Origin of the sequence: Microcoleus vaginatus HSN003 (assembly GCF_022701255.1) — a bacterium.
Classification (GTDB): Bacteria; Cyanobacteriota; Cyanobacteriia; order Cyanobacteriales; family Microcoleaceae; genus Microcoleus; species Microcoleus vaginatus_B.
Window position 1 is genome coordinate 519,043 of the sequence record NZ_CP031705.1, and the last position, 461,373, is coordinate 980,415.

The following is a 461,373-nucleotide window of genomic DNA, read 5'->3' on the forward strand; positions in this document are numbered from 1 at the left end:
CCAACTTTTTGGTTTCCTCATCTTGAGTCAACTGAATCCCAACTCCTGTCAGTTCCCCAGAAGTTTCTACCTGCATATTTCTGAACTCTTGAGGGTCCATAAACCGCGTATAAGGATCATCCAGCTTCTTCAGCATTTCCCGAATTGCTTTGTAAGCTTCGTCGTCGCTGGTATAAGTCCGGTTCAAATAATCATTCCGCACCGCTTTCCAGTCAACCTGGTTAAAAGTGCCATCAACATAACTTTTGTCAATAATTTGCCAAACTTCATCAACCAACTCTTTAGGGCTTCCCCTAAAAGAAGCCAGAGATTTAGAACTGCAACCAGTGTTCGCAAGAGTTACGGCAGTGAGTACCACCGCTGCTGCACTTAGAACAAGCCCTCGTTTTGTTATAACCATTTGTGTGACGCGCGGGAGGAAAAGAGTTCAGAATAATTACGCTCAATCTAACACAGGCAAGGCCCGGTCGCAGTTGACGTACATATATTATTCCACTTTGCCGAGTTCTATTCAGGGGCCCGTCAGGGTGCCCACCCTGAATAGAACTCTCACTCTTTGTGGAACAGGCCCTGCTGCTTCTGACAAAGGTGCTCTTCAGTCGGTTTAAACCGACTTCAGCTATGAGACAGGGGTTTCAACCCCTGTCGGACTGTCGGACTGTCGAACTCTAACAACAGAGAAAGAATCGCCTAAGGATCAACCCAGCGATCGTCCGATTTAATCAAGTCAATCAATTCTGCCACCCCTCGGTCTTCCGGCACCTTCTTAATTTCTTCCCGGCCCCGGTACAGCGAAATATAACCCGGTTGCTTCCCGACATAGCCGTAATCAGCATCAGCCATTTCTCCCGGCCCATTGACTATACAGCCCATTACTGCTATATCCAAACCCGTGAGATGCTTCGTCGCCTCTCTCACTTTGTGTAACACTTCCTCTAAATTAAACAAAGTGCGACCGCAGGAAGGACAAGCGACATACTCAACCATCGTTTTCCGCAGTCCCAAGGCTTGCAGAATGCTGTAGCAAACGGGAATCTCCTTTTCTGGGGCCTCTGTAAGCGAGACGCGGATGGTGTCACCGATACCGTCAGCTAACAAAGGTGCGAGGCCTGCGGTGGATTTGATGCGGCCGTATTCGCCGTCTCCTGCTTCCGTGACGCCCAAATGCAGGGGGTAATCCATGCCGAGTTCGTCCATCCGGTGCACCATCAAGCGGTAAGCAGCCACCATCACCGGTGCGCGGGAGGCTTTCAGGGAAAGTACGATATTTCGGAAGTCGAGGGATTCGCAAATTTTGATGAATTCCAGGGCCGATTCCACCATGCCTTCGGGCGTGTCGCCGTAGGTAAAAAGCATCCTTTCGGCGAGGGAACCGTGATTAACGCCGATTCGCAAAGCTTTGCCTTGGTCGCGCAGGGAAATCACCAGAGGTTCCAGGGTTTCGCGGATTTTTGCGCCAATTTCCGCGAATTCGCTGTCGGTGTATTCGGTTCTGTCTGCTTTCGGCTTCTCGAACACGTAAAGTCCGGGATTGATTCTCACTTTGTCTACGTGTTTGGCAACTTCCAGGGCAATTTTCATACCGTTGTGGTGGACATCGGCGACGAGGGGCACTGGTTGGTAGGTGGCGTGCAGTTTTTGCTTGATTTCGGCTAATGCTTTGGCGTGGGCCATGCTGGGCACGGTGACGCGGACGATTTCGCAGCCAATCTCGTGCAAGCGCCGAATTCCGGCGACTGAACCGTCGATGTCGAGGGTGTCTTCGTTAATCATCGACTGTACGACGACGGGGTTGCCGCCGCCGATGGTGACGCTACCGACTTTGACTGGTCGGGTTTTGCGGCGTTTGATGGTGGTGTCGAAGGTTGGTTCGGTGGTGAGGGTTTTAGTGGGGTTCGGCAGAGTTTGCATAACTGGTTGCTAGGGTTCTGTAATTAGAGTTTATAAAATTGTGTCTACTATTTTTTAGGTTTGCACAGAAAGGGTCTGTTTGGGCAAAGAGGTTTTGGGATTTAGGATTTTTGATAGAAGTACGATCGAACTTGTAACTCACATTATGTATGTTTGGGCGATCGGGCGATCGATTTTTTAGTATTAAAATTTAACATTCCGGGCGGGCAATATGCCCATTCCACAGATTAATCCGGGGGCTTGTTTAACAGTTGATAAATTTTAGGTACAATCTAAGATTATTGTGGGCGATCGCATCTAGCAAGATTATCTAGATAGTTTGGAGTCTTAAACACTTATGCCAGATGAAACGATTTGGATTGTGACCGCCGATACTTCGGAGGAGTCTCCTGATGCACCTGATGATGACGGTGCGAAGAATGGGGGACATATAGGCGTGGACTGGAGTGATGCTTGGGAGGCGCAGCCAAATCAGCCGACCCAAAAGCAGGCGGCAAAAGCGGTTGATAGCTTGCGACTTCACAATGTCAGTATCAAGAAATTAGAAAAAGAACTGGTTGATTTCATGCAAACGGTAGATCAAATGTTCAGCCGTGCGGATGCGGAAGCGGACATGAAAGCGATCGAGTTATCTGAAATTGAGTTATCGGTTGCGATTAACGCCGAGGGTTCTTTCAGTTTAGTCGGTCTGGGGGCGAAAGTGGCAGATACCAGAACTGTATTGTTGAGATTTAAACGGAAGTCTTAAGGTGAGATGGGAAAGAATCTGGCGATATCAATTGGCATCAATAAATATGATTTCCTAACTCCGCTGAAGTATGCCAAGCGGGATGCAGAATTAATGCAGGAATTTTTTCGCCATCGCGGACGTTTTGAGAAAGTTTTTTTCTTCTCCGATGACTCGCCTGATATTAAAGGTAAATCAACTCGTCCTTCTTTTATTAATCTGAAGCGAGTTTTGAGAACAATGTTTGAAAAACCTTTTATGGGGTATGGAGATAACTTTTGGTTTTTCTTCAGCGGTCACGGAATGCCGCATAATGGCTATGATTATTTGATGCCTTGCGATGGCGATCCGGGAGATATTGAACATACGGCAATTCCGATTAATTTCGTGACAGAACGCCTGCGCCGCTGCGGTGCTGATAATGTTATTTTGATTCTGGATGCTTGTCGTGCTCAAGGGAGTAAATCGGGAGAAGGAATCGGCAATCAAGCCGCTGAAGTTGCGCGACAAAAGGGAGTTATTACCTTTTTTTCTTGCAGTCCTAATGAATTGTCCTATGAAATTGAAGATTTACAGCAGGGTATTTTCACAAAAGCACTGCTGGAGGGGTTAGGCGTTCAAGGTAAATGTGCAACTGTTGAGCGATTGGGTGATTATTTGAGTTCACGAGTTCCTGAACTGATCCGGCAACACAAAAGTGAAAAAGTGCGACAAACACCTTACGTTATTGCAGAGCCCATCGCGAAGTCGCACTTAATTCTTTGCCCGCAATATGCAAGTGTACATGATGTTGCTATTCTTCAAAGAGATGCTTATCAAGCGGAACTCAACAAAGAGTATGAGCTGGCCGAACAGTTGTGGACTCGCGTACTAGCTGCATCTCCTGGGGATATGTATGCTATTAAGGGAATTAAAAGAATTGCTCTGTTACAGAGAGGAAATGAAGCATCTTCTCAAGATAATTCTGTTAGTACCAGTGTGGCGAACAAATCAGACTCTCCATTATCTCCAAAATCTACGCCTCTAGCGAATACTACTCCTAGTGAGGCTGATGTTCCTCTCAAATCAGATCGGGGAGTAGACTATACAAATCTGCGCGATTTACTGGCTGCCCGAAGGTGGAAAGAAGCGGATAAGGAAACGCTGAGAGTGATTTTGAAGGCGGCGGGGAGCAAGGAAAAAGGATGGCTGGGTATCTCAGAAAGTATTGAAGAATTCCCCTGCGAGGACTTGCGTACGATTGACCAACTTTGGGTAAAATATTCTAATGGTAACTTTGGCTTTAGCGTGCAGAAACGCATTTATCAAAGTCTAGGGGGAACCACTCAAGAAGATGAGGAAATATGGGAGAGGTTTGGCGATAAGGTGGGCTGGCGAAAAAACGACAAATGGCTGTACTACAATGATCTCACTTTTTCAGAGAAAAATACAGCACCAGGACACCTTCCTGTAGCCGTTGTGGGGGCAATGGCGGGAGAGAGCTTAGAGTATTGGTGGTTTTGGTGTAGTGAGTTGTGTTGGTGGTCGTGTTGGTTGGAGTGAGTGTCTCTTCTCTCGCGCCGAGACTTGCAAGGTGTAACATCTAAATGTGTCAGAACTTTGTTAACTATGGATAGATTAAAGCCACTCGAATAAAATGTTAGAAAAAGGTGTAATAAGTGGCAGACCCTTCAATCCCTCAAAAGCTGGCGGAAAGATTCTCAACTTATCTTATCAAAATGTTAAAATTACTGATAAAGGCGTTGGCTTAGTTGAAGCTCATGTTCGCCGATTTAATCCAGTTGGTGAAGCTGAGCTAAGAATGGTTGAAAGGTTAAGAAGTATCACCAGCCAAACCCTTGTAGCTGAGCCTGTTGATTTACGCTTTTATACTCACGAGTTACGCGAGTATCTCAGGTATAAAAAGCTTGGCTACCCAACAGGACAACCCGCTGACCCGGATGAGGCTTATGAACTTTGGAACAATGCTCACACAGCTACTCTTGAAGATTATAAATTAAAAGAAGGATTCGGCGTTTTATTTCATCCGAGCGTAGAGGAATTTTGATGAAAAACCTAACTCAATTAACCCAGCTTGAATTAGTGCTGCTGGAATTAGTAGCTAAAGGTCAAGGAAAGTGGAGTTGGTACGAACTCGCGAATGCACTTTCCCGTCGAGATGTACCGCGAGAACCTGACATGATGGTTGTCTTAAAAAAACTGGCTGCTGATGGCTTGGTTAAACGATATGTAGAAACTAATTCGCCTCGCGACAGATGGGAATTGACGCCAGAAGGGTCTATTTTGTTTGCCAACGCAAAAGCAGATAGTCAAAGCAGAATTATACGTTATGCAATTGCCATCCAGAAATCAGAAAGCAATTATTCTGCTTATGTTCCAGATTTACCCGGATGCGTAGCAACAGGTACAACTATCGAGGAAGTCGAACAGCAAATTAAAGCAGCAATAGTTTTTTATTTAGAAGAGTTACGTCAATCTGGTTCGTCTATTCCTGAAGCCAGGACTTTATGCAAATATGTTGAGGTTTAATGTAATTAAAACTATAAATTAGTATGGATGGTGTTGGAGAATTTATTGCAGGCAAGATTCGATCGCGCTTTCCCATCATCCATCAAAAATCAAGGCGCGTTAGCGAAGCCCTCGAAGAGGATCGCACTTCACTCCAGAAATCTCTCTCGCGGATGATGCGATCGCCCCTCCTCCCCAGCAAAACTAAAAAATGTACTGGCAAATCCCTTCACAGACCCAGGCTCAGCAGTTAAATAATCTGAGGTTTTCCATTGGACGATCGCACAAACCAACCAACCACCGCTGTTAACAACCGCCGACCTCTAATTATCGCAGGAATTCTCCTCGGTATCGGTCAAGCAGGCTTTTTTGACGGCATTGTGCTGCACCAACTCCTCCAGTGGCACCATATGTTTAGCAGCGTTAAAACCGATTCTACTGTTGCCGGTTTAGAATTAAATACCCTCGGAGATGGATTGTTTCACGCTGCGGATTGGTTAGTAACAGTAGGGGGAATCTTCTGTTTGTGGAGTGCGGTGAAGCGCAAAGATGTTCTTTTGTCAACTCAAACTTTTTTTGGTTCAATATTAATTGGTGCTGGATTGTTTGACTTTGTAGAAGGCATTGTTGACCATCAAATTTTGGGAATCCACCACGTCAAACCCGGCATCAACGAGTTAGCTTGGGATGTAGGATTTCTCGCTCTTGGAGTTAGTTTAGCGCTGTTAGGTTGGATACTGCTAAAAAGTGAAGTTCCCGCAGATACTAAAGTTTAAATGAATGCAGAGATTGGGAATTCTACCAAATCCGCAAAAATCCCTGAGTCTCTTTTTAACTCATCAGTTCATCCCGCCGCCGACTCCAACCACGCGCTCAAATCCTCTTTACTCCTAAAATCCAACAAAGCTTCTCCCAAATCATCTAACTGTTCCGCAGATAACCCCTGGATGCGAGTTTGAACTTCCTGTGTAACATCACCCACCCGCCGCACAATCTGACGCATAATTAATCCTATTTCCCCCTCAATTTTACCCCTTTCGATTCCCTGTTCGATTCCTTGTTCGATTCCTTGTTGTATTCCCTGTTCAATCCCCTGTTGTAGACCAATTTCTATCCCTTTCATCACAGACCCGATTTGGTCTTGGATAAACATTTCTCGCTTGTCTACATCATTCAATTCGTCTAGTGTCAAATTTGCTCGGTTGGCAATTCCCAGCGCGGTATTAATCTCTTCAATAGACCCCAATGTCTCTGGTACTGCTTCCAAAGAGGGCGCATTTTTCATAAAATAAATCCATTTTTCCGGCAGAGTTTCGAGTTCATTCAATTCTTTTTTGAATTTTGGTAACTCGACAAACACTAATTTTAACTCGCAGTTGGGATAGACGAATTTCTCTTCTGTCTCTGTGAATTCAAAGTTAGAGATAAGTTTTTCGGTGTTTTCAAATAAGATAAAGTCGGTGATGGTTAAAGCAATGACCGGATTTAACTTTAAATAACCTTCTCCGGCTTTGAGTTGAGTAGAATAGGTTTTCGCTGCATTGTATACTACCCGTTTTTCAAAGGCGGCGACGTTGAGTACCTGCATTTCCACAATCACGGTTTTGTTTCCGGTAATCTTGGCTTTGACATCCAGGTAAGTGTCTTTCAATCCTGTAACGCTTCCGGCTGAATAAGGGTCAATTATTTCTAATTCTTGGATGGTTGGTTCTCCGTTATACAGCATTGCATTTAGGAAGCTGATTAAAATTTCTGGGTGTTCGGAAGAACCGAATATTCTTTTGAATGCAAAGTCTGTTTTGGGACTGATGAAACGCATATATTTTATAGAATTTTTTTATTAACCGCAGAGGGCGCTGAGGACACAGAGGAGGAGAAAAGAGAGGAAGATGGATATTGACAAATATGGGAAGGGTTGGGTTTTGTCGTCTCAACCCAACCTGTTATCTGAATGCTTTTATCAGCCTGTGGCTTCAGTAGTAGTTGCAGGCGACATAACTAGCTTTCCAGTTATATCCATCGTCGCCAGCTTCAGCACTTCATTAAAAGCTAAACCCCGAATTTTGAGTTCCCACCGAATGCCTTTTGCTTTCATTCGCTTGGCTTTCCGCATATCGACATCAGCAGCTTTTTGATGCAATAGCAAATATTTCATTGCTGCTGTAGCTTCGACTTTTGTGGGAAATGCAATATAAGTGATAAATCCGCCGTCCCAATGATTGGCGTTGCGGACGCTGCTGATAGTCGCAACTCTCGGACTAAAGCGGTTCCAGAAAAAGTCGCTGTAGCCGATCGACTCTGTATTAACTTGGAGTTTGTTTGCCATTTGACTTAACTCCTATAACCTTGTGTGCGGGGTTGGCAGCACCAATTTGCTGCTGTTACTATTATAGCAAATTCATTGGTAAAGGGGAATGGGAATTGCGATTATGATGTTCGGTTATACCCATTTAAAAACCTCTTGCTACCGTCCTTAATTTGAGGCCAATTATGAAAAGTCGCCGAGCCTCGCGCCGGACAAAACAATGCAGTTTTCCTACCTAATTGGTATTATATCGCTCGGAATATACGGTGGCAGGGCAGAATATGCTATTGCTTCACTCCGCTGCCGGTGTCTTCGCGATAATTAATGGCTGATGACTGCTGACTGTTGGCTTTGGGCTGATACCTAAAACCTCAATTCATATTCAGCGGTGACGCGATTGTCTCCTTGAAAATCACTCGAACCCCTGAGTAAAATTTTATCGCTCAATCGATAGCGCACAGTAAATTCTGTGGGTTGATTGGCTGACAAAACTCGAATAATTGATGCCGAAATATTGCGCGTGATGTCAAACCCAACTTCTAAACCTAAACCGAGAGAACCCGCACCGGAACTGGAACTAGCTGTTTGTGCTTGGTTGCCTCTAATCCGAGTGGGAAATAAGCGAAATTCGCTCAATCCTGTGGCGTTAGTAATCGCAGATTGAATGTTGTTCAAGAAACCCGCACCCGCTAAATTTGCGATCGCCAGTGTACTGTCTCCCTGTCCCAAAGTCTGCACGAAACTGCCACCCAACAGCGCTACAATCTCTGTGTCAGATAGACTCGGAGAACTCCTCAACTCCAGATTTTCCCCCAACTGAGAAGCTTTTCCCTGCACTAACGCTTGAACTCGCACACTCCGCACGCTGCCGAAATTTGTCGGTTCGTCTGCTATTTCAGAGGCTACAGATGTGCCGGGAGTGCGGAACCGCGTTACTTGCTGCACCGAAGTTGCTAATCTCACATCCAGCGTCGGATCGAGTCCTTGTGTTGGTACAAAGGTAGCAGTCTGCGGGTATCCTCGATCGAGTCTAAACTGCGTTGTAAACAAATTCACCGACCCCGAAGTCAACCGAATCGTACCCTCCGGGCGAAGGTCATCTAAAGTTCCATTCACCGTCAAACCCCCAGTCGCCTGAAAACTTAATATCGGCGCACTCGTTACCCGAATTCCCCGGCCCAAATTCAGCCGCAAATCGTTCAATCCAACTTCAAAGGAAGGGGAAGTCGGAGTCGCACCAGAAGCAGAAACCTCAGTCGCAGGGGAAGGGGAAGATGTCGAAGGAGAATCAGAAGCAGAAGAGGAAGAAGCTAACTCAGTTGTGCCGCCGCCGGGACTCCGGAGAAATACTTCGCCATTGTACAGTTCAATATTACCGCTCAACTGCGGGCGCCTAGCCGTGCCCCTTGCCTGGACTTGACCGACCACGCCGCCGCGGTACAATCCTCTGAGGTTCACTGCCAACTTGTCGAGATTCACAGTCAAAGGATTAGCCACATCGACATCGGCCTCAGCAAAAGGCACAGACAGCGGAATCACGCCCTGGGCCACAACTTGTCCCTGACTCAACTGTCCCCGAATTCCCTCTACCCGAATACGATCGCCCTCAAAGCGCACCGTCCCAGTCAGCCCTGTCAGCGGTTCTGGGAAGGCGTTCGCCCGGACAGTTGCATTTTCAAAATTCGCAATTCCTTGCGCTACAGGGTCTTGCAGCGTTCCTCCCACGCGAATTTGCACCTGTCCCTGACCACTGACCCACGCAACTTCCGGAGTCAATACATTAATAATTGCCAAACCTTCATTTTGCAAATTCGCCCTCAAATCAATTTGATCGCTGTCAGCTTTCACGGCTGCAAACGGCAACTCAAAAGGCAAACTTCCCTGCACTTCAATCGGTTCGGTTTGAGTTACCAAAGCGCTGCCGCCAAAATTCAGGCGGGCATTGCTGTAACTGAAACTGCCGTCAGCTTGTTTAATGGGTTCTCCGTTTAGCGTACCGTCAACCAAACTCAATTCTCCGGTGGCTTGCGGGTTTTCCAAACTGCCGGCCAAATTCGCCCGCAAATTCAAATCTCCTGTGACATCCACAAAAGGCAATTCCACCAGTTCTGCCAACTCTTCCACGGGCACATTTTTTACCCGCAACTGCCCGGATTGAGCTTTTTGCCCGAGTTGTCCCGAAAAGCTAATCGCACTTTCTCCCGATCGAATTTCCAAAGGCAAAACAGTTAAAATCCCGTCCTGAAAACTGCCTTCAAGGCTGAACTGTTCGGCGACATATTCTCCCCACTGCCAGTTATCACCTTTCACGTTAAATTCAGCTTCCACACCCGTTTCCAAAGAACCGGCGACAGCAATTTCCGCGCCAAAAGTGCCTTGCAATTGGGATAAGGGAGGCAATTTTTCTGATGTTTCCACTGCTTGCTGCTGCTGCTGCAAAAGTATTTCAATTTCTGCCAAACGGCGCAACTGTTCGATTAGCGGGGCTTCTGGTTCTCCGACTGCTACAGTTTGCACGTCGGCGGCGCTAGCGTAAACGGGAGGTTTTAGGCCTCTAGCTAAGTCGCCTAAATTGAAATATTGCAAAGCGGCTAAAACCTGCTGCAAATTGCCTTGCTGGACGCTAACTTTCCCGGCAAATTGCGGGTTTGCGCCTGTTTGAACATTACCGGAAATTAAGTATTGACCGCTGCCTTGGCGGAATATGCCATTGGTGAGAGTGGCGCTGCCGTTAGCGTAGCTAAATTCGGCTTGGAAACTGTCACCTTTAATGTAGCCGATCGCCGGTTGGGCGATCGCAATTTGTCCACTTGCTTCCAAAGTCGCCGGATTTAACGGCATCTTCCAACCGGGCACGTTCACTTGTCCCGAAACCGTACCAGTTATCGGCCCCAAACCAGCATCTTTACCGGGTGATAGATTCAAAGCAGCCAGGGGAAAATCGCTTAAATTAACTTGCAAAGTTTCTCCCTCGGTTTGGCCCCTAGCCACGGATTCCCCGCGTTGAATTAAGAAAGATGTCGGCAGAAAAGATTCATTTAAAGCTACTTCGATTTTGTCGCTGGCGCCGGCCAAACGCAAATCTACACTTTTCCCAGCCTCCGCATTCACACTCCCCGCCAGTACCGGATCAAAAGCGACTTGATTTACTGCTAAATCCCGCACTTCCACGTCGCCAACTAAGCTGGGGGCGGCGAGGGTTCCGGTGAGGCTGCCGGTAAAATCGACATTGCCGCGCAGGGGTGGGTTTTGCTGGGAGGAATTTTTATCGGCAATTGTAGACAAAAATCCTAGTTGTTCTGCTGGTAAGGCTTCCAGGTTAAAGTTGGCGAGTTTGAGATCCAAATCTAAGTTGGAAATTGAGGGCCCTCCTTGACCTTCGAGTTCGACGTTAACAAAGCCGTTTGCTGTCAAACCGGGAGTTGTGGCGTTCTCAATTTCCACCCGTTTGCCGTCCCAATTAAATACTGCCTCAAAAGGTTGTTTCAAAAACGGCAATTCCGAGATGCGGAAACTGCCGCCGGCGCGAACTGTTTGTGGGGAACCGGCAATCGCGCCGGATAAATTGATATTGCCGTTAAACAGTCCTCCAAGCTGGGGGAGATTTTGGGTACTGGAGACTACACCTCCGGTTTGCAAGCTTTGTCCCTGCGACTCAAAGGCTTGCTGGAAGCGACTTAGAGCAATTTGCTCGCCCTCGATTGACGCGCGCCAATTCCCCGATGCGGCGCTGCCTTTAGCATTGACAATTCCTCCGCCGTTGGCGAGTCTAAGTTGTCCGTCGCCGTTGGCGGTGATGTTGTTGGCGGTTAGATTATCTACTGTTCCCAAAATGCTGACTTGGCCGTCGAGGGTTCCGTTAATTTCTGGCGGTAAATCCGCGGTCAGCAAACCTGTTTGTTTGAGGGTTTGTTCTAAATTACGGACGGCAATTCCGTCCGTTTCCAGCAATGCTTGCAAGTTGCCGTTTTCTAATTTTGCCGTAGTCTCGATCGCCCCGAGTCGATCGACCACAATCACTCCTTCTCCGCTAGCATTAATTCCCTTCGCTGTCAAGTTATCCAAACTTCCCGCTGCTTGGAATTCGCCGTTAACTCGGCCGTCAAATCCTTTAGGCAAAGTTGCCGTCAGCGGAAACAGTTGGAGATTGCGAACAGTTTGTTCTAAACGACTGAGAATAACTCGATCGGCATCGGCGAAAGCTTGCCAGCGTCTGCCTTCTAATTTACTTCTAAAAGCAAGAGTACCGTCCCCTATATTGAGTTTGCCGCTGCTGCTGACGCCTATGTCAGCGGCGGTTGAATTATCAAGACTGCCGCTGGCTTGAATTTGATTGGATATTTGTCCGTCAAGCGATTGGAGATTTTGGATTTTGGATTTTATATTGTTGATATTGGCGACTGTTTGGGGATTGTCAGCAGCGAAAGCTAAGCCAACATCTAACAGGGGCAATCCTAAATCTCCTAAGCGTTTGATGGAAGTGCGATCTGTTTCTGCCGTTCCCTGCCAGTTTCCGGCTACCAATTCTCCTTTTAAATTAACATTGCTGCCGGCAAGATTGAGTCTGCCGCTGCCGCTGGCATTGATGCTGCTAGCCGTCAAATTGTCAAGACTTCCCGATGCTGTAATTTGACTCGATAGCAGTCCGTCGATTGATTTTAGATTTTGGATTTTGGATTTTAGATTGTTGAGATTGGCAGATTCCTGATTTTCGGTATTGAATGCTGAAGCCACATCTAAAATCGGCAGTGTCAAATCTACTAAGCGGCTGAGGGAAGTGCGATCGGTTTCTGCTGTTGCTTGCCAGTTTCCCGCTACCAATTCTCCGTTTAAATTGACATTGCTGTCGGCAAAATTGAGCCTACCGTTGCCACTAACATTGATTCCGCCCGCCGTCAAATTGTTAACATCTCCCGTAACTTGAAATTCACCTGCTAGCTGCCCGCCGAGCGATTTTAGATTTTGGATTTTAGATTCTAGATTCTCCCGATTGGCGGTCGTTTCCCGTGTTAAAAACGGCAAGCCAATATCAATCAATTGATTGACAGCTACTTTTTCAGTGTTGCCAATAACTTGCCAGTTACCCGATTCTAGTTCGCCATTAACATCAACAATACTGTCAGCAATAGTCAGCGTTCCTTTGCCCGTCGCAGCGATCGCATTTAAACTCAAATCGTCCAGAGTTCCCGTAGCTTCGGCGGTTCCGCTGAACAAACCTGCTAGTTCAGGAGGCAAATTAAGGTCTGGCAGGACTTGCTGCAAACTGTTGAGATCCACGCGATCGCCCTCGATCAAAGCTTGCCACTCACCGTCTTGTAGCGCCGCATCCACGTTAACAGAAGCGTCGCCAATTTTCACAACCGTATTTTGTAAATCGGCCGAATTGCCTCCGGCTCGAATTTCACCCGCTGCTGGGAAAGTTGCTTGCGGTGCTTGCCATTGAACTCTCGCTTGAATGTTGTCTAACGGGCCGAAAATTTGAGCTTTTGCGGACACAGTGCCAATATTAACACTAGCAGGAATTGGGAGAGCGTAAATTTGGGCGATCGCGTCTCCGGGTACATTTTCAACTTGGAAGTCAAACACTAAACCCGATGGCGAATTCTTACTTTGTAAAGCAATCTCAACTTCACCTTGGCCGCTAATTTTACCACCCGCCGCAGGCACTACCAAAATATCGCTCAAAGTCAAAGCTAAAGAGGAAAACGGGGGAATAGAAGATTGAGCATTGGGAGTTGGGGTTTGAGCCATTCTCCCCCGTTCCAATTTGAAATTAGTGCTAATATTGTTTAATTGCAGTCGATCGACTATAGCGGGTTTTGTCGAGGCGATCGTACCTGTCAGCACCGGCATTGCAAATGTTCCAGTCAGCTTGGCATCCGCCTTCACTTCCCCCGCCACAGCCACGGGTAATACTACTTTCTGCCCTAACTCTGTTTCCACCGCACTGACAACACTTGCAAAAGCCACTGGTTGCACGCTAGTTGCCAGATTGAAGCTAGCATTCTCCAAATTAAAATTAGTTCCAGTTGCAACTGTTCCTGCTATTCTCAGCGGAATTAGACCGTAATTAGCCGCCAGACTATCGACAATCACATTAGTTCCCTGAAACCGCAACTGACCGCTGCTATTTTGTATAATTTGTTTCAGCGGAGCAATACTCGCTTGCAATCCTCCAAAACTAGCCGCTCCGGTAATTCCCGATACTTTATTGTCTCGCAATTGCACCGTTAAATTGCCATTAGCCAGACCTTTTTGTAAATAAATGCCGGGAAGTTTCAGCAAGCGAGCGAGGTCGGGCAAAGGCAAATTTTGACCTTGCAACTGCACGTTAGTTTGATCCGCAGGTAAGAGAGAATCCGCTTTTACTATAAAATTATCGTTGTTAGTAAACTGACCGTTTACTTCGTAGAGAACGCGCTGATTTTGGTCGCGAAAAAGAACACTGCCATTTCTCACGCTTAGAGAAATCGGAGCCGAAGTTTTCTGTCCTACTGCGGGACTCGGTACCAAAAGGGCGACGGAATTTTCAGCTCGAAATGCTTCAACTTCAGTTTTAAATAAACCCGGAGATTTCTCCTCCGCACTTGGAAGATTAACCCAGCGGCCTGTAGCATCCTGTTCGATATAAGCGTTGGCTTGAACTAAAGTAATATCTAATTTGAGAGTGCGGGTGAAGAGCAGTTGCAAAACCGAAAACTGCACTTTAACTGCTTCTGTAGAAACGTAATCCGGATCGGTAGGAGTTGCAGGTAAAGTCGATCGACCAAACCGCAAACTTGTCAGAGAAAATCCCTCCAAACGTCCAAGTTGCACAGGCCGCTTCAGCAACTGACTGACTTCAGTTTCCACCAAGGGAGCTAACTTTTCCCGCACCCACTGGTATCCTAGCGCCGCCCCAACCAAGGCGATAATGCCCAACCCCGTACCGCTAAGCAGCAGCAGACGCCACCAGCGGCGGTGGGGACGGGGTGCGAGTTGATTTTTGTTATCGTCCGAGTTAGTCATGGGTGTTTCTCAGAAATCAGAGAATTCAGAAATTATAGGGAATCAGCCGATTTGAGACAGGTATAATCTCTGTGATTCGCCAGGGTGGCTTCTGCGTTTGGTAGACTCAAAAGTGAGGTAGGAAGTGCCGATCCCAGGATCGAAGGCACGGAAAAGGCACGCCCCTACTTCAGGGTAGACTCCAGAAACCTTTACCGAACTTAATCAAAACACGCAACACCACCTAAAACCAAGTCCTCCAACTTCCTCAAATCCTCTAGATTCCCCCCGCAGTGCAGGATTGGTGGTCAATCTAAAATCTAAAATCTAAAATCTAAAATCTAAAATCGACAGATTGGTTGCCCGATCGCTTCTAAGATAAAAAAACGGTGGTTAAGAAGGTCTTTAAAACTTATGCGAGTGTTCGTCTTACTCTTCAATGCCCGCACCGAGAATGAGGGAATTCATACCATTCAACTCGGCGATCGCAACAAAGTTCTGATGTTTGAGTCAGAAGACGACGCCACCCGTTTTGGCGTGATGTTGGAAGCTCAGGATTTCCCAGAGCCCACGGTTGAGGCGATCGACGAGGAGGAAATTAAGGAGTTCTGCGACAGTGTTGATTATGATTGGGAACTTGTGCCCGCGGGCGCGCTGGCTATTCCCCCAGAAGACAATGTAACACAGACTCAGTGGCAGCCGGAGTCCGAGTCCGAGCCGGAGCCTGATTCTGAGGTTTCCCAAAACGAACTGGATTCTATTCGCCGCCGACTCGAAGGACTTTTGTAATAGGAAGTTCGGCAACGAGTAGTGTACGGGATTTAAGGGATGGATATTGAGGATCGACGTGAAGAAGGAAGAGGGAAGAAGGATAAATTTGATATCTTCCAGCACGATCGATCCTAGGCTCAATTTCTAGATACAGACTTCCAGGCTGAACCGGGGACTCTTTATGTCTCTTAACTTCGGTTGCTAGCCGACAACTGACAATTAACAACTGAGAAAAAATGAAGAATTTGGAAGAACGGGGCCATCTGCTGACTGAACAGGTGAATACCAACAGCGAGAATTTAGACCAACTCAGTTCGATCGAATTAGTGGACTTGTTCAACCGCGAAGACGCCCAAACCTTAAGCGCGATCGCCGATGCCCGCGAACAGTTAGCCCAAGCGATCGACATTGCAGCCGAGTCTCTGCGTCAAGGAGGTCGCCTGTTTTACGTCGGTGCGGGTACTTCCGGGCGTTTGGGGGTGCTGGATGCGGCCGAGTGTCCCCCCACCTTCTGCACGCCGCCAGAACTCGTACAGGGCATAATTGCCGGGGGTGCGGGGGCTTTGGTGCGGAGTTCGGAGGATTTGGAGGATCGGGCTGAGGATGGAGTCGAGGCGATCGCCCACCGTCAAATTACCAACTTAGATGTGGTTGTCGGGATTACGGCCGGAGGTACGACGCCGTTTGTCGCGGGCGCTTTGCAGGCGGCGCGCCAGCGGGGGGCGAAGACTGTGTTTATGGCCTGCGTACCCGTCGAACAAGTGAATTTTGAGGCTGATGTTGATATTCGGTTGTTGGTTGGCCCGGAGGTAGTGGCGGGTTCGACGCGCTTGAAAGCGGGTACAGTCACAAAAATGGCTTTAAATATCATTTCGACTGGGGTAATGGTGAAGCTGGGGAAGGTTTACGGCAATCGAATGGTTGATGTGGCGGTGACTAATAAGAAATTGCGCGATCGGGCTGTGCGGATGTTGCAGGATTTGACTGATTTAAACCGGGAGGAGGCGGGTTTTTTGCTGGAAAAAAGCGGCAAGTCTGTTAAATTAGCTTTGATGATGCACTGGACTAATTTGGAACAGGAAGAGTGCGATCGAATTTTGGGCGAGTTTCAAGGCAATTTGCGATCGGCTGTGGCATCAATAAAATTGTAAATTTGAGATTTGAGATTTGAGATTTTTCCTAATTAGTAAGGTGCGCCTCTAAGCACCCTACCTAATTAGGTTCAAGTGATTTCGGGGATAGAAGAAAGAGGCAAAAAGGAAGAGAGAGTAATTCTCAATTCTCAATTACCCAGTTACAAAAACAGAAGATGTAAGTTGACTTTGATTCACCCCCTGCCCGATTCCCAAATAACTGTTGCCCGACTTAATCGCCGTAGAATCGATGCTTGCACCTCCATCCAATTGCAAACTCACAGATTCAAAAGTCAAGTTTGCAAATCCGATACCGTCAGTCAAACCAATTTTATCCCCAGCCCCAAAATCGACGATTACATCTGCACTTATTAAAGTAGCCGCCGCAGACAAACCTCCTGCTAAGATAAACGTATCATTTCCAGCACCGCCGGTCAGCATATCTTGCCCGCGATCGCCCGCCAACAAATCGGCTCCGTTATCGCCAATCAAGACATCATCTTCTTTGCCGCCGCGAATAGTATTGTTACCGTCAGATCCGATTAGTCGATCGTTATCGTTATTGCCGCTGATAAAATCATTGCCAACACCGCCCTCAATAGAATCCGACTCTTTGCCGCCGGATAAGCTGTCATTGCCGCCTGCGCCATTAATTGTATCCGCACCTTGCATTCCATTAATGCTATCAGCACCTTCTCCCCCCGTGATATTGTCTTTGCCGGAAAGGGCAAAAATTGGCAATCCCGCAGCATTTGTCGGTATTTGACTATCGGCACTATCTGAGAGGAAATAATTGCCGCCGCTGGCTGTATTTTTGGGTGCTGTCGTCGGGTTCCCCTCCCCTGTAGCATTGGGTATTGGCGAAGTAATCGATACCAATGTGTTGGGAGTTGGTGTGGGAGTAGTTGGTGTGGGTGTTGGTGTCGGTGTTGGTGTCGGTGCGGGATTGACACTACCGTCAAGAGAAGTCGCAAAAACTTGCGTCCAATAGTGATTCCAATTTTCTGTGCCCGTATCGTCGGCTAAGAAATAGTAACCGATGCCAATTTCTTTGAGATTCGGGTTAAGAATGTTAGTCCGGTGGCCGCTGCTGTTCATCCATGATGATACAACTTGTTCGGGTGTAGAAGAGCCCGCAGCGATGTTTTCTGCTGCCGCCGAGAATTGATAGCCCGTTGCACTAATCCGGCTTCCTAATGACGAACCATCTTTTCCGGTATGGGAAAAGAAGTCTTGCAGTGCCATGTTTTGGGTGTGATTTTCCGCCGCATTTAGTAACTGAGTATTGAAGGTTAGCGGGGACAAACTCAATTTGCTGCGTTCGAGGTTGGTAAGTTCTAAAACTCTATAAATAAAGTTTTGATTGGTTGGGCTTGGTGCTACTTGAGAGGCCGATCGCTCTCCTGTTAAAGTGTCCAAGGACTGAGAACCGGAATTTTCTAGTTGTTCAAGCATGGGGATGATCAACAGTTTTAAGACTTGGTTTTGCTGGTAGATTGCTTACCGTCTTAACGATAGTTTCCCCGATCGCTAGCGGGCTGGGCACAATTCAATAATTGTGTTAATTCCTGCCGCTGCTTTATCTATTTTGATTATAGCTGTTCTCAAAGTGCGGATGTCAAGATCCCGGCTCTGGTTGGGAAAGGGAAGAGTACGCTCGAATTTAAGGAGAGTTTCAAAGGAATTTGCGATCGCCCGTGGCATCAATACAATTTTAGATTTTAGATTTTAGATTTTAGATTTTTCGTAATTAGTAAGGTTTGTGCTACGCAACCAGCCCGCTGGCTGGCTGGCTAGAAACCCGGTTTCTACAAGTTTTGCAGACAGGAACAAGAAATATAGGAAGAAACCGGGTTTCTGAATTCTGTGTGCGATCGCGAACAGAGTTGTTACTAGAATCCGCACAAAAAATTCTAAATGAATTCAAAATTTACAACCGCGCAGGGTTGTTCGCGATCGCCAAAGCAATCTCAAGATTTCAAACTATTTTCTCGTCCGGCTTTAGCCTCCTGAGCAACTTGTTCAACCTCATCTTTGGCGAGAATTTCCAAAGTCGCCTCTGCTTCTTTACCGCCCAACCGCCCCAGAGCTTGAGCTACTCTGTAACGGATTTGCCAATCTGGATTGGAAGCGTAGGGAAGCAGCAGCGGCAGCGCCCGTTTATCTCCCAATTCACCTAATGCGCTGATCGCAATGGTTTGGATCAATTCGTTTTCAGAAGTCAGGGCATTTTCTAACATGGGAAAGGCTTTCGGATCTCCCATTTCTCCCAAAGCAGCAACGATGCTCATTTGCACCAGCCATTCAGAGGTACTGCTATAAAGTTGCTGCAAATCTTCTAAAGCATCGGTTAATTTCAATGCGCCCAAAGCATCGGCTGCTGCTGCTTGCACGTCGGGTTCGGGGTCGTTGTTCAGGCTGTGGAGCAGTACCTCTAAAGCGTTCGGCAGATTCTGCGTGCCGAGGGTTGATATCTGGCTGACTGCTGCGTAGCGAACGCGGACATTTTTATCGCCGATCGCAATTTGAATCAGTTTATAGGCGATCGCGGGTTCTAGTTGCCGCAGTTGGTTGACTGCTCGCAGTCTTTCGCCAAAATCCTCGGAATTCAGCAATTGTTCGACAGACTCAGGGGTAATGCTCATTCGATTTTAAATTTGATAATTGGTAAATGGGAAGAAGGAAGAGGGAAGAAGGAAGAAGGAAGAGGGAAGAAGGAAGAGGGAAGAAGAAGAAGCAAGAAAGAAAAAATTGCTCTGCGTCTATTCCTGACTTCCGTGTCGTGAATCTAGATAATTGGTAATTGCCAAAAGTCAGCGAGATTGAAAGAGCGATTGACTCATTTTCGGATACAGTCCTGGAACTGCAACCGTTAATTAAGGTTCTGCAGCCATCGAGCGAATAATATCTCCCCTAGTGAGGATGCCGATTACTTTGCCCGCAGGATCGAGCACCGGCAATCGGGGGATGCTGCGATCGTGCATCAGTTTGGCAGCTTCTTGGACAGATTTGTCGGGCCCGATGGTAACTGGTTCTGTACTCATCACTTCTCCTACTGTTTGTCCTAAAGCCTTGTGCAGTTCTCGCTCGTAACGAGAAGGATTTTCCAAATAAATTACGCTGTCGAGCACCATAATGTAAGCGGGCGGAGTTACGCCGCTTTCCCGCCACATCAAGTCGGTTTCGGAGATGACTCCTACCAACAAGTCATTCTCATCTACGACGGGAAGACCGCTAATGCGTCGATCGGCTAAAATTTTAATCGCTTCGTTCAAGGGCATTTCGGGTCGCGCCAAAATCGGCTCGCGGCTCATTACATCGGCTACTGTTTTTGGCATGATTAGCGGTTGATTGAGTTGTTGCTCTAAATCGATCATATCGGGAAAGCGCGGCACAACAGACTGAAGAAAGGCAGATCTGCTGAAGGGATTCGTTAGAAGGTAGAAGGAAGGAAAAAGTTTGAATGCCAGAATTTTGCTGTTTTTTTCGATCGCACTATAAAATTCGGCCGTTTGCCTCCCTCTGGCGAGCGATCGACCTGACAAGATTGTTAAGATATCTTAAAGAGCGGATAAATCCTTACCAATGCCAGAATCTCCAGCCCGAGAACCAGACTCCCAACCAGAAGCGCGCTGTGTATTGGTTTGCCAGTATCTATCTTGCCTGAAAAATGGTTCAGCAGCAGTGCTAGCGGCTTTTGAAGCTCAACAAGTTCCAGGGGTGAAAGTTGAGGCTACTAGCTGTCAGGGACAGTGCACCACTGGCCCGACTGTACGAGTTACCCCGGACGAAATTTGGTATTGTCGAGTTAAACCGAGTGATGTACCGTTGATTGTGGAAGATCACCTCAAAGAGGGAAAACCTGTAGAGGCGCTGTTCAATCCGAGAATTCATGCGCGTTATTATTATTAGTATTGACTTGATTCGGTGAAACTTCCAAGCTCTGGCGCATCTACTTTTAATAGTTATTGTTAAGGAACTGGTACTTTGAAAATCCAAGGAATTGCGCTTAGTTTTTTAGTCCTAATTCTGGGGCGTCCGTCGGCGGTTACTGCTCAAACGTCGGCGGTTGCTGGGGATATTTGTCCTGCGGATTTGGGTGCCCAAGTAGATGCGATCGCCAATCGTCCCGAATTTAGCCGATCGCGCTGGGGCATTTTGATTCAACCTCTATCTTCTACTACTACTCTCTACAGCCGCGACAGCCAAAAATATTTTATTCCGGCATCAAATGTCAAGCTGCTAACCACAGCCGCTGCTTTGCAGAAACTCGGTGCAGATTTTCGGATTAAGACTTCGGTTTACAGCGACGAAAATGGAAGTTTGTACGTTGCCGGCAGGGGAGATCCGAGCATTGCTGAGGCTCAGTTGAAATCTTTGGCGCAGCAGTTGAAACAGCGAGGAATCAGTCAAGTAAACGAGTTGATTGGCGATGACAGCTATTTTCAAGGCAGTGCAGTCAATCCGAATTGGGAATGGGAAGACGCGCAAGCAGGCTACGGAGCGCCGATTAACAGTTTAATTTTCAATCAAAACGCGATCGACCTTCTCTTGTCCCCGCAGGCTCTTGGGCAACCTCTGAAAGTTACTTTTGCCGAACCAAAACTGGCAAATCAGTGGCAACTTCAGAACAATTCAGTAACAGTCGCCCAAAGCGAATCTGAGTTTATTGAAGTTGGCCGGGAGTTCGATCGACCTATAATTCGAGTGAGCGGACAGTTGAAAGTTGGTGGCGAACCTGAATCAGCTTATGTCGCAGTTGTCAACCCCGCTAATAATTTTTTGCAGTATTTTCAACAAGCCCTGGCGACTGAGGGAATTCCTGTTAAACAGAGTTTAGTTGCATCGGCTTCTCGCAATTTAAATCAAGAATTAGCGACCGTTGAATCGCCGCCGCTGGCTGAATTGGTGAGAGAAACTAATCGCGAAAGCAACAATCTTTATGCAGAAGTTTTATTGAGATTGCTGGGAAAACTTACAGACAAGATGCCTGTGCCACAAGAGGATACAGGTGAAAGCGGTTTGAAAGAGCTAAAGACAGTTTTAACTCAATTAGGAGTAAATCCCAACACCTACATATTAGCCGACGGTTCGGGCTTGTCTCGCCACAATTTAATTAGTCCAGAAGCCTTGGTGCAAACTTTGAGATTGATGGCTAATTCACCTGCTGCATCGATTTACCGCCAGTCACTGTCGATCGCTGGCGAGAGCGGCACTTTGAAAAATCGTTTTAATATTACACCAAACCGCGTAATTTTGCAAGGAAAAACAGGAACTATGAGTGGAGTTTCGGCGCTGTCGGGATATATCGAAGTTCCGAATTACGAGCCGCTGGTGTTTAGCATTATCGTCAATCAATCTGACCTATCGGCTGCAAAAATGCGATCGGCGACGGACGAAATTGTCCTATTATTGAATCGCCTGCGCCGCTGTTAAAACAACAGATTTAAGGTGAGAAAGTTAAGCTCAGTAGTTACACCTAAAAAACCGGGAACCCAAAAACCCTACAAGTTTTAAGTTTCATTAGATTACACCGACGGGGATCGAAAAGCAGCTACAATAAAAGTAGAAAAATTAACACCATTGGGAAGTTTTAGCCTGCTACCAGTCGGCGGGTTGTGTACTTCCCGAAAATAAATCTAACTTTCCCACTATGAATTCTTTAGATTCCGAACAGCAACACATCTTTGTCGAAACCAACAACATCCGCCTGCACTGTGTTTCTCAAGGAGAAGGCGAGCTTGTTCTCCTCCTGCATGGGTTTCCAGAGTTTTGGTACTCTTGGCGTCATCAAATCCCTGCTTTAGCGCGTCATTTCAAGGTGGTAGTGCCGGATTTGCGGGGCTATAACGATTCCGACAAGCCGGAAAGTGGCTATGATTTAGATACGCTGAGCGCAGATATTCGCGGTTTGATTACGAGCCTGGGTTATACAAAAGCTCACGTTGTAGGTCATGATTGGGGAGGGGTGATTGCGTGGCACTTAGCTCAAAAATTCCCCGAACAACTCAACCGCTTGGCAATTTTAAACGCTCCGCACCCGCAGCGATTCGTGCAGGAAATGGCGAGCAATTTAGATCAAATCCGCCGCAGTTGGTACGTTTTGGCGTTTCAAGTGCCTGGCATTCCCGAATGGTTGATTCGGCAAAACTTGAAAGATTTTGTGCACAATGTTTTCCAAGGACAAGCTGTTCGCAAAGGAGCTTTTAGCGCTGAGGAAACTAAGATTTATCAGACTGCTTTAGAAAAGCCGGGAGTATTAGCCGCCGCTATCAATTATTATCGGCAGATGTTTCATCCGCAGAGGCTTTGGAATTTGGGGCAGAAATTAGAACCTGTGACAGTGCCTACTTTGGTGCTTTGGGGAGAAGAAGATGCGTTTTTGAGTCACAAACTTGTAGAAGGTTTAGACAGATTAATTACGGCTCCGTTTAAGTTGAAATTAGTCCCTCACTGCGGTCACTGGATTCAGCAGGAAGCGCCACAAACGGTGAATCGAGAATTGCTGAGTTTTCTGAGAAATTCTTCTCCTTCTTTGGCTGTGGCATAGAAAAAAATTAACGCTTGCAAATAAGAACGGTCAAGATGCCCGTTCCACAAGAACATTGAATTTTTGTGGAACGGGCATCTTGCCCGTTCTTAATATCTGGCGCACGCTACTTATTTATTAGTCCCAGAGCAAATTTTCTTGGATCAGCAGTGCAATCATCGCAGTTCTGGAACAAACACCGAGTTTGATAAAAATCCGCCTCACGTAAGTAGCAACCGTCCAGTGACTGATATTTAAATTTTTGGCAATACATTTGTTGGGCAGCCCTTGGGCTACTAATTGCGCGATCGCTCTTTCGCGTGGACTCAGGCTAATTTCCGGTTTGTAACTTGTGCTTTGCATACTTTTGCAATGAGGTAATGAGTTAAAATCTAATCAATTAAGGGTAGAATTCCGAGTTTTTCTCGAACTTCAGATAAAGGAGTTTCCCAATCAGATGCAACGTCCCAATTAATTAGCCGAGTGGCTAATTTTCCGTGTTTTAAGCCTTTGATAATTTGTCCGATCGCGCATTTGCCGCTGATCAGTCCAACTAACACTAAAATTGCACAAGAAGGACGAAATACTTGAGCGCGAGTAAACGCTTGAAGTATAAATTCATCTTCTGTTGAAGCCGAAAGACCTGTCAGCACGTGCCAAACGTCGTGGTTTCGCTGAATCCAGTCTCCCGATGCGATCGGCTCAAAGCCTTGTTTGTCTAGAAATCGCGCCACTTCGCACCCTAATGTTCCTGCTGGTAGTTGGCGCAATTTTGCCAAGTCGATTTCAAAATGTCGATCGCTCTCAATTTGAGGATTAATTGTTTGAGCCATCTTTAATATAACTTCCAATTGACCGTCAGCCATAATTTATTCTCCCTTCAACAATGATTTAAGTTGCGAGCAAATTAATTTGTGTTTGTCAAGTTCATTTTTGCCATGAATCAATACGATTTTTTTTAGCGACTCAGCTTAAACCTCGTACTTTCTGTCAAACCAATCGCCTATCAGGAGCTTTTACATTTCTTTACAAACATTTTTAGATGTGAAATCTGCTACCTGTAAAAATCTCCCTAGTGTTTGTAATCGCAACTTGACCCACCGGCAAGTACCAGTAAAATCCACAGTATTGAGCGGTGATTGGAACCCCCTTACTTACGTATATAAATTTATTCTGCTGCTAATTATTGGAACTTGCAATGAGTCAGAAGTGGAAGCTTGCAGGCATCGTGATGCAGGTGCATACAAGTGAAGAGAGTTGAAGCAAGGTGAAGCAAGGTGAAGTTATGCAGAGTTGATTTTTCGGAATTACGCAGTAGTCCCAATCCCCTGTGGTTGCCGAATTTGTAGTGGCCATCATGGGGGATTGCCCGTATGTCGTTAGAATGTCGCTCAAATGAGTGTCACTCATTTGAGCGACTGGTCAAGTATTTTCACCAACAGCTATAAATAAAGTAGAGATTCATATCATATAAGGTGTTGCTGTGAAAAAACTTTACATTTTGTTGTCCACAGGAGTTATGTCATTAATTTGGTGCGCTGCTGCTAGCGCTACGAATTATGTTAATCCTAACGGTAAAACTACTTTAAACTTGTCAGAAAAAGGGAACAATCGCAGAGGTTTTTACTTGACCAAAGTAGGCAATCGGGAATTTTTGGGCAACATTCAAATTACCCGTTCCGAAGGAGCAGCAGGCTCTTACTATTACAATGGGACTTTCAAAGACCGTGCGATCGGCCCTGGCAGAAAAATTGTTTGTTCTGGGGATATTACCATTGTTAGGCGTCAATTTGGAAGGAGCAGCCAATTGGGAGCCGAAGTTACTTGGAAGGTGAAACGAGGAGAAAATTGTCCTTCTATTGGCCAGACATTTAAAGTAAATTTAGTCGAATCTTTACCGCGTCCTAATGCAAGTGGCGACTATACTTCTAGCAATTCTAATACTTGGTTGACTGAAACTGCTGGTTCTGCAACTTGGCCTGCTTGGCGAGTCACGTCGCGAGATGGACAACTCAACTGCCGCAAGACGCCAAACGGAGCAATTCAACAAGTTTACCGCGCGAATAGAGATACAATTGCTGCTGAACTCAGGGGAGTAAATGCGATTACAATGGCTAACGGTCAACCCTGGTTGCGGACAAAACAAAACTGTTACGTGCGCGCTAATTCTCAATACTTCCAGCCAGTTTCTATGCCTGAATAAGTGATGGTAAGTAGGGAGCATCTCAAGGAAAGCAGCCAAGCCCAAAATTGGAGTTTTGAGGCAAGAGGCAGAACGCAGAAGGAAGGAGCCAGAAGAAGTCTTTTTACCAATATGAGATGCTCCCAGTTCCGCTGTCAGAGCCACGCAGCTTACCACAAGACATGAATCCAGTTTACAAAGAGTATTTTGAAAACAATTCTGTTGGGATAAGCTGTTGTGGCTTTAAATTGTATGTCAAAAAAGAATAAAACTCTTGTGGGGTGTCCCGCCCGCCTCCAATATGCAATTTAAATAAAAAGTCCGCGTTATTTTGTGGCTTCACTACTAAACAATCGATTACTGCATAACAATTGCCATGCAAAGGAGTAGCCTCTCATCCCTGTTTATCCTGCAAAACTTACATAGCGTGACCAAAGTTACGCTCGCCCGTTAAATAGAAACTCGCTAAGCTGTTCTAGATTTAAATTGTAGGTCAAAAAACAATAAAACTCTTGTGGGGTGGGCGGGACGCCCGCCTCGAATATGCAATTTAAGTGCGCCACAGCTTATCGTCATAAAATTAAAATTAAACTGCTCAAAGAATCGCCGACTTTCCTGTTAAACAAAAACGCCGCACCATAGCTAAGCAGGCTAAGGAGGGTGTCAATCAGAATAGTGGTAGCGACAAGAGATAATCGTTAGATACTCGTCATCCACAGCATAAACTAATCGATTCGTATCATCAATTCGCCGCGACCAAAATCCAGCCAGATTCTCCCTCAGTGGTTCTGGCTTTCCAATCCCCTCAAACGGCAATCGGATTGTTGCCTCAATTAGCTTGTTAATTCGTTTTAAGGTTTTCTTATCTTGCCCTTGCCAATATAAATAATCGCCCCAAGCCTCATTTGTCCATGCTAACTTTCTAGTCATCCAACAAATTTCGCTCTACCACTTTCCCCTGCTTAAACTGAGCAATAGAACGCTCCAAATGGGCAGCATTGGCGGGAGATTTGAGTAAATGAACTGTTTCCAGCAAACTATTAAAGAACTCTAGCGACATCACCACGGCATCCTCCGCATCCCGTCTAGTGATGATGGTATAGTCCGTATCTTCCACTACTCTGTCTAAAACAGCCTTGAGGTTATTTCTCGCTTCGCTAAAAGAAACAATATTCATGTACTTGACACTTGTACTACTTACTGTACAAGTATAGCAATCCGCAATATATTCGGCAATCCCGATCTCATATCATGTGCGGTCAATTTACTGGTTCTATGGCTGGAGCCTGGGAACCGATACCTAGAGGAAGAGCCTCGCGAGCGAAAATTAAATTCGAGGCTCTAGGTAGCTGTTGAGTGTTACTTTCGCTCCAGCCTGGTAACGAGTAAACAACCAGTAAACAACCAGTAAACGAGTAATAATTGAGGACTAAAAAACTTAGATTTCTTCGTCCAAACCATCTACATCATCTACATCATCTACATCATCTACGCCATCTACATCATCTACATCATCTACATCATCTACCTCAATAGGAGCGACAGAATTAGCAGAAACCAGAGCACCAGTCTCAAGTTTCTTTTTAACTAGCTCCTCAATTTCATTTTTGAAATCGATGTTTTTTTCCATGTGCTGGATCACTTTGTCTCGTCCTTGAGCTATGTTCTCTCCGTTGTAGCTATACCAAGAACCTTTTTTCAGAATTACTCCCATTTCGTCGGCCAAGTCAGTCAGACAGCCTAAAGTAGAAATGCCTTTGCCAAATACAATGTCAAATTCGGCAATACGGAAAGGCGGAGCAACTTTATTTTTAGCAACTTTAACTTTCGTGCGGTTGCCGTATTCTTCTGTACCTTTTTTCAAGCTTTGAATGCGACGAATGTCAAGTCGCACGCTGGCGTAGAATTTGAGTGCATTACCGCCGGTTGTGGTTTCGGGGTTGCCGTAAGTTACGCCGATTTTCTGCCGCAATTGGTTGAGGAAAATGACGGTACAGCCGGATTTGCCGATGTTGCCGGTGATTTTCCGCAAAGCTTGGCTCATCAAGCGCGCTTGCAAACCCATGTGGGAGTCGCCCATGTCGCCTTCGATTTCGGCGCGGGGGACGAGGGCGGCTACGGAGTCAATTACTACGATATCCACGGCGACGGAACGCACGAGTTGATCGACAATTTCTAGGGCCATTTCGCCGGTATCCGGCTGGGAAACTAAGAGATTTTCAATATCGACGCCTAAAGCTGAGGCGTAGGTGGGATCGAGGGCGTGTTCGGCATCGACGAAGGCTGCGATACCGCCGGATTTTTGGACTTCGGCGATCGCGTGGAGGGCTAGAGTGGTTTTACCGGAACTTTCCGGGCCGTAAATTTCAATGACTCGACCTTTTGGCAAACCGCCGCCCAAAGCAATGTCCAGTGTCAGGGCTCCGGTGGGAATGGTTTCTACCCTCATGCGAGTGGAGTCTCCCAATCGGACGATCGCCCCTTTGCCAAAGCTGCGCTCGATTTGGGAGAGTACGGAAGTTAGAGCTTTTTGCTTTTCTGAGTTTTCAGTGGAAGTTTTTATAGACGCTTCTTTTTTTGCCATTTGCGGTACGCGGGTAGACCCCTTGCGGAGCTTGTTGATTAACTGTACAACACGTATGTTAGCAGTTATTTTTGGGGTCTGGAGGTTCTGGGAGGATCTGGCTGAAGATTCTTGGTTTTGGGGGTAGTTCAGCCTGAGCCAGCTTTCAGAAGGCTCTGAGCGAGGAGGTATTCGGCATCCGGCAGAGGGTAGAATTATTGTCGGTTGGGGGATGTAGTTGGTATCGATCGCTCTGGGAGTGAGGTTTAAGATGGTCTACAGTTCCAAATTCCGTGAAGCGTAGCTATCCCGGAGGGAATCGCCACAATTAGGACAAGCATGGGATCTACAACACATCAAGACACATCTGTTAATACCAAAAATTCCCGCTGGCTGATGAACTTATTGGCGATCGGCATTTTACTAGGTATCGGATTTCGCTTTTTTGAGCTCGATCGCAAACTGTACTGGCACGACGAAGCTTACACATCAATCCGCGCCGCTGGTTTCACCCGCCAAGAAATCGACGACGAACTATTCCAAAACCGGATTGTTCCGGCACCAGAATTACAAAAATATCAGCGGATTAAACCGGGAAGTACAGAAGCAGACACAATTAGTTCTTTAGCACTAGAAGACCCGCAGCATCCGCCTTTATACTTTCTTATGGCTCGTTGGTGGATGCAGGAATTTGGCAGTTCTCTAACAGCATCCCGCAGTTTGCCAGCACTATTGAGTTTGCTGTCGTTGCCTTTGATGTACGTGTTAGCTCAGGAACTTTTCGCCTCGAATTTGGCGGCGTTATTAGCAACAGCACTTTTGGCATTATCTCCCTTTGATATATTGTTTGCTCAGACAGCAAGGCAGTACAGTTTGCTGACAGCCACAGTTATTGGCAGCAGTTGGCTGCTGCTGAGAGCAGTGCGGTTGCGGGGTTGGCAAGATTGGGTATTTTACTCGCTGGCGATCGTCTTTGGTTTCTACACTCACCCTTTCTTCTGTTTAACACTCATTGGACACGGAGTTTTTATAATTTCTTACTGGTTGTTTGTCACAAAAACAAAATTGCCAGGTCACGTCACAAATTCCCAATTTTTCTTAGCAGTAACAGCAGCTTTAATATTGTATATCCCCTGGATTTACGTGCTGGCAACCAACCTGGAACGTGCCTCCTCTACGACAGATTGGACGCGAGTATCTCCCGGTTGGCTGTATCTTGTCAAATTGTGGACGCTCAGCTTTACAGCCTTATTTTTTGACTTCGACTTCGGGTTTGATAATATTTTGACTTATCTGCTGAGATTGCCATTTTTGCTGTTAATTGCGGCAGCCATTTACAAAATCTGCCGCCCGGCTAGCACTTCAACTTGGCTGTTTATTTTAACATCAATTTTTGTACCTTTTTTGATACTGGCCTTACCGGACCTCATCCTAGGTGGCAAACGTTCTGCCGTCAGCCGTTATCTAATTTCCTGCTTTCCGGGAGTGCAGCTAGCAGTTGCTTACTTGCTCGCCAGTAACGTGAAAACTCAGCAGCGGTTTTGGCAAGTCATTTTAGCCTTGGTATTTACAGCAAGTGTAGCCTCCTGTACGGTGAGCGCTTTTTCTGATACTTGGTGGAGCAAAGACTTGAGCTATTTTAATGCTGAAGTTGCGAAAATTATTAACAAAGAGGCGATAGCTAATCGGTCGATTAAAGATACAATTGTAATTAGCGATCGCGGCAACGATTTTACGAACATGGGAGATTTGCTGTCTCTGAGTTATTTGCTCGACAAAGATGTGCGGCTGATGCTGATGAGTCAGTCGCCAGAAATCGAGATGCTCAACAAATATTCGGCTCCCCTGGTGTTCCGCCCTTCGGAAAAATTGCGATCGGCACTCAAGCAAAATCAACGCCGCTTAGAGCCGATATTGGAATATGCCAGACTTTTTAGAGTGCGGCGAGCTTCTTAGAGCAGATGGACAGAAATGGACGAGCGTCCCCGGTAGGGTGCGTCAGTCGATTTTAGATTTTAGATTTTAGATTTTAGATTTATTCCACAGATGAATCTGGGAGATTAAACTTTGGTCTAAAATTTTTGGAGATTTACGATAGGAGTAGGTGGCACGGTATCGGTTTTTGGCTGGGGGCAGAAAAAACTGTTTGAATTGCCTCAAATATTGGGCAGGACGCACTTTAAATAACTATTTGGGCATTTTTGTCAATATTCCCGGTAAAGTGCGTCAGACAAAAAAAACTGTGTCAGTTGTCTCAAGTATTGGGGCTGACACACCCGACATCATCAGCAATAATTATTTGAATACTTAGGATTAAACACAATGCAAGAGTTAAATAATTCATCTTCCGAACTCCCACAGCAATTTCGCAATCTTCAGACAGAATTACGCGAACGTTGGCGAGCGATAGAAGAATTCGACAGCGGAGATTGTGACATTATTATCATTCCTTCTCTCAGCTTAGATCAGCAAGAAATACAGAAAGTTGAGGGTGCTTACCACTACGAAGAGCGGCATTTATTTTCATTGATTCGCCTGCGAAATCCGCGCACGCGCTTAATTTACATTACCTCCGAGCCCTTGCACCCGATGATTGTGGATTATTACCTGCAATTGCTGCCGGGAATTCCGTTTTCTCACGCGCGCGATCGGCTTGTGCTATTCAGTGCTTACGATGCTTCTGCCAAATCCCTCACCCAGAAAATTTTAGATCGTCCCCGCTTGATGGAGCGCATTCGTCAAGCAGTGCGGCCGACAAAATCTTATATGGTTTGTTATAACTCGACGCCCTTAGAACGCGAGTTATCTGTTAAATTGGGGATTCCTTTGTGGGCCAGCGATCCCGATCTCTTATACTGGGGAACAAAAAGCGGTAGCAGGCAAATTTTTAAAGAATGTGGCGTGCCTTATCCTGACGGTTCGGAGTTGGTTTGGAATGCGGAAGATTTAGCGGAAGCTGCCGCTCAATTGTGGGAACGGCAGCCGCATTTGCAGCGGATCGTAATTAAGTTAAATGAAGGTTTTTCGGGGGAAGGAAATGCAATTTTAGATCTGAAGTCCCTCGCAGGTAAAGCGCCTAAAGAAAGAGCGAAGGCACTTGGCGATAGCTTCCATAATTTGCGCTTTCAAGCAACGGGCGAAACCTGGGAAAATTTTAGCAGCCGCATTCCCGAATTAGGGGCAATTGCCGAAGCATTTATCGAAGGAGAAGAAAAGTTCTCGCCCAGCGTTCAAGGGAGAATTATCCCCAGCGGCGAAGTAGAAATTCTTTCAACCCACGACCAAATTTTAGGAGGCCCAGACGGTCAAATTTTCTTGGGTTGCCAATTTCCGGCGGACGAATCTTATCGAATAGCGTTGCAGGAATTGGGATGGAAAGTAGGGCAAAACTTAGCTAAAAAAGGGGCTTTAGAGAGATTTGGAGTAGATTTTCTCGCGGTAAAGCAATCCGATGGAAAATGGGATATTCAAGCAATAGAAATTAACTTGCGAAAAGGAGGCACAACTCATCCGTTTATGGCGCTGAAGCTGTTAACAAATGGTCGGTACGAGCGTACTACCGGATTATTTTACAGCCAGCAGGGCCGTCCGAAATATTATGTCGCTTCGGACAATTTGAAAAAAGAGCGCTATCGGGGGTTATTACCGAATGATTTGATGGATATTATTGCGGACAATCAACTGCACTTTGACAGCGGTACAGAGACGGGCAGTGTGTTTCATTTAATGGGTTGTTTGTCGGAGTTTGGCAAATTGGGAGTGACGAGTATCGGCAATTCGCCGCAAGAAGCTGAGGATATGTATAACAAAGTTGTGAAAGTTCTCGATCGCGAAACGTCAGGCGATTTTAGATTTTAGATTTTATCCAGTCAGTCAGCTTATATCCCCGGCTTTTTCAAGAAGTCGGGGATCTAATACCCCTCGCGTTTTGTATAGCAACCGACAGGACGATTAGGATGTTCTTAATCACCCAAACCATTGCTATTATTGAATTTGCCTTCTTGCTTCTTGCTTCTTCCTTCCGCTAGAGCTAATTTTTAGCCGGATAGAGGGGCGTGGGGTCGATCGAACCTGTGCGGTTGAGTGGCCAAAAACGCACAATTGCCCTACCGATGATATTTTGCTTGGGTACAAAGCCCCAATAATGGCTGTCACAGCTTGCATTTCGGTTATCGCCGAGTACCAAGTAAGAATTTTGATCTACAACTACAGGCCCGTAGGGATACTGCGGAATTTCTTCAATATATTTTTCCTGTAGCGGCTGCTTGTTAATAAAAACTTTTCCGTCTTTGACTTCCACAGTGTCCCCCGGCAGTCCGATCACTCGCTTGATATAGGCATCTTTGATCGGCGGTGGCTGTCCCGTACACAAACTAGCCGGGTCAGGAGGCATAAATACGATAATATCTCCTCGCTGGGGCTCTTGGAATCGATAGCTGACCTTATCTATAATTAATCGATCGTTAATTTGTAAGGTTGGGAGCATCGAGCCGGTGGGAATGTAGCGTGCTTCGGCAACCAGGGTACGGATACCAAAGGCCAAAAATGCTGCTAAGCCGATCGTCTTAATTCCTTCGATCCAAGGATTTTCGGTGTCTTGCGGGGGTTTTTCGTCGGCTGACTTGTCTAGACGAGTCATAGGGTATTGTAGTGACTGAGCTGGATACGAATTATAAACTTAATAATGCTTCCATGCTAGCACGCTGTTTACTCAATTAATGGTATCTTATGACTCCTAAATCAAGTTTGTTAATCCGTCGCGCTCGCATTCTTTTGCCCAATGGTGAGTTTTTGGTAGGAGATGTGCAAATCTGCGATCGCCAAATTGTCAAGGTTGCTGCGGAAATTGCCGAATCTGGCGATCGAGAAATAGATGCCAAAGGCTTAACTCTGTTACCCGGAGTAATTGATCCCCAGGTACACTTCCGGGAACCGGGTTTAGAACACAAGGAAGACTTATTTACCGCTAGCTGTGCTTGCGCTAAAGGCGGCGTGACATCGTTTCTGGAAATGCCGAATACGCGACCTCTGACCACAACCCAAGCTGCCTTAGATGATAAACTAAGTCGCGCTGCCGAGAAGTGTTTGGTGAATTACGGCTTTTTTATTGGTGCAACGCCCGAGAATTTGCCGGATTTGTTGAATGCGAATCCGACTCCGGGAATTAAGGTGTTTATGGGTTCGATGCACGGTCAGCTTTTGGTGGATGGAGAAGCAACTTTAGAGGCGATTTTTGCCAAGGGCGATCGACTAATTGCGGTACACGCAGAAGACCAAGCTAGAATCAATCAGAGGCGTCAGGAATTTGCCGGGATTTCCGATGTGGCTGTGCACTCGCAAATTCAAGACAATCAAGCAGCTTTATTGGCAACTCAACTAGCAGTAAAACTTTCTAATAAATATCAGCGCCGACTGCACATTCTGCACCTTTCAACGGGGGATGAAGCTGAGTTTTTGCGCCAGGAAAAACCGAGTTGGGTGACAGCAGAAGTGACGCCGCAGCATTTGTTGTTAAATACCAGCGCCTATCAAAAAATTGGCAGTTTAGCTCAGATGAATCCGCCTTTGCGCGAACCCCGCGATAACGAAATACTTTGGCAAGCTTTACTCGACGGCGTAATTGATTTTATCGCCACCGACCATGCGCCGCACACATTAGCAGAAAAAGCTCAAGAATATCCAAATACGCCATCGGGAATGCCCGGAGTCGAAACTTCTTTGCCTTTGATGCTGACGCAAGCAGTAGAGGGAAGATGTACAGTTGCTCAAGTTGCTAATTGGATGTCGGCTGCAGTTGCTAAGGCTTATAAGATTCCCAACAAAGGGGCGATTGCTCCGGGTTTTGACGCCGATTTAGTCTTAGTTGATTTGGAGAAGTACCGCCCGGTGGTCGGAGCAGAGATGGCGAGCAAGTGCGGCTGGAGTTCCTTTGAAGGTTGGAGTTTGACTGGGTGGCCAGTTGTGACTGTTGTTGGAGGAAAAGTTGTTTTTGAAAATGGTAAATTGGATACAAATGTGAGGGGAGAAGCCTTGACATTTGACGCTGAGTAAGCATGAACTTAACTCAAGTGTTATAATTGGGTATTCCTGCATCGCAAAGGCGATTTTACCCATGCTTCTTCAAGAACTAGAAACACAACTCCTGGCCTTAACTCCGACTGAGAAAGCTGAAGCCATCCGGCTTTTAACCCAAAGTTTAAACAATAGTTGGCCAGGAATTACCAAAACTCCTGACGTGTGTGGCGGCGATGCTTGCATTGCCAAAACTCGCATCCCAGTTTGGCTGCTTGAAAGTTTTCGCCGTGAAGGTTCAAGCGATTCTGAACTTCTACAATTTTATCCCCATCTAAGCGCTGCCGATCTAGTCAATGTTTGGACTTATGCTGATGCACATCTGGAGGAAATCGAAGAAGCAATCTCCAAGAATGAGGAAGCCTGAGTCATGCTGAATTTGTATGCAGACGAACAATTTCCTTTGCCAGTTGTGCAATTGCTGCGCGCTTTTGGTCACAATATCTTGACTGTTCAGGAAGCAGGAAAAGCAGGACTTGGGATTCCAGATCCAGAGGTGCTAGCATTTGCTATAAGCAAAGATCGAGCTGTTTTGACATTAAATCGGTTTGATTTCATCGGACTGCATAAGCGACAGCCCGACCACACTGGTATTATTGTTTGTACGAAAGATCGGAACGTAGAAATGTTGGCAACACGCATCAATGATGCTATTGCTGGTGAAGAAAGTTTGAGAGGCAAATTGATTCGTGTCAACCGTCCGCAGTAAGTACGCGCGATCGAAGCTATCTTCCCGCAGAGGTTCCCGAAGGGTAGGGAATCGCCCTTTCTCACTTTTCCTATTGCCAATCCAATAACTCGCCCTTACCAATCACTTCAGCTTGCCGCCCGTTATCGAGATAACTTAAAGAAATTTGCAAATAATTTTCGGGCTTGTACTGCAATCTTTCCGCCCATTCGATCGCCACAATTCCCAAATCCATTTCTAACCCGTCCCAATAACTTTCTAAGTGCAAAGCCTCCGCTTCTTCGGGTTCCAGTCGATACAAATCTAGATGATACAGCGGAACTCGCCCTGTAAAATACTCGTTAATTAGCGTGAAAGTAGGACTTTCGATCGAGTCTGAGATTCCTAAACCTTCAGCGATGCCTTGAACCAAGGTAGTTTTGCCCGCACCTAAATCTCCTTGTAATAAGATTACAGTGCCGGCAGGGAGCGATCGACCTAACGCAACACCAAACTTGCGCGTAGCCTCAGAATCGGGAAGCAAAGTTTTCATTTCAATAATTAGGTCATGAGTCCTTAGTCATTTGTTATTTGTTACTCGCTTGCGACTGCTAATAACCAATAACCAATAACATTAGTCAACAGTCAACAGTCAACTGTCAACATTCACCAGCTTAAATGTTCTGGGCGCGGCCGTACCAACGCAGCAACATTCCCGCCAACCTTTGAGAATTGTGGCGAATTAAACCCGTATTTTGATCTTCATCCATGACATTGGCGATGACAACTCGCCGCCCCAATTGCGTTACGGCTTCTCGATCGAGTACAACCGGATAAGAATCCTCCTGAGAATAGCGGATCAAAGCCTTTGCAGAAGGGACTTTTCCTTGAACGACTACAGCATCGAACAGCGGCCGACCGCAAGCGCGGTCGATCGCCCGAATGTGGTCTGCAACACTGTATCCGTCAGTTTCCCCCGGCTGAGTCATAATATTGCAAACATAAATGCGCGGAACTTCGCTGTTGGCGATCGCATCAGCAATTTCCGGCACCAACAAATTCGGAATGACACTCGTATAAAGACTCCCCGGCCCAATAATGATAAAATCCGCTTCCCGAAGTGCTTGGGCCACCTTGGGCAACGCCGGAGGATTAGCAGGAGTGCAACCAATTTTGATGATTTTTCCGTTAGCTTTTGTAATACTGGACTCCCCCTCAATCCTCCGGCCGTCTGCCAGTTCTGCCCACAAAGAAACGTCGCTCAGAGTAGCTGGCAGCACCTCTCCCCTAACTGCTAAAACTTTAGAACTCGCGGCGATCGCCTGTTCCAAATCTCCAGCAATGTCGCTCATCGCCGTCAAAAACAAATTCCCAAAACTGTGACCCACCAAACCATCACCGGCCTGAAAGCGATATTGAAATAACTCAGTCAATAACTTTTCCTCATCTGCCAAAGCCGCCAAACAATTGCGAATGTCTCCGGGCGGCAATACCCCAATTTCCCGCCGCAGCCTCCCGGAAGACCCCCCATCATCGGCCACCGTGACAATAGCAGTGATTTTGGCACTGTAATCCTTCAATCCCCTAAGCAAGTTAGAAAGACCCGTACCGCCCCCTATTGCCACAATTTTCGGGCCGCGGTGCAAGCGGCGGTGGTTGAGGAGTCGATCGACCAATTCCTCATTCCCTTCGGGCATCAGCACTTGAGTAATAGAGTTCAAACTGCGAGTTTGACCCCACAGAATTAACAAAATCCCGCCAGCAATGATGATCGGCCCCGACACGTAATTGGGAATAACTTCCGCAATCCACGCCAAAAAATTTCTCAACAATTGCAATAAGAAGAAAATAGGAGTCATCCCAGTCCAAATCGCTAAACCCAAAGTGGCAAGCACTACACCGCTGGCACTAATCAGCAGCCACCGTTTCACTAACAGTCCGGGGGCTAACCACTTAAACCACTGGTGAACTCGCCCGTTCCGCAAAGAAGGGGGGTAAGGATTTCTGGATTGGGCAAAAAAAACCTGCTTGGCTTTAGCCAAGACGCGGAGGGCTTTAGGAAGTGAACTAATTGACATGGTTAATTAGTCTTAAGGGTATTGGAACAGCTCGAGCTGACAAATTTACAATACAAGAGAGTTTTGATTCTGGCAGTCAATTGAAGTAATTAGTTATTAGTCATGAGTCATGAGTCATTAGGTAGACTGATGACTGAGGACTGACAACTTATTGATAACATCTTATGGTTGAGCCACTAATCGAACTCAAGGGGGTAAGTAAGTCCTTCGGCCAGAACCCGATCCTCGATCAAGTCGATCTGAGGATTTATCGGGGAGAGGCCCTGGCAATTATTGGCCCTTCCGGGACGGGTAAATCTACGATTCTGCGGATAATTGCGGGTTTGTTGGCCCCGGATGCCGGTGAGGTTTTTGTTCAGGGACAGCGCAGGGTCGGATGGGTGGACGACGTGGCAGATCCGATCGGAATTGGGATGGTGTTTCAGCAAGCGGCTTTGTTTGATTCGCTGACGGTGGAGGAGAATGTCGGTTTTTTACTTTACCAGCATTCTAAGCTGCCGCGCCGCCGCATTCGGGAATTGGTGGAGGAAAAGTTGGAGATGGTGGGTTTGCCGCGAATTGGCGAACGCTATCCGGCGCAGTTGTCTGGGGGAATGAGGAAGCGGGTAAGTTTTGCCCGCGCTATCATGGCGAATCCTGATAATGACAGGGATAATCCAGAGGTTTTGCTGTACGACGAACCGACGGCGGGTTTAGATCCGATCGCTTCGACGGTAATTGAAGATTTAATCAGGGACTTGCAGGCGGCCCAAGGTGTTTGCAGCACTTATGCGATCGTCACTCACCAAGACAGTACCATCCGCCGCACTGCCGATCGCATCGTGTTTCTCTATCGAGGCAAAGTGCAGTGGGAGGGAACTGTCAATGACATTACATCGACAGATAATTTGTTAATTAAACAATTTTTTACCGGCAGCGTTACTGGGCCAATTCAAGCGATTGGATAGCCATTAGTCAGCAGTCATTAGTCAGCAGTCATTAGTCAGCAGTCATTAGTCATTAAGGTCGAGGGTAATATGGCAACAAAAAGTTTTCAGGAATTGCGAGTTTATAAATTATCAGAACGACTAGCAGATGAAAATTGGCAAACTGTTAAGACTTGGGAGCCATTTGCCAAAGATACGATCGGCAAACAAATTGTCCGTTCAGCCGATAGCGTCGGTGCTAACATAGCAGAAGGAGTGGGACGAGGCAGTTATCAAGACAACAGACGCTTTGTCAAGATAGCTAGAGGTTCTTTATATGAAACTCAACACTGGTTGAGACGAGCTTACACTCGAAACCTTTTAACCGTTCAACAAGTAAATACATTCACAGCAATTATTAATGACTTAGCCCCTCAATTAAACTCATACCTACAATCTATCGGGTCATCCCCTAAAAATGATGCTCAATGACTAATGACTAATAACCCATAACTAATGACTAATGACTAATAACCCATAATTAATGACTAATGACCAATGACTAATGACTAATGACCAATGACCAATGACTAAGGAGATAATATGCAATCGCGAACTGTAAGAGAAGGTTCTGTCGGGTTATTAATTTTAGTAGGAATCGGTTTATTTGGTGGCTTAGTGCTCTGGCTGCGGGGCGTGCAGCTAGGGAACCGTAGCTACAAATTCGCCGTAGAATTTGCCAGCGCCCAAGGAATGCAAATAGGCACGCCCATCAGGTATCGTGGGGTTGCAGTCGGTAAAATTACCGCCCTCCAACCGGGTTCCAACGGCGTAGACGTGACGCTGGAGATTGCCCCCGGTACTTTAGTGATTCCCCGGGATGTGGTGATCGAAGCGAATAAATCCGGTTTAATTGGCGAATCGTCGATCGACATTACCCCCAAGTCGATTTTGCCAGAATCGTTACTTACCGCCAATCCCCTTAGTGCTGACTGTCCCTCGGAGATAATCTGCCAAAATGCGCGCTTAAAAGGTCAAGCAGGAGTCACTATTGACGAACTTATTCGCTCCACAGTCCGCCTAGCTAATTTCTACACCGACCCCGCGCTGTTCAACAATATTAAATCCCTCGCAGAAAATACAGCCAACACAGCTAAAGGTGCTGCTAAACTCACTCAAGATTTATCGAACTTAACTCAAACTGCCCAAGCCGAAATAAAAAACTTGAATCAAGCTGTCAGAGGAGACATTGGGAGCTTAAATCAATCTGTAAAAACCGAAATAGCAGGTTTAAATCAATCATTAAAGGGAGAAGCCAGCACCTTAAATCAATCCTTAAAGGGAGAAGCCAGCAGTTTAAATCAATCATTAAAGGGAGAAGCCCGCACCTTAAATCAATCGCTCAAGACGGAAATATCAGCAGTCGGCGCTGATGTTTCTAAAGTAGCAGCTACGGTGGACACTTCCACAAAAGCCGTATCTGCCGCTGCGATAAATTCTGCTAATTCAGTAACTCAAGCCGCCAATCAAGTTACATTAACAGCCAACCAACTCAATTCTTTAGTAGCAACCAACCGCGCCAGTTTAGTCTCAACTCTGAATAACATCAATCAAAGCAGTCAGGAACTGCGGGTAGCTGTCAGCAGTTTGAGTCCGACACTTAATCGCATCAACCAAGGACAATTGCTGAACAATTTAGAAGTTTTATCAGCGAATGCTGCCCAAGCTTCTGGTAGTTTGCGAGATTTATCCAGCCAAGTAAACAATCCCGCTAATTTGCTATTATTGCAGCAAACTCTAGATTCTGCACGAGCTACATTTCAGAACGTGCAGAAAATTACTTCCGACGTGGATGATTTGACGGGAGATCCGGCTTTCCGCAACAACATTCGCAGGTTGTTTAACGGATTGGGAGGCTTATTGGGTTCGACAGAACAACTGCGACAGCAAGTTAAAGTCACTCAAACATTAGCTCCCCTTTCTGAAAAAGTAAATGTGAGTACACCTGCTAGAAATCAATCAGTAGAGCCTGGATTTCCCAGCTTGCACAAACCGAAAAAATTGCCTGTTATACCTTCTCAAACTGCCAGGTCAGCAGAACCAGTGGCTCCAGAAAATACCCCTTAAAACGGGGTATTATTGAATAACCGCCATTGCAAGATTCGCGACTTCCTCTAGTTAGTAAGGTGGGCAATACGCACTCCGATTACAGCTAGTTAATAAGGTGCGCCTTTCGCACCCGGCATTAAAGTTATTGTCCAAATCCTATTAAACAAAAACTCTTTCTATCGAAACAAGGAAAACCAATGACGCAAACATTGTCGAAACCGGACGCAACCAAAAGTCAGTATACTGTAACTTGGGAAAAATTGCCAGATGACTTTAAATTACCAGATGATCCTGTGGAAAACATCGACCAACCACTTTTAGCCGCCGCCCTGCGAGAAGCCTTGGATCTCGCAGGATTTATCCTAGCTTCAATGCTAATAGCTTCCAATTTTGGACTGTGTGTCAAAGTTAACGACAAAACAGTAGTAAAAGCACCAGATTGGGTGTACGTTCCCTCGGTATTGCCAACAGAACCAGGAGAAGTTCGCCGTAGTTATACGCCTAATGCTGAGGGAGAAGTACCTGCTGTAGTGATGGAATTTTTATCGGATACTGACGGCAGTGAATATTCAAATAAACCGACATATCCTTACGGGAAATGGCGGTTTTATGAGCGAATTTTGCAAGTACCGATTTATGTAATTTTTGAACCCAAATCGGGAGTGTTGGAAGTGTACAGACTCTCGACATCGGGAGAATACGAACTGCAAGAACCGGATGCTAATCAGCGATTCTGGATAGAATCAATGGGTTTATTTCTGGGGGTTTGGGAAGGTGAAAAATCTCAGAGAATTGGTTATTGGTTGCGCTGGTGGGATGAGAATGGCAATTTGCTGCTGTGGGGTGCCGAACGGGTGGAAGAGGAACGCCAGCGCGCCGAAGAGGAACGCCACAGGGCCGAAGAGGAACGCCACAGGGCCGAAGAGGAACGCCACAGGGCCGATCGACTAATGGCATACTTGAGAAGTCAGGGCGTCAATCCTGATGGCATTTGAAGGTGTGAGAGGTCGATCGACCTTTCGGCCCTTAATCCAATCCCATTTTGATTGCCCAATCGAGTCAGCAAGGACGTTTGAGATTTAAAATAACCACAATTAAGGAGCGATGGGGATGACGGCAACAACATTAACGGGACTTGAACAAAATTCAAGCCCAAACATAGCCCAAACCTGCTATGTGTATGGCAAATACGTCACCATTATCTTGGAGCCAACCGACAAATCTATAAGATATAGCCGTTCTAAAAGCTAACAAAGCATCAGTAAAAGTCTTTAAAGGTTTGTTTGCCCAACGCCGTCTCAATCCTCCTGTCAACTGTTGCCAAACAATAAAAGTGTAAGCGCAAAAAACTAATATCAAATGTCGGTGAAGGCTTTTTATGCTTCTCACTTGATATTCTTTTAGCCCTAACCAGCCTTTTGCCTCACGGTAAAACACTTCCACCCAATTACGTTGAGAATAAGTTGTAATTATCCATGTCCCTGTTGCTTGAGTCACCGCAGCGTTAGTAATTAAATAGTCAACCTCTGTCGCTTCAGATAAACTAGCAGCATTCATTACGATAGCTATTGTTCTAGTTCCTGAAAAGGCTGACATTTCTACTTCTACCGTTGCCACCCACACTGTTCTTGGGACTTCTAAATCTAATTGAATCGCTGTAAATGCTTGTGCCTGAAGTCTTTTCGCTAGTTCGTCTAGTCTAGTCTCTACTTTTATTTCATTACTTTTTAATTGATAAATTACTTTGCGGTTTTTCGCTAAGCCTGCTACATATTTTAACTTCTTTGATTCTAATTGCTTCAAAAATGTACTATTGTTCCCATACCCGGCATCTACTAATACTACTCCTGGTCGTAAGCCTAATTCCAGGCTTTTCTCTACCAATTTTAATGCTAGCTCTGGTTTTTTTATGAATGATGGGTCGGCTTTACCTCCAGCTAGTGAACTCGCGTGTTGATATAATTCAACGTCTAATGGTAGGCTTTTTACTCCATCATATAAATGGGTCGTCACTACCACTACCCCGTTGTCTGTTTTCCCAACTTCTCCTATATATTGTCGACCGACTCCAGCAGTTTCCTTACCACTTTTTCGATGTCCCGAATCATCTATTATTAAAGTAAAACCCCTTTTAAGCTTTGTTTGATTGCATTCCTGCATCACTTCTTTGCGTCGTTCGTTGAGCCGCTCGGCATCCCAGGTCGCTTCCGTCAAGAAATGGTGCAATCGGTGGTAAACCACACCTACGGCGTTATTAGACATCTGAGTGATGTTTTTTCGCTCGCTTGGACCCAATAATCCTCCCAAATAGTGTCTAAACCCTTTTTTTTGGGCTTGATGCCTGAAGACCTCATCGAACCGATGACACCATTTCTCAAAGCATGGGGGCATGGCGTCGGGCGTGGTTTCTTTCATGGGTGTGACGGGAACGTTAAATGCTTACCCTACTTACATTATAGCTTACTTATCTCTGATTTATTGTTTAAGTCCCGTTAAAAGAAAAATTAGATCGGCCGTTGCTATTTCCAGGATTAACGTGGGAACAATTCAAAACCTTAGAACCGATGCTGGATATTCCAGGGGTTCGGCTGTCTTTTTTAGATGGGATACTGGAGATTCAGAAAATGCCTGGAAGAAAACCCGAAACAGCCAAGGGACGTATCGGTGCGTTGGTAGAAACTTACATGATGGCGGCAGGAATCGATTTCACCCCTACGGAGTCTCGGACATTAGAAAATGAATCGCGACTGGTGAAGTGTGAAGCAGACAAGTCTTATGAATTGGGTACTGACAGGGAACGTCCAGATTTAGCGATCGAAGTAGTCGTCACTAGCGGCGGAATTGATAAGCTAGAGGCTTACAAACGGCTGCAAATCCCTGAAGTCGGGTTTTGGGAAAATAGCCGACCGTCTCTCTATGCTCTCAGAGAGAAAGGATACGAAGAGATTGCGAGTTCCCAATTGCTCCCAGAACTCGATATTGGTTTACTCGTCAGGTGTGTTAATATGCCGAGTCATGTTGAGGCAATTAAGGAATTCAAAAGGGCGATAAATCTCAATACTACCAACAGGAATATAGCTATCAATTAATTACTAAAAGTCGCCGTGAAGTGCTGCAACGGCGTTTAGAAATAGATGGAAAAGTCATCGGTTTTTATCTGAAAGATAATGGAGAAAAATTACTGCTTCCTGATGAATTACCCTCAGCACTAGAAGCGGAAAGCCAGTGTGCTGCTGAACTCGATTCTTTGCTAGCGCGTTACCGAGATCGGTTTGGTCAATTGCCTGAGAGTAACGGCTAAAAAGTCAGGGTGCGATCGCGCTTCACCAATCTCGCTCGCCCGCGTGTTATTGTTACCTAAATGTCCTTGACAAATCTCTGGTGTTGTGTCCACGGCTAGAAGTGGTCTCAAATTTTGTAATTGCTCAACTAGGGGAAAAAAGGGAGCCATCAGTAGAGAGAGCTTGTTGAATAGATTGATAAGCAGTTAAACCCTGACGCTTGCCAGTATTAACAACTGAACGAACGGCAGCAAACAAATCTCGCCCCCATTCCGAACGGAAGCCATTGGTCACACGGCGAAATATCACGCTCATCCGAATCGCCTGTTCACTACTATTATTCGTGGGTGGAATTGTCGCATCTTCCAGAAATAGAAATAAATTGTCAATCAGCCCACCGTAACGTTTTCGTAACCGTATACCATCGGGATGCTGTGGTGCTAAATCCAAAATTTTGGTTAATCTTTCCTGTAAATTTATTCGATATCTCAAGAGTCTAGTATCATCCATATTCTCCCGTTGCCGATGGATGATCAAAGCCCTTAATAATAACCTCTTCATCGCTGGGGCAAAAATTCTGTCCCCTGCATCAATCGCATATTGGCAATCCCGCAGTTGATGAGCCAAACACACTTGCCATTGTGGTGCGGGGTGATTTTTTTGAGCGCTAAATAAGTCTGACACCCAGATATCAGGACGATGTTCTCCTAGAACTTCGTTAATTACCCCAGTTCCTCGACTCGGACGGATGACGTGTAAACAAACATCTTGGTTCTGAAACACCCACTCCCACTGATTCTGTCCATTAACTCTCGCGCTGGTTTCATCTGAACAAATTAATTTTGCCCGCCGCAACCGATGAAGTATTTGAGTTACTTGGTCATCTAAACTCGTTTTGACTTTCTCTAATAGGTTGGCGATTGCTCCAACTGAAATCTTGAGTCCAAAGACAGATGCAAATATGGACGATAGCCGTTCGTAGCTGATGGCATGAGTGTAACGCAGATATGTAACTAAGCTTTGAATAGAACTGCCAAACGGTGAACCTGGTTCCATTCCCAATGGTACAGGTGCAACATACTCAGCCTGACAGCAGGCACACTGACCACCATAACGTTCGATTCGGGTGATGATCGGGCGAATTGGGGGTAGTTCGATTTTTTCGTAGACCGATTGCAATTTTTGGGTGGCGGCGGTGACTTTCTCTCCACACTGGGGGCAATTTTTGACTTGGGCGATGATTGTTTGGTCGGGATGAGGATGTAGTTCTCTTCCCCCTCCGACTCTTCCTAGGCTTCTTTGTCTTTTTATTCCTTGAATTTTCGACGGCTTAATGTTCGGCTTGAATCCTTTGGATGGTTGAGTGCTGGAATTTTTGCTAGTTTTAGTGGGAGATGAGCCTGGTTTTGGTTCGTATGTGGCTAATGCTGCGCTAAGTTTTTGGATTTCTTGCCATAGCTCTACTATCAAGGCTTCTTTTGCCTCGTTCGATAGTTGCTTTAAGTCGGGGAGTTTTTCCATTCCTTTATCTAATGTCTATCTCGTCTTCTTGTCAAGGGGGTTGAGCAATTACAAAATTTTTAATGGCCAAGGGCGATCGTTTTGCGATCGAACTTGGGCAATCTAGAGATAGGCGCTTCTTGAGTGCCTGGAAAACAGCGAGGCCAAGAGTTAGCAATGGAAAGCACACAGAAAAAATCTAGCCCTCGTCCAGTTAATAAGGGCGATCGAATTAAGCAGATTTTTGCGTTAGTATCAATGGTTGGCTTTGGTGGTTCTGCGATTTTTGGTATGGTGAGTCTGTTCGGCAGCGGTTTGAGCAGCCAGCACCAGCAAAAATCTGCTCCGGTAGCCGTTTCTCAGGAATCTTTGCTGGCGGCGCAGGAACGGGGATATGAGACGGTTTTGCAGCGGGAACCGCAGAATCAGACGGCTCTGGAGGGGTTGGCAAATGTGCGGTTGCAGATGAATAATGGGAAAGGGGCGATCGAGCCTTTGGAGAAGTTGGTGAAGCTAAATCCCGCGCGATCGGATTATAAGGCGCTATTGGCGCAGGCGAAGGGGAAGTAGTAGGCGATCGGTAAGCCAATAAACAAGTTGAAAACAGGCTCTCTAAAATAATGGAAAATAACGTTTTAGATTATGAACTCAACCGTCTGATTCCTCCTGAAATTAAAAACGATGATTTTTACAGAGCCATCCAAAATATTGCCAAAGAAGAAGATATTCAAACAGTTTTAGAAATAGGCTCCTCTTCAGGGCAAGGTAGCACAGAAGCATTTGTAACCGGGCTGCGGGCAAATCCCAATCAGCCAACATTATTCTGCCTAGAAATTTCAAAGCCTCGGTTTGCAGAACTCCAAAATACTTACAAGGACGATCCTTTTGTAAAGTGCTACAACGTCTCGTCTGTTTCACTAGAACAGTTTGCTGATGAAGAGCAAGTCATTAAATTTTACAAAAGCAATCAGACAAATCTGAACTACTATCCACTTGAACAGGTTATAAACTGGCTGCATCAGGATATTGAATATATAAAGCAATCAGGGGTATCAGGGAGGGGTATCGCTCAAATTAAAGAACAAAACAATATAGATTTTTTTGACGTTGTACTAATAGATGGATCTGAATTTACTGGAAGTTCAGAACTAGACGAGGTTTGTGGAGCAAAATATATTATTTTAGATGATATTAATACATTTAAAAATTATCACAATCTCCAGCGGATGTATCAGAATTCCGATTATACTGTGATAACCGAAAACAATAGTGTACGCAATGGGTTTGCGATTTTCAAGAAAAGGGCAGTTCAACCAGTCAGTTATACAACTATTCAGTCTGCTGTTGAAGCCATTCAAGGTTTCATGGTTCCAGGGCAAGAAGAGTACCTTTTCAATAAAGTAAAGTCCCTCCCCAATGATGCTGTAATCGTTGAAATAGGATCGTACAAAGGACGCTCCACCGTTGCCATGTCCTATGCCTGTATAGGCACTAATCGAAAAATTTATTGCATAGATACATGGGACGGAAATGATACGGACTTTTCGGACAGAAAGTTTTTTGATATATGGCAAGAAAATATAGAAAAAAATGGATTATCTCAATATGTAGTACCATTGCGGGGTTATTCGCATCAAATATTAAGCCAGTGGGAAGGATTAACAGGAGACAAAGCAATTGATTTTATTTTTATTGATGGTTCTCATCAGTTTTTAGACGTTTTGAAAGACTATGAGCAGTCATTCCCCCTTGTCAAAGATGGCGGATGGATAGCGTTTCACGACGTTGTACCTACTTGGCCGGGTTCTGAACGTGTATGGCACAATATTGCTAAACATCGCTTGCTCAATCATGAGTATTCGTCAACTCTCGCCTGCGGTCAAAAAAATTCTACTGCTTTCTCCTCTACTTCATCACCCGAATTACCGATTCACTTCTTTACTATTGTCCTCAATGGTGAACCATTCATCGAGTATCACATAGAAGTATTCAAACAACTCCCCTATAAATGGCATTGGCATATAGTCGAGGGTGTAGCGGACTTGAAGCATGATACAGCGTGGTCTTTGCGAAATGGCGGACGTATTACCGAGGAAATCCACTCCAAGGGACGCAGCAATGACGGCACAGCAGAATACCTAGAGGAACTGGCACAGCTATATCCAGAAAATGTCACTGTTTATCGTAAACCGGAGGGTATTTTCTGGGAAGGCAAACGTGAAATGGTTAATGCACCGTTGGAAAATATTAATCAGGAATGTTTGCTATGGCAAGTAGATGTTGATGAATTGTGGACTGTCGAGCAAATCTGCACAGCGCGACAGATGTTCATCTATCATCCTGAAAAAACAGCGGCTTTCTATTGGTGCTGGTATTTTGTAGGAGAGAAGTTGGTGATTAGCAGTCGCAACTGTTACGCTCAGAATCCTGCACAAGAATGGTTGCGAACGTGGAGGTTTAAGCCTGGTCATGTCTGGGTACGCCATGAACCCCCCATTTTAGCTGAACCTTTACCAGATGGTGAGTTGAGAAATGTGGCAGAGTTCAACGCTTTTCGACACGAAGAAACAGAAAACCTGGGATTAGTTTTCCAGCACTTTGCTTATGTGATACCAGAACAATTGAGGTTTAAAGAAAAATATTATGGCTATACCAATGCTCTCTCGCAATGGACAGCTTTGCAGCAGCAGACTAAATTTCCAGCTCTATTACGCCAGTATTTAGGCTGGGTGCAGGATGGAACAACCGTTGATACTGCCGAGTCCTGCGGTGTAGTCCCGATCGCACAGAAAGAACTTAAAGGCGCGGGTTGGCATTTTCTAGCATCAGATGATTTACCAAATAAAACTTTAATAACCCCCACGGAAGATCCTAAAATTATCATTGATGGCGTGTTTTTCCAACTCTACAGCACAGGAATTGCTCGGGTCTGGAAATCTTTGCTAGAAGAATGGGCCAAAAACGGTTTTGCCAAGCATCTCGTAGTTCTTGACAGGGCTGGAACTGCACCAAAAATTTCTGGAATCTGGTATCGCAATGTACCACGTTATGACTACGAAAGCACGGATGCTGACCGCGAAATGTTGCAGCAAGTCTGCGATGAGGAAGGTGCTAATTTATTTATCTCCACTTACTATACAACGCCACTATCAACCCCTTCTGTGTTCATGGCTTATGACATGATTCCTGAAGTTTTAGGAGCGAATTTTAATGATCCTATGTGGCAAGAAAAGCACTATGCGATTCGCCACGCATCTGCATACATTTCAATTTCAGAAAATACAGCCCGTGACCTGATAAAGTTCTTTCCCGATATTTCTTCCGAGTTGGTAACAGTTGCTCACTGTGGACTTTCAACTATTTTTTCACCAGCGCGCCAAGAAGATATTAATGGTTTTAAAACCAAGTATGGGATATCCAAACCCTACTTTATTTCTGTCGGAGGTGGCTCGGACTATAAAAATATTAAATTATTCTTTCAAGCTTTTGGTCAACTTGCCAGCAAACAAGGTTTTGAAATTGTGTGTACAGGGAGTGGAGTGTTATTAGAATCAGAATTGAGAGCTTATACTTCTGGTTGTGTAGTTCACAAGCTGCAACTCAATGATGAGGAGTTGAGATTAGCTTATGCTGGTGCTGTTGCATTGGTTTATCCATCAAAATATGAAGGATTTGGCTTGCCTATACTGGAGGCGATAGCCTGCGGTTGTCCTGTCATTACTTGTCCTAATTCTTCTCTTCCAGAAGTTGCAGGCGAGGCGGCATTATATGTGAATGATCGGGATGTTGAGGGTTTAGCCGATGCACTTTGCGAGGTACAAAAACCGAAGGTTCGCAACTCATTAATCGCGGCTGGGTTGGAACAAGCCAAAAAGTTCTCTTGGTCAAAAATGGCGACAAGGGTTAGTTCAGCCCTAATTGACGCAACTCTAGTGCGTTTAAACTTGAAAGAGATTAATCTAATTATTTTTCCAGATTGGACGCAGCCAGAAGAGTCTCTTGGTTTAGAATTGGAACGAGTAGTGAGGGCGATCGCAACTCACCCAGACAAAAGTAAGATCACTCTCATGATATACTACAGCAACATTAATGACGAAGATGCTTATTTAGCTTTGTCTAGTGTGGCGATGAATCTGCTGATGGAAGAAGATCTAGATGTCTCCGAAGGGTCGGAAATTTCCATGATAAGACAATTAAGTGAAATTCAGTGGGAAGCTCTGATGCCACGTCTTTATGGAAGAATGGTTTTGGAAAATGAAAATAGAGAGGCGATCGCATATCAGAAAGCCACAACTCTTCCTTCATTAGAACTTGATAGCTTCAGCAACAAGAAAGTTGTTCAATTAGAAACCGGAGCATGGCATATGCAATAGTATAATTTTGTCTATTAGAAAGAAGACACGGACACCGGCAACTGACCCATCTAACTTAAGGATTACATTTCTATGGACTTTCAAAGATTTATCGAACAGCTTCCCAATTTTTACGAGAATTGGAATTTCCCCTCCGTGCAGCCGAAGTCTCAGAGATTTGCGAAGGTACTTGAACAAGTGGAGGGAATGACGACAGCAAATATTATGCAGTTGCTTAATTTTGCCATAGACTGCATGGAACCTGGGGAAGTATATTGTGAGATTGGCTGCTTGCGGGGAGCTAGTTTAATTGGTACCCTCCTGGATCATCCAGACTGTATGGCTTATGCCGTAGATAATTTTTCCGATTTTGACGATTCCGGTGAAAACTTTGCAAAACTGACCACTAATCTATCTAAATTTAATTTGCAGGATCAAGTATTTTTTTGCAATCAAGATTTTGAGGAATTTTTTGACGAACTCCAACAGATAGGACTGGATGAAAAAATTGGTGTTTATTTTTATGATGCGACTTATGACTACCGTTCTCAGCTATTAGCTTTGCTATTAGTAAAACCTTTTCTGGCTGACCGAGCTATAATTATTTTAAGTAACACTAACTCAAGTGAAGTTCAGCAAGCTGTATTGGATTTTACAGCCGTCAATCCTAACAGTAAATTTTTGCTTAACTTGCCGACAAAAAAGTTTTTAGAGGAAAGTTTTTGGAATGGTATATCTATTTTAAGTTGGGACGTAGAGAATATTAAAAATAATACTTACATAAAAGAGAATCGCCACAGTCAATTCGTCTTAGAATCTCCTAAAAAAACTCAATCAAAGCAGCAAAAAGAATTATTTACCGCCCTTTTAACAAAAGCAGTAGTATTAACTCATGAGCATCGATATGCGGAAGCAGAGCAAAAGTATCAAACATTATTGCTTTATGAAATCAATAATGTGGCTGCTTGGATGAATTTGGGAATTATTTACTATTTAACTGAAAGATATAAAGAAGCAATTGATGCACTTTCAAAAGCATTAGAAATTGAGCCATCAAAGGCTGCTATCCATTATAATTTTGGCTTAGTTTTAGAAAAAATATCGAGTTTCGCTCAAGCTCTTGAGGCGTATCGGCAGGTAATTTATCTCGATCCCCAATATACTGACGCTTACAACAATCTCGGCAACATTTTACTTCAAATAGGACATATCCAAGAAGCAGAGGATGTTTATCGCCAAGCGATTAAAGAAAACCCTCAGGATTTTGGCTGTTACCAAAATTTGGGTAATATTCTGATGCTTAATAGTAAGTGGGATGCAGCAATAGAGGCTTTTCTACAAGCTTTAACTCTCAAACCTCGAGATCCCGATATTCTGAACAATATAGGATTAGCCTACGAAGCTAAAGGAGAAAAATCCTCGTCACTAAGTTATTTTGGTTATGCTTACTATCGCCAAAAAGAATATAAAAAAGCTGTTGAGTTTTTCAAAGAACTGTTAGATATAGATCAATGTGTAGAGAGTAATGATTATATTGCATTGGCAACTTGTTTAAATAAATTGAATCAAGAAGAAGAAAGTTTCAGCATTTTGCAAGAGGGCATAAACCGTTATCCAGACGAAACAGCACTTTACAGCCTCATGATTGAGTTTTTGAATGAGAGTGGTCGTATTCAAGAAGCAATTGCTAGCGCCACCGAAGCATCCCTGACTCATCCAGATGATTTGTTTCTTTATATCCTCAACCAATTATTATTGCCATCATTTTATGAAAGTTATGAACAAATAGAATTTTACCGCCATAAATTTATCCAAGGACTACAAAATGTAATCAACGAAACTAAATTAGACACTCCCGAAGCTAGAAAAAAAGCCTTGTCCGCTACGAGTCTTATACCGGCAACTTTTTATCTGTCTTATCAAGGCTATAACGACTTAGAATTGCAAGAACAGCATGGGAAGTTTATTCATAAAGTCGTAGCTGCTAGTTATCCTGCATGGGTAGTGCCTATGCCCCTCCCCCCGCTGAAAAACAATAGTAAAATCCGGATTGGTTATGTTTCGGATGCAATGGGTAATTCCAGTGCAACTAAGTGGATATTAGGTTGGCTAGAGGGGTGCGACAGGGACAAGTTTGAAATTTTTTGCTATAACACAGGTTCGTATTTAGGTATAAGCCCCACGACTAAAAAGATTCAACTGTTAAGTGATTTTTACTATTACATACCAGACAACTTAGAAGCAGTTTCTCAGCAAATTTTTAAAGACCAGTTGCATATCCTAGTATTTTTAGCCATTGGGATGTGGGCGCCTACAACTCAATTGGCATCCCTGCGTTTGGCTCCAATTCAATGTACTGCTTGGGGACATCCAGTTACCTCGGGACTGCCAACCATCGATTACTTCTTGTCTGGTGACTTGCTCGAACCAGAAAATGCCCAAGAACACTATACTGAACAATTAGTTCGGCTGCCAAATCTGGGAATTTCCTATCCCAAGCCGTTGATTCCCAAACTAACTAAAACTCGTTCAGATTTTCAGCTTCGCGAGCGAGCTGTTATCTATCTATCTTGTCAATTGAGTTTTAAATATTTACCGCAATACGATTATATCTTTGTCGAAATAGTTCGCCGAGTTCCCCAAGCTCAGCTTGTATTTGTCTTTAGATCGAAGTTTTTTAATGATGCCTCTAAAATTCTAGAAACAAAATTTCGCCAGCGGTTACACAATGCTTTTGCAGCAGTTAATTTGAATAGCGAGGATTATTGTGTATTTTTGCCCGCTCAAGACAGGGAGAGTTACACCAGTCTCATGTTAAATTCAGATGTTTTTCTGGATACCTTAAGTTTTTCGGGGGGTCACACCACTTTTGATGCAGTTGCCTGCAATTTACCTATTGTGACCTGTGCGGGTGAACTGATGCGAGGTCGTCAGTCCTGTGGAATCTTGAAAATGTTAGGGGTGACAGATACCATTGCCCAAAATGAAGCAGAGTATATTGAGATTGCCGTGAAATTGGGATTAGACCTCAAATGGCGGCAGGATATCTCGCAGTCGATGAGCGAGGGTCATGCTTATCTTTATGAAGACAAAACCTGTGTCCAAGGACTTGAGCAATTCTACCAACAAGTTGTGCAAGAAAGATTAAAGCAACAAGAAACAGAACCGTGGATCTTGCCAAAAGCTCTATTTCAAAATAGCTTAGCTAAGACTGTACTCCATGTTGGGTGCGGGCCTTATCGTCCAGATAGTTTACCTGAAACCTTCCCTACGGATGAATGGCAAGAAGTGCGACTGGATATTGACCCTGCTGTGAGGCCGGATATCATCGGCTCAATCACAGATATGAGTGGTGTACCCAGCGAGTCAGTTGATGCCGTTTATTCATCCCACAATGTGGAACACGTTTATTATCATCAAGTGCCGCTTGTTTTAGCAGAATTCCACCGCGTCTTAAAGCCAGGCGGCTTCGCCATGATTCTTGTTCCAGATATCCAGATAGTAGCAGAGGCTGTAGCTGAGGGCAACTTAGAAGATTCTCCCCTGTATATTTCTCCTGCTGGCCCGATCGCAGCCATTGATATGTTCTATGGTTTTAGGAAAAGGATCGCTCAGGGCAATTACTACATGGCTCACCATACAGCATTCACAGTCCACAGCCTTGAGGACAAAATGCAGCAAGCAGGTTTCCGCGATTTAGAAGTACGCCGAGAAAAATGGGAGATTGTGGCAATAGGGTACAAATAGCAGGTGTTGAAAATCGAGCAGCGATTCTGTTGTCAAGGTTTACCTACAACCTACCTTTGCCACATTTCTCAATCATTGCATTCCTTGATTAAGCAAAGCTTTAATTCCATCTATATTTTGTTTAGCTTCTGTACAGTTTTCATCAAAATCAAGCGCTAGTTCAAATGCGGATATAGCTGCTTGCCAGGACTTCATCTGAATGTAGGCAGCACCTAAACCACAGGTGGGATAAGTGGTCATAAAACTTAGCTCGAAAGGCTCTCCTGCGTAGTAACTCGCCTCTTTACCAAGTTGCAAGCAATTCTCAAAATAAGCAATAGCTCCGAGAGGAAATCCTAAAGCAATTAAAGTCATTCCAGCTATGTAAGTTATGGGCGGATAGTTGGCACACCACTCAAGACCCCGCTGACAAAGTAAGCGTGCCGTTTCATAATCTTGATTCTGCAATGACTGCCCCGCCAATGTAAAAATCAGGGAGGGAATAAAAGCAAAATCGTCCGGCGGGTTGCCTTCCATCAAGTGTGGAAAAAGTCGCTCAAAAGCTTCTGCGTAGCATTCTTGAGCTTTTTCAGTTTGCTGAGTAGCCCCATAAACACCAGCCAGACTATAAAGAAGTCTTAAGCTAAGACCTTCCTCCTGTTGGATGCGCTCCAAAATAGCAATGTCACGCTCTATCAGTTCTTGCTGGATTTTTTCCGGATCCGTTTTGGGATGGTGCAAAATTCTCAAACTTTCTAGCTGAACCAAAAAGTTGTGCCGATCGCAGTAATTCTTTAAGTCTATATATTCGTGCAGGCGACTTACATATCTAAGTTCTGGAAGATTGCGAAATAGCCTAGGTGTTTTTAATGGGGTTGCCCCCTCTACAGCATTGGCTTCGCTTCGCATCAGTAAATATGCTATGACTTCGGTTTGTGAAGTTAATTCCTCCTTCAACGAATCAGTATTAACAACTAATTCTTCATCAGCATCCAACACTAAAATCCAGTCGCCCGATGCTAAGGAAAGAGAAAAATTTCTAGCTGCTGAAAAATCATCACACCATTTGAAGTAATCGACTTTTGCTCCATATAGAAGGGCAATCTCCGGCGTACCATCCTGAGAACCAGTATCTACTACTATTATTTCATCAACGTAAGGTTTAGCGCTCTCTAAGCATCTCGATAAATTCTCTTTTTCATCTTTAACAATCATGCAAAGGGACAAGCGAGGGCTAATGACCTCATCTAAACAATCATTCACCTAACTATCCTCCACAGCTAAAGTTATGTCATACATTGCTATCAGCAGTTTTATGAATGATGGTTCTTCACATAAATTTGCCACATCTGTTCGTAAGCTTTTTCCATCTCTTGTGTAAACTGTTTAGCATTCCACAGGGGAGAAGTTTGCCTAGATTGTCGCAATTTCCAAGCAATTTGTTGCCTCAGAGCCGGAGATTTTCCTAAGCGTATACCCCATTCCACATATTCCTCATCCGTCCAAGCAATCCCCTCCGTCACACCTACATTCATCATCATAGTGTAACTGTTACGAGCAGCAAACTGTTCGCCTACCCGTGTAACTAGAGGAATGCCCATCCACAAAGTTTCGAGGGTTGTGGTAGCTCCATTATAAGGATAGGTATCTAGTACCACATCTGCAATACCCAAATTAGCTCGGTGAACTCCCTCTAATGCCACTTCTGGTAGAAACCGCAAGCGATCGCACTCGACACCTTGTTCTTGGGCCAACTCGGTAAAGAAGCATTTAATCGATTCTTCGCTAGCCGTACCTTTAATTAAAAAATAACTATTCGGGACTTCCTTCAGAATCTTCATCTGTAATCGCGCTGTATCTTTATGCCGTTTGTACCCCGTCTGACAACTAAGATAAATCACCGCGTCATCCGGAATATCCAACTGATCGCGACGCAAAGTTGGTACATCCACTTCAAAACCATCTACAGCTATATAAGTTTGGGGCAAGCGCCAAATTTTTTCTGTGTAATAATTCTGCGCTGACTCGGGTAAAACATATGGATCGGCAATATAGTAGTCAATTGCAGGCACTCCTGAAGCATCCCATCCGAGCCAAGTGACTTGAACTGGTGCAGGTTTTAGGGCCATCACTTCACAAGTAACATCGAGGGTAATGCTGTCGATATCAACTAAGATATCAATCTCATTTTGATAAATTTGCTCAGCTATTTCCCGCCCATCAATGCCAAGTTTGTATGAAGTTTCACATTGAGAAATATACCACTCTTGTAAATTGTCGCTGTGCTTTTTAGCATTAATATAATAACCATAAATTTTAAATCGATCGCGATTGTGATGGTGAAATAACCATCGCGCTAACCATCCCACAGAATGTCTTTTGAGGCAATGCGATATGTAGCCAATCTTCAACGGTTTGTCAGACTCATTAATATTTTTCCTAAGAGCTGGTCTGTGTCGGTATCGCTCTGATTGTTCCTTAGCATAAATTTGAACATTCGCTTGGCACAGTTTAGATATTTGATTTTGAAGGTTTCTATTATTTTGAGGATTGTCTTCAAAATATGGTAAAAAGAAGGGACTAAGAAATAAGTTTTGAACTGTGACTGGATTCAGCAATCTCGGCTGTTCTGCTATCAGTGACTTCAGCAGTAAATCGTGCCTTTCCATCACCGAACCAACCTCTTCCCAATATCCACCTGCACTCATCAACCCTCGCAGCAGCTTGTGATTAGCAAAAACTTTATCTGGCAATTCATTGGCTAACGAATAGCACAATTTTGCCATTTTTATTCCCTCCTCATATTGCCGAGCATTTTGGTAAAATCCTGCCAAATGCAGCAATAGCCCTAGATTTTCCGGAGCTAAACTCACGGCTAACTCAACAAAGCTTACCGCTATTGTTGGTACTCGCGCCGAGTAAGCAATTTCTATAGAGGCTCGCAGTACGATTTCAATGAAAACTTCAGGGTGCCGCACATGGGCTAGACTGGCTGACGCTAGTTCTAGGGAAGACGGATGCAAAGGAGCGCATTCTAAAACACTATGCAAAACTTGCATTAATAACTCGGAGTCTAACTCTATCGGAGGCTGTAAATTGAGCATTTCGATTACGCCCAGAGAAGTCAGCTCCTCTCCTGTGTAGTTCTCAAGCAAGATAGAGAGCCCTATCAAATGCAATAGGTTGTTAATATCTACAGGATTAATCTCTCGCAGATGTTGCCGGATCGCCCATGTCACTAAATGGTTGCCAAGGTTTTGCTGCTGCTCTGCTTCTGTTTGCAGCACTTGTATTAGTTCCGCAGTCCACAGCTCACATTGTTCCGGATCTGCATCTGCCATGCCTAGCAGCCAGGTTGTCTGAGCTTCTGCCTCTTGCCCCTGCAACAGCAGCAACAAGCCCAAATGCCAGTAGTAGGATTTTGTATCCGGTTCGGCTTCAATGGCTTGCTCGTAAAGGTTTGCAGCCTGGCTGTAATCTCCCTGGCGCTTGCACTGCTCAATTTGTTGGTGCCAGTCTGCTGGCTCAGTAGATAAGTATGTAACAGTCATAAGATAAAAGTTACTAAGACAATTGATCAAATAAATTTGACTAATTACAAAAAGCGAGTAGTATAAAAAACACTACCCGCTTCCGTACAGATTTTAGGTTTGGCTGGCAAAAACCATTTTTGTTCCGATACCTGTGTTACTTCGATACTTCAGTTTGCTGGCCACCACACGTTACGTTATTATTGGCTATTGTACCTGGAGCACCACTGACTCCTGCGCTTGTTGTTTCACACAATATTGCCACCGTGGTTGCGTCTGTTTGACCAGTTGGTATGACTAAAGCTACATTTCCCGTATAGCCTTTGAGTGCAGCACCTACAGGTCGTGCTATGTTAGCAACTATACTGGAGGCAGGCGTGTTCGTGATGGTATATGTATAGTTAGAGGTTTGAGTTTTGATGCCAATCCCCAGACCCTCAACCGCAGCTACAAATGCACCATCCTCAGCGTATTTGGCTTGCTGCGCGCGGTTCATTGAACCTGCATACTGCTTGGCTTCTGACTGCTTGGCTTTGTTGGCTTGGTTGAGGAAAGAGGGCAAAGCAATAGCAGACAAAATACCGATAATGATAATAACGACCAGCAGTTCAATCAGGGTAAAACCCTTATCCTGTCTTTTCTTGTTGAGGTGTTGCAGGAATCTGGCTTTAAATTCAGTCTTCATGATTAGTTTCTCCTAAAGGCGTGCGATGCTTGATTTCTAACTCCTACAGATAACTTACCCAGTTTCTTTCGTTTTCATATCATCCCGGCATTTTTATTTAAATTGCCTCCATCCTATAACTCTAAAAGCTTATGGGCAAAGGGTTCCAGCTTTGTTAACAGTTCCTTGACTTCATCCCAAGCCATCTTCTGGCTCGCCGACTTTAAGGTGAGGGGATGCAGTAATCTAAGCTTGAGCCAGCTTGCAGTAGTGAGTTTGCATCTTTCCTCTCCACAAGCAATTGTACAGAACCAGGTGCAGTTCCACACTGTCGCTGCTTCTTTTAAGTTTGATCGCCCCTCTTCTCCCTCCCAAAACCAAATTATATACCCAAAGACCAATCCGATGAACACCAACATCAGCCCCATCCTCAAAGTATTCACCTTTTCCGCCGCCCTTTCCCTAGCCATCAAGTACGCAGGGCCTAGCTTATCCATACCCTCTACCGACCTCAACGCCCTAATTGCCGTCTTTACCCCCAGTATCACCTTAGCTGTTATCCTCGGCTGGCGATCGCGCCAACAGCCAAGATAGGGGATGGAGGGCGATCGCCCGCCCCCAAAGACGAGTTAAATTAAGCTAGGGGCGATCGAACACTCACACCCAAACCCCTGCCTGCCCAGCAATATAGATGAGACAGACAATCACATGGATCTAGCCACCTTAAATCTGAAACCCTTAAATTTGCTGATTTTTCCTGATTGGAGCCAACCAGAAAAATCTCTTTATTTAGAGTTAGAACTAATTATTAGGAGTATGGTAAGTCATCCCGATCTCGATTTCCTAACTCTTTTAATAGATGTGAGCGATCCTTTAGAAAAGTCAGAGTTAGATGCCAATCTAATTTTATCAGCGATTGTGATGAATCTTTTCATGGAAGAAGATTTAGAGACTAGCTGCGAACCGGAAATTATTTTATTGGAAAACCTCAATCGAAGTCAGTGGCTAGATATTTTGCCACAGATTCAATATCGAATTAAGTTGAATGCGGAAAATCACCAAGCAATAGCAGAGTCTGGAACGGCACAAATTCCAGTAGTGCAACAGGAACAACTTAGCAATATAACCCTTGATTCCCAAGCATTAATTTTGAAAGAATTCGGCAACCAACTCTACGTTAAAGGAAAATACCACGCAGCCATTAAGCACTATCAAAGATTTTTAGTATCCCAGATAGGAGATATAGAACTGTATGGTAACTTAAGCGAGTGTTTAAGAAACCTCAACAGAATCGAAGAAGCGATCGCGATACTTGACTCAGGTATCCACCATTACCCAACAGCAGGACAACTGCACTTTCAAATCATCAAAATATTCCAGCAAAACGGTCGCACTCAAGAAGCTATATCAAGTGCAGAAAAAGCCACGCAAATACTGCCCAATGAATATGTTTTTAAACTATTCAAACACTTAACATTGCCGATTGTTTATAACACATCAGACGAAATCCAATTTTACAGGGAAAGATTTGTCCAAGGATTAGAAAATTTAATTCAGCAAACCTCCCTAAAAACTCCCGAAGACAAAATTAATGCTTTGCGGGGTTTTAGTAGTTTCACTAATTTTTACCTAGCATATCAGGCTCACAATGTTGTGGAATCGCAATCAAAGTATGCTAATTTACTGCATCAAGCTATGACAGCCAACTATCCGCAGTGGGTGCAACCGCAACCAATGCCTCCACTGCTGGAAAAGGGGAAAATTAGAGTCGGTTATATTTCTAGTTACTTACATTCTTACAGTGGCACTTTATGGTTGACGGGCTGGTTGCGTTATTGCAACCACCAACAATTTGAAATTTACGGTTACTATACGGGGAACGATCCCGATCCAATTACAGAACAATTTCGCCAATACAGCGATCGATTTCACCACATTCCTCACAACCTAGAAGCCGTATGTCAACAAATTATTGATGACAAATTGCATATCCTGGTCTTCCCAGAAATCGGCATGGATGCACCAACTATACAAATAGCAGCTTTGTGCCTTGCCCCCGTGCAATGTTCGGCGTGGGGACATCCTGTAACCTCTGGTTTACCGACGATTGATTATTTTATTTCCAGTGAATTGATGGAGCCCGAAAATGCACAATTGCACTACTCCGAAACCTTAATTAAGTTGCCGAATATTGGCGTTGCCTACCCCAAACCGATTGTTGGTGAATTAACCCAGAGTCGCTCAGATTTTGACCTCCGAGAAGATGCAGTAATTTATTTATGCTGCCAAGCCCCTTTCAAATACTTACCACAATATGATTTTATTTTAGCAGAAATTGCCCGTCGCGTTCCGCAAGCTCAGTTTATTTTTCCGCGCGGCGAATTGCTGCGGGAACGGTTAAAGCGTGCTTTTGCTGCTGTGAATCTCGATAGTGAAGATTACTGTCTGTTCCGAACTATTCCAACTCGACAAGATTACATAGCAATTAACTTTCTTTGTGATGTCTTTTTAGATACTTTTACTTGGTCGGGGGGAAATACGTCTTTGGAGGCGATCGCCTGCAATTTACCCATAGTAACTTGTCCGGGAGAATTTATGCGGGGACTTCATGCTTATAGCTTTCTCAAAATGCTGGGAGTAACAGAGACAATTGCACAAAACGAAGAGGAATATATTGAAATTGCTGTCAAGTTGGGTATAGATTCAAAGTGGCGCCGAGACATTGCACAACGCATGAGTCAGCGACAAGGTGATCTGTTTGACGATAAAGTTTGCGTGACAGCTTTAGAGGCTTTTTATCAAGAAGTTGTTCGAGAAAGACTTGAAGGTTACAAGAATTCTATAGGTTAGGGCGATCGGGCCAGCAGCAGTAGAGACACAATCAAAAAGTGCGATCGCTACTTAGTCTAAAGACTGTGTTTTTGCCAAAATCTTAATTCCCCGTACAGCTTATCAAAACCCAAGTTGAGGCACTCACCATGATTCATATCATACCTGGATTAGTAACATTCGATGAATTCATGGACTGGTATCCTGAGAACTCAGAACACCGCTACGAACTGCACAATGGAGAAATTGTTGAAATACCAAAAGCAACAGGTAAACATTCTAAAGTCGCGGGTTTTACGGCACTGAAAGTCGGAATAGAGATTGAGCGTCTCAATTTGCCCTACTTCATCCCCAAAGAATGCGTCATCAAACCCATGCGGGAAAAATCGGGATATGAACCAGATATTATTGTACTTAACGAACAAACCATTGGAAACGAGCCGCGATGGGACAAATCATCAATTATCACAATGGGTTCATCAGTCCCCCTCATCGTCGAGGTAACTAGCACTAATTGGGGGGATGATTATGCCCTAAAGCTTGAGGCATATGAGTCAATGGGTATTCAGGAATATTGGATTATAGACTATCTAGGATGGGGCGGCAGACGGTTCATCGGCCACCCCAAGCAACCAACCTTTTCGGTTTACCAACTAATTGACGGGGAATACCAAGTCAAACTGTTCCGAGGAGGCGAGTGTATTGAGTCCCGAACTTTCCCAGAATTGAAGCTGACAGCGCAGCAGGTGTTTGCAAAAGGGAATTGAGGTGGCTGCTTATGTTAATGTCCGAGTAGAGGTATCCGATTAAAGATGCGATCGCGCGCATCTGCTGTATCTTGATATAAAGGCGATTCATCGCTTCTGGGCTGCAGAGCAATTAGCAAGCAGTAATTCCCCATACCCTATTCCTCAATCTAAAATCTAAAATCTAATATCTAATGAAGCTAGGACAGTGGATGGGCTTATTAGCCCTCATCGCATCTTGTTACATCCTGTGGCAAATCAGGCAGGCCCTACTGCTGCTGTTTGCCGCCGTCGTCTTAGCCACCGCCTTAAACAGACTAGCACGCTACTTGCAAAAATTCGGACTCAAAAGATCGATCGCCGTACTCTTATCAGTTAGCTTCCTAGTCCTCATCTTCATAGGATTATTCCTCATCATTGTACCACCCTTTGCCGAACAGTTTCAACAACTTACCCAAAGAGGCCCTCAAGGAATAGCAAAATTAAATGAGTGGATCGATCAGATTGAAGCTCGGTTTTCTGGACAAATTGGTCAGCGACTACCGAATCTGGATATTAACGACATTATTCAACAACTGCAACCTCTATTCAATCAACTCGTCGGCGGTGCAGGAGCCTTTGTCGGTAATACATTAGGCGTTATCCTCAGCTTTTTGCTAGTCATAGTTTTGACCTTGATGACATTAGCTGATCCTTTATCTTACCGCCAAGCATTTATTCAACTATTTCCCTCTTTTTATCGGCGACGAATCGAGGGAATCTTAGATGAATGCGAAGTAGCCCTCGGTAGATGGGTAATCGGTGCTTTAATTAGCATGAGCGTCATCACTTTTCTCAGCCTAATTGGTTTGTCAGTATTACAAGTTCCCCTAGCTCTAGCTCACGCGGTTTTAGCTGGTTTGCTGAACTTAATACCCAATATCGGACCCGGTTTGAGCGTCATTCCCCCAGTGACTATCGCACTTTTAGACTCTCCCTTAAAATCCGGTTTTGTGCTGATCCTTTACTTTCTAATTCAACAATTTGAAAGCAACATTCTCACCCCTTACGTCATGGCACAGCAAGTATCACTGCTGCCAGCAGTAACATTAATAGCTCAAGTATTCTTCGCCACCTTCTTTGGATTTTTAGGCTTATTGCTAGCCCTCCCCCTCACCGTTGTAGCTCAAGTTTGGATTAGGGAAGCCCTAATTAAAGATATTCTCAACCAATGGAGTGCCAGTCCTAAAACCTTAGCCGCACTCGATTCTGCTATCAATGAAAAACAGGAATCTATAGGAGTCACCGAAACCCTGCCAGAAAAATATTTACCAGAACAGAAAGCCGACATCCCCGATCGTGCAGAAAATGACGTTTCTGAACCTCAATAATTAAGGTTTGTAAGGAGTGAAATGTTTATTGATTCTTAGTTATAGGATAGAAGTATTCCCTACCAATTTACTAAAAAGGGGGAAATAGCCCTAGACTAACTATCTTCAACACTCCCCTTTTTTACCGCATCTGTACCAGCGCTAAAAATCTGTTTAACAGTCAAAGTCAACTGCCCAAATGTGGGTGACACAACCCGATAGCTCTCCCGAAACTGTGTGACTTGATACTCACCATCAACCAAATGCTGAACAAAAAAACTCGGTTGTTTCGGATTGCCAATATAGCGTTGGTCACCGAGTCCCAAATAGTCGGCAATCCAGTATTCAGAAATGTCCAAAGCTTCGTAATCAACTAATTGGTACTGACAACTTCGACAACTAGCCGTACAAAACTACCCATTGTAAGGATAGATTCCTTTTTTGATCTCGGTTCGCTGTCCGTCCCTTGCCTGTTCAAAACGATCGCATCCGGTTCGTAACCTGATAGCCCATTATCAGCTTTGACAACACATTCTTTGGGGACGAAGTAGGGAAGTTCTAGTCGTCTGATTTCAAAATTGAACTCAGCGACAAGGAAGCCAGCTACTTCTGAATATTCTCCGGGGGCTTTAGGCATTTCAATAATAGTTCCATTGTGCAGTTCGTAACGGTTTTGAGAATTTTCAGGATACCAGTCAATAAATTCATCAAAGGTGAGTGGTTTTAAGAGCGTTTGAGTCATGGCGATCGCTCCTTATTTTATTTATAATATAATGCCGATCAATGTTATAACATTTTGCTGGGTTCTCAAACCGAGGTCGATCGCCAAAACTGCATTCACTCGATCGAGATTCCATCACACTAAAATCTAAATCTAAAATCTAAAATAATCTTATGAGATCGATCGACGAAATCAACGATAAAATCAGCCAGGGCAAAGCCACAGTCTGGACAATCGAAGAACTCAAAACAAGAGTTCAAGAAACCAGCATTACCCAAGCCGCCAAAGAAGTCGATGTGATTACCACCGGCACCTTCGAGCCCATGGAATCCTCGGGTGCAATCATCAACCTCGGCCATACCGACCCGCCGATAAAAATCCGCCAGTGCTGGCTAGACGGCGTTTTAGCCTACTCCGGCTTCGGGGCCGTAGACCTGTACCTGGGAGCCACCCAAGTCGCCGAAGACGGCGAAGAATCCCGCGAACGGGGCGGCGGACACGTCATCGAAGACTTAATAGCCGGCAAACCCGTGCAGTTGCGAGCCCTCGGACAAGTAACAGACTGCTACCCCCGCGCCTCCTTTGAAACGACGATTACCCGCGATACAATCAACCAGTTTTATTTATTCAATCCCCGTAACGCATATCAAAACTTTATTGTCGGTGTCAATGGGGGCGATCGACCGCTATTCACCTACCTCGGCCCCCTGCAACCAAACCTCGGCAACGCCGTCTATTCGAGCCTAGGAGCCATGTCTCCCCTGCTCAACGACCCCGACCTCGAAACCATCGGCATCGGCACCCGCATCTTCCTAGGAGGCGCTCAAGGCTACATCACCTGGGAAGGAACCCAGCACTTCCCCCTGCAAAAACGCCAGCCCAACCGCACCCCCATCGGCCCGGCCGCCACCCTAGCCCTAATCGGCGACGCCAAACAGATGAACTCGAAATGGGTGCGCGGCTGCTACTTCAAAAACTACGGCCCATCCCTAATGCTGGGAGTCGGCATCCCCTTTCCCGTCTTAAACGAAACAGTTGTCGCCCACTGTGCAGTATCAGACAAAAAAATAGTAGCGCCGGTGGTAGATTTCTCTATCCCCCGGCGCGTTCGTCCCACCTTCGGTTTAGTCAGCTATGCTCAATTAAAGACTGGTCGCATCATGATCGAGGGCAAACCAGTACGGGCCGCCCCCCTTGCGAGTATGTTTCTCTCCCGGCAAGTAGCATTGGAATTGAAGCAGCAAATTGAAGCGGGTCAATTTACCCTCACGGCCCCAGTTGCTCCCCTACCCACTGACAGAGTATTTCTCCCGCAAGATTTGTGGGGCGCACAAGTCCGGCTCGAATAAAGGATTTTAGATTGGCGATTTAGCGGTTGTAAATTAGTCTTGGACACACTAATCTCAAATCTAAAATTGGTTCATTCCTCGATCGGCTTAGGCTTCTTAACCGGCTTAGGAAGAGGTTCCTTGGGGACACGCGGTGGTGCTGCTGCTGCGGACTTGATGGTAGGACGCCCTACAGGAGCACCGTCACCGCTGGGCCTAGGAGTAAACGGACGCTTCCCTCCTCCTTTGAAGCCACCGGGCGGCTTGCTGCCAGGGGGGAATTTCCGCTTTTTAATCGGCAGGGCACCAATATTATTAGCCTGCTCAATCATCAGACTGTCAGCTTTCAATTTGACGTGGAAATCCCAAAAAAACCCGATCGCTTTTGTTGCTAAATCTCCCTTGAGTTTCAGTTTAAAAAACTTCATCTTGTCGTCATTCTTGCGGGGAGCTTGCTTGATTTTGACGATGACATACTTTTCTTCGTCTTGGGATTGATAAATCACCTCACCTCTAATCGAAAAATAGCCATCTTCAACATCAGGTTCCGAGGGTGGCAAAGATGCGGTCGATGCTTCGCCACTAGCCTCAATCTCCGCTGCTTCCTGATTTTCCTCATCAGAGGACGGTTCGGGAGGTTTCTTGAGCGTTTCCGGCTCCCAAACCCCCATAATCTGGGCGTGCAAGTTGCCGTCTTCTTGCCTGGTGCGGGGATAGACCACCCACAGGTGTTCTTGTTCGAGATCCAGGTGATTTTTGACTAAACTCATGACTCTACCCAGCAAAACTGCATCGATGGCAGTTCCGTCGGCAGCTATCAGTATACCCCGGGTGAATTGCTCTTCTGATTGCGTGTAGCGGCCCCGCACCAAACCAACAGCTCGGTACTGTCTGGGTTCGCTGGGGGGGGGATGGGATGTTGGCGCATGACGGAGGATATGTCCTCAGTGGCCTGACTTTCGTTAGCGGGAGGCTCGGCGTTTGCGGGCGGTGCGACTGCTAGCGCTGGAGTATCGCTGACAGCTTCCGAAGGCGCTGGTTGCTCGGAGGGTGCAGGAGAATTGCTGGGCTGGTCTTGTGGCTTTGTTTTGTCCTTGTCGAGGGCAGAACTGTAGCGTGGTCGTTGCAGCCTATCCTTGGACGCTGGGGCGTCTGTTGGCGTTGGCGGTTGATTTTGGTCAACAGGTGCAGCCAACGGCGAAGGCACCGAACTTTCGTCTGGTGTCTCAGGAATGGAATCTGTATCTTTAGGCGGATTGACGGCCAGTTCGCTGGGCTGAGCCTTGCGAGTTGAAGTAGATTTGGACGATTTGGAAGACGGGTTGGGAGAGGGGTTCATAAAAACTCCTTGCAGCGGAGACACATCCCTTAAGGGAAATTAGGAATAAACTGAAGAAACTGCTTTAAAAACTACTAGCACCTGACTTGGGGCTTGCGCCCGAAGGTCTGGTTGTGACCCGTCAACGCCAACTTTCAACGCTACGAATGCCGATCGGTTCGCTGGCTGCTAAAATCCTTGCGAATAAGGACTTTGGGAGTTGCTGACCGATCGATCGCCGATCGCGCTGAGCTGGAGTTGCTGGCTAATAGCATTTAGGATATTCAGCTTGCCTATTTTACTTAATCCAATTACCTAACGGCCTGATCCGCCATATTTTCGGTAATTTTTAGCTTGACCAGACTAAATTGGACAGACACCGCAGTCCTTGGGGCTGCGGGTCTGAGTGCCCAAAATTGTTTAGCTAGCATGGAGTTGTGGGTCTGTTACCATATTAGCTGCAAGTAAAAGGCTGCTTTGTCCGTTCGGACTTTGAAGTTAAGAACTTTTATGGTTGCATGGATCTAGTTAAATGGCCCACGCCCCCGGGCGAGGCGTTAATTCTTAGAAAATAGTAGATTTTAAGCTGGGATAGTTGAATTATGGAAAAAGCAAATAAGCGTCGTGGGTTGATTACTGTGGTGGTGGTGCTGTCGCTCATCGCTTTTTTGGGATTTTCTCTGGTTCCCATTTTGGACAGTATTCTCAAGGCCAGCCAAGCCCAAAGTACGTCAACTCCAACACCTACTCAGACGGCGCAGTCAGGGGAGAAGCAATCAGAGTTGCTGCAAGCTCAGGCTAGGGGATACGAATTGGTTTTGCAGCGGGAACCTGACAACGTAACGGCTTTGCGGGGATTATTGCAGGTGCGGCTGGAGTTGATCGGCCAAGGAGTGGGGGACATTAAGGATGCGATCGCTCCTTTGGAAAAGTTGGCTTCGCTGAATCCTGAGACTACTGAATACGGAATTTTGCTGGCTCAGGCTAAGGAACGCACGGGCGATCGCGAAGGGGCTGCTCAAGCTTACAGGTCAATTTTAGCGTCTAAGCCGGGGGAAATTAAGGCTTTGCAGGGGTTGGTGAATTTGCTGCTGGTGCAGCAGCGGCCCGAAGCTGCGATCGGATTGCTGCAAGATACGCTGAAGGCGGCTCCGGCTGCAAATCTGGCGAAACCGGAAAGTGTTGATGTAACTTCAGTGCAGTTGATTTTGGGACAGGTTTATGCTGTGCAGAAGCGCTACGAGGAGGCGATCGCAATTTACGACGAATCTGCTAAGGCTAATCCCAAAGATTTTCGCCCGACTTTAGGAAAGGCGATCGTGCTGAAGGAACAGGGCAAAACAGATGAGGCAAAAACGCTGTTCGATCGAGCTACTGAGTTAGCTCCTCCTAACTATAAAGACCAAATTAATCAGTTAGCTACTGGCACTCCTTCGCCTACTCCCGAATCGGCTGCTACTCCGGAATCGGCTGCTACTCCCGAACCGGCTGCTTCTCCTAGTCCTGAAGGCGCGCTACCGACACCTTAAGGAAAGTTTTTAGTGAAAGAGTTCGAGTGGTCAGTGAAAAATTATTAAGTGAAATACTTAATAATTTAAACTCAAAACTACTCGCTTTCTTCTTAATTACGCAGGGCTTAGGAAAAGAAATCTGGTTTCTACGATAAATCTTGGTTGAACCACGACAGATCCATGAAGAAACCTGGTTTCTAAGCCCTCGCGGCGAGCGTCCTGGTACCGACTACCAATTACTAATTACCAATTATGTAAGACCTCGGAGGGAATTATGACTACTAGGGTTAACCGCGTTGTTCTACCTCCGGCTTTTCTCGACCACACTCAATTACCAGACTCCGACGGTACTTTTGTAAAAAATTTTTAGGAGCATCCGCAAAGTTTAATTTTAACTGATTCGATCGGGCAAATTTTGCAGGAACGGCATCGTGACGGACAATATGCGATCGCTCAAGACTGCGGCATTTACTGGCGAGAAACTGAACCTGCTGAACAAGGTGCAGAACCTCCTGATTGGTTTTACGTTCCCAATTTACCTCCTAACATTGACGGTCAAATTCGGCTTTCCTAGGTGCTGTGGCGGGAACACATAGCACCGTTAATTGCTTTGGAATTTGCTAGCGGGAACGGGGATGAAGAGCGCGATTCCCTTCGGGATAGCTTCGCTTAACGTACTCCTTTATCTCGCACCGATGGAGGGGTAGTCACTAAACCTGGAAAGTTTTGGGTTTATGAGCGGGTGATGCGAATTCCCTATTATGGCATCTACCAAGTTAATAATGGCAGATTAGAAGTTTATCGGTTGATTGACGGGTATTATCAACTGTTAGAACTCAATCAGCGCGGTCATTTTCCCATTGCACCTTTAGGCGTAAAATTGGGACTTTGGCAAGGCAGTTATCAAAATCCAACCATGCTTTGGCTGCGCTGGTGGAACGAGGAAGGTAATTTGCTGTTGATTGGCGATGAAAGATCCGAATTGGAGAGATTGCGAGGGGAGCAACAGCGGGAAAGAGCCGAGAGTGCAGAACAGGCACGACAAGCTGAATTTCAGGCAAGAAGGGCTGCAATTCCCCGGTTGTTGGGAATGGGTTTGAGTGCCGAAAAAGTGGCGGAAGCGTTAAGTTTATCCGTGGAGGAAGTTAGGGATAATGCTGGAGAGTGAGATAGTGAGAGAGAATAGAGGAAAAGGGCGATCGGTCTTAATAGACTTCATCATGAGAACCCATTTTGAGCAATAAAATAGCTTCCTCCTCATCTTCTGGATCGGTCACAAACTCAAATAAAATCCGATAATCATAATCTATTGAACACGACCAGATACCCGATAAATCTCCTGTCAGTTTGTGAGTTCGCAAGCTGGGGCTAAAGCAGTCTTCCGACAAAAGTTCAAGCGTAGCTTCAATTAAAAGGCGAAGCTGAGGATTTTTACGAACTAACTTTTTGAAAGTACGAATAGATTTGGGAGTCCAACCAATTTTCATCAATCATCCAACTCCGCCATAAAATCGGCTACCGACCCAAATTTAACATTGCCCTCAGCATACTCTTGACGAACTTCTGCCACTTCCTTGAGTAATTCATTTCGTCGCTGTTGTCGTAGACGATTCTGAAGAATATCTAGAAGCATAGCTTGATCTTCTAATGATAAAACTTCTACAGCTTCCAGAGCTTGCTGGAATTGAGATGTATGTGTCGTTTTACTCATATTTTTTTCTACTTATAATCACGATATTTTGTATTTATTTTAGCAAGACTTATCCTAAGCTAGCATTTTTTAGTTGTAATGTGGAGAATTCCTGAGACGACTTTCAACATGAACAAATTAGGTGTGATCGGCCCGCCCTACAAATTAATACCACATTTGCATCTTCTACGATCGCTTCTCACCCGTGCATCCTAAAGCAATCTACAAGGCGAGCTCACTCAGTAGCCACCTAGAGTTTTACGAACCTCGATTTCTTCAGCAGCGATTTCAATGGCTTCTGGAACCCTTTGTTTATCGATAATGCCTGCATCAATGAGTGCATCAACGCTCAAAGCTGCTAGCGGCTCGCTGCTTAAAGTTCGTTTGGCTTCTTCGTTCTTAAATTCCTTTTCGGGAAGTTCGCGCATTGTTTTCTTTATCGCCTTTTTTTGCCGTTTAATTAGTAAGGTGGGCATCGCCCACCTTACTAATTAATATTTTCGTTCCTGCGGCTCAAACATCGTAATCGCCACCGGCATATAAGCCAAATCAATCCCCGCAGGCGAATAATACGCCATTGTATGCTTCAAAAAATTCCCGTCATCGCGCTCAGTAAAATCTTCCCGCGAATGAGCTCCCCGACTTTCCTGCCGGTTCAAAGCAGAAGTTAAAATCATTTTCCCGACAATTATCAAACTCCGCAACTCCAAAGCTTCCACAATTTCCGTATTCCACAACTTGCCTTTATCGTCTAAGTAAACCTCCTCATATTGTCGCTCTAAATCCTCCAATTTCTTTAAACCTTCCTGCATCAATTCGGCGCTACGAAATACGCCACAATACTCAGTCATAGTATCTTGATACTGCTGCCGGATTTGATTGATGCGGTATTTTCCGGGACGTTCTAAAAGTGCCTGAATTTGCTCTTTTGCTTCCGTAATATAACGCTGTTCGTCTACTGTCGGCAACTTGCGATTTTGTACGAATTGTGCTATGGTTGCGCCAGTAACTTTGCCGTAAACTACGCATTCCAATAGTGAATTACTGCCCAAACGGTTCGCGCCGTGAACTGACACGCAAGCTGCTTCGCCGGCTGCAAAGAAACCGTCTACCAAACTGTCAGGACTGCTGCGAACTTGCCCCCTAACATTAGTAGGAATTCCCCCCATTGAATAGTGAACTGTAGGGCGCACGGGCATCGGCTGATTTACGGCATCAATTCCTAACAAACGGTGGGCTTCTTCCCAAGCAAAAGGAATTTTGCTCATGATTTTTTCGCGTCCCATGTGCCGCAAATCCAGATAGATAAAGGGGCCGCCTGCACTACCATCAACATTAATTCCTCGACCGGCGCGAATTTCTATGGAAATTGACCGCGAGGTGATATCTCTGGGCGCTAATTCCATCCGCGACGGGGCATAATTCGCCATAAATCGATCGCCCTCTGAATTAATCAAATAAGCGCCTTCGCCCCGCACAGCCTCCGAAATCAACACTCCCACGGGATACAAACCCGTCGGGTGAAACTGCACAAATTCCATATCTTCCAGCGGCAATCCAGCTAAAGCCGCCATTGCCAAACCGTCTCCGGTGGAGGCGTAATCGTTCGACGTGGTATTGTAAACTCGGCCGTAACCGCCCGTAGCAAACATCACCGCCTTAGCCCGCACCACGGCAATTTCGCCGTCTAGCAGGCTATACATAACTACCCCCTTGGCTTGGCCTTCTTCCAAAATCAGGCGCGTGACATACCACTCCTGATAGATGTGAACTCCGCAGCGGCGCAGATTGTTGACTAATTCGTGGAGGATGGCGTGACCAGTTTTGTCCGCGGCGTAGCAGGTGCGGCGGTGGGAATGTCCGCCGAAAGCGCGCTGGGCAATTCTGCCGTCTGGGAGGCGGGAAAAGAGGACTCCCATGTGTTCTAAATCTATGACTACACCGGGGGCTTCGCGGGTGAGGATTTCTACCGCGTCTTGGTCAGCTAAATAGTCTGAACCTTTTACTGTGTCGAAGGCGTGGGCTTTCCAACTGTCATCAGGATCGACATTTTGTAGGCTGGAGGCCATACCGCCTTGGGCTGCGACGGAGTGCGATCGAATCGGGTGAGTTTTGGCGACGACAGCTACCTTTAAACTGGGGTCAGTCCGAGCAATTTCTACTGCGGCGCGGCAACCTGCTAAACCGCCGCCTACAATGATTACGTCGTGTTCTAGCATTTTTTTGAATTATTTTGAGTGTTCTGCTCAACTTATGGTGACGCAAAAAAAAACTTCCTACCACAAGAGCGGGAAGTTTTTTAACTTTTGATTTGAATGGAAAATCAAAAGTTAAAATCTCAAATTGGACTAGCCGGCGCTTTCGGCAGGATTCTGAAGCGACTGATTTCCCGTTGCAGAAGGTTGAGGTTCCGTACCGGGTTCTACAGCAAGCACTTCAATGTTATTTAGCAGAGTTGTCACGAAAGCAAACAGCAAGAAGGGCAGAGACAGCACTAAAATCAAGCCGACGGTAGCCAAGGCGAAGATTTGGCGGGCGCTACTCCACAAGGCGAGTGCCGACGCTAGACTTAGGAAGATGACTATCAGCCAAACAATGATTTGACCGTAAATGTCGCCAAAGGTGAGGGTACATTTAAGGCGATAGTTTTGGATGTTATTCATTTGATGCCTCGCGAGATTGCTATTACGACTTGTCCAAAAATACTTTGACAGTGCGTCAATGCCCACTGTAAATTTCTAAGTTTAGCTGCCGCAACTTGGTTTTGGGGTTGTTGTAAACATTCTTTAATAAGTTGCGACAACACTTGGTATTTTTTTGCTTCTGACTGGGAAATTCTGCCGAAACAGTTGGCTGACGCACTCGCCCGGCCTAGAAACCGGGTTTTTTAGGGTTTGGGCCGACTGACTAGAAATAAACGCGCGAAAAAACCAAGGTGATCGTCGCCGGTGCGTCCAGGATTACCAAACCAAGGCATAAGGGGAAAGTCTACTTTTTGAGGGAGCCCCGACTTGGTAAAGTAATGTTAAGCTGCATGGCAATGCAATCAACCTTTATAGTGTCCCACCTGTCTTTTGGCCCATGTTTTCAGAGAGCAAATTGCTGATTTCGCGCTGTTTCCTGGCCGGTTTGGGAACGCAGACGTTTGTGTTCCGGGAAGACCGGATTCCCCAAGAGAGTCCGGTGCTGGTGGTGAGCAATCACCGCAGTTTCTTAGATCCTGTGCTGCTCACGGCGGCTTTGGGTCGATCGATCCGCTTTGCTTGTCATCATTACATGGGTCAAGTTCCGCTAATGAGGGAAGTTGTCACGACTTTCGGCGCTTTCCCCCTGGAAGCACCCGAGCACCGACAGCAGCATTTTTTCTCTCAAGCGACAGCGCTGCTGCAAGGCGGGGAGATGGTGGGGGTGTTTCCAGAGGGTGCAGAACCGATGGTGAAGCTGACTGGGCCCAATACTGTGGGGAAGTTTCAGCGGGGATTTGCTCATTTGGCTTTGCGGGCTCCGGTGCGGGATTTGGCGGTTTTGCCGGTGGCCATTAGTTCTTTTGAGGAACACTCGGTAAGATCGGGTGTACCCCTCAAGTTGTTGAGTTTTTTTGATCCTTCGGAACCACTGTTCGATCGCTCTGGGTGGCATCCTATGATAATTTATCAGCGAGTTAATGTTTTAATCGGCCGGCCTTACTGGATTACTGTCGAGAGACAGCAGCAATATCGAGGCAAAAAAGCCAAAGCAGTTGTGGCTGAACTCACAGACCACTGTCAGGGGGAAATTGCAGAATTACTCCAACGAGGTTATTTGTAAGTTTGTTGACTGTGGGCTGTTGACTGTGGGCTGGTGTCAGATTTCCAATCTAAAATCTAAAATCTAAAATCTAAAATCGATTGACTTGAATCATGGCAAAAGCTAACAATAAGGTTCGTTTCCTAACCCCCAAACCCCCGAAACCCGATCGCCCTTTATTTGTATTTTTGCCCGGTATGGACGGGGGCGGTTTGCTGCTGCGCTCCCAAATTCCTAAATTAGCCAATCATTTCGACATTCGTTGCTTAACTTTACCTGCGGACGATACGCCTAGTTGGGATGTACTGGTTAGCGAAACAATTGCCTTAATTGAAGCCGAAAAGCAAGCCGGAAAGCCTAAGCGGCCGGTTTATCTGTGTGGCGAGTCATTTGGGGGCTGTTTAGCGATGAAAGTTGTGTTAGAAGCTCCTCAATTGTGCGATCGATTAATGTTAGTCAATCCCGCTTCTTCGTTTCGACAGCAGCCTTGGGTGCAGTGGGGCTCGTACCTGACTCAGTGGCTGCCGGCCAACCTTTATCCGCTGTCGGTAATCGGTTTATTGCCGATATTAGCATCATTAGGAAAGATTGGGCGCGACGATCGGCGAGCTTTGCTAGAAGCGATGCAAGCAGTACCGCAAAATACGTCTGTGTGGAGATTGGCGTTAGTGCGATCGTTTAATGTTGAGGAATATCAGTTGCGTGGCATCAAACAGCCGACGCTAGTAATTGCTAGCGGTGCCGATCGGCTGCTGCCTTCTTTAGCAGAAGCGAAGCTTTTAGTCAAGGTAATTCCCAAGGCTCAAATGGTGCTGCTGGCTAACAGCGGTCATGCTTGTTTGTTAGAAACAGATGTTGACCTTTTTGCGATTATGCAAGCTCGCAACTTTTTGACCAAATCTGAAGAAAATCTGTCATTAGTCAGTAGTCATTAGTTATTAGTCATTAGTTATTAGTCATTAGCTATGACTAATAACTATTGAGTCAGTCAGGGCAAAATTAGAGATTGGGCGATCGGTAAAGTTCCTATCCCACTTAACCCGCCCTGACACTCATTAGTAACTACCTAAATACCAGCCACTAATGACTAATAACTAATGACTAATAACTAATTAAGAGTTAGCCATTTTTGAGCGTTAAGCCGCTGGACGACGCCAAATACCATGAGGTCTAGTGTTACCTTGCGCTCATCTATCAAAAAAGGCTCTAAAGTGCTAGTTTTGGTATTATTGTCAGCACAGGAAAACGCCCTTTGACTTTGAATATTTTCTTGAGGAAAATACAGGTTAAATTGGCGCTCACCTTCTTGGAATTTACCAATTACCTGCCAGCAATCGCCGGCGGAACTCATGCCGAAAACGGGGAATTTTTGCTTGATCAAACTCACCTCTAAATCCTTAACGCCCTGCTTAGCTAAAGCAGTTTGCAAGGCGGGCAAATAATCTTGTTGAATAAAATCCGCAAAGGGCTTGTCTTCAACAGCAGGTGCTTTTTCCTTTTTAGCTTTAGCTGGGGGCTTGTCGCCTTCGGCCTTGGCTGCGGGCTTTTTAGCAGCCGCCTGGGGCTTGTCAGTGCTGGGTAAGTCGGTTGTCTCGGGTTCGTCGGAACTCGGGGCGTTCTCGATCGAAGCACTGGGAGTTTCGGATTCGCCAGCGGTAGGATTTTTCGGTTCTTTCTTGGCTGCGGGTTTTTTAGCAGTCGGCTGAGGCTTGTCAGTGCTGGGAAAGTCGGTTGTCTCGGCTGTGTCGGAACTCGGGGCGTTCTCGATCGAAGCACTGGGAGTTTCGGATTCGCCAGCGGTAGGATTTTTCGGTTCTTCTGACTTTTTAGCAGTCGGCTGAGGCTTGTCAGTGCTGGGAAAGTCGGTTGTCTCGGCTGTGTCGGAACTCGGAGCGTGCTCGATCGAAGCACTGGGAGTTTCGGATTCGCCAGCGGTAGGATTTTTCGGTTCTTCTGGCATTAACGTTTCCTTTTAAAAGTGATCGGTAAAAGGAGTTGTGAGTGCAGGTGCGGGCGATCGACTTTTTTGATCGCCGAAACTTTTTATCGAAAACCAACCTGAGAAAATTGCGATTCAAAAAAATTTGAACTCAACACACTCAGGACGATCGTCGGCAAAGATCACAACTCCTTTGGTTATTCTAAATCTCAGCGACAGCTCGTTCAATCAAACGGCGGGCGAGAGTTTGAACACCAGTGTGTTCGTAGTAGTTGGTAGTCATGTCGAGGAATGCGCCCACGTAGTCCACCTTGTCTGCTGAAATATCTACAACATTCTGCAAGTGGCCGAGTACGTTTTGGGGAGTCAAACCTCGATCGCCCACAAAAGAGCTCATCCAGCCAGAAACCGAGTTAAAGCTTTCGCCAATAAAGCCGAGTTGGCCTGCGGGAGAGCCCCCTGGAATCATGCCACCGATCGCATTAAATGACGGATTGGATTGCAAATCACTAGGAGAGAGCTTTTGAATCCAAGACTGGGCGGCGAGGATAAAGTCTGGCCCCAAAGGAATCAAACCGTCAAAACAAACCAAAGCAGCCATCCGCATCAGGGATTCGCCGCCGTAGTCGCCCAAGGATGCAGCAAAATCGCCGATGCTGTCGCCGGGAATGCCGTTGATTTGGCAAAAAGCGAGCAACTCAGTGACTAACTTCAAAGAAAGGTCGATCGTTTGAGCTTTTTCGGCCTTGGGAGTGATATTGCCCAGCATGGACAAAAACGGCACATTTTGGGCGACTTTGTTAGCGAGGGCGGCAGTGCCCAAAGCCCTGTCGGCGTTGTCAATAGTTTGGTAGAGCCAGAGAGCGCGCTGGTAGCCCTCAGATTTATCGTTGTAGAGGTAGATGGCGCGCTCGCCAATTTGCTGAATCAGTTCTTCGTCAGTTTCGCCTGTAACGGTGCGAAGGGTATTTTCAAAGCCAACTAAATTGTTCCACTCGCCGGGAACCACAAAGTCAAGCGCTCGCAGGGCTTTGACAGTCATGTTGTCTTGAGGCAGTTGATCGACTAATTCAAAGACTGTTTTGCTCACAAAAAACTCCTTATGCTGGAACGAAAATCAAAGGTATTACTTTTGGCAGATTGCAAAACTTCACAGTCTCATTGTGGCAGACTTAGTGGTGATAGCGCCAGACTTGAGTCGGGCGCGGAGTTCGACAAAAGAGATTGCTACTTGAGGCGGGCAAGGCCGCCCAGGTTAAATTTTGACAGCCAAGCTTCCCTATCGCTAGCGGTAAAAGAGGTAGTGCGGGATTGAATTTTCACCTGATAGCGATTGGCCACTAAAACAGCGGTACCATTAGCACCCTGATTAACGGCGGGATAGCCACTGATTTGCTTGGTACTTTGCTTAAATTTTGCACCTGCGTTGGGGTTGCCGGCGATGTCGTTAATCGAGAGAACCGCGACATTTTTACCGCCTTTGTTCAGCTTAGCTTCAGCAAAACCGGCTTTTTCTTGAGCAAAAACGCGATCGAATCCACTGCCAGAAGAGGGGAAATATTTATTTAACTTACCGCCTGCAACTGCCTTCTTGGGCAGGTTTTGATTACTAGCACTTGATTTGTCAGCAGTTGTCTGCCTGACTTTAGCAGGTTTTTGGGTGCTTTCCTCCTGGGCTTTGTCCCAGCGAGAGGGCGCCTGAGTTTGACCGCAGGCGGTCACTAACAGCAATACCGAGATCAGGAATGGAGCTAAGATGCGGCGTGCGGGGAAAAATTGCATCGCTGTCTCCTCATTAGTAGGTTTCCATAACAATTGTGGCTTAGAATTTGGCAATTTGTGTGCTCTGATCGGATGATTTGTCTTCTTTGCAAAAAAATCCTCTGCCTGCCGACAGAGGATTTTTTTGCAATTAGGAGTTTTGAAGGAAGAAAACTGAAAGATTGCTCCACAGATAAATTCTGGGGATGGGGGTAAAGAAACTAAGTTTTCTGATAGCCAGCAATCTCAAAACAATTTTTGCTGATTTTCCCTAGATTTATCTAGAAATTTCAGAGCAATTGTTGATCAATCGTCTTACTTCGGCTTTCCAACTTAGGCCTTACTTTAGGGGGTAAGGATCAGGCGTCGCTTTCAATGTAGATAAACAACAAACCCATTACCACAACGGGCATCACCCAGGTAATAACCGGAATCAAAATCCAAGGCAAGAAAGAAGCAGCGTAGGAACCTGTCATATCAAATTCTCCAAACTAAAGTTAGTGTGTTCCAACAGGGATATTTGGGAGTCGAGTCTAATTATTGACTAAACCCCGGAAAATGGCATCGAGGCCATTAAAGTTTTCGAGTAAGAAGTAGGCAAGAAAGACGCCGCCCATCCCGCCAATGAAGAAACCAGCGGTATACTGGCTCCACCCTTCAGAATTTCTGAGGGCATCGGGGGTCATGGGATTAGCGCTAGGGTAGCTGGTGTCGTCTTGTTTGAAAGAGACTAAACCGTAAAGAGACAGACCTATTGTGCCAAGCAGAACTAAGACGAGGGCTGTATATAATCCGCCGAGATTAGCTGCTTCTCCATAATCCCGCAGGGGTCCGAAGACGATTTGGGGGCCGATGAGGAAATAACCGTGTGCCAAACCGATTTCTAGACCTCGAACTAGGGGCGAGAGTCCTTTGCGGTAGATGGGCAAGTTCCCAAGGTATGCTTTTGTGAAATCAGAAGCACTGATGGGGGTGGCTAGATGACCCGTGAAGGGGTCGCCGTTAAAGGGTTTAATAAGCTCTGCATCTCTGGGATCGGGCATATTCTGTTTGTCCTCGCAGTTTAATAAAGTTGAGGCGTTCAAGTCATATTTTACGCAGGGACGTGTTTCCTATTTGCATAATTGGCAGCAAGCTTTAGAAAAGTTCACTATTCTTTAGTTTTTGGAAGAATTTTTCTTTTGCCTCTTATACCAGAAAGCGAGTCGATCGGGCGACACTCCCAGGTAATAAGCGATGATTACTATTTGATTAATGGCGGTGGTTTTGATCACCCCAAGCTGCTGCCAGCGACGGGCGGATGTCAGCACAGGGTGAGGTACTATTTCGATGCGGCCTTGTTTTTTCAACCGATGCACCAATTGAAAGTCTTCCATGAGGGGCAAGTCGGGAAAACCGCCGATTTGGTCAAAGGTAGCTGCGTTGAGGAAAAGGGCTTGATCGCCGTAGGGCATTTGCAGAAACTTCGATCGCCAGTTTACCCCTTTTTCTACCAGCCGGAGGCTGAGCCTGCGGGCGTCAATCTTGAGTTCAAAGGCCCCCGCTATGGTGGATTCGTTAGCTAGTGCCCGACGCGCATAAGAGTCGTACCCACGGGGCAAAAGAGTATCTGCGTGGAGAAACAGCAATATCTCTCCTGTAGCAGCAGCAGCACCTGCATTCATTTGGGTGGCGCGGCCTGGGGCGGTGGAGATAACTCGCACGCCCCAAGATTTTGCTATATCTGCTGTACCGTCGCTGCTGCCGCCGTCGGCGACAATTATTTCGACATTTTTAGCCTCAAGGGCGGTGGAGATGACTGGGGCAATTGTAGATGCTTCGTTTAAGACTGGAATGATAAGGGAAATTTTGAGATTGGGATTTTCTGGCGACATACAGAATTAAGCAGCCCGTGAGAGAGGGCGGGTTTTGTACAAAGCTTATCTGTTATTTAGCCAATTTTTTACGTCGCGATCTCCCTTACATTGGGGCTTAACCTGGGAGGGGGAGTTTTGTACAAAGCAAAGCTTTTATGTGCTAATTTTTTACGCGGGGCCAGCGCCTACATTAGGCTTTCCTCTGGGCGGGTTTTGTACAAAGCTTATTGGTTATTTGCTAATTTATTTGTTAATTTTTGGCTTGTTCTCGCGCCTGGGACTATTGTCCCAAGCGCTGTCTAACCACTACTGATATTCAGCATTTGGTTAGACAAATACACTTACTATATTATGGCTTTCTGGTTTAATAATCAAGTATTTTTGTCAAATTATATATTACAATTCCTAATAAGTGAGAAACGTTAAATAGACTTTAGTTCTTTCAATATATTAATATCTAAACCGAGGAGGTCTTCTGGTATATCGATATCTGCCAGAGTGGGAAGATAAGCAATTTTGAGGTCAAGCTTTTGCGCGATCGCCCGCGTACAAGCAAATACTTCACTGGTTCCCCAGTTAATGCCGCCGAACAATTCGGGTATCGATCGCCGCAACCCGATCAGATAATAACCTCCGTCTGCTGCGGGGCCCAAAACTACATCGTGCTGGCTCAGTTCCTCAAAAGCTTGTGCCATGATTTCGGCTTTCAAATCAGGACAATCTGTACCGATTATTGCAGTTTTTTCAACCCCTGAATTAAAAGATTTTTCAAACGCTGCTGTCATTCTTACGCCCAAATCGCCGTCTATTTGATTTTGACAAGAAATATCACTTCCCAACCACTCTTGCATCAGTTGTTGGCTGCCGCCGGCTCGGTAAATTTCTACCGATAATCGGCGGGATTTTTCGAGAGAGAGAGCGCAGGCGATCGTTCGTTGGGCCATCAAGCGGTGAAGGTTGGCAGCACCTGCTTTTCCCAGCACCGGAATAAGTCGAGTTTTGGTTGTTCCCGGTTCTGGATAGCGAGTGAAAACAATCAGTTTTTCGGGCATCATTTATCGTTGATGAGTTTTCAAGGAAGGAACCTCAGAGGCGTAGAGGAAGAGAAGAGAAAGAGTTGATAACTACTTCACAGATTGCCGATCGAGGTTGGTGGGTTAGGCAATGACTTAATTTAATCGCCGCGCCCAACCCACCACACAATAAATTTACTTAACAATAGCCAGCGGTTAGCTCATTTCTAGCATTCGCTGGATCGGCTGCAAGGCTGCTAGTTGAATATCGAGGGGCATGGTAATTTCGGGGGTTTGATTTTTTAGTGATAGATACAATTTTTCCAAGGTATTTAATCTCATGTGCGGGCATTCGTTGCAAGCACAGTTATTATTGGTTGAAGGAGCGGGGATGAAGCGTTTGTGCGGAGCTTGCTTTTGCATTTGGTGAATGATTCCCGGTTCAGTCGCGACAATAAAAGCTTGGCTGGAAGAGGTTTGAGAATATTGGAGCAAAGCGGTGGTGGAGCCGATGTAATTGGCGTGGCGCAGCACGGGAGGTTCGCATTCTGGGTGGGCAATTATTTCTGCTTCGGGATTTTCGATTTTGAGTTGAACTATCTTTTTTTCTGAGAAGTTTTCGTGGACGATGCAGGCTCCTTGCCAAATCTCCATGTTTCTACCTGTTTGTTCCATGACGTAGCGGCCGAGATTGCGATCGGGCCCAAAAATTATCGGCTGATTTTCGGGAATTTGGTTGACAATTTTAACCGCGTTAGAACTGGTGCAAATTATATCGCTCATTGCCTTAATTGCGGCGGTACAATTAATGTAGGAAATTACTAAATGTCCTGGTCGAGCGGCTTTGAAAGCTGCAAAGGCTTCGGGAGGGCAACTGTCGGCGAGGGAACACCCAGCATTTAAGTCTGGCAACAATACTAATTTGTCGGGATTGAGAATTTTTGCGGTTTCAGCCATGAAATGAACTCCCGCAAAAACTATGACATCGGCGCTGGTGTTGGCGGCTTTGCGGGCAAGTTCTAGGGAGTCGCCAATGAAGTCTGCGATGTCTTGAATGTCGGAGTCTTGGTAATAGTGGGCGAGAATGACGGCGTTCAACTCTTGTTTGAGGGCGTTAATTGCTGCAAACAAGTCGTTGGGCAGTCGGGTTTGAGTAAAGTTCGGAGCAGGTGCGGTGGTAAACACAGTTAGAATATTCCGGGGAAGGTGGCGAAGACAGCTAAAGTGTATTTTGAATTATAGTTGAATTCACCAAAAAGTGCTGGCTGTTCAGTGGAGCCCGTCTAAAATCTCAAATCTCAAATCCAAAATATGCTGCGGGAGAGTGCAAAAATTGGTCGCTGTTTCTTATGCTGAGTAAGAAGGGGCTAGGGATTGATCGCACATAACAAATGAAATGAATAAAGCTAAATCTATCAAAATTGCGGTGGTGGGGGATGTTCACGATCGCTGGGAACCTGAAGACGGCGAGGCCCTGAAGCATCTGGGCGTTGATTTGGTGCTGTTTGTGGGGGATTTTGGCAATGAGTCGGTGGAGGTGGTGCGGGCGATCGCCCAATTGGACATTCCGAAAGCAGCGGTGTTTGGGAACCACGACGCTTGGTACACGGCGACAGAGTGGGGCCGCAGTCAGTGCCCTTACGATCGCACTCAAGAAAATTGGGTAAAACAGCAGTTAGATTTAATGGGAGAAGCTCACGTCGGTTACCGGAAGCGTGATTTTCCAGAATTGGGCGTAACTGTGGTGGGAAGCCGCCCGTTTACTTGGGGGGGCTCGGAGTGGAAGTACGGGGATTTTTACTCGGAGTGGTTTGGGGTAGAGAGTTTTGAAGAGTCAGCGCGACGCATTGCAGAAGCTGCAGCGGAGGCGCACTGCGAAAATGTGATTTTTTTGGGTCACACGGGCCCGACGGGGTTGGGAGAGGCTCCTGAAGACCCCTGCGGGCGAGATTGGAAGCCGCTGGGAGGGGATTGGGGCGACCCGGATTTTGCCGAGGCGATCGATCGAACTCGTACCACAGGAAAGCACATACCGCTGGTAACTTTTGGTCATATGCACCACAAACTGCGGCACACCAAGCACGAGTTGCGGAAGTCGCTGCAGGTGAGTGCGGAGGGTACAGTTTATTTGAATGCGGCCAGCGTACCGCGAATTGTGGAGAGAGAGTGCTCGAAACTGCGGAATTTCTCGATCGTCCTGCTGGAAAATGGCTCGGTATCGGAAGTGTCTTTGGTTTGGCTGGGGGCGGATTTTGCGGTGGGCTTAGAACAAATTCTTTATCGGCGCACTGAATCTGCGGCTATTTGTAGTTAGAGACAATTGCTGGTATGATAAAATTTATGCACCCGGAGAGGTGGCAGAGTGGTCGAATGCGCTCGACTTGAAATCGAGTGTGGCAGTGATGTCACCGTGGGTTCAAATCCCACCCTCTCCGCTTGATAATTCTCTTGTCTATCAAGGGTTTCACGTTAATTACATAACAAGAAAAACCGTTTTCCGCTCAACTTTCGCGCTAATGGTTTTCTAATATTTCCAAAACCGCCTCCATATCTGCCAAGTTTGCGCCGGACTTTTTGCGCCGCGCTTTCAACTGGTTGAGCAGGTCGGCCGGCTCTGGGAATTCTGCGACGGTCGGAGCTGAGTTTTTATTTGCTTCCCGATCGCGCCGCGCTTCCTTGAGCTCTTGCTCCAACATCTGCACCTTCAGTCCTAAATCGCCGTTGCGCTCGTGTAACTGATTCAGTTCTGCATCCCATTCTGTAAGTTGCTTGTTGGCCGCTTTCAATTCCTGCCTGAGCGATTCATCGTTGCCATCGCTCAGGCACTCAATTTTCCCAGCCGTTCCTCAATGGCGGCCATACGCTCCATCACGGGGTCAAGACTTGAACTTACAGCCTTGTCTACAATGTCTACAATATCTGTAGACACGACGCTATCATTGCTTCGTGTAGACAAATTTGTAGACGGTGTAGACACAATATCGTTACTTGCTGTAGACAGTGCAGACACCGCTGTAGACGTGCCTGAGACTTCCTTGAGAATGCGTTGTGCAGCTTGACTTACCGACTCACCCTCTAGCCTCTGAGCTTCTATCCAGTTCAGGAAGTGACCGGAAGCTCTAAACGATACGACTTGACTTTGACTCATTGTAGACACCTGTATACAGTATTTGTCTACAATAACTGACAACTGTCTACACTGTCAACAAATTGTCTACAAAACTTGTAGACACAAAAATCCCCCAGTTAAGGGGGATGAGATTTAGCCGTTAGTCAGCGACTTCCAAGTCCTTGGGGTTCAGCCATGTAGTAAAACTTCCATCAGGTTTGAGGCAAGTAATCTCTTTGTATTTGCTGATTGCATCCACCACCAACTCTAGGCCCGCTAGCTGTTCAGCGTATTTTGTGCCGATGTAACGGACTCGCAGTCCTTTCTTGGCTTCTACAGTCTTGGGCTGGGTTAGCATTTCCACCAACTTTTGCCGCTCGCTGTCGGTAAGTTGAGAGAGTAAATTACACACTTCCGCAAAAGGTGAGGAAATTGAGTTACCTGAGTTACCACCGCTCTGTGCAAGGGTTTGTGAGTTACCAACTGAGTTACCAATATTTTCTGGTAACTCAGTTGGTAACTCTGTAACGCTTACTGTGTCTACTGGTAACTCTGGTAACTCAATTTTGTGAGTTAGTTGGAGATTTTGCACAAAGTTAACTCCAAGCAAGTATTTTTGTCCCTTTCTCCCTATTTCATCACGTCCGTTGTATCGGTGAATTTGTACTTTAGGAAAAATCTCGCACAACCTTGCATACAACTGGTTTACAGCCTTTACGGGGGCGTCATACTTGTTAGCCCTCTTTTGTCACTCTCGTGGTAGTATAAGCAGTGACACACCCCAAAAGCATTGCCAGTCCTATGGTAGAGCCTCGTAAACCAGTACCCACAGTCAAATTTATAGATGAATACTGTCAAATTTACCAAAACATATTTCCAGAAGTTAGGAGCTTTGAAGCTTTTAAGTACTTACATATCGGTATGATATCGGACATAAAACGCAAAACACTACCATCAATAGCGAAAGTTATAGGGCTAGATAATCATCAAGGATTACACCATTTTTTAACACAATCACCTTGGGATGTACAAGAATTAAGTCAGCAACGATTAGAATTAATATTATATGTACTTCAAGGGCGCCCAATAGTACTAATAATTGATGAAACCGGAGATAAAAAAAAGGGGGATGCGACTGATTATGTAAAACGACAGTACATTGGAAATTTAGGTAAAACAGATAATGGTATCGTTGCAGTTACAGCGTATGGTGTTTTATCTGGCATGACTTTTCCTCTATTATTTGAAGTTTATAAACCTAGAGAAAGACTGCAACCAGGAGATCAATACCTAACTAAACCTGAAATTGCAGCGAAAATGATCAAACAATTGCGTGCGATGGGATTTAAATTTAATCTTGTCCTAGCAGATAGTTTATACGGAGAGAGCAGTAAAAATTTTATTCAAATACTAGATGAATTGAATCTAAATTTTATTGTGGCAATTCGCTCTAACCACAAAGCATGGGGAGTTACAGACGCGAAAGTCAAATATTCAGAGTGGCAAAGATTCAAACGTGTCTTCTCTGATTTAAGCTCGGAAGACAGATATATAAGAGAGATTATTTGTGGTGATAATCCGGAAATTAAATATTGGCAAATCACAACTGATAAAGAGGAGCTTCCCAAAAACACTACTTGGTATGTAATGAGTAAATTTCCCAACATTACACCCAGAGACGTAGGTAATTTTTATGGTTTAAGAACTTGGGTAGAATATGGTTTGAAGCAAAGTAAAAACGAATTAGGATGGGCAGATTTTCGCTTAACTAATTATCCACAAATAGAAAAATGGTGGGAAATTATTTTTAGCGCTTATTTGATGGTTAGCCTCCACTCTGAACAACTGCTAAAATTACCACCACAATCTGAATCTAATTTTTCATCACATCCTTGGTGGGATAAAGGAAAGGGGTGGAAGAATATTCTTAACAACCTCCGTTTAATACTTCAACCATTTGTACTATTTAACTTTATTAAACCTTGGCTACAAGTTTTTACTGTTCCTAAGTTATCCGAGGGCTTTTTTAAGCTTCAAATGCTTGTCAATAATTTAACTCGTTCAATTTTTCAAAACCTCAATATCCCTTATGGCAAGTTTTCCTCTGCGTAGAGTGACAAAAGAGGGTTAGAGAGCTCGTTCCAAACCAGTTTGGGCTTTTTCTTCTCCCCACTGTCCTCAATCTCTAAAATCCCAGATTCCACATACCAGTCCTGCAACCGCTGCCACAAATCCGTAACCCAAACACGGCCACCAGCCTGAACCTCCAAACCAACCTCGCGGGCAAACTGCCACAAGTGCCGGCTCTCTTCCTGAGCTTCCCGCATCGCCTCACGGGTTGCCTTATAGTCAATGCCCTCGGTCAGCAGCAGTGGCAACCGCTCCAGCATCTTGTTAAGCATCGCCGGCGCAATCCGCTCAAGGATAAAGTTCTCGTCATCCTTGAAACGCGGGTCAGCCTCTAATTCACCCTGAGACGAGTCAGCGTTACGCTTGTAGGTTTTTTCAAATTTCAAGATGCCGTAGCGGTCATCAATTGCAGCCGTTCCCCCAGTGATAGAGGGTAGTTTGTTGCAGTTGGCAAAAAAGGTAGCAACAGGCTTGTATTCGTAACTGTCCTTACCTTTGGGTTCAATATCAATCGGGTCGCCAGTAATGAACTGTTTAAGGCTCTGGATGTTGTCCAGGTCTACTTTTGACGTGTTCTCAGAAGCCCAGTTACAGACACCCCCTAAAACACCCGACAGATTGAACTTGCGGCCATTATCGTAGGACTTGAAATCCGACAGCGACTTGTTAGTCATTCCCCGCCCGAATACAGCAGCCAAAACAGCTCGCAGCGTATCCTTGCCGTTAGACCCCTCGCCGTAGCACAGCAAACCTTTAACGCCCCGCCCCGTCAATTTTGAGCGCACCAGTTTGAGGTTCAATGCAGCAGCAGCAGTTCTCAGGAATATCTCACGCTGTGCCGGCTCAAGACACTCCAACAGGCGATCGCAATCCGTCGCGTCAATGTCGGGGTCATACGTGCAGCCGACATAGGTATAGATATTCTTGGGGTCATGTGGAACAAGCGAGTGAGAGCCATCAGGATTGATTTTCAGCACCCCTTTAGTAGTGTTCAACCCATCAGGATTGATGGTATTAGGGTCTACTGCCACAGCCGAGAGCATATAAGTGTAGACCTCGTTGAAACTGGCAGAGTTGGCACGGTTGCAACGATATTTCCCGTTCACTAATTCAGAGTAGGTGCTCAACCACTCAAGGATGCGTCGCTTCTCGGTCACTTCCGGTCGCAGCTCGTAATGAGTCCCGGTGAACTCAAAAAGCTGTCCTGCTATGGATACCCAAGGCGCGCCAGAGTACAGCGCCTCGACAGCTTTTTGGATGTAGTTTCGCTCTGGAGTCGGTGCAGTGTCTGGGATGTAGTCTCTTTCACTACTGGCATACTTCTGGCATACTACTTCTTCTCGCGTGCGCGGGTGAGAAGTAGAAGAATTATGAGAGGTTGAAGCGTCAATTTTGCGATCGCCTTTCTTAAGCTGTTTTTCCCACTTGGCTAGAGTTTGCGCGCTCGCTACAGCCTCCTTGAATGCCTCTCACCCCTTAGCTTTGATGAAATCATCCATCCCTTTGAATTGCGTATCCCAAACAGTGATGTGTACCTCACACCCGCACTCAACCAACAAGCGACCAAACTTCAAAATGGCTGCACGACAAGACGGATTGGCCGCATAGTCGGAGTCAAAGTCTATGTAGTGGACGGTTTCGGGTTGTGCCCACTCCTTCACAAAGTGCGCTAATTCCCCATCTTTGCCCCAGTTCCACACGCCTGTTAGGGCAATGGTTGCAAGCCCAATGCTCAACCCAGCCCCTGCTTTTTTAGTTCCCTCAGTCCAATGGCGAACGATGGACTTATCAGCGTGAACCTTCGCCCAGTAGTCTTTGTCAGGCATTGCAAGGAATATAGCGTCGGGTACCATGCCGCTACCTGTGAGGTATTTGCGTGGCTTAGAACCTTCTGGCTGATGTGGCTTGTCTGGCTTGCCTTGGCCGTACCAGTTGCCGACCCGTTCACCAGTTTTCCAAAGGACACCGCGACACCACCAGCCCCCCATTTTAATGGGTTCCTTTGGACGGATGCGCTCGTTGAATTCTTTGACGGTCAGCGATTCGATGTTGAGGGAGGCGATCGCTTCTGATACTGCTGAGCCTTCAACCCATTCAGCCAAGTGTTTCGGGATAAAAGGATTTAAATTTTGAGATGCAAAACTCGACCCTAAAGGGTATGATGTATTCACGAGTTTACGGCTCACCGCCTGGTGAGTGTGAATCCAAAGACCGCTGACATCAGGTTCCAATTGCTGGCAGCGGTTTTTTGGCGTTTACAGTTTGAAAATTTAGAGCTAGACAGGTGGAACCGCTCCGCTAACAGATGAGTGCTGCGGATGCGGGTAGGCTGTCGTTGCGAGCCACACCTATCAAGCCATTGCAGAATTTAGGGATAAGAAGAAGATTTTTTAAAAGTTGGGCGAAGCGCTTGCATTCCTCCGAGAGGATCGTAAACTTTATCCACGCCAACTCTTCCGCCTCAATATGACCAGCCCTGGGAAACCGCCCGCCCCAAAAATGCTTGAGAAACCACCGCAACCATATCCGCCACTCTCGGCGGATTTGTGCTTTTTCTTTGGGCGTAAGTGGTCTCAGAATGGGTCTCATAGGGATATTTTACGTTGGTGGCTTACTTTATCCCAAGGCAAAATTTAGCTGGTACACTTGTTAACTTTCGCGAAACCTATTAGGTTTCGTGGGAAATAACGCTAAAAAACGAGGCTGTGTAAGGGCTTCAAATTGGGCTAGGTCAGAAGCGATCAACTTTTTCAACTAAGCGTTTATACTCAGCCTCAGCAGGGTTGAGCCAAAAGGGTGAGTCTCGGCAGTGCATAACCTCAACACCTCAACTCACTCCCCTTTGTTCGGCCACTACCGATCGCCCTGACCTCCCAAAACCGCATCCCAAAATTTAGGTTGTGGCTAAGTTTGATCAAACCTATTAGGTTTGACGGGAAAAAACGTTAAACAACGGTTCCCCACTAAGCGTTTGTACTCACTCTCTTTGACCTCCCAAAACCGCATCCCAAGGTCGAGGTTGTGGTTCCCCTGGTGTTGGCGGCGGGACTGCTGCCCCCAGTTGAGGCAATTGCAAGTCGTTGAGATAGTAAGCGTACTGATTCTCTTCCCCCCGTTGCGGGTAGAACTTGCCGTTAGTTTTCCAGAAGAAATCCTTGCCTCGCAAAACTGCCAATACTAACTCTATCTCTGACTTAGTGCCAGTCAATCTTAGGGCTGCTGTAGTTGGTATGTTTGGCAGTTTAGTCATTGTTTGCCCCCTCAAATTGATTGAGTAAATCTTGCAATTTTGCCTTGCCTTCGGAGAATTTACGCCCTCCCATCTTGAGGACATTTTCGACAATCCAAGTGGGTGACTTACCCGCTTCCCTTGACTTACAAACTTCCAAGTATATAGGGTAATCGGGATGCTCGGAAGGGGAAGCAGTATCCTGTAAGTCGCTGCTATATATAGCTTCCAGTGCCTTCCGGCTCTCTTCCACATCAAGCCCAGGGCTTGTCAAAATAAGTTCGGCTTCCTGCTGTCTTTGTTGCTGGGAAACATAAGCAGAGGTCGAGATTTCATCCACCACATCAGCAGTGATTGCTCGCTTTTTAATTGCCTCAATTTCCCCTTGCTCAGACAGTTCGCGGGCGATGTTGCCAGCGGACACTGCACAAGCAATTGCAGCGCACAAACTGACACCTTGCAGCGCTTTGTGGCTGTCTAGCTTTTTGTCTAGTGCGGCTAGTGGAACCAACCACAGCATGACAGAAGACGCGCTCAACACAAACAGTTTTAGCTGCATAGAAACACCCCCAAACCAATCAGCAGCATCGCTAAACCGCCGACTAAAAGTGCTTGCAGGTCAGCGACTGCAATCTTGAGCAGTTTGCTCAGTGAAAAATCCAGCAGCCAACTCAATCCCCAGGCGATCGCAATTGCTGCTAATAGAAACAAAACGGCTTTCATTGCCATCGGATGCAAGCTCGCTATCCACCCCAAAAGGGAGAAAGCGACGCACCCGGCGATAAAGTAATTTGCCAAGTACATCGCTCGCATTATTTCACCTCCTGCTTGGCAAGATATTTTTCTCTGCCGTCGTAGAAAGCAATATTCTCGAAAATTGAATTTTCCATCCGAGCTTCGTACTCTTCAGGTGTCATGTAGTAGGGTTCATAAGGCTGGTCATCTTCTCCCTCCCTACATCCTTCTGAGAATTGCTGATACTTATCGAGTTCCGGTATCCAGTACCAGGACTGCGTTCCATTGAGCTTTTCGGCTACTAAAACATGGGTCAGTTTGCTCATTTTCTGCCTCCTAGCACTGCATCCCACGGGCGGGGCTGGGGGGTCGGTTTGGCTGGAGGGCGGAAATTCTTCAGGGTATAAGAATAGCGGTCGCGACCAAAAGGGGAATTTTTTATCTTCTCAAAATCACTAAGCTCAAACGTGAACCCGTGAACCCTTAAGGCTTCTATTGCTTCTCGCACTTCTTTTTTATTACCAGCGAGCCAGATATATTCCATTAGCTCGCACCTCCCGTCAGTTTGGCTTTAATTTCATCAATCCGAGTCCTGGCATCGCTGTCAGCCTTATCAATCCCTAAACCCAGCCGCGCATAACCGGGTCGGAGGTTATGCAACTTTTTCGCCAAACCAGCGTTAGCGCGTATCTTGCCTAGCTCATTCTCAGCAACCGCACCCTCATATTTGCGGTGCTCTTTGTGAACTGTTTTGTCAGCCACTTCAATTTTGGTCAAAGCTTTGTAAGCGCGTTTAGACTGCCGTGCACCGTCTGTTTTCTCCTTTGCCAAATCCTTCATTGCGTCCGCTTCTTCCTTCGTGAAATAGCGCGGGGCGGGAACTACGGGAACACTACGAACTGAGTCAAAGTTACCAGGATTTGATGGCGTTATAACGCTTGCGTCAGTGCTTGCCAGGACTTTTGATTTGTCGATAGCGTGTCCGCCGTCGTTGCTGGCAGTGAGTTTTCCAGCATCAGAATTGCCGCCAAAAAGGCGTAGTTGTAAGCTCATAATTTTGTCCCGATTTGAATGTTGATGCGAACTGGGGAGGGAAATAAATTCAAGGGATTGATTTGTCGCCACAAGCTCATAGCCAGCACAAACACCCCCGCCGATGCGAGCACGAGTGCGATGAGTTGCCCTAAATCAACCCAGTCTAAAAAGGTGGAATTTTGGCGGGTGAAACCGCACACAGGGAATGAACCGTCGTTAGTCCAGTCAAGGGTGTCTACACTGTCTATACCAATCTTGTCTACAGTGTCTACACGTTGTAAATCAAGCGGTTCAGGTGTTGTGTCTACAAAATTACCTGCACTGTCTACACTGTCTACATTTGCTGTGTCAAGCGATTCACCGTCAACGAGGTACAGTTCTAGCAGCGCTTCCCATGTGGCAGTTTTGCTGAGTTTTCCGAACTGTCTGGCGTCTTCATTGGTGAAGCCACGGTCAAAGGCGATCGCCTTAAGTTGGTCAATGCGACGGTAGCTGACTATGGGTTTAGTCATGGCAAAACCCCGCCAACTCAATCATTAAGAGTTGCGATCGTCCGTCAAGACGATCGTCTAAAAATGTCATAATTATTCGGCTCCAAACGTTCTAACTCAACGATTTGGGGAAGTCGTGACTTGATTAGCGGTGGTACGCTAGTCAGTCGCGCATCAATCTTCCTTAGTTACTCACGATTGCAGACTTACAGTTCCTTGTCAACACAGGGACTGTAAAGTTTTGTTTCAAATTATTCGGCCAGCAACTCCATAACTTCGTCAAGCGTAATGCCGTAAATAGCGGCTAGCAGTTTGATACTTTTCCCGTCACTTCCCAACTGTTTAAGCACCCTGATCGCACTACCCAAGGGAATAGCTTCCGTTGTGGACTGAGTTAGTAAATCAATCGTTGTCTGAGTATTGGCTCGTTTTTTATAAATGCCTTCATTCATCTGTGTTGAATGCCCTAAGCTCTTAGCTCTTGTCTCCTGAGACATCCCCGCCATTTGACCATTGAGATTAGCTAGGTGACGTAAGGCGTGAGATTGGGTAAAGCCCTTATTCCATCTTTTTAAGGTAGCCCACGCACGGTCATTGTATGCACCAGAAATTGTCTTGGGATTGCTCGATGTCAACTTAACTTCAGGCAATTGCCCTAATTTAATTCCCAAGCGTTCGATTAAATCCGCGTGAGTGGGAGGAAGCATTGGTACACACAATCGATAGCCAGTCTTAGTCGTGGTTTCTAACTTTGTTCTTTCACCTACTACAGCAATCATTTTTGCGTTACTTGGTTCGCTTAGTGCCGGGATAGTAATGCCATCTTTTGTCTTAAACGGTTCGTTTACGTTCTGAATCGCGAACACTTCATGCACTCGAAAACCATACACCACCTGCATAGAGAATACCCACAGCCATCGTTTGCGTGACTCTAAGTTGTATCGCCTATCATCGGAGATAGCCAAAACTTCTTCGTGAAATCTCAAAAATTCATCAACTGATATAGATTGAAGGTCTTCTCTGAACTGTGTCTGCGTGCCGTTAATTTCTTTAAGGCGAATAAGCAAGTCAGTGTTGCCAACAGTCTCAGCAAGCTTACGCATAGCGCACAAGCAGTTTTTAAAACATTTAGTTCCTACTTGTTTGCTATGAACTACGAGCAGAATGTCTGCCAGGTTCAAGACTGTATTTTGTGGCAATAGCTTGAAATAGTGTCCGTAAACACATCGCCAACTATATTGGTGGCTAGCATTGTTCTTATCGCGCAATTGACGACGCTTTGTGTGTCCCTCCCAATATTCTTTCTCTACTTTTGCTATCGCTTCACCGAACGTCATCAAATCATTCTTGATGACGTTCTTTTCTAGAATCACATCATCATACCAAGCCAAGAACTGAGACTCGGTTTTTAGTGATTCTAGGGCGCTAGCGACTAGGTGAGCCCGCCTCAAAGCATCAGTAATCCCTTGCATTGTCAGGTAACACCCACAGGCTTTATTGACTCGCTTGACACCTAACTTGAATTGAAGTGTTATGTAGCCACCGCTAGCTTTGCTGTCTCTTTTTAGACCTACTCCTTTGGGGCATTCTTTTTGCGCTTGTTTAAAGTAGTCCAGAATCCGCTCATAGCCAATCAGGTAGTCAGCGGTGGTACTTGCTGTGACTGGATAAGATTTTTCGCTCATCTTTCGCTCCCTACTATAAGAATGCCGAGTTTGCTTGCTGTAGACAGCGTACAGCAAGTCGCTCAGTATTCGCTCAAATCCAAAACAGGACTTTCAGAGTGGGGACACAGAATAGCTAGAACGACGTAAAATCGTCGATTGAGAACTAAGCGCTAATTCAAATCCCACCCTCTCCGTTTTTGAGAAAATGCCCGGTTTTTGGGCAATCGCAACTTGGTCAGAGACACCTGATTTCAATTGACAGCCGTAAAGGCCGAGAGTTGATCGCTCAAACTCCCCTCCACTCAAATAACTCCAATTCCTGGAACTCTCTTAGGGTTCCCAGGCTCACCCACCAACGCGGATGATTTTCCCTGTCTTCCAACAGGCTCCTCGGGCGTACTTTTATCCTGTTTCCGAGGGACTCTCGGTACAGCCTCCAAATAGATTCCCAGTCCATCCAGACCGCGCTGCAAAATAACTTTTGCAGCATCCACATCGGCATCCTCATGATGACCGCATTCTTCACAGATAAATTTTTCCTGATCTCGATTTGTGGGACTGACATACCCGCACTCGCTGCATTCCTGAGAGCTAAAGTGAGGCACCGCTTCATAAACCAGAACGCCCGCCCTTTCGGACAAAATCTTGACTTTCTGTTTTAAGGAACCCCAAGCAGCATCAGCAATGGCTTTGTTCAGTCCTGATTTAGCAGATTGACCGTTAGGCAGATACTTTCCGTTTTCATCCTGCTTTGGTTTGCAGCGTGCCATCATGCCTTGAATATTAAGATTCTCAAACACAATCAGGTCAAACTGCTTGACCAAGCTATTAGCTATCTTCCATTGGTAATCCTCTCGTCGATTAGCAACTTTTTGTTCCAGTCTTGCTAAGCGCTGGCAGGCTTTTCTTCTGCGGCGGGAACCTACAACCTTGCGGCTGATAGCACGGTTTAGTCGCGATCGCTTCCGCTCCATCTGTTGATAAAATCTGGGATTGGCAATGGTTTGTCCCGTACTGAGAGACATTAACTTCTTGATACCCAGATCTACTCCTACTGCTGTTTTAACTTTATTCGCTGCGGGAACATCTGGAACTAACTCATCTTGCAACCGAACAGAAATATAAAAGCCATCTGCTTTTTTCCGCACAGTCACGGAACGAATGCTGAAACCGTGGGGAAACAGTCGGGACTGAAAAAACGACATCCACCCAATACCGGGAAGTCGGACTTTATTGCCTTTAAAGGCGACATCTCCAGGCGGGTAGGTGAAAGAGCGAAATTTACCATGCCGCTTTGTTTTCGGATATTTGCCCAATCCTCGGAAAAAGCGGCCAAAAGCAGCATCAACCTGTTTCAGCATTTGTTGCAAAACATGGTGAGAGATTTCTTTATACCAAGGACGCTCCTGCTTCATGTCAACCAAATTGGCATCTTGTTGAGCCAGCGGAGTCCTTTTCTTGCCTTTTGCTGTCCAAGGATTGCCGTACAAAGCACCTTTACTTAACGAGCAAGCCAAAGGGCAAGACTCAGCTTGAGTTTCGATCAAGCAGTAGTTCCCCATAACAGGGAATCTTGCTTGCTCGTAGGCTTCTGTCCGCTCTCTGATTCTGAAGTTGTACTGCAAGCGAAGCAAATGAATCCACCGCTCGATTGTTTGAGCTTGTTTGGGCGATGGATTCAGCTTGTAAACGTAAGCAAGCAGCATGGTGTACTAAGTTAACCAGGCTACTGATTCAGCAGATTAGCAACTTGCTGCGCTGTGGAATGGGAGATGCTAGCGCATGAGCTCACCCCATTAGGATTGAGTGTGTTGATCCGCTTTGCACTGAGAACTTTGGCAAAATCTGTAGCAGCCAGTTCCTCCATTGTCATGCCATCTTTGCAGTTTTGTCTTTTTTTCAATCCTCTGGCTGTTCGGAAATCTTCGGTAGTACCAATGATCGGCTGATACACCCTCGCCTTGCAATGAGCAAAGTGCAGTGGAACCTGAACCCCATGTTCATACAACGCTGCCTCGTAAAAGTCTTCTTTGGGAATAGAGTCAAGACGGGCTCCAATATATTCACGGCTTTTGCCTTGTTTTTCCCAATTCTTAACTGCCCGTTGCCGACTACGGCGAATGCCGAGTTCTGGATCTACTTGTTCTTCTATCCTTTCTTTGACCGCGTTTCGCGCCCAATCACGAAACTCTGTAGACAAGGATTCAGCATATTCGATGGCTATCTTGTCTATTGCATAAGTTCCACCGCCTATACCTCCCTGAATTGATATCAGACCAACATCTTTAGCTAATTTTCTGACTTGGCTTGCCCAAGCTCTGTATTTTTTGCATCCAGAGTTAGCGACGGGTTGTTCTGCAAAAGTTCTCTCCACAACGGGTTTTAACTCAAGCTTAGCTTCAAGCACTAATTCCAACAGCCATTCACAGATACGCCTCTGTATCAACCACTTGTCAAGCTCTTGGGATTTAACAGACCCCGCAGCTTTCCACATATCGGTCAGGCAGATTAGCCCACCGTTTTGCTGACAATGAATCACTAAACCTTTGTAATTGATGTTCTTACTCCGTAATTTACCCATCACAAAAAATCTCCACTAAAATCAAAAAATGCCTTGACATATTTCTGACCGTGTGGTAGTGGATAAGGGTTGACAAATGTGCTATGATAAAAGCACAAAAGAACTGTAGACCGCAAGAAATTAAATTCTTGCAGCTTAGGTGTATAGCCCAAAGCCATTACCAAGCAAGGTCGTAATCTGTGGGGATGGTGGGACTCGAACCCACAAAAACCCTGGCAGGTTATCCGGTTAGGAGCCGGATGCGTTTTCCTGTTCCGCCACATCCCCAAGTAAAATGCAGCGGCGATACTTTGAACTAGGAACTCAAAGCATCGTCGCTGTTTGTTAAGGAAAATCTCATTTGCGGTGTGATTATGCTGCTCGCAGTATTTGATGCTGATTGTTGGTTAAACGAATTTGAAGCATAAATATTTCGAGAAAGCTTCTTCCACCTTTTATATTGTGGCTCTGCGCCCCGACGCAATTCTACGCTCAAGGAGTTTTTGGCTCGCCAAAATTCCTCTTCAGATTCCGCGTCAAATATGGCTTCGACAATCCGATCGACTAGCATTGGCTCTTGACGAGCGTTCAAAATCTTTTCTATCGATTCTGCAAAGGTCAGCCCCACGTACTGAGGACGCTTCATCTCCATAGGGCTCCGCTGATGTCTGTTTTGAGAGCTGGCTTTTTCAAAACTGGCATCTTCAGAAGCAAGAGTAAAATTAGCTAGACCTCCTTTTAGATGTTCGTCTGCACCAAGAGAACTTGTCGAAGCTACTTGGCCCCCATTCAAAGTCAGTGTTTGTGTTTCCGGAAGCATTTCTGTCGGTGTTGATGCCACTTTCTTAGCAGCCACCACCGCCAGCATACCCTCGTAGTAAACAATACTTGCTTTTAGTTCTACAGCTTTCGCCTCTACCTGAGCTAGTTCTGACTTCTTCTGGTCAATTTGCTCTTTCAGCCATTTGACGTGCTGTTCGTGGGCAACATCCTGTGCCATAGCTGCTAAAAATCTCTCTGCTTCTCAGAAGATAACACAACAAAACAAATTTGGGAAGCAAAACATAAAAAAAATGCAAAACTCAACCTATCTCTAAATGACATAACATACTGCTGCTAGTTCTCAAGAAAAAAAAACACCCCCGCAGGGGTGCTGTTGCTTACCAGGTAATTTTTCTAGCCAACTGAGTTAACTAAAGCCTTCTTCATCGGCCGGGTCGCCGTAGGGATCTTCGCTGGCCGGGATCACATTGCCGAACATTCCAGCATCCGCTACGTAGTCTGCCGGGTCGCCGTAGGGGTCTTCGCTCGCCGGAGTCAGGTTGCCGAACTGTCCGTAGTCGGTACCCGCGTAGTCTGCGGGGTCGCCGTAGGGATCTTGGCTGGCCGGGGTCAGGTTGCCGTACTCTCCGTACTCAGCCGGGTCGCCGTAGGGGTCTTGGCTGGCTGGAGTCACGTTGCCGTACTCTCCGTACTCAGCCGGGTCGCCGTAGGGGTCTTGGCTGGCTGGAGTCACGTTGCCGAACTGTCCGGGATCTTGGTAATTGCCGTCAGGATCGAATTGCTCGCTGTCGGGCCCGACGATCGCATCTTTTAACTTCCGCAAAAATCCGTCTACCATGATAAAGTTCCTCTTTTTTATGTGTTGAAAAACGACTGTTTTAGATTGGGAATCCCAGATTTAATGGAAAGTCACGGAACCTGCAATCTAAAATCTCAAATGCTTAGACTACTGTGCGGGAACAGGACTTGTAGCTTCCGGCAAGGTAGTAAGGTCTCGACCGGTATTTTGGTTGTTGTACCCCTGGAATTCGCGGTAACGCGCTGCCTCGGACTCCGGAACTTGAATTCCTCCAGGCGGGGGCGTTACCCAGACGGCGCGATTCTGGGCATCGCGGTAGTAAACGCGACCGTTTTTGGAAAGGTAATGTTTTCCCTGCGGCCCCTTTTGTTGTTTATTTTTGTGCTGATTGTAGATGTAGTAAAGGGCCGCTGCTCCTGCTAAAGTAATCCCTACTTTTTGAGCATTGTTCAGTCCTTTTTTCGCTTGTGGGGGAGGAGTGGGGCGGCGATTAGTTTGCACTCCTCCAGCACGAGTGTTGTCAACAGGAGGCGGAGGAGCGGAATTTTGCTCGCTAGAACCGCAAGCACTCACAAAGGGAAATGTCAGCAGCGTTGTCAGCAGCAGAGCCATGAAGCGCGATCTTTTGGGTTCGGGTTTGATTGTGTTCATTGCCGCTCCGAATTGTCGGGATTACAGGTAGGGTGTGTTCTGGCGAGGTTGATGAACCTGAGCTGCTGCCAACAGTTTTTAGACTAAATTAATTTCTCAAAGCAATTTTGACAACAAAAGTAATTGCTGAGAAATTAACAGCGCAGGTACGGTATTGCCTTTGTATTCAATCATCCTCAACTCTCTCGGAAATTGGCTCATTCCAGGGATATAAATAAAGTTTCTTTTATTTCAGTCTGGAGGTATATGCCAAGGCGCGCCTTCGGGTAACAATAAATTCCGTTTGTGGACTGCTCAAAGCAAAGTGAAGCAGACGGACGGGACGAGTCCGAAACTCAAAGCAGCACTGGCGAGGGAAAGGAGGCGGGATGTATAAGCCCGGCGGTGTTTAATTGCGCCAGACTGCTTGGGGGAAATGCCTGCAATCTTATTGTGGGAGTTCGGCAATAGTGCGATCGCACTATTGCCGAAATCTATTAACAGCGATAGAAAGCCGCCGAAGATTTTCGGAGATTTATGAAATTAAAGAATTTAGTTATTGCTGGATTGTCGATCGCAGCTGTATTTACGGCGGCTAAATATCTAACTTTTTCTAATCAAAAAAACCAACTCAAGGAATTGCTGCAAACCAAACACTGTCCCGAATGCAATTTCATAAATGCCAACCTAAAATGATTAGACTTGCCAGGAGTCAACTTGCAGGGAGCCAACCTAGAAGGTGCTAACTTATCAGGAGCAAAATTGACCAATCCCAACCTCCAAAATGCCAACTTAAATAGAGCCAACCTGACGGGAGCTGATTTGGGGTGTACCGGCATCATTTTTAAGCTTGAGGCTAATGAAAAAAAAGCAAATATGGATTTTAATGTCAGCGCTGTTCCAGAACAGAATAACCCAGAAAATGCAGTAGTTGGTTTCAATATCAAAGCAACGGAGCGACGAGCGACCATGCGTTTTAACCTCATGGGAGGCGCTGACTTCTCGAATGCTAGCTTGCAAAAAGCTCAAATGCCTAATGGCACAATTCATCCTTAGTAAGACTAGGAAATACTGTTTATATTTATAAAATCGAAAGAAAACCGCTGCCTGTTTTTCAGGCAGCGGTTTTTTAAGGAACTAACTGCACGCCTAAAATTAGTGAGCAGAACCGTTACCGTGATACTTGTCAGTATCGTAGAATCCGTTTTTTGTACCGAAGAACAGACAGCAAACGGTGAAAATTGCTGTCAAGACTGCTAAAACTAACTTAACGTCCATAATTTACCTGCTGTTGTTGAGTGAGTGCAAATACTCAGATTGTAGAATCTTTTTGGCTGGCGCGGCCATCTACCAGCGTAGCGCCAGATTTACTGGGCTGTACTCTGGTGCGGCAGTTTCCGGACGGCGAGACGATTCGGGGAATGATTGTCGAAACCGAAGCTTACGGCCCAGGAGACCCCGCTTGTCATGCTTACCGACAGCGAACTCCTCGCAATGAGGTGATGTTCGGGCCTCCGGGTATGAGCTACGTTTACTTAATCTACGGGATGTATCACTGTTTTAACGTGGTGACGGATGCAGAGGGAGTTGCTAGTGCTGTGCTGGTTCGAGCTTTGCAGCTAGATGCGGTTCCCCAACAATTCGCTGGAATTCCCGAGAAGAAGCGATCGCGCCTCGCCGCCGGGCCTGGGAAACTGTGTAAGGTGCTGGATATCGATCGAACTTTAAGCGGTTTTCCCTTGGGTGCAGGCCAACCGCTGCGGTTGGAACACCGGAGCGAGAACTTTCAGCAAGCTGTGGAGGAGGGTACAATAAATTTTGTGCAAACTACGCGGATCGGGATTTCTCAAGGAATGGATTTGCCTTGGCGCTGGTATGTAGGAAACTCTACGGCTGTGTCACAACTCTAGTAATCTCAAAGGTGTCAGTATAAATTTTGTAGCCCTTATCTTTGTGAAATTATGGCTTACTCTTCTGAAAATCCGATCGTACAACTCAAAAAATGCCTAAGCCTGGTTCAGGATGTTAGCACTCACACCGAAGCCAACCGGGCCTTCGAGCAATTATGTGGGATTATCGATGCTGAAAACCCAATGGCGGCGCAACTTTTGGAAATGTTGTGGGAAGAAGCAATTATGGCGAGGCGATCGGCTTTATTTTGGCAACAAATGAGCGATGTAGAGAAAGATATGGCTAATAGAATGATGGAAAATATGACGCAGATGCGGCAAAATTATTTGCGGTTGATGCAGGAAATGTAGGCAGTAATTGGTAAGTCTGTGTTTGTAGTGAGGACTTTAGTCCTCTCTTTATCAATAAAGTTTTCTAGATGTAGGGTGCGTCAGGGCTGATATTTGAGGGGGCTCAAACAGTTTGTTTCCCGGGCACCCTACAATAAATTCTGCTACTTCATTAAAGCAGCGCCGCGGTTGTAAAGTTCGCGCGCGTAATCAGTCCAAGTTCCCTGTCCCCAATAGCGGAAACAGCTTGTTTGCAGCAACAAATTGTAAAGCAAAGCTTGCTGGTATTCAAACTGCTTTGTAACTGAAGCATCTTGCTGCACCAGGGGGTCGTATTTTTTGTGAAATGCAGCGCTGAGTAGATTCATCGGTTCCAAGACATTTTCGTAGCCTTTCACCCAGCTCAAATCGTTAGTCCAAGAAGCACCATCCATGTGAAAATTATGGTCGGTTTGCTTGAGTTGGGCGATCGCACTTTCGACCTTTTCCGGTGTTGCACTATCTGGATCGACTAGGTGCCAGATTTTATGCTGGTTAACCCCTTGACAAATAGGATAATCTTCAGGATTAACACCAGCCGCTTCAATTATCTCCAAATATTCAGTGCCGTTTAAACCAACAACACCGGATTTTCCCCCGCCTTGTTCGCGGTTTTCGTGCCAAGCTTTGACAAAAGCGCTGGGGAATTCATTCATCATCACGCCGCCATTTTCCCCGTCAGCAATCTGAGTGACTAAAGAAGGAATTGTGACATTGCCAATTTGCTGTTTATTGCGTCCTTTCGCTTCGTAATACGGCTGCATTTGACCGACCAATTTCGTATCCGAACCTTGGGTTTTAATCAAAGCAGTAATACTGATTGTTTCGCCGTGAGAATTGCGGGCAACTAAACGGTTGGGAATATATTTTTGGTCTTGCGACAATCCCGAACCGTCGGGATTTTCTACAGAATGTTCCTGCACCATCAGCCAGCGGTAGCCGCATTCTTTCAAAGCTTTGATGTATTCGTAAAGTGTATCTGGGTGATTGGGAAAGTGCATTTCTGGGGGCGAAAAACCTTTAACGCGCTTCAGGGCATCCAAGCCAAAAATTGCCGCAAAATGATGTTGCCATGCTTGAATTTGAAGTTTGATGTCGGGAATGGGAGTTGAAGGAATGACGGCGTGACTCCACATTGTCCCCAGCCATTCTACGTGAGGTTGATATTGAGGATCGCAGGTAATCCGCTTGAGATTATCAAAGATATCGTCGCGTCCCATTTGGCGCAATCCCCACAATAAGTTGCCCGAATAGTCGAGCATAATTCGCGGGTTGCAGCCTTCGGCAATCAGTTGGGGAATGAATTCTCCCATGCGAGAATAGCACCAAGCAAAGACTCCGGCATTGTGGTTGTCTCCTTGGTTGGGATGTTCAAACATATTCTGGAGATTGCTGATCAGTTCGCCGTTTGCACCTGCAGGAATTGTCGGTTGGTGCATATGGAGGGCGCAGGCGAATCCGGCTTGAATGTTTTCGAGGCGCAGATTTGTGGTAGGTAGAAAGATTGGTTCGTTGCTATTGGCTGCGGCACTGATTTCTGCTTCGGAGCCACAAATATTGGGCAATCCTGAGTTGATTTCTTGTAAAATCGGTAAATTGGGAGATTGTGCGATCGCAGGCATAAATTTTTCTCAACAATTGTGGAGGGGCGCTGTCTGCTATTGCTAATATAGCTAGATACTTTAACAGTAGCAGAGGATGTCTGCCAAAGATAAATTTCACAAGATAAGTCCGGGATCGGGACAGCCCCAAATCACGGGTCAAATGTTTAACACATTTCACGTAAATAGGCGAGGTATATTATGAAATACGAAATCAAGGTTTTGGAGCCAACGGATTTGTGGTATGTCCAAAATAATATCAATCCAGAAACCAATAAGTTTTACCATCCCACTAAAAATATTCCCCTCGTTCAGCAAGCGGAAATTAACTTGAACAATTCGGGAGTGATAATTCAAAAAGGTGCGCTGCATTGGTGTATGGGAAAATTGACTTCCGGTGTTTATAAAACGGATAACCGTTTGAAAGATATGTGGGTATCTTTGACAACGGAAATGGACTACAACGCTCCCGTATATCAAGGGACTGGTACGGTGAAACTGGAACCGAGACAAAAAGGCCATTTCCTGCATTATACGCCGATCGAGCTTTCGGATGCGGAGCAGTGGGAGTTTGATGACGGTATATTTCAGTTTTGTTCGGACAATGTAGTTATCGGTGCTAAAAAACTGAAATTCCGACAAGTGGCTGCTTCTAATGACGGTAGGTGGAGAATTGCTGTTACAGCTTTGCGCGAGCAAAAAGCTACTGTTGTAGCAGCTACAAATTCACCGGCTAAGATTGTCGAACTCAGACAAGGTGAAACTTTGATAGCTGATTGCGATTTGGTTAAAGGATTTACCAAGGGGATTGAAGAAGATTATCGAAAATTAGGCCATTTTGGCAAAGGGGGTGGAGAGGGTTATGTTTGGTATTATCAGGGGAAAGGTAAATTATTAGTATGTGAAAATGATGCTATGGGTTTGGGTTGAGCTGTTTCATTTTTAAGGTAGAGTTTGCTGGAGCGGTAGCGCGGAATTTTATTGGGCAAATATACTAAAAAAATTACGCGAAACTATAGACGCTAGCATAAAAAATCTGGCCTGATTATTTTCAGGGTGCAGTTGGAGCGAACTGAGATTTTACACCTCTACTTGGCGGATATTTTATGAATGTAACAAAACTGCTCCTACAGCAGGCGGCGCTTAATGTGCTTGTTGCTTTAACAATGGTTCAACCTGGATTGGCAGCGATGCTCGCTGATTCATCGGGGGAACCGAATTTTCTGCCACAGGTACTCGCATACGAGCCGCCCGCGCGCGGAGCTCCGGGCGATCGCAAAGACGCAGGCAGCCGCGATCCTCACAACTTTTTAGCTTTGATTCCCGCTACAAATATAGGGTTGACAGCGATCGCACATCCGACTTTTTGGCTGTACTTGCCGACTTCATTTCCTGATGACATTCCCTTTGAGTTTGTGCTGCGGGACGAACAGCAAGAGGTAGTTTTCCGAACAGTTTTTGAGCTAAAAAAAGCAGCGGGAATTGCGAGTTTTTCCTTGCCGCAAAATTCACCTACTCTGGAAACTGGCAAGAAGTATCAGTGGTGCTTTTTCTGCGGAAATATCTCCCGCCACGGGTGGGTTGAGCGGGTGGCAATGAAACCAGAAATTTTGGTTCAGCTAGAAACAGCATCGCTGAGGCAGCGCGTTTTGCTGTTGGCTAAACACGGTTTGTGGTACGAAACTCTCACAGAATTAGTTGCACTGCGCGGCAAACTGTTGAGCCAATTACAGGCAGCTAATTTAGAGGAGAGGCTGCTAATTTATGCTGAAAATGACTTGCGGTATGAAGCGCTAGCAGAGCTATCTGGATTTGAAAAAATATCATCTCTGGCGACTTTGGATGCTGACTGGGAGGCTTTATTACAGCATCCGTTTGTGCGCTTGCACGGGATAGTTTCACCACCGTAACACGCAAGATGCCTGTTCCACAAAGAGTAAGTTTTTTTGTGGGCCTTTTCTTAGCCCGCCCATCAGGAACAGGCAAGATGCCTGTTCCACAAAAATGAAGTCAACTAAGCCATGAAAGACTCGATATTAAGCGTCTACAATACTTTCAATACAGAGCCGATCGCCCATTGGTCATTTGATGAAGCAGGCAACTTGGCGAGCGATCGTCCCGAGATCCCTCCGGCGAACCTAATTGACAGCGTTTCCCGTGCTGTTGAACCATCACAAAACGGGCCGCCGGAAAGTTTGTTGCTGACAGGAGGTTACGTTACTTTTCCAGTAACTCCTTTACTGGATATCGGCACGGAAGACTTTTCTATTTGTGCCTGGATTCGCACGGGAGATGCCGGAATTGCTAAAATTATCGAGAAGCGAGTTGAAAATTCCGGCCCCAGGCAAGGCTGGTCTTTGTTTATTTATCAAGGCAAAATTAACCTGCAAATAGCGGATGCAAAAAATTGGCTAAACTGTGGTGGCGACTATCATGAAAAAATTGATACTTTCCCTGTTGTTAGCGACGAGCGATGGCATCATGTTGCAGTAACAGTCGATCGCGATCGCATGAATGGCGGGCGCTGGTATGTCGATGGCAAGGAAGTAGGTTGGCGGTTCAGACCAATAGACCAACAAGGTTCTCTCAGCAATAATAGGCTCCTAACTCTTGGCAGGCGATCGGACGATTTTGGCGGTATTTTTCGGGGCAATATTGCAGATATTCGGCTATACAAAAGGGTGCTGTTGGCAGCCGAGGTGCAGTCGATATATCGAGCAATTCAGTCTCCTATTAATAATAAAATTGTTGTTCCCGATCGAATTATGAAAAGAGCAGCAAGACAGCCCCGCGAGAAAGATTCCTCCTGGGACAGTGCTAATACTTCCCTGGAAAGATACTCGCAGGCGATCGAATACTATCAGCAGTCGCTAAATATTCATAAAAACAGTGGTAACCGCTACGGAGAAGCGAACTCTCTGAACAATCTAGGCGAAATTTACAGTTTGCTGGGGGAATACTCGCAAGCAATTCACTGTTACCAGCAGTCGCTAAATATTCAGCGAGACATCGGCAACCGCAGTGGAGAAGCTGCTTCCCTAAACGCTTTGGGAAATATTTACGATGCCCTGGGGGAATACTTGCAAGCAATTGACTGTTACCAACAGTCGCTAAATATTGAGCGAGAAACCAACAACCGTCACGGAGAAGCTAGTTCTTGGCGCGATTTGGGGAGTGCATATTATTCCCTGGGGGAATACTTGCAAGCAATTGAGTGCCAGCAGCAGTCCCTAGATATGGCGCGAAAAATCAACTCTAAGCATAGAGAAGTGAACTCCTTGAACGCTTTGGGCCGTACATACGTTTCCCTGGGGCAGTATCAACGGGCGATCGAATACTCTCAAGAGTCTTTGAATCTTGCCCAGAAAATCGACAACCGCTATGGGGAAGCGAATTCCTTGGTGACTCTGGGCAATGCTTACAGTAATTTGGGGAATTACTTGCGGGCGATCGAATTCTACAAACAGTCCTTAGATATTCAGCAGGAAATGGGCGATCGCTCTGGGCAAGCGACTTCCTGGCGAAATCTTGGCAATGCTTACCGCTGTTTGGGGCAGTGCCAACGGGCGATCGCATACAGCCAGCAGAGTTTAACGATCGCGCGATCGATCGGCGAAAGGGCGTCAGAAGGGGCAATTCTCAACAATTTAGGACTAGCTTTCTTTGACTCTGGACAGTTTACAGAAGCTGAAACAGTCCTCCGCAATGCGATTCAAATTTGGGAATCGCTTCGAGGAAGATTGGGCAAAAACGATAACTTTAAAGTATCTATTTTTGAAACCCAAGCAGCAACTTACCGCCACCTGGAAAAAGCCCTGCTCGCCCAGTCAAAAACAGAACAGGCGCTGGAAATTTCCGAGCGGGGGCGGGCGCGGGCTTTTGTGGAGTTACTGACTGCTCGGTTATCTGCTAATTCTGATGCGATACCCAATATTAAGACACCTACGATCGAGCAAATTAAACAAATTGCTAAAGCACAAAAGGCAACTTGTGTCGAATATTCTATTTCTTTTTTAGAAGAACTTTTTATTTGGGTAATTCAGCCGACGGGCGAAATTGCATTTCGCCAAGTTGACCTCAACTATCAACATACTCCGCTCAAAGACTTGGTTCCCGACTCTCGCGAGGCGATCGGCATCAGGAATCGCGACTTCAATCCCACTCTAAAAATTGACCCAGGCGATTTAGTTAAACTCCACGACGATGCCCCTAATTGGGAACCTTGGCAAGTCATATCTGTTGACGAAACACACAGCATTCTCTCGCTCTGGCAATCCTCTTGGCCTGCAGGCTTGACTATTCCCAGACCTAGGATTGATGTAACAGCAAAAGTGCAATCGAGTCGCACCAATCACCCGCGCTTGCAAAAACTCCATCAACTGTTAATCGAACCGATTGCTGATTTGTTGCCGACAGATCCACAAGCCAGGATTATCTTTATTCCTCAAGGCGAACTGTTTTTCGTTCCCTTTCCGGCCTTGCAAGATGCTGCGGGAAAATTCTTAATTGAAAAACATACTATTCTGACTGCTCCTTCGATTCAAATTCTGGAATTAACCAGCCAAAAACGACAAGAGATTTCTGATTGGGCTGGGGACATTCTAGTAGTAGGAAATCCGACTATGCCCGAAGTTGCTCTAGTACCGGGAAAACCCCCGCAGCAGTTATCTGCTTTGCCGCATTCAGAAACCGAAGCTAACGCGATCGCCCAATTGTTCCAAACTCAAGCCCTGACGGGCAATTCGGCTACCAAAGCTGCTGTACTTCAGCGGTTGCCAAACGCCCACATTGTCCATTTTGCCACCCACGGATTGCTCGATAACATTCGCGGGCTCGGCAGTGCGATCGCCCTTGCACCCGATCGCGCCGATAGCGGTTTGCTGACTGCTGAGGAAATTTTGAACCTGCACCTCAACGCGGATTTGGTAGTTTTGAGCGCGTGCAATACCGGCATGGGGCGGATTACCGGCGACGGCGTTATCGGTTTGTCTCGCGCTTTAATTTCGGCTGGTACGCCTAGTGTGATTGTGTCTTTGTGGGCGGTGCCGGATGCTCCTACAGCCGATTTGATGGTGAAATTTTATCAAAATCTCGATCGAACAGGCAACAAAGCTCAAGCCCTGCGAAACGCCATGCTGGAGACAATGCAGCAGCATCCAAATCCCAGAGATTGGGCGGCTTTCACACTGATCGGCGAAACATAATTGATTAAATTTTGTAAACAATTGCCAAAACTGCGAAAAAATTAGTCTTTTGGCTGAAAGCTCCACAGAAACTCGATCGCGCCAGGAGCGATAAGTCATGTGTCGATTTAATTTCTTCAAAAAAGTCACGCTTGCGATCGAAATCGGGGCAACTACGGGGGGACTGCCCCTACTGCACAAACTTTAGTCCACTCCTAGCGGACTAAACAATAAAGACTGTTTTCATACACTTGCTCGCTTTCCTAACTTTGCACCATTAATATCGTTTCCGGTTGCATCGGAATAATAAAATCGAGTCAACAGTTAACACTCAACCATTCCGTTTTTCGCTCCCGAGTCAACAGTCAACAGTCAACAGTCAACAGTCAACAATCATTCCGGTACAACCGGAATTGATATAACAATAAACTCAAAGATTATGACAATATCTGCCGATCAAAAAGCCAAAATTCTGGTTGTAGAAGACGACGACTCTATCCGCAGTCTCATCTACCGCTTTCTGAATCAAACATATCAAGTACAATTTGCCGCAGACGGCAAAACTGCTCTCGAAATTTTTGAAGAATTTAACCCAGTTCTTGTCATTTTGGATTGGAATTTGCCCGATACTACTGGCTATCAACTTTGCCAAGAAATGCAGAAGCGCACTAATGTTTTAGTCGCGATTCTCAGCAGCCGCACCGCCCAAGAAGATCGCATTAAAATCATGAAAGCAGGTGCCGATGATTTTATGTGCAAACCCTTCTGTCTTGAAGAATTGGCAGTTAGAGTAGAAGTCTTGTTGAGGCGGGCGAGATCCGTCAATCCGCCCAACCTTGTCTTCGGCCAATTAGCGATCGATTTACTGAGTAGGGAGGTGAGATTGAAGGAGCAACTTCTAACCCTGACAGCCTTAGAATTTGAAATATTGTGTTTTTTGGCAACTCATTCGGGTAAAGCTTGCAGCCGCCAACAGCTAATCGAAAAAGTTTGGGGGTGGAAATCCAATTATGGAGCAGAAGAGCGAGTGGTGGACGTGCATATCGGCCAAATTCGCAGGAAAATGGCTAAAGTTGATGCCGCTGTTCCGAATTTTATTCAAACTGTTCGGGGATACGGTTACACTTTCGCTGCGAGCGCTCGCAGGGACAGGGTAGTTGGTAATTGAACAATCATCATAATTCCGACTGGTTCCTAGATAGAGCGCGCGAACCAGTTAATTCGCTATTGTCCCACCCCATACTCGTCTTTTTAAAGGGAGTAGGGGTTGAGTAGGGGGCAAGCTAAGGGCGCATCTACGGGGAAAAAAAACACGCCCTATAGGATATCGAGGGGCTAATCAAAAGACAGCATACTGCCTCGATTTTCTAAAGTTTGAACCATTAACAAGAGAGTCAAAAATTATGACGATATCTACCGAGCAAAATTCCAAAATTCTGGTTGTAGAGAGTGAGGCTCCCGTCCGTAATTTCATCGACGGCTATCTGAATCAGACATATCAAGTACAATCTGCTGCCGACGGAAAAACAGCTTTAGAAATCTTTGAGGAATTCAACCCAGTCCTCGTAATCGGGGATGGGAATTTGCCCGATAATATCGGCGTTAAACTTTGCGAAGAAATGCAGAAACGGAAGAATGTTTTTTTACTCGTGATTTTCAGCAGCGTTACAGGCGAAGAAGCTCGAATTAAAATTATCAAAGCAGGTGTTGATGATTTTATCGGCAAACCGTTCAGTTTTGAGGACTTGGCAGTTAGAATAGAAATCTTGTTGAGGGAGATGAACACCGTCACTCCGCGCAATCTTGTCTTCGGTGAACTAGGGATCAATTTAATGAGTAGGGAGGTGAGATTGAAAGAGAAAACTTTAGCTCTGACCGCCTTAGAATTTCAACTCTTGTATTTTTTGGCAACTTATCCAGGTAAAGCCTGGAGCCGCCAACAGCTAACCGAAAAAGTTTGGGGATGGAAATGCAATGACCCACGAGACGAGCAAGTGGTTGACGTGTATATCCGTCTGATTCGCAGGAAAATGGCTAAAGTGGATTCGGCTGTTCCGAATTTTATTCAAACTACTCACGGATACGGTTACACTTTCGCTCCGAGCGATCGCAATAACAAGCTAGTTTCTAAGTGAATAGTCTGGGGAGCGTGAAGCATTTGGGCATAAAATCAAAGGTGGGAAACATGAATTGTCGCCCAAATGCTCCACCTCTACATCTCTCGAACGGCTGGAGATTATTTGTTGGCGATGTCCTCTAACGATTGCCAATTGATATTGTCATTTCGGCCGAAAAGTAAAAACGATCGCAATTAAACCCGCTGCTACCATTGCCAAAGCTGAGGGTACCAAAGGCAGCCACCAGCCCCCGATTAGCAAAAACCAGCAAATCCCGCACGAAATCCCCGCAGATGCGATCGCTCCCGACACCACGTGCAGCCTGCGTCGGCTGACAATCGCGATCGCGCTACCAACTGCTGCCCAACCCACAATCCACAGCATTTGGGCCCATTCAGGAGCAATTTGCAGCAGCGGGCGCCGATCCAAAACAGCGCTGATAATTTGACTCGACATTTGCGCTTGAATTAATACCCCCGGCATTTTCTCAGAAGGTGATTCTCCCGCACTGTAGGGCGTCAAAAAATAATCTGGATTGGAAATCGGGGCAGTCACGCCAATAAAGATAATTCGGTCTTTTATCAAATTGGCATTGACTTTTTCTTCTAACAGTTCGGTCAGCATGACTCGGCGAACAAAATTTTTGGGTTGTCGGTAATTGAGTATTATTTGAAAACCGCGATCGTCCAAGTTTTGATAAGCGCCTGTACGGCCGTGAATCGGTGCAAAAACTGCATTACCCAGCCTGATCTTATCTCTGGGAAGAGATTCCGGTTGGATGCCTTTTGCTGCTAGGTAATGGAGGGCAGCCCTCGCGCTCAAAGAGTGTTCTGTAGTACAAGGATCGCTGCTGTGTGGCTGCATAAACAGCAAGTGGCGGCGGAGAATGCCGTCGGCATCTGTCACCACATCGCTGAACCCGAGGCGCTCTTTTGGCAGTGCGGGCGGCGGTTTGATGCCGTATTTGTTGGGTTTGCCGATTTCTTTGACGCTGCACAAACCAATTAAATTTCGATCGCCCTGAAAGCGAGCGGCTAATGCTGCATAACCGGGTTGTAAAGGGCGATCGCGGAAGATATCCAGGGCGATCGTTTGCGCCCCATCCTGTGCCAATTTTCCCACTGCTTTTGCGATCGTCGCATCCGGCAGTGGAAAGCCGTATTTGTTGATATCCATTTCCGTGGCTTCCACCACCAGCAAACGCGAGTCTGAGCTTTCAGCAGGACGCAGCCGCATCAGTTGGTCAAAAGCGTGCAATTCCAATATCTGGAGCAAGCCCAGCGATCGCGCTCCCATGACAGAAACAGCAGCAGTTGCGATCGCCAACAGCCCGATCTGAAAGCGGCGCAGCCGAGATAAAGATGGCGGATTGCTGACAGTTTCCGGCTCGGCTTTGTGCAGCAACTCTTGCCAAGTTGGCGGCTTGGAAGCCGGATTTTGACAAATAATCGGCAGCCAATCCGCGCCGGGAATTTCTGAGTCTAATTCTGCCAATCTTTGCCTCGCGAGGCGCACTGCCACATACAAAGATTCCCCCCTGCAAAAAGCTTGGAGAAAATACTTTAAAAAAGCTTGGGCAGCTCGATCGCACACCGGTTCCCGCATTACGATCGTTTGCGGGATGCCCAAATCTTCAAGCTGTCGCCCTATTCCCAATCCATCGCAGGAATTCAAAATAGCTAACTGCAAGCCGCTGCTAACCGCTAGCTTGAAACCGTGTGTCAGTTCTTCTACTGTTAAACTCTCGGTTTGATTGATATAAAATTTACCCGAGCGACCGTCGCTGCGGGTGGAACTGTGTCCGGCAAAAAATAAGATATCCCAGCTTTTTTCCCAAAGCTGATCGCCGATTTGGCAGCGACTTGGTTCTACTAAAAAAGTAACTTCTGCGGAGGGCAATCCTGCAAGTAGAATTCGATCTTGCTCAATATCAATTTTTTGACTGTTTCCCAAAATTGCTAATATTTTTACGCAGCCTTTAGCGGGATTTCTGTTGGTGATAGTCGGTTTTTTATAAGTGGCGGGGCTCAAAGCTATTTCGGCTTTCGGGTAGCGCTCAAAAATATCCCAACAGTACCAAGGCAGCCGCCGCAAATCCATGTCGTCAGTTTTGATTAAAAATCGAATCGTGTCCGACGGCATTAATTGTTCGAGCAATGTTTCTTTGAGTTTGCGAAACGGTTCGGAGTTGAGCCAGCTATTGATTTGCTGGCTTAACTGTTCCCGCAACAAGTGGCATTTGGACAACTGTTCTGCACGAGAGCCCATAATGCTAATTTCGATCGGCTTAATGCGGAAATCTCCCAAACTGCGGTAGGTTGACTGCCAGCGATCGTAGTGTTCCGCTATTTCTGGTTTCGGAGGCAGGAAGGCTTGGATTTCCACTGCGGGCCGATCTCCTTCCGCGCCGATTTCCAGAGAAACTCGCACCCCTTTTAGCAAGTTATCATCTAGCTTCAAAACAACTAATTTCGGCATTGCTAACAACTGATAAGCCCAGGCGCATCTAAATTTTACAGTCACAGCGCGATGAAATTATTGTGGGCTGGGCATCCTGCCCGCCCAAGTTCAATTTCCATGCTGAACAACTTATGGCAAGCGAGCCGCTTTAGGCGGCAAAATTCTCTGCAATACAGAGTTCTTTCAGTTTTACCACAACGCTGAAACATTCTCCGCGATCGGCGGCAAATTCTAGAGTCATGTAGCCGTTACCGCTGCCGGCGCAAGCTTCCATGACAGTTTTTCCCTCGCCGTCGATGACTTTCAGAGTCAGATTGAGCGGCAAGCTGTCTGCCCCGCCGGCGGGATGCACCTGTACTTTAATATTAGTTTCAGTATCGGTTTTTGGTTCGATCGCCACCAGCAAAGCTACCGCTGGGGCTGGTTTTATTACACCCCTCCAGAAATTAGGTTTTCCCTGAAAATAGTCGAGGGTTGCTGATGCTTTTTCCGAGATATCTGGTGTCAGATGGATTATCTTGCCCCGCACGACTGCGCTGCTGTAACGAAAAGCTAAATGAGGTTCTTTTGGCGCTAAAATATCTTCTACAGACTGCCAACCCGCCTCAAAAATATTGTGCACCCACTGACGCAGTTGTACAGTTTTTCGGCTGCGTTCCAGACAATCCAAATGTTGGAGAAATTTGTCAAAACTTTGCAATTTATCAATAGCTAAATCGCCAGCGCTTGCAGTTTTCATAAATCCCAGCAAAGTAGCTTCTTGTCGCTTTATATCGATCTCAACTGCTACTAAACCAATGCGATCGTCCGGTATTTCCAGCGGAATGTAACAAAACTTGCCAGACTTCAGAGGTCGGCATTCCAAATGACCGAGTTGAGTTAATTTCAAGTCGGCTGCATCGGTGTAAAGGCGCATGGCCGCGTTCCAACTGTCGCTGGCATTCAAGTCTGTGGGAATGTCCATCATTTCCATGTAATCTTTCACTGCACATACAGCTAAAGTGTTGAAATAAACTTGCTCTTTTTTTTCCGGGGATGTCACTCCGTCAAGATTTGAAAACTTCTGTGCCAGCCGCAGGGCTGCGGCGGTAATGGGCAGGGGAATAGATTTTTCTCTGATATTTTCGGTGCTGTTATTCATCACGGTTTTCCTTTTTGACAGATGTTTTTTAGGACAGGAGTTGTCCTGCCTTTATTCCAGATATCCTTGATTTTTGGCAAAATTTCGCAAGCGGGGCAGACATTCTCTTTTATAAAAATTGGGGGCGGTTGACGGCGGCAAGTTAAATTCAAGAGCAATGTTTTTCCAGGGAGTCTCCGGGGGAAGACGCCTCAGAATTAAGGTTTGGCAAGTGACATCGGGGCGTTCTTTGATGTGAACGCTTCTCAATTCCCCCTCCGGATCTGCCCGCACCCATTTTTTTGTCTCTTCTAGGATGGCTAGGGGACTGTCAGAATAAGTCGGCGGGTTTTCGATATTATTGATCAGGTTAATTTCTGCTGAGTCTTCTGAAATCAACGGTAAATCACGTCTAACTTTTTCCTGCGTTTGTTCGAGAGTAAAGTCTTTCAGTCGCATCTTGAGATATTTGTCCAGCCAAGTAATGACGCTGCCCAGATTGCGATCGTAAGGTTTGTTTGCGGTGTTGGCTTCGCAAACATTGCGACAAAAATACACCCAAGTTTGCTGTAAAGCATCATTGTAATGAGGCGTGTCTTCTTGCCAAAGTTTGCCGGATTTTACAATCAGCCTCACTATCTCGCTGAGTTTTTCCCGCCGCATCAAGCTTTTGGGCGGATGCGAACAAGCTTCAGCAACTAGCTGTTGGAGTTGTTGGTTTAAATTGTTTTCCTTATCGTTGGTGTCGGGCATCGGCGAGGGCCTCCTTAAGAGTCTCTGGATGAATGCTGGACACGGCCTTTGCTGGTTTAAATTCCAAGATAGAATCCCTGATTTGATTAGTTATGGACGCATTTCAAGGTAATTGTGTCATTGGCAAGTGAAACGAAGAATCTCAAACCCTTGTAACACCGCCCTTGAATGCGTAAGTTCTGTTGATGTTTGGCAGCCGAACAGGTGCTCTGTGCCAATCAGTTATCAGCATCGTGCGAGAAAATTTCGCGCAAATTCGGCAAAAATTTTAAAAATATTTAGTTGACAAATGCCAGCAAATGGGGTACTAAATCGATTTTAGATTGAACTCACGGATGCGTCCTCTGCCTCCTCTGCGGTTTAAATAATTCAGATGTGAGCGGAAACGATATCACCCATTGCCCGAATCTGCCCCAACATCCGCTAGCTGCGCGTATTTCCCTGTATTCCTAATGGCTGACTTGCTTATTTGCCGAGAACTCATATACTTTGTCAAGTTAAGAAAATATTTTTTTGATTCATCAGGAGCGAGAAAAAAATGTACATAGTACAAATTGCCTCGGAGTGCGCCCCCGTCATCAAAGCAGGAGGTTTGGGCGACGTAGTTTACGGTTTGAGTCGGGAGTTAGAGAATTCCGGCCACTGCGTCGAGGTTATTCTACCCAAGTACGACTGCATGAGGTACGACCACATTTGGGGACTTCACGAGGCCTACCGGGATCTGGCTGTGCCCTGGTACGGCGGCGAAATCCTCTGTGATGTCTTGTGTGGCTGGGTGCACGGGCAGTTGTGTTTTTTCATCGAACCTCGCTCTCAAGATAACTTTTTTAATCGCGGCTGTTATTACGGCTGCAATGACGACAATATGCGGTTTGCTTTTTTCAGCAAAGCCGCTTTGGAATTTTTGCTCAGAAGCAACAAGCGTCCCGATGTGATTCACTGTCACGATTGGCAAACTGGTTTGGTTCCAGTCATGCTGTTTGAAATTTACAAATACAATTGGATGGAAAATCAGCGAGTCTGCTATACCATTCACAATTTCAAACATCAAGGCATGGGAGGTAGCGATATTTTGCAAGCAACGGGTTTGAATCGAGAGGATTATTATTTTGAGTACGATCGCCTGCGAGATAACTTTAACCCTTTTGCTATCAACTTTATGAAAGGCGGCATTGTTTACTCGAACTTTGTCACCACGGTTTCGCCGCACCACGCTTGGGAAGCTCACCTCGGCGAGTTTGGCTACGGTTTGGGCCACACTTTGCATTTGTATCAAGAGAAGTTTCGCGGGGTGCTCAACGGCATTGATTACGATGTGTGGAATCCCGAGACCGATGGCTATATTCCGCACCACTACACTCAGGAGGATTTGGCAGGAAAAGCCAAAACTAAAAAAGCTTTGCGCGATCGGCTGTTCCTGCGCGATGCTGACAAGCCTATTATTACGTTTATCGGTCGTTTGGACGACCAAAAAGGCGTTCATCTCGTCCACCACGCAATTTATTACTCTCTGAGTAAGGGAGCGCAATTTGTGCTTTTGGGTTCCGCCACCGAAGCGGGAATTAATACGCATTTCCAGCACGAGAAACAGTTTTTAAATGACAATCCCGACTGCCATTTAGAACTAGGTTTTAATGAGGAACTGTCGCACTTAATTTACGCCGGGGGGGATATGATTGTGGTTCCCAGCAATTACGAACCCTGCGGGCTGACTCAGATGATCGGGTTGAGGTACGGTACTGTTCCTGTGGTGCGGGGAGTTGGCGGTTTGGTGAATACTGTGTTCGATCGAGATTACGACACCCGCCACCTCCCGGAAGAACGCAACGGTTACGTGTTTTACCAAAGCGACTACGGCGCTTTAGAGTCGGCGCTCGATCGGGCGATCGGATTGTGGTATGACTATCATGATGAATTTGAAGAACTCATGCTTCAAGGCATGAATTGTGACAATTCGTGGAAATATCCAGCTAAAGACTATGTGGAAATTTACGAGCTAATTCGACACAAATAATCCGTAGGGTGTCCAGTGTGTACCTTATTAAGGGTTCGCACTGCTAGCCCGCTTGTTGGTGGCTGTTGATCCTGGTTGCGAAGTCGGACAGTTGATACATGGCGGTAACGCGAATCGCTTGGGAGATGGCTCTTGCTTTTTTTTTGGGAGTGCGAGGTTGTTTACTGTCTGCCCTTTGAGGGCAGACAGTAAACAACCTATGGGGGATATGGCTGGGGAGTTTTTGGAGATGTCTATTGCAAACAAGTGTTGTGATACCTAATCAGCAACAATCTGTGTCATAAATACGCTCCTGAACGCATCAAAACCTTCATAAGCAAATTTTTTGACGTTGCATAATAGCGGCATGATTTTGATTTTTGTGTGGGATGGGCCCAGGAGCCCGAAGGCGTGTATTTTCAGAGCAGGCGGGACACCCTACAATAATCATCTTCAAATTGTGCAACGCCAATTTTTTACCTAATCTGCGGGCTACGACAAAGTTTTTTCGTAAAAAAAACTGCCGATTCAGCGAAGTCGAGACCGGATTTCTCAGCACCAGTGCGTCAGCCCTAAAATAGTTACGCTTTTGATCATCAAATAAGAATTACTTGCATTAATATAGTAAAGCAATGACTATAGATGGCTGTAGATGCACCATCGTGTCAAATACCAGATGAAAAAATCTATCATTATAGAACCATGAGCATTTCTCGGCGTATTTTTCTTGCCAGCGGTACCGCAATGGCTGTCGTGGCAGTGGGGGAATTAAGTAAAACAGCCCCAGTAGTAGCCCAAACGGGCACCCTCAACCTTTATTCAGCACGTCACTACGACACTGATAATGAGTTGTACCAAAGCTTCACCAAAAAAACTGGGATTAAGGTTAACCTCGTTGAAGCGGATGCTGACCAACTGATTGAACGGATCAGAAGTGAAGGTGCTAATAGCCCCGCTGATGTTTTCCTCACCGTTGATGGTGGGCGTTTGTGGCGGGCCAAACAAGCAGGTATCCTGCAACCTGTTTCTTCAAAAGTCCTGACATCGGCAATTCCAGCAAGTTTGCGAGATCCTCAAGGTTTCTGGTTTGGTTTATCGCGCCGGGCACGGGTGATTGTTTACAACAAAAGCAAGGTGAACCCCGCCCAGTTGTCAACCTATGAGGCGCTGACAGAACCTCGCTGGAAAGGCAAAATTTTAGTGCGATCGTCCACTAATATCTATAATCAGTCTCTGGTTGGGGCTATGTTAGCTGCTCATGGAGCTCAAAAAACAGAAGCTTGGGCGCGAGGATTGGTGGCTAATTTTGCCCGTCCTCCAGAAGGAGGTGATACGGACCAAATCAAGGCTGTTGCTAATGGGGTAGGCGATATTGCCCTTGTTAATACCTATTATGTAGCTCGCTTAATGAAATCGAAAGATCCAGCAGATCAGGCACTCGCGGCGAAAGTAGGTGTATTTTTCCCGAACCAGCGCGATCGCGGTACCCACGTCAATATTAGTGGTGCTGGTGTAGTCAAAACCTCCCGTAACAAAGCAGCCGCGATCAAATTCTTAGAACACCTAGTCACTCCGGAAGCGCAACAAATTTTTTCTAGGGGTAATTACGAATACCCTGTGATTTCAAATGTGGCGATCGATCCTGCAGTTGCCAGTTTTGGTACATTCAAATCTGACCCTCTCAACCCTGATGTGTTTGGGAAAAATAACCCCGAAGCTTTAAAGATTGCCGATCGCGCCGGATGGAAATAGAAGCTTTTTGAACAAGAAGCTAGTCTTTGTGATTCGGCGGTTGAAACCGCCGAATCGAACCCGGTTTAATTTTTAATTTTACCATCCGGCATTATAGCGCCTTTCAGGTTTGCCCCTGTCAGGTTCGCCCCTGTCAAATCAGCACTATTTAAGTCAGTTTCACTTAAATCGGCATTACTAAGATTGGCATTATTCAGTTTTGCCCCTCGCAAAAAAGCCCCCTTGAGATTTGCATTACTCAAATCAGCCTTTGTGAGATCAGCGGCAGATAAACCTGCTTTTTCCAGAGAAGCACCTTTTAAATTTGCACCTTTGAGATTGACGCTATCGAGTAAGGCTTCATTAAGTTTGACCTTTTCTAGCACAGCACCTTCCAAGTTAGCACCATTGAGATTAGCGCTTGTTAAATCCAGGTCGCTTAACTTAGCGCCAGTTAGATCGCAGGCTGGACATTGCTTAGTTTTTTGCAATGTGTCGAGGGGGGTTCCTGCCTCTTTTTGGCATCCAAACGTGACAAAAATAGTAAGTAGTAAGAAAGAGATTGTGCCAGTCGTGCGGGTAAACATTGCTGAATTTCTATTAATCATCTTGATTTATGAAGGAAAAAGGAAGAAGGAAGAAGGGTTGATACATTCTCCTGAAATCCGCCAGGGAATTTATTCCCTGTCTAATAGCTAAAGTCGGTTTCAACCGACTGAAATCCTAGCTGTATAGTCGTCTTCAGACGACTTTCGCTATGAGACAGTGGTTTCAACCCCTGCCGGACTATAGCTTTAAAAGAATCAATCACCTCTGCAAGCAGGGAAGAGATTTGGCGGTTATAGTGTTGAAGACTTGCGCGATCGCGCAATTTTCCAACTTAATAAAATAACAGGTAACATCCCCACTAAAACAATTGCCAATGCTGGGCCAGAAGCTTCAGCCAATCGCTCATCTGAGGCAAGTTGATAAGTTCGCACCGCCAAAGTATCAAAGTTAAAAGGTCTAATAATTATAGTAGCAGGTAACTCTTTCATTACATCAACGAATACTAACATCATGGCCGTTAGTAAACCTCCGGTCATCATTGGTGTATGAACTGTAGCTAAAGTTTGCATCGGACTATAACCCAAACTTCTCGCCGCATCATCTAAATTAGGCTTGATTTTGCTCAAACTTGACTCCACCGCATTTAAAGAAACAGCTAGGAAGCGCACTATATAGGCAAATACCAAAGCTGCGATCGTACCGCTTAACAACAAGCCTGTAGAAATCCCGAATTTCTGGCGCATCCAACTATCAAATAGATTGTCAATTTGACCAATGGGAACCATAATCCCCACTGCAATCACAGAACCCGGTACAGCATAGCCCATTGCCGCAACTCTCGTTCCAAACTGCACTCCTAAATTAGGATATAACCGTAAACCATAAGCCATAATCAAGGCAATAACTACGGCTAAAATTGCTGTCAGGGTGGCTAAAATTAAACTATGACGGGCAAACATCCAAAAACGTTCATCTAAGGTTAGTTGCCAATTCGCTAATGTCAACTTGACTAAAAGACTTGCTGGCAATAAAAAACCAAAAAATAGTGGCAGAAAACAAGCAATTATCGCTAAAACATCCCGGATTCCTTTAAGCTGATAAGTTTGCAGTTGGCGATAGCGACTGCTAGCTTGATAATATTTAGTCCGACTGCGCGACCAGCGTTCTAATAAAATTAAACCCAGAACAAATAATAATAGCAGGGCAGCTAATTGATTGGCTGCAATTCGTTCTCCCATGCCAAACCAAGTCCGATAAATACCTGTGGTGAATGTATCAACTCCAAAATACTGCACCGTGCCATAATCGTTGAGAGTTTCCATCAAAGCAAGTGCTAAACCTGCTACAATTGCGGGTCTTGCCATTGGTAAGGCAACGGTAATAAAACTCCGCCAAGGACTACAGCCAAGTATTCTACTAGCTTCTAGGGTACAAGTGGATTGCTCCAAAAATGCAACTCTTGTTAATAGGTAGACATAGGGATATAAAACTAAGATTAGCATTAAGATTGCTCCTGGGAGCGATCGCACGTTAGGAAACCAATAGTCTCCATAACTCCAGCCAAAAATATAACGCAAAGCACTTTGAACTGGGCCGGAAAAATCTAAAAAGTCTGTATAAGTATAAGCTAGGACATAAGCTGGGGCAGCTAAGGGTAACAGTAATGCCCATTCAAATATGCGACTGGCCCGAAAGCGACACATTGTTACTAGCCATGCACATCCTACGCCAATCACGACAACACCAAAGCCTACGCCGATCATTAACAATAAAGAGTTGACGATATAACGGGTTAAAACTGTATCGGTTAAATGTTGCCATGTATCTTTAGCTTCAAAAAAGATACTGGATAAGACACTGATCACTGGTAGGGCGATCGGCAATGCTAAAGCGATAACAGCAAGTGTCCACCCACTAGCCGATAGACCGCGTAAGGTCGATAGCCATTGGATTGTCCTGATTCCTGTTTGTTGTAGTGATTGTTTGGAATTTTTCATCGCTAGTAAATTGTCTAGCTTGCTACTTTATCAGTATGTGTAAACATTTGTCAAGTCTTTATGACAATTTATATCACTAAACTGGTTTATTGTAGAATAGTAAGTTGTTGATTATTTATAGCAATAATGGCTCGACCGATAATTCTGCATTTGGATGGTGTAACAAAACAGTATTCCCAAGCAGCATCACCTGCGGTGGCATCTGTTACCCTGACTTTACATCAGGGAGATATCCTGGGGTTGTTGGGGCCATCGGGTTGTGGGAAAACAACGTTGCTGCGGTTAATTGCTGGTTTTGAACAGCTACAAGCAGGGACGATCGCTCTAGCCGGAAAAACTGTAGCCAGTGTTAATATGTCAGTCCCGCCGGAACAGCGAGACATTGGTATGGTGTTTCAAGACTATGCACTATTCCCCCATTTGACAGTCGCGAAAAATGTAGCTTTTGGCTTAACGCATCAAGGAAAAGAGTCAAAGCATAATATTCAGAAAGGTGTCACCGAAGCATTAGCGCTGGTGGGATTAGAAGGATTGGAAAATCGTTATCCCCATGAATTATCCGGGGGTCAGCAACAGCGAGTGGCGCTGGCCCGTGCTTTAGCGCCTAGACCTGCGATTATTTTACTAGATGAACCCTTGAGTAATTTAGATGTACAAGTACGGTTAAGATTGCGTCAGGAAGTCCGCGAGATTCTCAAAGCAACGGGAACTTCTGGTGTATTTGTCACCCACGATCGCGAAGAAGCACTTTCGATTTCAGATTGGGTAGCGGTGATGCGTCAAGGCCAATTAGAACAGTTTGGCACTCCAGAGGAAGTTTACCGAGAACCAGCATCTCGATTTGTGGCTGAGTTTGTGACGCAAGCTAATTTTCTTTCTGCATCGCTAAAGCAGGATTTTTGGGAAACCGAAGTAGGCTGTTTTGCTGTTAAAGGAGATTCATTTGTAAAAGTTCCTTGTGATGCTTCTACTGAAGGAGAATTGATGATCCGGCAGGAAGATTTAAGTTTATTCTTAGATGAAGATTCGGCTGTTGTGATTTGCGATCGCCAATTTTTAGGCCGAGAAAATCGTTATTGTTTAAAAACTCCTTCTGGCGAAAAGTTATATGCACTCACAACCACAGGAAATGTTTTTCCCATTGGTTCTAAAGTTCGGTTATCTTGTGGTGATAATTCTCCCTTAGCTTTCTTTGTCGGTAAGCCTAGGCCATAGCTAATGACTAATTGCTAATTGGGAAAAAATCCTCCCCCTTTTCCCATCTCCCAGTTTCCCTCTCTTCCTTCTTCCTTATACTGTCTGATACGTTTTCTGTCTATCGCTGTTGTCAGGGAAGGGGCTAGTCACGATATGCTCTGCTTTTATACCCGCTGCAATCAGCGCTTGGCTTAGACCTTCCTCGAAGTTATCATCTTCAATTACAACTTGATTATCGACTAAACGAGCATGAAACAGAATCGTGTCAATCCAGCGCTGTTTATCCCAGCCTGTAGCCAGAACCAGAAAGTGACCAGAATCGACATCACAGACGGGGTAAAGCTGGATCGCCTGTAAACGGGGTTGGGCGCGAGTTGCTTCTTGCAGGGTTTTTTTGAGGATGTCTGCATAGCTTAGTGAGTTATCCATTGGAGAATCACCTCTTGATTTGGTTCGTAAACTAAATAATTCGATAATTTAGGTTAAAAAATATAAGTATGAATCTTTTGAACTCCCATTTGTTGTGAATGTCGCTGATTATAAAAGTAAATGTTCTAGTATCTAATAAAGATAGCTTTTTTCAGTGCGACGAGTAAGAGGTTTGAGTCGGAGCGTGCGTCGAACTCTATTGAGAAAAAGAGATTCGGATGGGGACTAATAAGGGGTTGACATACATGGAAAACTTGCGGTATTTTGTGGTTATATGATGTATTGTACCGCATCGGCGATACAATTATAATTTATGCGACTGACTTGCTTGTTAGGATATATACCCAGGCTATTTGGTTGGAGTTTAGCCTCGTATGTAGTAGGTGAGAGTTGTTAATGAGTACGAAGAAGCAGCATTTTGTCCCACAGTTTCTGCTTAAGCCTTGGGCTTGTGATGGGAGCAAAGGTAAAAAAATCAATATATTTGATATGGAGAGGTCTCAGTGGAGATATAATCAACCAGTTAGAGACCTCTTCTCACAGAACTATTTTTATGGCAAAGACAACCTAGTCGAGAATTTGCTAGCTGAAAAGATAGAGGGACCAGCTTCAAGCCTAGTAAATAAAATCGTCAGTGGAGATTTTAATATAATCAGGGAAGACCTATTAACTTTGCACAGATTTATTTTATCTCTATACTTCAGAACGCCTGAAGCTAGTGAAAGAGTGAGTGGATTCGTCAATTCGCAATTTGAGTCCATAGTGCGAGAGTGTCTAAGTTTGAAGGGAATTGATCCAGAAGAGGCAAGTGCTGGAGAATTCAAGTTTAACCAGGATAATTTAGCCTCTGAAATTACTCTTAATGGGGTGCTTCTTGCTGAGCTTTTAGGAGATTTGGAATATCATATTATCAAAAATGAAACTTCCTCAGAATTTTATATATCTGATCATCCCCTATTTATGTACAACTGGCTTTACCGCGAGCTAGAAGATCCTGCCGTCACAAGTATTACCGCCAGTGGATTGCAAATTTTTCTTCCAGTGTCACCAAAAATAACACTTTGTCTGTACGATCCAAAAGTATATAAATATGGGCAGAGAACTTCAGTAACTTGCATTTCTAATGATAGCGATATTGAAATCTTGAATTCGTTCCAAGTCATCAGCTCAGATTCGATAATAGGGTTTTATTCTACAGAAAGCGAGGCTCATATAAGACAGTTATATGAAAGATACAAAAATATTAAACTGCATCAGCATGAGAGTGGTATGTTGTCAACCAAGAAGGAAGGTAAAGGAAAAATAAGATCGACGCATTTTGTTTTTACACGACAAGCCAAATTAAAGAAAATGCCTTCATTCATAAAAATTAAGAAAAAATCTAAAGGCTCTGCGTCTTCTTATCAAGAAAGAGATCCTGAGCTATCTGCAAAACACATGGAGTACCTAAGGTTTATAAATGAGCAAAGACAACGTAGTATTCTTGAATTAGATCAAGGCGGCGATCATTAGACATCTCCGAAAAAGAATCTAAAACCCTTGCCCTATGTAGAAAAGGTTACTTGCAGCCGCTCAACCGGAAGGTTACACTTTTTCCCGATAGATGAAACGCGATCGCCTGCAACTCCTTCTCATCCCTCGCCCTCTTCCCCATCTCCTCAAAAAATACAGCAGCCACCAAGGCTAAAATCAGATCCGGATCGATCGCCTGCGATCGCCAATATGCCGCCAACCCCCTCAGCAACCAATTCCCCTCGCTATCCCACCAGCCTAACCATTGCTGAGTCTGATTTTGATAACTGCCTTCCCAGGGGCCCAATTGTACTCCTATAAGTTCGATCAGGTAGTGATATCATTTCCAGTTACAACGGAATGATGTTGACTGTTGACGGTTGACTGTTGACTGTTGAGAGTGAACAGTCAACAGTCAACCGTCAACAGTCAACTCGAATTTACTATTCCGATGCTAACAGATTTGATATGAAAGAAACGATCTTACAAAATAAAAGCCTTTCATCCCCGGACTAAAGTCACCGGGATGAAAGGCCTTTGTACGTTTTCACCAGCCTTCAATCTTGTTGGTTTGACAGATTTAAGCTAATTTTCTTCAAATGAAAGTATGTTAAATTTCGGACTTTTGTCCTTGCGATTCTGGCACGGCAACTTCTGAATCCGGCTGATTGAGAGCCATTTCTAGAGATTTTGCAATCTCGACTGGTTCGGGAGTACGCTTAGAAAATCCCCAGACAAACATCAAGACGATACTGGAAACTAGCAGCCATTGGGGAGGAACTAAATCTGGATCAATTACTTTCACCAACAACCGCATTCCCACGAACCCAACTGTGATGTAACCAGCACTTTCTAGGTGAACGAATTCATCCAGCCAGCGGATGAACAACCCGGCCATGAATCGCAGGGCAATAATTCCAATAGTAGCACCTGTTACGACGATAAAAGTGTTGTCAGAAACGGCGATCGCAGTAGTAACGCTATCCAAGGAAAACGCTAAATCCGTAAAAGCAATCATGGGAATTGCTTGCCACACAGTCGCAAATCTGGGCCCGTGATGTTCTCCTTCGGAGTCTGTCTCTGAAGTAAAATGTTGGAAAACAAGCCACAGCAAGTAGAGAGCACCAAGCAGTTCAAACTGCCAGTATTGGATCACCCAGGTAGCCGTTAAAATTAGGGCGATCCGCAGTACAAAAGCAATTATCAAACCAACGTTGAGAGCCTTTTGCTGGTCCTTGGCATCTTCCAAACCTTTAGAAATAGACGCCAGGGCGATCGCGTTGTCAGCCGAAAGTACAGCCTCCAAAGCCACCAAAACCAACAATAATAAAAAGCCGTCAACTCCAAAATTGGGTGAAGCGTCGAGAAATTGATCTAGCATTAACTATTTTGTGCACCTAAAATTGGCAAGGGTCGAGCGCAGCGCAAATTACGCGCTCTGTCTAACATTAGTGTCACCTTCACTTAAATCTTAACCTAACGCGGTAATTGTGTGCGAGGCGATCGTCCCAACAACGTCCGAAGGAAGCAGTCCCAGGAAACAAGGAAAAATTCTCCCCCTCCGACACTCAAAAACAGCGCCACTGCGTCACTGCGCCACTGCGTCACTCCTTCCCGGAGGCAGCATTTGTGTTGCAAGTTGTAACAAATGATTCCCAAAAGTGCCAATTTGTCTCAAATTGGTGAAAGCTCGTACGCGCGAAAAGGAGTTTTGCGAATATGTCTTTAACAGATACCCAAGTCTACGTAGCGCTCGTAATTGCTTTGATTCCCGGAATCATGGCTTTCCGGCTGTCAACTGAACTGTACAAATAGTTTCCAGACATCAGTTGCGAACCGCACAACGCCTGCCTGACCAGTTAAATCTCTCGCTTTACAGATACAGACAATTGCTGCCCCAGTGCAGTAGATTGTTTGTGTTCAGCAAGACGACACTGCAAGGGCAGGCATTTTTATGGGAAAATTCCGTCTTCAGGCGTCACCTTTGTCTCAACAATTTTGGTTGTCAGCACCCTGACAAACAGCGGCGAGTGTGCGTTAAGCTCAGAATTTGCTCTGTTGAACTCTAAAACGTCAGTCTCAGGTATTTGAAAAAAAATTATGCAAGCGATTCAACCCCCCGTTACCCCACTGCGTCCTGTAAAAAACTCCCCTCGGGTTACTCCTCGTCGCAGCAGCAGCCGCCAGCGTTCCTACCCTCACCAAACCCTCGCGGCCGAAACAGGCGTCAAGTTGGCGGTCAACATGGTACTTTCAGTCTGTGCCACTTCTGCTTTGCTTCAGCTTTTGCCTCACTACCGGGCGGTGCAAGAAAAATTGCACGAAATCCAAGCTGAAGTCAATCTTACCCAAGCGCGAGTAAATCAGTCGCGATCGGACTTTAACCGCTACTTTGACCCTAGTCTGGCTAAAACTGTGATGCAAGAGCAAAGCAACCAAGCTGACCCGCAGCAGCGTCCGGTGATTTTGCAAGAAGCCCAGGTACCCGAAGCCGACGACTCAACCCCGCAACCTTAAGGAAAGGGGAGTTTTGGGTTTTGATATCACGTCCGATGTGCATCATTAGTTTTATGTCATTGCTTCGCACAGCGAAGAATGACAGATGAATCTGTCGGACGTGATATCACTTTGAGTTAAAGAGTTTTTAGGATGATTCTTGTCTGTCCTTGCGAACGAAACGCAGAGACAGACTTAGACCTGTCTATTGACGCCCTGCTGCAAGCTCAAAACTTCAAACTCGGGCTTATACTGACTTTGCCAGCACGGTTTTTTCTTTCAGTAGTTGCAGTGCAGCTTGATATTGCAAGTCTGCTGCGGTTCCAATCTGATCACGCGCGATAGGTTCCAAAGGCACTACGCGATCGGGCGAAATCCCCAGCTTGTTAATATCTTTATGGTTCGGTGTCTCGTACTTAGCAACAGTCACGGCCAACCCGGAACCGTCAGACAAATCAAACAGCGACTGAATCAGTCCTTTGCCAAAAGTCTTTTCTCCTACCAGTTGAGCTCTGCCGTTATCTTGCAAAGCACCAGCCAAAATTTCGCTAGCACTGGCACTTCCCTTGTTCACCAAAACAATCAGCGGATCGTTAGTTAGGGCTTCTCCAGAGGCTTCAAAACTGCCCAGAATTCCTTGTCTGTTCACCGTGTAGACGATCGTCCCGGAATCGAGCCACAGGCGGGCAATTTCAATCCCTGCTTGCAACAGTCCCCCTGGGTTGTTTCGCAGGTCGAGAATGTAGGCGGTCGCTCCTTGTTTTTCCAAGCGGTCGATCGCGCGAGCGACTTCCTCAGTGGCGTTAGCGCTGAATTGACTCAGGCGAATGTAGCCCACAGGTAAATTCTCCGGCGACTGCAATTCGGCGTAAACCGGATTCAGAGCAATGCGATCGCGCACTAGCTCAATGTCCTCAGCAACGTCCCTTCCCTCGCGCCCTAAGGTCAAGGTAACAGCAGTGCCGATGCGGCCGCGCATTCGAGTTGCAGCCTCGTCTAGGCTCAAGTCTGAGGTGGGAGTGCCATCAATTTTCAGAATGCGATCGAGGGGTTGGATGCCAGCTTTATCCGCCGGTGAGCCGACCAAAGGAGCCACCACTGTCAGGCTATTTGTCTGGGGGTCGATCGCAATTTGCAGCCCCACTCCCGTCAATTCTCCCGAAGTGTTGACCTGCAAGCTGCGGTACTGTTCGGGTTTCAGCAGTCGAGTGAACGGGTCGTCTAGATTCGCCAGCATCCCCTGAATCGCCGTGTAAGTCTGCTGTCTGTCGTTGAGCGGTTGTTTAACGGCTTTTTCGCGAATCGACCACCAATTGTGATTGTTGAAGCTGTCATCCACATAAGAGCGATTGACAATTCGCCAAGCTTCGCTCAATAGCTGCTGTTCTGGAGTTAGGGCCGCCGCAGGCCCGACCCACCCGCCTAGAACCAGGGCGACTTGGAGGAAAAGTAAAATCGCAATCTGGAAAACTCGTCTGTGCATGATTGTTCCGTAAAATACCAGTAAGTATTACATTTTATGTATTTTACGTTTGTAAGCTGGGAAAGCTGTTGCAGATTTAACTCGCCTTTTGCACGATCGCGGGCCTTCCGCTGGCACTTGTAATTGACATACTCACGCCCGCTAAAGCAACGGTGATTCTTGACACTTCGCTCAGATGTGCTAGCAAGCCAGTCTTACCTTCTCTCCATGTCCGTTTTAAGTCTCCCAATGCCCTACGGCGACTTTTCTGTTTTGTACGCAACTAAAATACTTGTTTGCTTTTAGGGTTGGACTTCCATTGCCCTTTTTGCTTCCCCTGTTTCTGATCGCAACTCTGACAGGACTTTCAACCAAGCTGTTTATTTTGGAGTATCTCAAATCTGGGCGGGTCTGTGACCAATCCTATTTTGACACAAAGCCGTGCTAGAAGCACGGGGTTTTAAACCCAATTTTCCGATAAGCGATCGGTCGTCGATGATATTACGCGATCGTCTCAGGAATAGGGCGCGATTCGTTTGCGCTTTTGGCTGGCGCGACCCGCGAGGGATTGCTTGTAAACCTTGTTCCACTCTCCGCAGCGATACTAAAGCACCACCTGAGTATCTCGATTAGGACTTAGGCATCGGAGTCGAGAAACCGGGTTTGATGTACGAAAAGACGGGTTCTCACCCACAGATTCGGTAAAAAACCCGGTTTGTGAGTCTCGGAGTACGTCCAGGACTATCTGTCTGGATGCAACAAGATTTAGTGTTCACGGGGTGACAACGCTGTCAAAACGTCCGTATCATCAGGAACATAGCCCTCAAACCCCTCTGAAAAAATGGTAGCTTGTTCCGTCTTATTGCCATTAATTCCTCAATCATTTTTTCACAACCTTCTATTCCTATTACCCAATAATGACCATACAATCCCATCCAACAACTACTAGGTCGGCGTATAGTTCGCGGTTTTTGTGTTAGGATTCCCACATATTTTTGAATACATTCTTTTGAAGTTATTTGCCTTGTAAAGTGGCGCAACTGTACGCAAAAGCTATCAATAAAATTAAACTTTTCAAGCGCTCAGTAGAAGCGTGACTTTTTTCAAAATTATAGCCTCCGGTTTTACAATCTTTGAACATAGCTTGGATTCCACTCCGACATTTTAATGTGGCGACAGCTTCTTTCAGACTTCCTAAATTTGTGAGCAGATACCAACCTTCGTCTTCCCCATGACCTCTATATCGACGCTGACAATAACCTGCAATATCAATTTGCCCAACCCTTTTGGCTTCCTAACGTGAACATCCTTAAAATAAAAGCTACTACCTGGCATTAAACCTAAATCACTTAACCGTTTAAAAATTTATCCTTCTTCAATATATCGCCCCTTTTGTATTCTTAAAAAAAACCTTACCTTCTTTTCGTCTAACCATGAGTATCGCTTGTTTGGTGGCAGCAACAACGACGTGCTAAGGGGCGGCAAAGGTAACGATCGCCTGTTTGGAGAAGGTGGCAATGACACTCTAATTGACTTAGATAATGACTACATCAACGCCAATGCAGGAGACGATTTGCTGGAGGGAAATCAAGGCAGCGACACCCTGATTGGCGGGCCAGGTAATGACCTCATATCTGGTTACAGCTTTTCATCAACTGGAGAACAAATCGATCATTTAATCGGGCAAAGGGAAGCTGACATATTTGTTCTCGGTTCGTTAAATGCCCGCCGTTACCTCTTCTATGGCGGTGAAGGTCGCCATGCCATTATTCAGGATTTTAACCTGGGCGAAGGCGACAAAATTTAAATCGTTGGTTTCGTACAAAATCGTAACGGTTCTCGCTTTTTCTCTTGCCGGTTTGAATCTTATGATGACGGTACGAGACGGGGAACTCGGATATTGGCCGGATCGGATTTAATCGCCGATGTTCAAAATATTACTGATGTGAATCTATCAGATTGCGCGATCGTTTCGACTGGCTTTACACCGCCATCGCGAGACTTTCCATCCTTCCCGTCTCTTCCTGAAATTCCCTTTCCGATACCGCCGCTTCCCTCTCCTTTCTCGCCACTGCTGCCAGTTTTTGTGGAAAGTTTGCCTTCTTTTCAATTGTGATAGGACTTTTACGGATGGGCGCAATCACCGGCTTTTTTTACGAAAATATGCAGGTTGCAGCCAGCAGATTTTGTTAGTAAAGACTGAAGTCCTTACTACCAACCAAGATTCGGTTGTACGATCGAACCGGTTCGGGTTACTCGACTGACATTGAGGGCGTTTGGGGCAGAAAGTGAAGTTTTATGATCGAGATGAAATTGGGCCTCTCCCGGCAAACCTGTTTCCGGCTCGGACTGCTTTCTGTAGCTCAGCCCTCCCCGCATACGAGCTTGGGCGGATGTTGAGATTCCTAAAAAAGCCTTTTAAGTGTCCAAAAAGCGATCGCGTGCGTGAAAATTGCACGGCAATTATGTTACATTTTTTATCACAGTCTGGAATTCGATCGGGCAACGCCAGCGAGTAGGGACAAGCCACCGCTTAGTTTCCCAGGGCTTGCAGGCGATCGCACAATAGAGTTCCTTTCGTCAGCTCCAAATTTAAAAAATAGCCTCAGGCATTTGCTAGTAAAAGCAAGCTGCTCGGCGCGGGGCGACAAAAAACCTTGTGGCTGCTGCCCTGAACCTCAACCACAGCAATATTCTTTTAGGAATTCTGGCTCCATGTTTTCTAAACAAATCACCGACTCAAAAACCTACCAGTGGTTTGAGGAACGCCTGGAAATTCAGGCGCTCGCCGATGACATCACTACAAAGTATGTACCCCCGCACGTCAATATTTTCTACTGCTTGGGCGGAATTACTTTAGTTTGCTTTCTGATCCAGTTTGCCACCGGCTTCGCCATGACTTTCTATTACCGTCCCACGGTAGCAGAAGCTTTTTCTTCAGTGCAATACCTGATGACTGAAGTCAACTTCGGCTGGCTGATCCGCTCCATCCACCGCTGGTCTGCGAGCATGATGGTACTGATGATGATTTTGCACACCTTCCGGGTTTACCTGACCGGCGGCTTCAAAAAGCCTCGCGAGTTAACCTGGGTGACAGGAGTAATCTTGGCAGTCATCACTGTTTCTTTCGGCGTGACCGGCTATTCGCTGCCTTGGGATCAAATCGGTTACTGGGCAGTTAAAATCGTTTCCGGCGTCCCCGAAGCTATCCCGTTTGTCGGTTCTTTGATGGTTGAACTGCTGCGTGGCGGTGTCAGCGTCGGTCAAGGCACTTTGACTCGTTACTACAGCTTGCACACTTTTGTGTTGCCTTGGCTGATTGTAGTCTTCATGCTGGCTCACTTCTTGATGATTCGCAAGCAAGGTATCTCTGGCCCGTTGTAAGTTTTGAGTTGTGGGGGCGGTATTTTTTTTGCCCCCCGCTGAATTTTGAGTTGAAAATTCATAATTCATCACTCATGATATTTATTTACGGCTAACACTTCCTGCGATCGCGCCGCTGATTCAAACTAACGAATACAGCGGAATGGCAGCCCCGGGTAAAATTAAAAGGAGAACACTGTTACTATGTCTATTCTCAAAAAACCTGATTTGAGCGATCCCGCGCTCCGCGCTAAGCTCGCTAAGGGCATGGGTCATAACTATTATGGCGAACCAGCTTGGCCTAATGACTTGCTCTACGTTTTCCCTATAGTCATCATGGGAACGTTTGCTCTGTGCGTCGGTTTGGCCGTACTAGACCCCGCTTTGGTTGGGGAACCTGCTAATCCTTTTGCTACTCCGCTGGAAATTCTGCCGGAATGGTATTTGTGGCCTGTGTTCCAACTCCTACGCGTTTTGCCTAACAAATTGTTGGGTATTGCTTGCATGGCGGCTGTTCCTCTTGGCTTGATTTTGATTCCGTTCATTGAGAGCGTTAACAAGTTTCAAAATCCGTTCCGCCGCCCTGTTGCGACTACTGTTTTCCTCTTGGGAACTGCGGTAACTTTGTGGTTGGGTATTGGTGCTATTTTCCCGATCGACAAATCTTTCACACTGGGTCTTTTCTAAGATTTAAGTTTGCTTGATTTTGACGCCTGCGGGTTTCCTGTAAAGTGCTTTTGTACTGGTGGGAAACTTTAGCGGGCGTCATTTGATTTTAGGTTTTAGATTTTAGATTTTAGATTTTAGATTTTAGATTTGGGATTTGGGATTTGGGATTTATGCTCAAGGTGGGCCGCAGCAGTTGATAATGCCAGCAGCTCTGAAGGTGTAAGCGGTTGAGAAGTATGGTAACGTGCGGGAAATTGCTCGCTTATTTGGCGGGGCAGATAAATTGAAGCAGGCAGTGGAGCAGTTGCAGAGTTTATTGTATTCGGCTTAGGAGAAGTGAAAGGAGTTGTAATAATGTCCGCAGAACAAAAACCAATTTGTGTAGTAATTGATACAAATATATGGTTGCAAGAATCTAGTCTTTTGATGCGAACGGCTATGGGTTCGGCATTGCTTTACATCCTCAAACAAAGTAATGGAAAAATAGGTCTACCGGAAATTATAGAAGAAGAGCTTACGAGAAATATTGTTGAAAACGGACTTAAAGCCATTGAACAAATTAATAAAGGATTTAAATCTATTGAAGTAATTATGGGCTTTCGCGATTCTTATGAAGTACCGAATAAAGCTCAATTAGAAGCTGCTGTTAAAGAAAGGTTGACCGATTTGGAGGACGTAATTATTGGGCTTTTCTTTACGTTTGAACACGCTAAATCAGCACTAAGGAGAATTAATGAAAAAACTCAACCTAATGGAGACAAGAATCAGCAATTTAAAGATTCAGCTATTTGGGAAGCAATATTAGAACTTTCAGATTCACATACAATATATTTTATTAGTGATGATAACGCTTTCTTTAAAAATAGAAACAAGCAAACTGAAGAACTAGCGGATAACTTATTAAATGAGTGTAATAAAATGGGAGCCAAGGTATCTATTTATAACAATATTGCATCCTGCCTTAAGGCTCTTCAACAAGACGTACCATCACTTGACTATTCAAATATTATTTTAACTATTGATAACCTTATTAATAGTGGATTAAGACGAGAATTAGCTACGGAAATTGGATTTGAAATAACTACACTAGCAGTTGAAAAATCATCACTTTCAGCATTTTTTACAGAAATAAATGGCAAGTTAGCATTAATTTTTGAACTTTGTTACCACTGTATTGATATACAGAATAATGGCGAGATCGAAAGGACAGAAGCTCTTTTAAGAGCCAAAGGAGATTGCTTGTATGAAATTGATACTCAAAAAATTTCTGATATAAAAATGGATCGGGAAAGGATCTACTGGGTAGAGCCAAGCGGAGAAGCGGGTAGACGAGGAGTTGTGTATGCTTCTGCTACTATTACTATAGGAGGAAGTGAGCAAGTTAACTATACTTTCAGAGAACCCGTTGATTTTATCCGCTCTCCAGACTTAGACAGGAAGAAGCGAGTAGATAAATTCCGCACGAAGCAAGATTTTTTTAAGCAGTATAGTACACAGCAAAGGGCAATTTTAGAAATATTTTTAGAGAAATATATTGAAACGGGGTTTTCTGTATTTCAGAATATTATCGGTTCAATTATAAAGTATCCTGAATTTGCTCAATATGGTGATGCAATTAAAATAATAACACTGTTTGGAGAACAAGAAAAGTTAGAAAAAGCACTAAATCAATTACAAAATCTTTTGTACTCAGTCTAGTAGATGTTTTCTAAGAGTTCTATTTCTAAGTTTGATTATTTTAATTTTCTCTCAAAATGCCCAAACGCACTACATCTCAAACCAATAAACCCGTCACCACTGCTCAACGCCTCGGCAGCATGATAAAGTCGGCGCGTGACATCATGCGGAAAGATAAGGGAGTGAATGGGGAATTAGACCGTTTACCCCAATTCACTTGGATTCTTTTCCTCAAGCTATTAGATGATGCGGAAAATATCAGAGAAGAAGAAGCCTTTTTAGAGGAAAGAGTTGATAAGTACAAACCGCTGATTGAATTTCCGTACCGTTGGCGTGATTGGGCTGCTGATGATGAAGGGATGAGCGGCGATGACTTGCTGAAATTCATTAACAATGATGAGGTGACGCTGCGGGACGGGACAAAAAGCCCTGGTTTATTCGCTTATTTGTGGAGTCTTCAAAGTCAAACAGGGCGCGATCGCAAAAAAGAAGACACTAAAGATTTGCTTTCTCTAGGCAACAATCTTACTTTCTCCCAACTGTCAATTACTCAAGAAAATAGTGCAACTTTCTTCCGTTGGCTGACCAACGGAAAAATTTTCGCATCTCTAAATGGGGTATCCTCCACTCTAATTAATGTCGCCCATTTTGGCTAAATTTAATAGCAAGTAGTCGCACATAACTACGGGTTATGTGCGACTCTCAGAGATTAGGGCTAATACTTTAGATGCAGAAAGTATATCTACTTACCAGAAATCGTTAAAAATTCCCGTCAATCTCCGGGAAAAGGCTAGACTTGGCTGCAGACATATTCAGTAAAACTATATCTATATTGCCACTGCGTCTACAAATAAAGATGGCTATAGTTATACTTACTGATTTTGGCATTTAAGTGGGATTCAAGACCCGCTTAAATGCCGCTCAATACCCTATTGCTGCTAACTGCAAAGCGGGTTATGGCGAGGGATTCTCGGAGGAATTATGATGAACCTAAATTTAGATACTATTTTCTCATCGTTGATGAACCCGGCACTGAATGAGTTTCAGGCTTGGGCTTTGGAAAACCCGGAAGAAAGTCTCAGCAAAACGATGTTACCGCCGATCGCCCTGATTGAGGGTTTAATTGCTAACGAACCCACCTATTTGCCACTAAAACGGCTGGCTTTCGGAGCCAATTTTTGCTGCGCGGGGCAAGTCGTGATGGGAGAGTTTGACACCCTGGAAAAAGCACTCACATCGCCCCAGGCGCGCGGATGGCGGCTTGGTACTTCTGTACTCGATCCCGATAGCGCGCCCAACCAAGATGTCGGCGGCAGAAACCTTTTTCTACTGTCTTTGTCCGATCGCGAAACTGATGCTAGCAGCAACCACGCAGCATTCCGAAGCTGTATGCAGAAGTATCTCTTCAACAGTGCGACAACGGATCGCCAGGGAGACGAAATCAGCAGACGGTTGCTCGATCGGCTAGCCGCAGATTATGCCGAGATGCCACACGGTACGGGGGGAGCGTTTTTTAGCGATGTCAAGCGCGGTTGGAAGAGATTTTTAGTCCGATACCTGCACTACGTCATCTTTGGGATCAACCCAGACGACGAGGAGTCGATCGAACTTCTCACCGAATTGCATTACACTCGCCAAAGCCCGCTGCATTACTTCGCCGTCATCGGCAACCTGCTGCAAAGCCTGAACGTCTTTGGACACGGGGATTTATCAGCTCTAATCGAGCGTGCAGCGACTATCTATGAAAATTCCCCAGCTTTAGCCGACTTCGAGGAGAGCTCGGAAAACAATGGCATGACTAAGCGGGAATTGGCAAAGCTGATGACATCGATTATGGGGATAGCGGGACTGCAAGGCCCTCTGCACCTAGGCAACACGGCAATGGGATACCGCCCTCTCCCCGCCTATAAAGGACAGCAGACGGCCGAAATTAACCCGACTGATTTTTGGGATCAGCTCGATTTGGACGATCGCCCGTCGCTCGAGCTTTTCCTCCTGGAATGCGCCCGCCTCTGGGCCCCGGTCAGCGCCACGCACCGAGTCGCGACAGAGCCATTCACCGCAACGGTAGCGGGCAAAGAGCGCACTTTCCCTGCCGGAACCAAGGTACTGATACCGCTCAGCCTGGGGCTGCTAGACGAGAGTTTCTGGGGCTCTACGGTATACGAATTCAACCCTAAGCGGGAGAATCTGTGCCCTTTTCATATGGGATTTCATTCCGTGGGCGATCAGAGTGCGGGACGGATTTGCCCCGGTAAAGACATCGCACTCAAGATGCTGGTGGATGTCGTGAGTACGGTAGGCAAAGTGCGACGAGCCTCTGAGCCGAATTTGCAGGGGTAATTAATCCAAAAGCTCGATCGGACAGCGGTTGAAACTGAGATATTATATCATTCTCAAGAACAGGCAAGATGCCTGTTCCACAAAGAATTAATTGCTTGTGGGGTGGGCCTCCTGCCCGCCCATAAAAGCCTTATTGAGAATGGTGCAAGATGTGAGTTAAAACCGCACGCCACACAAACGAAGTCCCATCGATCGACTCAGAAATAAAGGGGGTATCTAATAGGAAACCCAAACACAACTATTTTGAGGATAAATAATACCATGTTAATCGAACAAAAGCAACTAAAAGACATCGCGAATTGGATGAAAGTAGAACATCCAGCCGAGTTACCCGAAGTCCTGCAAGGTATCTTTTTTATGGACGGGAATGTTTTACCAGACGATTGTCTGACGATGTACAGTTCAGACTGGAATGCTGGCGAACGGACGTTATTGCTGCGCGTTTTTGACCCTGTTATCTGGACATTTCATTCATCAATGGCGGGACGGATGTTATAGCAACCGCCAAGGCGGTTAAGCTATAGACTGGAAGTAGACCTTAATCTGGCGCAGGCTGTGCTCTTATAGAAACCCATGCCCAAACCCTACAGTTACGATCTCCGGCAAAAAGTGATCCAAGCCATCAAGCTTGATGGCTTAAAGATTAGTGAAGCCAGTGTTCTATTCGGTATTAGTCGTGACACGATTCGATTATGGTTGAAGCGGGAACGCGAGACAGGGGACTTTCAAGCACTGCCGAATAAACCACCTGGGAATGGGCATAAAATTACTGACTGGGGAAAATTTACCAAATTTGTCGAGGTTAATGGAGATAAAACTCAAGTAGAGATGGCTCAACTATGGTCGGAAGAAATTAGCGATCGTACTATATCAAGAGCTTTAAAGAAAATCGGGTTCACTCGCAAAAAAAAACTTATGGTTATCAAGAGCGAAATGAAATAAAACGAGCTGAATTTAGAGAAGAGATAGTCGTGTATAAACCCGAAGAAATAGTGTATATAGATGAAGCAGGGATGGACAATAGAGAAAATTATAGCTATGGATGGAATGAAAGAGGTCAGCGGTTTTACGATCTCAAAAGTGGGAGGAGGCAAGGGCGGATTAATATGATTGCTGGCTTTTGTAATGGGCAGTTATTGGCTCCCTTTACTGTTGAGGGTTCTTGTAATCGAACGGTCTTTGAAACTTGGTTAGAAGCTTGTTTAATACCGACGCTCAAACCCGGGCAAATACTAATTGTAGATAATGCCACTTTTCATAAAGGTGGAAATATTATTCAATTAATTGAAGCAGCCGGGTGTCAGTTAAAATACTTACCCTCTTATTCTCCCGATCTTAACAAAATTGAGCGATGTTGGTCATGGTTAAAGAGTCGAATTCGTAAACAACTAACTCAATACGGCTGTCTGAGAGATGCAATGGAAGCTGTGCTTCGCACAGCGGCTTAACCGCCTTGGCGGTTGCTATACTTTATTTAGTCAAATTTTCTCGGATCACTTACTTGTTCCGATTCTCGGATGCAACTTTGCAGCACGGACACATTACGCCGATAGTGTTTGGATTCTCTGTGCCGCAGTGGCTTGTAGATTTTTTGATCGATCGCGATCCGAACACTCCGAATGGAGATATCTGGCATCGCACCAACTCGTTTTTTGGCAGACCTCCTGACAGCGGATATACAATCCGCAGGATTGTAGACAAAGATGGGAATTACACATCAGCTTTTCCAGATATGCTGTCTAAGGTTGAGAGTGATTGTTTAATCATTGCCAAAGAGTGAAAATATTTAGAAAAACTACAAAACCCGCTTAATTAGGCGGGTTTTGTCGATCGAAGTGGCGGGGTTTGAACCGACGACCTCTACTATGCCAAGTTTGATGTGATATTGTTTCCGGTTGCATCGGAATCATAAAATCGAGTCAACAGTTAACACTCAACCATTCAGTTTTTCGACCCCGAGTCATATCAACTGCAGTAGCATCGGAATTAATATTACCCACAGGTAGGACAGGGCGCCGTGCAACCGGAAACGATATTACTTCTGGCTCATCAGAGTTTATTTGCCATGATTATACAGCGTATTCCAGGTTGATAAAGTAATAGGGAAAAGGCAATGCCTTTTCCCTACGGGGATTCATGGATCAGGGGTGTACTTCACAAACAACGGGGAATCTTCTGTAAGATGTTTGGTTTCACCCTTTTTTGATTGGCCAACAGTCTCTTAATCCATCGTCCCTACAATATTCTCACCTAATTAATTAGCTCGATCGCACTAGAGTAGTGCAAAATCTGTGGCAGTAATCACGCTTGCAGGCACATTGTTGAGAGTTGCCAAAAGTTGCCCGGAACCAGTAACTCGGATGAGAGTTGAACTATTCTCGGCAACAATGCTCAGTTGGGAGAAATCTAGACCACCCATTAAGCCGATCGAATCGATACCGTATTGAAAGTCTAAAAGAGTCTCGCTGCCGAGGTCAATACCCAACATAAATCGATCGTTTCCGGTGCCTCCAATCAGAGTATCATTCCCTTGATCTCCAAACAAGAAATCGTCCCCAGCACTGCCAAGCAAACTATCCTCATCCTTACCGCCGTAAAGAGTATCGTTCCCGACCTCCCCATTGACAGTATCCTGACCTTCATTGCCAAACAGCAAATCGTTGCCCAAACCGCCGCATATTTGGTCTTGTCCGCCAGTAGAACCAATGGGAAGAGGGCTACCAATATCCCCGTAAACTGTATCTTCCCCCTCGCCACCGCAGATAGTATCACTTCCTTCATCGCCAAATAGCAGGTTGCTGCCCAATTCGCCGAAAACTAAGTCATCGCCCTTGCCGGCACGCACTGTATCATCACCGTCACCACCTGCGATCGTATCTTGATTTTTCTCCCCGCTGAGGAAGTCATCACCCGCCAAACCGAACACCAAATCGTTGCCAGTCAAATCCGGCTCCAAGGGGTTAATAGTTCCCCCGTAGATAATATCGTTACCCTGGTCGCCAATTAAAGTATCGCTTTCTTGGTCGCCGAAAATAATGTCGTCATCTTTGCCGCCGTAAACCACATCGTCGTTCTTGCCCGCAAAGATTAAATCATCTCCAGCAACCCCATTGAGGTAATCATTATCCTCATTGCCAAACAGCAAGTCGCTGTCTATATCTGGGCCAACTGGGAAAGCACTGTTAAGTCCTCCGTAAATATTATCATTGCCTCGCAACCCTGCTAACAAATCATCGCCGTCAAAACCATTTATTTCGTCACCGTTATTAGTGCCAAGAATAGTGTCGTTGCCGTTAGTACCGTTGCGGCTATTCGTGACGGAATTTGGGCCGCGAATACTGCTAATACTGGGTAAAACAATTTGTTCACAAATGCAGTCAGCATCTTGTCCTTCTTGCGGTGGTAGTGGTGTTGGTGTTGGTGGGGGTGTGGGTGTGGGTGTTGGTGTTGGTTGGACTTGAGCGAAGGAATTGCCAAAGTTAATATTGCTAACATTAGAGCCACTGACAGCAATAATATCAGCAGAATTAGCAGTAGTTTGCGTCCAACCAGGTTGGTTAACTTCTCGAACCCGATAAGTTCCCGGTACTAAATTATCGAAACTGTAGCCACCCAAACTATCAGTTGAAGTATTAACTTCTCCAGCATCTAAAGAGTCATTGCTGTTAGCGTCAAGGAAGATTTGCCAGTTCGGCAAGAGCGGTTCTTGAGCATCCAAAGCCCCATTGTTATTGAGGTCATTAAACTTGCTGCCGGAGATGCTAATATTTTGAAAATTGCCAAAATTAACGTTCGATTGACTTTCGCCACTACCCAGATTAACCGCCGCCGGATTAGCAGTAGTTTGCGTCCAACCAGTTTGCTGCACTTCCCGCACATTGTAGGTGCCGGGATTGAGGTTGTTGAAGCTGTAATTACCAGAATTGTCAGTGGTAACAGTAGTTTCGCCATCATCTAAAGAGTTGTTCCCGTTAGCATCGAGGAAAATTTGCCATCCCGAAAGACCAGTTTCCTCCGCATCCTGAGTACCGTTGCCGTTGCCGTCGTTGAATTTAAGACCGCTGATGCTGCTTTGTTGTACCGGAGTCGGAGGCTGAGGCGGAGTCGGAGTTGGAGTTGGAGGGGGAGGAAACGTCGATAGATTGCCAAAATTAACTGTAGCAGGAGTAGTTTGACCTGCTGCCAGAGTCACCGAAACCGGGTTTGGAGTAGTTAGCGCAATGTCGGCCGGTACAAGTTCCTGCACGCTGTAAGTACCTGCCGGCAAGTTGGGGAAAGTGAAACTGCCCTCAGCCCCGGTGTTAACGGAAGTTTCATCTGTATCTAGATTGTTGTTGTTATTGGTGTCAAGGAAAATCCTAAATCCGGAAACACCAAGTTCTCCGGCTGTTTGAGTGCCGTTGCCATCAATGTCGTTAAATGTAATCCCGGTGATGCTGCCTAGTACAGTGGGTATTGTTTGGTTGCCGAAATTAACCGTAGCAGGATTAGTTTGACCGGCTGTCAGTGTGACGGCAACCGGGTTAGCCGTAGTTGTTTGGCTTCCAGCCGATACAACTTCCCGAACGTTGTAAGTGCCTGCAGGCAAGTTGGCGAAAGTGAAACTGCCTTCAGCCCCGGTAGTAACGGAAGTTTCTCCGGCATCGAGAATGCTGTCGTTGTTAGTGTCGAGGAAAACAGTGACTCCGGCAACACCAAGTTCTCCGGCAGCTTGAGTGCCGTTGCCGTCAATGTCGTTAAATTTTATACCAGTAATGCTGCCAAGTACAGCGGGTATTGTTTGGTTGCCGAAATTTACTGTAGCAGGAGTCGTTTCACCTGCTGCCAGCGTCACTGAAACCGGATTTTCAGTAGTCGTTTGAGTTCCTGCGGGTACAACTTCCCGGACGCTGTAAGTACCAGCAGGCAAGTTGGGGAAAGTGAAACTGCCGTCAGCCCCAGTAGTTGCTGAAGTTTCTGTGGCACCGAGAATGCCGTCGTTGTTAGTGTCGAGGAAAACAGTGACTCCGGGAACGCCTAGCTCTCCGGCTACTTGAGTGCCGTTGCCGTCAATGTCGTTAAATTTTATACCAGTGATGCTGCCGAGTACAGCGGGTGTCGATCGATTGCCGAAATTCACCGTAGCAGGAGTAGTTTGGCCTACTGCCAGCGTCACTGCAACCGGATTGGGAGTAGTTGGCTGGCTGTTGGCGGGTACAACTTCCTGAACGTTGTAAGTGCCTGCGGGCAAGTTGGGGAAATTGAAGCCGCCGTTAGCATCGGTAGTTGCCGAAGTTTCGCCGGCACCGAGGATGCCGTCACCGTTGGTGTCGAGGAAAACTGTAACTCCGGGAACGCCAAGTTCTCCGGCAGCTTGAGTGCCGTTGCCGTCAATGTCGTTAAATTTGATGCCGGCGATGGTACTCAGCGGTACTGGTATTGCTTGGTTGCCGAAATTAACTGTAGCAGGAGTAGTTTGACCTGCTGCCAGCGTCACTGGGGGCGGGTTTTGAGTAGTTTGTTGACTGCCAACTGGTACAACTTCCCGAACGTTGTAAGTGCCTGCAGGCAAGTTGCCGAAAGTGAAAGTGCCGTCAGCCCCGGTAGTTGCGGAAGTTTCGCCGGCACTGAGGATGCCGTCACTGTTGGTGTCGAGGAAAACTGTAACTCCGGGAACGCCAAGTTCTCCGGCAGCTTGAGTGCCGTTGCCGTCAATGTCGTTAAATTTGATGCCAGTGATGGTACTCAGCGGTACGACAACGGGAACAGGCTGTGCCGAAAATTCCGAAGTATTGCCGGCGGCGTCGGTTGCTGTGGCGGTGATTAATTGGCCTGCGGTGACTGCTGCTGGGAAAGTTTGATTGAAAGCAGCGTTGCCGGCGGCGTCAGTAGTTACCGGGATAGAAGCGATGAAGGTTTGGCCTTGGGTGCCGGGGGGAGTGTTGGCGAAAAATTGGAGGGTGAACGAGGTACTGGGAGTGCTGTTGTAAGTACCCGCGACGGTGACGCTGCCAGCGCTGGCGGTAGCGGTGGTGAGTACGGGGGTGTTTTGAAGGTTGTTGGCTCCTGTGTCGGCGTCCCCCGCATCGTTGGCGGTGATGCCGTCGTTGCCGAGGTCGATGCCTAAGCCAAGGTTGGCGAAGATGGAGTTGTTTTGGATGCTGTTGCCGGTACCAGATGCAACAGCTACGCCGATATTGCCGTTGTTGGCGATGATATTTCCTTCACCTGCTGCTGTGCCGCCGATCGCATTATTAGTTGCTGCGGCGGTAATCTGTACTCCGATTGAGCTATTGCCTAAGGGGCTAGTACCGTTGGCTGCAACGCCGATGAAATTGCCGCGCAAAGTGTTGCCTGTTGCAGAGGCGCCTGTAATCTGCACGCCTAAACCTGCGTTGGGACTGCTGTTGCCGGAAATGATATTGCCAGCGCCTGCGACACTACCGCCGATCGTATTGCTGGGTGCATTGTCTACAACTACACCAATAGTGTTTGGCAAGGCAGCAGTGCCGACGGCGTTGGTGCCGATATAGTTGCCGAGTACAGAGTTGAGAGTGGCATTGGCGTTGAGAATTTGGACGCCGAAGCCGTCATTGCCGGAAATGATGTTGCGATCGCCCGCTGCAGTGCCGCCGATCGTGTTGCTGGCAGCATCCTGTATGAGTACGCCAGTCAAGGTGTTGCCCAAGTCTGCGGTGCCGTTGACATCGGTGCCGATGAAGTTGCCCACGACTCTGTTGCCTGTGGCAGCGTTGCTGGTAGCAGGGGTGTTTTGAATGAGTACACCGAAAGCATTATTGCCCGAAATGATGTTGCGCGCACCTGCGGTATTTCCGCCGATCGTATTGTTGGGCGCATTCTGAACAGCCACGCCAAAACCGACGTTGCCTAAGTCTGCAGTACCGTTGATGTCGGTGCCGATGAAGTTGCCCAGCACAGTGTTGCCTGTGGCTGTGGCACCATCGATAAACACGCCAGCGCTGCCATTGCCAGAAATTAAGTTGCGATCGCCGGCGTTAGTTCCGCCAACGATATTGTTAGAACCACCCGATATTTGCACGCCTGTCAAGGTATTGGGCAACGCAGCAGTACCAGCAGCGTTGGTGCCGATGATGTTGCCTACCACTCGGTTGCCTGTGGCACCTGCGGCATTGATTAACACGCCGAAAGCATTGTTGCCAGAAATGATATTTCGATCGCCCGCAGCAGTCCCGCCGATCGTGTTACCCGCTGCATTGTCAACTACTACGCCACTACCACCGTTGCCCAAGTCGGCGGTACCGTTGGGATCGGTGCCAATGTAGTTGCCGAGTACAGAGTTCCCTGTGGCGGTATTACCTAAAATGAAGATTCCAGAACCCTGAAAGCGATTGATTGCCAGTCCCCGAATGGTGCTGCCACTGCCGGTGATGAGTATGCCGTTAGTTGTAGCCCCGGCATTGGTTCCATCGAGTTGGATCAGCGGGGCGCCGGCGAATCCTGGCTGAGAGCTGCCATCGATCGTTACGGCCTCGGTAATTATTGGCAAAGAAGTCAGGGGCGCGATCGTCTGAACGCCTGCGGCGGGAATATTGAAATTAATAATATCCGCCCCAGCAAGGGCATTGGCTTGAGTAATTGCATCTCGCAGCGAACCAGGCCCAGAGTCAGCGGTATTAGTAACAGTAAAAGTAGCCAAGGTATGCCCGTAACTTGCCATTACCTCCGGCTCGATCGCCAATCCTGTTTTAATCGCTCCAGTAGCGTATTCAAGTACCCAGTTTCCGCCTTTTTGGGCACTGCCCGTAATATCTGAAGAAGCGGCAATATTAGCTTTTGTTAATTTGCTCAGCTTTTGTACAAAAGCCTCTCCTTTTTCACCTGCTGCTACGTTGCAACCGTAAAGCAGAATTTCAAATCGATTTTTAATTGAGTTGACAGATGACGAAAACCACCGTTTTAAGCAGTCACGATATGTTTCTAAATTGTCGGAATTCAGGCTAGTTTGCCCTAGCTGCAAACTTCCCGATTCCCCGTGAGAAATAATGTGAACGCTTTCTATACCTTTGCGGCTCTGCAATGCTTCGGCAATTTGTTCGATGCCGTCCCGCGTGCGATCAACTAAAAATACCTCTGTACCCGCTTTAACACCGACCGCCAGACTCTGCCAATCTTCAACTGCTGAATCTACGAATACTATTTGTTGGTTTTTCATAATTACTGTTCCCCCATGCACCTAGTTAGGTTTTCAAAATGTTGTGTCCGTGCGATGATAGTCGCTACTTCAATCCACCACAAATACGGCTAGCACAAACCCCGCCTTCAACTTAGTAAAAAAGTTGTACAAACAAAGCTTTACAATTATCTATTTTTGTGATTATTGTAAATCTGTTGGAGCGGGAAAGTTGCTCGATCGCACTTTTTCATTCTCAACTTAAAAAAAACAGACCCCAGGTACAGCTAGCTTGTTCCCGATTACGGAAATTTTTCAAAAAACGTAAGTATAATTTACACAACTTAATGTTCGGTTTTTTACTAAGTACACTTTTGTGAAAAAGAATCCAACTCTGTATAAGTTCCAAACCCAGAGAGTGGTAGGTATCCAGCAATTCTTCAATCTCAAATCTCCAGTCTCGAATCTCAAACCGCAGGGCTGGGATTTTGGCAAATTCAGCGTGTCCCTCATAACATAGAGGAATAGTCGCCTTCATGGCATCATAGAAACTTGTCCCTCACATCATTGAAATCGATGACCCCTCAAAACTCCCCTGTTTCCCCCGTCACTTGGAAAGAAGACAGAGTTCTGCTAATTGACCAAAACCGACTCCCGAAAGAATACGGTGTAGTCGAAATTAGCCGCTGCGAAGATATGGCTGAGGCGATTAAAACTATGATCGTCCGAGGTGCTCCGGCGATCGGGGTAGCAGCAGCTTACGGGATGTATTTGGGGGCGCGAGAAATCGAAACGGGCGATCGCACCGAATTTCTCGCTAAATTAGAACAAGTTGGCGAGTTATTGCGTTCCACTCGTCCCACTGCGGTTAATTTGTTTTGGGCAATATCGCGAATGCTCAAAACTGCCGAGAGAACTAGCGGTTCTGTCGAACAAGTGCAAAAAACTTTGTTAGAAATGGCCAAAACCATTCAAGCAGAAGACTTGCAAACTTGTAAAGATATCGGCGACAAAGGTTTAGAAGTTCTGCCCGCTACACCCGAAAAATTGAACTTACTAACTCACTGCAATGCAGGTGCATTAGCAACAGCCGGCTACGGAACTGCTTTAGGTGTATTTCGTTCTGCTTGGCGAGAAGGAAGACTCGGAAGAGTTTTTGCAGACGAAACTCGGCCCCGTCTCCAAGGTGCAAAACTCACCACTTGGGAATGTGTGCAAGAAGGAATTCCTGTCACATTAATAGCCGACAATATGGCTGCTCACTGCATGAAACTTGGCATGATTCACGCAGTAGTTGTCGGTGCAGACAGAATCGCTGCTAACGGCGACGCTGCCAATAAAATTGGCACTTACAGTTTAGCAATTGTTGCCAAAGCTCACAATGTCCCCTTCTTTGTCGCCGCCCCTCTGTCAACAATTGATTTTGAACTTCCCGACGGCAGCAAAATCCCCATTGAAGAACGCGATCCAGTTGAAATGTATCAAGTTGGAACTACGCGAATTTGTCCTGTGGGAGTCGAATTTTACAATCCCGCTTTTGACGTAACCCCGGCGGAATTAATCTCAGGAATTATTACAGAACACGGCACGGTTGCTCCTTGGGCGTTGAAACAGTTTCAAGCAAAACAATTAGTTTAATTATATGTTTCTCAACTGCTCATTCCACCTGGTTTCTGTGAAATTAAGCAGGATTTATAGCAGCAGCAACTGGCAGATCAAAGTTGCGATTGCAGCTCTAACTCTGCCAGTTTTTTTCAGTCCTGTCTCGGAAGCTCAAGTCTCACCAACGCTTAAAGCTAAGGAATCACAAGCCAAAAAATTTGTGGGTTCGATGAATAAAGCTCAGCAAGTTTACTATGCTGAAAAAGCAGGTTTTACAAGTTCTGTTTCCAATCTATTGGTTTATATGGGTCTCCAAATTAAACCAGATGCACCAAATTATAGCTACTCGATCGGCATGGTGAAAAAAGGTGCTGTATTTAACTACGGAGTATCGAAGCAAGCTAATCTCAAAAGTTTTGTGGGGGGAGTCTTTTTGGTGGGAAATAAGACACAAACAATCTTGTGTCTAAATGCTGCTCCTGGCCAGACTAAACCAGCTAATCCAATGTATGACGGTCGGGATTTATACTGCGCTGCGGGCACAGGCAAAATTGCTCAATAAATTATGTCGAATTTACTATGTAATTTAGTGTATAATTTGGCAAATAACTGGATAATAAATGCAGATGTAGCTAAGCAAGTGCTGCAACAAGAAGCTACTTTACTAGATGCTCGCGCACCTATTTTAAAGTGCTTTGGCCGCCTCCCCAACGCTATTCCCGTAACTTGGCAGGAATTTTCTCAATCGCACTTTCCCCACAAGGGAAAAATTATCGAAAATAACACAGTTTTAACTCAAAAACTGCAAGCAATTGGTATTTGTCAAGACAAACCTGTGATAGTCGTTGCCGATCCGGTTAAAGGGTGGGGCGAAGAGGGGCGGATTGTTTGGATGTTGCGGACTTTGGGGCATGAAAAAGCCGTTTTTGTCGATGGAGGATATCGAGCTTTCATCAAAGCTGGAATTTCTCAAGTAAAAGCTGCAAACAATCCACCCAAAACAGGAGATTTTGTCCTATCTCGCCCCTCGAAGTGGGAAATTCAGCGGGATGAATTGAAAGCTATTTTAGGCAATGATAATTTAGTAGTTATCGACGCCAGAGAACCGCGAGAATATGCAGGTAAAACACCTTACGGAGAAAAGCGGGGCGGCCACATTCCCGGTGCGGTTCACCTTTACTACAAACAGTTGATGGACAAACAAGGACAACTGCTGAGTCGTGGCGAAATTGTCGCTATTTTGCTGCAAAAAGGAGTTTCGCAGTCAACTCAAATTGTGAGTTATTGCTCCGGGGGAATTCGCTCTGCATGGTTGACTTCTGTCTTGACAAATGTGGGGTTTAATGCTAAGAATTATGCAGGATCAATGTGGGAATGGTCGGCTTCGCCAGCAGATAGCTATCCTTTGTCAGTAATCCTTTCACGGGCGGGCTAGAAGCCCACCCCACAAGAAAATTTAATGTTTGTGGAACAGGCCGGAAAGCCTGTTCTTGAGAATTGTATCTGAACTCAGATTCAACCTATTAACTACAAACGATCGAGGTTGAGATTCTCAACCGACTTGTTCGATATACTGAGCGAGATCGTCACGCAGGCGGCTGAGTTCGGCTTCGGTGGTCACGCGCACGCGATCGTCCCTAACCGTAATCAGCACTTTGGCAGCAAAAGGAGTTGGCCAGATATTCGGGTTGCAGAAAACTTCCAAAAATACATCTCCTGCATATCGATATTCCATCGGTTTTTGGGGAGAAGCTTTAGCGCCAGCGGTTTTGGCTGCTACAGCTTTCAAGCTTTCCATCAAAGCGGCAATTTCGCTTTGCAAATCCCGCGCGGCTTGCGGGGAAAAGCTAAACGAGACAGAACCTTCGACTAAATTCAGTGTCAGCGGAGAAAGAGACATGGGCAATGAAATTTAACATACTATTGTTAATGATAAAAAATATAGTAACCCAAAAGAAGTACATTCCAGCTCTATTGGACTGCGAAACTGCTATTAATTAAAATTTGTCTCAAGAAGCTCGGCTAAATTAATGAATATAAATCTAGTCGCAAGCTAGATTCAGCAATACTTTTAACCTGTTATGACTTGATAAGCTTTAAACTAGAAGCCAGAAAACTTGACGGCTGATCGAGGAGATTTTATGGTTGCCGATAACCGTTCCGAAGTCCGCAAGGTTTTAATAATTACTTTATTGCTAAATTTGCTGGTGATGGCAATTAAAGCAGCCGTGGGATGGCTGACAGGTTCCCTCAGTTTGCTGGCAGATGCTTTGCACAGCGTCACGGACAGCGCTAATAATATTTTAGGATTGGTAACTAATCATTATGCCAATCCGCAGCCCGATCGCGATCATCCCTACGGACACCAAAAATTTGACGCTCTCGGAGCTCTGGGAATAGCTGTTTTTCTGGGAATTGCCTGTTTTGAAATTCTCAGCGGCGCTGTTGAAAGGCTGATTAACGGGGGTAAAGTTGTCAAAATATCCCCAAATGAACTGTGGATTTTGTTGATTGTCCTGGGAATTAATATTTTTGTTACTTTTTACGAGCGCAGGGTTGGGAAACGCCTTGGGAGCGCGATTTTGGTGGCTGACGCTCAGCACACAATGAGCGATGTTTGGGTGACAATTATGGTCATCGGCGGGTTGATTGGTGTTTGGCAAGGGCAGGTTTGGAATATACCTCAATTACAATCCCTGGATGTGTTTTTGTCTTTTCCTGTGGCTGTTTTGGTATTTAGCAGCGGTTGGAAGGTTTTAACAGAAAATCTGCCTTGGTTGGTGGATGAAATGGCGATCGCACCGGAAGTTATTCAGGCTATCGCGATCGATGTACCGGGGGTTGTTAACTGTCACTCGATCGCCTCCCGTGGCGTTGTAGGGCGTCAAGTATTTATTGAGATGCACATGATTGTGGATGCTGTCGATGTAGAAACTGCTCACCGGATTACAGAAGAAGTAGAAGCCCGTTTGGAACAACGTTTCAGCCCTGTACGCATCTTAATTCACGTTGAGCCGCCGGCTTACCATTCCGACCAAATTAGCTACGATTCTGAAGAAAAGGAAGAAGGAAAGAGGAAGCAGGAAGGAGAAAAAATGTAGGGTGTATCCCCAGCAAACAGCAGCTTGAGGGATGAAGGAGGAAGGCGATTTTTGCGATCGCAATTCCTCCAATTTTTTAAAGGCTATCAAGGGAATTAGAGCGATCGCACTTAATTGAGTGGCAGTTTTCCACAGGAAAAGGGGGGTTTTCCCCAGAAATATGCAAGTTTTCCACAATAGTTTTGATAATTATCGAGCAAAAGACTATTGGTACAAGTTCTGAGTTTTTTGGATTTCTACGGCCATTTTCTGTCGCAAGTCCCAAGGTAGCAGAATCTCGACTTCTGAACCTAAAGCTCGCAACCACCTCAGCGGGTAGTAGTCTGTCTCTCGGTAAGTGACTTGGTAGTAAGCATCGTCGGTTGGGCGAGACTGGAGGATTTCTAAAAGAGCCGATCGATGTTCTGGGTTGGGAGTATATTGTTTGATTAATGTGGCGGCGCGATCGATATCTATGGCGGTACAGGTAGAGTGAATGCTGATTCCTTGCAGGTAGGATTGAGCGAAAGTGCGATCGAACCGCAATACCATCAGCGCAGTTTCTTTATAAAAATCGCAGCCCCAAGCTTCCTTTAACATATCTTTAACTGTTCTGGGAGTTGGCAGGTTATTTTCCTGATATTTTTCTTTGAGTAATTGCGGAACCCGAGCATCTTGCCAATCCAAGGATTCTAGACGTTTTGAAATAATGCGATAGAGCCGATATTTGTACCAATTAATTTCACCTCTGGGAGTGCTGCCGTAGGCACACAAATATTTAGCTCGCTCCATAAAGTAAATACAAACAGGATAAACAACGCACTCTTTAATCTGATTTAGATGAGCGCTGCGATAAGTTAATAGCAAAGGAGCGATCCGCAACTAGGACAACGCTACAACATGGGTGGGAATTTAGCAAACAAGCTTTACTTTCTAAATTGTTAAAAAATGTGCCTTACGGACCTTTTTTAAATATAAGTTAGTGGCACAATTATTTATCTTTATCCCTGGGCGCATTAATACCTTTATACCCGATTTTTTTACCCTTATTAAAGGCTAATTAGGCCGTTTGTTTGTCCATCAAACCCGGTTTCTGGCAAGCCGTTCGTCCAGGAGTATATCTTCCTTTACGAGGGTGACTTGATTCCGATTTGTGGTATATTTTCTGTGCGAGGGGATTTTTTAGGACAATGTTCGATATGAAACGTTTAAAATTAAAATCAATGCTGGCGGCGGCGATCGCGATCGCCTTTTGTTTAATTGCGATCGCCAGCTACGCCCAAGCCAACAAGACTTTAACACTGGCGACTTCCCCAGACTACCCGCCCTATGAATTTAAAGATACGGCTGTTAGCGGCAACGAAATCATCGGTTTTGACATCGATATTGCCAAATATATTACTAAAAAATTAGGCTATGAGCTGAAAGTAATTGGCATGGATTTTAACGGCTTAATTCCCGCTTTGCAGGCGGGAAGAGCCGATTTTGTGATGGCTGGAATGACTCCCACAGCAGAAAGGAAAAAAAATGTTGCTTTTTCTGACCTTTACTACGAAGCTCAAAATACAATTGTCGCCAATAAAGGCAGCAATTTGACCAAAGCTGAAGATTTAGCCGGGAAAAAAGTAGGCGTTCAACTCGGAAGCATTCAGCAGGAAGCTGTGAAAAAAATGCCCGGTGTGCAACTGGCTGCTCTCAATAGGATTCCTGACATCATTCAAGAAATTAAATCGAACCGGATCGCGGCAGGAGTGATCGAGGATACTGTCGCTACGGGTTATGCAGCAGCGAACCCGGACTTGGAATTTAACACAATCCCGAATACTGAAGAAAGCGGTTCGGCGATCGCCTTTCCGAAAGGTTCGAGATTAGTTCCCGAATTCAACCGAGTCCTTCAGCAAATGAAAGCCAGCGGTCAAATTAAGGAACTAGCTACTAAGTGGTTTTCTCGACCAATTCCGCAAGAACCTGCTCAAGCAAATCAGCCTCCGGTAGTGTCCAAGTTCCGGTTAGATTTTGGCAAAATCTTGCCGAGTTTGCCTTATATTTTGTCCGGGATTTGGGTAACGCTAACTTTTACCTTGCTGTCGGGATTTCTGGGATTCCTCTGGGGAATCGTGCTGTCTCTGTTTAAGATTTCTAGCATTAAACCGCTGTTCTGGTTTGGCACTGCTTACACCTCAATTTTTCGAGGAACGCCGCTAATTTTGCAGTTGATTTTAGTTTATTTTGCAACACCGCAGCTTACAGGCTATAATATATCGGCGCTGCAAGCTGGCGTCATTACTTTTTCCCTGAATTCTGGGGCTTATATTTCCGAAACAATCCGCGCGGGAATTCAAGCCGTAGATAAAGGTCAAAAAGAAGCCGCAGAATCCCTTGGTGTTCCCTACAAACTGATGATGGGTGATATTATCTTGCCGCAAGCCTTGAAAAATATTTTGCCTGCATTGGTGAATGAAAGTATTGCTTTGCTGAAGGATTCAGCTTTAGTTTCAGTAATTGGCGTAGAAGACTTGCTGCGCCGCGCTACAATTGTGGGAGCAGAAAAGTATATTTACTTTGAACCTTTGATATTTGTCGGCGCAATTTATTATTTGATGGTGCTTAGTTTAACTTGGGGGGCCAATGTACTCGAACGTAGACTCCAAAGTAGCAGTTAAGGTCGATCGCCTGTATAAATCTTTTGGCAATCTGAAGGTTTTGCGCGAGATAACTACTGAGATTCATAAAGGAGAAGTGATTGCCATTATCGGCCCTTCGGGGTGCGGCAAATCTACTTTTTTGCGGTGTTTGAATTTACTGGAAATTCCGACTGCTGGACACATATACATTGATGGGGTGGATATTACTTTGCCGAAGGCAGATATTATGAAAATCCGCCAGAAAGTAGGGATGGTTTTTCAGCATTTCCACTTGTTCCCGCACATGACTGTGCTGCAAAATGTGATCTATGCGCCTGTAAAGGTGAAGCAAATTGCTAAGGATGAGGCGCGTCTGAAGGGGTTAGAATTGCTGGAAAAAGTGGGTTTGTCAGATAAGGCAGAGGTTTATCCTTCTAAGCTTTCGGGGGGACAAAAACAGCGGGTGGCGATCGCCCGCTGTTTGGCTATGGAACCGGAAATTTTGTTGATGGACGAACCGACTTCTGCACTCGATCCAGAAATGGTTAAAGAAGTTTTAGATGTGATGAAAGCTTTGACGAAAACCGGAATTACAATGGCAATTGTAACTCACGAAATGGGCTTTGCGCGGGAAGTCGCCCACCGGATTTTGTTTTTGGATGGCGGAAAGGTGGCGGAAGATGTGCCGCCGCAGGAGTTTTTTAGCAACCCAAAGTGCGATCGCGCCAAGCAATTTCTGGAAAAAATGCTTTAATTCATATAAGAATTAGAGTTTTTAACCGCAGAGGACACAGAGGACACAGAGAGAGTTAGAGGAGAAAGAGAAAGTTGCGGTAGGGTGCGTCAGGTTGGAGATGCTCGATCGCCACGGAAAGTATAATAATGTTGATCCAGTGATTAAATTGGTAATTCTGTTAGAAAAAGGAGAGAATTCTTTGAATCACCTGGGTATTAAAATCTTGCGGAAAGCGGTCTCTTTCCTGAGCGTGATCGAGAAAGAAAGTCTTGGGATAATAAGCAAGACCGACTTCGATCTCGCTAATCTTTTCTAATAAGGGTTCGATCTGATCAATTTTGTCGGGATGACGATGTTGGATGAGAGTTGCAGCATTCCTAAAATGCCGCCCCTCATCCTGCGTCACCAAATGTCCTACGCGAGCAAAGCCGTTCCCATAGTGTTGGTAGAATTCCTTAATATCCCGGTGATAAGACCACACGGAACCCATTTCGTCAAACATTAAACCAACTAGAATGGTGAATTCGTTCTCAATCAGAAACGAGATTGGTTCGAGTTCATGCACCCGACTCTGGTTTTTTTGGTCGATCGCCTCTGGGGACAAACCTGATACCATGTGATAGACCTTACGTAGAGCAACGTAGTGCCGTAATTCGTCTTGCAGCCAAAGTTCGATCGCACTCATGAATTCTAACGAGAACTCGGAACTGCGAGATAGCAGATGCTCGTAGAGTGGCTGACTGTCTCCCTCAGAGAACACATCTCGGCTGAGGAGATCCATAAATCCAGCCTGAATTGTAGGCGCGACTTCGGGAATTTTAAACTCATCGGCAATAAATTCATCTACACTCCACTCACTGCTAAGAATTGGAATTCCCCGGACATCATGAGTTTGTAATTTCATAGTTTTTCTGATTAGAATTTAAGTATTCACCAGACGATCGCTCACGATATGCGGAACGATTAAGCAATGTCGTCCGGTGATCGGATTGGTATCTCCGCGCAATACGATGCCGGATGGAGTATCGCCAACAATCCAGGAACCTACGACGAAGTGGTAGCCAAAATATTCGGGCAAGGGTTGATAGGACTGAATAATGAATCCTTCGCGATCGTAGCCCATCGCCTCGCGGGCGTGAACGGCTCCGGCAACAAAATCGCCTGTTTCAATAGAAACCCCAACACCTTCTAGACCCACGAGGGGCTTTTTGACGTGCATTTGGGTCAGTAATGCTGTGGATTCGATCGAGATAGTATCTGTGAAGAAAGTCGGTAGCAAGAATTGAGCGTACACTGGGTGGTTGCCAAATAATTCCCACATCCACACCATCGATCCTTTATTGCTTAAAATCTGTTTCCACAGTGGTTCAATGATTTTCACGTCCCCTGCTATCAGGCGCGATGCTAGGGCTTCATCTGCGTTAAAGGATTGGCTGGCGAGTTGCAAATCCAGCCAATCGACGATTTTCCACAGCCGCAAGATCCGATTATTGAATTGATCGACAAAAAATCCTTCTTCATCCACGCCCAGATGGTTACGCAATCCTACCAGTTGGGTGAAAAAGCGATCGTTTCCCAATTCTTGATTAATAATTTCTACCAGTTGTCCTGCCATCTCGGTATCTTCTGACAGATGCTCGTCAATTAACAAGCTCAGACCGAACTGCTTTAAATCATAATGACGGCTTAGAGTGCGGAATCGACCTGCAACTTCATCCCAAAAGTTGTTGAACTGATTGGCATCGTTGGGGAGCGATCGCAAATCTCGGCTTGGTTTTTTCATGTCATCTAACCACAGCCATTGATAGACCGTTTCTGCACCCAAGAGAGGAGTTTCGCCGTTGATTTCTAGAAGGCTAATTTTTCCATCTTCAGTGACGGCAAGATCGAAACGGGTATAAAGAGACATATCTTCTGCTTCGTCAACCCGATCCCACGAAACCTGAATTGCTTCCCAGAAAGCAGGGGGAATAGCAAGTTTTTTCATCCGATTTTCTAGGCCATCAGCGGTGAAAAACCAGTCCAAAAACTCCCGACACATATCCCAAAGAGCCTCAGTAGCATCCCAGATCCTCGCCTCTTCCTGGCGCGAAAACATCACCCCGAAGGGACGGTGTAAGGCTTCTGCCCAGTAGCGTTGGTTGATGTCTGCAAGAGGCTGACATTGGTAGGCGTTATCTAATACGTGCTGCTGCCAGTTGCGTCGTCGCTGAAACAAAAAGGGATACATAGATGAAGCACCTTGCTAGTGGTGTGGAACTAAAGGCTCTACAAAAACAGAGAAAAGAACTAGAGAAAAAATAGTTGTGGGATGAATCGCCGCTCAAAAATGCTTGCATCATATTAATTCCGGCTGCGTCGGCAGGATATCAAATCCGTGCTTCATCGTCGGGCGTAAAGTCGAATCAAGCGGCCAACAAATAATTCGCGCAATTTTCATTTTTTTGACCCCGAGTCAACAGTCAACAGTCAACAGTCAACAATGATAAGGAGTGCAACCGGAATCGATGTCACTTGCCTCCGCTTCCCAGAGAACCCGTGGATCGGACAGAATTACCAAAGCTCCCTCGTCCCTTTATGGTTCCCCGAGCTGCGTGGCCTGGGGGGCGATTTGGGGTGTCGCGACTGGAGGAAAAGGAGGGAGAATCTAGCGGTATGCCCTGTAGGGGACGAGTAATCTGGGTTCTATCTGGAGTTACAATTCCGATGTTGGAGCGGTAAACGGGTTGCACTGGATAAACCCTGTAGGAGCCGCTAGAGCCGCCGTTAACCACTGTTGGAGGGGCATCATCATCGACATCATCGGTGAAATAGAAGCCGCCGAACTCTGGTCGCCATCCGGGGGTAGCAACGCTGGAATTCGATACCTGCGAGCAAATGCTTGCTGTGTCTTCTTGGCATTCTGGCTGTGTGCGATACACGGGCGTAATGCGTTCGTATTCCTGCATTGCGTACCGGAACTGAGCCTGACACTGCTCTTTGGTGAACCCGTTGCTTTGGTTCATCGCATCTACAATACATTGCTGTTCGGATTCGTAGTAGCGTACTTCGTTGCGTTGGTGCAACATGGTATAAGCAAGATAGCCTAATCCACCGATCGCCAATACACCTGATGTAATTAGAAGGTAACGAATTGTTGTCGTTCGATTGTTGTTATGAGTCATGGCTAACCAAAGGTTAGAGTCATTATTTCAAAGAACCTGTAATGTGATGAATTTGCTGCCACTGAGATGATTGGATTTACACGGTCAGCCAAAGTTCAAGTAATTTACCTAAGTCTGTGAGTTGGCACTCACGACTTTGATTATAGCTTTTACTAGATTGCCCGATTCAGAGATTCCTCGAACGCAGCAAATTATATTCCTCAAATATTTGATTTCAAATTCGCCTTTTTTGACTGCGCTGATTTCGCTGGCGATCGAGCTTTGCCAAAGCAGCCCCCGAAACATCCGCCAGAATGCTAATTATCCGATACAAAGCCACCGCACCCAGAATTATACCCGTAGAAAAGCGATCGGACAACAGGGCGATCGCCGTTGCTTCAAATACTCCCATTCCCCCCGGTGCTCCCGGTACGACTAAACCGACAACAAACGCAAAACAAAAAGCACCGAACAAGTTGGGAATATTGCTAAAGTTCACCGGAGTTAAAACCATTACAGTTAGCAAAAAACCGCAGCCCCGCAATCCGATAAAACACATTTGTCCGATTAACGGCACTAAAGGATAGCGTTTAATTGGCAAATTAATTTTGCGGTGCGACTTGACATTCGATGTTTTTTTAGCTATACTGGAGGTAGACTCTGTAGGAAAATTTAGTCGCTCCTCCGCAGCCTCCTCAGTCTGGGAATTTTCCCCATTGTTCTTTGATAACTTCAACCGCTCTACAAAGAGAACGATCGGATTTAAAATTCGGGGATGAATCGCCGTTAAAATAGCAGCCCAACCGAGAATCCGCAAAAACCAATTGATTTGGTCAAAACAAATCAACCCCATCAAAACGCCTGCAGAAGCCATCAGCAGCGGTTCCAGCAACACGCTGAGAGTAGCAGCTTTGGGGAAAATGCCTGCCTTTTTGGCGTCCAATATTCGACCCCAAAAATGCCAAATATTCCCCGGCAAATACTTGGCAATATTAGTTTTGAGAAAAACTTGAATCGCCCACGCCGCAGTTACAGGTTGGCGGAATTCCCGCAAAATCAACATCCACACCCAGCCGACAAAAATTAGAGAAAATAAAGTGACGCCAAGGGCGATCGCCAGCAACGGAAAACTTTCGGCTCGAATTTGGATATTCGCGACTTCTCGCCAGTGAGTTAAAAAAGCTTTGGCAATAAATAAAAACGTCCCGCCCAAAATCAAATAGCGCAAATAAGGCTTTAAATGCGATTTCGCGAGATTGAAAAAATTCTGAATTCGATGCAAGTGTTGTTTTCCCATTTTCTGATCCCGATTTTGAATTTGGGATTAAGTTCTACTGTTTTAGATTTTATATTTTAGAGGGGCGAAGGCGGAAGTGTGCTTTATTTACACGGCATGAGATGACGGAATCAATCTGTTTAACCTTAAATCTTCCACCCTTGTCAAGAACGGGTTCTCCGGCCCATTCCACAAAAGATGAATTTTCTTGTGGAACAGGCATCTTGCCTGTTCCTAAACAATTAATTGAGAATGGTGGAACATCTCAGTTTAACCTAACCTATGCAGACCTCTAAAGACTATGCGTAAGGCGCGCCTTACAGACTATTTAGGGCGTTTTTAACCACAAACTTAAATTTAAAATCTAAAATTTAGATCGATATACCTCACTAGGAGTACATTTCTATGCCCGGCCCGAGCCCTGACGGTCTTTCCTATCTTTTAGATGATAGCCCCAATAGTTTCGCCTTGACTCCGGGCTTTTTGACTCCTTATCCTAACGGATTTTTTGCCCTCGGCGGTAACGATTTTATTGTCGGTTCGTCGGATGCCGATCGCATCAGCGGCGATAATGGAAACGATCGCATTCTCGGCGGCAGCAATTCCGATACCCTGTTAGGGGGTGCAGACAACGATGTGCTTAACGGCGGTGTCAGCAGCGACATCCTGTTTGGCGAAGCCGGCAGCGATACCTTGCAGGGAGGGAAGGGAGATGACGCCCTCAACGGTGACTCTGGCAGCGACGTTTTAGTGGGCGATGGTGGCAAAGATATGCTGACAGGGGGTTTGGGGCCCGATACCTTTGTCCTCCGCAGCGACTCCGCAGTCACCGATCCGGCTGCTGCAGACGTTATTACTGACTTTAACAGTTTTGTGGATTCGATCGGACTGACTGACAACCTTAGCGAAGCTGACTTGATTCTCGAAGAAATATCGATCGCCCCCGGTATTTCCAATACATTAATTAGAATTCGCCAATCCAATGCTATTTTAGGCTTGGTAGCCAACGCATCTCCACAAGACCTCGCCGATACATTCATCTCTGCAACTACCGTATTGGGCAACCAACTCGATCAAGCTCGCGATTTAGGCGTTTTGGGCGGCACTCAAACGATCGCAGACTCGGTTAGCAACGCCCGCCCAGACGGCCTTTACCGCTTTACTTTGCCTGCAACTAGCGACTTTAAATTAACTGTCAGCGGTTTGACGGCGGATGTTGACGTTGCTGTGATTAAAGATATTAACGGCGACAATTCTATTGACTTCACCGATATTATTGCTTCTTCTCAAGAATTGGATTTATCGCCGGAGTCGATCGACATCGACGGTTTAGCCGCAGGAACTTACTTTGTCCGAGTTTATCAATACCAAGGCAGTACAGATTTCACCCTAAATTTGTCGGCAACTCCTGCAACTATTTCTCCTAACAATCCGAGCAACTTGCAAGGTTTTGACTCTCGTTTTGGGTTCGGTTTGGTAAATGCAGCGGCGGCAGTTGCTCAAGCTCAAGGTACTGCACCTTTTCCTGACGTTCCCGACTTGGGCGGCGACGAGTGGGGCAGAGATTTAATTAAAGCTCCGGAGGTTTGGGCCCAGGGCTTGACTGGAGACGGAATTGTGGTGGCAGTTATCGACAGCGGAGTTGACTACAATCACCCTGATTTGATAGGGAATATTTGGAGTAATGCGGGGGAAACCGGTGTGGATGCGATCGGTCGCAATAAAGCTAGCAACAGGGTTGATGATGATGGCAATGGCTTTGTTGACGATTTCCGAGGATGGGATTTTGTCAATAACGATAATGACCCGATGGATGATAACAATCACGGCACTCATATCTCGGGTTTAGTTGCTGCGAAAAAAGATGGGGTCGGGATTACTGGAACGGCTCCGACTGCGAAGATTATGCCTTTGAAAATACTTGATGGCGCCGGGGTGGGTAAAATTCGGGATGAAATTAATGCAATAAATTATGCGGTGGCAAATGGAGCGAAGATTATTAATGTGAGTTTGGGCGGCCTACAGTTGAATGATGCAGAATTGAATGCTATTCGAGCGGCTGAAGCTCAAGGCGCGATCGTGATTTCGGCGGCGGGAAATGAGGCTCGCCCACAAGTAGATTACCCGGCTCGGTTTGCCAATGAGGTAGGAATTGCTGTCGGCGGTGTTACCCGAAATGGCTTGTTTGGGGATTATTCTAACCGGGCGGGTGCGGAGACTATTAATTATTTTGTTGCTCCGGGTGGCGACGGTGGTAGTGCGGATTTTGGTGATGTTTATTCAACTGTGCCACTTTCTCAACCGGGGATTCCCTATCGATATTTTGGGGGTACTTCAATGGGAGTGCCACAAGTATCCGGCGTGATAGCTTTGATGTTGCAAGCTAATCCGAGTCTGACTCCTGCTGATATTAAGAGGATTCTTGCGGCAACTGCCAATCGAGCGGTTTGAATTAATTGATAATTGGTAATTGGGAATTGGTAATGGACTTGATATACTGTTACCAAATTTCCGAGGGGCGGGTTTCACAAACAATATCCAATTGCTACTAACAATCTACATCAACCCGCCCCCACACAACTAACAATCTACATCAACATTGATTTGTATCGAATCTGAGATATTGCACCATTCTCGCTTAACAGGCAAGATGCCTGTTCCACAATAAAATTCATCCCTTGTGGAACAGGCATCTTGCCTGTTCATCAGAAGCTTATTGACAATGATGCAAGATGTGAGTTGAATGCGAAAAATCTACCAGGGGTTTACCGTAGGATAGTGGCGGGTTTTAGAGATTGCTAATTAACCTAAATATTGTTGGTGAAACCCGCCACTACCAGCCCAATTAAAAATTGGCGGCGTAAGTTAAGTCAAATTGGCGGCAGAGAGTGATGCAGCAGTAGTTGGGTCGATCGAATACTAACTCGTAATTCATCTCGCCGTCTATTTTGGTGATCGGCTGTTTTAATGGGATGCCCTGAATGTCGTATTGGCGGCGTTCTAAGGCACTCCAGTCGATAATTTTGAAGTCGATTTGGTTTTGCAACTCGGTTGCGATCAGATATAGGTGCATCTTGTCTTGAACTTTCCCAGTCAGGGGAACTTTGATTAACACTGACTGGGTGACGAGGGGTTTTTGGTCGTTGGGATGCTTCTGGGTGTGGCAGCTTTTGAACTCTATATCGTAAGGTTCTACCTTGAATTTCTCTCCACTGGCGATCGCAGATGAGTGCAAATCTTTCAGGCACTTTTCTAGGTGAGGGATCAGCCCTAAGTCTGGATCGCACAGCAGTTTGCGAATATTCGAGGTTTCAGTGACTGTCATTTGAGATTTGTGATCTTATTTTTGGATGCTTAACTTCTAGCTTAACGCGAAAAGCAACCCTATTGAACTATACTTGCGACATACTTCCAAACACCTCTTTTTCGGCAGTCTGTCTCGGTGAATCAGACATTTTTTGCCGAAAAATTTTAGGTTATTTTTTGGTAAGTTTCCAGAGATTAAGCTCAACATTAGCGTCAGCCGGCTCTATTTGATAGTTTTGTTGCTCAATTGCCGATCGCAAATTTGAGGAGGGTCTGTATAAAAACAACTCACTGAAACCGCCGGGAACTTGCGGGGGTTGGGGTTTTTTCTTTGCCAATTCTCGATTTTTGTAGCAAGAAGTGTAACAGCGGGGTTCTATTAGCAGTTTTACTTTTGGTTGCAGGTGATAACTTAAAGGCATGAGGTATGCAATGTTGGTATCGCTGATTATCAGGGGATTGCTGGCAGAATTGATAGTCGTGGCTACTTCCAAGGCACGCAACCAACCGCTGCCTTTATTCCACCAAATGTCTGCTTGAGAACTAACTCCACCGGATATAATACCTGCGGAAAAAACTGCAACTATAACTATTTTCCACAGTTTGTGCTGTTTAAACTTCTCCAAATTGTTACTAATTTTCGTAGACAGCAGGTAAGCCACTGCTAGCTGAATTCCCACATAACAAGGAACTAAATATCGCGGATTTCCCGATCGTCTTCCACCTTTTATTATATCAGGTACTGCTAAAAACAAAGCAGTTGTTGCAATTAATAATAATACAATTAACCACACTCGCTTTGGGGTTTTTCGGCACAGAAAATAAAGGGCATAGCCGACCAAAGCTAAAATCATGATACCAACTGGAATTAGCAAGGCTAGTTGTGTGGCGTTGGCAGTTCCATCAATGCCTATATCAAAAAATGCTATGCTGAGGGAACCAACCCACCTGCTCACTAATCTTAAGTAATTTGTTTGTTCCGCCCATACTGTTGTGCTTCTAACTTGATTGAAGTTTTCTACAGTATTTACCAGGGAAGGCATGAAGCCACTCAATGCAATTAAAGATGCTACATAATAGGAAATGAATGTTTTCACATCCCGCCAGTTGGCAATAACTGCGACGTAGATTGCGTGGGCGGCAGCGACGCAGACAAATAACAAGTGGGTGTAGAATCCCAGTGTTGTTGTGCCTGCATAAAGTGCCCAGGAAAGAACGAGGGGGACAGCATTTTGATTTTCCCCAGAGCGCATTGCTCGCAGCAAGGCTGCACTGGATAAAATAGTAGTTACCGTCCACAAACTGTACTGTCTTGCTTCTTGGGCAAATAGGATGTGGTAGGGAGAAATTGCGAAAATTGCGATCGCCATCCACGCTACTGCTGAAGATTCAAATAACTCCCAAGCCAGCCAATAAATTGCGGGAAATACTAGCAGGCTAATCACGGCGGCCAAACTTCTCATTGCGGCAACGGAACTACCGAACCATTGCGCCCAATATCGCGCTAGTACGTAATACAGCGGCGGGTGTTGGGGGTCTTCGGTTGCTAAAGAATTCAGGGTATCGCTTAAAGTTTTTTCGGAATTTATCTGCTGATATTTTTGTAAATCCGCAGGCGAGGTTATTTTCTGGTACGAAATTTGTTTGATAATTTCGGCTTCGGTGTAGCCCGAAACTCTCAAAGAAGTATATGTTTCGTCGATCCAGTAAAATTTGCGATCGAGATTTGCGAATCGAAATAAAATACCGATGACTAATACGGCGATAATTAAAAATCGCAGCCACTTGTCAAGTGAAGGGTTGTGAGAATTTAGTCGATCGCGATCTTTCGTAGATTCCATTTTATAACTAGCTAATCTCGCACAAATTTTTTCTGTTACCCCAGCCGTAAGGTGCGCTAGGCGCACCCTACTAACTTAACAGCCAGAGAGAGGACTTCAGTCCTCACTACGAACAAAGGAATGATTAATCATCCACTCCTTCAATCGGCGCAAAACCCTGCCGCTGAATATTTTCGGTTATGGTGCGGGGTTCGAGGAATTGCAGCAAATAATCCGGGCCACCCGCTTTAGAACCAACTCCCGAAAGTTTGAATCCTCCAAAAGGTTGCCGCGATACCACAGCGCCGGTAATTCCGCGATTGATGTACAGGTTCCCGACTTCAAAATCGGATGCGGCTCGATCGATATGCGAAGGCGTGCGAGAATACAATCCGCCGGTTAAAGCAAAATTTGTGCCGTTAGCAATAACAATAGCTTCGCTGAAATTTTTTGCCCGCATCACCGACAAAACTGGGCCGAAAATTTCTTCTTGGGCGAGAGTTGCTGTGGGCGATACTTCCGTAACAATGACTGGGCCGACAAAATAACCGGTTTCCGGTGCCGGCATTTCTAAAGCTATTTTAGCTTCGGCGCGGCCTGTTTCGATGTATTCGCGGATGCGCGAATGGGCATTTGCATCGATCACAGGGCCAACTTGAGTGCCGGGATTTTCTGCGGGGCCGACATTGAGCGATCGCGTCGCTTCTACCAATCTTGCCACAAAATTATCGTACACCGATTCGACCACAATTACTCGCGAACAAGCGGAACATTTTTGGCCACTATATCCAAATGCCGAATAAACTACGCCTGCAACTGCTTGGTCTAAATCCGCACTTTCATCGACAATAATTGCATTCTTTCCGCCCATTTCAGCAATTACTCGTTTCAGGTGTTTTTGTCCCGGCTGCAAAATCGCAGCATCGGCATAAATCTGACAGCCCACTTCCTGAGAACCGGTGAAAGTAATCATGTGAACGTCAGGATGTTTCACCATGTAAGCGCCGACGGTTGAACCTTTGCAAGGCACGTATTGAAATACGCCTTTGGGGATTCCAGCTTCCAGCAAAATTTCTGTGATTTTTGCTGCAATTACTGAGGAAACCTCCGCAGGTTTGAGCAAAGTACAATTACCTGCAACCAGCGATGCAACTGTCATGCCAACGGGAATTGCGAGTGGGAAATTCCAAGGCGAAATGATTAAAGAAATGCCACGTGGCTGATAGCTATAACGGTTAGTTTCTCCGGGAATATCGTAATTTTTTCCTTGGTCTAACCGTTCCATTTCGTCGGCGTAGTAGCGACAAAAATCTATAGCTTCGGAGACTTCGGCATCGCATTCTCTGACAGGTTTGCCGACTTCAAACACCATCCAAGCTGACAGTTCGTGCCGCCGCTGTTCCATCAACTCTGCGGCTTTGCGGAGGACGCCGGCGCGCTGGCGAACGGGGGTTTTTCGCCAACTGGTGGAGGCTGATTTTGCTGCTTCAAGGGCTTGTTTTGCTTGTTCTTCGGAAAGCAATCCGATTTTGCCGACTACTTCTGTGGGATTGGAAGGGTTGAGGGAGTTAACTGTTGCTTCAGTATTTTGGTACTCGCCATTGATTAGGGGTAAATAGGTTTTGCCTAAGTTGGCGCGCACTGATTTGATGGCTGTTTCTGCTTGTTCCCGCAATTTGGTATTGGCGTAGTCGGTATCGGCAACGTTAGGAAATACTTTGCTGTAAACTAGCTGGTCATTTCCGTTAGCAACGGGCGCGGCTAACAATTGTTCGATCGGCATTTCTTCGGAACTTTGCCGGATGAAAGAACTGTTGGCGGTATTTTCCAGCAAACGGCGGATCAAATAAGCCATTCCCGGCAGCAAGTCGCCGTAGGGGCAGTAGACTCGAACGCGATAACCCCGATCGACCAAAAGCTTAGCCAATTTGTCGCCCATGCCATACAGCACTTGCATTTCAAAGCGGCGGCGCGGTATATTGAGAGTTTCGGCAATGGCGATCGCCCTCGCTTGCGATCGCACGTTATGACTGCCAATAGCTGCATACAAATATTCGTGATTTTCTAGCAGCAACTGCGTCATCTGCTCGAAATTTGCATCGGTAGTAACTTTGTCATTGTAGACCGGCTGTGGCCAATCTTTCTGCATCGCTTTGATAGTTTCCTGATCCCAGTAAGCGCCTTTTACCAGTCGCACAGTTACCGGATTTCCGCGTTTTTTTGCCCACGCAATAAGACCTTGCAAATCTTGAGCACTGTCGCGCAAATATGCTTGCAATGTAATTCCGATATCCGTGCGACTGCGAAACTCTTCTTCTAACAATAAGTCTTTGAGAATGCTCAGAGTTAAACTCTTGTAAGCATACTGTTCCATGTCAAAATGAACAGCCGCTCCCAACTCCTTCGCGCGGCGCAGCAACAGGCGAATTCTTTCGCTGACTTTCTCCTCGCTACCTTTAGCATCCAAGGGGTCAAACTGAGAATAAAAAGCTGTTAATTTTACGGATACTTGCACTCGCGGCAGAGTTTCGCCGTCAGCTTTGTCAATTGCATCTACCTGTGACCAATTCTTCGCTGCATTTGCGAGTTCCTCCATCAATTCCAAATAGCGGTTAAGATAAATTTGCGCCTCAGTTTCAGTAATGACAGCTTCCCCCAAAAGGTCAACTGTAAAACCCATTTTATCTTTGCGAAGTCGCTCTAAGGTTTTAATTACCTGCTTGATATTTTCCCCAGAAATATACTTGTGCGCCAAAGTTTCCACAGCAGGCGCCACCGTCGTCGCAGCCAATTGACCCGGAACCGAATCCGGGCTAGCAAAGTTGAGCAATTTTTTCAATGCTTCGGGCAATTCTACCTCTTGGGCGGTCAGGTATTCTTGCAAGTGGCGGGCAATTTCCGGTCTGCTGCGGAGAGCAGGCAAACAGTCAATAAATCGAAACAACTGCACCCGCAGTCCGGGGCTGGCCATCGCCCAATCCATCAGTTTGTCGTCCCAGCGCATTTGGTCTTGGAGTTGACCGAAAAAAGAGCGCTTTTTCTCTTGAGTTACCCGCAAAATTTCTTGGGCAATTTCTTGAGTTTTTGCTTCGTAGATGTTTTCAGATACTTGTGCGATCATTGGTAATAAGTAATTTGTAATTTGTAATTAGCTACAGGGGGACTTTATGTATTTTGTAACTACCCCCTGATACAATTATAGTTGCTATTTGACTTCAATTTTAACTTGGTAGTTTGCTTGGCGATCGCCTGAAATTTCAATAGTATAATCGCCGCTACTGGCTAGTTGAGCTTGCCACTGACCTGTGCTGTCAGCAGTACCTAAATTTTCACCGTTAGGAGCAATAATTGTGGCGCTAACTTGACCTTCTTGAACATTTATTGTCATGCTTTGGCCGCTATTGCACTCTAGTAAGTAGCGCCTGGATATGTTGGCTCGCAAACTATTGCTCAGGGTAGTTCCCGTAGCACCAGCTTGAAAGTAAACTCGCTCGGTTACAGGGGTTTCAACCGCAGCGGGAGAAGGAGAAGGCAAAGGAGAAGGCAAAGGAGAAGGCAAAGGAGAAGGCAAAGGAGAAGGCAACGGGGAAGCAAGTTGCGGAACGCCAGACAGAGAGGGTATTTGAGTGGGGCTGGGCGACGGATAGATTGTGGCGGGCAGTCGAGTTCTAGGTGCTGGGGGAAGTCCGGGCCGGCGGTTGGCGGGCGCTGTTGCGACAGGCGGAGGGCTTTCGGGGAGGGGTACGTCAGCGGGTAGTTTGATTTGAAGGTTCGCTCTTTCCTGATACATTCTCCACGCTAGCAAACTGCCGACACTAAGGACGGAACCGACTAACATTCCGCTGAGAAAAACTGCTAAGATTTGCCAGGATCGAGCTGGTTTTGGTTCGGGGTTGGCAGTTGGAATTGTTGGAGGCGGATAACTTGCAAGTTGAGTTGTTGTCGGCGCGCTATCGGCGGCAATGGGAATTGTTTCGGCTTCGTGGATGGGGGTTGAAATATCTTCGGGCGCGACAATTTCTGCGGGAGTTTCTACTGATGCTGAAGCTGCATCGCCACGGGCAATTTCACTGCGATCGAACTCATCAGTGGCAGTGGAAATTGTTTCCGGTTGCTGAGTCAAAAGTTGTTTTTTTTCCTGTTCGTCGCTCATGGGGCTAAATTTATTTTACAAAGACCGCTTTTAGACATTTTACGTTACTGGTGCGATCGCCTGCACAGCACCCATACGGCACGGCTCTTGAGAAAATGCCGTCCGTGTCTATCGAGAAATATATCTGCTGGGGCGATCGCAATTTACCAATTTTCCGTAAATATTAAGTACAAATTGCGATCGCAAATTACTACGGGGCTCCATTATTAGGCAAAGACTGCCAAAAAGGCCGCTCTTCTGGCTTCCTCACAGTATTCGTCGCCGACTGCACGTTTCCTTTCAATTCTTGATAATACCTGTCATCCAGAAAACTAACGCTGACGCCAGCAGGAAGCAGCAGTTGGCGCAATCTTTCCTGAGTGTAATCTACACCCTCAATCATTGGCCCGCGCGGATTTGAAACTAACAACTTGCCGTTAACAGGCACCGAATTGACCATATTTGGCCACCAAGCATAACCGCTGTAGCCAAACATCACCGGAACTTGAATAATTTGGTCGTCTCCGAGTAAAAACTCTCTTTTCAACTTCTCTATAATCGGATTAAGTTTCTGATTTTGCAAATAGAGATTGTGTTGAATTAAAGCACGGTTTTTCAAGGCGGCGCTGACAGTTGTTTGAGTGCTCAAACCACGATTGAGCGTCACATCGCCGTAACCTCTTCCCTCCAAATCTTCCAATAGCTTAACTCCGGCTTCAGGACTGGCGATCGCCATTACATATCGTCCGGGAGTTTGAGTGGGAATAAAATTGATAATTTCATCGACTTGGCGAGTCAGAAGCCAAGAAGTATCAATATCCACTGGCGGCCCTTGAATTCTCTGAGCTTGAATAAAATCAAGTACCTCTGGATTAAAACTAGCATTTCCAGAATTCCCGTAATAAACTCGACCCATTGGGTGTCCTGGAATCGGCGGTGTCACCTGCAAATTGCCGTATCCGTCAGACCACTGACTTACAGGATCTAAAGAACGAGGATTGCCAATTTTAAATACTTTCAAATCCCGGTCTTGAGTTGATTTAACAGGCGGGTTTTTCTCTGGTTCGCTATTGCTTTTTAGGGTGACATTAAACTGGCGTATGTCCGATTTTTCGGGGAGTTGAACGTATCCGTTTTTCTGGGTATCTTGCATCCAAGTGCGATCGCCCTGGAGAATTTTTACTTTAGCGCCCGTGGGTTCTACTGCTCGTTTTAGTTGCGAGATAAATTCGCTGTTTACCGCGCCTCTGTCGCTGACCTGAACTTCGGTTACTGGTGCTGTATTGGGCGCTATCATCCAAGGACTAACGCCCATTTGGATTGTTGTGGAGGCGATTTCTTGACCGTTGTTTTGGGCAGTTGCTTTGAGATTAACAGTGCCGTTCCAATTGCGATCGGCAAATTGTTTTGCTTCCACACCTAAAACAATATTCTTGCTAAAAACTAGAGGTTTAGCACCGGATATATCTACAGGTTGCCAGCCGTCGCCCGTCTTCTGAAAAACGCTGATGTGAGGGCTAGCAATGCTGTCAGCAGTGATAAATAATTGAGAGGTTTTGAAGTTTTCAGACAGTGTTAAGTTAACTTGAGAAAGCATTGCTGCACGGCGAGGAGCGCTAACTTTGGTTTGTTTCCAAGTCGGTATCTTGCCGCGATCGTTATTGCGATCGTTAAATGAAATTAGCGCGCCCTTGGACAAAGACCATTGTTCTTTTCCGGCGTCGTCTTGCTCGTTAATTTGGCCATCTCTGTTAGTATCTCCCACAAACAAAAAGTTCGGCGGGGATGCAGCCGGCGTAACTGGGGCGGAAGTTGGTGTTGCAGTTGGTTCAGGAGTGGGTTGAGAAGTTGCTTGCTGATTTCTCTCTAACTCTTGTCTTTCAAGTTCTTGTCTGGCTAATTCTTGTCTGGCTAACTCTTGTCTTTCAAGTTCTTGTCTGGCTAACTCTTGCCTTTCAAGTTCTTGTCTTTCAACTTCTTTTCTGGCTAACTCTTGCCTTTCAAGTTCTTGTCTTTCAAGTTCTTGTCTGGCTGCTTCTTGCCTTTCAAGTTCTTGTCTGGCTAACTCTTGCCTTTGGAATTCTTGCCTTTCAAGTTCTTTCCTGGCTAACTCTTGCCTTTGGAATTCTTGCCTCTCAAGTTCTTTCCTGGCTGATTCTTGCCTTTCAAGCTCTTTCCTGGCTAATTCTTGCCTTTGGAATTCTTGCCTTTCAAGTTCTTTTCTAGCCCGGTCTTTTTTCTCTTGCTCTTTTCTCTCTCTTTCTCGACGAGCAAATTCTTTTTTCTCTTGCTCTTTGCGGGCTCGCTCTCTTATCTGTTCTTCCTCAGCTCTAACTTTCTCCACAGAACGTGCAACTTGCATCTGATAGGTAGCGACACTGAGGTTTCCTTGGTATTCGATGGTTTTGTCGATCGCCCGATCGGCCAAAAAAGATTCGTGAGGAATGAGTCGCAGTGTATTGATAGCCAACTGCCACATCCGCTGGGACTGTTCCCAAGTAGCAGAAGAAGGATTAGAAGTGCGTCCAATTAAGACTGCTTGGGCCGCTAATTTAGCAGCATCGTCCCAATTATATTTGGCTCTTTCTTCTATTTGAATCTGACTTTGAACGTTTTGGAGTTGCTGCGTCAGAGTTTGGGATTGCTGGCGGTGGATTGCTGATTTCCAAACTTCTGCCGGAAACGGGGCGCTGTCGGGAGTTTTGGCAAGGTTATCTAATTGTACTTTGAGCCGATCGCGCAATTTGTAGAGTTCGGAAAGGGATTGCGGAGTTTCGGCCTCTGGCTGTCGCCCAGAGATTGCGAGTTGGTAGTTTAGGGAAGGTTGAGCCACTGTTGTGGGGACTGCAACCCAAATAATACCGATGACGACACCGAAACCATTGATAATGGCGATCGCAATATATTTAACCAAGCGCATATAGTTTATCCTCTGACACGCCAATAATTTTACCTAATCTGGGGAGCAATGGGGGATTTATTTATAAGGACTTACGCATGGCGGCCCAGAAACCGGGTTTTTTAATAAAATACTTCGTTGCTGCAGACTGATTCGCTAAAAACCCGGTTTCTTTGTCGGAGTCCGTAAGTCTGGTTATGGCAAATTCGCGCCTTGTTTTAAGCAGCCTCATTTTCTCTGATTGCTGTTTCAATTTCTTCTGGGTAAGCATCAGCATAAGCCCAAGCATTGACTAAATCAGCCGCAGTCAAATGAGGATAGCACTTCAAAAGTTCAGCATCGCTAGATCCGAGACGGCGATAACCCACAAGTACCCAAACTGGTATGCGAGTATTGCCGATACAAGCATCGCCGCCGCACACACCAGGAGTTTTTTTAATGCCTAGAGAACCAGTGCTTAAGGTTTGAAGTAAAATTTCTATAACCGCTGCTTTATCGCCTGAATTTAAGGTTGAGATTTGAGTTTCTAATTCTTGTATAGTCATAAATGCGAGCGCCGGAATCTATTTTATCTAGATTATAGCAAAGTCGCGCCATGTTTTAGGCTTCCTCATTTCTAGCGATCGCAGCTTCAATTTCCTCTGGGTGTGCCTCAGCATAAGCCCAAGCATTCGCCAAATCTGCTGCATTCAAATGAGGAAATTATTGCAAAATTTGCACATCATTTGCACCCAGAAGGATCATACACCCAAGACCAAACTGGTATCCTCCTTCTTGCCCATACAAGCATCGCCTCCGCACACTGCGGGAGTTTTTTTAATACCTAGAGAATGGAGTGTAACTTAAATAGGTCGTCAAAGAAGTTTTCCACCGTTTGTTTTGCCTTTGCATCATCCAAAAACTCATAACCACCAAACCTGTATAATTCATAGCCTGCCAGTCTTAAGCGTCTATCTTCTGCAACCATTTCTGCATATAGTTGAGGGTTGGCTTTGTCATTTTTGGAATAGTGTTGCTTCCCATCTATTTCAATTACAATGTTTTTTCTGTAAGGAAGAAGAAGCAGGAAATCCATTCTTTCTCGGCTTAATCGTTTTACACCTTTGAGCTGTTTCGATGTATAGGGGTCATAATGCAAGTACACTTGAGGAATTAGTGCTGGTAGTTTTTCTTTCAATTTTTCCCAAAAATAGCTGTAGTACGTGTCAAGTAAAATATTTTCTGGGTGATTGTCCCCCAGAGAGGTTTTGAGTCGCTCGAATAGGTTATGACGCTGATCAGAACGTGTCAGATTATGGAGTTCTTCTTGGTCTCGCCACCAGTCTACTAACTCTTCCCATAGAAGCCCTTCTTCAACAAGTGGTCTATCATATACGAGACAGTATTCTTGATTTTTGACAATCTTAATCTCATTCCTGATTGCATCACCTAAGACAATTTCATGCTTAGGTCCCTTTGCCGCGAATATCAGGTTTTTTACCTCACTGCTAACACCCGGCACTGAAAATTCGAGTCTTGCTATGATTCCTTGATACTCGTCGTAAATTAATTGCTTTGTCTCTCTCTCTTTTTCCTCAAAGTATCCAAGAGGATACTTTTTGAATACGCCTCTTAGAATTTTAGCTTGAACTAGCGGGCTTGCCTCTTCAAGTATGCGAATGAACTTTTCTCTTGTAGTGCCAGGTTCATAATCTTTGACGTTAATCTCCAAGTCGCAGTAGTAAGGATAAAACTCGTAGTGACTTTTGTAAGAAAAGTCACGCATATATCCATTGTAAACTCCAATGTATTCATTTACAAGCTTGTATATCTCTGATTTCTTGAGCATACTTATTCATTTATTTAGCCACTACAACCCTCTATATATCCTACAATCCAATCTCCTATGAAGTCAACACAACAGTTTACAGTAATTATTGAACGAGAAGGTGACGGATATATATCCCTTTGCCCAGAACTTGATATGGCCAGCCAAGGTGACAATATAGAAGAAGCGCGACAAAATCTCATCGAAGCGCTAGAACTATTTTTTGAGACAGCAGATCCTTCTGAAGTCAAGAATCGGCTACATACAAACTATTAGCTTATAAGACTCGGCGATTTCAATCGCTTCTTGTAAAACGAAGTCCCTCTCGCTTGAGACTGAAGAATATTGATATCAAAACAAAACCCCAACAAAAACCCGGTTTCTCCAAGAAACCGGGTTTAATCATCCGCGTTAATCCGCGTTCATCTACGGTTAAAAAATCCTACAACTGCTTCACCTCAGAAACCAATTTGGCAACCACATCCTTAGCGCTACCAAACAACATCATCGTCTTATCCTTGTAGAACAACTCATTATCTACACCGGAAAAACCAGCACTCATCCCGCGCTTAATCACGATCGTATGCTTGGCCTTATCAACCTCCAAAATCGGCATCCCATAAATCGGGCTCGCCGTATCGTGACGCGCCGCCGGATTCACCACATCATTCGCACCAATCACCAACGCCACATCCGTTTCTTCAAACTGCGGATTGATGTCGTCCATATCGTACAACTGCGGATAAGGCACGTTTGCTTCCGCCAACAGCACATTCATGTGCCCAGGCATCCGCCCAGCCACCGGGTGAATCGCGTATTTCACGTCAACACCCATTTTTTCCAAACCGTCGGCTAACTCGCGCACGGCGTGCTGTGCTTGCGCTACAGCCATTCCGTAACCGGGAATAATTACAACCGATCGCGCATAACCCAACATCATCGCACTTTCTTCGAGATTGATGCTGCGAACAGTTTTGTCAGTAGCACCAGCAGCCCCAGCAGCAGCCGCAGCACTACCGCCACCGCTACCAAACGCGCTAAACAGCACACTAGAAAGCGATCGATTCATCCCCTTGCACATGATTTGCGTCAAAATAATCCCCGACGCGCCCACCAATGCACCAGCGATAATCAGCATATTGTTCATCAAAATGAACCCAGCCACACTCGCCGCAATCCCCGAATAAGAGTTAAGCAGCGACACCACCACCGGCATATCGCCGCCGCCAATCGGGAGCACAAACATGATTCCCAGAATATTTGAAATCGCCACCAAACCGAGGAATACCGGCACATTTTCCGGGTTCGTCAGCATATAACCACTGCCGGCTAAAAGTGCGATCGCCAGCATGGCATTAAACGGCTGTTGCAGCGGAAACGTCATTGGCGCACCCGGTAGCAATTCTTGCAGTTTCGCAAACGCCACAAGGCTACCAGTGAAAGTAATTCCGCCAATCAACACACCCAAAAGGATCGTGATTGTCGCATCAGGCGCAGGCGATTCCGGGATGCTGAGATAGCGCCAGAATTCGCCCACAGCAACGAGTGCAGAAGCGGCGCCCCCGAAACCGTTAAGCAAACCCACCATCTGCGGCATATCCGTCATCGCCACGGTATTCGCCATAATCGTTCCCAAAATGGAACCGACGATAATTCCGACAGCAATCAATTCGTAGCTGACTACTTGCTTTTCCAGCAAAGTACCGACGATCGCAATTAACATCCCGATCGCAGCTAACACATTCCCTTGACGCGCGGTTGCAGGAGAACCCAACTGTTTCAAACCGATAATAAACAAAGATGCGGCAACTAAATAACCTAGTTGAATGCCACTGGGCAGAAAATCGCTCACGCTTTAACCTCTTTTTTCTTGAACATTTGCAGCATTCGATCGGTTACTAAGAAACCGGCGACAACGTTAATTGTGGCCAGGGCGATCGCGATCGTCCCCAAAATCGAAGTAACAGTCACATTGCCTTGGCCAGAAATCAGAATTGCACCTAAAACCGCAATTCCCGAAATCGCATTCGATCCCGACATCAAAGGTGTGTGCAGCGTCGGTGGGACTTTATTAATTACTTCAAATCCCACAAACGACGCCAGAGTAAACACCACTAAACCTGCAATCAATCCTTCTGCCATAACAATTGGTAATTGGTAATTGGAAATTGGTGTGAAATTAACGCTAAAGTCCTTTATATCTCTCGTTTGTTGCCGAGTCTCGATCCCCCTAAATCCCCCTTAAGAAGGGGGACTTTGAATACTTCTTGTTCCCCCCTTAAGAAGGGGGGCTAGGGGGATCTGGCCCTAGTCACCAAACAAAAAAAGCCTTTTTGGGAGATATTTAATCAGTTCTTCAGTCCTCTTAAGAGGACTTGAGCTTTGAGGCAGGGGTTTCAACCCTTGCCGGACTTTGCCTCATAACGACAGAATCTAACTGACTGCTGAAGCCTGAGCTGCCAAAGCATCGCGAACTCGCTGGTTGCTAATTTCACCGTCGCGGGCAACACAAGCACCAGCAATGATATCGTCTTCAAAATTCAAATTGAGTTCCTTATCTTTCACCATCAACTGAAGTAAAGAGGAGATATTCTTCGAGTAAGTTTCGCTAGCGTGTACCGGCATCGACGAAGGCACATTAATCGGCCCGATGACATTAACGCCGTTCCATTCAACATCTTTCCCCGCTTCCGTGCATTCGCAATTGCCGCCTTGTTCGCCCGCGAGGTCAACAATTACCGATCCGGGCTTCATTTGAGAAACCATTTCTCTAGTAACTAAAATAGGTGCTTTTCTGCCAGGAACTTGAGCCGTTGTAATAACTGCATCGGAAGCGCTGACGTGTTGGGTGAGCACTTGGCGGGTGTATTCTTTGGCGGCTTCTGATAATTCTTTAGCGTAGCCTCCGGCGGCGACGGTTTCTTCCTTGAGTTCGACATCAAGGAATTTAGCGCCCAAACTTTGCACTTGTTCTTTTGTTTCCGGGCGGATGTCGAAGGCTTCGACTACCGCACCCAAACGACGCGCCGTGGCGATCGCCTGTAAGCCAGCAACGCCCACACCCATTACCAATACTTTCGCGGGGCGAATTGTACCCGCCGCCGTTGTCAGCATCGGAAAATACTTTGGCAAAGCTGCGGCTGCGATCAGTACCGCTTTGTAACCGGCGACGTTACCCTGAGATGACAGCGCATCCATGCTTTGAGCGCGGCTGGTGCGCGGGATCATTTCCATGCTGAATGCCGTTACTTTGCGATCGGCTAAACGCTGCACTAAAGCTGGATCTCCCAGAGGATTCAAAAATCCGATGAAAACGCCTCCTTCCCGGAGTTGATGAACTTCTGATTCTTGCAGGGCCCCGATTTTCACGACGACATCGGCTTCGCCCCACAGCCTAGCGGTATCGGCGACAACCTGAGCTCCCGCTTCTTCGTAAGCAAGATCCGAGAAAAAGGATTGTGCGCCGGCACCGGCCTCAACCCAAACTTCGACGCCCTGTTTGACTAATCGGGCTACAGCGTCGGGTACTAAAGCCACCCGGCGTTCCCCTGCTGCTATTTCTTTTGCGATCGCTAATTTCATGAACTCTCCTTGATTCTAGTTAACCCTTGTCTGGGGGTTTCAACCACGTTGACATAGACAGATATCGACAGACATAGACAGGGCGGTTGAAACCGCGTCTACATAGACAAAACCTGCCTTCGCAGGTTGAAACTCAAATTTCCCAGTCCGCCTTGGCGGACGAGAGGCAAGTGTAGGCGCGATTTCAATCGCTGGCTGGCTCCAATTTCCCAGTCTGCGGAGGCCCAGGAGAGGCAAGTGTAGGCGCGATTTCAATCGCTGGCTTACTTCTCACGTTGATAGTAAAGCCGATCGCCACAAGGAGGGCCGCTTCTTTAACTTCTTTTATAGATTGAACTCCGCTAAACTGTGAAATTTGCGTCAGGGTATGATACACTTTACTGCTGAGTAATTCTGTAGTTTAAATGTCTGTTGTCAGTATTACCCAAATTACCCAAAAAATAATTGACCTCAGCCAGCCAGCGATCGCTCCTGCCGATCGAATAGCCGAGACAGTCGGTATATTAAAGACATTCATAGCAAATTGCCCGCAGTAAATATTTAAGGTTCCATCGTAATTTTGGTAAGAGGAGTGATTATGAGACGATTATTTTCAGCATTAGCGGTGACAAGTTGCTTGCTGACTGGGTTGCCCGCCATCAGTTTAGCCCAGTCCATGCCAGGATTGACGATTTTCGGCGGCCCCGATCGCGGCAACCAATTAAACTATCGCTTGGATTACGGTACAGCCGGGATGAGTGGCGATAGATATCGGCTGCGAATTCCTTCCAAAAAAGTAAGTTTGGCGATCGCCCAACTGAACATATCCTATCCAGACTACTACAAAGGCGAATTCGACCAAAAAGACATTAAAGTCCGCGTCAAAGACAAAACAATCCAATTGCAAGAAGTAATCTGGGACAAAGAAAATCGTTTCATAGAAATTTATCCCACAGAACCAATTGCCGCCGGCAACAATGTTGAGGTTGTACTCTCCAACGTCAGAAACCCATCTCCCGGCGGAATGTACCATTTCAACGTCCGCATCCGCACCCCCGGTGACGTTCCCTTGCTGCGTTACCTCGGTACTTGGTTATTAAGCATTAATTGAGGGAAGAGTTCGGGGAAGGAATTTCTCGTTAATCAAGCGATCGCGACAGAAAAATTTAACTGTTGCGATCGTTTTGCTGCGGGCAAAAATCTAACAATACTCAAATCCGGGTTTTCGGGAGTTGTAAAATAGAACCTTCGGCTCATATCGCAATTCTCAATAATTCGTAATAATAGAGTCTAGGGGCAGTCCCCCGATGGTTGCCCTTCGCTAATTAGGGGTAAGCCCAGGGGTGCTACCCCTAAAAAATGTTTACAAATCAAATAGGATTGCTCTAGCCGTAATCTCGCATGAATCTACTAGCAAAAATCAAAACCATACAAATTCCTCCCGCGCTGCGATCGAGAAATTATCGCCTGTTTTTTGCAGGACAAGGCCTCTCACTGATTGGCAGTTGGATGACGCAAGTCGCTACTGTTTGGCTTGTGTACAATTTGAGCGATTCGCCTTGGATGCTCGGCGTGGTGGGATTTACAAGTCAAATTCCCACATTAATTTTACTGCCTTTTGCAGGAGTTTTGATCGATCGCTGGAACCGCCACCGAGTCATAATTGCCACTCAAATATTAGCAATGGTTCAATCCTTAGCGCTAGCATTTTTAGCGCTAACGGGAGTCGTTAACATTTGGCAGATCATGGTACTGAGTTTCTTCCAAGGCGCAATTAACGCCTTTGACGCGCCCGCACGGCAAGCTTTTGTGCCCGAACTCGTGGAAAAGAAAGAAGATTTAGCAAATGCGATCGCCCTCAACGCTTCCATGTTCAACGGCGCCAGATTAATCGGCCCAGCAATTGCAGGTTTGCTAATAGCTACAGTCGGCCCAAGTTATTGCTTTCTCATTGACGGACTCAGCTACATCGCTGTAATTGCAGGCTTATTAGCGATGAAGATCAAAGCCCGTAAAATTGCCGCCACTAATACCAAACCCTTACAAAGATTAAAAGAAGGATTCGTTTATGCCTTCGGGTTTCCCCCGATTCGAGCAATTTTACTGCTATTAGCATTAGTAAGTTTTGCGGGAATGTCCCACACAGTTTTAGTCCCGATTTTTGCAACCAAAGTTCTGCAAGGCGACGCACAAACCCTCGGCTTTTTGATGGCTGCTTCGGGAGTCGGAGCCTTTGGGGGGGCGATTTATTTGATTTCGCGCAAAAGTGTAGTTGGCCTCGGCAAATGGATTGCGATTTCACCGGCAATTATGGGACTCGGGCTGATAGGTTTTGGTTTGTCCCACGTCTTGTGGCTGTCTTTAATCATGATGTTGTTCGTGGGGTTTGGTTTCATTTTGCAATTTGCAGGAGGAAACACATTTTTGCAAACAATTGTGGAAGATGACAAACGCGGAAGAGTGATGAGCATATACACGATGGCATTTTTTGGAGTGACACCGTTTGGGAATTTAGTTGCCGGCGGATTGGCAAATTATATCGGCGCTCCCAATACAGTCATCATTGGAGGTATAGTTTGTGTTTTAGGCTCGATAGTTTTTACCAAACAGTTGCCAGCTTTAAAAAACATAGTCCGACCACTTTATCAAAAAATGGGTTTAATTCCGCACTAGGGATTTAGTGTAAAAGCACAAAAGCCAACATTAAACAAGATTCCCAAAGCTAATATCTGACTGTATCTCTAGCAATCCTCAGCAATTTGTAAACTTCTCTCTTTCCCTCTTATCTTCTCTTTCTCTGTGCCCTCTGTGCCCTCTGCGGTTAAAACATCCAAATTAATTACGCAAGCAGAGGTTAAACTAATGGCAAATACAAGTGGAATTCTACAGCAGAGCGATCGCCTTCTCTGAAAAACGTGGCTCGGCGTCATGGGAACAATTCTCGGCGCTTTCATGGCAGTTTGGGACATACAAATCACCAACGCTTCTCTCAGAGAGATTCAAGCAGCTTTAGGCGCAACTTTAGAAGAAGGTTTGGGGATTTACACCGCGTATCTAGTCGCAGAAAATATTTTTTAACTTGTTCACCATTCTTGTTCGGCTTCTGCTTCTGCTTGGATTAAATTTTGCCGCAGTTGCACCCAATTTATTTGATGAGAGGGCAAATCTTCGATGAGCTTTCCGCGCTGTAAATGCAGAATTCGCGTGCTAAATTGCTCGGCTAATTCTAATTGATGGTTTACCATTACAATGGTGGTTTGGCCGTTTGTTAGCTGTGTCAATACTTGCAAAAGGTGGGCGGCTTTTCCTGCGTCTAGGGCGGATGTTGGCTCGTCTAAAAGCAAGATTTTTGGTTGCAGGATGATGCCGCGGGCGATCGCCACTAGCTGTTTTTGGCCTGTGGAAAGCTGGAATTCGCTGCGATCGAGCCATTCTTGGGGTATATGCAGTTGTTCGATCGCCCCGCTAACTCTCTCAGCAATGTTTGATGCAGTTACGCCGCGCAGCTTCAAAGGATAAGCCAATGCTTCTCGCACCGACATTCCCAAAAGCTTCGATTCTTGCAGGATGAGGGTGATTTGTCTGCGGAGTTCGATCGCAGGTATTTGGCGATATTCTGTATTTTCCAGATAAATCGAGCCGCTGGTGGGAGTGCTGAGGCGATTTAGCAACCGCAACAGCGTTGTTTTGCCGGCACCTGAAGGGCCAACAATTGCCACGCGAGATCCCTTGTGTACCTGAAATGATATATTTTCCAACAAATGACTTGAGGCGATCGGTGTTTTTAAACTAACATTATCAATTCGCAGTTGAGGATTTGTTTCTGTATTATTTTCAGAATAATTAGGCATTTAATTAATTAAAAATATGGCTTTCGTGGAACGGGCATCTTGCCCGTTCTTAAGGCAGGCAAGATGCCCGCCCCCCAATCCAACTCACTCTTTGTGGAACGGGCATCTTGCCCGTTCTTAAGGCAGGCAAGATGCCCGCCCCACAATCCAACTCAAACTCAAACTTTTACAGCTTTTTCTAAAGGGAAACCCAGCTTTTCGCGCTGTTCCAAATAAAGCTGAGCCACTCGCCGCGCCAAATTGCGAATTTTGGTGATATACCGAGTTCTTTCAGTTACCGAAATCACACCTCTAGCATCGAGTAAATTGAAAGTGTGAGAACATTTTAACACATAATCAAGACTAGGCAAAACCAATCCTTTTTTTGTCAATTGTTCTGCTTCTTGCTCGTACAATCCAAATAAAGTAAACAGCAATTCCGGATTGGAAGCTTCAAAGTTATAAGTACACTGTTCTATTTCTCCTTGCAGGTGAACGTCGCCGTAAGTGATGCCATCTTTCCACTGAATTTTCGTCATCGCATCGACTTCTTGGAGATACATTGCTAGGCGTTCTAGTCCGTAGGTAATTTCAATGGAGACGGGGCGACAGTCAATGCTACCGCACTGTTGAAAGTAGGTAAATTGGGTGATTTCCATGCCGTCGAGCCAGACTTCCCAGCCGACGCCCCAAGCTCCGAGGGTAGGCGATTCCCAGTTGTCTTCTACGAAGCGAATATCGTGGTCTTCTGGGCGAATTCCTAATGCTCTGAGGGAGTCTAAATAGATGTCTTGGATGTTGGGAGGAGAGGGTTTAATTAAAACTTGATATTGATAGTAATGTTGGAAGCGGTTGGGATTTTCGCCGTAGCGTCCGTCGGTGGGGCGGCGACAGGGTTCGATGTAGGCGACTGACCAAGGTTCGGGGCCAATTGCTCTGAGAAAGGTGTGGGGATTCATGGTTCCTGCACCTTTTTCTGTGTCGTAAGATTGGGCGATCAGGCAGCCTCGATCGCTCCAGAATTTGTTTAAGGTGGCAATGACTGATTGAAAGTTCACTGGTTTCAATATGGCTAGTATGTGTCTCAACTTATTTAAGCATACTCAAGGCACGATTTATTGAAATAAACCCTGCCGAAATTAGATAAGAGATGCTGAACGTATCGCTGGATATTTAAGTTCTTTTTTCAGGTATATTGTATCGCTCGAGTTATGGCGATCGATAATAGCAATGTTTTCTAGATCGATACTCGCATTGCGATCGGGCGCGTTGAGTCACTAACTGACGCAAAGTGGCTGATACATAACTCATGCTGCTGTCTGTAAGTGTTTGCAAGCATGAGCTTTGGTTAAGCGCACCCAAGGTTCTAGCAGCAAGTATCGATCGAATTCGACTGCTTCCGATTGGGAGAGAGTGCTGGATTTATGGCGATCGAATAGTTCGACGATTTGGCGATCGTCTCTGGGGGGGTGAGTTGCTGGAGTGCGCGATCGATGGCTTCTGGGAGGCGATCGCCCAGTTGTTGCAGTTGTTCGCCGAGGCGATCGGGAATTCCAGGATAATTTGCATTAACGTTTATACTCGCACTCGTTATAATTCTCTGCCAGCAAATTACCTACTCAGCTTTTTCATGTTTGCGTTTTTATTCAATTTAAGGGATTGCCTTTGTCGCATCAGCTATAGCTTCAAGTTCCGAGTAGGGAATCAAAAGAGTTTCCATAATAAATAGTTCGAGAGGCTTACTAATTTTTTCCGAGTTACCTTTAAGACAATCAATTAAAATTCGATTTGCATAAATGTAAGCCAAAAGTACAGACCAGTCTCGCTCTGTTAGCTGCCAGTGATAGTCAATCTTACGATATTTTATGGAAAATATCCTTAGTTTATCTGCCCAAGCTTCACTATCGTCCCTACACCATTGCCGATATTCTTCCCAGTTATCGTAAATACCTATAGGACTTTGCTCGTAGAGCTGAGATAGCTCCAAGCTTAAGTTTTTCCAGTCATTTTCCTCGCAAAACTCTCTCGCTCTGTATAGATCCTCTGCGATCTCATAGAAACAAGCATCATCAAGACTATGAAAGAACTCAAAGTCCTCCTCATTTTGGTGCAACATCCAGTCATTCTTTTCTGCTGCATACCTAACCTCATCTAAACGAAAAGCACGCCCTAAGAGCGAAGCATGAGCACGAGCATGGCAGAGGTCTCGGTCTAAGGCGGGTTCTCCTTGTAGAGAACCAGAGGGATTACCCAGCCAAAATCCATTTTCAGAGTTGTGATAAACATGGAGCTCAATCCTGTCATCCAATTTTGATAAGAGAGCGCTAAAATCTCCCAAGAACCAGTTTGAAAGCCCAGGGGCTTCTAATTCATCAATGGTGTTGATAAGTGTTAGTAGGCTGAGATAAAAGCTACGAAGAGTTGTTCTAGAATAGCAGCTAGAAGTATTTGATGATTTTTGAGATATCCACTTCAGAAGAACCTGTAATCTGTCATACCTAGAGACCGATTCATCAATACTGCACTTTAGTAAGAGAGCAAAATCATCGATATTAAATATTTTTTCAGAGAACAGTAGGATAACTTGTTCCCATTTTTTTTCATAAAGATACCAGATCAATGCTTCTCCTCGCTTGTCTTTGCAGCTAAAGTTTAGAGCGACTAAATATTCTTGAAAAGTTAGATGCGAAAAAGACCATATTTTTTGCGAGCGCTCAATCAACAATCCATGCTGCGCTTCCATCGCCCTCAACACCGCCCGACTATCCCGCTGCCCAATCCCCAAAAACTCCGCAATATACTCCTCAATTTCTGCCTGCTCAAATAGCACATATTGCTCTTTTTCAAACTTCTTCACTGCCAGAAAGCTCAATAATTCTAGCTTTCGCTCTACTGACAAATCGCGATAAATTTCATCTCGCTCGATTCCCCTACGTTCGTCCCACTGCTCTAGCAATAACTCCAACCCTTCTTCATAAAGCTTGGAACGCTTCGAGTAAAACTTTCCCTTGTGGTGAAACACCGCACAAGTCAAACTCAGCAAAATCGGCGTAATTGCTAACTCCCGAATCGGCTTATTCTCCTCCAAAAAGAGCAGCCCGAGAAACTCCTTGGCTTTTGCCAGTCCCCCCGACTCCTCGCCCATCACCGCCTTATACCAATGTTGGGCAAAAGCCCGCACCTGCGGCTCGTTAAAATCCGCCACCTCCACATAATCAAACCGCTCAAACCGCGATTCCTGACTCTGCGTTCGACACGTCACAATTACCTGCACCTGCGGATAAGTGCGAGCAAACCGCTTGATTTCCTTGGCGATGTTCTTCCCATCTTCTCCCGTCACTTCATCCAACCCATCCAGCAGCACCAGCGCCCGACCTCGATCTAACGCCAATTGAGTTTCGGCATCCGATAACCGCCAGCACCGCTCTAGATAACGCTCTAGCGAGTAGGCAACCTCACGCCCATCCTCGACAAAATCTCGCAGTTTAATCAAAACCGGAATCCGGTGCGCTTGTAAATTACCTGCGTTGCACTCCATCACCACTCGCTGCAAATATGTGGTCTTTCCCGAACCCGGTTTGCCCACTACCATCAGGTTCGCATTCTTTGCCAGCACCTCTAAACCTGATACCCCTTTTAGCTCTTTGCCCAAACCAATGCGATCCAAACTGCGGTAGCTGGGATTTTGGCTGAAGTCCTGCCACAAGTCATCCAATTCCGATTTACGACTACTACTGAGTTCCTCCAGAATATTGACATCCACAAACAAGTCACCCAACGGCACGCAACGATCGATTTCCCAAAGCGGCATGGTGCCGTGCAACCGTTGGATGTCATCGTGGAGGCGCGATCGTACCTGCTGAACCAACGCATCAATGTCATCTTTCTCGCTCTCAGCAGGCGGATCTGAGAGTGAACTCGGTGGTTTACCTTTCTGCTGAACGAGTTCATCATCGGGTTCCCATTTCAGTTTGAGCTTTTTGCAGATGCAAAGAAACTGCTGGCGCTGAACAGGTTCACCTTTGAAAAATTTGTTGATGGTAGTACGCGACATCTTTAATTGAGCAGCCAAATCGGATTTGCTACCAAATTTTGTTAATGCGTTGTCCGCGTTTTTCACTTGAGTTGGCGATAACCTCAGAGATCGCCCGGTACGTTCTGTCATGTAGTGGTTTCAGGTTTCTCCAATTATAGCGACGCGATCGTAACTTGAACAAACTTGTACATAACCTGAGCGGTAGGCGATCGTATCTAAAACCAGCCTCCTATCTTGCATTTGGCAGATTGTTGAGAGTTTCAACGAAGATGACCAACATGAAGAGTTCAAATAAGAAAAAATGGCTCAAAGTAATCGAGTTTAGCGTAGTGGGTATTGCCACCTGGCTCAATCCCCAAGCAGGATTTCTGCTCTTTCTGCTCCGGCTGTGCTTTCAAATCTTGGCTGCGTTGCAGAAAGATGAGGAGAGTGAAATAGATAAAAGCTAAATGCTAAACGAGTAGATTGAGAAAAAATTGTCGTTGCCGAGGGCCGAAATCGACAAGCGCAAAAAGGCATCAGAACAAGCAGCAGTCAGCGGAGAAAGTAGCGAATCTCAAATTGGCGATCGCCTCAACAAACAAGCTCTCAAAAATGCCATTTTATAGTACGCTATCTGCCATATTTCTACGGGCAAATAAACAGAGGCAGATATTGCTGTCTTGCGTCAGGTGTGGAGTGGAAGCGATCGCCAAATTGGCATTAAAAAACAGAATAGTCAGAACCCCGACTTCTTGAATAAGTCGGGGTTCTGACAGTGAAAAAGTTGAGATTACTTTCTAGTTTAGTCTGCAGGAGCGAGGGAAACTAACAGAGTGATGTTGTCAACGCCGATGACATAAACCGTGTCTCCCGGTGTGAGGGTGATTTGGCCATCGCACCGTGCGGGCCACCAGCTACCTTGGAAGCGGACGCGACCTGTTTGATTCGGGTAAATCGATTCATCAACGACTGCTTCTTCGTTGAAGTAGTTAAAATTGGTGTTGATGTAGTTATCCATTAAGAGATTGTTTTCTGTGCTGTAGGTGTGAGTAGAAAAAATTGAACCGAAAGCTTTTATTACGTTGAACATTTTTTGACTCCTTTTGTGTTAATATATATTGAATTTTACTCGCCTATTTATGCTCTTTGAAAAGTAGCATTTCCTGGTTGAAATTGATTACCAGGTCGTTCATGCTCTGATTTAGTCTGCGGGAGCGAGGGAAACTAACAGAGTGATGTTGTCAACGCCGATGACATAAACCGTGTCTCCCGGTGTGAGGGTGATTTGGCGATCGCAACGTGCGGGCCACCAGCTACCTTGAAAGCGGACGCGACCTGTTTGATTCGGGTAAATCGATTCATCAACGACTGCTTCTTCGTTGAAGTAGTGGAAATTGGTGTTGACGTAATTTTTGATGAGCATATTGTTAGCGCCGCTGTATCCTGGGGTAGAGAAAATCGAGCCGAAAGCTTTTACTACGTTGAACATGATATTTAGTCCTGTTGTTTTCAAATATATGGATGTGTAATTGTCGGTTTATGCTATTTGAGAGGCTGCATTTCCTCGGTTGAGATTGATTGATTGCCTTGATATTTCATTGTTCTTGCCTTCCGTCATTCTATCAGGATAAAAGACCAAGAATTTTTGAAATGTTGAGGGGATTTGAGAAGCGGTTGCGGGGAGTATAAATCCAGTAATTCCGAGGTATTGAATTAAGGATTTCATTGTTGAGCTGTTGGTGGGATTTGCCTCAAGGGTAGATGTTGTTAGCTACATTAGAGATTGACTGATTCCGCATTACTGCTGCTGTGAAAATGTTTTATTTTTGGGTTGAATTTTTGGGTTGAATTTTTTGATTGGGTTGTGACTCACTTGCTTTACATTTACTAATTTGCCAGGAGTCGAATATCTTTGGGGCGATCGCCAGTCCACTTTCCGAGTCTGGTACTGGCACATGACACTCGCCAACCTGCAAACAACGATTTTGCAACGGTTTTGACCTACCTATCAGGCGTGTAGCTGTGCCAATTTAGCCAACTGGACTACCGCGAACAGTGAATTATGAACTTACGCTGTCTCGATCGCCCAATCCGGAATATCCATACATATCTAGTCGGTGACTTACGCACCAAACCCCTAAAAACTCGTTTTCTGACACCCTGTGCGCCATTAGGGGCCCGTAAGCGCATCTATGATATAAGCAAGTAAACTTGGCAACTTACCCACCCTCCCCATGCGATATTGATTTGTACCTACCTCTTTAGAAATAGAAAATAGGCGATCGAGACTTACGCAGATATCAGGAGGCGGTACGAGTTTTTGATCGATGCAGGTCGATCGCACCCTGTTATTCAATTATTGAACAGGTCGAACTTAAAATCCATTCATAAATTCAGAATCTTAAATTCATAAAAGTCATAATTATAGACAACCTGCTTGATACTGCATAATTGTTACAGGAATTCTGAATAAAGTTTTAGCTAATTGAGACAAACCGAACTTGAATTTAAGCGACTGCGGCAATTCTTGTACGGAAACTTCTACGAACCCAAAGCGAGTATAAAATGATGCGAGCCGCTTTCCCAAACATTCTAAATATAGCGGTTCTGTAGCTTGTTGAATTAAATATTTTGTGAGGTAGCTTCCCAAACCTCGATCGCGCCAATCTTTCGCCACCACCAAACTGCCCAATTCTTGCGCGCCCGCAAAGTTCCGCAACTGCCCGCAAGCTGCCAATTTTCCCTCGCATTCGATTACCCAGAATTGCTGCCAGCGTAACTGAGTTGGATCGAGTCTTGCGCTCCACACTAACTTTCTAATTGATTTGATGTCTTGAGCTGAGGCCGGGCGGATAGTGCATTCAGACGGCAACGAAAAAAAACTTTCATTCATTATGATTCCATAAAATGAGCTTTAGTAAATTTATTCTTATTTTCAGAGTCGAGTTCCAGATGGTGTATTTAAGTATAACTGCTGTCACTGGAAATTATACCAGCTAGCCGCTTCAAAATGCGAAAAACTTCGTAAAGTTCGTTGCCTGGACTGCCAATATCGAAAAGTTTAGATACGGCATACTGCGGTGTGCCTTGTTTGGTTACTTTGATAAATCGAAAGCTGCTGCCATTTGTCAGAAGACCAAAGGTTACTTGTTTTGGACTGGGGTCATTCAGCATATAAAATAGTAACTGAGGAAGTCCAGCTTCAACGGAATATTGTGCTCGCTTCGCTTCGATCGCCACAACCCAAAAAGATTCAATTAAAAGCAGAACATCAATACTTCCTCTGACAAGTATACCTTCATCCACGGTGACAAGTTCCACCGATTTTTCTGCTTCTATATGAAACGGATTCAGGTATAAATCTGCTAAAAAGAGCAATGGAGCAAGTACCACCATTTTCACGGTATCTTCTATCATGGAGTGGTCGGCACTGTTAGTATAGCCAGCCTTTACTTTGTCTAGATATCGCTTTTCTTCATTAGTAATTTCTGGTAAATCGTCAATCCACTCCCGGAAGAATTGCTCGTCTTCACAAAGTTGGAAGTTAAATTTTGTTTTGACATCGTGCATGGTCAGTGTTTTTGCTTGAATGCTTTGTGTCATAGTTTTATGTAGCTATTTGCTGGTTGGTGTTGATTGTAGCATATCAACTGTCGATCGCCTCCCACAAAACCTCCGCGCCAAACCTTACCGCATCGGTACAAGGCAATCCCGTTTCTGCTTGAACTTCAGCTATTGCTAACAGCGCATCTGCCTCATTTAAGTGATGAGTGTTGAGGGCGATCGCGCTCACTTTTCCCCCTGCAAAAGCACCCGCAGCAGCAGCTAACATTTCGTACAATTCGACCACTTTTGATAACCTGGGAATCGATACGTGCGGGTGATTGCGAATGCTAGTTTGTCCGGCTCTGTGGGCTAAAATTAAGTGAGTTGGCTGCGAACCCCGCAACAGCGGCAGAGTCGCCGTCGAACCCGGATGCAATAGCGAACCTTGCCCTTCTACGTGCAGAATATCGCATTCAGAACCCAATTTTATAACCATTTGTTCGACAGCACCAGCCGCAAAATCAACTCGCACTGCATCCAAAGGAATGCCTTCATTTCCAATCATTAAACCCGTTTGACCGGTTGCCAAAAATTGGGAACGCAAACCCCGCTGTAAGCAAATGCGATTGAGTTCCAGACTGGTTGACATTTTGCCAACGCTCATATCTGTGCCGACGGTTAATACGCGGCGACAACTTAATTTAGCAGCAGCAGCAGAGGCGATCGCACCGACAGATTTCGGTTCCTGACGCACGTCCCAAATCCATTGATTTTCGGTTAACGGAACTGTTACCAAAGGTGCAAGTTTCGCGTGCAAACCGTTGACAACTGACAAACCTGCTGCTACCGCTTGATTAATTTCTGGCAGCCATTCCCCAGGCAAAACACCCCCGGAAGGAGCGATACCAATTAGCAGAATATCCGGCGCAAATTGCAGTGCTTCTGCAACGGAAGCAACTATCGGTACTTGTTGAGCAAGGCCAGTTAATTCAGGTAAAGATTGTCCTGCACATTGGCGGTCTATTACTGCCACAATTTGTGCTTCGCTGTAGCGCAAAAATGCTAAACCTGTTTTCCCGGAAGGGCCGAGAATTCCCTCGTGGAACAAGATAGCCACTTTGCCATTTTGGATGGGATAGTTTTTATTCATTGATTCACTGTAAGTAGATGAAGCTTGAAAGTATATAAGCCCTGGACGCACTGAGTGAAACTTTAGCTTTCGCGAGCCGAAGGAAAGCAATCGCAAAGTTTATGATAGCTTGATATTCTGTTACATGGTAAAGTTTATTTACGCCTACCTACTTACTTCTATTCTACAATCTCAACTCGCCGCACTCCCAATCCCGATCGCCCGTTTGGCAGCAAACACCCATTTTCGACGATCGCACCGGTGAAAGGATCGTCTAATAAATTTAAGTGACTGTCCAAATCCAAATAGTCAGCTAGCGGTGAAAGTTGTGCTGCTGCTGTATTTGCGATCGCGCTATCTGAATAGCAGCCGAACATTACTTGCAAGTTGCAGGCTTTTGCTGTGTGAATCATCCGCATAGCTTCTGTCAATCCGCCTGACTTCATCATTTTGATATTGATGCCGTGGACGCAGTGCGCTAACTTGGGTATATCGGAACTATTAAAGCAACTTTCATCAGCAAAAATTGGCAGAGGCGATTGACGGTACAGTTCTGAGAATTCATCCATATCGGCGACGGGTGAAAGCGGCTGTTCGACATAATTTATCTTGTATTTTTCCAGCCAGCGACACATTTCGATCGCGCTGGTCAAACTCCAACCGCCGTTAGCATCTACACTGATTTTAATGTTAGCTGGTGCTTCGTCTAGCACTGCTATTAACATAGCTTTGTCGGCTGCGATTCCTGCGGGATTTCCTAATTTAACTTTGACGGCGCGGTATTTGATGCTTGCTGGATCTGTCGCATCTTTACCAAACCAATCGCGCACTCTTTCTCTTGCACCAGACGGCGAATTAATGCCGATTGTGACCGAGGTGGGGACGATGCGCGATCGATCTAATCCCCACATTTTCCACAGCGGCAAGCCTGCTTTTTTGCCCAGCCAGTCGTGCATTGCCATGTCTATGCCGGCGCGGGCGGCTGAGGGTAACTTGACCTCTGTTAATACTTGTTCGATTTTTTGGCGATCGAACGGAGTAAACTTTTCTAGCAGCGGTGCAACTTCCTGCAATGCAGCTAGCAGAATTTCGGTACTTTGGGGCCGAGAACCTGTGGAAAACGGCGATGCTTCTCCCCAGCCTTCGATGCCTTCGTGTGCTAATTTTACCCATAAATTGGTACTTTGGGCTGTTGTACCGCGGCTGATGGTAAGCGCAAACCGCTTGCGGACAGTGAAGGTTTCAATTTGAAGGTGCATTGTCAGTGATTGGTGATTTTTTGTAGATAAAAATCCGAGGTGGCGGATTGCGCCGCTCTTGCGATTTTTGACTTTTTACTTTATAGTTTGATTTTGCTTGTTCTAGTTTATCAAAAAGTTGATGAAATTCGTGATTTCTGTTTCGCCGAAGAGAGTTGCTTTCTCTCTGAGCATTTGGGGGCTCTTCTTTGCTGTTGCTGGTTGCAGCGTACAAGTTCTGCGGTACGGTTTCAACTATCAAGAACGCTGGATTAGTTTATTTAATTTAAACACATAAATAAATTCTCCTTCGTGGTACTCGTCATTTACTTTGCTGTTTTGCGCGATTTGGCTAGGTATTATTGCTACTGCTAAGAAGAAGCAGGGCGATCGCTATTTTGGGCACTGGAAAGCGCTGGGGTTCATGTTTGTATTTTTTTGTTTAGATGAAATCTTGAGTTTGCACGAAATATTAATTATTAACGACTTGCGAAAAGCACTGCATTTAGGAGGATTTTTTTACTTCATTTGGGTAATTCCGGGGGCGCTTTTTGTTGTGGTTACTGGGCTGGCTTATCTCAAGTTTCTCCTGCACCTACCCCGGAAAACAAGGGATTGTTTTTTACTGGCAGGCAGTATATATGTCGGTGGAGCACTTGGCATGGAAATGGTTACTGGCTATTATGCAGATGCGGTAGGTCAGCGAAACTTGATGTACGGTTTGATGACTTCTATTGAGGAAATTATGGAAATGGTAGGGGTGATCGTATTTATTTACGCCCTGCTGTCTTACATCGGTGCCTATCTTGAAAATATTGATTTGCGGTTGAAGATAGTGGAGAATCAAGATAGGTAAAGCTGACGATGTGCCAAGATTATTAGGGCGGTTGAAATCGAAGACATTATGACTATCTACTTTTACAGCACTCGCAGCGAATACGGCTGTTTTTCTAACTTTTCCTCTCACGGATTTGAGTTAGACGGAGAATATTGGGCCACTACAGAACATTATTTTCAAGCACAAAAGTTTCCCAAAACGGCTCATTGCGACCAAATTCGCCAAGCAAAAACGCCGAAAGATGCCGCAAAAATGGGGCGCGATCGCTCTCGTCCCCTCCGCAAAGATTGGGAAGAAGTAAAAGATGATATCATGGGAAAAGCCGTACTCCGCAAATTTGAAACTCATCCCGAAATTAGAGAAATTTTACTAGCTACTGGCGATGAGGAAATAGTCGAAAATTCCCCTATTGATTACTATTGGGGTTGCGGTAAAGATGGCAGCGGCAAAAATATGTTGGGCCAGATTTTAATGGAAGTAAGGGAAATATTGCGAAAACGCACGTCAGAGTAAAACAGAACTTAAATTTCCCAAACTAAAGCAGGACTTATTTAATCCTAAGTCCTGCAATGCTCCTAAGCGAGCATTTCCTCAACTTTTTTAAACACTGAACTCAAAAATCGGTCTGAGCAACTGTCAAAACCTGTGCCAATCTCGTCAGGCTGTTCTAGTAGAGGGTTTAGCCTCTCCTCAGAGACTGCGAAGCAGGGGAAACGGTAAAAACCCTGCACCACTTTTTTTGTTTTAACAACTACTCTCAACCGGAATTAACTTTTATGGTCGCAAGTACAGCTTTGTTAGCCAGTCGCCTCCCGGACACCGTTCCCCTGAGGTTGGCGATTCACAGGTAAAACAGCAAAACACCTGTTCTGGTTAAAGTTTGTTTTTTATTTATGCTGTATCTTTCTATTGTGTACGATTTGTGGAAAGTGTCAGCACTCCTACAGAATTCTTTACATTTGTGATTTATTTGGAGACAATCGCGCCACTCTGCCGCAGTTGCTGTTGAATTCTATTAAATTCTTTCTGTTCTGCGTTTAGCAAAGTATTGTCGATCGGCGATCGCATATCCCATTGCAATTCGGACAATAACAACAAACAGCCAGCCATAATTATTCCTGTGGTTAGATATTGCCAAGGTGCAACAAAACTTAATAGAGGGATGCTAAATAAATGAGTTAGTCCAATCAGGAGAAAAGTGCGCGATCGCAAACCTAATCCCGTCAACAAATAGCCGATCGCGCTCAACCCCAACCACAAATCGCAAAGGTGCAGCAACAAACTTCCCCAACCGGCAAAAATACTGCAATCGGTCAGAACCAAACCAGTTATCATCAAAATCGCCCAACAGTAAAGAATCCAGCTAACTCGCTCGACTCTTACCCAAAACAAAGTCAAAACGGCCATTGCCACAGTGCCAATTAGAGTCAAAGTTGACCACAGAATCGCCTGAAAGCTCCAACTGATGGGGAAAAACTGAGCCGTAAAAAAAATCCCCCCTGTCACCAAACCCCAAAGCAGAAAAGTTTGGTCGATGCGGGTATAAAATCCTGAGAAAAGAGTAATATTTCCAATTTGCCAGCGGAGTTGCAACAGGCCTGCGCGGTCTTGTACGTCGAGATGTTCCTGTTTGCAGCGGATTAGGGGTTCGGAGGCGTTGAAAAAGGTCATCCAGTGTTGGGGAAAGTATGAAGTTTTGTGTATTCTAACAAGTCTTAAGGAATATTTTTCAGATTTTTTCTTGTTCCCCGGCTCAGCCTGAGGAGGTAGATTTGGAGGCTCTGCTTGCTGTTTTCCTCAGCGACCGAAGAGGCTGAAGGCTGCGTTAAACTTAAACTAACGCAGCCTTGAGGTTTGAGTTCAAGCAAGTCTCCAATTCTTATCTTTTGGAGAATAAATGAAGGCAACATTCACAAGAATTGAGCCATCTTTTTTGCCTGTAGAGTAAATTTGCCACGTACCTGTGGGAACCTGCCGCAGATACGGTTTATTTTTCTTTAGCCGATCGTAGATTGAGCTTTTTGAGCGTTGTACTAATTCGGCGGCACGTTCAACAGTGCAGCCAATTTCCACCGAAACTGCGATCGGCTGGGTGAACAGATTGAGCTGTTCGCTGTTATAATTAGTCATGAGAAATCCTGGGTCTATATAGACCATAAACAACATAAGAGTGCTACTGGTTGCAGCCAGTGGCTCCCGAAAACTGATAAGCGATCGAAAGCGTCTCTAGTACCACCTAGGGGCGCTTGTTTGCTTGTTAAGGCAGTCTAACACTGCTTTTTAAAATTTACAACAAAATCACCTATATTTTCTTCTATGTGTACAACAAAAACAACGTATATTGTGCAAACGTATGGTAGAATTAGACGTATAAAGTTTAAAAACCTTGTCTAACAAGCATTTCATGGAAAACGAATCCACCAAAATTTCTCGTTCCCAGTTACTATCGAGGGGGTTGACAGTATGAAAAGTACACTTGTCTCTCGCTTCACGCCCAGTCTGATGAAGCACGAAGATTTAGAGGAGATGTTGGTGCAGCGTCACGATTTGGCAAACGAGCTAGTCGAGTCAATCCGTTTGAGCATCCTTAAGCCGATCAAGCAGCATCACCTATTGATTGGGATGCGAGGTATTGGGAAGACGCACTTAGTCTCGCTAATGTATCACCGCGTTTCCAAAATGGAGGATTTGCGGGAAAAAGTGCTGATTGCTTGGTTGCGGGAGGAAGAGTGGGGCGTCACGTCGTTTCTCGATTTGCTCCTGCGAATTTTGCGATCGCTCCAACGAGAATATCCGGCCGAATACAATGCTAAATTGTTCGATCGGGTAGAATCGCTTTACGGTGAATCGCCCGATACCGCTCAACAGATAGCAGCAGAATTGCTGAAGGATTTTGTGGGCGATCGCACTCTGCTTTTACTTGTAGAAAATTTGGATGACTTGTTTGAAGGGTTGGGCGACAGCGGGCAGCAGCAATTCCGAGACTATTTAGAAACTTATCATTTCTGTACGATTTTCGCGACATCTCAGCATTTATTCAAAGGAATCGAGCATAAAAAAGCCCCATTCTACGACTTCTTCAATCGCCACTATTTAGAAAAGCTACATTTAGAGCAAGTTGTCTGCTTATTGAAAAATATCGCTAAATTAGAGGACAACAAAGAACTAGAGTTATTCATAGAAACACCAAAGGGACGTTCTCGAATTGAAGCAATCCATCACTTGGCTGGCGGCAACCACCGCGTTTATATGATTTTTGCGGAATTTTTGACTCGCGACTCGCTCGATCGACTGGTGAAACCGTTTTTGCAAACCCTAGATGAACTGACGCCGTACTATCAGGCGCGGATGGCGTGGCTTTCGCCACAGCAAAGAAAGATAGTTGAATTTTTGTGCGATCGGCGCGGGGCTGTCATGGTTAAAGAGATTGCCCAACGCTGTTTTATGACGCATCAGACAGCATCCAGCCAACTTAAACAACTGTCGGGAATGGGTTATGTGACGAGCGAATCGATCGGGCGCGAGTCGTATTATGAACTTCAAGAAGTGCTGATGCGCTTTTGCATGGATGTGAAAAAGCATCGGGGCGAGCCCATTAGTTTAATTGTGGATTTTTTGCGGCTGTGGTACACGCAAGAAGAGTTGAAACAACGATTGGATCGCTTGGGAGTAAGATTGATTCCGATCGGGAAAGAGCTAGTTGATAATATATGGGAAAAAACTCAGTTGAAGTATCAGCTAAGTCTGGAAACACTACCGCCTAATGCTGTCGTCGAGCGAGAATATCTGCTGCGTGCGCTTGGGCCAAGGGAAACAGATGATTGTGAAGACTCTCGCGTGGCAGCTTGCGTGCAGGAAATTGAAAATTGCAAAGAGAAGAAAGACTATGTTTCGGCTTTGAATCTAGCAAACAAACTGGTGGCCATTCGCGGTAAGGCACGGGATTGGTTAGAAAAAGGACGTTGCTTGGACAATCTCGAACGCTATGATGAAGCATTAGAATCCTTTGATATGGCGATCGCACTTGATGACAATGATAAGTTAGCTTGGCGTATACGAGGTGGTTTACTCAACAACCTCAAACGCTACGATGAAGCTTTATCATCTTTTGATCGAGCGATTGCACTAGACGACAATGATAGGTCGGCTTCGGTTTTACGAGCCAATGTGCTTTACCACCTCAAACGCTATGAAGAAGCTTTAGCATCTTTCGATAAGGCGATAGAACTTGGTGCCAATTATCAGTTTGTTTGGGCTTTACGAGGCAATGTGCTTTACGGCCTCAAACGCTATGAAGAAGCTTTAGAATCTTTCAATAAGGCGATCGAACTTGACAACAATTATATGTGGGCTTGGGGTTTACGAGGCATTGTACTCAACAGCCTCGATCGCTACGATGAAGCTTTAGTATCTTTCGATCGGGCGATAGAACTTAATGCCAATTATCAATCTGTTTGGGCTTTACGAAGCTATGTACTCGATAACCTCAAACGCTATGACGAAGCTTTAGTATCTTTCGATCGAGCGATCGAACTTGGTGCCAATTATCAGGAGATTTGGGTTGGAGGAGGCAATGTCCTCTACAATCTCAAACGCTATGAAGAAGCTTTAGCATCTTACGATCGGGCGCTCGAACTTGACCCAAACGATAAGTTAGCTTGGTATATGCGAGCCGATGTACTCAATAATCTCGAACGCTATGAAGAAGCTTTAGTATCTTTCGATCGGGCGCTCGGACTTGATAGTAATTATCCGCAGGATTGGATTAAGCGAGGAAATATACTCAAATACCTCGACCGCTATGAAGAAGCTTTAGAATCTTACGATCGGGCGCTCAAACTTGATGCCAATTATCAAGGGGGTTGGCTTTTACGAGGCGATTTCCTCCACTACCTCAAACATTATGAAAAAGCCTTAGAATCTTACGATAGGGCAATCGAACTTGACGACAACGATTCGTTAACTTGGGCTACGCGAGGCGATATACTAAAAGACCTCAAACGCTATGAAGAAGCTTTAGTATCTTACGACAGGGCGATCAAACTTGACGACAACGATCGCTTAACTTGGGTTTCCCGAGGCGATGTACTCAACAACCTCCAACGTTATGAAGAAGCTTTAGTATCTTTTGATCGCGCCCTCACACTTGGGCCAGATTTATATGCCTTCAACCGCGCTATCCCCATTCTCGGATTGAATCGTTGGGACGAAGGTATCGCCGCCTTAGATGACGCCTTTCAAAGCGTTGAATCTGACGATGAATCTGATGCACACGAGGCCGAATTAATTATCAATAACCTCTTCGCCAACAAGGATGCAGCAATATGGAAACCTCGCATTGCCAGCCTAATTCCAGTTTACGAGAAACACGAATATCTCTCAATATTAGGACAGGGAATTGTGCGAAATATCCCCGCGCTAATGTCAGAAATGGTGAGTGACAAAGCCGCACGCACTTGGTTAGAATTGTGGCAAGAACTAACCAGCAACTACAAACAATTCCAAATTCCCATCCGCCTGCTGAATGCGGCAGTCCGCTATAAGGAAACAAAGGGGGACAGACGAGTTTTGCTAGAACTTCCCATAGAAGAACGCAATTTATTAGAACCCTTGGTGTCAACCAAACCCGAATAAGTAAAACAGGACTTACGCACTCCGACAAAGAAACCGGGTTTTTTACCTAATCTTCGAGTACGAACGAAGTAATTTCGTAAAAAAACCCTGTTTCTGGGCCCCGTGCGTAAGTCTTATAAAATAGGTATAAAATAGAAATTGATGCTACTAGCAATGGAGTCATCCCCATGACAGCCACAATTCCCACTCAAAATTTGCCAGAAATCATCTACCCAGACAGCGACGGAAAACCCATGTCTGACAATACCAAACAGTTCCAATTAATAGTAAAAATTCAAGGCGGAATAGATGCCTTATTCAAAGACAACGAAAATGTCTTTGTAGCAGGTGATTTGCTGTGGTATCCCGTCGAAGGAGATAATAAAACTCGCCAAGCACCTGATAAAATGGTAGTCTTTGGCAGACCCAAAGGTGACAGAGGTTCCTACCAACAGTGGCTTGAAGATAATATTGCGCCGCAAGTTGTCTTTGAAATAATATCGCCGGGAAACCGCATGACAGCAATGTTTAAGCTTTTTAAGTTTTATGAAAATTATGGAGTCGAAGAATGTTATTTCTACGATTTAAAGGATAATGAGTTAATAGGTTGGGTGCGAAGTGACGGACAACTCAACTATATTGAATCAATGGAGGGTTGGGTAAGTCCGCGTTTGCAGATCCGTTTTCAAACTGCATCGGGAGACTTGGAAATTTATCGGCCTGATGGACAGAAGTTTTTGTCTTATGTGGAGTTGTCAAGACAACAAGAATCAGCACAGCGACAAATGGAACTAACACAGCAACAAATGGAACAAGAACGGCAAGATAAAGAGTTAGCACAGCAAAAAGCCGATCGCCTATCGGACAAATTGCGAGAAATGGGGATAAATCCAGAGGAAATTTGAAACTTTTAGAGACCAGCGGCGGTTTCAACCGCCAGGTTTCTTCACCCAGCGAAGGCGAGTTTTGTCTGTGTAGACGCGGTTTCAACCGTCGGGTATTTGAATCACCTATAATAACTTGACATATCAACCATTCCCCATGCAAAATCCCCGCCAAATAGCCTTTCTCGCACTCCGCGAAGTCCACCGCCGCGGTGCATTCGCAGATGCCGCACTCGATCGCGCTTTCAGCAATTCTCAACTCAACGACCTCGATCGGCGTTTAGTGACAGAATTAGTTTACGGTAGCGTCAGGAGAATGCGATCGATCGACTTCATCATCGACAAACTAGCAACAAAGAAATCCTCCCAACAACCGCCCGAACTCCGCACCATCTTACATTTAGGCTTATATCAACTCGAATATCTCAACCAGATTCCCCCCTCCGCCGCCGTCAACACCACCGTTCAACTAGCAAAAGAAAACGGATTTTCAGGGCTCAGCAGTTTTGTCAACGGTTTGTTGCGACAGTATACCCGTTTAACCCCCCCAACCCCCCCTTACCAAGGGGGGGCTAAGAGTCTTCCTAATTCCCCTCAGCAAACAGAGACTAAAACTACCTCTAACTCCCCCCCTTACCAAGGGGGGGCTGGGGGGGTTTGAATTCCCTAAAATTACCCGAAAACCCAGTCCAACGCTTAGGAATTATCCACAGCTTCCCCGACTGGCTAATAGAATTGTGGAGCGAACAAATAGGCGAAACCGAAACCGAACAACTCTGTGAATGGTTCAACCAATCCCCCACAATTGATCTAAGAATCAATCCTTTAAAAAGCTCGATCGCCCAAATTGAAACTGCCTTCAAATCCCACAACATCTCAACTAGCAGAATCCCCAACTTGCCACAAGCATTAAGACTAAATGGCAGCATCGGCGCTATTCAAAACCTCCCCGGATATAGCGAAGGTTGGTGGACAATCCAAGACAGCAGCGCTCAATTAGTCACCCATTTACTAGCGCCCCAGCCAGGGGAAACCATTATCGACGCCTGCGCCGCACCGGGGGGAAAAACCACCCACAGCGCCGAATTAATGGAGGATGAAGGCACAATTTATGCCTGCGACAAAACCGCCAGCAGACTCAACAAACTTAAAGAAAATGCAGACAGACTCCAGATGAAATCGATTAAAATTCATACCGGAGACAGCCGCCATTTCCCAGAGTTTGTTAACCTCGCAGACAGAGTTTTACTAGACGCACCTTGTTCTGGCCTCGGAACCCTCCACCGCCGCGCCGACGCCCGCTGGCGACACACGCCGGAAAACATTCAAACACAATCCCAACTGCAATCGGAATTGCTAGCAAATGCAGCGACATTTGTCAAGCCGGGCGGCGTATTAGTTTACGCAACTTGCACGATTCATCCCTTGGAAAATGAAACAGTTATTCGATCGTTCTTAGACAGCAATCCTCACTGGCAAATCGAACCGCCAACAATTGATTTACCCGTACAGCCATCACCCGAAGGATGGGTGAAAGTGTGGCCGCACAGACATCACATGGACGGCTTTTTTATGGTGAGGCTAAAGCAATTGAAAAAAAACTAAAGTCCTTACTAGCAACCGATAGTTTAATATCCCGGTTCTTCATAAGCAGGCTCTTGATAAGCAGGCTCTTGATAAGCAGGCTCTTGATAAGCAGGTTCTTGCCACTCGCGATACCGGGGTTGAGGATTAGGATTGTAAGGAACGATCGCCCCATCCTCATTCACAATCATCCCCCGAATAATCCTCTTAGGCTGCACCGGTTTAGCTTTAATACTGCCCTTGCGGCCCTCCAACTCCGGCAACTTCGGAAACTTCTCTACCGGCATTCCCTTAACAGCTTGACTCATAAAATCGCGCCAATTGTAGGCCGCCGTACCGCTAGTTCCCCAAGTGGGATAATTATCATCATTCCCCAGCCAAACCCCAGTCACAACCTGTGGAATGTAACCAATAAACCACAAATCCCGCACGTTTTCCGAAGTACCAGTTTTGCCGGCTACAGCGCGATCATTTAAAGCAGCAGGCCCCCCCGTACCGTCTTGGACAACGCCCTCCAACATCCAAGTAGTAATCGCAGCACTATCCTTATCCAAAACCCGCTTCGGTTTAAATTTAGCCTGATAAATCACATCTCCCCGCTGATTAATCACCCGCTTAATTCCGTGGGCTTCAATAAAATTCCCTTGCGAGGCTAAAGTACCGTAAGCATTGGTTAACTCCAGCAAATTCACCTCCGAAGAACCCAAAGCCAGGGAATAAATCGGACTCAATTTCGTTTTAATTCCCATATCGTTGGCTAATTTGATCGCCGGTTCAAAGCCCACATCCATCAACACCTTCACAGCTACGACATTCACCGAACGCGTCAAAGCATCAGACATCGATCGCCAACCGCTAAATTTTTTGCCATAATTATTCGGTTGATAGCCGTCGATAATAATTGGTTCGTCTTCGTAACCGTCATAGGGAGAAAAACCAGCCGCCATCGCCGCGGCATAAATTAACCCTTTAAACGTCGATCCGGGCTGCCGCAAAGCCTGCGTAGCACGATTAAACTGACTTTCTTTATAACTTCCACCTCCTACCAGGGCCTTAACTTCCCCAGTCTTAGTGTCCATAGAAACTAAAGCTGCCTGTTCAAAACCCTGACGGCGGCCATCAACTTCGATCGCATTTTTAACCACCTGTTCCGCTATTTTCTGCCACTTCAAATCCACCGTCGTCTCCACAGTCAAACCGCCAGCTTCCAAAGCATCCTGAGAAACATAGCGTGGCAATTCCCTCCGAACGTAACTAGCAAAATAAGGTGCGACTACTTTAAATCGCTTCGGCGGACTTGGTTTAACGGCGATAGGTTCCGCCATCGCCGCCCTCGCCTCAGCCTCTGTAATTACCTTCGTTTGCTGCATTTGTTGCAGCACAAGATTGCGGCGTTTCTTAGCAATATTCGGATTAACCAAAGGCGAATATTCGCTTGGCGCCGGCGGCAAACCCGCCAAAGTTGCCATCTCTGCCAAAGTTAATTTATCGACTGTTTTGCTAAAGAAAACCAAAGCCGCATCCGCCACTCCGTAGGCATCCGAACCCAAATAAACCAGATTTAAATATCTTTCTAAAACTTGCTCTTTACTCAACTCCCGCTCTATTTTCTGAGCTAAAAGAGCTTCCCGAACCTTCCGCCTAATACTTCTTTCCTGATTAAGAAAAACAACGCGAGCCAATTGTTGGGTAATCGTACTGCCACCCTGCACTAAATCTCTTTCTATCAAATTAGAAACAATCGATCGCACAATACCTTGATAATCCACCCCGCGATGTTGGTAAAAACGGCGGTCTTCTATGGCAATAAAAGCTTTAACCAACAGTTCGGGAATTTCTTTAAGTTTCAGTTTATCTCTAGTTGCAGGCCCCGACTGCAACAAAATCGTATTATCTGATGCCTTAATTGTCAGCGTTCCGTCGCGGTTAAAGGCTGACAAATCGTTAACATCCGGCAAACCTTTGTCTAAGGTGTACAAAATCCATAAACCGTAGATTAAAGCGCCCCCGCCTATACTGGCAACACCTAAACTTATCCAAAATCTAGGACGGCGGGGGATACGTTTTTTAGTATTTTCCTGCGGTGCGGTATTTTCCTGCGGTGTGCTAATTTCCTGCGGTGGGCTAATTTCCTGTAGTTCCGTATGTCTCTGCAGTTCGGTGTTCTGCGATGCCCTCTTTTCCGGCAATTTGCTACTATCGGATTTTTGGGGTGATTTATTTCCCCGCACAATTAATCCCGGCCGCAACAATTCTTTTCCCTTGGCTTGCAAGCTGGTAACTTGAGGTTCAATTTCCAACCAAGCGATTAAGCGCTTCAACCCTTCCCAATCGCGCTTGACTATTGGATATCGAGCATATTCTGGCTCTAAATATTCTGAGTCTAAATATTCTGAGTCTAAATATTCTGACTCTAAATATTCCGACTCTTCTAGAGGTGCAGCATCTTCTGATACCACATACTCGGATCGCTCATCCCTTATGCGTGTAGGAAATTCCGCCTCCGGTTCCGGCAAGTTGAGCTTATTGCCCTTCGCAGCCTTGGGCGGTTCTCGATCGGAATTACCGCTTATTGCGTTAGTGACTTTGCTCAATGTATCTTTGATATTTGAGAAAAATTCTGCCACGTTCAGACCTTCAAACCTCATCAAGTCCGATTAAAAATTAAAAATTAAAAAAGCTAGCTTTCTTAAATTCTTAATTTTTAATTCGACATTTTTTCTTGAATAACACGCTGCCTTGAATTAAGTTTTTTGAATTAAAAACTTTTTAATTCACCACTCAAAATTCAAAACTTTTCTTAACGCTGCAGAGCTTGGTATTTTTTTGAGAAGTGAATTAGATTTTTGGAATTCAAAATTTTTTAACTCAAACCTCAAAACTCTGCTTAACTCGCATGACCCAGTGCCAAGGCTGCTACCAGCATACCCAAAACCAGGAAAGGCTGAGCACTTGCCTGATATTTAACATCATTTTCCAGGGGATTACGCAAAAAGTACATATCCTGAAAAGTAATTTGGGGAATTATCAGCAGCAGCAGAATGACAGCGTAAAGGTTTTGGTGGATGCTGATCAGGTAGCCTGCAATCCCAGCTTGAAAGATGTCGATCATCAACACGCAAATCCAAGCTGCAGTAGTGATGCCAAACATCACTGGCAAAGATTTTAACCCTAATTGCCGATCGCCTTCGACACTTTTGAAATCATTGACGATCGCAATTCCCAGCCCAGCCAAACTGTAAAACAGGGTCAAAATCATAATGGTAGGATCTAGTGTACCAAACAAAGCTTGACCAGCCCACCAAGGCAGGGCAATGTAACTAGCACCCAAGGCATAATTTCCCAACCAGCCATTCTGCTTGAGTTTCAGCGGGGGCGCAGAGTAGATATAAGCTAGAAACGCGCCACCGAGAGTCAAAACAGTCATTATCGGGAATTCATGACCCGCCCACAAGTCTAGAGCATAAGCCACCCCAATGCCAGCGGCCAATAATACCAAAATTTGCGTTACTACTTGGGGAATCGAGATAATCCCGGAGGGAATTGGACGGTAGGGCTCGTTAATGGCGTCGATGTCGCGATCGTAAAAATCGTTCAAAGTTTGAGTGTACCCTGCCAGCAACGGCCCTGACATCAACATACAAGCTGCTGCGATCAAGACATTCTCTAGGTTCCAAACATAGTTTCCAGAAGAAGCCGCCCCGCACACCACGCCCCAAATTAGGGGAATCCAGGTAATCGGTTTCATCAATTGCAAGCGAATCTTCCAGATTGAAGTTTCTCCGCTAGCGGCCCCTTTCATGCCCAACAGTTGCCTAGTTTTGGCACTGCGGTTTTCGGTAGCAGCATTTTCCGGTGCTGCTTCTGGGGAGATTTGGGATGGAGGAGAGTCAGACATAATTTGATGTTAGCGGTACTGCTACTATTGTGTCGTTTTGCATTTCAATAATAATTCAGATAGCTTACCACTGATATTTAAGGCAGATTCTTGAAAACTTACCCTGGCTTGGAGTTGATGCTAAGGAAAAGTAGGAGTTTCACAATATATTGAAATATCATTTTTTTGTGTAAATGTCAAGAGGATAAATACTTTTTTTATAATTTCGCTGAGCCCGCCTTCTGGGGGTGATTTTTGCCAGTCGGTGCATTTAATGTCAATTACCAGGAGGCGATCGAGCTTTTTGGCCATGCTACCGTTGAATCATCTCATCTGGCAGAAAGTCAATCGATTTTAGATTTTAGATTTTAGATTTTAGAGATGCTACCGCTTCTTTAATCGGGTTGAAAGTGCCACTTGAGCAAGTTTGGGAGAATTATCACCAGACTACTCTCTAAACTCCGGCGTTCACTTCGCCCCAGGTCTTCTATTTCTTCAATCAGATTTTCCCAGTAGATGTTTTAATAGTCGCGAACCCGCAACTTTTCCACAGATTTTTTTGCCATAAGCTGTTCGTGGTAACAACTGCAAATTAACAAATATGGCGGTATGAATCAAAAGGCAGTCCCGTCCGCCGCTTGACTTCGACAACTGATTTGTAAGCGCCTTTTCTCTGCCTTTCTCTAACTATTTGTTCCGCCACAGCCCGATCTAAACCACTGGCGATTAACTCTTCCGGCGAAAGAATATTTAACCGTTTCCAAGTAAACTGCGCTTCTTGTTGATAATTGTAGCTGAAGCAAATCATCGGGGCGATTCGTCTGACGTGACTTTCGGGAACTCCGGCTATTTGTGATAACTCTTCGGCGTGGGTGAAAATGTAGCCTTCGTTTTGCAAAGATTCAATATCGTTGGCGTAGACGATCGGCAAACCCAAGATTCTGACCATATCGTCTTTGGTACACTCATTAATATCTATTTTGCCGCGCACGTTTGCCAGTTCTTCGGCATTTGTCGCCGTTGCCGGAACCAGTATACCTCTGGGTGCGGTTTTGATGAGATAGCGTTTTTTCAAATTAAAAGCAGTGACAATTTGAGCAATCCACACGATCGTACCCAAATTAGCTGAAGAAGATACCGCTAGTGCTGCTAAAGTAATTGCAACACCCCATCCCATCCAACTGCGAATATTTGACTTTTGGCCTGCATAGGCGATCGCCAATCCGCCGAAGTAGGGAATAAAAGCATACCACACCCAGTTTGGAGTTTGACGCAGCCAGTATAAATCTTGAGACACTTTAATTTTATCCTTAAATAGCTGTGATCTCACACTTTCTTACTTCACTCCCACTTTTTTAATAGTGGGCTTCCTTCTTCCTTCTTCCTTCTTCCTTCTTCCTTCTTCCTGACATCCGTTACATCCGTTACATAATCCGTTGCCGAACTTCCTTCTTCCTGACATCCGTTACATCCGTTACATAATCCGTTGCCGAACTTCCTTCTTAATTACAATTCTCGCAACAGTTTTTGGCGTTTTTCTTCATATTCTTCGGCCGTAATTGCGCCCATATCGTAAAGTTTTTTCAAGTCGCCGATCGCCCCTGTTACATCTTTTGCCGCTCTGAGGGCATATCCAGACGGCAACATTCCGCCATTGTACTGTACCTGAAAAACTTGTTCCGACATCAGCAGTAGGCCGATAAAATCGAAAAATGCGATCACTGACGGAATTAATGTCCAAGAAAATAGCAAGTATAATACCCCTGCTAAGTTATTGCCCAAATAAAATTTGTGAACTCCGAAACCTCCCACAAAGAAAGCTAACGCAACTGCTACGCTTTTATCTTTTACCATTTTTACTTTCCCCAGTTTTTTATTTTAACTTCCGCGATCGACCTTTAACGACCGACATAAGTAATCTTACTAATTTTTACTCATTTATTTGGGTTTTTGCGAAACTTAGACATCGCAAAATACAGCAGAACTATACCGGCTTGAGCTTGTAGAATCACCAAGTAGCCTCTCAAGAAATAATTGAGTTCGCTACCTGAATTGAGAGAAAATATTAAAAGGCCCAAGGCTGCGTAGGGTGCGAAACGCATCCAACTCGGCGTTCCCTCTAAGTTGCGGCTGTTCAAATTGCTCATGGGTTTAAGCCTCATCCTAAATTAAAATTTAGCTATAAATTAGCCGGATTGTCAACTTCCGTTCGGTACGATCGCCCGGGTGAGTCTCTCAATCATCAGCCGACAAGATATTACTTCCATGTTAAACCCTGTTTTTCCGCTCAAGTAAGGAACGGGGGCCCGTCGAGCTGGATCTGTGGCTGATATTACAGATTAGGGTGAACCCGCCCCTAATGAAATTCCGGTTATTTTACCGGACTACATATCAGGGGCGCACCGAGCACCCTACTGCTGTTTTTGGCAAGAGTCGATCGCCCTGACGATCGCTCTCAAAAAAACTCGGTTAATTCACAATTATTAACAACCGCCCGAATTAACTCGCGCCGCCGCCCAAAAGAAACAGACTCAGGAGAGTACCGCTGTTCCAAAGACTGTGGAGAAGCATAGGAGCAAGGAGATTGCGCGATCGCGTGTACACAAACCCCAAAACCGCACCCAAAGTCGCCAAAGGCAGAATCTCAGAGACACTCAAGTGAGCCACAGCAAACAAGAAAGCAGAAGCTGCGATCGCCCCCCAAACAGGCAAATAGCGAGTCAGAGAAGGCAGCAGAAAGCCTCGAAACACGATTTCCTCAAAAACCGGAGCCGCGATCGCAGCAGTGCCGAAAAACACCACCAAGGCCACGTTGTCCCTACCTTCAAGAACGATCGGCAAAATCGGATTACTGCCACCTTGTCCCTGCCACAATTGCTGATTAATCAGCGACACTAAAACTACCAAAGGCAAAGCAACAAAATAGCCGCCAAATCCCCACAAAAACCAACTTCCCCGCCAATTAATCCGAAACCAACCTTCAGGCAAAGGCAAAAAAGACTTGACCGAAAAATACAGTACCGAAAGCCCCCCAGCCGACAGCAACAAATAAGTAGCAAAGATATAAAAAGCCTTGTCGCGCGGGTCAAAAGTAGCAGGATTGAGTTTTAAAACAGCCAGAGAAACAGGCAGCAACAAATAGGGAATCAAGATTTGGCCGACAAAGAAAAAGCCGACCACAAGCACCTGCCAAACAATCTCACCGTCCCAAGGCACATCCCAAGTCAAGCTCGCATTTCGCGCCAACAGCGGCCCCGAATCTGCTTTCTCTAACTGCTTCCGCTGCAACAGCCACTGCACGGTCAAACCAACCAGCAAAACCGTACCAATACAAAGTGATATCGCCGGAACGCCAACGACAATTGCCAACTTTTCTACAGCTTGCTCAGCCGTTACTTGCTCTGCTGCTTGCAGCGCCACCAGGTCTTTAGAACGTTCTTGCAGCTTGTAAAGTTGAGCTAGAGCGCGATAGCGAAACCAGCCCTCCAAAGACTTTTGAATGCGCGGCTCGGCATCCGGCAGCAGTTGAGCCGGATTGCTCCAAATTCCTGTTAAAACTTGAGCAGTTTCCACCGAAGAATCGTCATCAGTTTTAGTTGGGTAGCGCTCAACTAAATTTTTCCAAGTTTGAAGCGCCGCCTCAGTTTTGCCACTGCTTGCCTGCAAAATTCCTAAACGCAAGTCAAGTTCGTTTAGCAGCCCTGACTGTTGCTTGATCGACTCTGACGCCGCCTTATTTTGAGCCAAACTCAGAGTATTATCATCAGACTTAGAGGCGATGGCAGACTGAATTTCTTTAACTTGTGCTTGACTTGTTTCGAGAGTTTTGCGAGTCGAGTCTCGCGCTTCTTGATATTGCGTCAAAGCCGTATTTAAAGGATCTGCACCGACAATATTGTTGCGCGCCGAACTTAAATTAGTAGAACTCTGATTATTTTCTCCTTGCCACTCCGAGGCGTGCAGCAGCAAATTTGTCTGGTAGAGTTCCAGCCGGCTTTGAATTTGCGGCTGGTTCCAACTAGCAAGTAAAGATAAACCGACCAGGGCGATCGCGATCGCCGTTAAAATACCTAAAATAACCCGCTTCAGTGTCATTCCTGCTTTTCCGTCCCGCGCGAATCCGTGGCTAAATCTTTTCCGTCTTTAATCATAGGTCGTTGCAGACGAGAGTATCCCGACAACTGGTAAAATTTCACTGGCTCATCTTTTTGACTCTCCTCAACAAGACTTACGCCACAAATCCTCGCTCCGCCATGTATGCGTAAGGTTCACACCTTAGCCCAACGGTGCTGATGGCGCACGCTACAGGAGTAGTGCGGCCTAAGCACCCGCGATGTATGAGGTAATATCTGCACAGCGCACCCGCAGCGGGGTAGCAGGCTAAATCTAAAATCTAAAATCTAAAATCTAAAATCGAATGACTCGCATTATCTTAGTCCGTCACGGCAAAAGCACCTACAATCAAGAACGCCGCATCCAAGGCCGCCTCGATAAATCAATTTTGACCGAAGCAGGCCGCAGCGCCGCCCTGCAAGTAGGCGACACACTCAGCAGTATCGCCTTTGATGCCATCTATACCAGTCCCCTGCAACGAGCCAAAGAAACAGCGGAAATCATCCTGTCGCGCTTGACAAATCCGCCACAACTCCAGCCAACTGATAGTTTGATGGAAATCGATTTGCCTCTGTGGGAAGGAATGTTGCGCCAAGATGCGATCGACAAATTCCCCGAAGCATATCAGCAGTGGCAAAAACAGCCAGACAAATTTTCCATGAAACTGCCATCTGTGGATGGCGAAATCGAACACTTCCCCGTATTGGCAATTTTTGCTAACGCCCGTCATTTTTGGCAAGAACTTTTATCGCGCCACCGGGACGGCACAATTCTAGTAGTAGGTCATAACGGAATCAACCGCGCTCTCATAGCTACAGCGTCAGAAATTAACCCGAATTACTACCAATCTATTCAGCAGTCAAATTGCGGCATTAGCGTCCTTAATTTTGGATATTCCCCTGTTACCACCGACGAGCCAGGAGAGCCAAAAAAGAAAGTTCCAGTTCAATTAGAATCCCTGAATTTAACTTCCCATACCGGGGAAATTTTTCCCAAACCGAGGGACGGACACCAAGGCCCGCGCTTGTTGCTGGTGCGTCACGGCGAAACCGACTGGAATAAAGCAGGTAAATTTCAGGGACAAATTGACGTGCCTCTAAACGATAACGGCCGCGAACAATCCCGGCGAGCAGCAGAATTTCTCAAGGATGTAAAATTAGACTTTGCGATTAGCAGTTCGATGCTGCGCCCGAAAGAAACTGCGGAAATTATTCTCAAATATCACGGCGGTTTGCAACTGGAACTGCGCGATGAGTTGAGAGAAATCAGCCACGGACTTTGGGAAGGAAAGTTTGAATCAGAAATCGAACAATCCTATCCTGGTTTGCTACAGGAATGGAAAACATCTCCTGAAACAGTCCAAATGCCCGAAGGAGAGAATTTGCAGCAAGTTTGGCAGAGAGCGATCGCAGCTTGGCGAGAAATCGTACAATCAGTTTCTGGTACTGGGATTGTCGTTGCTCACGACGCCATTAACAAAGCAATTCTCTGCCACCTATTCGGTTTAGAACCCGAACATTTCTGGAAATTCAAACAAGGAAACGGAGCCGTTAGCGTGATTGATTATCCCCACGGCCCCGATGGTTTGCCGGTATTGCAGGCGATGAATGTCACAACTCATTTGAGCGGCGGCGTTTTTGACAAAACAGCAGCCGGAGCACTGTAAATCGGTAAAGTGCTGGGCGCGAACCCGTAGATGTATGACCGGTCTGCTGTTTGATGACGATTAGGCCTTTGATCCCCCCTAGCCCCCCTTAAGAAGGGGGGAAAAGAAGCCTTCTCAAAGTCCCCCTTTTTAAGGGGGATTTAGGGGGATAGAGACTCGTGTCAAAGCGAAATTTATCAAAGCTTTTAGGCCTAAGTTAACACCACTGCCCACCGCTACGACTACCCGCCTGAAAAATGTTTGAATTTTGATAACAACCGCGCCCGACGTTTAGGAAGTTCTTAACTGCTCAAACTAATGGGGTGGATTGCTTCTTCCTTCTTCCTTCTTCCTTCTTCCTTCTTCCTTCTTCCTTCTTCCTTCTTCCTTCTTCCTTCTTCCTTCGTGTCCTTCGCGTCTTCGCGGTTCCATCTTCCATATTCCATCTTCTATATATTTGAATCTTAAGTTATGAGCCGCGAACTGCTACAAAATGTACGAGTGCTAGATCCAGTTTCAGGGAGCGATCGCATCGCTGATATTCTGATTGCTGAAGGTAATATCAAAACAGTCGAAGAAAAAATTGCTGAGTTTCCTGCTGACACCCAAGTGCGGGATTGCCAAGGACTGATTTTGGGGCCGGGGTTAACTGATATCTACAGTCACAGCGGAGAACCGGGTTTTGAGGATCGGGAAACCCTGGAATCTTTGATGCAGGCTGCGGCGGCTGGGGGTTTTACGCGAGTGGCGATTTTGCCGGATACCTCGCCACCTGTTGACAATTTGGCCGGTTTAGCTTTGTTGCAGCAACATATCCGCAATTTGTCGCCCGGGCTGCCCCACTTGTATTTTTGGGGCGCGCTGACAGCGGGCGTTAAAGGGCAGCAGATGGCGGAGTTGGGCGAGCTGGCCTCCTCTACGGTGGTGGGTTTTGCAGACGGTTTGCCGCTGTCTAATCCGGCTCTGGTGAGGCGTTTGCTGGAGTATATCAAGCCTTTGGGCAAGTCGGTGGCTTTGTGGCCGTGCGATCGAACTTTGGCAGGAAATGGCGCGGTGAGAGAGGGTGCGGTGTCAGTGCGCTTGGGTTTGCCTGGAATTCCGGCGAGTGCGGAAACTTCGGCTTTGGCGGTAATTCTGGAGTTGGTGGCATCTGCGGGAACTCCAGTGCACATCATGCGCGTTTCTACGGCGCGTAGCGTGGAATTGATTCGAGATGCCAAGGCGCGGGGTTTGCCGGTGACTGCGAGTGTGACTTGGATGCACTTGCTGTTGAATGTCGGGGCAATTTCAGGCAACTCTAAAGATTCCGGCGGGAAAAATGCTCTGACTGCTTCGTTGCCCTACGATCCGAATTTACGCCTAGAACCGCCGTTGGGCAATCTCAGCGACCTATTAGCGTTGATTCAAGCTGTGAAAGATGGCGTAATTGATGCGATCGCGATCGACCACAAGCCGCATACTTATGAGGAGAAAACTGTGGCTTTTGCTGATAGTCCGCCCGGGGCGATCGGCTTGGAATTGGCTTTGCCTTTACTGTGGCACGGACTGGTAGAAACCGGCGAATTTTCCGCTTTAGAACTGTGGCGACTTTTGAGCGCAGGCCCTGCCGTTTGTCTCGGACAAACCCCCCTCACGGTTGCACCGGGAGTTTCTGCTGAGTTGATTTTGTTCGACCCGAAAATGAGTTGGACTGTTGACGGGTCAAGTCTGAAGTCGCGATCGGCAAATACGCCTTGGTTGGGACAGCAATTAGCGGGAAAAGTTGTGCAAACTTGGGTGTATTGACGGTTGGAATTGGGACTTATTTAACGAACCGCGAAGGGCGCCAAGGGCGCGAAGGAAGAGAAAGAAGGGAAAGAAGAAGAGGGGTAATTTGGTAAGTGGAAGCTTTTGATCTGGCAAGGTAAATACATGATTGCTGTTGTTCCTCCGTGGAATTCTCCACCACTAGACTTGACATTGGATCTGGGCGAAATTCATGTTTGGCGCGTGTCTCTGGCTCAAACAGAATCTTGCTTGCAGAGTTTACAAGAGACTCTCTCTACGGACGAGCGGACAAAAGCCGAGGCTTTTCACTTTCCCAAAGGTCGATCGCAATTTATTGTGAGTCGTGGCGCCCTCAGAGCGATTCTGAGTCGCTATCTTAACATAAATTCTCACATTTTGCGCTTTGACTACAATCCCTACGGCAAACCTTCTCTCATCGCCGCCCAAGGTGGAAATACCCTGCGTTTCAATGTGTCACACTCGGGCGGAATAGCTCTAATTGCGATTACCAAAAATCGAGATATTGGTGTTGATATTGAAGGCATAAATACCAACTTTCCTTGCCTGGAAATTGCTAAAAACTTTTTTTCACCCTTAGAAAACTCTGTGTTGCTTTCGCTCCCAGAGCATCTCCAACCCAGAGCATTTTTCACCTGCTGGACTCGCAAAGAAGCCTATATCAAAGCAGTCGGTAAAGGACTTTCTATTCCCCTGAATCAGTTTGATGTCAGCCTCGCACCAGGAGAACCTGCGGCGCTGTTAAATGTTGAAGACAACCCCGAAGAAGCATCGAGATGGTCTTTAATGGAATTAATTCCGAGTCCAGATATGGTGGCGGCTGTTGCGGTTGCAGGAGATTGCTCGAAACTTTATTGTTGGCAGTGGACAGGGGAGTTTTGATTTATATCAATTCCGGTTGCACCGGAATTATTGTTGACTGTTGACTGTTGACTGTTGACTGTTGACGGGCGGGTCGAAAACTGAATGGTTGAGTGTTAACTGTTGACTCGATTTTATTATTCCGATGCAACCGGAAACGATATTATGCTGAGATGTTGCACCATTCTCAATAAGCTTTTTATGAATAGGCAAGATGCCTGTTCCACAAGAAATTCACTCTTTGTGGAACAGGCATCTTGCCTGTTCTTGAGAATGGTGCAAGATGTGAGTTTATATCGATCGCCCACGGTAAAAGATAACGGCAACGGTCAATACAATAGATCTACGGGTTGAGCCTTCAAGCTCTTGGATTGCGAACTCTACATAGACAAATAAGGACACAACAATGTTGTGTCCCTACGTTTATTCGACTCCAACTTGCAATCCTACAACTGATTTAAAAATTCAACCAAATCGATAGCCGAACCCACGTACCGTAATAATATATTCCGGTTGGCCCGGATCGACTTCCAACTTTTCGCGTAGCCAACGGATGTGAACGTCAACTGTTTTGCTGTCTCCGATAAAATCTTGACCCCAAATTTTTTCCAGCAACTGATCACGAGACCAAACTCGCCGGGGATAACTCATAAATAGTTCTAGTAAGCGAAACTGTTTAGGAGAAAATTTCACTTCCAGACCCCGAACCAACACGCGGCACTCTTCAGGATACAGAGTTATGCTTTTATATTGCAGCGTCCTCGGTTCCGGTAAGCGACCGAGGCGCTGGCGTCGCATCAGCGCCCGACAGCGAGCGATAAACTCCCGCATTCCAAAAGGCTTGGTCAGATAATCATCCGATCCGGCTTCTAGATAAAAAGCGCAATTGTTGGCACTTCCTCTAGCACCTATAATCAAAATAGGGACGGGATTGCCTTGATGCCGTAACATTCGACACAGATCCAAACCGTTAATTGAATCCATAATTAACAGGTTAAAGCTCCCTTCACCGTGGTATGACGAAGAAGCCTGTACAGAAGGCAGAGCGTTGCGCCCGTCGCTAGTAACCACCACCTCGTAGCCCTGTTCTTTAAGGGCTAAAGCTAGCATTTCCCGCAACAGATCTTCACCTTCCAATAACAAGATACGGCCGGCTTGTCCAACAGCCAACCTTGAAGGACTTTCGCTTAATTCAGCAGAAGACATAAATATAAGTGGGAGTGATGTTTGTATGTGGCTAGCGCGAGGTGCCTTCTTCAGTAGCTGAGGCACTCTCACGCGGAGATCGCTTGTACGAACGATCGCTCGAAAGTTCGATCGCTCAGAATCTTTCGCCCGTCCATCCCACAGACACGCGTTCGACTTTTGCTACTTGCTCATGTAAGGAATACAGCCGTAGAGCAGTTGCCGGAACCGCGCTGTCTGCCTGCGTCCAGGCCTCAGAAGTCTGGTCATTTTTCGGGGTCGGTGTTAATTTCATAAAACATTGCCCGCTGTTAATTGACCACGTAACACCCAATCAATAGGGAGATGTTAGTTATACTACTCTTAAAAGGTTATTAAAAGGTAAAATTTTGGTTATCAAGTGGTTAAATTATTAACGTTAAGTAATATAACGGTAAAAGTGCGATCGCACTGTAGAGCTTTTTTTAAGAATACAATAATAAGTTCCCCCAAATTCCTTTTTCTTGCCGTGCCGGCTACGATCGACCATAGCAAGTAAAAATTCTGTAGACTGCCTATCATGTTGCTGCATTTGAGTACCTGGCCCGAGGTAGAAGCTTATCTCGAAAGCTCCCGAGGCATAATTATCCCGATCGGCTCCACCGAACAGCACGGGCCCACCGGCTTGATCGGGACTGACGCCATTGCCGCCAAGGCGATCGCCGGCGGTGTCGGCGAAGCTGCCAATGCCTTAATCGGCCCGACAATTAATGTAGGCATGGCTTTGCACCACACCAGCTTTCCCGGCACAATCAGCTTCCGACCGCAGACGCTGATACTGGTAATCAGGGACTACATCACATCTTTGGCAAAAGCTGGATTTGAGAAATATTTCTTCATCAACGGTCACGGCGGCAACATTGCCACCATGAAAGCAGCATTTTCCGAGACATACGCCCATTTGTCAGACTTGAATTTGCCGAATGCCGATCGAATCCAGTGTCAAATCGGCAATTGGTTCATGTGCGGTTCAGTGTACCAACTAGCCAAAGAATTGTACGGAAACCAAGAAGGTTCCCACGCCACCCCCAGCGAAATCGCCTTAACCCAGTACCTTTATCCAGAAGCAATCAAGCAAGCTCCGCTTTCGGAAGAAGTCGCTTCCGGGCACAAAATTTACGGTGCTACTGACTTCCGCCGCCGATTTCCCGACGGGAGAATGGGTTCAAATCCCGGCTTAGCAACCCCCGAACACGGTCAACAGTTTTACGAATTAGCAGTCAAAGAATTGACTAATAATTATTTGGAGTTTTTAAGTTCCGATTAACGTTTTTTATTCTCGTTACTAGCAATAGCTGGGTAACAAGTAAAAAAGTCAAACTCTTCTATATTTTAGAGTTATGAGTGAGTCTGCGATAGGAGAGTTTATCTGTTTGAGAAAAGCTATATCTCCCGATTAACCATCGGGAGAATATCAACATTACTCCACAATCCAAGGAGTTAAACAAGGTGTCCAAGCACTCAATTCTTCTTCCTTGAACCACAGGCTAATTTCCGCATTGGCAGTTTCCACAGCATCAGAACCATGAATAATATTGCGACCGACATTCACAGCCAAATCGCCGCGAATTGTCCCCGGTTCTGAATTCAGAGGATTTGTTGCGCCAATCATTTTCCTCGCCGAGGCCACAACGCCGTCGCCTTCCCACACCATCGCCACCATCGGCCCGGAAGTGATGAAGTCTACCAGTCCCGCAAAAAAGGGTCTTTCTTTATGTACGCCATAATGCTGTTCGGCAAGTTCGCGACTCGCCGTCATTAGCTTCATGCCAACTAGCTTAAAGCCTTTGGCTTCAAAACGACCGATAATTTCGCCGACGAGTCCGCGCTGTACGCCGTCGGGCTTAATCGCTAAAAAAGTCCGTTCCAAGATTAACTCCTATAATTGTGTCAACTGATCCAAAAGATAGAGTAACTCAGAACGCACATAAAGGCAATTCTGGGAATTGGAAATTGTCATTTTGAGACTTATGGCCGAAGGAAGAAGGAATAAGGAATAAGAACAGGGAAGAGGAAAGAGGGAAGAAGCAATAAAAGCAAGGGTTAAAGAAACCCGGTTTCTACGATAAATCTGGGTTTAGCAGCGAGGAATCTGCCAAGAAACCGGGTTTCTAGACCCCTATGTGTCTAGGACTGATTTGCATGGCTCCCCTGGATTTTGTAAAAAGCATTTTTTAGGAGTGCGAGCAGGATGCTCACTTGCCTAGATAAGCTAATCAGCCTTTAAATGGTCTGTAAAGAAATAATCAAACTATTGTGGGGTCGCTTTGAGCAACGCCCGAAATATGTAATTTAAATGTAGAACATTTTATTTCTAGCGAACAAGATGCTCAAACTTCTGGCCCAATATGATACAAGTCACAATTTCCTGTGACTGCAAACACTCTTACCTATGATATCAAATACAAATATGTATGATGATAAACACAATTATTTAGGCGCGAAAATATAGATAATTAACGGATGTATGAAGATTATCTTGACAGCAACCATTCAGGCGAAAAAAGTATGAAAGGCATTGTAGCATTCATTGAACCTAAAAAACAAGAGTTTGCAAAATTGCCATTGTTTGACTTTCTAGCCAATAAACAGATTCACGCGAATCAACGACTAATTTTTGCACCTGTACTCGCTCCTTTGGCTGTGGGATTGAGCGATTTAAATAAATATGTACTGCGAGAATCTTCTAGTAATAACAAAGTTCAGGAACTAATTAATAAATATACTTATAAAAAAAACTATTACTGGCACGACTATCTAGAATACCTAGAGGAACTGGGCTTAAATCAGTTAATGAGTTACGGCGACTTCAGACTGCTTTGGGGTGAAGAAACTAAAAAAACTCGATCGCTTTGTTCAGTGATCGAACGCTATGCTTGGAAAGCTTCTCCCATTCAGAAACTCGTGTTAGTGGAAGTCCTCGAAGGAACTGCCCAAGTTTTTTTTGAGGCGGCGCTAGCAGTGGTAATGGAATTACAGAAAATTAACCAAAAAGAATCTGTTGATTTTGGAGGATCTTATGGGGGTTTAGAAAATTATCACCTTTTAAACACGCCAGAGATGTTGCAAATTTTAGCAGAGGTCAAACTTACTGATGCGGAATACCAAGCAGCTTTAGAATTAGCAAAAAATTTATTTGAACTGTTTACAGAATCGATGAACGAGCTATTCCGACACAGCCAAACCAATTCTTGCAAGACGGTGCTGCAAATATCCTCAATTTCTGCCTTCGCTCATTGCCCGATCGACTGTCTCGATATTGGGTAGTTTAAACAATCACTAAATTATCCCGGTGTACCGCCGTTTCTACGCCTGCATAGCCTAAAATCTCAGCAATTTTCTCTGACTTGCAGCCCTGGATTTGTCTCAATTCTAAACTGTTATAATTCACAAGCCCTCTACCAATTTGCTTGCCGGCTGCATCGCACAACTGCACGGAATCATCAGCTTGAAATTCTCCTTCTACTTGAGCAATACCCGCAGCTAAAAGCGATTTTCCGCCGTGGGAAATTGCCTTGACAGCACCGGCATCTAAATATAGTTTTCCGGCAGGAATTAGCACGTTAGCTATCCAGTGCTTGCGAGCGTTTACAGGGCGCGGTTGAGGCTCGAATTGAGTACCGATCGACTCTCCGTTAAGTATTTTCTCGATATTACCAGGAAAGCAGCCGTCAGTGATGACTGTACGCACTCCCGATGCAGTTGCTATTCTCGCCGCTTCAATTTTTGTCACCATTCCGCCGGTTCCCCAACCGCTGCGGGAATCTCCTGTTTGCACCTGAAATTCTGTGAGCTGTGCCATACTTTGGACGAGGGCGATCGGCTGCGCGTCGGGATTGCTGCGCGGATCTGCGGAATACAGCCGATCGACATCTGTGAGCACAAACAACCAATCTGCTTCTACCAAACTCGCTACTAGCGCCGAAAGCGTATCGTTATCGCCAAATTTGAGCTCGTCTACCGCTACTGTATCGTTTTCATTGACGATCGGAATCACGCCCAATCTGAGCAGTTGCTGAAAAGTATTGCAAGCATTAACATAACCATTACGCTGCACTAAATCGCCCCTGGTGAGCAATACTTGAGCGATCGGCTGTTGTAGAGTAGTAAACAAGTCATCGTACACCCGCATCAGCCGCCCTTGGCCCACAGCCGCCACAGCCTGTTTCATAGCAATATTTCGCGGGCGTTCCGTCAAACCCAAGCGCGCGCAGCCCACCCCAACCGCACCCGAAGAAACCAAAACTACTCGATGACCTTGCTGCCGCAAACCGGCTAAAATTTCGACTAATGCAGCAATAGTTGAAAGAGCTAAGTTTCCGGTAGTCGATCGAGTCAGAGTCGAAGTTCCAATTTTAACAACAATAGTTTTAGTCTGTTGTCTGTTGACTGTTGACTGTTGACTGTTGACTGTTGACTGTTGACTGTTGTCTGTTGCCATTAGTTACCAATTCCCAATTCCTAATTCCTAATTACCAATTCCCAAGGCCTCATGCCCCATGCCCAATTTTAATCTTTAATTTTCAGAGAAGCTCCCAAAACTTGAGAAACCCAAACTTCAAAAGAGCGCACCGGATACTTGCGAAGCGCATACCCAGCATCAACCATTGGTTCCACTAAAATAGTAAACATACCCAAACGATTGCCAGCTAAAACATCAGTAAAAAGTCGATCGCCCACCATCGCCACCTGTTCCACCGGCAAATTCATTGCAGCCACTGCTGTTCGCAGCTTGCGGCGCGACGGCTTAGCCGCACCTGTAATGTAAGGTAGATTCAAAGAATCAGCAATTCGACCGATCCGAGTCTGGCTTAAATTATTACTCGCCAACCACAGCGATACCACGGGTTTAATTTCTTGCACCCACAAACTGAGTTCAGGAGAAGCATTCATTGCCGTAATGGGAACGAGAGTTTCGTCCACATCCAAAACTAATCCTTTAATCTGATATTTTTGCAGAATATCTACCGTTAAATTCACGACCGAATTGCCTAGAACTAAGTCAGGCTGTAATAGTTTACCCCAAGTCATAATGATTTTAGGTTTTAGATTTTAGATTTTAGATTGACACATAAGAAATTGGGAGTTAAAGATTGAAAAAGTAAAAAATCAAAAGTGAATAATTATGGCTTTTTCTTTGTTACTTTTGACTTTTTACTTTTTTATTAGTGATTGCCCATCTATGGATTCAATCGCAACTGCTGGTCAACTTTAGCAATAGCAGCATCGTGTTCCGCCTGCGTGCGGCTAAAAATGTGAGTGCCGTCGTATCGAGCCATAAAATACAGGTATTCTGTCTTTTCTGGAGTCAGAGTCGCTTCCAGACTTGCTATTCCCGGAGCTGCGATCGGAGTTGGCGGCAGGCCTACATTAATATAAGTATTGTAAGGAGAAGGCGTTTCCACCTGCTTGAAAGTCAAAGGCTTCTCCTTCGTTTGCCTAATGCCGAGGGCGTATTCAACCGTCGGGTCAGAACCCAAGGGCATACCCTTATTCAGACGGTTGTTGAATACCCCTGAAATGCGATTGCGCTCGCCCGCCACCACAGCCTCTTTTTCCACAATACTCGCCAGCGTCACCCACTCTTTCAAATCCAGCTTAGTATTCTTCTGATTCTTTTGATAGATCGGCAAAGCCAACTGCTCGAAACGACCGAGCATTTGCTTGATGACAGCTTGCGGGGTAATTGCATCGCCGTCTAGCTGATAAGTATCCGGGTACAAAAACCCTTCCAAATGAGGCAATCCGCTGGGTAGCCAAGGGTACTGAGCGTAGGGAACTTGACTCGCGACAGCCATAAAATCCTTAGCCGGAAAAAAGCCTTGCGCTTCAAAATAAGCGCTCATTTGTTGTAGCGACCACCCTTCGGGAATCGTGAAACTCTGCTGTACAACTTCGCCCTTCCAAATTTTGTCAGCAACTGCACTCAGAGGCTGAGTCGGCGACAGTTGGTAAGTTCCTGCTTGAAAACCTCCCTCGCGGTTTTGCAGAGTCAGCCAGCGGGCCCACATATTCCATGCCGAGCTCGATCGAATTAACCCCGCAGCCTCTAAATCCCGGCCGATTTTTTGACTGGGAGTACCCTCCGGGATTTGGATCGAAACAGCAGCATCTTCTGCCGGATTCCCCGATGAGGATGTGATTTTAGGCGGCGCCGAAGCCCAGCTCCACCAAGCCCAGCCTTGCCAAGCGCAAACGCCCCAGATTGCCGGCAGCAACGCCAGATAAAACAACCATTTAGAGACTTGCGAAGTACCTTTTCTTCCCTCGCGCGCGTTGCCTTTTGTCAGTTGTTGTTTACTCATAGTCCGTTGTCCTCGATAAGCGGCGGTTAACTAGCGACTAATGACTGATGACCTACGATTGATGACCGAAAAGTTACGAATACAAGCCCTTTTAAAGACCCAATTCACGCGGCCCAATTCAAAAGCCCGATCGCGAAGGCAGAAGCGGCCATCTAGAAAAAGTTCGATCGGGCGAGCAGTTTACTTTTTTATAAAATAGTAAAAAATTCTGCTTTTTGCCATCAGACCTTGTGCCTGCAATTAATATCTAATCCAGCTCGTCAAAGAACTGGTCTTCCAGCATAGGTAACATCGGTTCCAGCCTTTGGAACTCTTCTTCTGATAGCAATTCTGGCGTGCCGTCATCATTCATGCGAGCCAAGATAAAGAACGGGTCTAGAGGCGTATAAATCGCATATTCCTGTTCTTCGTGGTAGAAGCTGGTCAGCCACATCAGTTCCTCGAACTCGGACTCCTCATCTGGATCGACATCGGATGCCATATCCTCTTCGGGAAATTCCGGCAATTCGCCAACCACAGTCAGCGTCACCGCTGTGCGTCGGAGTGTCAAGTTCTGCTCTTGCAGGACAACTTTAGCGGTATCAAAAATTTTGTCAATTTCTGTTTCGTCTTCTACAGGAATTGCTGCTTCGTCGTTATCGTCTCCGTGCCAGGTAAAAATTTCTACTGGCGAGTCAATTGGCAGCAGCAAAGCGTATTCTTCACCTTCTAGGTTCATAGAATATTCTATGTTGCAAGTCAGCGATCGCCCAACTTCATCCGTCAAGGTGACGGACTCTTCGTTGGAATTGCCATTTTCTTTTTTGCGGTATGGGGATGAGGACATCGCGTGTATCTTATTTTCCGTCAATAATTCAGTAACGTTGGCTTGACAATTGGGAATTTTCGTGGCGATATTCTGGCTAAGTGGGCGATCGCCAGTCCACAAGCTTAAACCGCGAGACTCGCGGCCTTTTCCACAGGCGAGGAGTGCAGCGTTTAAATGTCAGTCGAGTCAGCAAGCGACACTGAGGACAAATCACGATTTTGTGCTTCTTCACTACCGAGGGTACAGCAGAATTTTCTCCAGTTTGTCAAGGGTTACAGGTGTGCGTAGCAAACTTGCACAACCAGGATATCACGCCTCTGTTACAAGCTATCAAGGATTGGGAAGGGCGGAGATATTTTGCCTTCGCTCGTCTAGCCACTGCTGCAAAATCAGGGCTGCTGCTTTGCGATCGATCGCACCCTTATTTTGCGACACCGAAATCCCTTGTGTTTTCATCAATTCCTCGGCCTCAACCGAAGTCAGGCGCTCGTCCACGTATTCTAGGGGGAGCTCTAAGGCTGTGGCGATGCGAGTAGCATATTTCTGCACTTGTCGGGCTTGAGCGCCTAATTCTCCGTTCAGGGAGTAGGGCAAGCCTGCAACCAAAATTTCCACTCTCCGCTCTCGCACGAGCTCTCGGAGATAAGCTACGTCTCGCTCGAAGGACGATCGTACCAGTGTTGTAATGCCTGTAGCTATTAAACCGGTGCCGTCACATCCGGCGATGCCGACTCGTTTGAGGCCGATATCTAATCCTAGTGCTGAAATCCATAATTTATCGTTGGACATTATCAATCAAGCAATTTTAGATTTTAGATTTTAGATTTTAGATTTACTTCTTTGTTAGTTACCGATTTTTTTTTAACGAACCGCGAAGACGCTAAGGACGCGAAGAAAGAAGAGAAGATAGGTAATCTTAAGTTGATATTAATCAAAAGCAGAAGGGATATTTTGGGAAGATGACAGAAAAAAAGTAATTTATTGGATGATTAATTTTCTTTTTTTCTGCCTTCTACCTTTTACCTTCTGCTTTCACTTATTAAGAATTGAGTTCTCCCGGCCAGCCGCCGTCTAGAGGCAACTCTGGCAGATTTAAAGGCAAAATGCTGCTGCCATCAGTTGCTGCTGATTCGGAATTTTGGCCGCCCAAGGGGTTAACTTGATTCGTTTGACTGTTTCCTGAGTCAGCCAACAGAGGTTTAATCTCACAGGACGGGTGCCCTGCTGTTGCTTCCCCAGCCATCGGGCCGAGCCAGGACATCCGGCCCGGTACGGGTTTGCGAGTTGGCTGGAAGCTCTGCAACATTTCTGATAGCTGGAGTCCTTCGAGAGAGACTAACTTGGACTCGCGCAATTTGTGCCACACCGATCGAGACATCAGCAAACTGTGTTCCACGCGCACTGCTCCAAATTGCTCTAAATAAGCTTCCCGCTCCGGCTGATAGTCAGCGGAAGCTAGTTGCAGGCTTTGAACTGGGAAATCTTGAACAAGGCGCGCCATCTGGGACAGCAGTTCCGGGTACAGCCAAGTGTAGGCCGGGTGTACCGTCAACTGGGCGACGTGCGGTTGCTGGCCGTTGCGGGATAGCTGCACCTGAAAATAACCGATCGCGGCTTTGCGCTGCGGTTCAAATACGTAACCGCTAACTACTTCTGTTTTGCCCAGCCACTGTCTGACACCTTCGATTAAAGCGCCGAAAAAACTGGTTTTGAAATCTTGAATGTGGCGATCGAATACTTGGCGCACCAGGGGCGGCATAGACGCGGTATCCAGTTGATAGAGCAACTGAGCGTCGGCGTTGCTAACAGGTAGCAGGTTGGGCAAATCTGGGGTCGAGTTGGCCATTTCTTGCAGGCGTTCTGGGGCGATCGTCCAGTAAGTCATCTGGGCCAAAGGCTGAAACCCGTTCTGCCGATACAAAGCCAAGGAAGTTTTGTCGCCGACATTCACTTCCAACAGCCATGTCCGCGCCTCCCAGACTGCCTCAAAGCAGTACCGCAGCAGCATTGAACCAATTCCTTTGCTGCGGGCTTCTGGGTCTACTCCTATGCGATCGATCCGCCAAGTGCTGCGGGTGCGGTTGAAAGGAGAAATCTGAATTATGCCCTTAACGGTCCCCTCTTCTTCGGCCACGTGGGCCCGAAACAGAGACTGACAAGGGTTGGGAAACAAGCTAAAAATCTTTAGCAGTCCGTACCAGCGGCGAATCTGCTGCAACTTTTTACCTAGCACCACGTCGCAGCTTGCGCCCTTGCGATTTTCTGGCTCTTCGGCTGTTTCCGCGCACAGTTGTTCCATCACCTCGATGTCGCGATACTGAAACGGGCGAATCACAACCGGGTTTTGGTTTTGGGAGGGAAATGAAGTCATAGCATAAAAGTGGAGAATGGAAATTTAAAAATAAAAATTCAGAAAGGGGAAGAGTTAGGGAAGTTTTTTGTTTTGAATGGGTAAATTTTGATTTCAAAACTTATAACTTTTGATTCTTCTCCCTTTCTTGCTCGATCGAAAATTAAAAATTGCCAATCATCTTTTTGAATTTTTAATTTTCAGTTTTCAACTCAAGATTTTTGTGGCAGAGGTCGAATTACAACGACCGGTGTTCGCTCGTCAGCATTCCCGGCGGGGTTGCTACGTAAGGCTTGCTCTAAAAATGTTACCGATAAATCGGAGGTCGCTGCTAATATCTTAACTGCTTTCAAGTCATTAGCGTCTACGATCGCCGCCGCAAGTCCGGTTTCTCGTTGAATTTCTTCTACAACTTGCTGGGGATTGTCTGGGCCGAGGACAATAAATTGGTCGAAGGGAGGCAATGTCCCGGTAACGTCATCGATCAGCCTGGCTTGTTCCCCTGCTAGTTGGTAAAAGACTCCCGGTTGACCAAATATTTTAGCCACAGCGCCGATCGCAAATGCTGCTACTACGCGCCAAGGGCCTACTACATCAACCAACGTCTGCATTCCGCAAGCTGTGGCCAAACTCGACGTGGGCAAGAAAAACAAGCACACTCGCTTTGCCGCCCATCCGGGTTTGACTTCGCTGGGATGGCGGTAGCGTCCCTGCATCAAAGCTAAGGGAGTTTCTGCCAGGGCGACAATATCGCCTTTCTGGGCGCGCGGCAGCACGTACCGCTTGACAATTTCGACGGGATTGTCCAGTTCCGCCAGTATGTGAGTGCGAATCGGCAAGACTTCTGCAACTCCGACATTTCGGGCGATGGGTACGGTGTCGGAGTTGGGAAATTGCAGCGGGACTACTACGTTACGGACTTTGGGGATGCGCCCGCCTGGGCCGTAGGTGACGAAGTGTACTTGCACCCAAGCTGATTGCAATTTGGTTAAATCTTGCCCTTGAATGTCTACAGAGACTTTAATTTTCGTGTTTTTTTGGGCTTTAACAATATAGCCGAACCAGTAATCGTCTGCTCTGGCTGCTGCCTCTTTGTGGCAAGGAATCACCTTTGTCTGGGAAGTAACGCCATCTAAACTTCCGTCAGACAGCAGTTTCACCTGTGCCCGCACTTCTGGCAACATAACCTCAAACCGCTGTGTCAGGTTGCGGAACTCCATTTCCCCGACTAAAAGATAGCGGTTGGGTTCGGAGATGGCTAAGTGCCATTCTCCGGCTGTTAGTTCTAATTTATTTGGACTTCCAGTCCGGCGATAGTTCAACTCTAGGCCTAACCCGCCCAATGCTAGCAGCGAACCTGCTGCTGCGACTCCTGTTGCTAAAGTCTCGATCACTCTAATTACCGCCCATAATAATTTCTGTTTACTTTAGTCGATCTCTGTCACTTCGATCGACGATCCGGTAGTAATTGAAGTTTTGGGGGATGTTGGGGGCGATCGAACTTATGCAAGATTACACGTAAGTGCGATCGCGCGTCTGCGGTGGCGGGGTTGGAGAGTGGGATGGGCGATCGGGCTTTAACAACACCGAGAATTCATTTTGCAGTCGCTTCGGCAGTATATAAAGAGGTTTTCTCAATTATAATTCATATATTCAGTTTCAAAAACACCAAACCCACGAAATCGAATCTATGCGTGCAATCAAGCCTGAAGGGTAGGGTCGAGAGAAGATGTTACCATCTTCTCCCTCCCATTCGGAACCGTGCTTGCCACTTTCATAGCACACGGCTACTCGGGTGTACTCTTGTCATCTGAGGGCTTCCCCTTCTTCCGATTTGTTTGATGTTTCTTTCCTGAAGATACGAGTTTCAGGTTATGTTTCCTGATTAATTCCAAGTCGGTTTTAGTTTTAACATCGTGACAATGCCGATGCAATAGTTGAAGATTTTTGTACTCATCCTTACCTCCAATGGCTCTGGGGACGATATGGTCAACTTCCATTACATCTTCATTTCTGAAAGTAAATTCGCAATGAGAACATTTACCCTTCTGCTTTTTTAAGAGCAGTGCCAATCGACTTGACAATTCAGGATTTTTCCCCATCCTTGAACTCCAATAAACCAGGTCGCCATCGTAAGGACTTTTATCCCCTTTAACTTTCACATAGTCGGTGCTGCTACACTCGAATTCACTATGTTGTAGTAACCGAAGGGGGTTCGCTCCCTCTTCTCTGGTTGAGAATACCCAGTTATTACCGCCAATGGTGTGCCAATACAGTTGATGTCCTGCCTTGGTGTTTCCACAACGGCGTTTTGCCCAACGTCGAAGTTTCAGGTATGTGAGGTTATCTTGTTTAGAGAGTTCTCCAACGGTTCTTGCGTCAGAGTTTGTATAGAAAGAAGTCCATCCCCTTATTACAGGGTTTAAGTCTTTAATTAACGCCGCTTGTGGCGATGACCTGTGTTTTTTGATGATTCTTCCGATTTCCTCTTGGTGAGCCTTACTTGACTTCTTATTTGGGGTGATGAGTGTGTTAAAACCTAATATCTCACGGTGCGGACTTAAACTGCTCCGATGTTTTCCAGCAGGGTATTGTCTTATGTGATGACCTAAAAAGTCAAAACCAGCTTTACCATCCTCACTTAATTCATCCTTGAAAGTGTGAGTTAGCCTTGTCTTCTCAGGTTTTAATTCTAAACCCATGCCAACTAACCATTCCGAGATTATCTCTCGGCATCTTTGAACTACGAGCTTATCTTTGTGTATGACCACGAAATCATCAGCGTATCTGATGAAACTCAAGGAACCTACTTTATTTTGCCAGCTTTCTTGATGACCCCGTTTGTTTTGCAGGTCTATGGTTCTGGCATATTCCATGAGTGTATTCTCAAGCCCGTGGAGGGCAATATTTGCCAATAACGGAGAAATGACCCCGCCTTGTGGCGTACCCTCAGATGTAGCAGTGAACACTCCATCGTCAATTACTCCAGATTTTAGCCAGGATTTTACTTGTCTCCTGACTTTGCCTTTTATGTTCAACTTTTGGATTAGTTCATAATGGTTGATGCGGTCAAAACACTTTGCTATGTCTGCATCTAATACAAACTTCGCTTTATGTTGAATACAGAGTTTAATCTGCTTAATCGCATCGTGACATGACCTGCCGGGTCTAAAACCATAGCTGTTTGGCTCAAAAATTGCCTCCCATTCCGGCTCAAGTGCGGATTTTACTACGGCTTGTAAGGCTCTGTCGTACATTACAGGTATACCCAGTGGGCGTTTTTCATTACTTCCTGGTTTTGGTATCCAAACTCTTCTAGTTGGTTTGGATCTGCCAGTTAGCTTTAATTCCCTTGCCAGTTCTAGACGAGCTGCTGGGGATAGGCTTTTCACTCCGTCCACTCCTGCCGTCTTTTTACCAGTATTGTCCTGAGTGACCCTTCTTACTGACAAAATCCTATTAGACCAAGACCTCATCAGCGTCTTTTGAAGTTTACGAACTTTCTTGACATCTCCACAACGGTTAGCCGCGAAAATGCGTTTTTGCAACTTGAAAACATATCTTTCAGCTTGACGCCAATTGATATCCTTCCATCCCTCTGTATTTGTTGCCAAATCAGATTTAGGCTTGTCCATTACTAATTGCACCTTTTCACTTAATCACCTTCGCGGTTTACGTCAGCATATCCTGGGCATTACCCCATCCCTTTTTCGGCATTACCTGTTATTTCAGGTTAGGCATTAGCTTCTTAAACCATCCCAGCCTTTCGCAGCGTGTAGCCTGACAGCCTACCTCCACAATCGATTTGAAGAGGAGCATACAAAAGGATTACTTCGTTCCTACTATCCATTGATTAAATCCGTTAGGGTTCGTCTTCTCCGCCGGGGTTCTAGGTGGTGCGCTATCTCGGTATTAGAATCCTGATAGTCCTTACCCTTGTCAGATATTCCTGACCCAGAAGTTCAGATTTTTCTGACTAGCTTATATCCTCTGGTACCATATTACGACGGTTGTTTCGACAATTTGTTAGCTTGCGCTTCTACCCCACGACTTCATTACTTTCGCAATGATTCGGTTATAGGATTTTTGCTTGCGGTGTCGGTATTCAGCTATCCCGATAGCCCGCGTTCACCCTCGCTTTACACCAAGGTTGTCAATCTTTGTGTAGAGGAAACCAAATTTAACTCTGGTTCTCTGTGTGCTTTCAATCACGCACCATGATGTCAGGACTTGGTTTATTCTGGATTTTGGTTATGATGTTGGCGTGTACCTTCATCTTTCCCGCTTCCCCCTAGTTGTCTTGGCTAGATGCTCGACTAGGTTTCCTCACCTGCATGAATAGTAAGTTGTCATCGGCGAGGGATTAAAGTGCGAACTCCAACCTTGATTGGGTTTACCCCACCGTTGCTAGCCATCCCCCCTTTCGGGTTTCGGCTAAACGAATCGCACCTACTGATATAGTTTGCCCTTTAATCAGTGGCAATCATCTATTTAATCCAATTAAGGTAACTGTCAAGTCTCCCAAAACCTATCGCAAAGCCGTTTATCGCATAGCACAGTTTTTCCGTCGTGAGTTTGAGTATGATTTTGTTCAGTATGGTTATGAAGGCGAAGAAAAAGACCCCAATCATGTTGCATTTCTCTGGATCCTGAAGCTAAAGGCTATCCCAAAGAATTTAAAGTACCCTGTATTGGAGCCTGCTGCTTTAGACTTCGAGCTTCAGGTTACGCGATCCAGTGGATTTGGTTGCATCCATACTTGCGAAGACAGGGGCTGCTATCAGATACATGGGCTAAGTTTATTAATGAATTTGGAAATTTCCATGTTGAGCCTCCTTTGTCCGATGCAATGAAAGCGTTCCTGAAAAAGCATAATTATTTTTAGCTTCAATGAGTTGCTACCCTTATCTAGTGAAATTTAGAGTTTTTGACCCAGAAAGCGATTGCATATTTAGCCTTTTAGACCGTAAATCAGCAACGTCTACAAAACAAATCACTTAATTCAATAATTTAATACTTAAATTTTTCAAAAAATATAACGTTTTTCTTTTAAAAACGTTAATTTATAAGCTGGCACTCCACATTTTTTGAGAATATTTATTAATAATCATTTAATCTGTAAATAACTCTGTATACATGAGTTATTTTGCATCGCTAAGCTAAGACTGTTCCAGATGTGCGATCCTCTTCGAGGGCTTCGCTAACGCGCTCCTCCAGCTTCTTCCAGGTCGAATGAACAGCGAGCCGCTAGCGCCGTAGTGGTCAGTACCTGTGAGAATCTACTTCTTAAGTAACAGTCAAAATCTAGTTCTTAGGCAGTACATTTTCGGACAAGTATATAGTTAGCCTAGTAAATGTAGCAGTAATACCAAAGGATATCTATGACTGATAATAAGCAGCCTTTTAACCAACCTGAAGCAAATCCTGACTTCCAGGAAAAGAAAGTTGACAATAGCGAAAACCAGCAGCTTCAGGCTCAGACTAACGAAAACGCAGAATCACAGGAAGATCAATCATCAGGCTCAGGCATTGGCGCGAGAATAGCTGGAGCAGCAGTCGGTGGTATATTGGGTGCTCGCTCTGGAGGCATTGTTGGTGCTGTAGCAGGCTCAGTTGCTGGCGCTATGATTGGTAAAGGTACGGCTGATACTGTTAACCGTGCTGTAGATAATTTAGGGGATGCAGCACACGCTGTAGCAGACGGTATTACACACACTGTAGAAGAGCTAGGGACAGTAGTAAAGGAAACTGCTGAGGAAGTTAAACCATCTATCAAAGCTACAGCAGAAGCAGTCAAGGAGACTGTTGAGGAAACTAAGCCTTCGATTAAAGGTATAGCCGAATCTGTCAATGAGACAGTTAGGGAAGCCAAGCCTTCTGTAGTAGATGCAGTCAAGAGTGCATCCGAGGAAGTCAAACCTACCATTAGAGAAGTAAAAGATTCAGTCAAGCAGACAGTCGAAGGTGTCAAGCCTTCTATACAAAGTGCAGCGGACTCTATTAAGAGTACGGCGGATGAAGTTAAGCCTTCTGCCAAAGCTGTAGCTCAGGAAATTGAGGGTGCCACTAAGGATCTTAGATCGACTGTAAAAGATACAGCGAAGGCAGTGGAGCCATCTATAAAAAGTGCAGCCCAATCGCTTCAGTCATCTGGCAAGAGTGCAGCCGAATCAATCAAGTCATCTGCTCAAAGCGCAGCCGAATCTGCTAAAGGTGCAGCGCAGGATGTTAAGTCATCTGCCCAAAATGCAACCGAATCGGCTAAAGATGCAGCGCAGGATGTTAAGTCATCTGCCCAAAATGCAACCGGATCTCCTCAAGGTGTAGCGCATGATTTTAAATCATCTGCCCCAAATGCAGCCGGATCTGCTAAACCTGCGGTGCCTGATTTTAGGTCCGCGGCCCAAAATGCAACCGGATCTCCTCAAAGTGCAGCGCATGATTTTAAATCATCTACCCAAAATGCAGCCGAATCTGCTAAACGTGCAGCGCAGGATGTTAAGTCATCTGCCCAATATCTAGCCGAATCCGCCGCAGAGGAAAATAAGGATAGCGATATTCACATCTCCGGCAGTCCTGAACTCAAGGATCAAGTGGTCATTCATGACAAGAGAATCGTTAAGGACTAGGTAAACTAAGGGCTTAACTTCAGCTTATTAAAGCTAGCCCTAAGAGAGTTTAACAGAGAGTGGATCTTAGAAAAGAGTCCACTCTTTTCTGTTTAGGAGGAATGCGATCGCCTATGGTTTAGCGCAGAGTATATTTATTGAGGAACTCTCTCCCTCAAGAAGGAGATATTTCGTTCCTAGTTGATAATTAGGTTGTAGCCATTTGTCGTAACTGCTCAGAGCGCGCCACTTAATATTTCCTTAGATAATTATGAATTTTTCCCCCGACCTACTGAGAGGGAAACTTTGTTTGGCGCTAAAATTGTTAAGGCTTTGATTGTTGTGGCTCTTGGGGGCGAAGATACGGAAATATTTGTGTTGGAGGCGAACAATTGCTCCACTACTGGCAGAAGTGGTTAAAACGGCTAAAGTTATTTCTAGAAAAAGGTGCTTGATAAATCAAGAAATAGTTAGGGTGAAGCTGAGGTGACCAGTTCAACCCCTAACTATATTATTAATATCCAAATTGCAAAGTCACAGAAGCTTCTACCTGCTGTTCCCCTCCTACGACAGGCGTTGTAGCATCAGCAGCAGCCATGCGAGCACCAGCCAATTGCCGATACATTGGAGGTGGCGGGCTAGCACCGTTGACTTGAATGCCCAGAATCTCTCCCCGCTTGAGGTTGAGGGCGCTCAAGACTGCATCCGCTTGCGATTGAGCGTCTTGAGTGGCTTTTTTGAGTGCTTGTTTTTGAGCTTGTTCGATCGCACTTTCAGCAGCGGTAAAACTCACGCCCTCGATGCGTGTGGCTCCGGCATTCACCGCATCGTCGAGCAAAGTGCCGGCAGATGCAGTATTAATCCGAAAACTGACGGTATTCGTCGCCGTATAGCCTGTCAAGCGCTGCTGGTTGTTTTCGTAGCTGTAAGTCGGGCTGAGGGTGATGCCGGCAGTTTCGAGTTTTTCGACTTGGCGCGATCGCAGCAACTCTACCACAGCGGACGATCGTCTCGCCGCTTCCTGCTGCACATCGGCCGCCGTTTTCCCCTGCACCTCAACCCCCAGCCGCACTTGCGTTTGAGTTGTAGGAATCGCTTCCACACCCCGTCCAGTAACAGTCAGCGTTCTGATCCGCTGTTCTTGAGCCACCGCCGGATCTAATCCCACGAAACTCACGAGAGTTAAGGTTAAACACAACGCTGTTAGCAGACTACGGAAATTAATGCGATCGCGACGTTGCACATTTGAATTCATAAACTTGATTCTCCTCACATACCACAGATGCTATACTTTACCTTCCCACTGAAATTGCTAAATATCCGGGTTGTTACATTTTTAGCAACTAAGAAAATAGTCCGTACTTCTGAATAAATTATGAGTTATTATGATGTCCGCAGGACGCTCCACTAAAAAATTGGTGTTCTGGGTCAAATAAGAGGTTTGGCAACGATAAATATAGAAACCCACCCAGTTTATGACACTTTGACGCAACTACTATTTCATTTTAAATTTGATTTAAAATGAAATAGTAGTTAAAAAATGCAATCCTTAAAACAAGTTGCCCGCCGACTCAAAAAAGAAACTTACGCTGTTTATTTAGCAAGTACAGACCAGAGAGTACCTTGGTACGCCAGAATTTTAGCAGGCCTTACGGTTGCCTATGCTTTTAGCCCGATCGACTTAATTCCTGACTTCATACCGATTCTCGGCTACTTGGACGATTTGATAATTGTACCTGTGGGAATTTGGCTGGTACTGAAGATGATTCCGCCACAGGTTTTAGCCGAGTGTCGGGAAAAAGCAGCCGCCCAAATAGAGGGAGGAAAACCGATAAATCGGGCTGCCACTGTTGTGATTATTGCCATTTGGATTGGGTTGGGAATATTAGCAGTAATTTGGCTAACACGGATATTTATACGTTAAAAAAAATCACCTATCTAGTTATTGTGTAGGGTGCGCGCCGAGCACCTTACCTTAAACAACTCGTTTGACGCAAAAATATTTAAAGTTTAAAAAATTACCATTCTAGTTATAATATAGGGTGCAGCGCACCTTACGTTAAAAGAACTCGCCGTATCGCATCCCACTATTATTTACCTTAAACAATAAAACTAACTTTCTAGCTATGACTCAAACCACTGATTTCCTCAGCCACCTCAACCCATCTCAGCGCCAAGCAGTCGCCCATTATAACGGGCCGCTGTTAGTAGTAGCGGGCGCTGGTTCCGGCAAAACCAGAGCTCTAACTTACCGAGTTGCTAACTTAGTTCGCACGCATCGAGTTGATCCAGAAAATATTCTGGCGGTGACATTTACAAATAAAGCCGCCAGGGAGATGAAAGAAAGAATTGAGAAATTGCTGGCAACTCAGCAAGCTGAAGCGGAATATGGCAAACCTTTGGTAGACTTAGCCCCGGATGTGCAAACCAAATTGCGATCGCAAATTTACCAAAGAATTACCAAACACATTTGGATGGGGACTTTTCACTCTTTGTGCGGTCGCATTCTCCGCTACGATATTGAAAAATACCAAGACGAAAAAGGTCGCCAGTGGAAGAAAAACTTTTCGATTTTTGATGAGTCAGATGCTCAAAGTCTCGTCAAACAAATTGTTACCAAAATCCTGAACCTCGACGACAAGAAATTTGACCCGCGAAAAGTCCGCTATGTCATCAGCAACGCTAAAAATAAAGGCTTGTCACCTCAAGAATACCAAGCAGCAGAACCGGATTACAGAGGTCGTGTAATTGCCGATGTTTACAGTCGCTACCAAGACGCTTTAGCAGCCAACAATGCCCTAGATTTTGACGATTTAATCCTGGTTCCAGTTAAACTTTTGAGCCAAAACGAGGAAGTATTAAGTTACTGGCATAAAAAGTTTTGCCATATTTTAGTTGACGAATACCAAGATACTAACCGCACTCAATACGATTTGATTCGGATGTTGGTGACAAATAACGCCGACCCGAAAAGCTTCGATAAATGGCAAAACCGCTCGATTTTTGTTGTGGGCGATGTCGATCAATCAATTTACAGCTTTCGGATGGCAGATTATACCATATTGCTGGAATTTCAAGAGGATTTCGGAGATGGTTTGTCCGACGAGAAAACTCAGACAATGGTAAAATTAGAGGAAAATTATCGATCGCGCGAAAACATCCTGCAAGTGGCGAACCACTTGATCGAACACAATACCGAACGCATCGAGAAAATTCTGCGCCCGACTCGCGAACCGGGAGCTCCGATTGTTGTCTGGCGCGCCGACAACGAATTAGAAGAAGCGCAATTTGTAGCGGGTCAAATTCATTCCTTGAAGCGCCAAAACTCGGAATACGAACAGGGCAGTAATTTTGCGATTCTCTACCGCACAAACGCTCAATCTCGCTCCTTTGAAGAAGCGTTAATGCACTTGGATATTCCCTACAATATTGTCGGTGGCCTCAAGTTTTACGATCGCAAAGAAATCAAAGATATCCTAGCATACCTGCGGGCGCTTGCCAATCCCGACGATAGCGTCAGCCTCAAACGCATCATCAATACTCCCCGTCGCGGCATTGGGGATACCACATTTTCCAAAATCGAAGACGCTGCAACTCAGTTAGGCATTCCGTTGTGGGAAATCCTCAGCGATGAATCTTCTGTCAATACTCTCGCAGGGCGATCGGCAAAAGCTATTATTAAGTTTGCTGAAATGATTGGTCGTTGGCAATCGCAAGTTGAAACTCTGCCAGCTTCGCAAATTGTCCAAGGAATTATCCAAGATTCAGGCTACATTGAAGATTTGAAAAATCAAGGAACCGAGGAAGCCGAAAATCGGATAGAAAACGTCAGAGAATTGTACAATGCTGTGCTACAATTTGAAGAACAAAACGAAGAAGCGACGCTGACATCATTTTTAGCAAAAGCATCTTTAGCATCCGATTTAGATGACTTGCAGGAAGAAGATTCCCGCGTGTCGCTGATGACGCTGCACTCCGCAAAAGGGTTAGAATTCCCCGTGGTATTTCTAGTCGGAATGGAACAGGGTTTATTTCCCAATTTCCGCAGTTTGGACGACCCGAAAGCGATCGAAGAAGAACGCCGTTTGTGCTATGTAGGCATCACTCGCGCCCAGGAATTGCTATTTCTCACCCACACTCGCGAACGCCGCCTCTGGGGAGGCTTCCGGGAACACTGCACCCCTTCGCTATTCTTAGGGGAATTACCGACACATTTGTTGGCTGGAAGTGCGAAGAAAACTCAAGCGGGAAAAACGGCTGCATCGAAAGGAAAAACTAATAATTCAGCCGCTAATTCCGGGAGTTCTCCATCCGCAGAGTGGAAAACGGGGGAACGAGTTTTTCATCATGCTTTTGGAGTAGGAGAAATTACCCATGTTTTGGGAGTGGGCGATAAAACTAATCTGGCAATTAAGTTTACAGGTTTGGGCCGCAAAATTATTGATCCGAGAACGGCGAAGTTGCAGCGAGTTTAATAGAAAATCCGGCGGTTGAAACCGCGTCTATACAGGCAAAACCCTAGAAGAGCGGGTTGAAGAAGGGGCGGTAAAAATGCGGTAAAAATTACGTTTTTATCTTTAGTCCACGTCGGGGACATCGTTTGTGTAGACGCGGTTTCAACCTTCGTTTTATCTACGTGAAAAGTAGAAATAAAAACCTAAACTCTTATGTCTTACAGGCAATTTACGACCATCGGCAAGGTTAAAGAAGCCTTCAATCTTACAGTAGTGGGAGGAATCAGATTTCTGCCGGAAATCGAACCGATCGCACCCGCAACAGCATTGCAGACCATGCTGGAGACAAATTTGCCTTGGGCGATCGCCACTAGCACCGAAAAAGCCCGTTCTGAAGCTATTATCAACCCTGTATTGCTGGAAGTTCGCAGGATTCTGAACCAACAAATCAGCGTGTTTTCGGGTGAGGAATTTAATGTTGATGTAGCTGTTGGACTTACAGGAGTTTGCGATTTTATCATCAGCCGTTCCCCGGAACAATTAGACGTTGAGGCCCCGGTAATTGTGATGGTGGAAGCTAAAAAAGGAGATTTGAAAGTAGGTTTGGGTCAATGTATTGCTGAAATGGTGGCGGCCCAGAGATTTAATGAAGCCAAAGGGCGATCGATTTCCGTCATCTACGGCAGCGTTTCCAGCGGCACAGCTTGGCGGTTTCTCAAGCTGGAAGGGCAAATAGTGACGATCGATCTTACCGATTATCCGCTACCTCCAGTAGATAAAATATTGGGATTTTTAGTGTGGATGGTGCGCGAAAAGTAGCATTTAGGATTATATCCCCATCGCACCCCGCATCGCCAACAGCGCCGTCCCATAAGCAGCAGCAGTATGAATTGGCGTTTCAACAGGCACTTTTAAATAACGCTGTCTAATCGCACTCCAAACCGAATTTTTTGCCCCGCCGCCAGCAGTATAAACTTTTGTCAAAGGAGTGGCCCCCAATTCTTGCAATAATTGATATCCCCGCGCTTCAATCCGCGCTATGCTTTCTAGCAAACCGTGCAGAAATTCCACTGAATCAGTTGGACGCGGTTCGAGTCTGGGCGGCAAATTCGGGTCATTAATTGGGAAGCGATCGCCCTTTTTCAACAATGGGTAATAATCCAGCAAACTCTCTTGTTCTGGATCAATTTGTGTGCTATAATTAGCCAACTCAGCATCAGTAAAAAAGTGTCGCAGCACCGCACCTCCGGTATTAGAAGCCCCTCCAACTAACCACAAATCGCCTAATTTATGACTGTAAATCCCGTATCTAGAATCATCTACGCGGGTATGACTTAACAGTTTGACTGCTAGAGTAGAGCCGAGAGAAGTTACTGCTTCCCCTGGTAAATTGACACCGCTTGCTAAAAATGCGGCAATGCTATCGGTTGTACCAGCACAAATAATACAATCGCGGGGAAAACCGAAGCGATCGCGCACTTGAGCTCTCACTTCCCCCACAGGCGTGCCCGGTGCGACAACTTGCGGCAATTCAGGAGTTGCAGCGCCCGCAATTCCCTCTATCAGCCAATTCGGATAGCACAAAGTATCAACATCGAAACCGAGTTTCAAAGCATTGTGATAGTCGCTAATTCCCAATTTCCCGTGCAGCAGGAAAGCCAGCCAGTCAGCTTGATGCAGGAAATAAAGCTTCTCAACAACAGGCAAGATGCCTGTTGTCCTGTGGGCTTCTAGGCCGCCCTCCTGCCACCACAGGAGTTTAGCCAGACTGGATGTAGCGCTCAATACTGTGTGGTTATCCGGCGCGATCGCCCGCAACCTCTCTGTCACCGCTGCACCGCGCGCATCATTGTATAAAATCGGCTCACATACTGGTATACCGTCGGTATTGCACAGCATGACAGTCGAGGATGTGCCGTCAAGGGCGATCGCCCTTACCTGATTGCGGATGGTTGGGGGAATTTGCTCGATCGAATCCCACAGCGCATTTTGCCACACCGAGGGCAATTCAGGCTGTTGTTGCCCGTTGTTGGCAAAAGTATATTCTGTCTCACAATGTATTCTACCCTGGGAGTCTATGACAGTCGATCGGGCGCCAGTCGTGCCGAAATCTATTCCCAAATAAAGATTCATTTGCCACTCCCGCGAATTTTCCTATTTTGAGTAAACCACAAAGTTTATTGGATTTTCCTACTTATTTCTGATATTATATCGGGTCAATTACTCTTACTAAAAAATGTTTGTAGTGAAGACTTTAGTCCTAGGATTTTGTCAGGACTAAAGTCCTCACTGCTAACTACAAAATGTTTGTAGTGGGGACTTTAGTCCTAGGATTTATTGCGCTGCTTGTTTTGCGCCTAAATCAGCTTCTATTTGTGCTTAATTTATGAAATATTTTGCCCTACTACCGTGCTTCTACATAGTCACAGAGCGTAGTTGGTTCGGGAATGGGTAAACCTTCTTCTCGCAATCCTTCTAAGTGAAATTCGATTGCTTCTTTAATTTGCTGCTGTACTTCCGCAAGGGTAGCGCCTGTGGCTGCACATCCGGGTAAATCTGGTGGATATGCTGAATAATTATTGGGTGTTTTTTCAATCACAATGGCATAACGCATTAGTTGAGTTCCTCATCTTTATGATTGGTTTCGACTTCATTAGGTTCTTCTTGCTCTTTGACTTCTCTCAATTGAGCTTGTTTGAGAATATTATTGGATGTACCAGGAGCCAAATCGTCAGAGAGTTTACCGGGAACTGTAACTAAACCGGATTTGGTAGGATGTTTGTACTGGCGGTGACTCCCTCGTGTTCTAGCGAGATACCAACCGTCTGCCTCTAGTTGTTTAATGATATCTCTGATTTTTGTTGGCATTTATTATTAATGTAACTAGCTGGTATTGAAATGACGAAAAGCCGATAACTTCGTAGAAAAAAGTCCTTAAAAAAAGGCTTAACAAAGGGCTGAAATCGCTATAGATTACAGCTTACACTTCTCGATGCGAGAGAAAAGAACCAAACCCCACCAGCCCACCAAACCAAACCCAACTCGCACGCAACAACGAACCCACGGTAGGTGGCCCTCTGGTGCTTGCAGATTAAAGGTTAAATCATTGTAGCTCAACCAATCTTTCCTCCCCTTTCTCCTCTTTCGCCAACCGACGCGATCGCCTAGCTTCTTTTCAGTATCCCAATCAACTTTCCCACCAACTTCCAACCAGATTTCTTTCTGGACACTAAAGCCAAAGCGACCCTGACTATATTTTACCCACAACTGGTCGATCGTCCGTAAATCATCGCAAGGAAAATTCTCAATTGAGTTCGTATCAAAATAATCTTCCTTCTCCCGTCTCGCAGCTTTCAGCATTACCTTTATTGTTTCCTGATCCGCCTCTTTCCACTTTCCTGCTGCTAATAAATCCCGGAGACGAGTATAGTCAACACCCTGCGCTGATTTAAGCGAGTCTGGTGGCGGTGCCGATGGAGGTGTTTGAGCTGATAATGGAGGTGATTGAGAAGCAAGAGCCTGCAAAACTTCAGTAGCAGATTGATAACGTTTTTTAATAGCAGGTTGTATCATTTTATCTAAAATCTGACCCAGTTCCGAACTGACAGATTTTTTTAAGTATTTTCGCCACACCCACTCAAACTCGCTATCATCGAATAAATCAATCGGCTCAACCTGAGTTAACAGACACAGACAAGTCACACCCAGACTATAAATATCACTAGCATGAATCGGTTTACCGTTGGCTTGTTCTGGTGCCATATATCCAGCCGTCCCGATTCTCGTTCCCGTTAGCCCTAGAGCCGTTTGTGTCGCATATTTCGCGGCTCCAAAGTCAACTAAAACCAGTTGCCCATCTTGCCGAAGAATAATATTTTCTGGCTTGATATCTCGGTGAATAACTTGGCGAGAGTGAATGAACTCGAATACTGGCAGTAAATTATTAAGCAAGTTGCGAATCTGCGTTTCGCTAAAATATCCCTTAGATTCTAGTGTTTGGGCTACATTTTCACCGTCGATGAATTCTTGGACTAAATACTGCCGTCCATCTTGACTAAAATATGCTAATAATTCGGGAATTTGAGAATGTTTACCCAACTGTTCTAGGCGTACTGCTTCAAGCTCAAATAACTCAGCAGCTTTCTGGATACTAGAAGTGCCTTGAAATTGGGGGTAGAATTGTTTAATAACACAGGGAGGTTTTGAGGGTTTATACTCGTCAATAGCTAGAAAAGTGCGCCCAAATCCCCCTTGTCCAATAATTTTTTGAGCTCCGTAGCGATCGCCTAATAGCAGTTTATTCCCACATTTTTGACAGAAGTTTGTAGAGCCAGACTGGTTTTGGAATAGGCAATCAGGGTTTAGACACTGGCTCATAAAATATGCTTACAGATTACAGATTAAAGCTCTCGATGCGATGCCAGCGGAGATGGTTTTAAATGTGAAACAGCAGATCCGGGTAAGGACATCGCATTGCCTTTCATCGTGTCAACTTAACCCGAAAAACCGCTTAACCCGAAAGCTCGGCAGGGGTTTAAACCCCTGCCAAACAAGGCATTGCCGAGTCCCTAGTTAAACTTTTGTCCCGCACTCAGGACAAAACTTATTGCTCGAAACATTCTTCGCGCCACAACTCGGACAATAAACCAACTCCGCAGATTGCAACTTGCTACGATCGGGCAAACCAACCATTTGAGCGTTGCTCTTACCTGGAACTACCATCGGATAGCAGTTTTCGTCCCTCGTCACCTTCACGTTCATCACCACCGGGCCGTCGTGAGCGAGCATTTGAGCGATCGCATCTTTGAGTTCCTCCGGCCGCGAAACCAGCATCCCTCTCACCCCGTAAGCTTCAGCCAGCATCACAAAATCCGGCATCCCTACAGTCATATTCGACGACGAATAACGCTCCCCATAGAACGCCTGCTGCCACTGCCGCACCATTCCCTGCCAGCCGTTATTTACAATAACAATCTTGACATTAATGCCGTATTGTGTTAGCGTTCCCAGCTCTTGAATATTCATTTGCACGCTAGCATCGCCAGCAATACAAATCACTTGCTCATTGGGTAGCGCCATTTTCGCGCCCATCGCCGCCGGCAGCCCGAAACCCATCGTGCCCAAACCAGCGCTAGAAATCCAGCGGCGCGGCCCGTTGTTCAAAAATTGAGCCGACCACATTTGATGTTGACCGACATCCGTTGTGTAGTAAGCATCCGGCGCTTGAGTAGCCAACTGAGAAATCACCTGTTGCGGAGACAAAATGTCGGGGTAATGAGGCACAACTAACGGATAGTCCTGTTTCCACTGATCGATTCTGTGCAGCCATTCCGCAGTCTGTCCGGTCTTCCCCGAAACTCCAGTTTCCCGACAGCGGCGCAGCAAATCGATCAAAACATGGCGGACATCTCCGACAATCGGCACATCAGGGCCGCGATTTTTGCCTACTTCCGCCGGGTCGATATCGATGTGAATCACCTTTGCGCGCGCGGCAAACTCGTCTAATTTCCCGGTCACGCGATCGTCAAACCTCGCCCCTACAGCAATCAGCAAATCGCACTCGGTAACGGCAAAATTAGCGTAAGCAGTGCCGTGCATCCCCAGCATTTTCACCGACAAAGGATGGTTTTCGTCAAAGCAACCTTTGCCCATCAGCGTTGTAGTGACCGGCAATTGGAAAAGTTCGGCGAGTTCCTTAATTTCCTCGTGGGCACCTGCGGCGATCGCCCCGCCGCCCACATAAAGCAAAGGACGCTTTGCTTCCTTCAGCAAATGGATTGCTTGATTAATTTGCCGAGGATTTCCCTTCACCGTCGGCCTGTAGCCCGGAATTCTCACAGATCCCGGTTCCACCGGCAGATAGTCAAATTCTTCCAAACCCACATCCTTGGGCACGTCAACCAAGACTGGCCCCGGCCGCCCTGTACTCGCGATGTGGAAAGCTTCTGCCACAATTCGCGCCATATCTCCCGGGTCGCGCACTACATAGGAATGCTTGACAATTGGCAGGGTAATCCCGTAAATATCTGTTTCCTGAAACGCATCAGTGCCGATCGCCGGACGCGGCACCTGACCGGTGATAATAACCATCGGGATCGAATCCATGTGGGCCGTCGCAATCCCCGTCACCAAATTAGTTGCGCCCGGGCCCGAAGTAGCGAAACAAACGCCAACTTGTCCGGTAGCGCGGGCGTACCCGTCGGCCGCGTGAGCAGCACCTTGCTCGTGGCGCACCAGAATATGTTTGATAGCGCCAGTTTCTTCGGCGCGGTAGAGTTCGTCGTAAAGCGGCAGAATGGCGCCGCCGGGATAACCAAAAATATGCTTGACGCCGTGGCGGATCAAGCTGTCAATCAGAGCAAATCCACCAGTTGCACGTCTGATGGTCACTTTAGTTTTTAGTTGCACAGAATTTCCTTCCTTAAACTAATTATGATTTTTAATGAAAGCTTTTATACTACTTTAATCTCAATTAATGAAACTAGGAAAATTTAAGTGGTGAGATTTTACGAAAGATTTCGCGATCGGAGAGGGTTCGCCCGATCGAGAAATTGTGGAACAGCAGAGGAAGAAAAGAAACCGAGGAAATAGCGGCCTCTATGGCTGTTTACCGCGATAGGACGCTTTTAGAGCATTCGTGATTCGGCATTCGACAAGGAAAACAATCGTTTCAGCAATTAAGAACGTCCTAAGCATCAGGGCGGTTGCGATGTTAGAGATCGATCGCGAAAAGAAAGCCCTTTTCCTTCTTCTTCCCTCTTCCTTCCGTCTGCATTCTTCCTTCTTGCCAAAGTTCAGAGAACATCCTGCAAGACTTTGCGGGTATGTCGCCAAGCTACCATGCCCATCACTGAGACCAAAAAGCCCAAACTCAGTAACACGATCCGCAAGCCGAGGTCATCCGATCGGACGGCTTTGCTGACAGCATCTGTCAGCGGGCCGGTAATCGCTAAAGGCACGCTCAGAGCAATATTAATCGCATTGTTTTCCAATCCAAAGACCTTGCCCCGCATTGATTCTGGAGTTTTTTCTTGAATCAGAGCCTGCATCGGCCCGTTAATTAACGAAGCACCAAAACCGAACAGAGCACTCAATCCGAATCCCACCCACAACTGTCGGGTAAAGGCAAACATTGCTAATACAAAACCCATCATCAAGAAACCGATTAACGGCAGAGGTTTGTGGTGGAACCGACTGCCCCAGTGTCCCAAAAAGCCTGCGCCGAAGACCATTCCGACTCCCGCAGCAGCTAGCAAAAAGCCAAATTGAGTTTCTTTGAGACCTATTTTGCCTGAAAGTGCGATCGCCAGCACCTGAAGCGCCGCAAACACAGAATACAAAATGGTCAACTGCACCATCGCGTTGCTGACAAGGTGATTGTGTTTCAAATAGCGCAAACCTTCCTTGAGGTCTTGCCAAGGATGGACGTTTTTGCCACTGCTGCCTACATGACCTTCTTTGATCTGCATGGCATAGATCAAACCTGCTGAGATCAGGTACAACGCGCCCAGCAAAAACTCTTGAGAAGCTGATCCGAAGCTGTCTTTGACCCAACTAAACAGCGGTTCGCCGATCGTCATCCCGATAATGATGCCGCCCATTGTGGACGAGGCGAACAGAGCATTTGCTGACATCAGTCCCTCTCGCCCCACGACCAGGGGGACGGCTGCGGCTTCTGCTGGAGCAAAAAATTGCGTTACGGTAGAGATCAAAAACGTCATCGTCAACAAAACCACAAAAGCTTTGGGCAAAAACGGCAAAGCTACAATCAACCCGGCTCGAATCACGTTGCAGGCGATCAGCATTTGCTTTTTGGAAAAGCGGTCTACGACGATACCGGCTGCGGAACCAAAGAGGATCGCCGGCACCGTGTAGGCGATCATCACCGCTGACAGCATAGAATTTCCCGAATGCTGCCAAGAAACAGGCCAGGGTAGGTAGTCGCCTGTTTTTAGTAGAATAATCAGCAATACGTAAAAGATTTTATCCGCCACTTGGGCTAATAACTGGCCCGTCCACAAGGCGAGGAAGGGGCGATTTCTCAGTAGGGCATCAAGCCCGCTGCGGTCAGGGGGAGGGCTAGCTGGGTGCATAGGAATAGTTTAACTGACCGCTTCTGGCAATTATAGTTTTCAGCAATACGTGCAAATCTCACATAACAAAGTGGAAACTCGGAAAACTCCTGTCTCCTCCATTCTTTTTCTGTTTTAGCAGATCGGCGGGCTCGCACCTGCTGTCTGCGGTCTTCTTAACTTTACCGCGATCGGCCGGAGCCGAGAGCCCACGCCGCCGGAAAATCCGAGAATCTTGTTAAAGGTTGGCGTGCATTTCATTGCGAGTACAAGATAGGGTAATATACTTGACAAAATACTTGCTGTTGGCAGTGATATTAAAAGATGTCACGCCGATTAAGTAATATAACGAAGGTACTAACTGTTAGGAGTGAGAAACTTGAAAAAGGTTGAAGCTATTATTCGCCCCTTTAAACTAGACGAAGTGAAAATCGCACTCGTCAATGCTGGTATTGTGGGGATGACTGTTTCTGAAGTTAGAGGTTTTGGCCGTCAGAAGGGCATGACAGAACGCTATCGCGGTTCTGAGTACACCGTTGAGTTCTTGCAAAAGCTCAAGGTCGAGATTGTTGTGGAAAACGATCAGGTTGACATGGTGGTTGATAAAATTATCGCGGCTTCCCGCACGGGCGAGATTGGCGACGGCAAGATTTTCATCTCTCCTGTAGAACAAATTATTCGGATTCGGACTGGGGAAAAGAACTTGGAGGCAATCTAAGATACTGGGGCATTGGGCATTGGGCATTGGTAATTGGTATTTGGTAACTGGTCATTGGTAACTGCTAATTGCCAACGAAAAATCTCTTTCCTGTTTAGTTCTGATACCTAAGTGCCCATATCCAATGCCACAGTTACACCCTGTTTTGGCTTTTTTCCGCATTACGGGTTGACAAGGTTCGCCATCTGTGGTAGTAGAGCCTGGAAGGCTCGACCGCGGTGAGAGTGCGATCGCTTGATATCGGGTGTCATTTCTGCAAAAGTCTGTTGCTGTGCGGGTACGTAGAAAATGGGGTCATATCCGAAACCTCCCGTACCGCGAGGAGTGTGGAGGATTTCGCCCCGACAAATTCCTTCTACTTGCAAGGCAATTGTACCGTCGGGACGGGCGATCGCGATCGCGCAAACAAATTGTGCTTCCCGGTTTTGTTCGCTTCCCAATTCTTTCAGAAGTCGATCGATCCTGTCAGCATCGGTTTTCCCGTAGCGCGCGGAGTAAATGCCCGGTTGGCCGTCGAGTGCATCTACCATTAAACCAGAATCATCGGCGATCGACCATTTGCCCGTTGCTTTTGCCACTTCAGACGCCTTCAAGCAAGCATTAGCAATAAAAGTTTCGCCTGTTTCCTCGATTTCCAACTCTTCCGGTTTTAGTTCCAATTCCCATCCCAAATCCTGAAGATAAACTTGCATTTCCTTGAGTTTACCCGGATTGCCCGTAGCTACAACTAGCAATTTATTATTGGTCATTATTTCCATTAAAACTTACCCATCGATATTAACAAAAGATTGGGAAAATGGTTGCAACAAAATTCCCAAAATCTTATCAACATCTTGAATATAGTATTCAATCGGATCGATATAAACAGTAGTTTCCTCCAAAATCAAGAATTTCCAGTTAGTACCCGTCGTCACCGCGCCGTAAATGCGATCGACCTCAGTGTCTTGGTTTTGATTGAAACATTGGGCCGCTACCATTGCGGCTACGCATTGACCCAAACCGCCAATGATATCTTCCTTTTTTGCCTCAAAAATTGTTATTATAGCAATCCTAAATCATTATCATGATTGTGATACAATTATATGCAATACTCGATCGTGACCATAAAAAAATGAATAACTTACAACTGCAACAAAAAGATAGGCAAAAAGAAATAGATTGTTTAGAATCTTTCATTAAAAGCGATATAGATGCCAGAGAACTAAAACGAGCAATAGCTGTAAGGATGGCGCTCTCAGGTAATATCTACCATGAGATCAGCAAAATTTTAGGTGTAAGTAATTTTTTTATTGGTTATTGGAAAAAACAATTTAAAACCAAAGGCATCGCCGGAATCAAACTAGGACATAAAGGGTCAAAAGGGTATTTAACAGCTCTACAAAATACTGAAGTAATCGAGTGGTTAAGAAATAAAGAATATTGGAATTTAGATGAGCTAGTTACTTATTTAGAACAAGAATTTGGTGTGATATATAAATCAAAACAGAGTTACTATGAACTTTTTGACCGGGCGAAAATTAGTTGGAAAAAAACTCAAAAAATTAATCCTAAATTTGATAAAGAACTGGTAAAAAAAAGACGGAAGAAATTAACGATATTTTATTTAAAAACAAGGCTGGTATAGAGTCTGGGGAAATAATAGTATTGTTTTTAGATGAATGTCATCTACTTCATGGTGATCTGACTGGTTATGTTTGGGGTCAATCCCAAATCCGAATTGAAGTCCCAATTACCAATGAAAAAGATAGACAAACTTATTTTGGCGCACTCAATTATCAAAGCAAAGAATTCCATGTTCAGAGCCATCCATCTGGTGATGGAAAATCAACAGTTAAATTCATAAAATACTTACAAGATAAATATAAAAATCGCAAGATTATCTTGATTTGGGATGGAGCTAGTTATCATAAATATGGAGAATTTAGAGACTTTTTATTAGAACTCAATGCTGCCAAAGAACCTGCTAATTGGTCAATTACTTGTATTTTATTTGCTCCCAATGCTCCCCAACAGAACCCCGTTGAAGATATTTGGTTACAAGCTAAAAACTTTTTAAGAAAGTATTGGTATTTATGTAGGTCTTTTAAGATTGTCAAGTTTCTGTTTGAGTTTTTTACTAACGAACATAAATTTGATTTCCCCAAAATACGTCAATATACTTACACACAGAAAATCATTTAGGATTGCTCTAGATATAGAAAATCATTTAGGATTGCTATATAACCGGAGCACTGATGAACAATTGTTCTGGAGATCCGCTAATAATATAATCGCAAAATCCTTGCAAGCCTCTTTCTGCATCGACAGTAAAATCCTTACCGGAAAAAAGAGAAACTTGTTTGTTTAACAATCGCCGAACTTCTGCTAATATCGGGGAAATCAAAAATTCTGAGCGAGCTTTTTCGGTGGAAATAAAAGTAGCTAGCGGTACATAATCGATCAGGATTGTGGTTAATATTTCAGATGGTGAAACTGGTTTGGTATCGGCAAATAAATTGCGGCTTTCATCTAAGGTTAATCCAAAATCTTTTTTGACTCTCGCAAGGCTGAAATCGCTGTATACCATTTGCGTTTATCCTAAAATCAACCTGATATAGCAATAGTATTTCATTGGTGAGTAAAATTTTTTTTAACGAACCGCGAAGACGCGAAGGACGCGAAGGAAGAGAAGAGGAGAGAAGAGAAAGAGTTCACAATTGAGGGGAGAATTGCTATGGCACTACTATTTTATTTAGGAAGAAGATTTTTTTTAACCGCAGAGGGCGCAGAGGACACAGAGAAAGAGAGATTTGATATCAATTTATCCGCGTTCATCTGCGTTCATCTGCGGTTAAAAACTCCGATTAATTATGCGCCCAAGCTTTCGCCCAGTTTAAGTTTTGCATAACTTCTTTCAATGTCGCTGCTTCTGAATATAACCTCAACACTGGTTCGGTTCCGCTAAACCGAATTAACAGCCAACTTCCGTCGGCTAAACGGAATTTATATCCGTCAGCTTTGTTGCAATCTACAACTGCTTTGCCGGCGATTTCTGTTAAGGGTTGATTTTCCAACAGTCCCAGCAAGCGGGAACGTTCGTCCATGTTTGCTAAGTGCAAGTCGATTCTGTCATAAGCTGAAGTAAAGCTTGTTTCTTGTTGCAGTCGGCTGTAAATTTCGCTTAAGTCTTCCCCGGATTTGACAACTGCTTCTAATAAGTACAGCGCTGACAGTAAAGCATCTCGTTCGGGAATGTGTGTACCGTAGCCAATTCCTCCCGATTCTTCGCCGCCGACTAAGACTTGGGTGGTTAACATTCGATCGGCTATATACTTGTAACCGATCGGCGTTTCAAATAATGGCAAGTTGTACAGCTTGGCAATTTTGGGAATTATGTCTGAACCGCTGACTGTTTTGATGACTTCCCCGGTCAAGCCGCGGCGTTTGGCTAAATGTTCGATTAATATGGGAACTAGGATTTGTGAACTGAGGAAGTTGCCGCTAGAGTCAACGGCTGCAATTCGATCGCTATCTCCGTCAAATACAAATCCGATGGACAAACCAGAGCTTTTTCGCTGGTGAGTTCGCATCACGCGGAACAACTGGGACAGGTAGCGCGGCAAAGGTTCGGGTGCACCGCCGCCAAATAGCGGATCTCGATCACTGTTGACTTCATGTACTGTTTCTTCTAAAATTTGAGCTAATCCTCCGGCGGCCGCACCGTGCATTACATCTACAAATACTGTAATTTTGCCGCTGGCGATCGCCTCTTTAATCGCCTCAATATCTACCATTTCCCGCAAGGTTTTGCAGTAAGCCGGCCAAGGATTGAAATTCTCCAATTTACCGGGAGTTGCTGAAAGTGCCGCCGGATTGTCGAGTTTTGCTTCTATCTGTTGAGTAACTTCGGGCGACACTGAACCGCCAAATCCGCCCTTGACTTTTAACCCTAAATATGCACCGGGATTGTGGCTGGCTGTCAGGACGATCGCACCCAAAGCATTTAATTGTTTGGCAGCTAAACTGAAAGCTGGAGTGGGGGCGTAGGATTCGCTCAGCAGCACGTCAAATCCTGCGTTTTGGACGGCAACAGCCGCTGTTTTGGCAAAATCTTCAGCCAGAAACCGCCGGTCGTAACCGACAATTACGGTACCGCTGCTGCCATCGCTGCCGCCGGTTTGTGCGAGAACTTGTGCCGCTAAGGGAGCGACTAACGCTACGCGATCGAATGTAAAATCGTCAGCAATGATACCGCGCCAGCCATCTGTACCGAATTTAATAGGATTCATTTAGTCACAAGTCATGAGTCACCCGTCTATTTTATGGGTTTATTAGTCGATCGTCATCTGATTTTAAATTTTAGATTTTAGATTTTAGATTATGGAATTGCGACTGCGGATGAATCTGGGGGCTAGTGACCAAATTACTTGATTGCTAGCCACCAGCCAAAAAGTGATTGGCTGATGACTAATGACTAATGACTAATGATTAATGACTAATGATTAAAAGAATGCCGGTTGGTGGCGGATCAAATTCAGGAATTCTTCGCGAGTTTTCTGTTCTTCTTGGAACACGCCCAACATGGCACTTGTAACCGTCCAAGCACCGGGTTTTTGGACGCCCCGCATCGTCATGCACATATGGCTGGCTTCCATTACTACAGCCACTCCCTTCGGTTCCAATATTGTCTGAACTGCTTCAGCAATTTGGCGTGTCAAACGTTCTTGCACCTGCAATCGGCGGCTGTACATCTCGGAAATTCGGGCTAATTTGCTCAATCCCACTACTTTTTGGTTGGGAATGTAAGCAATGTGAACTCGGCCCATAAACGGCAGCATATGGTGTTCGCACATACTGAATACGCTGATGTCTCGTACCAGTACCATTTCGTTGTGACCTTCGTCAAAGATAGCGCCGTTGAGGAGTTCTTCGAGGGATTGACTGTAACCACTGGTGAGAAACCGCATTGCTTCTGCTACCCGCTTCGGGGTTTTGAGCAATCCTTCGCGTTCCGGGTCTTCTCCTACTCCCAGCAGTATTGTGCGAACGGCCTCCATCATTTCTTCTTGCCCTACTTCTGAGGGTTTGGGCACGCTGGATTCTTGACCGTTCGAGGAATTGCGATCGGGTCGAATTGGGATGCGCGGGGTGTTGTTGTCTGCGGTTTGTAACAGTTTCATGCTGTCAGTCGAGAGTGAGTTCGAGCCATTGGAATCGGCGGAAGATGCAATTGTCATAACAAGTTGGTGTGAGGGTGAATCGATTTTGGATTGGGGGATATAGCTAGAGATTCAAAGATTGTTGAATTCGAGAAAAATCCAGCAGTCTAAAATCTCAAGTTCACAAAACTCCTGCGTTGGACATGAGCGTGATTTCTTCAATTACTGCACTCGCTGGCAACTGAACTGCGTGCAGAATTGATTGGGCGACGATTTCTGGGGTTAACATGGCGGTGCGATCGAAGTCGGCGTCCACGGTGTCTGTGTCCCACATGGGAGTGTTGACAGAACCCGGACAGATTGCTGTTACGCGAATTCCGTGAGCCCGTTCTTCGGCGGCTAAGGTTTTAGATAAAGCCATGAGCCCGAATTTGCTGACGCAGTAGGCTCCCCAGTTGGGGAAGGTTTGGCTGCCAGCGATCGAGGAAACGTTGATGATGATTCCCGATCGGCGATCGCGCATGGACGGCAAAACTCCTAGAATGCACTGCCAAACGCTTGTAAGATTAAGGTCTAGAACGCTCTGCCAGTCGGCTAGGGGGGTTTCCGTCAATGAGCCTGTGTAGCCCATACCAGCGCTGTTGACCAGGATATCTACGGAACCCAATTGAGCTGCGATCGCGCTGATGCTGGTTTGCACTTGCTCAATTTTTGCCAAGTCTAAGGGATAAGCTTCTGCTTTCACTCCGACTTCTCGGGCTGCTGCGGCAACGGCTTCTAAGTTTTCTGACTCTCGGCTAACTAAGGCCAGATTTATGCCCTCGGCGGCGAACGCTAGAGCCGTCGCTTTGCCAATACCGCTGCTGGCTCCGGTAATCAGAGCCTGCTTTGTTGTTGGATGGTTCATTCAGTGTCCTAATACTTTCGCTCGGCAACTCCCTACAGCGTTGCAGCCTTCTGAGGCAAATTAGACAACTGTCTGCTGCGGGTTATAACAGTTAATAATTATGAGATCAACATTAAGAACTGTTAAGCCGTGTCACCTGAGAAATTATAACACTGCTGACAGATCCGCAGAATAGTGAGTTATCAGTTATGAGTGAGAAGTTAAGAGATTTTTCACTACATAACTGATAACTCTGAATCGATCGGCTCAAGCAGAAATTTCACTGAATACACCGATGTGGCGAAACTTTTGATACCGAAGCTCGCGTCGCTGCTGAGGCGTAAGCTGTGTTAGTTCTGCTAAGTTTTCCAACAAAGCTTGTTTGAGCATGGAAGCGGCTTTGAGGGGATTCGAGTGAGCGCCGCCGATCGGCTCGGGTACTATTTGATCGAGAACGCCGAGGTTTTTCAAGTCCCAAGAAGTGATTTTAAGGGCTTCTGCAGCCAAGTTAGCTTTGCCAGAATCTTTCCAGAGAATGGCCGCACAAGCTTCGGGAGTGGCGACGGTGTAGACGGAATGTTCCAGCATCAACAGCCGCTCGCCGACACCGATACCCAATGCGCCGCCGGAACCGCCTTCGCCGATGACGGTGCAAATAATGGGAACGTCGAGGCGAAACATTTCTCGGAGGTTACAGGCGATCGCCTCTCCCTGTCCGAGCTGTTCTGCTTCTAAGCCCGCCCAAGCTCCGGGAGTGTCGATAAACGTGAAAATCGGCATTCCGAAGCGATCGGCGTGTTCCATCAGCCGCAGGGCTTTGCGGTAGCCGCCGGGAGCTGCCATGCCGAAGTTGCGGGCGATATTGTCTTTAGTGTCCCGCCCTTTTTGATGCCCGATGATGACTGTGGGACGCCCGTCTATGCGGGCAATTCCGCCGACGAGGGCCGGGTCGTCTCCGCCGCGCCGATCGCCGTGAAGCTCGATCCACTCGTCGCTAATTGCCTGAATGTAATCGAGGGTGCTGGGGCGGCGCGGGTGACGGGCGAGTTGCAGCCGCTGCATGGGGGACAAGCTGCTGAAAATCTCTTGTCGCAGTTGTGTCGAGCGAGCTTCGAGTTTGCGAATTTCGTCGGTAACATCGACGCTGTTTTCTTCGGCGAGTTCGCGAATCTGGTGAATGCGGGTTTCTAGTTCCGCCAGCGGCTTTTCAAAATCTAGGAGTAGTGGTTTGCGGTCGGGGTTTGCCACGCTGATAATTTCTATAAGGTTTTAAGGTTTTGTCGATCGACTATTTCCCGATCCTACCCTGTCTGGGGATAGTAAAAAATAGGGCAAAATTGGAAGTTTTGAGTTTTAAATTGTGATCTGCTTCGTACCGTGCTTAAAAACCAGGGGTTCCAGCTTCGTTTCACTTTTTAATATAATAGGTTAAGGCGCATACCCTCACTCTTCCTTCCCCCCAACAGTCAACAGTCAACAGTCAACAGTCAACTGCCAACTGTCAACTGTCAACTGTCAACTGTCAACTGTTAACATCAAACTGACATTAATAAAGGTCGGAAACCGTGTTTGACAGAAATAAGACCGATTTGCTCCATCTTCTCCACAGTAATTTGGTTCCGTCCCCAAGAAAAATTGGTATACAATTTTTCAAATTCCAGCAGCATTGATTCGGCAAAACACGCAAACAACTGTCTGCCCGGTACATCCATATTGACAATCTTCATAATTTTCCACTCTATATCGAGTGAATGCTCCACAATCCCGCCATTTAGTACGTAAATTCCGGGATGCTGAACCTGAGTTGCCAAATTTTTCGGATAGCCACCGTCAATCAATAAACAGGGTTGCTTCAATGTCTTAGGGTCAATTTCTACTCCCTTTGGCATACTGGCTACCCACACTACAATATCCGCTTGGGGCAGGGCTTCTTCCAAATCCATGATTTTGCCTCGTCCCAATTCCGATTGCAAATCTTGCAATCGTTCTTTGTCGCGGGCAATGAGCAACAATTCTGCTACATTTGTTTTAACATTCAGCCAGCGACAGACAGCACTGCCAATATCGCCAGTAGCACCGCAAACGGCTACAGTGGCTTTTGAAAGTTCAATCCCCAATTTTGGGGCTGCTTCTTCTACTTGGCGGCAGAGGATATAAGCCGTGTGAGTGTTACCAGTGGTGAAGCGCTCAAACTCCAACTTGAGATTGCGAATTTGCTTAATTTGCTGCAAGTTGAAAGTCTCAAAAATGATCGAAGAAAAGCCGCCTAAAGCAGTGATGTTAATCCCGTGTTTTTGAGCGTGTGCCATCGCATTAAGGATTTTGCGAGTGGCTGCTTTAATCCGGCGAGTGGCGAGCATTTCTGGCAGAAAACAGGACTCCACATAGTGGCCTTCTATTTTTTGTCCAGTGATGCTTGTTACCGTGATATGATCAACTATTTGGGGCGGTGCGCTGCACCAAAAATCAAGACCTTGATCGGCATATTCTGGATAGCCCAGCTCGTTAGCTACTGATTGGGCGTGTTCTAAGCTGGTTAAGTGACCGATTAGACCAAACATTAAGTTGTCAAATGAAGGAAGATTGAAAATGGAAGATGGAAGATGGAAGATGGAAGATGGGAAGATTAAAAATTTATCTTTTAAAATGAGGTATCCCATTTTTTATTTTTTATTTTTAATTGTTTTCCCATTCCTTATTTCCAAATTAACTAGGCTGCGAGGCCTTGTGCTGACATCCGCATGATGTCACGGTTGTTAAAGCCTATGTTACCTAGGGCTTCGCCGTAGGCAATCATAAAGTCTTCAATTAAAGCGTCTTTTTCCATTCCCAAGACGCGGGCATCGTCTGCGACAGCGTTTAGCAGCTTCCAGATGATGGGCAGGTTTTGGCGGTTGGCGGCTTCTAATTCCGCTTTGGATTCCTCAAAGTGAGCTTGCAGCCAGACTTCCCCAAAGTTGAGGTGGCTGTATTCTTCTTTGACGACGCCTTCGGTGATTTTGCGAGCAAAATCATCGGCGACGGGGATGTAGATGTTGTAAGCTGCGATCGCAAAACACTCGATAATTAGCGATTGAATCAGCAAGCAAGTTACAATCTGACCCTCAGCCGCGGCAGTTTGGAAGTTTCTGTGCAAATCCGAAAAGAACTCTTTGGCAAATGCCATGTCCGGCGTGACTTTAAGATTTCGGCCGCAAGCTTGGAAGCCCTTCATATGGCGGTTCTCCATCTTGGACAAGCCAATTAACTCTGCTTTTTTGTCAGCCAACAGTTCGGCCAGTGTCAGGTAATTGTCGTGAGCTTCTTGTTCGCCTTCAATCACAATGGCGTTGATGCGGCTGTAAGCATCTTTGTAAGTTTCGGTTTGAAAGTCAATTGTTGGGCTGGCCTCAAGCTGGGGCATAGATATGTAGTCTCCTCATATAAGCTTGTGGGATGTTTGGAAACCCCTTTAAAACTGGGGGTCAGTGACAGTGCACTTTACCTTTTTTGAACGCACCCCATCTAAATCAGAGATTATAGCTGAGGATTCTTTCGACAAAGAACTTTTCTTTGACGCTCCGGGAAAAACTGGCGTCCTCAGCGTGTTAGCCGGACTTTTGCCGTCGAACACTCCAGAAAGACTATCGCTAGAATGCTATCTATTTACTAATTACTTGAATTAGTCGTTAGTCGATCTTTTGCCCGGAAATAGATGATAGAAATACGGTCTATGTCTCCACCTTTAAAGGTTTTACAGTACCAAATCTATCTCTAACATTATATCCTAACCACAACTTCCTCGCTTGGTACTCCTTCTTTCCCTCTACGACATATTATGTTGTATGGGAATCCTCGGGGAGGCGATCGGGTTGGAGAACCTCACAGGCTTATTATTTTAGGTTAATTCACAAATTTATGGGTAAATCCTTTGACAGATATCAAGCGCTGGAATTGCTGAGTTTTATTTTGTTGCTGGCGGGGGCTGCCCTGGTGCTGCTACCGCTGGCTGCTGTATTTTTGGTTTCGCTGTCACCATCTGGTGTTGGTGTCAAGGCCACAGGCTTGACTTTGGCGAACTATCAGGAGGCTTGGCGACGGGGTAATTTTTTATTGGCATTCTTTAATTCTACTCTAGTGGCGCTCGCAGTGACGGGTTTTCAGGTTGTGACTTCTGCTTTGGCCGGTTATGCTTTGGCCAGGCTGAAGTTTCGGGGGCGACAGGCCATTGTGTTGGGGGTTTTGGCAACGCTGGTAATTCCGTTTCAGCTTTTGGTAATTCCGATTTTCATGGTTTTGAAGTGGGGCCATCTGCTGAATACCTACGGGGCGCTGATTTTGCCTACGGCGGCTAACGGTTTTGGGATTTTTCTGCTGCGCCAGTATTTTATGACTGTTCCGGTGGAGTTGGAGGAGGCTGCAATGCTGGATGGGGCTAACCGCTGGCAGGTTTTGTGGCAGGTGATGTTACCTTTGGCCCGCCCTGCTTTGGTGACGCTGTTTTTGTTTACCTTTATTGGGGAGTGGAATGATTTGTTTAAGCCGCTGGTGTTTACGACGCGACCGGAGTTGCGGACTGTGCAGTTGGTTCTGGCGGAGTTTCAGGAACAGTTTACTAGCAGTTGGCAGTTGTTGATGGCGGCGGTGGTAATTGGAACTGTACCGGTGGTGTTGCTGTTTTTGGCCGGTCAGCGGCAGTTTATTCGGGGGATTGCGGTGACGGGGATTAAGAATTGAGGTGGAGATGCTTGGTAATTAAGTTTATATAGCATTTCTTAGAAAGATGAGGTATAATATAACTGACTTAAACGGAGTGAAAAATATAGAACTTCAAAATGTTATACAGCTCTAATTAAATAGGGCGATCTTCGAGCAGTAGTCCCTCGACCCGCAGCAGTCACTAGAATGACAACTATCTCAAATTTTAGCAAGGATCACGCATTAGTAAAAATGAAAACTTATTCGATTGATTTTAGACAAAAAATTATGGATGTGTACCATAATGAACCGCTGTCACAAAGAGCAATAGCTAACCGTTTTTGTGTAGCCCTAAGTTTTGTCCAAAAATTGGTTAAACAGTATCGTGACACCCAAAACATTGCTCCTCGCACTGAGCGATGTGGAGTCAAATTAAAACTGAATGCAGAACAACTGCTAATTTTAGCGGAATTGATTGAAGCAAACAATGATGCAACTCTCGAAGAACTCCGTTATTTACTGTACCAAAAAATTGGTTTTACCATCAGCGTAGCAACGATGGGAAGAATGGCAAAACTCTTAAACATGACTTTGAAAAAAAAACTCTTTTCCCGTCAGACAAAGGCACTGACAGGGTTCAGAACCTGCGATACGAGTTCTGGCAAAAAATTAGAGAAGTTTGTTTCAAAGACTTAATATTCATTGATGAATGTGGAGTAAACTTGGCAATGGTTAGGTTATATGCTCGATCTCTAAAAGGTTCAAGAGCCAAGGGATCAAAACCGAATAAACGCGGAAGAAATGTCTCAATAATTGGAGCTATATCGGTCAAAGAAGTCCTAACATCAGTTAATTTAATAGGTACAACTGATGCAATTACATTTGAGGCTTTTATTATCCGAAAATTAGTGCCAAAGTTATGGAAAGGTGCTTGTGTAGTCATGGATAATTGTACTATTCATACCGGAGAAGAAGTAGAAAAAGCCATCCAAAAAAAAGGGGCTAAATTAATATACTTGTCGCCCTATTCGCCGGATTTCTCCCCAATTGAAAATTTATGGTCAAAACTTAAAAATATTCTCCGTTCTATCAAGACACCTAATTATAAAGAGTTAGCAAAAGCCATAGAGTTTGCATTTAGTGAAGTTACATCAGCAAATATTTGGAATTGGTTTACTCACTGCTGTTATTGTACCTCACCTTTGTAAGAAATGCTATAGTCAGATTTTGAAGCATTCTCAAGAACAGGCAAGATGCCTGTTCCACAAGAACATTTAGTATTTGTGGAACAGGCATCTTGCCTGTTGCTGACATTGGTAAAAGATGTGAACTTGTAGTCACTCGGCGATTGAACTCGCTACTATAGCAATCCTAAATGAGTCGTAAAATTTTTACCCCACCCCAACCCTCCCCTTACCAAGGGGAGGGAGTAAGAAATTCACAAATGATTTAGGATTGCTATATACAAACGAAGTCCACTTTCAGCGGACTAAGAGATAAAGGGAATATCAAAGCGGTATTATGTGAATCTATGCAAAAACTCGGTTTATTTTTATTTATCGTATCTTTTCTGCCGTGGTTGGCAATCTTTTTTGTGGTGCCATTCCTGCCGCTGAACATTACCCAAAAAACTACTTTATCTGTCGTTCTGGCTGTTGGGGCTGAGGTTTGTTTTTGGATTAGCGTGGTGCTGTTGGGGAAAGAAGTAGTTACCAAATATCGGCGTTATTTGCATCCCCGATATCTTTGGAAAAAACTCAGAAATTTTAACCGCAGATGAACAGGGTTCGACGCAGATAATGAGCCTGGAGGTTGGCGCTTATCTGCGGTCAAGGTTGAGCTATTCGCTAAAAATTTGCAAGCGAATAGAGCGTTCTCCGTCTCCGAAATCCACTTCAATCTTTTCTCCCGAAAGAGTGTCCAAGCATCCCAAAAGCAACCGCAAATTGGGTGTGCTTGCTCCTGTATCGACGTATAATCTATCGGCCAAACTGCCTAAACGCTTCCAAATTGTGTAGAGTTTGACTACTGTTTGTTCTAGCTGTGCGGCTTGTTTTACAACGTCGGCGGTGGTTCCCAAACAGCCGACTCGCAATGACTCTTCTAAGGCCATTTCCATGTCTAAGTGAGACTGATTGAGAGCTTGCACTTGGGCGGCGGCGTCGAGATATTTTGATAAGTTCTTGGCGTCGGAAGTTAGCTGTTTGACAGTATCTACGTCGGGATTTTCTGCTACTTCTTTTTGAATTTCGCTTTGGTGAGATGGGGAGAGTTTCTCCATTTCTTTGACTAAAGGAGCGAGGTAGCGGGAAGGTAGAGAACCTGTAGATGCTTTTTCTTTGACTTCTTCTGGCAATAAATCTGAGTTCATTGCCATCCATTCGTCGGATAGTTGTTTGACTTCGCGGCGGGTGATGCGATCGCCACTTGCTGCGGCATCTGTTACCATTTGCTGCACTTCGGGAGATGCTTTGGCGGTTTCTACAAAGGCTCTTTTGCTGAAGTTTCTAATGGAATCGGGGTCTAAATCTCCTTGCTGGATCAGAGTATCGGCACTATTAGCTAGTTCTATCAAAGAATAGGCTTGACTTTTGCCAATTTCTCTTTCTTTGAGCCAGTTCAAAAAGCCTGTTCCGCGTCCTTCGCCACCTTTTTTTTCTCTGTCTCGGACTGTTCGGAGAATGCGTCCCCGCCAAATGTCGGTTTGCAAGTCGAAGCGATCGCACACTTTCCAGGCATTGTCAACCTGATTTTCAAAATCAAACTCTGGTATTTGTTCGTCTTCGGGGTCTGGCAATTGGAAATTGATATCGGTAAAGCCGTTGAGGGCTTCTGCAAGTTCTGCGGGATTTAGGGGGACTTCAGCCATTAGGAAAAATTTGTGTAGTGCAACAGCCGGTTTAATTGGTAACTTGCACGGGTTGACAGTTAAGACGCTATATGTAGCGGTAAGGTAGGCAAGATTTACCTACTAATAGAGCTTTTGTGCAAGTCATATCATTATTGCACGATGGGGGGCGATCGGCGAAAAGATACCCAAAATGACTCCGGGCACGCCCCTGATGGGACTTGAGGGGAGTGCTGGCTGTGCGGGCATTGAGTTAAAGTGAATGAGGAAATTAAAGGAACTAATAAAATTCTGGAAACTACCAAACGTTACGAGTGCTCTATCCCTTTGTTAAGCTAGAATTGAGAACAGTAGCTAAAGGAAAAATGCCATGTCAGAACAAGACATCGCTAATATCATTACTATCGAACCGGGGAAGCGAGGCGGTAAACCCTGTATTAGAGGCATGAGAATTACAGTTTATGACGTGTGGGAATATCTCGCTTCTGGGATGAGTTATGAAGAAATCCTCGATGATTTTTCCTATCTCACGCAACAGGATATTTTGGCTTGTTTGAGTTTTTCGTAAGAGGTAAGTATGTCAATAAGTGCATCGATATTGGCACGCTGGTTGTCAGTACGCCTGAAACCTGTGGAGGGGAGGGCGGCCCCGAATTGCGGGAACCAGAATTTCTATTGCTCAAATTGCCGTTTGGAATAAACAAGGACGGAGTGTAGAAGAAATACTCGAAGAGATTCCCTATTTAAATTTGGCACAGGTTTATGCAGCACTATCTTACTATCACGCTAACCGCAATGAAATTGAGGTAGATTTAGCCGCAGAATTAGCTGAATATCAGCGATTAGAAGCCGAACACAGGGCGGGGAATCTTTAATAGGACTTACGCATGGGGGCCCAGAAACCGGGTTTTTTTGCGAAAATACTTCGTTGGAACCCGCAGATTATGTAAAAAACCCGGTTTCTTTGTCGGAGTGCATAAATCCTGTTTAATCAGCCAGATATATTAAAATTTTATCAGGGCATCCCCACCACTAGCATCGCAACGAAAAAACAGCCACTATCTCCCTGCGTGAAATCATGCCCAAAGACTTCTCCGGTAAAAATCTCCGAGGCCGCAACTTCCAAGGTCAAGACCTCACAGGTGCAAACTTCAGCTATGCAGACATCCGAGGCGCAAACTTCACCAATGCCATCCTCAGAGAAGCTGACTTCACCCGTGCCAAAGCAGGACTGCCAAACCAATGGAAATTTTGCCTAGTAGCGATCGCATTAATTAGCGCATTTTTCGCAGGACTTGCAGCAGCGGTTGGTGGCGCTTTTGTCGGCTCTTTTCTAGCCATTAAATATGAAAAGTTTTTTACCTATCCGGGCATATTTTATTTTATAGCCTGCATGGCTTTTATCAGCTTTCTTGTCTTTAAGGAAGTTAAATCAGTTTTGACTTTATCTATGGGCATAGCTTTTACCTTTGTTTTGGTTTTAACATTTAGTTTTGGTTTATCTATAGAAGTAGCTGAGCCTGTAGGTTTTGCTTTAGTTTTAATTTTAATTTGGGCTTTTATCTTTTATTTAGCATTAGCTTTAACTTTTGCTGAAGTTGTAGCTGAAAAGTTTACTTTTGCTGTAATTTTGACCTTGTGTGGCTCTGCAATCGGGCTTCTACTCGTAACTTTTACTCCCAAATTTGCAGAAGTGAGGACAGGGGCTGCAATTGGGATGCTATTTGGTACTTATACTGTTACTGTTATATCCACTTATATTAGCTGGGGAGCTAAAGCTGAAGACATGAGATTTTTATGGCTAAAAAATCTAGCGATAGAATATGCAGCTATCAAAGGTACTTACTTTCAAGGAAGCGATTTAACCAATGCTGATTTTACGAAAGCAACTCTCAAAAATACTGATTTTAGAAAAGCAAATTTGACGCGCGTTTGGTTTAATAAGGCACAAAGATTAGATCGCGCCAGAGTAGATAACACTATTTTAGCCAACCCATTGATTCGAGACTTACTCATCACTCGCAACGGCGCTGGAAAATCTTACATTGGCGCTAATCTCAAAGGAGCTAATTTGATAGGCGCAGACCTCAACGGCTCTAATCTTAAAGGAGCAAATATCAGTGATGCTAATTTCCAAGCATCTAATTTAGAAATGGCTAATTTAACGATCACCCAAGCACTTGGTACTGATTTTACCAGCGCTAAAATGACAGGCGCTTGCGTTGAAGCTTGGAATATTGACGCTAATACAAAGCTCGATCGCGTTGACTGTCGGTTTGTTTATCGTCTAGAAAACGCCAAACCGGGAACTGACGATCGCGAACGCCGCCCCAGCAGTGGCGACTTTGCACCCGGAGAATTTACCAAGCTGTTTGAAGAGGTTTTAAATACCGTTGACCTAATTTTCCGCAATGGCGTTGACTGGAAAGTCTTTATCACTGCTTTCACACAAGTGCAATTAGACAATGAAGAGACTGAACTCACTATCCAGGGTATTGAAAATAAAGGCGATGGAGTTTTCGTTATCAAAGTTAGCGTTCCTCCCGATACGAATAAGGAAAAGATTCATAGTGAATTTACTCAAAATTATCAACTAGAACTTAAAGCTGTAGAAGAAAAATATAAAGCAGAATTAAAAGGTAAAGATGACCAAATTGTTATATATCGCCAGCAAAATGCAGATATGTGGCTAACGATTAATAAGTTAGCCGATAAACCTGTTACCATAGAAGTTAAAGCTACAGCAGAGAATAAAATAGGAAGCGACAACATCAACCAAAGTCGCAAAGTTGAAATTTCAGGAGGAACGATTAGCGCTACCGGTGCCGGCTCTTTAAGTTTAGGAGATCATGGCGGTACAACAGCCAACACGATCGAGGAGTTGCCCGATCCAGCCGTTAGCGCAGCCCTCGAAGAGGATCGCCCTTAATCACAAAGTGAGTAATGCTATAATTTTAGTCAAACTCTGGTAAGAGCGGAAATCAAAGCTATGAGCGTATCAGTAGGTTCAGAGAAACCGGAATTTAAAAAATTACTGCTGCAGCAATTGCTAGCTGCCATTGCGAATAAAAATACAGAATTGTCAATCCAGAGTATAGAAAATTCCGAAAAGGGAGTAATTGCATTCTTTGTCAATGCTCTGACAGATGATAAGCAAGCTATAATTTATCACGAGTTAAAGCAAAACTACGAACTACTGTTAAAGGCTATTGAAGATAAATATCAAGCTGAATTGCGAGCCAAAGATTGCGAGATTGCCATGTACCGTCAAGAGATAGCTATTTCCGAAGCAGTTTCTAAAAGTTTAACACAGCTTGAAACCGATGCTCATTCCAGTCAGGAAGATGAGTCGATCGCCGAATCAGAGGATGTTGCGTCACTAAGGGCGATCGCCCAAAAATACAAGGCAGAATTAAAATACAAAGATCATGAAATCGACTTATATCGTGAGGAAATAGAGCAACTGAGAGAACTCAATGAGATTTTAGCTAAACAACCGCTGTCGATTAATATCATTCAGGAGGATAAGTAAGCATAAAGTCTTACCCAAACCATGCAAAATGACGAAAGTCTTACTCGAACCATCCAGGCCTATGAGCAAATTATCAAAAATTTAGAAGCCAAGCACAAATCTGAACTGCAAGCTAAAGATAGAGATATAAACTTTTACCGTCAAAAAAGTTTGGAGTTAAATGAATTTGTGAAATTGTTGGCGACGCGACCTGTTAATGTTATTATTAATAATGAAGTTAAATCTACATCACAAAATAAAGTTATGAGTGACCAAAGTCGCAAAATAGAAATTACAGGCGGAACCGTTACGGCTAGCGGTGCAGGAGCTTTAAGTTTAGGTGATATCAGCGGTACTGTTGCCAATACAATTAATCAATTATCTGATTCTGCTAAACCAGATGAACCGGGAATCAAAGAATTATTGACTGAGTTACAAACCGCGATCGAGGCTGAAACTGATTTATCTGATGATGATAAAGCTGAAGCATTGGAACAGGTAAAAACTTTGGCAGAAGTAGGGAAAAATCCCCAAGAAAGTACAATGCAAAAGGCGGGGAAAACGGCAATGAAAATTTTGAAAGGGACTATTGCTGGTTTACCTACTACGGCGACGTTGCTAGAAGCTTGCAGTAAATTGTTGCCCATGATCGCCAAACTCTTACCTCTAGCCTGAAATCCAATATCAACGCCCAGTAAGTAATTGTATTTTTAGGGCGGGCGAGACGCCCACCCCACGAAGATTCTTCGCTTCAATCAAAATGACAACGCAGCTTACCGTTCAGATTTTCTCGGCGGTGTACCGTTAGCCCGCGAACGACGGATCAGCACGCTCATCACCTGCTTCGGATTAGCCGCACGTTGTACGGGACTCCAATCGCCGACTTCGGCAAATCCTAGTCGGTACAAAGTGAGTATGGTTTCCCGGACACCCTTCGGCGAACCGACAACCGTTAACAGCACGACTTCCTGTTCCGATACTGATGCTGAGTCGTCATTTGGCCGATCAAATTTGTTGTCGTCAGGCACGAATTCCTGTGACATATTATGTTCTCCTGGTTTTGGGTTTTCTAGAAAAACCCAAAAACCCAGCCGCCCCGCAGTTCAACACATAGCAGGGCGGCTACACAGGATGTTAAGATACTCCGTTAGCCTCCAGACTGCTGTGATCAGTTTGGCGGTTAGCTGTCCATTGCTGTTCGTAGCAGCTTTGGGCAGTGCAACTAGATTTTTGGGCGACGCGGGCTGCCTCCTCTACAAGCAAGCAACCTCTAACTTCAAAGCGTAGCCGCAGATGGGGGCCGCCGTCAATCGATTTTGGATTTTCGATTTTCGATTTTCGATTGAAGAATTGATCCCCGGACTAATCTGGGGACTTTGGGGGTTTTGATGCGGGATTGGCGGGTTTTGGGCGATCGCACCAATGAGACTCACAAAACGATCGCCTTTTCAACTTACCTACTACAACGGCGATACTTTATCGCGTTCAATCTCCTCGTGGGGAGGTGTTTTCCCGTTCAAAATTGTGCCATCATCGGGTAGATTTTCTAATCGATCGCGCTTCCGAAAGCGATCGCGAGCCGAGACAACCACCACATACAGAACCGGCACCATAAACAAACTCAAGAAAGTAGAAACAACCATCCCCCCCGCGATCGCATTCCCTAGCGATCTACGACTGGCCGCCCCCGCACCTTCCGGGTTAATTAGGGGAGCAATGCCCAAAACAAATGATAAAGAAGTCATCAAAATCGGTCGTAAACGCTCTTGAGACGCCTCAACTGCTGCCTTAGCAATTGAATACCCCCGTTCCCGCAACTGGTTAGCAAACTCCACGATTAAAATCGCATTTTTACTAGCCAACCCAATCAACATCACCAAACCAATCTGGCAATAAACATCATTCGCCAAACCCCGCAACGACTGAGCTAAAAGTGCACCTAAAATCGCCAGAGGAACCGATAGCAAAATAATGAAAGGATCGACATAATTTTCGTACTGAGCCGCCAAAACCAAGAACACAAAAATCAGCCCCAAACCGAAAATAATTGGTGCTTGACCCCCAGACTCAATTTCTTCTAAAGAACTCCCCGACCATTCATACCCAAAACCCGACGGCAAAACTTCAGCCGACACCTTTTCCATCGATTTTATCGCCTGTCCCGAACTCGATCCCGGAGCCGGAGATCCACTAATTTCAATTGACCTATATAAATTGTAGTGGTTAACCGTTTGCGCTCCCACCACCGGGGTTATTTTCACCAAATTGCTCAAAGAAATCATTTCATTCTTTCCAGAGCGGACATACAACTTACTAATATCTTCAGGGTTATCACGAAACTGTTTATCCGCCTGAACATACACCCGATAATTGCGCTGCTGCAGATTAAAATCATTCACATACTGAGAACCCAGAGCCGTTTGTAACGTACTGAAAACATCATTAATGGGAATATCTAGAGCCTTAGCTCGATTGCGGTCAACTTCCACAACTAACTGAGGCGTATTGGCAGCAAACGTACTAAATACCGCCTGCAATCCGGGCGTCTGATTCGCCTGCTTTAAAATCCCGCCCATCGCCTGAACTAGAGAATCTAAACCGCTGTTACCTTTGCGGTCTTGCAATTGAAATTGGAAGCCTCCAAATTGACCTAAACCTTGAATAGCCGGCGGATTCACAGGGAAAATTCTCGCTTCGGGAATCGAGAAAAACTTACCCCGCAATTTACCAATAATCGCTTGTACGGTTTGATCTTCACCTTCCCTTTCTTTCCAAGGTTTAAGGGTAGTAAATATAATCCCCTGATTGGAACTATTACCACTAAAACCAAAGCCACCTACAGAAAAAGTCCCCACAACTTCAGGAACTTTGAGGATTTCTTGTTCAACTCCGTCCATTACCTGCTGGGTGTATTGCAGCGAAACGCCTTGAGGCCCTTGAATAATTGTCAGAAAATACCCCTGGTCTTCCTCTGGGATAAAGGCGGTGGGTACTGCTAAATAAAGCCAAGCGGTGAATCCCAGAGAAGCGATAAACAACAGGGTAACAATGGTTTTAAATCGTGTTAAGAATATTAAGGAATCTCTATATTTCTTTTGTATCCAATCAAGAAAAATATTAATCCGGTTAAACACCCAACCCAACGGGCCGCCAAACTTCTTACCTGGGCGCAGTAATATAGCGGCAAGTGAGGGAGTAAGAGTAACCGCCATAAAGGTAGAAAGCAGCACTGAAAAAGCAATTGTCAGGGCAAATTGTTTATATAGTGCTCCCGTTGTCCCTGGGAAAAATGCCACGGGTACGAACACGGCCATCAATACTAAGGAAGTGGCAATTACAGCACTAAAAAGTTCCCGCATTGACTCGGAAGCTGCTTGGCGGGCATTCATACCTTGGCGGACTAGACGGTCAATATTTTCGACTACGATGATAGCGTCATCTACCACTAAACCTGTTGCTAAGGTAAGACCAAATAGAGACAAACTGTTAATCGTAAAGCCGAATGCTTTGATAAAGGCAAATGTTCCAATCAAGGAAATGGGAATTGTGATGGTGGGAATAATCGTAGTGCGCCAATCTTGCAGGAAAACAAAGATAACTATCACCACTAGCAAGACTGCTTCAAACAGAGTTTTGACTACTTCTGCCATTGACTCTTGGACAAATTGAGTCGTATCTAGTGCGATTCTATGTATCACCCCCGGAGGGAAGTTTTTAGCTAATTTTGCCATTTCGGCTTTGACGGCCTGGGCAACATTTAGAGCATTACTTCCGGGCAATTGGTAAATCCCTAAACCCACCGCGTCATTCCCTCGAAATCGCAGGAAAGAGTTATAATTCTCTGCTCCTAATTCGGCTCTGCCGACATCTTTTAACTTAACTAAAGTTCCATTGGGTTCGCTTTTAATAACTATGTCTTCAAATTCTGTAGGGCTTTTGAGACGGCTTTCTGCACTCAAATCAATCTGATACATTTGCCCTTCAGGGGCTGGTTCTTGACCAATTCTTCCTACACCAACTTGCAAGTTTTGTTCGTTAATTGCTCTTGTTACATCTTGCATTGTGAGATTACGAGCAGCTAATTTATTGGGGTCGATCCACAGGCGCATAGCATAGCGTCTTTCCCCAAAAATTCGCACGTCGCCCACGCCTTTTACTCTTTTTAAAGTATCTGCTAAATAGAGGTCGGCGTAGTTGCTTAAAAATATGGTATCGTATTCTTTATTTTCGGTAAATAATCCTATAGCCAGCAGCAGGCTGTTAGATTGTTTGGTAACTGTAACTCCTGTGCGTTGTACGGCATCTGGTAGTTGTGGTTGAGCGACTGCAACTCGATTTTGCACATCGACGGCGGCGATATCTTTGTCGCGGGAAGTATCAAAGGTGGCTGTAATGGTGCTAGTTCCACTGTTAGTGCTACTGGAAGTTAGATATTTTAGTCCTTCAATGCCGTTTATTTGCCTTTCTAGGATGTTTGTTACCGCATTTTCGACAACTTCAGCATTCGCACCGCTATAGTTGGCTGTGACGTTGATTTGGGTGGGGCTGATGTCGGGGAAGCGCTCGATCGGCAATGTGGGAATGCTGATTGCGCCTACCAAAACAATAATTAAGGCGCAGACGCTAGCAAAGACTGGTCGTTTAATAAAGAAATCTGCAAACATTATTTGGGTAATGGGTAGTTGTTAGTTGATAATTGCTAATTCCTAATTGCACTTCTGTCAAAAATTAAAATAGCTCCCTTTTTTAGAGCGGAGCAATCAAGTAGTTTCACTTAAGGTACGTAGTTGCGATTGAGCGCTCTTAATTCACCTATTAAGAGCGCTGAAGCGCAACTACATACCTTATTTTTGGCTTGCTAATGGTAATTTTTTCGCCGCTGCTTTCCCTTCCTCTTGAGCCATAAGGGGAGCGCCGTCGGTCAGGTTAAGGATGCCTGCGGTAACAATTTTTTCCCCGGCTTTCAAACCTTCGATAACTTGATAATTATTCCCCTCAATGGCTCCCAATTTCACGGGCTTTTGCCGCGCTACTAAAGGTGGCATTCCCGGTTTTGGCTGTTCCGGCTTTTGAGCTGTGAAGACAAAAGTTTCCCCACCTAAGCGAGTAACTGCTGTTACTGGAACTAAAATTCCGGGGTTCTGTTTCCAGATGACTTTAGCTTTTACAAACTGGAGATTAAGCAGTTCGCCGGTGGGGTTGGGAAAGGTGGCTTTAGCTAAAATTGTTTGGGAATTGGCGCTGACGTTCGGGGAGATAAAGCTGATTTGACCTTGGGCGATCGCCTTACCTTCAGCATCAAGCATTTGTACTGGCAGCCCTAAGCGTAATTGAGGCTGCCGTTCCAAAGGAATTGATAACCGCAAGTCTAGCAATTGGTTCTCTGTCAGGGTGGCAATGGCGTTACCTTTTTGCAAGTAATCACCTACTTTCACCGGTATGTCGCCGATGACTCCCGCGAAAGGCGCGATGACAGCAGTTTCTTGTAGTTGTACTTCAAAGCCGCGCACTTGAGCGGCGGCCTCGGCAACTTGCGCTTGGGCTTGATCGAGCTGTTCTTGGCGAGTACCGTTGGCTAACTGCGCTAATCTGCTCTTGGCTTGTGCGACTTCTGCTTCGGCTTTGGCTATTTCCTCTGGGCGCGAACCGTTTTGCAATTGCCGCAAAGCTTGCCGCTGCTGTTGCAAGGCTGCTGTCCGGCGATCGATCTCGGCTTGTCTGTTCTTTTGCCGCTGCTCGAACCGCCTTTGAGCTTCTCGGAGGTTGGCTTTGGCGCTGCCTTCTTTTTGGGTGTATTGCTCAAGGGTGTTCGCGGATTCTGCACCTTCTTTTGCCAATGCCTGATATCTGGCAAGCTGCTGGCTGGCTAATTTTGCTTCGGCTGTGCTTGCTTCTATTTGCGCTCTTGCTTGGGCGATGTCTTCTAAGAGGCTACCTGTTTGGGCGTCGGCGAGGTCAGCTTCAGCCTGGCTAACGCGGGCTTGGGCTTGACCAATTTCTTCTGGCCGAGAGCCCGATCGCAGTTGGGCTAGGTTGGCTTGGGCTTGGGCGACTTGGGCTTGAGCTTGGGCGATTTCTTCGGGCCTGGCTCCTGCTTGCAATTCGGCTAAGTGGGATTGAGCGCGAATCAGGTTGGCTTGGGATACCCTCAAGTCAGCTTGGGCGCTGTCGCTTTTCATGCGGGCGATGGCTTGTCCTTGGTTTATGAAGTCCCCGGATTTGACAAAAATCTCCGTGACTAGCCCTTCTACTTCGGGTTTGATTTCTACCGAACGCTTGGCTTCTAAGCTGCTGACAAATTCCGAGGAATCTTGGACTGAGCTCGTTGTTACGGCTGCAAGCTTGACTGGTATGCCTGGGGGTTGGGCTGCTGCTGCCGGTTGCTGTGTGCGATTATGAGCCGATTGCCACGAGTACCAGCCGATACCTGCTGCACCTGTGGCGATCGCGATCGCGGCAATTAGAGGCCAGCGTGATCGGGGTTTAGCAACAGGTTCGGGGCGATCGGCAACGGTGGCAGAATCCTGCGGTTGCTCGCTGTCTGCATCGGTTGGGTGCAGTTCCGGTGTGGGAGATTTTTGCTCTTCAGCTTCAACGACGGATTCTGGGGATTTAGAATAACTCATTGGCAGCACCACTTAGATTTTTTTTAACTTCTGATTTACTGAGACTTGGGCGGAATATTTGATTCTCCGGCTCCCCCTCAAACATGGGGGAATAAGGACAAGCGATTTTAAACAGGATGGAATCGGGAAAGTACCTTTTTAAGGAGGTTGGGGTATGTGCAGGGCTTTAGTCTGATCACAGTTAGCAAAGCCAGGGAGTGATTCTTTTTAGGAAAGCTTCTTGTTATTTCTCAAAAGTTACGATCGCAGGAATGATTACACATCCTTCTTATGACTCACCTGAATGGGTGAGTTGGAAGCGTTTTTCCTTGGAGTCGGCGGATTCAGGGGATGTTGGGGAGTCACGCACTCCGGCGATCGCGCTTTTTTCCTTGGCTAGCTGCTCGGTTAACCACTCTATCTCTGACGCCAGCACTGACTTGCAGCGATCGCTAGAGGCGAATTGATAGTCGTCGGTTAATGGATATTCGCTCTTGAGGCTTTCGATGTAGTCTTGCCGGGTGTAACAGGCTCGCAAGCGGTGTTCCAATAGCTTCAGCCGTTCTTCAGGTTCTAAGTCGCCAAAAAAGAAAAACTTGATTTGGAACCGGGAACCACTGTTAACCCAGCTTTCTTGAGGGTGTTCGAGCATTTTTTGCCGCCAGAGTTCGCGCCCTTGGGCGGTAATTCCGTAGATTTTGCGCGTACAGCCAGCATTTCCGGCTTCTTCGGCTATTACCGAAATTTCGCCTCGCTCTTCCAAGCGCTTCAGCAGCGGGTAAATCGCTCCGTAGTTGACGCTGATGCAACTGCTCATAAACAGCTCCAGTTGTTGCTTTAGCCGATAGCCGTGCAGGGGTTGCCACTGTAGCAGCCCAAGGGCTGATAATTCAAGCATTTATATCAATTTGATATTATAGTCTGGATTATATCACTATATCGGACTCAAGGGCTATCGGGTCAATACCGAGTTTAAAAGAATATTTAGAGGGTGGTTCACATTAAAGGATATTTGTCAATACCCTTAAAATATATATATTTAGGTCAAAAGAGGTCGATGCTTTACTTTTGATTATAAAACCCATTTCAGAGATAAGAAGAGTGTTAATTTACCTCGATTTCGGTCAGAGAAACGGCAGCATCTCACTTGTGTCAAAAGTGAGATGCTGCCTGGTATTTGATGTCTCCAAAGTGCTTTAATAGACTCTGCTCAATAAGTCTGATTTATGCCACATATCTCTTCTTGGTAAGAGGATCCTAAATTTTATTGGTACGGGTTGATTGAATTTTTAAACCCTGACATATTTTAGTATTTATATCAAATCAGTTAGCATCGGAATAGTAAATTCGAGTTGACGGTTGACGGTTGACTGTTGACAGTGAACAGTCAACAGTCAACCGTCAACCGTCAACATCATTCCGGTGTAACCGGAAATGATATTATTTATTGAATATTGATTGCAGCCACTGTTTTTTGGTAGCTAATACTGCTATTATTTTTCTCAAGTATTGCAGCGAAAAAAGTGTTGGGTTTGTTTCCACTCGCCCTGTTTATAATGTAGGGATATGTGAGATTCTCGCTCTTTGTTGAGGGATAAAAAAGCAACGCAGCCTACGGGTAGTAAAACCCAGATGTTTTTCCCTGCCATTAATCATTCTCACATAGGATTGTCAAGGAATACGTTCCCCGATTATATGCTATTAATATGACACAAATAGAGTGAGTAATTTTGATTATAAAATCCCCAATTAACGCCCGGTAACTACTTGGAAAAGCCAGCCCAACAGCATGAAACTTAAGAAAATCACGCCTCCGACAATTAACATCAAACCTAACAGCAACGCCGCCACAAATAGCCAATCGGCTTTTTTGCCTTGTTCAGGGGAACCTAAATGAGCATCCAGCAATTCTATATTTTTGACATTAGCTTTCCAAGCAACATCCAACAAATCTCCGGCTACCGGTACAGTACCAGCAACTGTATCAAATACGATATTAGCTGCCATTTTTACTAAAGTCTCTTGAGGCACTCCCACTTGAGCGGATTTGAAGACAACATATCCTGCAAAAATTGAACTGATTAAATCGCCGCCGCCCGGTATCAGTCCCAATATCGGATCGAGTCCAATGCGGTATTTTGTACCGGGAATGGGAATTGCATTGTCTAGTAAATGGCTGATCCGGCGGAGTCGGCGCAAGGATGCAACATGAGATTGGTTGGGAGTATTTGGGGAGGAATTTTGTATAGGAGAACGTGACATTTAATTACTCTCGGTTGCGCTATTACTGCTAGTTGATGATATTTATTAAAGCATATTCTAGTTTTGTCTATATGCCTCAAGCAAGATTTTTAGTCGATCGGCTTTTGTTTGTTTTTGAATAAACAGAAACCCGGTTTCTGTTCAAAACCGGGTTTCTTGCTTCTAGCTAGCTGGGGGCTTTTAGTTTAGCCTTCTATTTGTTGCCTTCTGTGAAGTCGGCGTCAATCACGTCGTCGCCACCGCCAGTGGGGCCGCCGTCTCCATAGCCACCAGGGCCACCAGGGCCGCCAGGGCCATCAGTTGGGCCACCTGCTTGCTGGTACAGGTTGCTGCTTACAGCGTAGAATGCTTGCTGCAACTCTGTGGTTAGGGTTTTGATGCGATCGTCATCTTCACTCTCGATCGCCTCGCGCAAGTCTTTAAGCAACCCTTCAATCTTAGTTTTGTCGTCAGCGGGAACCTTATCGCCCAATTCTGCCAACTGCTTCTCGATTTGATAGGCTTGAGAATCGGCTTGGTTTTTGCGATCGATCCTTTCGCGACGTTCCTTGTCAGCAGAAGCATTCGATTCGGCTTCCTTCACCATGCGTTCGACTTCATTGCTGGGCAAAGTAGAAGCACCAGTAATGCTAATCGATTGCTCCTTGCCAGTACCTTTATCTTTGGCAGCTACATTCAAAATACCGTTAGCATCGATATCGAAAGTAACTTCAATTTGAGGTACGCCACGGGGGGCAGGTGGAACTCCATCTAAGCGGAATGTTCCCAAATCCTTGTTATCATTCGCCATTTCTCGTTCGCCTTGCAAAACGTGAATTTCCACGTTTGTTTGGCCGTCTACAGCAGTCGAGAAAGTTTCCGACTTCTTGGTAGGAATAGTGGTGTTGCGGGGAATGATTTTGGTCATCACGCCACCCAAGGTTTCGACGCCGAGAGACAACGGAGTAACGTCGAGCAACAAGATGTCTTTGACTTCGCCGGAGAGTACGCCGGCTTGAATTGCTGCACCGACTGCGACCACTTCGTCCGGGTTTACCGTTTGGTTGGGCTCTTTGCCAAGGATTTTTTTGACCAGTTCTTGCACCGCAGGAATGCGTGTAGAACCACCAACTAAGACTACTTCATTAATTGCAGATTTGTCTAATTTGGCGTCGCGGATCGCATTTTCTACGGGGATGCGAGAGCGATCGATCAAATCTGAACAGAGTTCTTCAAACTTGCCCCGCGTCAAAGTCGTGTCCAAGTGTTTTGGCCCGTCTTGAGTCGCGGTGATAAACGGCAGGTTGATTTCTGCTTGGGTAACGCTCGAAAGCTCAATCTTGGCTTTTTCTGCTGCTTCCGTCAGGCGTTGCAGTGCTTGTTTGTCTTTGCGGAGGTCAATGCCTTCGGCTCTTTGGAATTCGTTAGCGATGAAATCAACAATTTTTTTGTCGAAGTCGTCACCGCCGAGGTGAGTGTCTCCAGAAGTTGCTAGCACTTCAAATACGCCGTCGCCTACTTCAAGAATAGATACGTCGAAAGTACCGCCACCTAAGTCAAATACGAGGATGGTTTCGTTGCTCTTTTTATCTAATCCGTAAGCTAAAGCTGCTGCTGTAGGTTCGTTAATAATCCGCAGCACTTCTATACCGGCAATTTTTCCCGCGTCTTTGGTAGCTTGGCGCTGGGAGTCGTTGAAGTAAGCGGGAACAGTAATTACCGCTTGGGTAACAGTTTCGCCGAGGTATTTGCTGGCGTCTTCTACGAGTTTACGGAGAACTTGTGCAGAAATTTCTTCTGGGGCAAATTGCTTGCCACGGGCGGGACAGTCTAGTTTGAGGCTGTTGCCGACTTTGAGGACTTTGTAGGAAACTTCAGTGGTTTCGTGGGTTACTTCATCAACCCGACGCCCGATAAACCGTTTTACTGAGTAAAAGGTGTTTTCGGCGTTCATCACGGCTTGACGCTTGGCGATTTGTCCGACAAGTTGATCGCCATTTTTAGCATATGCTACTACAGAAGGTGTGGTGCGACCCCCTTCGGCGTTGGCTATGACGGTGGGTTTGCCGCCTTCCATAACTGCGACGCAGGAGTTTGTCGTACCTAAGTCAATTCCAACTACTTTTCCCATAGGGGTGTTCCGGCTCCAATCTCTACAAAATTTTGGTGTTTTATCTGTGCGATAGTCTGGTTATTCAGGACTGCGATTTTACCTCGCGGTTTACGGGTAGTGAGTCCTGCTTTAATACAGTCTTCGATAGGGTGCTGATCTCTATACTGCGGGCGGTAGACCTTGCGATGAAGGGGTATTTACCGAACCTGTTGGGGGACGGTTGCATCCGTGAGGCTTGCACCGCTACAGTTGTTGACTGCTTTGCTTTTCTTTACTCTTCCCAATGTACGGTGTGTGAGGGATTCGGGTATTGTGGCAAACCGTATACGTTGTGTTGTATTTGCCGTCTTATGTATATAAATTTTGTTTGGTGGGTAGGGGCGATCGATTTTTTGACTTCAAATCAGGTTTAATATCATTTCCGGTTACACCGGAATGATGTTGACTGTTGACGGTTGACTGTTGACAGTGAACCGTCAACAGTCAACCGTCAACTCGAATTTACTATTCCGATGCTAACGGATTTGATATAATATCAATTCGGAAAAGGGACAGGGGAATGCCCTGCCCCTACCCGTTTACTTCCAGGCTGTGCCTGGGAAAGAATATATTGAGGAAGAGCCTCAAGTCCCCCTCCTGGGAATCTCGGATAATTCTTGAATTTTCCAGCTTTTAATTGCTATTTTTGACCGATCAGCAGAGCTGCGGGAAAGTAACTCAGAGCTTCACCAATTGCCAACGCACCGTTACTTTCTACTGACTGATTTGTAATTGCATCCTTCCACACAGACGGCATTTCCTCGGACAATTTCAAATTAGTATCTTTCCAGACTTGTTTGCCGATCGGCATTTCGTCTGGTTTGACAATTCCCGTCACAAACCGGGGAGCAATGACAATAACTGTAGTCTCTCCAAAGCTTCTGGCAAAGGCAACAACATTATCTTTAAACGTGCCCACTGCTTGCAGAGGCAGATAATCGCCTGATTGAAAAACTTGCAAGTATTTTTTTCTTGCTTCTAGGGCTCTTGCCGTCAAAAACAACTTAATTCTCGCGTCTTCCCGCGTCGCAATCAAATCTTCAACCAGTTGCAAAATATCCGTCTGAGCTTGCTCTTTAATTTCCCGCAAAACCTCGATTCTGCGCTCAAAGTCAACGGGACGGCGGTTATCCGGATCGACGTGGCTTAAATCCCAGAATTCCGTCCCTTGATAAATGTCGGGAACGCCCGGAGCAGTGATTTTCAGCAGCGTTTGAGATAAAGAATTGAAAATTCCGTAATTAGCTACTTTTTTCCAGAAAGGTATAAATTTGTTGAGAAACGGATTTTGTTCCGAAGGTTCGAGAACGCTATCAACAAAGGTCATAAAACCAGTTTCGTAGTCGTTATCCGGTCTCAGCCAAGCCGTATAAACTTTGGCTTCACGGACAGCTTTGATCACATAATCTTTCAGGCGATCGACATAATCAGTGTTTTCAATTCCCTCAAAGGGAAAACTGCCGAGCAGAGTTTGGTACAGGAAGTATTCGTCATTAGTATCGGGAACCATTCGATTCACAAAGTTGACTTTCTTAGAAGAGTTTACCTCTCTCCAAGACCTGACTTGCTGTTCCCATTCATCGGGAATTTCTGACAAAACGTTTATTCGAGCTCGCACATCTTCGCCGCGCTTGGTATCGTGGGTAGCTGTGGCATTCATTTTGTGTGGCCAAGCGGCTTGCTGCTGTTTGTTGAACTCGTGAAAATCTCCCAGCGACACGCCGAACTGACTCGGATTTCCTCCCACTTCGTTGAGGGATAAAAGCCGATAGTAGACGTATAAAAGCGTGTCTTCAACGCCTTTTGCCATTAATGGGCCTGTCAATTGCTGGAGTTTCATTACAAAGTGGCGACGCTGCTCTTTTTGTTCTGGTGTTAGAGTTTCTTCTTCTTCCAGCAACACCACCGTTTCGATAAATTTAAGTTCCTTGAGGAGTCGCGGTACTTGTTCTTTGGCATGGGCGATCGCATATTTTACGTAAGTGCGATCGGACTCCCTCAAACCGTCTTGATTGATGTAAGTTCTGTAGACTGGAAAAATCGTCAAAATAGCCGCCAGTGCTTTTTCCAAACCGGGGCGAGTAAAGTCGTTTCCCTGTCTGGATTGACCGGAAATATTCTTCAATAGTTGAGCCAGATTGTCTACATCTCCAGCCAAATTTTTCTCAACAATCAGCCCTTTTTTATCTAAAAACAACTGTTCGTAGGGAACGGTTAAGCGAGTAAATCTCTGATAGATTTCGCTAAATTGCTGCTCGCGATCGCACCGACAAAAAACGCCGTTTACGTAATTCAAAAAGTCGTAGCCGCTAGTTCCCTCAATCGGCCAATATGACGGCAAGTCTTCTGCGTGTTCCAGAATTTTCTCAACAGTAATATAAGTATCTCCGGTTTTCTCCCGGAGCCTTTTCAAATATTCTGTGGGGTCGTAAAGTCCGTCGATGTGGTCGATTCTCAATCCGGTAAACTTTCCCTCATCAACCATGTCGAATATCAGAGCATGGTTTTTGTGAAAAACTTTAATCTCTTCAACTTTTACCGAAATAAGTTCGTTGACCGTAAAAAACCTTCGGTAGTTAATTTCTTCTGCGCCCACTTTCCAGAAAGACAGACGGTAAAACTGCTCGGAAAGCAATTCGTCTAGCAAATTAAAGCTTTCGGCATTTCCCTTTTCTCCATTAAAAAATTTGATATTTTCATCGATAAATTCCTGGACGAGGGGATTTTGATTGTAGAGTTCCCACAGCAGTCCTTTGACAAAAGCTATCTGATCGTATCTGGTTTTACCTTTAGTTTCTGAAGGGGTATTTTTAATTAAATAAAGAATTCCTAAAAACTTGATAAAATCTGGATGGCGTCTGCCTAATTCTCTGGCCAAATGCCCTAAATTATGACTGATAAATTTAGCATAAGATTCAATTCTTACTGGCAATTGTAAGCTATAATAATTGATCGTCAGCCCAATTTCGCTGTATTTGAGTTGAATCTCGCCATTTTCCAGACACTCTCCATAAAAATTGCCCAGCAGCGGAGCCAGAACTCGACCTCTGAGATGTTCGTAAGCGTGATTCCATTCAATATCGAAGTAATCGAAATAGTCGGAATCTGGCCCGTGTTCCAATACGTCTAACAGCAGCAAATTTTGAGTGTCGTAAGCCATGTGGTTGGGGACAATATCTTGCAGCCATCCCATGTTCCGTTTCTTGATTTCGTAGGTGAGGGCTTCAAAATTTTCTGATGTTCCCAAATCGGGATTGAGCTGATTTGAGTCAACGACATCGTATCCGTGAGAGCTGCCTTTTCTGGCTTTAAATATTGGTGAAGCGTAAACGTCGGTAATTCCTAAATCTTCCAGGTAGCTAAGGATTTGTTTGGCGGCTTCAAAGTTAAAACCTCCATGAAATTGAATCCGATAAGTTGTTGTAGGAATTCTCATTATGTTAATTTTACTCCGGGTTTTTTAGGGTTTTCTCTTTTAATATATGAGGCAGAGCCTCCTCTACTGCATTCCCCGCCAGAGGCTGGGAACGAGAGAGGCTCTGCCTCCCATTTCTTGTGGGACTAGATTCCGCGACAGAGGCTGAGAACGAGAGAGGTTCTGCCTCCTGTTTCTTGTTCCTAGGCTCTGCCTGGGAACGCCTGTATTTGAGGCTCTGCCTCCCGTTTTAATTACTCTAATTCATAGAGTGAAAAACTATGCGGTTTAACGGTCAATTTTTGCTCTGAATTTATCTTTTCAGGCAAGCTAGAACCTGAACCCATCCATTTTTCATCAGCAGAGTCTAAAATTTTGTTCCAGTTGCCCTGGGGAAGTGCAGCCGTAAAAGCTACCTCTTGCCTGTTGAAGTTTAGAATGCAGAATATCTGGCTGTCATCTGTCCAGCGACGTAGAAATAAGATTTTTTCCGCTTCAATGCTGGACACTTCTAGAGTGTTTTTGTCGAGTTTTTTAAGGGCTGGTATTGTCCGGCGCAGTTGAATCAAATGTTGGTGCCATTCCCAAAGGATTTTGTGTTTGCCTTCGGTTTGTTTTTCCCAGTTTAACTTACACTTATCGAAAGTCTCAGGACTCTGGGGGTCGTGAAACTCGCCTCGCCCTTCAAAGCTTTTAAATTCTTGTTGTTTGTCTTTGCGGATAGCTTCAATTAAGTTTTCGTCCGAGTGGGAAACGAAGTAAAAAAACGGTGCTTCTTCTCCGTATTCTTCTCCCATAAAAAAGAAGGGAATGTAGGGAGAAATTAAGACGGTGCCGGCTGCAAGTTTCAATCCTTCCCAGTCAACTATTTTGGATAGTCTGTCTCCCAAAATGCGGTTGCCGATTTGGTCGTGGGTTTGGGCAAACACCAAAAATTTATGACCCGGTTCATCCTTAACAGAATTGCCGTGTCTCCGCTTTCTGTGGGGGGCGTACTGGCCGGAGTAAACAAAGCTTTCTTTGAAGGCTTTTTCTAAGTGTTCGCACTTGCCGAAATCTTGGTAGTATCTATCGTCTTCTCCGGTGAGCAAGGCGTGCAGTGCGTGGTGGAAATCATCGCACCATTGGGCGTCTAGTCCGAAGCCACCGAGTTCTTTGGGACGTATAGTGCGGACATCGTTTAAGTCACTTTCGGCTATTAAGTAAAGTTGCCGTCCTAGTTCTTGGGAAATATCGGCTGTGGCATCGGAGAGTTCTTGTAAAAAAGGTCTTGCACCTACTTCAAATATTGCTTGAATTGCATCTAATCTCAGGGCATCGATGTGATAGTCTCGAAACCAGTAGAGGGCGTTTTCAATAAAGTAGTTACGCACGCCGTCGCTGTAGGCATCGTCGAAGTTGAGGGGATCTCCCCAAATCGAGCCGTATTTTGATGTAAAGTAGGGGCCGAATTGACTGAGGTAGTTTCCTTCGGGGCCGAGGTGGTTGTAAACTACATCGAGAATTACTGAAATGCCGTGTTCGTGGCAGGCGTTAACGAGTGTTTTGAAGCCTTCGGGGCCGCCGTAGGAGTTTTGAACTGCGTAGGGATATACGCCGTCGTATCCCCAGTTTCGCTCGCCGGGGAATTGGGCTACTGGCATTATTTCGATGGCGTTAATTCCCAATTCTTTAAGTTTTTTGAGCTGGGGAATTATTGCTTCAAATGTTCCGGCTTGGGTGAATGTGCCGACGTGCAGTTCGTAAATAATCATTTCGGCTAGCGGCACGCCTTGCCATTTTGTGTCAGTCCAAGTAAAAATATTTTCATCTATTACTTGCGACGGGGCGTGTACGCCTTGGGGTTGATATTTTGAGGCGGGGTCTGGTCGCTCAGTTTTTCCTTCGATTTGGTAAGTGTAAAGGGTTCCTGGTTCGATGTCTGTAGCTGTGGTTTGCCAATAACCTTCTGCCGATTGTTGCAGGGGTATCAGGCGTTTTTTTGGGGAAACAATTTGGACTGCGATTTGTTTGAGGGTGGGCGCCCAAACGGTAAATTCACATTGGTTATTGCCGAGGTAATTTGCTCCTATCTTCACTTTGAGCTGTTCTCCTTATAAAATAGGTTGGTAGTTCGATCGCCCGACGCGCTATCAAATGCTTTGCCCTTAACGTTCAGCGCCTGTTTAGACGGTAATATTACTTAATATAACAAACAACTAACTTTAGACAGAGGCATTAAAGGCTAAAATCGGGTAAGGGGCAAAAGTAGCGGTTAGTTATGTCTAAATTAGAGCATGAATCCGCACGGGGGCGATCGCCAAATTAACGGCCTGCAAACGTTAATATTTCTGGTTAATATCATGTCGAAAATCTACCTAAAGGTAGGTAAAAAATCAGCGCGAGTGTGGATTTTATGGTTATGGATTTTGGACGGGAAATCTGCTGCAATCTCGACTCGGCGGAGTCTCGGGAGTGGTTGGTCACAAACGGGATCGGCGGTTACGCTAGCGGGACGATCGCAAATCTCCTCACCCGCCGCTATCACGGCTTGCTGGTAGCCGCTCTCAAACCCCCGCTGGGACGCACTTTGATGCTCGCCAAGCTGGACGAGACGGCTGTGTATCACGATCGCGCCTATCCGCTTTATACAAACCGCTGGGCCGACGCGGCGATGGAACCCCACGGCTACAAATACATCGAAAGCTTTCACCTAGAAGGCACGACGCCTGTTTGGAGGTTTGCTCTCGCCGACGCTATCCTGGAAAAGCGGATTTGGATGCAGCAAGGTGCTAACACAACATATATTCAATACCGCTTGCACCGCGCCTCACAACCGATCGCCCTAGCTGTCAAAGCCCTAGTCAACTACCGCGACTACCACCACACGACGAGCGCCTGCGACTGGCCCATGAGCCTACAAACCTTGGAACGCGGGGTTTGCGTGACTGCATTTCCCAAGGCGGCGCCGCTGTACCTGCTGACAGATGCCGCACCAGAGGCTAAATTCCGAGTCTCTGCGCCTTTATACAATTGGTACTACGGATTTGACTTGGCAGCAGAAAAGCGGCGCGGATTGGATTACTGCGAGGATCACTTGCACGCGGCGACTTTTCACATGACGATCGCACCGGGAAGTTCTCTCACATTGATAGCCAGCACCGAGAAAAATCCCGAACTCAACGGCAGTACAGCTTTAGAAGGGCGTCACACTTATGACCAACAACTGCTGCAAAACTGGTCAAAAGTGAGCGACTCTCCCGACTGGATCAATACCTTAGTGCTCGCCGCCGACCAATTCATCGTCAGCCGCCCGCTACCGGAGGAAGCCCAAGGCAAAACGATCATCGCCGGATATCCCTGGTTCAGCGACTGGGGGCGCGATACGACGATCGCCCTACCCGGCCTCACAATCTGTACCGGGCGATGGGAAATTGCGCGATCGATTTTGCGGACATTTGCGCGGTATGTCGATCGGGGAATGCTGCCGAACCGCTTCCCGGATGCGGGCGGCGAACCGGAATACAACACCGGAGATGCCACGCTGTGGTACTTTGAGGCAATCCGCGCTTATATTGATGCCACGGGAGACGACGAACTTTTGAGCGAACTCTGGCCGGTGTTATGTGAGATTGTTGACTGGCACTTGCAGGGTACTCGGTATAACATCCGCGTAGATCCCGATGACGGTTTAGTCTACGCTGGCGAAACCGGCGTGCAACTGACTTGGATGGACGCGAAAATCGGCGATTGGGTGGTGACGCCCCGGATTGGTAAGCCGATCGAACTCAGCGCGCTTTGGTACAATGCTATACAAGCAATGGCAAGTTTTGCTCGAAAACTGGGCAAGCCTCACAATGAATACCAGCAATTGGGCGATCGAACAGCCGCCGGATTTCCTCGCTTCTGGAACGCCTCAACTGGTTACTGTTACGACGTTCTGGACGGTCCAGACGGACACGATACCTCCCTGCGGCCCAACCAAATATTCGCCGTATCCTTGCCCCTAGACTCGATTCCTCCTCACTCCGCCAACTCCTTGTCAGGGGGGATGCGCCAGGAAACCCGCTATACACCGTTACTGACGCCCATCCAGCAGCGTGGCGTGGTTGACGCCTGCGCTCAACAGCTTCTGACTTCTCTCGGCCTCCGCAGCCTCTCGTCGCAGCACCCGCAATATCGCGGCACATACGGAGGCGACCAATTGCAGCGCGACAGCGCCTACCACCAGGGCACAGTTTGGGGCTGGCTGATTGGCCCGTTTGTCTTGGCGCACTTACACGTATACAAAAACCCAGCACAAGCTCGCGAATTCCTGGAACCGATGGCACATCATATAAGGGGTGGGGGAGTTGGCAGTCTGGGCGAAATTTTTGAGGGCGACGCCCCCCACTCGCCGCGAGGCTGCACGGCTCAAGCTTGGACTGTGGCTGAGGTGCTGCGGGCGTGGTTGGCAATTAATACTGTGGGTGTTTAAATGGGGAATGTTATGTTTGGGTGAATAGGAGGTTTATGACATTATTATTAGCTGGCGATATTGGCGGAACAAAGACGATTTTGCGCTTGGTGGAAAGGACTGTTAACGGTGAAATGAACGCTCTTTACGAGTTTCGCTATCCGAGCGGGGAGTTTCCCGATTTAGTACCGATGGTGCAGCAGTTTTTGACAGAAGCTGCTATGAAATTGGATTTTGCGCCCTTGCCTGAAAAAGCTTGTTTTGCGATCGCAGGCCCGGTGGTTAACAACACTGCAAAACTGACTAATTTGCCTTGGATGCTGGATGCGAAGCGTCTGGAACAGGAATTAGGAATATCACACGTTAGTTTAATTAATGATTTTGTCGCGGTTGGCTACGGCGTGTGGGCTTTGGACGATCGAGATTTGCACACTTTGCAAGTAGGAAAACCCCGCCAATACGATCCAATTGCTGTGATTGGTGCGGGTACTGGTTTGGGAAATTGTTTTGGAATTCCCGAGGCAAATGGCATCAGGGTTTTTTCTTCGGAAGGGGGGCACGGTGACTTTGCTCCTCGTTCCGAGTTGGAGTTTCAATTGCTGAAATATTTGTTAGCAAAACACGACATTTCCCGAATATCGATCGAGCGTGTAGTTTCGGGACAAGGGATTGTTTCAATTTACCAGTTTTTGCGGGACAGAAAGTTTGCTTCTGAATCGCCGGAGATAGGGGAAGTTATCAAAAAATGGGAGTCAGAAATGGGTAAAACCGAGAAGAGTGTCGATCCGGGGGCGACAATTGCACAGGCGGCGCTCAAAAAGTGCGATCGGCTTTCGGAACAAACCATGCAAATGTTTGTAGAAGCTTACGGTGCGGTAGCCGGCAATCTGGCTCTGACACTGTTACCTTACGGCGGTTTGTACGTAGCCGGCGGCATCGCTGCTAAAATTTTGCCGCTGATTCAAGAAGGGGGTTTTATGCGAGCTTTTACGCACAAAGGCCGGATGGATTCGCTGTTAGAAATGATGCCTGTTCGTCTTGTTTTGAATCCCAATGTAGGGTTAATTGGTGCGGCTGTTTGTGCGGCCGGTCTTTAGGATAATTTTAAATAGTTTGGGCGGGCAAGATGCCCACCCCACAAGAATTTTGTGGCACAGGCATCTTGCCTGTGCAAATATTTGGGGCGGGCAAGATGCCCACCCCACAAGAATTTTGTGACACAGGCATCTTGCCTGTGAAATCCTTGTGGCACAGGCATCTTGCCTGTGACTGAAGCTGGGGCGGGCAAGATGCCCACCCCACAAGAATTTTGTGGCACAGGCATCTTGCCTGTGCAAATATTTGGGGCGGGCAAGATGCCCACCCCACAAGAATTTTGTGGCACAGGCATCTTGCCTGTGAAATCTTTGTGGCACAGGCATCTTGCCTGTGAAATCCTTGTGGCACAGGCATCTTGCCTGTGCAAATATTTGGGGCGGGCAAGATGCCCACCCCACAAGAATTTTGTGGCACAGGCATCTTGCCTGTGACTGAAGCTTGGGCGGGCAAGATGCCCACCCCACAAGAATTTTGTGGCACAGGCATCTTGCCTGTGAAATCCTTGTGGCACAGGCATCTTGCCTGTGAAATCCTTGTGGCACAGGCATCTTGCCTGTGCAAATATTTGGGGCGGGCAAGATGCCCACCCCACAAGAAATTCAGAAAAAGCTAAACTTCATATATTTGCCAGAAAAAAGGATATTCCTCTGGAGTCACCGAAAGACCAGCTTTGACAGGATTTTGCCTAATATATTCCCAAAAAACCTGAAATTCTCGTTCATCTCTGACAATGTGGTCATGTCGCTCATCCTGCCAGACAGTACCAATATGCTTCATCACCTTGGGAATTTGTTTAGAACTGTAGCTTTTCATACTGTGCAGAATACTGCTGAGCGACCAGAACTTATTATCCGACTTTGCTAAAGGCTGCATTAGCATATGCACATGATCAGGCATTACAACTAAGCAAAAGATTTGATACCTTTGCCTATCAAAAAACTTGCAAGCATTGAACACAACTTGTCTTGCAGCCGGAGTTAATTCAAGCTTTTCCCAAGTATTAAAAGTGATGAAATAGACCGATCCTTCTAACTCCCAATGAGGTAAATTTCTGTAAGTAACTTTTAATTGAGCCTTTCTGAGTTTAAGCGGCAGACTAGAAGCCTGTCCCACAAAAAGCTGATATTGACCTGTGGCGTGGGCATCTTCCCCGCCCAAATCCTGATTGCTTCCCTGACTAAAATTTTCGCGAATCATATTACTAAGCAAAACCACCAATTAATCTAAAATATAGCCTTTCTCAAAAAGATGAGGTACAATAACAGCAGTGTGTAAACCAGTTAAAAATATTTGACGATGTAACTTGTCCGAACGCAAAATCTATGGCTTTTCCTAATTCTTGATAATTAGTAGTCTTGATAGAACGGAGAATGATTTTAAGTTTTGACCACAGATTTTCAATTGGTGAAAAATCTGGTGAATAAGGTGATAAGTATATTAATTTTGCCCCTGTTTTTTCGATCGCTTTTTTCACTTCTTCTCCCAAGTGAATGGGACAATTATCCATCACTACACAAGCACCTTTCCAGAGTTTTGGCACAAGTTTTCTGATAATAAAAGCTTCAAATGTAATTGCATCAGTTCCGCCTATTAGATTAACCGATGTCAAAATCTCATTGACTGACCTTGCTCCAATTATTGAGACATTTTTGCCACGTTTAGTTGGTTTTGACCCCTTGGCTCTTTCACCTTTTTGCATACCTAGCATATAACCTAACCATTGCCAAATTAACTCCCGATTCGTCAATGAATATTAAGTCTTTCAAACTAATCTCTTTAATTGTTTTCCAGAACTCACATCGCAGGATTTGAACTCGCTCTGTCCCTTTCCCTGAAGGGAAGAGAGTTTTTTTTGACAGTAATGTCTAAGAGTTTTATCATTCTTCCTATTGTTGCTCTACTAACAGAAAATCCAATTCTCCCATAAAGTAAATAACGGAGTTCTTCAAGAGTTGCATCATTATTTCCTTCAATCAATTCCGCCAAGATGAGTAGTTGCTCCGCATTCAGTTTGCCTTTGACTCCACATCGGTCAGTTCTCGGAGTAATGTTTTTTGTTTCACGATATTGTTTAAGCAATTTTTGTACAAAACTCAGGGCTACAGAAAAACGCTTAGCTATTGCTTTTTGTGAAATGGGTTCAGTATGATAAGTATCAAGGATTTTTTGCCTAAAATCAATCGAATAAGCTTTCATTTTTAACAATGTATGAAGTTTGGTACAAGTAAACGTGTTGTGAGTCAAGCATCGTGTGCTTTCAAAAAAATGCTATTATGTGTGGTATCGCTTTCGCGTGGCTTTACTCAACCATGTAATTATAGTTCATTTGATCTTATCTTCTCTGTTTGACCCTCACGAGTGAGTGTCAGTAACATCATACCTCATCTTTCTGAGAAAGGCTATAGCCTTCATCAGGCAAGATGCCAATACTCTTACACCTCATTTTCCTAAAGTCTTTAAATTCTTGTGGGGTCGGCCAAAGAACCCGCCCCAAATATGCAGGTTAAATATTCACCACTTATCTCATCTTCAAAATCTTCTCAGCAGCACCTTCAGACACCGGCATCACCGATAACCGATTGCCTTTCCTAACCACCAAAATCTCATCTGCACTAAACTTTTGTTTCAGTTCATCCAAAGATATTAACTTAGCAAACTCCTCAACAAACTCCACTTTCACAGTTTGCCAGCGAGGAGCATTTAGCGGCGATTTAGCATCATAATATTCGCTATTCATATCGAACTGAGTCGGGTCAGCAATTCCCGTCTCAACGACACGCACTAACCCGACAATTCCTGGTACTTTAGTATTAGAATGGTAAAAAAATACTAAATCTCCCCGACTCATTTCTCGCATAAAATTGCGAGCTTGATAGTTGCGAACGCCATCCCAAATGGAAGTGCGATCGCCCTTCAAGTCCGCAATACTGTAAACATCCGGTTCCGACTTCATCAGCCAATAATTCATAGAATATCTTTCCGCTTCTGCAACCACAGAGTCAACATCAAATAAACGAAAATATGCACACACAAAATACCCCAATTTAAACTCAAATTCTCCCAGGTTGGATCGTAAACAGGAGTAGGCTCAAACGGCTGAGGAAGCGTACTCCCATCCGGTAATGTAGTAGGCGCCGGAACCATCCCATTCACATTAACTAAAGAGCCGTAAGCACCCACAGACCAGCGGCTTAACATCAGCCAAGAAAACTTGCTCGCCGCACCTTCCATCTTAAACAAAACTCCCGAAAAAATAATCTGAGGCAGCAATAAGAGAGGCAAAGCGCTATTAGCTTGAGAGCTATTTTTAACAATCGCGGAAACGACTAATCCGAGACTAATGCAGCTCATCAAAGTTAGGAATGTGGTAATAGTTGCCCCCATCGCCCAGGAAATCAAACTCGGTTCGGGGGATTTAAAAGCAATCAGAATAACTCCTACCATTAACAGTGTTTGCAATACTGCCAAACCAGAAAGTATAAAAATTTTTGAACCTAAATAAGCAAATAATCCTAAATTGACCAAACGTTCTCGCAAATAAATAGCAGATTCTTTGACAATTTCTTGCAGAGAAGTTGCCAGTCCTACCCAAATCGCCGCACAGGTAAATACAAACAAAACTCTGAGCGCTAAAGGTGCTAAAGTTGCTTCCGGTGCGCCAATTAATGGGTCTTTATCTCTGACGGCTAGCCGCAGCAAACTAATGCCTATCGGAGCCGTTAAAAGAGCTAAGCTTAAGTTAACTAAGTCGCGGGAAACGAGCTGAAAATAGCGCTGGGCAAGCAAAACGAGTTGTTTTAGAAAAGATTGGGATTTTGGCACAGAAGGTGCTGAAGGTGTTTTTGCATTAGCGTTTCCTGTGCTGAAGTGGTTGACAATATAGCGCTGATAGTAGGGAGATTTATTAAACTTTTCTGCCCAGCTTTGAACGTTGGTTTCTCCTGTTTCTAATTCGTTGTAAATGTCGGCAAAATCGCCAGTTTTGACATCAAAAAAATCGAGCGCTTCCCTAGGTGGGCCGAAGTAACAAAGGCGTCCGCCACGACCCATAAAAACAATACGATCGCACATCGTGATATTTGCCGTCGCGTGAGTCACCAGAATCACCGTCCGGCCTTGATTTGCCAACTTTCGCAGCAGTTGCATCATCTTCTTATCCAAACCCGGATCGAGTCCTGAAGTCGGTTCGTCTAAAAAGAAAAGTTTCGGATCTGCTAACAGTTCAACTCCGATACTGACCCGCTTCCGCTGTCCGCCGCTAAGCTGTTTTACCAAAGCCTGACGGCGGTGAGTCATTTCAATATCTTCTAAAGTTTTGGCGACTACCTGCTTGACATCTGTATCGGGAGGTAAGCGCAATTTAGCTGCATAACTCAAGACTTCTTCTACTGTCAAATCTGCGTGCACAATATCATCTTGAGGCACGTAACCGATTTGATTGCGGTAAATATTGAAGTTTTGGCGAAGGTTGTCGCCATTGAGAAACACAGCGCCGTTAGTAGTTTTTTCGATGCCTAAAAGCGTCCGCATTAAAGTAGATTTACCCGCACCGCTACCGCCGACTAAAGCCACAAACTGCCCCGGTTCGATCGCCAAAGTGATGTTATCCAAACGCTTCGGAATCACCAGACTGTCAGCATCCAAACGAATTTGATGGCCGGAGTCTTGCATCTGCAACTCACCGCTGCGGTAAGTTAGAGTAAACGGGCCGATCCGAATAGCATCTCCCTCGGACAACTGTACAGAATTTGTCACTCGCTGACCGTTAACAAAAACCCCGTTAACGCTGTAGTCTCGCAAAATATAATTGCCGCGACTGTCTTGGTCGATTGTGGCGTGGCGTCGAGAAACAAGCGGCGCATCTAATTGCAGCGAAGCGTTTGGATCGCGGCCCAACAAAACCGACCGATTCTTAAGAAGAATTGACTGCTTGCTAGGGACACAAACCTGATTCGCCAGCGGATTAAAATAAGTCAGCAAAACTTGATTTTGAGGATCGAGACCGATTTTAATTTCTGTGCCGTTTTTCAGACAATAACCGTCATTGGGAGTGATGCGAGTGCGATCGACAAATAAGCCATTAGTGCTCGGCCGCTGCCCGTCACCGTCGTAAATCCAGTAATTATCCCCAATTTGGCGCAAAACAGCGTGAACGCCGGAAACTGCGCGCCAGGGTTCGGGAATGACTAAATCAGCACGAGTGCGATCGCGCCCCAATACGTGCTGCTGCTGTTTTAACTCTAACTGTAAAATTTCCCCTTGATTGCTTAATACTATATAAGGTCGATCGCTTAAAGCAGTCAGTTGTCCTATATTGCCTGTCATACTTCAATCGCGGTTTTTGCACTCACTTTTGTCAGCATATCAAAAAGTGGAAGTCATTAGTCATTAGTCATTAGTCATTAGGCAGAATAAAAGTTTTCTCACTCTCGCACTCTGCCTAAAAAGCAATTTATATGAGTAAAAATTTCTCACCTTTTGGCAACAACCGATAAACTGCGAAGCCGATTAATTGCGGCTGCTAATTCAAACCGTCGAAACATGGCAAAATCCCCTTCAGGAAAAGGCGATAAAATATCCATCCCCTGCGCGTCAATATCTGCCATCACCAAATCTATGATTTCCGACAAAGTGCGTTTTCCGTCCATGTATTGCTGCTTAGCATAAACCATTGCCGCAGCGATCGCCCTTAACTGTCCGCTGTCCACAATTTGCTCAACAGCACCCAAATCAATCTCCTCAGTTCCAAAAGCCAATTCATCAACATCCCGCACCTTCACCCGCACATCTCGTCGCCCCCGACTAGGATCTAAACTAGCAGGAATCGGCACTCTTTGAGTAATATTACCAAAATTTTCTCCCCCTTCAGCAGCACGGCTAACCGAGTAATTTTTAGCAATTTTTTTAGCTTTTTCCGTCACATTATATGCTTGAAAGTTATCCATTGAAATCACAGTATCTGCCACATCAAAATAATCCCCACTTCCCCCCATGACTAAAATAGTTGATACGCCGCAATCTGCGTATAACTGTTTAACTTTATCAATAAACGGCGTAATCGGTTCCTTATCCTTAGCGATGAGTTCCTGCATTCGGCGATCGCGAATCATAAAATTCGTCGCCGCCGTATCCTCATCCACCAATAAAACAGGCACTAAATCCCCTTCTGAAACAGCGACTAATTGCGTCTCTAAAACCAAAGACTGAGCTTCTTCCTTCTTCCCTCTTCCCTCTTCCTTCTTCCCTCTTCCATCTTCCTTCTTCCTTCTCCCCACTTCCAAAGCCTCAATAATATTAGCAGCTTGCGACGTGCTACCGCTCGCATTCTCAGTATAAAATTGTGCAGTATCTCTACCTTGTGGTAAGTGGTTAATAAAAGGCGAAATATCAACTCCCGCCACACTTCTGCCATCTTCCGCTCTAATTTTAACCGCCGCCGGATTAGTCACCACAAATTCTCTACCATCTCCCGGAATTCGGTTGTAAACTCCCAACTCAATCGCCCTGAGTAAAGTGGATTTGCCGTGATAGCCACCGCCAACAATCAAAGTAATGCCAGCGGGAATACCCATACCGGAAATCAAACCGCGATTCGGACAGTTAAACTCAACTTTTAACGACGGCGGCGACTGAAAAGCCACAGCGTTATTTAACAAAGGGCGATTGTCAACACCCGTGCGGCGGGGTAAAATAGAACCGTCAGCAACAAACGCAAATAATCCGTTTTCAGCTAACTGCTGCCGCAGCCAGTCAGCATCTTCTACAGTTTCAACGTGACGGCGACATTCAGCAGCATTTAAGTTAGCATACTTCAGAGATTGACTGACAATTTCCGGGATATTTTCGCACAGCATTTCAGCAGCTTGTCGTCCTAAAATACTGCGACCCCCCGCTGGAAGTCCCACGGCAAATCGCAGTTCAACTCCTCCTAAATCTTCGATACCTGATCTAGCTGAGGAAATGATAAATGCGGAAGTTCGCTCTAAAACTTCTTGTCCGAAGCCAGTCACTGCAATCATACCGCTTTTCCCAGTCCCGCGTTTGCTGCTGATGCTGTGTGCGGCTGTGTCAAACTGGCGAGTTAGGTAATCTCGCAAGGCTATTTCTCGACTGCGAGAATTAAAAAGTTCGCCAGGAATTTGAGCAATGTTTGGCGGAACTCTGACTCTAAATTTACTAGGAGAAGCAAACGGATCTCCCTGCACGTAATCAATAATTAATGTGAATTCAGAAAAGTCATAGTTACCTTGAATATCTTTGTAGGCTTTGTAGCCTCGATTGTCGAGTTGTAGTAAATGCTGTCGCAGATTTTCTTTGTTAGTCATTTTTTATTTTTTATTGGTTATTTGTTATTACTTATTTGTGATTAGTTATTTGTTATTTAGCTGGTTTTACCTAGTTCCTAGGCTCTGCCTAGTAACCGATTTCTAGAGGCTCTGCCTCGCTTACTTGGCGTGGGGAAATTGGAGGCAGAGCCTCCGGATATGCGTTACCAGGCTCTGCCTGGTAACGAGTAGATTACCAATTACCAATTACCAATTATTAATTACCGAATTTCCAATAATTTAGCCACGGCATTTACAACAATTTGAGCAGAACCGGCGAAAAAAGGTCGATCGATAGTTGCTAAGGTATCGCTAGATTGATGATAGTGGGGCGATCGCAAATTTGCAGTATCCGTCACCAACACAGCACCAATTCCTTTATACCAGAAAGGCGCGTGGTCGCTCCGCAAAACATCGGGAGTCAGCAACCCTTTCAGGGGAACCGGCAGCGTCACCACAGGCGGCAAATCGGCTTTTCCCGACTCTGCAAAACTTTTCAATAGCAGCGGATGTTCCGCATCCCCAATCACAGCGATAAACTCGCCTTTGTCGGGAGAAGTTACCCCCGATGCTTCTAAAAAAGGTTGCGCTGTCAATCCTTCGGGATATTGCTGGCATCCGGGGGTGCGGCAAGCATAACCTACCATATCCAGGACGATCGCACCCTGCAAATTTTTTAACCGCGCCTCGCTACCTGTGAATGCTAAACTGCCTAAAAGTCCGAGTTCTTCCCTGTCGAAAAATGCTACTTGCAATGTCCGAGGCGTGGGGCGAGAACCCAGCAATCTTGCTACTTCTAAAACTACTGCAACTCCCGTCGCATTGTCGTCAGCGCCTGGGGAGTTTGGTACAGTATCGTAGTGGGCTGCGACTAAAATTGCACCGGCGTTTGAGTCAGTGCCTTTTCTCTCAGCGAAGACGTTGATTCCGCGATCGAACTCCTGCAAATCTGGGGAAAATCCTAATGTTTGCAGTTGTTTAGAAATGTAATCTCTAGTAAAAGAGCGAGATCCTTCTCCCTCACGTTCTCCTGCTAAAGTCTCGACGTGTTTCCACAGCCGGGACGGGTCAATTTGCGGCTGAAAAAAAGTAGTTTTTTCAGCAGGAAGCGGTAAGGGAGACGGGTTTTGGGAAGTGTGGATATTGCGATCGATTGAAACTTCCGGTACAGCCGACAACCGCTGCCACGAGTCAGAACGCCAACCCACAGCCGCCACCGCAACCAGAATAAATAGCGCTATCCAAATCAATTGTTTCATCAGTAAGTCTATTTGAGATTTTAGACAGGGATTACGCACTCCTCACTCTCATCAACCGGGTTTTTTAGCGGAAGCGAGGGCTGCAACAAAGTCTTTTGATAAAACCCGGTTGATGCGTGCAGAACTGTTATATTTTAGATTTTAGGTGGACACCAGAGTTGAAAATAAACCTGTTTCAAAAAATGAAACTCAAAAATCTTAAAATTAGCTGTACCAGAGGCAGTTTTGTATTTTTGATTTAAACAAGCAGGTAAAAGCCTTAGAATGTTGCCGTCGAATCTGTCTTGCTTATTGGAGCGTTCGACGGCGACATTCAAATCACTAATTTACCTTTAAAATTTACAAGTCAAAACTACTTGTTTTCCCACTCAATCTCCTTATTCTCCAATATCAACCCGCTGCTACTGGCAACAGCGTAAGGAATAGTTGTTGCAGAAAATTTGACTATTTGAGTTGGTTGTTGAAACCACTCGGAATAACTCGGATTTAGTTGGTCGTACAGTGCTTTCAAAGCTTGAATTTCTACCTCTAGCTGCGCTGCTGCTTGATTGATTCTGCGAGCTTGTGCTTGCAAGCGCTTTTCCCCGGTTTGAACAGTGTTTTCTACTTCTTGCCAGTGCTCTCCGGCTAGCATTTTTTCTAGTTCACCTTGCTTGTAATTGAGTAAAGCCTGTTTTTGTTGCAGTTGCTTTTCAATATTTTTAGTCTCTCGGTCAATTTCCTGGATTTGCTGCAACCACTGCTCCCCAAAAGCAGCAGTTTGCTGGTGGAACTCGGCAATGGCTTCAGGAGTATTATTTTTGGGAAAACTGACTGCCACTCGGCACTCAGAGCGCTGTACGCCAAGTTTTTCCCGCCACTCTTGCAGAGCGGTAACTTCTGCTTGCAGCGTGCGGACTTCTTTTTGGAGTTCTGGGATGGTCTGACTCATGGGTTCAATTAGTGGACCTCTGCATCGATTTTAAGCTAATTGTTTATTTTTCTAACAAATCCCGATCGCCTCCTTGCGGGAATTATCTAATTTTAGCGCGCTCCCACCCGGTGTCTAGGCAGAATGGCTGATAATTTGTGGCACAATGGCTGATGACACATTTTAAATTAAGATTAAAATTGTAATTAGTTATAAAGCTAAGTTATTAGATGTGTAAAATTTAATTTACAAGTCCACATAAATTACGGTTGGCTGGGTTTTCCTATGGCAGAGCAAGTTCTGCTAAAGTTTTTAACATTTATGATTGCCAGCAACTGATTTATTTAAAATTAGGAATAAGAGCAAATGAAAATATTTTTTCAATTAATGTTAGGATATTTTGCGGTTGCTATTTTTGCTGCGGAATCTGGCATAAATCCAAAAATCTTACCGACAAGTCTAGGAGATGGGCATGGCCCTCGCCCTGTTGAAGGGATTTTGATGCAGTCTCAGAAACAGAGCTATTTGCGATCGGCATCTCGCCCCCTTCCTTCTGTAAGCGCCGCATTATTTGTGGATAAATTATCCCCAATTGAGTCCGTAAAATTACTTATTTACAATTATCTACAATATCAGGAGACTCCTAAAAAAGAACCTACTCTTAGGTTAACCATAATCGGTTATTCTCTGGTTTTTATTTCTGTAGTAATCTCATTAGTAATCAGGGGGAAAACAGTAAATAGCTTATCTAAGATGATGGGGTTAATCCAAGCGAAGTCTGAAACCGGGAAGAACAAGTTACCACAAGGAAAAAAAGTGTTGTACCAAAAAAAAGAACAGGATATCTGGGATACTATTGCCCAAATGACCCAAGATTTGCAGCAAACTGCCGAATATGCCCTCGATATTTGCGAGGAAATGAACGTCTCAATAATTGCGACCACCCCGGGCGGTCATATCCTGTCGTTAAACCAAGCTACCTGTCAACTTTTGGGATACTCTAAAAAAGAGTTGTTAGGCAAACCAATAGCCGGACTTTTTAAGAAAACTGAATCACCTGCAACTGAGTTAGACTTAGCCAGTTTAACAGCCGAAGGTTCTTTCCGCAACGTCGAAAAAGTCTACCTTTCTAAACAGGGGAAAAAAATAATTGTACTGCTTTCTATTTCAATTATTCGCGACGGTCAAGGCAAGATCACCGGCAAATTATATATAGCACAAGATATTACTGATAGCAAGCGGGCTGAAAGAAATTTGCGCCGCAGTGAAAAAAAGTTTCGGCAACTGATAGAAACTGTTAATGCTGTGGCATTTATCTATCACCGCCGACAGTTCCGCTATGTTAATGCTCAGACAGAAGCTCTGACAGGATATACTCGCGAAGAATTACTAGCATTGGATTTATACGACTTAATTCATCGAGATTTTCTAGAAATAGTTAAGAAATGGGGTAAGTCCAGCCACTCGCGCTCAAGTGCAGGCTCAAAATATGAACTAATAATTCTCACGAAAAGCGGAGAAAAGCGCTGGATGGAAGCAACTGTAGATATTATAAAATTTGAAAAAAAAGCCTCAATATTAATCACAGCGTTTGACATCAGCGATCGCAAATTAGCAGAGTTAGAACTAGAAACCTCTCTTTCGCTGCTTCAAGCAACCATTGAATCTACTGCTGACGGCCTTCTGGCGGTTGATAGTGTAGGAAAAGTTCTCACCTTTAACCGCAAGTTTGCCGAAATGTGGCAGTTGCCGGACTTCCTGCTCGATTCGAGAGATAACAAGCAAATTTGGGAGTTCGGAATCAACCAGTTAAAATACCCGGAAATATTTCTCAACCGTGCTAAAGAATTGTCCGATCGCCCCGCAGCAGAAAGTTACGATATCATCGAGTTGACAGATGGCAGAATCTTCGAGCGCTACTCGTTGCCCCAGCGCACGGGAGGCAAAATTACGGGTCGAGTATTCAGCTTTCGGGATGTAACGGAACGGGTGCAATCCGAAGAAAAACTACGCAAAAGCGAAGAACGTTTTCACCTGCTGACGAGGGCGACAAATGATGCCGTATGGGATTTTGATTTATTAAAAAATGAGTATTGGTTGAGTAAAGAGTTTGAAAAAGTTTTTGGATACAAACTCAACGACACTCAGACGATTGAATTAGAATCTTGGTGGCTAAATATTCATCCAGAAGAACGGGAAAGAGTGATGTTAAGCTTCACCGAAACAATGAACTCAGAGGCTCAATGTTGGTCGGAAGAATACAGCTTTCACCGTGCAGACGGAGGATATGTTTTTGTGCTCGATCGCGGTTACATCATCCGCAATGAAAGTGGCAAAGCAGTAAGGGCGATCGGTACGATGATGGACATCACTCAGCGCAAGCAAGCTGAAGAAATTATTCGCTATCAAGCTGTTTATGACCAACTCACTGGTTTACCGAACCGGATACTTTTTAACGAGCGGCTGCTGGCTTCCTTAAAACAAGCTAAACAAACCCAAAAAATGCTAGCTGTGATGTTTTTAGACTTAGACAGGTTCAAAAAGATTAATGATACACTAGGTCACGCTGCGGGCGATCGCCTGTTAGAAGGTTTTGCCGGACGCATCAGCGACACTTTGCGATCGACTGACACGGTTGCCCGCTGGGGAGGCGACGAATTTACCATACTGCTTCCCGATATCAATTGCTTAGAAGATGCAGTTAAAACAGCTCAAAGAATACTCAACAGTTTAAAGCCAGCATTTAAACTAAAAGGACAACCGTTTCATGTTAGCAGCAGCATCGGCATTGCTCTTTATCCAGATGATGGTGAAGATGCCGAAACTTTAGTCAAAAATGCCGATGCTGCCTTGTACCGCGCTAAAGAAATGGGAAGAAATAACTATCAGTTATATACTTCAACAATTAATCCCCAAGGCAGCCAGTTACTAACTCTAGAACACAGGCTGCACGAGGCTTTAGAACAGGGAGAATTTGAGGTTTTCTACCAGCCCAAAGTCAACATCACTACTTGGAAAATTCAGGGCATGGAAGCCCTGCTGCGCTGGCAACATCCACAATTAGGTTTAGTTACTCCCGCTACCTTTATTCCGATCGCCGAAGAGAACGGACTAATTGTAGCTATTGGGGAATGGGTGCTGCAAACAGCCTGCACTCAAAATAAAGCTTGGCAGGATGCTTTGCAGCCAGATTTGCGGGTAGCAGTCAACGTTTCGGCTCGGCAGTTCCAGCAATTTAATTTATTAGAGATGGTAGCGAACTGCTTGGAAAAAAGCGGTTTAGCACCCAAGTATTTAGAGTTAGAAATTACCGAGACTACAGCCATGCAAGATGTGGATTATACCACAAAAGTTCTCAGGGAGTTGCAGAATATGGGAGTGCAAATTGCGCTGGACGATTTCGGCACGGGTTATTGTTCTCTAAATTATCTCAAAAAGTTTCCCTTGAATATCTTAAAAATAGACAAGTCGTTTGTCAGCGGATTGACTACTGATCCCTGCGAACGGGCGATCGCCAAGGCTGTAGCGACGCTGGGGCGAGATTTGAACTTGAGTGTTGTAGCCGAAGGAGTAGAAACTAAAGAGCAGTTGGAGTGTTTGCGCGAACTCCACTGTCAAGAAATTCAGGGTTATTATTTCAGCCCTGCCCTCTCGGCTGGTGATGCTACCCAACTTTTGGTAAATTCTATGTTGAGGAAAGTGCAAATTGCTTAATTAGTCATTAGTCATTAGTCCTTAGTCATTAGTCCTTAGTCATTAGTCATTAGTCCTTAGTCATTAGTCATTCCTGAGCGATCATCACTCAATTGTAAGTTCGTGAGGTGCGGTTCACGATTTATCTATGGGTAAAAATAGTGAATCTGCGCGCCTCACCAACTAATAAGTCTCAGGTGCTTCCTGTGTACGCGAAAGTTATATAGCAACCCTAAATAATTTGTGAATTTCTTACTTCCTAGCCGCGGGTTCGGGTGGGGTAAAAAATTTACGACTCCTGCAAGGATTGCTATAGTTCTTGATTGCGAATCTTAGTCTCGCGACTTATTTTCCTCCGCTACACCCCCAACATCATCACTGCTAGAGCGCTGTGGCGAGCCTAAGTTGTCCGACAATTCGTTAAGATGCTTGCCCAAAGCGTGACACAGCGCTATTAACTTGAGGGATGGTCAGCTCCGAGGCATCAAGTCCTTGCTCCCGCCACCGCAGTTAAAAGCTTAGCTGGGGTAGGGACACGGCACGGCTTCGTGTGCTTAATGATGGTCGATCGCGATCGCCCGCCCTTGTTAAAACTTAAAATAGTGTGCAGAATAACGGACTTGTACCTAAAGACAGAGGAAAATATCGCTACCCCAACATAAAGGCTTTGTCTATGCAGCCAATTCGCACATTTAACGTTTCCCCCTCGCTACCGACAATTCTCGAACCCCTACGCAAGCTTGCCTACAACTTGCACTGGGACTGGAACGTCGATACCAAAGACCTCTTCCGCCGCCTCGATCGAGATTTGTGGGACTCCAGCAACCAAAACCCGGTGCTGATGCTCGGAACCATATCTCAAGAGCGACTGCAAGAAATGGCAGAAGACGAAGGCTTCATTGCCCAAATGAACCGAGCAGCCCAGCAGTTAGACGATTATCTCAAAAATCGCGCCTGGTACCGCAAACAGCGCGGTACCGAGCAGCAAGAATGCTACGCTTACTTTTCGATGGAATTCGGCTTAGTTAAAGCCCTACCGATCTATTCCGGCGGTTTGGGCGTGCTCGCAGGCGACCACCTCAAATCAGCTAGCGATTTGGGCTTGCCCTTAGTCGGTGTCGGCTTGCTATACCAAGAAGGTTATTTTTCGCAGTATCTCAACGCCGACGGCTGGCAGCAAGAACGCTATCCGCTCAACGATTTCTACAATATGCCGCTGCACCCAGAACGCAATCCCGACGGTTCGGAATTGCGGATTGAGGTAGACTATCCCGGCCGCAAGGTGTATGCCCGGATTTGGCGGGTACAAGTGGGAACGGTTCCTTTGTACCTGATGGATACAAATATTGCACCTAACAGTGCCTACGACCAAGATATTACCGACCAACTGTATGGCGGTGATAAAACTCTGCGGATGCACCAAGAAATCATGCTGGGCATCGGCGGCGTGAAAATGCTCAAGGCATTGGGGCTGACAGTTACGGCTTATCACATGAATGAAGGCCACGCGGCTTTCATGGCTTTGGAACGCATTCGGATGCTGATGGAGGAATATCACCTGAGTTTCGTAGAAGCCGAACAGGTGGTGGTTTCGAGCAGTATGTTTACGACTCACACGCCGGTGCCTGCTGGGTTTGACTTGTTCGAGCCGGATATGGTGATGCACTATCTGGGTCAGTATCCCAAGATGTTTGGCTTGTCGCAAAATGAGTTTTTGGGATTGGGCCGGGAGAATACTGGCGATTTGTCCGCACCTCTGAATATGGCAATTTTGGCAATTAAAATGTCGAGTTTTGTCAACGGGGTGGCGGCTTTGCATGGTGTGGTGTCGCGCCCGATGTTTCAGGGTTTGTGGCCGGGTTTACCGCAGGAAGAAGTACCGATTACTTCGATTACCAACGGGGTGCACGCTCGCAGTTGTGTGGCGAAGTCTACTCAGGAGTTATACGATCGCTACCTCGGCCCGGATTGGGAAATGACTCGCAAGGACGATCGTCTCTGGGACAGGATGTCGTCGATTCCTGATGAGGAACTATGGCGCAATCACGAACGCTGTCGCTCGGAGTTGGTGGTGTTTGCACGGGAGTGGTTGCAAAAGACTTTGCGCGAGCGCGGTGCGGCCCAAACGGAAATCGAACACGCGCGGGAGGCTCTCGATCCGAAGGTGCTGACGATCGGGTTTGCCCGCCGCTTTGCTACTTACAAGCGGGCGACGCTGTTTTTGCGCGATGTGGATCGAATCATGCGGATCATGCGCGATCAAAATCGCCCGGTGCAGTTTGTGATTGCTGGGAAGGCTCACCCGATGGATATTCCGGGTAAGGAATTGATTCGGGATATCGTTCACTTCATCCGCGAACACGAGACGATGAGCTCGATGGTGTTTTTACCGAACTACGACATTAACGTTGCTCGGATGATGGTGTCTGGCTGCGATGTGTGGCTGAATACGCCACGCCGCCCGCGTGAGGCTTCGGGTACTTCCGGGATGAAAGCTTCGATGAATGGTTTGCCGAATCTGAGCATTCTTGACGGATGGTGGGATGAGGCTGATTATGTTCGTACCGGTTGGCCGATCGGACATGGGGAATTTTACGAAGATACTAAGTATCAGGATGAAGTCGAGGCGAATGCTTTGTATGACTTGATGGAAAAAGAAGTTGTACCGCTGTTTTACAACCGGGATGCTGATGGAATTCCCCGCGGTTGGACGGCGAAAATGAAGGATTCGATTCGCTTGAACTGTCCTTTCTTCAATACTGCTCGGATGGTGAAGGATTACGCGCGGCGGGCTTATTTCCCGGTGAGCGATCGATTCTTCACTATGACTTCGGATAATTGCGCTCCGGCCAAGGAGTTGTCTCACTGGAAGAAGCACGTTCTCGGGAAGTGGCACGATATTAAGATTGAGGCTGTTGATATTTCCCAGGATAAGGAAGTTAAGGTCAATCAGTCGATCTCTGTTAAATCTCGGATTAATCTGAGGGGATTGACGCCTGCAGACGTGCAAGTCGAACTTTATCAAGGTTCGGTTGATGCTAACGGAGATATTGTCGGCGGCGTGCCGGTGGTGATGGAGTATTTGGGAGAAGATGCTCAGAATGCTAGCCTTTATACGGCTGACATTACTTATACTTCTAGTGGTTTGCAAGGTTTGTCGTTGCGGGTTTTACCGAAGCACGATAATCTCAGCAGTCCTTATGAAGCTGGCGTGATTCTCTGGGCACATTAGTCAGTAGTCAGTAGTCAGTAGTCAGTAGTCAGTAGTCAGTAGTTAGTAGTCAGGAGAATAAAGGAAGATTTTCCTATTCTCCCTCTCTCCGACTCTCCCACTCTTGTTATCGAAGTTGGGGAATGACTATGTAGCCGGCTGTGCAATGATCGCCCAATACCAAACTCCTCTGTATTCCCAATACCACCAGTGAGCGCGTATATAAGCGTATAGCAAGGCATCTCGCTGGTCTTCTAAGGCTTTGAGGGGGGCAAAACTGGTGGGAATTTCGGGGAGGTTTGAACCACTGATGAACGCTGATTCTTATGGGGAATATTTGCGAAATTTAGAGTGGGTTCGAGGATTGATAAATATCTACAATAGACTGGCAGAGTTTCATCAATTCTAGTTGACATTCTGCCAATTTTTATTGTTTGTGGCGTTGCTGAATCAGAGGTGTCAATTCCAGATTTCGGAATTTTTATAAGCCCAGTCTGGTGAGGTTTGTAAATTCCGAGAAAAGTTTATTCATACCGTGACTCAGCCAAGCCCAGAATCTATCTCCATTAATATGAAAGCCGCCCAACAAAATAGTGGTTCCACAAGAGTCACACTTTTTCACACTGCGATTTCATAAAATTGAAGGAAGCCTTGAGACACCTCTAGTTTAGCTTATTTACCTACACCCGCTGGTTGCTGACGGTTTCGCACTTCCAGAAAAATCAACAAAGCATTAACATCCGCCGGATTCACCCCACCAATTCTGGCCGCTTGGCCAATAGTCAGTGGCTGCACTTTAGTCAACTTTTCCCGCGATTCTTTGGAGAGAGTTGTAATTGCCATGTAATCCAAATCCGCAGGCAATTGTCGGCGTTCATGTCTGACAATTTCATCAATTTGATTTTGCTGTTTTTGCAGATAGCCAGAATATTTGATATCAATTTCCGCACCATCTTTCTCAGCCAACTTCAGACTAGAATTGCCTAAATTGTAGCGTTCCAAATCGACATAATGAAAACCCGGACGACGCAACAAATCAGCCAGAGTAATCGAACCTTTAATCGCTTGTTGAGTGCCAGCAAAAATTGCCTTGCCAACTTCCTCGTGCTCTTTCACCCGCGTCGAGTACAAGCGTTCCTTCTCTGCCACAATATTAGCTTGTTTGCGATCGAACAACTCCCACCGGCGATCGTCAATCAAACCAATTTCCCGTCCCAGCGGCGTCAAGCGTTGGTCAGCATTGTCCGATCGCAATAATAGCCGATATTCCGATCGCGAAGTCAACATCCGGTAAGGTTCCCGCAAATCCTTCGTACACAAATCATCGATCAAAGTCCCTATATAACTTTGCTCGCGAGGAAACACAATCATCTCCTGATTTTTCGCAAACCGAGCTGCATTAATCCCCGCTACAATCCCCTGTGCAGCCGCCTCCTCATATCCAGTTGTACCGTTCACCTGACCCGCGCAAAATAGCCCTTCGATCTTCTTAGTCATCAGCGTGGGAAAGCACTGAGTAGCCGGCAAATAATCATACTCCACAGCATAAGCTGGACGCATCATCTCGCACTTTTCCAAACCAGGAAGAGTCCGCAACATTTGCAATTGCAAAGTTTCCGGTAAACCAGTCGAAAAACCTTGGATATAAAGTTCAGGAATATCTCTACCTTCCGGTTCAATAAAAATCTGGTGACTTTCCTTATCCGCAAACCGCACAATTTTATCTTCAATACTCGGACAATAGCGCGGCCCCTTCGCATCAACCCAGCCGCCGTAGACTGGAGAAAGGTGCAAGTTATCTCTAATTAACTGGTGAGTTTCGGGCGTAGTTCGAGTTAAATAACAAGGCATTTGTTCCCGTTCGATCCAAACTTCTGGATCGAAACTAAACCAGCGAACCTCTGCATCTCCCGGCTGCGGTTCTAGGTTGGTATAATCCAGAGTACGCTTGTCAACTCTTGCCGGAGTTCCTGTTTTTAACCTGCCAGTTTCAAAGCCCAAACGATTGAGAGTTTCCGTCAAGCCAACGGCGGCAAATTCTCCGGCGCGTCCGGCGGGCATCGACTTATTGCCTACCCAAATTGTGCCACCTAAAAAAGTACCTGTGGTGAGAATTACTGCTTTGCATTCAAAAGCGACGCCGAAGTAAGTTTCGACGCCGATAACTTCTTCGTTTTTGCCCAAAACTAAGTCTGTTACCATCGCTTCGCGGATGGTTAAATTCTCTTGATTTTCGACAATATTATTCATTACAGCGGCGTATTCCCGCTTGTCAGTTTGTGCTCGCAGGGCCCACACTGCGGGGCCTCTTGAAGAGTTGAGGATGCGCTTTTGTAAGTAGGTGCGATCGGCCATTTTGCCAATTTCCCCGCCTAACGCATCAACTTCGTTAGTAAGTTGGGTTTTAGCCGGGCCGCCGACAGCCGGATTGCAAGGTTGCCACGCAATTTTGTCGAGGTTGAGGGTGAGGAGAAGAGTGCGACAGCCGAGGCGAGAAGTGGCGAGGGCGGCTTCGCAACCGGAGTGTCCGCCACCAACTACGATGATGTCGAAACTGTCTTGGAATTGTACTGAGGTTTGTGCAGTCATTCGATTTTAGATTTTAGATTTTAGATTGAATAATAGACATCTGGCAAAATTAGGTTTTAGTTTCGTCAATTAAAACTCTTCCTCTCCATTAGTGTAGCTGCTTTCTTCAAACATCGATGTTAATCCAGTAATTTTTACGGGGGGTCGATCTTTGAATTCTACGACAAATGACAACTCCCCACCCATTGCCGCGATATAACTTTGCAAAGTAGATACCAACAAATCCGCACGGCGTTCGAGTCGCGAGACATTTTCTTGACGCATATTTAATAATTCTGCCATGCGAATCTGAGTAAATTTCCTTGCTTTTCGTAAGTCTTGCAAGGTCATTTCTTCAGCCATTAATTCAACGGATCGCTTTGCGACTATTGCTCGTTGTTCGGGAGGCAAATTCTCCATAATAGTCTTCAGGCTAATTGTCATCTGTTTCTTGCTCCATTAACTTATTCAAATGAGCGGCAAATCAACTATCTGCTATCTTAATTAGTTGCTTATAAAATCGCTTCTCACTACTACCAGATTTGTCCCCAGCTACCAACAGAATCGCAGATCGGCGGGGGTCAAATGCAAAAGCGACTCGCCAAACTCCACCAGCCGCCTGAAACCTAAGTTCCTTCATATTGGTGTAGGTAGAACCATTGAGAGTATCGACGTGAGGACGCTTGAGGTTTGGACCAAATTCTTGTAAAAGTGTGAGTTTTGCTAAAAGCTCTAATCTGACATCAGTGGGGAATTCGGTAAACTCAGAGTAAAAATCAAAGTGAAACTCAATGTTCCATGTCATTGGGAGCAATTATGCCTTACATAGCATATTATAGGCAATAGTTGATCGAATAACAATATTTATATGCACCCTTCGCGCCTTCGTGGTTCAATAATTCCGTACAATTGCAGTTTTGCGCTATGTTAGACAAAAAAATCTCAACAAGCGTACACAAGTGAAATACTTCTTCTTATCCGACGGCTGGAAAGTTGGGCGCGTCTGGGGCGTAGGCGGCGAGTGGAGTCACGCCGCCTGGAGGCGGGCGCCGGACATCCAACAGCTCAACCTCTGTCTTTCCGATCGCAACGAAAAAATGTGGCTCTACCGCGTAGAAGAGGCCGTACTCATGGTAGAAGTCCAACCAGCAGTCCCTCCCGATCCCGCCGATCCCGCCAAAAATATCGGCAACGTCACCCTCACCAGACTGATCGATGCCGAGCAAGTCCTCGAACGCCTCGGGACGATCGCCGCCCGCTGCGAAATGGGCAACCCGCAACTAATGTAATGTCCAACATATTGCAATCGGTTCTAACACTCGATACACTTCTTTAAATAACTTTCATTTTTATGCCTCCACCTTTGAAGGTAGATGGCAGTCGGCAAAAGGCAGAGTTTTAACCCTGCAGGTAACTGCTGGGGATTCAGAATCTGATTTTTCCGTAAAAATAGACATCATCACTTACACCTTGGAGAACCGCAGTCAATGGGACTACCCTGGTATCGCGTACACACAGTCGTCTTAAATGACCCAGGCCGATTGATTTCTGTACACTTAATGCACACTGCCCTCGTGGCAGGTTGGGCCGGCTCAATGGCCCTTTATGAACTAGCAGTTTTTGACCCCACAGACCCAGTTCTGAACCCAATGTGGCGTCAAGGGATGTTCGTGTTGCCCTTCATGACTCGCTTGGGAGTTACGGGTTCTTGGGGCGGTTGGAGCATCACCGGCGAAGGTAACGTCGATCCGGGCTTCTGGTCCTTTGAAGGCGTCGCCGTTGCTCACATCATCCTTTCGGGTCTGCTGTTCTTAGCAGCAGTTTGGCACTGGGTATTTTGGGACTTAGAACTTTTCAGAGACCCTCGCACCGGTGAACCAGCCCTCGACTTGCCAAAAATGTTTGGCATTCACCTGTTCCTCTCCGGTTTGCTCTGCTTCGGCTTCGGCGCATTTCACCTTTCGGGACTTTTTGGTCCGGGAATGTGGGTTTCCGACCCCTACGGCCTGACCGGTCACGTCCAGCCAGTGGCGCCTTCTTGGGGCCCTGAAGGCTTTGACCCGTATAATCCGGGCGGCATCGTGGCTCACCACATTGCAGCGGGCGTAGTCGGCGTAATTGCCGGTTTGTTCCACTTGACAGTGCGGCCGCCGGAACGTCTTTACAAAGCCCTGCGGATGGGGAATATCGAAACTGTACTTTCTAGCAGTATCGCTGCCGTGTTCTTCGCAGCCTTTGTAGTTGCGGGTACGATGTGGTACGGTTCTGCTGCGACTCCGATCGAACTTTTTGGCCCGACTCGCTATCAGTGGGACAGCGGCTATTTCCTACAAGAAATCGATCGCAGAGCTCAAGCTAGCTTGGCCGGTGGCCAAAGCTTCCAAGAAGCTTACGAACAAATTCCTGAAAAATTGGCTTTCTACGACTACGTGGGCAACTCTCCTGCTAAAGGCGGTTTGTTCCGGGCCGGCGCGATGGTCAATGGCGATGGTATTGCTAAATCTTGGCTGGGCCATCCAGTATTTACTGACAGCGAAGGTCGGGTTTTGTCGGTTCGCCGTCTCCCCAACTTCTTTGAAACTTTCCCAGTACTTTTGACTGACAAAGATGGGGTCGTTCGTGCTGACATCCCCTTCCGCCGTGCTGAATCAAAATACAGCTTTGAACAAAGCGGAGTTACTGTCAGCTTCTACGGTGGCGAACTTAACGGTCAAACCTTTAATAATCCTCTAGATGTTAAGCAGTTTGCTCGCGCCGCCCAAAAGGGTGAAGTATTTGAATTCGATCGTGAAACCTTGAATTCTGACGGAGTGTTCCGCACTTCGACTCGCGGTTGGTTCACTTTTGGACACGTTTGCTTTGCTTTGCTATTCTTCTTCGGCCATATCTGGCACGGTTCTCGGACTATTTTCCGCGACGTGTTTGCTGGAGTTGAGGCTGACCTGGAAGAACAAGTCGAGTGGGGCCTGTTCCAAAAGGTGGGCGACGTAACCACAAGAAGAGAAGAATCTCTCTAGATTTTGCCAGCCTCTGGGTAGGGGGGAAACTTCCCCGCTACACAAAAACCCGGTTTCTTCAAGAAACCGGGTTTTTTAAGTTAATAATAAAACCAACAATTAAGATAAAATAATACGGCAAGGGAAGATAGGGAAAATTTAACATGGAAAGTGTTGCTTACATTTTGATTCTGGCTTTAGCCTTAGGTGTACTATTTTTTGCGATCGCCTTTCGGGAACCTCCCCGGATTGGCAAATAATTAGCTATACGCCTCCAGCAAGTCCAAAATATCTTGAACCGGACTGCGGTTAGCCCGCATCATAGTGATCTAATTTGGTGCGGGACTATTTCACCGCTGTGTGCTAAGTGATTTTTCTAGTCCAGCCATTCATCAGACCCCAGGCGGTTAGATGAATGGCAATTTGCTGGCAATGCCTGTTAAAATCAGCAATCATGCGCTGTTCCTCCTGCCAACACACAAATAGCCGCGTTCTAGAATCGCGTTCAGCCGAATCAGGTCAAAGCATCCGTCGGCGACGTGAGTGTTTGAGCTGCCAGCACCGCTTCACAACTTACGAACGCATAGAATTTGTGCCGATTACGGTGATCAAGCGGGACGGCAAGCGCGAATCTTTTGACAGGTCAAAATTAGTCAGGGGATTGATTCGGGCCTGCGAAAAAACTGGTTTGTCTTCGGGACATCTCGAAACTCTGGCAGAAGAAATTGAGGCGCAACTCCAAGGTCGATCGCTCCGAGAAATCGCCAGCTCAGAAATAGGGGAACTGGTGCTGTTGCACCTGCGGCCGCTCAGCGAAGTCGCTTATGTCCGTTTTGCCTCGGTATATCGGCAATTTCGAGGCATCCGAGATTTTGTAGATACCCTAAATCACCTTCAGAATCCCCTCAACGAAGCTGAAGATACAGAAACTGGGCAAAGTTTTGACGCAGATTTGCCGGATTCCGAAGCAGTCGATCGAGAAAGCCCTGCATCCTGCGCTAGTCCCAGCTAAGCTCGCTTAAATTAATTTTAAACCAGTATGCGTGTAAGTTATAATGGTCTACTTGACTCGGAATGTTAAGATTAAACGTTTTAACACAGAGTATGGAGTAACAGTAATGGCAAGCGCTGGTGTGCAGTTGCACCTGGCAAAAGTTAGCGAAAACTGACTTTAGTAAAAGATTTGGAAAAAAGTTAACCGCTTTTTCACCAAAATCTCGAATATCTGCCGGCACAAACGAAAAACATGAAGGAGAGAAATCCTAGGAAACTATTCGCATGGTCAATCTCAAAACCACAGTCAAAGACATCGGCTTTACTCACGAAGATTTTGCAGCCCTACTTGATAAATATGACTATCACTTTAGCCCGGGCGATGTAGTAGCGGGTACAGTTTTTAGTATAGAACCCAGGGGCGCTCTGATTGATATCGGTGCTAAAACAGCAGCGTACATTCCCATTCAGGAAATGTCCATCAATCGAGTGGAAAGCCCTGAAGAGGTATTGCAATCGAACGAAACCAGAGAATTTTTCATTCTAACCGATGAAAATGAAGACGGACAGTTAACCCTGTCCATCCGGCGTATCGAGTATATGCGGGCGTGGGAAAGAGTGCGACAACTGCAAGCAGAAGATGCCACAGTACGATCGCAAGTATTTGCCACCAACCGCGGCGGCGCACTCGTGAGAATAGAAGGGTTGCGAGGCTTTATTCCCGGTTCTCATATAAGTACCCGCAAACCGAAGGAAGAATTAGTCGCCGAAGAATTACCATTAAAATTCTTAGAGGTAGACGAAGACCGCAACCGCCTAGTTTTGAGTCATCGTCGCGCCTTAGTTGAGCGCAAGATGAACCGCCTCGAAGTCGGGGAAGTGGTCATCGGTACAGTACGCGGTATCAAGCCTTACGGTGCCTTTATCGACATCGGCGGCGTCAGCGGCTTGCTGCACATCTCGGAAATTTCACACGATCACATCGATACGCCTCATAGCGTCTTCAATGTCAACGACGAAGTGAAAGTGATGATCATTGACTTGGATGCCGAGAGGGGCCGGATTTCTCTCTCCACTAAGCAATTGGAACCGGAACCGGGCGCGATGGTCAAAAATCGCGAATTGGTGTACGAAAAAGCTGAGGAAATGGCAGCTAAGTTCCGTGAGAAAATGCTGGCTCAAAAGCAAGCTAAAGCAGGCATAGACATTCCTGTAGACTCCATGGATGTTGATGATGACCTCTCCGACGAACTCGAAGATGTGCCCTCAGCAATGGAAGAGGATCTGCCGGAAGTAGCACCGGAAGTAGCACCGGAAGTAGCACCGGAAGCTGCACAGGAAGCTGCACCGGAAGCTGCACCGGAAGCCGCACCGGAAGCTGCACCGGAAGCTGCACCGGAAGCCGCAGCCGAAGAAGCTGCACCGGAAGCAGTTTTAGATGTAGTAGAGGAAGAAATCCCTCCTGCGACGGAAGAATAACATCGCAGTTAATGTGTAATTAAAAGAGGGAAAATTCCCTCTTTTTTTTTGAGTTAGTTATTAGTCATTATATCAATTCCGGCTGCATCGGGATTATTGTTGACTGTTGACTGTTGGCTGTTGACTGTTGACTGTTGAGTGTTGAGTGTTGACTGTTGGCTGGTGACTCGGGGTCAAAAAACTGAATGGTTGAGTGTTAACTGTTGACTCGATTTTATTATTCCGATGCAACCGGAAACGATATAAGTCGGGCTGGTAAACCGAAGTTTTGTTAGCCACTATCCCCGTTGAATCAGGAAGCCAGCGCTGTAGGGCCGTATCGGTCAGCGTCTGGTAGTTCACTTTCTGTAGACCGATGCAGCATCGCTCTTTGGATTCATCTAAGGAGCGGATAGCTATACCTAAATAAACATCGCCTTTAGTCGGCTAATTTGTTAAGATTTATAAACATCAGGGCCATACGCACAAGTGCGAACTCATCAGCATTCTCAGGCAAGAACAAACTAGACAAGCACATTACACAAAATAATACTTATAAACTTCTTGCCATGAGGCTCAAAGGCAAGCGGATCATGAACATCGAATTATTAAAAGAAAAATTAGAACAGCTTAAAAAACGTCCTAATTCTAGCAAAGGAACGATCGACCAAATCGAAAACTGGTTAATCGGTTCCCACATTTTGCAGAGATTGCGGATTAACCCTTACTACCTAGCAGGCGGTACAGTCAAAAATATTAAAAGAATTACTTCGGAATTTTTGCACGGAGTGAAAGCCGGCGCCTTCGACTTGCACTGGGATATTCACTGCCCGCACTGCAACATGATTACAGACGAATTCAAGGATTTGGCAGACACATCAGAAATGTCTTTGTGCCCGATGTGCGATCGCGAGTTTAAAATTGATTTGCTCGATCGCGTCGAAGTGACTTTTTCCCTGAACAAAGAAATCGAAGATCCGCAACTGCGGCCCGTCTGCGCTCCCCCTCCCGTACTCCAGAGCAAACTGCAACTGGTAACGCCTTTATACTGCACCGAATCGGAGATTGTTACCTTAGAAAACGGTCGATATCGGTACTGCTGTCCCCTCACTTTAGCTAAAGGGATTTTAAAGGTCGAAGGTGAAAAAACAGAAGAGATACAAGAAATTCAACTCAAGCAGTTAGCCGGCCCCGATTTTGACAAAACAGAGCTAGCCATGCGTCCGGGACAAGTTAAGATAGAATTAACTAATACCGATCACAATTTGTCCGGGTTGATTTTGCATTCAGATGAATTGCCCGATGAACTGACATTAGAACAACTGCCCCTGCGGCTGTCAGGAATGCAACTGCTTCATCACCCGGATTATAAGCGTTTGTTTGGCGCTCAAGTAATATCCGAAAGAGAGCGAGTCAAGATTCGGGCAATTACTATTATGTTTACTGATATTACCGGTTCTACCAGAATGTACGAAACACTGGGAGATACTAAAGCTTACAATATTGTGCGCGATCATTTTGAAATTTTCTTTGAGTCGATCGAGAATTTTGGCGGTAAAGTCATTAAAACCATCGGCGATGCCGTCATGGCTTCCTTTATCAGCAACGAACAAGCAATTATGACAGCCACCGATGCGGTGGCTAGTTTCAGGAAGTACAACTTAACTCGCCCACAAGCAGAGTGGATTCAAGTCAGAATTGGCATTCACCGAGGGACGGCGTTGCTGGTAAATCTTAATAATTCGATCGACTATTTTGGCTCTACAGTCAACAAAGCCGCCCGCCTTCAAAATCTTTCTAAAAGTGATGAAGTTTCGTTTTCCGAAGATGTTTACAATGACCCAGCATTTTTAACAGCATTAAAAGCTGCTGGAGTGTCCGAAATTCACAAACGAGTTGAAGATTTAAAGGGAATACAAGGCGCACAAGTCGCTTATACTGCTAGAATTAATACGGAATCAGTAATCGCGCTGTCTGCTACACTGGTCGGAGAAAGAAGCTAAGTAGGTAAACAAATAGAAGTAGTTATTGCCAGCCTCTTCCTGCGATCGCCCCAACAGCAGATAGAGTTTTTCGATCGCGCTCAGATAATGACCTCAACATTGTCGCTCATTCTTAAGGGAGCTTCATAATGCCGATAACTTAAGTAGGCTTTGATAAAAATAGTCTGAATTAATCAGCCGCACCCTTACCAGAGATGTTGGCCGCTCAATAACTGAAGTCGAGGACTTCTCATCATGACTTCTGCTCAATTATCTCCAGAAAATACACCCGAATCCATCGCACCAGCCGCCCTCGACGGCGACCAATCAGCCGTCACCGAGGCCCCCTTTGCCATCGTTGGGATTGCCGCCTCAGCAGGAGGGTTAGAAGCCTTCACCGACTTACTCAGCCATTTACCGATAGATACTGGTATGGCGTTTGTGCTGATTCAGCATTTAGACCCCACTCACAAAAGCCTGCTGACCGAGATTCTCGCCAGAAGGACGCAAATGCCTGTTAATGAGGTAAAAGACGGCATAGCTGTAGAGCCAAATCAAGTTTACGTTATTCCGCCCAACACCAAGATGGTGGTATGTAAAGGCGTGCTGCAACTATCTCCTCGCGAGAAGATTTATGGCAAATATATGCCGGGAGATGCCTTTTTTACATCATTGGCGCTCGATCGCGGCCACAAAGCAATCGCCGTAGTATTATCCGGGGGAGACGGAGACGGTTCACTGGGGCTCAAGGCAATCAAAGCAGCCGGAGGCATGACTTTTGCTCAATGTCAAGATACAGCAAAATTCGATAGTATGCCGAATACCGCTGTTGCTACAGGAAATGTCGATTTTGTTTTGCCACCGGAAAAAATTGCCGAGGAACTGGCAAAATATAGTCACAGTCCCCTTCTAACTTGCACAATTTCCCTAGCAAAAGTGGAAGAATCGACCGAACCGGGAGATGCCCTGGCAACTATTTTTGCACTGCTGAAATCGACCACAGGCGTTGATTTTAGCCACTACAAACCCACCACGATCGCTCGACGCATCCATCGACGGATGGTATTGTACAAGCTGGAGAGCTTGGAAGATTACGCCCAACACCTTAGACAAAATTCGGCTGAAGTCAAAGCTTTGTATGAAGAAATCCTGATCCACGTTACCAGTTTCTTCCGCGATCGCGAAGCCTTTGAAAAGTTAAAAGAGCTGGTTTTCCCCACGATTACCCAAAATAAATCGGCAAATGCTCCCATTCGGATTTGGGTGGCGGGATGTTCCACAGGTGAAGAAGTTTATTCGATCGCCATTTGCTTGTTAGAGTTTTTGGGCGATCGACTTATCCCGCCGCCGATCCAGATTTTTGCCACGGATATCAGCGAGGCGGCGATCGGCAAAGCCCGGTCTGGTTTCTACTTAGAAAACCAGATGGTAGACGTTTCACCAGAACGACGTACTCGCTTCTTTATTCGCGCCGAAGCAGGAGGTGGCTATAGAATCCGCAAGGCCGTCCGCGAACTGTGTATATTTGCCCGACAAGACTTAGGTAGCGACCCGCCTTTTTCCAATCTCGATTTAGTTAGCTGTCGCAATGTGCTGATCTACTTGGGAGAGTCATTGCAAAAAAAAGTGATGCCGATTTTTCATTACAGTCTTAGCCCAACAGGCTTTCTCCTGTTAGGCACTTCTGAGAGTACCGGAAAATTTTCATCATTGTTTACTACAGTCGATAAAAAAAATAAAATTTATGCCAAAAAGTTGACCGCGACTCGTCCCACTTTTTCGTTTACGCCGAGTTCCTATCCCGTCGTTAAAGCTGCTCAACAACAGCAAATGAATGAAGAAACTTTGATAAATAGCTTGGACTTGCAGCGAGAAACTGAGCAACTGATTTTGAATCGCTATGCCCCAGCCAGTGTGCTTGTCAACGAGCAGATGAAAATCCTGCAAGTGCGGGGAGACATCGATCCTTACTTGAGAGTGGCAGCCGGAACGCCGGACTTAAACTTGCTGACAATGGCAAGGCCAGGCTTGCTTGTTGAGCTTCGCACCGCAATTTATCAGGCCCAGACGCAGAACGTGACCGTTAGGAAAGAAAGGGTTGTTGTTGAATCGGGCGGGCGATCGACTATGGTCAATATTGAGGTGATGCCGTTCCAGCCGCACAGCTTCACAGCACGCTATTTTTTGCTGCTACTTGAAGAGGTTTTAGCGCCAGCGCTCAATTTCCGCATCGTCACTTCTGAAAGCTGCGAGCAAGATGATTTAGCTTCTGAAAATAAGTGCCTGAAGCAGGCACTTGCCACCGCTAACCAAGAAAAAACTGATGCTCAAGTGCACCTGCAATCGCTGATCCAGGATCAGGAAAATCTCAACCAAGACCTCAAAATTGCCAACGAAGAAATCCTATCGAGCAACGAAGAGTTGCAAAGCACCAACGAAGAACTAGAAACGGCAAAAGAAGAGATTCAAGCCACTAACGAGGAACTCACTACGACTAACGAGGAACTTCGCAGCCGATATCTTGAACAAAGCCAGCTCAATAACGATTTGACAAATTTGCTTGCTAGTATCAATATCCCTGTCTTAATGCTGGCAAACGATTTACAGATTCGACGATTTACGCCAACGGCGCAGGAAATTTTTAATCTGATTCCCACAGATATTGGACGACCCTTTAGCGACATCCGATCGACTCTTGACGTTCCTGACTTGGAACAGATGATGTTGGAGGTGATTGATACTCTCCAGACACAAGAACAAGAAGTTCAAACTTTAGCCGGATATTGGTACAATCTCCGCATTCGTCCCTACCGCACAACAGAAAACCAGATTGACGGTGTGGTGATGGTTTTGATCGATATTGATACTCTAAAACGCAGTGCCAGAACCTTGGAAGAAGCCCGAAATTACGCTGAAACCATCGTGGAAACTGTGCAAACGCCTTTAGTCGCGCTTGATGCGAATTTCCGAGTGAATAAAGCAAATCGATCGTTCTATGAAACGTTTCAGGTTTCATCCTCAGAAACAGCGCAATTATCACTGTTTGAGCTAGGAAACGGGCAGTGGAATATCCCTCAATTGCGATGGATCTTGGAAGATATTCTGGTTAGTGATGTTCAGCTTCAAAACTTTGAGTTGGATCACCTGTTTGAGCAGATCGGGCCCAAAACCATGCTGCTGAATGCTTGTAAACTTCAACAAGAAGATCAAGCTTTAATGATTCTGTTGTCGATCGAGGATATCACCGAGCGCAAGCAGTTGGAGATTCTACGATCGCAGTTATTGGAGCATGAACAGTTGGCCCGCCAACAAGCAGAAAGTGCTAACCGTGCTAAAGATGAATTTCTCGCGAATCTCTCCCACGAACTCCGCAATCCCCTGACTCCGATCCTGGGATGGGCACAAATCCTGCGCTCCGGCGTGCTTAAGGAAGCAGCGACTAATCGCGCTCTAGAAGTGATCGAGCGCAGCGCTAGGACGCAATCTCAATTAATCGAAGATATCCTGGATATTGCCAGGATTACGAGCGGCAAGCTCGCTCTTCATAGCAGTTTGATGGATCTGGTTTTGGTGGTGCAAGCTGCGCTGGATGGGGTTCAATTATCAGCCGATGCCAAAAATATTCAAGTTGTTTCGCAGTTGAGTTCTGTAACTGTTTTAGGCGATACTGATAGATTGCAACAAGTTGTGTGGAATCTTCTGTCTAATGCCATTAAGTTTACTCCGGCGGGGGGACGAGTGGAAGTAACGCTGTCGGCGATCGAGAATTACGCTCAACTTCGAGTTAGCGACACGGGAAAAGGCATTAGGGCAGACTTGTTGCCGTATATTTTTGATCGTTTCCATCAAGGCGATTCCAGCAGCGGCAAGGCTAATCAAGGGCTGGGATTGGGTTTGTCGATCGTGCGTCATCTGGTAGAATTGCACGGAGGAACGGTGGAAGCCGAAAGTCCCGGTGAGGAACAAGGAACTACAATGACTCTGAGATTGCCGTTGCGATCGTTGCCTCAAGAGTTGACATCGGCGATCAATTTAAAAACAATTGCTTTGGCTGCGCCTTTGAATGTCTCTACCGATATTGTCCCCTCTCTCGAAGGCTTGCACGTTTTAGTTGTAGACGATCGGCTCGATACGCGGGAGCTCTTAGCATTTGTGCTAGAAAGCTACGGGGCTGAGGTTTTGACAGTTGCATCTGCCATAAGTGCGATCGTTGCTATGAAGGAAAACCCCGGCAGATATGACGTGCTAATCTCCGATATCGGAATGCCAGAGGAAGATGGGTATTTCTTAATTCGAGAAGTGCGAAACCTTGCTGCGGAAGACGGAGGAGAAATCCCAGCCGTTGCGCTGACTGCGTATGCGAGCGATAAAGAACGCGAAAGGGCGATCGAAGCGGGTTTTCAAACCCATATTTCCAAACCCGTGCAGCCCGTTCAACTAGCATTAATGGTGGCCAATTTAGCAGGACGGTTTTAATTTATTGATGGTAGGGACAAAACAATGTTGTGTCCTAATTTTGTAGGGACACAACAAGAGTCATCTCCAGAAAAGCCTGTTTTGAACAGGCAAGATGCCTGTTCCACAATAATTATTGGAAATGTCTAATGTTGTATCCTGATTTTGTAAGAACACAACGATCGCGGGGAATTAAGAATTGCTAAAAATAGCGCAATATGGGAAAATTTAAAAAAATATAAAAATTACGGAGTTCAGATTCTTGGTAAATATTAAATGTCGGGGCATTACCTTCTCAAATATCCAAGCCGTAATCTTTGACAAAGACGGCACTCTAGAAGATTCTCAACAATTTTTGAGACTGTTGGGGATGAAGCGAGCGCGCCTCGCAGATGCTCAAATTCCGGGCGTTGGAGAGCCTTTACAAATGGCTTTCGGTATCGAAAGCGGCAGCATTGACCCCACGGGCTTGCTAGCAGTCGGGAGTCGCAGGGAAAATGAGATTGTGGCGGCGGGATACATCGCCGAAACCGGCAGGGGATGGCTGGAATCTTTAACTATTGCGCGCCGCGCTTTTGACGAAGCTGACGAAATGTTTAAAAATAGTGCTGTTTCTCCTTTATTTGTCGGCAGTTTGGAAGTGCTGAAATATCTTTCGGGAGCGGGTTTAAAACTGGGAATTCTTTCGGCGGCTACGACGGAGGTTGTGCAGAAATTTGTGAAACACCACGCATTAGCCGAGTGGATTCAGTTAGAAATGGGAGTGGATTCAACGGTTCATAAACCAGATCCGAAATTGTTTTTGCAAGCTTGTGAGAAACTCGGAGTAAATCCCGCAGCAACTTTGATGGTGGGAGATTCAGCGGGTGATATTCAGATGGGGAAAAATGCGGGCGCGGCTGGTTGTATCGGGATTTGTTGGGGGAAGGCGGAGGTTAGTCATTTGGAAAATGCTGATGTGGCGATCGCATCTTTGGATGAAATTAAAATTTTAGCAGATTGAGCAAACATCAGATCAATTCCTAAGCTAATCCGCCTTTAAATTGCATGGTCAAATAAATTTTCACTCTTGTGGGGTGGGCATCCTGCCCGCCCTCAAAATACAATTTAAATGCACAACAGCTTACTAGACCTCTCCAGAAAAGCCAGTCCTGAACAGGCAGGATGCCTGTTCCACAATAATTATTGGAGATGTCTACTGAGATGTTGCAGCATTGTCAATAATCCTTTTATGAACAGGCAAGATGCCTGTTCCACAAGAGATGAATTTTTGTGTGGAACAGGCATCTTGCCTGTTAAGCGAGAATGGTGTAACATCTCAGTTCCTACAGACAACGCAAACCCAGAATTACGACATCTCTTTCAACGCCGTCAAGTTCGGCAACTTGTGGCAGATATCCCCAGCGCTGAAAGCCAAATTTCTCAAACAATCTTACACTCGGCTGATTGTGAGCAAAAATTATGCCCATGAGAGTTTTAAGCTTCAATTCAGGACTCCGCACAATTGCCGATTGCAATAAATTTTGTCCGATTCCGCAGCGTTGGCGATCGGGTGCGACGTAGATGCTAACTTCTGCTGTATGCTGATAGGCAGCGCGTCCGTAGAAAATCTGAAAACTCAGCCAGCCAACAATATTTTCTTCTGATTCAATTACCCAAATCGGCCAGGAATTGGGGGAGTGTGCTCTGTACCACGGAAGGCGACTTTCGACTGAGACTGGTTTTAAATCTGCTGTCGCCATTCTGCCCGGTATTGCTGCGTTGTATATTTCGACAATTGCTGGCAAATCGCTTTCTACTGCGTCGCGGATTTTCATCGTTTGGTTGACTGTTGACTGTTGACTGTTGACTGGTGACTGGTGACTGTTAACTAATGACTAATAACTAATGACTCTTGTAGAGTTCCATAATATCGCTGACAGCCATCCGCGAATTGGGTCCCAAAGTCAGCGGCGATGTGTGTCCTCGCTGCAAGTGTTCTGCCGCCGCACAGCCGATCATTGCTGCGTTGTCTGTACAATATTTTAATGGCGGAAACAATACTCGCAAGTTGTGTTTTGCTGCTGCTGCTTGTAAATGTTTTCGGAGTCCGCTGTTTGCTGCAACTCCGCCCCCCACTACAATAGTGGTAAGGCCGAAATTTACGGCGCAGTCGATCGCTCTTTTTGTTAAACCCTTGGCTACTGTTTCCTGAAAGCTGGCCGCAATATCATTAATTGTAGAGGCAGGCAAGATGCCTTCCGCACCCACATTGTTATTTTGTTTCTTGAGTTTCTGTACTAATTGCAAAACTGCGGTTTTCAAGCCGCTAAAACTACTGTCGTAAGGATGATAGCCGCCACCAGGCAAGGAAATTCTGCCTTCTGGTAGAGGGTATGCTTGGGGATTGCCAAGGGCGGCCAATTTGTCAATCAGCGGCCCGCCGGGATATCCTAGCTGCAACAGTCTCGCAACTTTATCAAAAGCTTCGCCGGCGGCGTCGTCGCGTGTGTGTCCTACAGTTTCATAAACGCCGCAATCTTTGACATAAATAAAGCTAGTGTGTCCCCCGGAAACTAACAAACACAAAAACGGTGGCTGCAAGTCGGGTTCGGTAAGGTAAGAAGCGTAGATGTGCCCTTCGAGGTGGTGGACGCCTAAAAACGGTTTTTGATGGACTATTGCCAAGCTTTTCGCCGCTGTCAGCCCGACTAACAATGCACCTACTAAACCGGGGGCACAAGTCGCTGCAATGCCGTCAATTTCTGACCAACTCAGGTTTGCTTCACCGAGACACTGGGCAATTACCTGATTGAGCATTTCTAGGTGACTCCGCGAAGCGACTTCCGGCACTACTCCGCCAAACTGCTCGTGGATTTTAATTTGTGATGCTACAACATTGCTGCAAACTTGACGATTCTTAACAATCGCTGCTGCTGTTTCGTCACAACTTGTTTCGATCGCGAAAATGGTTGCCATTAACTGGTAATTTTATTTGATAGGTTAGTTATTGCTAGCTTAACTAATTCGGCGCAAGTCCCCCGCTCTACCTGTACTCAGGTTATTGTTAAGGGATTTTTGCCCGATCGACAGGTAAGGTCATCCTCTGATGCAAGGAAGGAATATCCTCGCGGTATTGCTAGCTCAGCATTGACCTATGAAAACGCGAATCCCTCATTCTATTGGGCTTTGCCGCATCACTGATGGATACTTTAGACTGTCAACAAATGCGGTAATCTGGATTCGCGATCGGCAAGTTGAAATGCTTGTACAAAAACTTATTGTTTTGTAACAAAAGGAAACAATTCCATGCGACGATTGTTTGCTGCAATTTTAGTGTTGAGTGTCTGGTTCAGTTTTGCTCCAGTTGCTTCGGCTTACAATTTAGTGCCGTGCAAGGACTCTCCCGAATTCAAGGAACTGGCTAAAAATGCACGTTCTACAAATGGCGACCCCGCATCTGCGAAAGCGCGGTTCGATCGCTATTCCCAAGCTATGTGCGGCCCGGAAGGATACCCGCACTTAATCGTAGACGGCAACTTGAGCAGAGCAGGGGACTTTTTGATTCCTAGCATACTGTTCTTGTATATGGCAGGTTGGATTGGTTGGGTGGGCCGTTCTTATCTGCAAGTTACCAAAAAATCAGCAACCCCAGAGGAAAAAGAGATTATTATCGACGTTCCTTTGGCCCTCAGATGTATGCTGAGCGGCGTTTTATGGCCTCTGGCAGCTATCACATCAATCACCAGCGGTGAAATGTTTGCCAAGGAAGACGAAATTACTGTTTCCCCCCGCTAAAATAGGGAAATGGAGAAGCGCTAATAGCTAACAGTTAAGTAATTAACTGCAAATTAGCAATTAGGCGTAGACCGATCGGCAATTACCAACTGTCTCGAATTTTCAGGAGCAGAATTCATGCAATATTTTGTCAGGTTTCTTTCGACCGCACCAGTATTGGCTATCCTTTGGCTATCTATTCAAGGCGCGGCTTTAATTGAATTTAACCGCTTTTTCCCAGACCTGCTTTTCCATCCGATGCCGTAAGATTTGAGGGAAATTAGGTTGCAAAACCTAGTAGGTAAAAGTTGAGAGTTTTGATTTTTGAAGGATGAGTTACAGGTTAATTTAAAACTCAAATATCAAAACTCTCAAACCACACCAGTTAGTGCAAAACCAGCGCCTAAATGGGTGAAAGCCAAGGATATAAACTATTTAGTTATCAAATTAGTTCCTAATGACTAATGACTAATGACTAATGATTAATGACTATTGACTAATATTGTGAATCGATGAAGTCTTATCTCGCCGCAGCAATTCAAATGACTAGCTTGCCTGACCTGCAAAAAAATTTGGTTCAGGCAGAGGAATTAATCGACCTGGCAGTACGTCGGGGTGCGGAGTTAGTTTCCTTACCAGAAAATTTCTCGTTTATGGGAGAAGAGGAGGAAAAAATTGCTTTTTCAGAAGCGATCGGACTCGAAAGCGAAAAATTCCTCAAAACGATGGCCCAACGGTTCCAGGTAACAATTCTGGGCGGCGGATTTCCAGTGCCGACTCTAGGGGGGAAGGTATACAATACCTCTTTGCTGGTAGACCAAAACGGCACTGAAGTGGCAAGGTACAGAAAAGTACATTTGTTCGATGTGAATGTTCCCGACGGCATTACTTACAGAGAATCGAACACTGTGAAAGCTGGTGAAGATTTGCCGCCGGTTTATGTGTCGCCGGAGTTGGGGACGCTGGGACTTTCCGTGTGCTATGACGTGCGGTTCCCGGAAGTGTACAGGCATTTGTCGTACAAGGGGGCTGATATTTTGTTCGTGCCGGCGGCGTTTACTGCTTACACTGGCAAGGATCACTGGAAGGTTTTGTTGCAAGCTAGGGCGATCGAGAACACTTGTTATATGATTGCCCCTGCACAAACTGGCCGCCACTACGGCCGCCGTCAAACTCACGGTCACGCGATGATTATAGACCCTTGGGGTACGGTTTTGGCGGATGCTGGAGAGGAACCGGGTGTGGCGATCGCAGAAATTAATCCCGATCGACTAGAACAAGTCCGTCGCCAGATGCCATCTCTGCAACACCGGGTTTTTATTTGAAGGAATTTTGAGATTAATTGGTCTCAAAATTTCATTCCCCGTCAGCGACAAGACCTGAAAAGTTTTTATCCGAGCGAGGAATTGTGTAGGTTCGTACACAAAAAAACTTAGCTCATGTGCGCCCAGAACTGAGTTGGGGCGGGTTTACGGTTGAGATAAAGCCGATCCCCCCTAACCCCCCTTAACAAGGGGGGGACAGGAGTGTTATCAAAGTCCCCCTTCTTAAGCTATGCCTTACTCACATCTTTCTTAACAAAATCAGGCTTGACATCCGGGGGGGAATGGGTGGAAACTAATTTCCATGTACCAGCAATGTCATGCAAACGTTGCCAGCCTCGCCACAGGGTCTTGACACCCGGTTCACCATCACATGAACGTCCTAAAAATCCACCTAATTTTGCAATCCAACGAATGCAATTACTTAAAGTTGGGGGTGATTCACTAGGGATAGGAGTCCCATGAATTGTGCAGTAAAGTGCTTGCCATTCATGGGTTTCGAGAATGGTGTCCCCTCCCAGCTCAGGATGATGACGAGATTCGTAAATCATCCACAATAACCGCCATGCCACAATTGTGTAGGTTGAGATTGCCCGTTCGATGCGCTCGGCAGTTTCTAATTGTAGCTGTTCTAAACCGCATCCACTTTTAAGAACGTAATGATAGCGTTCGATTAACCAACGGTAACTGTACCAGCGTAAGCACTGGACAAGATCAGAGAAACCATTAATGGGCAAGGTGGTCAATAACAACCAGCTTACAGGCTTCTCTGTGGTCGGTGGGTTGTTTTCACTAGCCAGAATCACTTGCACTGTCAGCGGCTGTAAATTTTGGTGGTGAGGGTGGCTTTGAGGAGGTAGAATTTCGACTGTTGTAGCCTGCAGGTTCAGAGTCGCTTTACGAGCTTCTCGCTGCGGATTAGCTCGCAATTCCAAGTCCAGTTGTCCGGCGATCGGTACTTTGGCGATCGCACCTTGTAGTCGCTCTACTTCTTTTGTACCATCAGAGTTCTTGACTTGACGGTTGTGATAGGCGCGAATTAACAACTGAGAATTCTCAGGTCTTTCAGTCGCTAAAAAGTCATAGATGTCGGCTTCGCGATCGGCTACCGTTAGTACAGTAATTGATTCTGGCATCACCTTCTGGGTCGCATCAAGAGCTGTTAACCAACGTTGGCTTTCTTTGTCTTTGGTTTCGGTTTGATTTCTGGAATGCTTCTTACCAATAGTCGCAGGATCTCGCGCCCATACTTGTTGGTGCAACACTCCTAATGGTACTCCATTGGCAGAGCTACAAAATACTGAGTGAACTTTCAGACCCCGACTGGTGGCACTATCCAAGTGTCCCATTCCTTTCTTGCTGGGATGGTGGGTGAAATTCAGTTCTGTGGTGTCCTGAATCGCCAGAACCATTGGGTGTACTTTGATTCGTTCGATGGTACTTCTTTGGTGGGCTTGGCGAATCGCATCTGACGAGACTCGTGGAGATGACCAAAAGTCATAAGCCCCTTGGGTGGCTGCCCAATCCCCTGATGCTTGTGGCACAGTGGCATGGGGCTGTGAGGCTAAGTCTGAGACAATTCGCACCAGTCTTTTCTGGCGACGCCGATCGCCTAAACAAGCAAATTGTAGTTCTGCTACTGCCCATTCTGCCGTCATAGTTCCTCACTCGCCTCTGATACCGTAATTTCAGGCTTACTTGATTCGGTTCCTGGTTGTCAATCCTACTCCAAGGGAGCGAGCGCCCGGAGGTCGCTCCGGCTTGAGCCGGAGCGCCTTTGTTAAGAAAGATGTGAGTAAGGCATAGCTTCTTAAGGGGGATTTGGGGGGATCGAGACGGGTAAAAGCGAAATTGATCGAGGGTTTTTTTCCCAGGAGATGAACGACCAATAACTCACGATAAAATATCTAATGCAGGTTCAATGGGCGTGCACTTCTGCTAAAAGGCGAATTGGCGAAAGTAGAATTGCACGAAATGCGTCTTTTTGGGATAAATGAAACACACTCTTTCGGTTTTAGTTGAAGATGAAGCGGGTGTCCTCACTCGAATTGCTGGTTTGTTTGCCCGTCGGGGTTTTAATATTGAAAGTCTGGCCGTTGGCCCGGCGGAGCAAGTGGGAATATCTCGGATTACGATGGTTGTACCCGGAGATGACCAGATTATCGAACAGTTGACCAAGCAACTGTACAAGTTGATTAACGTGCTTAAAGTTCAGGATATAACAGAAATTCCCTGTGTAGAACGGGAGTTAATGTTACTGAAAGTTAATGCTGCTAGCGGGACGCGATCGGAAATAATTGAGTTAGCTCAAATTTTTAGAGCGCGAGTTGTGGATATTGGTGATGATACGCTGACATTGGAAGTTGTGGGAGATCCCGGTAAAATGGTGGCGATCGTCCAGGTTCTGAATAGATTTGGGATTAAGGAAATTGCTCGTACTGGGAAAATTGCCCTGACGCGAGAGTCGGGGGTAAATACTGAGTTTCTCAAGTCTTTGGAAGCGAAACTTTAAGGAAGAAGGAAGAAGGAAGAAGGAAGAAGGAAGAAGGAAGAAGGAAGAATGTTTTAACTTCCAATTGCTAATTTCCAATTTCCAATTCCCGATTCCCTTTTCCCACTTTCCTTTTACCAATGACTACTAACTAATGACTAATGACTGATGACTAATTACCATTTGGGTTGACTTTCTATCAAAAGTGTGGCTGCCATGCTGTCTATCGGCTTTGAGAAAAAGTATCCTTGTCCGTATTCGCATTGCAGTGCTCTGAGTAAATTAAGCTGTTCGATGGTTTCGATTCCTTCAGCAATTACATCCATACCTAAATGACTGGCTAAAATTAAAATAGTCTGTACAATCGCTTCGTTGCCTTCATCTTCAGTCATGCGGCTGACAAAAGCTCGATCGATTTTTAAAGCATCAGTTGGAAAAGTGTGCAGGCGGCTCAAAGAAGAATAGCCAGTGCCGAAATCGTCAATATATAATTGAATTTCTAAATTTTTCAATTCCGCGAGGATAGCCACTGCCGATTCGGAATTCTCCATGATGACGCCTTCAGTAATTTCTACCTTTAAAGTGCGGGGGTCAAGCTGAGTTTCTTGTAAAATTTCGCGAATGCGATCAATTAAATCCGGTTGTTTAAATTGTTGGTTAGAAAGGTTGACGCTGACAGTCAACGGCGGATTGGCTGGGAATTTTTGGTGCCATTCGTGGATCTGATGACAAGCAGATCGCATCATCCACCAGCCCATAGGTATAATCAATCTAGTTTCTTCAGCTACTAAAATAAACTCGCCAGGAGATACGACACCCCGCTGCGGGTGATACCACCGCAGCAGCGCTTCAAAACCGCTGATTTTACCGGTAATTAGAGAGACGATGGGCTGATAGTAAAGCTGAAATTCCTGGGAGTCTAAAGCGCGTCGCAGGTCGTTTTCCAGTTGCAAAAGGGCGACGGCGCGAGTGTGCATACTTAAGTCAAAAACTTCGTGGCGAGCTTTGCCCAATCCCTTAGCATGATACATGGCCGCATCTGCATCTCGGAGCAGTTCTTCAGGTCGATCGTACAACATGGATAACGGGACATTGGGAACAGGAGAGTCGGAAGATAAGCAAGACAAAGAAGTTTCCCGATCGATATTTCCCAGATTTTCGAGACTCGACCGTTTGCTGGTTTCCGTTGGATAGGGAGGAAAACCAGAACAAACAATCCCAATGCTAGCACTGGTAAAAACTTGATACTCGTTAAGGTAAAAAGGCTCTGCCAGTTCCGCTTGCACTCGTTCGGCAATCACGATCGCATCCTCGGTGCTTTTGATATTTTCCAGCAAAATAGCGAATTCGTCGCCGCCGAGACGGGCAACAGTATCTCCAGCGCGCAAACAGATTCCCAGGCGCTGCGCGATCGCGATCAGCAACCGATCGCCAACTAAATGCCCCAAACTGTCGTTAACAACCTTAAAGCGATCAAGATCGATAAACAGCACCGCAAACAAAATCTCGGGGCGACGTTTTGAAAGATCGATCGCGTGCCCCAAACGATCCATAAATAAAGATCGGTTGGGCAAACCGGTTAGCATATCGTGCAAAGCATCGTGTACTAACTTATCTTCTGCTATTTTGCGGAGGGTAATATCTTCGACAGTGCCTTCGTAGTAAAGTAAATTTCCGTCAGGGTCGCGAACTGCCCGGCCGTTCTCGGAAACCCAGATAGTAGTGCCGTCAGCGCGGTAAACTTGGGACTCGAACTCAGACACAAAACCGTGTTTTTCGATCGCGCGCAAAAACTCGACGCGGCGGTTGGGATCGAGGTAAAGTTGCCGATCTATGTCTTGGATATTCGCCATCAATTCGGCGGCCGACTCGTAGCCGTAAATTCTCGCCAAAGCAGGGTTAGCGCTGAGATAGCGTCCGTCGGCCGTTGTCTGGAAAATGCCTTCGATCGCATTTTCAAAGATACTGCGGTATTTCTCTTCCGCCTGTTGCAGCGCGAATTCTGCCTGCTTGCGATCTGTGATATCGGTCAACGTGGCGAGATAGCCTAGAACTTCACCGCTTTTGGTCATTTCGGGCACTGCTTGCGAAAAGACCCAGGTTGTGAAGTCACCGTTGCAAAAACGGTACTCTAACTTACAGGGCAACTTATCTGTGACAGCGCGATACCACTGGCTCAAAACACGCTCGCGGTCTTCGGGATGCAAACTTTGCGCCCAACCTTCGCCTAGTGCCTTTGCCACAGTCAGTCCCGCCATCTCCAAAAATCGCTCATTGACGTACAAGCACTCTCCAGTAGCGTCAGCGCGGAAAATCCCGACCGGCAGTATTTTTGCCAAGGTGTAATAGCGGTATTCGCTTTCTAGCAGCGCGCTGGCAGCTACCTTAGTCTCTGTGATGTCAAACATTGCGCCTTGAAGGATGACAGACTTGCTTGCTTCATCGCGAACTGCGGTCGCTTGATCGCGGAACCAGACGACTCGGCCGTTGCGGGCGATCGCGCGGTATTCTGAAACCAGCGACCCGTCGCAGAAGATATCTTCTCCCTCGCTGAATTTCTGTGTAGCGTTTTCAACTAACACGCGGTCGCGGTCTTCTGGGTGAACGAGTTTCAGCCACAAGTCGGGGTCTGCCCTCCATTCAGCTACAGAATAACCTAGAAAAGTCTCGATTTGTGGGCTGATGTAAAGTTTGGCCGCCTTGCGATTGAGGGGAGAAATGTAGGTGACAGCGGGCATTTGTTCTACCAGGGCGCAGTATTTCGCTTCTACAGTAGACAGTGCTGCTTCTAGGCGCTGCCGCTCTAATTCGGCGGCTGCCCGTCCCGCAAAGATGCTGAGAATTAATCGGAATTTGGCAAGATGTGCTTCGGCCAGGGGTCGATCGTGAAAAATACAAATAATGCCTAAAGGTTCGCCGTAAGAGTTTTTCAGCAAGACTCCCAGGAAACTGCGCGCACCTGTAACTACCGGTCTGCGGTCTTCTGGAAAGGTTTCCGAGAGGTTGTCGAGACAGGAATACATTCCCCCCTCCAGCACCCGCGCTTCGGGAGTATTGGCGGTGTCGCACTCAAAGTTTGGCTGCTGCTGTCCGTCGCTCCAAAAACTGATAAGTTGCAATCTATCGGCAGCAGCATCGCTGCGTGCCTTCGACTTAATAGATTTGGCAGCGACGGCGGTGCGAACTCCGAGTGCTGAGGCTAAGTGGCAAACTAAGGCATCAAAGAATTCTGCTCCCCCCGGCGAATCAGTACCTGCTAGGATTGCGCCCAACAAATCTTCCTCTAATTGCTCGGAAGCAGTAACTTTAGGAGGATTCTCGGCATTCGGGCGATCGGGATTTTCCCCCATCGAACCCGAAATGCTCAGACTTAGGGTTTTGCAGGTTCCAGGCCCCACACGATGCGAAGAATTCACAGTTAGGCGCTGTTGCTTGGCGAAGAATACAGCGCGGCCCATACCTAAAACTTTATTTAAGAAGCTGTCAGTTGCCGGCCACAGATTTGAGTTGGGGAAAAGCAAAAAGTTTTTCCGCCTTTTCAATCCCGCAGATAAATCGTCGGGCTTTAATTCTGCCAACTGCCGTTGCTCGTGGGGTACCGGTAGACTCGATGGCCTTCGGTGCCGCTTGAGATAAATCGCGGACACCAAGGCTAAAGTCGCCGATAATCCCAGAAGATATGCAAGAATCTCAAAGTAAAAAAATAAATCTAGATCGAACATCGATTAGCACCGCTCGACAATTGTTGTAGTTATCTGAAGCCAATCTATTTAAAAATAACTAAGTATCGTCACGGATGGGTAACGAATACAAGGTCATATCGCCGTGAACGCGACAAGAGAGTTAACCGTTCACAAAAAACCGGGCAATACTTGACATTACCAAACTTTTTGTTGTTCTTTTCGTACAGGGTCAACCCGTACAGGTGAAATTGCAAACATATATATACGGTTGTGGCACTCCTCTAATGGTGAGTTTACATTAACTTTTGTAAGCATATTTAACGCGGCATTCACATCAGCATTAATCCCACTTTCATGGAAATATAGACACCCCTCGCGTTTACCTTTCTTACCCTGGTAAGACTCTTTCTTACCGACAGGCTCTAAATCCAAAAACCTGCACTTATTTGTATAAGATGCTTGTGTAACTATTACCTTGATACCGAGTAACTCAGCTTTGGGAGTAATAAAATTTACGAGCTGGGTATGAGGAATTTCTACAAAAGTCGGATGCTGTTTTTGTGATTTTAGATGTGGTTTACCCCTTACATCTGTGCCAATAATTAACTGGATTTTTTTCTCATCCACCAACCGCTTGACAATCAAACTGCTGGTTTGATGAAGGTAGTTTTCTAATCGCTTGTTTCGATTAAAGGTGATTTGCTGGATTTGGCGCGTGGTATATTTTCCCTTGTCAAGTTTTTTTGACAGTAAAAATGCTCGGCGCTGATTGAAACGTTGATTAATTGATTTGAGATGTTTTTTATCATAGATAGTTGGAGGAAATGTTGGCTTATTGGATGCCAAAGCTACGAGGCGATCAATCCCTAAATCTATACCTGTTCGGAGGTGGTAATTTACATCCACCAACCTTACAGGCTTTTGATTTGCAGCCTCAACAAAGTAGAGCGCTGTTGCAAAACGTCTCCTTGCCTGGATTACATTTTGGGATTTTGTAGAAATTATTATGTCATTTTGAGATAAATGAAGTAGTCCATTGTTTTTTTCACCTCCCCTTTTTTCTATCGATTGGTTATTCTGAGTTAATAATTGACTTCCCCAGATTTTATGTTTGTATTGGGGGATGCTGGAGAAGAATGAAAATCGAGGTAGATCTCCGTCATAAGCTCTTCTTGATTTTTGGCAGTAATCCCAATCGCCAACAACTTGTTTGAGAACTGAATTGCTAGTTTTAGTAGGTAATAATTGAGAAAATTCTCTAGGTTTTAGGATGGCAGATAAGTGTTTGAACCTTCTAGTGCCACCAACTTTAGGTGCAGAATTAAAAAAGTGCTTGCTCATATAATATTTACCAGGGGCATAGAGATTTAGGAACAGAAACGATAACTCCTAAAACTGTTTATAAAACTGCTGCTGCCGAGCTATGTAAGGCCTTTCAACAACCATCATAAACTTTGAGATAAACAAAAATTTTTTGGTTGCTTTGCTAAGCAATATACAATAAAGTCTAGGGATTATCTGATCTAGTGTAACACCCATGATGAAAGCGATCGTTTTTCAAACCCCCGGAAGCCCATCCGTATTGAAACTGCAAGATATCCCCGCCCCTACTATACAAACAGAAACTGAAGTTTTGGTAAGGTTGCGAGCGGCGGGGATCAATCCGATAGATACTAAGTTGCGATCGCGTGGCACTTTTTACCCCGATAAAGCTCCTCACGTTTTGGGGTGCGACGGTGCTGGAGTCGTAGAGGCTGTCGGTGCTGGTGTGCAAAGTTTCCAAGTGGGAGACGAGGTTTTTTTCTGCAATGGCGGTTTGGGCGGGTCGATCGGTACTTATGCTGAGTTTGCCGTTGTAGACCAACGTTTTCTTGCCCTCAAGCCTGCTGCTTTAAGTTTTGCTGAGGCGGCGGCGGCACCGTTAGTTTTAATTACAGCTTGGGAATCGCTGTACGATCGAGGGCGCTTGCAAGCCGGTCAAAAAGTGCTGATTCAAGCTGGTGCCGGCGGTGTCGGGCACGTCGCGGTACAGTTGGCGAAGTTGCAGGGGGCAGAGGTTTGCACGACTGTTAGTTCTGAGGAAAAAGCCAATTTTGTCAAGCACCTAGGTGCAGATTCAGTTATTTTATACAAAAATACCAATGTTGTCGATGAGGTTTTGACTTGGACTCAAGGACAAGGAGTTGATTTGGCTTTCGATACAGTCGGGGGAGAAACTTTTTACCAAACTATTCCGGCTGTGAAGATTTATGGAGATTTGGTAACAATTTTGGAACCCGATCCAGCTTTGGGCAATTTGAAAACAGCGAGAATGCGGAATCTGAGAATTAGTCTGGAATTAATGTTAACACCAATGCTGGAAGGTTTGGTGGAGGAACAGGAACAGCAGGCTCATATTTTGCAGAAGTGTGCTCGTTTGTGCGATCGCAACTTGCTAAAAATTCACGTCAGCAAAACTTTCCCTCTCGAAGAAGCCCAAGCCGCTCACGAACTGTTAGAAACAGGCTCAGTAACTGGTAAAATAGTGCTTGAAATGGGGGTTAAAAATGCGGGTTGAAGAATCGCGGTCGATTGGATAATTGCGGGCGATTTTAAGAGACTGTTGCCGAATTTAAAAAGGGTGAAACCAAACATCCCATAATCATTGCAAGAGAACTATAGCAATCCTGGGAGGAGTGGTAAACTTTTTACCCCACCTCAACCCTCCCCGAACCCGCGGAGAGAAAGTAAGAAATTCACAAATGATACGAGGATTGCTATAGAATCCATTTGACATCTTGACGGCGATCGTTCACAACGGTTGATCGCTTTAGAATATTGCTAGACCACGGGTATCACCCAGACCATCTGACTATTGAATTATATCAACTCCGTTTGATTCGGACTTGTATTAGAGCGAGTTCTGTTAGGTCGTAAGATTAAATGAACCGCGAAGACACAAAGAGCGCGAAGGAAGAACTGCACCTTCTTCTTTCTCTTCCTTCGCGTCCTTTGCGCCTTCGCGGTTTAATCATTCCGATGCAACCGGATGCGATATTACAGAAAATTTATAAACAAATAATGACAAAAATCTAGTTTAAAGTGTTGAAAAAAAACCTAAAATAAGCAAAATAAATACAGAAAAAATGGGATTTATTCCGATAAAGGCAACATGGATAATTGAACCGTCAAATTCTTGGATAGAAAGCTGCAAAATCCTCGTTAATAAATTTGATATAACTGTGGCTAATTCGACGGTTAAGTGAATCTTTGTTTTATTAGACTGATGATTAAAAGGCTGGCAGCCTAAAAAATGTCAATTGGGTTCTATAAACAAGAGCGAAAACCGCATAGGAAAAATGCCGCTGTCGATCGAGAAATTTGGGGGTCGAGTGCTTAATTTGACACGCCTTGGGCACGGCGCCGTGTCCTAATTTTGGATCACTAACGGCGATTCACTTGTAGCCAAATTTCCAGCGTCACCAGCAGCCACAGCTTCAGCCCATAGCGGGGAAAAACTTCGCCACGATAGTTTAGCCACTCGCGGATTAGTGTTTGATCGAGGTAAGGCGCGATCGCCGCATGACGATTCAGCAGCAACGATCGCGCTTGCCGCTGCCAATCCCTCAAAAACCACTGCTGCATCGACATCACCATCCCGCTTTTCGGACGGTTGACAATCACATCGGGCAGCAAATCCGCCACAGCAGCCTTGAGCACCGCTTTTTCCTGCGCGCCCGAAAGCTTATATTCTGGCGGAATTTGCAAACTCAGCGCCACCATCCGCGCATCGAATAAGGGCGATCGAGCTTTTAGTCCCGCCGCAGCCGTGAGATTATTCACCTTGGTCAAAATGTAATCGGCTCCTTTAAACTCAATGTTGAGCCGCATCAGCCGATTCAAAAACGTCGTTTCTGTCTGTTGCAATTCCCCAGCAAAGACGGAAGGCGCATTCTTCACCTTTTCCCAAACCTCCGGCTTCAGCAAACGCGGCAAATCCACATAGCATTTCTGAAACGAAGTCAAATAAGCTGCGATCGGATCTGGTTTACCCTGAATCGAACCATACAAACTGTTGAGTAACATCGGCTTATTTTTCGGCCCGCCAAAGCACGGATCGCCGCCTTCGCCATTCAGTACCACGTCTGCGAATTCCTTTGCCGATCGCCCCAACAGCAAATTGGGAACCGTCAAGCCTTCCCCCACCGGATCATCCATCGCCGCCAGCGTTTCCGGTAGCAACTCCCAAATTTGCTTTGGCGAAACTTCTAAAATATGGTGCTCAGTGCCACAATGTGCTGCGACGATGTTGGCAAATTCAATCTCGCTGGGATATTGAGCGCCAAAGTGCATCGAAAAAGTGTGCACCGGACGATCGTGCAGCCTTGTGGCGATCGCCGCGACGCAACTTGAGTCAATCCCGCCCGAAAGATATGCTGCGACTGGTTCTCCCGCTGGTAGCGCTGACTGCACCAGTTGTTCCACAAGCGATCGCACTTGTTGACTATGCCATTCCAAAGGGCGATCGGCGTTAGTAATTTGCTCCTGTGGCTGCCAGTATCTCTGCGCCTCAACATCCGGTAAGTACAAATAGCTACCGGGCCGCAACTCTCGCACGGCTTCCCACAGCGTTTGTGCTCCGGGTACAAACGCACAGCACAAGTAGTCGCGCAAAGCAACTAAATCAAGTTCTCGATCGTGATACGAATTGAGCGATCGCAGTCGAGGCGCGATCCAGCGAGTAGTTCCTGCACGGGTGTAATAGAGCGTTTTGGCTCCCACGCGATCGCGCCCCAGACACAAGGTTTTCTCCTCTCTATCCCACACAGCAAGGGCAAATTGTCCTTCCAGTAAGCTCAAAGTTTGAGGGCCTGACTGTTCCCATAGCCGCCCGACGATCGCCAAATCGCTCAATCCATCTGTGTCAATCTGTTGTTTGAGCGTGGGGGTGCGATCGAAGCAGCAGTCACCTATCAGCACAAATCGCTGATCGGGGCTGAAGGTGGGTTCAGCTCCGATTATGGCAAAACCGGAAGTTTCCCAAGTTGCAGGGTGCGATCGGGCTTCGGGGCCCCAAGCAATCACCCAATTAGGGTAGATAGACTTCTGAGTCTGCATTTTAAATTAGAGATCTCCCATAATTAATTATTGTGGAACAGGCATCTTGCCTGTTCAAAACAGGCTTTTCGGGAGATGACTATTACATTAAAAAACGTTTGAAAGTAACTTATAAATCAAGCGAAAAATAGCTGTTCCAGCGATCGCACCCAAAGCACCCAACCATCCCACAAACAACACGCCAGTGATCGGAGAATTCGGATAAATCGCAAGTGCCGCCGTCTGCAAAGCCGGGAAAAACCACAGCAAAGCCAGAGTACCTACACCAATAATCAACATCTCAGTTTGTTCGATCGCCCTGCGGTACTGCCCGTAAATCAAACCCGCCACAATCATCCCCAACAATCCGATACTCAAGCCAGGAGAGGGCAATAAACTCGTCAGGGCGATCGCCAGCAGCCCCCCCTCAAAACCCGTAAACGCCGCCCCCGACAAAACCTCCCAAATCGAAAAAGCCCCTCTCTGCGAAGGTTGCAGCCCTCCTGGAGGAGTCGCAGGAACCGGTATAGGAGGTGGCTGACTCGGTACAGGAGGCGGCTGAGTCGGTTGAATAGGTATCGGAGGCGGCGCTACCACGACTGTAGGTTGTTGAGAATGTTGTTGAGGCCGAGACATCAGAGCCGCTTCCACCTCACTCGCAGATTGAAAACGCTGGCTGGGAGCTGATAATAACATTCGATCGAGAACGTGAGCCAAACGCGAACTTACCTGCACCCGCGACTGCCAATTCCACTCGTTTCTGTAACTATCAAAAAGCTCCGTCGGCTGCAAACCACTCAGCAAAGTAATACAAGTCACAGCCAAAGCATACAAATCCGTTGCCGGATAAACTTCTTGCCCGCTCATCTGTTCTGGCGGAGCGTAACCCAAAGAATAAATACCAGTCGAAGCTTTTGCACTCCCAACACTTTGTGTTACTTGTTTAACCGCTCCAAAATCTAATAAATAAAGCCGACCATTTTTACCCCGCATAATATTAGCAGGTTTAATATCCCGGTGAATCGAACCGCGAGAGTGCACAAAATCGAGAACCTTCAAAATTTCCCGCAGCACCTCCACCGTTTCCGCCTCCGAAAACCTGCCTTTAACAGCTAATTCATCCTCCAAATTTTTACCGTCAATAAATTCTTGAACCAGATAGAAAAACTGATCGTTTTTTCCCGGCTGAAAACTCGTAACAGTCAGCTCAAAAAAAGCCAGCAAACTCGGAATTTGGGAATGTTCGTTTCCCAGTTCTTCCAGCACCGCCGCTTCCCGTTCAAACAGAGTTTGAGCGATTTTTAGCTGTGGCGGAGTCAGATTTACCGACGGTTGCAAAAGTTTAGCCACGCATTGTCGCATCGCCGGAGTATAACGGTCTCTCGCCAAAAACGCCGCCCCAAAACCGCCTTGGCCCAACAACCTCACGGGCAAATAGCGGCCGCTCAAAATCAGGGGCATCCCGCAAGTCGTGCAAAACTTTTGCTGCACGGTTTTCAGCAGCGAACTGTCATCGAGGTCGGGAAAATTGTTTTGAGGGCGCGGGCAGCCCGGTCGGGTGCAGTAAACTTCCATTTTTGTTTGCTAAGAAGAAGGAAGAGGGAAGAAGGAAAAGGGAAGAAGAAAAAGGGAAGAAGGAAGAAAAAGTGATGGTTAAACCAGATTTCGATTTCTCAACTAACCGCGAACTGCTAACTGCCAGCGACCTAAGAGATTAACTTCCCGCCGAGTTGGGAGTTGCTATTTCTATGAATCCCAAATCTAGCGCTGGGGGTTCTTTCTTCTCCGGGATGGTCGAATAAGTAGCAAACTGGGGCAAAATTTCATTGCTGAAAGCCTCTGCTGCTTTAGAACGGTAGCGGTTGGGGTTGTAAATCAGCGACAAAATGCGAGTTACTAAAACTTCGTCCATTTGAGATTTGTGCAAGACGCCCATGAGCAACTCTTTTTCGATCGCCGAAACCGAGACAAAAGCAGCTCCCAGCCCCGACTGAACGGCATTTTTAATTGCTTCGATCGAATTTAGTTCCATCTCTATTTTCAAGCGGCGCGTGTCTATGCCGCAACGAGTCAGTACCTGATCGATTACTTTGCGGATCGTAGACTGCGAATCGAGGGATATAAACTGCAATTTGTAAAGGTCTTCTTTTTGGATACTTTCTTGTTGTACCATCGGGTGGGACGGAGGGAGAATCAGAGCCAGTTCGTCCTCAGCGTAAGGAACAATTTCTAAAGCTTCTACAAGTTCGGTAGGAATCTCTCCGCCAACAATTGCCAAATCGATTTGCCCGTTGGCCACACTCCACGCCGTGCGGCGAGTCGAGTGAACGTGAAGCTGTACTGCTACATCCGGGTACTTTTGGCGAAACATTCCAATCATCCGGGGCAGCAAATAGGTTCCCGTTGTTTGAGAAGCGCCGACGATCAAAGTACCGCCTTGGAGATTTTGCAAGTCTTCCAGAGCTCGACAAGTTTCCTGGCAAAGCGATAAAATTTTCTCGCCGTAACTCAGCAGCAGGTGTCCGGCTTCGGTCAGTTGCGCCCGCCGCCCCCCCCGGTCAAACAGCGGCACGTCCAACTGTCTCTCTAAGTTTTGCACCTGCAAGCTAACTGCTGGCTGGGATACATAGAGGCTGTCAGCGGCGCGTTTGAAGCTTCCTTCAGACGCGATCGCCTTGAGAATGCGTAACTGGTCTAAAGTGAAAGGAAGGTCAGACATATATCTAAATTGTCAGTTGTCAGTTGTCAGTTGTCAGTTGACGGTTGACGGTTGACTGTAGGCAGCGAACAGCAAACAGCGAACAGTCAACAGCGAACAGTCAACAGCGAACAGCGAACAGTCAACAGTCAACAGCGAACAGTGAACAGTTAACTGACTGATAACCGCTGAATGCTCCCATAGATACTTTGTGACACAAATTGGCCGAGAATCAATAACTTTTCTTAATATTTGCAATGACGATCGACTTGGCGCTCGACTCCCACTTAGTTATTCTGGGCCTGTTACTGGTTTTTGCGATCGCCCACAGCGGTTTAGCAGCCCTCCGGCCAAAAGGTGAAAAGCTGATCGGGGCGAGACTTTACCGCGTTTTTTTTGCCCTTGTCAGTTTGCCGCTGGCCGTCATTCTGGTTGTCTACTTTTTCAACCACCGCTACGACGGCGTACAACTTTGGCAAGTACAGGGAGTACCCGGAGTTAAACCCGCAGTTTGGATACTTTCGGCAATTTCCTTTCTGTTTCTCTACCCAGCAACTTTCAACCTCCTAGAAATTGCCGCCGTCCAAAAGCCCCAAGTTCATCTCTACGAAGCCGGCATCATTCGCATCACCCGCCACCCGCAAATGGTGGGACAGGTGATTTGGTGTGTCGCCCACACCCTGTGGATTGGCACTAGCTTTACCCTCGTCACTTCCATCGGTTTGGTACTTCACCACCTGTTCGGAGTGTGGCACGGCGACAAGCGGCTTCAGGCTCGTTTTGGGGATTCCTTTGAAACCATCAAATCTCGAACCTCAATTATTCCTTTTTTGGCAATCCTGCAAAAGCGTCAAACCCTTGATTTGCTAGAGTTTCTGCGCCCTTCCTACGTGGGTGTAGTCATTTTTACCGGTTTGCTGTGGAAAATTCATCCTTTTTTGATGCGTGTCACTAGGAACATATACTGGTAGCATGATCCCTAGGATAGAAAAAAAATTATTAAATTTTGAGGGCTCATGGTGTTGTCGGTTAGCGAACGCACTTTTGCACAAGAGGTGTTTCAAGCCTCTACCCCCGTTTTAGTTCACTTTTCGGCTCCTTGGTGCGGTTTGTGCCGCGCGATCGATCCCACGCTTAAGACTTTTGAGGCACAGTGGGCAGAAAAAGTCAAGCTCGTAGGGGTGAATGCCGATCAATGTTTCAAGTTGGCCCACACTTATCGGCTGACAAGTCTGCCCACGCTGATTTTGTTTGAGGGCGATAAAGTTCGATTTAGATTTGAAGAGTTCCAAGGGCGGGAGGAACTGCAGCGGACTCTGGATTCCTGGATGGTAGTCGCTCAAATTTCTTCCCAAACTCAACGCCTGCAACCGGAAGTAGTTAACAGGTAACGGCTGCAAGCCATTCGGCTTTTAGGTAGAAAGCAGAAAGCAATTCCTGATTTGTCGATCGGCCACCTGAGAGCCACATCTGGCAGTCCTGAACGCAGAAACAGTGTTTTTTACAAAAAAAATATAGTGTGCAGCGCCAGGATATCGGTTAAAAAACCCGGTTTCTTGATTCCTGTCCGTCCCAGACTGTCTCGATTTGTCAATCTATATTTTGGCAGAAATTTAAGGGGAACTAGATCGATCGACTCGATCGGGAAAATAGGGAGTAGGTCTCAAGCGTTGTCGATCGACAACGCTTGAGAATTACCACAAGTATTTCTGCCGGGTCGCGCAGGCGTGTGTCACAATTGTTTACAGTTTTGGCAATATCTAGTAGAAACTTTAAACTACCTATCAGTCATGGAACTGCTTTATCAATATGCTTGGCTGATTCCTGTCCTGCCACTGGCAGGCGCAATGCTAGTAGGTCTAGGCTTAATCACCTTTAACCAGGCAACCAACAAACTCCGACAAGCGAATGCGATATTAATCGTGTCCGCACTCGGAGGGTCAATGGTACTCTCTTTCGCATTGCTGTGGAGTCAACTACAGGGCCACGCACCCTACACCCGCACTATTCAGTGGGCTTCTGCAGGCGACTTCTCGCTGAATATGGGCTATATCATCGACCCCCTGACGGCGGTAATGCTGGCGATCGTCACTACGGTCGCCCTTCTGGTGATGATTTACACCGACGGCTACATGGCTCACGATGACGGGTACGTGCGCTTTTACGCCTACCTGAGCATCTTCAGCGCGTCCATGTTGGGTCTCGTAATCAGTCCGAACATCGTTCAGATTTACATTTTCTGGGAACTGGTAGGTATGTGTTCGTACCTGCTAGTCGGATTTTGGTACGATCGCAAACCCGCTGCTGACGCCTGCCAAAAAGCCTTCGTCACCAACCGCGTCGGCGACTTCGGCCTACTGCTGGGCATCCTCGGCATTTACTGGGCCACCGGCAGCTTTGAATTTAGCGTGATGGGCGAACGCCTGCACTCATTAGTCGAATCCGGCGCCCTCAGCGCAACTTTGGCGACAATCTTCGGCGTCCTCATATTTTTGGGGCCAGCAGCCAAATCCGCTCAGTTCCCCCTCCACGTCTGGCTGCCAGACGCAATGGAAGGCCCGACACCAATTTCTGCTCTGATCCACGCTGCGACAATGGTAGCCGCCGGCGTATTCCTGATCGCTCGGATGTACCCAGTGTTTGAAGGGTTGCCGGTAGTCATGAATTTGATCGCCTGCACCGGCTGTTTTACGGCATTTATGGGCGCTTCGATCGCGATTACCCAAAATGACATCAAAAAAGGCCTCGCCTACTCCACCATCTCCCAACTCGGCTACATGGTGATGGCAATGGGAATCGGCGCTTACAGTGCCGGACTTTTCCACTTGATGACTCACGCTTATTTCAAAGCAATGCTGTTCCTGTGTTCAGGTTCAGTGATTCACGGGATGGAAGCAGTTGTAGGCCACAACCCCGCACTCGCTCAAGATATGCGAGTCATGGGCGGCTTGCGGAAATATATGCCGATTACCGCTTCTTGCTTTTTAATCGGAAATTTGGCAATCTGCGGCATTCCCCCGTTTGCTGGTTTTTGGTCAAAAGACGAAATCCTCGCCAGCGCCTTCGCAGCAAATCCCGCTCTGTGGGCTGTTAGCTGGTTGACAGCCGGGATGACCGCGTTTTATATGTTCCGAATGTATTTCAGCACCTTTGAGGGCGAATTCCGGGGCAATGACAGCGCCATCAAGCGGCAACTCTTGCAACCCGGTGTTGTTTTTGGCCCCGGAGCGATGAACGTTAAGGAATTGGCCTCAACTGGCGACAGTCACGATGAGCACGACCATTTGCCTCACGAATCTCCTCTGACAATGGCTCTGCCGTTAGTCTTGCTGGCAGTACCTTCTGTGTTTATCGGTTTTCTCGGTACGCCGTTTGCCAATTATTTCGAGCAGTTTGTTCGCGCTCCAGGCGAGTCTCTCGAAGAAGTTTTGGAACACGCTGCTGAGTTCAATTTGACGGAATTTTTGATTATGGGGGGAAGCTCTGTAGGTATTGCTTTGCTAGGCATTACTTTGGCTTCTCTGATGTATTTGAGCCGTAAAATTGACGCAAGTGCGATCGCCCAAAAAATCAAACCGCTTTACGAGTTCTCCCTCAACAAGTGGTATCTCGACGATATCAACGAATTTCTCTTTGTCAAAGGCAGCCGCCGTTTGGCGCGGCAAGTCATGGAAGTGGATTTGCGAGTCGTCGATGGTTTAGTCAACTTGACAGGGTTTCTCACCCTGGTTAGCGGCGAAGGTTTGAAATACTTTGAGAGCGGTCGCGCTCAATTTTATGCCCTGATTGTGTTTGTCGCAGTTCTGGGTTTTGCGATCGTTTCTGGAGTCAGTTAAATCTGTAGGGAAACGGCATTGTCCATTGGTGTCAACTTTCCCGGTAAAACCGATAGTCCGACAGGGAATGAATTCCCTGTCTCAAAGCTAAAGTCCTCTTAAGAGGACTGAAGAACTCCTTAAACCTCTTATTGTGGAACAGGCATCTTGCCTGTTCAATACTGGCTTTTTTGGAGATATCTATTAGTCCTCTTGAGAGGACTTTCGCTATTAGCCAGGGAATTCATTCCCTGGCGGACCCGCGGAATTGCAGATGATCGGCTGAAGTTGACACCAATGGGAAATGCCATTTCCCGCCAGAAGATATTTTAAGAACGGGTATTAGCTCAATAACTCACAATTGACAATTAGCCAATAGAAATAAATCTTTGATTAAACTTAACTGTTGCGATCGGATAATTTATCAAAATAATAGCAAAAAATTTTGTGTCGTATAAAGAAAGTATAAAATTTAGACTAAAATTGGCAAAAGGTGTTTAAACCTAATAACTGATGGCTCATTTTAAAACGCAATGGATACAGCTAACTTTCCCTGGTTAACAACAACAATTCTGTTTCCCATTGCTGCGTCCTTGCTGATTCCTTTAATTCCCGATAAGGATGGCAAGACGGTGCGGTGGTATGCCCTAATTGTCGGTTTGATCGATTTTGCCCTACTTGTTTACGCTTTTTACACTCAGTACGACTTCAGCAATCCAGATTTGCAACTGGTAGAAAGTTATACTTGGGTGCAGCAACTCGATTTGAATTGGTCTGTGGGTGCTGACGGTTTATCGATGCCGCTGATTTTGCTGACTGGTTTTATTACTACTCTGGCTACTTTAGCTGCTTGGCCGGTCACATTTAAACCGAAGCTTTTTTACTTTTTGATGCTGACAATGTACGGCGGCCAAATCGCAGTTTTTGCCGTCCAGGATATGTTGCTGTTTTTCCTAGTTTGGGAACTGGAATTAGTCCCGATTTACCTGATTTTGTCAATCTGGGGCGGCAAGAAGCGCCTCTACGCAGCAACTAAGTTTATTCTATACACCGCAGGCGGTTCGCTGTTTATTTTGCTGGGCGGGCTGACGATGGCGTTTTACGGCGATACGGTGACTTTCGATATGCGGGCGATCGCAGCTAAAGATTACGCCCCCAATGTAGAATTGCTTCTGTACTCAGGTTTCTTGATAGCTTACGGCGTCAAACTGCCAATTTTTCCCTTGCACACTTGGCTCCCTGACGCTCACGGGGAAGCAACCGCACCCGCCCACATGTTGCTAGCAGGAATTCTGCTAAAAATGGGCGGCTACGCTTTGCTGCGGATGAATGCGGGAATGCTCCCCGATGCTCACGCTGTCTTCGCACCCATCTTGGTAATTTTGGGTGTGGTAAATATTGTTTACGCGGCATTAACTTCTTTTGCTCAGCGCAATTTGAAGCGGAAAATTGCTTATTCTTCGATTTCGCACATGGGGTTTGTGCTGATTGGGATAGCTTCGTTTACCGATTTGGGAACTAGCGGTGCAATGCTGCAAATGGTTTCCCACGGTTTAATCGGGGCGAGTTTGTTCTTCATGGTGGGTTGCACTTACGATCGCACTCACACGCTCATGCTCGACGAAATGGGCGGTGTAGGAAACAAAATGCGTAAGGTTTTCGCGATGTGGACTGCTTGTTCTATGGCTTCTTTGGCTTTGCCGGGAATGAGCGGTTTTGTAGCAGAATTGATGGTGTTTGTGGGTTTTGCAACCAGCGATGCTTACAATCCTGTGTTTAAGGTTTGTGTGGTATTTCTAGCTGCTGTCGGGGTGATTTTGACTCCAATTTATCTCCTGTCGATGCTGCGTGAAATCTTCTACGGCCCTGAAAATAAGGAATTGTCGGAACACGAAGAGTTGGTGGATGCGGAACCGCGAGAAGTTTTTATTATTGCGGCTCTGTTAGTGCCGATTATTGGCATTGGTTTGTATCCGAAGATGCTGACTCAGGTTTACGATGCGACTACTGTACAGTTGACTGCAAAGTTGCGCGATTCTGTGCCGTCGCTTGTGGCTAAGGCTGCTGCGGATAAAACTGTGTCTCTGCGTGCTCCGGCGATCGAGCCGAGCAAGTTGTAATTTGAACGAGATTTAGGAATAAAACCCCCAAACCCGATTTTAAAACGGGTTTGGGGGTTTTCTATTTTTTCGAGACTAATCAGGGAAACTTTGGTTCTCAAGCAATCTGGAGTTTGGGTTGGGAAAAAAAGTGGGTATGCGGTCAAGGAGTGCGAGCGGAGTGTTAGACAGCAAGAGCGGTACAATTAACGGTATAATTAATAGTTAGGTGGCTTAGTCTGTATGTAAGGGCATTGCCGAAAGATTACCTGTAATCATCGAGTCTCAAGCTATAATTGATCAAGCGTAGATTATGAATTCTCCTATGAGCGCCACCCTAAAGTTTGAGCTTCTAGCACTCGATACACTTGAGCAGTCTGTCATTCAATCAGAACTCAATCTTCTACATTCACTTCTCTCAATTGGTTCATTATGGAACACAGCATCCATTGATGAGCAAAATCTAAAAATAGTTGATGGCGATGTGACTCTTGAAGCTAGGCGAGTAAAAGGTGATGCGGAATCCAGAATAGATATCAACAAGGCATTTTTCATCACAGTGTCGGGAAGCTATGACTGGCTAGAGCCAAGGCGGAAAGTGCTCGTAGAATTTCTAGACAAGCAAAGTTTTGATTATTTATATGTCCTGATGGATCAGGTTTCTGAACAAATCGCACAAGAACTTTATCCGCTCATCTACAGGGTTGAAAATATTCTTCGGGCATATATCGTTAAGTTTATGACTACACGAGTGGGTCCTAAGTGGTGGGAAATTACAGCCACAAGTGATCTAAATCAAAAAGTCAAAAATAGAAAAAACAATGAAAAAGAATTTTCTCAGCATATTGATAACAAGGCTTATCTCATAGATTTTGGTGATTTAGGTAAATTGATCTACGCACACTCGTCAGGATTTACGAGTCAAGAAGATATAATCCGCAAAATTTCTAACCTTGAAGAAACTACTGAAGCTATTAAACGCCTCAAAGAAGAAATCAAAAGTAATTATCAGCGCTTCTTTAAAGAATCATTTAAAGATAAAAACTTTCAGGAAAAGTGGGAGGAGCTTGAAAAAATTAGGCATAAAGTAGCTCATAACAACTTGTTTACTAATTCTGATCTTGAGAGAGGTAAGCAGTTATCAAACGAGCTTTTTGAAATCACTAATAATGCTATTGATAGTGTCGATCAAGTAACGCTACGCTCTGAGGAGCGGGAAGCTATTCGAGACAGCTTTGCATCTCAGGGAATGTTCACGGAAATTTCAGAAGGAGAGTTGGTTGAAGAGCTACAGCAGCAAGAAGCCTACTACTCACAGCGTAGCAATGGCTTCGTGAGTCTTTCTAAGTTTGTTAAAGGACATCTTGCAAGTAAAGGTTACGATGTATTGTCTGCGTACAAACTCATTGAAGAGTTGCAGGCTCAGGGTAAAGTGGAAATATATTCAGTAAATAATCCTTACAGTGACTACAAAACGGCATCAATTCGTCGGATGTTGCATTTGCCAGCCACCTAGCACCTCCGGTGCAGCGGACGGAAGGGAGATAAGCTGCTACGCAGCTAAACCGGATAAAATAGCATTGCCTTTATTTTTGATTTTTCGCTCCCATTTGATAACCATTTCTCCTTCATTTAATAATCTATGTAGTAATTCTGACAATTCTTCTACTGACTTAAACAGTCGATGTGCTATATATTCTTTCGCTGAATGCCAGACCAATTCAATCAAATTATAATCGGGGCTGTAAGGTGGCAAAAATTCTAAAATAATATGAGGCATTTCGGCTGATATTTGGCTCAGAATATCTTTCTTTTTATGAAAACTAGCATTGTCTAAAATAATTACAATCTTTATTCCTGATTCGGCAAAACTTTCAGCTTGATTACCCAGTTCTCTCCATTCTTGGACAATCGAATCATTTAAGGCATTAATTTGCTCATAAAACGTATTCGAGTCTCCTTTTTTTATTACAAAATTTAACCTTTTTTTGTCATAATATCTCAATCCACCCATGATATTTACTCTGCCTCTTCTCCTTTGACCTGTGATTTTTTTCCGACTACCTTTTTTACCCCAAGTTTTTCTTCTTATCACTCGCAAGCTAAATCCACTTTCGTCCCAAAACCATACCTGTAAAAGCTCTGGGGTTTGTTTTGTTATTTTTAAATACTCGGATAGCTTCTGTTTAAATACTTCTCTTTCAACGGGATTTTGTTTGTCCTCTAAACTATATTTAGCCCAAATGTAAACGTATTTTTTTTTATGTAATATCCTGGATATTTGGGAACCACTCAATTTAATTCCTGTGACTTTTTCTAAATATGTTGCTAGTCTGGCTGCCGTCCATCTCCCAAATTCATATCCATATTCTGCCGGAGCTTTATCGATTGTATCTATCAATATTTTTTCATACTCTGGAGTGACTTTGCGAAAATTACCTTGGCTTCTTTTATCTAAAAAACTATCCAAATTATCTGGGTCGCCATGAACTGACCAATAAGCTACCGTTGTGTAAGCAATCTCCATGAATTCACTGATTTGTTGATAACTTTTTCCGTCATTTATTAGCAATAAGATTAGAACTTTTTCCCTCACATAATTATCCTCAGACTCTTTTAATAGTTTAATGAGTCTCTGTTTTTGATTTTGAGATAGATGGTTTTTGGCTGGCATACATTATAACTAATTATCGCTTATTTTATATTTATATTATACAATCTAGCTGCGTATCAGCTTATCAGAGAGCGATCGCCCTTCAATTCGGTGCGATCCCTCTCTTAATTTCTAGCGTTATTGTTCTGCCAAGAGTGCGATATCTGTCAAGGGCGATCGCACCCTCGCAAGTTGTAATTTGAACCGGATGCGCGGAATAAAACCCCAAAACCTCTATTATTAAACGGGTGTTGGGGTTTTCTATATTTTTTAGGGCGATCGAGCTTTTAGGATTTTTATTACTTTTGTTTTGCCCGAACCCAGTAAGTTTTGAAGCAAGGCGCTAAAATCCAATTCAGATAGCTATTAAAATACAGATTGCAAGCTTATTGGCTGTCTAGAATGCAAAATCAAGAGTCACCTATTGTTTTCGATCGAGAACGCGCTTCTTCCTACGACAAAAGATTCGCTAAATTGGCTCCGATGCGCGACGCACTTCATTTACTGATCGGCCTGGTACTTTCCGAACTTCCTGCAGATGCACGGATTCTCTGTGTCGGCGCAGGAACCGGCTTGGAATTGATTTATCTCGCCGAAACATTTCCACAGTGGCAGTTTACTGCGGTAGAGCCTGCGGCACCGATGCTTGACATCTGTCGCCAACGCGCCGAAGAGTGTGGTATCGCGTCACGTTGCACTTTTCACGAAGGCTATCTCGATTCACTGCCCGCATCGCACTCTTTTGATGCGGCGACTTGCCTTCTGGTTTCTCACTTCTTTATGCAACAAGATGAGCGGCGCAACTTTTTTAGTCAAATTGCTTCACGACTTTGCCCTAACGGATATTTGGTCAGTGCGGATCTGGCTTCCGATATGTCTACTTCAGCGTACCAAAGCCTTTCCGAGGTTTGGCTGCGAATGCTGAGGTATGCCGAAGTGCCTGCTGAGGAGATTGAAAAGTTTCGTGATTCTTATGGTCGAAATACTGCTGTGCTACCGCCAATTGAAGTCGAATCAATAATTGCATCCAGCGGCTTTGATACACCTGTATTGTTCTTACAAACCCTGCTCATTCATGCCTGGTATGCTAGGCGAACACCACCCTCGCTAGAAGTGTAGTTATCAACAGCAGCCCAAAAATCTCGTGAAGTGGATGGACAAAAACCAAGTGTGACGTTGCAAAGTTTTCTGGAAGCCCCAGAACCGAGTCGCGCCGAAGAGCGATCGCAATACCCAATACTTCAAAATTACCATTTGGTAGATCGCCCTTCAATTCGGTGCGATCGCTCTCTTAGTTTCTAGCCTGATTATTCTGCCAAGAGTCCGATCTTTGTCAAGGGCGATCGCACCGAGCAAGTTTTGATTCGATCGGGTTCTTATATAGCAATCCTAAATGATTTTCTATATCTAGAGCAATCCTAAATGATTTTCTGTGGGTAAGTATATTGACGTATTTTGGGGAAATCAAATTTATGTTCGTTAGTAAAAAACTCAAACAGAAACTTGACAATCTTAAAAGACCTACATAAATACCAATACTTTCTTAAAAAGTTTTTAGCTTGTAACCAAATATCTTCAACGGGGTTCTGTTGGGGAGCATTGGGAGCAAATAAAATACAAGTAATTGACCAATTAGCAGGTTCTTTGGCAGCATTGAGTTCTAATAAAAAGTCTCTAAATTCTCCATATTTATGATAACTAGCTCCATCCCAAATCAAGATAATCTTGCGATTTTTATATTTATCTTGTAAGTATTTTATGAATTTAACTGTTGATTTTCCATCACCAGATGGATGGCTCTGAACATGGAATTCTTTGCTTTGATAATTGAGTGCGCCAAAATAAGTTTGTCTATCTTTTTCATTGGTAATTGGGACTTCAATTCGGATTTGGGATTGACCCCAAACATAACCAGTCAGATCACCATGAAGTAGATGACATTCATCTAAAAACAATACTATTATTTCCCCAGACTCTATACCAGCCTTGTTTTTAAATAAAATATCGTTAATTTCTTCCGTCTTTTTTTTTACCAGTTCTTTATCAAATTTAGGATTAATTTTTTGAGTTTTTTTCCAACTAATTTTCGCCCGGTCAAAAAGTTCATAGTAACTCTGTTTTGATTTATATATCACACCAAATTCTTGTTCTAAATAAGTAACTAGCTCATCTAAATTCCAATATTCTTTATTTCTTAACCACTCGATTACTTCAGTATTTTGTAGAGCTGTTAAATACCCTTTTGACCCTTTATGTCCTAGTTTGATTCCGGCGATGCCTTTGGTTTTAAATTGTTTTTTCCAATAACCAATAAAAAAATTACTTACACCTAAAATTTTGCTGATCTCATGGTAGATATTACCTGAGAGCGCCATCCTTACAGCTATTGCTCGTTTTAGTTCTCTGGCATCTATATCGCTTTTAATGAAAGATTCTAAACAATCTATTTCTTTTTGCCTATCTTTTTGTTGCAGTTGTAAGTTATTCATTTTTTTATGGTCACGATCGAGTATTGCATATAATTGTATCACAATCATGATAATGATTTAGGATTGCTATAGGCAAAAAACATAGCAATAAAACCCCCAAATTAGGTTTAAAAATGGGGTTTGGGGGAATTCGTTGAGGCTGGGAAGCATTCTCATCCGGCTGATATCGTTACCGATCGCGATCTTGGACGGAATTTTCTCATGTAAATGAAGCGTGGATTGCAGCGGGCCAGGAACCGCCAGAGCAACGAACCCCTCAACTCCAGGAAGCGATTCGCATCGCAAAATCGGCGTTCTGTAGAAGTTCTCACCACATTTGCCTGCAGATGAATCGGTGAATTCTTATGTGCGGGAATCAGCGACGATTTCTTGATTTTGGTTGGATTTGGTAATGAATTATAAGCGAGGAGAACAGTTCTATTTTACATTTGTTTTGGGCGTTTTTTCAGGGAATGACATCCAGAAAAGTTCTTGCTATCATCGACGAACAAGAGCATTGAGGCTGCATAGATGACTGGCAAAGCTCAGACCGGAACTAGACAATTATTGCGTAGGTATTGGTTGACCTTAACGAAATGGCGATCGCTCAGTGTCCTCTGCGTTTTTACACTGGCGGTTAGCCTGATTGTGAATGCTTGTAGCCTTGCACCACAGCAACTAGCTCCTTTGCGCGTTGGCATCACCACTTGGGCAGGATTTGATATTGTACTTTATGCTCAGGAAGCAGGCTTATTCAAACAGCGCGGATTGGACGTGCAACTAATTCGATTTGAGAATCAACAAGATTCGACTCGCGCCATGCTGCGCGGTACTCTAGACGCGACTTTTGTCTCTTTGTGGGATGTGGTGCAGTCTGATTCGCGTAGTGACAAGCCTGCGGTGCTGATGGTAACAAATATTTCTCATGGGGCTGATGGTATTGTTGCTCAACCTGCAATCAAGTCAGTGGCAAACCTTCGCGGTAAAAGAGTCGGAGCGAAACTGGGAACAGTGAATCATCTGATTTTATTGGAAGCCCTCAAGTTGCACCAGATTAAACCCGAAGAGGTCAAGATTGAAGATATTTCTAACGAAACAGCGGTTGATGTGATGCAGCAGGGACGTTTAGATGCCGCCGTGATCTGGCAACCGCTTCTAGGCGAAACTGCCCAAGCAATCAAGGGGAATATTATTTTTACCACTCAGGAAGTTGATAGTTTAGTTATTGATACGTTGGTTTCTAGGTCAGCTATTACTCCCACAAAGAAAGCTGAATTGAAGCAATTTATCCTTGCTTGGTTGGATATTATGAGTGCGGTGGAAACAAAGCCTAATGTCGTGTTTCAAAAAGTTGCTCAAAACCTGGGACAGAAGGGTGAGGCTTTTGCTAAAGATTACGCTGGTCTGAAAAAGGGTGATATTGCTATGCAAAAACAGATGTTTAAGTCTGGTCGCTTGTCAGAGGCGATCGCTCAAATGGCTAAACTATTGAAATCTGACCCCCGTGCCGGACGGATGCCGCGTCAGGATGTGGAGATTAACACTGAGATCGTAACTACAGCAATCAATGAATGGAAATTATGACGAAATTCCTGCATCCCCATAGCTTATCGCAGCGCTTGCTGGTTAGCGTTGGGTTGTCGATTACCACAGTTGGACTGGCAACTCTGGGACTTAACTATCGGCTGATGCAGTCTGACTTAGAAACGCAAGTTCATAACCGGGCTCAATCAATTACACAATCTCTGGAGTTTTCTACAGAAGGCTTAGTAGAGTTGGAGAATAAAAGCATTCTGCGACGGGTTGTGCAAAATTTTGCCACGATGCCCGGTGTGCTGGAAATTGCGATTGTCGATCCATCTGGAATGGCGATCGCGCGCAGCCCTCAGAATGCGACTAATCACCCATACACTTCGATCTATCCGCAACTCGCGCAAGCGATCGACCAAGCGGCAACCACAAGCGTCGAAGTCAGCTACGATATCGTACTAGATGGCAAGCCTGCGATCGCACAAATTATGCCTTTTAGCAGTACCTTATTTGGCACATCCCAACGACGGGGAGTAGCGATCGCGCTACTCGATCTCAACCAAATGAAGCAAGCTGCCGACAGAACTTTCATTACCTCAACATTGTTATTGCTAGTTGGCATCATCACAATTTTGTTACTCATGGCGATACTCCTTCAGAAGAATGTATTGCAACCCTTGCGGGACTTGACAGAAGCAGTTTTCCAAAGTAAAGAAACTGGCATCTTTCCTATGCCAAAGACGATTCCAGCTAACGAAATTCTATTTTTGGCAAGTACATTTGAGGAAGTATTCCGACAATTGGAAATCCACCAGCAACTCACCGCAGAAATAGCTCAACGGAAACAAATAGAAGTCACATTACGCGATAGCGAAGCCAGAGAACGAGACAAATCTCAGCAGCTTGAGCAGGCAATTGAGAATTTAAAACGAACGCAATTCCAACTGATTCAGACAGAAAAAATCTCATCCTTGGGGCAATTAGTTGCAGGAGTAGCCCATGAAATTAACAATCCGGTCGGCTTCATTCATAGCAATTTAATTCATGTACAATATTATGCTGACTGTCTATTAAATTTGGTACACTTATATCAAAAGCATTATCCAAACGCGATTGGCGAAATTGAGAAAGAAGCAGAAAATATTGAGCTGGATTTTTTGCAAGATGATTTACCTAAAATTCTGAGTTCTATGAGAATTGGTACCGATCGCATTCGCCAGATTGTGCTGTCACTCCGCAATTTTTCCCGAATGGATGAGTCAGAATTTAAAGAAGTTGATATCCATGAAGGAATTGATAGCACGCTGTTAATTTTGCAACATCGTCTCAAAGCGCGGCCGGAACATCCAGAAATTAAAGTCATTCGAGAATATGGTGATTTACCGCTAGTTGAGTGTTATGCCGGACAACTTAACCAAGTATTTATGAATATTTTGGCAAACGCTATTGATGCACTCGAACAAATAAATACTCAACGGGTAGCTTGCTCGATCGAGAAGCACCCATGTTGTATTACAATTTGTACCTCGGTGGTAGATTCGCAATCGGTTAAAATTGCGATCGCCGATAATGGCAAGGCAATTCCAGAATCAATTCAAACACAGATATTCAATCCATTTTTTACAACAAAGCCTGTAGGGAAGGGAACCGGAATGGGAATGGCGATTAGTTATCAGATTATTACTGAAAAACATGGTGGGACGCTTAGGTGTTTTTCAACGCCAGAAAAAGGGACGGAGTTTGAGATTTGTATTCCTGTTCAGCATTAGGGGTTGACTATGGGTAAATATTTGGTATAATTAATGCTTCTAATACTGTAAAAGGAAATCGTAAGTTGTCATTTTAGCCAAATATTTATGAAAGTCAAAGTCAAAAATCTTGGTGTTTTAAAGCAAGCCGAATTCACCCTTGGCGACCTAACAATTATTTGTGGTAGCAATAATACTGGTAAAACCTACGCTACTTATGCACTATTGGGCTTTTTGTTTAATTGGAAACAGATATTTTTTATCGAAATCAAAGACGATAAAATTGAGCAACTTCTTAATGACGGAGTAATTCGCGGCGTTGCATAATTAAAGGATGATATTGAGGTTAATCAGTATGGAATGTCCAGAATGCTTGCTCGACGAAAAGCAGTAAAAATGGACATAAAAGAGGCAAGCTTTCATTACCTCTGCCGCAATTGTGGCCGCCAATTTGTTGATCTACCGACAACCAATCGTGGCTATAACGATCAACTCAAATGAAATTTTTAGTCGGATGAGGATCATTCTTCATGAGAGAAAACGCGAGCTCGACTTTTCGGCACATTATATATAGTGTGCTTGCGTAAGTCCCGAATTGTCCTTAACCAAGTAACACAGGAAATAATTTGTCTAGCACCTTCCAAGGGAAGAGAGCATGATTTTAGGATATTCAAGCAGAGTAAAGTCATCACTAGAACTGATCATTGTCTGTTTAGGACTACAGGAAATAGCAATAACAACTACTCATCAGGTTTGGCTTTGCAAAGCCAATTTTTGATAGTTCTGTCGAATAGGAATCTGAATGATGAACTCTGCCCCCTGACCGGGCTGAGAAACACACTTCAACTCTCCGTGGTGTTTTTCTACCACAATCTGGTAGCTGATTGACAGCCCCAGGCCGGTGCCCTTCCCTACGGGTTTCGTCGTGAAGAAGGGGTCGAACAGCCGCCGATTCACTTCCTCTGTCATACCGGGGCCATTGTCGCAAATGCGAATCACAACAAATTGGGGAGCTTTCCGGGCCGGGGCGAGGTTCTGGGAATCCACCTCAGCCGAAGAAACTGTACAGCTTTCCGCAAGAGGGGGATGGGAAATCGGGGATTTTTCTTCTTCCCCATATCCCACTGAGGTGCGAATTGCGATCGCCCGCGGCCCCCTTTGGTCATTGAGAGTGTCAATCGCATTCGCCAGTAAATTTACAAACACCTGGTTCAGTTGGCCCGCATAGCACTCCACCAGCGGCAGCGGGCCGTACTCTTTAATGATTTGAATGGCAGACTGGTCTAATTTGGCTTGCAGTCGGTGCTGCAAAATCAATAAGGTGTTATCAATGCCCTCATGGATATCGACCTCTTTCATTTCCGCTTCATCCAACCGCGAGAAGTTTCGCAGGGAGAGGACAATTTCGCGAATTCGGTCTGCCCCCACCTTCATCGAATCAAGCACTTTGGGTAAGTCTTCCACCAAGAAATCTAATTCGATTGCCTCAATATCCTCAACAATCACTGCTGTGGGATGGGGGTATTGTTCTTGATAGAGTTTCACCAGTCCTAGTATATTTTCACTGTATGTCCTGACGTGACTCAGGTTGCCATATATGAAGTTAATCGGGTTATTGATTTCGTGGGCCACGCCGGCCACCATCTGTCCCAGGGAGGACATTTTCTCAGTCTGAATTAGCTGGGTCTGGGTGCGCTTGAGTTCTTGGAAAGAAAGCTCTAGTTGTTCGGCTTGTTTTTTTAATTGCGCTTCTGATAGTCGCAGAGCTTGCTCTATCTGCACGCGATCGCGAATTTCCTGGCTCAGGAGCAGATTTTTTTCATTTAATTCCTGCGTCCTCTCTTCCACTTTATGTTCTAAAGTACGGCTGTAATCTTCTAATTGCTCATTGGCTTGTTTCAGGTTATCAGTCGCCTCAGACAAATTGGCATAGAGTCGGGCATTTTCCAGAGAAATCGCCGCTTGAGAACAGAGCACTGTTAAGACTTCGAGGCGATCGGGAGTAAACGCGCTCTTTGTCAGATTATTTTCCAAGTAAAGCAGACCAATGAGCTTTCCTTTATGAACGACCGGCATACATAAAATCGACTTCGGTTGGGCGTTGACGATATAGCTATCCCTGGTAAAAAGTCCCTCCCGACTTGCATCATTTAAGACCACACTTTTCTGAGTTCGAGCCACATAATTGAGAATAGAAAAGGGCAATTTCTGAGTAATTTCTATCGGCGTGGATTGCAGCACTACGACCTCATCATTATCTATGGTTGCCGTGCCTTCTACCACCAGTTGACCATCTTTTTCTAAAATCAAGTAGCTTTTTTCAGCCCCAGCATTCTCAATCGCAATTTTCAATAACTTAGAAAGCAGGCTTTCCAGAACAATTTCGCCAGAAATAGCTTGAGAAGATTTCATCACCGACGCGAAATCCAGTGCCGCAAAACTCCCCGTAGTTGTCGAGCTAGTCGTCCGTGATACGTCGAAGCTGGGAGCTTCTTTAGTCAGTATTCGCGAGAAGAATTCAGGATATTCTTCTGATAAATCCTGCACTTTTGCTTTCGCTCCCCAGCGAACATAGCCATAGTAAGCATCCGTCAAATAAATCTCCGCTATCTTCTCCCGGCCGCGAGAGAAATAAAACTCGGCTGCCCGTTCATTAGCTAGGGCTTCTTCCTGAATGTATCCCTGTTGTCTGGCTCCTTGAATGCTAGCGTCATAATACTCCATCGCTTTTCCAATTTTTCCCAATACCCGCGCTTTCTCCGCCTCCACTAATTCGTACTTATGCTGGAAGTTAGAGGGGGCATGAAGTGCCCATTTCTGCATTTTTTCTTGATTAGCTTCAACTAAGCTGATGTATTGTTGTTGTTCGGCGTGTGAAGCTTGAGGATAAACAGCGAGTAGAGCGAGGGAATAATAGAAGTTGTGAGGAGCAGTAACTATCATTCCCATCACGCTGAGTGCGTGTTCGGCGGCTAAACTGGCATTGGCAACGGCATTCTTGGGTTCTTTAAAGAGATATAATAGAATTGTCTTGGCTAAATAAGTAATAAACAGCAAAATTCTATTGTTAGTTTCAATAAAAACAGGCAACATTTGTGTTTCATTAAAACTTTTGCCTACCAACTGACATTTTGCCTCAGATTCATTTTGAAGGTTTAGCGTCAATTGGTGAAAGAGCTGGATGTAATAGATAGAATAATCTTGTTTGAGTTTGAGCGCTAAATCAAGATATTGCTCTTGTTCCTCTTCTACAATGTCTAATCGTTCCCCCGTCAAAAATATGCTCGCACAATAGACAGTAACACAATAACCGGCATATTCTATATCTCCAGTTTCCAGTCCAATTTGAAACGTTGATAGTAAGGGGAGTAAAGCTTTTTTAGCTGGCTCTTTCCAGTGTATAACCATGCCATAAAATAATTGATTAACTTTACATTTAAGCGAGTTGGCATTAAAGTTATTCAACAACTTTAATGCCAAGTTACCAGACTGATATCCGGCATCTATATCCCCTATTACCGAGCACAGTATTACACTATAAAAAGCATACGCAAAAGCAGCAAAAGGCGAATGACCATACTCCATGCAGATTTTCACCAAAGTCACTGCAAGTGGGAGCAAAATTGCGGGATTAGCAGTAATAACAGGAGAAATAAGAGAAGTCAGTATACTTAAAGCCGCTATTTTGTAAGGGTCTGTCATCTCTGGGATATTGTCTAAGTCTGCGATATCTGGCAACTCAACCAGAAAACCCCCGTTACCCTCGTCATTTGACAAGGAAACACCCAGCATATCCAGCACTTGCAGCCCAGTATCAATGGCTTTTAACATCTGATTTTGGGCCATATAATACTGGATTTGTAGCTCGTATACTTTCACTTTTTCGAGCAGGGTGCGAGCTTGTTGCAGAACAACTTCAGCAAGAATTGCTGACTTTTCGTAATTGGTCTTAATATATTCTGCTTCCACCGCTTCTACATAGAGTGCTAGTGTCAGATCGTAGTTACTCTGCCAACTGTTTTCTGCCAAGAGTTCTAACCCTACTCTTAGTTGCGTGACAGCAGCTTCATAAGCTGACGCTGCTTTGGCTTTTCGACCAGCTATTAAATTTAATCGGGCTAGACGATCTTTTTTTGCCTGATTGGTGATGAAGTCAGCCCCAACATTTAACTGATTGACAATCTCAAAGATATTTTCTTCAATCTCCTCTGCTGGAGTATGCTCTAGTAACAGTTCACCAATTTTAAAGTGGGTCTGTTGTTTCTGAAATTCCGGAATGAGAGAATACGCCGCTTGTTGCACCCGGTCATGGAGAAATTTGTAAGCGATAGGCGCATTATGGCTATAAGGCAAAGGGGCAGGTGAGCATGATAGTAGAGGAGAATCTGCAGCTATTCTCTCCTTTACTTCCCTGCTCATTTCATCGGAGGTAAAAACGAGAGGGATTTTGTAGGCTTCGCTCAGGGGCAAAACCAAGCCAGCCTGAAGTGCTTCCCACAAATCAGCCGCCGTTTCCGATTGAGATTTTTCATTGACAATAGCCAGAACGTCTAAATTAAATTTGTCTCCAATACAGGCGGCTAACTTTAAAACATCCTGCGTCTCCTCGGAGAGTTTTTGAATATTTCTGGAAATCAGTTCGACGACATTATAATCTGTGATGCCTACCGCTTGAATTTGGTTCAATGACCAATGCCAGCACCCAGCGCTGAAATCAAAGGTCAATAGCTTTTCTTGATGCAGAGTAGCGAACATCTGAGTCAAGAAGAAAGGATTGCCCTGGGTTTTATTGAAAAGTAGCTCGGACAATTCAGAAACCCGGTTTCTCAGAGCGGAAGACTGATTGAGGGTATCTGCTACCAGCAAGCTGACGTTGCTAATATCCAAAGGACGGAGGGTTATATTATTTACCACCGCCCCATTCTTTTGAATCTCCTCCAACGTCAGCATCAACGGATGCGTCGCACTGACTTCGTTATCTCGATAGGCTCCCATCAGCAGTAAATATTGGCTGTCCGGCTCACAAATCAGCAAATCAATCAACTTGAGCGATGCCGAATCTGCCCACTGTAAGTCATCCAAAAATACGACGAGCGGGTGTGAGGGTTTAGTAAATACATGAATGAATTCTTTAAACACGCGATTAAAGCGATTCTGGGATTCAAAGGCCCCCAATTGCGGAACAGGTTCTTGAGGGCCGACAATCAGTTCGACTTCGGGAATGACATCTACTAGGACTTGGCCATTTGAGCCTAAAGCTTCTAAGAGTTGCTCTTTCCAAATGGCTAGTTTTTCTGAACTTTCTGTTAACAGATGCCGCATCAAGCCGGCGAAAGCTTGAATCAAAGAAGCATAAGGAATATTTCGCTTTAATTGGTCAAATTTACCGGAGATAAAATAGCCACGCTGCCGGAGAATGGGTTTTTGAACTTCATTAACTAAAGAAGATTTGCCAATCCCTGAGTAACCGCTCACTAGCATCAGTTCGCTGTTTCCGCCGGAGACTCGCTCAAAAGCTGCCATCAAAGTGGCTACTTCTTGCTCGCGGCCATAGAGTTTTTGCGGGATGATAAATTGTCCAAATTTATCCCTCTTACCAATTGGAAAGTTGTCAATTTTTCCCTGCGTTTGCAGTTGATGACGGCATATTTCTAGGTCAGCTTTTAGTCCCCTAGCGCTTTGGTATCTGTCTTCCGCAGTTTTGGCTAATAATTTCATTACAATGTCAGAAATCGCTTCGGGAATCTCACCGATGTGCTGATGGGGTGGCACTGGTCTTTTAGCGATATGGCAGTGAATTAATTCTAGGATGTCGGTGGCTTGATGTGGTAGCTGTCCCGTCAGAATTTCATAAAAGGTGACACCTAATGAGTAAAAGTCGGTGCGGTAGTCAATTGAGCGATTCATGCGCCCAGTTTGCTCTGGGGACATATAGGCGACAGTGCCTTCTAGCAAGTTGGGACTGCTGAGAACCTGGTTTTCTCGCTCTAAGTACGTGGAAATGCTAAAATCGATGATTTTAATTTGATTTGTTGTAAAATTGATAATGATATTCTGCGGTTTAATATCTTTATGAATAATCTTATTTTCATGCAGTTGAGCTAGAGTTTCGGCAAGATGAATTGCTATAGTCAAAAATTCGCTTATTTCAAGGTTTTTAGCTGCGATTAGGTTTTTCAGGGAGTCCCCCCCAAAATCTTCTAATATCAGCGCCAGACCGTTATTATGCTTTTCTAAAGAGTAAGCTTTGATAATCCCGGCTAGATCCAGAGTTTTGAGAATTTTATATTCATGCCTCAATCGTGCTATTTCTTCTATTGTGGGATACTCGGCTTTGAGGGTTTTTACTATAACAGGAGTTAGGTCGGACTCCCTAACCCCGCGATAAATAACTGTATTGACACCTTCATGAATGGGCAACGATAAGAGTTTGTAAGCGGGCAGCGTGGTTGTCATATTCGTTTTTTCGATGAGTTCGATTATTCAGGTCGGGATTTGATGGATGGGAATCTTAGACGGCGATGTTCGATCGCCTGTAGGGCAAAATGAAACGATCAGGAAATCAGATTGTTAACAAGTGGCAATATTTTCTCCGCTCATTCAATGCTAAATTGCCTCAGGGTCGAATGTTTAATTATAACTATAATACCTGTGCTAAAGTTGGAGAAGCAAGAATTGGCGCTTGTCCAAGCGCCTCCAGATAAATTATGCGATCGCACTACCTAAAGCATCTGTTTAAAGTTCTCTAGACTGAGATGTTGCACCATTCTCGCTTAACAGGCTTTCCGGCCTGTTCCACAATAAAATTCATCTCTTGTGGAAAAGGCCGGAAAGCCTGTTCCTAAACAAGTAATTGACAATGGTGCAACATCTCAGCTAGACGTACTCGGCATAGACGCTTCAAGACAGACGCTTCAAGTTTTGAGAATGTAGGTTTTTTACATTTTAGTAGCGGATTATCGGTCTCAGCCTTAATTATTCCAACTTAGGATTATATATTGTACTACAACATATTTGCAGCACTTCGACCGGGCGCGATCGTTGCTCTTAATAGTGTACAGGTCGCGATCGCTTAGCCTACTTTTTTAAGAAGTCGATTGTAATCATTCATTTGATGAATTGTAGTTTCCCCCACTCGATCGCAATACCCGATACTTTAAAATTACCGGCGGGCGAGCGCTCTTCAATTCGCTGCGATCGCTCTTGGGGTTTCTAGCGTCTTTGTTCTGCGAAAATTGCGATTTTTGTTTAAGCGATCGCGCTTCTAAGATTCTTACGGCTTCAGATCGAGCAGTTGGCCGTAATTGACACCCCGATCGATTATTGTAGCGCCTCAGATGGTTTAAGGGCTGCACTGAACGCGAAGTGGTTAAGATTCAGGGATCGGGAGTGCTGAAATTGTCTGTTGCCGAATGGGTATCTGAATCACAAACTCGGTGCCTGAGCCAGGTGTAGAAAAACACTGGATGTTACCGCGATGCTTTTCAGTAATGATTTGATAACTAATAGACATCCCCAAACCCGTACCTTTACCGATGGCTTTGGTGGTAAAAAAGGGGTCAAAAATGCGCTGCTTCACTGAGTCTGGCATACCAATTCCGTTGTCAGCGATCGCCACCTCCACCCATTGATTGTCGATCGCAGAAGTCCGAATCCTAATCTGGTTCGGGGTGTCTTTAAGCTCCTGATAGGAGCGTTTGGTATTCATCTCATCTAGGGCATCCAGGGCATTGACCAAAATATTCATGAATACCTGATTGAGTTGTCCGGGGAAACATTCCACCTTCGGCAAATTGCCATAGTCTTTGATCGTTACCACGCTTGGACACTCTGGTTTATCTTTGAGCCGGTGTTGCAAAATCAGCAATGTACTTTCAATTCCGTCATGAATATCAACATATTTGAAGTCTGCTTCATCCATACGAGAAAAGTTTCGCAACGAGACGACAATACCGCGAATTCGCTCGGTTCCTACCCTTATAGATGAAATTATCTTTTGGATATCTTCAGTGAGGAATTCCAAATCGATTTCCTCTGCCATTGCTTGCACCTCTGGATCGTTGCTGGGATGCCGCTGTTGATAGAGTTCGATCATCTGCAGCAGATTTTGGGTATATTCGTCCAGGTGGGTAAGATTACCGTGGATGAAGTTGACCGGGTTATTAATTTCATGGGCAATTCCCGCAACCAACTGTCCCAAGCTAGACATTTTTTCGCTTTGGATAACGTGCATCTGAGCTTTTTTCAGTTCGTTTAGGGTCGTCTCCAGTTCTTTTGCTTGCGCGGTCGAGGAGATTGCTAGTTCTTCGATCGCAGCAACTTGGGGCAGAGTTGTCCAGCAAGCAATCGCTACTCCCACAAATGCCAGCGTCATCAACACAATAATCAGCAGATAGGGATTGTTGGTTCCGGCTTCTACCCGCAGCCAGGAGCGAATCAGCCAAGTGATCGTCGCTGTACCACAAATCAGCGCAATCAAAATTGCGACCTGAAGCACCACAAAGTATTCATTTTTAGGAGCAGTTACTGGCTTGGCATGGAGTCGATCCCACCACGGTAAATCCAAAGATGCCCAAGGAATCCGCAGAATCGCAGCGTCGATCGCTATCACTACTAACGGCAACAGCAATCCCAGACCAAAATCCATCCATCCCCAGCTAATGCCACCCACCACCAGGGAAATGAACTCCACTACCAGTAACGCTAAGGATAGCCGCCCCCAACGCACGACTGGATCGTTGCGCTGCATCCACAGCCCCAAGTGCAACCCCATGATAGAAATGAAAAAACTCACCCCTGACACCACGACAATTCGAGTGGTGTTGCCCCATACTAAAAATCCTAAACTACAGATAAAGGTTAGCAGCAGCGCGGGTTCTAGGGAACCTCGACGGGACACTGCGCCAAACACTGGAGACAACAGCCCATCCTGCGCGAGTTGGAAAAGGATGCGGGGCGTATTGCAAACGCTAGTCGCAGAACCCAACAAACAGCTAGCCGCAACCAGCAAAGTGACTATGACAGGGGCAGCGTCTCCCCAGAAAGGCTTGGCAGCCACCAGGAATTTGCTGTACAAATTGCCTTCTAAACCTGCAGCGGTTGCCAACTGCACCAACACTAAAGTGCCACCCACAAACACCAGAGGCATGAACCAAGCAACGCAAGACAGCGCCTTGAGGGTGTCTTTTGGGCGCACACTGTCTGCTACAAAGGATGAAGCTGTATCGCAGCCATAGAAGCTATAAGCGGCAAACAAGTACCATTTGAGCCAGTCCTTGACACTGATGGCATCAATGCTGCTGGGCAACAGTCCGGGGCTTTGGGGCGAAAAGGCAAGCCAGCCTAAACCCTGAACGCAAAAGAGGAATAAAAAGCCGATCGAAGGAAAGATAAAAAAGAGGTGCAGAATAGCGACGGCGCGGGTGCCACTGAATGCTAAAAAGTAAGCGATCGCAGTAAAACCAATCTCAAACACTTTTTCTGGAATATTCAGCCCCATTGGTTGTAAATGGAATTGAAGCAAATCTGTGATGACGATCGCATTAATGGGCGGAAAGGAAACCCACCCCAAGAAGTAGGCAATCCCCAAGTAGCGGGAAAGGGCAGGGTAACGATGGAGCAATCGCGTGATGTAATTTGGTGTTCCTCCAGATACATCTGGATATTTCTCACCCAAACTCTGAACTTGAAGGTTAAACAGAATTCCGACGATAACACCAGGAATCCAAACCAACAGCGATGCGGAGCCAATTTCTGCTTGCATCGACGGCGCTAAGTTAAACCACATCAGATATCCAACCACACTAAACCCCCCAGCTTCCGCAGAGGACATGGTGCGCCGGAGGCGATTCAGAAATGGCACACGATCTATTTCCATAACAAGCAGATAGGGGTAATCCTATTGTGATACAATTGCAATTTTTACACTCAATAAAAAAACAAATACCTAGTCTTTCCTTCTAGTGATGAAAATTCTCAGATCGAGCTGATGTAGCGATGAAAGATTGAGGCAATTAGTTGAGGTTGCTAGCGATCGCACTCTTGATCACAACAACTCATTAGAACTGATATCTTGCACCAGTTGCAATAAGTCTTTCATGGGCGGGCTAGAAGAGCAACTGCCCACAAAAAAAGTCACTTTTTGTGGAAGAGGCCGAAAAGCCTGTTAAGCGAGAATTGTGCAATATCTCAGTTGAAACTGACTCTATTGAGTCTTTTCACTTTGTTTAATCTGAGATGTTGCACCCTTCTCTATAAGCTTTTTATGAACAGGCAAGATGCCTGTTCCACAAGACAATTCACTCTTTGTGGAACAGGCATCTGGCCTGTTCTTGAGAATGGTGCAAGATGTGAGTTTAATGTGACTTTAGCTAGCGATCGCAATACTCAATACCCAATACTTCAAAATTACCTGCGGGCGATCGCTCTTTAATTCGGTGCGATCGCTCTTGGGGTTTCTAGTCTTATTGTTATACGAAGAGTGCGATCTTTGTCAAGGGCGATCGAGCTGCTTGCAAGTTGTGATTCGATCGGGTTTTAGGAAGAAAACCCCCAAACCACGATTTTTAAATTAGTTTGAGGGTGTTTTATTTTTTTGGGGTGATCGAGACAAATCAGGGAAACTTTTTTCCGTAAAGTTATCGGTGAGACAGTTCTTTGCAGGCGATCGGTGAGACGATCGCTCTTGATAACTTTTTCAAAGAGTAATGCAAAGATGAGTAGAACTAGGATATTCAGCAGTTCTAAATTTTTTCAACCGAGTGATGGAGAGCCTGTTCGTTCGATCGTTACCGAATCTAAGGATGCTGTCGTTGTCGCTTGGTATATCAAGCCAGGTCAGGCAATCCCCGCGCACACCCATCCCAACGGGCAAGACACTTGGACTGTTTTAAGCGGGAAGGGAGACTACTATTTGGATAAAGCAGGCACTACGAAGTCGATCGCTGCTGGGGATGTTGTAGTCGCTCATACCGGATGTGTACATGGAGTATTCAACAACGGTGATCAGCCATTGGTTTTTATCTCAGTTGTCTTACCAGCCGATGCGGGGTATCAACTTGTCTCGTTAGAAAACTCTTTTACTGTCCATCCCTAATTATTCAATCCACCGGGTTGTATTTATCAAAAAAGTTAAAAATGTAAAAGCCTTTTTAGAGCTATGAAATGGTTGATACAATATCTTTATGAAATCAAATTAGATAAAGCTATTCTCTGGTGCTATCTCATTTGGTATGTGGTAGTAGTTTGTTTTCATTTCGATCCTTCGGTTAAGATATGGATTAATTCACTGGGTATAAGTGTTGTAATCGGTACGGGTCTGATCCTAAGTGTTTCTGCTAGTAAAGGCAAAAGAGATCATTGGCAGACATTCAGGTTATATCTCATGCCCTTTTGTGTCTCAAGCTTCTCTGCCTTGATTAAAGAGCAGGGATTTATCATATTTATATCACCAAATATCACCGAAACAATAGTGGCAGTATCATGCTGTGGTCTGTTTTTATCAATTATTTTCGTAGTCAAAGTATTCAAAAATAAAGTTATTTAGCGGTACTACCAAATTGGTAAAAGCAGCATACATCTGACATTTAAGGTTAAAATTACCCCGATCGCCTTTAAAGACTATCGAGCTTGTAGAATTATTACGCCGCCATGAAGCGATTGAATTGGTTATTGAAATCGCTTTCTTAGTTTCTAGTCGGATAGTTCTTTGAGTGCGATCGCTTTTTGGTTTGGGCGATCGCCAAGCTGTACTATACTAGCCTCTATAAAGGAATTACCAATATCCCCAGACGAATATCGGCGGTAAGCGGGTTGCTAAAATCAGTCGATCGCGCTGGCAGTTTTTGCCCCTCAAATCGCTTTCTTTGGATTAATTGGCGTTTTAAATTCTGCCTTCTACTTTCTCCCTTGGGGTCATACAAGCGGCGGGTAATCCCCTCCCTACGGTCAATTGTCAATAACCCATTATTAATTGTTAATCTTCCATCAGGAAGCCGAAAAGATATATCATAACCTTAACCAGATCATTTCTTCCCAGATATGTTCTACTGTTCTAATCCAAGTTGCTCCCATCCTTTCAATCCCGACAATTCTAAATTCTGTCAAAGTTGCGGAGCGCAAGGCCTCAACCCTTTATTCAGAAATCGCTACCGCGTGATTCGACTGTTGGGCGAAGGGGGATTTGGCAGAACTTATGAAGCGGTAGATACTGATCGCATGGACGATCCCTGCGTAATCAAGCAGTTTGTACCCCAATTTCAAGGAACCTCAGCACTTGAAAAAGCCGCAGAATTGTTTAAGCAAGAAGCAAAACGACTTTACGAACTCGGCGAACATCCCCAAATTCCTCGATTAATTGCTTATTTTGAGCAAGACAAGCGACTTTATTTAGTACAAGAGTTGATTGAGGGGCAAACTTTACTAGCAGAATTAACTCAGCAGGGTGTTTTTAGCGAAGAAAAAATTTGGCAGTTACTCGCAGATGTACTGCCGATTTTGAAATTTGTGCACGATCGCAATGTCATTCACCGAGACATCAAACTTGAGAATATCATGCGCCGCCGCACCTCTGTTAGCTCATCCCTGCCAAAGCCGGGAAATTTTCGCAATTCAGCTTTCCGAAGAGGAGGGCGCGGAGAGTTAGTTTTGATAGATTTCGGCATTTCCAAACAAGTGACGGGCTCGCTGATGAGCAAAGTAGGCACAACGGTAGGAACGCCCGGATATTCGCCCATAGAACAAATGCGCGGTCAAGTTTTCCCCGGAAGCGATTTGTACAGTTTAGGAATAACTTGCCTCAGACTGCTAACTCAATGTTTGCCAAAAGTTGACGGTTCCGATGACCTTTATGACCCCATAAACGGCGGCTGGGTTTGGAGAGAACGGTTGCCCGCCAGCACAAAAGTCAGCAGCGAGTTGACAAAAATTTTAGATAAGTTAAGTGAAGATTATCTCAAAAATAGATATCAATCTGCTGATGAAGTAATCAAAGCTTTAAATCTCTATTCTTTACCTCCCCAACCCCATTGTGCCAATGGAGGACAACTTGCTCTAAATTCTTTTCGGACAAAGGGAGGACAACTTGCCATCAATACCCCGCTCAATCAAAGCGGGCAAATCAACAGCAATATCTCTGTCAATCCCAGGGGAAAATCCAACACCAATCCGCCTCATAACAAGGCATCGCAGAGAATTCCGGCTGTCAAAAGCACTTTTGAATTTCAGGTAGTGACAGTAGACAAGCGCGGGCAGCAAACTAATGTTAAAAGCGGCAAAGCGCGTTTTTTTGAAGAACATCTTGGTAGCAGTACAGTGCTGGAAATGGTATCGGTTCCTGGCGGTACTTTCCTCATGGGTTCCCCAAAAAATCGGGGTGACAGCGACGAAAAACCGCAGCACCCAGTAACTTTAGGATCTTTCTATATTAGCAAATTTCCAGTCACTCAGGCCCAGTGGAAAGCAGTGGCGGCGCTGCCAGAAATTAAAATATTTCTCAATCCCGATGCTGCCCGTTTTAAAGGTGCAAATCGACCTATAGAAAATGTATCTTGGTACGAGGCAGTGGAGTTTTGCGATCGAGTTTCTCGCAAAACGGGTAAGAATTACCGCTTACCTAGCGAAGCCCAATGGGAATATGCTTGCCGGGGGCAAACTACGGGGCCGTTTCACTTTGGGGAAACGATTACCAGCGAGTTAGCCAATTACAACGGAAATTCTAATTACGCTGATGCGTCGAAGGGAGTTTATCGCTTTCAAACGACAGATGTTGGCAGTTTTAAACCTAATGCTTTTGGATTGTACGATTTCCACGGAAATGTTTGGGAATGGTGCGGGGATTCTTGGCACAATAATTATAACGGTGCGCCTGCTGATGGTAGCGTTTGGGAGTCTGACGGGGACTCTTCGCTGAGGTTGTTGCGGGGGGGTTCTTGGAACGATCATCCTCCGAATTGTCGCAGCGCGTGCCGCCTCAGATATCAGCCGGATTGTAAGGCTAGTATTGTGGGTTTTCGAGTGGTTCTTTCTGTTGTTTAGACTCCAATTGTAGGCATTCGTTCTCTTATCTTGAAATGCCTCTGCGGTTTCCCTATCAATCAAAGATTTATGCAATAAGCCTATTTATATTGTCTCGGCATAGAGAAACCCGGTTTCTTGAAGAAACCGGGTTTTGGAATGGGCGATCGCCCAAATTCTTGCCTTATATCGTTTCCGGTTGCATCGGAATAATAAAATCGAGTCAACAGTTAACACTCAATCATTCAGTTTTTCGACCCGCCAGTCAACAGTCAACAGTCAACAGTCAACAATCACGGACGGTGCAACCGGAATTGATATTAACTAGCCTTCTTCTGAGGAGCCATTATGCGTTCCACACTCATAGCAGCCACGCTTAATGTCACCACAGCCATGCCAAGAATTGCCACAGGCTGCAACTTCTCATTGATAATTATAAACGCAAAAAGTGCGGTCATCGCCGGCCCCAAAGTGCCAATTACGGACGCTAAGGCGGCTCCCGCAAAGCGGATGGCAAAATTATTCAAAAGATAGCTAAACAGCGTCAGCACCCCTAAAACAACGCCTCCCAAAATCAAACCAGGCCAAACATCTGGGTCGATGTTAGGAGCAAAATTGTCCGACAGTGGCACCCACAAACTCAGGGCAGAAAATACAAAAATCGCGGCAAAATTAACTAAACTAAAAGGAATTGGGTGCAGCTTGCCCGCGGCCATTTGCGTCAGCAATACGTAACCTGCAAAGGTAATCCCAGAAGCCAGTGCAGCCGTGACTCCCACCCCGACATTGCCGCCGCCTGGAGCTTGGGCCGCAAAACTCGGCAACCCAGCTAAAATCAGACCTACGGTAATCCCGAAGATCGCAAAAAAGCCGACTCTGGTGGGGCGAGAACCAAACAAGATCCAAGAACCTAGTACGGTGACGATCGGATAAATAAAGAAAATCGTAATCGCAATCCCCGCTGGAATATTGCCGATCGCCAAATAAATCAAAACCTGAGACAAAAACAGAAAAAATGCGCTTCCTAAAACTTTACTCCACAAAGCTCGATCGCCCGACTCGAACAACCGTCTAATATCTTTCCATACAGAAGGATACAGAAATGTCGCCAATATCGGCATCAAAGCCATCACCACGATCAGCCGCATCAACAAAATCAACAAAGAATTTCCAAAACCTGGAGTCACCACCCCCGGAAATTCAAACCACCCAAAAACCATCCGAGGGTTTTTGCCTTTAATCAGAATTCTTAAACAAACATTAAACAGCGACAATACCACCGCCGAAGACAAAGCTAGCACCAAACCTGTCTGTACTTGAGAAGATGCTTTAACAGTTGCAGCAGGCGCTGAAGAAGGCTGGGGCAGCGGTTCTCGCGGCGTTTCCACAGGTGTTGGCTGCAGAAATTGCGGGCGGACAGAATTAACAGAATTAGTTGATTCATCGGGATAGGAATCTTGAGCATCGAAAGGATTGTCAAGATATGCTTCTTCTGATTCGAGTTCTTCCCTGATGCGGTTTACGAGATTTTGTAACAGCTCTTCCCCTTGCATTTCCAGGGTTTTCATGTTGTTGAGCCGCACGGAAAGCTCGCTTTCGTAACTGGTTAAATCTTGTTCCAGCATCTGGAAACTGCGATCGATCCTTTCATCCAGCGCCGCCAACAACTCCGAGGCTCGTTCGTCGTAGTTGCTCGGTGGCAGGGGTATCGGGAACTCGCCGCTGGGAATCGGGCTGCTAAGAGAATGTCCCGAGTTAGCGCTGAGTTCGTTGAACCGCTGCACCAACAAATCTTGCAAATTGTGAGCCAAAACTTGAGCCAACTGCTTCAGCCACAATTGCTGCTGCTGAATGTATCGCCCCGACAGAGATTCCATCTGCTGAGACTGCAATTTCCGATATTGCTCCCGGAGGTCTTCAATATCTTCAATCAGGTGATTTTTTTCAGTTTGCAGCCGAGTAATGTCTTGATTTAACTGGCCTTTGACATTTTGATGCAAAGCGTCCAGTTCTTGCATTACTGAGTGGAGGACTTCTTCTGCTGATTGTGCATCCTCTGGCTCGTCCTTTGACGAGTATACGTTCCGCTGCGCCATTAGCCTATAACCTCTAATTTAAACTGCACGTTCAGTGTTCTTAAGTATTTTGACAAATCAGGCCGCAAGTTTTAGTGAGTTGATCTAAAAGATTGCGGACACTGTTGAATCAATAGTAGTCGCTAAGCTAGAAATGTGAGAAAATTGCGTGAAGCAAAGCTATCCCGCAGGGAATCCCCCCAAGAACACTTTGTGCAATTAGAAATCATACTACAGCTTGACCTCTCCACGGATTGCTCCCGGTAATTCTCGCATCTAACTCACCCGATGGCACCCGAATCACAAGCCTAAGACTCAGTTGGGCGACTAAATTTGATTGGGGGGTGGCACTCCTAGCCCCTCAACGGATAACTTGATCCTGCGGTGAGAAATCCGGTTTCTTTTGTCCGCCTTTCTCGCGCACTCCCGCACCCAGGTTTATGATTTTAACAGTTCCGATCTTTTGCTCGCGAAAGTTTTAAGAGGCGATCGCACCGTCAAAAAGCCACCCCGCGCATCAAAAAATTAACACATCCCATCCCCCAAGAGCAACTGATATGGTATCCGAAATTTATGACAATTCCTTTACAAGCGATCGACAAAAACTGAATATTTCCTCAGAAGCCGAAGTCTTTGTCTTTCCCGCCTCATTTGCCCAGCAGCGCTTGTGGTTTCTCGACCAATTCACACCGGAAAACCCTTTCTATAATGTAGTAACAGCACTGCGCTTAACTGGTTCCCTCAACTTAACAGCCTTAGAGCAAACCTTCAACGAAATAGTGCAGCGACACGAAACTTTGCGAACCACTTTTGCAGCGGTATCAGGTCAACCAGTGCAGATAATCTCTCCCGCTTTCAAGACTAATTTAAAACTATTAGAACTGCAACATTTGCCCCCAGAACAACGCCACACAGAAGCAAAGAAACTCTCCGCAGCAGAATCTCTTCGCCCTTTCAATTTATCCACCGGGCCGCTGATGCGAGTCACCATCCTGCGGCTGACAGAAACCGAGCATATTCTATTGCTAAATATGCACCACATCGCCTCCGATGATTGGTCGATCGGTGTGCTAATTCGAGAACTGGAGGCTATCTATACAGCTTTGATAAATCAACAGCCATCTCCCCTCCCAGAATTATCACTTCAATATGCCGATTTTGCCGAATGGCAGCGCGAATGGCTGCAAGGTGAAGTATTAGAAACTCAGCTAGCTTATTGGCAGCAGCAATTGCACGGGATTTCTGTGTTAAATTTGCCGACCGATCGCCCTGCACCAGCTATGCAAAATTATCGCGGAAAAACTCAATATTTAGAACTGCCAAAAAACTTGAAGGACGCACTTGTAGCGCTCTCGCAGCGAGAAGGAGCGACTTTATTTATGACAGTCCTCGCAGCATTTCAAACTTTGCTTTACCGTTACTCACAACAAGAAGATATTGTGGTAGGTTCGCCGATCGCCAATCGCAACCGCAGCGAAATAGAAGCATTAATCGGTTTTTTTGTCAATACTTTAGTGCTGCGAACAGACTGCTCAGGAAACCCGACATTTCGAGATTTTTTGAGCCGGGTGCGGGAAGTAACCCTGGGAGCTTATGCTCACCAAGATGTGCCTTTTGAGAAGCTCGTCGAGGAATTGCACCCAGAGCGATCGTTGAATCGCCACCCGCTGTTTCAGGTGGTATTCGGGCTGCAAAATGTGCCGCTGGACGAGCTAGAATTGCCAGGATTAAAGTTGAGCTCTTTTCCTTTGGAGACTCAAACAACGCGCTTTGATTTAGAGCTGTATTTGTGGGAAGCTTCCGATAATTTTAGGAGCAGATACGGCGAACATTGGGAAGATTCGGAAGGGCTCAGAGGCTTAGCTGTGTACAATACGGATTTATTTGATGAAGTTACGATCGCCCGAATGCTGAGGCATTTTAAAACGCTGCTGGAAAGCATTGTTGCTAATCCAGAACAAGGAATTGCTAACTTACCTTTATTGAGCGAGGATGAAGTGAATCAATTATTCAGAGAATGGAACGATACTCGGACAGATTATCCTCAAGATAAGTGCATTCATCAGTTATTTGAAGAGCGAGCCCTGCAGCATCTGGAGGATGTTGCCCTAACTTTCGACAGCCAGCACCTGACTTACAGAGAACTCAACAGTCGCAGCAACCAACTGGCGCGCTACCTGCAAAAAATGGGCGTGGGGGCGGAGGTTTTAGTGGGGCTTTGTGCAGAGCGATCGATCGACCTAATTGTCGGGATGTTGGCTATACTGAAAGCGGGAGGAGTCTATCTACCGTTAGATCCGAGCTATCCGCGCGATCGGCTAAACTTGATGCTGGAAGATGCTCAAGTTAAAGTCTTGCTAATTCAAGATAAATTGATTGAGAATTTCCGAGACTTCTCAAACTCGGTGATTTACTTCGATCGCGATTGGGAACACATAGCCAAAGAAAGCGCTGAAAATCCCGCCAACACCGTAACAGCAGACAACCTAGCTTACGTTATTTACACATCTGGCTCCACAGGAAAACCCAAGGGAGTTGCTGTCACCCACAAAGCAGTAAATCGGCTGGTACTCAACACAAACTATATAAAAATAGAACCTACCGATAAAATTGCCCAAGCATCAAACGCTTCATTCGATGCAGCCACATTCGAGATTTGGGGAGCCTTGCTTAACGGCGCTCAACTCGTGGGAATTAGCACAAATATTACCCTTTCGCCTCACGATTTAGCCTTAGAACTGCGCCAACAAGGCATCACCGTTTTGTTTTTAACAACGGCCTTATTTCAACAAATTGCTAGAGTTTTACCGCAAGCTTTTAATTCGCTGCGCTGCTTGCTGTTTGGCGGAGAAGCGGTCGATATGAGATGGGTTAAAAAAGTTCTAAAACAGGCGCAAACCACTCAATTAATTCACGTTTACGGGCCTACAGAAAATACCACATTTTCGGCTTATTACTGCGTGCAAGACGTACCCGAAACTGCAACATCTATCCCCATCGGCCGCCCGATCGCCAACACGCAAATTTATCTCCTCGATGCGGATTTGCAGCCGGTGGCGATCGGTGTTATAGGTCAATTGTACCTCGGCGGTGACGGACTGGCGAAAGGCTACCTCAACCAGCCTGATTTAACTGCGCCTGCATTCATTCCTAATCCTTTTAGCAATAAACCTGGTTCTAGCCTTTATAAAACAGGTGATTTAGGCCGCTATTGGGCTGACGGCAACATCGAGTTTTTAGGTCGCATAGACGACCAAGTAAAAATTCGCGGCTACCGCATCGAATTGGGAGAAATTGAAGCGGCTTTGTGCCAGCATCCACAAGTGCGCCAAGCAGTAGTAATTGTGAAGGAAGACATCCCAGACGATAAACATTTGGTAGCTTATGTTATTCCTGACGGCATTAATGAAAAATCAGAGATTCACAATCTCAAGTCAAGTGAATTGCGGCAATTTTTGAAAGAAAAGTTACCAGGATATATGGTTCCTGCAACTTATGCAGTGTTGGAGAATCTGCCACTGACGCCTAATGGTAAAGTAGACCGCCGCGCCTTGCCTGATATAGATACAGACAGCGAGGATCTAACAGAAAATTATGTAGCGCCTCGCACTGATCTCGAAGAAATGCTGGGAAAAATTTGGGCTAAGGTTTTGGGAAAACAGCAGGTTAGTATCTACGATAATTTCTTTGAACTAGGGGGGCATTCTCTGCTAGCAACTCAGTTGATTTCTCGCATCCGAGACGCTTTGCAAGTTGAGTTACCGGTCAGCAATTTGTTTGAGGCCCCGACTGTGGCGAGTCTGGCAAAATACATTGAAACAATGCGCTGGGCCGCGACTGGTTTGGATACTCCCAGAACAGACGAAAGTGAGCGAGAAGATGTGGAATTTTAAGGCCTTACATAATTGCGGGATGATTTTGATTGTTTTCGGGAATGACCGTCCAAAAGTGGGGAGCATCTCACTTTTGGAGCCAAGCTAGAAATTGGAGTTTTGAGGCAGGAGGCAGGAGGAAGAAGGAAAAAGGAAGAAGGAAGAAGCCAGAAGAAGTGTTTTTACAAATATGAGATGCTCCTAAAAAGTGTGTGTCTAAGTGCAATCAAATTGGCGACAGGAAACCAGAGGAATAGAACCCCAACAGATGTAATATTTGACATCTAAATGTTGAGATAATATTGGGACTGAATCCTCTACTAGAAGCTATGGCATCACCATTTGGCTCGTCTTTATCTAAAATTTTGGAATCAAATTTATTGGTGAGTCAATCGATTTTAGATTTTAGATTTTAGATTTTAGATTGACCCCACGGATAAATTCGGGGGCTTGTTTATCGGATAGAGGTTTTTTATTTCTTCACGGATGAATCCGGGGGCTTGTATCCTGGATGCTTTCGGTCAGAATGGCGAGAATGAGGAAGCATAACTAACCAGTGCAAAATCTATTCAAGCCCTGTCGGTAGAAATTACCGCAATGGGAACTGATATTCAAGCCTGCTTCAGGAGGAGATTTAGACCTGTTACTTGCTAACCTCCTAAAGGCTGATGCTGCCTATATACTTGCAAGATTGCTGGCGGGGCATTATAAATAAGGGAGAAAATGTTCTCTCAACAACCAGTCATCAAGAAAATCAGAAACGATGTCCAACCAAGCGTCTGACCGTCTTAAACAAAATTCTGAAAAAATTATGCGGGTGTGGGAGAAGCGGGCGCGTGATGAAGTGGGTGCATCCACGCATCAAAATTCTCTTGTTTTGCAAAATTCCCTACCTCTGTACTTAAACCAACTGGTAGATGAACTCTCCAACAGAATTGTCAGGACACCTGGCCGAATCACCGCCGACGAGGTAGAAAGTACGCGGATTGGCAAGCTGCATGGGCATGAACGGGCGGGATATGCTGACTATTCTATTAGTGAACTCATTTTCGAGTATCAGCTCCTCCGTCAAGTAATATTTCAAGTTTTAGAAGAAGAAGCACCTTTAGGAGTGGAGGATCGAGATATTATTATCGGCTCCATTGAGCAAGCCGTTAATGATGCTGCCACTCAATTCTCGGAAACGCTGCGAGATATTCAAGAACTATTTATGGTGACGCTAACTCACGACCTCAGAAATCCCATCAATGTAGTAAAAATGGGAACTCAACTAACTCTGCGGCGGCTTGAACGAGGAGACAGCCATGTGGATGTGGCGGCGAGGATGCTCAGTGCGATCAATCGGCTGGATTCGATGATTCAAAATCTGCTTGATGCGAGTCGGCTGCGGGCAGGGCAGAGCTTAAAGATTGAATTTGAAGAATGCGATTTTGTGATGCTAGTCCAAGAGGTGGTAGAAGATTTGAGCTTCGCTTATGGAGAGCGGTTTGTTGTAGTCTCTAATTCTGATATGAGGACTGTTTGCAGCCGTAAAGAAATACGGCGGGTGATTGAAAATTTAGCAGTTAACGCTGTGAAATATGGTAGTGCTAGTACGCCGATTACACTCACGCTCCAGCAAACTGAAACGCAGATCAGCCTTACTATCCATAATGAAGGCGAGCCGATCGCCCTAGACGCTCAATCCATCCTATTTCAACAATTTCGTCGAACCATTTCTGCCGAGGAGCAAACCGGCTGGGGATTAGGATTATTTTTAGCAAAGAGTATTACTGAAGCCCATAAAGGGACACTTGCGGTTGAAAGTGCAGAGGGCAAGGGGACAAGCTTTATTATCAATTTACCTAAAGTTCTTCTTTAGTTCGGGGCATTAAGACTAAGAAGAAAAATAGGCTATAAAATGATGAATCCACAGTCCACATTTTGAGCTGATTCACAGAGGAAGCGCTTCAGCAAAGGCGATCGCTCTACACCCGCTATCTTTAAGCCTTCCTGATGCGAAACAACGCCTTTCGGGATTGACAAATCAGAGATATATCTACCTCACGAACTCCTCACATTATTACTATTAGGAGGCAGAGCAAAATAACCTTCATACGAGTTTGGCGATTCATAACACTGATGCTGGCTTCGTTTAGTCTCAGTTTGTCGCCCGAAGGCGTGTATTTTCACAGCAGGCGGGACACCCCACAAGAATCATCATCAAATTGTGCAACGCCGAATTTTAAGGCCGGCCCAGCCAGAACCTACAAGATTTTAACTCACATTTTTAGTCACGAAATTTCAGTGCAGAAAGCCCTGACAGCTTCTGCAAACTGCTGGTTATGCTCAATTAATGCCATGTGTCCTCCTTTCGGTATAGTAACTAGCTCTGCTTGAGGTAATTCTGCTTTCATCCGCAGGCTAGCTGGGGGGGTAGTGGCGATATCTGAATCGCCGCATATCACCAACACAGGAATGTCAATTGATGGCAAAGTTTTTGTTTCCTCAAATTTGAGCATTCCCAGTGTGCCGCGAGCGAGAACGCCGGGAGAACCCAAGGCTGATAAGAAAGCTGAAAAATCTAATTGACCGCGCGTTTCAGTGCCTTTAAATCCCGATACTTCTACACTGATGTACAGTGAACCATTGAGATAGCTCAGCCAAGTCATTCCCCACATAATAGGTTCAAGAGCTATGGTGAGATAGAGTAGAGGTTGGAGCAGCGGCTTCTGCAAAGCGCGCCATAAACCGCTAAAAATAGCGGTTTTGAGAGGATTAGTATAAGTCGTATCTACCAGAATTAAACCAGCTACTCGACTACCGAGAAGTTCTGGGAAAAGCCGACTGAATGTTAGACAAATCATGCCGCCTATGCTGTGTCCGAGTAGGATAACAGGTTTATTTCCTGCTATGGCAATGACGGCTTCGAGATCGCGGGCAAATTTTTCTAGGGAGTAGTCGCTGTTTTTTGGTCGAGTGGATTTTCCCAGACCTGGAAGATCCCAAACAATCACTCGGAAGCGATCGCTTAGTTGCCGTTTCGCGTAATACCAAACCATACTGTTGGGCCCCCAACCATGGCAGAGGATAATCGGCTGTCCGTCCTCTGGGCCGTAGAATTCTACTTGTAAAATAGTGCCATCAGGCCTCTCTACCCGCTGCACCGTACCCGTCCGCGTCGGCTTCGGTTCGTCAGCACCCGGGCGGCGGAACAGGGGCAAACTGATAAAGCGGCCACCAACAGACCAAAGAACCATCAAGACTCCGCTGACTAAGTAGGAATTCCCTACAAGTTCGCCTATGTACCATTCATAGAGAATGTATATACCTCCGCCAAGTACGCCGATGGACAGCAGTCCCACCAGCCATAGGAACAGGAAATTGAAGGGCATGAACGGCATAAGCTGAAACCTTGGGTAGAATTTGGGTTGCGGATTCACACAGAATCATACTCAGGTTAGGCCACAGTAAGCAAGCGATAAGTTAAGCTCTTAACTTGTGCGCTGGTGGAATTTCTTTGATTGATTTGCCCAAGTAATGACAGGATGACTCAAAATGCCCGATCCAAAAATATCGAGTTCATCGCCAAATGCCAGAGATTCTGTCAGGGTGGAGTTAGTTGAGTTTTTATCTTACCTTCGCAGTCTAGATATTAATGTTTTTGTTGAGGACTCTCGCCTACGCTGCAACGCTCCCGAAGGAATTCTTACACCAGAACTGCGCGCCAAAATTTCTCAGAAAAAAGCCGAAATTGTTTCATTTTTAAAAGCAGCTAATCGTACTTCTAGTTTCACTCCGACACCGATTGTTCCTATGGGGCGGGACGGAAATCTACCGCTTTCCTTTGCACAGCAGCGCTTGTGGTTTCTCGACCAATTAGTACCGAACAATCCCTTCTATAATGTTCCCGCAGCATTGCGTTTGACAGGTTCGCTCAATTTTTCGGCGCTGCAACAAACCTTCAATGAAATTGTGCGCCGCCACGAAGCTTTACGCACGACTTTAGCAGTAGTTTCGGGGCAACCTGTTCAGAGAATAGCTGCTGCTTTCCATCTTCCGATTAATGTAGTGGACTTGCGAAACTTGCCAAAGGAATCTCGACAAACTGAAGCAAACAGGCTCACCGCTGAGGAAGCTCAACGCTCTTTCAATTTGTCCAATGACTTGTTGCTGCGAGTCACATTATTGCAGTTAGATGATGCCGAATATTTACTAATGCTGAATATGCACCACATTGTCTCCGATGGTTGGTCTATCGGAGTGCTAATTCAGGAATTAGGCGCACTTTACACGGCATTTGCTAGCGAAAAACCTTCGCCTTTACCGGCTTTGTCGATCCAGTATGCTGATTTTGCAAAATGGCAGCGCGAATGGCTGCAAGGGGAGGTTTTAGAAACGCAGCTTGCTTACTGGCGGCAGCAGTTAAACGGCATTTCTATGCTAAATTTGCCTGCAGATCGACCCAGGCCAGCAATCCAAAGTTACCGAGGCAAAAGGCAATTTTTGCAACTGCCAAAACAACTGAGCGAGGCTCTAGAAACGTTGAGCCAGCGCGAAGGAGTGACGCTGTTTATGACAATGCTGGCAGCTTTTAAAACGTTGCTTTACCATTACGCGCAGCAAGAAGATATTGTTGTAGGTTCGCCGATCGCCAATCGCAACCGCAGTGAAATTGAAGCATTAATCGGGTTTTTTGTCAACAGTTTGGTGCTGCGTACAGATTTGTCGGGAAATCCAACTTTTCGGGAACTTTTAAATCGAGTCAAAGAGGTAGCATTAGGAGCTTACGCTCACCAAGATTTGCCGTTTGAGAAGTTAGTAGAAGAACTGCACCCCGATCGCGCGTTGAACCAAAATCCCTTATTTCAGGTGGCGTTTGCGCTGCAAAACGCGCCGGGGAATAGGTTAGAATTGCCAGAATTAACACTCAGCCCGCAGCAGTTAGATGTGGGTACAGCGCGGTTTGATTTGGAGTTTCATTTGTGGGAGCGATCGCCCAACAGCTCGGGAAGCAACCAATCGCCCAGCAATAAGCTGTGGGTTGATAGCTCGGAGGGCATCAGCGGCATGGTTATTTACAGCGCCGATTTATTTGATGAAGCTACGATTACCCGAATGCTCGGGCATTTTCAAACTCTGTTAGAAAGCATTGTTGCAAATCCCGAACAGCGAATCGCAAATTTGCAATATTTGAGCGCCAAAGAGCGCTATCATTTGTTAGTTGAATGCAACAACACTCAGGCCGATTATCCGCAAGATTTGTGCATTCATCAGCTATTTGAAATGCAGGCCGATCGGACACCGGATGCGGTGGCGCTGGTATTTGGAGAGGAGCGAGTCACCTATGGAGAGCTAAATCTCCGCAGCAACCAACTAGCACGTTATCTGCAAAAAATGGGGGTTGGGGCGGAAGTTTTAGTCGGGCTTTGCTGCGGGCGATCGCTCGATCTGATCGTGGGGATGTTGGGTATCCTGAAAGCGGGAGGAGCTTACTTAATTTTAGATCCGAGCTATCCTGCTGAGCGATCGAGCTTTATGCTAAAAGACGCTCAATTATCTGTTGTGTTAACTCAGCAGCAATGGGTAGAGAATTTGCGCTCGCCCAATTTACAGATAGTTTGTTTAGACACAGACTGGGAGATGATTTCCCAAGAAATCGCCGACAATCCCACCAGCGCAGTCACAGCCGAAAATCGGGCTTACGCGATTTACACCTCCGGCTCTACGGGAAAGCCGAAAGGAGTTGAAATTGAGCACGGGAGCTTGTTAAATCTCGTTTTTTGGCATCAAAGAGAGTTTGGGGTGTCAGCGGGCGATCGAGCCACGCAAATAGCAGCGATCGGCTTTGATGCTTGCGGGTGGGAAATTTGGCCTTATCTCGCCGCGGGAGCTAGCATCTACTTTCCAGAAGATGACATCAGGCGAGATCCTGAAAAACTGCAAAACTGGTTAGTATCAAAAGCAATCACAATTAGCTTTTTGCCAACACCTTTAGCCGAGAAAGTTTTGCTATTAGATTGGCCTCAAACAACAGCGTTACGAATCTTGCTCACAGGCGGCGAAAAACTGCAACAACATCCTTTAAAATCCCATCCATTTAAGCTAGTAAATAATTACGGCCCAACCGAAAACACCGTCGTCACAACTTCCGGTTATATTCCTGTAACAGAGCAAACAGACATCGCCCCGACAATTGGCCGCCCCATTGCTAACACTCAAATCTACATATTAGACAAATATTTGCAGCCCGTACCAGTGGGCGTTGTTGGCGAATTGTACATCGGCGGAAACGGACTCGCTCGCGGCTACCTCAACCGCCCAGATTTAACCGCACAGCGCTTTATTGTCAATCCTTTTAAACTAAATTCAGCAGATCGAATTTACAAAACCGGCGACTTAGTGCGCTACAGAGCCGATCGCAACCTTGAATTTTTGGGACGCCTTGACGAACAAGTAAAAATTCGCGGTTTCCGCATCGAATTAGGAGAAATCGAGACAGTATTAACTCAACATCTGGCCGTGCAGCAAACTGTAGCAATAGCTTCGGAAGATGGACAGGGAGATAAACGTTTAGTAGCTTATATTGCCCTGAATCCTGAATATAGCACTGCCAGCGAAAAAAACCAAATAATGCAATTGCAGGACGAACAGGTTTTGCAGTGGCAAATGCTCTACAATGAAACTTACAATCAACCTGCTGTTGAGTCAGATCCAACCTTTAACATTGTCGGCTGGAATAGCAGTTATACTAATCAGCCAATCCCAGCAGAACAGATGCGCGACTGGGCGAACAATCAAGCCGCCCAAATTTTAGCTTTGCAGCCTAGCCGAGTGTTAGAAATTGGCTGCGGCACAGGTTTGTTGCTGTTCCAAATTGCGCCTCGCTGCACTCAATATTGCGGCACAGACTTTTCACCTATTTCGCTCAACTATATTCGGCAGCACTTGGCAAATCAAGAGTTAGCTAATGTAACGCTGCTTCAGAAAATGGCGACAGACTTTGAAGGAGTAGAGACAGCAGCTTTTGACGCGGTGATTCTCAACTCTGTCGTGCAATATTTCCCAAATATCGACTATCTCGTGCAGGTGCTAGAAGGTGCGGTGAAAGCAACTGCTCCCGGCGGCTTTATATTCATCGGAGATGTCCGCAGCTTGCCGTTGCTGGCAGCTTTCCACGCTTCGGTACAACTGTATCAAGCCGAACCTTCTCTCGCGGGCGAACAGTTGCAGCAGCGAGTACAAATGCAAATTTTTCAAGAAACAGAGTTAGTGATTGAACCAGATTTTTTTAGCGCATTAAAACACCACTTTCCGCAGATTGACGGCGTAGAGATTCAATTAATTCGCGGTAGTTATCACAATGAGTTAACTGATTTTCGGTACAATGCTATTCTGCATATTGCGTCTGAAGCAGCACGCCCAAAATCCTCGTTAAAAGGGGAGTGGGGCGCAGAGAAACGGCTGGATTGGTCGGCTGAAAATCAGAATCTGACTGTTACCAAGGTGCAACAAATATTATTGCAAAATCAACTCGATGTTTTAATAATTGCTAATGTGCCTAATGCGCGGGTAACGGCAGCAGTTAAGGCGGCAGAATTGCTGTATGTGGTCGATAAATTTCCAACAGCAGGTCAGTTGCAGAAAGCCGTGGAAAAAGTCGAGGATTTAGGAGTAGATCCCGAAGCGTGGTATGCTTTGGAAGTTCCGTATAATGTTAATATTAGTTGGTCTAATTCCGACAGTCAAGGGCGCTACGATGTAGTGTTTGCACGGGGCGAAACTAGAGATTTTGTGCGAGAAACCCGAAGCGATAACTTGCGTCCTTGGCGCTCTTATGCTAATAATCCCTTACAAGGTAAAGTAGCACGGAAATTAGTGCCACAGTTGCAGGCTTATCTAGCAGAAAAACTGCCGGAATATATGGTTCCGTCGGCTTTTGTGGTGCTGGAGTCGCTACCGGTGACGGCTAACGGAAAGGTCGATCGCCTCGCTTTGCCTGCACCGGAGCCGATTAAGTTAGAATGGGCTGGCGGTTATGTTGCACCTCAGACTTCTATTGAGGAAGTTTTAGTGAAAATTTGGGTTGAGGTTTTGGGGATAAAGCGAGTGGGTATCCGGGACAATTTCTTTGAATTAGGAGGCCATTCGCTGCTGGCGACTCAGCTTGTTTCTAGAGTGCGAGATGCTTTCGCGGTAGAGTTGCCTTTGCGCCGGGTTTTTGAAGCACCGACAATTGCAGAATTATCTAAGATTGTGGAGAGTTTAAAGGAGAGCGATGCTAATATTAAAGCTCCTGCTTTAGTGGCGATTTCTCGCGACAGTCGGCGGATGAAGCTATCATCTTTTAATCAAGAAAGTAAATAAAAATTAAGGCGGTGGAACGGGTGCAATTTCGATAAATATGCAGCAAGAAACAGAAGTCTTTGTCTTTCCCGCATCGTTTGCTCAGCAGCGGCTTTGGTTCCTCAACCAATTAGCACCGGGCAATCCTTTCTACAATGTCTCAGCAGCACTCCGCTTAACAGGTTCCCTCAACTTCAGATCCTTAGAGCAAACCTTCAACGAAATTGTGCACCGGCACGAAACTTTACGCACCACATTTACGCTTTTGGAAGGGGAACTCGTACAAATTATTGCTCCCATTTTAACCGTATCCCTCCCCACAATTGACTTACAAAATCTCTCGCCAACTCAGCAGGAAACCGCAGCGCTGCAACTCGCAACCGATGCAGCGCAATGCCCTTTCGATTTAGCCGCCGGGCCATTATTCAAAGTAACGCTGCTACAACTGAGTGAAACAGAACATATATTGTTGCTGAATTTACATCATATTGTGGCTGATGGTTGGTCGATTGGAGTCCTAATTCGAGAGCTAGGAATGCTCTACACAGCATTTGTAAAAAATGAGCGATCGCACTTACCAGCACTCCCCGTGCAGTACGCCGACTTTGCAGAATGGCAGCACGAATGGTTGCAGGGCGAAGTATTAGAAACGCAGTTAGCTTATTGGCGGCAGCAGTTAAACGGAATTACTGCACTCAATCTACCAACAGACAGGCAAAGACCAGCCGTTCCCTCCTACCGCGGCGCTAAACAATTTATAACACTATCACCTGCTTTGAGCGAGGCGCTAAAGTCATTGAGCCAGCAAGAAAGCGCGACTTTATTTATCACTCTACTAGCCGCTTTTCAAACTTTGCTGTACCGCTATACAGGACAAGTAGATATTGCAGTAGGAACGCCGATCGCCAATCGCAACCTGAGCGAAATAGAAGCATTAATCGGTTTTTTTGTCAACAGTTTAGTGCTGCGTGCAGATTTATCAGGAAATCCAACTTTTCGGGAACTATTGCATCGGGTAAAAAACGTCGCAATGGCAGCCTACGCTCACCAAGATTTGCCCTTCGAGAAGTTGGTTGAGGAAATGCACCCCGATCGCGAGTTGAGCCGCAACCCCCTATTTCAAGTTAGTTTCAGCCTGCAAAACACTCCTGTAGCAGCGCTAGAATTGCCGGGAATCGTTGGAGAGGCGATCGACTTTGATGCGGGAACCGCCAAGCTCGATTTAGAGTGCCACTTGTGGGAAGATGCAGGAAGTATTCAAGGGCAATTTGTCTACAGCACGGACTTATTTGATAGCGCCACAATTGCGCGCATGGCGGGACATTTCCAAACGCTGCTCGAAGCCATTGTTGCCAATCCCAAACAGCACCTCAGCGACTTGGCTTTGCTGACAGCGCCAGAATACCAGCAATTATTAATCGATTGGAATAACACTCAGAGAGATTATCCTCAAAACCAGTGTTTCCATCAGCTATTTGAAGAGCGAGTCGCGCGATCCTCTTCGAGGGCTCCGCTAACGCCCGATGCTGTAGCCGCCGTCTTTGAAAACCAGCAGTTAACCTACCGCCAACTCAACAGCCGAGCCAACCAACTTGCACATTACTTGCAGCAATTGGGAGCAGCACCAGAAGTTTTAGTGGGTCTTTGTGTAGAACGTTCCTTAGATGCGATCGTCGGATTGCTAGGCATTATCAAAGCAGGCGCAGCCTACCTGCCTTTAGATCCAACTTATCCTCAAGAGCGCCTTAACTTCATGTTAGAAGATGCTCAGGTGTCGATTTGGGTAACTCAGCAGCACTTAGCAAAAAACTTGACGCAGCCGGAAAATTACGGAGTTTTTTCAGTAGTGTGTTTGGACTCCGACAGAGAAATTATCGCCAGACAAAGCTCTAAAAATTTAACTACAAATATCATACCAGAAAACCTAGCCTACGTCATTTACACATCTGGTTCAACCGGAAAACCCAAAGGCGTTTTAATCGAACATCGGGGACTCTACAACTTAGCACTAGCTCAAAAAGAAGCTTTTAACTTAAACTCAAATCACCGCATTTTGCAATTTGCCTCCCTGAGTTTTGATGCCTCAATCTTTGAGATTGTCATGGCCTTGGGAACCGGAGCAACACTTTACTGTGCCAAGAAAGAATCTTTGTTGCCCGGACAAACATTAATCCAATTTTTGCAGGACAATGCTATTACTCACGCTACCCTCCCCCCCTCGCTGCTAGCTGTCCTTCCAAACGCCAAACTTCCCGCACTGCAAACAATCATCTGTGCGGGCGAATCTTGTTCCCCCGATGTTGTTAAACGCTGGGCTTCGGGGCGCAGATTTTTTAACGCTTACGGCCCTACAGAAGCGACTGTCTGGTCAAGTTTGGCCGAAATTTGCGATTCCCTGCGGGATAGCTTCGCTTCACGCAAAAAACCGCCCATCGGCCGCCCAATAGCTAACACTCAACTCTATATTTTAGATGAAAATTTACAGCCTGTACCCGTTGGAATTCCCGGTGAATTGTACATCGGCGGCAGCGGATTGGCGCGAGGCTACCTGAACCGCCCCGAATTAACCGCCCAGCGATTTATTGCTAATCCGTTTAGCCAGAAAGCAGGAGAACGAATTTATAAAACTGGTGACTTAGCTCGCTATTTTCCAGACGGCAATATTGAGTTTTTAGGCCGCACTGACGAACAGGTAAAAATTCGCGGTTATCGAATAGAATTGGGAGAAATTGAAGCGCTGTTGGTTCAGCATCCTGCCGTCAAAGAAACAGCGGCCGTTACTGTGGATGATTTGTCTGGCAACAAACGCCTAGTTGCTTATGTCGTCCCCAATCACAATCAGACGCTTAATCCCGTGGAAATGCGTAATTTCCTCAAACAAAAGCTACCTAATTACATGATTCCCAATGCTTTTGTGGCGATGGATTTTCTGCCCCTAACTCCCAATGGCAAAATCGACCGCCAGCGCCTACCTGCACCGGGAACTCTAACTAGCAATCCAATAGATAAAAGCTGCATTCCACCTCGCACACCAACCGAGTCAACCCTCACCCAAATTTGGGCCACAATCCTCAACGCAGAGTGCGTTGGCATTCGCGACAACTTCTTCGATTTGGGTGGAGATTCCCTACTGGCAATCCGCCTCATCAATGAGATTAACCAGCAATTTGAGCGCGAGTTGCCGCTGTCTGCTCTTTTTTTAAATCCGACAATTGAAGGTTTAGCCGATTCGCTATCTTCAGGAACAAATTCTCTGGAATGGTCGCCTTTAGTTGCAATTAAGCCTCGCGGTAAAAAGCCCCCGTTCTTCTGCGTCCATCCCATCTTTGGCGTGGTATTTCCTTATGTCGAGTTAGCGTTTCAGCTAGGAGAAAATCAACCGTTTTACGGGCTGCAACCAAAGGGTATTGATGGCGAAAGTTCTCCCTTAACTAGCATTAAAGACATGGCGGCTGACTACATCGCAGCCTTGCGTACCGTTCAACCAAAAGGGCCTTATTTTTTAGGAGGCTGGTCTTTTGGAGGTTTGGTTGCTTTTGAGATGGCTCAACAGTTGCTCGCAGCGGGGGATGAAGTGGCTTTACTTGCTGTGCTGGATAATTTAGCGCCGGTTTCTGCTAACAAACCTTCTTTGTGGGATGGTTGCAAGTTTCTTCTGGCTACTGTTTCGCGCTCTATCTGGCCTTTTGTAGTAGATTATTTTCGCTTGGTTGCTGCTGCGGGAAATGTGCAAGTTGGCGGTATTGCTACGCGATTTCCGAAATTAAATAAGATGCTTAATTTGGCAGCTAATTTTTTGCATCGCTGGAATTGGAAACAGGCCGTTATGGTTAGCATCCTATCTCAGGAGTCAAAAGAACGGAGCTGGCGCGAGCTGGCAATTCCTTCGATGTTTACTGTATTTCAGGCTAACAGTCAAGCAACTATCAGCTATGTACCGAAAATTTATCCGCAGCGAATTACTCTGTTTAGATCGGAGGAACAGCTAAGCATAAGTCATCCAGATCCGACTCTTGGCTGGAGCGAATTAACTGCCCAAAAAGTAGAGGTGATTAGGGTTCCTGGGAATCATCTTACTATGCTGAGAAAGCCTAACGTTGAGGTGCTGGCTCAACAGCTAAAGCATTGCTTGGATCGGGAATTAAGTGATTGAGTGGCCGTTTGGCTTGTGCGTCGAAACCGGGTTTGATGTGGGAAATTACTATTAGACATCTCTAATATAGCAATCCTAAATGATTTTCTATATCTAGAGCAATCCTAAATGATTTTCTGTGTGTAAGTATATTGACGTATTTTGGGGAAATCAAATTTATGTTCGTTAGTAAAAAACTCAAACAGAAACTTGACAATCTTAAAAGACCTACATAAATACCAATACTTTCTTAAAAAGTTTTTAGCTTGTAACCAAATATCTTCAACGGGGTTCTGTTGGGGAGCATTGGGAGCAAATAAAATACAAGTAATTGACCAATTAGCAGGTTCTTTGGCAGCATTGAGTTCTAATAAAAAGTCTCTAAATTCTCCATATTTATGATAACTAGCTCCATCCCAAATCAAGATAATCTTGCGATTTTTATATTTATCTTGTAAGTATTTTATGAATTTAACTGTTGATTTTCCATCACCAGATGGATGGCTCTGAACATGGAATTCTTTGCTTTGATAATTGAGTGCGCCAAAATAAGTTTGTCTATCTTTTTCATTGGTAATTGGGACTTCAATTCGGATTTGGGATTGACCCCAAACATAACCAGTCAGATCACCATGAAGTAGATGACATTCATCTAAAAACAATACTATTATTTCCCCAGACTCTATACCAGCCTTGTTTTTAAATAAAATATCGTTAATTTCTTCCGTCTTTTTTTTTACCAGTTCTTTATCAAATTTAGGATTAATTTTTTGAGTTTTTTTCCAACTAATTTTCGCCCGGTCAAAAAGTTCATAGTAACTCTGTTTTGATTTATATATCACACCAAATTCTTGTTCTAAATAAGTAACTAGCTCATCTAAATTCCAATATTCTTTATTTCTTAACCACTCGATTACTTCAGTATTTTGTAGAGCTGTTAAATACCCTTTTGACCCTTTATGTCCTAGTTTGATTCCGGCGATGCCTTTGGTTTTAAATTGTTTTTTCCAATAACCAATAAAAAAATTACTTACACCTAAAATTTTGCTGATCTCATGGTAGATATTACCTGAGAGCGCCATCCTTACAGCTATTGCTCGTTTTAGTTCTCTGGCATCTATATCGCTTTTAATGAAAGATTCTAAACAATCTATTTCTTTTTGCCTATCTTTTTGTTGCAGTTGTAAGTTATAGCATTTCTTAGAAAGATGAGGTATAATATAACTGACTTAAACGGAGTGAAAAATATAGAACTTCAAAATGTTATACAGCTCTAATTAAATAGGGCGATCTTCGAGCAGTAGTCCCTCGACCCGCAGCAGTCACTAGAATGACAACTATCTCAAATTTTAGCAAGGATCACGCATTAGTAAAAATGAAAACTTATTCGATTGATTTTAGACAAAAAATTATGGATGTGTACCATAATGAACCGCTGTCACAAAGAGCAATAGCTAACCGTTTTTGTGTAGCCCTAAGTTTTGTCCAAAAATTGGTTAAACAGTATCGTGACACCCAAAACATTGCTCCTCGCACTGAGCGATGTGGAGTCAAATTAAAACTGAATGCAGAACAACTGCTAATTTTAGCGGAATTGATTGAAGCAAACAATGATGCAACTCTCGAAGAACTCCGTTATTTACTGTACCAAAAAATTGGTTTTACCATCAGCGTAGCAACGATGGGAAGAATGGCAAAACTCTTAAACATGACTTTGAAAAAAAAACTCTTTTCCCGTCAGACAAAGGCACTGACAGGGTTCAGAACCTGCGATACGAGTTCTGGCAAAAAATTAGAGAAGTTTGTTTCAAAGACTTAATATTCATTGATGAATGTGGAGTAAACTTGGCAATGGTTAGGTTATATGCTCGATCTCTAAAAGGTTCAAGAGCCAAGGGATCAAAACCGAATAAACGCGGAAGAAATGTCTCAATAATTGGAGCTATATCGGTCAAAGAAGTCCTAACATCAGTTAATTTAATAGGTACAACTGATGCAATTACATTTGAGGCTTTTATTATCCGAAAATTAGTGCCAAAGTTATGGAAAGGTGCTTGTGTAGTCATGGATAATTGTACTATTCATACCGGAGAAGAAGTAGAAAAAGCCATCCAAAAAAAAGGGGCTAAATTAATATACTTGTCGCCCTATTCGCCGGATTTCTCCCCAATTGAAAATTTATGGTCAAAACTTAAAAATATTCTCCGTTCTATCAAGACACCTAATTATAAAGAGTTAGCAAAAGCCATAGAGTTTGCATTTAGTGAAGTTACATCAGCAAATATTTGGAATTGGTTTACTCACTGCTGTTATTGTACCTCACCTTTGTAAGAAATGCTATATTCATTTTTTTATGGTCACGATCGAGTATTGCATATAATTGTATCACAATCATGATAATGATTTAGGATTGCTATAATTCTTGTGGAACAGGCATCTTGCCTGTTCAAAGCTTGCTTTTCTGGAGATGTCTAAGCTGTCGCGCATTTAAATTGTATATTCAGGGCGGGCGGGACGCCCAACCCCTACTCCCCACAAGAGTTTGATTGTTCTTTAACATACAATTTAAATGCCGCAACAGCTTATCACCCTTGTAGTTAGGATGTAAAAAAATTGCGTGAAGCGAAGCTATCCCGCTCTTAATCGCCCGAAGAACACTTTTTGCAACTAGAAATCATCATCCAGCGCCACGCCGCAGCACTCGAAGCTGAAGTCCGAGCTTTGCAAGCTGTTGACGAAACCGCCCACTGGCCCGCTGACTGGAAGCGTGGGTATAATTGGCGTTTCGCTAAAATTTTCGCTTCAGTGAAGATTTTTCGCAATTGGGGTGCAGATGCTGCGGGTTGGAAGCTTTTGCCTTCGAGAGTTTATCCCAACCGAGGAAATCAGAAGGATTAGTTAACTGTTGACTGTTAACTGTTGACTCTTCTGAAATGCCTCAATCTAAAATCTAAAATCTAAAGTTTAAAATCAATTGGGCGATGCTGAAAATGCTAGCACCCAAAACTGCTGCGATCGGAATTGTCACTAGCCAAGCCGAACCAATTGACAGCAAAGTTTGCAAGCGTACTGTTTTCCAAGCTTTGATCAGCCCGACTCCGACAACTGCACCGACTAGAGCGTGGGATGTGGAAACTGGCAAACCGAAGCGGGATGCTAACAAGACTGTGGTGGCTGTGGCTAATTCCGCGCAAAATCCGCCGCTTGGTTGCAGTTCGATGATTTTTTCGCCGACTGTGGCAATTACATTTTTACCCCAGATGGCTAAACCGATGACTATTCCTCCGCCTCCGACGACTAAAATCCACAGGGGAACGCTGAAATCCTCTGAGGGAAAGGAACCTGTGCGCCGGATGTAGGCGATCGCAGCTAGGGGAGCAACTGCATTTCCTACGTCGTTGGAACCGTGGGAAAATGCTACAAAACAGGCGCTCAAGACTTGAAATCTCGCCATTTGTTGCTCGATGAGAGAATGACGGAGTGTCGGAGTGGGGGAGGAGTTTGTACTTATTCCTTCTGCCTTCTCCCCTCTGCCTTCTGGGTTTTCAACTGATTCTAATTTTTTCCAGCTAGTGAGTGTGAGGGCGATCGCCCCTATACTCCCGATGCCAATGACAATATCGTGAATTGGCAGATTCCAGCCAAATCGATCGTGCGCTAGGGCGATCGCCCCTGTCTGCACCAAAGCGACATTCACAACAGACGGCAGTACAATGACGCCAAATACGCTGAGCATTGCTGCACTCAGCCAAGGTATCCACTCGCGCATTTGAGATAGAGGATCTGGCCGATCGAGAATCGAATACTTCACCACACTGTAAAATAGCGCTGCTAAAGCACCGCTGGCGATCGGTGTCGCCAGCCAAGTTAGGGAGATAGTGCCGATGGTTCGCCAATCAACTGCATTAATTCCGGCTGCTACACAGCTAAAACCCGCGATCGCGCCCACAACTGCATGGGATGAAGAAACCGGCAAACCTCGACTGGTAGCGATTTGTAGCCAGATCCCGCAAGCTATCAGCACTGACACCATCCCGATTAAAAATACTTGCGGTTGGGCAGCGAACACTTGTGCATTCACAACTCCTGTTGCCAGAGTTTCGGAAACTCCTTGGCCGAACAGCACTGCGCCGGAAAACTCCAGTATCCCTGCAACAATTATTGCCTGCCGCAGCGTTAGGGCCTTCGAGCCTACGGATGTCCCCATCGAGTTAGCGACATCGTTGGCCCCCAAGTTGGCGGCGACGTAGAAGGCGAGTGCAGCCATCGCGCCCAATTGCAGAAATACGACCCCAGAGGTATTTAACATAGAATTTTTTTGACATAAAACGGGCATTTCGATATATGATAAGGGATTGTGAGTTTTGGTAAATCCCATGAAAGGCGCAGAAATAATCCGTTCTATCGAAACGGAAGAAATAAATAGAGTCAAGCAAGAACTCAATAAACAAGTCCCCGAAATTTACGTGGGCGACACAGTGCGAGTCGGCGTAAGAATTAAAGAGGGTAACAAAGAACGGGTTCAGCCCTACGAAGGGACTGTGATTGCCATGCGTAACGGCGGGATTAATGAAACAATCACCGTCCGCCGCGTGTTTCAGGGCGTCGGCGTGGAACGGGTGTTTTTGATTCACTCGCCCCGCATCGCGACGATCCAAGTGATGCGCCGCGGGAAAGTCCGCAGAGCAAAACTTTACTACCTGCGCGATCGGGTGGGCAAAGCTACTCGCGTCAAACAGCGGTTCGATCGCTCCCTGTAGGAATGCACCCAGCTTTCCCTTGGTTCATGGTTCATGGGAAATTGAGAAATTTAAAAAAAAAGTTTCCCATTTAGGAGCGCACTGTGTTAAAATAGAAATCTAGAGGTTAAGCGAATTTCAGCAACCTCACCTGTGCGCTCTTAGTTCAGTTGGTAGAACGCAGGTCTCCAAAACCTGATGTCGGGGGTTCAAGTCCTCCAGGGCGCGCTGAATCACCAAACTTTAAATTCTGCCCGAAAGCGCCCGGATTATTGGCTGGCAACAGTCAAAACCGCAAACTTTCGGGTAGAATTAATTTTTGTGGGCGGTTCGCAAAAAATGCCATCAACAAATGCTTGGTGTGGCTTCTCGATCGTCGGTTTCGGCGATCGGCATTTACGCCGTTGATTCGTTGGGCTTGTAAAAAAGTCGTGGCTTTGGATTTGAGATTTTGGACTTGAGCGTAAGTGGTTAGTGTCAAAAAATCTGAGAGCCGCGGGCCATTCACACTATCTAAAATCTAAAATCTAAAATCGCAAGGGGGATTAAATCGTGGCGAAAAAAGACGAAGCTCAAGAAACTCAAGAAATAACGGCGTCTGGGTTTAACCCTGCGGGTTTTTTTAAGGAAACTAGAGAAGAACTCGACAAAGTGGTTTGGCCGAGTCGGCAGCAGCTAATCAGCGAGTCTTTGGCCGTGCTTTTGATGGTAATCCTCTCAGCAAGCCTGATCTATTTGGTGGATAACTTCTTTAACTGGGGCGCGGGAAAGGTGTTTGGGCCATGACTTTTGCATCAGAAGAATCTGAGTATTCCACAGAAGCGACGGGACAGGCAGCATCGCCAGATGTGCCGGAGATTGATGCTCGCTGGTATGCTGTTCAAGTTGCCTCAGGCTGCGAAAAGCGGGTGAAGGCAAACTTGGATCAGCGGATTCAAACTTTGGATGTTGCAGATCGCATCGTTCAAGTCGAAATTCCGCAAACTCCGGCGATCAAAGTCGGCAAAGACGGTTCCAGGCGCCAGTCAGATGAAAAAATCTTTCCCGGCTACGTACTCATCCGTATGTTTATGGACGAGGATACTTGGCAGGTAATTAAGAATACCCCGAACGTAATTAATTTTGTCGGGGCAGAGCAGAAACGCCGCTACGGGCGCGGCAGGGGTCACGTCAAACCGCTACCTCTGAGTCATTCGGAAGTAGAACGGATCTTCAGAAACGCTCAGGAATCAGAACCAGTTGTCAAAGTATCGATGTCTACTGGAGACCACGTTGTGGTACTTTCCGGGCCATTTAAGGATTTTGAAGGTGATGTGATTGAAGTTAGCCCGGAACGAAACAAGCTCAAAGTTTTACTCTCGATTTTTGGGCGCGATACGCCTGTAGAATTGGAGTTCAATCAGGTTCAGAAACAGAACTAACTAATGGCAAAGAAAGTTGTTGCAGTAATTAAGTTGGCGATTACGGCGGGAAAAGCCAACCCAGCTCCTCCGATCGGCCCAGCTCTGGGTCAGCACGGCGTCAATATTATGATGTTTTGCAAGGAGTACAATGCTAGAACCGCAGACCAAGCGGGTCTGGTGGTTCCGGTAGAAATTTCGGTTTTTGAAGACCGCAGTTTTACGTTTATTCTCAAAACCCCGCCGGCGTCGGTTTTGATTCAAAAAGCCGCTGGCATTGCTAAAGGTTCGGGAGAACCTAACCGCAAGCAAGTAGGGACGATTACACAGGCTCAGTTACGAGAAATCGCTGAAACCAAAATGCCTGACCTCAATGCTAATGATGTTGAGGCTGCTATGAAAATTGTGGCAGGAACGGCTAAAAATATGGGCGTGGCGATCGCGGATTAAAGTCAGTTGTCAGTTGGCAGTTGTCAGTTGGCAGTTGTCAGTAATTCATGATTTTGAAGCTAAAATCTTCAAGCTCAAATCGTAAGTCCTAAGTCGATTCAGGGGGAGAAGCAAAGCTTCGCTAAGAATCGCAAATGTTTTAGATTTGAAATGACCAAAACGGCTCAATTTTTAAATCTAAAATCTAAAATCAATTGACCCCAGGAGATAACAATGGCAAAGAAAGTATCCCGAAGACTGCAAGAACTTCAAAAGAAAGTTGAAGACAGACCTTATCTACCGCTGGAAGCTCTGCAACTTTTGAAAGAAACAGCAACCGCTAAGTTTGGCGAAGCTGCTGAAGCTCACATCCGTTTGGGAATTGACCCGAAATATACTGACCAACAGTTGCGGACAACTGTATCGCTACCAAAAGGAACTGGTCAAGTAGTCAGAATTGCGGTGATTGCTAAGGGCGAAAAAGTTAAAGAAGCTCTGAATGCCGGCGCGGATCTTGCTGGTTCGGAAGAGTTGATCGATGAAATTCAGAAGGGCATGATGGACTTCGATTGCCTGATTGCTACCCCAGACGTGATGCCGTTGGTGGCAAAATTAGGTCGCTTGTTGGGCCCGCGTGGTTTGATGCCTTCTCCGAAAGGTGGCACGGTGACGACTGACATTGCTCAGGCGATCAACGAGTTTAAAGGTGGTAAACTAGAATTCCGTGCCGATCGAACTGGCATCGTTCATGTTATGTTTGGCAAGGCAGCTTTCTCAGCGGAAGATTTGCTCGTCAACCTTCATGCTTTGCAAGAAACTGTTGACCGCAACCGTCCTTCTGGTGCTAAAGGTCGCTACTGGCGCAGTTTGTACGTATCCGCAACAATGGGCCCGTCGATCGAAGTCGATATCAGTGTCCTGCGCGATACGAAAATTGACGCTGCCTAGTACAGAATTAAGCAGAAGGCAGAAGGTAAAAGACAGCTTCGGCTGTCTGTGTAAATCTCTCACAAGACTTACGCCAGACCCTTGCTAATCTCTGCCTTCTGGTGATAGCCTAATCAAAAATCAATAAGCTGAAGACCGCAGGTGCCGACCGCTTAATTTCCTGCCGAGGCTGAAGAAATAAAAACTCAAGACTCAAAGATTAGAAAATTTCTATTTTTTAATTCTGACTTGTTAATTTTTAATTCTCTGCCCCGGCTCTAAGGTCGGGGTTTTTGGTGGGCAGTTTTCGATCCTAAAAGGAGGTGAAATAAGTATGGGCAAAACTTTAGCAGTAAAAAATGAGATTATTGCAGACCTCAAGCAAACCTTGAGCGAATCTCAACTGGCGATCGTGATCGACTACACGGGCTTAACTGTTGCTGAAATCACAGATTTGCGTCGGCGTTTGCGTCCGAAAGGCAGCAGTTGCCAAGTGGCAAAAAACACGCTGATGCGAATTGCGGTTGAAGGCAACGAAACCTGGCAGCCGATACAAGAATTGCTAACAGGTACGTCGGCGTTTCTGTTCGTGCAAGAAGATATTGGCGGCGCGATTAAAGCTTACCAAGAATTCCAAAAAGTCTCTAAGAAGACTGAACTTCGCGGCGGCGTGATGGAAGGACGGGTGCTGAAAGAAGCTGATGTTAAAGCATTAGCTGATCTGCCGTCGAAAGAACAACTCATGGCTCAAATTGCTGGCGCTCTCAATGGTGTCGCAACCAAGTTGGCTGTGGGTATCAATCAAGTTCCTACTTCGATCGCTCGCGGTCTTAAAGCTTATGCTGAAAAAGACGGCGATTCCGCAGCATTAGAAGCAGAAGCACCAGCAGAAGCTCAAGCAGAAGCACCAGCACAACCTGAAGCAGAAGCACCAGCACAACCTGAAGCAGAAGCACCAGCACAACCTGAAGCAGAAGCACCAGCAGAAGCTCAAGCAGAAGCACCAGCAGAAGCTCAAGCAGAAGCACCAGCAGAAGCTCAAGCAGAAGCACCAGCACAACCTGAAGGCACATCTGCGTAAGTCATTAGTAATTAGTCACGAGTCAAGAGTCGTTAGTTTTGAGAAACAAACTCATGACTGGAGACAAGAAACTCATAATTAATGAGCAATCCACAATCCACAATCCACAATCGAACTAGGAGTTCCAAAAATGTCTACTGCAACTGATGAAATCTTGGACAAACTTAAGTCTTTGACTTTGCTCGAAGCATCTGAATTGGTCAAACAAATTGAAGAAGCTTTCGGCGTTAGCGCTGCTGCTCCTGTAGGCGGCATGATGATGATGCCTGGTATGGGTGGTGGTGCAGCTCCTGAACCAGTAGAAGAGCAAACCGAGTTTACTGTCATGCTCGAAGAAGTTCCTGCTGACAAGAAAATCGCAATTCTGAAGGAAGTCCGGGCGATTACCGGTCTGGGTCTGAAGGAAGCGAAAGACTTGGTAGAAGCCGCACCGAAGGCAGTTAAGGAAGCTATTGCTAAGGATGCTGCTGAAGACATGAAGAAACAGCTTGAAGCTGTGGGCGCAAAGATTTCTATCAAGTAGTCAGAGAATGTAGTTGATATCAATTCCGGTGACACCGGAATGACTGTTGACTGTTGACTGTTGACTGTTGACTGTTGACTGTTGACTGTTGACTATTTCCTAAAATTAATCGCGCGATAGTTACATCTCTCGCGCGATTAATTATTTTTGGGGTAGGGAAACGGCATTGCCGTGTCCTCTTAGATTTTAGAGGCGGCCTCCATTTGTCGCACTACTGTTAAAGCAGAATAGGAAACACCGGCAGTACCTTCTCCGGGATGGGTGGAGTCACCTACTAACCACAAATTTTTAATTGGTGTGCGGTTGGCAAATCCGAAGGGGCCGAAGGTTGGTATTCGCTGCCCGATGCCGCCTACAACGCCTCTATCTCTCGCTGTATAGCGGGCAAAGGTGCGGGGTGTGGCGGCTTCTTGGTGTACGATCGACTCTGGCGTCAAATTGAAATATTCGCTCAAACGGGCGATCGCCCCTGCGGTATATTTTTGCTTTAATCCTTCATAATCAACCGAATTCCACCACATTCGAGTATCAGTAAATGAGGAAGCGATAATTGTCGCCATTCCCTTCGGTGCTCGGCCATCACCCGGATGGCTAACAGAAACAAATAATGAATTATTCTCCCCAATCTCGCCGTCGTAATCGTAGAGAAACTGAAGGTGTCGCGGACAATTGGCCGGAATTGCGCTTTCATGCACTCCCAAATAGATGACAAATGCACCGGATGCGGGCGGCAATTTATCAACTCGATATTTGTAGCCGGCCATTTGATTGGGGAGTTTGTGTGTTGTCTCTGAAATCTCTGATTTAACCGATAAATTATCTGTTAAATTATCTGTTGAATTTCCGACAATCGGCTCGCTTGACAACAATTTTACTAGATTTTGCGCCGTCACGTTGGCAACAATGCGATCGGCAGTTTCTGTCCAAACTTCGCCGGTTTTTTGATTGCGAATCACTGTACCGGTGGCTTGGCCGTTGGCGGTGACAATACTTTCAACTGTGTGTCGCAACAAAACTTTGCCGCCGTCTCGTTCGATCGCCTCTACAAGTCGATCGCTCAATAGCTGCATACTTCCTTCTAGATGATACAATCCCTGCGGCGCTTGCGAAACTCCTAAAGCCGTCGCCGCGTAAAGTAGCGCCGTTTCTTCGGTATCAACTTGAGAATACAATTTTAACTGCAAATCCAGAAAAGTTCTCAAGCGCAGATGGTCGCCCAACCCACAAAGCCGCAAAGCATCTCCCACTGTCATAAAAGTGAAAGGCAAAGTAATTAAAGTATCGGGGCGAACAGCTTGAATTAATTGCCAGAAATCCCATAAGTTTCTGGGCGGTAAAACTGGATCGCGCCCTTGAAAGTTCCAGCTAGCTTTGAACAATGCAGACAATAATTGCCAAAAAGGTTGGCTTCCGGGAAACTGCCGCTGCCTTTCTTGCTGCCACTTTTGCGGATCTCGCCACACGCTAATCGGTGCGGTTTCTCCCGGCAAAAACACCGCACAAGCGGGATCGCATGGTGTGGCTGCGGGAAGTTCTATGTCTAATTCTGAGAAAATTCGGTGGTGAATGCCTCCGGGTTCCAATCCTGCAACCTGCGTGGCGCCGACATCGAAGGTAAAGCCTTTGCGTTTGAAGGTGGAAGCGCATCCTCCGGGGACGATCGCCTGGTCTAAGACTAGCACTTTGTATCCTCTGCGGGCTAGCAGGGCTGCTGCTGTGAGCCCGCCGATGCCGCCTCCAATTACCGTGACGCGGCCCTTAGTGTCTGCTGCATTGGATTTGCCAAAAGAGGGAGGAGCGATCGTCATAATTTATTTTTTGTAATATTTCTTAACATTATTATCATATATTACAAAAAAAAGCTTCGACAGGTTTCAATCTGTCTATGAAGTGCGATGGATCTCGGACTGGGGAGGGTGAAGCATTTCGGCATAAAATAACACCTTGGAAACATGAATTGTCGCCCCTTGGCCTACGCCCTCCATCTCGCGCGATCGCCGGAGATGATTTGTTGGAAATGTCTCTTGTACTTTTCATCTGCTATACTGAGCCGATGCACATATCGCTTGCATATAGCCTTTCTCAAAAAGATGAGGTACAATAACAGCAGTGTGTAAACCAGTTAAAAATATTTGACGATGTAACTTGTCCGAACGCAAAATCTAGGGCTTTTCCTAATTCTTGATAATTAGTAGTCTTGATAGAACGGAGAATGATTTTAAGTTTTGACCACAGATTTTCAATTGGTGAAAAATCTGGTGAATAAGGTGATAAGTATATTAATTTTGCCCCTGTTTTTTCGATCGCTTTTTTCACTTCTTCTCCCAAGTGAATGGGACAATTATCCATCACTACACAAGCACCTTTCCAGAGTTTTGGCACAAGTTTTCTGATAATAAAAGCTTCAAATGTAATTGCATCAGTTCCGCCTATTAGATTAACCGATGTCAAAATCTCATTGACTGACCTTGCTCCAATTATTGAGACATTTTTGCCACGTTTAGTTGGTTTTGACCCCTTGGCTCTTTCACCTTTTTGCATACCTAGCATATAACCTAACCATTGCCAAATTAACTCCCGATTCGTCAATGAATATTAAGTCTTTCAAACTAATCTCTTTAATTGTTTTCCAGAACTCACATCGCAGGATTTGAACTCGCTCTGTCCCTTTCCCTGAAGGGAAGAGAGTTTTTTTTGACAGTAATGTCTAAGAGTTTTATCATTCTTCCTATTGTTGCTCTACTAACAGAAAATCCAATTCTCCCATAAAGTAAATAACGGAGTTCTTCAAGAGTTGCATCATTATTTCCTTCAATCAATTCCGCCAAGATGAGTAGTTGCTCCGCATTCAGTTTGCCTTTGACTCCACATCGGTCAGTTCTCGGAGTAATGTTTTTTGTTTCACGATATTGTTTAAGCAATTTTTGTACAAAACTCAGGGCTACAGAAAAACGCTTAGCTATTGCTTTTTGTGAAATGGGTTCAGTATGATAAGTATCAAGGATTTTTTGCCTAAAATCAATCGAATAAGCTTTCATTTTTAACAATGTATGAAGTTTGGTACAAGTAAACGTGTTGTGAGTCAAGCATCGTGTGCTTTCAAAAAAATGCTATTATGTGTGGTATCCCTTTCGCGTGGCTTTACTCAACCATGTAATTATAGTTCATTTGATCTTATCTTCTCTGTTTGACCCTCACGAGTGAGTGTCAGTAACATCATACCTCATCTTTCTGAGAAAGGCTATAGCTTCTCATAGCAAGCCCTTCCTTAGTAGAAGAAATCATTTTACAAAATCGGGTGTATTGCAGCTTAATTATTTTTCAAATAAGGTTGAATCTAATGAATTTGAATACTTGTGAAATTTGCGGCAATTCCCAAGATAACATCGATTATAAAATCGAACCCATCCAAGAATTCCCAGGTTTAAGTAACCACCCATTTGACTATATTGAATGCAGTCAATGCGGTTGCTTGCAAATAATCAACATTCCCCAAGATTTGTCAAAATATTATTCATTTAACTATTACTCTTTACAAACTCCTAACCTTAAAGAAACCAAGGGCTTGTTTAGGTTTATGAAGCGTAAAAGAGCAGAACATCATCTGGGTAGAAAAAACTTTTTGGGAGCAATTTCATCGAAAATCTACCCAGTTCCTTATTATTTTGACTGGCTGACCAAGGTCAATGTGACATTGGAGTCGAAAATATTAGATGTTGGTTGCGGTACCGGGGATCTTCTGCTGCGTCTAGCCCAAGAAGGTTTTTTTAACCTTACAGGACTCGATCCTTTGATTGAAGGTGATATTTTATATAAAAATGGTGTCAAGATTCTTAAAAAAGAAATAGCCGACCTAGAAGATCAGTTTGATTTGATTATGCTGCATCATTCTTTTGAGCATATACCCCAACCGAAGGAGGTTCTAAAAAATATATGGCGACTGCTTAAACACGATCGGTATGCTTTGATTAGAATTCCTGTCACCTCAACTTATGCGTGGCGAGAATATGGGGTCAAATGGGGTCAAATTGAGCCTCCCATTCATTTGTTTTTACACACTCCGAAAAGTATGAAATTACTAGCAAATGAGGTGGGATTTCAAATAAAAGATATTGTGTTTGACTCGTGGGAGTTACAATTTCTATGCGGTAGACAGTTTTCTGATTTGTCCGCCCAGGAGCTTAAAGAATTTAAAGTAAAAGCTGAGGAATTAAATAAAAATAATGACGGCGATCAGGCTGCTTTTTATTTGTACAAACCGTGAGATAATCGATCGCACGATCGCACGATCGATTTCTCTGCTGATTTAGAATCAGGGACGCCGCCACTTGTTGAGATAAGCTTCGCCAATCCCAGCCACAGCCTGCATTTGAGCTAGCTGTTCCCGTAAAGCTTTGATAGTTCTTAGCTGTTCTTGAGACTGTTGCTGCAAAGCGTCGTAATTTCGCTGTATCGCCGCACTCTGGCTCAATTCATTTTCCAGATGTTGCAACTTGGTCAGTTTAACTTGGAATTCGCCGATCGCACTTGACTTTTCTGCTAACTCGTGCTGCAAAGATTCGTAACTCGACTTCGACACCGTTTCCTGGAATTGGCTTTCGAGATTTTGCTTTTCGGTGGCGAATTGCTGCTGCAAAGATTCCAGAGCACTGGATTTTTCGGCGAGTTGCTGCTGCAAAGATTCCAGAGCACTGGATTTTTCCACGAGTTGCTGCTGCAAAGATTCCACAGCACTGGATTTTTCGGCTAGCTGCTGCTGAAACTCGTGTTCCCGGTGTTCTCTTTCGGCGAATTGCTGCTGCAAAGAAGCGATCGAACTTTCGCGTTCACTCAACTGCTGCTGTAAACTTTCGTAACTTGACTTGGCTACAGTTTCGGCTAATTGGCTTTCGAGATTTTGCTTTTCAGTAGCGAATTGCTGCTGCAAAGAAGCGATCGAACTTTCGCGTTCACTCAACTGCTGTTGTAAACTTTCGTAACTTGACTTGGCTACAGTTTCGGCTAATTGGCTTTCGAGATTTTGCTTTTCAGTAGCGAATTGCTGCTGCAAAGAAGCGATCGAACTTTCGCGTTCACTCAACTGCTGCTGTAAACTTTCGTAACTCGACTTGGCTACAGTTTCGGCTAATTGGCTTTCGAGATTTTGCTTTTCGGTAGCGAATTGCTGCTGCAAAGAAGCGATCGAACTTTCGCGTTCACTCAACTGCTGCTGTAAACTTTCGTAACTTGACTTGGCTACAGTTTCGGCTAATTGGCTTTCGAGATTTTGCTTTTCGGTAGCGAATTGCTGCTGCAAAGAAGCGATCGAACTTTCGCGTTCACTCAACTGCTGCTGTAAACTTTCGTAACTTGACTTGGCTACAGTTTCGGCTAATTGGCTTTCGAGATTTTGCTTTTCAGTAGCGAATTGCTGCTGCAAAGAAGCGATCGAACTTTCGCGTTCACTCAACTGCTGCTGTAAACTTTCGTAACTTGACTTCGCTACAGTTTCGGCTAATGGGCTTTCGAGATTTTGCTTTTCCGTAGCTAATTGCTGCTGCAAAGAAGCGATCAAACTTTCGCGTTCACTCAACTGCTGCTGTAAACTTTCGTAACTTTCTTGCAGCGGATTTGGCTTTACACTCACCGAGCCCGATAGAGTTTCTGCCGTTACAGCGTCATTAATTTCGCTTTCTTCGGCTGTTTCCCCTTGCAAGTCGGGGGGCTCTACCTGTGTTTCTTCACCTTTTTTCCAAGTGACAGTAACTTCCGTCTTGTCCTTAGAAATATCCAGAGCGCCTTGTGCCAAGCGTTCTAGGAGTTCCGACCTTGATATTCCGAGCTTGCGAGCGATCACATTTAATCGATCGGCACTAGAAGAAGTCAGCGAAAGTCCGACTTTGACTTTACTTTCTGAATTGGAACTAACTACATTGCGATTTTTTTTGACCATTGGCATTTTCCTCATGCCAACCTACACTTATTAGGGTAGTGGCTGAAGCTTCTATTAAAATTTATTCTTGTTACTTACCAATTGTGCCAGCTTCCGTTCCCAATTGAACAAAAATCCTTGAATATACTCTTGCGTCCATTCCTCGCCGTAGAACCGCTTAAACATTCCCTGGGCCGAGTTTTTGTCGGCACGATACCGCAGATAGCACAGTTGAGCTTGTCAGATACTATCTAACTTTGCGCCCGATGTCACCGATTCGGCGCGATCGACCAAATCCAAATCACCCGCCACATAGTCTTTGAACGCTGCAAAAACCGGAGTTTCCACAACTTCCGTTTTTTGCAGCGAGTGCACAGAAACGGCCACGAGAAAAACTGCTTCGCTTCCTCTGGAAAGTCGCCACGCCAGGGAAGGTGCGGTTGATGAGCTTGAAAAATATGTTTGATGCCCAGTACACTTAGCCTGGTAGTGAGCGTCGCCGCCAAACAGAGGCTGCATATCCAGAGCAATTAAAAGGCCACCCGGCAGCGTTACCAAATCCGCCCCAAAAAACGGCAAATCAAAGTTAAGATGCGGGGATATCACAGAATAGAGAACTTGCAAGCTGCTGCCGTCTTGAACCTGAGCCACCCCAAACTGCTGCAAATTCGGGGATGCAAAAGCCTAACTGGTAGTTACGATTTCCTGACTTTGTTTTTTTCCTTTGCCGCCTGTAGCTTCCTTGATCTCAAACCCTTGTGGAATCTGGTAATACTGTAAGTCTAAGCGATTTTTCATCAGAGCGATCGCCACATCTAAAAAAGGCTGATAAAGAGTGATATCAATTTTAAATATTAGATTATACCTCTTCAATCAACAGGTTTTTAGTAACCAAGAAAGTTTTTTACCTGTCTATTTTAGATTGGAGATTTGAGATTTTACATACTCAATCGAAAGGTGTTTAATCGGTACTGCTAAACGGGTTTTATTAAAAAATATATGTAAAATTAGTGGTCATCGCGAGTTCCTGGTTACAGCTAAAGGCACAGCATCTTCAAAGAAAAATTTCTCAAGAAATTTCTCAGCCAATTCGTGACCGGAATAACTGCTAAACAATCCCGAAGCCGGCTCTGTTTCTGCACTGTATCCGTAACATTGATAAATTGGGGATGGGCAGCGCGATCGGGCTAATCGGGGGACGGGTTTAAGAGTTTAAGGGCAGCTACCAATGTCTACTCGATCTTGTAATATCGTTTCCGGTTGGATCGGAATAATAAAATCGAGTCAACAGTTAACACTCAACCATTCAGTTTTTCGACCCGCCCGTCAACAGTCAACAGTCAACAATCATCAGGAGTGCAAGCGGAATTGATATAAGCCCTTGTTTTACAGCGAAGCTTCCAAAGTCGCACCTGCAACCCGATGATCTCGATCTTTTGCCAAATAGGTCACAGCAGCGCGAGCTTGAGGATTGTCAAATTTGCTCAGCGCGCGAGCAACTCGCAGCCGAATTCCCCAGTTATCCGAACTTACTAGAGGTAATAATTGCTGCAATGCCTCTTCTTGCTTCTGGGTATTTGCCAGCAGACCAAATCCGTCAATTGCTGCTTCCTGAACTGGTACATCTTCGCCGCCAAGACCGATCGCACAAATTTCAAATACTGCATCAGGACACTGCATTTCATACAGCGGAGCCATGATACTGCGGCGGACGAGCCAATTGTCATCGCGGCGAAAAGCTTCGACTAAATGAGAAATTGCCTCGGTTCCGAACCTTGACAAAGAGTTAGCGGCTTCTGCTCGCACGTTCGGATCGCGATCAAACTGCATCATTTTTAACAGCGCCGCAAAAGCTTCCGCAGTTTGAATCTGCCGCAATCCCATCGCCACGAACGATCGCACCATAAACTCGCGATCGTCCACTTTGCTCAGCAACATTGGTAGCGCCACCGCAGAATCGCACTTTCTCAGAGCCGTTACCCCCCGCAGTCTCTCTTGAGAATCCGAACTTTGCAGCGCTGCTTGGATTTCGCTAATTTCCATAAGCCAATTATAAATTTTTGTTACGTTTCTTTACAATTTTAGCAATTATTCCCGGATTTTGGGCAGATTTAAAAAAAATTCACTGCTGAATAATAAATTTTGTGGGTATTTAAGCGAAGTTTTGTATTAGTAATGAAGGCAATCAGTACCCTATTTATTTGAGTAGGCGGAGGTATCCTTTATTTTTTTAAATAGGTTTTAACCGCTGATTATTTACAATCAGCGGCTTGGGTGTCGGGGATAATACAATCACTTTTAACCTCAGTTATCGGAGATAAAAGCGCAATTTACAATCCTAATTCTCCCGCGCATAAAATCCTAAATGATTGGCAATTGGACGTTCCTGCATGGGGATTTTATTCTGAATCGGAGCATTCAACAGTTTCGCTCCTGACGGCGATGCTACTGCAAAAGTTACCGACCCGCCACCATCTAAATTTAGCACTGTCTCAGCTCCCAACTGCATCGAAATATCAGTTATTTCGCTCAATTTCAGCCCTTCACTGTAAAGCCTCTGCTTGCCGTCTACCACAATTAACCACAACTTGTCGCCTGTTTTGTCTATCGCCGCGACTGCACGGGGATAGGGTTTATCCTGTTTGCGTTCTTCCTGACTTTGTGCTACGGGTTGACCATTTTTCACCAGCAAAGTATCTCCGGCAACTGCATAGGCTGTTCCCGCAGGACAAGTGCCGTTTTCGATTATTTGAGCGCGGTTTTTGGCATCAAAACAAAGGGCGGGAAAGTCTGGATTTGGTTGAGAATAAGCTTGGCTTTTGGCAATGGCGTGTCCGACATTATTTACTCGATCGCCACTGCGGGGATAGTAATCCCAAGGTGCTTTCTCGATGCAGGGATAAAAAAAATTGCCGTTAACTGCTAATTGCAATTTAAATTCTTTCAGGAATTCAGTAGCGGTGCGGGCATTGGTTTCTGTTAAATCGGGTGTTGGGTTTCCGGGAGTGACAAAAATTCCTATTCCCGGCGCTTTTAGGTCGATGCTAACAATGTGAATTAGGGTGGGACGCGGATTAGTCCGAAATTCCCTGCGGTAGGCTATTCCTTGAAAGAGCGATCGGGCTTCGTTTGTTTGTTCGGGACGCAAAAAGTAGGGAATGTTGTAGAGTAGTATTGGTGCGAGCAATATTCCGACACCGAGAATATGCCAAATTTGTTTGAGAGTGGGCCGCTCAGTCATACCATTTTAGATTTTAGAGTGGGGACGGGAACACTGACAGATTTATATATTTTCCAGCATCCTCTAGTAATATGAAGAATTCGGATTCCAATAATTTTAGCAATCAAATTTTACGAAATCGATCGTTCCAAGGACAAGTTCTTAACGGTGCTGATTTCAGCGGTGCGGATGTTCGAGGCTGCAATTTTAGAAATGCTCAGTTAGCGGGTGCGAATTTTATCGGTGCGAAAATTGGGCTTTCTCGGCGACAGATAGCTGTTTTGAGTGCTGGGGCGATCGCGATTTGTTTGGTTGTGGGCGATGTTCTGACTCGACTGATTTTGGGAGCTCAAGGACAAATACCGGAATCTCGCAGTTGGTCTTTTATTCTGTTGCTGTACGGGGTTTTGAGCGCTGCTGGTTTCGCTTCGGCGATCGCCAGCAAACAGCCAAAAACCTCAAAAGCGGGTAGATTGGCACGAACAATTTCTGCTATTCTATCAGGAGCTTTGTTGGGATTTTTCTATGCTGGCACTGCAACTAATAATAATTCCCAAGCTGCTATTGCTGGAATGGCGATCGGCGGGGTGTTAATGTTTTTTGTGAGTTCCCGGATTCGTAGCCAATTTGCACAGGTGGCGATCGCATCGGCTGGAAGTGTGGCGACTTACGCAGCGGCTTTTTTGTTCAGTGCAACGGCGAGCGCTTTTCTGAGCACTCACAAACTGTTTTGGGGTATGTGTTTCGGTTTGCTGTCGCTGCTGTATCTTTGGTTTGCGTTTATGTCTTTCTCGGCTATTGTTCGAGAGATTAAAAATGCTGAGGGTACTTCGTTCAGAGGGGCAAATCTCGCTGATGCTAAGTTCGATATAAATTACCTCAATCTAAAATCTAAAATTTAAAATCTAAAATTACCGGACTGATATTCAAACAGCAATTGAGCCAGCACAAAGCGACGCTTTGCTGCAAACGGTGAGGGAGCACATGGCCCTCGCCACTTTCAATCCCAGCGACAGCGAACTGCTCAAAAAGATGGTCGAATGTATCGGAGATTCGCAGGGAATGGTGAGGCTGATTTAGCCGAAACTCTCGGCTCAATTGGCAAACCTGCAACTACTTTTTTGCTGGAAGCTCTAGCACATCACCCCAACCCTGTCGTGCGTAGAGCCTCTGCTAAAACGCTGACTCTGATTTGCGAGGATCTCGCCCGAACCACGCTGCTAAGCTGATACGCAGCTAGATTGTATAATATAAATATAAAATAAGCGATAATTAGTTATAATGTATGCCAGCCAAAAACCATCTATCTCAAAATCAAAAACAGAGACTCATTAAACTATTAAAAGAGTCTGAGGATAATTATGTGAGGGAAAAAGTTCTAATCTTATTGCTAATAAATGACGGAAAAAGTTATCAACAAATCAGTGAATTCATGGAGATTGCTTACACAACGGTAGCTTATTGGTCAGTTCATGGCGACCCAGATAATTTGGATAGTTTTTTAGATAAAAGAAGCCAAGGTAATTTTCGCAAAGTCACTCCAGAGTATGAAAAAATATTGATAGATACAATCGATAAAGCTCCGGCAGAATATGGATATGAATTTGGGAGATGGACGGCAGCCAGACTAGCAACATATTTAGAAAAAGTCACAGGAATTAAATTGAGTGGTTCCCAAATATCCAGGATATTACATAAAAAAAAATACGTTTACATTTGGGCTAAATATAGTTTAGAGGACAAACAAAATCCCGTTGAAAGAGAAGTATTTAAACAGAAGCTATCCGAGTATTTAAAAATAACAAAACAAACCCCAGAGCTTTTACAGGTATGGTTTTGGGACGAAAGTGGATTTAGCTTGCGAGTGATAAGAAGAAAAACTTGGGGTAAAAAAGGTAGTCGAAAAAAAATCACAGGTCAAAGGAGAAGAGGCAGAGTAAATATCATGGGTGGATTGAGATATCATGACAAAAAAAGGTTAAATTTTGTAATAAAAAAAGGAGACTCGAATACGTTTTATGAGCAAATTAATGCCTTAAATGATTCGATTGTCCAAGAATGGAGAGAACTGGGTAATCAAGCTGAAAGTTTTGCCGAATCAGGAATAAAGATTGTAATTATTTTAGACAATGCTAGTTTTCATAAAAAGAAAGATATTCTGAGCCAAATATCAGCCGAAATGCTTCATATTATTTTAGAATTTTTGCCACCTTACAGCCCCGATTATAATTTGATTGAATTGGTCTGGCATTCAGCGAAAGAATATATAGCACATCGACTGTTTAAGTCAGTAGAAGAATTGTCAGAATTACTACATAGATTATTAAATGAAGGAGAAATGGTTATCAAATGGGAGCGAAAAATCAAAAATAAAGGCAATGCTATTTTATCTGGTTTAGCTGCGTAGCAGCTTAGAAGCTTTTTTACACGATGAGGATCAAGTCGGGGGAGGAAGAGTGGGATTAAAGACAAAGCCTGCGGTTTCCAACCGCGCCTACACAGACAAAACACACTCCAAGTCGGTTAAAGAATTTTTACTCGATCGGGCCTTGACATTTTCCTCTCGAAATGAGAGTATAGACATAGTAGTCAATCAATCGGAAAATCACTATGCAAAACAAAAGAACAAATCAAAGAAAAACTCATGCACTTAATCTCGATCCGCAACCTCCGTAAAGATGCTGCCCAGTATCCCGATGTCAAAAATCAAATTGATAGCTGGAACGCAACTGTAAAGCAAGCAGAATGGCATAATTTGGAGGATGTTCGCAAGATTTACCGAGATGCCGAAGCAGTAGGAAAATTCACAGTCTTTAATATCAAAGGCAACGAATATCGCCTGATTGTCGGCATCAACTACGAGGAGCAAACTATTTTCTACAAATATTTCCTAACCCACGCTGAATACGACAAAGACAAATGGAAAAATGATCCTTACTTTTGATGGAGCCAGTTATAGCAAATTGCTTGCAGAAATTGCTCCTAGGGCGATCGAAACCGAAGAGGAATACGATCGCCTCCTGGCAGTGGCAGAACGGCTAACCTTCGCTAAAAACCTCACTCCAGAGGAGAGAGCTTTATACAAGTTGTTAGTCACGCTGATTGAAGTTTATGAGACAGAAAATTATCCGATCGAATCGGAGCCTCATGAGATTTTGCAACACATCATGGAATCCAGCGGCACCCGTCAAGCGGACTTGGTAGGTATCATTGGATCGAGCGGTGTGGTGTCTGAGGTTGTGAATGGGAAAAGAGCGATTAGCAAGGCACAAGCTAAGGCACTAGGCGATTATTTTAAAATCTCACCTAGCTTGTTCATTTAATTGGGAAATTGGGCATTGGGAATAGGGCATTGGTTATTTGTGATTACAAAAACTACTAACCAGTAACCACTAACTATTACCCATGCCCGATGCCCGATGCCCGATGCCCATGCCAGAGGCATCTGACCCTAGAAAAGCGAGATCCCTTGATTTTTCTAAAAGAATTCAAGGGATCTCGCTAATAATCAAAGTATTTATCTCAGATCAGAGATTTTTTTGGCAAGCTGTTTTTTTGCCTAAACAGCTTGTTTAACGGAGAGGGAGGGATTCGAACCCTCGTTAAGTTGCCCTAAACACACTTTCCAGGCGTGCGCCTTCAACCGCTCGGCCACCTCTCCAGGGCTAAATTCATTCATTTAGCCACAGCTAAACTATCTTAGCAGAACAAATCTGATTTGGGAAGGGGTAATGGCATAAATTTGCTGTTTAATATGGGTAGGGTGTGAAACGGGCAGGCTTGGGTTCTCCTCTCTGGGTCGCAAACCCATTCATTTCAAGGATCTTGCCCCGCCAACCCCAATCTAAAATCTAAAATCTAAAATCTAAAATTCCATGACTAACTCTTACACAATTAAAATTCATAACAGACAGACAGGCGATCGCCACACCGTGCGAGTACCCGAAGACCGCTACATCCTCCAAAGCGCCGAAAACCAAGGAGTAGAATTGCCATTTTCCTGCCGCAACGGCGCTTGTACCGCCTGTGCGGTGCGCGTCAAGTCGGGGGAACTGCACCAGCCAGAAGCAATGGGGCTGTCTGTGGAACTGCAAAAAGAAGGTTATGCCCTGCTGTGCGTCAGCTATCCCCGTTCCAACATCGAGGTAGAGACGCAAGACGAAGACGAAGTGTACGAACTGCAATTCGGGCGCTACTTCGGCAAAGGTAAAGTTAAAGCCGGTTTGCCGTTGGATGAAGAATAAGGCAATTTGATAAATTATCAATCACCAATTATCCATGCTTTATCGGTTATGTGCGATCGCCCTTTGTCTGTGGTTAGCTAGCTGCCAAAAACCAGAAATGCCCCAAGGTACGATCGCCAAAGTAGAAAGGGCCATCAGCGGCCAAACAATCGAAGTTATCAGTACAGCCGACAAAATAGCCTTATTAGAACAAATAAGGCTAATTGGTATTGATGCACCAGATTTACAACAGCAGCCTTGGGGAGAAGCAGCCAAACAAAGACTAGAACAGCTAACTGGGGGAAAACAGGTATTGTTAGAATCAGACATCGAAGAGAAAGACCAGTTCGATCGCAAACTAGCCTACTTGTGGCAAGATAAAAATTTGCTCAACGAACAGCTAGTCAAAGAAGGTTATGCCCTGGCCTCAGTGCGATCGCCCAACACCAAATATCAGCAGCGACTCATCAACGCTCAAGAATGGGCGAGACTCATGGGTAAAGGCCTGTGGAATCCAGAACGAGCTTTGCGCCAAACTCCCACAGAATTTCGCCAGCAAAATCGGAAATAGTCAGTAGTCATTAGTCAGTAGTCATTAGTCATTAGTCAATGACTAAAAATTCCTCAGTTATAACTAACAACTAATGAGCACTGATTTCATTCTTCCCTCTTCCCTCTTCCCTTTTCGCTCTTCCTTCGTGTCCTTCGCATCTTCGCGGTTCGTACTTCCTCTTCCTTCTTCCTTCTTCCTTCTGCTATAACAACTAACAAATGACTGACAATCAACTGCAAAACTTCTTAGAAATAGCCACCGAAGCAGCCCTAGCCGCCGGTTCCGTCCTGCAATCTTTCTGCGGAAAATTAGAAAAAATTCAAGAAAAAGGTCGCTCGGGCGATTTAGTCACAGAAGCCGACAAAGCCTCAGAAGCCGTCATCTTAGAAATTCTGGGCCGCCACGTACCCGACCACGCCATCCTCGCCGAAGAATCCGGCAAATTAGGGAATGCCAGCAGCAAATACCTGTGGGCGATCGACCCTTTGGACGGTACAACAAATTATGCTCACCAATATCCTTTTTGGGCCGTGTCGATCGGACTTTTAATCGACGGGATACCACAAATTGGAGTAATTTACGACCCTTTTCATAACGAATTATTTCGGGCAGGCAAAGGATTGGGAGCAACCTGCAATCGTTCGCCGATCGAAGTTTCCCAAATCTCAGAATTGAGAACCAGCTTGCTAGTCACTGGCTTTGCATACGATCGGCGCGAAACAGCAGACAATAACTATGCCGAATTCTGTCACCTCACCCACCTCACCCAAGGCGTGCGCCGCAGCGGTTCCGCATCCCTAGACCTCGCACACCTCGCGATGGGGCGATCGGACGGATACTGGGAACGGGGACTCGCCCCTTGGGACGTAGCAGCCGGTGTACTCATCGTCTCCGAAGCCGGAGGTCAAATTACAGCTTATGACGGTAGTGCCTTTGAGATGAACTCGGGTCGGATTTTGGCCACAAACGGCAAAATACACGCCGAACTCAGCAGCGCACTGCTAGCCGTTCCTCCGTTATCTTCTTGGAAGTAGCGCCCCCCAGCAATAGATCGGGGGTAGTACGGGGGTCAGAACCCCTTGACTCAAGCTACATTAAAGAATAGTGAAAAGCCAGGAAAGGAAGAGTAAAAGTTATGTCTTTTGAAATGACAAAAGGGCTGTTCAAGTATGACTTTACAGATCAGCACGCAATTTTGGGAATTCCCTTAGACGCCGAGTTTAACGACATCCGCAAGCGCTACATGAAAATCGCCCGCCGGTTGCATTCGGATACTTGCTCTTTTGAAAGCCAAGCCGATAAAGATTGGGCTAACCAATTTTTGTCAAAAGTAGTCAATCCGGCTTACAACAAATTCTCCAAGGAAAGCGATCGCAAAGAATACAGCCTGCTATTAGCAGCCATCGGCAAGCGCGTCGCGAAAGAACAGGCGAAAATGCAAATTGAAAGCGAAGCAGCCAAACAGTTAGCTACCGCTAAAGATTGGGAAGAAGCTTACAAAACAGCAGTTAGCAAACTCGCTCTCAAGCAGTACGAATCAGTTAAGGAAACGCAAGAGGCGATCAATCAAATTAGCGAACTTAACATGGTTTATTTGCTGCGAAAAGAGCGCATGGGCGGTGGTGCGGTTGCACCCGGTTCATCTGCAAAAGCCACAACCGCAACTAGCACAGAAAAAACAGCAGCAGCAACCCCAGCCACCGCAAATCCCGTGTCGCCTCCTCCGCCTAAAGTCGAACCCCCAAACGTGCAGACCGAAGCCTATTGCCGCCGAGCTCAAGGATTCATGGACAGCAAAAGTTACGCCAAAGCAATTTTAGAGTTGAAAGAAGCGGTGAAACGTGATCCGAAACACAGCAAGTCCCACGCTTTGTTAGCAATGTGTTACGTTGAACAAAATCAAGCCACAATGGCAAAACTTGAGATGAACAAAGCTTTGGCATCAAATCCTGAAGAACCGACGGCTTTGGAGGTTAAGAAAAAGCTGGAACAAGCTTCCGCAAAGACCAAAAAAGGTGATGATAAACCAGGATTTTTTGCAAGTTTGTTTGGCGGGAAGAAGAAGTGAGAAGTTGTGAGTTGTGAGTCAGGAATATTTAGAAATTGGTAAACTGCTCAGCAGTGAAGTGATCTCGCTCAAAACAATCAAGACTGGGTGAGAGCACATCCGATCGCAGTCGGAATTATACCGTCAGTATGAGCGTCCCGCGATCGCGGGTGATCCAGAAAGAGCGGGACGCTTGCACTGACGGGGAAAATGATTATTCCCATGCAAACCAAAACGCTATCACGCCTTAATTTGTTAAAGTCGAAGGTTAAGCTTGCCTGATTCGACTTTAACAGCGTTCCCTAAAGCTAAGCTTCTAAGCCCAATCTAAAATCTAAAATCTAAAATCTAAAATTGATATGACACGTTAATTTGTTAAAGTCGAATGTTAAGCTTGCCTGGTTCGACTTTAACACCGTCCATAAAGCTAAGCTTCTGGGCCCAATCTAAAATCTAAAGTCTAAAATCTAAAATTGATATGGTTCACCAACCCCCATCCGGTGCAAGAGATTTATTGCCCCTTGACGTTGCTCAAAAAATTTCGATCGAACGGCGCTTACAGCAGGTTTTTCACCGCTGGGGCTACCACCGGATTATTACTTCTACTCTAGAAAGGCTGGAGACTTTGATGGCTGGGGGCGCGATCGACCGATCGACCTTAATTCAACTGCAAGACGCCGAGGATGGAGAACTTGGTTTGCGGCCGGAATTGACAGCTTCTATCGCCCGCGCGGCTGCGATGCGGATGGCCGGGACTCGCTGGCAGCCTCAGCGCCTCTACTACAACGCTAACGTGTTCCGCAAAGGCCCAGATACTGGCTCAGGTGGGCAACAGGAGTTCTATCAAGCTGGCGTAGAGCTCCTCGGCGCGGGGGGGGCGGTTGCAGATGCCGAAGTGCTGCTGCTGCTGTCTGAGTGCTTGCAGAGCTTGGAAATTGATGAGTGGCATTTGGTTTTGGGAGAAGCTGGCTTGACTGCAACATTGCTAGAACCGTTTCCGCCAAACGTGCGCCAGAAAGTTCGGGGGGCGATCGCCAATCTCGATCGAATTGCCTTGGAAACTTTGCCGCTGTCAACCGAATTGCGAGAAAGAGCATTGCTATTATTTGACTTGCGCGGCCGCCCAGAAGAGGTGTTGCCAATTGTTGCCAAGCTGGATTTAGATTTGCCGCAGCAAGCCGCGTTAAACAATCTCAAATCGGCGATCGAATTGCTGCACCAATGCCAGTCAAAAATTCCCAATCTCAAATCCCACATTCACCTCGATTTGAGTTTAATTCAAACATTTGACTACTACACTGGAATTGTGTTTGAAGTTGTCAGCAGCAGCAAGACAGGACAGCGAGTTTTAGGACAAGGGGGACGCTACGACCAACTTTTAGGACTGTTCGACCCCCAAGGGCAAAATTCCCCCGGCATCGGGTTTTGTCTGAATATTGAAGAGTTGCACCAAGTTTTGCTGACAGAGGGGCAATTGCCCACCCAGACGCCAGCTAGCGACTGGTTGGTGGTGGCTCAAACTCCTGAAGCTAGTGCCGCCGCGTTTGCTTACGCTCGCAAACTCCGAGACTCTACTCACCTAGTTCGGGTGGAAATAGATTTAGAGAGTCGGGAGACAGCAGAGTCGGCGCGGGAATACGCGCGCGATCGACGAATTACTCAAATTGCTTGGGTAAATGCCGAAGGATTGCCAACAATTGAAACGGTAAATTAGGCTAATTGGTTATTGGTAATTAGTAGTTGGTAATTGGTTAAAAATCACCGGATATGATATCATATATCCTGCTGATTGAGAGAAGGTTTGGCCAATTGCTAATTGCTAATTCCCGATCTACCTAAAATGTTTTGAGAGAACACTATGGCACACACTATTGTTACGAATATTTGCGAGGGAATTGCTGATTGCGTTGGCGCTTGTCCGGTTGCTTGTATTCATCCCGGCCCCGGCAAAAATGTCAAGGGTACTGATTGGTTTTGGATTGATTTTGATACCTGTATTGACTGCGGCATTTGTTTGCAGGTTTGTCCTGTCGAAGGTGCGATCGTTCCAGATGAACGACCTGAGTTGCAGCAAACTCCCTCTTAATTGCAACTTGATTGCAATTGAGGACTAGATAGCTACATTAACTAAGGGGTGAGGTGCGCGACCAGGCGCACCTGACATTCACTTTTTTAACGAACCGCAGAGGGCGCAGAGGACACAGAGAAGAAGGGTGAGAAATATTGGAAAAATATAACTTTTAGATATCTAAGTGCAGGTAATTAATTATGTTACTTTTAGATCCAAAAACTCTCGAACCGGCTACAGAACAGCGCATTATTTTATATGATGTGAGTTGGGATCAATACGAGCAGCTTTCTGATATGTTTGTCGATGAATTCCCCAGGATGACGTACTTGGAAGGAACGTTAGAAATTATCATGACGACTTCGCCAGAACACGAAAGGCTCAAAACAATTATTGCCCGGTTGATAGAAACCTATGCGGTTGAAAGACTAATTAATCTCAACGGTTACGGAAGTGCTACATTTCGCCGCGAAGTTGTGAGACGGGGTGCTGAACCAGATGAGTGTTACTGTTTGGGTTTACTTGCAGAAGTCCCGGATATTGTGATAGAAATTGCTCTGACTAGCGGCGGTGTTGACAAGCTGGAGGTGTATCGCGGTTTGCAGGTTCCTGAAGTCTGGTTCTGGGCTAACGATCAATTTTCTCTTTACCGCTTGCGGGAGTCTGGTTATGAGTTAATTTCGAGGAGTGAATTTTTGCCTGAGTTAGACTTTTCTGTATTGAGTCAATATGTAGGATATGTTAACCAAACTGAAGCTGTCATTGCTTATAGAACTGTTTTGCAAACAGCTACAGGAACCTCAAATCAATAGACATCTCTAGAAAAGCCAGTATTGAACAGGCAAGATGCCTGTTCCACAATTAAAAAAAAGCCTGTGAAGCGTAGCTATCCCGCAGGGAATCGCACTTTACAAAAAAAAACTACAATAAAATCCAATGCAATCGATCGCACTTTCCGACTCTCACATTTTATCGATCCGCACCCACGCCGAAAGCGCTTATCCTGAAGAATGCTGCGGTTTGTTGCTCGGTCGAGTTACTGGCGGTGTTAAAACTTTGGTAGAAGTTTGGCCGACTGAGAATGCTTGGAGTGCTGAGGCCCAGGAGAATTGGCCTGAAGAAAAAGGATTGACAGAAAGACGCAGATATGCTATTAGACCCGAAGATATGTTGCGGGCGATGAAACATGGGCGCGATCGCACTCTGGATATTATCGGTATATATCATTCTCACACGGATTGTCCCGCAGTGCCCTCAGAGTGCGATCGGACATTGGCCTGGGCCGAATACTCTTACATCATTGTGTCAGTCCGACAAGGCTGTTCAGAAGACCTCCGCAGTTGGAGTCTTGACGGAGAGGGGAACTTTCAAGCAGAGGAAATTCTTGCACAGGAACCGACTGAGATTAAGAAATAATTAGTAAAAATAACAAACACGTAAAAATGCGAAAGATTCAGATAGGATGTAATTCAAAATCTGCGCTACACACAATATCATGCTAAATCCTAATCTGGATGAGATCCAGCTCAACAAACAAGAATACGAACGCTACTCTCGCCACCTGATCCTGCCAGAAGTTGGATTGGAAGGGCAAAAGCGTCTCAAAGCTGCCAGCGTGCTCTGCATCGGTACGGGAGGCCTCGGTTCGCCGCTGCTGCTGTATTTAGCAGCCGCCGGTGTTGGCCGCATTGGGATTGTAGACTTTGATGTTGTAGACCATTCCAATTTGCAGCGGCAAGTAATTCATGGCACTTCTTGGGTTGGGAAACCGAAGATTGAGTCGGCTAAAAATCGGATTTTAGAAATTAATCCTTTTTGTCAAGTTGATTTGTACGAGACTCGCGTTAGTTCGGAAAATGCGATCGACATTGCCACTCCTTACGATATCATTATCGACGGTACGGACAATTTCCCTACTCGCTATTTGATGAACGACGTTTCCGTGCTTTTAAACAAGCCCAACGTCTACGGTTCTATCTTCCGATTTGAAGGGCAAGCAACAGTTTTTAACTACCAAGGCGGCCCGAATTACCGCGATTTGTACCCGGAACCCCCGCCTCCTGGGATGGTTCCTTCTTGTGCAGAAGGCGGCGTTTTAGGCGTTTTGTGCGGAGTTGTCGGTTCTATCCAAGCAACGGAAGCTATCAAGATTATCTTGGGTCAAGGCACTACTTTGAGCGGCAGACTGTTGCTTTACAATGCCTTAGATATGACTTTCCGGCAATTGAAACTGCGGCCGAATCCAGTGCGCCCGGTAATTGAAAAGTTAATCGATTACGAACAATTCTGCGGCATTCCTCAAGCTAAAGCGCAGGAAGCAAGTCAGCAAACGCAAATTCCTGAGATGACTGTCGCAGAACTTAAAGAGTTAATCGACAGCGGTGCGAAGGATTTTGTATTGTTGGATGTTCGCAATCCCAATGAGTATCAAATTTGTCAAATTCCTGGGTCGGTTTTGGTTCCTTTGCCGGATATCGAACACGGCGCAGGTGTCGCTAAGGTCAAGGAATTGTTGAACGGCCACCGCTTGATTGCACACTGCAAAATGGGCGGGCGTTCTGCGAAGGCTTTGGGGATTTTGAAGGAAGCTGGAATTGAGGGCATTAATGTTAAGGGCGGAATTACTGCTTGGAGTGAAGAAGTAGACCCATCTGTACCTCAATATTAAGCTCAATCTTGTTCTGGGGCGGGCGATTTGCCCGCCCGGAACCGGGATTATGGCGGCGGCAACTGTTTATTTCTATTTAGTAGATTCTTGAACTTACCTAGTAGATTCTTGGAATTGGCACTCAACATAACCACACCCCAAACTAGAGCCCCGGCACCGATACTAATCAACAATACGAAGGCAAAAGAATTAATTCCCACCTTCAGGAAAGGCAAAGGCAAAGCAACTATTTGATTCGGCGGGTCTTGTTTAATTAAATAAGGAGAACTTCCAGCCACTACCCCGGCTACTCCCAAACCAAAGCCGACAGCTTGAATCGTTACCTCTAGTTTGGCATTCCGATAAGCTTCTTCGATCGCCACAATAGCTCTAATTGCCTCGGTTGCTTGGTCTAGCAAGCCGGAACCGTGTTTGAAATAGCCTAAATCTGCTTGAATCTGCCTTTGAAACTGCGGGCAATTTTCTTTACTGAATGTTGCGAGGAAACTTAAATCGGCATCACTATCATTGTACTTTTTAGCTGTTTTGATGTCAAGACTTATTTGATTTAATTTATCCTGGTAATTTTGGGCGTTAATTGCGATCGTATTTTGGCGAAACTCCAAATCAATCAGCATTCGGGCATACTTCACAGCCCGAGGCGGCATCTCAATCATCTGAGTTTCCAGATATTTTAATTCTTCCTCCTTTAAACCCGCACCTTTCGATTGCCTCTGCTGAGCTTTATCTCGCTGCAAATACTTAAAAGTATTGTCAATATCCAGTTCAATTTGTTTGTATTCCTCGCGAGTCACGGCGTAAAGCTTGCGGCTGTCGTGATAAGCGCGAAGAATCTTATTTCGGTACAAAAACAAATCCATAAAATCGCTGTACCGCGTCTCATCCCAGATTTCATCAGTTGTCGGACTGTTGAAAAACCAGATAATAACGTGACAGTAACTATCGGGCTGACTCGGATTACCATACTCCAAAATCGGACTGCCGAACAATTCGCCTTGACGGTAAAAATCCGGCTGGTTTTGACCAGAAATCAACTTTTCTAGACACTGTTTGCCTAAACTTTTGAGAAACTGCGAATCGGCCCGCGCCGCCTGATTTTGTTCGACACTCAGCCAAGCTGTAAGCAGCAGAGTTTGCCCGAAATAACTCTGCACGAAATCCGGCAGTAAGCAGTTATCGGGATTAAATTCCTTGAAGATGCTAACATCGACAGCAGGTGTTTTAATGCCGTTAACTTTTTCGGGAACGCGAATTTGTAAACCCAGGGCATAGCTGTCCTCAATTCGCAGCGGTTGGGCAAAACCCTTGACAGGAATTTGCTGATTTTCAACCGAAATCTCCTTATCAAAGGGTAGAGACTTGCGGTTGCCAACAACTTGTTTATTAATCAGCTCAACTCGGAAGCCGACAGGTTCCTCTTTTTTGTGCAAATAACTGTCATTAAATTTTGTACTGACTGCTAATTTAGTTTGCAAAATCTCATCGCACTTCTGCCACAAACTGGCGAATTCCACAGGGGAATTAGACTCTGATTCTAGGGCTTTGCAGAGGTGAAAGGCAAATAAATAGACGTTGGGGGCATAGATTTTACTGTTTTCAGTCATTGTCTGTATTTGATTGATTCTCTGCATCGAGTTCTTGTTGAATTTTTTTGTAGCTATCTTCAATGCTTTGACGCAGAGTTTGAGTGATGTTAGTTAGTGGGTCAGTGGTAGGTGGGGTGGGTTCGCCCGGATCGTCGATTTCTTTTTTGTTTTGGCCGGCCGCAATTTTTAATTCTTCTCCCAATTGATGACGAGAACACCACTTGCTGATAGCCATAGCAATAAAAAACAGTTGAGCGTCTGCGAGTTCTCCCATTTCTGTTTTTAATTCGGGTAAATCTTGCCATGCTGTCGGCATGAAAATACTCGGATTTTCGTGCAGCCATTGGAGAAAAGCATTGATAATTTTGTCAGGTTCCATTGTAATTACTCCCGTGATTTAAAAATATAAATTCGTAGGGGTGGGTTTCACCAACCATAATTGCCTGAAATCGACAATCTCTCAAACCCGCCCCCACCCCACGAAAAATCATCACCTACATTTTAACATTCGATGCAAATTTCAGGTTGATGTGGGTTATTGGTGGGGTGGGGCGGGTTTATTTAGATTGTTGGTCATCGTTATATATTGTTTGTAAAACCCGTCCCTACAAAATCCTGATGGCACCCCTAACTTAATATCCCGTCGCACAGAATGCCGCCCAATATTTCGGTTCGCGGAACGGCTGTTCCTCACTCGAAGATATTAACCACAATTCCACACTTTCTCTAGATTTATTATCTAAATTTAACAATCCTACCCAAACTCGCAAATCTTCCATACTCACCCCGCGCATCCAGTTTTGTGCCGCATTCAAAGCGAGGGCTACTGAATCTGCATCCGGCAATTCCTGATAAAATTTAATCATTAAAATTGCGGTGGCAAAATCATCGACAGCCCACAGACTGCTGACAACATTCATGCTACCCGCATACAAAAAACCGCTGGGTAAACCAATGTATTCATCCGTCATTGCGGTTGAGGTGGTTAACCCGGTTTCGCAGGCGGAAAGTGTGACGAGACTGCACTGCGGTAACTGCAATTCGGCAAAGATTTCTCGCAGGGTGAGGCATTTTTCTGGGATGGCTTTTCTGCCGCTGCGTAGGGTGACATAGCGCTGTGTTTCATCGGGCTGATTTGACTCTGGCGGCGGGGGTGAGGTTTGCGGTTCCAGGGAATCGGCTAAGACTAGGGATGACAGCAGCGGATAGTCAAAGTTGAATACGCCGTGACAGGAAAAGTGCAGGTAGCTGGTGTTTGAGAGGTTTTCTTGGTTTTCGTTGAGGGCGGTTTTTGTGGCTTGTTTTCTGAGTAAAATTTGATGCGGATTGAATCGGATTTTGATGGTTTCTACTTCCATGTCGGCGTTGAATAAATCTTCGGTGGGATTCTGGAGGGCGAATAGTTGTTGCTGATTTGGTGGGGGGGAGTTTCTGGTGGTGATGCGATTTTTTACGAGTTCCAGCAGTTGCAAGCTGGGGGCGTATTTCACGCCTGCGGGGAAGCTGTCGAGGAGGTAGCCGCGAAAGTTGGTTTTTTGTTTAAATCGGGTTTCTGAGGTGAATTGTAGGGCGTGGAGGGGGAATAGGTGCAGGTAGCGGTGGGGTACTAGGATTATTTGTTTGCAGTTGGGGGGGATGTGGAGGATTATCTCGTTTAGTCGTAGGATTTCTGAGAGTGTTTCGAGTTTTTGGGATAGGGTGTTTTGCCAGGTTCTGTTGGTTTCTTTGTTACGGTATTCGTGGAGATAGTTGTTTTTCCAGGTTTCTAATTCTGCTATTTCGGTTGTGGTATATGTGACTGGTTTTATGCTGTCGCGGGTGATGATGAAGGCTGATCCGCCGCCCCAGCCCCCCTTAGCAAGCGGGGAGTTAGAATTGCCGATGTACCATTCTATGATTGCTGTTTCGGTGTCTAAGGTTTGTTGGAATTTGGTGATGTCGATGGGCTCGACTTTTTGAGTTAGGGTGAATTCGGGTTCTCGCTGTTTTATCTGTTCCAGCAGTTGTGTTAGTTGCTGTGATGTGGTTTCTAGTTTGTCTTTTTCTTGTTGGAAATATTCGGGGCTGAGGCTGCGGGTTTGGGTTGTGGGTTGTGAGGGAGAGTCTTCGGGAACCCCCCCGGCCCCCCCTTGGTAAGGGGGGGAGAAAGAGGGGGAGGAGATGGGGTTTCTGTTTCTAGGAGTTGTTGGGAGGCGGCAATTTGGCGGCGCAGGTTTTGGAGTTGCTGTTTCTCGGTTTCGGTGGCTGTTTTGGGGTAGATTTCGCTGTTGGTGAAGAGTTCGACTAGGTAGCGGGATTTGCTGCGTTCGATTGTTTGCAGGGCTTTGTCATATTGTTGGTGAATGATGCAGGATATCATCATTTTTTCGTAGACATCGAGATTTTCTTCGATGATTTCTCGTTTGCGGTTGTCGGAGGTTATCCACTCGCGGCTTTGTTCGACTGCTTCGATGGCTTTTTCGTAGCCGAAGATGGCTGTTTCCCAAAAACTTTCTGCAAATCCTAAATCGCCTAGATTTCTGCCTGTTCTCAGACAGTCAATTGGCAAAGCGGTGGGAGTGCGAACTTGTAAAGCAGCTTCATAAAATGCGATCGCCCTTGCTATATTCTTATTCTTATTTCCTTTGACTCTATTTCTGTAAGCATTTACTAAATTATTTTTAGTAACCGCCAAATCTTGCGTAAAAGCTTTGCGGGTGCAAACTTCTAAAACAGCTTGAAAAAATGCGATCGCCCTTTCTATATTCTCTCCCCTGTCTCCCTTGATTCTGTCACTGTAAGCAGTTGCCAAATTATTTTGAGTCGTTGCCCAATCTTGGGGAAAAGCTTGGCGGGTGTAAACTTGTAAAGCAGCTTCATAAAATGCGATCGCCCTTTCTATATTCTCTCCCCTGTCTCCCTTGATTCTGTCACTGTAAGCAGTTGCCAAATTATTTTGAGTCCTTGCCCAATATTCGGGAAAAGCTGGGCGGGTGTAAACTTGTAAAGCAGCTTCATAAAAAGCGATCGCCCTTTCTAAATTATCACCCCTTTCTCCCTTGATTCTGTTTCTGTAAGCATTTGCCAAATTATTTTGAGTCGCTGCCCAATCTTGGGGAAAAGCTGGGCGGGTGTAAACTTGTAAAGCAGCTTCATAAAAGGCGATCGCCCTTTCTAAATTATCACCCCTGTCTCCCTTGATTCTGTAACTGTAAGTATTTGCCAAATTATTTTGAGTCATTGCCCAATATTCGGGAAAAGCTGGGCGGGTGTAAACTTGTAAAGCAGCTTCATAAAATGCGATCGCCTTTTCTAAATTATCTCCCCTGTCTCCCTTGATTCTGTCACTGTAAGTATTTGCCAAATTATTTTGAGTCGCTGCCCAATCTTGGGGAAAAGCTGGGCGGGTGCGAACTTGTAAAGCTGCTTGATACAATGCGATCGCCTTTTCTAAATTATCTCCCCTGTCTCCCTTGATTCTGTCACTGTAAGCATTTGCCAAATTATTTTGAGTCATTGCCCAATATTCGGGAAAAGCTGGGCGGGTGTAAACTTGTAAAGCAGCTTCATAAAATGCGATCGCCTTTTCTAAATTATCTCCCCTGTCTCCCTTGATTCTGTTTCTGTAAGCATTTGCCAAATTATTTTGAGCCGCTGCCCAATCTTGGGGAAAAGCTTGGCGGGTGCTAACTTGTAAAGCTGCTTGATACAATGCGATCGCCCTTTCTATATTCTCTCCCCTGTCTCCCTTGATTCTGTAACTGTAAGCAATTGCCAAATTATTTTGAGTCAGGGCCCAATCTTGGGGAAAAGCATCGCGGGTGCGAACTTGTAAAGCAGCTTCATAAAATGTGATCGCCCTTTCTATATTTTCTCCCCTGTCTCCCTTGATTCTGTAACTGTAAGCAATGCCTAGACTATTTTGAAACATTGCCCACTTTTCTGAGTAAGCTTCCCGAGTAAAAATAGTTAATCCTATTTCCAGACAAGCAATCCCAATCTCTATGTTGCTTCTGTGACTGCCTTGCTGAAAACTTGAAACTTTTAGATTTAAATTGTATAAAATATTAGCACGATTTTCAGCTATATCTGCATCCAAGTTTGGCAGGGTTTCTGTTGCCCACTCTCGCAAATATTCGGCAAAATCATCGTCTAATAATTCTAGATTGGCTTGCAGGATGGCGGTTTGTTCTTCGCTATCCCAGATGAGGAGAGTTTCAATCAGGGTGAGATAGGCTTGGCGGCGTGGCTGGGTCATTTTTGACTCCCCATGTTCGTATGATTTTACATTTTTTGCGGGGGAAATCAACCATAGTCCGGACAGTTTTGAGTTCATAGTCTGAAACCCTAGATTTTCCGTTGGTAGCCGATCGCGGAACCGCCTTGAAACCCTTATTCTACGGTTGGCAATCAAAAACTGTCCAAAGTATTGATGGAGGGAGTTTTTAACAGCAGATGTTGGCGGATGGACGGGGATGGACGCAGATGTTGTAGGGATACGGCATTGTTGTGTCGGGCGCGGGACACCGCGCCGTGTTTGTACAAAGTTGGTGTTAAGTTTGGTGGCGAATTACGACATGGCAATACCGTTTCCCTACAGAAAACCCAGACTAACCCAACCCTTCAACTAACAGATTGCGAGCACTTTCCAGCGCTTGTTGCAACTTACTTGCATCGCGTCCCCCAGCTTGCGCCAAATTCGGTCGCCCGCCGCCTTTTCCGCCGCAAATTTGAGCAATTCCCCCGATAAACTTGCCAGCTTGCAATCCTTTCTTATTGACTTCAGGACTAAAAGCAGCCACCAAACTTACCTTATCCGGTTCAGGAATTGATGCCAAAACAACCGCAGCATTTCCTAACTTTTGCTGCAATCTTTCCGCCGCAGTTTTCAGCGCTTCCGTATCCACATCACCCAATTGAGCTACAATGATTTTGAATTCGCCAATATCCTCCGCCGCACTCAGCAACTGATCGGATTTGGCGATCGCCAATTCCGACTTCACAGCAGCCAAATGTTTCTGAGTATCCTTCAACTCATTCTGCAAATTAGTAATCCGGTTCGGTAATTCTTCAGGCTTCGCCTTAAATCGATCGCCCAAATCGCGCACCACCTTATCCCGCACATTCAAATAGTCCAAAACAGCTTGACCGGAAACCGCTTCAATCCTGCGAGTTCCCGCCGCTACCCCCGCTTCGGAAACAATCTTAAACAGCCCGATTTCTGCGGTATTGCTGACGTGAGTTCCGCCGCACAATTCCATCGAAACGCCGGGAAAATCGATAACCCGCACCACATCGCCGTACTTCTCGCCAAACATCGCAGTTGCGCCTTTTTCTCTCGCAAGGGCGATCGGCATTTCTGCAACGACCGCAGCGTGCGCCTCAGCAATCCAACTATTAACTAAATCCTCAATTTTCTGCAACTCTTCTGCTGTGACAGCGCGCGGAGAATTGAAATCAAACCGCAATCTCTCAGACGATACCAGCGAACCAGCTTGCGAAATCGAATCATCCACAATTTTCCGCAAAGCTGATTGTAATAAGTGAGTTGCTGTGTGGTTAGCCTGAACTCGGCGGCGGCCGCTATTGTCAATCTTCGCAGTAATACTATCGCCAACTCTCAGCGTTCCCCGTTCCACCAAGCCGAAATGCACGAAGAAATCCGATTCCTTCTTCACATCATCAACTCTTACTAACAAACCATCACCATTATCTCCGCTTTTCAAATAACCTTTATCCCCAATTTGTCCGCCGGATTCTGCATAAAACGGCGTTTGGTTCAAAACAACTTGTACCTCGGTACCCGCCGCTGCTTCCTCCACAGATTTGCCGTCAACCAAGATAACTTCCACCTCAGCTAAACTCGACAATTCAGCATAACCGACGAACTCAGTTCCCTGGATTGTTTCAGCCAACTTATCCAAAGAACCCTGCACGGTTAAATCGATTGTTTGGCGAGCATCTTTAGCGCGAGTTTGCTGTTCCTTCATCGCCGCTTCAAAGCCCTCCAAATCCACAGAAATTCCCTGTTCCTCAGCAATTTCTTGTGTCAGTTCTAAGGGGAAACCGTAGGTATCGTAAAGAGTGAAAGCATCTTGACCGCTGATTTGTTGGTTTGCTTGCTGTTTTGTGCGATCGACAATTTCCTCCAGCAGCTTCTCTCCGCGTTCCAAAGTCTTGAGAAACTGCGCTTCTTCCCTTGCCAATTCCGCCTTAATTTGAGCTTCCCGCTGCCGCACGTTCGGATAAGCAGCTTCCGAAAGGGCGATCGCACTTTCAGCCACCCGCACCGTAAATTCGCCCTGAATTCCAATCAGTCGCCCGTGGCGCACCACCCGGCGAATCAACCGGCGCAAAATGTAACCCCGGCCCACATTCGACGCGCGAATTTCGTCCGCAATCATGTGCACCACAGCCCGAATGTGATCGCCAATTACTTTCAGCGAAACCTTGACTTTTTCATCGCTATTGTGGTAATCAATCTCGGCAATTTCTGCGGCCGATTGAATGATCGGAAAAATCAAATCTGTTTCGTAATTATTGGGGACTTTCTGGAGGATTTGCGCCATCCGTTCCAGTCCCAAGCCAGTATCAATATTTTGATTTTGCAGCGGTGTTAAATTGCCCTCTGCATCTTTATTGTACTGCATGAAAACCAGGTTGTAGAATTCAATAAATCTGGTATCATCTTCGAGGTCAATATTGTCGCCTCTCTCTGGGTGGAAATCATAGTAAATCTCCGAACAGGGGCCGCAGGGGCCAGTCGGGCCGGATTGCCAGAAATTGTCCTCTTCTCCCATGCGCTGAATCCGATCGCCCGGAATGCCAATTTCATCGCGCCAAATGGCAAAAGCTTCGTCATCTTCTCGGAAAACGCTAACAACCAAATTGGACGCTGGTAAACCGAAAACTTCCGTGGAAAGTTCCCACGCCCAGGCGATCGCCTGTTTCTTGAAATAATCCCCGAAACTGAAGTTACCCAACATTTCAAAAAACGTGTGGTGGCGGGCGGTGCGGCCGACGTTTTCGATGTCGTTGGTGCGGATGCACTTTTGAGAAGTGGTGGCGCGCGGTGATTCGGCGGCGCGCTGTCCGAGAAATATCGGCTTGAATTGTAGCATTCCGGCGATCGTCAGCAACACAGTCGGATCTTCGGGCACCAAAGAAGCACTCGGCAACATCTTATGTCCCCGCTGAGCATAAAAGTCGAGGAAGGTTTGGCGGATTTGGCTGCCACTGAGAAACTTAGGAGAAATAGACATGACAAGAACTGTTAAGTATGTAAAGATGTAGCAACAATAGAATTTATAGGACTTACGCACGGGTGTCCAGAAACCCGGTTTTTCTACCAAAATACTTGCTTAAAATCCTCAATTTCGGTAGAAAAACCCGGTTTGTTGGTTAGGAGTGCGTGAGTGCTAACTTACATCTATTTGGAGATTCATATCATTATACTTAGTAATGTAAAGACCTATCAAGTTTTGCAAATAGTGCTTTACTCCTCGGAAAGCTCATGCTAACTTAATAATAGACACCGGGACAGAAAGAGAAAGGAGGTCGCTATATTTAGAAAGAAAGTTCGAGGATATAGACATGGTGTCTCCGGTCTAGATTCCCAGGCGCAGCAGAAATTAACCGAACACAACTTGGAATAGTGGCGCACTGCCGATCGAGCAGTCAAGCCAAACCGCAGTCGAGTCAGACTTATTGTGGTTGCGGATTAAAAGTAAAGCGGCACAAGTTGTAAACCCTAGTAAGTAACAGTTCTCAATCGGAAACACATCTCGTTTGTTAAAAAAAACAAAGCTCTCATATTATTGGGTCTGATCGCTGTCGATCGGGCCCTACGCTTTTTTATAGGGCGATCGCAGCAGCAGAGGGTGCGAGGGGGAGAGAGGGCAGAGTTCGACTGTATAAGTGCTTTCTACTGAAAGAAAACTTCCCTCCAAGTCGATCGGCGAGCGATCGGTGCAGCTTTTGAGTTAGATCTTATATATAATTAGACCTGGAGCGCGCGCCCCGCTTTTTGCGGCGGCCCAAGCGCTATGGTATCAGGCACTCTCAAGATGCGATATCATTGAGGATGTCGGTACAACTCACATCTTGCACCATTCTCAAGAACGGGCAAGATGCCCGTTCCACAAAAGATAAATTTTCTTGTGGAACAGGCATCTTGCCTGTTCATAAAGAGTTCAAACAATAAAAGCCCGCCCACTCAAAAAAGCTAGTGCCACCAACAACGGTAGTAAATCACTAGCACAGTTCTTAAACTCACAATCTCCGGAGATTCTAGGTACAAGCATGGCCGAAATAACTAAAGAAGAAATGCGCGAACGGCTGGGAAATATTGACCAGATTCGGGATATAATTTTTGGAGCGCAGCTTAGAGAATACGATAATCGCTTCGATAAAATAGATTCCGACTTGTCGATGATGCAGCAAGATATGCAAGCTCGCATCGAACAAGTGAAAACAGTTCTGTCCTCAGAAATGAAGGTGGCAGTTGATTCGTTAGAAAAGAAAGTTAAATTGCTCACCTCAAACACCCAAGAAGAAAGCGCAGACCTCCGTCAGCAAATCGATCGCGTTAACCGCAAATTCTCCAGCAACATGGAAGCCCTCGACGAGGCGATCGACAATCAAACCAGTTCGCTTCGCGACGAACTCTCCAAAACCAGAGATCGACTATCTGAAGAAAGCCGCACTTTGAAAACACAAGTGTTTGAAGAGCTCGATCGTCGCTTTTCCATGCTCAGAGATGTTAAAGTTTCTAGAGACGACATGGCAGAAATTCTGTTTGAACTCGGCATGAGGCTCAAAGGAACAGAATTTGTGCCCGAACTTAAAAACGTTGCTGATAATAAGTTAAATAACGAATTTCTGTTGCCGGAGCGCCACCATAACGGATAATAACGCATGGCTTTACCGAAAGAAAATCCGGCTGACGAAAATGAGTTAGAGGGTTTTGTTTCTCAACCTGACGAGTCTGCTGCCGATGTAGCAACCCAGCTAGAACCCTTGCTGAATCTGTTAGTCGATCTCAAAATTATTGCTGGTTCCAACCAGCAAAATGCAGAGCCCGAAGATGACAGCAGTGGGGAAAATAATCAAGCTGGGGCCCTCGGCGGGTTGATGGATTTGTTAGGTATTCCCTCAGAAAAGCAAGAGGAAGTTGCCGCGAGTGTACCCGAAACGGGCGATCGCCAACCGCAGTCTGGCGATTCCCCGCCTGTTGCAGACGAGTTCAAAAGTTTGCTATTCGCTACTCACAAACTCAACACTTCAGCACTGGAAAAAGACTATTCCTCAGCTAAAACTATCGATGTTTCAGCGATCGCCCAGCCGGATTTGGAGGAGGAATCACAGCCTGTCGAAGAATTGTCTAACTTGACAATGAAAGATTCTCTACAGGAAGTAGAGGCTCAAAAATCCCACGGGAGCGATCGGCATTTACAGGATGTTTCCGCTTCCGAAACCGAGTCAAAATCCTCGGAAATTCCCGATAATCCCATAGTTTCCCCAGTCTCAGAGCCACCAGAAACTGCAGATTTAGATCCGGTGGTTGCTTCGCTTCAATCGCTGCCAAACTTGGTAGAACAGCCCACACCGATATCGCAGCCAGCAGAAATATTAGGCCAAATTAAACAGGATTTAAACGAAGCCGACAGCGCCATGGAAAGGCTGCAAAATCTGATGTTTGGCGAGCAAATCTCGGATATAGAGCAAGTGAAAAATCTGCTGGCAGAAAACGATTTGCCGGGGGTGCGCCACCTGATGGCAACAATCGACGATAAATTAGGAAAATTGGAGCACCAAATCTACGAGCCCCAAGAGTTGATTGAGTTGATGCTGCCTTGGATCGCAGAAATTCTCAGCCGCAAAATTGCTGATTCCAGAGAAGAAGTTGTCAAGGCGATCGTGCCCATTATTGACGAAGTGATTAGGGCAAAAACTCAGGAAAATAAGTCGGCAATGAGTGCGGCAATAGCTGAGCTGCTTCCCGACGCACTGGCTCAACAAATAGTGAATTCGCCAGCGGATATTGCTAATGCGATCGCCCCAGAAATCGGTCTGGCAATTAAAGAGCAAATTCGCCTGGACAAAGAGTCGATCGTCCAGGCCCTCGCCCCAGAAATGGGCAAAACGATTACAGCCCAAATAAAACTCGAACGCGACTCTATGGTGGATGCCCTCTATCCCGTAATTGGCAGTACAATTTCCCGATACATGGCAGAAGCTATCAAGACAATCAATGAAAAAGTGTCCAATGCCATCAGCGTCGAAGGATTCCAGAGAAAAATTCGCTCCAAAGTACAAGGAGTCTCCGAAGCGGAATTAATCCTCAAAGAATCAGTACCCTTTACCGTCCAAGCAGCCTTCTTAATTCACAAAGCATCTGGGTTGATCATTTCCGAAGTTCAAAACTCAGAAAGCTACCAGTTAGAATCAGAAATGGTAGCAGGAATGCTCACAGCTATTCGCAGCTTTGTTAACGACTGTATCGTTCGGCCGGGAGAAGTTTCCGAACTCAATCAAATTGAATACGGCAACTCCAAGATTATGCTAGAAGTAGCGGGATATTGCTACATGGCAGTCCTGATTAAAGGAGAACCGCCCGACTCTTTCATCAAGAAAATACGAGAAACCGTTAGTAATCTCATCCTTAATTATGCTCAAGTAATTCACGAGTTTAACGGCGACCCCGGTACTATACCCGAGTCGCTGCACCCGTGTATAAAAACTTTATTCGACCCGCTACAAACGGAAAAATCAACAAAACCCCCGATCGCCCTAGTGGGTATCGGTTTAGCCACCCTGAGCTTAATCTTAGTACCTTGGGGAATTTATCAGTACCGCAGCAGTGTTGAGCGCCGCCTCGAAGCAAATGCCGTCGCAGCTTTAGCCTCGACTCCCGAATTAGCAGTTTACCGCTTAGATGTTGCAGTTGATGGCAAAACTTTAAAGCTAACCGGAAAGTTGCCAAATCAAGAATTGCGGGCACAAGCAGAAAAAATAGCCGCATCAACTGCACCGAAATTGCAATTAGATAATAGAATTATAGCTGTAGATGTCCCCCCAGATCCAGTTTTGACGGCGGCTGAGGTGCAGCGGATTACCGCTGTTTTGAACCAGAGAGAGGGCGTTTCTATTTCTACGCGGTATGGCGATCGCAAACTTACAGTAGAGGGCCGAGTTAGAGACAGTGCAGACGCACAGAAAATAGCTCAGTCCCTGAAGCAAATTCCCGGTGTTCAGTCGGTCATAAGTACCGTTAAATTAGAGCCGCTGAAAATTACAACCCGCATCTACTTCGAGCAAGGAACGACCAAATTAGACTCAACAGATGAAGAAATCATCGCCCGTGTCAAAAATTTCATGGATCAATATCCTCAAAAACAGATTAAGATAATTGGACACAGCGATCAAAGTGGAGAACTTGCTAAAAATCAACAGTTGTCGCTCAGACGTGCCACAGCCGTGCGAGATGCTTTAGTGCGGCAAGGTGCTAACCCGAAGCGCCTCCAAACGCTTGGCATCCCCAATCCTCCTGCCGACGTGGAACCCAATCAACCGCGAATTTTAAGCAGATGCGTGCTATTTGAACCAATAACTAAGACCATAAACAGTAAATAATTATGTCAGTTACTATATCTAAAAAAATGTGCATGATCGGCGATTTTGGCGTGGGCAAAACCAGCCTAATCCGCCGTTTTGTCGATCAGCAATTCAGCGATCAATACCTCTCCACTGTGGGAGTAAAAATTTCCAGCAAAATCGTAGAATTAGAAGGGGGAAAACAGCGGGAAAAAGTGACTGCAAAGTTGCTGATTTGGGACTTAGAAGGACATACAAAATTCAAAGGAATAGCACCGACTTACTTGCAGGGGGCTAGCGGCGTTTTAATCGTTGCCGATGTCACCCGCTCCGAAACAGTTGAGCGAATCTCCGAACACATTCAGCTTTTTTCTTCAGTCAATCCTAAAGGGTCAATAATCGTCGCTTTGAACAAAGTAGACTTGATTGACGAGGAAAAATTGGCACTGCTAGTGGAAATGTCCCATGCGATATGTCAAGACAAAGTAATCGCAGTTTACACGACATCTGCTAAAACAGGCAAAGACGTTGACGAAATTTTCTATAAACTAGCTTACACAATGATAGAACCAGTATGAACCCCATTTTAAAAAAGTTATTGGCCCCCCAACAAATAGAATATTTGGTAGTAAATCACCATTTCATCATTCAGGAAACCTCCGCCAAAGTGCAGCATTATGCCGATACTCCGGGCGACGCGATACCCGGTGCAGATGCTCGCATGAGTTTTCCCGAACTGGTTGGCATTGAAAATATCCTCATGTCTATCATGATGGGACGGCTGCCGGGTTTTGAAGTCAAAGGTATCGCTCGGTTTGCCGACCAAAACCGCCCTTTATACTTTGATATGTTGGCTATCAAACATGAAGACGAACAAGAAGATGTGCCAAATAAATTGCTAATTCTGATTGAAGATACCACCGAAAAGATGGTGATGAAGCAATCGTTGATTCAGAGCGCGAATGAAGCTAATCTTTTGGTTAGCGCCTTAGCGGCGTCTAAAGATTATATAGATAAAGTTATTCGTTCGATGGGCGATGCTTTGTTGGTGACAACAACATTAGGAACTATCAAAACAATCAATCAATCGGCTCAATGGTTATTTGGGTATAGCGAAGCAGAATTGATCGGTCGCCCCCTGTCTTTAATCTTACTCGAAGAAACATTAATTTGCCAAGGTCGCCACCGCTATATTTTGTCTCAGAAAGAGCTGCGTAGAGAACTACAAATAGTCTGCACTACTAAAGCAGGAGAAGAAATTTGGGTAGAATTTTCCTGTTCGCCAATTCAGACCGAATTAGAGGGACTTTACGATTTCATTTATATAGGCAGGGACATCACAGAACGCAAACAACAAGAAATAGAAATTCGCGGCTCTTTGGCAAAAGAGCAAGAACTCAGACAGGTAAAATCTCGTTTTTTCTCAATGATTGCTCACGAATTCGGCAATCCTCTAAGTACAGTATTATTTGCTACTAAAATCCTCCAAGACTACGGCGACGAAATCACCCACGCCGAAAAACAAAAATACCTGCAACACGTTAAAGCAGCATCTCAACAAATGGCTCAGCTATTAGATGACGTGCGGTTGCTCAGCAGCGCCGAAGCCGGAAAACTCGAATTCTATCCCGCACCAGTTGACTTAAAAAAATTTTGCAGCGAGTTAGTAGAATCAATTAAAATTAGTTATGGAAAAAATCATACAATTAACTTTATTTGTCAAGAATTAGTCACGCCCGCGACCAAAACTGATAACGAGTCGCAGGAAACGCAAAACTTGCCCGCACTAGATCCAAAATTGCTGCGGCACATCTTGACTAATTTGCTGTCAAATGCTGTCAAATATTCGCCCCTCGACAGCAATATTTATTTTGAATTAAATTGTCACAATAATCAAGAAGCTACATTTAAAATTAAAGACGCAGGCATTGGCATTCCTCTAGAAGACCAAGACCAACTGTTTGAATCTTATTATCGAGCCAAAAATGTCGGAAAAATACCCGGTACAGGACTGGGTTTATCCATAGTCAAGCAGTGTGTAGACTTGCACGGAGGTCAAATCGAATTTTCCAGCGAGACAGGGTTAGGCACTACCTTTTTAGTCAGAATTCCCTTTGAGAAACCGAGATAAAGAGATTGATTTTAGATAATTCGATCCCAAGGGCGCCTTCAATACTAAAAATCTCACATGAAAACCTTGTTAAAAAAACTGTTAGTTCCCCACCACTTGGAGTACCTAGCGCTGGATAAAAACTTTTTAATCCAAGAAATCTCTGTGCAAGTGCAGCGGTTTGGCGACTGTCCCGACGAAGTAGTCGCCGGCAACGATGTTCGCCTTCCCTTTCCAGAATTAGTGGGAACTGAAGAAATTTTAATCGATATTTTTGAAAAACGGTTGCCAAATTTTGAATTAAAAGCGATCACGCGGCTATTAGAAAATGGTTCGCGGCTTTATTTTGATATGTATATTGTCGATTTTACTAATGACGAGAATTATCAGAGATTAATTATATTTTTTCAAGATGTAACTGATAGGATGGCTTTAGAACAAACTCTCGTCCAAGCTACCAATGAAATGGATATTTTATTGAGTACCTTAGCCACTACTAATAATTATGTTGAAAAAATTATTACTTCAATGGCCGAAGTTTTGTTGGTAACAACAGCCTCGGGAAAAATTAAAAAAGTCAATCAAGCGGCTCAAGATTTGTTTGGTTACAGCGAATCAGAATTAGTAGGCCAGCAAATAGACGCTCTTGCTGCTTTTGGCTCCTCTTTGCAAGCAGTCAGCCAAGAGGAGCCTCAACAATCTCAAACTCACACCGAAGTAATTTGCACGGCAAAAAGCGGAGAAAAGCTAACAGTTTCGTTTTCCTGTACGGCGATTTCGACTGACATTAAAGGCGTTTCTGGCTCTTGGCCCGCCGTTCAAGATTTCGTGTACATCGGGCGCGATGTCACAGATAGACAGCGCGCCCGCAAGCGACAAATAACTCAGTACGTCACCACTCGCATCCTGTCGGCATCCGAAACAATCAAAAAAGCTATAGCAGCCATTCTCCCTGTAATTTGCGACAGCTTGGGATGGGATACCGCCGAACTTTGGATGCCAGAAGCTGGGGAAAAACTGCTGTCAGAAACTAAGAGAATAACTGCGGTGTCGGACCACAATTTGCTTCGCTGCGTCGCCAGTTGGACAAAACGCTCAGTTTCTATCCCTAAATTTGCTGAATTTACCGAACAAATGACCTGTGCATTTGGTGAAGGATTGCCGGGTCTCGTTTGGGCGAGCGGTTCCTCTCAGTGGATTGCGGATGTCACAAAAAGCGACTGTTGTATGCGCCGCGAAATCGCTGCCGAAGAAGGACTGCACGGAGCTTTTGGTTTCCCAATTTTGGGCGACTACGACCCGGATAATTCTGCAAAGTCTGTTTTGGGGGTGATAACTTTCTTCAGCCGGGAAGAGCAGTGTTTTGATGAAGACTTGCTCCAGATAATGGCAACCATCGGCAGCCAGCTCGGTCAATTTATCAAGCGCAAACAAGCGGAAATAGCTTTGCGGGAAAGCGAAGAACAACTGCGAGACTTATTTGAAAATGCTACTGACTTAATTCAAAGTATTGGAGCTGACGGTCATTTTTTGTATGTAAATCGGGCTTGGCGGGAAACTTTGGGCTACAGCGAAGCAGAAATTGCTCAAATGACTGTTTTTGATATCATTCATCCGAACAGTTCCCCAGAGTCTCTGGATATATTGTATCAAGCTATTACCCAAAAAACGGTAAATGAAAGTACATTGTATCCAGACTCTATTGAACTAATATTTATTACTAAATATCATGAAAAAATTTTGCTCGAAGGCAGCATAAGCTGTAAATTTGCGGCAGGTTCGCTAGTAGCAATTCGCGCTATTTTGCGAGACATTACTGCTCGAAAAATGACCGAAGATGCCCTAGCAAAATCTGTGTCCCTGCTGCTAGCAACTTTTGATTCTACTGCGGACGGTATTTTAGCGATTGACAGGAGCGGAAAAATCGTCACTTTCAATCGACAATTTGTGGAAATGTGGGGCATACCTAATGAAGTGATGGCACTGCGAGACGACGCCACAACGATCGCCTTTGTGCTGAACCAACTCAAAGACCCCCAAGCATTTCAAGAGAGAATCGAATCGCTTTACGAGCAGCCAGAAGCCGAAAGTTACGACTTGTTGGAATTTCAAGACGGCAGATTTTTTGAACGCTATTCGCAACCGCAGTGCCTGGGAGATACAATTATCGGCAGAGTCTGGAGTTACCACGACATTACGGAACGCAAGCAAGCAGAAGATGCCCTGCGGGAAGAACAAGAAAAATCCGAAAAGCTGCTGTTAAATATCTTGCCCCAGGCAATAGCAGAACGCCTCAAGCAAAACGAAACTACTATTGCCGAATACTTTCCCGAAGTGACTGTTTTGTTCGCCGACATTGTGGGGTTTACTGCTTTGTCTGCCGTCATGAATCCGATCGACCTTGTGGAGCTCCTGAATCTGGTTTTCTCAGAATTCGACCTTTTGTGCGAACGGCATGGGTTAGAGAAAATCAAGACTATCGGCGACGCATACATGGCAGTAGGAGGACTGCCTGAACCCAGGGCAGACCACGCCGAGGCGATCGCCCAAATAGCCCTAGATATGCAAGCTGAAATAGCCAGATTTAATGCTAGCCATAATAAATATTTTAGCCTACGCATTGGCATTCACAGCGGCCCGGTTGTTGCCGGAGTTATTGGCATAAAGAAGTTTATTTACGATTTGTGGGGCGATACGGTAAATATTGCTTCCCGCATGGAATCTCAGGGTTTGCCTTGGCGGATTCAAGTCAGCGAAACTACTTATAAGTTACTGGAAGACAAATATTTGTTTCAGGATCGGGGACTTATTGAAGTTAAAGGCAAAGGGCAAATGAAAACTTATATTCTCATTCGGAAAAAATAAGCTAGGTCATCATTCATCAGTCATCATTTATCTGGCTGATGACTAAAAGTGTTGTTAAAGTTAATTAGCAATACTTTTTGGCCAAGACTGATGCAACTTGCTAATTTGGCGACAAATTTACGATCGCCCTTAAAAGCTGTCGATCGCCACCCTGTGACGGTGGCCCCCTCCACTTCCCTCGGTGATGCGCTCGCTCTGATGCGTGGGGCGAGAAACCTTTGTCCTGTGACTAATTCACAGGCCAACTCAAACGAAAGGGTAAAAGCCTCGATTAGTTGCGTCTTAGTTGTCGATGAAAATCAGCTAGTCGGACTGCTAAGCCCGGAAGATGTGCTGAACTTCGCCGCCGCCGAATACGGATGGCAAGGCATGAAAGTTGCCGATGCCATGACGCAGAATTTAATTGTCTTAAAAGAATCAGAATTTAGAGATAATTATACCGCATTTAAGCTATTTTGTCAATACTCAATTGATTGCTTGCCAATTGTGGATGAACGGGGTCAGCTCGTAGGTTTAGTGAGTGAAAAAAGCATTCGCCCAGCAATGTATAGCTGGATAGAGGCACTGCATCAAGAAGTGGCAAAACTCCAGGAACAATCCGAACTTTTAGAGGGTAATTGTGAACTAGAAAAAGTCAGCGATCGCCAAAATGCCGAAAAAGACCTGCGGCAGAGCGAGGTGCGCTACCAGGCGATTGTGGAAGACCAAACCGAACTGATTTGCCGGTACCTCCCCGACGGTAAAATCACCTTTGTCAATCAAGCTTACTGCCACTATTTCGGCGTGCAACTAGAAGACTGGCTCGGCAACAGCTTCATGTCGCTGATCCCAGAAGCAGACCGAGAAATTTTTCAAGAGCAATATAGTTCTGTGTCTCCCGAGAAGCCTGTTTTTACGTCCGAACACCGAGTAATTTTGCCGAGCGGGGAAATTCGCTGGCAGCAGTGGATCGATCGGGCTATATTCAACGAGAGCGGACAAATCGTCGAGTATCAAGCAGCAGGCCGCGATGTCACGGAGCGCAAACAAGCAGAAATCGCTTTGCTGCAGCTCAATGCAGAGTTAGAACGGAGAGTGCAGCAGCGGACACAATGGTACGAACTGGCAGTATCGGCTGGCAAAGTGGGGGTTTGGGATTGGAATTGGGAAACCGGCGAAATCTACATTGCTCCGTCTTTGAAAGCTTTGTTAGGCTATCAGGACGCAGAGATTCCCAACCGCATCGAAAATTGGGTGTCTCACGTTCATCCCGACGATCGAGTTGCAGTCGAGGAAGCAGTAAAGGCTTATCTAGACGGTGTTACAGAAATTTATGAAGTAGAACACCGGATGCTGCGTAAAGACGGCAGCACCTGCTGGATACTTGCCCGTGGCAGCGCGATTCGATCGGCTTCTGGCAAGGTTTGTCGCCTGACTGGGACTGACACCGACATTACCGAGCGCAAATTGACCGAAGAAAAACTCCAAAAATCCGAAGCCGAACTGCTGGCTCTGTTTAATGCCATGACGGATATCGTCCTGGTTTTCGACGCAAGCGGCCGCTACCTCAAAATTGCCCCCACGGCTCCCGAACTGCTGTACAAACCGAATCCTGAAGTGCTGGGCAAAACCCTCGCCGAAATCTTCCCAGAAGCGGAAGCTAATTTTGCCCTGGGCCACATTCGCCAAACATTGGCATCTGGGCAAACCCATAGAGTTGAATACAGCATGGAAATTGGCTGCAAGTTATTTTGGTTTGATGCCAGTATTTCGCCCCTGGATTTGGAGCGGGTGATGTGGGTCGCCCGAGACATTAGCGCTCGCAAACAAGCAGAAGCTGCACTGCAAAAGAGCGAGGAAAAGTTTCGCAACTTATTTGACGATGCTCCGATCGCGCTTGGTTTGGCAAGCGTGCGCGACAACCGCACGATCAAAGTGAATGAAGCTCACCGCCAGATGTTGGGCTACAGCGATTCGGAGTTGGCTACCATGACTTTTACTGAACTGACGCATCCAGAAGATTTACAAGCAGATGTGGAGCAAGTCAAACAGTTGGTCTGCGGCAATATTTCTCGTTTCCAAAGGGAAAAACGGTTGATTAAGAAGAATGGCGAGCTGATGTGGGCAAACTTGACGGTGACGCTGATCCGCGATCGCGAGGGCATTCCTCTCTACAGCATGGGGGCGATCGAAGATATCAGTTATCGTAAGCGGGCAGAAATGGAATTTCAGCAGTTAAAAGAACGCCTGCAATTTTTACTGGGTTCTAATCCGGCGGTAATTTTTACAGCCGCACCGATGGTGGACTTTTGTACTACTTACATCAGCGACAACGTTCAGACAATCCTTGGCTACGACCCCCAAGAATTGTTGGCAGATTGTAAATTTTGGTCTAGCAGGATTCACCCTGAAGATCGGCCACAATTTCTAGTAAATTTTTCGGATTTGTCCGCCGAAAAAAATTGCATTTACGAGTATCGTTTTCTACACCAAGACGGAATTTACCGCTGGCTAAGGACGGAACTAAAACTATTGGTTGACAGCAGGGGCATTCCGATCGAAATTATTGGTTACGCCGCTGATATCAGCAATTCTAAATACGCCGAACTCGCTAGGGGGCAGCAGTTCGAGCAAGAACGGCTTGTGGAGGCGATCGCCCGTCGTGTCCGCCAGTCTTTGCAATTAGAAGAAATTCTCAATACCACGGTTGCGGAACTCCAGCAAGTCTTGTTAGCCGATCGAGTTTTGGTTTATCAAATTTTACCCAAAAGGGGCGGGCGAGTCATTGCTGAAGCCGTGGCAGAAGGATGCAGCAAACTCCTGGGTAGATATTTTGGCGAAGAGGTTTTTCCCCCTGAAAGTTATCAGCTTTATTTGCAAGGGCGAATTTCTGCGATCTCCGAACTAGATGACCCCTGCATTACACCTTGTGTGATGGAGTTTATGAAACAAATTCAAGTTAGGGCAAAGTTAGTAGTGCCGATTATTCAGCACAGGCAGCTTTGGGGATTGCTGATTGCCCACCAATGCGAGATCCCTCGTGATTGGCAAGAATGGGAAATGAATTTATTTCAGCAGTTGGTGAATCAATTGGCGATCGCGATTCAGCAATCTCTACTTTACCAGCAACTGCAAGCTGAACTGAGCGATCGCAAACAAGCGGAAGCAAATTTGAAAAACTCCCTCAGAGAAAAAGAAATTTTGCTCAAAGAAATTCACCACCGCGTCAAAAACAACCTCTGCGTAGTTGCCAGTCTGTTAGAATTGCAATCCAACACAGTTGCCGACCCGCAAGTAAGCAAAATGTTTGAAGAAAGTCAGAATCGCCTTTATTCTATGGCTCTGATTCACGAAAAACTGTACCGATCGACTAACTTGGCCCAAATTAATTTTGGGGAATATCTCGAAGATTTGGTAAGTAACTTGTTTCACTCTTACAATATTAGCAACAACCAAATTCAGTTGCAGGTATTAGCTGAGCCAATTTCCCTAAATCTTGAAACTGCTACTCCCTGCGGTTTAATTGCCAATGAATTAGTTTCAAATACCCTGAAACACGCTTTTCCTGAGGGCACAACTGGTACAGTTAGTGTAGAATGCTATCAAACGGCCGATCAAGAAATCCACCTCTTAGTTAAGGACAACGGCATTGGCTTTCCTCAAAACTTAGATTTTCGGAAAACTCACTCAATGGGCTTTCAAGTTGTCTGCACTTTAACCGAGCAGTTAGAAGGAACCATCGAAATATCCAGAGAATTTGGTACATCTTTTCACTTAAAATTTAACGAATTAAACTACTTTCAAAGATTGTAACAATATGACTCTTGCTAAAAAAACAATTAAGATTTTGATTGTCGAAGACGAACTGTTAATTGCGAAAAATTTATCCCCCAAATTAGAAAAATTGGGATATCAAATCGCCGATATCGTTTCTTCAGGAGCTGATGCCATCCAGCGCGCCCGCGAACTAAGACCCGATTTAATTTTAATGGATATAGTTATCAAAGGCGACATTGACGGGATAGAAACAGCAGCAATAATTAATCAAGAATTAGATATACCAATTATCTATACAACTGCCTATGCCGACGACGAAACTTTGCAGCGAGCCGAAAATACTGGTTCTTATGGCTACCTGCTAAAACCTTTTAAAGAAAGAGAAATGCACGCCACTATCAAGATAGCACTGAGCAAACATCAAGAAGCAGTTAGTCTGAAAAATTTAATGGCGTTAGCAGCCGAAAAAAGCGAAAATAGATCGCGCTTTATTTCAATGGCTTACCACGATTTAAACACTCCTTTAACTACCATACAGTTATCGGCTGAAATGTTAGAAGATAGCGATTTTCAGAGAACCCCCGGAACTAGCAATAAAAATGTCGAGCGGATTAAAAGAGCCGTCAGTAATATGAGTGGGTTGCTGGAAGATATTTTAATGCTTAGCAAAGCAGAATCAGGCAAAGTTTCCTTAAATTTAAATCCGATTAATGCAACTGATTTTTGCACCTCTATTTTAGAAGAACTGCAACCGATCGTCACCGACAAGCACCTCATAACTTTCCACAGCCAAACTGAGCCGGTGTACGCCAATCTAGATGCCAAACTACTGCACCACCTTTTGACTAATTTGCTTTCAAACGCTATTAAATATTCTCCAAACGGCGGCAAGGTTAGTTTAGACTTAAGCTGCGAAAACCAACAAATAATTTTGTGCATTCGAGATGAGGGAATTGGGATGACACCGGAATATCAAGGAAAATTATTTCAGCAGTTTGAACGAGGTGCTAATGTAGGCAAAATTAAAGGATCGGGTTTGGGACTCTGCATTGTCAAACACATAGTTGACCTGCACGGCGGTACAATAAGTGTGGAAAGTGCGATCGGCAAAGGTACTACATTTATTGTCGCGCTGCCTTTGTTAGTTAGTAGTCAGTAGTCATTAGTCATTAGTCAGTAGTCAGTAGTCAGTAGTCATGTCCGGTAAAATAAGCACAATACTTGTAGGGGCGGGTTTCACCAACAATCTATCATCCAGACTAACAATCTACATAAACCCGCCCCCACCACGCGACAGAATTTCATCGCGGACAATTCAACGGAGAGGAGATAAAAGTATCGGGGGGGGCGGGTTTATTATATTGTAGATTACAGGCAATTATTGTTAGTGAACCCGCCCCTACAAAATTCATACAAGTCTGAATCCGGCCGGACATGATATCACTTTTAAGCAAATCTATTGGGAGACAAAAGTTCGATCGCCCTATCTTCTTCTCCCCCCGCCGCATTCGCAAATCGCTCAGCCAAAGCAGGTACAATAGTCAAAGGATTGCTGAGACCGGAAAAAACGTGCAATCCAGGGCGATCGGCAATCGGCCCCACTACAGGCAAATTATCAGCGCTAAATGCCACAATACACTCGTGCCAAGTTGCCGGTAAACCTGCCAAATCCGGCAAAACTTTGCTGATTCCTGCACGAATTGCCGTTTCGCTGGTTTCGCGATCGACTTTAGCATTCAAATCGCTCAAAGTGCGCGACAATTGCCCAATCCGCAAACTCCCATCCTTAAACCCAATTGCACCCGAATCTAAAATCGGCGGCTGTAACTCTTTACCCGGTTCATCCCAAAGAAAATCCACCTCACTTCTACTCGATTCAGCTTCCAATTCAAAACGTTTTAATACCGCAGGCATCACCAAAGTCCTGAGTTTCAAATCCACAGGTGCAGTTTCCAAAATCTCCGTGCGAGTAAAATAAACTCCCACAGAAACACCAGCGGCTTTCAGCAAACTCCGACTCCAACCTCCAGCACAAACCACAGCATTTTCACAACGATAAATTCCCTGCGCTGTCTTGACTCCCGAAATCCGATTTCCCTCTTCTATAAACCCAATTACTTCAGCAAATTCTATAGTTCCTCCCAACCGTAGAAACCCTTGACAATAAGCTTTATTTGTGGCTGTCGGCGAAATGTGACCGTGGCGCACAGTTAGAGCTCCGGCGATCGCACTTTTATTCAGCAAAGGTTCCAACTCCCCAGCTTCTGCAACGCTCAAAAGCTGCGGAACAATCGCAAAATGCGCGTAATTAGCCGCCGCTTTTTCGGCATCAGTGCCTGCATCAATTGTCAGCAACAAATCCAACTCGCGAAACTCAGTATCAGCATCTAATTCCGCCGATAAATTGCGGTGGCGTTCGATACCTTCCCGACACAATTGGCGAGTTAAATCAGTCGTCCCTGACCAATAAGCCAAGCCCCCGTAACTAAAACGAGTCGCATTTTGCATGGTAGCATCTCGTTCCAAAAGCAGCACAGCAAAACCTTTTTTTGCTAGTTCGTAACTCAGTGACGCACCCGTAATGCCACCGCCGACAACAATCCAATCGTAACTTTTCATGGGCAACTCAAAGGGAAGGAAAATATCATGCTTAGATTTTAGCTTAGGTTTTTTCGGAACCAATCGAAAAACCTCTACCTACAGGAAGAGGCTGCCTGCGATCGCCCTAACTGAAACTTCCACCCCTTGGGAGATGTTTGTGCAGGGAGATTTTTCGTTCAATAGTAGGAATTAGAGTCAGCAAAAAATTAGAAATACCAGAGAGGTTTTTATGAGTATCGACAAACCCGGCAAAGATATGGAGCGCACGGTCAATCCGGGCGATCGCATTTCCGACGAACCGCAAACCCTCGAAGAAAAAGCCCAGCAACTGGCGGTAGACCACGTGCCAGACATCACGGGCGATGTTGTTACAGTTCCAACTTATGTGATGGTAGAAGAACCCGATGGGGAAAAGAAAGCCCTGCACCACGTCAAAGACGCCGATGAAATTTCCGACGTAATTCGGCAGGCCCGCGTTGACGAAAATGGCGAGCGGACTTGGGATTAAGTTCAATCCAATAAAAATGGGTTTGTTGTACAAAATTTATCTGTAGAAATCATGGAAACAAATCAAAGAAATAGTACGCCCTATCCCAATATTCCGCCGATTCTCGAAAGTCACGACTCAGAGTATCGCGACGCCGGCATTACGAGTTCAGTTGCAATTGCAGGCCATCCGCTTCACCCCGTACTCGTACTGTTTCCGGTAGCCTTTTTAGTAGGAGCCGCCGGCACCGACATAGGTTATTGGCTGACAAGCGATCCGTTTTGGGCGAGAGCTTCGGTTTGGCTGATGGGTGTCGGTTTTGCTGCAGGGATTTTGGCCGCAATCACGGGCTTTTTAGATTTTTTCAAAGTTAAAAGAGTGCGCGAGCGCAGTGCCGGTTGGTTGCACATGGGCGGCAATGTAGCGGTTATGGTACTTACCCTGATTAACTTGCTGTTGCGCCAAGGAAATCCGGCTGAGCCGATCGTATATACAGGTTTAGCAATATCGATCGTCGTTGCAGCTTTGCTGGGCATTACAGGCTGGTTCGGCGGCGAACTAAGTTTTCGCCATAAAATCGGCGTCATCGGCCCTACCAGTCATAATTCGTAGGTTTCTGACCATTTGTAGTAGGGACTTCCGTCCCTCTTCATTTGACACTTTAGGACTAAAGTCCTTACTACAAACTTAAAGATTGTCCCAGCCAATTGAGATAAGCATCGCTGCCAGCGATAATAGGAATAGCAATAATTTCGGGAACTTCATAGGAATGGAGTTCCTGAACTTTTGTTTTTAAAGCCTCAAATTTAGCCAAATCAGTTTTAATCACCAACTGCCACTCAGACTCGGAATGAATCTCCCCTTGCCAAGTATAAATAGAGCGAATTGGCGACAAACTCACACAAGCAGCCAGCTTGTGTTCAACTAGAGATTTCGCGAGATTCTCCGCCTCCGCCTCCGATGCTGCAGTTACCAGCACTACCCCAAAATTAATTGTCATAGTCATCAGTGAACAGTGAACAGTCAACAGTCAACAGTCAACAGTCAACAATCAACCGTTAATCTCATTAACTTCCCAAGAATTGACTCTGCCCGCTCCAGCTAAGGAAAAATAGCGCCTAGTAGATTCCGGCAAAATAGCTCCCGTCAACAAAGCATTATCTAAATTAGCTCCTATTAAGCTCGCCTCGCTCAAATCTGCTGCCATCAAATCAGCTTGACACAGCTTCGCCCAATTCAGATTTGCCCCTCTCAAACAACTTCCCTTCAACTTAGCCCCGGTTAAGTTTGCACCCGCCAACTTCACCCCTCGCAACTGAGCCGCGCTGAAATTTGCTCCCGCCAAATTGGAGCCTTCCAAATTAGCTCCCATCAGTTTAGCTTCACTCACGTTGACGCCGCTCAAATCTGCACCGCAGAGATTCACCCCTGTCAACTGCGCTCGCCGTAGACTGACTCCGGTTAATTGAGCTCCAAAAAGTTTTGCACTGTTGAGCCTTGCACCGTAAAGGTTTGCCCATTTAAAATTAGCTGCCGTCAGATTTGCGCCCAGCAAGTTAACTAATTGCAAGTCGGCGCTACACAAATTGGCATTCCACAACACAGCACCGCGCAGGTTGGCGCCAGTTAAAGTTGCGCCACTTAACTTTGCTCTCGGCAATTTTGCTTTTACCAAAAAAGCTCCGCTGAGATTAGCTTTTGTCAAATCTGCGCCCGAAAGTTGGGTTTCGCCCATTTTGGCAAAACTCAGATTTGTTCTTTGTAGCACTGCGCCTTTGAGTGTTGCTTTGGTGAGAAACGCTCTGCTGAGGTTCGCCCCGGAAAGATTAGCTCGTGAAAGGTTGACTCCGATTAAGATGGCTCCGCTGAGGTTTGCCCCGCTGAGGTCGGCTCCAGTAAAATCTCTTTGTCCTTTTTCGTAATTGTTGAGCAGTTCACTAACTTCCATAGGGCATCATACCTTCTATGATTGTGGGGTTTCGATCCAGAAATCTTTACTGTTAAGGTTGTTTCAGAAAGGAAACTGTTTTAGAAAGGAAACTGTTTTAGCGTTTGCCTCAAACGGTATAAATTTCATTAACATGACTTCCTGTTTAAAGGCAATCTCTTAATAAAGATTTTATATCTTCCACGCGGTAGCGATCGCCATTTCGGTATTTTTGAATTAAAAGTTAATGTTTTGTGACATAGATAGTCCTTGCTTAACGATCGACCGTTATTCGCAACTTCAGGCGCAGCGTGCCCTTGAATCCTGCGGGAGGTTGCCAGGAACTCAAGGCCTGCTTGAGACTCTCTACGGCGTCTGTTGCTTGCATCGTCGAGGTTTTAGGGTCGATCGCCACTTGCGCCACGCGACCATCTTGTACCGATAACTCCCACACCGTTTCACCGCTAACCCCCGCCGGGAGATTAACCGATTGCAGGTATTGAGTCAAAGCGGCGAGTGCCCCGGCATCCAACCCTTCGGCGCTAACTACTTGGAGGCGAGAAGCCAAAGGCTTCTGGAGTGGCAACTCACCGTAACCTCGCTGCGGTGCCATAGCAGGAGCTGGACTCACTGGTGCCGAGTTGCGATTCGAGCTAACGCTGCGAGAGCCACCTCTAGTTTGCTCAGCCCCCTCGGACTCAAAAATACCCTCATAGCTGACACCCTGAGGCAATTCCACAGGCACTTGCACCCTACGACGAGAGCCATCAGGTTCGACTCTCACTTCTTCGCTCACAGCCACAAAAGCCGTGTATTCCGACAGCAAGCGATAAGTCAGAGCAGTATTAGTTACAGCTTCCACCAGAGATTTAGTCTCACCACCAAACATTTGATTCATTAAATCTTTAATGCGCGATCGCCCCCAAAGTTGAGCTACCGCCGGATTGCCAAAATCCGTAGCGCCTGCTGCGACAGAATTTGACTCTCGCTGCCGCGCGCCGGCGGATTGAGCAAAATTAACAGGTAAAACTTGCTCGTAAGTTTTGCCGCCGGCAAGAGTGCCGCGAATGCGAAGTTGCCCGTTAGCTCGATCGGTCTTTTTGCCAAACAAAACCAGCGGCCCACTCGCAAACAAATCTGGGGGTGCGATCGGATAAATCTCTGGTTTTTCCCCCATTCCTTCCCAACTAATTTGAATATTAGTCAATACCGGACGATTAATTTCCCTAAAAAACTTTTCTGCCGCTTCTGCTGACGGTTCATCTTGACGAATTACTTGAGACGTGCCTCTTCCCACTTCCGCCAAACGGTTAATCAAAAACCGATTCACCGAACCGCCGACACCAAAACTATAAAGTCGATTTCCTGGTTTCAGACTCTGCTGAACCAGAGCCAGCACTTCATTTTCATTACCAATGTAACCGTCAGTAATTAGTACAATACTCCGCAGCCTCCCCGTTGCCGCCGCCGGAAAATTCATCACTGTTTGAATGCCGTTAAGCAATTCACTGCCCCCGTTAGCCTGCAACTTTTCGATATAATTAATTGCTTTTTGTCGATTTTCGGGAGTATTTGCTAAAGGAGTTGTTGAAAGCGCTTTGGCAGTATTTGCAAAATCAATAATAGTAAAAGTATCGGTGGGATTCAGCCCTTGAATAAAGCGGCGCATCAACTCCTTAGATTTTGCCAGCGGTTCGCCCTTCTGAGAACCGGAAGTATCAATCAGAAATACGACATCTTTGGGTACAATTTCATTAGTTTTGTAATTTAATGCCGGAATCAGATAAGTAGCAAAATGACCGCCCCGCTTGTCGGATTGAGTCAAAATAGTTGCCCGAGTGTTTTCGCCCGCGACTCGATAGCGCAGAATTAAATCTTTATTGGGAATTGTGTCTGAATTGGCTAATTGGACTTGCACAATATTGCCGCTGCGGTCAGTTGTAATTTGATGGGAAGTAGAGCGGACATCGCCGATCGCAACTCCGGCATCTATTTCTACCGAAACAGCGATATTGTGACCCGATCGTGTTCCTGGAGGCAAGACAGGCGGGTTAATGCGATCGGCATCGGTATTAACCCCCCCCTGCCCCCCCCTTGCTAAGGGGGGCGTCGAATTTCTCGAAATATAGCGTGGCCCTACCACCATGGGAAACACAAATTCATAATCGCCGCCGGCAAACTTGAGACTTTCGGTGTAGCGAATCGTAACTTCAATTTTTTCTCCGGGTTTGATATTAGTGAGAGACTGAGTAAAAATATTGTCGCGTTCTTGTTCCAACAAACCAGCAGTCCGGCCTTGCTTTCTGGCTTGTTCGTAAATTTCCAAAGCTTCCTCGCGGCGTTTGATATCAGCTTTAATAATTCGTGAGCCTATTTTAATTTCCATATCGTCCACCGCCGCTTCGTCGGGCAAAGGAAATATATAAACAGCTTCTATAGATTCAGGAAAAGGATTTTCAAACTTCTGAACAACTTCGACGCGGGAGATATTGCCAGCTATTTTGGCTTTAACTTCAGTCTGCTTGAGAGGAAAGACTTGTTCTGAGGTCGTATTTGGAGTTTTGACGAACAAACCGCCGACTCGACAGCTAGTTTCGGGCGATCGTCCGCCATTGCAATTAACATCGTTACTAGCGAGGATTTTCGGCGACACAGAGGAATAATTTTCCCCAAGAGCTTTAGCCTGCGCCACATTTGGAGTAAGCCACGCGCCACACTCGATCGCAGCGAGCAATGCGATACCAGCAGAAAGCAACCGTTGAGGGGATAGAACGCAGACAAACTTCATAGCTGTTTTTTTTTAGCCGACTTGAGGTGCTTGGTTTACCATGACTTTACGCTTCGCGAAACGTTCCTGAGTTAACTTTCTGGGAAAAATGACTGAGCGCGTAGGGCTGATTTTAGATTTTAGATTTTAGATTTTAGATTGACTCGCCTAGGGGCGGACTGGGCGCTGGAATTTTTGTCAAAGCCATGATGGCTCAGGGTGACTGCTGTCGGCCGCTTGATCCGTATTTGGGTGATGTCGCTTGGGGCGATCGTCCGCGAACCCAACCTAGAAAATTGTATGATAGTTAAATAATTAAATAACTCTAACCTCAACTTTTTAACCTCTAATAGATTGCAATTAACATGAATTTTATTAATCCCAAAATCGATTTTGCCTTTAAAAAAATATTCGGCTCGCCTGAGAGCAAAGACATTTTGATTAGTTTCTTGAATGCCATGCTCTACGAAGCACAGCCAGTCATCGAAGACTTAGAAATTATTGACCCTTATTTGGCTCCCAAAATCAAAGGAGTCAAAGATACTTACTTGGATGTCAAAGCTAAGATTGATGGGAACAAAACGGTAATTATTGAAATGCAAGTATTGAATGTAGAGTCATTTGAGAAGCGGATTTTATACAATGCCACTAAAGCTTATTCGATGCAGCTAACCACAGGAAGCCGTTACAGCTTGTTAAACCCTGTGATTGCTCTGACGATTACAGATTTTCAAATGTTTGAGCATTTGGAAACAGTGATTTCGCGCTTTGTTTTCAAAGAAAAAACTTTTTTAACCGACTATCTAGCTGATGAATTTGAACTTGTGTTTGTTGAGTTGCCCAAATTTGACAAGACCTTACAGGAGTTAGAAACGCTGACAGATAAGTGGATATATTTCATGAAAACTGCTCAAATTTTACGGTCGGTTCCCGAAGAGTTGGGAAATGTGCCGGAACTGCGGCAGGCTTTGGCAATTGCGAATGAAGCGAATCTCGATCCTGATGAATTGGAAGATTTAGAAAGGCGAGAAATTTTTATTCAAGATCAGCGCGGTGCAATTACCAAAGCTACCAGAATCGGGAGAGAACAAGGCCTCGAACAAGGCCTCGAACAAGGCCTCGAACAAGGTATCGAACAAGGCATCAAACAAGGAAAGTTGGAGTTAGTTGTGCGGCTGTTGGAGCGCCGTGTCGGCCCGTTGTCGTCGGAGATTCAAACTCGCATCAGTCAGTTATCCGCTGAACAATTAGAGAATTTAGGAGAGGCAGTTTTAGAGTTGGCCACTGTGTCAGATGTGACAGATCGGTTACAGACATATTTGTGAGGAAGGGAAAAAAGCCTGGGTGAAGGTGGTTGTCTCAGAAGAGCGATCGCCCTTGATTGTTCATCAGCCCAAAGCGCACTGATGAACAATCAACCGTTTTAAAATTGGCCCACCAGCTCAAAACCCGTGCAAACCGCCCGATCGAGGTCGTGGGGCACTCGTCATATCCCCAGCCGTATTTGATAAATGGTCAAACACTGCTGGACAATTTTTGATTTTAGCTCTTAGAGTTGAGTGTTACCTTAACTAGAAACAGAAACATCTAAAGTCGAAAATCCTATGAGCAAATTTGTGTTTGTGACTGGCGGCGTGGTTTCCAGCATCGGCAAGGGAATTGTCGGTGCTTCCTTGGGCCGCCTATTAAAGTCGCGGGACTATTCTGTCTCGATTTTGAAGCTAGACCCCTATATTAACGTTGACCCCGGCACTCTGAGCCCGTTTCAGCACGGAGAAGTCTTTGTCACGCAAGACGGTGCGGAAACTGACCTAGATTTGGGGCACTACGAGCGTTTTACCGATACTTCCATGTCGCGCCTCAATAGCGTCACCACGGGTTCCATTTATCAAGCGGTGATCAACAAAGAACGTCGCGGTGAGTATCAGGGGAGCACGGTGCAGGTGATTCCGCACATCACTAACGAGATTAAAGAGCGAATTCACCGGGTAGCACAAAATACTAATCCCGATGTCGTGATTACGGAAATCGGCGGAACGGTGGGAGATATTGAATCTTTGCCGTTTTTGGAGGCAATTCGCCAGTTTCGCAAGGATGTCGGTCGGCAAAATGTTGTGTATATGCACGTCACGCTGATACCTTGGATTCCTTCGGCTGGGGAGATGAAAACTAAACCGACTCAGCATTCGGTGAAGGAATTGCGCTCGATCGGCATTCAACCAGATATTTTAGTCTGTCGGTGCGATCGCCCGCTGTCTTTGGGTATGAAACAGAAGTTGTCGGAATTCTGCAACGTACCCGAAGAATGCGTCATCACATCTCAAGATGCTAAAAGTATCTACGAAGTACCCCTGATGATGGAACAGGAAGGTTTGGCGCAACAAACGCTCAATTTGCTGCAACTCGAACATCGCCAGCCAGATTTGCATCAGTGGCAAACTTTAGTCAACAGGCTTTACAGTCCCAATCACAAAATTGAAATTGCTTTAGTTGGCAAATACGTGCGGTTAAACGATGCTTATCTTTCGGTGGTCGAAGCTTTGCGGCACGCGGCAATTGCGATCGGCTCCGACCTGAATTTGCACTGGATTAACTCAGAAGATTTAGAGTCGGGAAACCTCGATAATTACCTCAAAGATATCAACGGCATTCTTGTACCGGGAGGTTTTGGGGTTCGGGGAGTTGACGGCAAAATAGCGGCGATTCAATATGCTAAACACCATAAAATACCCTTTTTGGGATTGTGTTTGGGGATGCAGTGTGCTGTGATTGAATGGGCGCGCAACATCGCACAACTAGAGGATGCCAACAGCGCTGAATTTGACCCGGATACATCAAATCCGGTAATTAATTTATTGCCAGAACAGCAAGATGTAGTCGATTTGGGCGGTACAATGCGACTGGGTTTGTATCCGTGCCGCGTCAACCCAGACACCCTCGCTTTCAAACTTTATCAGAAAGAAGTGATTTACGAGCGGCATCGTCATCGGTACGAATTTAACAACGCCTACCGTAATCTTTTCTTGGAATCCGGTTATGCAGTCTCCGGTACATCTCCCGACGGCCGATTGGTAGAAATGATCGAATTGCCCAACCATCCCTTTTTCATAGCCAGTCAATTTCACCCCGAATTCCAATCTAGACCTAGTACCCCCCACCCATTGTTTCAAGGGTTTATCCAGGCCGCTAGCCTCCAGGGAAAGCAGGATGTTTTAGAAGATGAGGGTCGCGACTTGGTGGTCGGGAAAGTTGTCGCAAACTGATCTGATATCATGTGCGATCGATTAGTTCTGATATATTAGATGTCTGTAGGGGCGGGTGAGAGTACACAATATTCAAATCAGGCAGACAATCGCTCGTACTCTCACCCGCCCAACCCAACAATCGGATTTGATTCGGGTCGCACTTACCGGACTAGATATCGGGCAGCATCCTCAACGAGTGAAAAACCTCACCCCCCATAGCATAGGGGTTGGGGGGCTAGTACCCGAAGGGAGAAGGCAAAAGGCAGAAGGCAGAAGGTAAAAATGCTGATTATTTTTACTTAACTTTTTAGCTTGGATTTCAATGGTGATACCAGTTTCAAAAAAAAATGCAACTTTAGGCAACTTCCCAACCCCGATAGTCATCAGTCATGCCCAATCTAAAATCTAAAATCTAAAATCTAAAATGGTATGAGTTGTCAAACTATCCTAAAATACCAGGAAACACAGGTTTGAGGAGGCTTTGTGGCTTATTGGAGCAAAATTACTTATGAGAAAAGTACATACATAATTGACCTTGACACTATTAGTGCTTTTTCTAGCGAACTGGATAACAAGCGTCTCACCTTTTGGCTGCCTAATAGCAGTCAGCCGATTATCCTCAATCCCCAAGGCAATTATGAGGCTTACAAGCAAGTTCTCGATTACCTCAAAAAAACCATTGATCGCAATTCGAGAGGCTCGTGGATTAAAATTAATTATGACCGCAAAGAATTTGCGATCGATATGAGTCGAATTAGCTCTTTTGCTTGCGAACAGAACGGTCGGCTAAGCTTTTGCCTGCCTGACAGCGCAACTAATATTGTTATCCTCCGCCAAAGCAACCCGGACGCTTATCAAGAAATTCAGGAATACATTAAAAAGACGACTGGACAATCTCTGCCATGAAGAAGTCATTAGTCATTAGTCATTAGTTAGAATGATGAACAATGAAGGAGGAATGGAGACTATTTTTAGTAACTCCTCACATTTATTTTATGGTTTTTGAGATAAAATACTTAGGTTGCTCCCTAAGTTTAGATATGAAAAAAGGGCAGGAAAATGCGCTGCCTCTTTAAATTTTAACTATTGAACAAGCTGCCAAGCTAATTTTGCCGCCCCTACAATGCCTGCTTGATTGCCCAATTCAGCAACCAATAGCTGCAACTCTTCGCGAGAAGTCGGAAGAACCCGCCGCTCAATTTCTTCTCGAACCTGCGGCAAGAAAAATTCTGCACCTGCACTAATTCCACCGCCGATAATAATAGCTTCCGGGGTTAAAACATAAAGGAGACTTGCCAAACCTATACCGATATAACGACCATAATTTTGCCAAAATTCTAAAGCTTTGGCATCTCCATACTTAGCTAAATTTGCTAATTGTAGCGGTTCTAAATCGGTTTCGCGGCGAATTGCCTGCACCGAAACGTACTGTTCTAAAGAACCGTGATTGCCGCTGTTACACTCCGGGCCGTCGGGATTTATAGTAATCAATCCTAGTTCTCCGGCCGCGCCTTGATGACCTACAAATAGTTTGCCGTCTAGGATAACTGCACCGCCGACTCCTGTACCTAAAGTTATTAAAATTAGGTCTTTAAAGTGCCTTCCTGCGCCCAACCAAGCTTCTCCCAATCCGGCACAGTTGGCATCATTTGCTAACATGGTCGGCAGTCCGGTTTTAGCTTCCACCCAGTCAGCTAGGGGGACGTTATGCCAGTTTTTGAGGTTAATTGCTACTCTCGCTATTCTGCCGGCGGCGTCTGCGGGGCCTGGAGTGCCGATGCCGATCGCACTTACATCATTTTCGGCCGGATTGAGTTGTAAAATAGCATCCGTCATCGCGGCTAAAACGGCTTCTGGCGTTGCGGGTTGAGGGGTTGGGACAGTTAAGGATTGGTTACAAAGACCATTTTCGCTAAATCTGCCGAGTTTAATGGCGGTTCCGCCTAAGTCAATGCCGATTACTTGTATCATTCGATTTGGGTTTGGGATGCAAGGATTTGGGATTAATCCTCATAGGATAAACATATTTTATGGTGCGGATTGTGCACCTTACCACTTGAGTTTGTAGTGAGGATTTAAATGCTACCACTCCTATTTTGTATAATAACTAGCGAGGTAACTGCGCTTAATTATTAATATTATCATACCGATCGCAATACTAGCAAAAATTCTGGATACAAGCGAGTTCGCCTATTTAATTTCGCCTAACTTACGTTGCGCTACCTCTCGGTTGTGCAAAGCATCGTGGTAGTCTGGTTTGAGAGCAATTGCCTGGTTATAAGATGCGATCGCCTCTTCAAATCTCCCTAAATTATACTGCTCATTACCTCGATCGCACCACGCCTCAGCCTCTACATTAACTTCCGATTCTGCCTCCGCACCCTCAGCGCCTCTGCGGTTCACGTCCCCCGAAAAACCAAAACCATCCCCAACAAACACCGCCTCAATCACCCTTCCCTTTGTATCCTCCTCCTCAACCTCCGGCAGCGGAAACCGTGCCAATATCTCCCCCCCAATTTGCCTCGCAACCTCTGACAACTCCCCGCTGCCAATTCTGCCTAACAATACCAGCCGCTGCGCCAATTCCTGAAGCGATGCCACCGCATCCGTAGCAGCGGTGTCATCATGTTCGCCCTCTAACAATCTTTGCCCAAACCGTCCCAACCAAGCGGCCAATTCATGATCTTTAAGGCGTTTTGCGATCAAGAATCCCGCTACATCCCCTCGACTCCAGTCGGCATTCACCCCTTCCAGGATTTCCATGAATTTCGACTCGTATTCCGCATCAGTTAGTGTGGGGCGGATGGCGGTATATTCCGAAGGCGGGGAGGGTTTGGTTGGGGTTCCCAACAGCCGCTGAATTAGTCGTTTGAAGAATTGCAGAATTTTGTCTAGCATTTGTGAGGTTGGGAGGGTGGGGTATTTTCTATTTTATAGCAATTCTCAAAAGTAGGATTACATATAGATTGTCGGAGATATCTGTAGGGACACGGCGCATTGCCGTGTCCGGGATTGCGACGCACACCAAACAATCACCTGAAGTAGAATTAATCTACTTTAAAAGCGGATAATACAGTTCTCCTGTTGAGTTGATATAACCGGCCCTATCGCCCGCTAAATCCCCCGTTCCCATAAATACGTCAACTCTCCCCGCGCCTTTGATTGCACCGCCAGTATCTTGATCCAAAACGTAGCGATTCACGGCATTTTGTTCGAGTTGTCCCGCCGCATTTGGATAAGGGAGTTTTGTACTAATTAATGCTAGTGCGCCGGGGGGCATTAAAGCTTTATCGGTGGCGATCGACCTTTCGGCAGTTACTGGCACTCCAATGCTTCCTGTGGCTGGAACTCCGTTAGTATCCCGGAAGAATACAAAGCTTTGATTTTTCGGCAAATATTTGTTCATATCTGCGGGAAAGTTGGTGAAATATTCCCTTAGTCGGGGCAAATTTAACTCTTCTAAAGTAAACTTTCCGTCTTTAACTAATTCTCGCCCGACACCTGTATAACTGTGACTGGTTTTGCCTGCAAAACCGACTGTCATCACGCTACCATCTGTTAGCTGCAATCTCGCAGAACCTTGGACGTGCACGAGAAATGCTTGGAATCGATCGCGCAACCAAACTAATTCTAATCCTCGCAGCAATCCTTTACTTGCCTGCAAAGCATCTTCGCCTTCTAATTGCAATCTTGTCGGGTGAGGTTTCGGCCAAGATGCCATGTTTGGCGGCATCCTGTACAGGGGATAACGGTATTCGGAATTAGGCGTGCGAGATGCTGCGTAAGTCGGCTCGAAATAACCTGTAAATGCAACTGTTCCTTTGCCATCTTTGCCCGTGGATTTGTAAAATACAAATTCGCGCTTGACAGATTCCTGAAGTTGTGAGGGAGTTGTGGAACTGACAACTAATTGGCGGAATCGATCAAGAGAACGCCGGACTCGATCGCGCGTAACTCCTGCTACTGGATAGCGGCTGTAAGCACTGGCGGCGGCCGATGTATTGAGATAGCGGAGGCTGTTGTCGATCGACTTTAACAGCAATTCCCGATCGCCCGGTTTGCCATTTTCGCCCCAGATTTGAGCGTCAAAGGCGAGATCATCCGCCTCGCCAGCTTGCAATTGATTTATACTAATTGGTTGCAGCGACGGAACTGCAACGGCGGGTACCGAAAAAGCGATCGCCAAAACGCAACAGACGATGGCTAATAGCTGATAGCGAAAAATCTTGCTCAATTTCCAATCTTTCCTACTAAATTGATTATTTTCCTTATTCATCGTATCGTTCGACGCTAGAAGTAAATATCGGTTCTACACGAATTGCGAGAACGCTGGTAGGCCGAACTACCATGTATTCGCCTTGAATATTTTTAATCGGGACGTTAAGAAATTCTCTTGAATCTTGTTTCGGAACCAGTGTACTGCTGTACCACTTTTGAAAATCTTGCAGCGTTGCGAAACGCACTTCTTCGCGGTGGCCGCCTTCAAGCAGCAGGTGCACGGAATATTCGCTGGGAGTTCTAGGCATAGGAGATAGGGAGAGTTGTTGGAGGACAATCTAAAATCTAAAATCTAAAATCTAAAATTGATGTGGTTGCCCTCAAGCAACAGGTGCACGGAATATTCGCACTTGTGTTCTAGGCATATCTTTATTTTTGATTTTTGATTTTAAACTTTTGGAACGATTCCATATTTTACCTCTTCCTCGGCGCATTCCCTCATCTAGTAGGTTGGGTTGAGGGAGAGGGGGAGAGTGGGAGAAGGGGAGAGTGCGAGAGTTGTTGGAGAAAAATCTCAATCTAAAATCTCAAATCCAAAATCTTAAATCGATTGACGGCGGCCCCCATCTGCGGCTACGCTGTGAAATTAAGGCTGCTTTGCTCAAAGAGGAAGCAGCCCGCGTCGCTCAAAAATCTAGTTGCACTGCCCAAAGCTGCTACCAACAGCAATGGACAGCTAACCGCCAAACTGATTACGCCAGTATGGAGGCTAATGGAGAATTTTAACACTCTCTGTAGCCGCCCTGCTCTGTGTTAACGTGCGGGGCGGCTGGGTTTTTGGGTTTTCCTAGAAAACCAAAAACCAGGAGACAATATTATGTCACAGGAATTCGTGCCTGACGATAACTTTTCCGCGCGTCCAAATGACGACTCAGCAGTATCCGAACAGGAAGTCGTGCGGATAACGGTTGTCGGTTCCCGCGCAGGCGTGTTAGAGACCATTCACACCTTGTACCGACTGGGATTTGCCCAAGTCGGCGATTGGAGCCCGCCGCAGCGAGGTGCAAAGCCGGGACAAGTGATTAGCGTACTCATTCGCCGATCGCGCAAAGCCTAAAAATAGGATGAAATACGGTAGGGAAACGACACCCTGCCTTTCGTCCTGTCAACAAACACGTTAAACCCGCAGTCCAAGAGGGGTTGAAACCCCTTCCTCAAAACTCAAGTCCTCGCTATGAGGACTCAGAAGAACACTTTTAAACTCATTAGACCTCTTGCAAAAATAATTAGGACGGGCTCTCCGGCCCGTCCCACAAGAGTTATTTTTTCTTGTGGGATGGGCCGGAGAGCCCGTCCCATCAATTGATGAAAAGGATTTTTGCAAGAGGTCTATTAGTCCTCTTGAGAGGACTTTAGCTATGAGACAGGGAATTCATTCCCTGGCGGACTGACGGGCGGGTGGGAGGACTGGCGGACGATGGGCTTAAGTTGACACGCTTTGGATACGGCCCGGCCGTGTCCTCCATCGCCGTGGCTACATAGCTGGATATCTGATTGTCACATCCTCAGAGGGCGATGGCGTCCCGCCCCGCAAGCTACGGGAAATTTCATCATCCAACCCGGTTAATTCTACCCGTTCCCCACAGTCAGGACACGCCTTGGCTGAAGTCTCTACAATGATTAATGGGGCGGAATACAGGGATTGTGTATTTTAGAACACGATTTGACCGCAACACTTAAAATAGTCTTGATTTACCGATCGACTGCACCCTTTTCTCATCAATATTTCTGGTTAGCTGGGGGTGTCTGTCAGCCGGAGTTGCGAGGTTCTGCTTCCAAAATGCTGAGAATGGTGCACAATTTCACATTAACAACAAAACTTGCACTATTTTGAGTAAGCTTTGGGGGGAACAGCTTAGAAAGCCTGTTTCTAAGACTGATGCAAAATATCAAATTAACCCTCAACCTTGTCCAATTACTAATTACAAACCTATGCCCCGTCGTCAAGACTTAAAAAAGATTCTTCTCATTGGTTCCGGCCCCATTGTTATCGGTCAAGCGTGCGAATTTGACTATTCAGGAACACAAGCTTGCAAAGCTTTGCGAGAAGAAGGTTTTGAAGTAGTGTTGGTGAATTCCAACCCTGCAACAATTATGACCGATCCGGAAACTGCCGATCGCATTTACATCGAACCTCTAACGCCAGTCATCCTCGAACAAATCATCGCTAAAGAAAGACCTCAAGCAATTTTACCGACAATGGGCGGTCAAACTGCGTTAAATTTAGCCGTTGCCGTCGCTAAAAATGGCGTTTTAGAAAAATACAACGTTGAGTTGATTGGTGCTAAGTTGCCAGCAATTGAAATGGCAGAAGATCGGCTATTATTTAAGGAAGCGATGGCGCGAATTGGGGTCGCCGTTTGCCCTTCTGGAATTGCCAACACTCTCGACGAAGCCAAAGCAATTGGTCACCAAATCGGCAGTTATCCGTTAATTATTCGTCCTGCTTTTACAATGGGAGGTACGGGAGGCGGCATTTCTTACAATCAAGAAGAGTTTGAAGAAATGGCCCAAGGCGGGATTGATGCCAGTCCAGTATCGCAAATTTTGATCGAACAATCTTTGATTGGTTGGAAAGAGTACGAACTGGAAGTAATGCGAGATTTGGCAGATAATGTAGTGATTATTTGTTCGATCGAGAATCTCGACCCGATGGGCGTCCACACCGGCGATTCTATCACCGTCGCCCCGGCGCAAACTCTTACAGACAAAGAATATCAGCGCCTGCGGGATGCTTCGGTGAAAATTATTCGCGAAATCGGAGTTGAAACCGGCGGTTCCAATATTCAATTTGCCGTCAATCCTGTCAACGGAGATTTCATCGTTATTGAAATGAATCCTCGGGTTTCCCGTTCCTCCGCCTTGGCCTCGAAAGCAACTGGTTTCCCCATTGCAAAAATGGCGGCAAAATTAGCGGTAGGTTACAGCCTAGACGAAATTTCCAACGATATCACCAAGAAAACTCCGGCGTCTTTTGAACCGACAATTGACTACGTGGTGACGAAGATTCCCCGATTTGCCTTTGAAAAGTTCCCCGGTTCCGAACCGACTCTGACAACGCAAATGAAGTCTGTTGGGGAGGTAATGGCGATCGGGCGCAGCTTCAACGAATCCTTCCAAAAAGCCCTGCGGGGATTGGAAACAGGTCGCGCAGGTTTCGGGTGCGACAAACCGGAAAAGTTGCCGAGTTTGGAACAAATTCGCGCCGGATTGCGGACGCCAAATCCCGATCGCATTTTTACAGTTCGCCACGCGATGATGATGGGAATGTCGGTGGAAGATATCTTCGAGTTCACAGGAATCGATCCTTGGTTTTTGGATAAAATGCAGGAATTGCTGGAAACTGAGAAGTTCTTGAAACGAACGCGGTTGGATCAGTTGACAAAAGACACAATGTTTGAAGTAAAGCAGTTGGGATTTAGCGATCGCCAAATTGCTTACGCCACCAAAACATCGGAAGATCAAGTCCGCGCTTACCGCAAACAGTTAGGCGTAATTCCGATTTACAAAACAGTCGATACCTGTGCCGCTGAATTTGAAGCGTTTACACCCTATTATTATTCCACCTACGAAGCGGGAGCGGCAATTTGGGAATTGGGCGATGAAGAAAAGAAAGTTTCGCCTGTAGGCCACAGTCTGGCGCCGGAGTCGGAAGTTTTGCCTTCTAGCAAGCCAAAAGTGATGATTTTAGGCGGCGGGCCGAACCGGATCGGACAGGGAATTGAGTTTGATTACTGCTGCTGTCACGCTTCCTATTCCCTAGGAGAAGACGGCTTTGAGACAATTATGGTCAACTCGAACCCGGAGACGGTTTCGACTGATTATGATACGAGCGATCGCCTGTATTTTGAACCGCTCACAAAAGAAGATGTTCTCAACATCATCGAAGCCGAAAATCCCGAGGGAATAATTATTCAGTTTGGCGGACAAACGCCGCTGAAGTTGGCGCTTCCTTTACAAAAAGCTCTCGAAAATCACCCCGATGTACAAACAAAAATCTGGGGAACTTCGCCGGATTCCATTGATACTGCTGAAGACAGGGAGCGATTTGAAAAGATTCTGCGGAAGTTGGATATTCAGCAAGCTGCTAACGGTCTAGCGCGCAGTTTTGAGGATGCTTTAATAGTAGCTCAACGGATCGGTTATCCGGTAGTGGTGCGACCGAGTTACGTGTTGGGCGGGCGAGCAATGGAAATTGTTTATTCCGATACGGAATTGGAACGTTACATGACCTATGCCGTCCTGGTAGAACCAGAACACCCGATTTTAATTGATAAGTTCTTGGAGAATGCGATCGAGGTGGATGTAGATGCGATCGCCGATGTTACTGGCAATGTGACGATCGGCGGTATTATGGAGCACATCGAGGAAGCGGGAATCCACTCCGGCGACTCTGCTTGTTCTATCCCTTACCAAACGCTTTCTGATGCAGCTTTGGCAACAATCCGCCGCTGGACTGTTGAATTAGCAAAATCCCTGAAAGTGATCGGGTTGATGAACATTCAATTTGCCGTTCAAGGGGAACAAGTTTTCATTTTGGAAGCTAATCCGCGAGCTTCTCGAACAGTGCCTTTTGTGTCCAAGGCGATCGGAGTTCCCTTAGCAAAAATGGCGTCGCGAGTCATGTCTGGCAAAACTCTAAAAGCTTTGGGTTTTACTGAAGAGATTATACCCATTCATGTTTCGGTAAAAGAAGCAGTATTGCCCTTTGCTAAGTTCCCGGGAGCTGATACCTTGTTAGGACCAGAAATGCGATCGACCGGCGAAGTAATGGGAATTGACACCGATTTTGGCAAAGCCTTTGCCAAAGCTCAACTCGGCGCGGGACAAATGATGCCGCTGTTTGGAACCCTGCTGGTTTCGATGCGCGATCGGGACAAACTAGCAGTTGTACCAGTTGTCAAGGAATTCTTAGAATTGGGTTTCAAAGTAGTCGCAACCCACGGGACACGCAAAGTTTTGCAAGAGCAAGGTTTAGAGGTAGATTTGGAATTGAAAATGCACGAAGGGCGGCCGAATTTGTTGGATTCGATCAAGAATGAGAAAATTCAACTAATTATTACCACACCTTCGGGCGAAGAATCCCGAGCCGACGGAATCTTTATCCGCCGCACAGCTTTGACTTACAAAATCCCGATTATTACGACAATAGCCGGTGCCAAAGCGACAGCAGCGGGAATTCGATCGCTCAAATCAAACCCGATGGAAGTAAAAGCAATTCAAGACTATTACCCGCAAACCTAGAGGGCGCACCACCCTATGTTTAGGGTGTGCAGCGCGCACTATTAGTGTCAACTTAAGCTTTTAGTCCGCCAGTCCTCTCGCTCACCCGGTACTCCGCCAGGGAATGAATTCCCTGTCTTATAGCGAAAGTCCTCTCAAAGAGGACTGAAGAACTCATTAGTCCTCATAGCGAGGACTTTCGCTTGGAGGTTCTTGTTAAAACCCCTGCCGGACTGAGGGTTTAACGTTAAGTTGACACCAATGACCGCGCACCTTATCCTAAACATAAGGTGCGCGTCACCAAAACCTAATCTGCATCGGAATTCAAAACTCCGCTAGACAGCATCAACCTCGGCCAAACTAACAAGAAAAAACCCATCCAAGCTAATAAAGGAATCGCGACTAAAACAGTTATCCAAACAGTTTTTAATAAAAACCAACTACCGCTAATCAGGCTAGTACCAGTTAAAAGAATCGACCAAGGCTGACACCACCAAGGTTTGTAACTCCAAGGACTAATAGATTTTTGCTCAGAAAGTTTTTTATCAGAAAGAGATTTCATATTTTCAGTAATTTTTTATGGATAATAGTCTGGCTAGCTGGATTAACCGAAGTTAAACATTCATCACCTCTTCTGCTGTCAGCGTTAATTCGGGAAAAGTCCGCGATACAATTCGTTCGCTGCCCTTGAACGCGCTTCTTTGATAGTTCCCCTCTGCATCCAAAAGGTGGACAAATACAGTTGGAACTTTGGGATTTCCCAGAAATTCCCTGCTACCAATTGCTAAATAATCGACAATCCAATACTCAGGAATTCCGAGGCGCCGATATTCGTCCAATTTGTCTATATAATCGTCCTCCCAATTTGTTGATGTTACTTCCACTGCCAGTTGAATTGGTTCTCGTAAGGCAGAATAAGCAGAACGGTTCGATCGCCACAAATCGCGATCGATTACGCTGACATCCGGTCTCCGCCCTTGTTCGATTCCGCCTTTACTTACAGTTCTGATAACGGCGGTATTGTTGACTACATAATTCAAATTTAGTCGCCGGATTTCATCGTTGAAGCCAAATAACATGAAATTAGCAACATCAGCATAATTTCTTGTGGAATTCCTCTCTACAATTTCTCCATTTACCAGTTCATATAGTCCATCTTCTGGACATTCTACAAGGAATTGGTCAAAGGTTAATTTTTGCGTGACTCTTGCAATCATAAGATTTATCCTTATTTTGCAGTAATACTATTAGTCTATATTACCACAGGCAAGAATGAATTTGTTTTTTTGAGCGCCGAGATCCAAAGACATCCAATTCTAAAATCTAAAATCTACAATTAAAAATCTCAAATCGATTCAGGTAAATGGTAAAATACGATCGCCAGCGGGCAGATTGAGTTAAATATGTCACCTAGTTGCTAGGGTAGAAAGTAACAAACCTAGAAATCGAGCCACTCCCAGGTCAACCCCGAACCATGAGACTAGACGAAGCCGTAGAATTTGCCGAAAACCCAGAGCCGCGCTGTCCCTGCGTCCTCCTGCTGGACACCTCCGGCTCCATGCAAGGCGCACCCATAGATGCCTTGAATGAGGGGCTGGAAGTTTTTAGGAATGACCTAATTAAAGACGAACTAGCTAAAAAGCGAGTCGAAGTCGCGATTATTTCATTTGACAATCATATCAAAGTCGTGCAAGACTTCGTGACCGCCGACCAGTTCGAGACGCCACTGCTGACAGCTCAAGGACAAACCCACATGGGTGCAGGCATTCAGCTAGCATTAGACACCATTGCCGCTCGCAAATCCGAATACCGCAACAACGGCATTACCTACTACCGCCCGTGGGTCTTCATGATTACCGACGGTGAACCTCAAGGCGAATCCGACGATGTTGTGGAAATAGCAGCACAGCGGATTAAAGAGGAAGAAATTAATAAGCGCGTGGCTTTTTTTGCAGTCGGAGTGGAAGGTGCTAATATCCCCCGTCTCGCGCAAATTGTCGAGCGCACGCCTGTAAAATTGAGAGGATTAGACTTTAGAGAGATGTTTATCTGGCTGTCGGCTAGTATGCAGAGAGTTTCTCACTCAAAAATTGATGAACAAGTAGCACTGCCGCCACCCGGATGGGGAACTGTTTAGTCATTAGTCATTAGTCATTAGTCATTAGTTATTGGTCATTGGTCATTGGTCATTGGTCATTAGTATGTGACAAGCGGTAATGTGTGGTGTACATCGCCCTACAAAATAAGTAAGGTGTGGTGTGCATCGCCCTACCTAATTAGGGATAAATAAGCCCGTCCCGACTTTGCATAGTTGTGAATTTACGAAGTTTTGAGTTAAAGAGTTATTAATGCAGAATTCATCCTTTAATTGGCAAGTTGTAGCGGCATCGGTAATAGGTACGAGCCACGAAAAACGATCGCAGCCTTGTCAAGATGCCCACTGCTGGCGTCTCTTGCCAAACGGTGTTTTAGCGGCAGCGGTTGCCGATGGTGCGGGCTCGGCAGCACTCGCAGAAGTTGGGGCGAAAATTGCTGTGGAAGCGGTTGTTGAAACGATTTTCCAGCAACAGGAAAGGCTGCCTCACACTGACGACGAATGGCAAGTATTCTTGACAGCATCACTGCAAGTCGCGCGGGCGCAGGTGGAAGCAGAAGCGGCAGTGCGGGCAGTGGCTGCGAGAGATTTAGCCTGCACTTTAATTGCTGTTGTTGCTACGCCGGAATTAATCGCAGTTGCTCAAATCGGCGACGGTGCGGCGGTAGCGGGTGATAGTGCAGGAAATGCGATCGGCCTGACTGTACCTCCCTGCGGCGAATACATCAACGAAACTATTTTTTTGATTTCGCCGAATGCGATCGAAACAGCGCAATTTCAGGTACTGCGAGAAAAACTGCGGCACTTAGCAGTTTTTTCCGACGGCTTGCAAATGCTAGCGCTCAAAATCCCAGAAGGCACGCCACATGGGCCGTTTTTCGCGCCTTTGTTTCGGTTTTCTGGCGAGTGGAAAGAAGAAGAAGATGCGAAACAGCAGTTAGAGTCATTTTTGCGATCGCCCCGCGTTTCTGAACGCACCGATGATGACTTAACTTTATTGTTAGCAACTTTTGCGAGTTCCGAGGCACAGGACAATTAAAAATAGACATTTTGCCAAAGCCAACACCCATCTGCGTGAATTGGCGTTGATCTGCGGTTAAAAATTTCCGATTCTGAATTTTGCAACAAGTCTAATGCGTTCAACCTAATCAGCGGTGAAAATTTGGCGCGGTTTTATAATAAAATCGAGGTGTCAACAATTCTGGTTTAGTTTGTACAGTAGGTCGTCGTTTGCAAGCACAAGAGATTAAGGATAAGCTCAACTCTCTAATTAGCGCAGCAGATCCAATAGAGCCGAGTTTGGCGAGAAGATTGGATGAAATCAATCGCTGGGTGAAAGATCTTAAACCCGGTTCGCTAACTGCTAAGAAATTTGTGATGGCTTTTTTGCTACAGCTTATCCGAGATTCTCAGGTTTGGCTGGCAGTTCAATCTCTACCTTCGGAAAGAGAACAACAAGCCGCGTTTGAGTTAATGACGCCGGGGGAAAGGTATTGGTACACCTATCTATTTCCTAAATGGCTGAGCGAAAACGATCGCAAATTTTACATCTGGAAACAAAAACTCAAAGCCGGTAAATTCGATCCGGCTGACGATCTCGTCATTCGTGCGATCGCAGCCCGAATTGTCGATCGCCAAGGCACTGTTTTGTATCGATATGTTGCCGATCTTTCTATGGCAACCGATTCGATCGTTAGCAGCCGCCAACAGCACCCCCTCTGCATTCAAGTCACAACTCTTTCAGATGAATTCTCTGAACAAAAATATCAAAATTGGCAACAAACTCTTCAAGATTGGGGGATTGACAGAGGATTATTTCTAAGTTATGATATAAACGATGCAAATTTCGTGAACCAGTTAGTTAATATAGCATTATATAATAGCGATAATTTGCCCGCCGGTCGTTACCTCAAGTTCCCGTAAATCAAGCAGATCTGCTGCTGAGAATAGTTCGACTGCTCAAAACTCGGTGAAAAATAAATTTTGACTCACTCACATATTGCACAATTTTCGACAAGGCCAAGAACCTAAGCTCCAGCCAGCTTCGGGAAAAGGGAAAACAGACCAAGATTTTTCCTCCCCTTTTCTGTTCCCGAGAGGGGTCTGCGAGACGAGGGCAACAGGTGCTTGATAGGAAGGCTAAGCAATGAAAAGATTTACCGCAGCAATCTATCTTGTTAAATCACTAGCAACTCGCTCTAAATTAAATTGAGATTTGATTTAATCAGGGTGAAAGTCTTGGAAATAAAATTAAAATACATCAAAATCAAATACTATGACTGTACAAGGTACACGCACCGTTGAAAATAACTTGCAAAAAGTCTGGGAAGAACTGGAAGCAGCCAGAAAAATGCAGGATGAATGGATGAATTACGGGGTAGATTTTGTAGATTTGTATGTGGAAGATGCGGGCGGTGAGTGGTTGGAAAGGTGGGGTAAATGTGAAGAAGAATTAGAGCGAATTAAACATAAAAATGTAGATATTGAAGCAGTCAAAGCAGCGATCGACCTTCCCAGCTTTCAGCAGACAAAACTGCTGGAAATAGCCTTGAATTGCCGTTACTCTACCAGCTATTACTCCGATCGCCCGGAGGAGTCTCCCGCTTGGCAAGAGGTTAAGTACCAACGGCTGTCACTCTTAGGGGGAGCGATTTTCGGTGCGGTTGTTACCGATTACCTGTACCGCGAATATCCACAACTCGATCCAGATGCTATCTCAACCTTAAAAGCTCGTTTAGCAGATGCGAAAAAACTTGGGGATTTTGCACAAAATTTGAAAGTAAACGCACTCGGTTGGCGCTTTTGGAATGGGAAAGAAACAGACCAAAGCGAGTACGATAGAAGTTTTTCCGAGACTTTTGAAGCTTTGTTTGGCGCGATTTACTTGGAGTTTAATCGCGATTTTTTTCGTGGGGGAAACTGGCTGATTCAGCACTTGATTGAACCAAATGTTAGCCAGCATCTGGATATAACTCAGCGGCGACAAATGGGGCCCGAAAACGAGGTAAAACGGCGGGAAATCCTGGGTGCGGATATTCTAGATGCGATCGCGATCGACTATTTGTACAACCGCTTTCCCGAACGCAACGCCAGCCAGCTAACTCGCTGGAAAAATATGTTAGTCGCCAAAGAGATTTTTCCCAAAGACTTTAAGGCAAAATTAGGCAGCCATTACCTAGAGTTGGAAAGCAATTTCTCGCGTACCCGCGACTGGTTGGTGGATAACTTTATCAAAACCGCAGTTGACGAACTGCTAGAGGAAAGCGACACTCAACCAGAATATGTGATTGACAGTGCGAACCCGGAATCGCTGCCAGAATTGGTCAGCCGGATTACAGACAAAAAGTGGAAAAAGGAATTTGTGAGAGTTGTCAGCATTTTGCAACCTGCTGACGAACTTTTGCTGCTGATGCAACAAAAAATTGACAGTATGGCGGCTAAAGATGAAACCTTGCAGCAGTTGCTAATCTGGGCCAATCACAAGTGTCAGTTAGTGCAAAGGAATTTCAAACCGGCGGAAATCCGGGCTTTTTATATTGCCTTAGTTTGCGTGCTCGATTTGGCTTTGACTCGCGTCCTCGATCCGAGTCTGAAGTTTGATAGATCGAAAGTTCGCAAGTTTCGGAATTGTTTGGCAAAGACTGGAAAAAATGTAGAATTTGCAGATGTTAACGAGTCTCTGAAATTGGCTTGTGATAATGAAGTGGCTGGTATTTTGGTTGGCATTTGGGCGCTGGATATTGAACCAGAACTTAAACAACTGCTGGCACAATTTCAGACTGAGATGCCTGATTTGCAAAACTGGAAAAAGTGGCGCAAAGAGTTCGGTAGTTGTTGGCTGGCAAAATTCAAAACTGCGATCGGCTACAATCGAGACTTTCGCCCCCAACAGAAAACTTTGCTGCAACAGTATTACTATGCCCACAACTTGCTGGTGGAATGCCTCAACAGCGATAATTGTCAGGTGACGCCGGCCGTCAGACAAAAAATTGAGGATAAAATGTTGTTATTGTCGGTGGATTTGAAGCTGGTTCACATTTAATTTGGATAGCGCGGACGGGCAGGATGCCCATCCCACTAATGGATGGACGGGCAGGATGCCCATCCCACTAATGGATGGACGGGCAGGATGCCCATCCCACTAATGGATGGACGGGCGGGATGGCCATCCCACTAACAGCAACAGGGCTTAACCACTCCCACCCAAGAAATCGGGTTTTTTACCGAATCTGCGGGCTGCAACACGTCTTTTGGTGAAAAACCCCGTCTCTCGTCACCGGTGCCTAAGTCATAAGAAAGGTAAGATTTAATGGGCAAGTCAAATTTATTGAGTGATGGCTTCCAAATCCTGTATTGTAAAACTTCGTTGATTTTATAAGCAATTATAAACAATAATGGTATCATATCGCTATGAGTGTTGAACAAGAAATACGCACAGCCCAAAGAACGGAAGTCTCAAATGCAGCTAACAGAGAGGCACATCATTAAATCCACGGAACACCGTTTCGCCCAAATTGACGAACTAGCTTTCAAGTCCAAAAACCTCTACAATGCCGCCAATTACCTTATTCGTCAGAGTTTTATTTATGGGTGGGGCTATGTTAATTACAACGAAACGAACCGCTTGATGAAGTCTCATGAAGCCTACAAGGCTTTGCCTGCCAAAGTAAGTCAGCAAATTTTAATGGTTTTAGACAAGAACTGGAAATCGTTTTTTGAAGCCGTTAAAGCTTACAAAGTTGATTCTTCAAAATTCACTGGGCGCCCAAAACTGCCGAAGTACAAAGATAAAGTTAAAGGGCGAAACCTTCTCGTCTACACAATTCAAGCAATTAGCAGCAAACAGTTGAAGAAAGGAATCATTAAACTTTCGGGTACAGAATTTTTAATTAAAACCAAAGTCAATCCCGACCAGGTTTGCCAAATTAGGCTGGTTCCGAAATGTGATTCCTATGTAATTGAGGTAATTTATGATGAACCGGAGTCCACTCTTGGCAACGCTAATTCTGTAGCTAGTATTGATTTAGGACTGGATAATTTAGTGGCGTTAACTTCAAATCAACCGGGATTTATCCCTTTGTTGATTAACGGGCGACCATTGAAATCGATTAACCAGTTTTACAACAAGCGGAAAGCACGATTGCAATCCCAGTTCAAAGGGAATCGCAAAACTTCGCCCCGCATTCAGCGCTTAACTCGCTGTCGCCATCAAAAAGTTGATAATTACTTACATCATGCTAGCCGTCTAATTATTAAACTTTTGCTCACCAAGCAGATTGGGACGCTAGTAATTGGCAAGAACGCGCAGTGGAAAACAGAAATCGAGTTAGGGAAGCAAACCAATCAAAACTTTGTTAGTATTCCTCACTCTCGATTAATTGAAATGTTGAAGTACAAAGCTCGGTTGGCGGGAATCACAGTAATTGTGCAGGAAGAATCCTATACATCCCGATCCAGTTTTTTAGGTTTAGACCCAATTCCTGTTTATGGAAAAACCGAAAAAGAGCCTGTGTTTACTGGTAAGCGGATTAAGCGGGGTTTGTACAAAACATCGACTGGTCAGCTAATTAATTCCGATGTGAATGCAGCGTACAATATCCTCAGAAAAGCAATCCCAAATGCGTTCAGCAATGGGATAGGGAGCTGCGTAGTTCAGCCGAGGCGGGTCGATCCGCTCAAAGTGAAAGGGAAGGGGAGGGACTTAACGCCTCCCATGTCATGCAATAAATGACTATACTTTTACCAGCTATCCCATAACCGAATTCTATGCAGTTGCAGCGCCAATTTAGCGGACAACTGATTGCGATCGACACCAAAACCGCGATCGCCAGTGGGGGTGAAGGTCGCATCTACCCGATCGCCCAAGACTCGTCCCTTGTAGCAAAAATCTACCACAAACCGACAGACGAAGACGGCGACAAACTCACAGTCATGTTCAGTATGCCGCCGGATGCGCCGATCGCAGAACCGGGGCACGCTTCCATTGCTTGGCCGATCGATTTGCTGCATACTGTCGGCGGGCGAGAAAAAATTGTCGGTTTTGTGATGCCGCGCGTCAACAAAGTGATGCCGGTACACACTTTCTACACTCCCAAAACCAGGCGCGAACAAAAACCGCTATTTAGCTATCTTTACCTCCACCGTACCGCCAGAAATCTCGCCTCGGCTGTAAATGCCCTCCACGTCAGGGGTTACGTCATCGGCGACGTAAACGAGTCGAACATTCTTGTGACGGATACGGCGTTGGTAACGCTGGTAGACACGGATTCGTTTCAAGTGCGTGATCCTTATACGGGTTACGTTTATCGGTGTCCCGTGGGGAAACCCGAGTTTACGCCGCCGGAGTTGCAGGGCCAGACTTTCCGCGATATCGATCGATCTCCAGAGCACGATTTGTTCGGTTTAGCGGTATTAATTTTTCAATTGCTGATGGAAGGTACGCACCCGTTTTCGGGAGTTTATCTCGGTAGCGATGAACCACCGCCTTTGGAAGCGAGAATTCGATCAGGCCATTTCCCTACAGGTACGAAGCGGATTCCCTACCGCCCAATGCCGGCAGCGCCTCCTTTTGAGATGCTGCATCCGCGACTGCGGCAGATGTTTATCCGCTGTTTTGAGGAAGGGCACGGCAATCCTGCGGCGCGCCCGGATGCGAAAACTTGGGTGAATGCGATTCGGGAAGCGGAAGAGGCTTTGGTAACTTGCAGTAAAAATAGTCAGCATAAATACGGAAATCATCTCAGTCGCTGCCCTTGGTGCGATCGGGCAAAACTCCTCAAAGGTCGCGATCCGTTTCCTTCGCGGCAAGCAGTCAGCAACGGATTGCACTTGCAGCCGGCGAAAATCAAGCGTAAAAAGCCCCAACCACCGCCCGTCGTGACCCAACCCGCAGTGCGTCGGCAACAGCCCTCCACGGGGCTGTCGCGCCCCCTCGGCCAGTACGCAGTGCCGTTGCTACCGATGCCGATGTCTTCTCGGAGTCGGACTCCTGCGCCTCGGCTTCCCGTGGGCAAGTTTGAGCGCATTTTTCAGGATGCTGCTTGGGGAGGTGTTTGGGGTAGTTTGTGTTTGGCGGCGATCGGGGGGATTTATTCGGTAATAGCTGAGGGCGGCGGCGCTATTTTGGGGGCGATTTTTGTTGGTACGATTTGGGGCTGTTTTTTTGGGGTGATGTGGGGGGTTTTTACTTTGCCGCCGAATCAGATTTGGCGGAAGTGGGGCGGAGTTTTGGTGGGGGCGGCTTGGGGGGCTTTTTTGTTGGCGGCGATCGGCGGTGCGGTGTTTGGGGCGATTAATAGCACTCCGGGAATCGGGGAGAGGATTTTGGCTGGGGCGGTGGTTGGTGCTGTCTGGGGCTGTGTTTGGGCGAGTTTTCGGCCTCCTCTGGCGCTGCCGGTGGGGAGGGTGTGGGGCCGACGGGGAGGGTATTTGGGGGCGGTCTGGGGCTCGTTTGTGGGGACTCTGGCTGGTGTTTTTTTGGGGGCTGGGCTGGTGGTTTGGCAGCAGTATGGTGTCCAGATGCGGCCGGTGGATGAGTTTGCGCGTTTGTTGCTGGGTGTGGCGATCGTGGCGGCTGGTGTCGGTTCTGTTGGAGGTGTGGTTTCTGGGGGTTTGTTGGGTTTGTGCGGGTTTGCGCCGAAGTTGCCGATTTCGTTTCAGCCTTCGGGTGTAAATGGTGGGACTTTGGGGGCGATTTGGGGTAGTTTTTTGGGGACTTTTGCAGGTGCTGTGTTGGGGGCGGTGGTGTCTGCGATATTTCCGGCTGCCAGCGCGCCTGTGCCGGTGGAGTTGGGGCCTGTGGCGGGGGCGATCGTCGGGGCTGGTTTGGGGGCGATTTGGGGGGTGGTTTCGGGTACTGTTTGGGGGGCTTTGGGCAAGTGGTGATTCGGTTGATGTGTGTTTTTGGGTGGAAAATGCGTCTATGAGTAGCTGTAAAAATCGAGGTGTTAAATTTTGGGGCTATAATGTAGATCCTGTAAGGGTTAGAGGCACTTCAACCAATAAAATGCTAGACGCAATCGCTGAAATTTATGCAGGATAAGGGTTTGAGGGCTGTCTGAAAATTTGGGTATTGACAAGTCGAAGGCTGAAATGGTACTTTTGTTTTACGTAGACGCAACTGAACCTTGAAAACCAAATACAGCAAAGCTTCTGGAACGGGCGGCCGCAATTAACCTAACTCCCTATCAGGGATTGAAACCTACTAGCGATTGCCATTTGCGGGAACATTCTTGGCCGCAATTAACCTAACTCCCTATCAGGGATTGAAACTTAAGAAGTAACGGAACCAATACAGTGTTGGCTCAGCGCCGCAATTAACCTAACTCCCTATCAGGGATTGAAACATGGTTGAAAATGGTTGTTTGGGTGGTACTAAGATTGCCGCAATTAACCTAACTCCCTATCAGGGATTGAAACATAAATACCCATATCGCCTTTAGCGAATTCAGAATGCCGCAATTAACCTAACTCCCTATCAGGGATTGAAACGCGATAGACTTCTCAAGTGCCTACCAACAAATTCCGCCGCAATTAACCTAACTCCCTATCAGGGATTGAAACTCATGGTGGAGGTCTAAGACCAGTGTTAATTTTATGCCGCAATTAACCTAACTCCCTATCAGGGATTGAAACAGTGCAATTGCTAACTCGACAGCGACAACCTTGAGGCCGCAATTAACCTAACTCCCTATCAGGGATTGAAACTTCAATTACTAATCGAGAGTTTCTGCCTTCCTCTGGCCGCAATTAACCTAACTCCCTATCAGGGATTGAAACAGAGATGACTATAGCAAAGCTTGAGGAGATTGCCGCAATTAACCTAACTCCCTATCAGGGATTGAAACCATCCCTAACTCCCGACGCTGCGAGAAAAGTTATCGCCGCAATTAACCTAACTCCCTATCAGGGATTGAAACTTCCATTCCTCAATCTCGGCATCCTCTGCCAGCGCCGCAATTAACCTAACTCCCTATCAGGGATTGAAACTAAGGCTGACAACATAGTTGATCATTCGATCATACTCGAGCCGCAATTAACCTAACTCCCTATCAGGGATTGAAACACCTAACTTAATCTGTAACCCGGTGTCTGTAACTGCCGCAATTAACCTAACTCCCTATCAGGGATTGAAACTTTTGTGGATGCGCGATCGGAAACATTTTGAGGGGCCGCAATTAACCTAACTCCCTATCAGGGATTGAAACGCAAAATTTAGGGATTAGGACTAAGGCTTTAAGCCGCAATTAACCTAACTCCCTATCAGGGATTGAAACTGATCTACTAAATAGCCTTTGCTTGCTAGATATTTGCTCGCCGCAATTAACCTAACTCCCTATCAGGGATTGAAACATGTGCGAGTTGCAGGGTAGGGGTTAGCGGCTCTAAGCCGCAATTAACCTAACTCCCTATCAGGGATTGAAACTGATGATGACTTTCTCATCCATCCATCCGGCGATCGGGCCGCAATTAACCTAACTCCCTATCAGGGATTGAAACATGAGGAAAAGTTCACCGCGCTGAACTTGACCAAAAGCGCCGCAATTAACCTAACTCCCTATCAGGGATTGAAACGATCGCGTGGCTGCCGTCGTTTGTTGCTGAAAGTTTGGCCGCAATTAACCTAACTCCCTATCAGGGATTGAAACTGCGGGGAATCTTGCTAAGAAATTAGTTGAGGAAAACGAGAGCCGCAATTAACCTAACTCCCTATCAGGGATTGAAACCCTTGCTTTGGCTCGACTACCCGCCGCTTTTCGCCGCAATTAACCTAACTCCCTATCAGGGATTGAAACTAAATCGGTAGCTCTGCCTATGTAAATGATTCTTGCCGCAATTAACCTAACTCCCTATCAGGGATTGAAACTCGAGCTTCAAGCCACTTCCTTAACTGGATACAGGGCCGCAATTAACCTAACTCCCTATCAGGGATTGAAACTTGATATGCCCAACTACCCAGTGCTGGAAACACTGAAGCCGCAATTAACCTAACTCCCTATCAGGGATTGAAACTTGGCGGCGCTGTTGCCTGTGCGATCGGTGCCGGCGCCGCAATTAACCTAACTCCCTATCAGGGATTGAAACTTTGCCGGATGACCCTTTTAAGTTGAATTGGTTAGAAAAGCCGCAATTAACCTAACTCCCTATCAGGGATTGAAACAAAGTAAGAAACACGAAACTCTGATTCTTTAAAGCCGCAATTAACCTAACTCCCTATCAGGGATTGAAACTTTGAGGCGGATTCGGGTTGATGTGCAGCGAGCTTGCCGCAATTAACCTAACTCCCTATCAGGGATTGAAACTCTATATAATCAAGTAAAGATTGCGCGTGCGCGTGATACAGGAGCCGCAATTAACCTAACTCCCTATCAGGGATTGAAACTGAAACAGGAATGTTGACCGACGCCAGTTATCTGCCGCAATTAACCTAACTCCCTATCAGGGATTGAAACGCAACTCGTGATAAGTGCCAGTGAACTCAAACAACTGCGCCGCAATTAACCTAACTCCCTATCAGGGATTGAAACCCACGCCCAAGAGTCGGGATAGCAGTAGAGCCACTGAGCCGCAATTAACCTAACTCCCTATCAGGGATTGAAACTCCGATAAACCAATGTATAAACTAGAAGCGATTAAGCCGCAATTAACCTAACTCCCTATCAGGGATTGAAACAAGTCGCCTGGAAATGGAACATTTTACAATCCCGATGCCGCAATTAACCTAACTCCCTATCAGGGATTGAAACAGCAAAGTGAGAACGAGTACAAGAGGCAACTTTTTCGCCGCAATTAACCTAACTCCCTATCAGGGATTGAAACTACCAAATCTATTTTTGAGGAGCGATCGCGCCCGCCGCAATTAACCTAACTCCCTATCAGGGATTGAAACATATGCGTTTCCCAAACACTGTTATTGACAACAGGCCGCAATTAACCTAACTCCCTATCAGGGATTGAAACTTGACAACAGTAACGTTACTGTGGCGGGCGATAATGCCGCAATTAACCTAACTCCCTATCAGGGATTGAAACAAAATGACCAAAAAAGCTTTACCAGAATCCGATCTATGCCGCAATTAACCTAACTCCCTATCAGGGATTGAAACAAACGGCACTAGGGGCTTAGCAGATAATCAAGAGCCGCAATTAACCTAACTCCCTATCAGGGATTGAAACGATCGCATGGAATATCAAGCTCTAGTATTTAGCCGCAATTAACCTAACTCCCTATCAGGGATTGAAACGGCTTAGAAAAGGCAGAAAACCGCGCTACTGAAGCCGCAATTAACCTAACTCCCTATCAGGGATTGAAACTGAGAAGCACGCAACGATGTGACCCATCGGTAATGCGAGCCGCAATTAACCTAACTCCCTATCAGGGATTGAAACCAGTGCAGTTCCGCCCATAGTGACCAATGCCGATATTGCCGCAATTAACCTAACTCCCTATCAGGGATTGAAACACCAACACAATGGATACTCTCCCAGTCCTCACCGGGCCGCAATTAACCTAACTCCCTATCAGGGATTGAAACTGGAGCTAAATAATTATGCCAATTTCGGCGCGACACCCGCCGCAATTAACCTAACTCCCTATCAGGGATTGAAACTAGCGGCGCTGGAGGAACGGCTGGGAAAATTGAGAGCCTGGCCGCAATTAACCTAACTCCCTATCAGGGATTGAAACAGCGAGCAACAACGGCGTCAGGAAGCCGAACAAATCCTGGCCGCAATTAACCTAACTCCCTATCAGGGATTGAAACTTTTCGGCCGGTCTTGCCCCGTGGGCCGCTAGGCCGCAATTAACCTAACTCCCTATCAGGGATTGAAACATCCACCTTGACCGACGAGGTAATTTACTAGCAGTGTGCCTGGCCGCAATTAACCTAACTCCCTATCAGGGATTGAAACTCATCGAGTGCGTAGCCAAACCCACCTAACACGCCGCAATTAACCTAACTCCCTATCAGGGATTGAAACCCATCTAGATCCACGTGGACTAGGGTATTGAGTACCCCAAGGCCGCAATTAACCTAACTCCCTATCAGGGATTGAAACGTAGTAATAGTGCTTGAGGAACGATCGCCGAGATTTACGTTCTGCCGCAATTAACCTAACTCCCTATCAGGGATTGAAACGAATTCTCCCAAGGGCGAGCGATATTTTGGAGGGCCGCAATTAACCTAACTCCCTATCAGGGATTGAAACAGAGCGGATTTCCTCTGTGATTTGTTGTGCTTCTTGCCGCAATTAACCTAACTCCCTATCAGGGATTGAAACTCCGAGTGATGAAAAGCCTTTTCGATCGCGTACTTGCCGCAATTAACCTAACTCCCTATCAGGGATTGAAACCCATGCGGTAACTGTTGGATAAATGGCGGCTTACTGTCGCGGGCCGCAATTAACCTAACTCCCTATCAGGGATTGAAACGTGATCGCGTCTCCCGACACGAGCGAGCGAATTATTCGATCAAGGGCCGCAATTAACCTAACTCCCTATCAGGGATTGAAACTGAAACTTAAGCGCGTTTAAAGCCTTGCAATTAGCCGCAATTAACCTAACTCCCTATCAGGGATTGAAACATCCCTCGATTGAGCGGGATTGAACCGCGAACAGTGCCGCAATTAACCTAACTCCCTATCAGGGATTGAAACTACTACCTTTTCCATACCAGGCGGTACGTAAATCGCCGCAATTAACCTAACTCCCTATCAGGGATTGAAACAAAAATTACCATAATGAAACCTGAATGGAAAAATATTTCTAGCCGCAATTAACCTAACTCCCTATCAGGGATTGAAACCTACGAATTTCTGGATTTCAAATTTACCAGAAGCCGGAGCCGCAATTAACCTAACTCCCTATCAGGGATTGAAACTGATATTAGTTAGCCTCCATCGTGATTATGAGCACTAAAGGCCGCAATTAACCTAACTCCCTATCAGGGATTGAAACGCGACATAGGATTTCACTTACTCGCATCTGCTCAGCGCCGCAATTAACCTAACTCCCTATCAGGGATTGAAACCAAAAATGAGGGCTAAATTATTTAAAGCCTTCTCGCCGCAATTAACCTAACTCCCTATCAGGGATTGAAACCCCGAATTTTTCATTAACTTAGGTAAGTGCGCCCTTCGGTGGTCAAAGCCGCAATTAACCTAACTCCCTATCAGGGATTGAAACCTAGAACTTCAATTTCTGGGCTAGGAGCGACATAACGCCGCAATTAAGTGCGATTCGTTCAGTCGAAACCGCGAAATCGGGGGATGACTGGCTTCTACAGGGTAATCCATGAGGATTGAGTTCGCACTTTAATCCCTTGTAGATGATAACTTCATAACCTTGCAGGTGAACGTTAGTATCCTAGAAAACGGTAAGTCCTGCCCCTCAGACGTAGAGGTGAAAGCATATCTCCCACTGTAGAGACTAGCCATCAATCGGTGAAGCGGAGATAAAAGCGGAAAGAACTACTAGCCTAAAAGTGGTATCCCGTGAGCAAGTTCCTACGGATAGCAAAAGCGAAGTCACTGCCTGAATCACCGTTACGGCGAACCAGCGAAATAAGGCTTTATGCGCTGGAAGTCCCAAAAGGGCATTAGTAGAAGGTGGTATGAGGATTTTTATCGACATACCTACGTTACCTAAAAACTCGGTGAAGAGGTGACATCCTAACGGAACATACCAATGGTTATGAGGAACGAAGTAACCCACCTGATTACTCTCGGAGAGGTCGAATACTTCGAGCAGTCAGCTAAGACGAAACATCTGGACTTCCAGGTAACAGGTGGTAGAGATTGAGTCAGAAGCCAACGCCTCACTGTAATAGTGAAGGATATGCTAACAGACTCACGGTAATACGGATGATATAGCTACAAGTAGCAATGTAAATGTCATGAACACGGTAATAAAACCGATGTATGAATGGAGCGATATCAACTGGCGAAAGCTAGAACGTAACGTCTTTAAGTTGCAAAAACGGATATATCAAGCGTCTAATCGTGGTGATGTCAAGCTAGTACGCAGACTCCAGAAACTGTTGATAAGTTCTTGGGCAGCAAAAGCACTAGCGGTTCGTCGGGTAACTCAGGACAATCAAGGCAAGAAGACGGCAGGCGTGGACGGTGTAAAATCGCTGACCCCAAAGCAACGTTTCACCTTGATAAACAAAATATCATTGGGTTCTAAGGTTAAGCCAACACGCCGAGTTTGGATACCCAAACCAGGGACAGATGAGGAAAGACCTTTAGGAATACCGACAATGGAAGACCGAGCTTTGCAAGCGTTAGTCAAACTGGTGTTAGAGCCAGAGTGGGAATCGCGATTTGAACCCAACTCATACGGGTTTAGACCTGGGCGCTCATGCCACGATGCAGTAGGAGCAATATTTAACGCAATTAGGTATAAAGCCAAATATGTGCTGGATGCCGACATTGCCAAGTGCTTCGACCGCATTAATCACGATGCACTTCTCAAGAAATTGAATACTTATCCTACCCTACGGAGACAAATCCGAGCTTGGTTAAAAGCTGGTGTTATGGATGGAAACAAGCTGTTCCCAACTGATGAAGGTACACCACAGGGTGGGGTGATTTCACCTCTACTCGCTAATGTCGCCTTACATGGGATTGAGGAATTGATTATGGGTTTAGCCCCAAAATTCGACATGAAGCGACCCGACAACACTCAATTGGGTGTAAGAGATAAGCTGAAATCGATTTCATTGATAAGATACGCAGACGATTTTGTAGTCCTTCATGAGGATTTAGAAGTCGTAAAACTGTGCAAACTAGAGATAGAGAAGTGGTTAAGTGGCATTGGGTTAGAACTAAAACCGAGTAAGACAAGATTAGCCCACACCCTGAACAAATTAGATGATGAACAACCTGGATTCAACTTCCTAGGATTCAACGTCAAGCAATTCCCCGTTGGGAACCACAATTCAGGCAGAGTCAAGGGTAAAATCCTCGGATTTAAGACTATTATCACCCCCAGCAAGGAAAGTCAGAAAAGGCACTACAGAAAAGTTGTAGAAGTAATAAACAAATCGCGTGGCTCAAATCAAGCGACTTTAATTAAGAATCTCAATCCTATTATAAGGGGTTGGTGTAACTACTTCTCAACAGTCGTCAGCCAGAAAGTATTTGAAAGGCTGTGGCACTTAGTGGTTTGGAAGCTCCTCAAATGGGGTCGTCATCGGCACAGGAACAAAGGTAGAGGGTGGATACGCCTTAAATACTTCAAAACCGTAGAAGGCGATAACTGGGTGTTCGCAACCGGAGAAGGTAATAATCTTCTAAAGCTAATACAACATAGCTCCACGGAAATAAAACGCTATGTAAAGGTAAAAGGAAAAGCCTCCCCCTACGACGGTGACTGGTTATATTGGAGTTCAAGGATGGGAGTACACCCCGAAATACCCGTAAGAGTGTCTAAATTACTCAAGCGACAAAAAGGGAAATGCACCCACTGCGATAACTACTTTAAAGATGGAGATTCGATAGAAGTTGACCACATCATCCCTAAATCGAAAGGTGGAAAGGAATCTTATGATAATTGGCAGCTACTTCATCGACATTGCCACGACACAAAGACCGCCAATGATGGCAGTCTCGGTAACAAATCTAGCTGTAAAAGTGCTAAACCTAAGCCACCAGTGGAACCAAGCCTTTGGGTTTGGGAAAACGATATGTTGGTAATGACGTACTGATGACAACAGCCGTTTTATTGAGGAGCGGAATGATGGGAAACTATCACGTTCCGTTTTGGAGAGCAGTGGAGGGGGCGACTCCTTCACTGACTTTAATCCTAACTCCCTATCAGGGATTGAAACAGGCTTATTGAACGGGTTAGGCAAGTTGACAGTGTAGGGCCGCAATTAACCTAACTCCCTATCAGGGATTGAAACCCAAATTTGGGACTTAGAAACCCAAGTCTGGATTTTAAGCCGCAATTAACCTAACTCCCTATCAGGGATTGAAACAGGAAAGGAAACATCCCTGAACGCATTTTGCTTGGCCGCAATTAACCTAACTCCCTATCAGGGATTGAAACTGCAAGCTAGCAGCGCAAAACACCGCACACACAAGCCGCAATTAACCTAACTCCCTATCAGGGATTGAAACACTTATACCGCTGCGACAGAATACACCCTAACAATGCCGCAATTAACCTAACTCCCTATCAGGGATTGAAACTTGCAGGATGTCGTGCTACAATCGGGAAATAATATGCCGCAATTAACCTAACTCCCTATCAGGGATTGAAACAACCTGCCACCAGGCGAGACAATGGCTGACTTTAACGCCGCAATTAACCTAACTCCCTATCAGGGATTGAAACTACCATGATGTCGCTATCTAGGGATGACTTCACTTGCCGCAATTAACCTAACTCCCTATCAGGGATTGAAACCCACTCCTTTTCCAAACCCACCACCGAGGAGAAGAAATGCCGCAATTAACCTAACTCCCTATCAGGGATTGAAACCATGACTTTGGGAGAAAGAAGTGGCAGCGGTGCGCCGCAATTAACCTAACTCCCTATCAGGGATTGAAACATAGATTGGTGACTGTAGACCCGCGCTCAAGCTGCGCCGCAATTAACCTATAGCCTTTCTCAAAAAGATGAGGTACAATAACAGCAGTGTGTAAACCAGTTAAAAATATTTGACGATGTAACTTGTCCGAACGCAAAATCTATGGCTTTTCCTAATTCTTGATAATTAGTAGTCTTGATAGAACGGAGAATGATTTTAAGTTTTGACCACAGATTTTCAATTGGTGAAAAATCTGGTGAATAAGGTGATAAGTATATTAATTTTGCCCCTGTTTTTTCGATCGCTTTTTTCACTTCTTCTCCCAAGTGAATGGGACAATTATCCATCACTACACAAGCACCTTTCCAGAGTTTTGGCACAAGTTTTCTGATAATAAAAGCTTCAAATGTAATTGCATCAGTTCCGCCTATTAGATTAACCGATGTCAAAATCTCATTGACTGACCTTGCTCCAATTATTGAGACATTTTTGCCACGTTTAGTTGGTTTTGACCCCTTGGCTCTTTCACCTTTTTGCATACCTAGCATATAACCTAACCATTGCCAAATTAACTCCCGATTCGTCAATGAATATTAAGTCTTTCAAACTAATCTCTTTAATTGTTTTCCAGAACTCACATCGCAGGATTTGAACTCGCTCTGTCCCTTTCCCTGAAGGGAAGAGAGTTTTTTTTGACAGTAATGTCTAAGAGTTTTATCATTCTTCCTATTGTTGCTCTACTAACAGAAAATCCAATTCTCCCATAAAGTAAATAACGGAGTTCTTCAAGAGTTGCATCATTATTTCCTTCAATCAATTCCGCCAAGATGAGTAGTTGCTCCGCATTCAGTTTGCCTTTG

The 461,373-nt window shown here is 45.7% G+C and carries 374 protein-coding genes, 4 tRNA genes, 11 pseudogenes, 2 CRISPR repeat arrays and 1 other annotated feature (2 of these 392 cut by a window edge); of the genes and pseudogenes, 191 read left to right on the top strand and 198 right to left on the bottom strand.

Annotated features, from left to right (window positions below; genetic code table 11):
* Together ctpC and ispG are read right to left on the bottom strand one after the other, a co-directional pair.
* On the bottom strand, positions 1-400 hold the beginning of the coding sequence (gene ctpC / locus D0A37_RS02200; protein ID WP_242720545.1) for a carboxyl-terminal processing protease CtpC. Its footprint begins 956 nt before the window's first position; 400 of the gene's 1,356 nt are visible here — the first part of the coding sequence; its start codon is at positions 398-400; its stop codon lies beyond the left edge, outside the window.
* A gap of 290 nt (positions 401-690) precedes the next feature.
* Entirely contained in the window at positions 691-1,911 is a 1,221-nt protein-coding gene (gene ispG / locus D0A37_RS02205) for a (E)-4-hydroxy-3-methylbut-2-enyl-diphosphate synthase (protein ID WP_242720546.1), read from the bottom strand.
* Positions 1,912-2,248: 337 nt separating this feature from the next.
* Here ispG and D0A37_RS02210 point away from each other — a divergent pair, with 337 nt between their 5' ends.
* From D0A37_RS02210 to D0A37_RS02235, 6 genes are all read left to right on the top strand, one after another.
* A complete protein-coding gene (locus D0A37_RS02210) occupies positions 2,249-2,659 on the top strand; it encodes a Pepco domain-containing protein (RefSeq protein WP_242720547.1) in 411 nt (136 codons plus the stop codon).
* Positions 2,660-2,665: 6 nt separating this feature from the next.
* Positions 2,666-4,180, top strand: coding sequence for a GUN4 domain-containing protein (locus D0A37_RS02215; protein ID WP_242720548.1), 1,515 nt, complete (start codon positions 2,666-2,668; stop codon positions 4,178-4,180).
* A 94-nt stretch (positions 4,181-4,274) separates the two neighbouring features.
* Entirely contained in the window at positions 4,275-4,685 is a 411-nt protein-coding gene (locus D0A37_RS02220; protein WP_242720549.1) for a hypothetical protein, read from the top strand.
* Positions 4,685-5,167 carry a type II toxin-antitoxin system HicB family antitoxin gene (locus D0A37_RS29280; protein WP_445242469.1) on the top strand — a complete coding sequence of 161 codons (483 nt, stop codon included), beginning with the start codon at positions 4,685-4,687 and terminating at the stop codon, positions 5,165-5,167. Before D0A37_RS02220 ends, D0A37_RS29280 begins: the two co-directional genes overlap by 1 nt.
* Positions 5,168-5,190: 23 nt before the next feature.
* A complete protein-coding gene (locus D0A37_RS02230; RefSeq protein WP_242720550.1) occupies positions 5,191-5,400 on the top strand; it encodes a hypothetical protein in 210 nt (69 codons plus the stop codon).
* Between the two features lie 18 nt (positions 5,401-5,418).
* Complete coding sequence (locus D0A37_RS02235) at positions 5,419-5,922, top strand: DUF2243 domain-containing protein (protein WP_242720552.1); 504 nt, start codon at positions 5,419-5,421, stop codon at positions 5,920-5,922.
* Positions 5,923-5,990: 68 nt separating this feature from the next.
* On the opposite strand, the gene D0A37_RS02240 is transcribed toward D0A37_RS02235, so the two are convergent.
* From D0A37_RS02240 to D0A37_RS02250, 3 genes are all read right to left on the bottom strand, one after another.
* Positions 5,991-6,965, bottom strand: coding sequence for an Rpn family recombination-promoting nuclease/putative transposase (locus tag D0A37_RS02240; protein WP_242720554.1), 975 nt, complete (start codon positions 6,963-6,965; stop codon positions 5,991-5,993).
* Between the two features lie 141 nt (positions 6,966-7,106).
* Positions 7,107-7,472, bottom strand: coding sequence for a hypothetical protein (locus D0A37_RS02245; protein WP_242720555.1), 366 nt, complete (start codon positions 7,470-7,472; stop codon positions 7,107-7,109).
* A gap of 342 nt (positions 7,473-7,814) precedes the next feature.
* On the bottom strand, positions 7,815-14,459 hold the full coding sequence (locus D0A37_RS02250; RefSeq protein WP_242720557.1) for a translocation/assembly module TamB domain-containing protein: 6,645 nt from the start codon (positions 14,457-14,459) through the stop codon (positions 7,815-7,817).
* A gap of 393 nt (positions 14,460-14,852) precedes the next feature.
* Here D0A37_RS02250 and D0A37_RS02255 point away from each other — a divergent pair, with 393 nt between their 5' ends.
* Both D0A37_RS02255 and murQ read left to right on the top strand, forming a co-directional pair.
* On the top strand, positions 14,853-15,227 hold the full coding sequence (locus D0A37_RS02255) for a DUF3110 domain-containing protein (protein WP_242720559.1): 375 nt from the start codon (positions 14,853-14,855) through the stop codon (positions 15,225-15,227).
* A 218-nt stretch (positions 15,228-15,445) separates the two neighbouring features.
* Positions 15,446-16,360, top strand: coding sequence for an N-acetylmuramic acid 6-phosphate etherase (murQ, locus tag D0A37_RS02260; RefSeq protein WP_242720561.1), 915 nt, complete (start codon positions 15,446-15,448; stop codon positions 16,358-16,360).
* A 135-nt stretch (positions 16,361-16,495) separates the two neighbouring features.
* Here murQ and D0A37_RS02265 read toward each other — a convergent pair whose 3' ends face one another.
* Complete coding sequence (locus tag D0A37_RS02265) at positions 16,496-17,797, bottom strand: CAP domain-containing protein (RefSeq protein ID WP_242720563.1); 1,302 nt, start codon at positions 17,795-17,797, stop codon at positions 16,496-16,498.
* A gap of 515 nt (positions 17,798-18,312) precedes the next feature.
* On the bottom strand, positions 18,313-18,987 hold the full coding sequence (nblB, locus tag D0A37_RS02270) for a phycobilisome degradation protein NblB (protein ID WP_242720565.1): 675 nt from the start codon (positions 18,985-18,987) through the stop codon (positions 18,313-18,315).
* Between the two features lie 12 nt (positions 18,988-18,999).
* Here nblB and D0A37_RS28845 point away from each other — a divergent pair, with 12 nt between their 5' ends.
* Positions 19,000-19,128, top strand: a complete 129-nt coding sequence (locus tag D0A37_RS28845) for a hypothetical protein (RefSeq protein WP_278187139.1) — start codon at positions 19,000-19,002, stop codon at positions 19,126-19,128.
* A gap of 90 nt (positions 19,129-19,218) precedes the next feature.
* Here D0A37_RS28845 and D0A37_RS02275 read toward each other — a convergent pair whose 3' ends face one another.
* Positions 19,219-19,680 (bottom strand): CBS domain-containing protein, encoded by a 462-nt coding sequence (locus tag D0A37_RS02275; protein WP_242725326.1) that lies wholly within the window; start codon positions 19,678-19,680, stop codon positions 19,219-19,221.
* A gap of 247 nt (positions 19,681-19,927) precedes the next feature.
* On the opposite strand from D0A37_RS02275, the gene D0A37_RS02280 reads away from it, so the two are divergent.
* The 3 genes from D0A37_RS02280 (at position 19,928) to D0A37_RS02290 (ending at position 22,892) form a co-directional block, all read left to right on the top strand.
* Complete coding sequence (locus D0A37_RS02280) at positions 19,928-20,254, top strand: (2Fe-2S) ferredoxin domain-containing protein (protein WP_242720567.1); 327 nt, start codon at positions 19,928-19,930, stop codon at positions 20,252-20,254.
* Positions 20,255-20,329: 75 nt separating this feature from the next.
* On the top strand, positions 20,330-21,778 hold the full coding sequence (gene dacB / locus D0A37_RS02285) for a D-alanyl-D-alanine carboxypeptidase/D-alanyl-D-alanine endopeptidase (RefSeq protein WP_242720569.1): 1,449 nt from the start codon (positions 20,330-20,332) through the stop codon (positions 21,776-21,778).
* 217 nt (positions 21,779-21,995) lie between these two features.
* Positions 21,996-22,892 carry an alpha/beta fold hydrolase gene (locus D0A37_RS02290; protein WP_242720571.1) on the top strand — a complete coding sequence of 299 codons (897 nt, stop codon included), beginning with the start codon at positions 21,996-21,998 and terminating at the stop codon, positions 22,890-22,892.
* A gap of 117 nt (positions 22,893-23,009) precedes the next feature.
* Here the strand turns inward: D0A37_RS02290 and D0A37_RS02295 are convergent, their stop codons facing one another.
* Together D0A37_RS02295 and D0A37_RS02300 are read right to left on the bottom strand one after the other, a co-directional pair.
* The gene (locus D0A37_RS02295; RefSeq protein ID WP_083888111.1) at positions 23,010-23,234 is read right to left on the bottom strand and encodes a response regulator transcription factor; all 225 of its coding nucleotides are present in this window, start codon (positions 23,232-23,234) and stop codon (positions 23,010-23,012) included.
* Positions 23,235-23,263: 29 nt separating this feature from the next.
* Positions 23,264-23,737, bottom strand: a complete 474-nt coding sequence (locus D0A37_RS02300) for a Coq4 family protein (RefSeq protein WP_242720573.1) — start codon at positions 23,735-23,737, stop codon at positions 23,264-23,266.
* Between the two features lie 653 nt (positions 23,738-24,390).
* Here D0A37_RS02300 and D0A37_RS02305 point away from each other — a divergent pair.
* A complete protein-coding gene (locus D0A37_RS02305) occupies positions 24,391-25,074 on the top strand; it encodes a hypothetical protein (RefSeq protein ID WP_242720575.1) in 684 nt (227 codons plus the stop codon).
* Positions 25,075-25,716: 642 nt separating this feature from the next.
* On the opposite strand, the gene D0A37_RS02310 is transcribed toward D0A37_RS02305, so the two are convergent.
* The 3 genes from D0A37_RS02310 to recA all read right to left on the bottom strand — a co-directional run bounded on the left by D0A37_RS02310 (position 25,717) and on the right by recA (position 27,637).
* Positions 25,717-25,983, bottom strand: a complete 267-nt coding sequence (locus D0A37_RS02310; RefSeq protein WP_242720577.1) for a Txe/YoeB family addiction module toxin — start codon at positions 25,981-25,983, stop codon at positions 25,717-25,719.
* On the bottom strand, positions 25,976-26,230 hold the full coding sequence (locus tag D0A37_RS02315; RefSeq protein ID WP_242720579.1) for a type II toxin-antitoxin system Phd/YefM family antitoxin: 255 nt from the start codon (positions 26,228-26,230) through the stop codon (positions 25,976-25,978). Before D0A37_RS02315 ends, D0A37_RS02310 begins: the two co-directional genes overlap by 8 nt.
* A 261-nt stretch (positions 26,231-26,491) precedes the next feature.
* Positions 26,492-27,637, bottom strand: coding sequence for a recombinase RecA (recA, locus tag D0A37_RS02320; protein WP_242720581.1), 1,146 nt, complete (start codon positions 27,635-27,637; stop codon positions 26,492-26,494).
* A 318-nt stretch (positions 27,638-27,955) separates the two neighbouring features.
* On the opposite strand from recA, the gene D0A37_RS02325 reads away from it, so the two are divergent.
* Together D0A37_RS02325 and D0A37_RS02330 are read left to right on the top strand one after the other, a co-directional pair.
* Positions 27,956-29,572, top strand: a complete 1,617-nt coding sequence (locus D0A37_RS02325; protein WP_242720583.1) for a glycosyltransferase family 39 protein — start codon at positions 27,956-27,958, stop codon at positions 29,570-29,572.
* A gap of 366 nt (positions 29,573-29,938) precedes the next feature.
* Positions 29,939-31,474, top strand: coding sequence for a peptide ligase PGM1-related protein (locus D0A37_RS02330; protein WP_242720585.1), 1,536 nt, complete (start codon positions 29,939-29,941; stop codon positions 31,472-31,474).
* A gap of 172 nt (positions 31,475-31,646) precedes the next feature.
* On the opposite strand, the gene lepB is transcribed toward D0A37_RS02330, so the two are convergent.
* Positions 31,647-32,255: a signal peptidase I gene (gene lepB / locus D0A37_RS02335; protein ID WP_242720587.1), complete on the bottom strand. Its 609-nt coding sequence runs from the start codon at positions 32,253-32,255 to the stop codon at positions 31,647-31,649.
* A gap of 89 nt (positions 32,256-32,344) precedes the next feature.
* Between lepB and D0A37_RS02340 the strand changes: the two genes are divergently transcribed.
* The 3 genes from D0A37_RS02340 to D0A37_RS02350 all read left to right on the top strand — a co-directional run bounded on the left by D0A37_RS02340 (position 32,345) and on the right by D0A37_RS02350 (position 34,397).
* On the top strand, positions 32,345-33,667 hold the full coding sequence (locus tag D0A37_RS02340; RefSeq protein ID WP_242720589.1) for a dihydroorotase: 1,323 nt from the start codon (positions 32,345-32,347) through the stop codon (positions 33,665-33,667).
* A 61-nt stretch (positions 33,668-33,728) separates the two neighbouring features.
* Positions 33,729-34,055: a DUF433 domain-containing protein gene (locus tag D0A37_RS02345; protein ID WP_242720591.1), complete on the top strand. Its 327-nt coding sequence runs from the start codon at positions 33,729-33,731 to the stop codon at positions 34,053-34,055.
* A gap of 3 nt (positions 34,056-34,058) precedes the next feature.
* The gene (locus D0A37_RS02350) at positions 34,059-34,397 is read left to right on the top strand and encodes a DUF5615 family PIN-like protein (protein WP_242720593.1); all 339 of its coding nucleotides are present in this window, start codon (positions 34,059-34,061) and stop codon (positions 34,395-34,397) included.
* Positions 34,398-34,467: 70 nt separating this feature from the next.
* Here D0A37_RS02350 and tsaE read toward each other — a convergent pair whose 3' ends face one another.
* Positions 34,468-34,908, bottom strand: a complete 441-nt coding sequence (gene tsaE / locus D0A37_RS02355; protein WP_242720595.1) for a tRNA (adenosine(37)-N6)-threonylcarbamoyltransferase complex ATPase subunit type 1 TsaE — start codon at positions 34,906-34,908, stop codon at positions 34,468-34,470.
* 121 nt (positions 34,909-35,029) lie between these two features.
* Positions 35,030-36,433 carry a gluconeogenesis factor YvcK family protein gene (locus D0A37_RS02360; RefSeq protein ID WP_242720597.1) on the bottom strand — a complete coding sequence of 468 codons (1,404 nt, stop codon included), beginning with the start codon at positions 36,431-36,433 and terminating at the stop codon, positions 35,030-35,032.
* Between the two features lie 164 nt (positions 36,434-36,597).
* Here D0A37_RS02360 and D0A37_RS02365 point away from each other — a divergent pair, with 164 nt between their 5' ends.
* The 4 genes from D0A37_RS02365 to D0A37_RS02380 all read left to right on the top strand — a co-directional run bounded on the left by D0A37_RS02365 (position 36,598) and on the right by D0A37_RS02380 (position 40,442).
* The gene (locus D0A37_RS02365) at positions 36,598-37,380 is read left to right on the top strand and encodes an ABC transporter ATP-binding protein (protein ID WP_242720599.1); all 783 of its coding nucleotides are present in this window, start codon (positions 36,598-36,600) and stop codon (positions 37,378-37,380) included.
* A gap of 69 nt (positions 37,381-37,449) precedes the next feature.
* Positions 37,450-37,830 carry a four helix bundle protein gene (locus D0A37_RS02370; RefSeq protein ID WP_242720601.1) on the top strand — a complete coding sequence of 127 codons (381 nt, stop codon included), beginning with the start codon at positions 37,450-37,452 and terminating at the stop codon, positions 37,828-37,830.
* Positions 37,831-37,941: 111 nt separating this feature from the next.
* Positions 37,942-39,465: an MlaD family protein gene (locus D0A37_RS02375; RefSeq protein WP_242720603.1), complete on the top strand. Its 1,524-nt coding sequence runs from the start codon at positions 37,942-37,944 to the stop codon at positions 39,463-39,465.
* A 179-nt stretch (positions 39,466-39,644) separates the two neighbouring features.
* Positions 39,645-40,442 carry a Uma2 family endonuclease gene (locus tag D0A37_RS02380; protein WP_242720605.1) on the top strand — a complete coding sequence of 266 codons (798 nt, stop codon included), beginning with the start codon at positions 39,645-39,647 and terminating at the stop codon, positions 40,440-40,442.
* A 151-nt stretch (positions 40,443-40,593) separates the two neighbouring features.
* Here the strand turns inward: D0A37_RS02380 and D0A37_RS02385 are convergent, their stop codons facing one another.
* Positions 40,594-41,862 (bottom strand): IS701 family transposase, encoded by a 1,269-nt coding sequence (locus D0A37_RS02385; RefSeq protein WP_242716299.1) that lies wholly within the window; start codon positions 41,860-41,862, stop codon positions 40,594-40,596.
* A 101-nt stretch (positions 41,863-41,963) separates the two neighbouring features.
* Between D0A37_RS02385 and D0A37_RS02390 the strand changes: the two genes are divergently transcribed.
* On the top strand, positions 41,964-42,536 hold the full coding sequence (locus D0A37_RS02390; protein ID WP_242720607.1) for a Uma2 family endonuclease: 573 nt from the start codon (positions 41,964-41,966) through the stop codon (positions 42,534-42,536).
* 20 nt (positions 42,537-42,556) lie between these two features.
* Positions 42,557-42,748, top strand: a complete 192-nt coding sequence (locus D0A37_RS02395; RefSeq protein WP_242720609.1) for a hypothetical protein — start codon at positions 42,557-42,559, stop codon at positions 42,746-42,748.
* 124 nt (positions 42,749-42,872) lie between these two features.
* On the opposite strand, the gene tnpC is transcribed toward D0A37_RS02395, so the two are convergent.
* Positions 42,873-44,249, bottom strand: a complete 1,377-nt coding sequence (gene tnpC / locus D0A37_RS02400; protein ID WP_242718737.1) for an IS66 family transposase — start codon at positions 44,247-44,249, stop codon at positions 42,873-42,875.
* A 156-nt stretch (positions 44,250-44,405) separates the two neighbouring features.
* Here tnpC and D0A37_RS02405 point away from each other — a divergent pair, with 156 nt between their 5' ends.
* From D0A37_RS02405 to D0A37_RS02415, 3 genes are all read left to right on the top strand, one after another.
* Positions 44,406-44,798 carry a tetratricopeptide repeat protein gene (locus D0A37_RS02405; protein WP_242720611.1) on the top strand — a complete coding sequence of 131 codons (393 nt, stop codon included), beginning with the start codon at positions 44,406-44,408 and terminating at the stop codon, positions 44,796-44,798.
* 50 nt (positions 44,799-44,848) lie between these two features.
* Positions 44,849-48,601: a class I SAM-dependent methyltransferase gene (locus D0A37_RS02410; RefSeq protein ID WP_242720613.1), complete on the top strand. Its 3,753-nt coding sequence runs from the start codon at positions 44,849-44,851 to the stop codon at positions 48,599-48,601.
* 72 nt (positions 48,602-48,673) lie between these two features.
* On the top strand, positions 48,674-52,327 hold the full coding sequence (locus D0A37_RS02415) for a tetratricopeptide repeat protein (RefSeq protein ID WP_242720615.1): 3,654 nt from the start codon (positions 48,674-48,676) through the stop codon (positions 52,325-52,327).
* 72 nt (positions 52,328-52,399) lie between these two features.
* Here D0A37_RS02415 and D0A37_RS02420 read toward each other — a convergent pair whose 3' ends face one another.
* The 3 genes from D0A37_RS02420 to D0A37_RS02430 all read right to left on the bottom strand — a co-directional run bounded on the left by D0A37_RS02420 (position 52,400) and on the right by D0A37_RS02430 (position 56,521).
* The gene (locus D0A37_RS02420; protein ID WP_242720616.1) at positions 52,400-53,569 is read right to left on the bottom strand and encodes a glycosyltransferase family 2 protein; all 1,170 of its coding nucleotides are present in this window, start codon (positions 53,567-53,569) and stop codon (positions 52,400-52,402) included.
* Positions 53,570-53,619: 50 nt separating this feature from the next.
* Positions 53,620-55,857: an O-linked N-acetylglucosamine transferase, SPINDLY family protein gene (locus tag D0A37_RS02425; protein WP_242720618.1), complete on the bottom strand. Its 2,238-nt coding sequence runs from the start codon at positions 55,855-55,857 to the stop codon at positions 53,620-53,622.
* Between the two features lie 136 nt (positions 55,858-55,993).
* A complete protein-coding gene (locus D0A37_RS02430) occupies positions 55,994-56,521 on the bottom strand; it encodes a type IV pilin-like G/H family protein (protein ID WP_242720620.1) in 528 nt (175 codons plus the stop codon).
* Between the two features lie 384 nt (positions 56,522-56,905).
* Between D0A37_RS02430 and D0A37_RS02435 the strand changes: the two genes are divergently transcribed.
* From D0A37_RS02435 to D0A37_RS02450, 4 genes are all read left to right on the top strand, one after another.
* Positions 56,906-57,094, top strand: coding sequence for a hypothetical protein (locus tag D0A37_RS02435; RefSeq protein ID WP_242720622.1), 189 nt, complete (start codon positions 56,906-56,908; stop codon positions 57,092-57,094).
* 114 nt (positions 57,095-57,208) lie between these two features.
* The gene (locus tag D0A37_RS02440; RefSeq protein WP_242720624.1) at positions 57,209-59,350 is read left to right on the top strand and encodes an O-linked N-acetylglucosamine transferase, SPINDLY family protein; all 2,142 of its coding nucleotides are present in this window, start codon (positions 57,209-57,211) and stop codon (positions 59,348-59,350) included.
* A 128-nt stretch (positions 59,351-59,478) separates the two neighbouring features.
* A complete protein-coding gene (locus D0A37_RS02445; RefSeq protein ID WP_242720626.1) occupies positions 59,479-60,096 on the top strand; it encodes a Uma2 family endonuclease in 618 nt (205 codons plus the stop codon).
* Between the two features lie 173 nt (positions 60,097-60,269).
* Positions 60,270-61,445, top strand: a complete 1,176-nt coding sequence (locus D0A37_RS02450) for an AI-2E family transporter (RefSeq protein WP_242720628.1) — start codon at positions 60,270-60,272, stop codon at positions 61,443-61,445.
* 95 nt (positions 61,446-61,540) lie between these two features.
* On the opposite strand, the pseudogene D0A37_RS02455 reads toward D0A37_RS02450, so the two are convergent.
* Positions 61,541-62,166: pseudogene (locus D0A37_RS02455) on the bottom strand (Uma2 family endonuclease).
* Positions 62,167-62,318: 152 nt separating this feature from the next.
* Here D0A37_RS02455 and D0A37_RS02460 point away from each other — a divergent pair.
* Positions 62,319-63,494 carry a homocysteine biosynthesis protein gene (locus tag D0A37_RS02460; RefSeq protein WP_242720630.1) on the top strand — a complete coding sequence of 392 codons (1,176 nt, stop codon included), beginning with the start codon at positions 62,319-62,321 and terminating at the stop codon, positions 63,492-63,494.
* A gap of 71 nt (positions 63,495-63,565) precedes the next feature.
* On the opposite strand, the gene patR is transcribed toward D0A37_RS02460, so the two are convergent.
* Positions 63,566-64,342: a heterocyst master regulator PatR gene (patR, locus tag D0A37_RS02465; protein WP_508632745.1), complete on the bottom strand. Its 777-nt coding sequence runs from the start codon at positions 64,340-64,342 to the stop codon at positions 63,566-63,568.
* Complete coding sequence (locus tag D0A37_RS02470) at positions 64,291-64,812, bottom strand: hypothetical protein (RefSeq protein WP_242720634.1); 522 nt, start codon at positions 64,810-64,812, stop codon at positions 64,291-64,293. Before D0A37_RS02470 ends, patR begins: the two co-directional genes overlap by 52 nt.
* A 581-nt stretch (positions 64,813-65,393) precedes the next feature.
* Between D0A37_RS02470 and D0A37_RS02475 the strand changes: the two genes are divergently transcribed.
* Positions 65,394-66,320: a tetratricopeptide repeat protein gene (locus D0A37_RS02475; protein ID WP_242720636.1), complete on the top strand. Its 927-nt coding sequence runs from the start codon at positions 65,394-65,396 to the stop codon at positions 66,318-66,320.
* A gap of 256 nt (positions 66,321-66,576) precedes the next feature.
* Positions 66,577-67,470 (top strand): annotated as a pseudogene (locus D0A37_RS02480) (Uma2 family endonuclease).
* Between the two features lie 37 nt (positions 67,471-67,507).
* On the opposite strand, the gene D0A37_RS02485 reads toward D0A37_RS02480, so the two are convergent.
* The 5 genes from D0A37_RS02485 to D0A37_RS02505 all read right to left on the bottom strand — a co-directional run bounded on the left by D0A37_RS02485 (position 67,508) and on the right by D0A37_RS02505 (position 70,655).
* Complete coding sequence (locus D0A37_RS02485; protein WP_242720638.1) at positions 67,508-67,789, bottom strand: type II toxin-antitoxin system RelE/ParE family toxin; 282 nt, start codon at positions 67,787-67,789, stop codon at positions 67,508-67,510.
* The gene (locus D0A37_RS02490) at positions 67,789-68,013 is read right to left on the bottom strand and encodes a hypothetical protein (protein ID WP_242720640.1); all 225 of its coding nucleotides are present in this window, start codon (positions 68,011-68,013) and stop codon (positions 67,789-67,791) included. The genes D0A37_RS02485 and D0A37_RS02490 overlap by 1 nt, the downstream gene beginning before the upstream one ends.
* Positions 68,014-68,231: 218 nt before the next feature.
* Complete coding sequence (locus D0A37_RS02495) at positions 68,232-68,468, bottom strand: hypothetical protein (RefSeq protein ID WP_242720642.1); 237 nt, start codon at positions 68,466-68,468, stop codon at positions 68,232-68,234.
* Between the two features lie 15 nt (positions 68,469-68,483).
* Entirely contained in the window at positions 68,484-70,211 is a 1,728-nt protein-coding gene (locus D0A37_RS02500; protein WP_242720645.1) for a succinate dehydrogenase/fumarate reductase flavoprotein subunit, read from the bottom strand.
* A gap of 129 nt (positions 70,212-70,340) precedes the next feature.
* Positions 70,341-70,655 (bottom strand): hypothetical protein, encoded by a 315-nt coding sequence (locus D0A37_RS02505; protein WP_006633212.1) that lies wholly within the window; start codon positions 70,653-70,655, stop codon positions 70,341-70,343.
* 418 nt (positions 70,656-71,073) lie between these two features.
* Between D0A37_RS02505 and D0A37_RS02510 the strand changes: the two genes are divergently transcribed.
* Positions 71,074-71,799 carry a lysophospholipid acyltransferase family protein gene (locus tag D0A37_RS02510; RefSeq protein ID WP_242720646.1) on the top strand — a complete coding sequence of 242 codons (726 nt, stop codon included), beginning with the start codon at positions 71,074-71,076 and terminating at the stop codon, positions 71,797-71,799.
* Positions 71,800-71,891: 92 nt separating this feature from the next.
* The gene (locus D0A37_RS02515) at positions 71,892-72,713 is read left to right on the top strand and encodes an alpha/beta fold hydrolase (RefSeq protein ID WP_242720649.1); all 822 of its coding nucleotides are present in this window, start codon (positions 71,892-71,894) and stop codon (positions 72,711-72,713) included.
* A gap of 173 nt (positions 72,714-72,886) precedes the next feature.
* On the opposite strand, the gene D0A37_RS02520 is transcribed toward D0A37_RS02515, so the two are convergent.
* The 8 genes from D0A37_RS02520 to nadA all read right to left on the bottom strand — a co-directional run bounded on the left by D0A37_RS02520 (position 72,887) and on the right by nadA (position 79,532).
* Complete coding sequence (locus D0A37_RS02520) at positions 72,887-73,738, bottom strand: DUF2996 domain-containing protein (RefSeq protein ID WP_242720651.1); 852 nt, start codon at positions 73,736-73,738, stop codon at positions 72,887-72,889.
* A gap of 181 nt (positions 73,739-73,919) precedes the next feature.
* On the bottom strand, positions 73,920-74,807 hold the full coding sequence (locus D0A37_RS02525; protein ID WP_242720653.1) for a hypothetical protein: 888 nt from the start codon (positions 74,805-74,807) through the stop codon (positions 73,920-73,922).
* A gap of 137 nt (positions 74,808-74,944) precedes the next feature.
* Entirely contained in the window at positions 74,945-75,499 is a 555-nt protein-coding gene (locus tag D0A37_RS02530; protein WP_242720654.1) for a hypothetical protein, read from the bottom strand.
* A 338-nt stretch (positions 75,500-75,837) separates the two neighbouring features.
* The gene (locus D0A37_RS02535) at positions 75,838-75,954 is read right to left on the bottom strand and encodes a photosystem I reaction center subunit VIII (RefSeq protein ID WP_242720655.1); all 117 of its coding nucleotides are present in this window, start codon (positions 75,952-75,954) and stop codon (positions 75,838-75,840) included.
* A 57-nt stretch (positions 75,955-76,011) separates the two neighbouring features.
* Entirely contained in the window at positions 76,012-76,521 is a 510-nt protein-coding gene (locus D0A37_RS02540; protein WP_242720656.1) for a photosystem I reaction center protein subunit XI, read from the bottom strand.
* A 114-nt stretch (positions 76,522-76,635) separates the two neighbouring features.
* Positions 76,636-77,352 carry a TIGR04283 family arsenosugar biosynthesis glycosyltransferase gene (locus D0A37_RS02545; protein ID WP_242720657.1) on the bottom strand — a complete coding sequence of 239 codons (717 nt, stop codon included), beginning with the start codon at positions 77,350-77,352 and terminating at the stop codon, positions 76,636-76,638.
* A gap of 404 nt (positions 77,353-77,756) precedes the next feature.
* A complete protein-coding gene (locus D0A37_RS02550; protein ID WP_242720659.1) occupies positions 77,757-78,389 on the bottom strand; it encodes a TIGR04282 family arsenosugar biosynthesis glycosyltransferase in 633 nt (210 codons plus the stop codon).
* 174 nt (positions 78,390-78,563) lie between these two features.
* Complete coding sequence (nadA, locus tag D0A37_RS02555; protein ID WP_242720661.1) at positions 78,564-79,532, bottom strand: quinolinate synthase NadA; 969 nt, start codon at positions 79,530-79,532, stop codon at positions 78,564-78,566.
* Positions 79,533-79,743: 211 nt separating this feature from the next.
* On the opposite strand from nadA, the gene D0A37_RS02560 reads away from it, so the two are divergent.
* The gene (locus tag D0A37_RS02560) at positions 79,744-80,661 is read left to right on the top strand and encodes a TIGR04168 family protein (RefSeq protein ID WP_242720663.1); all 918 of its coding nucleotides are present in this window, start codon (positions 79,744-79,746) and stop codon (positions 80,659-80,661) included.
* A 34-nt stretch (positions 80,662-80,695) separates the two neighbouring features.
* Positions 80,696-80,782: transfer RNA gene (locus tag D0A37_RS02565), tRNA-Ser, on the top strand.
* 78 nt (positions 80,783-80,860) lie between these two features.
* On the opposite strand, the gene D0A37_RS02570 is transcribed toward D0A37_RS02565, so the two are convergent.
* From D0A37_RS02570 to D0A37_RS02580, 3 genes are all read right to left on the bottom strand, one after another.
* Positions 80,861-81,133: a flagellar alpha dynein gene (locus D0A37_RS02570; RefSeq protein ID WP_242720665.1), complete on the bottom strand. Its 273-nt coding sequence runs from the start codon at positions 81,131-81,133 to the stop codon at positions 80,861-80,863.
* A 32-nt stretch (positions 81,134-81,165) separates the two neighbouring features.
* Positions 81,166-81,495, bottom strand: coding sequence for a hypothetical protein (locus tag D0A37_RS02575; RefSeq protein ID WP_242720667.1), 330 nt, complete (start codon positions 81,493-81,495; stop codon positions 81,166-81,168).
* 121 nt (positions 81,496-81,616) lie between these two features.
* Entirely contained in the window at positions 81,617-82,048 is a 432-nt protein-coding gene (locus D0A37_RS02580; RefSeq protein ID WP_242720669.1) for a hypothetical protein, read from the bottom strand.
* Between the two features lie 209 nt (positions 82,049-82,257).
* On the opposite strand from D0A37_RS02580, the gene D0A37_RS02585 reads away from it, so the two are divergent.
* Positions 82,258-83,568, top strand: coding sequence for an IS701 family transposase (locus tag D0A37_RS02585; protein ID WP_242720671.1), 1,311 nt, complete (start codon positions 82,258-82,260; stop codon positions 83,566-83,568).
* On the opposite strand, the gene D0A37_RS02590 is transcribed toward D0A37_RS02585, so the two are convergent.
* The 17 genes from D0A37_RS02590 to D0A37_RS02670 form a co-directional block, all read right to left on the bottom strand.
* A complete protein-coding gene (locus D0A37_RS02590) occupies positions 83,544-84,713 on the bottom strand; it encodes a DUF5906 domain-containing protein (protein ID WP_242720673.1) in 1,170 nt (389 codons plus the stop codon). The genes D0A37_RS02585 and D0A37_RS02590 overlap by 25 nt on opposite strands.
* A gap of 342 nt (positions 84,714-85,055) precedes the next feature.
* Positions 85,056-85,757: a DUF3854 domain-containing protein gene (locus D0A37_RS02595; protein ID WP_242720674.1), complete on the bottom strand. Its 702-nt coding sequence runs from the start codon at positions 85,755-85,757 to the stop codon at positions 85,056-85,058.
* Between the two features lie 127 nt (positions 85,758-85,884).
* Positions 85,885-86,175: a hypothetical protein gene (locus D0A37_RS02600; RefSeq protein WP_242720676.1), complete on the bottom strand. Its 291-nt coding sequence runs from the start codon at positions 86,173-86,175 to the stop codon at positions 85,885-85,887.
* A gap of 388 nt (positions 86,176-86,563) precedes the next feature.
* Positions 86,564-86,836 (bottom strand): hypothetical protein, encoded by a 273-nt coding sequence (locus D0A37_RS02605; RefSeq protein WP_242720678.1) that lies wholly within the window; start codon positions 86,834-86,836, stop codon positions 86,564-86,566.
* Entirely contained in the window at positions 86,829-87,374 is a 546-nt protein-coding gene (locus D0A37_RS02610; protein WP_242720680.1) for a hypothetical protein, read from the bottom strand. Before D0A37_RS02610 ends, D0A37_RS02605 begins: the two co-directional genes overlap by 8 nt.
* Positions 87,365-87,628, bottom strand: a complete 264-nt coding sequence (locus D0A37_RS02615) for a hypothetical protein (RefSeq protein ID WP_242720682.1) — start codon at positions 87,626-87,628, stop codon at positions 87,365-87,367. Before D0A37_RS02615 ends, D0A37_RS02610 begins: the two co-directional genes overlap by 10 nt.
* Positions 87,628-87,876: a hypothetical protein gene (locus D0A37_RS02620; RefSeq protein ID WP_242720684.1), complete on the bottom strand. Its 249-nt coding sequence runs from the start codon at positions 87,874-87,876 to the stop codon at positions 87,628-87,630. Before D0A37_RS02620 ends, D0A37_RS02615 begins: the two co-directional genes overlap by 1 nt.
* Positions 87,873-88,094 (bottom strand): hypothetical protein, encoded by a 222-nt coding sequence (locus D0A37_RS02625; protein ID WP_242720686.1) that lies wholly within the window; start codon positions 88,092-88,094, stop codon positions 87,873-87,875. The genes D0A37_RS02620 and D0A37_RS02625 overlap by 4 nt, the downstream gene beginning before the upstream one ends.
* On the bottom strand, positions 88,094-88,603 hold the full coding sequence (locus tag D0A37_RS02630) for a hypothetical protein (RefSeq protein ID WP_242720688.1): 510 nt from the start codon (positions 88,601-88,603) through the stop codon (positions 88,094-88,096). Before D0A37_RS02630 ends, D0A37_RS02625 begins: the two co-directional genes overlap by 1 nt.
* On the bottom strand, positions 88,600-89,097 hold the full coding sequence (locus D0A37_RS02635) for a hypothetical protein (RefSeq protein ID WP_242720690.1): 498 nt from the start codon (positions 89,095-89,097) through the stop codon (positions 88,600-88,602). The genes D0A37_RS02630 and D0A37_RS02635 overlap by 4 nt, the downstream gene beginning before the upstream one ends.
* 230 nt (positions 89,098-89,327) lie before the next feature.
* Entirely contained in the window at positions 89,328-90,761 is a 1,434-nt protein-coding gene (locus tag D0A37_RS02640) for a site-specific integrase (protein ID WP_242720692.1), read from the bottom strand.
* A 284-nt stretch (positions 90,762-91,045) separates the two neighbouring features.
* A complete protein-coding gene (locus D0A37_RS02645; RefSeq protein WP_242720694.1) occupies positions 91,046-92,449 on the bottom strand; it encodes an RNA-guided endonuclease InsQ/TnpB family protein in 1,404 nt (467 codons plus the stop codon).
* A 20-nt stretch (positions 92,450-92,469) separates the two neighbouring features.
* The gene (locus tag D0A37_RS02650) at positions 92,470-93,324 is read right to left on the bottom strand and encodes a KilA-N domain-containing protein (RefSeq protein ID WP_242720697.1); all 855 of its coding nucleotides are present in this window, start codon (positions 93,322-93,324) and stop codon (positions 92,470-92,472) included.
* Positions 93,325-93,504: 180 nt separating this feature from the next.
* Positions 93,505-93,591: transfer RNA gene (locus tag D0A37_RS02655), tRNA-Arg, on the bottom strand.
* 28 nt (positions 93,592-93,619) lie between these two features.
* The gene (locus tag D0A37_RS02660) at positions 93,620-94,303 is read right to left on the bottom strand and encodes a hypothetical protein (RefSeq protein ID WP_242720699.1); all 684 of its coding nucleotides are present in this window, start codon (positions 94,301-94,303) and stop codon (positions 93,620-93,622) included.
* 189 nt (positions 94,304-94,492) lie between these two features.
* Entirely contained in the window at positions 94,493-94,924 is a 432-nt protein-coding gene (locus D0A37_RS02665; protein WP_242720701.1) for a translation initiation factor, read from the bottom strand.
* A gap of 108 nt (positions 94,925-95,032) precedes the next feature.
* Positions 95,033-95,536 (bottom strand): hypothetical protein, encoded by a 504-nt coding sequence (locus tag D0A37_RS02670; RefSeq protein WP_242720704.1) that lies wholly within the window; start codon positions 95,534-95,536, stop codon positions 95,033-95,035.
* Between the two features lie 681 nt (positions 95,537-96,217).
* On the opposite strand from D0A37_RS02670, the gene D0A37_RS02675 reads away from it, so the two are divergent.
* The gene (locus D0A37_RS02675) at positions 96,218-96,571 is read left to right on the top strand and encodes a pentapeptide repeat-containing protein (protein WP_242720708.1); all 354 of its coding nucleotides are present in this window, start codon (positions 96,218-96,220) and stop codon (positions 96,569-96,571) included.
* A gap of 99 nt (positions 96,572-96,670) precedes the next feature.
* Here the strand turns inward: D0A37_RS02675 and D0A37_RS28850 are convergent, their stop codons facing one another.
* The gene (locus D0A37_RS28850; RefSeq protein ID WP_278187142.1) at positions 96,671-96,793 is read right to left on the bottom strand and encodes a DUF8629 family protein; all 123 of its coding nucleotides are present in this window, start codon (positions 96,791-96,793) and stop codon (positions 96,671-96,673) included.
* Between the two features lie 20 nt (positions 96,794-96,813).
* Between D0A37_RS28850 and D0A37_RS02680 the strand changes: the two genes are divergently transcribed.
* Together D0A37_RS02680 and D0A37_RS02685 are read left to right on the top strand one after the other, a co-directional pair.
* Positions 96,814-97,425 (top strand): DNA-3-methyladenine glycosylase, encoded by a 612-nt coding sequence (locus D0A37_RS02680; RefSeq protein WP_242720711.1) that lies wholly within the window; start codon positions 96,814-96,816, stop codon positions 97,423-97,425.
* Positions 97,426-97,476: 51 nt separating this feature from the next.
* Entirely contained in the window at positions 97,477-97,776 is a 300-nt protein-coding gene (locus D0A37_RS02685; protein WP_006633230.1) for a hypothetical protein, read from the top strand.
* Between the two features lie 143 nt (positions 97,777-97,919).
* Here the strand turns inward: D0A37_RS02685 and D0A37_RS02690 are convergent, their stop codons facing one another.
* Positions 97,920-99,416: a polysaccharide deacetylase family protein gene (locus D0A37_RS02690; RefSeq protein ID WP_242720714.1), complete on the bottom strand. Its 1,497-nt coding sequence runs from the start codon at positions 99,414-99,416 to the stop codon at positions 97,920-97,922.
* Positions 99,417-99,596: 180 nt separating this feature from the next.
* On the opposite strand from D0A37_RS02690, the gene D0A37_RS02695 reads away from it, so the two are divergent.
* The 5 genes from D0A37_RS02695 (at position 99,597) to D0A37_RS02715 (ending at position 106,713) form a co-directional block, all read left to right on the top strand.
* Positions 99,597-100,325 carry an AIM24 family protein gene (locus tag D0A37_RS02695; protein ID WP_242720717.1) on the top strand — a complete coding sequence of 243 codons (729 nt, stop codon included), beginning with the start codon at positions 99,597-99,599 and terminating at the stop codon, positions 100,323-100,325.
* Between the two features lie 176 nt (positions 100,326-100,501).
* Positions 100,502-101,305 (top strand): DUF928 domain-containing protein, encoded by an 804-nt coding sequence (locus D0A37_RS02700; RefSeq protein WP_242720720.1) that lies wholly within the window; start codon positions 100,502-100,504, stop codon positions 101,303-101,305.
* Positions 101,306-101,416: 111 nt separating this feature from the next.
* On the top strand, positions 101,417-104,599 hold the full coding sequence (locus tag D0A37_RS02705) for a CHAT domain-containing protein (protein WP_242720723.1): 3,183 nt from the start codon (positions 101,417-101,419) through the stop codon (positions 104,597-104,599).
* A 418-nt stretch (positions 104,600-105,017) separates the two neighbouring features.
* Positions 105,018-105,746 carry a response regulator transcription factor gene (locus D0A37_RS02710; RefSeq protein WP_242720726.1) on the top strand — a complete coding sequence of 243 codons (729 nt, stop codon included), beginning with the start codon at positions 105,018-105,020 and terminating at the stop codon, positions 105,744-105,746.
* 235 nt (positions 105,747-105,981) lie between these two features.
* Positions 105,982-106,713, top strand: a complete 732-nt coding sequence (locus D0A37_RS02715) for a response regulator transcription factor (protein WP_242720729.1) — start codon at positions 105,982-105,984, stop codon at positions 106,711-106,713.
* Positions 106,714-106,857: 144 nt separating this feature from the next.
* Here the strand turns inward: D0A37_RS02715 and D0A37_RS02720 are convergent, their stop codons facing one another.
* The 3 genes from D0A37_RS02720 to D0A37_RS02730 all read right to left on the bottom strand — a co-directional run bounded on the left by D0A37_RS02720 (position 106,858) and on the right by D0A37_RS02730 (position 111,028).
* The gene (locus D0A37_RS02720) at positions 106,858-109,173 is read right to left on the bottom strand and encodes a CHASE2 domain-containing protein (protein WP_242720732.1); all 2,316 of its coding nucleotides are present in this window, start codon (positions 109,171-109,173) and stop codon (positions 106,858-106,860) included.
* Between the two features lie 130 nt (positions 109,174-109,303).
* On the bottom strand, positions 109,304-110,296 hold the full coding sequence (locus tag D0A37_RS02725; RefSeq protein WP_242720735.1) for a DUF1822 family protein: 993 nt from the start codon (positions 110,294-110,296) through the stop codon (positions 109,304-109,306).
* A 51-nt stretch (positions 110,297-110,347) separates the two neighbouring features.
* A complete protein-coding gene (locus tag D0A37_RS02730) occupies positions 110,348-111,028 on the bottom strand; it encodes a sigma-70 family RNA polymerase sigma factor (protein WP_242720738.1) in 681 nt (226 codons plus the stop codon).
* A gap of 538 nt (positions 111,029-111,566) precedes the next feature.
* On the opposite strand from D0A37_RS02730, the gene glgA reads away from it, so the two are divergent.
* A complete protein-coding gene (gene glgA / locus D0A37_RS02735; protein WP_242720740.1) occupies positions 111,567-113,042 on the top strand; it encodes a glycogen synthase GlgA in 1,476 nt (491 codons plus the stop codon).
* 681 nt (positions 113,043-113,723) lie between these two features.
* Positions 113,724-114,773 (top strand): Fe(3+) ABC transporter substrate-binding protein, encoded by a 1,050-nt coding sequence (locus D0A37_RS02740; RefSeq protein WP_242720743.1) that lies wholly within the window; start codon positions 113,724-113,726, stop codon positions 114,771-114,773.
* Between the two features lie 65 nt (positions 114,774-114,838).
* On the opposite strand, the gene D0A37_RS02745 is transcribed toward D0A37_RS02740, so the two are convergent.
* Positions 114,839-115,360, bottom strand: coding sequence for a pentapeptide repeat-containing protein (locus D0A37_RS02745; protein ID WP_242720746.1), 522 nt, complete (start codon positions 115,358-115,360; stop codon positions 114,839-114,841).
* Between the two features lie 231 nt (positions 115,361-115,591).
* On the bottom strand, positions 115,592-117,298 hold the full coding sequence (locus D0A37_RS02750) for an ABC transporter permease (RefSeq protein WP_242720749.1): 1,707 nt from the start codon (positions 117,296-117,298) through the stop codon (positions 115,592-115,594).
* A gap of 126 nt (positions 117,299-117,424) precedes the next feature.
* On the opposite strand from D0A37_RS02750, the gene D0A37_RS02755 reads away from it, so the two are divergent.
* Positions 117,425-118,513 carry an ABC transporter ATP-binding protein gene (locus D0A37_RS02755; protein ID WP_242720752.1) on the top strand — a complete coding sequence of 363 codons (1,089 nt, stop codon included), beginning with the start codon at positions 117,425-117,427 and terminating at the stop codon, positions 118,511-118,513.
* A gap of 75 nt (positions 118,514-118,588) precedes the next feature.
* Here the strand turns inward: D0A37_RS02755 and D0A37_RS02760 are convergent, their stop codons facing one another.
* Positions 118,589-118,924 (bottom strand): element excision factor XisI family protein, encoded by a 336-nt coding sequence (locus tag D0A37_RS02760; protein WP_242720755.1) that lies wholly within the window; start codon positions 118,922-118,924, stop codon positions 118,589-118,591.
* Between the two features lie 396 nt (positions 118,925-119,320).
* Between D0A37_RS02760 and D0A37_RS02765 the strand changes: the two genes are divergently transcribed.
* The gene (locus tag D0A37_RS02765) at positions 119,321-120,436 is read left to right on the top strand and encodes a DUF4238 domain-containing protein (RefSeq protein WP_242720758.1); all 1,116 of its coding nucleotides are present in this window, start codon (positions 119,321-119,323) and stop codon (positions 120,434-120,436) included.
* A 220-nt stretch (positions 120,437-120,656) separates the two neighbouring features.
* Here D0A37_RS02765 and D0A37_RS29285 read toward each other — a convergent pair.
* A pseudogene (locus tag D0A37_RS29285) lies at positions 120,657-120,770 on the bottom strand (Uma2 family endonuclease); the annotation flags it as partial.
* A 276-nt stretch (positions 120,771-121,046) separates the two neighbouring features.
* Positions 121,047-121,817 (bottom strand): TerC family protein, encoded by a 771-nt coding sequence (locus D0A37_RS02775; RefSeq protein ID WP_242720761.1) that lies wholly within the window; start codon positions 121,815-121,817, stop codon positions 121,047-121,049.
* Positions 121,818-122,155: 338 nt separating this feature from the next.
* Between D0A37_RS02775 and psaM the strand changes: the two genes are divergently transcribed.
* Positions 122,156-122,251 carry a photosystem I reaction center subunit XII gene (gene psaM / locus D0A37_RS02780; RefSeq protein WP_190660159.1) on the top strand — a complete coding sequence of 32 codons (96 nt, stop codon included), beginning with the start codon at positions 122,156-122,158 and terminating at the stop codon, positions 122,249-122,251.
* Positions 122,252-122,536: 285 nt separating this feature from the next.
* On the top strand, positions 122,537-122,953 hold the full coding sequence (locus tag D0A37_RS02785) for a slr1601 family putative cell division protein (protein ID WP_242720764.1): 417 nt from the start codon (positions 122,537-122,539) through the stop codon (positions 122,951-122,953).
* A 226-nt stretch (positions 122,954-123,179) separates the two neighbouring features.
* On the opposite strand, the gene ctpA is transcribed toward D0A37_RS02785, so the two are convergent.
* Complete coding sequence (gene ctpA, locus D0A37_RS02790) at positions 123,180-124,415, bottom strand: carboxyl-terminal processing protease CtpA (protein ID WP_242720766.1); 1,236 nt, start codon at positions 124,413-124,415, stop codon at positions 123,180-123,182.
* Positions 124,416-125,838: 1,423 nt separating this feature from the next.
* Here ctpA and D0A37_RS28855 point away from each other — a divergent pair.
* Complete coding sequence (locus tag D0A37_RS28855; RefSeq protein ID WP_278187145.1) at positions 125,839-126,201, top strand: calcium-binding protein; 363 nt, start codon at positions 125,839-125,841, stop codon at positions 126,199-126,201.
* 175 nt (positions 126,202-126,376) lie between these two features.
* Here D0A37_RS28855 and D0A37_RS02800 read toward each other — a convergent pair whose 3' ends face one another.
* Complete coding sequence (locus tag D0A37_RS02800) at positions 126,377-126,538, bottom strand: hypothetical protein (protein WP_242720768.1); 162 nt, start codon at positions 126,536-126,538, stop codon at positions 126,377-126,379.
* A 571-nt stretch (positions 126,539-127,109) separates the two neighbouring features.
* Here D0A37_RS02800 and petB point away from each other — a divergent pair.
* The 8 genes from petB (at position 127,110) to D0A37_RS02840 (ending at position 134,226) form a co-directional block, all read left to right on the top strand.
* The gene (gene petB / locus D0A37_RS02805) at positions 127,110-127,778 is read left to right on the top strand and encodes a cytochrome b6 (RefSeq protein ID WP_006633252.1); all 669 of its coding nucleotides are present in this window, start codon (positions 127,110-127,112) and stop codon (positions 127,776-127,778) included.
* Positions 127,779-127,961: 183 nt separating this feature from the next.
* Positions 127,962-128,444, top strand: a complete 483-nt coding sequence (gene petD, locus D0A37_RS02810; RefSeq protein WP_242720771.1) for a cytochrome b6-f complex subunit IV — start codon at positions 127,962-127,964, stop codon at positions 128,442-128,444.
* A 336-nt stretch (positions 128,445-128,780) separates the two neighbouring features.
* Positions 128,781-130,124, top strand: coding sequence for a PIN domain-containing protein (locus tag D0A37_RS02815; protein ID WP_242720774.1), 1,344 nt, complete (start codon positions 128,781-128,783; stop codon positions 130,122-130,124).
* A 56-nt stretch (positions 130,125-130,180) separates the two neighbouring features.
* Complete coding sequence (locus D0A37_RS02820; RefSeq protein WP_242720777.1) at positions 130,181-130,759, top strand: type I restriction-modification system subunit M N-terminal domain-containing protein; 579 nt, start codon at positions 130,181-130,183, stop codon at positions 130,757-130,759.
* A gap of 325 nt (positions 130,760-131,084) precedes the next feature.
* The gene (locus D0A37_RS02825) at positions 131,085-132,446 is read left to right on the top strand and encodes a cytochrome P450 family protein (protein ID WP_242720780.1); all 1,362 of its coding nucleotides are present in this window, start codon (positions 131,085-131,087) and stop codon (positions 132,444-132,446) included.
* Positions 132,447-132,707: 261 nt separating this feature from the next.
* Positions 132,708-132,944: a hypothetical protein gene (locus D0A37_RS02830; protein ID WP_242720783.1), complete on the top strand. Its 237-nt coding sequence runs from the start codon at positions 132,708-132,710 to the stop codon at positions 132,942-132,944.
* Positions 132,945-133,019: 75 nt separating this feature from the next.
* Positions 133,020-133,894 (top strand): IS630 family transposase gene (locus tag D0A37_RS02835; RefSeq protein WP_242716884.1). Its coding sequence is split into 2 segments (ribosomal slippage): positions 133,020-133,349 and positions 133,352-133,894, totalling 873 coding nucleotides; the frame shifts between segments, so codons are not numbered across the junction.
* A gap of 5 nt (positions 133,895-133,899) precedes the next feature.
* A complete protein-coding gene (locus tag D0A37_RS02840) occupies positions 133,900-134,226 on the top strand; it encodes a hypothetical protein (protein WP_242720786.1) in 327 nt (108 codons plus the stop codon).
* A gap of 492 nt (positions 134,227-134,718) precedes the next feature.
* Here D0A37_RS02840 and D0A37_RS02845 read toward each other — a convergent pair whose 3' ends face one another.
* The gene (locus D0A37_RS02845; protein WP_242720789.1) at positions 134,719-140,619 is read right to left on the bottom strand and encodes an SdrD B-like domain-containing protein; all 5,901 of its coding nucleotides are present in this window, start codon (positions 140,617-140,619) and stop codon (positions 134,719-134,721) included.
* A gap of 534 nt (positions 140,620-141,153) precedes the next feature.
* On the opposite strand from D0A37_RS02845, the gene mtnA reads away from it, so the two are divergent.
* Genes mtnA through D0A37_RS02860 form a run of 3 tightly spaced genes read left to right on the top strand, consistent with a single transcriptional unit; the run spans position 141,154 to position 143,614 of the window.
* Positions 141,154-142,215, top strand: coding sequence for an S-methyl-5-thioribose-1-phosphate isomerase (gene mtnA / locus D0A37_RS02850; RefSeq protein WP_242720792.1), 1,062 nt, complete (start codon positions 141,154-141,156; stop codon positions 142,213-142,215).
* Between the two features lie 37 nt (positions 142,216-142,252).
* Positions 142,253-142,741 carry a type IV pilin-like G/H family protein gene (locus D0A37_RS02855; protein WP_242720795.1) on the top strand — a complete coding sequence of 163 codons (489 nt, stop codon included), beginning with the start codon at positions 142,253-142,255 and terminating at the stop codon, positions 142,739-142,741.
* A gap of 3 nt (positions 142,742-142,744) precedes the next feature.
* On the top strand, positions 142,745-143,614 hold the full coding sequence (locus tag D0A37_RS02860) for a sulfurtransferase (RefSeq protein ID WP_242720798.1): 870 nt from the start codon (positions 142,745-142,747) through the stop codon (positions 143,612-143,614).
* Positions 143,615-143,731: 117 nt separating this feature from the next.
* Here the strand turns inward: D0A37_RS02860 and D0A37_RS02865 are convergent, their stop codons facing one another.
* Positions 143,732-144,079, bottom strand: a complete 348-nt coding sequence (locus tag D0A37_RS02865; RefSeq protein WP_015174783.1) for a hypothetical protein — start codon at positions 144,077-144,079, stop codon at positions 143,732-143,734.
* Positions 144,080-144,320: 241 nt separating this feature from the next.
* Here D0A37_RS02865 and cdf31 point away from each other — a divergent pair, with 241 nt between their 5' ends.
* Positions 144,321-145,280, top strand: coding sequence for a CDF family zinc efflux transporter Cdf31 (gene cdf31, locus D0A37_RS02870; RefSeq protein WP_242720800.1), 960 nt, complete (start codon positions 144,321-144,323; stop codon positions 145,278-145,280).
* A 204-nt stretch (positions 145,281-145,484) separates the two neighbouring features.
* On the opposite strand, the gene D0A37_RS02875 is transcribed toward cdf31, so the two are convergent.
* A complete protein-coding gene (locus D0A37_RS02875; RefSeq protein ID WP_242720803.1) occupies positions 145,485-146,126 on the bottom strand; it encodes a TIGR03985 family CRISPR-associated protein in 642 nt (213 codons plus the stop codon).
* A gap of 332 nt (positions 146,127-146,458) precedes the next feature.
* On the opposite strand from D0A37_RS02875, the gene D0A37_RS02880 reads away from it, so the two are divergent.
* Both D0A37_RS02880 and D0A37_RS02885 read left to right on the top strand, forming a co-directional pair.
* The gene (locus D0A37_RS02880; RefSeq protein WP_242720807.1) at positions 146,459-147,922 is read left to right on the top strand and encodes an ABC transporter substrate-binding protein/permease; all 1,464 of its coding nucleotides are present in this window, start codon (positions 146,459-146,461) and stop codon (positions 147,920-147,922) included.
* A complete protein-coding gene (locus D0A37_RS02885; protein WP_242720810.1) occupies positions 147,888-148,637 on the top strand; it encodes an amino acid ABC transporter ATP-binding protein in 750 nt (249 codons plus the stop codon). Before D0A37_RS02880 ends, D0A37_RS02885 begins: the two co-directional genes overlap by 35 nt.
* Before the next feature lie 160 nt (positions 148,638-148,797).
* Here the strand turns inward: D0A37_RS02885 and D0A37_RS02890 are convergent, their stop codons facing one another.
* The 5 genes from D0A37_RS02890 to D0A37_RS02910 form a co-directional block, all read right to left on the bottom strand.
* A complete protein-coding gene (locus tag D0A37_RS02890) occupies positions 148,798-149,523 on the bottom strand; it encodes a hypothetical protein (protein ID WP_242720813.1) in 726 nt (241 codons plus the stop codon).
* 18 nt (positions 149,524-149,541) lie between these two features.
* A complete protein-coding gene (locus D0A37_RS02895; protein WP_242720816.1) occupies positions 149,542-150,849 on the bottom strand; it encodes a glutathionylspermidine synthase family protein in 1,308 nt (435 codons plus the stop codon).
* 280 nt (positions 150,850-151,129) lie between these two features.
* Positions 151,130-151,783: a DUF1190 domain-containing protein gene (locus tag D0A37_RS02900; protein WP_242720820.1), complete on the bottom strand. Its 654-nt coding sequence runs from the start codon at positions 151,781-151,783 to the stop codon at positions 151,130-151,132.
* A gap of 214 nt (positions 151,784-151,997) precedes the next feature.
* Positions 151,998-153,059, bottom strand: a complete 1,062-nt coding sequence (locus D0A37_RS02905) for a UPF0104 family protein (protein WP_242720823.1) — start codon at positions 153,057-153,059, stop codon at positions 151,998-152,000.
* Between the two features lie 49 nt (positions 153,060-153,108).
* Positions 153,109-153,261: a hypothetical protein gene (locus D0A37_RS02910; RefSeq protein ID WP_242720826.1), complete on the bottom strand. Its 153-nt coding sequence runs from the start codon at positions 153,259-153,261 to the stop codon at positions 153,109-153,111.
* 182 nt (positions 153,262-153,443) lie between these two features.
* On the opposite strand from D0A37_RS02910, the gene D0A37_RS28860 reads away from it, so the two are divergent.
* Positions 153,444-155,489, top strand: a complete 2,046-nt coding sequence (locus D0A37_RS28860) for a S8 family serine peptidase (RefSeq protein ID WP_278187146.1) — start codon at positions 153,444-153,446, stop codon at positions 155,487-155,489.
* Between the two features lie 394 nt (positions 155,490-155,883).
* Here D0A37_RS28860 and D0A37_RS02930 read toward each other — a convergent pair whose 3' ends face one another.
* From D0A37_RS02930 to D0A37_RS02965, 7 genes are all read right to left on the bottom strand, one after another.
* Complete coding sequence (locus D0A37_RS02930) at positions 155,884-156,363, bottom strand: hypothetical protein (protein ID WP_242720828.1); 480 nt, start codon at positions 156,361-156,363, stop codon at positions 155,884-155,886.
* Between the two features lie 151 nt (positions 156,364-156,514).
* Positions 156,515-158,185 (bottom strand): glycosyltransferase family 39 protein, encoded by a 1,671-nt coding sequence (locus tag D0A37_RS02935; RefSeq protein ID WP_242720831.1) that lies wholly within the window; start codon positions 158,183-158,185, stop codon positions 156,515-156,517.
* Between the two features lie 124 nt (positions 158,186-158,309).
* Complete coding sequence (gene pruA / locus D0A37_RS02940) at positions 158,310-161,285, bottom strand: L-glutamate gamma-semialdehyde dehydrogenase (protein WP_242720834.1); 2,976 nt, start codon at positions 161,283-161,285, stop codon at positions 158,310-158,312.
* An 84-nt stretch (positions 161,286-161,369) separates the two neighbouring features.
* Positions 161,370-162,317 carry a hypothetical protein gene (locus D0A37_RS02945; RefSeq protein WP_242720837.1) on the bottom strand — a complete coding sequence of 316 codons (948 nt, stop codon included), beginning with the start codon at positions 162,315-162,317 and terminating at the stop codon, positions 161,370-161,372.
* Positions 162,318-162,507: 190 nt separating this feature from the next.
* A complete protein-coding gene (locus D0A37_RS02950; RefSeq protein WP_242720840.1) occupies positions 162,508-165,216 on the bottom strand; it encodes a protein-arginine deiminase family protein in 2,709 nt (902 codons plus the stop codon).
* A 197-nt stretch (positions 165,217-165,413) separates the two neighbouring features.
* Positions 165,414-165,740: a DUF433 domain-containing protein gene (locus tag D0A37_RS02955; RefSeq protein ID WP_242720843.1), complete on the bottom strand. Its 327-nt coding sequence runs from the start codon at positions 165,738-165,740 to the stop codon at positions 165,414-165,416.
* Between the two features lie 278 nt (positions 165,741-166,018).
* Entirely contained in the window at positions 166,019-167,023 is a 1,005-nt protein-coding gene (locus D0A37_RS02965; RefSeq protein WP_242720846.1) for a putative endonuclease domain-containing protein, read from the bottom strand.
* Positions 167,024-167,080: 57 nt separating this feature from the next.
* On the opposite strand from D0A37_RS02965, the gene D0A37_RS02970 reads away from it, so the two are divergent.
* Positions 167,081-167,278, top strand: coding sequence for a type II toxin-antitoxin system HicB family antitoxin (locus D0A37_RS02970; protein ID WP_242720849.1), 198 nt, complete (start codon positions 167,081-167,083; stop codon positions 167,276-167,278).
* 166 nt (positions 167,279-167,444) lie between these two features.
* On the opposite strand, the gene D0A37_RS02975 is transcribed toward D0A37_RS02970, so the two are convergent.
* The 3 genes from D0A37_RS02975 to D0A37_RS02985 form a co-directional block, all read right to left on the bottom strand.
* Positions 167,445-168,854, bottom strand: a complete 1,410-nt coding sequence (locus D0A37_RS02975) for an NAD(P)(+) transhydrogenase (Re/Si-specific) subunit beta (RefSeq protein ID WP_242720852.1) — start codon at positions 168,852-168,854, stop codon at positions 167,445-167,447.
* Complete coding sequence (locus tag D0A37_RS02980; RefSeq protein WP_106150865.1) at positions 168,851-169,144, bottom strand: NAD(P) transhydrogenase subunit alpha part 2; 294 nt, start codon at positions 169,142-169,144, stop codon at positions 168,851-168,853. Before D0A37_RS02980 ends, D0A37_RS02975 begins: the two co-directional genes overlap by 4 nt.
* A gap of 291 nt (positions 169,145-169,435) precedes the next feature.
* On the bottom strand, positions 169,436-170,584 hold the full coding sequence (locus D0A37_RS02985; protein WP_242720855.1) for a Re/Si-specific NAD(P)(+) transhydrogenase subunit alpha: 1,149 nt from the start codon (positions 170,582-170,584) through the stop codon (positions 169,436-169,438).
* A 404-nt stretch (positions 170,585-170,988) separates the two neighbouring features.
* On the opposite strand from D0A37_RS02985, the gene D0A37_RS28865 reads away from it, so the two are divergent.
* From D0A37_RS28865 to D0A37_RS03000, 4 genes are all read left to right on the top strand, one after another.
* A complete protein-coding gene (locus D0A37_RS28865; protein WP_278187147.1) occupies positions 170,989-171,120 on the top strand; it encodes a hypothetical protein in 132 nt (43 codons plus the stop codon).
* Between the two features lie 41 nt (positions 171,121-171,161).
* Entirely contained in the window at positions 171,162-171,674 is a 513-nt protein-coding gene (locus D0A37_RS02990; RefSeq protein ID WP_242720858.1) for a DUF2808 domain-containing protein, read from the top strand.
* Between the two features lie 290 nt (positions 171,675-171,964).
* Entirely contained in the window at positions 171,965-173,236 is a 1,272-nt protein-coding gene (locus D0A37_RS02995; RefSeq protein ID WP_242720861.1) for an MFS transporter, read from the top strand.
* Between the two features lie 255 nt (positions 173,237-173,491).
* Positions 173,492-173,641 (top strand): hypothetical protein, encoded by a 150-nt coding sequence (locus tag D0A37_RS03000; RefSeq protein ID WP_242720864.1) that lies wholly within the window; start codon positions 173,492-173,494, stop codon positions 173,639-173,641.
* A 5-nt stretch (positions 173,642-173,646) separates the two neighbouring features.
* On the opposite strand, the gene D0A37_RS03005 is transcribed toward D0A37_RS03000, so the two are convergent.
* From D0A37_RS03005 to D0A37_RS03020, 4 genes are all read right to left on the bottom strand, one after another.
* The gene (locus D0A37_RS03005; protein WP_242720867.1) at positions 173,647-174,414 is read right to left on the bottom strand and encodes an ABC transporter ATP-binding protein; all 768 of its coding nucleotides are present in this window, start codon (positions 174,412-174,414) and stop codon (positions 173,647-173,649) included.
* A 158-nt stretch (positions 174,415-174,572) separates the two neighbouring features.
* Entirely contained in the window at positions 174,573-175,451 is an 879-nt protein-coding gene (glyQ, locus tag D0A37_RS03010; protein ID WP_242720870.1) for a glycine--tRNA ligase subunit alpha, read from the bottom strand.
* 364 nt (positions 175,452-175,815) lie between these two features.
* On the bottom strand, positions 175,816-175,962 hold the full coding sequence (locus D0A37_RS03015) for a hypothetical protein (RefSeq protein ID WP_242720874.1): 147 nt from the start codon (positions 175,960-175,962) through the stop codon (positions 175,816-175,818).
* Between the two features lie 82 nt (positions 175,963-176,044).
* Positions 176,045-178,558, bottom strand: coding sequence for an NACHT domain-containing protein (locus D0A37_RS03020; protein WP_242720877.1), 2,514 nt, complete (start codon positions 178,556-178,558; stop codon positions 176,045-176,047).
* Between the two features lie 140 nt (positions 178,559-178,698).
* Here D0A37_RS03020 and D0A37_RS03025 point away from each other — a divergent pair, with 140 nt between their 5' ends.
* Together D0A37_RS03025 and D0A37_RS28870 are read left to right on the top strand one after the other, a co-directional pair.
* Positions 178,699-178,878 (top strand): hypothetical protein, encoded by a 180-nt coding sequence (locus D0A37_RS03025; RefSeq protein WP_242720880.1) that lies wholly within the window; start codon positions 178,699-178,701, stop codon positions 178,876-178,878.
* 27 nt (positions 178,879-178,905) lie between these two features.
* Complete coding sequence (locus tag D0A37_RS28870) at positions 178,906-179,037, top strand: hypothetical protein (RefSeq protein WP_278187148.1); 132 nt, start codon at positions 178,906-178,908, stop codon at positions 179,035-179,037.
* Between the two features lie 176 nt (positions 179,038-179,213).
* Here the strand turns inward: D0A37_RS28870 and D0A37_RS03030 are convergent, their stop codons facing one another.
* From D0A37_RS03030 to D0A37_RS03060, 7 genes are all read right to left on the bottom strand, one after another.
* Complete coding sequence (locus tag D0A37_RS03030) at positions 179,214-179,501, bottom strand: NfeD family protein (RefSeq protein WP_242720883.1); 288 nt, start codon at positions 179,499-179,501, stop codon at positions 179,214-179,216.
* A gap of 111 nt (positions 179,502-179,612) precedes the next feature.
* On the bottom strand, positions 179,613-179,900 hold the full coding sequence (locus D0A37_RS03035; protein WP_242720886.1) for an NfeD family protein: 288 nt from the start codon (positions 179,898-179,900) through the stop codon (positions 179,613-179,615).
* 681 nt (positions 179,901-180,581) lie between these two features.
* Positions 180,582-180,755, bottom strand: coding sequence for a hypothetical protein (locus D0A37_RS03040; protein ID WP_242720889.1), 174 nt, complete (start codon positions 180,753-180,755; stop codon positions 180,582-180,584).
* Positions 180,756-180,833: 78 nt separating this feature from the next.
* Positions 180,834-181,304 carry a GNAT family N-acetyltransferase gene (locus D0A37_RS03045; RefSeq protein ID WP_242720892.1) on the bottom strand — a complete coding sequence of 157 codons (471 nt, stop codon included), beginning with the start codon at positions 181,302-181,304 and terminating at the stop codon, positions 180,834-180,836.
* Positions 181,305-181,372: 68 nt separating this feature from the next.
* Positions 181,373-182,014 carry a type I restriction endonuclease gene (locus D0A37_RS03050; RefSeq protein ID WP_242720895.1) on the bottom strand — a complete coding sequence of 214 codons (642 nt, stop codon included), beginning with the start codon at positions 182,012-182,014 and terminating at the stop codon, positions 181,373-181,375.
* A 43-nt stretch (positions 182,015-182,057) separates the two neighbouring features.
* On the bottom strand, positions 182,058-183,107 hold the full coding sequence (locus D0A37_RS03055; RefSeq protein WP_242720897.1) for an N-acetyltransferase DgcN family protein: 1,050 nt from the start codon (positions 183,105-183,107) through the stop codon (positions 182,058-182,060).
* Between the two features lie 158 nt (positions 183,108-183,265).
* Positions 183,266-184,345, bottom strand: a complete 1,080-nt coding sequence (locus D0A37_RS03060; protein WP_242720900.1) for a mandelate racemase/muconate lactonizing enzyme family protein — start codon at positions 184,343-184,345, stop codon at positions 183,266-183,268.
* Positions 184,346-184,655: 310 nt separating this feature from the next.
* Here D0A37_RS03060 and D0A37_RS03065 point away from each other — a divergent pair, with 310 nt between their 5' ends.
* Positions 184,656-185,180, top strand: coding sequence for a DUF8692 domain-containing protein (locus tag D0A37_RS03065; protein WP_242720903.1), 525 nt, complete (start codon positions 184,656-184,658; stop codon positions 185,178-185,180).
* 48 nt (positions 185,181-185,228) lie between these two features.
* On the top strand, positions 185,229-185,675 hold the full coding sequence (gene ybiA, locus D0A37_RS03070; protein ID WP_242720907.1) for a riboflavin biosynthesis intermediates N-glycosidase: 447 nt from the start codon (positions 185,229-185,231) through the stop codon (positions 185,673-185,675).
* Positions 185,676-186,128: 453 nt separating this feature from the next.
* Here the strand turns inward: ybiA and D0A37_RS03075 are convergent, their stop codons facing one another.
* Complete coding sequence (locus tag D0A37_RS03075) at positions 186,129-186,833, bottom strand: hypothetical protein (protein WP_242720910.1); 705 nt, start codon at positions 186,831-186,833, stop codon at positions 186,129-186,131.
* Between the two features lie 189 nt (positions 186,834-187,022).
* Positions 187,023-187,292, bottom strand: coding sequence for a hypothetical protein (locus tag D0A37_RS03080; RefSeq protein ID WP_242720914.1), 270 nt, complete (start codon positions 187,290-187,292; stop codon positions 187,023-187,025).
* Between the two features lie 333 nt (positions 187,293-187,625).
* Here D0A37_RS03080 and D0A37_RS03085 point away from each other — a divergent pair, with 333 nt between their 5' ends.
* The 3 genes and pseudogenes from D0A37_RS03085 (at position 187,626) to D0A37_RS03095 (ending at position 193,264) form a co-directional block, all read left to right on the top strand.
* Positions 187,626-190,796, top strand: coding sequence for a tetratricopeptide repeat protein (locus D0A37_RS03085; protein WP_242720917.1), 3,171 nt, complete (start codon positions 187,626-187,628; stop codon positions 190,794-190,796).
* Positions 190,797-190,963: 167 nt separating this feature from the next.
* The gene (locus D0A37_RS03090) at positions 190,964-191,680 is read left to right on the top strand and encodes a Uma2 family endonuclease (protein ID WP_242720920.1); all 717 of its coding nucleotides are present in this window, start codon (positions 190,964-190,966) and stop codon (positions 191,678-191,680) included.
* Positions 191,681-191,816: 136 nt separating this feature from the next.
* A pseudogene (locus D0A37_RS03095) lies at positions 191,817-193,264 on the top strand (16S rRNA (cytosine(967)-C(5))-methyltransferase).
* Between the two features lie 23 nt (positions 193,265-193,287).
* On the opposite strand, the gene D0A37_RS03100 reads toward D0A37_RS03095, so the two are convergent.
* The 8 genes and pseudogenes from D0A37_RS03100 to D0A37_RS03130 form a co-directional block, all read right to left on the bottom strand.
* On the bottom strand, positions 193,288-195,891 hold the full coding sequence (locus D0A37_RS03100; protein ID WP_242725332.1) for a transglycosylase domain-containing protein: 2,604 nt from the start codon (positions 195,889-195,891) through the stop codon (positions 193,288-193,290).
* A gap of 239 nt (positions 195,892-196,130) precedes the next feature.
* On the bottom strand, positions 196,131-197,141 hold the full coding sequence (gene chlG / locus D0A37_RS03105; RefSeq protein ID WP_242720923.1) for a chlorophyll synthase ChlG: 1,011 nt from the start codon (positions 197,139-197,141) through the stop codon (positions 196,131-196,133).
* A 377-nt stretch (positions 197,142-197,518) separates the two neighbouring features.
* Positions 197,519-197,641 (bottom strand): annotated as a pseudogene (locus D0A37_RS03110) (DUF29 family protein); the annotation flags it as partial.
* A 71-nt stretch (positions 197,642-197,712) separates the two neighbouring features.
* Complete coding sequence (locus tag D0A37_RS03115) at positions 197,713-198,417, bottom strand: helix-hairpin-helix domain-containing protein (protein ID WP_242720928.1); 705 nt, start codon at positions 198,415-198,417, stop codon at positions 197,713-197,715.
* A 39-nt stretch (positions 198,418-198,456) separates the two neighbouring features.
* On the bottom strand, positions 198,457-198,582 hold the full coding sequence (locus D0A37_RS28875; RefSeq protein WP_278187149.1) for a hypothetical protein: 126 nt from the start codon (positions 198,580-198,582) through the stop codon (positions 198,457-198,459).
* 44 nt (positions 198,583-198,626) lie between these two features.
* Entirely contained in the window at positions 198,627-198,974 is a 348-nt protein-coding gene (locus D0A37_RS03120; RefSeq protein ID WP_242720931.1) for an NINE protein, read from the bottom strand.
* Positions 198,975-199,054: 80 nt separating this feature from the next.
* Positions 199,055-199,267 (bottom strand): hypothetical protein, encoded by a 213-nt coding sequence (locus D0A37_RS03125; RefSeq protein ID WP_242720934.1) that lies wholly within the window; start codon positions 199,265-199,267, stop codon positions 199,055-199,057.
* A 352-nt stretch (positions 199,268-199,619) separates the two neighbouring features.
* Entirely contained in the window at positions 199,620-201,215 is a 1,596-nt protein-coding gene (locus tag D0A37_RS03130) for a CPBP family intramembrane glutamic endopeptidase (protein WP_242720938.1), read from the bottom strand.
* A gap of 322 nt (positions 201,216-201,537) precedes the next feature.
* Here D0A37_RS03130 and D0A37_RS03135 point away from each other — a divergent pair, with 322 nt between their 5' ends.
* A complete protein-coding gene (locus tag D0A37_RS03135) occupies positions 201,538-202,899 on the top strand; it encodes a histidine phosphatase family protein (protein WP_242720940.1) in 1,362 nt (453 codons plus the stop codon).
* Between the two features lie 281 nt (positions 202,900-203,180).
* Here the strand turns inward: D0A37_RS03135 and D0A37_RS03140 are convergent, their stop codons facing one another.
* Positions 203,181-203,324 (bottom strand): hypothetical protein, encoded by a 144-nt coding sequence (locus D0A37_RS03140; protein ID WP_242720943.1) that lies wholly within the window; start codon positions 203,322-203,324, stop codon positions 203,181-203,183.
* A gap of 25 nt (positions 203,325-203,349) precedes the next feature.
* Between D0A37_RS03140 and D0A37_RS03145 the strand changes: the two genes are divergently transcribed.
* The 3 genes from D0A37_RS03145 to D0A37_RS03155 all read left to right on the top strand — a co-directional run bounded on the left by D0A37_RS03145 (position 203,350) and on the right by D0A37_RS03155 (position 205,878).
* Entirely contained in the window at positions 203,350-204,663 is a 1,314-nt protein-coding gene (locus tag D0A37_RS03145; RefSeq protein ID WP_242720945.1) for a dihydroorotase, read from the top strand.
* Between the two features lie 126 nt (positions 204,664-204,789).
* Positions 204,790-205,545 carry a 4'-phosphopantetheinyl transferase family protein gene (locus tag D0A37_RS03150; RefSeq protein WP_242720946.1) on the top strand — a complete coding sequence of 252 codons (756 nt, stop codon included), beginning with the start codon at positions 204,790-204,792 and terminating at the stop codon, positions 205,543-205,545.
* Between the two features lie 180 nt (positions 205,546-205,725).
* On the top strand, positions 205,726-205,878 hold the full coding sequence (locus D0A37_RS03155) for a hypothetical protein (RefSeq protein WP_242720949.1): 153 nt from the start codon (positions 205,726-205,728) through the stop codon (positions 205,876-205,878).
* Between the two features lie 111 nt (positions 205,879-205,989).
* Here the strand turns inward: D0A37_RS03155 and D0A37_RS03160 are convergent, their stop codons facing one another.
* From D0A37_RS03160 to D0A37_RS03170, 3 genes are all read right to left on the bottom strand, one after another.
* Entirely contained in the window at positions 205,990-206,730 is a 741-nt protein-coding gene (locus D0A37_RS03160; protein ID WP_242720951.1) for a winged helix-turn-helix domain-containing protein, read from the bottom strand.
* Between the two features lie 115 nt (positions 206,731-206,845).
* The gene (locus D0A37_RS03165) at positions 206,846-207,004 is read right to left on the bottom strand and encodes a hypothetical protein (RefSeq protein ID WP_242720953.1); all 159 of its coding nucleotides are present in this window, start codon (positions 207,002-207,004) and stop codon (positions 206,846-206,848) included.
* Positions 207,005-207,127: 123 nt separating this feature from the next.
* On the bottom strand, positions 207,128-207,280 hold the full coding sequence (locus D0A37_RS03170) for a hypothetical protein (protein WP_242725875.1): 153 nt from the start codon (positions 207,278-207,280) through the stop codon (positions 207,128-207,130).
* Between D0A37_RS03170 and D0A37_RS03175 the strand changes: the two genes are divergently transcribed.
* A complete protein-coding gene (locus tag D0A37_RS03175; protein WP_242720955.1) occupies positions 207,269-208,015 on the top strand; it encodes a creatininase family protein in 747 nt (248 codons plus the stop codon). The genes D0A37_RS03170 and D0A37_RS03175 overlap by 12 nt on opposite strands.
* 153 nt (positions 208,016-208,168) lie before the next feature.
* Here D0A37_RS03175 and ndk read toward each other — a convergent pair whose 3' ends face one another.
* Positions 208,169-208,618 (bottom strand): nucleoside-diphosphate kinase, encoded by a 450-nt coding sequence (ndk, locus tag D0A37_RS03180; RefSeq protein WP_242720958.1) that lies wholly within the window; start codon positions 208,616-208,618, stop codon positions 208,169-208,171.
* A 638-nt stretch (positions 208,619-209,256) separates the two neighbouring features.
* On the opposite strand from ndk, the gene D0A37_RS03185 reads away from it, so the two are divergent.
* Positions 209,257-210,015 (top strand): hypothetical protein, encoded by a 759-nt coding sequence (locus tag D0A37_RS03185; RefSeq protein ID WP_242720960.1) that lies wholly within the window; start codon positions 209,257-209,259, stop codon positions 210,013-210,015.
* Between the two features lies 1 nt (position 210,016).
* On the opposite strand, the gene proB is transcribed toward D0A37_RS03185, so the two are convergent.
* The 8 genes from proB to ltrA (D0A37_RS03225) form a co-directional block, all read right to left on the bottom strand.
* Positions 210,017-211,189: a glutamate 5-kinase gene (gene proB / locus D0A37_RS03190; RefSeq protein ID WP_242720962.1), complete on the bottom strand. Its 1,173-nt coding sequence runs from the start codon at positions 211,187-211,189 to the stop codon at positions 210,017-210,019.
* A 68-nt stretch (positions 211,190-211,257) separates the two neighbouring features.
* Entirely contained in the window at positions 211,258-211,779 is a 522-nt protein-coding gene (locus D0A37_RS03195; RefSeq protein WP_242720964.1) for a YqeG family HAD IIIA-type phosphatase, read from the bottom strand.
* Positions 211,780-211,928: 149 nt separating this feature from the next.
* Positions 211,929-213,053: an endolytic transglycosylase MltG gene (gene mltG, locus D0A37_RS03200; RefSeq protein WP_242720966.1), complete on the bottom strand. Its 1,125-nt coding sequence runs from the start codon at positions 213,051-213,053 to the stop codon at positions 211,929-211,931.
* A 247-nt stretch (positions 213,054-213,300) separates the two neighbouring features.
* Positions 213,301-213,879: a DUF3727 domain-containing protein gene (locus D0A37_RS03205; protein WP_242720968.1), complete on the bottom strand. Its 579-nt coding sequence runs from the start codon at positions 213,877-213,879 to the stop codon at positions 213,301-213,303.
* Positions 213,880-214,191: 312 nt separating this feature from the next.
* Complete coding sequence (gene ruvX, locus D0A37_RS03210; RefSeq protein WP_242720970.1) at positions 214,192-214,650, bottom strand: Holliday junction resolvase RuvX; 459 nt, start codon at positions 214,648-214,650, stop codon at positions 214,192-214,194.
* A gap of 250 nt (positions 214,651-214,900) precedes the next feature.
* Positions 214,901-216,232 (bottom strand): GNAT family N-acetyltransferase, encoded by a 1,332-nt coding sequence (locus tag D0A37_RS03215; protein WP_242720973.1) that lies wholly within the window; start codon positions 216,230-216,232, stop codon positions 214,901-214,903.
* 191 nt (positions 216,233-216,423) lie between these two features.
* Positions 216,424-217,605 carry a coenzyme F420-0:L-glutamate ligase gene (locus D0A37_RS03220; protein WP_242720975.1) on the bottom strand — a complete coding sequence of 394 codons (1,182 nt, stop codon included), beginning with the start codon at positions 217,603-217,605 and terminating at the stop codon, positions 216,424-216,426.
* A 393-nt stretch (positions 217,606-217,998) separates the two neighbouring features.
* A complete protein-coding gene (gene ltrA / locus D0A37_RS03225; protein ID WP_242720977.1) occupies positions 217,999-219,846 on the bottom strand; it encodes a group II intron reverse transcriptase/maturase in 1,848 nt (615 codons plus the stop codon).
* A 1,746-nt stretch (positions 219,847-221,592) separates the two neighbouring features.
* Between ltrA (D0A37_RS03225) and D0A37_RS03230 the strand changes: the two genes are divergently transcribed.
* Positions 221,593-222,840, top strand: a complete 1,248-nt coding sequence (locus D0A37_RS03230; protein ID WP_242720979.1) for a hypothetical protein — start codon at positions 221,593-221,595, stop codon at positions 222,838-222,840.
* A gap of 493 nt (positions 222,841-223,333) precedes the next feature.
* Here the strand turns inward: D0A37_RS03230 and D0A37_RS03235 are convergent, their stop codons facing one another.
* Entirely contained in the window at positions 223,334-224,074 is a 741-nt protein-coding gene (locus D0A37_RS03235) for an SIMPL domain-containing protein (protein WP_242720981.1), read from the bottom strand.
* A gap of 285 nt (positions 224,075-224,359) precedes the next feature.
* On the opposite strand from D0A37_RS03235, the gene D0A37_RS03240 reads away from it, so the two are divergent.
* From D0A37_RS03240 to D0A37_RS03250, 3 genes are all read left to right on the top strand, one after another.
* Positions 224,360-224,743 carry a YkvA family protein gene (locus D0A37_RS03240; RefSeq protein WP_242720983.1) on the top strand — a complete coding sequence of 128 codons (384 nt, stop codon included), beginning with the start codon at positions 224,360-224,362 and terminating at the stop codon, positions 224,741-224,743.
* A 202-nt stretch (positions 224,744-224,945) separates the two neighbouring features.
* Positions 224,946-227,294: a DNA helicase PcrA gene (gene pcrA / locus D0A37_RS03245; RefSeq protein ID WP_242720985.1), complete on the top strand. Its 2,349-nt coding sequence runs from the start codon at positions 224,946-224,948 to the stop codon at positions 227,292-227,294.
* 192 nt (positions 227,295-227,486) lie between these two features.
* Positions 227,487-228,092 carry a hypothetical protein gene (locus D0A37_RS03250; RefSeq protein WP_242720988.1) on the top strand — a complete coding sequence of 202 codons (606 nt, stop codon included), beginning with the start codon at positions 227,487-227,489 and terminating at the stop codon, positions 228,090-228,092.
* Between the two features lie 9 nt (positions 228,093-228,101).
* Here D0A37_RS03250 and D0A37_RS03255 read toward each other — a convergent pair whose 3' ends face one another.
* The 6 genes from D0A37_RS03255 to D0A37_RS03280 form a co-directional block, all read right to left on the bottom strand.
* On the bottom strand, positions 228,102-229,406 hold the full coding sequence (locus D0A37_RS03255; protein ID WP_242720991.1) for an FGGY-family carbohydrate kinase: 1,305 nt from the start codon (positions 229,404-229,406) through the stop codon (positions 228,102-228,104).
* A gap of 271 nt (positions 229,407-229,677) precedes the next feature.
* Positions 229,678-229,887: a type II toxin-antitoxin system HicB family antitoxin gene (locus tag D0A37_RS03260; protein ID WP_242720993.1), complete on the bottom strand. Its 210-nt coding sequence runs from the start codon at positions 229,885-229,887 to the stop codon at positions 229,678-229,680.
* A complete protein-coding gene (locus D0A37_RS03265; RefSeq protein ID WP_242720996.1) occupies positions 229,887-230,141 on the bottom strand; it encodes a type II toxin-antitoxin system HicA family toxin in 255 nt (84 codons plus the stop codon). The genes D0A37_RS03260 and D0A37_RS03265 overlap by 1 nt, the downstream gene beginning before the upstream one ends.
* 105 nt (positions 230,142-230,246) lie before the next feature.
* Entirely contained in the window at positions 230,247-231,650 is a 1,404-nt protein-coding gene (locus tag D0A37_RS03270; protein ID WP_242720999.1) for a serine/threonine-protein kinase, read from the bottom strand.
* Between the two features lie 195 nt (positions 231,651-231,845).
* Complete coding sequence (ilvB, locus tag D0A37_RS03275) at positions 231,846-233,681, bottom strand: biosynthetic-type acetolactate synthase large subunit (RefSeq protein ID WP_242721002.1); 1,836 nt, start codon at positions 233,679-233,681, stop codon at positions 231,846-231,848.
* A gap of 386 nt (positions 233,682-234,067) precedes the next feature.
* Complete coding sequence (locus tag D0A37_RS03280; protein WP_242721005.1) at positions 234,068-235,366, bottom strand: MFS transporter; 1,299 nt, start codon at positions 235,364-235,366, stop codon at positions 234,068-234,070.
* Between the two features lie 358 nt (positions 235,367-235,724).
* Between D0A37_RS03280 and D0A37_RS03285 the strand changes: the two genes are divergently transcribed.
* On the top strand, positions 235,725-236,063 hold the full coding sequence (locus D0A37_RS03285) for a P-II family nitrogen regulator (RefSeq protein ID WP_006633346.1): 339 nt from the start codon (positions 235,725-235,727) through the stop codon (positions 236,061-236,063).
* A gap of 161 nt (positions 236,064-236,224) precedes the next feature.
* On the opposite strand, the gene rdgB is transcribed toward D0A37_RS03285, so the two are convergent.
* Positions 236,225-236,812, bottom strand: a complete 588-nt coding sequence (gene rdgB, locus D0A37_RS03290) for an RdgB/HAM1 family non-canonical purine NTP pyrophosphatase (protein ID WP_242721008.1) — start codon at positions 236,810-236,812, stop codon at positions 236,225-236,227.
* 15 nt (positions 236,813-236,827) lie between these two features.
* Complete coding sequence (locus D0A37_RS03295; RefSeq protein ID WP_445242470.1) at positions 236,828-237,040, bottom strand: hypothetical protein; 213 nt, start codon at positions 237,038-237,040, stop codon at positions 236,828-236,830.
* A 134-nt stretch (positions 237,041-237,174) separates the two neighbouring features.
* On the opposite strand from D0A37_RS03295, the gene D0A37_RS29290 reads away from it, so the two are divergent.
* Together D0A37_RS29290 and D0A37_RS29295 are read left to right on the top strand one after the other, a co-directional pair.
* Entirely contained in the window at positions 237,175-237,687 is a 513-nt protein-coding gene (locus tag D0A37_RS29290) for a helix-turn-helix domain-containing protein (RefSeq protein ID WP_445242471.1), read from the top strand.
* A gap of 20 nt (positions 237,688-237,707) precedes the next feature.
* A complete protein-coding gene (locus D0A37_RS29295) occupies positions 237,708-238,244 on the top strand; it encodes a transposase (RefSeq protein ID WP_445242472.1) in 537 nt (178 codons plus the stop codon).
* A 34-nt stretch (positions 238,245-238,278) separates the two neighbouring features.
* Here the strand turns inward: D0A37_RS29295 and D0A37_RS03305 are convergent, their stop codons facing one another.
* The 7 genes from D0A37_RS03305 to D0A37_RS03335 all read right to left on the bottom strand — a co-directional run bounded on the left by D0A37_RS03305 (position 238,279) and on the right by D0A37_RS03335 (position 245,490).
* Positions 238,279-238,629: a hypothetical protein gene (locus D0A37_RS03305; protein ID WP_242721011.1), complete on the bottom strand. Its 351-nt coding sequence runs from the start codon at positions 238,627-238,629 to the stop codon at positions 238,279-238,281.
* A 277-nt stretch (positions 238,630-238,906) separates the two neighbouring features.
* The gene (locus D0A37_RS03310) at positions 238,907-240,331 is read right to left on the bottom strand and encodes a phosphoglucomutase/phosphomannomutase family protein (protein WP_242721014.1); all 1,425 of its coding nucleotides are present in this window, start codon (positions 240,329-240,331) and stop codon (positions 238,907-238,909) included.
* Between the two features lie 213 nt (positions 240,332-240,544).
* Positions 240,545-241,279, bottom strand: a complete 735-nt coding sequence (gene folE, locus D0A37_RS03315; RefSeq protein ID WP_242721017.1) for a GTP cyclohydrolase I FolE — start codon at positions 241,277-241,279, stop codon at positions 240,545-240,547.
* 103 nt (positions 241,280-241,382) lie between these two features.
* Positions 241,383-242,108, bottom strand: a complete 726-nt coding sequence (locus D0A37_RS03320; protein WP_242721020.1) for an SDR family oxidoreductase — start codon at positions 242,106-242,108, stop codon at positions 241,383-241,385.
* Between the two features lie 246 nt (positions 242,109-242,354).
* Positions 242,355-243,335, bottom strand: a complete 981-nt coding sequence (gene accA / locus D0A37_RS03325; RefSeq protein ID WP_242721023.1) for an acetyl-CoA carboxylase carboxyl transferase subunit alpha — start codon at positions 243,333-243,335, stop codon at positions 242,355-242,357.
* A gap of 287 nt (positions 243,336-243,622) precedes the next feature.
* Positions 243,623-244,648 (bottom strand): long-chain acyl-[acyl-carrier-protein] reductase, encoded by a 1,026-nt coding sequence (locus tag D0A37_RS03330; protein WP_006633353.1) that lies wholly within the window; start codon positions 244,646-244,648, stop codon positions 243,623-243,625.
* 149 nt (positions 244,649-244,797) lie between these two features.
* Positions 244,798-245,490, bottom strand: coding sequence for an aldehyde oxygenase (deformylating) (locus tag D0A37_RS03335; RefSeq protein ID WP_242721026.1), 693 nt, complete (start codon positions 245,488-245,490; stop codon positions 244,798-244,800).
* Between the two features lie 70 nt (positions 245,491-245,560).
* Here D0A37_RS03335 and D0A37_RS03340 point away from each other — a divergent pair, with 70 nt between their 5' ends.
* From D0A37_RS03340 to D0A37_RS03355, 4 genes are all read left to right on the top strand, one after another.
* Positions 245,561-245,752 carry a hypothetical protein gene (locus tag D0A37_RS03340; protein ID WP_242721029.1) on the top strand — a complete coding sequence of 64 codons (192 nt, stop codon included), beginning with the start codon at positions 245,561-245,563 and terminating at the stop codon, positions 245,750-245,752.
* 232 nt (positions 245,753-245,984) lie between these two features.
* Positions 245,985-246,803 (top strand): carbohydrate ABC transporter permease, encoded by an 819-nt coding sequence (locus D0A37_RS03345; protein WP_242721032.1) that lies wholly within the window; start codon positions 245,985-245,987, stop codon positions 246,801-246,803.
* A gap of 213 nt (positions 246,804-247,016) precedes the next feature.
* Positions 247,017-247,972, top strand: a protein-coding gene (locus D0A37_RS03350) for an IS630 family transposase (protein ID WP_242715677.1) whose coding sequence is annotated in 2 segments (ribosomal slippage) — positions 247,017-247,350 and positions 247,350-247,972 — 957 coding nt in all. Because the reading frame shifts where the segments join, the coding sequence is not laid out codon by codon here.
* A 323-nt stretch (positions 247,973-248,295) separates the two neighbouring features.
* Positions 248,296-248,544, top strand: coding sequence for a transporter suffix domain-containing protein (locus D0A37_RS03355; protein WP_242721035.1), 249 nt, complete (start codon positions 248,296-248,298; stop codon positions 248,542-248,544).
* Positions 248,545-248,604: 60 nt separating this feature from the next.
* Here D0A37_RS03355 and D0A37_RS03360 read toward each other — a convergent pair whose 3' ends face one another.
* A complete protein-coding gene (locus D0A37_RS03360; protein WP_190740533.1) occupies positions 248,605-249,633 on the bottom strand; it encodes a hypothetical protein in 1,029 nt (342 codons plus the stop codon).
* 349 nt (positions 249,634-249,982) lie between these two features.
* Between D0A37_RS03360 and D0A37_RS03365 the strand changes: the two genes are divergently transcribed.
* The 5 genes from D0A37_RS03365 (at position 249,983) to D0A37_RS03385 (ending at position 253,798) form a co-directional block, all read left to right on the top strand.
* The gene (locus D0A37_RS03365; protein ID WP_242721038.1) at positions 249,983-250,180 is read left to right on the top strand and encodes a DUF433 domain-containing protein; all 198 of its coding nucleotides are present in this window, start codon (positions 249,983-249,985) and stop codon (positions 250,178-250,180) included.
* Between the two features lie 181 nt (positions 250,181-250,361).
* Positions 250,362-250,487, top strand: coding sequence for a hypothetical protein (locus tag D0A37_RS28880; RefSeq protein ID WP_278187151.1), 126 nt, complete (start codon positions 250,362-250,364; stop codon positions 250,485-250,487).
* 203 nt (positions 250,488-250,690) lie between these two features.
* Positions 250,691-252,541 carry a pentapeptide repeat-containing protein gene (locus D0A37_RS03375; protein ID WP_242721041.1) on the top strand — a complete coding sequence of 617 codons (1,851 nt, stop codon included), beginning with the start codon at positions 250,691-250,693 and terminating at the stop codon, positions 252,539-252,541.
* A 60-nt stretch (positions 252,542-252,601) separates the two neighbouring features.
* Positions 252,602-253,144: a hypothetical protein gene (locus D0A37_RS03380; RefSeq protein WP_242721044.1), complete on the top strand. Its 543-nt coding sequence runs from the start codon at positions 252,602-252,604 to the stop codon at positions 253,142-253,144.
* Positions 253,145-253,165: 21 nt separating this feature from the next.
* Entirely contained in the window at positions 253,166-253,798 is a 633-nt protein-coding gene (locus D0A37_RS03385) for a hypothetical protein (protein WP_242721047.1), read from the top strand.
* A 98-nt stretch (positions 253,799-253,896) separates the two neighbouring features.
* On the opposite strand, the gene D0A37_RS03390 is transcribed toward D0A37_RS03385, so the two are convergent.
* On the bottom strand, positions 253,897-254,166 hold the full coding sequence (locus D0A37_RS03390; protein WP_242721050.1) for a hypothetical protein: 270 nt from the start codon (positions 254,164-254,166) through the stop codon (positions 253,897-253,899).
* 88 nt (positions 254,167-254,254) lie between these two features.
* Between D0A37_RS03390 and D0A37_RS03395 the strand changes: the two genes are divergently transcribed.
* On the top strand, positions 254,255-254,410 hold the full coding sequence (locus D0A37_RS03395; RefSeq protein ID WP_242721053.1) for a hypothetical protein: 156 nt from the start codon (positions 254,255-254,257) through the stop codon (positions 254,408-254,410).
* A 173-nt stretch (positions 254,411-254,583) separates the two neighbouring features.
* On the opposite strand, the gene D0A37_RS03400 is transcribed toward D0A37_RS03395, so the two are convergent.
* From D0A37_RS03400 to treZ, 7 genes are all read right to left on the bottom strand, one after another.
* Entirely contained in the window at positions 254,584-257,787 is a 3,204-nt protein-coding gene (locus D0A37_RS03400; protein WP_242721056.1) for an efflux RND transporter permease subunit, read from the bottom strand.
* A 180-nt stretch (positions 257,788-257,967) separates the two neighbouring features.
* The gene (locus D0A37_RS03405; RefSeq protein ID WP_242721059.1) at positions 257,968-259,749 is read right to left on the bottom strand and encodes an efflux RND transporter periplasmic adaptor subunit; all 1,782 of its coding nucleotides are present in this window, start codon (positions 259,747-259,749) and stop codon (positions 257,968-257,970) included.
* A gap of 268 nt (positions 259,750-260,017) precedes the next feature.
* Positions 260,018-260,626, bottom strand: a complete 609-nt coding sequence (locus D0A37_RS03410; RefSeq protein ID WP_242721062.1) for a PadR family transcriptional regulator — start codon at positions 260,624-260,626, stop codon at positions 260,018-260,020.
* A gap of 851 nt (positions 260,627-261,477) precedes the next feature.
* Positions 261,478-261,990 carry a DUF4112 domain-containing protein gene (locus D0A37_RS03415; RefSeq protein ID WP_242721065.1) on the bottom strand — a complete coding sequence of 171 codons (513 nt, stop codon included), beginning with the start codon at positions 261,988-261,990 and terminating at the stop codon, positions 261,478-261,480.
* Between the two features lie 193 nt (positions 261,991-262,183).
* Positions 262,184-264,100 (bottom strand): molecular chaperone DnaK, encoded by a 1,917-nt coding sequence (dnaK, locus tag D0A37_RS03420; protein WP_242721068.1) that lies wholly within the window; start codon positions 264,098-264,100, stop codon positions 262,184-262,186.
* 661 nt (positions 264,101-264,761) lie between these two features.
* On the bottom strand, positions 264,762-267,557 hold the full coding sequence (gene treY, locus D0A37_RS03425; RefSeq protein WP_242721070.1) for a malto-oligosyltrehalose synthase: 2,796 nt from the start codon (positions 267,555-267,557) through the stop codon (positions 264,762-264,764).
* A 233-nt stretch (positions 267,558-267,790) separates the two neighbouring features.
* On the bottom strand, positions 267,791-269,614 hold the full coding sequence (gene treZ / locus D0A37_RS03430) for a malto-oligosyltrehalose trehalohydrolase (RefSeq protein WP_242721073.1): 1,824 nt from the start codon (positions 269,612-269,614) through the stop codon (positions 267,791-267,793).
* A 317-nt stretch (positions 269,615-269,931) separates the two neighbouring features.
* Here treZ and D0A37_RS03435 point away from each other — a divergent pair, with 317 nt between their 5' ends.
* Both D0A37_RS03435 and D0A37_RS03440 read left to right on the top strand, forming a co-directional pair.
* Positions 269,932-271,992, top strand: a complete 2,061-nt coding sequence (locus tag D0A37_RS03435; RefSeq protein WP_242721076.1) for an amylo-alpha-1,6-glucosidase — start codon at positions 269,932-269,934, stop codon at positions 271,990-271,992.
* A gap of 35 nt (positions 271,993-272,027) precedes the next feature.
* Complete coding sequence (locus tag D0A37_RS03440; RefSeq protein WP_242721079.1) at positions 272,028-273,068, top strand: glucokinase; 1,041 nt, start codon at positions 272,028-272,030, stop codon at positions 273,066-273,068.
* 7 nt (positions 273,069-273,075) lie between these two features.
* On the opposite strand, the gene D0A37_RS03445 is transcribed toward D0A37_RS03440, so the two are convergent.
* The 8 genes and pseudogenes from D0A37_RS03445 to D0A37_RS03480 all read right to left on the bottom strand — a co-directional run bounded on the left by D0A37_RS03445 (position 273,076) and on the right by D0A37_RS03480 (position 282,584).
* The gene (locus D0A37_RS03445; protein ID WP_242721082.1) at positions 273,076-273,555 is read right to left on the bottom strand and encodes a hypothetical protein; all 480 of its coding nucleotides are present in this window, start codon (positions 273,553-273,555) and stop codon (positions 273,076-273,078) included.
* A gap of 123 nt (positions 273,556-273,678) precedes the next feature.
* Positions 273,679-274,266: an REP-associated tyrosine transposase gene (locus D0A37_RS03450; RefSeq protein WP_242721085.1), complete on the bottom strand. Its 588-nt coding sequence runs from the start codon at positions 274,264-274,266 to the stop codon at positions 273,679-273,681.
* A 43-nt stretch (positions 274,267-274,309) separates the two neighbouring features.
* A pseudogene (locus tag D0A37_RS03455) lies at positions 274,310-275,265 on the bottom strand (IS630 family transposase).
* 322 nt (positions 275,266-275,587) lie between these two features.
* The gene (locus D0A37_RS03460; protein ID WP_242721088.1) at positions 275,588-276,037 is read right to left on the bottom strand and encodes an EVE domain-containing protein; all 450 of its coding nucleotides are present in this window, start codon (positions 276,035-276,037) and stop codon (positions 275,588-275,590) included.
* On the bottom strand, positions 276,034-278,394 hold the full coding sequence (locus D0A37_RS03465; protein WP_242721091.1) for an FHA domain-containing protein: 2,361 nt from the start codon (positions 278,392-278,394) through the stop codon (positions 276,034-276,036). The genes D0A37_RS03460 and D0A37_RS03465 overlap by 4 nt, the downstream gene beginning before the upstream one ends.
* 146 nt (positions 278,395-278,540) lie before the next feature.
* Positions 278,541-280,394 (bottom strand): ABC-ATPase domain-containing protein, encoded by a 1,854-nt coding sequence (locus tag D0A37_RS03470; RefSeq protein ID WP_242721094.1) that lies wholly within the window; start codon positions 280,392-280,394, stop codon positions 278,541-278,543.
* Positions 280,395-280,615: 221 nt separating this feature from the next.
* A complete protein-coding gene (locus D0A37_RS03475) occupies positions 280,616-281,653 on the bottom strand; it encodes a M28 family peptidase (protein WP_242721097.1) in 1,038 nt (345 codons plus the stop codon).
* Positions 281,654-282,005: 352 nt separating this feature from the next.
* Positions 282,006-282,584 carry a hypothetical protein gene (locus tag D0A37_RS03480; RefSeq protein WP_242721100.1) on the bottom strand — a complete coding sequence of 193 codons (579 nt, stop codon included), beginning with the start codon at positions 282,582-282,584 and terminating at the stop codon, positions 282,006-282,008.
* 345 nt (positions 282,585-282,929) lie between these two features.
* On the opposite strand from D0A37_RS03480, the gene D0A37_RS03485 reads away from it, so the two are divergent.
* Together D0A37_RS03485 and glgP are read left to right on the top strand one after the other, a co-directional pair.
* A complete protein-coding gene (locus D0A37_RS03485; RefSeq protein WP_242721103.1) occupies positions 282,930-286,277 on the top strand; it encodes a sensor domain-containing protein in 3,348 nt (1,115 codons plus the stop codon).
* A gap of 652 nt (positions 286,278-286,929) precedes the next feature.
* On the top strand, positions 286,930-289,488 hold the full coding sequence (glgP, locus tag D0A37_RS03490) for an alpha-glucan family phosphorylase (protein WP_242725337.1): 2,559 nt from the start codon (positions 286,930-286,932) through the stop codon (positions 289,486-289,488).
* 651 nt (positions 289,489-290,139) lie between these two features.
* Here the strand turns inward: glgP and mnmG are convergent.
* The 3 genes from mnmG to D0A37_RS03505 form a co-directional block, all read right to left on the bottom strand.
* Positions 290,140-292,056, bottom strand: coding sequence for a tRNA uridine-5-carboxymethylaminomethyl(34) synthesis enzyme MnmG (gene mnmG / locus D0A37_RS03495; protein WP_242721106.1), 1,917 nt, complete (start codon positions 292,054-292,056; stop codon positions 290,140-290,142).
* 69 nt (positions 292,057-292,125) lie between these two features.
* Positions 292,126-292,479 carry a helix-turn-helix domain-containing protein gene (locus D0A37_RS03500; protein WP_242721109.1) on the bottom strand — a complete coding sequence of 118 codons (354 nt, stop codon included), beginning with the start codon at positions 292,477-292,479 and terminating at the stop codon, positions 292,126-292,128.
* Positions 292,480-292,519: 40 nt separating this feature from the next.
* Positions 292,520-292,840, bottom strand: a complete 321-nt coding sequence (locus D0A37_RS03505; protein WP_242721112.1) for a type II toxin-antitoxin system RelE/ParE family toxin — start codon at positions 292,838-292,840, stop codon at positions 292,520-292,522.
* Positions 292,841-292,994: 154 nt separating this feature from the next.
* Here D0A37_RS03505 and D0A37_RS03510 point away from each other — a divergent pair, with 154 nt between their 5' ends.
* The 8 genes from D0A37_RS03510 to D0A37_RS03545 all read left to right on the top strand — a co-directional run bounded on the left by D0A37_RS03510 (position 292,995) and on the right by D0A37_RS03545 (position 304,922).
* A complete protein-coding gene (locus D0A37_RS03510; RefSeq protein WP_242721115.1) occupies positions 292,995-293,324 on the top strand; it encodes a hypothetical protein in 330 nt (109 codons plus the stop codon).
* A 198-nt stretch (positions 293,325-293,522) separates the two neighbouring features.
* Complete coding sequence (gene psbB, locus D0A37_RS03515) at positions 293,523-295,052, top strand: photosystem II chlorophyll-binding protein CP47 (protein WP_242721118.1); 1,530 nt, start codon at positions 293,523-293,525, stop codon at positions 295,050-295,052.
* Positions 295,053-295,195: 143 nt separating this feature from the next.
* Entirely contained in the window at positions 295,196-295,291 is a 96-nt protein-coding gene (locus tag D0A37_RS03520) for a photosystem II reaction center protein T (protein ID WP_083622085.1), read from the top strand.
* 194 nt (positions 295,292-295,485) lie between these two features.
* Complete coding sequence (gene nrdR, locus D0A37_RS03525; RefSeq protein ID WP_242725339.1) at positions 295,486-296,043, top strand: transcriptional regulator NrdR; 558 nt, start codon at positions 295,486-295,488, stop codon at positions 296,041-296,043.
* A gap of 266 nt (positions 296,044-296,309) precedes the next feature.
* The gene (locus tag D0A37_RS03530; protein ID WP_242721121.1) at positions 296,310-297,503 is read left to right on the top strand and encodes a 30S ribosomal protein S1; all 1,194 of its coding nucleotides are present in this window, start codon (positions 296,310-296,312) and stop codon (positions 297,501-297,503) included.
* A gap of 572 nt (positions 297,504-298,075) precedes the next feature.
* The gene (locus tag D0A37_RS03535) at positions 298,076-299,485 is read left to right on the top strand and encodes an adenylate/guanylate cyclase domain-containing protein (RefSeq protein ID WP_242721123.1); all 1,410 of its coding nucleotides are present in this window, start codon (positions 298,076-298,078) and stop codon (positions 299,483-299,485) included.
* A gap of 234 nt (positions 299,486-299,719) precedes the next feature.
* Positions 299,720-303,940: a chemotaxis protein CheB gene (locus D0A37_RS03540; RefSeq protein ID WP_242721126.1), complete on the top strand. Its 4,221-nt coding sequence runs from the start codon at positions 299,720-299,722 to the stop codon at positions 303,938-303,940.
* 241 nt (positions 303,941-304,181) lie between these two features.
* Positions 304,182-304,922, top strand: a complete 741-nt coding sequence (locus D0A37_RS03545) for an HAD family hydrolase (protein WP_242721130.1) — start codon at positions 304,182-304,184, stop codon at positions 304,920-304,922.
* Between the two features lie 322 nt (positions 304,923-305,244).
* On the opposite strand, the gene D0A37_RS03550 is transcribed toward D0A37_RS03545, so the two are convergent.
* Together D0A37_RS03550 and tsaD are read right to left on the bottom strand one after the other, a co-directional pair.
* The gene (locus D0A37_RS03550) at positions 305,245-305,736 is read right to left on the bottom strand and encodes a GNAT family N-acetyltransferase (protein ID WP_242721133.1); all 492 of its coding nucleotides are present in this window, start codon (positions 305,734-305,736) and stop codon (positions 305,245-305,247) included.
* A gap of 67 nt (positions 305,737-305,803) precedes the next feature.
* Positions 305,804-306,877 carry a tRNA (adenosine(37)-N6)-threonylcarbamoyltransferase complex transferase subunit TsaD gene (gene tsaD, locus D0A37_RS03555; RefSeq protein WP_242721136.1) on the bottom strand — a complete coding sequence of 358 codons (1,074 nt, stop codon included), beginning with the start codon at positions 306,875-306,877 and terminating at the stop codon, positions 305,804-305,806.
* 178 nt (positions 306,878-307,055) lie between these two features.
* Here tsaD and D0A37_RS28885 point away from each other — a divergent pair, with 178 nt between their 5' ends.
* The 4 genes from D0A37_RS28885 (at position 307,056) to D0A37_RS03570 (ending at position 309,000) form a co-directional block, all read left to right on the top strand.
* Positions 307,056-307,190, top strand: coding sequence for a hypothetical protein (locus D0A37_RS28885; protein ID WP_278187152.1), 135 nt, complete (start codon positions 307,056-307,058; stop codon positions 307,188-307,190).
* A 17-nt stretch (positions 307,191-307,207) separates the two neighbouring features.
* On the top strand, positions 307,208-307,696 hold the full coding sequence (locus D0A37_RS03560; protein ID WP_242721139.1) for a Photosystem I reaction center subunit III: 489 nt from the start codon (positions 307,208-307,210) through the stop codon (positions 307,694-307,696).
* A gap of 117 nt (positions 307,697-307,813) precedes the next feature.
* The gene (gene psaJ, locus D0A37_RS03565; RefSeq protein ID WP_006635632.1) at positions 307,814-307,942 is read left to right on the top strand and encodes a photosystem I reaction center subunit IX; all 129 of its coding nucleotides are present in this window, start codon (positions 307,814-307,816) and stop codon (positions 307,940-307,942) included.
* Between the two features lie 245 nt (positions 307,943-308,187).
* Positions 308,188-309,000: a carbon-nitrogen hydrolase family protein gene (locus D0A37_RS03570; protein WP_242721141.1), complete on the top strand. Its 813-nt coding sequence runs from the start codon at positions 308,188-308,190 to the stop codon at positions 308,998-309,000.
* A gap of 227 nt (positions 309,001-309,227) precedes the next feature.
* On the opposite strand, the gene D0A37_RS03575 is transcribed toward D0A37_RS03570, so the two are convergent.
* Positions 309,228-310,655, bottom strand: a complete 1,428-nt coding sequence (locus D0A37_RS03575; protein WP_242715793.1) for an IS4 family transposase — start codon at positions 310,653-310,655, stop codon at positions 309,228-309,230.
* Between the two features lie 335 nt (positions 310,656-310,990).
* Here D0A37_RS03575 and ilvN point away from each other — a divergent pair, with 335 nt between their 5' ends.
* Positions 310,991-311,509, top strand: a complete 519-nt coding sequence (ilvN, locus tag D0A37_RS03580) for an acetolactate synthase small subunit (protein ID WP_242721143.1) — start codon at positions 310,991-310,993, stop codon at positions 311,507-311,509.
* A gap of 155 nt (positions 311,510-311,664) precedes the next feature.
* On the opposite strand, the gene D0A37_RS03585 is transcribed toward ilvN, so the two are convergent.
* Both D0A37_RS03585 and D0A37_RS03590 read right to left on the bottom strand, forming a co-directional pair.
* Positions 311,665-315,210, bottom strand: a complete 3,546-nt coding sequence (locus D0A37_RS03585) for a sensor domain-containing protein (RefSeq protein ID WP_445242473.1) — start codon at positions 315,208-315,210, stop codon at positions 311,665-311,667.
* A 156-nt stretch (positions 315,211-315,366) separates the two neighbouring features.
* Positions 315,367-316,512: a transposase gene (locus tag D0A37_RS03590; protein ID WP_242721147.1), complete on the bottom strand. Its 1,146-nt coding sequence runs from the start codon at positions 316,510-316,512 to the stop codon at positions 315,367-315,369.
* A 199-nt stretch (positions 316,513-316,711) separates the two neighbouring features.
* On the opposite strand from D0A37_RS03590, the gene D0A37_RS03595 reads away from it, so the two are divergent.
* Positions 316,712-317,728, top strand: a complete 1,017-nt coding sequence (locus D0A37_RS03595; protein ID WP_242725341.1) for a zinc-dependent alcohol dehydrogenase family protein — start codon at positions 316,712-316,714, stop codon at positions 317,726-317,728.
* Positions 317,729-318,594: 866 nt separating this feature from the next.
* Here the strand turns inward: D0A37_RS03595 and D0A37_RS03600 are convergent.
* Together D0A37_RS03600 and D0A37_RS03605 are read right to left on the bottom strand one after the other, a co-directional pair.
* Positions 318,595-320,268, bottom strand: coding sequence for an asparagine synthetase B family protein (locus D0A37_RS03600; protein WP_242721150.1), 1,674 nt, complete (start codon positions 320,266-320,268; stop codon positions 318,595-318,597).
* Positions 320,269-320,355: 87 nt separating this feature from the next.
* Positions 320,356-321,822, bottom strand: coding sequence for a serine/threonine-protein kinase (locus tag D0A37_RS03605; protein WP_242721153.1), 1,467 nt, complete (start codon positions 321,820-321,822; stop codon positions 320,356-320,358).
* Between the two features lie 2 nt (positions 321,823-321,824).
* Between D0A37_RS03605 and D0A37_RS03610 the strand changes: the two genes are divergently transcribed.
* Positions 321,825-321,965, top strand: coding sequence for a hypothetical protein (locus D0A37_RS03610; protein WP_242721156.1), 141 nt, complete (start codon positions 321,825-321,827; stop codon positions 321,963-321,965).
* Here D0A37_RS03610 and D0A37_RS03615 read toward each other — a convergent pair.
* Positions 321,962-322,966 carry a LysR family transcriptional regulator gene (locus tag D0A37_RS03615; protein WP_242721159.1) on the bottom strand — a complete coding sequence of 335 codons (1,005 nt, stop codon included), beginning with the start codon at positions 322,964-322,966 and terminating at the stop codon, positions 321,962-321,964. The genes D0A37_RS03610 and D0A37_RS03615 overlap by 4 nt on opposite strands.
* Before the next feature lie 236 nt (positions 322,967-323,202).
* Here D0A37_RS03615 and D0A37_RS03620 point away from each other — a divergent pair, with 236 nt between their 5' ends.
* From D0A37_RS03620 to D0A37_RS03640, 5 genes are all read left to right on the top strand, one after another.
* Positions 323,203-323,916: an NnrU family protein gene (locus D0A37_RS03620; RefSeq protein ID WP_242721162.1), complete on the top strand. Its 714-nt coding sequence runs from the start codon at positions 323,203-323,205 to the stop codon at positions 323,914-323,916.
* Between the two features lie 45 nt (positions 323,917-323,961).
* On the top strand, positions 323,962-324,336 hold the full coding sequence (locus D0A37_RS03625; protein ID WP_242721165.1) for a thioredoxin family protein: 375 nt from the start codon (positions 323,962-323,964) through the stop codon (positions 324,334-324,336).
* 399 nt (positions 324,337-324,735) lie between these two features.
* Complete coding sequence (locus D0A37_RS03630) at positions 324,736-326,781, top strand: NAD(P)H-quinone oxidoreductase subunit 5 (RefSeq protein ID WP_242721168.1); 2,046 nt, start codon at positions 324,736-324,738, stop codon at positions 326,779-326,781.
* 512 nt (positions 326,782-327,293) lie between these two features.
* Positions 327,294-328,880 carry a photosynthetic/respiratory NAD(P)H-quinone oxidoreductase subunit D1 gene (ndhD1, locus tag D0A37_RS03635; RefSeq protein WP_242721171.1) on the top strand — a complete coding sequence of 529 codons (1,587 nt, stop codon included), beginning with the start codon at positions 327,294-327,296 and terminating at the stop codon, positions 328,878-328,880.
* Between the two features lie 292 nt (positions 328,881-329,172).
* A complete protein-coding gene (locus D0A37_RS03640) occupies positions 329,173-330,375 on the top strand; it encodes a HEPN domain-containing protein (RefSeq protein WP_242721173.1) in 1,203 nt (400 codons plus the stop codon).
* Positions 330,376-330,411: 36 nt separating this feature from the next.
* Here D0A37_RS03640 and D0A37_RS03645 read toward each other — a convergent pair whose 3' ends face one another.
* Positions 330,412-331,533 (bottom strand): IS630 family transposase, encoded by a 1,122-nt coding sequence (locus D0A37_RS03645; RefSeq protein WP_242718222.1) that lies wholly within the window; start codon positions 331,531-331,533, stop codon positions 330,412-330,414.
* 357 nt (positions 331,534-331,890) lie between these two features.
* Here D0A37_RS03645 and D0A37_RS03650 point away from each other — a divergent pair, with 357 nt between their 5' ends.
* The gene (locus tag D0A37_RS03650) at positions 331,891-332,631 is read left to right on the top strand and encodes a class I SAM-dependent methyltransferase (protein ID WP_242721176.1); all 741 of its coding nucleotides are present in this window, start codon (positions 331,891-331,893) and stop codon (positions 332,629-332,631) included.
* A 51-nt stretch (positions 332,632-332,682) separates the two neighbouring features.
* On the top strand, positions 332,683-332,814 hold the full coding sequence (locus tag D0A37_RS28890) for a hypothetical protein (RefSeq protein WP_278187153.1): 132 nt from the start codon (positions 332,683-332,685) through the stop codon (positions 332,812-332,814).
* A 116-nt stretch (positions 332,815-332,930) separates the two neighbouring features.
* On the opposite strand, the gene D0A37_RS03655 is transcribed toward D0A37_RS28890, so the two are convergent.
* Positions 332,931-334,001, bottom strand: coding sequence for an IS630 family transposase (locus D0A37_RS03655; RefSeq protein ID WP_242721201.1), 1,071 nt, complete (start codon positions 333,999-334,001; stop codon positions 332,931-332,933).
* A 510-nt stretch (positions 334,002-334,511) separates the two neighbouring features.
* Here D0A37_RS03655 and D0A37_RS03660 point away from each other — a divergent pair.
* From D0A37_RS03660 to D0A37_RS03670, 3 genes are all read left to right on the top strand, one after another.
* Entirely contained in the window at positions 334,512-335,564 is a 1,053-nt protein-coding gene (locus tag D0A37_RS03660) for an ABC transporter substrate-binding protein (protein WP_242721204.1), read from the top strand.
* The gene (locus tag D0A37_RS03665; protein ID WP_445242474.1) at positions 335,561-337,279 is read left to right on the top strand and encodes a sensor histidine kinase; all 1,719 of its coding nucleotides are present in this window, start codon (positions 335,561-335,563) and stop codon (positions 337,277-337,279) included. Before D0A37_RS03660 ends, D0A37_RS03665 begins: the two co-directional genes overlap by 4 nt.
* Before the next feature lie 87 nt (positions 337,280-337,366).
* Entirely contained in the window at positions 337,367-337,585 is a 219-nt protein-coding gene (locus D0A37_RS03670; RefSeq protein ID WP_242721211.1) for an AAA family ATPase, read from the top strand.
* A 420-nt stretch (positions 337,586-338,005) separates the two neighbouring features.
* Here the strand turns inward: D0A37_RS03670 and D0A37_RS03675 are convergent, their stop codons facing one another.
* Together D0A37_RS03675 and D0A37_RS03680 are read right to left on the bottom strand one after the other, a co-directional pair.
* Positions 338,006-343,714 carry a trifunctional serine/threonine-protein kinase/ATP-binding protein/sensor histidine kinase gene (locus tag D0A37_RS03675; protein WP_242721214.1) on the bottom strand — a complete coding sequence of 1,903 codons (5,709 nt, stop codon included), beginning with the start codon at positions 343,712-343,714 and terminating at the stop codon, positions 338,006-338,008.
* Between the two features lie 913 nt (positions 343,715-344,627).
* The gene (locus D0A37_RS03680) at positions 344,628-347,135 is read right to left on the bottom strand and encodes an ATP-binding protein (protein ID WP_242721218.1); all 2,508 of its coding nucleotides are present in this window, start codon (positions 347,133-347,135) and stop codon (positions 344,628-344,630) included.
* 387 nt (positions 347,136-347,522) lie between these two features.
* Here D0A37_RS03680 and D0A37_RS03685 point away from each other — a divergent pair, with 387 nt between their 5' ends.
* Entirely contained in the window at positions 347,523-347,690 is a 168-nt protein-coding gene (locus D0A37_RS03685) for a hypothetical protein (protein WP_242721220.1), read from the top strand.
* Positions 347,691-347,972: 282 nt separating this feature from the next.
* Positions 347,973-348,353, top strand: coding sequence for a cupin domain-containing protein (locus D0A37_RS03690; RefSeq protein WP_242721223.1), 381 nt, complete (start codon positions 347,973-347,975; stop codon positions 348,351-348,353).
* A 667-nt stretch (positions 348,354-349,020) separates the two neighbouring features.
* Here the strand turns inward: D0A37_RS03690 and D0A37_RS03695 are convergent.
* The gene (locus D0A37_RS03695) at positions 349,021-349,215 is read right to left on the bottom strand and encodes a hypothetical protein (protein ID WP_242721226.1); all 195 of its coding nucleotides are present in this window, start codon (positions 349,213-349,215) and stop codon (positions 349,021-349,023) included.
* Between the two features lie 82 nt (positions 349,216-349,297).
* Between D0A37_RS03695 and D0A37_RS03700 the strand changes: the two genes are divergently transcribed.
* Entirely contained in the window at positions 349,298-351,292 is a 1,995-nt protein-coding gene (locus D0A37_RS03700; RefSeq protein WP_242721229.1) for a bifunctional serine/threonine-protein kinase/formylglycine-generating enzyme family protein, read from the top strand.
* Positions 351,293-351,591: 299 nt separating this feature from the next.
* Here the strand turns inward: D0A37_RS03700 and D0A37_RS03705 are convergent, their stop codons facing one another.
* The gene (locus D0A37_RS03705) at positions 351,592-353,367 is read right to left on the bottom strand and encodes a DMT family transporter (protein ID WP_242721232.1); all 1,776 of its coding nucleotides are present in this window, start codon (positions 353,365-353,367) and stop codon (positions 351,592-351,594) included.
* Positions 353,368-353,903: 536 nt separating this feature from the next.
* On the opposite strand from D0A37_RS03705, the gene D0A37_RS03710 reads away from it, so the two are divergent.
* The 3 genes from D0A37_RS03710 (at position 353,904) to D0A37_RS03715 (ending at position 359,079) form a co-directional block, all read left to right on the top strand.
* Positions 353,904-357,239 (top strand): non-ribosomal peptide synthetase, encoded by a 3,336-nt coding sequence (locus tag D0A37_RS03710; protein ID WP_242721235.1) that lies wholly within the window; start codon positions 353,904-353,906, stop codon positions 357,237-357,239.
* 41 nt (positions 357,240-357,280) lie between these two features.
* Positions 357,281-357,412 (top strand): hypothetical protein, encoded by a 132-nt coding sequence (locus D0A37_RS28895; protein WP_278187154.1) that lies wholly within the window; start codon positions 357,281-357,283, stop codon positions 357,410-357,412.
* Between the two features lie 569 nt (positions 357,413-357,981).
* Positions 357,982-359,079, top strand: a complete 1,098-nt coding sequence (locus D0A37_RS03715) for a sensor histidine kinase (RefSeq protein ID WP_242721238.1) — start codon at positions 357,982-357,984, stop codon at positions 359,077-359,079.
* A 412-nt stretch (positions 359,080-359,491) separates the two neighbouring features.
* Here D0A37_RS03715 and D0A37_RS03720 read toward each other — a convergent pair whose 3' ends face one another.
* A complete protein-coding gene (locus tag D0A37_RS03720; RefSeq protein ID WP_242721239.1) occupies positions 359,492-360,601 on the bottom strand; it encodes an alpha/beta fold hydrolase in 1,110 nt (369 codons plus the stop codon).
* Positions 360,602-360,755: 154 nt separating this feature from the next.
* On the opposite strand from D0A37_RS03720, the gene D0A37_RS03725 reads away from it, so the two are divergent.
* On the top strand, positions 360,756-365,564 hold the full coding sequence (locus D0A37_RS03725; protein WP_242721241.1) for a non-ribosomal peptide synthetase: 4,809 nt from the start codon (positions 360,756-360,758) through the stop codon (positions 365,562-365,564).
* 37 nt (positions 365,565-365,601) lie between these two features.
* Positions 365,602-369,696: a non-ribosomal peptide synthetase gene (locus D0A37_RS03730; RefSeq protein ID WP_242721243.1), complete on the top strand. Its 4,095-nt coding sequence runs from the start codon at positions 365,602-365,604 to the stop codon at positions 369,694-369,696.
* A 104-nt stretch (positions 369,697-369,800) separates the two neighbouring features.
* Here D0A37_RS03730 and D0A37_RS03735 read toward each other — a convergent pair whose 3' ends face one another.
* Positions 369,801-370,757, bottom strand: coding sequence for an IS630 family transposase (locus D0A37_RS03735; protein ID WP_445242475.1), 957 nt, complete (start codon positions 370,755-370,757; stop codon positions 369,801-369,803).
* Positions 370,758-371,050: 293 nt separating this feature from the next.
* Between D0A37_RS03735 and D0A37_RS03740 the strand changes: the two genes are divergently transcribed.
* Together D0A37_RS03740 and D0A37_RS03745 are read left to right on the top strand one after the other, a co-directional pair.
* Positions 371,051-372,006 (top strand): IS630 family transposase gene (locus D0A37_RS03740; RefSeq protein ID WP_242715677.1). Its coding sequence is split into 2 segments (ribosomal slippage): positions 371,051-371,384 and positions 371,384-372,006, totalling 957 coding nucleotides; the frame shifts between segments, so codons are not numbered across the junction.
* Positions 372,007-372,336: 330 nt separating this feature from the next.
* Positions 372,337-372,573 carry a hypothetical protein gene (locus tag D0A37_RS03745; RefSeq protein ID WP_242721245.1) on the top strand — a complete coding sequence of 79 codons (237 nt, stop codon included), beginning with the start codon at positions 372,337-372,339 and terminating at the stop codon, positions 372,571-372,573.
* 52 nt (positions 372,574-372,625) lie between these two features.
* On the opposite strand, the gene D0A37_RS03750 is transcribed toward D0A37_RS03745, so the two are convergent.
* Entirely contained in the window at positions 372,626-373,984 is a 1,359-nt protein-coding gene (locus D0A37_RS03750; RefSeq protein ID WP_242721247.1) for an inorganic phosphate transporter, read from the bottom strand.
* Positions 373,985-374,051: 67 nt separating this feature from the next.
* Between D0A37_RS03750 and rplS the strand changes: the two genes are divergently transcribed.
* The 9 genes and pseudogenes from rplS to rplL all read left to right on the top strand — a co-directional run bounded on the left by rplS (position 374,052) and on the right by rplL (position 378,774).
* A complete protein-coding gene (gene rplS, locus D0A37_RS03755; protein WP_242721249.1) occupies positions 374,052-374,435 on the top strand; it encodes a 50S ribosomal protein L19 in 384 nt (127 codons plus the stop codon).
* 134 nt (positions 374,436-374,569) lie between these two features.
* A tRNA-Trp gene (locus D0A37_RS03760) sits at positions 374,570-374,642 on the top strand.
* Positions 374,613-374,822 carry a hypothetical protein gene (locus D0A37_RS03765; protein WP_242721252.1) on the top strand — a complete coding sequence of 70 codons (210 nt, stop codon included), beginning with the start codon at positions 374,613-374,615 and terminating at the stop codon, positions 374,820-374,822. Before D0A37_RS03760 ends, D0A37_RS03765 begins: the two co-directional genes overlap by 30 nt.
* 144 nt (positions 374,823-374,966) lie before the next feature.
* Complete coding sequence (gene secE / locus D0A37_RS03770) at positions 374,967-375,200, top strand: preprotein translocase subunit SecE (RefSeq protein WP_242721255.1); 234 nt, start codon at positions 374,967-374,969, stop codon at positions 375,198-375,200.
* On the top strand, positions 375,197-375,835 hold the full coding sequence (gene nusG / locus D0A37_RS03775; RefSeq protein WP_242721257.1) for a transcription termination/antitermination protein NusG: 639 nt from the start codon (positions 375,197-375,199) through the stop codon (positions 375,833-375,835). Before secE ends, nusG begins: the two co-directional genes overlap by 4 nt.
* A 3-nt stretch (positions 375,836-375,838) precedes the next feature.
* Entirely contained in the window at positions 375,839-376,264 is a 426-nt protein-coding gene (gene rplK / locus D0A37_RS03780) for a 50S ribosomal protein L11 (RefSeq protein ID WP_006635588.1), read from the top strand.
* A gap of 213 nt (positions 376,265-376,477) precedes the next feature.
* Positions 376,478-377,191, top strand: coding sequence for a 50S ribosomal protein L1 (rplA, locus tag D0A37_RS03785; RefSeq protein ID WP_242721260.1), 714 nt, complete (start codon positions 376,478-376,480; stop codon positions 377,189-377,191).
* Between the two features lie 110 nt (positions 377,192-377,301).
* Positions 377,302-377,475 (top strand) — a sequence feature (ribosomal protein L10 leader region).
* A 29-nt stretch (positions 377,476-377,504) separates the two neighbouring features.
* Positions 377,505-378,038, top strand: a pseudogene (gene rplJ / locus D0A37_RS03790) (50S ribosomal protein L10); the annotation flags it as partial.
* Between the two features lie 343 nt (positions 378,039-378,381).
* Positions 378,382-378,774, top strand: a complete 393-nt coding sequence (gene rplL / locus D0A37_RS03795; RefSeq protein ID WP_190740658.1) for a 50S ribosomal protein L7/L12 — start codon at positions 378,382-378,384, stop codon at positions 378,772-378,774.
* A gap of 179 nt (positions 378,775-378,953) precedes the next feature.
* Here the strand turns inward: rplL and D0A37_RS03800 are convergent, their stop codons facing one another.
* The gene (locus D0A37_RS03800; RefSeq protein ID WP_242721263.1) at positions 378,954-380,582 is read right to left on the bottom strand and encodes an FAD-dependent oxidoreductase; all 1,629 of its coding nucleotides are present in this window, start codon (positions 380,580-380,582) and stop codon (positions 378,954-378,956) included.
* Between the two features lie 77 nt (positions 380,583-380,659).
* On the opposite strand from D0A37_RS03800, the gene D0A37_RS03805 reads away from it, so the two are divergent.
* A complete protein-coding gene (locus D0A37_RS03805; protein ID WP_242721265.1) occupies positions 380,660-380,878 on the top strand; it encodes a hypothetical protein in 219 nt (72 codons plus the stop codon).
* On the opposite strand, the pseudogene D0A37_RS03810 reads toward D0A37_RS03805, so the two are convergent.
* Positions 380,857-381,812 (bottom strand): annotated as a pseudogene (locus D0A37_RS03810) (IS630 family transposase). The gene D0A37_RS03805 and the pseudogene D0A37_RS03810 sit on opposite strands and share 22 nt — an antisense overlap.
* 302 nt (positions 381,813-382,114) lie before the next feature.
* Between D0A37_RS03810 and D0A37_RS03815 the strand changes: the two are divergent.
* The gene (locus D0A37_RS03815) at positions 382,115-383,038 is read left to right on the top strand and encodes a class I SAM-dependent methyltransferase (RefSeq protein ID WP_242721268.1); all 924 of its coding nucleotides are present in this window, start codon (positions 382,115-382,117) and stop codon (positions 383,036-383,038) included.
* A 48-nt stretch (positions 383,039-383,086) separates the two neighbouring features.
* Here the strand turns inward: D0A37_RS03815 and D0A37_RS03820 are convergent, their stop codons facing one another.
* The 5 genes and pseudogenes from D0A37_RS03820 to D0A37_RS03840 form a co-directional block, all read right to left on the bottom strand.
* On the bottom strand, positions 383,087-384,706 hold the full coding sequence (locus tag D0A37_RS03820) for a ribbon-helix-helix protein, CopG family (RefSeq protein ID WP_242721271.1): 1,620 nt from the start codon (positions 384,704-384,706) through the stop codon (positions 383,087-383,089).
* Positions 384,707-384,760: 54 nt separating this feature from the next.
* Positions 384,761-385,336, bottom strand: a pseudogene (locus D0A37_RS03825) (phycoerythrobilin:ferredoxin oxidoreductase).
* A gap of 33 nt (positions 385,337-385,369) precedes the next feature.
* Positions 385,370-385,558: a hypothetical protein gene (locus D0A37_RS03830; RefSeq protein ID WP_242721274.1), complete on the bottom strand. Its 189-nt coding sequence runs from the start codon at positions 385,556-385,558 to the stop codon at positions 385,370-385,372.
* 513 nt (positions 385,559-386,071) lie between these two features.
* Positions 386,072-386,728 (bottom strand): HEAT repeat domain-containing protein, encoded by a 657-nt coding sequence (locus D0A37_RS03835; protein ID WP_242721276.1) that lies wholly within the window; start codon positions 386,726-386,728, stop codon positions 386,072-386,074.
* A 295-nt stretch (positions 386,729-387,023) separates the two neighbouring features.
* Positions 387,024-387,926 (bottom strand): phosphodiester glycosidase family protein, encoded by a 903-nt coding sequence (locus D0A37_RS03840; RefSeq protein ID WP_242721279.1) that lies wholly within the window; start codon positions 387,924-387,926, stop codon positions 387,024-387,026.
* Between the two features lie 71 nt (positions 387,927-387,997).
* On the opposite strand from D0A37_RS03840, the gene D0A37_RS03845 reads away from it, so the two are divergent.
* The 5 genes from D0A37_RS03845 to D0A37_RS03865 all read left to right on the top strand — a co-directional run bounded on the left by D0A37_RS03845 (position 387,998) and on the right by D0A37_RS03865 (position 391,228).
* Positions 387,998-388,807: a pentapeptide repeat-containing protein gene (locus D0A37_RS03845; protein WP_242721282.1), complete on the top strand. Its 810-nt coding sequence runs from the start codon at positions 387,998-388,000 to the stop codon at positions 388,805-388,807.
* Positions 388,808-388,945: 138 nt separating this feature from the next.
* A complete protein-coding gene (locus D0A37_RS03850; RefSeq protein ID WP_242721285.1) occupies positions 388,946-389,134 on the top strand; it encodes a HEAT repeat domain-containing protein in 189 nt (62 codons plus the stop codon).
* A gap of 56 nt (positions 389,135-389,190) precedes the next feature.
* A complete protein-coding gene (locus D0A37_RS03855; protein WP_242721289.1) occupies positions 389,191-390,312 on the top strand; it encodes an IS630 family transposase in 1,122 nt (373 codons plus the stop codon).
* Positions 390,313-390,549: 237 nt separating this feature from the next.
* Complete coding sequence (locus D0A37_RS03860; protein ID WP_242721292.1) at positions 390,550-390,849, top strand: type II toxin-antitoxin system HigB family toxin; 300 nt, start codon at positions 390,550-390,552, stop codon at positions 390,847-390,849.
* Entirely contained in the window at positions 390,833-391,228 is a 396-nt protein-coding gene (locus tag D0A37_RS03865) for a helix-turn-helix domain-containing protein (RefSeq protein WP_242721295.1), read from the top strand. Before D0A37_RS03860 ends, D0A37_RS03865 begins: the two co-directional genes overlap by 17 nt.
* Before the next feature lie 253 nt (positions 391,229-391,481).
* Here the strand turns inward: D0A37_RS03865 and D0A37_RS03870 are convergent.
* Positions 391,482-391,566, bottom strand: a tRNA-Ser gene (locus D0A37_RS03870).
* 214 nt (positions 391,567-391,780) lie between these two features.
* Here D0A37_RS03870 and D0A37_RS03875 point away from each other — a divergent pair.
* From D0A37_RS03875 to moeB, 9 genes are all read left to right on the top strand, one after another.
* Positions 391,781-392,149 carry a 2Fe-2S iron-sulfur cluster-binding protein gene (locus D0A37_RS03875; RefSeq protein WP_242721298.1) on the top strand — a complete coding sequence of 123 codons (369 nt, stop codon included), beginning with the start codon at positions 391,781-391,783 and terminating at the stop codon, positions 392,147-392,149.
* 34 nt (positions 392,150-392,183) lie between these two features.
* A complete protein-coding gene (locus D0A37_RS03880) occupies positions 392,184-392,699 on the top strand; it encodes a thermonuclease family protein (protein WP_242721300.1) in 516 nt (171 codons plus the stop codon).
* A gap of 200 nt (positions 392,700-392,899) precedes the next feature.
* Complete coding sequence (locus D0A37_RS03885) at positions 392,900-393,715, top strand: inositol monophosphatase family protein (RefSeq protein ID WP_242721303.1); 816 nt, start codon at positions 392,900-392,902, stop codon at positions 393,713-393,715.
* A gap of 101 nt (positions 393,716-393,816) precedes the next feature.
* Positions 393,817-394,749 carry a J domain-containing protein gene (locus D0A37_RS03890; protein ID WP_242721306.1) on the top strand — a complete coding sequence of 311 codons (933 nt, stop codon included), beginning with the start codon at positions 393,817-393,819 and terminating at the stop codon, positions 394,747-394,749.
* A gap of 457 nt (positions 394,750-395,206) precedes the next feature.
* Positions 395,207-396,442: an ATP phosphoribosyltransferase regulatory subunit gene (locus D0A37_RS03895; protein ID WP_242721308.1), complete on the top strand. Its 1,236-nt coding sequence runs from the start codon at positions 395,207-395,209 to the stop codon at positions 396,440-396,442.
* 144 nt (positions 396,443-396,586) lie between these two features.
* Complete coding sequence (locus D0A37_RS03900) at positions 396,587-396,814, top strand: ferredoxin family protein (protein WP_006635695.1); 228 nt, start codon at positions 396,587-396,589, stop codon at positions 396,812-396,814.
* A 182-nt stretch (positions 396,815-396,996) separates the two neighbouring features.
* A complete protein-coding gene (locus D0A37_RS03905) occupies positions 396,997-397,608 on the top strand; it encodes a Uma2 family endonuclease (RefSeq protein WP_242721312.1) in 612 nt (203 codons plus the stop codon).
* Positions 397,609-397,732: 124 nt separating this feature from the next.
* Positions 397,733-398,212 carry a M67 family metallopeptidase gene (locus tag D0A37_RS03910; RefSeq protein WP_242721316.1) on the top strand — a complete coding sequence of 160 codons (480 nt, stop codon included), beginning with the start codon at positions 397,733-397,735 and terminating at the stop codon, positions 398,210-398,212.
* A gap of 79 nt (positions 398,213-398,291) precedes the next feature.
* The gene (gene moeB, locus D0A37_RS03915; protein WP_242721319.1) at positions 398,292-399,464 is read left to right on the top strand and encodes a molybdopterin-synthase adenylyltransferase MoeB; all 1,173 of its coding nucleotides are present in this window, start codon (positions 398,292-398,294) and stop codon (positions 399,462-399,464) included.
* A gap of 47 nt (positions 399,465-399,511) precedes the next feature.
* Here moeB and D0A37_RS03920 read toward each other — a convergent pair whose 3' ends face one another.
* The 3 genes from D0A37_RS03920 to D0A37_RS03930 all read right to left on the bottom strand — a co-directional run bounded on the left by D0A37_RS03920 (position 399,512) and on the right by D0A37_RS03930 (position 402,876).
* Positions 399,512-401,068 carry a magnesium transporter CorA family protein gene (locus tag D0A37_RS03920; protein ID WP_242721322.1) on the bottom strand — a complete coding sequence of 519 codons (1,557 nt, stop codon included), beginning with the start codon at positions 401,066-401,068 and terminating at the stop codon, positions 399,512-399,514.
* Positions 401,061-401,429 carry a hypothetical protein gene (locus D0A37_RS03925; protein WP_242721325.1) on the bottom strand — a complete coding sequence of 123 codons (369 nt, stop codon included), beginning with the start codon at positions 401,427-401,429 and terminating at the stop codon, positions 401,061-401,063. Before D0A37_RS03925 ends, D0A37_RS03920 begins: the two co-directional genes overlap by 8 nt.
* Positions 401,430-401,682: 253 nt before the next feature.
* Positions 401,683-402,876, bottom strand: coding sequence for a CHAT domain-containing protein (locus tag D0A37_RS03930; protein WP_445242533.1), 1,194 nt, complete (start codon positions 402,874-402,876; stop codon positions 401,683-401,685).
* Here D0A37_RS03930 and D0A37_RS03935 point away from each other — a divergent pair.
* Positions 402,845-403,009 carry a hypothetical protein gene (locus tag D0A37_RS03935; protein WP_242721328.1) on the top strand — a complete coding sequence of 55 codons (165 nt, stop codon included), beginning with the start codon at positions 402,845-402,847 and terminating at the stop codon, positions 403,007-403,009. The two genes, D0A37_RS03930 and D0A37_RS03935, sit on opposite strands and share 32 nt — an antisense overlap.
* 70 nt (positions 403,010-403,079) lie before the next feature.
* Here D0A37_RS03935 and D0A37_RS03940 read toward each other — a convergent pair whose 3' ends face one another.
* Positions 403,080-405,287, bottom strand: a complete 2,208-nt coding sequence (locus tag D0A37_RS03940; protein WP_242721331.1) for a tetratricopeptide repeat protein — start codon at positions 405,285-405,287, stop codon at positions 403,080-403,082.
* 352 nt (positions 405,288-405,639) lie between these two features.
* The gene (gene alaS, locus D0A37_RS03945) at positions 405,640-408,291 is read right to left on the bottom strand and encodes an alanine--tRNA ligase (protein WP_242721334.1); all 2,652 of its coding nucleotides are present in this window, start codon (positions 408,289-408,291) and stop codon (positions 405,640-405,642) included.
* Positions 408,292-409,330: 1,039 nt separating this feature from the next.
* Here alaS and D0A37_RS03950 point away from each other — a divergent pair.
* The 7 genes from D0A37_RS03950 (at position 409,331) to D0A37_RS03980 (ending at position 422,514) form a co-directional block, all read left to right on the top strand.
* The gene (locus tag D0A37_RS03950) at positions 409,331-409,939 is read left to right on the top strand and encodes a hypothetical protein (RefSeq protein WP_242721337.1); all 609 of its coding nucleotides are present in this window, start codon (positions 409,331-409,333) and stop codon (positions 409,937-409,939) included.
* 6 nt (positions 409,940-409,945) lie between these two features.
* The gene (locus tag D0A37_RS03955; RefSeq protein WP_242721340.1) at positions 409,946-412,663 is read left to right on the top strand and encodes an OmpA family protein; all 2,718 of its coding nucleotides are present in this window, start codon (positions 409,946-409,948) and stop codon (positions 412,661-412,663) included.
* Between the two features lie 2 nt (positions 412,664-412,665).
* Entirely contained in the window at positions 412,666-413,202 is a 537-nt protein-coding gene (locus D0A37_RS03960) for a Rab family GTPase (RefSeq protein ID WP_242721343.1), read from the top strand.
* Positions 413,199-414,755, top strand: a complete 1,557-nt coding sequence (locus D0A37_RS03965) for a PAS domain-containing sensor histidine kinase (RefSeq protein WP_242721344.1) — start codon at positions 413,199-413,201, stop codon at positions 414,753-414,755. Before D0A37_RS03960 ends, D0A37_RS03965 begins: the two co-directional genes overlap by 4 nt.
* Positions 414,756-414,812: 57 nt before the next feature.
* Positions 414,813-417,599 (top strand): adenylate/guanylate cyclase domain-containing protein, encoded by a 2,787-nt coding sequence (locus tag D0A37_RS03970; RefSeq protein ID WP_242721347.1) that lies wholly within the window; start codon positions 414,813-414,815, stop codon positions 417,597-417,599.
* A 90-nt stretch (positions 417,600-417,689) separates the two neighbouring features.
* Positions 417,690-421,391 (top strand): PAS domain S-box protein, encoded by a 3,702-nt coding sequence (locus D0A37_RS03975; protein ID WP_242721350.1) that lies wholly within the window; start codon positions 417,690-417,692, stop codon positions 421,389-421,391.
* Between the two features lie 4 nt (positions 421,392-421,395).
* Positions 421,396-422,514, top strand: a complete 1,119-nt coding sequence (locus D0A37_RS03980) for a hybrid sensor histidine kinase/response regulator (protein WP_242721353.1) — start codon at positions 421,396-421,398, stop codon at positions 422,512-422,514.
* 287 nt (positions 422,515-422,801) lie between these two features.
* Here the strand turns inward: D0A37_RS03980 and D0A37_RS03985 are convergent, their stop codons facing one another.
* Positions 422,802-423,974, bottom strand: coding sequence for an NAD(P)/FAD-dependent oxidoreductase (locus tag D0A37_RS03985; RefSeq protein WP_242721356.1), 1,173 nt, complete (start codon positions 423,972-423,974; stop codon positions 422,802-422,804).
* A gap of 211 nt (positions 423,975-424,185) precedes the next feature.
* On the opposite strand from D0A37_RS03985, the gene D0A37_RS03990 reads away from it, so the two are divergent.
* On the top strand, positions 424,186-424,464 hold the full coding sequence (locus tag D0A37_RS03990; protein WP_242721359.1) for a hypothetical protein: 279 nt from the start codon (positions 424,186-424,188) through the stop codon (positions 424,462-424,464).
* A gap of 51 nt (positions 424,465-424,515) precedes the next feature.
* A complete protein-coding gene (locus D0A37_RS03995; RefSeq protein WP_242721362.1) occupies positions 424,516-425,055 on the top strand; it encodes a DUF2231 domain-containing protein in 540 nt (179 codons plus the stop codon).
* Between the two features lie 67 nt (positions 425,056-425,122).
* Here D0A37_RS03995 and cutA read toward each other — a convergent pair whose 3' ends face one another.
* The 3 genes from cutA to D0A37_RS04010 all read right to left on the bottom strand — a co-directional run bounded on the left by cutA (position 425,123) and on the right by D0A37_RS04010 (position 429,158).
* Positions 425,123-425,443: a divalent-cation tolerance protein CutA gene (gene cutA / locus D0A37_RS04000; RefSeq protein ID WP_242725347.1), complete on the bottom strand. Its 321-nt coding sequence runs from the start codon at positions 425,441-425,443 to the stop codon at positions 425,123-425,125.
* 51 nt (positions 425,444-425,494) lie between these two features.
* Entirely contained in the window at positions 425,495-426,391 is an 897-nt protein-coding gene (locus D0A37_RS04005) for a pentapeptide repeat-containing protein (protein WP_242721365.1), read from the bottom strand.
* 253 nt (positions 426,392-426,644) lie between these two features.
* Positions 426,645-429,158: a VIT domain-containing protein gene (locus D0A37_RS04010; protein ID WP_242721368.1), complete on the bottom strand. Its 2,514-nt coding sequence runs from the start codon at positions 429,156-429,158 to the stop codon at positions 426,645-426,647.
* A 344-nt stretch (positions 429,159-429,502) separates the two neighbouring features.
* Between D0A37_RS04010 and D0A37_RS04015 the strand changes: the two genes are divergently transcribed.
* The 3 genes from D0A37_RS04015 (at position 429,503) to D0A37_RS04025 (ending at position 433,288) form a co-directional block, all read left to right on the top strand.
* Complete coding sequence (locus tag D0A37_RS04015; protein WP_242721371.1) at positions 429,503-430,462, top strand: Rpn family recombination-promoting nuclease/putative transposase; 960 nt, start codon at positions 429,503-429,505, stop codon at positions 430,460-430,462.
* Between the two features lie 279 nt (positions 430,463-430,741).
* The gene (pyrG, locus tag D0A37_RS04020; RefSeq protein WP_242721374.1) at positions 430,742-432,400 is read left to right on the top strand and encodes a CTP synthase; all 1,659 of its coding nucleotides are present in this window, start codon (positions 430,742-430,744) and stop codon (positions 432,398-432,400) included.
* Positions 432,401-432,865: 465 nt separating this feature from the next.
* Entirely contained in the window at positions 432,866-433,288 is a 423-nt protein-coding gene (locus D0A37_RS04025) for a hypothetical protein (RefSeq protein WP_242721376.1), read from the top strand.
* 177 nt (positions 433,289-433,465) lie between these two features.
* Here the strand turns inward: D0A37_RS04025 and D0A37_RS04030 are convergent, their stop codons facing one another.
* The 4 genes from D0A37_RS04030 to D0A37_RS04045 all read right to left on the bottom strand — a co-directional run bounded on the left by D0A37_RS04030 (position 433,466) and on the right by D0A37_RS04045 (position 436,908).
* Complete coding sequence (locus D0A37_RS04030) at positions 433,466-434,353, bottom strand: ROK family protein (protein ID WP_242721379.1); 888 nt, start codon at positions 434,351-434,353, stop codon at positions 433,466-433,468.
* Positions 434,354-434,572: 219 nt separating this feature from the next.
* A complete protein-coding gene (locus tag D0A37_RS04035; protein ID WP_242721382.1) occupies positions 434,573-435,280 on the bottom strand; it encodes a tetratricopeptide repeat protein in 708 nt (235 codons plus the stop codon).
* Positions 435,281-435,434: 154 nt separating this feature from the next.
* On the bottom strand, positions 435,435-436,658 hold the full coding sequence (gene mltA, locus D0A37_RS04040) for a murein transglycosylase A (RefSeq protein WP_242721385.1): 1,224 nt from the start codon (positions 436,656-436,658) through the stop codon (positions 435,435-435,437).
* A complete protein-coding gene (locus D0A37_RS04045; RefSeq protein WP_172192361.1) occupies positions 436,651-436,908 on the bottom strand; it encodes a hypothetical protein in 258 nt (85 codons plus the stop codon). Before D0A37_RS04045 ends, mltA begins: the two co-directional genes overlap by 8 nt.
* A 241-nt stretch (positions 436,909-437,149) precedes the next feature.
* On the opposite strand from D0A37_RS04045, the gene D0A37_RS04050 reads away from it, so the two are divergent.
* From D0A37_RS04050 to carB, 3 genes are all read left to right on the top strand, one after another.
* Positions 437,150-437,386 carry a hypothetical protein gene (locus D0A37_RS04050; protein ID WP_242721387.1) on the top strand — a complete coding sequence of 79 codons (237 nt, stop codon included), beginning with the start codon at positions 437,150-437,152 and terminating at the stop codon, positions 437,384-437,386.
* A gap of 91 nt (positions 437,387-437,477) precedes the next feature.
* Positions 437,478-437,717, top strand: coding sequence for a hypothetical protein (locus D0A37_RS04055; RefSeq protein WP_242721391.1), 240 nt, complete (start codon positions 437,478-437,480; stop codon positions 437,715-437,717).
* 875 nt (positions 437,718-438,592) lie between these two features.
* Positions 438,593-441,904 carry a carbamoyl-phosphate synthase large subunit gene (gene carB / locus D0A37_RS04060; protein ID WP_242721394.1) on the top strand — a complete coding sequence of 1,104 codons (3,312 nt, stop codon included), beginning with the start codon at positions 438,593-438,595 and terminating at the stop codon, positions 441,902-441,904.
* 286 nt (positions 441,905-442,190) lie between these two features.
* Here the strand turns inward: carB and D0A37_RS04065 are convergent, their stop codons facing one another.
* Both D0A37_RS04065 and D0A37_RS04070 read right to left on the bottom strand, forming a co-directional pair.
* Positions 442,191-442,445: a DUF6737 family protein gene (locus tag D0A37_RS04065; protein ID WP_242721397.1), complete on the bottom strand. Its 255-nt coding sequence runs from the start codon at positions 442,443-442,445 to the stop codon at positions 442,191-442,193.
* Positions 442,446-442,497: 52 nt separating this feature from the next.
* Positions 442,498-443,100, bottom strand: coding sequence for a Uma2 family endonuclease (locus D0A37_RS04070; protein WP_242721400.1), 603 nt, complete (start codon positions 443,098-443,100; stop codon positions 442,498-442,500).
* Positions 443,101-443,357: 257 nt separating this feature from the next.
* Between D0A37_RS04070 and D0A37_RS04075 the strand changes: the two genes are divergently transcribed.
* From D0A37_RS04075 to ltrA (D0A37_RS04105), 7 genes and pseudogenes are all read left to right on the top strand, one after another.
* Complete coding sequence (locus D0A37_RS04075; protein WP_242721403.1) at positions 443,358-444,020, top strand: vWA domain-containing protein; 663 nt, start codon at positions 443,358-443,360, stop codon at positions 444,018-444,020.
* Between the two features lie 211 nt (positions 444,021-444,231).
* Complete coding sequence (locus D0A37_RS04080; protein WP_242721407.1) at positions 444,232-445,017, top strand: PP2C family serine/threonine-protein phosphatase; 786 nt, start codon at positions 444,232-444,234, stop codon at positions 445,015-445,017.
* 191 nt (positions 445,018-445,208) lie between these two features.
* Positions 445,209-445,901 carry a hypothetical protein gene (locus D0A37_RS04085; RefSeq protein ID WP_242721410.1) on the top strand — a complete coding sequence of 231 codons (693 nt, stop codon included), beginning with the start codon at positions 445,209-445,211 and terminating at the stop codon, positions 445,899-445,901.
* A 352-nt stretch (positions 445,902-446,253) separates the two neighbouring features.
* On the top strand, positions 446,254-448,020 hold the full coding sequence (locus D0A37_RS04090) for an NACHT C-terminal helical domain 2-containing protein (RefSeq protein WP_242721413.1): 1,767 nt from the start codon (positions 446,254-446,256) through the stop codon (positions 448,018-448,020).
* Positions 448,021-448,437: 417 nt separating this feature from the next.
* Positions 448,438-449,705, top strand: a pseudogene (locus D0A37_RS04095) (RNA-guided endonuclease InsQ/TnpB family protein).
* A gap of 39 nt (positions 449,706-449,744) precedes the next feature.
* Positions 449,745-451,862 (top strand): DNA-binding protein, encoded by a 2,118-nt coding sequence (locus D0A37_RS04100; protein WP_242721419.1) that lies wholly within the window; start codon positions 449,745-449,747, stop codon positions 451,860-451,862.
* A gap of 279 nt (positions 451,863-452,141) precedes the next feature.
* A CRISPR array of direct repeats spans positions 452,142-457,161; the repeat unit is 37 nt; unit sequence GCCGCAATTAACCTAACTCCCTATCAGGGATTGAAAC.
* 709 nt (positions 457,162-457,870) lie between these two features.
* Positions 457,871-459,685 (top strand): group II intron reverse transcriptase/maturase, encoded by a 1,815-nt coding sequence (gene ltrA, locus D0A37_RS04105; RefSeq protein ID WP_242721422.1) that lies wholly within the window; start codon positions 457,871-457,873, stop codon positions 459,683-459,685.
* A gap of 161 nt (positions 459,686-459,846) precedes the next feature.
* Positions 459,847-460,534: a CRISPR direct-repeat array (repeat unit 37 nt; unit sequence GCCGCAATTAACCTAACTCCCTATCAGGGATTGAAAC).
* 59 nt (positions 460,535-460,593) lie between these two features.
* Here the strand turns inward: ltrA (D0A37_RS04105) and D0A37_RS04110 are convergent.
* Positions 460,594-461,373: pseudogene (locus D0A37_RS04110) on the bottom strand (IS630 family transposase) (it continues 176 nt past the right edge of the window).

Bases quoted from the DNA above. Each gene is read 5' to 3' on its own strand.
- D0A37_RS04080 (WP_242721407.1), top strand. From the start codon at position 444,232: ATGCAGAATTCATCCTTTAATTGGCAAGTTGTAGCGGCATCGGTAATA.
- D0A37_RS03960 (WP_242721343.1), top strand. From the start codon at position 412,666: ATGTCAGTTACTATATCTAAAAAAATGTGCATGATCGGCGATTTTGGC.
- D0A37_RS02385 (WP_242716299.1), bottom strand. From the start codon at position 41,862: ATGAAAGAAACCACGCCCGACGCCATGCCCCCATGCTTTGAGAAATGG.
- lepB (WP_242720587.1), bottom strand. From the start codon at position 32,255: ATGACTCGTCTAGACAAGTCAGCCGACGAAAAACCCCCGCAAGACACC.
- D0A37_RS02475 (WP_242720636.1), top strand. From the start codon at position 65,394: ATGGAAAAAGCAAATAAGCGTCGTGGGTTGATTACTGTGGTGGTGGTG.
- D0A37_RS02585 (WP_242720671.1), top strand. From the start codon at position 82,258: ATGGTAGAGCCTCGTAAACCAGTACCCACAGTCAAATTTATAGATGAA.
- D0A37_RS02550 (WP_242720659.1), bottom strand. From the start codon at position 78,389: ATGATGCCCGAAAAACTGATTGTTTTCACTCGCTATCCAGAACCGGGA.
- D0A37_RS02210 (WP_242720547.1), top strand. From the start codon at position 2,249: ATGCCAGATGAAACGATTTGGATTGTGACCGCCGATACTTCGGAGGAG.
- D0A37_RS02275 (WP_242725326.1), bottom strand. From the start codon at position 19,680: ATGCCAAAAACAGTAGCCGATGTAATGAGCCGCGAGCCGATTTTGGCG.
- D0A37_RS02530 (WP_242720654.1), bottom strand. From the start codon at position 75,499: ATGCAATTTTTCCCCGCACGCCGCATCTTAGCTCCATTCCTGATCTCG.
- D0A37_RS03600 (WP_242721150.1), bottom strand. From the start codon at position 320,268: ATGCAGACTCAGAAGTCTATCTACCCTAATTGGGTGATTGCTTGGGGC.
- D0A37_RS03700 (WP_242721229.1), top strand. From the start codon at position 349,298: ATGTTCTACTGTTCTAATCCAAGTTGCTCCCATCCTTTCAATCCCGAC.
- D0A37_RS03360 (WP_190740533.1), bottom strand. From the start codon at position 249,633: ATGGCTGAAGTCCCCCTAAATCCCGCAGAACTTGCAGAAGCCCTCAAC.
- D0A37_RS03690 (WP_242721223.1), top strand. From the start codon at position 347,973: ATGAGTAGAACTAGGATATTCAGCAGTTCTAAATTTTTTCAACCGAGT.
- D0A37_RS03925 (WP_242721325.1), bottom strand. From the start codon at position 401,429: ATGGAACCTGACAAAATTATCAATGCTTTTCTCCAATGGCTGCACGAA.
- D0A37_RS03655 (WP_242721201.1), bottom strand. From the start codon at position 334,001: ATGAATAACTTACAACTGCAACAAAAAGATAGGCAAAAAGAAATAGAT.
- D0A37_RS02880 (WP_242720807.1), top strand. From the start codon at position 146,459: ATGAAACGTTTAAAATTAAAATCAATGCTGGCGGCGGCGATCGCGATC.
- D0A37_RS03855 (WP_242721289.1), top strand. From the start codon at position 389,191: ATGCCAGCCAAAAACCATCTATCTCAAAATCAAAAACAGAGACTCATT.
- D0A37_RS03625 (WP_242721165.1), top strand. From the start codon at position 323,962: ATGGTGTTGTCGGTTAGCGAACGCACTTTTGCACAAGAGGTGTTTCAA.
- D0A37_RS02820 (WP_242720777.1), top strand. From the start codon at position 130,181: ATGCCCAAACGCACTACATCTCAAACCAATAAACCCGTCACCACTGCT.
- D0A37_RS03965 (WP_242721344.1), top strand. From the start codon at position 413,199: ATGAACCCCATTTTAAAAAAGTTATTGGCCCCCCAACAAATAGAATAT.
- D0A37_RS02540 (WP_242720656.1), bottom strand. From the start codon at position 76,521: ATGCCCGATCCCAGAGATGCAGAGCTTATTAAACCCTTTAACGGCGAC.
- D0A37_RS02750 (WP_242720749.1), bottom strand. From the start codon at position 117,298: ATGAAAAATTCCAAACAATCACTACAACAAACAGGAATCAGGACAATC.
- D0A37_RS03860 (WP_242721292.1), top strand. From the start codon at position 390,550: ATGCACTTAATCTCGATCCGCAACCTCCGTAAAGATGCTGCCCAGTAT.
- D0A37_RS04005 (WP_242721365.1), bottom strand. From the start codon at position 426,391: ATGGAAGTTAGTGAACTGCTCAACAATTACGAAAAAGGACAAAGAGAT.
- D0A37_RS03085 (WP_242720917.1), top strand. From the start codon at position 187,626: ATGAAAAGTACACTTGTCTCTCGCTTCACGCCCAGTCTGATGAAGCAC.
- D0A37_RS03585 (WP_445242473.1), bottom strand. From the start codon at position 315,210: ATGTTCGATCTAGATTTATTTTTTTACTTTGAGATTCTTGCATATCTT.
- D0A37_RS02230 (WP_242720550.1), top strand. From the start codon at position 5,191: ATGGATGGTGTTGGAGAATTTATTGCAGGCAAGATTCGATCGCGCTTT.
- D0A37_RS02505 (WP_006633212.1), bottom strand. From the start codon at position 70,655: ATGAATAACATCCAAAACTATCGCCTTAAATGTACCCTCACCTTTGGC.
- D0A37_RS03330 (WP_006633353.1), bottom strand. From the start codon at position 244,648: ATGTTTGGTCTAATCGGTCACTTAACCAGCTTAGAACACGCCCAATCA.
- D0A37_RS03240 (WP_242720983.1), top strand. From the start codon at position 224,360: ATGCAATCCTTAAAACAAGTTGCCCGCCGACTCAAAAAAGAAACTTAC.
- D0A37_RS02365 (WP_242720599.1), top strand. From the start codon at position 36,598: ATGGTTGAGCCACTAATCGAACTCAAGGGGGTAAGTAAGTCCTTCGGC.
- D0A37_RS03435 (WP_242721076.1), top strand. From the start codon at position 269,932: ATGGTTATGGATTTTGGACGGGAAATCTGCTGCAATCTCGACTCGGCG.
- rdgB (WP_242721008.1), bottom strand. From the start codon at position 236,812: ATGACCAATAATAAATTGCTAGTTGTAGCTACGGGCAATCCGGGTAAA.
- D0A37_RS03295 (WP_445242470.1), bottom strand. From the start codon at position 237,040: ATGGTAGCGGCCCAATGTTTCAATCAAAACCAAGACACTGAGGTCGAT.
- D0A37_RS03050 (WP_242720895.1), bottom strand. From the start codon at position 182,014: ATGACACAAAGCATTCAAGCAAAAACACTGACCATGCACGATGTCAAA.
- D0A37_RS03800 (WP_242721263.1), bottom strand. From the start codon at position 380,582: ATGACGATCGCTCCTCCCTCTTTTGGCAAATCCAATGCAGCAGACACT.
- D0A37_RS02330 (WP_242720585.1), top strand. From the start codon at position 29,939: ATGCAAGAGTTAAATAATTCATCTTCCGAACTCCCACAGCAATTTCGC.
- D0A37_RS03165 (WP_242720953.1), bottom strand. From the start codon at position 207,004: ATGAAATTAACACCGACCCCGAAAAATGACCAGACTTCTGAGGCCTGG.
- D0A37_RS02245 (WP_242720555.1), bottom strand. From the start codon at position 7,472: ATGGCAAACAAACTCCAAGTTAATACAGAGTCGATCGGCTACAGCGAC.
- D0A37_RS02370 (WP_242720601.1), top strand. From the start codon at position 37,450: ATGGCAACAAAAAGTTTTCAGGAATTGCGAGTTTATAAATTATCAGAA.
- D0A37_RS03135 (WP_242720940.1), top strand. From the start codon at position 201,538: ATGACTCGCATTATCTTAGTCCGTCACGGCAAAAGCACCTACAATCAA.
- glgP (WP_242725337.1), top strand. From the start codon at position 286,930: ATGCAGCCAATTCGCACATTTAACGTTTCCCCCTCGCTACCGACAATT.
- cdf31 (WP_242720800.1), top strand. From the start codon at position 144,321: ATGGTTGCCGATAACCGTTCCGAAGTCCGCAAGGTTTTAATAATTACT.
- D0A37_RS03130 (WP_242720938.1), bottom strand. From the start codon at position 201,215: ATGACACTGAAGCGGGTTATTTTAGGTATTTTAACGGCGATCGCGATC.
- D0A37_RS02660 (WP_242720699.1), bottom strand. From the start codon at position 94,303: ATGGCACAGGATGTTGCCCACGAACAGCACGTCAAATGGCTGAAAGAG.
- D0A37_RS02705 (WP_242720723.1), top strand. From the start codon at position 101,417: ATGAAAGACTCGATATTAAGCGTCTACAATACTTTCAATACAGAGCCG.
- D0A37_RS03170 (WP_242725875.1), bottom strand. From the start codon at position 207,280: ATGCAGCAACATGATAGGCAGTCTACAGAATTTTTACTTGCTATGGTC.
- D0A37_RS04065 (WP_242721397.1), bottom strand. From the start codon at position 442,445: ATGAAATCTCTTTCTGATAAAAAACTTTCTGAGCAAAAATCTATTAGT.
- D0A37_RS02520 (WP_242720651.1), bottom strand. From the start codon at position 73,738: ATGCCAGAAGAACCGAAAAATCCTACCGCTGGCGAATCCGAAACTCCC.
- D0A37_RS03550 (WP_242721133.1), bottom strand. From the start codon at position 305,736: ATGAAAATCCGCGACGCAGTAGAAAGCGATTTGCCAGCAATTGTCGAA.
- D0A37_RS03670 (WP_242721211.1), top strand. From the start codon at position 337,367: ATGAAAGTCAAAGTCAAAAATCTTGGTGTTTTAAAGCAAGCCGAATTC.
- D0A37_RS03055 (WP_242720897.1), bottom strand. From the start codon at position 183,107: ATGAATAAAAACTATCCCATCCAAAATGGCAAAGTGGCTATCTTGTTC.
- pcrA (WP_242720985.1), top strand. From the start codon at position 224,946: ATGACTCAAACCACTGATTTCCTCAGCCACCTCAACCCATCTCAGCGC.
- D0A37_RS02665 (WP_242720701.1), bottom strand. From the start codon at position 94,924: ATGGTAGACGGATTTTTGCGGAAGTTAAAAGATGCGATCGTCGGGCCC.
- D0A37_RS03000 (WP_242720864.1), top strand. From the start codon at position 173,492: ATGGGAACAATTCTCGGCGCTTTCATGGCAGTTTGGGACATACAAATC.
- D0A37_RS03450 (WP_242721085.1), bottom strand. From the start codon at position 274,266: ATGATTCGCGAAAATTTTAGTCAGGGAAGCAATCAGGATTTGGGCGGG.
- D0A37_RS28895 (WP_278187154.1), top strand. From the start codon at position 357,281: ATGACCGTCCAAAAGTGGGGAGCATCTCACTTTTGGAGCCAAGCTAGA.
- D0A37_RS02765 (WP_242720758.1), top strand. From the start codon at position 119,321: ATGAGTACGAAGAAGCAGCATTTTGTCCCACAGTTTCTGCTTAAGCCT.
- D0A37_RS02425 (WP_242720618.1), bottom strand. From the start codon at position 55,857: ATGACTGTTACATACTTATCTACTGAGCCAGCAGACTGGCACCAACAA.
- D0A37_RS02670 (WP_242720704.1), bottom strand. From the start codon at position 95,536: ATGAACACAATCAAACCCGAACCCAAAAGATCGCGCTTCATGGCTCTG.
- D0A37_RS03845 (WP_242721282.1), top strand. From the start codon at position 387,998: ATGAAGAATTCGGATTCCAATAATTTTAGCAATCAAATTTTACGAAAT.
- D0A37_RS03020 (WP_242720877.1), bottom strand. From the start codon at position 178,558: ATGACAGAACGTACCGGGCGATCTCTGAGGTTATCGCCAACTCAAGTG.
- D0A37_RS03100 (WP_242725332.1), bottom strand. From the start codon at position 195,891: ATGAGGTTTGAAGGTCTGAACGTGGCAGAATTTTTCTCAAATATCAAA.
- D0A37_RS03645 (WP_242718222.1), bottom strand. From the start codon at position 331,533: ATGCCAGCCAAAAACCATCTATCTCAAAATCAAAAACAGAGACTCATT.
- D0A37_RS28865 (WP_278187147.1), top strand. From the start codon at position 170,989: ATGTCTGTTGTCAGTATTACCCAAATTACCCAAAAAATAATTGACCTC.
- D0A37_RS03630 (WP_242721168.1), top strand. From the start codon at position 324,736: ATGGAACTGCTTTATCAATATGCTTGGCTGATTCCTGTCCTGCCACTG.
- pyrG (WP_242721374.1), top strand. From the start codon at position 430,742: ATGAGCAAATTTGTGTTTGTGACTGGCGGCGTGGTTTCCAGCATCGGC.
- D0A37_RS02645 (WP_242720694.1), bottom strand. From the start codon at position 92,449: ATGCTGCTTGCTTACGTTTACAAGCTGAATCCATCGCCCAAACAAGCT.
- D0A37_RS03480 (WP_242721100.1), bottom strand. From the start codon at position 282,584: ATGAGTCAGACCATCCCAGAACTCCAAAAAGAAGTCCGCACGCTGCAA.
- D0A37_RS02775 (WP_242720761.1), bottom strand. From the start codon at position 121,817: ATGCTAGATCAATTTCTCGACGCTTCACCCAATTTTGGAGTTGACGGC.
- alaS (WP_242721334.1), bottom strand. From the start codon at position 408,291: ATGTCTATTTCTCCTAAGTTTCTCAGTGGCAGCCAAATCCGCCAAACC.
- D0A37_RS03815 (WP_242721268.1), top strand. From the start codon at position 382,115: ATGAATTTGAATACTTGTGAAATTTGCGGCAATTCCCAAGATAACATC.
- dnaK (WP_242721068.1), bottom strand. From the start codon at position 264,100: ATGGGAAAAGTAGTTGGAATTGACTTAGGTACGACAAACTCCTGCGTC.
- D0A37_RS02375 (WP_242720603.1), top strand. From the start codon at position 37,942: ATGCAATCGCGAACTGTAAGAGAAGGTTCTGTCGGGTTATTAATTTTA.
- D0A37_RS03440 (WP_242721079.1), top strand. From the start codon at position 272,028: ATGACATTATTATTAGCTGGCGATATTGGCGGAACAAAGACGATTTTG.
- D0A37_RS29280 (WP_445242469.1), top strand. From the start codon at position 4,685: ATGAAAAACCTAACTCAATTAACCCAGCTTGAATTAGTGCTGCTGGAA.
- D0A37_RS03750 (WP_242721247.1), bottom strand. From the start codon at position 373,984: ATGTTAAATACCTCTGGGGTCGTATTTCTGCAATTGGGCGCGATGGCT.
- D0A37_RS03615 (WP_242721159.1), bottom strand. From the start codon at position 322,966: ATGTCTGACCTTCCTTTCACTTTAGACCAGTTACGCATTCTCAAGGCG.
- D0A37_RS02510 (WP_242720646.1), top strand. From the start codon at position 71,074: ATGTTTTCAGAGAGCAAATTGCTGATTTCGCGCTGTTTCCTGGCCGGT.
- D0A37_RS03885 (WP_242721303.1), top strand. From the start codon at position 392,900: ATGACTGACAATCAACTGCAAAACTTCTTAGAAATAGCCACCGAAGCA.
- D0A37_RS02345 (WP_242720591.1), top strand. From the start codon at position 33,729: ATGCTTCTTCAAGAACTAGAAACACAACTCCTGGCCTTAACTCCGACT.
- D0A37_RS03920 (WP_242721322.1), bottom strand. From the start codon at position 401,068: ATGACTGAAAACAGTAAAATCTATGCCCCCAACGTCTATTTATTTGCC.
- D0A37_RS02640 (WP_242720692.1), bottom strand. From the start codon at position 90,761: ATGAGCGAAAAATCTTATCCAGTCACAGCAAGTACCACCGCTGACTAC.
- D0A37_RS02885 (WP_242720810.1), top strand. From the start codon at position 147,888: ATGTACTCGAACGTAGACTCCAAAGTAGCAGTTAAGGTCGATCGCCTG.
- D0A37_RS03120 (WP_242720931.1), bottom strand. From the start codon at position 198,974: ATGGTAAAAGATAAAAGCGTAGCAGTTGCGTTAGCTTTCTTTGTGGGA.
- D0A37_RS03940 (WP_242721331.1), bottom strand. From the start codon at position 405,287: ATGACCCAGCCACGCCGCCAAGCCTATCTCACCCTGATTGAAACTCTC.
- D0A37_RS02630 (WP_242720688.1), bottom strand. From the start codon at position 88,603: ATGAGCTTACAACTACGCCTTTTTGGCGGCAATTCTGATGCTGGAAAA.
- D0A37_RS02560 (WP_242720663.1), top strand. From the start codon at position 79,744: ATGAATAAAGCTAAATCTATCAAAATTGCGGTGGTGGGGGATGTTCAC.
- D0A37_RS03950 (WP_242721337.1), top strand. From the start codon at position 409,331: ATGGCCGAAATAACTAAAGAAGAAATGCGCGAACGGCTGGGAAATATT.
- D0A37_RS02220 (WP_242720549.1), top strand. From the start codon at position 4,275: ATGTTAGAAAAAGGTGTAATAAGTGGCAGACCCTTCAATCCCTCAAAA.
- D0A37_RS03890 (WP_242721306.1), top strand. From the start codon at position 393,817: ATGTCTTTTGAAATGACAAAAGGGCTGTTCAAGTATGACTTTACAGAT.
- nrdR (WP_242725339.1), top strand. From the start codon at position 295,486: ATGCGCTGTTCCTCCTGCCAACACACAAATAGCCGCGTTCTAGAATCG.
- psaJ (WP_006635632.1), top strand. From the start codon at position 307,814: ATGCAATATTTTGTCAGGTTTCTTTCGACCGCACCAGTATTGGCTATC.
- D0A37_RS02410 (WP_242720613.1), top strand. From the start codon at position 44,849: ATGGAAAATAACGTTTTAGATTATGAACTCAACCGTCTGATTCCTCCT.
- D0A37_RS03320 (WP_242721020.1), bottom strand. From the start codon at position 242,108: ATGAACCATCCAACAACAAAGCAGGCTCTGATTACCGGAGCCAGCAGC.
- D0A37_RS04090 (WP_242721413.1), top strand. From the start codon at position 446,254: ATGACTGTACAAGGTACACGCACCGTTGAAAATAACTTGCAAAAAGTC.
- D0A37_RS03530 (WP_242721121.1), top strand. From the start codon at position 296,310: ATGGTCAATCTCAAAACCACAGTCAAAGACATCGGCTTTACTCACGAA.
- D0A37_RS02490 (WP_242720640.1), bottom strand. From the start codon at position 68,013: ATGAGTAAAACGACACATACATCTCAATTCCAGCAAGCTCTGGAAGCT.
- cutA (WP_242725347.1), bottom strand. From the start codon at position 425,443: ATGACAATTAATTTTGGGGTAGTGCTGGTAACTGCAGCATCGGAGGCG.
- D0A37_RS02325 (WP_242720583.1), top strand. From the start codon at position 27,956: ATGGGATCTACAACACATCAAGACACATCTGTTAATACCAAAAATTCC.
- D0A37_RS04030 (WP_242721379.1), bottom strand. From the start codon at position 434,353: ATGATACAAGTAATCGGCATTGACTTAGGCGGAACCGCCATTAAACTC.
- D0A37_RS02815 (WP_242720774.1), top strand. From the start codon at position 128,781: ATGTCCGCAGAACAAAAACCAATTTGTGTAGTAATTGATACAAATATA.
- D0A37_RS03590 (WP_242721147.1), bottom strand. From the start codon at position 316,512: ATGAGCAAGCACTTTTTTAATTCTGCACCTAAAGTTGGTGGCACTAGA.
- D0A37_RS03205 (WP_242720968.1), bottom strand. From the start codon at position 213,879: ATGTCCTCATCCCCATACCGCAAAAAAGAAAATGGCAATTCCAACGAA.
- D0A37_RS02485 (WP_242720638.1), bottom strand. From the start codon at position 67,789: ATGAAAATTGGTTGGACTCCCAAATCTATTCGTACTTTCAAAAAGTTA.
- D0A37_RS03485 (WP_242721103.1), top strand. From the start codon at position 282,930: ATGAAAATATTTTTTCAATTAATGTTAGGATATTTTGCGGTTGCTATT.
- ybiA (WP_242720907.1), top strand. From the start codon at position 185,229: ATGACTATCTACTTTTACAGCACTCGCAGCGAATACGGCTGTTTTTCT.
- D0A37_RS03840 (WP_242721279.1), bottom strand. From the start codon at position 387,926: ATGACTGAGCGGCCCACTCTCAAACAAATTTGGCATATTCTCGGTGTC.
- D0A37_RS02650 (WP_242720697.1), bottom strand. From the start codon at position 93,324: ATGGGTAAATTACGGAGTAAGAACATCAATTACAAAGGTTTAGTGATT.
- D0A37_RS02300 (WP_242720573.1), bottom strand. From the start codon at position 23,737: ATGGCTGACGGTCAATTGGAAGTTATATTAAAGATGGCTCAAACAATT.
- D0A37_RS03820 (WP_242721271.1), bottom strand. From the start codon at position 384,706: ATGGTCAAAAAAAATCGCAATGTAGTTAGTTCCAATTCAGAAAGTAAA.
- petD (WP_242720771.1), top strand. From the start codon at position 127,962: ATGTCTATTCTCAAAAAACCTGATTTGAGCGATCCCGCGCTCCGCGCT.
- D0A37_RS02710 (WP_242720726.1), top strand. From the start codon at position 105,018: ATGACAATATCTGCCGATCAAAAAGCCAAAATTCTGGTTGTAGAAGAC.
- D0A37_RS02360 (WP_242720597.1), bottom strand. From the start codon at position 36,433: ATGTCAATTAGTTCACTTCCTAAAGCCCTCCGCGTCTTGGCTAAAGCC.
- murQ (WP_242720561.1), top strand. From the start codon at position 15,446: ATGAAGAATTTGGAAGAACGGGGCCATCTGCTGACTGAACAGGTGAAT.
- D0A37_RS04015 (WP_242721371.1), top strand. From the start codon at position 429,503: ATGAATTTTATTAATCCCAAAATCGATTTTGCCTTTAAAAAAATATTC.
- D0A37_RS29290 (WP_445242471.1), top strand. From the start codon at position 237,175: ATGAATAACTTACAACTGCAACAAAAAGATAGGCAAAAAGAAATAGAT.
- moeB (WP_242721319.1), top strand. From the start codon at position 398,292: ATGCTAAATCCTAATCTGGATGAGATCCAGCTCAACAAACAAGAATAC.
- D0A37_RS03390 (WP_242721050.1), bottom strand. From the start codon at position 254,166: ATGTCACAGGAATTCGTGCCTGACGACAACAAATTTGATCGGCCAAAT.
- D0A37_RS03470 (WP_242721094.1), bottom strand. From the start codon at position 280,394: ATGACTAACAAAGAAAATCTGCGACAGCATTTACTACAACTCGACAAT.
- D0A37_RS02625 (WP_242720686.1), bottom strand. From the start codon at position 88,094: ATGGAATATATCTGGCTCGCTGGTAATAAAAAAGAAGTGCGAGAAGCA.
- D0A37_RS03805 (WP_242721265.1), top strand. From the start codon at position 380,660: ATGAAGTGCGATGGATCTCGGACTGGGGAGGGTGAAGCATTTCGGCAT.
- D0A37_RS03475 (WP_242721097.1), bottom strand. From the start codon at position 281,653: ATGAAACAATTGATTTGGATAGCGCTATTTATTCTGGTTGCGGTGGCG.
- D0A37_RS02405 (WP_242720611.1), top strand. From the start codon at position 44,406: ATGGAAAGCACACAGAAAAAATCTAGCCCTCGTCCAGTTAATAAGGGC.
- D0A37_RS02290 (WP_242720571.1), top strand. From the start codon at position 21,996: ATGAATTCTTTAGATTCCGAACAGCAACACATCTTTGTCGAAACCAAC.
- D0A37_RS02445 (WP_242720626.1), top strand. From the start codon at position 59,479: ATGATTCATATCATACCTGGATTAGTAACATTCGATGAATTCATGGAC.
- D0A37_RS03895 (WP_242721308.1), top strand. From the start codon at position 395,207: ATGGTTCACCAACCCCCATCCGGTGCAAGAGATTTATTGCCCCTTGAC.
- D0A37_RS02965 (WP_242720846.1), bottom strand. From the start codon at position 167,023: ATGCTCAAGAAATCAGAGATATACAAGCTTGTAAATGAATACATTGGA.
- mltG (WP_242720966.1), bottom strand. From the start codon at position 213,053: ATGAGTAAACAACAACTGACAAAAGGCAACGCGCGCGAGGGAAGAAAA.
- D0A37_RS02860 (WP_242720798.1), top strand. From the start codon at position 142,745: ATGTCGAATTTACTATGTAATTTAGTGTATAATTTGGCAAATAACTGG.
- petB (WP_006633252.1), top strand. From the start codon at position 127,110: ATGTTTTCTAAACAAATCACCGACTCAAAAACCTACCAGTGGTTTGAG.
- D0A37_RS03265 (WP_242720996.1), bottom strand. From the start codon at position 230,141: ATGCCAACAAAAATCAGAGATATCATTAAACAACTAGAGGCAGACGGT.
- D0A37_RS03465 (WP_242721091.1), bottom strand. From the start codon at position 278,394: ATGACAGGCAATATAGGACAACTGACTGCTTTAAGCGATCGACCTTAT.
- D0A37_RS02600 (WP_242720676.1), bottom strand. From the start codon at position 86,175: ATGAGACCCATTCTGAGACCACTTACGCCCAAAGAAAAAGCACAAATC.
- D0A37_RS03620 (WP_242721162.1), top strand. From the start codon at position 323,203: ATGACGATCGACTTGGCGCTCGACTCCCACTTAGTTATTCTGGGCCTG.
- D0A37_RS02695 (WP_242720717.1), top strand. From the start codon at position 99,597: ATGAAATACGAAATCAAGGTTTTGGAGCCAACGGATTTGTGGTATGTC.
- D0A37_RS02755 (WP_242720752.1), top strand. From the start codon at position 117,425: ATGGCTCGACCGATAATTCTGCATTTGGATGGTGTAACAAAACAGTAT.
- D0A37_RS03025 (WP_242720880.1), top strand. From the start codon at position 178,699: ATGACCAACATGAAGAGTTCAAATAAGAAAAAATGGCTCAAAGTAATC.
- mtnA (WP_242720792.1), top strand. From the start codon at position 141,154: ATGACCCCTCAAAACTCCCCTGTTTCCCCCGTCACTTGGAAAGAAGAC.
- D0A37_RS02610 (WP_242720680.1), bottom strand. From the start codon at position 87,374: ATGCAGCTAAAACTGTTTGTGTTGAGCGCGTCTTCTGTCATGCTGTGG.
- ilvN (WP_242721143.1), top strand. From the start codon at position 310,991: ATGAAACACACTCTTTCGGTTTTAGTTGAAGATGAAGCGGGTGTCCTC.
- D0A37_RS02460 (WP_242720630.1), top strand. From the start codon at position 62,319: ATGAGATCGATCGACGAAATCAACGATAAAATCAGCCAGGGCAAAGCC.
- rplS (WP_242721249.1), top strand. From the start codon at position 374,052: ATGAAAGGCGCAGAAATAATCCGTTCTATCGAAACGGAAGAAATAAAT.
- D0A37_RS02605 (WP_242720678.1), bottom strand. From the start codon at position 86,836: ATGACTAAACTGCCAAACATACCAACTACAGCAGCCCTAAGATTGACT.
- D0A37_RS03005 (WP_242720867.1), bottom strand. From the start codon at position 174,414: ATGCCTAATTATTCTGAAAATAATACAGAAACAAATCCTCAACTGCGA.
- D0A37_RS03250 (WP_242720988.1), top strand. From the start codon at position 227,487: ATGTCTTACAGGCAATTTACGACCATCGGCAAGGTTAAAGAAGCCTTC.
- D0A37_RS02720 (WP_242720732.1), bottom strand. From the start codon at position 109,173: ATGCCGAAATTAGTTGTTTTGAAGCTAGATGATAACTTGCTAAAAGGG.
- D0A37_RS02635 (WP_242720690.1), bottom strand. From the start codon at position 89,097: ATGACTAAACCCATAGTCAGCTACCGTCGCATTGACCAACTTAAGGCG.
- D0A37_RS02700 (WP_242720720.1), top strand. From the start codon at position 100,502: ATGAATGTAACAAAACTGCTCCTACAGCAGGCGGCGCTTAATGTGCTT.
- D0A37_RS03765 (WP_242721252.1), top strand. From the start codon at position 374,613: ATGTCGGGGGTTCAAGTCCTCCAGGGCGCGCTGAATCACCAAACTTTA.
- D0A37_RS02685 (WP_006633230.1), top strand. From the start codon at position 97,477: ATGGCTTACTCTTCTGAAAATCCGATCGTACAACTCAAAAAATGCCTA.
- ndhD1 (WP_242721171.1), top strand. From the start codon at position 327,294: ATGGATACAGCTAACTTTCCCTGGTTAACAACAACAATTCTGTTTCCC.
- D0A37_RS03665 (WP_445242474.1), top strand. From the start codon at position 335,561: ATGACGAAATTCCTGCATCCCCATAGCTTATCGCAGCGCTTGCTGGTT.
- D0A37_RS02515 (WP_242720649.1), top strand. From the start codon at position 71,892: ATGGCAAAAGCTAACAATAAGGTTCGTTTCCTAACCCCCAAACCCCCG.
- D0A37_RS03150 (WP_242720946.1), top strand. From the start codon at position 204,790: ATGATTGCTGTTGTTCCTCCGTGGAATTCTCCACCACTAGACTTGACA.
- D0A37_RS02415 (WP_242720615.1), top strand. From the start codon at position 48,674: ATGGACTTTCAAAGATTTATCGAACAGCTTCCCAATTTTTACGAGAAT.
- D0A37_RS02910 (WP_242720826.1), bottom strand. From the start codon at position 153,261: ATGCCTGTTCCACAAGAAAATTCATCTTTTGTGGAATGGGCCGGAGAA.
- D0A37_RS02985 (WP_242720855.1), bottom strand. From the start codon at position 170,584: ATGAAATTAGCGATCGCAAAAGAAATAGCAGCAGGGGAACGCCGGGTG.
- D0A37_RS02310 (WP_242720577.1), bottom strand. From the start codon at position 25,983: ATGACTAGAAAGTTAGCATGGACAAATGAGGCTTGGGGCGATTATTTA.
- D0A37_RS02280 (WP_242720567.1), top strand. From the start codon at position 19,928: ATGCCAGAATCTCCAGCCCGAGAACCAGACTCCCAACCAGAAGCGCGC.
- D0A37_RS03675 (WP_242721214.1), bottom strand. From the start codon at position 343,714: ATGACAACCACGCTGCCCGCTTACAAACTCTTATCGTTGCCCATTCAT.
- D0A37_RS03720 (WP_242721239.1), bottom strand. From the start codon at position 360,601: ATGCCGTTCATGCCCTTCAATTTCCTGTTCCTATGGCTGGTGGGACTG.
- D0A37_RS03280 (WP_242721005.1), bottom strand. From the start codon at position 235,366: ATGCACCCAGCTAGCCCTCCCCCTGACCGCAGCGGGCTTGATGCCCTA.
- D0A37_RS03570 (WP_242721141.1), top strand. From the start codon at position 308,188: ATGAAGTCTTATCTCGCCGCAGCAATTCAAATGACTAGCTTGCCTGAC.
- D0A37_RS02350 (WP_242720593.1), top strand. From the start codon at position 34,059: ATGCTGAATTTGTATGCAGACGAACAATTTCCTTTGCCAGTTGTGCAA.
- D0A37_RS02615 (WP_242720682.1), bottom strand. From the start codon at position 87,628: ATGCGAGCGATGTACTTGGCAAATTACTTTATCGCCGGGTGCGTCGCT.
- D0A37_RS03305 (WP_242721011.1), bottom strand. From the start codon at position 238,629: ATGGTATACAGCGATTTCAGCCTTGCGAGAGTCAAAAAAGATTTTGGA.
- D0A37_RS03735 (WP_445242475.1), bottom strand. From the start codon at position 370,757: ATGGCGCTCTCAGGTAATATCTACCATGAGATCAGCAAAATTTTAGGT.
- D0A37_RS03035 (WP_242720886.1), bottom strand. From the start codon at position 179,900: ATGTTCAACGTAGTAAAAGCTTTCGGCTCGATTTTCTCTACCCCAGGA.
- D0A37_RS02265 (WP_242720563.1), bottom strand. From the start codon at position 17,797: ATGCTTGAACAACTAGAAAATTCCGGTTCTCAGTCCTTGGACACTTTA.
- D0A37_RS03215 (WP_242720973.1), bottom strand. From the start codon at position 216,232: ATGACTTCATTTCCCTCCCAAAACCAAAACCCGGTTGTGATTCGCCCG.
- D0A37_RS03710 (WP_242721235.1), top strand. From the start codon at position 353,904: ATGGTATCCGAAATTTATGACAATTCCTTTACAAGCGATCGACAAAAA.
- D0A37_RS03090 (WP_242720920.1), top strand. From the start codon at position 190,964: ATGACAGCCACAATTCCCACTCAAAATTTGCCAGAAATCATCTACCCA.
- D0A37_RS03500 (WP_242721109.1), bottom strand. From the start codon at position 292,479: ATGACAATTAGCCTGAAGACTATTATGGAGAATTTGCCTCCCGAACAA.
- D0A37_RS04075 (WP_242721403.1), top strand. From the start codon at position 443,358: ATGAGACTAGACGAAGCCGTAGAATTTGCCGAAAACCCAGAGCCGCGC.
- pruA (WP_242720834.1), bottom strand. From the start codon at position 161,285: ATGATCGCACAAGTATCTGAAAACATCTACGAAGCAAAAACTCAAGAA.
- D0A37_RS03520 (WP_083622085.1), top strand. From the start codon at position 295,196: ATGGAAAGTGTTGCTTACATTTTGATTCTGGCTTTAGCCTTAGGTGTA.
- D0A37_RS03905 (WP_242721312.1), top strand. From the start codon at position 396,997: ATGTTACTTTTAGATCCAAAAACTCTCGAACCGGCTACAGAACAGCGC.
- D0A37_RS02935 (WP_242720831.1), bottom strand. From the start codon at position 158,185: ATGGAATCTACGAAAGATCGCGATCGACTAAATTCTCACAACCCTTCA.
- D0A37_RS03900 (WP_006635695.1), top strand. From the start codon at position 396,587: ATGGCACACACTATTGTTACGAATATTTGCGAGGGAATTGCTGATTGC.
- D0A37_RS02785 (WP_242720764.1), top strand. From the start codon at position 122,537: ATGCAAGCGATTCAACCCCCCGTTACCCCACTGCGTCCTGTAAAAAAC.
- D0A37_RS02295 (WP_083888111.1), bottom strand. From the start codon at position 23,234: ATGCAAAGCACAAGTTACAAACCGGAAATTAGCCTGAGTCCACGCGAA.
- D0A37_RS03505 (WP_242721112.1), bottom strand. From the start codon at position 292,840: ATGACATGGAACATTGAGTTTCACTTTGATTTTTACTCTGAGTTTACC.
- D0A37_RS28885 (WP_278187152.1), top strand. From the start codon at position 307,056: ATGAAAACGCGAATCCCTCATTCTATTGGGCTTTGCCGCATCACTGAT.
- tsaE (WP_242720595.1), bottom strand. From the start codon at position 34,908: ATGAAAACTTTGCTTCCCGATTCTGAGGCTACGCGCAAGTTTGGTGTT.
- D0A37_RS03045 (WP_242720892.1), bottom strand. From the start codon at position 181,304: ATGAATGAAAGTTTTTTTTCGTTGCCGTCTGAATGCACTATCCGCCCG.
- D0A37_RS03030 (WP_242720883.1), bottom strand. From the start codon at position 179,501: ATGTTCAACGTAATAAAAGCTTTCGGTTCAATTTTTTCTACTCACACC.
- D0A37_RS03380 (WP_242721044.1), top strand. From the start codon at position 252,602: ATGAGCGTATCAGTAGGTTCAGAGAAACCGGAATTTAAAAAATTACTG.
- D0A37_RS03975 (WP_242721350.1), top strand. From the start codon at position 417,690: ATGCAACTTGCTAATTTGGCGACAAATTTACGATCGCCCTTAAAAGCT.
- D0A37_RS03970 (WP_242721347.1), top strand. From the start codon at position 414,813: ATGAAAACCTTGTTAAAAAAACTGTTAGTTCCCCACCACTTGGAGTAC.
- D0A37_RS03375 (WP_242721041.1), top strand. From the start codon at position 250,691: ATGCCCAAAGACTTCTCCGGTAAAAATCTCCGAGGCCGCAACTTCCAA.
- chlG (WP_242720923.1), bottom strand. From the start codon at position 197,141: ATGTCTGACTCTCCTCCATCCCAAATCTCCCCAGAAGCAGCACCGGAA.
- D0A37_RS03335 (WP_242721026.1), bottom strand. From the start codon at position 245,490: ATGCCCCAGCTTGAGGCCAGCCCAACAATTGACTTTCAAACCGAAACT.
- D0A37_RS03730 (WP_242721243.1), top strand. From the start codon at position 365,602: ATGCAGCAAGAAACAGAAGTCTTTGTCTTTCCCGCATCGTTTGCTCAG.
- D0A37_RS03345 (WP_242721032.1), top strand. From the start codon at position 245,985: ATGGGTAAATCCTTTGACAGATATCAAGCGCTGGAATTGCTGAGTTTT.
- D0A37_RS02895 (WP_242720816.1), bottom strand. From the start codon at position 150,849: ATGTATCCCTTTTTGTTTCAGCGACGACGCAACTGGCAGCAGCACGTA.
- D0A37_RS02825 (WP_242720780.1), top strand. From the start codon at position 131,085: ATGATGAACCTAAATTTAGATACTATTTTCTCATCGTTGATGAACCCG.
- ruvX (WP_242720970.1), bottom strand. From the start codon at position 214,650: ATGTCCAACGATAAATTATGGATTTCAGCACTAGGATTAGATATCGGC.
- D0A37_RS03725 (WP_242721241.1), top strand. From the start codon at position 360,756: ATGCCCGATCCAAAAATATCGAGTTCATCGCCAAATGCCAGAGATTCT.
- D0A37_RS04055 (WP_242721391.1), top strand. From the start codon at position 437,478: ATGTCACAGGAATTCGTGCCTGACGATAACTTTTCCGCGCGTCCAAAT.
- D0A37_RS02945 (WP_242720837.1), bottom strand. From the start codon at position 162,317: ATGAGCGACGAACAGGAAAAAAAACAACTTTTGACTCAGCAACCGGAA.
- D0A37_RS03410 (WP_242721062.1), bottom strand. From the start codon at position 260,626: ATGCTTGAATTATCAGCCCTTGGGCTGCTACAGTGGCAACCCCTGCAC.
- D0A37_RS03385 (WP_242721047.1), top strand. From the start codon at position 253,166: ATGCAAAATGACGAAAGTCTTACTCGAACCATCCAGGCCTATGAGCAA.
- D0A37_RS03835 (WP_242721276.1), bottom strand. From the start codon at position 386,728: ATGGAAATTAGCGAAATCCAAGCAGCGCTGCAAAGTTCGGATTCTCAA.
- D0A37_RS03075 (WP_242720910.1), bottom strand. From the start codon at position 186,833: ATGACCTTTTTCAACGCCTCCGAACCCCTAATCCGCTGCAAACAGGAA.
- glgA (WP_242720740.1), top strand. From the start codon at position 111,567: ATGTACATAGTACAAATTGCCTCGGAGTGCGCCCCCGTCATCAAAGCA.
- D0A37_RS02575 (WP_242720667.1), bottom strand. From the start codon at position 81,495: ATGAGTCAAAGTCAAGTCGTATCGTTTAGAGCTTCCGGTCACTTCCTG.
- D0A37_RS02845 (WP_242720789.1), bottom strand. From the start codon at position 140,619: ATGAAAAACCAACAAATAGTATTCGTAGATTCAGCAGTTGAAGATTGG.
- D0A37_RS02890 (WP_242720813.1), bottom strand. From the start codon at position 149,523: ATGAAATTACAAACTCATGATGTCCGGGGAATTCCAATTCTTAGCAGT.
- ltrA (WP_242720977.1), bottom strand. From the start codon at position 219,846: ATGGACAAGCCTAAATCTGATTTGGCAACAAATACAGAGGGATGGAAG.
- D0A37_RS03260 (WP_242720993.1), bottom strand. From the start codon at position 229,887: ATGCGTTATGCCATTGTGATTGAAAAAACACCCAATAATTATTCAGCA.
- D0A37_RS03995 (WP_242721362.1), top strand. From the start codon at position 424,516: ATGGAAACAAATCAAAGAAATAGTACGCCCTATCCCAATATTCCGCCG.
- D0A37_RS02725 (WP_242720735.1), bottom strand. From the start codon at position 110,296: ATGAATAACAGCACCGAAAATATCAGAGAAAAATCTATTCCCCTGCCC.
- rplL (WP_190740658.1), top strand. From the start codon at position 378,382: ATGTCTACTGCAACTGATGAAATCTTGGACAAACTTAAGTCTTTGACT.
- ltrA (WP_242721422.1), top strand. From the start codon at position 457,871: ATGAACACGGTAATAAAACCGATGTATGAATGGAGCGATATCAACTGG.
- D0A37_RS02620 (WP_242720684.1), bottom strand. From the start codon at position 87,876: ATGAGCAAACTGACCCATGTTTTAGTAGCCGAAAAGCTCAATGGAACG.
- D0A37_RS02760 (WP_242720755.1), bottom strand. From the start codon at position 118,924: ATGGATAACTCACTAAGCTATGCAGACATCCTCAAAAAAACCCTGCAA.
- D0A37_RS03355 (WP_242721035.1), top strand. From the start codon at position 248,296: ATGCAAAAACTCGGTTTATTTTTATTTATCGTATCTTTTCTGCCGTGG.
- D0A37_RS02715 (WP_242720729.1), top strand. From the start codon at position 105,982: ATGACGATATCTACCGAGCAAAATTCCAAAATTCTGGTTGTAGAGAGT.
- D0A37_RS03955 (WP_242721340.1), top strand. From the start codon at position 409,946: ATGGCTTTACCGAAAGAAAATCCGGCTGACGAAAATGAGTTAGAGGGT.
- rplA (WP_242721260.1), top strand. From the start codon at position 376,478: ATGGCAAAGAAAGTATCCCGAAGACTGCAAGAACTTCAAAAGAAAGTT.
- D0A37_RS03145 (WP_242720945.1), top strand. From the start codon at position 203,350: ATGAGCCGCGAACTGCTACAAAATGTACGAGTGCTAGATCCAGTTTCA.
- D0A37_RS03235 (WP_242720981.1), bottom strand. From the start codon at position 224,074: ATGAATTCAAATGTGCAACGTCGCGATCGCATTAATTTCCGTAGTCTG.
- D0A37_RS02900 (WP_242720820.1), bottom strand. From the start codon at position 151,783: ATGACTCATAACAACAATCGAACGACAACAATTCGTTACCTTCTAATT.
- D0A37_RS03175 (WP_242720955.1), top strand. From the start codon at position 207,269: ATGTTGCTGCATTTGAGTACCTGGCCCGAGGTAGAAGCTTATCTCGAA.
- D0A37_RS03395 (WP_242721053.1), top strand. From the start codon at position 254,255: ATGTTAAGATACTCCGTTAGCCTCCAGACTGCTGTGATCAGTTTGGCG.
- D0A37_RS03640 (WP_242721173.1), top strand. From the start codon at position 329,173: ATGAATTCTCCTATGAGCGCCACCCTAAAGTTTGAGCTTCTAGCACTC.
- D0A37_RS02970 (WP_242720849.1), top strand. From the start codon at position 167,081: ATGAAGTCAACACAACAGTTTACAGTAATTATTGAACGAGAAGGTGAC.
- D0A37_RS02830 (WP_242720783.1), top strand. From the start codon at position 132,708: ATGTTAATCGAACAAAAGCAACTAAAAGACATCGCGAATTGGATGAAA.
- D0A37_RS03400 (WP_242721056.1), bottom strand. From the start codon at position 257,787: ATGTTTGCAGATTTCTTTATTAAACGACCAGTCTTTGCTAGCGTCTGC.
- mltA (WP_242721385.1), bottom strand. From the start codon at position 436,658: ATGAATAAGGAAAATAATCAATTTAGTAGGAAAGATTGGAAATTGAGC.
- D0A37_RS02500 (WP_242720645.1), bottom strand. From the start codon at position 70,211: ATGCTAGAACACGACGTAATCATTGTAGGCGGCGGTTTAGCAGGTTGC.
- D0A37_RS03660 (WP_242721204.1), top strand. From the start codon at position 334,512: ATGACTGGCAAAGCTCAGACCGGAACTAGACAATTATTGCGTAGGTAT.
- carB (WP_242721394.1), top strand. From the start codon at position 438,593: ATGCCCCGTCGTCAAGACTTAAAAAAGATTCTTCTCATTGGTTCCGGC.
- D0A37_RS03270 (WP_242720999.1), bottom strand. From the start codon at position 231,650: ATGAGCCAGTGTCTAAACCCTGATTGCCTATTCCAAAACCAGTCTGGC.
- D0A37_RS02995 (WP_242720861.1), top strand. From the start codon at position 171,965: ATGAATCTACTAGCAAAAATCAAAACCATACAAATTCCTCCCGCGCTG.
- D0A37_RS02980 (WP_106150865.1), bottom strand. From the start codon at position 169,144: ATGGCAGAAGGATTGATTGCAGGTTTAGTGGTGTTTACTCTGGCGTCG.
- D0A37_RS03715 (WP_242721238.1), top strand. From the start codon at position 357,982: ATGTCCAACCAAGCGTCTGACCGTCTTAAACAAAATTCTGAAAAAATT.
- D0A37_RS02545 (WP_242720657.1), bottom strand. From the start codon at position 77,352: ATGTCGCCAGAAAATCCCAATCTCAAAATTTCCCTTATCATTCCAGTC.
- D0A37_RS02950 (WP_242720840.1), bottom strand. From the start codon at position 165,216: ATGCGCTTGGTTAAATATATTGCGATCGCCATTATCAATGGTTTCGGT.
- D0A37_RS02690 (WP_242720714.1), bottom strand. From the start codon at position 99,416: ATGCCTGCGATCGCACAATCTCCCAATTTACCGATTTTACAAGAAATC.
- D0A37_RS28860 (WP_278187146.1), top strand. From the start codon at position 153,444: ATGCCCGGCCCGAGCCCTGACGGTCTTTCCTATCTTTTAGATGATAGC.
- D0A37_RS03605 (WP_242721153.1), bottom strand. From the start codon at position 321,822: ATGGAAGTTTACTGCACCCGACCGGGCTGCCCGCGCCCTCAAAACAAT.
- psbB (WP_242721118.1), top strand. From the start codon at position 293,523: ATGGGACTACCCTGGTATCGCGTACACACAGTCGTCTTAAATGACCCA.
- D0A37_RS03365 (WP_242721038.1), top strand. From the start codon at position 249,983: ATGTCAGAACAAGACATCGCTAATATCATTACTATCGAACCGGGGAAG.
- tsaD (WP_242721136.1), bottom strand. From the start codon at position 306,877: ATGGCAACCATTTTCGCGATCGAAACAAGTTGTGACGAAACAGCAGCA.
- D0A37_RS02430 (WP_242720620.1), bottom strand. From the start codon at position 56,521: ATGAAGACTGAATTTAAAGCCAGATTCCTGCAACACCTCAACAAGAAA.
- D0A37_RS03195 (WP_242720964.1), bottom strand. From the start codon at position 211,779: ATGACTTGGGGTAAACTATTACAGCCTGACTTAGTTCTAGGCAATTCG.
- D0A37_RS03445 (WP_242721082.1), bottom strand. From the start codon at position 273,555: ATGCCTGTGCCACAAAATTCTTGTGGGGTGGGCATCTTGCCCGCCCAA.
- D0A37_RS02340 (WP_242720589.1), top strand. From the start codon at position 32,345: ATGACTCCTAAATCAAGTTTGTTAATCCGTCGCGCTCGCATTCTTTTG.
- D0A37_RS02990 (WP_242720858.1), top strand. From the start codon at position 171,162: ATGAGACGATTATTTTCAGCATTAGCGGTGACAAGTTGCTTGCTGACT.
- recA (WP_242720581.1), bottom strand. From the start codon at position 27,637: ATGGCAAAAAAAGAAGCGTCTATAAAAACTTCCACTGAAAACTCAGAA.
- proB (WP_242720962.1), bottom strand. From the start codon at position 211,189: ATGGCAACAGACAACAGTCAACAGTCAACAGTCAACAGTCAACAGTCA.
- D0A37_RS03595 (WP_242725341.1), top strand. From the start codon at position 316,712: ATGAAAGCGATCGTTTTTCAAACCCCCGGAAGCCCATCCGTATTGAAA.
- D0A37_RS02315 (WP_242720579.1), bottom strand. From the start codon at position 26,230: ATGAATATTGTTTCTTTTAGCGAAGCGAGAAATAACCTCAAGGCTGTT.
- ctpA (WP_242720766.1), bottom strand. From the start codon at position 124,415: ATGCACAGACGAGTTTTCCAGATTGCGATTTTACTTTTCCTCCAAGTC.
- D0A37_RS03990 (WP_242721359.1), top strand. From the start codon at position 424,186: ATGAGTATCGACAAACCCGGCAAAGATATGGAGCGCACGGTCAATCCG.
- D0A37_RS04010 (WP_242721368.1), bottom strand. From the start codon at position 429,158: ATGAAGTTTGTCTGCGTTCTATCCCCTCAACGGTTGCTTTCTGCTGGT.
- D0A37_RS03140 (WP_242720943.1), bottom strand. From the start codon at position 203,324: ATGGAATATGGAAGATGGAACCGCGAAGACGCGAAGGACACGAAGGAA.
- D0A37_RS03865 (WP_242721295.1), top strand. From the start codon at position 390,833: ATGATCCTTACTTTTGATGGAGCCAGTTATAGCAAATTGCTTGCAGAA.
- D0A37_RS04100 (WP_242721419.1), top strand. From the start codon at position 449,745: ATGCAGTTGCAGCGCCAATTTAGCGGACAACTGATTGCGATCGACACC.
- D0A37_RS03125 (WP_242720934.1), bottom strand. From the start codon at position 199,267: ATGAGCAATTTGAACAGCCGCAACTTAGAGGGAACGCCGAGTTGGATG.
- D0A37_RS03980 (WP_242721353.1), top strand. From the start codon at position 421,396: ATGACTCTTGCTAAAAAAACAATTAAGATTTTGATTGTCGAAGACGAA.
- D0A37_RS03460 (WP_242721088.1), bottom strand. From the start codon at position 276,037: ATGAATTATTGGCTGATGAAGTCGGAACCGGATGTTTACAGTATTGCG.
- D0A37_RS02440 (WP_242720624.1), top strand. From the start codon at position 57,209: ATGGATCTAGCCACCTTAAATCTGAAACCCTTAAATTTGCTGATTTTT.
- D0A37_RS03310 (WP_242721014.1), bottom strand. From the start codon at position 240,331: ATGAATCCTATTAAATTCGGTACAGATGGCTGGCGCGGTATCATTGCT.
- D0A37_RS03405 (WP_242721059.1), bottom strand. From the start codon at position 259,749: ATGAGTTATTCTAAATCCCCAGAATCCGTCGTTGAAGCTGAAGAGCAA.
- D0A37_RS02535 (WP_242720655.1), bottom strand. From the start codon at position 75,954: ATGACAGGTTCCTACGCTGCTTCTTTCTTGCCTTGGATTTTGATTCCG.
- D0A37_RS02240 (WP_242720554.1), bottom strand. From the start codon at position 6,965: ATGCGTTTCATCAGTCCCAAAACAGACTTTGCATTCAAAAGAATATTC.
- rplK (WP_006635588.1), top strand. From the start codon at position 375,839: ATGGCAAAGAAAGTTGTTGCAGTAATTAAGTTGGCGATTACGGCGGGA.
- D0A37_RS03230 (WP_242720979.1), top strand. From the start codon at position 221,593: ATGACTGATAATAAGCAGCCTTTTAACCAACCTGAAGCAAATCCTGAC.
- D0A37_RS04070 (WP_242721400.1), bottom strand. From the start codon at position 443,100: ATGATTGCAAGAGTCACGCAAAAATTAACCTTTGACCAATTCCTTGTA.
- D0A37_RS02745 (WP_242720746.1), bottom strand. From the start codon at position 115,360: ATGATTAATAGAAATTCAGCAATGTTTACCCGCACGACTGGCACAATC.
- D0A37_RS02450 (WP_242720628.1), top strand. From the start codon at position 60,270: ATGAAGCTAGGACAGTGGATGGGCTTATTAGCCCTCATCGCATCTTGT.
- D0A37_RS03575 (WP_242715793.1), bottom strand. From the start codon at position 310,655: ATGACGGCAGAATGGGCAGTAGCAGAACTACAATTTGCTTGTTTAGGC.
- D0A37_RS03560 (WP_242721139.1), top strand. From the start codon at position 307,208: ATGCGACGATTGTTTGCTGCAATTTTAGTGTTGAGTGTCTGGTTCAGT.
- D0A37_RS03880 (WP_242721300.1), top strand. From the start codon at position 392,184: ATGCTTTATCGGTTATGTGCGATCGCCCTTTGTCTGTGGTTAGCTAGC.
- D0A37_RS03185 (WP_242720960.1), top strand. From the start codon at position 209,257: ATGAAAGGCATTGTAGCATTCATTGAACCTAAAAAACAAGAGTTTGCA.
- D0A37_RS03015 (WP_242720874.1), bottom strand. From the start codon at position 175,962: ATGCAAATTATCCTGGAATTCCCGATCGCCTCGGCGAACAACTGCAAC.
- D0A37_RS02250 (WP_242720557.1), bottom strand. From the start codon at position 14,459: ATGACTAACTCGGACGATAACAAAAATCAACTCGCACCCCGTCCCCAC.
- D0A37_RS28850 (WP_278187142.1), bottom strand. From the start codon at position 96,793: ATGGACGTTAAGTTAGTTTTAGCAGTCTTGACAGCAATTTTCACCGTT.
- D0A37_RS03155 (WP_242720949.1), top strand. From the start codon at position 205,726: ATGAATAGGCAAGATGCCTGTTCCACAAGAAATTCACTCTTTGTGGAA.
- D0A37_RS03415 (WP_242721065.1), bottom strand. From the start codon at position 261,990: ATGTCACGTTCTCCTATACAAAATTCCTCCCCAAATACTCCCAACCAA.
- nusG (WP_242721257.1), top strand. From the start codon at position 375,197: ATGACTTTTGCATCAGAAGAATCTGAGTATTCCACAGAAGCGACGGGA.
- tnpC (WP_242718737.1), bottom strand. From the start codon at position 44,249: ATGGAAAAACTCCCCGACTTAAAGCAACTATCGAACGAGGCAAAAGAA.
- D0A37_RS02435 (WP_242720622.1), top strand. From the start codon at position 56,906: ATGAACACCAACATCAGCCCCATCCTCAAAGTATTCACCTTTTCCGCC.
- D0A37_RS02380 (WP_242720605.1), top strand. From the start codon at position 39,645: ATGACGCAAACATTGTCGAAACCGGACGCAACCAAAAGTCAGTATACT.
- treY (WP_242721070.1), bottom strand. From the start codon at position 267,557: ATGAGAATTCCTACAACAACTTATCGGATTCAATTTCATGGAGGTTTT.
- D0A37_RS02215 (WP_242720548.1), top strand. From the start codon at position 2,666: ATGGGAAAGAATCTGGCGATATCAATTGGCATCAATAAATATGATTTC.
- D0A37_RS28875 (WP_278187149.1), bottom strand. From the start codon at position 198,582: ATGTCAGGAAGAAGGAAGTTCGGCAACGGATTATGTAACGGATGTAAC.
- D0A37_RS03685 (WP_242721220.1), top strand. From the start codon at position 347,523: ATGAACAGGCAAGATGCCTGTTCCACAAGACAATTCACTCTTTGTGGA.
- D0A37_RS03985 (WP_242721356.1), bottom strand. From the start codon at position 423,974: ATGAAAAGTTACGATTGGATTGTTGTCGGCGGTGGCATTACGGGTGCG.
- D0A37_RS02305 (WP_242720575.1), top strand. From the start codon at position 24,391: ATGTCATTAATTTGGTGCGCTGCTGCTAGCGCTACGAATTATGTTAAT.
- D0A37_RS04045 (WP_172192361.1), bottom strand. From the start codon at position 436,908: ATGCCTAGAACTCCCAGCGAATATTCCGTGCACCTGCTGCTTGAAGGC.
- D0A37_RS03540 (WP_242721126.1), top strand. From the start codon at position 299,720: ATGACTTCTGCTCAATTATCTCCAGAAAATACACCCGAATCCATCGCA.
- D0A37_RS02865 (WP_015174783.1), bottom strand. From the start codon at position 144,079: ATGTCTCTTTCTCCGCTGACACTGAATTTAGTCGAAGGTTCTGTCTCG.
- D0A37_RS03875 (WP_242721298.1), top strand. From the start codon at position 391,781: ATGACTAACTCTTACACAATTAAAATTCATAACAGACAGACAGGCGAT.
- D0A37_RS04035 (WP_242721382.1), bottom strand. From the start codon at position 435,280: ATGCTAGACAAAATTCTGCAATTCTTCAAACGACTAATTCAGCGGCTG.
- D0A37_RS03080 (WP_242720914.1), bottom strand. From the start codon at position 187,292: ATGACTAATTATAACAGCGAACAGCTCAATCTGTTCACCCAGCCGATC.
- D0A37_RS03705 (WP_242721232.1), bottom strand. From the start codon at position 353,367: ATGGCGCAGCGGAACGTATACTCGTCAAAGGACGAGCCAGAGGATGCA.
- D0A37_RS02470 (WP_242720634.1), bottom strand. From the start codon at position 64,812: ATGAACCCCTCTCCCAACCCGTCTTCCAAATCGTCCAAATCTACTTCA.
- D0A37_RS02730 (WP_242720738.1), bottom strand. From the start codon at position 111,028: ATGCCCGACACCAACGATAAGGAAAACAATTTAAACCAACAACTCCAA.
- psaM (WP_190660159.1), top strand. From the start codon at position 122,156: ATGTCTTTAACAGATACCCAAGTCTACGTAGCGCTCGTAATTGCTTTG.
- D0A37_RS02905 (WP_242720823.1), bottom strand. From the start codon at position 153,059: ATGGGAAAACAACACTTGCATCGAATTCAGAATTTTTTCAATCTCGCG.
- ispG (WP_242720546.1), bottom strand. From the start codon at position 1,911: ATGCAAACTCTGCCGAACCCCACTAAAACCCTCACCACCGAACCAACC.
- folE (WP_242721017.1), bottom strand. From the start codon at position 241,279: ATGACAATTGCATCTTCCGCCGATTCCAATGGCTCGAACTCACTCTCG.
- D0A37_RS03160 (WP_242720951.1), bottom strand. From the start codon at position 206,730: ATGTCTTCTGCTGAATTAAGCGAAAGTCCTTCAAGGTTGGCTGTTGGA.
- D0A37_RS02495 (WP_242720642.1), bottom strand. From the start codon at position 68,468: ATGCCCACCTTACTAATTAAACGGCAAAAAAAGGCGATAAAGAAAACA.
- D0A37_RS03535 (WP_242721123.1), top strand. From the start codon at position 298,076: ATGAACATCGAATTATTAAAAGAAAAATTAGAACAGCTTAAAAAACGT.
- D0A37_RS03255 (WP_242720991.1), bottom strand. From the start codon at position 229,406: ATGAATCTTTATTTGGGAATAGATTTCGGCACGACTGGCGCCCGATCG.
- D0A37_RS03850 (WP_242721285.1), top strand. From the start codon at position 388,946: ATGTATCGGAGATTCGCAGGGAATGGTGAGGCTGATTTAGCCGAAACT.
- D0A37_RS02255 (WP_242720559.1), top strand. From the start codon at position 14,853: ATGCGAGTGTTCGTCTTACTCTTCAATGCCCGCACCGAGAATGAGGGA.
- D0A37_RS02740 (WP_242720743.1), top strand. From the start codon at position 113,724: ATGAGCATTTCTCGGCGTATTTTTCTTGCCAGCGGTACCGCAATGGCT.
- nblB (WP_242720565.1), bottom strand. From the start codon at position 18,987: ATGAGCATTACCCCTGAGTCTGTCGAACAATTGCTGAATTCCGAGGAT.
- D0A37_RS03910 (WP_242721316.1), top strand. From the start codon at position 397,733: ATGCAATCGATCGCACTTTCCGACTCTCACATTTTATCGATCCGCACC.
- mnmG (WP_242721106.1), bottom strand. From the start codon at position 292,056: ATGACTGCACAAACCTCAGTACAATTCCAAGACAGTTTCGACATCATC.
- D0A37_RS03680 (WP_242721218.1), bottom strand. From the start codon at position 347,135: ATGGAAATAGATCGTGTGCCATTTCTGAATCGCCTCCGGCGCACCATG.
- D0A37_RS03060 (WP_242720900.1), bottom strand. From the start codon at position 184,345: ATGCACCTTCAAATTGAAACCTTCACTGTCCGCAAGCGGTTTGCGCTT.
- D0A37_RS02930 (WP_242720828.1), bottom strand. From the start codon at position 156,363: ATGACAGTCACTGAAACCTCGAATATTCGCAAACTGCTGTGCGATCCA.
- D0A37_RS02955 (WP_242720843.1), bottom strand. From the start codon at position 165,740: ATGACTATACAAGAATTAGAAACTCAAATCTCAACCTTAAATTCAGGC.